At 63.4% G+C, this 461,373-nt stretch carries 388 protein-coding genes, 4 tRNA genes and 2 pseudogenes (2 of these 394 only partly in view); 224 read left to right on the top strand and 170 right to left on the bottom strand.

Annotated features, from left to right (window positions below):
* The 3 genes from NTU39_RS16215 to NTU39_RS16205 all read right to left on the bottom strand — a co-directional run.
* Nucleotides 1-258 carry the 5' portion of an alpha/beta fold hydrolase gene (locus NTU39_RS16215; protein ID WP_257958062.1) on the bottom strand. Its footprint begins 549 nt before the window's first position, so the window shows 258 of its 807 coding nt (coding positions 1-258); it begins with the start codon at nt 256-258; its stop codon lies beyond the left edge, outside the window.
* Nucleotides 259-389: 131 nt separating this feature from the next.
* Nucleotides 390-866 (bottom strand): OsmC family protein, encoded by a 477-nt coding sequence (locus NTU39_RS16210; RefSeq protein ID WP_150663114.1) that lies wholly within the window; start codon nt 864-866, stop codon nt 390-392.
* Nucleotides 867-1,033: 167 nt separating this feature from the next.
* A complete protein-coding gene (locus NTU39_RS16205) occupies nt 1,034-1,903 on the bottom strand; it encodes an IclR family transcriptional regulator (protein ID WP_150663113.1) in 870 nt (289 codons plus the stop codon).
* A 297-nt stretch (nt 1,904-2,200) separates the two neighbouring features.
* Between NTU39_RS16205 and NTU39_RS16200 the strand changes: the two genes are divergently transcribed.
* The 7 genes from NTU39_RS16200 to NTU39_RS16170 all read left to right on the top strand — a co-directional run bounded on the left by NTU39_RS16200 (nt 2,201) and on the right by NTU39_RS16170 (nt 9,175).
* On the top strand, nt 2,201-3,295 hold the full coding sequence (locus NTU39_RS16200; RefSeq protein WP_039402917.1) for an ABC transporter ATP-binding protein: 1,095 nt from the start codon (nt 2,201-2,203) through the stop codon (nt 3,293-3,295).
* Nucleotides 3,288-4,193, top strand: a complete 906-nt coding sequence (locus NTU39_RS16195; RefSeq protein ID WP_039397742.1) for an ABC transporter permease — start codon at nt 3,288-3,290, stop codon at nt 4,191-4,193. Before NTU39_RS16200 ends, NTU39_RS16195 begins: the two co-directional genes overlap by 8 nt.
* 48 nt (nt 4,194-4,241) lie before the next feature.
* Nucleotides 4,242-5,036 carry an ABC transporter permease gene (locus NTU39_RS16190; RefSeq protein WP_150574625.1) on the top strand — a complete coding sequence of 265 codons (795 nt, stop codon included), beginning with the start codon at nt 4,242-4,244 and terminating at the stop codon, nt 5,034-5,036.
* Between the two features lie 23 nt (nt 5,037-5,059).
* On the top strand, nt 5,060-5,458 hold the full coding sequence (locus tag NTU39_RS16185; protein WP_150663112.1) for a (2Fe-2S)-binding protein: 399 nt from the start codon (nt 5,060-5,062) through the stop codon (nt 5,456-5,458).
* Nucleotides 5,451-6,911 carry an FAD/NAD(P)-dependent oxidoreductase gene (locus NTU39_RS16180; protein ID WP_150663111.1) on the top strand — a complete coding sequence of 487 codons (1,461 nt, stop codon included), beginning with the start codon at nt 5,451-5,453 and terminating at the stop codon, nt 6,909-6,911. The genes NTU39_RS16185 and NTU39_RS16180 overlap by 8 nt, the downstream gene beginning before the upstream one ends.
* On the top strand, nt 6,904-8,049 hold the full coding sequence (locus tag NTU39_RS16175) for an NAD(P)/FAD-dependent oxidoreductase (RefSeq protein ID WP_257958061.1): 1,146 nt from the start codon (nt 6,904-6,906) through the stop codon (nt 8,047-8,049). Before NTU39_RS16180 ends, NTU39_RS16175 begins: the two co-directional genes overlap by 8 nt.
* Before the next feature lie 79 nt (nt 8,050-8,128).
* On the top strand, nt 8,129-9,175 hold the full coding sequence (locus NTU39_RS16170; protein WP_150663109.1) for an ABC transporter substrate-binding protein: 1,047 nt from the start codon (nt 8,129-8,131) through the stop codon (nt 9,173-9,175).
* A 126-nt stretch (nt 9,176-9,301) separates the two neighbouring features.
* Here NTU39_RS16170 and NTU39_RS16165 read toward each other — a convergent pair whose 3' ends face one another.
* On the bottom strand, nt 9,302-9,625 hold the full coding sequence (locus NTU39_RS16165) for a BLUF domain-containing protein (RefSeq protein ID WP_246184433.1): 324 nt from the start codon (nt 9,623-9,625) through the stop codon (nt 9,302-9,304).
* Between the two features lie 159 nt (nt 9,626-9,784).
* Between NTU39_RS16165 and NTU39_RS16160 the strand changes: the two genes are divergently transcribed.
* The 3 genes from NTU39_RS16160 to NTU39_RS16150 all read left to right on the top strand — a co-directional run bounded on the left by NTU39_RS16160 (nt 9,785) and on the right by NTU39_RS16150 (nt 12,642).
* Nucleotides 9,785-10,534, top strand: a complete 750-nt coding sequence (locus NTU39_RS16160) for a YoaK family protein (protein ID WP_150663107.1) — start codon at nt 9,785-9,787, stop codon at nt 10,532-10,534.
* A gap of 93 nt (nt 10,535-10,627) precedes the next feature.
* Nucleotides 10,628-12,202 carry a GGDEF domain-containing protein gene (locus tag NTU39_RS16155; RefSeq protein ID WP_257958060.1) on the top strand — a complete coding sequence of 525 codons (1,575 nt, stop codon included), beginning with the start codon at nt 10,628-10,630 and terminating at the stop codon, nt 12,200-12,202.
* A gap of 80 nt (nt 12,203-12,282) precedes the next feature.
* The gene (locus tag NTU39_RS16150; protein ID WP_150663105.1) at nt 12,283-12,642 is read left to right on the top strand and encodes a hypothetical protein; all 360 of its coding nucleotides are present in this window, start codon (nt 12,283-12,285) and stop codon (nt 12,640-12,642) included.
* Nucleotides 12,643-12,660: 18 nt separating this feature from the next.
* Here NTU39_RS16150 and NTU39_RS16145 read toward each other — a convergent pair whose 3' ends face one another.
* A complete protein-coding gene (locus NTU39_RS16145; protein WP_039402924.1) occupies nt 12,661-12,906 on the bottom strand; it encodes a hypothetical protein in 246 nt (81 codons plus the stop codon).
* Nucleotides 12,907-13,124: 218 nt separating this feature from the next.
* Here NTU39_RS16145 and NTU39_RS16140 point away from each other — a divergent pair, with 218 nt between their 5' ends.
* The 7 genes from NTU39_RS16140 to NTU39_RS16110 all read left to right on the top strand — a co-directional run bounded on the left by NTU39_RS16140 (nt 13,125) and on the right by NTU39_RS16110 (nt 21,624).
* Entirely contained in the window at nt 13,125-15,131 is a 2,007-nt protein-coding gene (locus tag NTU39_RS16140; RefSeq protein ID WP_150663104.1) for a DUF2849 domain-containing protein, read from the top strand.
* Nucleotides 15,121-15,615 carry a DUF934 domain-containing protein gene (locus tag NTU39_RS16135; RefSeq protein WP_150663103.1) on the top strand — a complete coding sequence of 165 codons (495 nt, stop codon included), beginning with the start codon at nt 15,121-15,123 and terminating at the stop codon, nt 15,613-15,615. Before NTU39_RS16140 ends, NTU39_RS16135 begins: the two co-directional genes overlap by 11 nt.
* A gap of 309 nt (nt 15,616-15,924) precedes the next feature.
* Nucleotides 15,925-16,566, top strand: coding sequence for a methylamine utilization protein (locus NTU39_RS16130; RefSeq protein ID WP_257958059.1), 642 nt, complete (start codon nt 15,925-15,927; stop codon nt 16,564-16,566).
* Between the two features lie 3 nt (nt 16,567-16,569).
* Entirely contained in the window at nt 16,570-19,059 is a 2,490-nt protein-coding gene (locus tag NTU39_RS16125; RefSeq protein WP_257958058.1) for a bifunctional diguanylate cyclase/phosphodiesterase, read from the top strand.
* Between the two features lie 146 nt (nt 19,060-19,205).
* The gene (locus NTU39_RS16120; RefSeq protein WP_257958057.1) at nt 19,206-19,529 is read left to right on the top strand and encodes a hypothetical protein; all 324 of its coding nucleotides are present in this window, start codon (nt 19,206-19,208) and stop codon (nt 19,527-19,529) included.
* A 413-nt stretch (nt 19,530-19,942) separates the two neighbouring features.
* Nucleotides 19,943-21,136 carry an acyltransferase family protein gene (locus NTU39_RS16115; protein WP_257958056.1) on the top strand — a complete coding sequence of 398 codons (1,194 nt, stop codon included), beginning with the start codon at nt 19,943-19,945 and terminating at the stop codon, nt 21,134-21,136.
* A 260-nt stretch (nt 21,137-21,396) separates the two neighbouring features.
* Nucleotides 21,397-21,624, top strand: a complete 228-nt coding sequence (locus NTU39_RS16110; RefSeq protein ID WP_150663099.1) for a hypothetical protein — start codon at nt 21,397-21,399, stop codon at nt 21,622-21,624.
* A 91-nt stretch (nt 21,625-21,715) separates the two neighbouring features.
* Here NTU39_RS16110 and NTU39_RS16105 read toward each other — a convergent pair.
* Nucleotides 21,716-21,792, bottom strand: a tRNA-Pro gene (locus NTU39_RS16105).
* Between the two features lie 300 nt (nt 21,793-22,092).
* Here NTU39_RS16105 and NTU39_RS16100 point away from each other — a divergent pair.
* Nucleotides 22,093-23,781, top strand: a complete 1,689-nt coding sequence (locus NTU39_RS16100; protein ID WP_257958055.1) for an AMP-binding protein — start codon at nt 22,093-22,095, stop codon at nt 23,779-23,781.
* A gap of 23 nt (nt 23,782-23,804) precedes the next feature.
* On the opposite strand, the gene NTU39_RS16095 is transcribed toward NTU39_RS16100, so the two are convergent.
* Entirely contained in the window at nt 23,805-24,578 is a 774-nt protein-coding gene (locus NTU39_RS16095) for a sulfite exporter TauE/SafE family protein (protein WP_150663035.1), read from the bottom strand.
* 475 nt (nt 24,579-25,053) lie between these two features.
* Here NTU39_RS16095 and gshA point away from each other — a divergent pair, with 475 nt between their 5' ends.
* The gene (gshA, locus tag NTU39_RS16090) at nt 25,054-26,616 is read left to right on the top strand and encodes a glutamate--cysteine ligase (protein WP_246184475.1); all 1,563 of its coding nucleotides are present in this window, start codon (nt 25,054-25,056) and stop codon (nt 26,614-26,616) included.
* Between the two features lie 71 nt (nt 26,617-26,687).
* On the opposite strand, the gene NTU39_RS16085 is transcribed toward gshA, so the two are convergent.
* From NTU39_RS16085 to NTU39_RS16065, 5 genes are all read right to left on the bottom strand, one after another.
* The gene (locus NTU39_RS16085) at nt 26,688-27,011 is read right to left on the bottom strand and encodes an AzlD domain-containing protein (protein WP_046292276.1); all 324 of its coding nucleotides are present in this window, start codon (nt 27,009-27,011) and stop codon (nt 26,688-26,690) included.
* A complete protein-coding gene (locus NTU39_RS16080; RefSeq protein WP_257958054.1) occupies nt 27,008-27,745 on the bottom strand; it encodes an AzlC family ABC transporter permease in 738 nt (245 codons plus the stop codon). The genes NTU39_RS16085 and NTU39_RS16080 overlap by 4 nt, the downstream gene beginning before the upstream one ends.
* Nucleotides 27,746-27,962: 217 nt before the next feature.
* A complete protein-coding gene (locus NTU39_RS16075; protein ID WP_373275316.1) occupies nt 27,963-30,479 on the bottom strand; it encodes a penicillin-binding protein 1A in 2,517 nt (838 codons plus the stop codon).
* Between the two features lie 199 nt (nt 30,480-30,678).
* Nucleotides 30,679-31,311, bottom strand: a complete 633-nt coding sequence (locus NTU39_RS16070; protein ID WP_150663033.1) for a LysE family translocator — start codon at nt 31,309-31,311, stop codon at nt 30,679-30,681.
* Nucleotides 31,312-31,451: 140 nt separating this feature from the next.
* Nucleotides 31,452-31,754 carry a hypothetical protein gene (locus NTU39_RS16065; protein ID WP_150663032.1) on the bottom strand — a complete coding sequence of 101 codons (303 nt, stop codon included), beginning with the start codon at nt 31,752-31,754 and terminating at the stop codon, nt 31,452-31,454.
* 332 nt (nt 31,755-32,086) lie between these two features.
* On the opposite strand from NTU39_RS16065, the gene NTU39_RS16060 reads away from it, so the two are divergent.
* Both NTU39_RS16060 and NTU39_RS16055 read left to right on the top strand, forming a co-directional pair.
* Nucleotides 32,087-33,709, top strand: a complete 1,623-nt coding sequence (locus NTU39_RS16060; protein WP_150663031.1) for a methyl-accepting chemotaxis protein — start codon at nt 32,087-32,089, stop codon at nt 33,707-33,709.
* Nucleotides 33,710-33,821: 112 nt separating this feature from the next.
* Nucleotides 33,822-34,229, top strand: a complete 408-nt coding sequence (locus tag NTU39_RS16055; RefSeq protein ID WP_150663030.1) for a hypothetical protein — start codon at nt 33,822-33,824, stop codon at nt 34,227-34,229.
* A gap of 89 nt (nt 34,230-34,318) precedes the next feature.
* Here the strand turns inward: NTU39_RS16055 and NTU39_RS16050 are convergent, their stop codons facing one another.
* The 4 genes from NTU39_RS16050 to NTU39_RS16035 all read right to left on the bottom strand — a co-directional run bounded on the left by NTU39_RS16050 (nt 34,319) and on the right by NTU39_RS16035 (nt 39,034).
* On the bottom strand, nt 34,319-34,756 hold the full coding sequence (locus NTU39_RS16050) for a hypothetical protein (RefSeq protein ID WP_257958053.1): 438 nt from the start codon (nt 34,754-34,756) through the stop codon (nt 34,319-34,321).
* Nucleotides 34,756-35,313, bottom strand: coding sequence for a nucleotidyltransferase domain-containing protein (locus NTU39_RS16045; protein ID WP_257958052.1), 558 nt, complete (start codon nt 35,311-35,313; stop codon nt 34,756-34,758). The genes NTU39_RS16050 and NTU39_RS16045 overlap by 1 nt, the downstream gene beginning before the upstream one ends.
* A gap of 90 nt (nt 35,314-35,403) precedes the next feature.
* A complete protein-coding gene (locus NTU39_RS16040) occupies nt 35,404-37,146 on the bottom strand; it encodes an NADPH-dependent assimilatory sulfite reductase hemoprotein subunit (RefSeq protein WP_257958051.1) in 1,743 nt (580 codons plus the stop codon).
* A 19-nt stretch (nt 37,147-37,165) separates the two neighbouring features.
* Nucleotides 37,166-39,034 carry an assimilatory sulfite reductase (NADPH) flavoprotein subunit gene (locus NTU39_RS16035; protein ID WP_257958050.1) on the bottom strand — a complete coding sequence of 623 codons (1,869 nt, stop codon included), beginning with the start codon at nt 39,032-39,034 and terminating at the stop codon, nt 37,166-37,168.
* A gap of 551 nt (nt 39,035-39,585) precedes the next feature.
* On the opposite strand from NTU39_RS16035, the gene NTU39_RS16030 reads away from it, so the two are divergent.
* The 7 genes from NTU39_RS16030 to NTU39_RS16000 all read left to right on the top strand — a co-directional run bounded on the left by NTU39_RS16030 (nt 39,586) and on the right by NTU39_RS16000 (nt 49,030).
* Nucleotides 39,586-42,441 (top strand): 2-oxoglutarate dehydrogenase E1 component, encoded by a 2,856-nt coding sequence (locus NTU39_RS16030; protein ID WP_373275315.1) that lies wholly within the window; start codon nt 39,586-39,588, stop codon nt 42,439-42,441.
* 89 nt (nt 42,442-42,530) lie between these two features.
* Nucleotides 42,531-43,799 carry a 2-oxoglutarate dehydrogenase complex dihydrolipoyllysine-residue succinyltransferase gene (gene odhB / locus NTU39_RS16025; protein ID WP_039397811.1) on the top strand — a complete coding sequence of 423 codons (1,269 nt, stop codon included), beginning with the start codon at nt 42,531-42,533 and terminating at the stop codon, nt 43,797-43,799.
* A gap of 94 nt (nt 43,800-43,893) precedes the next feature.
* Nucleotides 43,894-45,336 (top strand): dihydrolipoyl dehydrogenase, encoded by a 1,443-nt coding sequence (gene lpdA / locus NTU39_RS16020; protein ID WP_150663027.1) that lies wholly within the window; start codon nt 43,894-43,896, stop codon nt 45,334-45,336.
* A gap of 108 nt (nt 45,337-45,444) precedes the next feature.
* Entirely contained in the window at nt 45,445-46,542 is a 1,098-nt protein-coding gene (gene zapE, locus NTU39_RS16015; protein WP_150663026.1) for a cell division protein ZapE, read from the top strand.
* Between the two features lie 591 nt (nt 46,543-47,133).
* On the top strand, nt 47,134-47,772 hold the full coding sequence (locus NTU39_RS16010) for a DUF2939 domain-containing protein (RefSeq protein ID WP_174984285.1): 639 nt from the start codon (nt 47,134-47,136) through the stop codon (nt 47,770-47,772).
* Nucleotides 47,773-47,826: 54 nt separating this feature from the next.
* Nucleotides 47,827-48,300, top strand: a complete 474-nt coding sequence (locus NTU39_RS16005; RefSeq protein WP_246184428.1) for a DUF2147 domain-containing protein — start codon at nt 47,827-47,829, stop codon at nt 48,298-48,300.
* Between the two features lie 241 nt (nt 48,301-48,541).
* On the top strand, nt 48,542-49,030 hold the full coding sequence (locus NTU39_RS16000; protein WP_150663024.1) for a DUF2147 domain-containing protein: 489 nt from the start codon (nt 48,542-48,544) through the stop codon (nt 49,028-49,030).
* Between the two features lie 85 nt (nt 49,031-49,115).
* On the opposite strand, the gene NTU39_RS15995 is transcribed toward NTU39_RS16000, so the two are convergent.
* From NTU39_RS15995 to NTU39_RS15965, 6 genes are all read right to left on the bottom strand, one after another.
* Nucleotides 49,116-50,504: a Tle-like phospholipase domain-containing protein gene (locus tag NTU39_RS15995; RefSeq protein WP_257958048.1), complete on the bottom strand. Its 1,389-nt coding sequence runs from the start codon at nt 50,502-50,504 to the stop codon at nt 49,116-49,118.
* A gap of 318 nt (nt 50,505-50,822) precedes the next feature.
* Entirely contained in the window at nt 50,823-52,121 is a 1,299-nt protein-coding gene (locus NTU39_RS26930) for a collagen-like triple helix repeat-containing protein (RefSeq protein WP_308340562.1), read from the bottom strand.
* Between the two features lie 118 nt (nt 52,122-52,239).
* Complete coding sequence (locus tag NTU39_RS15980) at nt 52,240-52,992, bottom strand: MarR family winged helix-turn-helix transcriptional regulator (RefSeq protein ID WP_257958047.1); 753 nt, start codon at nt 52,990-52,992, stop codon at nt 52,240-52,242.
* A gap of 99 nt (nt 52,993-53,091) precedes the next feature.
* Entirely contained in the window at nt 53,092-54,291 is a 1,200-nt protein-coding gene (locus NTU39_RS15975; RefSeq protein WP_257958046.1) for a collagen-like triple helix repeat-containing protein, read from the bottom strand.
* Between the two features lie 321 nt (nt 54,292-54,612).
* On the bottom strand, nt 54,613-56,274 hold the full coding sequence (locus tag NTU39_RS15970; protein ID WP_257958045.1) for a collagen-like triple helix repeat-containing protein: 1,662 nt from the start codon (nt 56,272-56,274) through the stop codon (nt 54,613-54,615).
* A 27-nt stretch (nt 56,275-56,301) separates the two neighbouring features.
* Nucleotides 56,302-56,619, bottom strand: coding sequence for a hypothetical protein (locus NTU39_RS15965; RefSeq protein ID WP_150663019.1), 318 nt, complete (start codon nt 56,617-56,619; stop codon nt 56,302-56,304).
* A gap of 1,002 nt (nt 56,620-57,621) precedes the next feature.
* Here NTU39_RS15965 and NTU39_RS15960 point away from each other — a divergent pair.
* From NTU39_RS15960 to NTU39_RS15885, 16 genes are all read left to right on the top strand, one after another.
* Nucleotides 57,622-57,807: a Flp family type IVb pilin gene (locus NTU39_RS15960; RefSeq protein ID WP_046292265.1), complete on the top strand. Its 186-nt coding sequence runs from the start codon at nt 57,622-57,624 to the stop codon at nt 57,805-57,807.
* Nucleotides 57,808-58,045: 238 nt separating this feature from the next.
* A complete protein-coding gene (locus NTU39_RS15955; protein ID WP_231965144.1) occupies nt 58,046-58,186 on the top strand; it encodes a Flp family type IVb pilin in 141 nt (46 codons plus the stop codon).
* Nucleotides 58,187-58,259: 73 nt separating this feature from the next.
* Nucleotides 58,260-58,739 (top strand): A24 family peptidase, encoded by a 480-nt coding sequence (locus NTU39_RS15950; RefSeq protein ID WP_150663017.1) that lies wholly within the window; start codon nt 58,260-58,262, stop codon nt 58,737-58,739.
* Nucleotides 58,740-59,033: 294 nt separating this feature from the next.
* Entirely contained in the window at nt 59,034-59,435 is a 402-nt protein-coding gene (locus NTU39_RS15945) for a hypothetical protein (protein ID WP_039397829.1), read from the top strand.
* A 157-nt stretch (nt 59,436-59,592) separates the two neighbouring features.
* Nucleotides 59,593-60,630, top strand: coding sequence for a Flp pilus assembly protein CpaB (cpaB, locus tag NTU39_RS15940; protein WP_257958044.1), 1,038 nt, complete (start codon nt 59,593-59,595; stop codon nt 60,628-60,630).
* A 189-nt stretch (nt 60,631-60,819) separates the two neighbouring features.
* Nucleotides 60,820-62,151, top strand: coding sequence for a type II and III secretion system protein family protein (locus tag NTU39_RS15935; protein ID WP_257958043.1), 1,332 nt, complete (start codon nt 60,820-60,822; stop codon nt 62,149-62,151).
* Between the two features lie 103 nt (nt 62,152-62,254).
* Nucleotides 62,255-63,607, top strand: a complete 1,353-nt coding sequence (locus NTU39_RS15930; RefSeq protein WP_257958042.1) for a CpaE/TadZ family protein — start codon at nt 62,255-62,257, stop codon at nt 63,605-63,607.
* A 1-nt stretch (nt 63,608) separates the two neighbouring features.
* Nucleotides 63,609-64,979 (top strand): TadA family conjugal transfer-associated ATPase, encoded by a 1,371-nt coding sequence (locus NTU39_RS15925; protein WP_039397836.1) that lies wholly within the window; start codon nt 63,609-63,611, stop codon nt 64,977-64,979.
* Nucleotides 64,976-65,899 carry a type II secretion system F family protein gene (locus tag NTU39_RS15920; protein ID WP_150663013.1) on the top strand — a complete coding sequence of 308 codons (924 nt, stop codon included), beginning with the start codon at nt 64,976-64,978 and terminating at the stop codon, nt 65,897-65,899. Before NTU39_RS15925 ends, NTU39_RS15920 begins: the two co-directional genes overlap by 4 nt.
* Nucleotides 65,900-65,918: 19 nt before the next feature.
* Complete coding sequence (locus NTU39_RS15915; protein ID WP_257958041.1) at nt 65,919-66,956, top strand: type II secretion system F family protein; 1,038 nt, start codon at nt 65,919-65,921, stop codon at nt 66,954-66,956.
* 2 nt (nt 66,957-66,958) lie between these two features.
* On the top strand, nt 66,959-68,047 hold the full coding sequence (locus NTU39_RS15910; RefSeq protein WP_257958040.1) for a tetratricopeptide repeat protein: 1,089 nt from the start codon (nt 66,959-66,961) through the stop codon (nt 68,045-68,047).
* A 34-nt stretch (nt 68,048-68,081) separates the two neighbouring features.
* On the top strand, nt 68,082-68,651 hold the full coding sequence (locus tag NTU39_RS15905) for a DUF3613 domain-containing protein (RefSeq protein ID WP_257958039.1): 570 nt from the start codon (nt 68,082-68,084) through the stop codon (nt 68,649-68,651).
* 6 nt (nt 68,652-68,657) lie between these two features.
* Nucleotides 68,658-70,766: a pilus assembly protein TadG-related protein gene (locus NTU39_RS15900; RefSeq protein WP_257958038.1), complete on the top strand. Its 2,109-nt coding sequence runs from the start codon at nt 68,658-68,660 to the stop codon at nt 70,764-70,766.
* Nucleotides 70,767-70,870: 104 nt separating this feature from the next.
* On the top strand, nt 70,871-72,277 hold the full coding sequence (locus tag NTU39_RS15895; RefSeq protein WP_150663008.1) for a sigma 54-interacting transcriptional regulator: 1,407 nt from the start codon (nt 70,871-70,873) through the stop codon (nt 72,275-72,277).
* A 337-nt stretch (nt 72,278-72,614) separates the two neighbouring features.
* Complete coding sequence (locus NTU39_RS15890) at nt 72,615-73,340, top strand: DUF2968 domain-containing protein (protein ID WP_150663007.1); 726 nt, start codon at nt 72,615-72,617, stop codon at nt 73,338-73,340.
* Between the two features lie 458 nt (nt 73,341-73,798).
* Nucleotides 73,799-75,691 carry a potassium transporter Kup gene (locus tag NTU39_RS15885; RefSeq protein WP_150663006.1) on the top strand — a complete coding sequence of 631 codons (1,893 nt, stop codon included), beginning with the start codon at nt 73,799-73,801 and terminating at the stop codon, nt 75,689-75,691.
* A gap of 77 nt (nt 75,692-75,768) precedes the next feature.
* Here NTU39_RS15885 and NTU39_RS15880 read toward each other — a convergent pair whose 3' ends face one another.
* A complete protein-coding gene (locus NTU39_RS15880) occupies nt 75,769-78,123 on the bottom strand; it encodes a Tex family protein (protein ID WP_150663005.1) in 2,355 nt (784 codons plus the stop codon).
* 105 nt (nt 78,124-78,228) lie between these two features.
* Between NTU39_RS15880 and NTU39_RS15875 the strand changes: the two genes are divergently transcribed.
* From NTU39_RS15875 to NTU39_RS15865, 3 genes are all read left to right on the top strand, one after another.
* Nucleotides 78,229-79,143, top strand: coding sequence for a hypothetical protein (locus NTU39_RS15875; protein WP_150663004.1), 915 nt, complete (start codon nt 78,229-78,231; stop codon nt 79,141-79,143).
* Between the two features lie 117 nt (nt 79,144-79,260).
* Nucleotides 79,261-79,464: a YdcH family protein gene (locus NTU39_RS15870; RefSeq protein WP_039397848.1), complete on the top strand. Its 204-nt coding sequence runs from the start codon at nt 79,261-79,263 to the stop codon at nt 79,462-79,464.
* 140 nt (nt 79,465-79,604) lie between these two features.
* Complete coding sequence (locus NTU39_RS15865) at nt 79,605-81,836, top strand: ATP-dependent DNA helicase (RefSeq protein WP_150663002.1); 2,232 nt, start codon at nt 79,605-79,607, stop codon at nt 81,834-81,836.
* An 83-nt stretch (nt 81,837-81,919) separates the two neighbouring features.
* Here the strand turns inward: NTU39_RS15865 and NTU39_RS15860 are convergent, their stop codons facing one another.
* Complete coding sequence (locus NTU39_RS15860; protein ID WP_257958034.1) at nt 81,920-82,639, bottom strand: glutamine amidotransferase; 720 nt, start codon at nt 82,637-82,639, stop codon at nt 81,920-81,922.
* Nucleotides 82,640-82,735: 96 nt separating this feature from the next.
* Nucleotides 82,736-83,563, bottom strand: a complete 828-nt coding sequence (locus NTU39_RS15855) for an outer membrane protein assembly factor BamD (protein WP_150663000.1) — start codon at nt 83,561-83,563, stop codon at nt 82,736-82,738.
* A gap of 21 nt (nt 83,564-83,584) precedes the next feature.
* Here NTU39_RS15855 and NTU39_RS15850 point away from each other — a divergent pair, with 21 nt between their 5' ends.
* Together NTU39_RS15850 and pgeF are read left to right on the top strand one after the other, a co-directional pair.
* The gene (locus tag NTU39_RS15850; RefSeq protein ID WP_174984278.1) at nt 83,585-84,745 is read left to right on the top strand and encodes an RluA family pseudouridine synthase; all 1,161 of its coding nucleotides are present in this window, start codon (nt 83,585-83,587) and stop codon (nt 84,743-84,745) included.
* The gene (gene pgeF / locus NTU39_RS15845) at nt 84,726-85,577 is read left to right on the top strand and encodes a peptidoglycan editing factor PgeF (RefSeq protein WP_373275314.1); all 852 of its coding nucleotides are present in this window, start codon (nt 84,726-84,728) and stop codon (nt 85,575-85,577) included. The genes NTU39_RS15850 and pgeF overlap by 20 nt, the downstream gene beginning before the upstream one ends.
* A 5-nt stretch (nt 85,578-85,582) precedes the next feature.
* On the opposite strand, the gene NTU39_RS15840 is transcribed toward pgeF, so the two are convergent.
* Entirely contained in the window at nt 85,583-85,765 is a 183-nt protein-coding gene (locus tag NTU39_RS15840) for a hypothetical protein (RefSeq protein ID WP_150574486.1), read from the bottom strand.
* A 203-nt stretch (nt 85,766-85,968) separates the two neighbouring features.
* Here NTU39_RS15840 and phaC point away from each other — a divergent pair, with 203 nt between their 5' ends.
* From phaC to NTU39_RS15795, 9 genes are all read left to right on the top strand, one after another.
* On the top strand, nt 85,969-87,819 hold the full coding sequence (phaC, locus tag NTU39_RS15835) for a class I poly(R)-hydroxyalkanoic acid synthase (protein WP_373275313.1): 1,851 nt from the start codon (nt 85,969-85,971) through the stop codon (nt 87,817-87,819).
* A 79-nt stretch (nt 87,820-87,898) separates the two neighbouring features.
* Complete coding sequence (locus NTU39_RS15830) at nt 87,899-89,080, top strand: acetyl-CoA C-acetyltransferase (RefSeq protein WP_046292248.1); 1,182 nt, start codon at nt 87,899-87,901, stop codon at nt 89,078-89,080.
* A gap of 199 nt (nt 89,081-89,279) precedes the next feature.
* Nucleotides 89,280-90,020, top strand: coding sequence for a 3-ketoacyl-ACP reductase (locus NTU39_RS15825; protein WP_039397856.1), 741 nt, complete (start codon nt 89,280-89,282; stop codon nt 90,018-90,020).
* A 163-nt stretch (nt 90,021-90,183) separates the two neighbouring features.
* Nucleotides 90,184-90,771, top strand: a complete 588-nt coding sequence (gene phaR / locus NTU39_RS15820) for a polyhydroxyalkanoate synthesis repressor PhaR (protein WP_257958032.1) — start codon at nt 90,184-90,186, stop codon at nt 90,769-90,771.
* A 273-nt stretch (nt 90,772-91,044) separates the two neighbouring features.
* On the top strand, nt 91,045-92,412 hold the full coding sequence (rimO, locus tag NTU39_RS15815) for a 30S ribosomal protein S12 methylthiotransferase RimO (protein ID WP_257958031.1): 1,368 nt from the start codon (nt 91,045-91,047) through the stop codon (nt 92,410-92,412).
* 32 nt (nt 92,413-92,444) lie between these two features.
* Nucleotides 92,445-93,383: a sugar kinase gene (locus NTU39_RS15810; RefSeq protein ID WP_257960094.1), complete on the top strand. Its 939-nt coding sequence runs from the start codon at nt 92,445-92,447 to the stop codon at nt 93,381-93,383.
* A gap of 135 nt (nt 93,384-93,518) precedes the next feature.
* Entirely contained in the window at nt 93,519-94,700 is a 1,182-nt protein-coding gene (gene bktB, locus NTU39_RS15805; protein WP_150662997.1) for a beta-ketothiolase BktB, read from the top strand.
* 52 nt (nt 94,701-94,752) lie between these two features.
* Nucleotides 94,753-95,970, top strand: coding sequence for a cystathionine beta-lyase (locus NTU39_RS15800; protein WP_150662996.1), 1,218 nt, complete (start codon nt 94,753-94,755; stop codon nt 95,968-95,970).
* 90 nt (nt 95,971-96,060) lie between these two features.
* Entirely contained in the window at nt 96,061-97,311 is a 1,251-nt protein-coding gene (locus tag NTU39_RS15795) for an OspG family effector kinase (protein ID WP_257958030.1), read from the top strand.
* Nucleotides 97,312-97,328: 17 nt separating this feature from the next.
* On the opposite strand, the gene serB is transcribed toward NTU39_RS15795, so the two are convergent.
* Nucleotides 97,329-98,093 carry a phosphoserine phosphatase SerB gene (gene serB / locus NTU39_RS15790; RefSeq protein ID WP_257960093.1) on the bottom strand — a complete coding sequence of 255 codons (765 nt, stop codon included), beginning with the start codon at nt 98,091-98,093 and terminating at the stop codon, nt 97,329-97,331.
* A gap of 363 nt (nt 98,094-98,456) precedes the next feature.
* Between serB and NTU39_RS15785 the strand changes: the two genes are divergently transcribed.
* Complete coding sequence (locus tag NTU39_RS15785) at nt 98,457-104,570, top strand: hypothetical protein (RefSeq protein WP_257958029.1); 6,114 nt, start codon at nt 98,457-98,459, stop codon at nt 104,568-104,570.
* Nucleotides 104,571-104,610: 40 nt separating this feature from the next.
* On the opposite strand, the gene NTU39_RS15780 is transcribed toward NTU39_RS15785, so the two are convergent.
* The 7 genes from NTU39_RS15780 to mfd form a co-directional block, all read right to left on the bottom strand.
* Nucleotides 104,611-105,600 carry a GlxA family transcriptional regulator gene (locus NTU39_RS15780; RefSeq protein ID WP_257958028.1) on the bottom strand — a complete coding sequence of 330 codons (990 nt, stop codon included), beginning with the start codon at nt 105,598-105,600 and terminating at the stop codon, nt 104,611-104,613.
* Nucleotides 105,601-105,644: 44 nt separating this feature from the next.
* Nucleotides 105,645-106,205 carry a cysteine hydrolase family protein gene (locus NTU39_RS15775; protein ID WP_257958027.1) on the bottom strand — a complete coding sequence of 187 codons (561 nt, stop codon included), beginning with the start codon at nt 106,203-106,205 and terminating at the stop codon, nt 105,645-105,647.
* 157 nt (nt 106,206-106,362) lie between these two features.
* Nucleotides 106,363-107,388 (bottom strand): ornithine cyclodeaminase family protein, encoded by a 1,026-nt coding sequence (locus tag NTU39_RS15770; protein WP_257958026.1) that lies wholly within the window; start codon nt 107,386-107,388, stop codon nt 106,363-106,365.
* Nucleotides 107,389-107,400: 12 nt separating this feature from the next.
* Nucleotides 107,401-108,429, bottom strand: a complete 1,029-nt coding sequence (locus NTU39_RS15765; RefSeq protein WP_150662990.1) for a threonine/serine dehydratase family protein — start codon at nt 108,427-108,429, stop codon at nt 107,401-107,403.
* 119 nt (nt 108,430-108,548) lie between these two features.
* Nucleotides 108,549-109,835 (bottom strand): MFS transporter, encoded by a 1,287-nt coding sequence (locus tag NTU39_RS15760; RefSeq protein ID WP_150662989.1) that lies wholly within the window; start codon nt 109,833-109,835, stop codon nt 108,549-108,551.
* A 260-nt stretch (nt 109,836-110,095) separates the two neighbouring features.
* Complete coding sequence (gene argE / locus NTU39_RS15755) at nt 110,096-111,310, bottom strand: acetylornithine deacetylase (protein ID WP_039397882.1); 1,215 nt, start codon at nt 111,308-111,310, stop codon at nt 110,096-110,098.
* Nucleotides 111,311-111,608: 298 nt separating this feature from the next.
* Entirely contained in the window at nt 111,609-115,082 is a 3,474-nt protein-coding gene (mfd, locus tag NTU39_RS15750; protein ID WP_257958025.1) for a transcription-repair coupling factor, read from the bottom strand.
* A gap of 108 nt (nt 115,083-115,190) precedes the next feature.
* Between mfd and ispD the strand changes: the two genes are divergently transcribed.
* Together ispD and ispF are read left to right on the top strand one after the other, a co-directional pair.
* Entirely contained in the window at nt 115,191-115,913 is a 723-nt protein-coding gene (ispD, locus tag NTU39_RS15745; RefSeq protein ID WP_039397887.1) for a 2-C-methyl-D-erythritol 4-phosphate cytidylyltransferase, read from the top strand.
* Nucleotides 115,914-115,977: 64 nt separating this feature from the next.
* Entirely contained in the window at nt 115,978-116,508 is a 531-nt protein-coding gene (gene ispF, locus NTU39_RS15740) for a 2-C-methyl-D-erythritol 2,4-cyclodiphosphate synthase (protein WP_257958024.1), read from the top strand.
* A gap of 137 nt (nt 116,509-116,645) precedes the next feature.
* Here the strand turns inward: ispF and NTU39_RS15735 are convergent, their stop codons facing one another.
* From NTU39_RS15735 to ompR, 4 genes are all read right to left on the bottom strand, one after another.
* Nucleotides 116,646-117,173 carry a carboxymuconolactone decarboxylase family protein gene (locus NTU39_RS15735; RefSeq protein ID WP_150662985.1) on the bottom strand — a complete coding sequence of 176 codons (528 nt, stop codon included), beginning with the start codon at nt 117,171-117,173 and terminating at the stop codon, nt 116,646-116,648.
* A gap of 58 nt (nt 117,174-117,231) precedes the next feature.
* The gene (locus tag NTU39_RS15730; protein WP_150662984.1) at nt 117,232-117,780 is read right to left on the bottom strand and encodes a peroxiredoxin; all 549 of its coding nucleotides are present in this window, start codon (nt 117,778-117,780) and stop codon (nt 117,232-117,234) included.
* A gap of 240 nt (nt 117,781-118,020) precedes the next feature.
* Nucleotides 118,021-119,361: an ATP-binding protein gene (locus tag NTU39_RS15725; RefSeq protein ID WP_257958023.1), complete on the bottom strand. Its 1,341-nt coding sequence runs from the start codon at nt 119,359-119,361 to the stop codon at nt 118,021-118,023.
* Nucleotides 119,362-119,556: 195 nt separating this feature from the next.
* A complete protein-coding gene (ompR, locus tag NTU39_RS15720) occupies nt 119,557-120,282 on the bottom strand; it encodes an osmolarity response regulator transcription factor OmpR (protein ID WP_010808867.1) in 726 nt (241 codons plus the stop codon).
* Nucleotides 120,283-120,977: 695 nt separating this feature from the next.
* Here ompR and NTU39_RS15715 point away from each other — a divergent pair.
* Together NTU39_RS15715 and NTU39_RS15710 are read left to right on the top strand one after the other, a co-directional pair.
* Nucleotides 120,978-122,657: a DUF1800 domain-containing protein gene (locus NTU39_RS15715; RefSeq protein ID WP_373275411.1), complete on the top strand. Its 1,680-nt coding sequence runs from the start codon at nt 120,978-120,980 to the stop codon at nt 122,655-122,657.
* A 187-nt stretch (nt 122,658-122,844) separates the two neighbouring features.
* Nucleotides 122,845-124,071: a DUF1501 domain-containing protein gene (locus tag NTU39_RS15710; RefSeq protein ID WP_150662980.1), complete on the top strand. Its 1,227-nt coding sequence runs from the start codon at nt 122,845-122,847 to the stop codon at nt 124,069-124,071.
* A gap of 141 nt (nt 124,072-124,212) precedes the next feature.
* Here NTU39_RS15710 and hpnD read toward each other — a convergent pair whose 3' ends face one another.
* Nucleotides 124,213-125,088 (bottom strand): presqualene diphosphate synthase HpnD, encoded by an 876-nt coding sequence (gene hpnD / locus NTU39_RS15705; protein ID WP_150662979.1) that lies wholly within the window; start codon nt 125,086-125,088, stop codon nt 124,213-124,215.
* Between the two features lie 310 nt (nt 125,089-125,398).
* Here hpnD and NTU39_RS15700 point away from each other — a divergent pair.
* Nucleotides 125,399-125,485: transfer RNA gene (locus tag NTU39_RS15700), tRNA-Leu, on the top strand.
* Nucleotides 125,486-126,782: 1,297 nt separating this feature from the next.
* On the opposite strand, the gene ndhC is transcribed toward NTU39_RS15700, so the two are convergent.
* On the bottom strand, nt 126,783-127,142 hold the full coding sequence (gene ndhC / locus NTU39_RS15695) for an NADH-quinone oxidoreductase subunit A (protein ID WP_150662978.1): 360 nt from the start codon (nt 127,140-127,142) through the stop codon (nt 126,783-126,785).
* Between the two features lie 174 nt (nt 127,143-127,316).
* On the bottom strand, nt 127,317-127,631 hold the full coding sequence (locus tag NTU39_RS15690) for a DMT family transporter (RefSeq protein WP_039397911.1): 315 nt from the start codon (nt 127,629-127,631) through the stop codon (nt 127,317-127,319).
* Nucleotides 127,632-127,835: 204 nt separating this feature from the next.
* Between NTU39_RS15690 and NTU39_RS15685 the strand changes: the two genes are divergently transcribed.
* Together NTU39_RS15685 and azu are read left to right on the top strand one after the other, a co-directional pair.
* Nucleotides 127,836-128,477 carry a hypothetical protein gene (locus NTU39_RS15685; RefSeq protein WP_257958018.1) on the top strand — a complete coding sequence of 214 codons (642 nt, stop codon included), beginning with the start codon at nt 127,836-127,838 and terminating at the stop codon, nt 128,475-128,477.
* Between the two features lie 332 nt (nt 128,478-128,809).
* Nucleotides 128,810-129,370, top strand: coding sequence for an azurin (gene azu, locus NTU39_RS15680; RefSeq protein WP_257958017.1), 561 nt, complete (start codon nt 128,810-128,812; stop codon nt 129,368-129,370).
* 7 nt (nt 129,371-129,377) lie between these two features.
* Here the strand turns inward: azu and NTU39_RS15675 are convergent, their stop codons facing one another.
* On the bottom strand, nt 129,378-130,283 hold the full coding sequence (locus NTU39_RS15675; protein ID WP_150662976.1) for a LysR family transcriptional regulator: 906 nt from the start codon (nt 130,281-130,283) through the stop codon (nt 129,378-129,380).
* A 100-nt stretch (nt 130,284-130,383) separates the two neighbouring features.
* On the opposite strand from NTU39_RS15675, the gene NTU39_RS15670 reads away from it, so the two are divergent.
* A complete protein-coding gene (locus NTU39_RS15670; RefSeq protein ID WP_257958016.1) occupies nt 130,384-131,967 on the top strand; it encodes an MFS transporter in 1,584 nt (527 codons plus the stop codon).
* A gap of 29 nt (nt 131,968-131,996) precedes the next feature.
* Here the strand turns inward: NTU39_RS15670 and NTU39_RS15665 are convergent, their stop codons facing one another.
* The 3 genes from NTU39_RS15665 to NTU39_RS15655 all read right to left on the bottom strand — a co-directional run bounded on the left by NTU39_RS15665 (nt 131,997) and on the right by NTU39_RS15655 (nt 135,832).
* Nucleotides 131,997-132,926, bottom strand: a complete 930-nt coding sequence (locus NTU39_RS15665; RefSeq protein ID WP_257958015.1) for a pirin family protein — start codon at nt 132,924-132,926, stop codon at nt 131,997-131,999.
* A 132-nt stretch (nt 132,927-133,058) separates the two neighbouring features.
* Nucleotides 133,059-135,200 (bottom strand): TonB-dependent receptor, encoded by a 2,142-nt coding sequence (locus NTU39_RS15660; RefSeq protein WP_308340553.1) that lies wholly within the window; start codon nt 135,198-135,200, stop codon nt 133,059-133,061.
* Between the two features lie 236 nt (nt 135,201-135,436).
* Complete coding sequence (locus NTU39_RS15655; RefSeq protein ID WP_257958014.1) at nt 135,437-135,832, bottom strand: DUF2946 family protein; 396 nt, start codon at nt 135,830-135,832, stop codon at nt 135,437-135,439.
* Between the two features lie 287 nt (nt 135,833-136,119).
* Between NTU39_RS15655 and NTU39_RS15650 the strand changes: the two genes are divergently transcribed.
* Both NTU39_RS15650 and map read left to right on the top strand, forming a co-directional pair.
* Nucleotides 136,120-136,374 (top strand): ParD-like family protein, encoded by a 255-nt coding sequence (locus tag NTU39_RS15650; protein ID WP_150574424.1) that lies wholly within the window; start codon nt 136,120-136,122, stop codon nt 136,372-136,374.
* Entirely contained in the window at nt 136,374-137,213 is an 840-nt protein-coding gene (gene map / locus NTU39_RS15645; protein WP_150662972.1) for a type I methionyl aminopeptidase, read from the top strand. Before NTU39_RS15650 ends, map begins: the two co-directional genes overlap by 1 nt.
* 88 nt (nt 137,214-137,301) lie before the next feature.
* Here the strand turns inward: map and NTU39_RS15640 are convergent, their stop codons facing one another.
* The 7 genes from NTU39_RS15640 to NTU39_RS15610 form a co-directional block, all read right to left on the bottom strand.
* Nucleotides 137,302-138,126, bottom strand: a complete 825-nt coding sequence (locus NTU39_RS15640; RefSeq protein ID WP_150662971.1) for a hypothetical protein — start codon at nt 138,124-138,126, stop codon at nt 137,302-137,304.
* Nucleotides 138,127-138,293: 167 nt separating this feature from the next.
* Nucleotides 138,294-139,409 (bottom strand): HPP family protein, encoded by a 1,116-nt coding sequence (locus NTU39_RS15635; RefSeq protein ID WP_174984275.1) that lies wholly within the window; start codon nt 139,407-139,409, stop codon nt 138,294-138,296.
* A 383-nt stretch (nt 139,410-139,792) separates the two neighbouring features.
* Nucleotides 139,793-140,251 (bottom strand): RcnB family protein, encoded by a 459-nt coding sequence (locus tag NTU39_RS15630; protein ID WP_246184424.1) that lies wholly within the window; start codon nt 140,249-140,251, stop codon nt 139,793-139,795.
* Nucleotides 140,252-140,771: 520 nt separating this feature from the next.
* Nucleotides 140,772-142,319, bottom strand: coding sequence for an efflux transporter outer membrane subunit (locus NTU39_RS15625; RefSeq protein ID WP_257958013.1), 1,548 nt, complete (start codon nt 142,317-142,319; stop codon nt 140,772-140,774).
* A 12-nt stretch (nt 142,320-142,331) separates the two neighbouring features.
* Complete coding sequence (locus NTU39_RS15620) at nt 142,332-145,517, bottom strand: efflux RND transporter permease subunit (protein ID WP_039397929.1); 3,186 nt, start codon at nt 145,515-145,517, stop codon at nt 142,332-142,334.
* A 91-nt stretch (nt 145,518-145,608) separates the two neighbouring features.
* Nucleotides 145,609-146,958: an efflux RND transporter periplasmic adaptor subunit gene (locus NTU39_RS15615; RefSeq protein ID WP_257958011.1), complete on the bottom strand. Its 1,350-nt coding sequence runs from the start codon at nt 146,956-146,958 to the stop codon at nt 145,609-145,611.
* 28 nt (nt 146,959-146,986) lie between these two features.
* On the bottom strand, nt 146,987-147,925 hold the full coding sequence (locus NTU39_RS15610; RefSeq protein ID WP_150662967.1) for an alpha/beta hydrolase: 939 nt from the start codon (nt 147,923-147,925) through the stop codon (nt 146,987-146,989).
* A 250-nt stretch (nt 147,926-148,175) separates the two neighbouring features.
* Between NTU39_RS15610 and NTU39_RS15605 the strand changes: the two genes are divergently transcribed.
* Entirely contained in the window at nt 148,176-149,192 is a 1,017-nt protein-coding gene (locus NTU39_RS15605; protein ID WP_150662966.1) for a LysR family transcriptional regulator, read from the top strand.
* 50 nt (nt 149,193-149,242) lie between these two features.
* Here NTU39_RS15605 and NTU39_RS15600 read toward each other — a convergent pair whose 3' ends face one another.
* A complete protein-coding gene (locus NTU39_RS15600; protein WP_257958010.1) occupies nt 149,243-149,710 on the bottom strand; it encodes a hypothetical protein in 468 nt (155 codons plus the stop codon).
* A 120-nt stretch (nt 149,711-149,830) separates the two neighbouring features.
* Here NTU39_RS15600 and NTU39_RS15595 point away from each other — a divergent pair, with 120 nt between their 5' ends.
* On the top strand, nt 149,831-151,219 hold the full coding sequence (locus tag NTU39_RS15595) for a hypothetical protein (RefSeq protein WP_257958009.1): 1,389 nt from the start codon (nt 149,831-149,833) through the stop codon (nt 151,217-151,219).
* Nucleotides 151,219-153,006 carry a soluble NSF attachment family protein gene (locus tag NTU39_RS15590; protein ID WP_257958008.1) on the top strand — a complete coding sequence of 596 codons (1,788 nt, stop codon included), beginning with the start codon at nt 151,219-151,221 and terminating at the stop codon, nt 153,004-153,006. The genes NTU39_RS15595 and NTU39_RS15590 overlap by 1 nt, the downstream gene beginning before the upstream one ends.
* 4 nt (nt 153,007-153,010) lie before the next feature.
* On the opposite strand, the gene cphA (NTU39_RS15585) is transcribed toward NTU39_RS15590, so the two are convergent.
* A complete protein-coding gene (gene cphA / locus NTU39_RS15585; protein WP_150662963.1) occupies nt 153,011-155,590 on the bottom strand; it encodes a cyanophycin synthetase in 2,580 nt (859 codons plus the stop codon).
* Between the two features lie 171 nt (nt 155,591-155,761).
* A complete protein-coding gene (gene cphA, locus NTU39_RS15580; protein WP_257958007.1) occupies nt 155,762-158,395 on the bottom strand; it encodes a cyanophycin synthetase in 2,634 nt (877 codons plus the stop codon).
* 298 nt (nt 158,396-158,693) lie between these two features.
* Here cphA (NTU39_RS15580) and NTU39_RS15575 point away from each other — a divergent pair, with 298 nt between their 5' ends.
* The 3 genes from NTU39_RS15575 to NTU39_RS15565 all read left to right on the top strand — a co-directional run bounded on the left by NTU39_RS15575 (nt 158,694) and on the right by NTU39_RS15565 (nt 162,611).
* Nucleotides 158,694-161,102 (top strand): cyanophycin metabolism-associated ABC transporter, encoded by a 2,409-nt coding sequence (locus NTU39_RS15575; RefSeq protein WP_246184423.1) that lies wholly within the window; start codon nt 158,694-158,696, stop codon nt 161,100-161,102.
* 45 nt (nt 161,103-161,147) lie between these two features.
* Nucleotides 161,148-161,615 carry a cyanophycin metabolism-associated DUF1854 family protein gene (locus NTU39_RS15570; protein ID WP_150662961.1) on the top strand — a complete coding sequence of 156 codons (468 nt, stop codon included), beginning with the start codon at nt 161,148-161,150 and terminating at the stop codon, nt 161,613-161,615.
* 87 nt (nt 161,616-161,702) lie between these two features.
* Nucleotides 161,703-162,611 (top strand): recombination-associated protein RdgC, encoded by a 909-nt coding sequence (locus tag NTU39_RS15565; RefSeq protein ID WP_150662960.1) that lies wholly within the window; start codon nt 161,703-161,705, stop codon nt 162,609-162,611.
* A 147-nt stretch (nt 162,612-162,758) separates the two neighbouring features.
* Here the strand turns inward: NTU39_RS15565 and NTU39_RS15560 are convergent, their stop codons facing one another.
* Entirely contained in the window at nt 162,759-163,475 is a 717-nt protein-coding gene (locus tag NTU39_RS15560) for an SDR family oxidoreductase (protein ID WP_150662959.1), read from the bottom strand.
* 206 nt (nt 163,476-163,681) lie between these two features.
* Between NTU39_RS15560 and NTU39_RS15555 the strand changes: the two genes are divergently transcribed.
* Entirely contained in the window at nt 163,682-164,308 is a 627-nt protein-coding gene (locus tag NTU39_RS15555) for a TetR/AcrR family transcriptional regulator (RefSeq protein ID WP_150662958.1), read from the top strand.
* 28 nt (nt 164,309-164,336) lie between these two features.
* Here the strand turns inward: NTU39_RS15555 and NTU39_RS15550 are convergent, their stop codons facing one another.
* Nucleotides 164,337-165,242: a LysR family transcriptional regulator gene (locus NTU39_RS15550; RefSeq protein ID WP_257958005.1), complete on the bottom strand. Its 906-nt coding sequence runs from the start codon at nt 165,240-165,242 to the stop codon at nt 164,337-164,339.
* A gap of 163 nt (nt 165,243-165,405) precedes the next feature.
* On the opposite strand from NTU39_RS15550, the gene NTU39_RS15545 reads away from it, so the two are divergent.
* A complete protein-coding gene (locus NTU39_RS15545; RefSeq protein WP_150662956.1) occupies nt 165,406-166,119 on the top strand; it encodes an SDR family oxidoreductase in 714 nt (237 codons plus the stop codon).
* Nucleotides 166,120-166,566: 447 nt separating this feature from the next.
* Here the strand turns inward: NTU39_RS15545 and NTU39_RS15540 are convergent, their stop codons facing one another.
* On the bottom strand, nt 166,567-166,755 hold the full coding sequence (locus NTU39_RS15540; protein WP_039397952.1) for a hypothetical protein: 189 nt from the start codon (nt 166,753-166,755) through the stop codon (nt 166,567-166,569).
* Between the two features lie 360 nt (nt 166,756-167,115).
* Here NTU39_RS15540 and minC point away from each other — a divergent pair, with 360 nt between their 5' ends.
* From minC to minE, 3 genes are read left to right on the top strand one after another with little or no spacing between them, the layout of a single operon-like run.
* On the top strand, nt 167,116-167,886 hold the full coding sequence (gene minC, locus NTU39_RS15535; protein WP_150663486.1) for a septum site-determining protein MinC: 771 nt from the start codon (nt 167,116-167,118) through the stop codon (nt 167,884-167,886).
* A 43-nt stretch (nt 167,887-167,929) separates the two neighbouring features.
* The gene (gene minD / locus NTU39_RS15530) at nt 167,930-168,745 is read left to right on the top strand and encodes a septum site-determining protein MinD (RefSeq protein WP_039397956.1); all 816 of its coding nucleotides are present in this window, start codon (nt 167,930-167,932) and stop codon (nt 168,743-168,745) included.
* Between the two features lie 9 nt (nt 168,746-168,754).
* Nucleotides 168,755-169,009 carry a cell division topological specificity factor MinE gene (gene minE / locus NTU39_RS15525; protein WP_039397958.1) on the top strand — a complete coding sequence of 85 codons (255 nt, stop codon included), beginning with the start codon at nt 168,755-168,757 and terminating at the stop codon, nt 169,007-169,009.
* A 133-nt stretch (nt 169,010-169,142) separates the two neighbouring features.
* Here the strand turns inward: minE and NTU39_RS15520 are convergent, their stop codons facing one another.
* The 7 genes from NTU39_RS15520 to NTU39_RS15490 all read right to left on the bottom strand — a co-directional run bounded on the left by NTU39_RS15520 (nt 169,143) and on the right by NTU39_RS15490 (nt 179,503).
* Nucleotides 169,143-170,066, bottom strand: coding sequence for a DUF1571 domain-containing protein (locus tag NTU39_RS15520; protein ID WP_257958003.1), 924 nt, complete (start codon nt 170,064-170,066; stop codon nt 169,143-169,145).
* Nucleotides 170,067-170,110: 44 nt separating this feature from the next.
* Nucleotides 170,111-171,826, bottom strand: a complete 1,716-nt coding sequence (locus tag NTU39_RS15515; RefSeq protein WP_257958002.1) for an AMP-binding protein — start codon at nt 171,824-171,826, stop codon at nt 170,111-170,113.
* A 166-nt stretch (nt 171,827-171,992) separates the two neighbouring features.
* Nucleotides 171,993-173,312 carry an acetyl-CoA C-acetyltransferase gene (locus NTU39_RS15510; RefSeq protein ID WP_257958001.1) on the bottom strand — a complete coding sequence of 440 codons (1,320 nt, stop codon included), beginning with the start codon at nt 173,310-173,312 and terminating at the stop codon, nt 171,993-171,995.
* Nucleotides 173,309-174,316 (bottom strand): MaoC family dehydratase, encoded by a 1,008-nt coding sequence (locus NTU39_RS15505; protein WP_257958000.1) that lies wholly within the window; start codon nt 174,314-174,316, stop codon nt 173,309-173,311. The genes NTU39_RS15510 and NTU39_RS15505 overlap by 4 nt, the downstream gene beginning before the upstream one ends.
* Before the next feature lie 2 nt (nt 174,317-174,318).
* Nucleotides 174,319-175,761 (bottom strand): 3-oxoacyl-ACP reductase, encoded by a 1,443-nt coding sequence (locus NTU39_RS15500; RefSeq protein WP_150662952.1) that lies wholly within the window; start codon nt 175,759-175,761, stop codon nt 174,319-174,321.
* 75 nt (nt 175,762-175,836) lie between these two features.
* Entirely contained in the window at nt 175,837-178,335 is a 2,499-nt protein-coding gene (locus tag NTU39_RS15495) for an acyl-CoA dehydrogenase (RefSeq protein ID WP_373275410.1), read from the bottom strand.
* Between the two features lie 343 nt (nt 178,336-178,678).
* Complete coding sequence (locus NTU39_RS15490; protein ID WP_257957998.1) at nt 178,679-179,503, bottom strand: TetR/AcrR family transcriptional regulator; 825 nt, start codon at nt 179,501-179,503, stop codon at nt 178,679-178,681.
* 454 nt (nt 179,504-179,957) lie between these two features.
* On the opposite strand from NTU39_RS15490, the gene tig reads away from it, so the two are divergent.
* The 8 genes from tig (at nt 179,958) to NTU39_RS26925 (ending at nt 189,004) form a co-directional block, all read left to right on the top strand.
* Nucleotides 179,958-181,298, top strand: a complete 1,341-nt coding sequence (gene tig / locus NTU39_RS15485) for a trigger factor (RefSeq protein WP_150662949.1) — start codon at nt 179,958-179,960, stop codon at nt 181,296-181,298.
* A 125-nt stretch (nt 181,299-181,423) separates the two neighbouring features.
* Complete coding sequence (gene clpP, locus NTU39_RS15480) at nt 181,424-182,077, top strand: ATP-dependent Clp endopeptidase proteolytic subunit ClpP (protein ID WP_150663484.1); 654 nt, start codon at nt 181,424-181,426, stop codon at nt 182,075-182,077.
* Nucleotides 182,078-182,313: 236 nt separating this feature from the next.
* Complete coding sequence (gene clpX, locus NTU39_RS15475; RefSeq protein WP_039397970.1) at nt 182,314-183,594, top strand: ATP-dependent Clp protease ATP-binding subunit ClpX; 1,281 nt, start codon at nt 182,314-182,316, stop codon at nt 183,592-183,594.
* Between the two features lie 194 nt (nt 183,595-183,788).
* Nucleotides 183,789-186,209, top strand: coding sequence for an endopeptidase La (lon, locus tag NTU39_RS15470; RefSeq protein ID WP_150662948.1), 2,421 nt, complete (start codon nt 183,789-183,791; stop codon nt 186,207-186,209).
* Between the two features lie 294 nt (nt 186,210-186,503).
* Nucleotides 186,504-186,776: an HU family DNA-binding protein gene (locus tag NTU39_RS15465; RefSeq protein ID WP_039397973.1), complete on the top strand. Its 273-nt coding sequence runs from the start codon at nt 186,504-186,506 to the stop codon at nt 186,774-186,776.
* A 53-nt stretch (nt 186,777-186,829) separates the two neighbouring features.
* A tRNA-Val gene (locus NTU39_RS15460) sits at nt 186,830-186,905 on the top strand.
* A gap of 14 nt (nt 186,906-186,919) precedes the next feature.
* A tRNA-Asp gene (locus NTU39_RS15455) sits at nt 186,920-186,996 on the top strand.
* 82 nt (nt 186,997-187,078) lie between these two features.
* Entirely contained in the window at nt 187,079-189,004 is a 1,926-nt protein-coding gene (locus NTU39_RS26925; RefSeq protein ID WP_308340551.1) for a SurA N-terminal domain-containing protein, read from the top strand.
* Nucleotides 189,005-189,073: 69 nt separating this feature from the next.
* Here the strand turns inward: NTU39_RS26925 and NTU39_RS15440 are convergent, their stop codons facing one another.
* Nucleotides 189,074-189,733, bottom strand: coding sequence for an arylesterase (locus tag NTU39_RS15440; protein WP_150662946.1), 660 nt, complete (start codon nt 189,731-189,733; stop codon nt 189,074-189,076).
* A gap of 52 nt (nt 189,734-189,785) precedes the next feature.
* Between NTU39_RS15440 and NTU39_RS15435 the strand changes: the two genes are divergently transcribed.
* Nucleotides 189,786-190,478 carry an ABC transporter ATP-binding protein gene (locus tag NTU39_RS15435; protein ID WP_257957997.1) on the top strand — a complete coding sequence of 231 codons (693 nt, stop codon included), beginning with the start codon at nt 189,786-189,788 and terminating at the stop codon, nt 190,476-190,478.
* Nucleotides 190,479-190,627: 149 nt separating this feature from the next.
* Here NTU39_RS15435 and pgi read toward each other — a convergent pair whose 3' ends face one another.
* From pgi to NTU39_RS15420, 3 genes are all read right to left on the bottom strand, one after another.
* Nucleotides 190,628-192,286 carry a glucose-6-phosphate isomerase gene (pgi, locus tag NTU39_RS15430; protein ID WP_150662944.1) on the bottom strand — a complete coding sequence of 553 codons (1,659 nt, stop codon included), beginning with the start codon at nt 192,284-192,286 and terminating at the stop codon, nt 190,628-190,630.
* A gap of 90 nt (nt 192,287-192,376) precedes the next feature.
* Entirely contained in the window at nt 192,377-193,963 is a 1,587-nt protein-coding gene (locus NTU39_RS15425) for an NAD(P)H-hydrate dehydratase (protein WP_257957996.1), read from the bottom strand.
* A gap of 252 nt (nt 193,964-194,215) precedes the next feature.
* Complete coding sequence (locus tag NTU39_RS15420; protein ID WP_150662942.1) at nt 194,216-195,490, bottom strand: D-amino acid dehydrogenase; 1,275 nt, start codon at nt 195,488-195,490, stop codon at nt 194,216-194,218.
* A gap of 265 nt (nt 195,491-195,755) precedes the next feature.
* Between NTU39_RS15420 and purL the strand changes: the two genes are divergently transcribed.
* Entirely contained in the window at nt 195,756-199,787 is a 4,032-nt protein-coding gene (gene purL / locus NTU39_RS15415; RefSeq protein WP_150662941.1) for a phosphoribosylformylglycinamidine synthase, read from the top strand.
* 152 nt (nt 199,788-199,939) lie between these two features.
* Here the strand turns inward: purL and NTU39_RS15410 are convergent, their stop codons facing one another.
* The 6 genes from NTU39_RS15410 to NTU39_RS15385 all read right to left on the bottom strand — a co-directional run bounded on the left by NTU39_RS15410 (nt 199,940) and on the right by NTU39_RS15385 (nt 204,417).
* The gene (locus NTU39_RS15410; RefSeq protein ID WP_257957995.1) at nt 199,940-200,734 is read right to left on the bottom strand and encodes a peptidylprolyl isomerase; all 795 of its coding nucleotides are present in this window, start codon (nt 200,732-200,734) and stop codon (nt 199,940-199,942) included.
* 62 nt (nt 200,735-200,796) lie between these two features.
* Nucleotides 200,797-201,060: a BolA family protein gene (locus NTU39_RS15405; protein ID WP_039397988.1), complete on the bottom strand. Its 264-nt coding sequence runs from the start codon at nt 201,058-201,060 to the stop codon at nt 200,797-200,799.
* A 25-nt stretch (nt 201,061-201,085) separates the two neighbouring features.
* Nucleotides 201,086-201,619: a septation protein A gene (locus NTU39_RS15400; protein ID WP_039397990.1), complete on the bottom strand. Its 534-nt coding sequence runs from the start codon at nt 201,617-201,619 to the stop codon at nt 201,086-201,088.
* A 109-nt stretch (nt 201,620-201,728) separates the two neighbouring features.
* Entirely contained in the window at nt 201,729-202,232 is a 504-nt protein-coding gene (locus tag NTU39_RS15395) for a NirD/YgiW/YdeI family stress tolerance protein (protein WP_150662939.1), read from the bottom strand.
* 80 nt (nt 202,233-202,312) lie between these two features.
* Nucleotides 202,313-202,735 carry a peptide-methionine (R)-S-oxide reductase MsrB gene (msrB, locus tag NTU39_RS15390; RefSeq protein ID WP_150662938.1) on the bottom strand — a complete coding sequence of 141 codons (423 nt, stop codon included), beginning with the start codon at nt 202,733-202,735 and terminating at the stop codon, nt 202,313-202,315.
* A 164-nt stretch (nt 202,736-202,899) separates the two neighbouring features.
* Nucleotides 202,900-204,417: a protein adenylyltransferase SelO gene (locus tag NTU39_RS15385; RefSeq protein ID WP_257957994.1), complete on the bottom strand. Its 1,518-nt coding sequence runs from the start codon at nt 204,415-204,417 to the stop codon at nt 202,900-202,902.
* A 273-nt stretch (nt 204,418-204,690) separates the two neighbouring features.
* Between NTU39_RS15385 and NTU39_RS15380 the strand changes: the two genes are divergently transcribed.
* From NTU39_RS15380 to NTU39_RS15340, 9 genes are all read left to right on the top strand, one after another.
* On the top strand, nt 204,691-206,319 hold the full coding sequence (locus NTU39_RS15380) for a 3-(methylthio)propionyl-CoA ligase (protein ID WP_150662936.1): 1,629 nt from the start codon (nt 204,691-204,693) through the stop codon (nt 206,317-206,319).
* Nucleotides 206,320-206,596: 277 nt separating this feature from the next.
* Nucleotides 206,597-207,493: a branched-chain amino acid ABC transporter permease gene (locus tag NTU39_RS15375; RefSeq protein ID WP_257960092.1), complete on the top strand. Its 897-nt coding sequence runs from the start codon at nt 206,597-206,599 to the stop codon at nt 207,491-207,493.
* Nucleotides 207,493-208,776, top strand: coding sequence for a branched-chain amino acid ABC transporter permease (locus NTU39_RS15370; protein ID WP_150662934.1), 1,284 nt, complete (start codon nt 207,493-207,495; stop codon nt 208,774-208,776). Before NTU39_RS15375 ends, NTU39_RS15370 begins: the two co-directional genes overlap by 1 nt.
* On the top strand, nt 208,773-209,600 hold the full coding sequence (locus NTU39_RS15365) for an ABC transporter ATP-binding protein (protein WP_257957993.1): 828 nt from the start codon (nt 208,773-208,775) through the stop codon (nt 209,598-209,600). The genes NTU39_RS15370 and NTU39_RS15365 overlap by 4 nt, the downstream gene beginning before the upstream one ends.
* Nucleotides 209,593-210,309 carry an ABC transporter ATP-binding protein gene (locus NTU39_RS15360; RefSeq protein ID WP_150662933.1) on the top strand — a complete coding sequence of 239 codons (717 nt, stop codon included), beginning with the start codon at nt 209,593-209,595 and terminating at the stop codon, nt 210,307-210,309. The genes NTU39_RS15365 and NTU39_RS15360 overlap by 8 nt, the downstream gene beginning before the upstream one ends.
* 91 nt (nt 210,310-210,400) lie before the next feature.
* Nucleotides 210,401-212,497 carry a 3-hydroxyacyl-CoA dehydrogenase NAD-binding domain-containing protein gene (locus tag NTU39_RS15355; protein WP_257957992.1) on the top strand — a complete coding sequence of 699 codons (2,097 nt, stop codon included), beginning with the start codon at nt 210,401-210,403 and terminating at the stop codon, nt 212,495-212,497.
* A 15-nt stretch (nt 212,498-212,512) separates the two neighbouring features.
* On the top strand, nt 212,513-213,118 hold the full coding sequence (pncA, locus tag NTU39_RS15350) for a bifunctional nicotinamidase/pyrazinamidase (RefSeq protein ID WP_257957991.1): 606 nt from the start codon (nt 212,513-212,515) through the stop codon (nt 213,116-213,118).
* Nucleotides 213,119-213,256: 138 nt separating this feature from the next.
* Nucleotides 213,257-213,697, top strand: coding sequence for a PaaI family thioesterase (locus tag NTU39_RS15345; protein WP_039398004.1), 441 nt, complete (start codon nt 213,257-213,259; stop codon nt 213,695-213,697).
* A 94-nt stretch (nt 213,698-213,791) separates the two neighbouring features.
* Nucleotides 213,792-214,787 carry an NADP-dependent oxidoreductase gene (locus tag NTU39_RS15340; protein ID WP_257957990.1) on the top strand — a complete coding sequence of 332 codons (996 nt, stop codon included), beginning with the start codon at nt 213,792-213,794 and terminating at the stop codon, nt 214,785-214,787.
* Between the two features lie 65 nt (nt 214,788-214,852).
* On the opposite strand, the gene NTU39_RS15335 is transcribed toward NTU39_RS15340, so the two are convergent.
* The 3 genes from NTU39_RS15335 to ygfZ are packed head-to-tail and all read right to left on the bottom strand — an operon-like array spanning nt 214,853 to nt 217,138.
* Entirely contained in the window at nt 214,853-215,692 is an 840-nt protein-coding gene (locus NTU39_RS15335; RefSeq protein ID WP_150662929.1) for an NRDE family protein, read from the bottom strand.
* Nucleotides 215,683-215,997, bottom strand: a complete 315-nt coding sequence (locus NTU39_RS15330) for a DUF4936 family protein (protein WP_174984265.1) — start codon at nt 215,995-215,997, stop codon at nt 215,683-215,685. The genes NTU39_RS15335 and NTU39_RS15330 overlap by 10 nt, the downstream gene beginning before the upstream one ends.
* Before the next feature lie 22 nt (nt 215,998-216,019).
* Nucleotides 216,020-217,138 carry a CAF17-like 4Fe-4S cluster assembly/insertion protein YgfZ gene (ygfZ, locus tag NTU39_RS15325; protein ID WP_257957989.1) on the bottom strand — a complete coding sequence of 373 codons (1,119 nt, stop codon included), beginning with the start codon at nt 217,136-217,138 and terminating at the stop codon, nt 216,020-216,022.
* Nucleotides 217,139-217,323: 185 nt separating this feature from the next.
* Between ygfZ and mltG the strand changes: the two genes are divergently transcribed.
* The 5 genes from mltG to NTU39_RS15300 all read left to right on the top strand — a co-directional run bounded on the left by mltG (nt 217,324) and on the right by NTU39_RS15300 (nt 221,835).
* Nucleotides 217,324-218,319, top strand: coding sequence for an endolytic transglycosylase MltG (gene mltG / locus NTU39_RS15320; RefSeq protein ID WP_150574370.1), 996 nt, complete (start codon nt 217,324-217,326; stop codon nt 218,317-218,319).
* Nucleotides 218,320-218,342: 23 nt separating this feature from the next.
* Nucleotides 218,343-218,978 (top strand): dTMP kinase, encoded by a 636-nt coding sequence (gene tmk, locus NTU39_RS15315; protein ID WP_257960091.1) that lies wholly within the window; start codon nt 218,343-218,345, stop codon nt 218,976-218,978.
* 234 nt (nt 218,979-219,212) lie between these two features.
* Nucleotides 219,213-220,253 carry a DNA polymerase III subunit delta' gene (gene holB, locus NTU39_RS15310; protein ID WP_150662926.1) on the top strand — a complete coding sequence of 347 codons (1,041 nt, stop codon included), beginning with the start codon at nt 219,213-219,215 and terminating at the stop codon, nt 220,251-220,253.
* A gap of 29 nt (nt 220,254-220,282) precedes the next feature.
* Entirely contained in the window at nt 220,283-221,065 is a 783-nt protein-coding gene (locus tag NTU39_RS15305; protein ID WP_257957988.1) for a TatD family hydrolase, read from the top strand.
* A gap of 95 nt (nt 221,066-221,160) precedes the next feature.
* Nucleotides 221,161-221,835 carry an ankyrin repeat domain-containing protein gene (locus tag NTU39_RS15300; protein WP_150662924.1) on the top strand — a complete coding sequence of 225 codons (675 nt, stop codon included), beginning with the start codon at nt 221,161-221,163 and terminating at the stop codon, nt 221,833-221,835.
* Nucleotides 221,836-221,925: 90 nt separating this feature from the next.
* Here NTU39_RS15300 and NTU39_RS15295 read toward each other — a convergent pair whose 3' ends face one another.
* The 3 genes from NTU39_RS15295 to otsB form a co-directional block, all read right to left on the bottom strand.
* Nucleotides 221,926-222,744: a crotonase/enoyl-CoA hydratase family protein gene (locus tag NTU39_RS15295; protein ID WP_257957987.1), complete on the bottom strand. Its 819-nt coding sequence runs from the start codon at nt 222,742-222,744 to the stop codon at nt 221,926-221,928.
* A 90-nt stretch (nt 222,745-222,834) separates the two neighbouring features.
* Nucleotides 222,835-224,253, bottom strand: coding sequence for an alpha,alpha-trehalose-phosphate synthase (UDP-forming) (otsA, locus tag NTU39_RS15290; protein WP_150662922.1), 1,419 nt, complete (start codon nt 224,251-224,253; stop codon nt 222,835-222,837).
* Nucleotides 224,250-225,125, bottom strand: coding sequence for a trehalose-phosphatase (otsB, locus tag NTU39_RS15285; protein ID WP_150662921.1), 876 nt, complete (start codon nt 225,123-225,125; stop codon nt 224,250-224,252). The genes otsA and otsB overlap by 4 nt, the downstream gene beginning before the upstream one ends.
* A gap of 388 nt (nt 225,126-225,513) precedes the next feature.
* Here otsB and NTU39_RS15280 point away from each other — a divergent pair, with 388 nt between their 5' ends.
* Together NTU39_RS15280 and NTU39_RS15275 are read left to right on the top strand one after the other, a co-directional pair.
* Complete coding sequence (locus tag NTU39_RS15280) at nt 225,514-228,147, top strand: PepSY domain-containing protein (protein WP_257957986.1); 2,634 nt, start codon at nt 225,514-225,516, stop codon at nt 228,145-228,147.
* A 92-nt stretch (nt 228,148-228,239) separates the two neighbouring features.
* Nucleotides 228,240-228,524 carry an acylphosphatase gene (locus tag NTU39_RS15275; protein WP_150574361.1) on the top strand — a complete coding sequence of 95 codons (285 nt, stop codon included), beginning with the start codon at nt 228,240-228,242 and terminating at the stop codon, nt 228,522-228,524.
* 87 nt (nt 228,525-228,611) lie between these two features.
* Here the strand turns inward: NTU39_RS15275 and NTU39_RS26920 are convergent, their stop codons facing one another.
* Complete coding sequence (locus NTU39_RS26920; protein WP_308340550.1) at nt 228,612-230,255, bottom strand: methyl-accepting chemotaxis protein; 1,644 nt, start codon at nt 230,253-230,255, stop codon at nt 228,612-228,614.
* 272 nt (nt 230,256-230,527) lie between these two features.
* Here NTU39_RS26920 and NTU39_RS15260 point away from each other — a divergent pair, with 272 nt between their 5' ends.
* Nucleotides 230,528-232,267, top strand: a complete 1,740-nt coding sequence (locus tag NTU39_RS15260; RefSeq protein WP_150662918.1) for an ATP-binding response regulator — start codon at nt 230,528-230,530, stop codon at nt 232,265-232,267.
* 20 nt (nt 232,268-232,287) lie between these two features.
* Here NTU39_RS15260 and trhA read toward each other — a convergent pair whose 3' ends face one another.
* From trhA to NTU39_RS15245, 3 genes are all read right to left on the bottom strand, one after another.
* Nucleotides 232,288-232,959 (bottom strand): PAQR family membrane homeostasis protein TrhA, encoded by a 672-nt coding sequence (trhA, locus tag NTU39_RS15255; protein WP_150662917.1) that lies wholly within the window; start codon nt 232,957-232,959, stop codon nt 232,288-232,290.
* A 44-nt stretch (nt 232,960-233,003) separates the two neighbouring features.
* On the bottom strand, nt 233,004-233,558 hold the full coding sequence (locus NTU39_RS15250; protein WP_046292152.1) for a peroxiredoxin: 555 nt from the start codon (nt 233,556-233,558) through the stop codon (nt 233,004-233,006).
* A 191-nt stretch (nt 233,559-233,749) separates the two neighbouring features.
* Complete coding sequence (locus NTU39_RS15245) at nt 233,750-234,256, bottom strand: Lrp/AsnC family transcriptional regulator (RefSeq protein WP_150662915.1); 507 nt, start codon at nt 234,254-234,256, stop codon at nt 233,750-233,752.
* A gap of 172 nt (nt 234,257-234,428) precedes the next feature.
* Between NTU39_RS15245 and ilvB the strand changes: the two genes are divergently transcribed.
* The 6 genes from ilvB (at nt 234,429) to astA (ending at nt 241,576) form a co-directional block, all read left to right on the top strand.
* A complete protein-coding gene (gene ilvB / locus NTU39_RS15240) occupies nt 234,429-236,261 on the top strand; it encodes a biosynthetic-type acetolactate synthase large subunit (RefSeq protein WP_257957984.1) in 1,833 nt (610 codons plus the stop codon).
* A 191-nt stretch (nt 236,262-236,452) separates the two neighbouring features.
* Entirely contained in the window at nt 236,453-237,232 is a 780-nt protein-coding gene (locus NTU39_RS15235) for a basic amino acid ABC transporter substrate-binding protein (RefSeq protein ID WP_150662913.1), read from the top strand.
* Nucleotides 237,233-237,384: 152 nt separating this feature from the next.
* The gene (locus NTU39_RS15230; protein WP_150662912.1) at nt 237,385-238,137 is read left to right on the top strand and encodes an amino acid ABC transporter permease; all 753 of its coding nucleotides are present in this window, start codon (nt 237,385-237,387) and stop codon (nt 238,135-238,137) included.
* Nucleotides 238,121-238,843, top strand: a complete 723-nt coding sequence (locus tag NTU39_RS15225) for an amino acid ABC transporter ATP-binding protein (protein ID WP_150574877.1) — start codon at nt 238,121-238,123, stop codon at nt 238,841-238,843. Before NTU39_RS15230 ends, NTU39_RS15225 begins: the two co-directional genes overlap by 17 nt.
* Nucleotides 238,844-239,062: 219 nt before the next feature.
* Nucleotides 239,063-240,304, top strand: a complete 1,242-nt coding sequence (locus tag NTU39_RS15220; RefSeq protein ID WP_046292147.1) for an aspartate aminotransferase family protein — start codon at nt 239,063-239,065, stop codon at nt 240,302-240,304.
* 207 nt (nt 240,305-240,511) lie between these two features.
* Nucleotides 240,512-241,576 (top strand): arginine N-succinyltransferase, encoded by a 1,065-nt coding sequence (gene astA / locus NTU39_RS15215; RefSeq protein WP_150663481.1) that lies wholly within the window; start codon nt 240,512-240,514, stop codon nt 241,574-241,576.
* A 28-nt stretch (nt 241,577-241,604) separates the two neighbouring features.
* Here astA and NTU39_RS15210 read toward each other — a convergent pair whose 3' ends face one another.
* The 4 genes from NTU39_RS15210 to NTU39_RS15195 are packed head-to-tail and all read right to left on the bottom strand — an operon-like array spanning nt 241,605 to nt 246,447.
* A complete protein-coding gene (locus NTU39_RS15210) occupies nt 241,605-242,588 on the bottom strand; it encodes a Csu type fimbrial protein (protein ID WP_174984262.1) in 984 nt (327 codons plus the stop codon).
* On the bottom strand, nt 242,585-245,110 hold the full coding sequence (locus NTU39_RS15205; RefSeq protein ID WP_257957982.1) for a fimbria/pilus outer membrane usher protein: 2,526 nt from the start codon (nt 245,108-245,110) through the stop codon (nt 242,585-242,587). The genes NTU39_RS15210 and NTU39_RS15205 overlap by 4 nt, the downstream gene beginning before the upstream one ends.
* A 26-nt stretch (nt 245,111-245,136) precedes the next feature.
* Complete coding sequence (locus NTU39_RS15200; protein WP_174984259.1) at nt 245,137-245,895, bottom strand: fimbrial biogenesis chaperone; 759 nt, start codon at nt 245,893-245,895, stop codon at nt 245,137-245,139.
* Between the two features lie 24 nt (nt 245,896-245,919).
* The gene (locus NTU39_RS15195; protein ID WP_150662907.1) at nt 245,920-246,447 is read right to left on the bottom strand and encodes a Csu type fimbrial protein; all 528 of its coding nucleotides are present in this window, start codon (nt 246,445-246,447) and stop codon (nt 245,920-245,922) included.
* Nucleotides 246,448-247,024: 577 nt separating this feature from the next.
* Here NTU39_RS15195 and NTU39_RS15190 point away from each other — a divergent pair.
* From NTU39_RS15190 to NTU39_RS15150, 9 genes are all read left to right on the top strand, one after another.
* The gene (locus NTU39_RS15190; protein ID WP_150662906.1) at nt 247,025-247,597 is read left to right on the top strand and encodes an HdeD family acid-resistance protein; all 573 of its coding nucleotides are present in this window, start codon (nt 247,025-247,027) and stop codon (nt 247,595-247,597) included.
* A 96-nt stretch (nt 247,598-247,693) separates the two neighbouring features.
* A complete protein-coding gene (gene dps, locus NTU39_RS15185; protein ID WP_039398040.1) occupies nt 247,694-248,179 on the top strand; it encodes a DNA starvation/stationary phase protection protein Dps in 486 nt (161 codons plus the stop codon).
* A 185-nt stretch (nt 248,180-248,364) separates the two neighbouring features.
* On the top strand, nt 248,365-251,070 hold the full coding sequence (locus NTU39_RS15180; RefSeq protein ID WP_150662905.1) for a bifunctional acetate--CoA ligase family protein/GNAT family N-acetyltransferase: 2,706 nt from the start codon (nt 248,365-248,367) through the stop codon (nt 251,068-251,070).
* 88 nt (nt 251,071-251,158) lie between these two features.
* Nucleotides 251,159-252,136 (top strand): magnesium/cobalt transporter CorA, encoded by a 978-nt coding sequence (gene corA / locus NTU39_RS15175; RefSeq protein WP_150662904.1) that lies wholly within the window; start codon nt 251,159-251,161, stop codon nt 252,134-252,136.
* 237 nt (nt 252,137-252,373) lie between these two features.
* Nucleotides 252,374-253,720, top strand: a complete 1,347-nt coding sequence (locus tag NTU39_RS15170; RefSeq protein WP_257957979.1) for a CaiB/BaiF CoA transferase family protein — start codon at nt 252,374-252,376, stop codon at nt 253,718-253,720.
* Nucleotides 253,721-253,880: 160 nt separating this feature from the next.
* Nucleotides 253,881-254,723, top strand: coding sequence for a sulfite exporter TauE/SafE family protein (locus NTU39_RS15165; protein WP_257957978.1), 843 nt, complete (start codon nt 253,881-253,883; stop codon nt 254,721-254,723).
* Between the two features lie 605 nt (nt 254,724-255,328).
* Nucleotides 255,329-255,838 (top strand): hypothetical protein, encoded by a 510-nt coding sequence (locus NTU39_RS15160; RefSeq protein WP_150662901.1) that lies wholly within the window; start codon nt 255,329-255,331, stop codon nt 255,836-255,838.
* Between the two features lie 206 nt (nt 255,839-256,044).
* Nucleotides 256,045-256,719 (top strand): response regulator, encoded by a 675-nt coding sequence (locus tag NTU39_RS15155; protein ID WP_039398051.1) that lies wholly within the window; start codon nt 256,045-256,047, stop codon nt 256,717-256,719.
* A gap of 29 nt (nt 256,720-256,748) precedes the next feature.
* On the top strand, nt 256,749-260,138 hold the full coding sequence (locus NTU39_RS15150; RefSeq protein ID WP_150662900.1) for a hybrid sensor histidine kinase/response regulator: 3,390 nt from the start codon (nt 256,749-256,751) through the stop codon (nt 260,136-260,138).
* Between the two features lie 54 nt (nt 260,139-260,192).
* Here the strand turns inward: NTU39_RS15150 and NTU39_RS15145 are convergent, their stop codons facing one another.
* Nucleotides 260,193-261,098: a LysR family transcriptional regulator gene (locus tag NTU39_RS15145; protein WP_257957977.1), complete on the bottom strand. Its 906-nt coding sequence runs from the start codon at nt 261,096-261,098 to the stop codon at nt 260,193-260,195.
* 129 nt (nt 261,099-261,227) lie between these two features.
* Between NTU39_RS15145 and hmgA the strand changes: the two genes are divergently transcribed.
* Together hmgA and fahA are read left to right on the top strand one after the other, a co-directional pair.
* The gene (gene hmgA, locus NTU39_RS15140) at nt 261,228-262,547 is read left to right on the top strand and encodes a homogentisate 1,2-dioxygenase (protein WP_150662898.1); all 1,320 of its coding nucleotides are present in this window, start codon (nt 261,228-261,230) and stop codon (nt 262,545-262,547) included.
* A 127-nt stretch (nt 262,548-262,674) separates the two neighbouring features.
* Nucleotides 262,675-263,949, top strand: a complete 1,275-nt coding sequence (gene fahA, locus NTU39_RS15135) for a fumarylacetoacetase (protein ID WP_257957976.1) — start codon at nt 262,675-262,677, stop codon at nt 263,947-263,949.
* Between the two features lie 46 nt (nt 263,950-263,995).
* On the opposite strand, the gene NTU39_RS15130 is transcribed toward fahA, so the two are convergent.
* The 4 genes from NTU39_RS15130 to astE all read right to left on the bottom strand — a co-directional run bounded on the left by NTU39_RS15130 (nt 263,996) and on the right by astE (nt 268,905).
* The gene (locus NTU39_RS15130; protein ID WP_150662896.1) at nt 263,996-264,196 is read right to left on the bottom strand and encodes a hypothetical protein; all 201 of its coding nucleotides are present in this window, start codon (nt 264,194-264,196) and stop codon (nt 263,996-263,998) included.
* Nucleotides 264,197-264,333: 137 nt separating this feature from the next.
* Entirely contained in the window at nt 264,334-265,518 is a 1,185-nt protein-coding gene (gene ydiK, locus NTU39_RS15125) for an AI-2E family transporter YdiK (protein ID WP_257957975.1), read from the bottom strand.
* A gap of 128 nt (nt 265,519-265,646) precedes the next feature.
* Entirely contained in the window at nt 265,647-267,581 is a 1,935-nt protein-coding gene (locus tag NTU39_RS15120) for a hypothetical protein (protein ID WP_257957974.1), read from the bottom strand.
* 244 nt (nt 267,582-267,825) lie between these two features.
* The gene (gene astE, locus NTU39_RS15115) at nt 267,826-268,905 is read right to left on the bottom strand and encodes a succinylglutamate desuccinylase (RefSeq protein ID WP_257957972.1); all 1,080 of its coding nucleotides are present in this window, start codon (nt 268,903-268,905) and stop codon (nt 267,826-267,828) included.
* Between the two features lie 197 nt (nt 268,906-269,102).
* Between astE and astD the strand changes: the two genes are divergently transcribed.
* From astD to NTU39_RS15085, 6 genes are all read left to right on the top strand, one after another.
* Nucleotides 269,103-270,584: a succinylglutamate-semialdehyde dehydrogenase gene (gene astD, locus NTU39_RS15110; protein WP_257957971.1), complete on the top strand. Its 1,482-nt coding sequence runs from the start codon at nt 269,103-269,105 to the stop codon at nt 270,582-270,584.
* An 83-nt stretch (nt 270,585-270,667) separates the two neighbouring features.
* Nucleotides 270,668-272,029: an N-succinylarginine dihydrolase gene (astB, locus tag NTU39_RS15105; protein WP_257957970.1), complete on the top strand. Its 1,362-nt coding sequence runs from the start codon at nt 270,668-270,670 to the stop codon at nt 272,027-272,029.
* Nucleotides 272,030-272,093: 64 nt separating this feature from the next.
* Complete coding sequence (locus tag NTU39_RS15100; RefSeq protein WP_150662891.1) at nt 272,094-272,642, top strand: NADPH-dependent FMN reductase; 549 nt, start codon at nt 272,094-272,096, stop codon at nt 272,640-272,642.
* Nucleotides 272,643-272,891: 249 nt separating this feature from the next.
* On the top strand, nt 272,892-273,155 hold the full coding sequence (locus NTU39_RS15095) for a DUF1488 family protein (protein ID WP_233325931.1): 264 nt from the start codon (nt 272,892-272,894) through the stop codon (nt 273,153-273,155).
* A gap of 258 nt (nt 273,156-273,413) precedes the next feature.
* The gene (locus NTU39_RS15090) at nt 273,414-273,623 is read left to right on the top strand and encodes a DUF2964 family protein (protein ID WP_150662890.1); all 210 of its coding nucleotides are present in this window, start codon (nt 273,414-273,416) and stop codon (nt 273,621-273,623) included.
* 216 nt (nt 273,624-273,839) lie between these two features.
* Nucleotides 273,840-274,031 (top strand): DUF2964 family protein, encoded by a 192-nt coding sequence (locus NTU39_RS15085; RefSeq protein WP_150662889.1) that lies wholly within the window; start codon nt 273,840-273,842, stop codon nt 274,029-274,031.
* Between the two features lie 41 nt (nt 274,032-274,072).
* Here NTU39_RS15085 and NTU39_RS15080 read toward each other — a convergent pair whose 3' ends face one another.
* On the bottom strand, nt 274,073-274,822 hold the full coding sequence (locus NTU39_RS15080; protein ID WP_150662888.1) for a class I SAM-dependent methyltransferase: 750 nt from the start codon (nt 274,820-274,822) through the stop codon (nt 274,073-274,075).
* Nucleotides 274,823-275,083: 261 nt separating this feature from the next.
* Between NTU39_RS15080 and NTU39_RS15075 the strand changes: the two genes are divergently transcribed.
* Entirely contained in the window at nt 275,084-276,382 is a 1,299-nt protein-coding gene (locus NTU39_RS15075; RefSeq protein WP_373275312.1) for a TIGR03862 family flavoprotein, read from the top strand.
* A gap of 70 nt (nt 276,383-276,452) precedes the next feature.
* Here the strand turns inward: NTU39_RS15075 and NTU39_RS15070 are convergent, their stop codons facing one another.
* The 4 genes from NTU39_RS15070 to NTU39_RS15055 form a co-directional block, all read right to left on the bottom strand.
* Nucleotides 276,453-277,613: a methyltransferase gene (locus NTU39_RS15070; protein WP_150662886.1), complete on the bottom strand. Its 1,161-nt coding sequence runs from the start codon at nt 277,611-277,613 to the stop codon at nt 276,453-276,455.
* 95 nt (nt 277,614-277,708) lie between these two features.
* A complete protein-coding gene (locus tag NTU39_RS15065) occupies nt 277,709-279,661 on the bottom strand; it encodes an FUSC family protein (protein WP_257957969.1) in 1,953 nt (650 codons plus the stop codon).
* A 22-nt stretch (nt 279,662-279,683) separates the two neighbouring features.
* Complete coding sequence (locus NTU39_RS15060) at nt 279,684-280,334, bottom strand: HAD-IB family hydrolase (protein ID WP_150662884.1); 651 nt, start codon at nt 280,332-280,334, stop codon at nt 279,684-279,686.
* Between the two features lie 6 nt (nt 280,335-280,340).
* Nucleotides 280,341-280,688, bottom strand: a complete 348-nt coding sequence (locus NTU39_RS15055; RefSeq protein ID WP_257957968.1) for a hypothetical protein — start codon at nt 280,686-280,688, stop codon at nt 280,341-280,343.
* A gap of 287 nt (nt 280,689-280,975) precedes the next feature.
* Between NTU39_RS15055 and bcsB the strand changes: the two genes are divergently transcribed.
* The 8 genes from bcsB (at nt 280,976) to NTU39_RS15015 (ending at nt 295,953) form a co-directional block, all read left to right on the top strand.
* Entirely contained in the window at nt 280,976-283,333 is a 2,358-nt protein-coding gene (gene bcsB, locus NTU39_RS15050; protein ID WP_257957967.1) for a cellulose biosynthesis cyclic di-GMP-binding regulatory protein BcsB, read from the top strand.
* On the top strand, nt 283,334-284,602 hold the full coding sequence (gene bcsZ, locus NTU39_RS15045) for a cellulose synthase complex periplasmic endoglucanase BcsZ (RefSeq protein WP_257957966.1): 1,269 nt from the start codon (nt 283,334-283,336) through the stop codon (nt 284,600-284,602).
* A 14-nt stretch (nt 284,603-284,616) separates the two neighbouring features.
* Complete coding sequence (locus NTU39_RS15040; protein WP_257957965.1) at nt 284,617-288,441, top strand: cellulose synthase subunit BcsC-related outer membrane protein; 3,825 nt, start codon at nt 284,617-284,619, stop codon at nt 288,439-288,441.
* An 80-nt stretch (nt 288,442-288,521) separates the two neighbouring features.
* The gene (locus NTU39_RS15035) at nt 288,522-289,301 is read left to right on the top strand and encodes a cellulose synthase operon protein YhjQ/BcsQ (RefSeq protein WP_150662880.1); all 780 of its coding nucleotides are present in this window, start codon (nt 288,522-288,524) and stop codon (nt 289,299-289,301) included.
* Nucleotides 289,298-291,982 (top strand): UDP-forming cellulose synthase catalytic subunit, encoded by a 2,685-nt coding sequence (gene bcsA / locus NTU39_RS15030; protein ID WP_150662879.1) that lies wholly within the window; start codon nt 289,298-289,300, stop codon nt 291,980-291,982. The genes NTU39_RS15035 and bcsA overlap by 4 nt, the downstream gene beginning before the upstream one ends.
* Nucleotides 291,983-292,000: 18 nt before the next feature.
* Nucleotides 292,001-293,641 carry a cellulose biosynthesis protein BcsG gene (bcsG, locus tag NTU39_RS15025; protein WP_150662878.1) on the top strand — a complete coding sequence of 547 codons (1,641 nt, stop codon included), beginning with the start codon at nt 292,001-292,003 and terminating at the stop codon, nt 293,639-293,641.
* Nucleotides 293,642-293,768: 127 nt separating this feature from the next.
* The gene (locus NTU39_RS15020; protein ID WP_150662877.1) at nt 293,769-294,767 is read left to right on the top strand and encodes an aldo/keto reductase; all 999 of its coding nucleotides are present in this window, start codon (nt 293,769-293,771) and stop codon (nt 294,765-294,767) included.
* 247 nt (nt 294,768-295,014) lie between these two features.
* Entirely contained in the window at nt 295,015-295,953 is a 939-nt protein-coding gene (locus tag NTU39_RS15015; RefSeq protein ID WP_174984247.1) for a universal stress protein, read from the top strand.
* A gap of 25 nt (nt 295,954-295,978) precedes the next feature.
* Here NTU39_RS15015 and NTU39_RS15010 read toward each other — a convergent pair whose 3' ends face one another.
* Nucleotides 295,979-297,229 (bottom strand): NAD(P)/FAD-dependent oxidoreductase, encoded by a 1,251-nt coding sequence (locus NTU39_RS15010; protein ID WP_150662875.1) that lies wholly within the window; start codon nt 297,227-297,229, stop codon nt 295,979-295,981.
* Between the two features lie 346 nt (nt 297,230-297,575).
* Here NTU39_RS15010 and NTU39_RS15005 point away from each other — a divergent pair, with 346 nt between their 5' ends.
* Nucleotides 297,576-298,832, top strand: coding sequence for an MFS transporter (locus tag NTU39_RS15005; protein WP_150662874.1), 1,257 nt, complete (start codon nt 297,576-297,578; stop codon nt 298,830-298,832).
* 70 nt (nt 298,833-298,902) lie between these two features.
* Here NTU39_RS15005 and NTU39_RS15000 read toward each other — a convergent pair whose 3' ends face one another.
* The 4 genes from NTU39_RS15000 to NTU39_RS14985 are packed head-to-tail and all read right to left on the bottom strand — an operon-like array spanning nt 298,903 to nt 305,481.
* The gene (locus NTU39_RS15000) at nt 298,903-299,553 is read right to left on the bottom strand and encodes a TetR/AcrR family transcriptional regulator (RefSeq protein ID WP_150662873.1); all 651 of its coding nucleotides are present in this window, start codon (nt 299,551-299,553) and stop codon (nt 298,903-298,905) included.
* Nucleotides 299,550-301,067: an efflux transporter outer membrane subunit gene (locus tag NTU39_RS14995; protein WP_257957964.1), complete on the bottom strand. Its 1,518-nt coding sequence runs from the start codon at nt 301,065-301,067 to the stop codon at nt 299,550-299,552. The genes NTU39_RS15000 and NTU39_RS14995 overlap by 4 nt, the downstream gene beginning before the upstream one ends.
* Nucleotides 301,064-304,273 carry an efflux RND transporter permease subunit gene (locus tag NTU39_RS14990; protein WP_257957963.1) on the bottom strand — a complete coding sequence of 1,070 codons (3,210 nt, stop codon included), beginning with the start codon at nt 304,271-304,273 and terminating at the stop codon, nt 301,064-301,066. Before NTU39_RS14990 ends, NTU39_RS14995 begins: the two co-directional genes overlap by 4 nt.
* Entirely contained in the window at nt 304,270-305,481 is a 1,212-nt protein-coding gene (locus NTU39_RS14985; RefSeq protein ID WP_246184419.1) for an efflux RND transporter periplasmic adaptor subunit, read from the bottom strand. Before NTU39_RS14985 ends, NTU39_RS14990 begins: the two co-directional genes overlap by 4 nt.
* Nucleotides 305,482-306,171: 690 nt before the next feature.
* Between NTU39_RS14985 and phbB the strand changes: the two genes are divergently transcribed.
* Nucleotides 306,172-306,915, top strand: a complete 744-nt coding sequence (gene phbB, locus NTU39_RS14980) for an acetoacetyl-CoA reductase (protein ID WP_257957962.1) — start codon at nt 306,172-306,174, stop codon at nt 306,913-306,915.
* A gap of 42 nt (nt 306,916-306,957) precedes the next feature.
* Entirely contained in the window at nt 306,958-307,548 is a 591-nt protein-coding gene (locus NTU39_RS14975) for a hypothetical protein (RefSeq protein ID WP_150662869.1), read from the top strand.
* On the opposite strand, the gene NTU39_RS14970 is transcribed toward NTU39_RS14975, so the two are convergent.
* Nucleotides 307,530-309,245, bottom strand: a complete 1,716-nt coding sequence (locus NTU39_RS14970) for a PHA/PHB synthase family protein (protein ID WP_150663478.1) — start codon at nt 309,243-309,245, stop codon at nt 307,530-307,532. The two genes, NTU39_RS14975 and NTU39_RS14970, sit on opposite strands and share 19 nt — an antisense overlap.
* A gap of 22 nt (nt 309,246-309,267) precedes the next feature.
* Here NTU39_RS14970 and NTU39_RS14965 point away from each other — a divergent pair, with 22 nt between their 5' ends.
* Nucleotides 309,268-309,594: a hypothetical protein gene (locus tag NTU39_RS14965; RefSeq protein ID WP_257957961.1), complete on the top strand. Its 327-nt coding sequence runs from the start codon at nt 309,268-309,270 to the stop codon at nt 309,592-309,594.
* A gap of 65 nt (nt 309,595-309,659) precedes the next feature.
* Here the strand turns inward: NTU39_RS14965 and NTU39_RS14960 are convergent, their stop codons facing one another.
* On the bottom strand, nt 309,660-310,343 hold the full coding sequence (locus NTU39_RS14960; protein WP_257957960.1) for a phosphatase PAP2 family protein: 684 nt from the start codon (nt 310,341-310,343) through the stop codon (nt 309,660-309,662).
* A gap of 200 nt (nt 310,344-310,543) precedes the next feature.
* On the opposite strand from NTU39_RS14960, the gene NTU39_RS14955 reads away from it, so the two are divergent.
* From NTU39_RS14955 to tam, 8 genes are all read left to right on the top strand, one after another.
* Entirely contained in the window at nt 310,544-311,695 is a 1,152-nt protein-coding gene (locus NTU39_RS14955) for an acyltransferase family protein (protein WP_257957959.1), read from the top strand.
* A 125-nt stretch (nt 311,696-311,820) separates the two neighbouring features.
* On the top strand, nt 311,821-312,813 hold the full coding sequence (locus NTU39_RS14950; protein WP_150663477.1) for a sensor domain-containing diguanylate cyclase: 993 nt from the start codon (nt 311,821-311,823) through the stop codon (nt 312,811-312,813).
* A 201-nt stretch (nt 312,814-313,014) separates the two neighbouring features.
* Nucleotides 313,015-313,908, top strand: a complete 894-nt coding sequence (locus NTU39_RS14945) for a M23 family metallopeptidase (RefSeq protein ID WP_257957958.1) — start codon at nt 313,015-313,017, stop codon at nt 313,906-313,908.
* Between the two features lie 144 nt (nt 313,909-314,052).
* Complete coding sequence (locus NTU39_RS14940; protein ID WP_174984242.1) at nt 314,053-315,039, top strand: metallophosphoesterase family protein; 987 nt, start codon at nt 314,053-314,055, stop codon at nt 315,037-315,039.
* A 14-nt stretch (nt 315,040-315,053) separates the two neighbouring features.
* Nucleotides 315,054-315,449 (top strand): cupredoxin domain-containing protein, encoded by a 396-nt coding sequence (locus NTU39_RS14935; protein ID WP_217426125.1) that lies wholly within the window; start codon nt 315,054-315,056, stop codon nt 315,447-315,449.
* 160 nt (nt 315,450-315,609) lie between these two features.
* Nucleotides 315,610-316,275 carry an RNA polymerase sigma factor gene (locus tag NTU39_RS14930; RefSeq protein ID WP_257957957.1) on the top strand — a complete coding sequence of 222 codons (666 nt, stop codon included), beginning with the start codon at nt 315,610-315,612 and terminating at the stop codon, nt 316,273-316,275.
* Entirely contained in the window at nt 316,268-317,149 is an 882-nt protein-coding gene (locus NTU39_RS14925) for an anti-sigma factor family protein (RefSeq protein WP_257957956.1), read from the top strand. Before NTU39_RS14930 ends, NTU39_RS14925 begins: the two co-directional genes overlap by 8 nt.
* Nucleotides 317,150-317,193: 44 nt before the next feature.
* Nucleotides 317,194-318,009: a trans-aconitate 2-methyltransferase gene (gene tam, locus NTU39_RS14920; protein ID WP_257957955.1), complete on the top strand. Its 816-nt coding sequence runs from the start codon at nt 317,194-317,196 to the stop codon at nt 318,007-318,009.
* On the opposite strand, the gene NTU39_RS14915 is transcribed toward tam, so the two are convergent.
* From NTU39_RS14915 to NTU39_RS14905, 3 genes are all read right to left on the bottom strand, one after another.
* Nucleotides 317,940-319,349 (bottom strand): chloride channel protein, encoded by a 1,410-nt coding sequence (locus NTU39_RS14915; RefSeq protein ID WP_150662864.1) that lies wholly within the window; start codon nt 319,347-319,349, stop codon nt 317,940-317,942. The genes tam and NTU39_RS14915 overlap by 70 nt on opposite strands.
* A 132-nt stretch (nt 319,350-319,481) precedes the next feature.
* Complete coding sequence (locus NTU39_RS14910) at nt 319,482-320,996, bottom strand: ATP-binding protein (protein WP_257957954.1); 1,515 nt, start codon at nt 320,994-320,996, stop codon at nt 319,482-319,484.
* Nucleotides 320,989-321,807: a response regulator gene (locus NTU39_RS14905; protein WP_150662862.1), complete on the bottom strand. Its 819-nt coding sequence runs from the start codon at nt 321,805-321,807 to the stop codon at nt 320,989-320,991. Before NTU39_RS14905 ends, NTU39_RS14910 begins: the two co-directional genes overlap by 8 nt.
* 303 nt (nt 321,808-322,110) lie before the next feature.
* Here NTU39_RS14905 and NTU39_RS14900 point away from each other — a divergent pair, with 303 nt between their 5' ends.
* From NTU39_RS14900 to NTU39_RS14875, 6 genes are all read left to right on the top strand, one after another.
* The gene (locus NTU39_RS14900; RefSeq protein ID WP_257957953.1) at nt 322,111-323,196 is read left to right on the top strand and encodes an ABC transporter substrate-binding protein; all 1,086 of its coding nucleotides are present in this window, start codon (nt 322,111-322,113) and stop codon (nt 323,194-323,196) included.
* A 71-nt stretch (nt 323,197-323,267) separates the two neighbouring features.
* Entirely contained in the window at nt 323,268-324,329 is a 1,062-nt protein-coding gene (locus tag NTU39_RS14895; RefSeq protein ID WP_373275409.1) for a FecCD family ABC transporter permease, read from the top strand.
* The gene (locus NTU39_RS14890) at nt 324,329-325,141 is read left to right on the top strand and encodes an ABC transporter ATP-binding protein (protein WP_217426137.1); all 813 of its coding nucleotides are present in this window, start codon (nt 324,329-324,331) and stop codon (nt 325,139-325,141) included. Before NTU39_RS14895 ends, NTU39_RS14890 begins: the two co-directional genes overlap by 1 nt.
* Nucleotides 325,142-325,354: 213 nt before the next feature.
* Nucleotides 325,355-327,847, top strand: a complete 2,493-nt coding sequence (locus tag NTU39_RS14885) for a TonB-dependent receptor (protein ID WP_257957952.1) — start codon at nt 325,355-325,357, stop codon at nt 327,845-327,847.
* A gap of 26 nt (nt 327,848-327,873) precedes the next feature.
* Nucleotides 327,874-328,563 carry a Fe2+-dependent dioxygenase gene (locus NTU39_RS14880; RefSeq protein ID WP_150662861.1) on the top strand — a complete coding sequence of 230 codons (690 nt, stop codon included), beginning with the start codon at nt 327,874-327,876 and terminating at the stop codon, nt 328,561-328,563.
* A 77-nt stretch (nt 328,564-328,640) separates the two neighbouring features.
* A complete protein-coding gene (locus NTU39_RS14875) occupies nt 328,641-329,531 on the top strand; it encodes a helix-turn-helix transcriptional regulator (protein WP_257957951.1) in 891 nt (296 codons plus the stop codon).
* On the opposite strand, the gene NTU39_RS14870 is transcribed toward NTU39_RS14875, so the two are convergent.
* A complete protein-coding gene (locus NTU39_RS14870; protein WP_150662859.1) occupies nt 329,464-330,447 on the bottom strand; it encodes a LysR substrate-binding domain-containing protein in 984 nt (327 codons plus the stop codon). The genes NTU39_RS14875 and NTU39_RS14870 overlap by 68 nt on opposite strands.
* Before the next feature lie 170 nt (nt 330,448-330,617).
* Between NTU39_RS14870 and NTU39_RS14865 the strand changes: the two genes are divergently transcribed.
* A complete protein-coding gene (locus tag NTU39_RS14865; RefSeq protein ID WP_246184413.1) occupies nt 330,618-331,370 on the top strand; it encodes a sulfite exporter TauE/SafE family protein in 753 nt (250 codons plus the stop codon).
* 42 nt (nt 331,371-331,412) lie between these two features.
* Here NTU39_RS14865 and NTU39_RS14860 read toward each other — a convergent pair whose 3' ends face one another.
* On the bottom strand, nt 331,413-332,306 hold the full coding sequence (locus NTU39_RS14860) for a LysR substrate-binding domain-containing protein (protein ID WP_150662858.1): 894 nt from the start codon (nt 332,304-332,306) through the stop codon (nt 331,413-331,415).
* Nucleotides 332,307-332,474: 168 nt separating this feature from the next.
* Between NTU39_RS14860 and NTU39_RS14855 the strand changes: the two genes are divergently transcribed.
* On the top strand, nt 332,475-333,005 hold the full coding sequence (locus tag NTU39_RS14855) for a sugar ABC transporter (RefSeq protein ID WP_150662857.1): 531 nt from the start codon (nt 332,475-332,477) through the stop codon (nt 333,003-333,005).
* Nucleotides 333,006-333,053: 48 nt separating this feature from the next.
* Nucleotides 333,054-333,899, top strand: a complete 846-nt coding sequence (locus tag NTU39_RS14850) for an MBL fold metallo-hydrolase (RefSeq protein ID WP_257957950.1) — start codon at nt 333,054-333,056, stop codon at nt 333,897-333,899.
* A gap of 30 nt (nt 333,900-333,929) precedes the next feature.
* On the opposite strand, the gene NTU39_RS14845 is transcribed toward NTU39_RS14850, so the two are convergent.
* Both NTU39_RS14845 and NTU39_RS14840 read right to left on the bottom strand, forming a co-directional pair.
* Nucleotides 333,930-335,132, bottom strand: coding sequence for a YbfB/YjiJ family MFS transporter (locus NTU39_RS14845; RefSeq protein WP_257957949.1), 1,203 nt, complete (start codon nt 335,130-335,132; stop codon nt 333,930-333,932).
* A 177-nt stretch (nt 335,133-335,309) separates the two neighbouring features.
* Nucleotides 335,310-336,239: a LysR family transcriptional regulator gene (locus NTU39_RS14840; protein ID WP_150663467.1), complete on the bottom strand. Its 930-nt coding sequence runs from the start codon at nt 336,237-336,239 to the stop codon at nt 335,310-335,312.
* A 102-nt stretch (nt 336,240-336,341) separates the two neighbouring features.
* On the opposite strand from NTU39_RS14840, the gene NTU39_RS14835 reads away from it, so the two are divergent.
* Nucleotides 336,342-337,013, top strand: a complete 672-nt coding sequence (locus tag NTU39_RS14835; RefSeq protein ID WP_150662854.1) for a glutathione S-transferase family protein — start codon at nt 336,342-336,344, stop codon at nt 337,011-337,013.
* Nucleotides 337,014-337,132: 119 nt separating this feature from the next.
* Nucleotides 337,133-337,597, top strand: coding sequence for a nuclear transport factor 2 family protein (locus tag NTU39_RS14830; protein ID WP_150663466.1), 465 nt, complete (start codon nt 337,133-337,135; stop codon nt 337,595-337,597).
* A gap of 42 nt (nt 337,598-337,639) precedes the next feature.
* On the opposite strand, the gene NTU39_RS14825 is transcribed toward NTU39_RS14830, so the two are convergent.
* A complete protein-coding gene (locus NTU39_RS14825) occupies nt 337,640-338,989 on the bottom strand; it encodes a DUF2252 family protein (RefSeq protein ID WP_373275408.1) in 1,350 nt (449 codons plus the stop codon).
* Nucleotides 338,990-339,043: 54 nt separating this feature from the next.
* The gene (locus tag NTU39_RS14820; RefSeq protein WP_150662852.1) at nt 339,044-339,898 is read right to left on the bottom strand and encodes an NAD(P)H-binding protein; all 855 of its coding nucleotides are present in this window, start codon (nt 339,896-339,898) and stop codon (nt 339,044-339,046) included.
* A gap of 130 nt (nt 339,899-340,028) precedes the next feature.
* Here NTU39_RS14820 and NTU39_RS14815 point away from each other — a divergent pair, with 130 nt between their 5' ends.
* Entirely contained in the window at nt 340,029-340,943 is a 915-nt protein-coding gene (locus NTU39_RS14815) for a LysR family transcriptional regulator (RefSeq protein WP_246184410.1), read from the top strand.
* An 86-nt stretch (nt 340,944-341,029) separates the two neighbouring features.
* Here the strand turns inward: NTU39_RS14815 and NTU39_RS14810 are convergent, their stop codons facing one another.
* Together NTU39_RS14810 and NTU39_RS14805 are read right to left on the bottom strand one after the other, a co-directional pair.
* A complete protein-coding gene (locus tag NTU39_RS14810; RefSeq protein ID WP_150574287.1) occupies nt 341,030-341,476 on the bottom strand; it encodes a type II 3-dehydroquinate dehydratase in 447 nt (148 codons plus the stop codon).
* A gap of 4 nt (nt 341,477-341,480) precedes the next feature.
* On the bottom strand, nt 341,481-342,824 hold the full coding sequence (locus NTU39_RS14805; RefSeq protein ID WP_373275311.1) for an MFS transporter: 1,344 nt from the start codon (nt 342,822-342,824) through the stop codon (nt 341,481-341,483).
* A 127-nt stretch (nt 342,825-342,951) separates the two neighbouring features.
* On the opposite strand from NTU39_RS14805, the gene NTU39_RS14800 reads away from it, so the two are divergent.
* Nucleotides 342,952-343,737, top strand: coding sequence for an IclR family transcriptional regulator (locus NTU39_RS14800; RefSeq protein WP_039398139.1), 786 nt, complete (start codon nt 342,952-342,954; stop codon nt 343,735-343,737).
* 68 nt (nt 343,738-343,805) lie between these two features.
* Nucleotides 343,806-344,483 carry an HD domain-containing protein gene (locus NTU39_RS14795; RefSeq protein WP_257957946.1) on the top strand — a complete coding sequence of 226 codons (678 nt, stop codon included), beginning with the start codon at nt 343,806-343,808 and terminating at the stop codon, nt 344,481-344,483.
* A gap of 16 nt (nt 344,484-344,499) precedes the next feature.
* Here the strand turns inward: NTU39_RS14795 and NTU39_RS14790 are convergent, their stop codons facing one another.
* Nucleotides 344,500-345,399, bottom strand: coding sequence for a LysR family transcriptional regulator (locus NTU39_RS14790; RefSeq protein WP_150662851.1), 900 nt, complete (start codon nt 345,397-345,399; stop codon nt 344,500-344,502).
* 109 nt (nt 345,400-345,508) lie between these two features.
* On the opposite strand from NTU39_RS14790, the gene NTU39_RS14785 reads away from it, so the two are divergent.
* Nucleotides 345,509-346,030, top strand: a complete 522-nt coding sequence (locus NTU39_RS14785; protein ID WP_217426124.1) for a DMT family transporter — start codon at nt 345,509-345,511, stop codon at nt 346,028-346,030.
* A gap of 325 nt (nt 346,031-346,355) precedes the next feature.
* Nucleotides 346,356-347,993: a methyl-accepting chemotaxis protein gene (locus tag NTU39_RS14780; protein ID WP_257957945.1), complete on the top strand. Its 1,638-nt coding sequence runs from the start codon at nt 346,356-346,358 to the stop codon at nt 347,991-347,993.
* A 25-nt stretch (nt 347,994-348,018) separates the two neighbouring features.
* Here NTU39_RS14780 and dapA read toward each other — a convergent pair whose 3' ends face one another.
* A complete protein-coding gene (gene dapA, locus NTU39_RS14775) occupies nt 348,019-348,999 on the bottom strand; it encodes a 4-hydroxy-tetrahydrodipicolinate synthase (protein WP_257957944.1) in 981 nt (326 codons plus the stop codon).
* 577 nt (nt 349,000-349,576) lie between these two features.
* On the opposite strand from dapA, the gene NTU39_RS14770 reads away from it, so the two are divergent.
* On the top strand, nt 349,577-350,686 hold the full coding sequence (locus NTU39_RS14770; protein WP_257957943.1) for a BON domain-containing protein: 1,110 nt from the start codon (nt 349,577-349,579) through the stop codon (nt 350,684-350,686).
* 78 nt (nt 350,687-350,764) lie between these two features.
* Here the strand turns inward: NTU39_RS14770 and NTU39_RS14765 are convergent, their stop codons facing one another.
* The gene (locus NTU39_RS14765; protein ID WP_150662801.1) at nt 350,765-351,715 is read right to left on the bottom strand and encodes a sigma-54 interaction domain-containing protein; all 951 of its coding nucleotides are present in this window, start codon (nt 351,713-351,715) and stop codon (nt 350,765-350,767) included.
* 168 nt (nt 351,716-351,883) lie between these two features.
* Here NTU39_RS14765 and NTU39_RS14760 point away from each other — a divergent pair, with 168 nt between their 5' ends.
* The 4 genes and pseudogenes from NTU39_RS14760 (at nt 351,884) to NTU39_RS27010 (ending at nt 357,026) form a co-directional block, all read left to right on the top strand.
* On the top strand, nt 351,884-353,299 hold the full coding sequence (locus NTU39_RS14760) for a sigma-54-dependent transcriptional regulator (protein WP_257957942.1): 1,416 nt from the start codon (nt 351,884-351,886) through the stop codon (nt 353,297-353,299).
* Nucleotides 353,300-353,339: 40 nt separating this feature from the next.
* Nucleotides 353,340-353,960 carry a DUF4142 domain-containing protein gene (locus NTU39_RS14755; protein WP_246184399.1) on the top strand — a complete coding sequence of 207 codons (621 nt, stop codon included), beginning with the start codon at nt 353,340-353,342 and terminating at the stop codon, nt 353,958-353,960.
* Nucleotides 353,961-354,014: 54 nt separating this feature from the next.
* Nucleotides 354,015-356,132 (top strand): annotated as a pseudogene (locus tag NTU39_RS14750) (VTT domain-containing protein); the annotation flags it as partial.
* Nucleotides 356,124-357,026, top strand: a complete 903-nt coding sequence (locus NTU39_RS27010) for an endonuclease/exonuclease/phosphatase family protein (protein WP_444511833.1) — start codon at nt 356,124-356,126, stop codon at nt 357,024-357,026. The pseudogene NTU39_RS14750 and the gene NTU39_RS27010, both read left to right, overlap by 9 nt.
* 11 nt (nt 357,027-357,037) lie before the next feature.
* Here NTU39_RS27010 and NTU39_RS14745 read toward each other — a convergent pair whose 3' ends face one another.
* Complete coding sequence (locus NTU39_RS14745) at nt 357,038-357,508, bottom strand: VOC family protein (RefSeq protein WP_039398153.1); 471 nt, start codon at nt 357,506-357,508, stop codon at nt 357,038-357,040.
* 55 nt (nt 357,509-357,563) lie between these two features.
* A complete protein-coding gene (locus NTU39_RS14740) occupies nt 357,564-357,734 on the bottom strand; it encodes a hypothetical protein (protein ID WP_257957940.1) in 171 nt (56 codons plus the stop codon).
* Between the two features lie 70 nt (nt 357,735-357,804).
* Here NTU39_RS14740 and NTU39_RS14735 point away from each other — a divergent pair, with 70 nt between their 5' ends.
* Both NTU39_RS14735 and NTU39_RS14730 read left to right on the top strand, forming a co-directional pair.
* Nucleotides 357,805-358,266 carry a hypothetical protein gene (locus NTU39_RS14735; protein WP_257957939.1) on the top strand — a complete coding sequence of 154 codons (462 nt, stop codon included), beginning with the start codon at nt 357,805-357,807 and terminating at the stop codon, nt 358,264-358,266.
* 181 nt (nt 358,267-358,447) lie between these two features.
* Nucleotides 358,448-359,812: a GGDEF domain-containing protein gene (locus tag NTU39_RS14730; protein WP_257957938.1), complete on the top strand. Its 1,365-nt coding sequence runs from the start codon at nt 358,448-358,450 to the stop codon at nt 359,810-359,812.
* Nucleotides 359,813-359,843: 31 nt separating this feature from the next.
* On the opposite strand, the gene NTU39_RS14725 is transcribed toward NTU39_RS14730, so the two are convergent.
* Together NTU39_RS14725 and NTU39_RS14720 are read right to left on the bottom strand one after the other, a co-directional pair.
* Nucleotides 359,844-360,629, bottom strand: coding sequence for an FRG domain-containing protein (locus NTU39_RS14725; RefSeq protein WP_150574278.1), 786 nt, complete (start codon nt 360,627-360,629; stop codon nt 359,844-359,846).
* 159 nt (nt 360,630-360,788) lie between these two features.
* Nucleotides 360,789-361,304 (bottom strand): DUF2938 domain-containing protein, encoded by a 516-nt coding sequence (locus tag NTU39_RS14720; RefSeq protein ID WP_257957937.1) that lies wholly within the window; start codon nt 361,302-361,304, stop codon nt 360,789-360,791.
* Nucleotides 361,305-361,407: 103 nt separating this feature from the next.
* Between NTU39_RS14720 and NTU39_RS14715 the strand changes: the two are divergent.
* Nucleotides 361,408-361,788, top strand: a pseudogene (locus tag NTU39_RS14715) (helix-turn-helix domain-containing protein); the annotation flags it as partial.
* A gap of 142 nt (nt 361,789-361,930) precedes the next feature.
* Here NTU39_RS14715 and NTU39_RS14710 read toward each other — a convergent pair.
* On the bottom strand, nt 361,931-362,854 hold the full coding sequence (locus NTU39_RS14710; protein ID WP_257957936.1) for a helix-turn-helix transcriptional regulator: 924 nt from the start codon (nt 362,852-362,854) through the stop codon (nt 361,931-361,933).
* A gap of 218 nt (nt 362,855-363,072) precedes the next feature.
* Between NTU39_RS14710 and NTU39_RS14705 the strand changes: the two genes are divergently transcribed.
* The 5 genes from NTU39_RS14705 (at nt 363,073) to NTU39_RS14685 (ending at nt 368,883) form a co-directional block, all read left to right on the top strand.
* Entirely contained in the window at nt 363,073-363,831 is a 759-nt protein-coding gene (locus NTU39_RS14705; RefSeq protein ID WP_150662791.1) for a crotonase/enoyl-CoA hydratase family protein, read from the top strand.
* A gap of 28 nt (nt 363,832-363,859) precedes the next feature.
* Complete coding sequence (locus NTU39_RS14700; protein WP_150662790.1) at nt 363,860-364,786, top strand: 3-hydroxyacyl-CoA dehydrogenase NAD-binding domain-containing protein; 927 nt, start codon at nt 363,860-363,862, stop codon at nt 364,784-364,786.
* 65 nt (nt 364,787-364,851) lie between these two features.
* Nucleotides 364,852-365,772: a beta-keto acid cleavage family enzyme gene (locus tag NTU39_RS14695; protein WP_150662789.1), complete on the top strand. Its 921-nt coding sequence runs from the start codon at nt 364,852-364,854 to the stop codon at nt 365,770-365,772.
* 64 nt (nt 365,773-365,836) lie between these two features.
* Entirely contained in the window at nt 365,837-367,018 is a 1,182-nt protein-coding gene (locus tag NTU39_RS14690; RefSeq protein WP_257957935.1) for an ABC transporter substrate-binding protein, read from the top strand.
* Nucleotides 367,003-368,883 carry a feruloyl-CoA synthase gene (locus NTU39_RS14685; RefSeq protein ID WP_257957934.1) on the top strand — a complete coding sequence of 627 codons (1,881 nt, stop codon included), beginning with the start codon at nt 367,003-367,005 and terminating at the stop codon, nt 368,881-368,883. Before NTU39_RS14690 ends, NTU39_RS14685 begins: the two co-directional genes overlap by 16 nt.
* Nucleotides 368,884-368,988: 105 nt before the next feature.
* On the opposite strand, the gene NTU39_RS14680 is transcribed toward NTU39_RS14685, so the two are convergent.
* Complete coding sequence (locus tag NTU39_RS14680) at nt 368,989-370,251, bottom strand: MFS transporter (protein WP_150662786.1); 1,263 nt, start codon at nt 370,249-370,251, stop codon at nt 368,989-368,991.
* Nucleotides 370,252-370,461: 210 nt separating this feature from the next.
* Between NTU39_RS14680 and NTU39_RS14675 the strand changes: the two genes are divergently transcribed.
* Both NTU39_RS14675 and NTU39_RS14670 read left to right on the top strand, forming a co-directional pair.
* On the top strand, nt 370,462-371,139 hold the full coding sequence (locus tag NTU39_RS14675; RefSeq protein ID WP_150662785.1) for a cupin domain-containing protein: 678 nt from the start codon (nt 370,462-370,464) through the stop codon (nt 371,137-371,139).
* Between the two features lie 33 nt (nt 371,140-371,172).
* Entirely contained in the window at nt 371,173-372,030 is an 858-nt protein-coding gene (locus NTU39_RS14670; RefSeq protein ID WP_257957933.1) for an IclR family transcriptional regulator, read from the top strand.
* Between the two features lie 18 nt (nt 372,031-372,048).
* On the opposite strand, the gene NTU39_RS14665 is transcribed toward NTU39_RS14670, so the two are convergent.
* Nucleotides 372,049-372,564, bottom strand: coding sequence for a DUF2165 family protein (locus NTU39_RS14665; protein ID WP_257957932.1), 516 nt, complete (start codon nt 372,562-372,564; stop codon nt 372,049-372,051).
* A 112-nt stretch (nt 372,565-372,676) separates the two neighbouring features.
* Nucleotides 372,677-373,699, bottom strand: a complete 1,023-nt coding sequence (locus NTU39_RS14660) for an NAD-dependent epimerase/dehydratase family protein (protein ID WP_150662782.1) — start codon at nt 373,697-373,699, stop codon at nt 372,677-372,679.
* Between the two features lie 96 nt (nt 373,700-373,795).
* Between NTU39_RS14660 and NTU39_RS14655 the strand changes: the two genes are divergently transcribed.
* The 11 genes from NTU39_RS14655 to NTU39_RS14605 all read left to right on the top strand — a co-directional run bounded on the left by NTU39_RS14655 (nt 373,796) and on the right by NTU39_RS14605 (nt 386,717).
* On the top strand, nt 373,796-374,686 hold the full coding sequence (locus tag NTU39_RS14655) for a LysR family transcriptional regulator (RefSeq protein ID WP_150662781.1): 891 nt from the start codon (nt 373,796-373,798) through the stop codon (nt 374,684-374,686).
* Nucleotides 374,687-374,790: 104 nt separating this feature from the next.
* Nucleotides 374,791-375,534: an alpha/beta hydrolase gene (locus tag NTU39_RS14650; protein WP_257957931.1), complete on the top strand. Its 744-nt coding sequence runs from the start codon at nt 374,791-374,793 to the stop codon at nt 375,532-375,534.
* 29 nt (nt 375,535-375,563) lie between these two features.
* Nucleotides 375,564-377,189 carry an AAA family ATPase gene (locus NTU39_RS14645; RefSeq protein ID WP_257957930.1) on the top strand — a complete coding sequence of 542 codons (1,626 nt, stop codon included), beginning with the start codon at nt 375,564-375,566 and terminating at the stop codon, nt 377,187-377,189.
* A gap of 228 nt (nt 377,190-377,417) precedes the next feature.
* Nucleotides 377,418-378,917: an NCS1 family nucleobase:cation symporter-1 gene (locus NTU39_RS14640; protein ID WP_373275407.1), complete on the top strand. Its 1,500-nt coding sequence runs from the start codon at nt 377,418-377,420 to the stop codon at nt 378,915-378,917.
* A 64-nt stretch (nt 378,918-378,981) separates the two neighbouring features.
* Nucleotides 378,982-379,710 (top strand): aspartate/glutamate racemase family protein, encoded by a 729-nt coding sequence (locus tag NTU39_RS14635; protein WP_150662778.1) that lies wholly within the window; start codon nt 378,982-378,984, stop codon nt 379,708-379,710.
* A 239-nt stretch (nt 379,711-379,949) separates the two neighbouring features.
* Complete coding sequence (locus tag NTU39_RS14630) at nt 379,950-381,050, top strand: PAS domain-containing sensor histidine kinase (protein ID WP_150662777.1); 1,101 nt, start codon at nt 379,950-379,952, stop codon at nt 381,048-381,050.
* Entirely contained in the window at nt 381,041-381,685 is a 645-nt protein-coding gene (locus NTU39_RS14625) for a response regulator (RefSeq protein WP_257957928.1), read from the top strand. The genes NTU39_RS14630 and NTU39_RS14625 overlap by 10 nt, the downstream gene beginning before the upstream one ends.
* A 261-nt stretch (nt 381,686-381,946) precedes the next feature.
* Nucleotides 381,947-383,218: an amidohydrolase family protein gene (locus NTU39_RS14620; RefSeq protein WP_257957927.1), complete on the top strand. Its 1,272-nt coding sequence runs from the start codon at nt 381,947-381,949 to the stop codon at nt 383,216-383,218.
* Nucleotides 383,219-383,246: 28 nt separating this feature from the next.
* Nucleotides 383,247-383,783, top strand: coding sequence for a DUF1097 domain-containing protein (locus NTU39_RS14615; protein WP_150662774.1), 537 nt, complete (start codon nt 383,247-383,249; stop codon nt 383,781-383,783).
* A gap of 363 nt (nt 383,784-384,146) precedes the next feature.
* The gene (locus NTU39_RS14610) at nt 384,147-385,697 is read left to right on the top strand and encodes a gamma-glutamyltransferase family protein (RefSeq protein WP_373275406.1); all 1,551 of its coding nucleotides are present in this window, start codon (nt 384,147-384,149) and stop codon (nt 385,695-385,697) included.
* Nucleotides 385,698-385,826: 129 nt separating this feature from the next.
* Nucleotides 385,827-386,717, top strand: coding sequence for a LysR substrate-binding domain-containing protein (locus NTU39_RS14605; RefSeq protein WP_150662772.1), 891 nt, complete (start codon nt 385,827-385,829; stop codon nt 386,715-386,717).
* Between the two features lie 47 nt (nt 386,718-386,764).
* Here NTU39_RS14605 and NTU39_RS14600 read toward each other — a convergent pair whose 3' ends face one another.
* The 5 genes from NTU39_RS14600 to NTU39_RS14580 form a co-directional block, all read right to left on the bottom strand.
* Entirely contained in the window at nt 386,765-387,604 is an 840-nt protein-coding gene (locus NTU39_RS14600) for a bifunctional allantoicase/(S)-ureidoglycine aminohydrolase (protein ID WP_039398200.1), read from the bottom strand.
* A 186-nt stretch (nt 387,605-387,790) separates the two neighbouring features.
* On the bottom strand, nt 387,791-389,026 hold the full coding sequence (locus NTU39_RS14595) for an amidohydrolase family protein (RefSeq protein WP_257957926.1): 1,236 nt from the start codon (nt 389,024-389,026) through the stop codon (nt 387,791-387,793).
* 244 nt (nt 389,027-389,270) lie between these two features.
* Nucleotides 389,271-389,804, bottom strand: coding sequence for an AidA/PixA family protein (locus tag NTU39_RS14590; RefSeq protein WP_257957925.1), 534 nt, complete (start codon nt 389,802-389,804; stop codon nt 389,271-389,273).
* A gap of 101 nt (nt 389,805-389,905) precedes the next feature.
* A complete protein-coding gene (locus tag NTU39_RS14585; protein ID WP_150662769.1) occupies nt 389,906-390,409 on the bottom strand; it encodes an inclusion body family protein in 504 nt (167 codons plus the stop codon).
* Between the two features lie 301 nt (nt 390,410-390,710).
* On the bottom strand, nt 390,711-391,364 hold the full coding sequence (locus tag NTU39_RS14580; protein WP_150574252.1) for a GntR family transcriptional regulator: 654 nt from the start codon (nt 391,362-391,364) through the stop codon (nt 390,711-390,713).
* A 262-nt stretch (nt 391,365-391,626) separates the two neighbouring features.
* On the opposite strand from NTU39_RS14580, the gene NTU39_RS14575 reads away from it, so the two are divergent.
* From NTU39_RS14575 to NTU39_RS14565, 3 genes are all read left to right on the top strand, one after another.
* Nucleotides 391,627-392,094, top strand: coding sequence for a VOC family protein (locus NTU39_RS14575; RefSeq protein ID WP_246184396.1), 468 nt, complete (start codon nt 391,627-391,629; stop codon nt 392,092-392,094).
* A 292-nt stretch (nt 392,095-392,386) separates the two neighbouring features.
* Nucleotides 392,387-393,436, top strand: coding sequence for a porin (locus NTU39_RS14570; RefSeq protein WP_150662767.1), 1,050 nt, complete (start codon nt 392,387-392,389; stop codon nt 393,434-393,436).
* Nucleotides 393,437-393,549: 113 nt separating this feature from the next.
* Nucleotides 393,550-395,355: an LVIVD repeat-containing protein gene (locus NTU39_RS14565; RefSeq protein ID WP_150662766.1), complete on the top strand. Its 1,806-nt coding sequence runs from the start codon at nt 393,550-393,552 to the stop codon at nt 395,353-395,355.
* 148 nt (nt 395,356-395,503) lie between these two features.
* On the opposite strand, the gene NTU39_RS14560 is transcribed toward NTU39_RS14565, so the two are convergent.
* Entirely contained in the window at nt 395,504-396,472 is a 969-nt protein-coding gene (locus NTU39_RS14560) for a 2-hydroxyacid dehydrogenase (RefSeq protein ID WP_257957924.1), read from the bottom strand.
* Nucleotides 396,473-396,628: 156 nt separating this feature from the next.
* Between NTU39_RS14560 and NTU39_RS14555 the strand changes: the two genes are divergently transcribed.
* From NTU39_RS14555 to NTU39_RS14515, 9 genes are all read left to right on the top strand, one after another.
* Nucleotides 396,629-397,585 (top strand): fumarylacetoacetate hydrolase family protein, encoded by a 957-nt coding sequence (locus tag NTU39_RS14555; RefSeq protein ID WP_150663459.1) that lies wholly within the window; start codon nt 396,629-396,631, stop codon nt 397,583-397,585.
* Between the two features lie 37 nt (nt 397,586-397,622).
* A complete protein-coding gene (locus NTU39_RS14550; RefSeq protein WP_257957923.1) occupies nt 397,623-398,657 on the top strand; it encodes an ABC transporter substrate-binding protein in 1,035 nt (344 codons plus the stop codon).
* A gap of 62 nt (nt 398,658-398,719) precedes the next feature.
* Complete coding sequence (locus tag NTU39_RS14545) at nt 398,720-399,277, top strand: VOC family protein (protein ID WP_150574247.1); 558 nt, start codon at nt 398,720-398,722, stop codon at nt 399,275-399,277.
* Between the two features lie 36 nt (nt 399,278-399,313).
* On the top strand, nt 399,314-400,057 hold the full coding sequence (locus tag NTU39_RS14540; protein ID WP_052653280.1) for an ABC transporter permease: 744 nt from the start codon (nt 399,314-399,316) through the stop codon (nt 400,055-400,057).
* Nucleotides 400,054-400,914 (top strand): ABC transporter ATP-binding protein, encoded by an 861-nt coding sequence (locus NTU39_RS14535; RefSeq protein WP_257957922.1) that lies wholly within the window; start codon nt 400,054-400,056, stop codon nt 400,912-400,914. Before NTU39_RS14540 ends, NTU39_RS14535 begins: the two co-directional genes overlap by 4 nt.
* Nucleotides 400,914-401,870 carry an alpha/beta hydrolase gene (locus NTU39_RS14530; protein WP_150662763.1) on the top strand — a complete coding sequence of 319 codons (957 nt, stop codon included), beginning with the start codon at nt 400,914-400,916 and terminating at the stop codon, nt 401,868-401,870. Before NTU39_RS14535 ends, NTU39_RS14530 begins: the two co-directional genes overlap by 1 nt.
* An 86-nt stretch (nt 401,871-401,956) precedes the next feature.
* Nucleotides 401,957-402,862 (top strand): dihydrodipicolinate synthase family protein, encoded by a 906-nt coding sequence (locus NTU39_RS14525; protein ID WP_257957921.1) that lies wholly within the window; start codon nt 401,957-401,959, stop codon nt 402,860-402,862.
* Nucleotides 402,863-402,955: 93 nt separating this feature from the next.
* A complete protein-coding gene (locus NTU39_RS14520) occupies nt 402,956-404,221 on the top strand; it encodes a porin (protein WP_257957920.1) in 1,266 nt (421 codons plus the stop codon).
* A gap of 51 nt (nt 404,222-404,272) precedes the next feature.
* A complete protein-coding gene (locus tag NTU39_RS14515) occupies nt 404,273-405,682 on the top strand; it encodes an amino acid permease (protein ID WP_257957919.1) in 1,410 nt (469 codons plus the stop codon).
* Between the two features lie 16 nt (nt 405,683-405,698).
* Here NTU39_RS14515 and NTU39_RS14510 read toward each other — a convergent pair whose 3' ends face one another.
* Both NTU39_RS14510 and NTU39_RS14505 read right to left on the bottom strand, forming a co-directional pair.
* Complete coding sequence (locus NTU39_RS14510) at nt 405,699-407,189, bottom strand: MFS transporter (protein ID WP_150662759.1); 1,491 nt, start codon at nt 407,187-407,189, stop codon at nt 405,699-405,701.
* A gap of 105 nt (nt 407,190-407,294) precedes the next feature.
* Nucleotides 407,295-408,872, bottom strand: a complete 1,578-nt coding sequence (locus tag NTU39_RS14505) for a hypothetical protein (protein ID WP_257957918.1) — start codon at nt 408,870-408,872, stop codon at nt 407,295-407,297.
* A gap of 222 nt (nt 408,873-409,094) precedes the next feature.
* On the opposite strand from NTU39_RS14505, the gene NTU39_RS14500 reads away from it, so the two are divergent.
* Nucleotides 409,095-409,781, top strand: coding sequence for a class I SAM-dependent methyltransferase (locus tag NTU39_RS14500; RefSeq protein WP_257957917.1), 687 nt, complete (start codon nt 409,095-409,097; stop codon nt 409,779-409,781).
* Nucleotides 409,782-409,794: 13 nt separating this feature from the next.
* Nucleotides 409,795-410,238: an Rrf2 family transcriptional regulator gene (locus tag NTU39_RS14495; RefSeq protein WP_150662756.1), complete on the top strand. Its 444-nt coding sequence runs from the start codon at nt 409,795-409,797 to the stop codon at nt 410,236-410,238.
* On the opposite strand, the gene NTU39_RS14490 is transcribed toward NTU39_RS14495, so the two are convergent.
* Entirely contained in the window at nt 410,235-410,951 is a 717-nt protein-coding gene (locus NTU39_RS14490; RefSeq protein WP_257957916.1) for a hypothetical protein, read from the bottom strand. The genes NTU39_RS14495 and NTU39_RS14490 overlap by 4 nt on opposite strands.
* An 89-nt stretch (nt 410,952-411,040) precedes the next feature.
* Nucleotides 411,041-411,571 (bottom strand): thioredoxin family protein, encoded by a 531-nt coding sequence (locus NTU39_RS14485; RefSeq protein WP_039398233.1) that lies wholly within the window; start codon nt 411,569-411,571, stop codon nt 411,041-411,043.
* 229 nt (nt 411,572-411,800) lie between these two features.
* On the opposite strand from NTU39_RS14485, the gene NTU39_RS14480 reads away from it, so the two are divergent.
* The 5 genes from NTU39_RS14480 to NTU39_RS14460 all read left to right on the top strand — a co-directional run bounded on the left by NTU39_RS14480 (nt 411,801) and on the right by NTU39_RS14460 (nt 414,863).
* On the top strand, nt 411,801-412,169 hold the full coding sequence (locus tag NTU39_RS14480) for a GFA family protein (protein ID WP_150662754.1): 369 nt from the start codon (nt 411,801-411,803) through the stop codon (nt 412,167-412,169).
* Nucleotides 412,166-412,357, top strand: coding sequence for a hypothetical protein (locus NTU39_RS14475; protein ID WP_257960151.1), 192 nt, complete (start codon nt 412,166-412,168; stop codon nt 412,355-412,357). The genes NTU39_RS14480 and NTU39_RS14475 overlap by 4 nt, the downstream gene beginning before the upstream one ends.
* Nucleotides 412,358-412,365: 8 nt before the next feature.
* On the top strand, nt 412,366-413,106 hold the full coding sequence (locus NTU39_RS14470; protein ID WP_150662752.1) for a response regulator: 741 nt from the start codon (nt 412,366-412,368) through the stop codon (nt 413,104-413,106).
* Nucleotides 413,103-414,440 (top strand): ATP-binding protein, encoded by a 1,338-nt coding sequence (locus NTU39_RS14465; RefSeq protein ID WP_150662751.1) that lies wholly within the window; start codon nt 413,103-413,105, stop codon nt 414,438-414,440. Before NTU39_RS14470 ends, NTU39_RS14465 begins: the two co-directional genes overlap by 4 nt.
* Before the next feature lie 189 nt (nt 414,441-414,629).
* On the top strand, nt 414,630-414,863 hold the full coding sequence (locus tag NTU39_RS14460) for a DUF4148 domain-containing protein (RefSeq protein WP_039398243.1): 234 nt from the start codon (nt 414,630-414,632) through the stop codon (nt 414,861-414,863).
* A gap of 127 nt (nt 414,864-414,990) precedes the next feature.
* Here the strand turns inward: NTU39_RS14460 and NTU39_RS14455 are convergent, their stop codons facing one another.
* On the bottom strand, nt 414,991-415,962 hold the full coding sequence (locus tag NTU39_RS14455) for an AraC family transcriptional regulator (RefSeq protein ID WP_257957915.1): 972 nt from the start codon (nt 415,960-415,962) through the stop codon (nt 414,991-414,993).
* A gap of 94 nt (nt 415,963-416,056) precedes the next feature.
* On the opposite strand from NTU39_RS14455, the gene NTU39_RS14450 reads away from it, so the two are divergent.
* On the top strand, nt 416,057-416,890 hold the full coding sequence (locus NTU39_RS14450; protein WP_150662749.1) for an oxidoreductase: 834 nt from the start codon (nt 416,057-416,059) through the stop codon (nt 416,888-416,890).
* Nucleotides 416,891-416,975: 85 nt separating this feature from the next.
* Here NTU39_RS14450 and NTU39_RS14445 read toward each other — a convergent pair whose 3' ends face one another.
* From NTU39_RS14445 to NTU39_RS14355, 19 genes are all read right to left on the bottom strand, one after another.
* Complete coding sequence (locus NTU39_RS14445; protein ID WP_046292047.1) at nt 416,976-417,263, bottom strand: YciI family protein; 288 nt, start codon at nt 417,261-417,263, stop codon at nt 416,976-416,978.
* A gap of 85 nt (nt 417,264-417,348) precedes the next feature.
* Nucleotides 417,349-417,765, bottom strand: a complete 417-nt coding sequence (locus NTU39_RS14440; RefSeq protein WP_257957914.1) for a DUF4440 domain-containing protein — start codon at nt 417,763-417,765, stop codon at nt 417,349-417,351.
* 144 nt (nt 417,766-417,909) lie between these two features.
* Complete coding sequence (locus tag NTU39_RS14435) at nt 417,910-419,238, bottom strand: NAD(P)/FAD-dependent oxidoreductase (protein WP_257957913.1); 1,329 nt, start codon at nt 419,236-419,238, stop codon at nt 417,910-417,912.
* A gap of 49 nt (nt 419,239-419,287) precedes the next feature.
* The gene (locus NTU39_RS14430; protein WP_150663457.1) at nt 419,288-420,055 is read right to left on the bottom strand and encodes an ABC transporter ATP-binding protein; all 768 of its coding nucleotides are present in this window, start codon (nt 420,053-420,055) and stop codon (nt 419,288-419,290) included.
* Between the two features lie 65 nt (nt 420,056-420,120).
* Nucleotides 420,121-420,888: an ABC transporter permease gene (locus NTU39_RS14425; RefSeq protein WP_174984222.1), complete on the bottom strand. Its 768-nt coding sequence runs from the start codon at nt 420,886-420,888 to the stop codon at nt 420,121-420,123.
* A gap of 70 nt (nt 420,889-420,958) precedes the next feature.
* Complete coding sequence (locus tag NTU39_RS14420) at nt 420,959-421,972, bottom strand: ABC transporter substrate-binding protein (protein ID WP_257957912.1); 1,014 nt, start codon at nt 421,970-421,972, stop codon at nt 420,959-420,961.
* 105 nt (nt 421,973-422,077) lie between these two features.
* Nucleotides 422,078-423,040, bottom strand: a complete 963-nt coding sequence (locus NTU39_RS14415) for a LysR family transcriptional regulator (protein WP_150662744.1) — start codon at nt 423,038-423,040, stop codon at nt 422,078-422,080.
* Between the two features lie 433 nt (nt 423,041-423,473).
* The gene (gene hutG / locus NTU39_RS14410; RefSeq protein WP_150662743.1) at nt 423,474-424,436 is read right to left on the bottom strand and encodes a formimidoylglutamase; all 963 of its coding nucleotides are present in this window, start codon (nt 424,434-424,436) and stop codon (nt 423,474-423,476) included.
* Nucleotides 424,437-424,461: 25 nt separating this feature from the next.
* The gene (gene hutI, locus NTU39_RS14405; protein WP_150662742.1) at nt 424,462-425,679 is read right to left on the bottom strand and encodes an imidazolonepropionase; all 1,218 of its coding nucleotides are present in this window, start codon (nt 425,677-425,679) and stop codon (nt 424,462-424,464) included.
* Nucleotides 425,680-425,686: 7 nt separating this feature from the next.
* Nucleotides 425,687-427,066, bottom strand: a complete 1,380-nt coding sequence (gene hutT, locus NTU39_RS14400; RefSeq protein WP_150662741.1) for an L-histidine transporter HutT — start codon at nt 427,064-427,066, stop codon at nt 425,687-425,689.
* 198 nt (nt 427,067-427,264) lie between these two features.
* The gene (gene hutH, locus NTU39_RS14395) at nt 427,265-428,821 is read right to left on the bottom strand and encodes a histidine ammonia-lyase (protein ID WP_373275310.1); all 1,557 of its coding nucleotides are present in this window, start codon (nt 428,819-428,821) and stop codon (nt 427,265-427,267) included.
* A gap of 25 nt (nt 428,822-428,846) precedes the next feature.
* The gene (hutU, locus tag NTU39_RS14390) at nt 428,847-430,526 is read right to left on the bottom strand and encodes a urocanate hydratase (RefSeq protein WP_150736941.1); all 1,680 of its coding nucleotides are present in this window, start codon (nt 430,524-430,526) and stop codon (nt 428,847-428,849) included.
* 128 nt (nt 430,527-430,654) lie between these two features.
* Nucleotides 430,655-431,410, bottom strand: a complete 756-nt coding sequence (gene hutC, locus NTU39_RS14385) for a histidine utilization transcriptional repressor HutC (protein ID WP_039403138.1) — start codon at nt 431,408-431,410, stop codon at nt 430,655-430,657.
* A 323-nt stretch (nt 431,411-431,733) separates the two neighbouring features.
* Nucleotides 431,734-432,942 (bottom strand): porin, encoded by a 1,209-nt coding sequence (locus NTU39_RS14380; protein WP_373275309.1) that lies wholly within the window; start codon nt 432,940-432,942, stop codon nt 431,734-431,736.
* A 93-nt stretch (nt 432,943-433,035) separates the two neighbouring features.
* Complete coding sequence (locus tag NTU39_RS14375; RefSeq protein WP_224791636.1) at nt 433,036-433,611, bottom strand: TIGR00725 family protein; 576 nt, start codon at nt 433,609-433,611, stop codon at nt 433,036-433,038.
* A complete protein-coding gene (locus NTU39_RS14370; RefSeq protein WP_257957910.1) occupies nt 433,589-434,485 on the bottom strand; it encodes an ABC transporter permease in 897 nt (298 codons plus the stop codon). Before NTU39_RS14370 ends, NTU39_RS14375 begins: the two co-directional genes overlap by 23 nt.
* Nucleotides 434,486-434,496: 11 nt before the next feature.
* On the bottom strand, nt 434,497-435,612 hold the full coding sequence (locus NTU39_RS14365; RefSeq protein WP_150662736.1) for an extracellular solute-binding protein: 1,116 nt from the start codon (nt 435,610-435,612) through the stop codon (nt 434,497-434,499).
* A 70-nt stretch (nt 435,613-435,682) separates the two neighbouring features.
* Nucleotides 435,683-436,720 carry an ABC transporter ATP-binding protein gene (locus NTU39_RS14360; RefSeq protein ID WP_257957909.1) on the bottom strand — a complete coding sequence of 346 codons (1,038 nt, stop codon included), beginning with the start codon at nt 436,718-436,720 and terminating at the stop codon, nt 435,683-435,685.
* Complete coding sequence (locus NTU39_RS14355) at nt 436,717-437,616, bottom strand: ABC transporter permease (RefSeq protein WP_257957908.1); 900 nt, start codon at nt 437,614-437,616, stop codon at nt 436,717-436,719. Before NTU39_RS14355 ends, NTU39_RS14360 begins: the two co-directional genes overlap by 4 nt.
* A gap of 261 nt (nt 437,617-437,877) precedes the next feature.
* On the opposite strand from NTU39_RS14355, the gene NTU39_RS14350 reads away from it, so the two are divergent.
* Both NTU39_RS14350 and NTU39_RS14345 read left to right on the top strand, forming a co-directional pair.
* Nucleotides 437,878-438,774: a LysR substrate-binding domain-containing protein gene (locus NTU39_RS14350; RefSeq protein WP_257957907.1), complete on the top strand. Its 897-nt coding sequence runs from the start codon at nt 437,878-437,880 to the stop codon at nt 438,772-438,774.
* Between the two features lie 413 nt (nt 438,775-439,187).
* Nucleotides 439,188-439,805, top strand: a complete 618-nt coding sequence (locus tag NTU39_RS14345; RefSeq protein ID WP_257957906.1) for a hypothetical protein — start codon at nt 439,188-439,190, stop codon at nt 439,803-439,805.
* A 62-nt stretch (nt 439,806-439,867) separates the two neighbouring features.
* Here the strand turns inward: NTU39_RS14345 and NTU39_RS14340 are convergent, their stop codons facing one another.
* The 4 genes from NTU39_RS14340 to NTU39_RS14325 form a co-directional block, all read right to left on the bottom strand.
* Nucleotides 439,868-440,881, bottom strand: a complete 1,014-nt coding sequence (locus NTU39_RS14340) for an ABC transporter substrate-binding protein (protein WP_246184392.1) — start codon at nt 440,879-440,881, stop codon at nt 439,868-439,870.
* 55 nt (nt 440,882-440,936) lie between these two features.
* Nucleotides 440,937-442,025 carry an LLM class flavin-dependent oxidoreductase gene (locus NTU39_RS14335; RefSeq protein ID WP_217426123.1) on the bottom strand — a complete coding sequence of 363 codons (1,089 nt, stop codon included), beginning with the start codon at nt 442,023-442,025 and terminating at the stop codon, nt 440,937-440,939.
* A 130-nt stretch (nt 442,026-442,155) separates the two neighbouring features.
* Nucleotides 442,156-443,313, bottom strand: a complete 1,158-nt coding sequence (locus NTU39_RS14330) for a DSD1 family PLP-dependent enzyme (protein ID WP_150662731.1) — start codon at nt 443,311-443,313, stop codon at nt 442,156-442,158.
* Between the two features lie 11 nt (nt 443,314-443,324).
* Nucleotides 443,325-443,990, bottom strand: coding sequence for an HAD family hydrolase (locus tag NTU39_RS14325; protein WP_257957905.1), 666 nt, complete (start codon nt 443,988-443,990; stop codon nt 443,325-443,327).
* A 107-nt stretch (nt 443,991-444,097) separates the two neighbouring features.
* On the opposite strand from NTU39_RS14325, the gene NTU39_RS14320 reads away from it, so the two are divergent.
* Nucleotides 444,098-445,081 carry a LysR substrate-binding domain-containing protein gene (locus tag NTU39_RS14320; protein ID WP_257957904.1) on the top strand — a complete coding sequence of 328 codons (984 nt, stop codon included), beginning with the start codon at nt 444,098-444,100 and terminating at the stop codon, nt 445,079-445,081.
* A 5-nt stretch (nt 445,082-445,086) separates the two neighbouring features.
* Here NTU39_RS14320 and NTU39_RS14315 read toward each other — a convergent pair whose 3' ends face one another.
* The gene (locus NTU39_RS14315; RefSeq protein ID WP_257957903.1) at nt 445,087-446,352 is read right to left on the bottom strand and encodes an MFS transporter; all 1,266 of its coding nucleotides are present in this window, start codon (nt 446,350-446,352) and stop codon (nt 445,087-445,089) included.
* 98 nt (nt 446,353-446,450) lie between these two features.
* Nucleotides 446,451-447,425 (bottom strand): LysR family transcriptional regulator, encoded by a 975-nt coding sequence (locus tag NTU39_RS14310; RefSeq protein WP_150662727.1) that lies wholly within the window; start codon nt 447,423-447,425, stop codon nt 446,451-446,453.
* Nucleotides 447,426-447,572: 147 nt separating this feature from the next.
* On the opposite strand from NTU39_RS14310, the gene NTU39_RS14305 reads away from it, so the two are divergent.
* Complete coding sequence (locus tag NTU39_RS14305; RefSeq protein WP_257957902.1) at nt 447,573-448,307, top strand: SDR family NAD(P)-dependent oxidoreductase; 735 nt, start codon at nt 447,573-447,575, stop codon at nt 448,305-448,307.
* 66 nt (nt 448,308-448,373) lie between these two features.
* Nucleotides 448,374-448,589, top strand: a complete 216-nt coding sequence (locus tag NTU39_RS14300; protein ID WP_150662725.1) for a tautomerase family protein — start codon at nt 448,374-448,376, stop codon at nt 448,587-448,589.
* Between the two features lie 70 nt (nt 448,590-448,659).
* Here NTU39_RS14300 and NTU39_RS14295 read toward each other — a convergent pair whose 3' ends face one another.
* From NTU39_RS14295 to NTU39_RS14275, 5 genes are all read right to left on the bottom strand, one after another.
* Nucleotides 448,660-450,879, bottom strand: a complete 2,220-nt coding sequence (locus NTU39_RS14295; protein ID WP_257957901.1) for a TonB-dependent receptor — start codon at nt 450,877-450,879, stop codon at nt 448,660-448,662.
* Between the two features lie 97 nt (nt 450,880-450,976).
* Complete coding sequence (locus tag NTU39_RS14290; RefSeq protein WP_257957900.1) at nt 450,977-451,375, bottom strand: hypothetical protein; 399 nt, start codon at nt 451,373-451,375, stop codon at nt 450,977-450,979.
* Between the two features lie 271 nt (nt 451,376-451,646).
* On the bottom strand, nt 451,647-452,642 hold the full coding sequence (locus tag NTU39_RS14285) for an aliphatic sulfonate ABC transporter substrate-binding protein (protein WP_257957899.1): 996 nt from the start codon (nt 452,640-452,642) through the stop codon (nt 451,647-451,649).
* 103 nt (nt 452,643-452,745) lie between these two features.
* Nucleotides 452,746-454,287, bottom strand: coding sequence for a glycosyltransferase family 39 protein (locus NTU39_RS14280; protein ID WP_257957898.1), 1,542 nt, complete (start codon nt 454,285-454,287; stop codon nt 452,746-452,748).
* 225 nt (nt 454,288-454,512) lie between these two features.
* Nucleotides 454,513-454,917: a hypothetical protein gene (locus NTU39_RS14275; RefSeq protein ID WP_150662721.1), complete on the bottom strand. Its 405-nt coding sequence runs from the start codon at nt 454,915-454,917 to the stop codon at nt 454,513-454,515.
* A gap of 215 nt (nt 454,918-455,132) precedes the next feature.
* Here NTU39_RS14275 and NTU39_RS14270 point away from each other — a divergent pair, with 215 nt between their 5' ends.
* The 3 genes from NTU39_RS14270 (at nt 455,133) to NTU39_RS14260 (ending at nt 457,982) form a co-directional block, all read left to right on the top strand.
* Nucleotides 455,133-456,083 (top strand): extracellular solute-binding protein, encoded by a 951-nt coding sequence (locus NTU39_RS14270; protein ID WP_257957897.1) that lies wholly within the window; start codon nt 455,133-455,135, stop codon nt 456,081-456,083.
* Nucleotides 456,084-456,108: 25 nt separating this feature from the next.
* Nucleotides 456,109-456,945 (top strand): molybdate ABC transporter permease subunit, encoded by an 837-nt coding sequence (locus NTU39_RS14265; protein ID WP_246184390.1) that lies wholly within the window; start codon nt 456,109-456,111, stop codon nt 456,943-456,945.
* A gap of 131 nt (nt 456,946-457,076) precedes the next feature.
* Complete coding sequence (locus NTU39_RS14260; RefSeq protein WP_150662720.1) at nt 457,077-457,982, top strand: alpha/beta hydrolase; 906 nt, start codon at nt 457,077-457,079, stop codon at nt 457,980-457,982.
* Nucleotides 457,983-458,070: 88 nt separating this feature from the next.
* On the opposite strand, the gene NTU39_RS14255 is transcribed toward NTU39_RS14260, so the two are convergent.
* A complete protein-coding gene (locus NTU39_RS14255; protein ID WP_257957896.1) occupies nt 458,071-459,372 on the bottom strand; it encodes an aspartate aminotransferase family protein in 1,302 nt (433 codons plus the stop codon).
* 102 nt (nt 459,373-459,474) lie between these two features.
* Between NTU39_RS14255 and NTU39_RS14250 the strand changes: the two genes are divergently transcribed.
* The 3 genes from NTU39_RS14250 to NTU39_RS26915 all read left to right on the top strand — a co-directional run.
* Complete coding sequence (locus tag NTU39_RS14250; protein ID WP_257957895.1) at nt 459,475-460,365, top strand: LysR substrate-binding domain-containing protein; 891 nt, start codon at nt 459,475-459,477, stop codon at nt 460,363-460,365.
* Between the two features lie 214 nt (nt 460,366-460,579).
* Entirely contained in the window at nt 460,580-460,708 is a 129-nt protein-coding gene (locus NTU39_RS14245) for a hypothetical protein (RefSeq protein WP_257125724.1), read from the top strand.
* Between the two features lie 207 nt (nt 460,709-460,915).
* Nucleotides 460,916-461,373: the 5' end (the start) of a methyl-accepting chemotaxis protein gene (locus NTU39_RS26915; RefSeq protein ID WP_174984213.1), read on the top strand. It continues 1,081 nt past the right edge of the window; the window shows 458 of its 1,539 coding nt (coding positions 1-458); the start codon lies at nt 460,916-460,918; the stop codon falls past the right edge of the window.

Genomic DNA, 461,373 nt, shown 5'->3' with positions numbered 1-461,373 from the left:
ATCGGCGAGCGTGAGGCAATCGGCAGCAATTTCGTCCACCGTGTAATCGCCCGTCAAATCGATGGAAAGTCCGTACCCGCGCAGATCGACGAAGACGTAAGTGAACGCGCGACCGTCGAGCCAGGGCATTGCGTTGTCGAAGCTGGTGTGATCGCCGAGCCAGTCGTGCATGACGAGCACGGGCGTCGGGCCTTCGCCGTATCGTGCATGGCCGAGGAGGTTGCCAGCAGCGGTGAAGCGTTCTGCGGAGATGTTCATGTCCTGATTCCAACGTTGTGAGTGGAACCAAAACGAAACGCCCTCCCGGCGAACCGGGAGGGCGTTTTCAAAGTGAATTGATCATATCAAGCCGTCACGCACCGGTCAATCGCGCGCTGACGACACTGAAGTCAAATCTCGACCGTCTCGATGACCGCTTCGCATTCGATCGGGAAATTGACCGAGTTGGCGATGTAGCACTTCTCGTGTGCGGCGTGATGCAGATGCTCGGCGAGCGCGACATCGCCACCGGCACGAATCGTCACGTGTGGACGCAAGACGATGCGGGTGAAGCGTCCTTCGGAGGGGGTGTCGAGCATCGTGCCGACGGCGTTGTCCTCATACCGTTCGACGACAATCCCGGCCTCGGCGCACAGGTGCAGGTACCAGAGCTTGTGACAGGCGCTTGCCGACGCGACCAGCAAATCTTCCGGATTCCAGCGCGCCGCATCGCCGCGAAAGGCCGGGTCCGCCGAGCCGGGGATCGTGGGTTTGCCGTCAACGCGAATCTCGTGATTGCGTCCGTACGCGCGATAGCCCGATGTGCCGCTGCCCTGATTGCCGATCCATTCCACGTTGACGCGGTACTCGTGTTCGCCTGATGCCATGTCTGCTCTCCACTGAAGGCTTCGGCCTATGAGGATGTGGGAAAGGGAGGGAGGCCGGGCCCGCTCGCGATTTTCGCAGTCCCCCGCATGAAATGCTGGCCATTTTCGGCCATCAAAAGGACGGATTCCGTCGTCGATGCCACCCCGTGTGTCAAACCCGTCAAGCGTTAAGCCAGCGGCTCCGTCGTGAGCGCGCGCGTGAGGCCGTGCATCGGGCGACGCATGGCGACGTCGAACGGATTCGTCTGGGGGCCGATCAGTTCGGCCTGACGCCGCAACAGTTCCACCACCATCGGCAGGCGGTCCTGCGACAGCCGTGCGGCCAGCGTGCCGACGCTCAGCGCAGCCACGGCATGCCCCATGCGGTCGAACACCGGCACGGCGACCCCGGCCATGCCGTCGAGCACACCGCTGTTGCTCCCGGCGTAGCCCAACTGACGCACGCGCTCGATCTCCGTGCGCAGATACACCTCGTCAAGCACACCGTAGCCGCGCAGTCGCGGCACGTTGAAGCGGATGATCTCCTCGCGCTCGGCCTCCGGCAGGAACGCCAGAATCGCCAGACTGCCCTGACCCACGCCCAGCGCCACACGTCCGCCGATGTCGCCGGTGAACGAACGGATCGGGAAGGGGCCTTCGCACATGTCGAGGCACACGGCGTCGAAGCTGCTGCGCACCAGCAGAAAGATGGTGTCGCCGAGACTCGCGCACAGCCGCAGCAGAGACGGACGGCACAACGTGCGCATGCCGCTCGGGTTGCCCGCCTGCGCGGCCATCGCGAAGAAATCGATGCTCAGCCGGTACAGCTTGGACGACTCGTCCTGTTCCACGACCTGCTCGGCGATGAGTGCGTGAAGAATGCGGTGCACCGTCGCCTGGCTCAGACCGACGGCTTTGGCGATGTGGGTGACGCGCTCGCCTTCGGGCTTGGCTTCGCCGAGGGCGCGGATGACGGCAAACGTGCGTTGCAATATGCCCGCGCCGGCGGATTCCGCAGACGAGTTTGCCGTTGCGCGGGGTGAATCGGAGGTGGTCATCAGGGTCTCGAATATTCCGTCAAACGAAATACTAGCGTAAGCCGCTACGACTTGAAAACTGGCGCGATGCGTCGAAACCCGCAAAAACAACCAATATTCAGCATAAGTTAGGGATTATCCCGAGACGGTGACGCGAAACGAAAAGCTTTGTCCATCCGTGAAACATTCCGTCAAACGAAATAATCTGAAAATTTATCTCATTTCATGGAATCGTTATCTTGCGACATGCAATTTGGCTCGCTACTGTTCGATGCAATTGCATTTCATGCGACGCGCGAGCGTCCGAAGGTAGTGACCATGTCTTTTCTGACTTTGACGGATGTTTCCAAGACGTTTGGCGAGCTGAATGCCGTCTCGAACGTCAATCTCTCGGTGGAGAAGGGCGAGTTCGTCTCGCTGCTCGGCCCCTCGGGCTGCGGCAAGACCACCACGTTGCAGATGATCGCGGGCTTCGTCGAAGCCACGACCGGGCGCATTACGCTCGACGGGCGCGACATCACGAACATGCGGCCGAACAAGCGCGGTCTGGGCATCGTGTTCCAGAGCTACGCGCTGTTCCCGCACATGACCGTGGCGGATAACGTCGGATTCGGTCTGGAGATGCGAGGCGTCGACAAGTCGGAACGTAAGGACCGCATTCGCGAAGCGCTCGCGCTCGTGCGGCTCGAAGCGCTCGGTCATCGCTTCCCGCGTGAGCTCTCGGGCGGCCAGCGTCAGCGCGTGGCCATCGCGCGCGCCGTGGTGATCGCGCCGCCGGTGCTGCTGCTCGACGAGCCGATGTCCAACCTCGACGCCAAGCTGCGCGAAGACATGCAGTTCGAACTGCGTTCGATCCAGCGTAAGATCGGCACGACCACCATCATGGTGACGCACGACCAATCCGAAGCGCTGTCGATCAGCGATCGCGTTGTGGTCATGGAAGCCGGACGCATCACGCAGGTCGACACGCCGTACCGTGCTTACGAGCGTCCGGAAACGCCGTTCGTCTCGCAGTTCATCGGCAAGGCGAACATGCTCGACGGGCGTGTGGCCGCGCGCGACGGCGAGCATCTGCATATTGAACTGGGCGCGCAACTCACGCAGCGTGCTGCGCTCGCCGACCTCGCACCGCGCGACCGTGGCATGGCGGTGGGCGACGCCATCACCATGTGCCTGCGTCCGGAAAAGGTGCGTTTGTGCGCCCCGTCGACCGGCCGTCTGTCGGCGACGGTCACAAGCCGCTTCTTCCTCGGTAGCCAGTGGCTGTACCGCGTCGACAGCGCGCTGGGCGAGGTGCTCGTGTGCTGCCAGAACGAAGGCGGTGAGCCGTTGAGCGAAGGGGCGCCGGTCGGTCTGGACTGGCAGCCGGAGGCGGTGCGTTTCGTTTCCGCAGGAGCGTGCTCGAATGGCTGAGACGCTGCAAGTCCCGCGTACGGACGCCGCGCCGGTCGCGCGCGCACCGTGGAGCGCCTATCTGCCGATGTGGGTGATGAGTGCGCCCGCCATGCTGTTGTTCGTGGCGCTGGTGCTGATCCCGTTGCTCATGACGCTCGCGCTCACGTTCTATCAGTTCGATCCGGCAAGTGGCCCGATTGCCGCGTTCCAGTTCGAGAACTACAAGGAAGTGCTGTTCGACTCGTACTTCCACACGATCTTTCTGCGCACGTTCGGCATCTCGCTCACGGTCACTGCGATCTGCGCCGTGGTGGGGACGTTCGAAGCCTACGTGCTCTCGCGCATGGGCGATCCGTGGCGCTCGCTGTTCCTGCTGATCATTCTCTCGCCGTTGCTCGTGTCCATCGTGGTGCGTGCGTTCGGCTGGAGCATGTTGCTCAGTTCGGGCGGCCTGATCAATCAGGCGTTCGGGCTGGTCGGCATGGGGCCGTTCAAGATGGAATACACCAACTTCGCCATCGTGGTGGCGCTGGCGCACGTGATGCTGCCGTTCATGGTGATTCCGGTGTGGACATCGCTGCAACGCCTCGATCCGCAGACGGAAAACGCAGCGCTCTCGCTCATGGCGTCGCAAGCGACGACGCTGCGCCGCATCGTGCTGCCGCAACTGGTGCCGGGCATTCTGTCGGGCAGCCTGATGGTGTTCGGCCTGTCGGCGAGCGCTTTCGCAATCCCGAGTCTGCTGGGCGGACGCCGCCTCAAAGTGGCCGCCACCGCGGTCTACGACCAGTTCCTCAGCTCGCTGAACTGGCCGCTGGGCGCAACCATCGCCGTGTTGCTGCTGGTGGCGAACCTGATCGTGATGCTGACGTACTACCGTCTGCTCGACCGCCGTTACTCGCGCAGCATGGGCTAAGGCCAACGCTATTGCCGAACTGAAGCAGAACAGAACTCACTCGCCATCATGCGTAAAAACAGTCCCCTGGCGCTCGCGTTCCACACGCTCGTCATCCTCTTCGTTCTCGCCCCGATGATCATCGTGGTGCTGGTCGCGTTCACGCCGGAGCAGACGCTCTCGCTGCCCACGCGCGGCATCTCGCTGCGTTGGTTCCGGGCGATTCTCGACTATCCCGACTTCATCGCGTCGTTCTTCACCAGTCTGAAGCTGGCGTTCATCTCGGCCACGCTCTCGCTCGCGATTGCGTTGCCTGCGGCGCTCGCCATCGGTCGTTCGCGCTTCCCGGGCCGCAACTTCCTCAACGGTCTGCTGCTCTCGCCACTGGTGATTCCGGGCCTCGTGCTCGGCATCGCGCTGCTGCGCTTTTTCGCCATGCTCGGTGTGACGGGCTCGTTTGGCGCGCTCATCTTCGCGCACATGATCGTCGTGACGCCGTTCATCATGCGTCTCGTGCTCGCCTCGATCAGCGGCCTGGACCGTAGCGTCGAGAACGCGGCGGCCTCGCTCGGGGCGGGATCGTGGACGACGTTCCGCCGCGTGACGATGCCGATGATTCTGCCGGGCATTACCGGTGGCTGGCTGCTCGCGTTCATCAACAGCTTCGACGAACTGACGATGTCGGTCTTCCTCACCGCGCCGCAAACCGTCACGCTGCCGGTCCGTATGTATATGTACGCCACCGAGTCGATCGATCCGATGATGGCGTCCGTCTCGGCGCTCGTCATTGCCGTCACGCTCGGCGCGATGCTGTTGCTCGACCGCATCTACGGTCTGAATCGCATTCTCATCGGCCAGCACTGAACGCGCGCTCCACGACGACTCTTATGTCCAGCTCTTCCCAATTTCCTCAAGACGTGCGCGCGTCCGGCTCGTCCGTTTGCCATCCGCAACTGACGCGTCTGGCCGAGACTGCGCGTGCGCCCATAACGTTCTATATCGACGGAGAACCGGTGCAGGCGCTCGCTGGTGATACGTTGCTCACTGCCATCCTCACGCATCAACGGCACGTGCGCATCAGTGAGTTCAGCGGCACGCCGCGCGCCGGCTTCTGCATGATCGGTGCGTGTCAGGACTGCTGGGTGCGTTGTGAGACGGTGAGCGCCGACGGCGGCGACGCCCAACTCACGCGTCTGCGTGCCTGCTCGACCACGATACAGGCGGGCATGCGCATCGTCACGCGTGCGCCTGATGCGAGCGAAGTCCACGGAGGCTCGCATGGCTGAGCGCATCGTGACTTCCGGCGACACCAACGTCGCCAACGTTGCGAACATCGTGATTGTCGGCGCAGGCCCGGCGGGCATTCGTGCCGCGCAAACGCTGGTCGCTGCGGGCATGCGTCCGATCGTGCTCGACGAGAACATTCGCTGGGGCGGTCAGATCTATCGTCAGCCGCCACAAGGGGCAGGTTTTGCACGCAGCAAGCAGGCGCTGTACGGCTTCGAAGCAGCGAAGGCCGATGCCGTGCACAACGCGATGGCGGCGCTTCTGCCGCAGGTCGATTACCGGCCTGAGACGCTCGTGTGGGCGTGCGATCCGCAGCGTTTGCACACTATGCACGGCGGACGTGAAGCGCCGGTCCCGTTCACGCATCTGATCATTGCCAGCGGTGCGACCGACCGCGTGCTGCCCACACCGGGCTGGACGCTGCCGGGCGTGTACACACTGGGCGGCGCACAGGTCGCGCTCAAGGCACAGGGCTGCGCGATTGGCGAGCGCGTCGTGTTCGCTGGCACCGGGCCGCTGCTGTATCTCGTGGCGTACCAATATGCGAAGGCTGGCGCGAATGTCGTTGCCGTGCTCGATACCAGCCCGTTCGTGGAACAGGCGAAGGCCGCGCCGCGTCTGCTGAGTCAGCCGTCGACGTTTGCCAAGGGTGTCTATTACCTCGGGTGGTTGCGTGCGCGCGGCGTGCGCGTCGAATACGGCGTGACGCTCGAAGGCATCGACGGCACGGCAGGCGTGCGCGCGATTCGCTGGCAGCACAACGGTCGCGAGTCGAGCGTCGAATGCAATGCCGTCGGTCTCGGTTTCGGCCTGCGACCGGAGACGCAACTGGCCGATCTCGCGGGTTGTCGCTTCGTGTTCGACGATCTGAACCGATGCTGGCTGCCCGAGCGCGACGCCGCCGGACGCAGCTCGCAACCCGGCATCTATCTCGCAGGCGACGGTGCGGGCATTGCAGGGGCAGACGCCGCCGAACTCGCAGGCCGTCGCGCGGCGCTGGCGTTGCTCGAAGACCTTGGCGTCGCGGCCCCGTCCATGCCGGATGCACCGGACGCGAAGACCATCGAACACAAGCTCGCGAGCATCCGTCGTTTTCGCGAAGGCATCGAGCAAGCGTTTGCGCTGCCGAAAGACCCTGCCGCGCAATGGCCCGACGACATGCTCGTCTGCCGCTGCGAGGAGGTCAGTGCGGGCACGTTGCGCGAGTGCGTTCGTCAGGACGGTGTCACCGAAATCAACCGCCTGAAAGCGCTCACCCGTGTGGGTATGGGCCGCTGTCAGGGCCGTATGTGCGGCGAAGCGGCCTGTCATGTGCTGGCCGACGCCAGCGGACAGACATATGCGCAAGTGGGGCGGCTGCGTGCGCAGGCGCCGATCAAACCGATTCCGATTGCCCCGATGTTATTCGACGAAAACGTCGCCGCCATTCCCGAGGAGGCGCGCGATGAGTGAGACCTTGCATTACGACGTGGTCGTCGCCGGTGGCGGGCTGGTCGGTGCCTCGGCCGCGCGGGCGCTGGCCGAGCGTGGCCTGAAAGTCGCGCTGTTCGAGCGGCGCTATTGCGGCGCGCAGGCCAGCGGCGTGAACTACGGCGGTGTGCGCTGTCAGGGCCGTCCTGAAGTGCAGTTGCCGCTCGCCATGCGGGCGCGTCGGATCTGGGATCGTCTGCCTGAGCTGATCGGCATCGACGGTGAATTCGTCCGCTCGGGCCACTTGCGGCTTGCGCGTCGCGAGAGCGATCTCGAACCCCTCGACGCGTGGTCGGCAATGGCACAGAACTACGGCTTGTCCACGACGGTGTTTCGCGGCGCGGAGTTTCGCGAGCGCTTCCCGTGGCTGGGGGAGGGGGCTGTCGGCGGTTCGCTGTGCATGAGCGACGGTCACGCGAATCCGCGTCTGGTCTCGCCCGCATTCGCGCGTGCCGCTCGCGCCCTCGGTGCCGACGTTCGCGAGCGCATGCCGATTACGTCGGTGACGCACGACGGTGTGCGCTTCCAACTGACGGCGAAACCGGAAACCGGCGACGAACTGCACGTGAGTTGCGACTGGTTGCTCAATACCTCCGGCGCGTGGGCGAATCACATTGCGGGCACGTTCGGCGAGCGTGTGCCGATGCATGCCATCTACCCGAACATGTGGGTGACGGAGCCGTTGCCCAAGTTTGTCGGACACAACCTCGGCGTGTATGGCGGCGGCGTGTATGCGCGGCAGGTCGAGCGCGGCAACTGCGTGATCGGCGGCGGACGCGGCACAGGCGACGGCGAATACGCTCAGCCATCGGCCGACACCACGCGCGCTGTCATGCGAGAAGCGTGCGCGTTGCTGCCTGCGCTGCGTAATGCGCTGCTGATTCGCACGTGGAGCGGGGTGGAGGGCGAGACGCCCGACGACAACCCGATCATCGGCATGAGCCGCACGACACCGCGTCTGGTGCATGCGTTCGGCTTCTCGGGGGGGGGCTTCCTGCTTGCGCCGGGCGTGGGCGAAGTGCTGGCCGATATGGTGACGCAAGGCGAGACGGCCACGCCGATCGATGCCTTCGCCGTCGACCGCTTTGCCGCAGTCACTGCCACGCACGCCGAAGTCTGAGGAACCCAACGCATCCCACACGTTCAGAGTCCGTCCCAAACAACATTCCTAACACCCTGGAAACGCAAGGAGAACCACGATGAAGCTGTCTAAGAAGGTCGTCATGTGCGCTGCGGCGCTGGCATTGGGCGCTAGCAGCGCAGCCTGGTCGCAGTCCAAAACGCTTTACATCGGCATGAATGGCGGCCCGATGGAAAAGGCTTACACGAGCCAGGTCTTCCCGGAGTTCGAGAAGGCCAACAACGTGAAGGTCGTGGTGGTGCCGGGCACGTCGTCGGACGTGCTGGCCAAGCTGCTTGCCAACCGTAACAGCCCGCAAATGCACGTCGTGTTCCTGGACGACGGCGTGATGGCGCGCGCCATCAGCATGGGCGTGTGCCAGAAGCTGGACGATTCGCCCGTGCTCAAGGAGCTGATGCCGTCCGCACGCGTGAAGGACGATATGGGCGCCGGCGTGCAACTGGGCATGACCGGTATCGGCTACAACACCAAACTGTTCAAGGAGAAGGGCTGGGCCGCACCGACCTCGTGGACCGACTTCGCCGATCCGAAGTTCAAGGGTAAGGTGGTGTTCCAGTCGGCGTCGAGCAGCACGTTCGGCCTTCACGGCTTCCTCGCACTGAACCGCATCTGGGGTGGCAGCGAGACGAACGTCGAGCCGGGCTTCACGAAGTGGGCGTCGACAGTCGGCCCGAACGTGGTCGAGTACATCCCGAACTCGGCCAAGCTCTCCGAGATGATCCAGACGGGCGAAGCCGCGATCTTCCCGCTGACGCCGACGGCCGTGAGCGATCTTCAGGACAAGGGTATTCAGGTCGGCTATGTCGCGCCGAAGGAAGGTGCGGTGCAGTTGCTCGTCGACCTGTGTGTGGTGAAGAACAGCCCGGACAACGCGATGGCGCAGAAGCTCGCGCAGTATCTGCTGTCGGCCAAGGGTCAGTCGCTGGCCGCTGCCGCCGGTGCGTACATCCCGACGAACCCGAAGGCTACCGTCCCGGCCACGATGCAGACGCGTCTGGGCAAGCTCGACGACCTGACCAAGAACATCAAGACGGTCGATTGGGACGCCATCAACCAGCGTCGCGCGCAGTGGGATCAGCGCTGGAACCGTCAGATCGAGCAGTAATGATGCTGTCGTGGGCGTGATATGCGTCACGCCTGCGGCACGAAAACGCCGGGTCCCTCAGGGTGGCCCGGCGTTGTTGTTTTCAAGGTCAGGTACTGTGCATATGAACGTACCCGCAAGCCGAGGTCACATCACGTCGGCCTTTTCCGCAAGCACGTTGAAGGCCCCCACGAGTTGCGCGTGGTCGGCGGGCATCACGAAGGCATGCAGCGCGTGCGCTGGCTCGTCGAGCATCAGATAGCCGAGACTCCACGTCGAGAACGCGCCGGGCTGGCGGGGCGTGCCGTCGAGCAGCACCTGGATGGACGAGTGGTGACGCGACGCTTCGATGCGCTGGCGGGCATCCGCCAGCGGCTCGGCAGGCCCTTCGATGTATTGATAGAAAGTCGTGCCGTCGTAAAGCAGCAGGCCGGTGATGCCATAGCTCTCGTTGAATCCGCGGGAATGCACGATGATTTTCGAGAGCGCCACCGGATCAAGATCGGGTAGGGCTCGGCTGGTGTATGCGTAGCACTCGATCATTATTGTTGATCTCCCCCAAGTCACTCGTCGACTTTGCGTCAACGCACATTAGAATACTCCAAGTGCGAAGCCGGGGACTCCAGCGTCATGCCGATCAACTACCTTCGTGGCTTTACCCAACCGGTGCGCACGGATGCGGCGAACCGGCGTTTGGGCTGCTCGCTCGCTTTCGTCGCCGGGGCTGCCAATGCAGGCGGTTTTCTCGCCGTCGGGCAATATACGTCGCATATGTCGGGGATCGTGGCGTCGCTCTCCGATAATCTCGCGCTCGGTCAACTGGTGCTGGTGCTCGCGGGGCTAAGCGCTTTGCTGTCGTTCCTGCTCGGGGCGGCCACATCGAGCGTGCTGATCCATTGGGGACGTCGCCACCATACCCACAGCGAGTACGCGGCACCGCTCATGTTCGAAGCGCTGCTCCTGCTGACGTTCGGCGTAATGGGCGCGAATCTGGAAAGTCACCGGGTCTTGTACGTGCCCGCCACGGTGGGACTGCTGTGCTATGTGATGGGCTTGCAGAACGCCATCATCACCAAGATATCCCGGGCCGAAATTCGGACGACGCACGTAACCGGTCTCGTAACGGATATCGGTATCGAACTCGGCAAGATGGGTTACTGGAACCGGCCGGGTGTGGCGCAGGAGTTGCCGCGCGTGACCGGTGACCGGCAGAAGCTGCGACTGCTCTGCGCGCTGCTGGGTATGTTCTTTCTGGGCGGCATGACGGGGGCGCTGGGCTTCAAGCATCTGGGTTTCGTCTCCACGATTCCGCTCGCCGTGGTGCTCATCATGCTGGCTATCGTGCCGCTGCTCGATGACATCTCTCGGAATGTGCGTTAGAGGACTTTGGCGCACATTGATGTATGTTGATGCACGTTAGCGCGCGGCATCCTCGCCGATCTTCACACCGGTATCGCTGTCAGGCCATTCGCTATGACTACAAGCTCAGGTGTACCAAGTTCGCGCAGTCCGGCCGGAAACTGGATCCGTAAGCGGCTGCAAGCGGTGTCCCGCAAGTTCGACGACTACCCGTGGATGATCGGTGTGATCGGCACGATCATCGCGCTGGCGATCCTCGCTGGCGTAGCGCTGCTGCTGCGCGCCGACCGGCAGGCGCGCCACGAACATGCGCTGGAGCGGGCGCAAAGTGTGGCGTCGGTGGTCGCGGCGAGCCTGGGCGGCAACATCGCGGTCTACGATGCACTGCTCATGGAGATGGTGCGTGAGGCGGAAGATCCGGCCACGCCGCTGTTTCCGGACCGGGTGCGCGACCGTGTACGCTTCGGACAGGCGCTGAGCCGGGACTTTCTGGACGATGCTTACGTCGTCGACAAGAACGGGCGCATTGCCGCGCCGCTCGACCGGACGCAGGGCGCCCCCGTTAGCGTGGCCGATCGCGATTACTTCCGCTCGCATGAGAGCAGCCCGTCGCTCGGCCTGTATATCTCCCAGCCCTACGCGTCACGTACTCATGGCGGCCGGTTGTCGGTCGCGCTTACGCGCCGCATCGCGGCCCCCGATCATTCGTTTGCTGGGGTCGCAGTGCTTGCGCTGCGGCTGGATCGTCTCAGCACGCTGGTGAGCGACGTGGATTCGGCCGATCTGAAATCCATCGACATCGTGGAAGAGAAGGGCACGGTGCTGGCCTGCGATCCTTGCGCGGGTGCGAGACCGGGCCAACTTGTCGTTTTGCCGGGCAACGCGGCGCGTAACGGCGATCTCGCGGCAGCGCTGGCATTTCCGCGTGGGACGCAGGCGAGCGAGTACCGGTCAGTGCGGGTGCCGGGGGCATCGATGTTCGTCGTAGTCACGCCGTCGACGGATGACCTTCTGCACGAATGGCAGCGCCACGCCCTATTGTTCGGTGCGATTGCCCTCGCGTGTGCTGCCACGCTGATGGCGGGCTCCTGGTTGCTGGTGGCCGCGATGCGCACAAGGACCGCGGCCGCTGCACGGCTCATGAGCCTGTCGATGACCGATGGACTCACAGGACTCGCCAATCGGCGGGCGCTGGACGCCAAACTCGGCAGCGAATGGCGGCGTGCGAAACGCTCGGGCAGCCCGTTATCGATCCTGTTCGCGGATATCGACGACTTTAAGCATTTCAACGACGCCTATGGCCACTCGATTGGCGACGACGTCCTGCGTGCCGTCGCGAAAAATATCGGCGGGCATGTGCGACGCGACAGCGATATGGCTGCGCGCTACGGCGGAGAAGAGTTTGCCGTGGTGCTGCCCGACACCGACGCGCATGGGGCCGAAGTCATGGCCGAGCAACTGCGTCGTGATATCGAGCGTCTGCATATCGGTCACGAGGGGAGTACGGCAGGTACGGTGACGGTGAGCGTGGGGGCCGCCACCGGGCGGGCGGCGGAGTGCGATAGCGCCGAGGCGATTTTGAAGGCGGCGGGCGAGCAACTGCGTCTGGCCAAGCAAAATGGACGCAATCGCGTCAGTGCAGTGGTACTTAGGACGAAGTCGAGAGGTGGCGGCGGGCGTCAACTGTGATTTATGTCGGCGACAACGCGAAAAGACGCTGAGACAATGGCTCCATGTCGAAAGCTAACGAATCACCTAACGGGGGCCATATGAACCACACCAAATTCTTCGCAGCCATTGTATGTCTGACAGGCCTTCTGACGTTCGGTCATGCCAGTGCACAGTCGTACCTCGGTTCGAGCGATCTTGGCAGCATCCGTCAGTCGAATCAGACACCGGCGGTGAGCACCGCCGTGGCCGCTGTGGGCAAGCCGACCGCAACGGTCACCGACGCTCATGCCGCCAGCGCGAGCATCAATCGGACGGTGAGCGAGCGCAACGGGCCGTCCACGGGGCCGAGCGATCAGGAAGTGGCGGCAACGAATAACGCGCTCGATACGCGCAATTTGCAACATCCGCGTCAGACCAAGCGGTTCGACAGCATTGCCCGCCCGTCGCGGCCGGATTGATCGGCCCATTCAATCCGTTCAATCGGCCATCGCCGGAATGGCACCTTCCTGGAACAACACGCGCGGGGCGTCCATCGTGCCGTCCTCTTCGTCGACCAGCACTTCGTAGGCGGCGATCCCCGCAAAGCCGGAGGCCATCGACTGCGCAATGCGCACCGCACCGAACTCCGTGCTCGCCTGACGCAACTCACCTGGCTGTAATACGCCGTCCTTGTTCTTGCGATACGGCACGACGATGAACTTGATGGATTTGGCGTCGCTCATGGTGTCACTCACGATGAAATGGAATGATGGGAAATGTAGCACGACTACTGTATAAAAATACAGGTATCTACATCAATTTTTCGCCAAACAACATCTCGTAATGCCTACATAACTAGTCAATATTCGTATATTCCCGCGCCTCTTGATAGCCTGCGGTTCTAATCGCGAATTGTTTTCCCCCAACTCGCGGCCAAAACTACAAGTATCGAGAGCATCGAATGAACGCAGGCAATCTGATTTCGGCGAACCGGCTCAAAGACGGTCTGGTCGTCTGGCTGGATGAACAACACAACTGGGTAGACGATCTGACGCAGGCGCATGTGTTCGATGCCGACGGTCTCGATCAGGCGCAAGCCGCCGCCAAGGCGTCCGCTGCTGCCAATCTGATCGTCGATCCCGTGCCACGTCCGGCAGAACTGAGCGAAGCTGGCCCGGTGCCGGTGGACTTTCGCGAGCAACTGCGCGCGCGCGGCCCTTCGGTGCGCGAAGACCTCGGTAAGCAGGCAGCCGACGCGGGTACGCAAGCCGCACTGGCGCATGCCCCGGCCCTGACCGTCGCCCCGGAACATGCGGGCATCTATCGGTATGACCCGTCGGAGCGTGAGTACCTCAAGGATCGCGCGAACGAATTCGGTCAGCAGGTGGCGCGCCGTCTGAGCGGCGAACTCAGCGAGGACGACTTCAAGGTCTACCGTCTGATGAACGGCCTGTACCTGCAACTGCACGGCTACATGCTGCGCGTTGCGATTCCGTACGGCACGCTGAGCGCGGTTCAGCTGCGTCAGTTGGCCTACGTGGCGAATCGCTACGACAAGGGTTACGGTCACTTCACCACGCGTCAGAACCTGCAATTCAACTGGCCGACGCTCACCGATTCGCCGGACATTCTGTCGGCACTGGCGGACGTCGATCTGCACGCCATTCAGACGAGCGGTAACTGCATCCGCAACGTAACGACCGATCAGTTCGCCGGTGCGGCCAAGGACGAAGTCGTCGACCCGCGCGTGTACGCCGAGATTCTGCGTCAATGGTCGACCGATCACCCCGAATTCACGTACCTGCCGCGCAAGTTCAAGATCGCCATTACCGGCGGTCAGACGGACCGCGCCGCCGTGCGTTTCCATGACATCGGCATTCTGGCGCGCACGAACGAGCGGGGCGAAGTCGGCTTCCAGATCTATGCGGGCGGCGGGCTGGGCCGCACCCCGATCGTGGGCACGCTCGTGCGCGAGTGGCTGCCCGAGGCCGATCTGCTGCGCTTCGTCGAGGCGATTCTGCGTGTGTACAACGCGCTGGGCCGTCGCGACAACATCTACAAGGCGCGCATCAAGATCCTCATCAAGGAAATGCAGCCCGCGAAGTTCATCGAGATGATCGAGGAAGAGTTCGCACGCATTGCACAGACGCATCGTCCGCTTGCGGAGAACGTCATCGCGGCGATTGGCGAGCGTTTCATCCTCCCCGAATTCGAAACGCTGCCCGCCGAGTCGAGCGTCTTCGCACAAGCCTACGCGAACGACATCGACTTCAAGCACTGGGTCGACACCTGCACGCACGAACACAAAGCGCCGGGCTATATCAGCGCGGTCGTCTCGCTCAAGCCTGCCAGCGGTATTCCGGGGGACGCGAGTGCGCAGGAAATGCTGGTGCTGGCCGATCTGGCCGATCAGTACTCGTTCAGCGAACTGCGCGTGACGCACGAGCAGAACCTCGTGCTGCCGCACGTGAAGCGCGACGAATTGCATGCACTGTGGAAGCAGTTGAAGGCCAACGGTCTGGCGACGCCGAACATCGGTCTGATTTCAGACGCGATTGCGTGCCCGGGGCTGGACTATTGCGCGCTGGCTAACGCCCGTTCGGTGCCGGTGGCGCAGCGTATCGCGCTGCGCTTCACGGAGGAGCAACAGCGCGATATCGGCCCGGTGACGCTCAACGTGTCGGGCTGCATCAACGCTTGCGCGCATCACCACGTGGCGCACATCGGCATTCTCGGTGTGGACAAGGCGGGCAAGGAAAACTATCAGATCACGCTGGGCGGTTCGGCGGACGATAACGCGGCCGTCGGCAAGATTCTCGGCCCGGGGGTCTCATACGAAGCGGTGCCGCAAGTGATCGAAAACATCCTCGGACGCTACCTGAAGCTGCGTAACGAGGGCGAGCGCTTCATCGATACGCTCGGACGCGTGGGTGCAGAAGAATTCAAGGGAGCTTTGCATGTTGATTGATCGTAACGGACTGCCCGTCGAGGACGTCTGGACTTATGTCGCGGCCGACGTCGCCAATGCCGCCAACGATGCCAGCGCGGCGGATCAGGTGAGCAATGACACCGTGCTGCCGCTCGACGCATGGCTCGCGGCGGACGCACAGGGCGTAGCTCCTGCCGGTATTCGCGTGCAGGGTCACGACGACCCCGAACGCATCGCGGCGCTGTTGCCGAAGCTGGAACTCGTGGTGATCGAATTCCCGAAGACGCGCGACGGCCGTGGCTTCACGCTGGCGAAGTTCCTTCGCGACAAGTGGCAGTTCAAGGGGGCCATCCGTGCGGCGGGCCCGCTGTTGCCCGACCAGTTGGCGATGTTGTGGGCGTGCGGCTTCGACAGCCTGCTCTCGCCGTCGGAAGTGCCCACGGCACGCTGGCGCGAAGCGGCACTGGCCGCGCAAGTGCGTGCCGGACGTCCGCGCACGCTGCTTGCTCGTTTGACGGCCTGACGACCCAAACGACGTGACACGGCCCGGCGCATTCCCGTGCGCCGCCGTGCACGTACCCTTCAAAACGGAAATTCCAAAAAGTAAAACGAAAGTAGAAAGTAAAGCGAATTTCCCAGCTTTTGCGGACGCGTTCGGCTTGATGGCGCGTTGAAAGGCAACGCAAGGTCGCCTGACGCATACTGCGACGACGGCAAATTTCCTATCGGTGCGTAGGAATAGTTCAGGGGTTTGTAGCGTTATCTCCCCATCACTGCCCGTTTCTCTGTTTCCCCCGTTTCCGTTTGCACTGCGCGACATCGCAATTCCATCATGAAGACAACAGGACGTCTGCCGCTGCGTGCGGCCCTCAAGGGGGCGCGTCTGGCGGTATTGGCGCTGGCCTTGCGCGGCGCGGCCGCCGTGGCGCAGGATTTCCAGGTGCGCGACAGCACCGGAGCCGCACTGGATGGCGCTGTCGTCTATCTCACCCCGGAAGACGGCAAGGTGCCAGTGGCGCGTCCGGCAGCGGCGTCCATCGTCCAGCAACACAAGATGTTCATGCCGCTGGTCACCGTCGTGCAGAGGGGGGCGGCCATCGATTTCCCGAATCGGGACGACATCGCGCACGACGTCTATTCGCTTTCCGACGCGAAACGCTTCGAGCTGAAGCTGTATCGCGGCGGGTCGAAGCGCGTGGTGTTCGACAAGCCCGGCGTGGTCACCATCGGCTGCAACATTCACGACATGATGATTGCGTACGTCGTGGTCGTGGACACGCCGTACTTCGCGAAGACCGGGGCAACCGGCCGGGGCGAGCTACCGCAAGTGTCGCAGGGGCGGTACCGCGTGTCGGTCTGGCACCCGCGTCTGGGCAACGTACCGGCTGCCGTCGTGGGCACATTCAGGCTACCGGCGGACGCTTCGGCAGGAGCCAAACCGCTTTCGCTGACGTTGCCGCTGCATGGGGACTGACGCGTGTCGTTCTTTCCTGCATTCCTGAGATTGCCTGGCAACCTTCGTGGCCGATTTCTTGGCATTACGCGTGGCAAATTGGCCAGTCTTGGCTGGCATCGTCTGCGCACGAAGATCACGCTGGTGTTCGTCGCCCTGATTCTGGTGGTGCTCGCCGTCATGCAGATGACGGCCAGCCGGGCGCTCAACGACGCGTCCTCCGCGCAGGTCGCGGAGCAGCTTTCGGTCGGCCAGCGCGTGTTCTGCCGGGCGCTGCAAACCAAGGCGGACGAACTGACGCAGGTGGCTCAGGTCGTCACGGCCGACTTCGGATTTCGTGAGGCAGTGGCACTGCATGACCCGGTGACGATGCACTCGGCACTTGAGAACGTGCGCGAGCGTGTGCATGCAGACGTGGCGCTACTCGTCGATCTGAACGGCGCGGTGATCGCCGATTCGCGGGTGTCGGGCGCGGTGAGCGGCGGTGACGATACCGATGCGACCGACCCCGCGCTACCCGGCACACCGCGCGGCAACCTGAGAGGCAAGGCGGGCATCTCCGTCTCCGTGATTGGCATGCTCGGCGGCCGCGCGTATGAACTGGTGAGTGTGCCGGTCAAAGCGCCGCTGATCATCGGCTGGGTGACGATGGGCTTCGCACTCGACGACGCGTTCGCGCGCGACATGCACGAGCTGTCGGGGCTGGAGGTGTCACTGGTGCATCGCGTCGCCTCCGGACAGTGGGAGGTGGTGGCGAGTTCGCTGCCGTCGGCCGATCGTGCGGACTTGCAAACGGCGCTGACCCGGAACGTCATTCGCGTGACGGGGAAGGAGACGACGTCGCGCGTGAGCGGATATGCCGCACGCGTTGTCAATCTGTCCGGGACGGGCGCCGCCGCTCCCGCTCCCGCTCCCGTTATCGCCGTGCTGCAACGCTCGTTGACCGAGGCGGCGGGTCCGTTCCGTCAACTTCGCTCGACGCTACTCTGGCTGACGCTCGGCGGCATTGTGATTTCGGTGCTCGGGGCGGCGCTGATCGCGCGTAGCGTGACACGTCCGCTGGCCGCGTTCGTGGATCTGGCACGACGCATCGGCAAGGGCGATTACGCGGCGGCCATCGACGTGCGACGCCGCGACGAAACCGGCGATCTGGCGCGCGCGTTCGACCTGATGCGCAACGCGATTGCCGAGCGCGAGGAGCGGATTACCGAACTGGCTTACGTCGATACGCTGACCAGGCTGCCGAATCGCGCGGCGTTCAGCGAGCAGATGCAGGCCGACATCACGCAAGCGTATCGTGGCGGCGCCCCGTTCGCCGTCATCCTCATGGATATGGACCGCTTCAAGGACGTGAACGACACGCTGGGGCATCACGTCGGCGATCACCTGTTGTGGGAGGCGGGGCACCGGCTGAGCACCGAGCTGAAGGCGTCGGGCTATATGGTGGCGCGTCCGGGCGGCGACGAGTTCGCCATTCTCGTGCGCGGCGGCGATCAGGCGGCGGCGCATCGGTGTGCGACGGGGCTTGCGAGCGCCCTCGATGCGCCCATCGTGGTCGACGGTCAGACGGTGGACGTTGGCGCGAGCTTCGGCATCGCCGTCTATCCCGATCACGGTTCGGACATGCACACGCTGCTGCGGCGTGCGGATCTCGCGATGTACGCGGCGAAGCGTTCGAATCTGGGCGTCGCAGTGTACGAGCCGGATACCGAGAGTCGCGACCGGGACCGCTTGTCGCTGATGAGCGATCTGCGTCATGCGATCGAGCATGGCGGCCTGTACCTTTGCTATCAGCCGCAAGTGGACTTGTCGGACGGCAGGGCCGTGCGTGTCGAAGCGCTGGTGCGGTGGCGGCACCCGAAGCGGGGGATCGTGCCGCCGGCGGAGTTCATTCCGTTTGCGGAGCAGACCGGGTTCATCCGCGTCATTTCCCGGTGGGTCGCGGCGGAGGCCATCGCGACGTGCGCCGCATGGCATGCGCGAGGGATTCCGCTTGGCATGTCGATCAACTTGTCCGCGCGCGATCTGGTGGACGTCGATTTACCGGATTACCTCAAGCGGGTGTTGAGCGAACACGCGCTTGCACCGCATTGGTTGTGTGTCGAGATTACCGAGAGCGCGCTGATGGACGATCCGGAGCAGGCGTTGATCACGATGGAGCGCTTGCATCGCATGGGCGTGCGTATTGCGATCGACGACTTCGGCACAGGCTATTCATCGCTGTCGTATCTGAAGCGCATGCCGGTGGAGGAAATCAAGATCGACCGGTCGTTCGTGAAGGGGATGGCGCATGAGCAAAACGACACGCTGATCGTACGCTCGACAATTGCGCTGGGCCACAGCATGGGCATTCGCATCGTGGCGGAAGGCATTGAGGACGCTGTGACGCTGGAGAAGCTTCGCGCGCTCGGATGCGACTTCGCGCAAGGCTATTTCCTGAGCAAACCGCTGCCGGAAACCGAGCTGGTCGACTGGGCGCAGGCATGGCAAAAGCCGGGGAGCGAGGCTGTATAAAAATCCAGTCTTTTGAAAGCGGAAATTTTGTCTTATCTTTTCATCGTCGCGCTCGCAGGGGGGGCAGTCGGACGGGCGACGATGGATCAGCTCGACAAACTGACACATTCATAACGGTTACCACGGCGCAACGATGTGAGGACATCATGAAAACGGTCGCGGTTCAGGCCAATCTGGACGAGACGGTGGATCTCGTCCGCAAATTCGCACACGATGAATTCGCCCGTGCTATCGGCGTCGAGGCACCCTCCGAGCAGGACGTCCGTGGCTTTCTACTGGATCGATTGCGCTCGATGCGGTTTCGTGCAGCAGAGCCCGGCGACGAACCGACAGTGCAGCGCGTGTTCGATTGCGTCTACGTGATGCCGGTATGCGTTCGATACGAAGGCATGCGCGTGATCGAAGCGCGCTTGGTCGTCATGCCGGACGCGCGCTATACCATGAAGGCTTATATCCCGGTGTCGGATTAAGCGAAAAATTCCTGCATTTTGGGGAGTCCGTCACGACGCACGGGCTCCTGAACATGTTCCCCCTCCCAGTCGGCACCCGCCGTCACTGAGCGTGGCTCCCGTTCGCACAGATTATTCCGGTTTCTTACCCGCGATTTGATGGGAGGCGGCCGGTTCCTGTTTGGGCCTTTTCCCTTCCGCCCCATGGGAAGTGGCTGATTCTCGTCCGCCATGCGTCACCAACGCCCGCTGGCTTGGTAGCCTCCGGGCTTTCCTGCGTTGACCCGATCCGAAGCATCCGTCCGGACATAACGATGTGCCGCGATAGCGCATGACGCGACGCAGGACTCATTCATGCTGGCCATTGAGCAGCATTTCCGATTTGCATCCGCCAAGTGGGATTCTGCTCATCAAAGTTGAGGGATCGAACACGCATGTCGAAGTCCGACGTTTTATATGGAGTCCAAAATAAATATTCCGAGGCAACGGATGGCGGAATTTCTGGGAAGGGCCGAATAGCGCCGTTGACTTCGCTTCGGTTCTTTGCGGCGTTCTTTGTGGTTTTTTATCACCTGCAAGGTGTGGTGATTCCGATGCCGTCGATTAATCAGATGGCGTTGGGTGTGTCGTTCTTCTTTGTGCTGTCCGGCTTCATCTTGTCGACGGTTTATCCGGATGCGACGAAGATGTCCTTGTCCAAGTTCTATGCGAGTCGACTTGCGCGCTTGTGGCCGGTGCATGCGCTGTGTGTCTTCGCGGTCGTGTTTGCCTATGATCGCGCGATGCTGTTCGATGGCTTTTGGCTACCCAAGGTGCTGACAAATCTCAGCATGTTGCATGCATGGATTCCGCAGTACGGCTACGTCTTCTCGTTGAATTCCGTGTCCTGGAGCATTTCGGCCGAGTTCGGCTTCTATCTGCTCTTTCCTGTATTGGCGGCTTCCCGGCAGGTCGGAAAGGTGGTGATCCTGATCGGTATATTGACGGCGATCGGCCTCTTTCTGCTTGAATTCAACCATGCGACCGTGTGGTCTGAGGATCCATGGAGGTTCTCGGCGGTACTGCTGGTTTCGCAGAGTCCGTTTGCAAGGCTCTTCGAGTTCGCCGTGGGCGTGTGGGCCGCGCGAGTGTTTCGCGAGCGACGTTATTCCGGTTTTGTGACGAAACATGCGAACGTCCTTGAGGTCGGCGCGATCTTGTTGCTATTGGCATTTGGCGTGGTTTCGCGTTATGTCGTTGCCGCCGTTCTGGGACGTGGTTTTCACATATTCGGCAGTTGGCTGGACGTAGCGGGTGGCGTGTTGGTGTTCGCATTCATGATCTTTGTGTTCGCGCATTCTGCTGGTGCGTTGAGCCGGGGGCTTTCCAATCGAGTTCTGGTGTTCCTTGGAGAGGCGAGTTTTGCGCTCTACATGGTGCATCAGCTCATCATCAAGTACGCGATGACGAAAGGGTGGACGACGCTACTTCCGTGGCCGCTGACGCTGCTGTTGCTTTGCCTCGTCATCGGCATTACGTCGGTGGCTGTCTACGTGCTGTGGGAGCGTCCGATGCGCCGCCTCTTGCTGCAAACGCATGCGGTGCTGTCGAGCCGGATGCGAGCGATCCGGCAGGTTGTGATGTCTTAACCGCCGCCGCAACGATTCGGAAAGTAAAAAACCCGCACAGCCAAACACTGTGCGGGTTTTTTTAACTCTTATTCGCTAACGCTACTGGCACCTTCCAAGTCGTAACGCGGAGTAATACGGGCTTACAAATTCGCGAAGGCATTGCGTCAACATTTGCCGCGCAGCGGGCGGTTATGAGAGCAGGCGCCCCCTCATTTCTACTGAAACCCCAAAAGTAAGCGCTACGCAAAGTTCAGGCGACAACGTTGAGATTATCGATCATGAAATCCAAGTCCTGTTACACCCTTGTTGTGCCGCTTCTGTTGGCGGCCTCGCTGTCCGGCTGCGTGGTGGCACCGGTTGAGCCGGCGGAGGTTGCCCCCGCGGGTGTCGTGTACGTTGCGCCCGTCGGTGTGGTGCCGGGTCCCGGCTATTCGTGGCGCTATCACGCGCACTATGGATGGGGATGGTGGCATCCGCGCTACGGTTGGCATCGCGGTTGGCACTAGTCGTCGGCGATGCTCACTCGCCGTTTCGTGTCCCAATGATGCAGACATGAAAAAACCCGCACAGCCAAAGACTGTGCGGGTTTTTCAATTCTGGTCGGGGCGAGAGGATTTGAACCTCCGACCACCTGCACCCCATGCAGGTACGCTACCAGGCTGCGCTACGCCCCGTGAGAGATGCATCGCTAGGAAGCATCGCTCGAAAGAACGCGATTATAGCAGAGCTTTTCGCACGAAAGATAGGGGGCGTGCGCGTCGGACGCATCTTTTTTTCCTCCCGCCAATCGCTTGCCGCATCAACCCCTTGAATCGCTTCCGTTTTTCGCGCATGGCATCGCTCGCGCATCGCGTCGTTGAGCATTCGCCCGGTGTCCCACATCCATGATGGTTATTCCGGATGTCGTATTCGAAGGGCCTCACGATAATGGAAATCTGCCTATATCCATCGCCCATGAGGCTCGGAGACAAGCGATGCCGCACACCCAGGGATTCGGCGACGCACGCGACCTGCTGCTCGCGCAGCGCGCCCACTACGACGTGGCGTACCGTGATTTCCGTTGGCCTGTCCTCACCCATTTCAACTGGGCACTGGACTTCTTCGATCCACAAGCGCAAGGCAACGACACCCCGGCTCTCTGGGTCGTGGAAGAAGACGGACGCGAAGCGCGTCTGTCGTTCGCCGAAATGTCGGCACGCTCCAATCGCGTCGCGAACTTCCTGCGCGCACAGGGCGTGGCACGCGGTGACCGTGTCCTGCTCATGCTGCCCAATCAGGTCGAGCTCTGGGACCTCATGCTCGCGTGCATGAAGCTCGGCGCCGTCATGATTCCCGCCACCACGCTGCTCGTCGCCGGCGATCTCGCCGACCGGCTGGAGCGCGGCCGCGTGCGGCACGTCGTCACCACCGCGCGCGATGCCGTCAAGTTCGACGATCTGCCCGGCGACTATCGACGCATCGCGGTCGGCGATCATCCGCCCGACGGCTGGACGTCGCTCACGCCCGCCTATGAGGCACCCGAACAGTTTACGCCCGACGGTGTCACGCTCGCGACCGATCCGCTGTTGCTGTACTTCACCTCAGGCACGACATCGCGTCCCAAGCTCGTGCTCCATACGCATCAGAGTTACCCCGTCGGTCATCTCGCCACCATGTATTGGATCGGCCTTCAGCCGGGCGACGTGCACTGGAACATCAGCTCGCCGGGATGGGCGAAGCACGCATGGAGTTGCTTCTTCGCGCCATGGAATGCGGGCGCGACGATCTTCATCTACAACTTCTCGCGTTTCGACGCCCGCGCCGCGCTGGAGACGGCCGCCCGCTGCGAGGTGACGACGCTCTGCGCGCCGCCGACGGTCTGGCGCATGATGATTCAGGAAGATCTCGCCCGCCACCCAGTGAAGTTCCGCGAACTGATCGGTGCGGGCGAGCCGTTGAACCCCGAAGTCATCGATCAGGTGAGGCGGGCCTGGAATATCACTATTCGCGACGGCTACGGACAGACGGAAACCTGCTGCCAGATCGGCAACTCGCCGGGACAGACCGTGAAGGCGGGGGCGATGGGACGTCCGATGCCGGGCTACCGTGTCGTGCTGCTCGACCCGGAGGGTGCGGAAGCCGACGAAGGCGAAGTAGCGCTGGTGCTGTCGCCGCGTCCCACCGGGCTGATGCAAGGATACGAAGACGACAGCGAGAAAACTGCCTACGCGATGCGCGACGGCTATTACCACACCGGCGATGTCGCCATGCGCGACGACCGTGGCTATTTCACTTACGTCGGCCGGGCCGACGATGTCTTCAAAGCGTCCGACTATCGCATCAGCCCGTTCGAGCTGGAGAGTGAACTCATCAAGCATCCCGCCGTAGCGGAAGCCGGGGTTGTGCCCAGTCCCGATCCGTTGCGTCTGGCCGTGCCGAAGGCGTTCATCACGCTGCGTTCGGGCTTTCAGGCAGACGACAAACTCGCGCTCGATATCCTGCGTTTCTGTCGCGACCATCTCGCACCCTACAAGCGCATTCGTCGCATCGAATTCTGCGATTTACCAAAGACGATCTCGGGCAAGATCCGGCGCGTCGAACTCCGTCGTACGGAAGAGGGACGGAGTCTGGAGGCGCGTCGGGAAATGGAATTCTGGGACATCGATTTCGCCGATCTGAAGTAAGGCGTGGACGTCGCCAAGCCGCTTTAGCGCATGTGCTGGATCACAAGTTCGGCACCCAGCATGGCGAGGCCGACGAAGAAGCAGCGGCGGAACACCGGTGCGCTGACGCGGTTTCGCACCCACTGCCCGATGAACATGCCCCCCAGTGCGGGTGCCAGCGCCAGCAGCGACACGCCGATGGTCGGGCCGTGGAAGATGCCGTCGCGCGCCAGTCCGGCCGCCAGGGCAATCGTGGAGACGGTGAACGACAGGCCCATCGCCTGCACCAGATCGTCCTTGTCGAGATCGAGCGCCTGAACGAACGGCACACCCGGGATCACGAAGACGCCGGTCGCCGCCGTGACCAATCCCGTCGCCACGCCGACGACGCCGCCCACCGTGCCTTCGCGTCTGGCCGTCCAGTGTTTCGGCACATGCAGACGAACGGCCGCTAGTCCGAGCACGGAGTAAGCGAGCAACGCGACGCCCAGCGCCATCCCGGCGAGATTGCCACCGTTCGCCAGCCATCCGCTGCCCGCCCACGTGCCGAGGCAGATGCCAACCAGCATCGGCCACAGCCGCTTCGCCAGCGTGGCAAAGCGCGGCCCGGCCAGCAATTGCCATATGTTGGTGACGAGCGACGGGACGATGAGCATCGCCGCAGCTTCGGCCGTCGGCATGGCCAGTCCGAGCAGGCCAATGGCCACCGTCGGCAGGCCCAGCCCGATCACGCCTTTGACGAAACCTGCGAGCAGGAAGGTGACGAGACCCAGCGCGAGCAAGGGGAGGAGGTCGGTGAGGTGTTGAATATTCATCATGTCGCCAGTATCTGCGCGGTCTTTCGGGCCGCCAATGCGGCATTCGCGCAGGGGGACTCAGGCTGGCGCTGAGGCTAAGGTTGACGGTCCCGCCGAAGCTCACCCCAAGGTTCACGCCAAAGCGCATTCCGAAGCTCGCCCGGAAGCCGAAAAGCCCTACTGAGGTGGCGGCCGACGCGGTTTGGCGTTTTCAGTTATGCTCAGGCCAAATTCGCGCCGTGCCGCGCATCGGGCGCGTCCCCCGGAATCCAGATTCCGGCGGTCGTGCCGCTGTCGTCGGCACCCCGTAGACCTCCGTATGTCGTTCGACGTCGAACCCCACACCGATCATGACGCCTCGTCATGACGGGCTTCGGCGTCGACAGCCATGCCAAAGCAGTCCGCTTGCCCAGAGGGATGGAAGTTGGAAAACCAGAATCGTCAACACGAACACACCGCCGATGCCGCACTGCTCGACCAGCGTCTGGCGCTGATCATGCAACCCGCCCACCGCGACTTGCTCGGTCAGGGCTTGTCGGGCATCGAACGTGAGACGCTGCGCGTCGAAGGCGACGGCGAACTCGCGCTAACGCCGCACCCGCACGCGCTCGGCTCGGCCCTGACCAACGACGAAATCACCACCGATTACTCCGAAGCGCTGCTCGAATTCATCACGCCGCCGCAGCACGACGCCGCCGCCGTCATCGCCCGCCTCGACGAAATCCATCAGTTCGCCTATCGCAAGCTCGGCGCGGAATTGCTGTGGAGCGATTCGATGCCGCCCGCACTGCCGCCGGAAGACGTGATCCCGATTGCCGACTACGGCACCTCTCACATCGGCATGCTCAAACATGTTTACCGCCGAGGCCTCGCGCTGCGATACGGCAAGCCGATGCAATGTATCGCCGGTATTCACTACAACTTCTCGCTGGCCGAGCCGGTGTGGGAACTGCTGCGTGAAGCCGAAGGGTCGAAGGACAGCGCACGCGATTATCAGTCGGCGCGCTATGTCGCCCTCATCCGCAATTTCCGCCGCTACAGCTGGCTGTTGATGTACCTGTTCGGTGCGTCGCCGGTGCTGCATGCCGAGTTCCTGCGTGGACGCAATCACGGCCTCGATTCGTTCGACGAAGGCACGCTCGGCCTGCCGTACGCGACCAGCCTGCGCATGAGCGACCTCGGTTATCAGAACAGTGCGCAGTCGGAAGTCTCGCCTTGCTACGACTGCCTGCCGAGCTACATCGACGCGCTCACGCAAGCCGTCAGCCAGCCGCATCCGGCTTACGAGGCGCTGGGCACGAAGCGCGACGGCGAGTGGATTCAGCTCTCGACGAACCTGCTGCAAATCGAAAACGAGTTCTACGCGACGATTCGCCCGAAGCGGGTGACGTACAGCGGCGAGCGTCCGGTGCAGGCGCTGGCGCGCCGTGGGGTGCAATACGTCGAAGTGCGTTGTATCGACATCGACCCGTTCCAGCCCGTGGGCATCGACGTCGACACCGCGCGGTTCATCGACGCCTTCCTGCTGTTCTGCGCGTTCGAGAATAGCCCGTCGTGCTCGAACGCCGAGAACATGGAGAATCGCGACAACTTCGCGCACGTCGTCAAGGAAGGCCGCAAGCCCGGGCTTGTCCTGCATCGCGGGGGTGAAGCGATCACGTTGTTCGATTGGGCCGAAGACCTGCTCGATCGCATCGACCGCACGGCCGCAGCTTTCGACGCGCAACGCGGCGGCGGGCACTATGCGCACTCGATGGCGCTGCAACGCGCGAAGGTGCAGGACGTGACGCTCACGCCGTCCGCCCGCGTAATGGCGGCGCTCGAACCGCTGCGCGGCACGAAGGGCGGCGCGTTTCAGGCGTTCGCACTGGATCAGAGCAAGCGTCACGCACAGACGCTGCGCGACATGCCGCTCGATCCGGCAGTCGTCGATCACTTCGAGACGCTGGCCCGTAAATCGCTCGACACGCAGGCCGAACTCGAACGCACGCAGGTCGGCGACTTCGACGCATTCGTCGCTGCTTATCGGGCTGGCACGCTGGGTACCGTGACGGTTTGACGCTGCGCGTTGCCGCATGAAAAAAGCGCCTTTCGGGGCGCTTTTTTTCTGTCGGCTTCGTTGGGTTCCCGCTATCCCAATACGCCCAGTTGCCACGCGAAAAATACCGCCAGCCCTGCGCCGATGGTGAGCAATTGATGGCGTGTCGCCGCACAGACGGCGATGGCGACGAGGGCCGCCACGAGTTGTGGATTGCGCCACGTCAGTTCGAGCCCGTTGCCATGTGGGGCTAACGTCATCGGCACGATGATCGCCGTGAGCACCGTCACCGGGACGAACGACAACGCCTCGCGCAACCATTCCGGGAACCGCACACGGTCGCCCAGCACGAAGATGCCCGCCTTGACCGCGAACGTCACCGTCGCCATGCCGAGAATCGCCAGGACGTAGTTCATTGAGCACCTCGCGTCGACGTGGGTTGCGCTCCGCCGCGACGCTTCGCATGCAGCGCCAGCATGCCTGCCGCGATGCCCAGCGTCACAGCGACCAGCAAGCCGAGCTTATAGGGCAGCGACTGACAAAGATACGCCGCCGTGCCCGCGACGACCGTCGCCACGGCCCACGGCACGCGCGCCATCTGCGGCACGATGATGGCGATAAAGGTCGCGACCATCGCGAAGTCGAGGCCCAGCGTTTGCAGACGCGGAAACGCAGCGCCGAACAACAGGCCCGCGAGCGTCCACACTTGCCAGTTCACGTACATCGACAGCGCGGAGCCGAGGAAGTACCAGTGGCCCATCGGATCGTCGGGATGACGGTGGAAGTGGCTGCTCGTCACGGCGAACGTCTCGTCCGTCAACAGGAATCCCAACAGCGCGCGCCAGCGCAGGTTCAGATGCTTCACGTGCGGCAGCAGGTTCGCGGCATACAGCATGTGGCGCAGGTTGACGATGAACGTCGTCGCCCACAGCACGGCGTAGCCTACGCCCGTCGCAAAAAGCCCTGCGGCAATGAACTGGCTCGACCCCGCGAATACGGTGAGCGACATCAACTGACCGTGCCAGAGTGCTAGCGGCGTGGTGGCGACCAGCGCGCCGAAGATCAGGCCGAACGGGGCCGCGCCGACGATCATCGGCAACGTGTCGCGGGCGCCTGCGGCAAAGCTTGCCGTGCGGGACAGAACCGGCATGGTGAGACGTTCCTGTGGGTTGAGGTGCGGGGTCGAAGGAGAAACGGCAAAAGGGGCATTAGACGCCTCGAGCATAACGTTTTGCACCGCGTGTCGGCTTGTACGTTCTTGCGCTTGGCGTCGCGTCGAACGATAGGACGGCCGACGTAAAAACGGCCACCGTTCGGTGGCCGTCATTGGCAAAGGCTTGCGGTGACTAATGGAGACTAGCGGAGGCTTAAGGATGCTTGAACATGTCCAGAATCCGGGCCTTTTCGCTAGCATCCGTGCCGCCCGGCGAGGGCGGTTGCGCGGCGGCTGGCGGCGGGGCGGCAGGCGAGGGTGAGCCGTTGCCGAAGAACGGCAGCGAGAAGCCGCCGCTGTTGTCGTCGATGCCGATACTCGCCACAAACCCGTTGCCCGGCAGCTTGTCCGTCTCGTACAGCTCGCCGTTCACCACGCTCACGCCCTCAGGCATGGCCATCTGCTGTTGCGGCACGCCGTTCAGCGCGACGCCCATGTACTTGGTCCACACCGGCAGCGCCAGTTGCGCACCGAATTCGCGGCTGCCCAGCGTCTTCGGCTGATCGAAGCCGATCCACGCAACGGCCACGAGCGAGTGCTGATAGCCAGCGAACCAGCCATCCAGCGCGTCGTTGGTCGTGCCCGTCTTGCCAGCCAGATCGGCGCGCTTGAGCACGTTCGTGCCGGAGCCCGTTCCGCGCTGCGCCACCGTTTGCAGCAGGCTGTTCATGATGTACGCGTTCGGCGCGGAAATCGCACGTGCTGCGTTCACACCTGCCACGACCGGCGTCGCCTTGTTAAGGACGTTGCCACGTGCATCGCGAATCTCGCTGATGAGATACGGCGCGACACGGTAGCCGCCATTCGCGAACACCGCATAGGCACCGGCGAGTTGCAGCGGCGTCGTCTGTCCGGCACCCAGCGCCATCGGCAGATACGGCGGCACCTTGTCCGCGTCGAAGCCGAAACGCGTGGCGTAATCCTGCGTGTATTGCGTGCCAGCGAATTGCAGCAGACGAATCGCCACGAGGTTCTTGGAGCGTTGCAGGCCTTCGCGTACGGTCATCGGACCGCTGAAGGCGTCGTCGTCGTGCGGATCCCATGCCTGACCGCCGGTCTGTGCGGGGGGCAGGTTCAACGGGCCGTCCATCACCATCGTGGCGGGGCTCACACCCTTCTCGATCGCTGCCGAATACACGACCGGCTTGAAGGTCGAGCCCGGCTGACGCCATGCTTGCGTCGCGCGGTTGAACTTGCTCTGATTGAAGTCGAAGCCGCCGATCAGGGCGCGAATCGCGCCGTCGTCCGGCGAGAGCGAGACGAGTGAGCCTTGCACTTCGGGCAGTTGCGAGATGCGCCATTTGCCGCGCGCGTCCTTCATCACGCGGATGATCGAGCCGGGGCGGATGCGAACCTTCTCGCTGGCTTTCGCCGAGAGTGCCGACGCCGCGAAACCGATGCCGTCGCCGTTGATCACGGCGGCGTCGCCCGAGAGGGGAACCGCTGTCACTTGCGAGCTGCTTGCGGCCACGACCACAGCGGCCACGAGGTCGCCGTTATCCGGGTGTTCGAGCAGCGTGTCTTCGATCAGTTGCTGACGATCGGGCATGGCCGCTGGCAATTCCACGAAACCTTCCGGGCCGCGATAGCTATGGCGACGCTCGTAATCGAGCACGCCCGCGCGAACGGCTTCGTAAGCGGCCTGCTGCTTCTTGGAGTCGAGCGTGGTGATGACGGTCAGGCCGCGCGTGTAGGCGTCGTCCTTATATTCGTCGTACACCGCCTGACGCACCATTTCCGCCACGTATTCGGCGTGGACGTTGTACTCGTTGCCGGACGTGCGCGTGCGGATCGGCTCATGCAGGGCGTCTTCGTACTGATTGCGCGAGATGTAGCCCAGATCGAGCATGCGCTTGAGGATGTATTCCTGACGAATCTTTGCGCGCTTCGGGTTGACGATCGGGTTGTAAGCGGACGGGGCCTTGGGCAGACCGGCCAGCATGGCGGCTTCGCCAAGCGTGATGTCCTTGAGGTCCTTGCCGAAATAGATGCGCGCGGCACTGGCGAAGCCGTAAGCGCGCTGTCCCAGATAGATCTGGTTCATGTACAGCTCGAGAATCTTGTCCTTCGACAGCGCGGACTCGATCTTGTACGCGAGCAGCATTTCGTAAATCTTGCGGGTCGCGGTCTTCTCTCGCGAGAGGAAGAAGTTACGTGCGACCTGCATGGTGATGGTGCTGGCACCCTGTGCCGCACCGCCGTGCATCACGTCGGAAACCCCCGCGCGCAGAATGCCGATGAAGTCGACGCCGCCGTGATCGTAGAAGCGGTAATCCTCGATCGCGAGGACTGCCTTCTTCATGACATCCGGAATCTGGTCGATAGTCACCAGACTGCGTCGCTCTTCGCCGAATTCTCCGATCAGCACGTTATCGGACGTGTAGACCCGCAGCGGCACCTTGGGCCGGTAGTCGGTGATGACGTCGAGCGCGGGCAGGTTGGGGCGCATGACGATCAGCGCGTAGCCGACGATCAGGGCCGCGACGACGGCCAACCCTGCTAGCGTGGCAAGGATGACGGCAAGCGTGCCGAATCCGCGCTGACCCTGCGGGCGACGGTGGGGTGAAGGCGAGGCGGCGTGCGATGACTGCGCCTGAGGCGTGATGACGGGGGACTTACGGTGCGCGCGATGCGACGGCGCACGAGGCGGCAAACAATGCTTCAAGGACATACCCAACGAAGAATGCAGGATGGGAACAGGCCGGCCGGCCTAGCGCTGCGTGGATCCCCGCCGCGCGGCGAAATCGGTGCAGTATGCCACGCCCGGGGCGACACCCCCAAAAAAGTGGGAGGGGGGCGCTGCGCGGCAAACGGCAAAGGGTTAGAGCGACGTGCGCGTGCGGCGTTCGCCCAAGCGGTATGGCGTACGCTCAGCGACGCGCTTCGGTCGCCATGCGCAGCGCCAGTGCGCCGAGCATGCCGCCCATGAGCCAGCGCTGGATGCGCAGCCATGCAGGGCGTTGACCGAGAAAACGCGAGATGGAGCCAGCCGACAGCGCGACCGAGGCGTTCACCGCCACGCTTACCACGATCTGCGTGAGGCCCAGCACCAGCGACTGCGTCAGCACGCTGCCATGGTCCGGATGCACGAACTGGGGCAGCAGCGCCAGATACAGCATCGCAATCTTCGGGTTGAGCACGGACGTGAACAGGCCCATCGTGAACAGACGCCGGTTGCTGTCTTTGGGCAGCGTCGTCACTTCGAACGGCGAACGGCCACCCGGCTTGAGCGCTTGCCAGCAAAGCCACAGCAGGTACAGGGCACCGCCAAAGCGCAGCACATCGTACGCATACGGCACGGCGAAGAGCAGGGCCGTGATACCGAAGGCGGCGCACAACATGTAGACGATGAAGCCAACCGCCACGCCGCCCAGCGACACGAGGCCGGCGGCCGGTCCCTGACACAGCGAGCGCGAGATCAGATACATCATGTTCGGCCCTGGCGTCAGGGCCATGCCGAAGGCGACCAGCGCGAAGGCCAGCCAGGTGGAGAGTGCGGGCATGGTTGTGGTGGCTGGAACGTCGATGCGTCCACGCCATATCTGAAGAGCAAGTCGCAAGATACCACGCACTCGGCGCGCACGCCGGTTGCTTGAACCGTGCAGTCACATCTGGCTGAAATTCCCCTGAATTCCCCGAGAAATCAGCCTAGGCGTTTGAGAAAGACGGTCATTTCCTTTTCGGCCTGACGATCGCCGTGGGCTTGCGCAGCGGTAATGCCTTGTGTCCATGCGTCGCGCGCGCCATCGATGTCCCCGGCGCCCTGACGCGCTTTACCCAGCAGCTTCCACGCCGCGGTGTACTTGGGGTCGAACGCAACGCAACGGGTCAGGTGATCGGCCGCGACCGCGAAGCTCTGCGCGTCGAGATAGGCCTTGCCAAGGCCAAAGCGCAGCAGGGCATTGTCTTTGCCAGCCGCCAACAGTTTCTCAAGTCCTTCAATCATGATTAGAATATATCGTCGGTATATATAAAAAATGTAATAAGATCGCGCTGACTCCCCCGGTCACCCGCAGCATTTTGCCGCCCTTGCGTGCCTACCCGGTGTTCTTATCGGTATCCCTCGTTTCGATCCGCAAGACGTCGCGAGCGCCGAATGCCGGACGTCAGTCCTTTGATATCGATCAATCCGACGCCGACCGATACCTTGGCGCACGGGCACGTAAACCCGCAGGATGCTCAAGTCTGGCGTGAGGCACGCCGATGTGACAAGTATGACCGGCCCGGAAGAGGCCGGACAGGGGTGAGCTACCCATCACGTAAGACGGAGACGACAGCATGTTTCGGAGCTTTTCGATCAAGGCGCGCCTGGGCATCACCATGGCGCTGTTGGCTGTTTTGTTGATTCTGCTGGGCGCATTGGGCATTGCCGGTATGACACGCACCGGCGATGCGCTTCGCGAGACGTACGCCAATCACCTCGCCGCCACGGTGGCACTCGGTAAAGACAACGCCACGCTTGCGCGCACCCGCGCGATTCTCGATCGCGTGGTTCTGCATCCCGAATCGCCCGACGCCGACAAGGTGGCGGCTCGTGCGCGCAACATGATCAAAGACGCGAATGCTGCATGGGCCGCGTATCAGGTGTTGCCGCACGGCGCCGAGGAGCAGCGTCTCGCGGACGAAGTCGCGACACGCCGCGCGACCTTCTTCGATAAGGGCATGGATCCGATGCTGGCCGCCATCGATGCACGCGACCGCACCGCGATGGACGACATCACGATGAACGTGCTGCCCAAGCAATATGCGGCGCTCACGGCCGCAAGCGATGCGCTGGCGGCGTACAAGCTAAAGCTCGGACACGACACTTACGAAGCCTCGATGGCGGAGCTGATGGCATTCCGTTGGCTGAGCATCGGGGCGACGGTGCTGGGCGTGCTCATGGCCATCGCCTGCTACTTCTCGTTGCGCGGGGCGATCATGCGGCCGCTGGGCGAAGCACTCACGCACTTCGAAAATATCTCGGCGGGGCAACTCGATAACCCGGTGCAGGTGCGCGGCAAGGACGAAATGTCGATGCTCATGCGCGGGCTGGAGACGATGCAGGCGCGTCTGGCCGGCACGATTCGGGGTGTGCGTCACAGTTGCGATGCGATGGCGACGGCCACGGCCGAGATCTCGGCGGGCAACACCGATCTGTCGGCGCGCACCGAGCAGCAGGCGGCCTCGCTGGAGGAGACCGCATCGTCGATGGAGCAACTGACGGCGACCGTCAAACAGAACGCCGACAACGCACGTCAGGCAAGCCAGTTGGCGGTGAACGCTTCGGACATCGCCGCGCGTGGCGGGCAGGTCGTCGCGCGCGTGGTCGATACGATGCAGGGCATCTCGGCGAGTTCGTCGCAGGTCGTGGACATTATCGGGGTGATCGACGGCATTGCCTTCCAGACCAACATCCTGGCGCTCAATGCCGCAGTGGAAGCCGCGCGTGCGGGTGAGCAGGGGCGCGGTTTCGCTGTGGTGGCTGGCGAGGTGCGCACGTTGGCCCAACGAAGTGCTACGGCTGCACGCGAGATCAAGGGGTTGATCGAGGCGTCGGTGCAGAAGGTGTCGGACGGCTCGACGTTAGTGAGCGAAGCCGGTCGAACGATGGATGAGATCCTGCAAGCTGTGCAACGTGTGACCGACATCATGGGCGAGATTTCGGCGGCGTCGGACGAGCAGAGCGGTGGCATCGAGCAGGTGAATCAGGCCGTCACCCAGATGGACACTGTCACGCAGCAGAACGCGGCGTTGGTGGAGCAGGCGGCTGCGGCGGCCGCCTCGCTGGAGGATCAGACGAACGCGCTGCGCGAGGAAATGGCGCGATTCCGTCTGGGCGACGAAGGCGTGGCATCGGCCGGGGCGCGGCGCGTTGCGCTGCATGCTGTGGAGGATGCGAGGCTCTCGCTGGCAGCGTGATCGCGGCCTGACCAACGACAGCCGAGGCGGTGTGCGATGGGCGTGTTCATGGCGGTGATGCGCCGAACCGGGTAACATTGCCCATCTTTTGCTCAGTTGAGGGTGTCGAAGTATGAAGCGAGTGGCGCTGATGGGGACGGTGGCCGTGCTGGCTGGCCTGATGGCAGGCTGTGGCCCGATCAATCAGATGAGCCGGCCCGATCCGGTGACGGGGCGACTGATCGACCAGGGAACCAGTGCCGATCGTTTCATGGTGCTCAACTGCATCTATCACGGCTGGAGCGAGTTGTCGCAGAACGTCGATTCGACGTCGTATGCCCGTCAAGGGGCTGACCGCGTGCGCGTTTATCGCGGCCACGACAAGGACAACAACGCGATCTACAATCCGTACGTCGACATTGAACAAGGTGGCTTTGGCGCACGTGTTCAGTACTTTGAAACGCCGGGCAGCAACCTGTCGCGCGATTTCGAGAACACCGTCAAGCGCTGCATGGTGCCGTACGCAGGCAGCAACGACTGATATCGGTCGCAGCGGTAAGAAGAAAAGCCCTGGCGCGAAAGTGCCGGGGCTTTTTTGTTGGCGCGTTGCCTTGATGGTTGGCGTCGGACCTATGGCGCGCCCGTCAGTGCGTGTGCGACTGGCAGGTATTTGGTTAGCACCGCAAGCATCGTCGCGGCTTCATTCTTTGACACCGGAGGGAACGGGGATTCGTACGATGTGCCGTTGCGGCGCTCGTGCGCTCTCGTGATGAAGGCGAATTCCTGAGAGGTCACGCCGAGGGACGTTGAAACACGCTGAATCGCCAGGTTGCGGCCTGATTCTTTGGTGCGCACTTGATAGAACTCAAGGACGGCTTGCACAACCTGGAAATACCCTTCGTAAGCCAAAGTAAACAACTGCATCGGACGCGAACCACGTAACTCGTCGGCGGTGGTTTTGTAGTCGGCCGCGTTGCTCAGATATCTGGCGACTGCGCCGGGGGTGGGCGTGACGGCTTCGAAGGCATGTCTTTCGATGAGGTTGTCGTACTCGACTGGGCGTGGCATTACAGAATCCTGAGCGTGGGGCCCTCGGCAATTTGGGCCATGACGGGGTCGGACTCTATCAGGTCAGCCCACTCGGAAGATTCATAAAGTGAGAAGTGGATGGGGCGCATCAAGCGTTGTTCTGCCTCCTGCATGGCCTCGGATAGTTCGAGTAGCTGAACGTCCCCAATCACAATCAAATCAACGTCGCTACGACTGTTGTCGGTCCCCTTGGCGACCGACCCGAAGACGAATGCCGATGTGATTCGATCGGCGTACGGTGACAGGGCGTTTTTCAGAGGTTCCACAATACCGAAGGACTTTCGCGCGATGCCTACAAGTTCGGGGTAAAGCGCGAATTCGGTGTTGGCGCGGATGCTCCTCTGACGGCCACGCCGCTCGTCCTCCCTGAGCACGCCAGCATCAACCAGACGGTCGACTTGCTTTTGTGCGCTACCCCGACCGCTGTCTGCCAGACGAAGTAAATCCTGAAGCGAGAAGCTTCGCTCGGGGTGCAGAAGGGTTGCGCCAAGTACGCGTTGCAGCCCGGGAGTGAGCAGGAAGTCGGCGAGGCTCATATGAAATCCTCAGAATAGGGATAATTGTCCCCATTATAAGGATTTAAAGTTAATCCTCAATATGGGGACGATCATCCCTGATTTAAGGATTCAAGATTCGCTGCGTCCCTGACCGTGGAAATCTTCCCGGGCCTCCATGACTGCCGGGACGACGCCCTGACGCACAAGGAAATCGCCGAAGGGCTCTCCGGGGGAACGGTCTTGTGCATATCTCTGAAAGAGCGGCGTCAACTCGGCAACGATCTGGTCTTCGCTCAAAGACTCCTTGTGCAACTTGTTTAGGCGCTGACCGTGAAAGCCCGCACCAAGGTACAGGTTGTACTTGCCCGCCGATTTGCCGACCAGACCAATCTCTGCGATGTACGGCCGCGCGCATCCGTTCGGGCAGCCCGTCATGCGAACGGTGATCGGCTCGCCCGCCAGCCCCGCTTCGTCCAGCGCTTTCTCCAGACGCGTCACCAGACCGGGCAGGGCGCGCTCGCTCTCGGCCAGCGCCAGACCGCACGTCGGAAAGCCGACGCATGCCATCGAATTGATCCGCAATGCGCTCTGGTGCTTGCCGTCGAGCAGGCTATACGCGCGTACCAGCGCTTCGATCTGCGGCTTCTTCGCTTCGCTCACGCGTCCCACGATCAGATTCTGATTGCCGGTGATGCGCAGGTCGCCGTCGTGCACTTTCGCGATTTCACGCAATCCCGTCATCAATGGGTAGTCGTCCCAATCCTTCACGCGGCCGTTCTGGATAAACAGCGTGAGGTGCCACAGTTCGTCCGCGCCTTTGCGCCAGCCGTACTGATCGCCGTTGGTCGTGAAGTGAAACGGCCGCGCGCTGTCCAGACGCCAGCCGAGATAACGGTTGAGTTCCTCCTGGAACCACGCCACGCCACGGTCGTCGATGGTGTATTTGAGACGCGCGTGCTTGCGGTTCGTCCGGTCGCCGAAGTCGCGCTGCACAAGCAGCACCTTCTCGGCAACGTCGACAATGCGCTCGGCCGGAATGTAGCCGATCACCGTGCCCGTGCGCGGATAGGTGGCCGCATCGCCATGCGTCATGCCCATGCCGCCGCCGACCGCGACGTTGAAGCCTTCGAGCTTGCCGTCGTTACCCACGATAGCGATGAAGCCGAGATCGTTGGCGTAAAGGTCGACGTCGTTGTTTGGCGGAATCGCAATGGCGATCTTGAACTTGCGCGGCAGATAGTGCTTGCCGTAAATCGGTTCGTGATCCTCTTTGCCTGCCCCAAGGCGTTTGTCGCCCAGCCAGATCTCGCGATAGGCGGTCGTTTGCGGCAGCAAATGCCGGTCGATCTTCAGACACCAGTCCAACGCTTCGGCGTGTGCGGGCGAGAGGTGAGGGTTATTCGACACCAGCGTGTTCCGGTTGACGTCGCCGCACGCCGCAATGCTCGTCATCGCCACTTCGTCGATGCCGCGGATGAGCGGGCGCAACTGATGCTTGAGGACGTTGTGATACTGCACCGTCTGACGCGTGGTGAGCCGGATCGTGTTGCCGCCATATTTTTGTGCGAGCTCGTCGAGCCTGAGCCACTGCGCGGGCGTGCACACGCCGCCCGGCATGCGCAGACGGATCATGAACTGATACGCAGGCTCCAGTTTCTGCTTCTGCCGCTCCGTGCGCAGATCGCGGTCGTCCTGCATGTATGAGCCATGGAATTTCAGCAACTGGGCGTCCTTCTCGAAGATCGCGCCCGTAAGCGGATCCGCCAGCCCCTCGGCAATCGTGCCGCGCAGATACTGGCTGACGTCCTTGATCTTCTCGACTTCCGAGCGGGTTGCCGATGACGCGGCCCCGGTTGGGTTGGCTTGTGTCATGTGGTGTGCCTGTCCTGCGTCAATAGACGTCGCGCTGATAGCGCTTCTCGCGTTGCAGCGTCTTCATGTATTCGGCGGCGGCTTCGTGCGACAGGCCGCCATGTTCTGCGATGACGTCGACGAGCGCCGTGTGGACGTCGCGCGCCATATGCTCCGCGTCGCCGCAGACGTAGAGATACGCGCCTTCCTGGAGCCATTCGTACACCGCTTTGCCTTGCGCGCGAAGGCGGTGCTGTACGTACACCTTCTCTTCGGTGTCGCGCGAGAAGGCGAGATCGATTTTCGTCAGCACCCCATCCTTCACATAGCGCTGCCACTCGCGCTGATAGAGGAAATCCGTGCGGAAATTACGGTCGCCGAAGAAGAGCCAGTTTTTGCCCGGCGCATCGAGCGCCTGACGCTCCTCCACAAACGCCCGGAACGGCGCAATGCCGGTGCCCGGTCCGATCATGATGACCGGCGCATGCGGATCCTGCGGCAGCTTGAAGTTGCGATTTGCTTCGATGTAGACGGGCACCGACGCACCCGTGCGGGCGAAATCGGCGATATCAGCGAGATAAGTCGATGCCACCCCGCGACGCGCACGTCCGTGGCTGTCGTAGCGCACCGCGCCGACCGTGATGTGGACCGCCTCCGGGTTGGCCGCCAGACTCGACGCTATCGAGTACAAACGCGGCTGAAGCGTGCGCAGCGTGCCGACGAATTCGGCGGCCTTGAGCTTGCGCGCAGGGAACTGCCGCACGACGTCGAGCACGTCGCGTCCATAGAGATAGTCGCGCAACTCAGCTTCGTTGCCTGCCGAGAGTAGCGTCCTGAGTTCGGTCGACTCTGCGAGGACGGCGTACTTTTCGAGGAACGCGCGCGATAGCGTGGTGATGTCGTAGGCGCCCAGGAACGCGTCGCGCAGGCTGAGGGTGCTGTCGTGCGTGGTAGTTGTGGCCTGCGGGTCGAGCGCGAGGGTGTCGATCAGTTCGTCGACGAGAAGCGCATCGTTTTTCACGATGACCCCCAGCGCGTCGCCGGGTGCGTACGTCAGCCCCGAGCCTTCGAGCGAGAGTTCGAGGTGATGGACTTCCTTGGACGAACCGCGCCCTGACAGGGTGATGTTCTCCAGGACGGGCGCGTCGAACGGGGTCTTTCGGCTGTAGCGGGACTCGGCCGTTGCCGTCGTCCCCCTGCCGCCCACGCCGCCCGCCAGCGCCGCAAGCGTGAAGCTGTCCATCAGGTTGGCGGCCGTGCCCGTGGTCGATGCCTGTGACGTCGCCGCTTGCTTGAGCGGTTTGAGCGCCTCGATGGCGTCATCGATCCAGCGCTCGGCCGGTGTGTCGTAGTCGACGTCGCTGTCCACCCGCGAGACCAGACGCTCGGCACCGAGTGCAGCCAACCGGGTATCGAAGTCCTTGCCCGCCTGGCAGAACTTCTCGTAACTGGAGTCGCCCAGCCCCAGCACGGCAAAGCGCGTGCCGTCGAGCCGCGGGGCTTTGTCGCTGTGGAGGAAATCGTAGAAGTCGCGGGCGTCGTCGGGTGGTTCGCCTTCGCCTTGCGTCGACACCGCGACGAGCAGCAGCTTGTCGTGTTTCACGCGCGACGCCTTGTAATCCCCCATCGCAAACAGATCGACCTTGAACCCGGCGGCCATCGCACGTGCCTTCGCCTGTTCGGCCACTTCCTGCGCGTGGCCTGTCTGGGAGCCATAGAGAATAGTGAGCTGCGGTGCGCTGGCGTTCCCCGTTGCGGCGATCGCCACCGGATGGCCGACCTGACGGACGGAATGATTGATTCCGGCGAGAAATCCCCGCACCCAGGCCATCTGCTCGGCGGAAAGGCCATCGACCAGTTGGCTGAGCAACTGGACTTGCTGAACGTTAAGCGGCGAAGTCTCTTGCATGTCGGTCCTGGCTCCAGAGGCCGGACCGGCGGGGCGCTACGGCGGGGCAGTCCCGTCTAGCCGCCCCCGCAATGGACCGGCAAGGGATACCCATCACCCTATCCCTTGGGCTTTAGAAATTAAAATAATAAAAATTAATTTTGATATATCCAATTTCCATATCGTCATATAGGGACGGGTGAATAAGCGGTGTCGGGTGCGTAATTGAAATACGCGCGATGACGGCATGTTCGCGGTCAAATCGGGGGGAGGTGTCGCAAAATCGGGGTCGGATGTGCGCAGGATCACGGCAATGCGAACGCGCGTTCGACAGGGAGGAGGACGGGACCAGGGACCCATGCGACGGGCACGCCGCAAGTCCCCGTACGACGGCTTTCCGGGGCGGTGAGCGCTGGGAAAACGTGCTATGCTCCTCGCCGTGATTGATCAGGTCCTTCCAAGCACCACTTGATTCTCGCAATCCGCTAATCGGTCAGGCCGTGTCGCGGAAGGTTTCGTAACCCGCTATTTCTCGAGACACTCGTAGAAAAGGTGAGCGCAAAATGAGTTTGATGGAACAATTCCAAGCGAACTCGTACCTCTTCGGCGGCAATGCCCCCTACGTCGAAGAACTGTACGAATCGTATCTTGATAATCCGGCTTCCGTGCCGGACAACTGGCGCCAGTATTTCGACGCGCTGCAAAACGTTCCCGCTGTTGATGGTTCCAACGCCAACGACGTGGCTCACGCCCCGATCGTGGAGTCGTTCGCCCAGCGCGCCAAGGCCAATGCCTTCGTGTCGCATGCCGGTGCCTCCGACCTGGCCGTTGCCCGCAAGCAGGTGCACGTGCAGTCGCTCGTCGCGGCCTACCGCTTCCTCGGCGCACGCTGGGCCAATCTGGACCCGCTCAAGCGTCAGGAACGTCCGGCCATTCCGGAACTGGAACCCGCGTTCTACGACCTGACCGAAGCCGACATGGACAGCGTGTACTCGGCTGAGAACACGTACTTCGGTTTCGAACAAGCCAGCCTGCGCGATCTGCTCAAGGCGCTGCGCGACACGTACTGCGGCTCGATCGCCGCCGAGTACATGTACATCAGCGATCCGGTGCAAAAGCGCTGGTGGCAAGAGCGTCTGGAGAAGGTGCGTGCCACGCCCAACTTCACCGCTGAAAAGAAGAAGCACATCCTCGAACGCCTGACGGCCGCTGAAGGCCTCGAGCGTTATCTGCATACTAAGTTCGTCGGCCAGAAGCGCTTCTCGCTCGAAGGCGGCGAATCGTTCATCGTGGCGATGGACGAGCTGGTGCATCACGCCGGCGCCAAGGGCGTGCAGGAAATCGTGATCGGCATGGCCCACCGCGGCCGTCTGAACGTGCTGGTCAACACCCTCGGCAAGATGCCGTCGGATCTGTTTGCCGAATTCGAAGGCAAGCACGTCGACGACCTGCCGGCAGGCGACGTGAAGTACCACAAGGGCTTCTCGAGCGACGTTTCGACGACGGGCGGCCCGGTCCACCTGTCGCTGGCGTTCAACCCGTCGCACCTTGAAATCGTGAACCCGGTGGTCGAAGGCTCGGCCAAGGCCCGTATGGACCGTCGCGGCGAAGCCGATGCGGCCAGCGTGCTGCCGGTGCAAGTTCACGGCGACGCCGCCTTCGCAGGTCAGGGCGTTGTCATGGAAACGCTGAACCTCGCGCAAACGCGTGGTTACGGCACGCACGGCACGGTGCACATCGTCATCAACAACCAGATCGGCTTCACGACGTCGGACCCGCGCGATGCGCGCTCGACGACGTACTGCTCGGACGTGGTCAAGATGATCGAAGCGCCGGTGCTGCACGTGAATGGCGACGATCCTGAAGCGGTCGTGCTGGCCATGCAACTGGCCCTCGAATTCCGTCAGGAATTCGCGAAGGATGCCGTCGTGGACATCGTTTGCTTCCGCAAACTGGGTCACAACGAGCAGGACACCCCGGCAGTGACGCAGCCGCTGATGTACAAGAAGATTGCCCAACACCCGGGCACGCGCGCTCTGTACGTCGAAAAGCTGGTCACGCAAGGCGTGATCACGGCCGAGGAAGGCGATGGTTTCGTCAAGGCCTACCGTTCGGCCATGGATGACGGCCACCACACCATCGACCCGGTGCTCTCGAACTACAAGAGCAAGTACGCAGTCGACTGGGTGCCGTTCCTGAACAAGAAGTACATCGACAAGGCCGATACGGCCGTGCCGCTCGCCGAGATCAAGCGTCTGGCCGAGCGCATCACGACCATTCCGGCGAACTTCAAGGTTCACCCGCTCGTCGAGAAGGTCATCAACGACCGTCGCAAGATGGGTCTGGGCGAGCAGCCGCTCGACTGGGGCATGGGCGAACACCTGGCCTACGCTTCGCTGGTCGCATCGGGCTTCGCCGTTCGTCTGACGGGTCAGGACGCTGGCCGTGGCACGTTCACGCACCGCCACGCCGTGCTGCACGATCAGAACCGCGAGCGCTGGAACGACGGTACGTACGTCCCGCTGCAACACGTGGCAGACGGTCAGGCCACCTTCACGGTGATCGACTCGGTGCTGTCCGAAGAAGCCGTGCTGGGCTTCGAATACGGTTACTCGACCGCTGAGCCGAACACGATGGTGCTGTGGGAAGGCCAGTTCGGCGACTTCGCCAACGGTGCACAGGTCGTGATCGACCAGTTCATCTCGAGCGGTGAAGTGAAGTGGGGCCGCGTCTCGGGCCTGACGATGCTGCTGCCGCACGGCTACGAAGGCCAGGGTCCGGAGCACTCGTCGGCACGTATGGAGCGCTACCTGCAACTGTGCGCCGATACGAACATGGAAGTGGTCCAGCCGACCACGCCGGCACAGATCTTCCACGTGCTGCGTCGTCAGATGATCCGTCAGCAGCGCAAGCCGCTGATCGTGTTCACGCCGAAGTCGCTGCTGCGTCACAAGGAAGCTGTGAGCGACCTGTCGGAACTCGTCAAGGGCGGTTTCCAGACCGTCATCGGCGAAACCGATGCCACGATCGACCCGAACAAGGTCAAGCGCGTTGTGGCCTGCTCGGGCCGCCTGTACTACGACCTGATTGCTCGCCGTCGCGAAGAGAAGTCGAACGACGTCGCGATCGTCCGTGTGGAACAGCTCTACCCGTTCCCGCACAAGGCGTTCGAGAACGAGCTGAAGAAGTACGAAAACCTCGCCGAAGTGGTGTGGGCCCAGGACGAGCCGCAAAACCAGGGTCCGTGGTTCTACATCGAACACCACCTGCTCGAAGCCATGAGCGCCGGTCAGAAGCTGGCGTATGCCGGTCGTCCGGCTTCGGCCTCGCCTGCTGTGGGCTACTACGCCAAGCACTACGAACAGCTCAAGACGCTGCTCGATACGGCTTTCGGTCGCAGCCTCAAGGGCGCGACGGTGGTGCAGTAACCGGTTAGGTCTTACAGCGGTCGTCCTCCCCCAGGGACGGCCGCTGCCGTATTTCCGAATTGAACGTTTATCGAATCCAGGATCCAGAAATGGCCATTGTTGAAGTTAAAGTCCCCCAGTTTTCCGAGTCGGTTTCCGAAGGCACGCTGCTCGACTGGAAGAAGAAAGTCGGCGAAGCATTCGCTCAGGACGAAACCATCATTGAAGTCGAGACCGATAAGGTCGTGCTCGAAGTGCCGGCACCCGCTGCTGGCGTGCTCGTCGAAGTGACCGCCAACGCTGGCGACACCGTGACGTCCGAGCAGATCATCGCGAAGATCGACACCGAAGCCAAGGCCGGCGCTGCCGCCCCGGTCGCTGCCAAGCCGGCAGAAGCCGCCGCGCCTGCTGCCGCTGCTGCCCCGGCCGCTGCCCCCGCAGCCGGTGGTGCTTCGGGCAACATCGCCAGCCCGGCTGCTGCCAAGGTGCTGGCCGAGAAGAATCTGTCGGCCGGTGACGTGGCCGGTTCGGGCCGCGATGGCCGCGTGACCAAGGGCGACGCTCTGGCTGCTGGCGCCAAGCCGGCCGCTGCTGCCGCTTCGTCGATCCCGGCACCGGCACAACGTGCCGCACTGCCGTCGGTGTCCGCACCGGCTGGCCGCGACACGTCGCTGGAAGGCCGTCCGGAACAGCGCGTGCCGATGTCGCGTCTGCGCGCCCGTATCGCGGAGCGCCTGCTGCAATCGCAACAGACCAACGCCATTCTGACCACGTTCAACGAAGTGGACATGAAACCGGTGATGGACCTGCGCAACAAGTACAAGGACAAGTTCGAGAAGGAACACGGCGTGAAGCTGGGTTTCATGTCGTTCTTCGTCAAGGCCGCTGTCCACGCGCTCAAGAAGTACCCGGCCGTGAACGCCTCGATCGACGGTAACGACATCGTCTACCACGGCTACTTCGACATCGGTATCGCTGTCGGCTCGCCGCGTGGTCTGGTGGTGCCGATTCTGCGCAATGCCGACCAGATGAGCCTGGCCGACATCGAGAAGAAGATCGCCGAGTACGGCAAGAAGGCTGCCGACGGCAAGCTGTCGATCGAAGAAATGACCGGCGGTACGTTCTCGATCTCGAACGGCGGTGTGTTCGGCTCGATGCTGTCGACCCCGATCATCAACCCGCCGCAGTCGGCCATTCTGGGCGTTCACGCCACGAAGGAGCGCGCTGTGGTGGTGAACGGCGAGATCGTCATCCGCCCGATGAACTACCTGGCCATGAGCTACGACCACCGTATCATCGACGGTCGCGAAGCCGTGCTGAGCCTCGTCGCCATGAAGGAAGCGCTGGAAGATCCGGCTCGCCTGCTGCTCGACCTGTAAGCGTTAGCGCGCACTGCGCGGTGTCGCCCGGCCATGCCTCTCATGGTCGGCGCGCCGCGCCTCCCCCTGCCGTCAACCTTCACTGAGTCTCAAAATGGCAAACAAAGAATTTGATGTAGTCGTTATCGGCGCCGGCCCCGGCGGGTATATCGCCGCGATCCGCGCTGCACAACTCGGCTTCTCCGTCGCTTGCGTCGAGAAGTGGATCAACCCGGCCAAGAAGATGGTGCTGGGCGGCACGTGCCTGAACGTCGGTTGCATTCCGTCGAAGGCACTGCTTGCGTCGTCGGAAGAATTCGAAAAGGTCGGTCATCACCTGGCCGATCACGGTATCACCACGTCGGATGTCAAGATCGACATCGCCAAGATGCTCACGCGCAAGCAAGGCATCGTCGACAAGATGACCGGTGGTATCGAGTACCTGTTCAAGAAGAACAAGATCACGTGGCTCAAGGGTGAAGGCTCGTTCGTTGCGAAGAACGACGGCGGCTACCAGATCGACGTGAAGCCGGTCCAGGAAGCCGACAAGCCGGAAACGGTCACGGCCAAGAACGTGATCATCGCCACGGGCTCGAAGGCCCGTCACCTGCCGGGCATGCCGGTCGACAACAAGCTCATCTCGGATAACGAAGGTGCGCTCTCGTTCGACACCGTGCCGAAGAAGCTGGGCGTGATCGGCGCTGGCGTGATCGGTCTGGAACTGGGTTCGGTGTGGCGTCGTCTGGGCTCGGAAGTGACCGTGCTCGAAGCCATGCCGGAATTCCTGGCTGCCGCCGATGCGGGCGTGGCCAAGGAAGCTGCCAAGCAGTTCAAGAAGCAAGGTCTGGACATCACTGTCGGCGTGAAGGTCGGCGAAGTGAAGACCGGCAAGAACAACGTCACGGTCAACTACGCGGACAAGGACGGCAAGGAGCACACGCTCGAAGTCGATCGCCTGATCGTGTCGGTCGGCCGTGTGCCGAACACCGACAATCTGGGTCTGGGCAACATCGGTCTGGCGACCGACGAGCGCGGCTTCATTCCGGTGGACGACCACTGCCGTACCAAGCTGCCGAACGTGTACGCGATCGGTGACGTGGTGCGTGGCCCGATGCTCGCGCACAAGGCCGAAGACGAAGGCGTGCTGGTGGCCGAAGTCATCGCAGGCCAGAAGCCGCACATCGACTACAACTGCATTCCGTGGGTGATCTACACCTCGCCGGAAATCGCATGGGTCGGCAAGACCGAGCAGCAACTCAAGGCCGAAGGCCGCGAGTTCAAGCCGGGTCAGTTCCCGTTCGCTGCCAACGGCCGCGCACTGGGCATGGGCTCGTCGGACGGTTTCGTGAAGGTGCTGGCCGATGCCAAGACCGACGAAATCCTCGGCGTGCACGTGATCGGCCTGAACGCTTCGGACCTGATCGCCGAAGCCGTGGTCGCGATGGAGTTCAAGGCGGCGTCGGAAGACATCGGCCGTATCTGCCATCCGCACCCGTCGCTGTCGGAAGTGATGCGTGAAGCCGCCCTCGATGTCGAGAAGCGTGCACTGAACAAGTAAGCCGGTTTACGCTTACCTGTACGAACAAAGGCGAGGCGACTCGCCTTTGTTTTTTCCCGATTTCATTGGTTACTTTTGCCCCCCGGCGCCGGCTCGTCGCCGCACTGCATGAACGTTCGCGAATACTACCAACAAGAATTGGCCGAGCGCGGCTACAAGCCCGACGAAGCGCAAGAGCGCGCCGTCGAGCGTCTGCAGCAATGCTACGACGAATGGGCGGCGTATAAGTCCAAGCGTTCGAACACGCTCAAGAAGTGGCTCGTGCATCCGGATCTGCCCAAGGGTGTCTATCTCTGGGGCGGCGTGGGCCGCGGCAAGAGCTTCCTGATGGACAGCTTTTACTCGGTGGTGCCGTTGCAGCGCAAGACGCGTCTGCACTTCCACGAGTTCATGCGCGAAGTCCATCACCAGTTGCAGGCGCTCAAAGGGCTGCCCGATCCGCTGGACGAACTCGCCAAGCGCATCGCCAAGCGCTACCGCTTGATCTGCTTCGATGAGTTTCACGTCTCCGACGTGGCCGATGCCATGATCCTGCACCGCTTGCTGGCCGAACTCTTCAAGAACGGCGTGCAGTTCGTGATGACGTCGAACTATCGTCCCGACACGCTGTACCCGGACGGCCTGCACCGCGATCGCGTGCTGCCTGCGATCCGTTTGCTCGAAGATAAGCTCGACGTGCTAAACGTCGACGCCGGTATCGACTATCGTCGCCGTACGCTGGCGCAGGTGCAGGTGTATCACTACCCCCTGGGCAACGAAGCCAACCGTGCGCTGCGTGCGGCGTTCAGCGAGATCGCGGGTGTGCCGGACGAGAGTCCGCTGCTGCACATCGAACAGCGCGAACTCAAGGCGCTGCGTCGCGCGGGCGGCGTTGTCTGGTTCGACTTCCATACGTTGTGCGGCGGTCCGCGCTCGCAAAACGACTATCTGGAACTGGCCAATCGTTTTCACACCGTGGTGCTCTCGGACGTGCCGAAGATGACGCCGCGTATGGCCTCGGAAGCGCGTCGCTTCACCTGGCTCGTCGACGTCTTCTACGACCACAAGGTCAAGCTGCTGATGTCGGCGGAAGTGCCCGCAGAAGAGCTGTACACGGAAGGGACGCTTTCCAACGAGTTCACGCGCACCGTGTCGCGACTCGTGGAAATGCAGTCGCTTGAGTATCTGGAAGCACCGCGTCGCGTGGTGGATACCTCGCTGACCTGACGTTGTTCACCTCGCCGCAAGCAGAGGGCAGGGCGCTTAGCGCCCCCGGTCCCCGCGACCGCGCTGGCGCGAGTCCGGCGGTGGCGGCGGGGGAGGCGGCGGCTGCCGTTGCTCGCGGATATGGTTATAGATGTCGCCCCGCAGGTCGCCTTGCGGCCGAACTTCCTGCTGCTGTGGACGGGACGGTCCAGGCCGTGCCCCGCCATGATTATCGCCGCGTCCGTTCGGACGATCGGCAGCCTGTGCGAACCAGCCTTGGAAGAATCGGCCGTCCGACGACGATTGAGCCGCAGCGCCCCACGACGCACCGGCCAGCATGACGAAACACAGTATCCGGACAAGTCGGTTGTGACGCATGGTGCCACCTCCTTGTCGGTTGAGCTGCCTCGATTGGCCGAAATCCCCGTTTGTCGTACCGATGCCATGCCAGCCGGGTAGGCTGGTCGGCACGCCTCGGCAAATGCGGCTACGCTTCGAGAGTAAAAGCGTAACGGCCGACGTGCTGTAAAGATTTGTAAAGCAATGTAAGCCGATGGGGCTGCGCGTAATCCGTCGCCTACCATGCGCTGTTTTGAATGTCGGAGTTTTGCAATGCGTAAGCTTTCTCTGGTTGTAGTGGCCCTGCTCGTCGTACTGGGGCTGCTGTTCGGTACGCCGTATTACACCTTGTGGCGCGCGCGTGATGCCGCCAATGCCCGTGACGCGACCACGCTGTCGTCGTACGTCGACTATCCGGCGGTGCGTGAGAGTCTGAAGATGAGCCTTCACGACGAGCTTTCCCGTCAGATGGACAAACAGCGCAGTAACGCCTTTGGCGCGCTAGCGCTGGCTTTGGGCGGCTGGGTGTCCGACCGCGTGGTGGAGGCGTTGCTGACGCCGGAGGCCGTGGCTGCCATGTTGCGCGGCGACAGTACGGGGCTGCCGCCTGCGCCGGGCGCACCCGCACCACGTGATGTGGTGCCGCCGCAAGCCGAATCGAGCGCGCCGCAAGCTGCACCTGCTGCACCTGTTGCACCGTCGGCGAATGGTGGATCCAATGCGTCGGAAGCGGCGGCCACCGCTGAAAACCAACCGCCGCGTACGACAACGCGTACCGAGTTTCAGGACTTCAACCACTTCCTCGTACACGTTTCGCGCAGCGACCGCCCGGAACGTGTCGTGACGTTCACGCTCACGCGTCGCAACGTCGTGCAGTGGCGATTGACGGCCATTGCGTTGCCGCCGCTCTGATCCCGCCAACCCCTTTCATCGACCTGCGCTGTCCGGTCAGTTGCGAACACCATCTTGAACTCGATTTTGAATGTGATGTCCTGGCGGCGACTGTGCGTCGCCGCCATGCTGACCGGCAACGCGCTCGTGGCCGCAGCGTCTGCCGATCCGTCGACGCCGGTCGGCGTGTGGCGCATTGTCGACGAGACGGGCGACCCGAAAGCCCTCATCACCATTACCGAAAAAGACGGAGAGGTCGTTGGCGCGCTGACCAAGAGCCTCGGTCGGCCGGACGCGCTGGAGCGTCGCTGTAACGAATGCACCGACGCGCGTCGCGGCAAGAAGCTTCAGGGCATGCAGATCATCCGTGGTCTGCGCAAGGATCCCGATGGCGACGAGTACGTCGGTGGGAAAATTCTTGATCCTGACAGCGGCAGCGAATACGGCTGCAAACTGCGGGTCGTCGAAGGTGGTAAGAAACTCGAAGTTCGAGGCTATTTCGGCATCTCTTTGCTGGGTCGCACGCAGACGTGGATCCGCGAGCAGTAGCGCCACATCCCCTCACACCTCCTCACATCCCTTTCATCTCCCGGTAGATTGAGCGACGAAGATTCAGGTCGGGCCACGCGCGATGGCACGACGCAGACGATGCGTCGGCTAGAGGACTTCCTCAGCACGAGGCCACGCCTTTGGCGTAATCTTCAAAGCGACTCACGCGTGATATGCCGCATTCCCGGCGACGACGTCGAGTCCTACGACAATCAATTCCGTATCTGGGAGGATGACAATCATGAAGCAGATTTCGAACGCGACGTCGTGGCGACGTCTGGGTGCGCATGCGCTCGTCGCAGTAGCGTTGCTGGGCGGTGTCGCGAAGGCGGCGCTGGCTGCCGACGACACGTCGCCGGTCGGTGTGTGGAAGACGATCGACGACAACACGGGCAAGCCGAAAGCGCTCGTCACGATCTCGGAGAAGGACGGCGAGTATGTCGGTGTGATCACGAAGGGTCTTGGCGAGAACGACGATCCTGCGCGCGTGTGCGACAAGTGTACCGACGAGCGCAAGGGCCAGAAGATGCTCGGCATGCAGATCATCCGCGGCATCAAGAAGGACGGTGACTCCTACGGTGGCGGTTACATCCTCGATCCGGAGAACGGCAAGGACTACAAGTGCAAGATGACCTTGACGGACGGCGGCAAGAAGCTCGACGTTCGTGGCTTCATCGGGATTTCGCTGATCGGCCGTACACAGACGTGGATTCGCGAGCAAACGCAATAAGTACCACGGGCGTCACAAGCGCCATCGAGAGACGACAAGACCCGGACGACATTTCGCCGGGTCTTTTTCGTTGGTGGGGCAGACGTTACGGCGTCGGCGTGGCGGTGCGAATGGACCGCGTCATATCGGGCAGGCCGTCGAACAACGAGTAGACCATCTGCAAGGTCGAATGCCGGGCGATGGCGCCCCGGATACCCGAGGTGCTGGGGGCTGCGGGCGTGTCATGCGACGCATGGCGCCCGCGATGTCGCGTGGTGGTGGGCTGTGGCGGCAAGGCGACCGGCAAGGCGATGCGCTCGCCGATGGGGCGCGGGACCGTGATCCGCGCGATCCACGACACCGCATTGCCGATAAGCGGTATGCGTGTCGCAAAATTGATGCCGTTTCTTAACATCTCCTGAATCACCGAAAGCATTTCTCCTTCGACGTAATACGACTTCACACGCGACCAGGCGGGGACGGCGTCATGCCGTGCAACCGTCTTGTTGTGAAGCCCTGCTGGGTCGAAAGTCACGGCAGTCGAATCTTGCACCACGGATGTTTGTGCCGATGCGAGTCCGCCGCCCAGCGAGTGCCCCGTGAACACGAGTTGCCGCGGCGGATAGTGGCAGGCCAGCGATTTACCCCAACTGATGGCCTCTTCGTACTGCTTGGAGCGCAATCCAAACGCTTGTCGGACATTGTGCGTCCAGTCGACCAAGGCGCGTCCGGTAATGCCCATCTCCGTGCCGCGATCCGCCGCGAGATAGCGGTCGCAGAGCTTGTCCTGATACAGCGCACCGAAGAAGCCCGATTGCGTTGGCCCGTTGTCGTCATGGATGCTGATTCGTCGCACGCGTGTTGGCAAAATTTGCGGGACCGAGCGATCGAAATAGACGTCGTGGTTCACGAGTGCGGCCGTAATGTCGTTGCGTTGTTCGATCATCGACTGCGGGAGGCTCGCTTTGCCTTTTGCCTGGATCACCGTGTCGAGTTCGTCGATGCGTTGTGCGACGGTGACGAGCTTCGCCGTCTGACAAGCGGATCGGTGAGCGGCGCTGTCGCCGACGAGCGGTTGCATTTGCGCGAACACGTTGTCGTAGGCCACCGATTCCAGACAGCCGCAAGGACGCGACGCCGAGTCGATGTCGTCAACTCCATTGCAAGCGCGCAATTGCGCGCCAGATGCCCGTGCCTCCCGAGTCACCTCCCGCCAGGCTTGCAACAGCGCCCGCATACGCTCGGCAAGCAGATCACAGGTCGCTTCGCCCGGCTGTGGAGGACGACCGATTTGCGCGCGATTTATCGTATTGACGAATTGCAGCGAGCGTCGCCGCTGGGCATCGAACATGCGACGTTCTCTCGCGATGTCTGCCCATTGTGTCGGCGTGTCGTGAGTCACTTCGTTGTCAAACGCCGGTAGCGACGTATTGTCGTCGGACGTGTTGGGCGGTTCGCTGCTGGCGCGGGTGTTGCGAGGGGTGGGGGTGAACACCGAGGGGGAACACGTGGGGCTGAATGTGCCGGTCGGGATATGCATGGGGGTTGGGAAAAGGCGTGAAAAGCGAGCGATTCTGCGCGACGCCTTTGCCCCCGGAAATCAAGAATGGCTCATTTGAAAGTCGCGGCTGCAAGTTTCATGAACATGCGAAGGATCGGTTGCCGACGACAACGCGTTCGACGCCAGATACGACAACGCCCGGGCAGTGTCGCTTCACTGTCCGGGCGTTGCCGTCCTGCACCGTCGTCAGGGCCTGCACCCTGCGAACGGCTCCCCCTCGCGATCTTCCAACGGGATCGATGCCCCGCCGATTTACTTGCCGCCCAGTCCCCCGAGCAAACCGGTTACCGGGGCCAGCAGCCCGCCTGCGCCGCCGGTACTCCCCGATGCGCCACCGGCTATTGACGTCAGCGGTGCGGTCACCGAACTGAGCAACGTCGTGACGGGGGCGAGAGGATTGCTTGCACCGCTGCCGCCCGTCCCCGTCGCACTTGTCACGCTGCCGAGCAGACCCGTGACCGGACTCAGCGGATTGCTGCCGGATGTGCCGCCGCCGGCCACGCCGCCAAGCAGTCCTGTGAGTGATCCGAGCGGGTTACCTGATGAACCCGACGCGCCACCCAGCCCGCCCAACAATCCGGTGAGTGCGCCGAGCGGATTGCCGCCACCTGCCGTCGTCGGCGTCACTGTCGTATTACCGACGTTCGCCAGCACGTTACCCAGCGCATTCGCGCTGCTACCGTTCGTACTGCCGGAGAGCAGACCACCTGCGCTCGTGACCGTATTGCCCAATGCCATGAGCGGATTGCCGAGACTTGCGACGACAGCGTTGGGCGCGGCCGCCTTGACCTGTGCGCCCGTCGAATTCAACGCGCCGCCGAGCGTGCCGAGCAAACCTGCAACAGGTGCGCCGAGGCCGCTGGCTCCGCCGACGGTTTGCGTCGTCGTGACGAGCGTGTTCGTAATCGGTGTGATGGCAGACGAAAGCATTGAGGTCGCCTGAACGACTTGTGGGCTCGTGAGCGTCTGCGAGAGGGCCTGGCCGCCGGTGACGACGCCCTGACCGACGGTGGTGACCGCCTGCCCCAGCACGCCCGTCAGCGAGCTGACAGGGGTATTGGCGAGCGGTCCGCTGTTGCCGATGCCAGCTACGCCGCTGCCAAGCGACTTGGTGGCGTTGCCGAGATCGGACACGACGCCTCCCGTACTCGCGAGTGTGGTGCCGACCGGATTCGCGCCGGACTTGCCGAGTTGACCGAGACCGTCGCCGACGCCTTTGCCGAGATCGGAGACAGCGGTGCCCGTCTGCGAGATCGCGCCGCCGACACCTTGTGTGACCTGCGGCGACACACCAGGAATCGTGGTGCCCGACACCTGATCGCCGACTGCACTCACCACCGAGCCGACAGAACTCACGACGCCGTTGCTGCTCGTGGTGGGGTTCGTCGGATTGACGGGGTTGGTCGGATTCGTCGGGTTATTGGGGTTCGTGGGATTGGTCGGCGTGTTGGCCGTCGCGCCGCTGCCACCGCCGGAGCTGGAGCATCCAGTAATACCGACTACACCCGCCACAAGTGCCGCGAACAACGTGGGACGCAGAATCTTCGACATGACGTATCTCCTTTCGGTGCGGCGCAGTCCGCTTCGATCTGCCTGACCTGCTTGAACTGAGCCGACGGAGGCGGCCGTAGCGCTCGTGCGAACGCCATCCGCCCACCCGTTATTGGGCTTACGGCTTCGATGCGTTGCCGCGTCCGTTCGATACCAGACCGGCGATGTCCTGATCGGCTTCGAAGCGCAGACGGAAGGTCTCGCTCTTGAGGGTGCGAATGCTCTGCACCAGGAAGTCGTGGATCGCAGCGAGTTCGCTGTGGTCGTACGCCGCGCTCACCGCCGTGAGTTCACGCGAGACGGACGACAGGAATTGTTCGATCTGCGCGCACTTTTCTTCGATGGGGTGAATCATCACCATGCGACGGTCGTGCGGGTTCTTCTCGCGTTCGACGAAGCCTGCGCGCTCCAGCCGGTCGATGACGGTGGTGATGCCACCGGAGCTCACGCCCATGAGTTCGGCGAGCTGTCCTGCGGTGATCGATTCGAGTTCGAGAATCAGATCGAGCGCGTTCAGATCGGTGACGTTCAGGCCGAGTTGTTCGGCAAGGGCTGCGTGGTAGAGCGCCGTGTACACGGCCAGCCGACGTCCGAGTGAGCGGACGATACCGGCGACGAGATCGTTTCGGTTCGTGTGTCGATCGCTCATGGTGCCGTTCGCTCCGTTCGTTGCATTCGTTCCATTGGAGCCGTTAGGCGAAGCGGTGCCGGACTCGGTACCGTATGTGTTATGACTTTGCGGGCCGGCATAGTGGCTGCCGGAGTGGCCGGAGTTTGCGGTGTCGCGCATCGCCAGAGGTTCTGCGCCTTGCGGGGCGGATTCGCCATGACCGCGCATCAGAACGCCGGTATCGGAGAGAAAGCGGGCCATGGCATTTCCTTATCGTTTGTTGTTAGTTGTGACGTGGCCGACGCTACGACGGCTGAACGACTGTGTGCGTCGCGCCACGTCCTGAACCGATTGCTGTGATTACTTGCCGACGCTGGCGACGCTGCCCAGGAGGCTCGTCACCGGCTGGATCAGCACCAGCAAACCACCCGTGCCACCTGTGCTGCCGCCGGCGCTGCTCGTCACACCCGAGAGCAGGCTCGTGACGGGGGCGAGCGGGTTGCTGCTGCCGCTGCTGCCACCGGACGCTGCGCCGCTCAGGCCACCGAGCAGGCTCGTGACAGGCGCCAGCGGGCTGCTACTGCCACTGGTGCCACCGAGGCCACCCAGACCGCCCAGCAGGCCGGTAACGGAGCCGAGCGGGTTGCCCGTGCTGCCACCGCCGCCAGCGGCCGTATTGCCGAGACCGCCGAGCAGCGAGCCGAACGGGTTCGTCGAGCCATTCGACGTCGGCCCGTTGACCACACCGCCGAGCGTCGAGACGGTTTTCCCGGTGGCGTCCACCGTGTTGCCGAGTGCGACCACCACACCGTTGTTCGACGTGCCGCCGATCGTTGTGCCGACCTTGCTGACGGCACCGCCGACAGTGGTGAGCAGGTTGGACACCGGCCCGCCGAGGCCCGTCGTAGTGCCAACGGTGCGCGTGGTGTCTGAGACCATGTTGGTGATCTGGTTGATCGGCGCCGAAACCGTTGTGGTCACTTGCCCGACCGGTCCGGTCGGCGCGAGTGCCTGACCGAGGATCGCGCCACCGGCGATGCCGCCATAGCCTACCGACTGGACGACGCCGCCAAGGCCGCCAACCAGCGTATCGACCGGGGTGCCTTGCAGCGGATTGCCCTTGGTAATGCCCTGGATGCCGCTGCCGAGCGACACGCCTGCGTGGCCAAGATCCGTCACGGCCGGGGCGACGCCAGCGAGCGTCACGCCCACGGTGTTCGCATTCGTGCCGGTCTGACCGAGACCATTGCTGACGGCATTGCCGAGATCGGTGACGGCGTTGCCGGTGCTCTTGAGTGCACCGCCCATGCCTTGCGACGTTTGCGACGAGACAAGCGGCAGTTGCGTGCTGGCCACCTGATCGCCGAGGGCGCTCACTACGTTGCCTGCCGAGCTGACCACGCCACCTGCACCGGCAGCCGTCGTGCCGACCGCGTTCGGGGTGCCGGTCGTGCCGGCCGAGGTGGCGCCGCTGCCGCCGCCGCCGCTGGAGCAACCCGTGAGGGCGATGGCTGCGATAGCGGCCGAAGCCAGCAGAGTGCGTTGAAGTGCGTTGCTCATGATGTCTATCTCCCTTGATCGTTCTGAATATCGGCTGGCGGGGGACCGCTCAATGACGCCGTGTGATGTCGCGAATTGCCTCAGGTACTGCTATTTCCATTTGAGAAACCGTGGCCGCTCGCTGTGATGCCGTTGTGCGCGTGCGGCGTGTTGGGTGAGCCGGATCCGGCCCGGCCCGGTCCGATGCGTGAGCATCGGTGCGAGGGCCGGATCGCGGCGGTCACAAACTGGCGGTGGAATCGCGCGGATCATGATCGGTTTGCCTGTCGTTGAGGTCTGTACGCTGAGCGTTGTGTCGACGTTGCCGATTCAGCTGCCCGATTACTTCTTGCCGCCGAGCAGACCGCCGAGCAGGCCGGTCACCGGAGCGAGCGGGCCGCCGCTGTTGCTGCCGCCCGACGTTGCACCACCGACCGCACCCGTCACCGAGCCGAGCAGCGTCGTCACCGGGGCGAGCACACCGCCCGAAGCCGAGCCGCCAGCACCGGCCGAAGCACCGCCGGTTCCGGCCGAGCCGCCTGCGCCAGCCGTGAGCGTGCCGCCGAGGCCGCCCGTCAGACCGGAGACGAGGTTGGTGACCGGGGCGAGCGGGTTGCTGCCCGAGGCACCGCCTGTTGCGCCGCCGAGTGCACCCGTCAGACCGGAGACGAGGTTGGTGACCGGGGCGAGCGGGTTGCTGCCCGAGGCACCGCCCGTTGCGCCGCCGAGTGCGCCCGTCAGGCCGGAGACGAGGTTGGTGACCGGGGCGAGCGGGTTGCTGCCCGAGGCACCGCCCGTTGCGCCGCCGAGTGCGCCCGTCAGGCCGGAGACGAGGTTGGTGACCGGGGCGAGCGGGTTGTTACCCGAAGCACCGCCCGTCGCACCGCCAAGCGTGCCCGTGAGACCCGAGAGCAAGCCCGTGACCGGCGCCAGCGGGCCGGAGCCCGTGCCCGAGCCGACACCGACCACACCCGACAGGCCGCCGAGCGCAGCGGAGAGCGGAGCGAGCGGGTTGGTGCTCGTCGGCGTGCCGTGGACGAGGCCGCCAAGGCTGGCCACCGTGGTGCCCACACCGGCGACCACGCCGCCGAGGTCCTTCGCGACCGGGTTGTTGATCTGTCCGCCGAGCTTGGTGCCCACACCGGCCAGACCGCCGCCGACCGTGGCGAGCAGACCGGCGACCGGCGTACCGAGACCCGTGGCGTTACCGACCGTTTGCGTCGTGTTGGTCACCACCGTCGTGATCGGGGTGATGGTCTTCGACAGGCCCGACGTCAGTTGCTGCACCGGTGCGCTGTTGACCGTGGTCGTCAGCCCGTTGCCGAGTGCGACACCGGCGTCGCCGACCGAGGTCACCACGCCGCCGAGCAGCCCGGTGACACCGTTCACCAGCGCCACGTTCTTGAGCGGGCCGGTTTGACCCAGGCCTGCCACAGCGCTACCCACTTGCTGACCGGCCTGACCGAGGTTGGTCACGGCGCCCGTCACGCCGGTGAGCGTCGGGTTCAGTGCGTCGTTGCTCGAACCGAGCTTGCCGAGGCCGTTCGTGAGGCCGTTGCCGATCGACTGCACGGCGTCGCCCGTCTTCACGACAGCGCCAGACAGTCCGCCTTGCGTTTGCGAGCTGACGATCGGCAGGCTGGTGCTGCCAAGGGTCGTGCCCAGATCGCTGACCGTCTTGCCGACTTGCGTGACGACACCCGTGCTGGCGGTGGCAGCTACGACGCCGATCGGGTTGGTGGAGGCTCCCGTGCCGCCATTCCCGTTACCGTTGCCGTTACCGTTGCCGCTGCCATTCCCGTTGCCCGAGCCGTTGCCCGAACCGTCCGGCACGGTGCCTGCGCCCGAGCCGCCACCGCTGCCGGTGCCTGCCGAGGTGCCGCTGCCGCCACCGTCGCCGAGCGAGCCACTGGTGCCGCCCGAACCGGAGCTGGCGCAGCCGGTCATCGTGACGACGGCGAGAAGAACGGCGGAAGCGAGAAGGTTGCGTTGGATGTTTTTCATGATGGTGTCCTCTGGTCTTTGTCGTATTCAGGCGAGCACGTTTTGTGCTGCCAGTCGGTTGTTCATGCGTTGTGCGATGAGTGCGAACAGGAGCGCGGTTACGGTTGCGCTATCGGGGCCCGTCATCGCATGGGCCGAATTCGTGTTGCTGCTGTGAGCGTTCGCCACGTCGGTCGGTGTGGCGGTGGCGCGTACGCCACCGCCTTCTTCACCGCCCCTCCCTGGGCTTGCGCCTCTACGACCGGTGTCGGCCACAGCCTCGCGCTGCTTAGCCGTGATGCGTTGACGCTCTGCCGAGATGGCTGCTGCGCCGTGCATCGTTTGTTTGGTATTGCCAACGATCATGGTGTCCCTCGTGATCTTTAGCGTTGCGATGCAGGGATATCTGCAAGAGGTGTGCCAACCACAGATCCGGGGTTCGAATAAGCCTTCTAGTTTTTCCGGCAATCGGCTGAAAAGCCTGTATTTATTTGCGTTTCGGAAAACAAGAATCTTTTGGATCGAGATATCTCGACGGCGCGGGGGGAGTGAAAAGTCAGGGTTAACGCCATCGGGAAATGGCGAATAAACGGCGAAACGACGTTCCCGTTACGGGGTTCGTTACGGGTAACGTAACGTAACGATTCGGATGTAACGGAACGAAAGGGTTGCGAAACGCGTTGGGGAAAGGCGGAACGCAGACGAATGAAACGCAGGTGTGGAATTCAGGAGCAAAAGCAAATGCATCGGAACACCTCGGCGGATATTCAGGTGTTCCGGTGATTCGGGTAATGCCTGATCGAACGTAATAGCTAGATGGCCGTACTAATACCTAAAGGCACGGTGTCGTCAGACAAAAGGGATGTGATCAGGGGGCGAGGCGCTGCATGGCGTGGCCATGTTTGTGTGATGAAACGCGATATGACCGCTTTGGAAAAGATGAATAGTTATTTAAATGCGTGCTGAAGCCGTTGATGAGGGGATTTCGCCAATGTGTGTGGCGTCGCACCAATCATGGTTTTCCCTCGCGCACGTTGTATTGCCTAGTTTTGGAGTATTGTTTGATCAACCTATGTAACGTTTTCTTACATCCGCTGGGGTGATTGGAAGCAAGACTCTAGTTTTTGTGATTTAGTTTAAATTAGGATCAGAAAAAAATAGCGCGCGAGTGCAAAGGCTGTGCCAACAGCCAAGGAAATATTGGCGTACAACGTAAAAGAGGTTCGCGAGCCTTGCAGCGCAACGAACCCGAGGCCGAAGTCAAGAGTTGATCAGCGATATAGCAGGACTCAGTCGTCAGATCTTCGGGTCGATGACAGCTCTGCTGCGCGCCAACGGGCGCTTAGCGCCTTTTTGAGGGAGGGTGATATGAAACTCGGTAATCGTTTTCGTCTGTTTGCGCGCGACGAGCGTGGTGTGACGGCGCTTGAGTACGGCATCCTCGCCGCCATTGTCGCGGTGATCATCGGTGGCACCGTTTATACGAATCTGGGCACGACGTTCTCCTCTGTGTTCTCGAAGATCCAGTCGGCGGTCACGGCAGCGGGCGCATAAGGTTCACGTAGTTCGTATCGGAACAACGGCGCTTCGGCGTCACAGAAGAAGTCGGCACTGGCTCCTCGCGTCTGCGTGCTGTAGCGAGGGATCGTGCGGACCATAAGGGGAAGGGCGCAGGTTCACAGACAAGCGCCATTCGGGGTAGTGGGATGCTGTATTCGCGAGGAAGCGAATCATGCGAGCAAATCGAGTTGGGGCAAGCAGCCGGCAGCACAGACTGTCGCGGCAAAAGGGTGTGACCGCGCTGGAGTACGGCATTCTCGCGGCCATCGTGGCAGTCATCATCGGTGGCACGGTCTATACGAACATGAGCAGTGTGCTCTCGAGCGCATTCAGTACGGTAACGTCGGCGGCCACCTCGGCGGCATCGCATTGAGACAGCATCGGCGCTGATATGTATAGGCGGTTTTTATAGTCGGTTTTAAGCGGAACCGGATGCGAGACCTCCTGTGCTGACATTGCTGTGGCTGTTATGTGTGCCGATCGTACTGACCGACCTGATCGCACGGCGTATCCCGAATATCTGGCTGTTGTGTGTTGCTGCGCCCGCGCTGGTCTGGATTGCGTGGCAAGCGTGGCACACCGGACCTCGGGTGCTGTGGGTCCACGGACTGGGCGCATTTCTGGGATTGATCGTACTGCTACCGTTTTGGTGGCGAGGTGTGATGGCCGCAGGCGACGTCAAGCTGTTTGCGGTGATCGGGTTGGTTGCGGGTTACCCCGCGCTGTTGCCGGTGTGGTGTCTGGCCAGCGTGGCGACGGGCGTGCATGCGTTGGTGGTGCTCACCGGTCGTATGAAATGGCTCACACGATGGCGCGAACGTTGGATGGCGTCGGGCGTGTGGCAACGAATTCTGCAGTGGCGGGCGGGGCGTGCGGGTTTGCCTTACGGGGCCTATCTGGCTGCCGCAGCGCTCGTGGTGCGATGAAGACAGTGAGCGGATGAGGGTGTGAGGGCACCGGTCGTCGGCAGCAGCAAGATCGCTGACCATCGCAAAGTGGGGATGTATCGGAGGTGACGAGTGTTGGCGAAGCCAGCACCGTAATAACGGGAGGCGCGGGCGACGCCGCGCAAATTTGCAGGTTCATGCGTCGCCAGACACGGTCGAAAAGCGCCGTGCGCGACGGGGGGTATCGTCATGAAGCGGTCTGGGGCACGGGCAAATTCTGGGTTGCGATGCGTTCGGTCGACACGACCGCGCGGTGTCGCTGCTCTGGAATTCATGCTCATCCTCATGATCCTGCTGCCTGCCTTCTACGTCGCCGTCGCCTTCTCCATCAACATTCTTGCCCGGCAAATGCTCACACAGGCCGCCTCCGAAGCGGGCCGTGCGATGTTGCGCGCCGGCACGATGGCACAGCGTCAGGGCTACGCCACGACGGCGATCAATACCACGCTGACCTGGCCTTCGGCGTCGGCCGTCAGCGCGACATTTCCGGCGGATGCCACGTATCCCTGCCCGGCGTCGGGGACCGGAACGGTGTCGCAATGCATCGTCCACGTGACGCTGACGTTGAATCAGCCGATGACGGTCAACTGGCCGGGGCTGGGCGCGCTGGTGCCGCAAACCGTGATCGGTACGGCGGCCGTGACGCTGGACACGTCGACGCTCGGAGGGAGTTGAGCGATGGTCTGGACGGGCAGTACACGCACGAAGCAAGTACGTAGCTAGCAACAGGTAGGACCACGAGTGAGGTAACAGGAAGTCGCATCGGATTGATATGCCGCCGGCATGCCGGCGTCCCGCAAGTTGTGACTGAACGGCCGACAGGCCCCAAGCCATGAACAAAGCCACCAAGATTCTTGCTGCTGTGCTGGTTATCGTCGGTGTCGCGCTGGCGCTCTTCGCATTGCGTCTGGGAACGACCAATGCGCCTGCGCCGAACGCCACGCCCTCGGCGGTGACCCAAACGCTGACACAGCGCTTCCCGGCCGTGGTGGCGGCTAAGGCGCTGACTCCGGGCAAACCGATTACGGCCGACGACATCAAGATTGCGCAGTTCGACAGCCAGACACCCAATGCCTTCGCCAACCCGGCAGACGTCGTGGGCCGGGTGCCGCTTGTCGCACTTGCCGCAGGTGTACCCGTCACGCAAAACACGCTGGCACGCGGCCTCGCGATGCAGCTCGCCCCCGGCGAGCGCGCCGTCGCCCTTCCTGTGACCGAGACGGTCGGCGTGAGCAACCGCATTCGCCCCGGCGATTTCGTGGACGTCTTCTTCACGATGAAAACGAATCAACCCGCAGGCAGCCCGACGGTCGGCTTGGTGGACGACACGCAAGCGCGCTTGCTGGCGTCGCGTGTGCGGGTGCTGACCTACGGCAATGCGTCGCTCGACGACATCACGCCGCCGCCCGCTGCGCCCACCGTCGCGTCCACGGTCGCGGCAGCGACGGCCAGCGCGCCGCCACCTCAGCAAGCGGCCGCGCCCCAACCGCCGCCGATGCCCGCGACCTCGGCGGTCGTGGCCGTCCCGATCGAAGACGTCAACCGACTCGTGCTCGGCGCGCAGCAGGGCAAGATCACGCTCGCACTGCGCAACCCCGCCGACGACACAAAGCCCGATACCTCGTTGTTCCCGCCGACACCGCCCGTGCTCGTGAGCAAGGCCGGTCTCGCGGGCGACAACAAGGCAGCACTGAACTCGCCGGAGAACCAGGCCTACGCCGGTATCGCCACGACGGGGCTGGCGGGTGAGCCGCCGCGACGCACGGCGGCAGCACCTGCGCCGCGTGCGCCGGGGGGCGGTGGTGGCGGGGGTGGTGGCGGCACGGTTGAAGTCGTGCGCGGTGCCGAGCGATCCACCGCGTCCTTCTGACCTGAGCCCATCGAAACGATTTGAATTGAGTGACCTGAATTGAAGTGACGAGCAGATCCGGTGATGTTCGGGCGCGGGGGGCAACCAGTGCGACGAACACCACTTAACCGACACAGTGACCGATACAGCCACGCCATGATCAGAAGCCAGGTTCGCACTGCCAGACGAGAAACCAGACGTGTCACGGGAATGCTGTTTTGTTTTGCTGCGCTGCTTGCGTGTGGTGCGACGGTCGCGGTCCGGATGGCCGACGCGGCCGATACCGCACCGAGCGCAGGGTCTCGTTCGCTGACGCTTGCGGTGCACGAGCAGCGTGAATTGCCGGTCTCGGGCACGCTGGAGCGCGTGGCCGTCGCCGATCCGGAGATCGCGGACATCGTCGTGCTCAAGGGCTCGGGCGGACGTCGCGGGTCGGTGCTGGTCGTCGGCAAGAAGGCCGGTACGACACAGGTATCGACGTGGCCGCGCGGTGGCGAGGCCACCCGTTGGGAGGTTCATGTGCAGGGCAACCTGCAAAGTGCATTGGGGGACACCGGCACGGCCAGCGTCGACGCGCGCGGCAGTGCGGCTGTCATCAAGGGACATACGAATACGCTCATCGAACACAGCGGCCTGCAATCGGCAGCGGTCGATGCGACAGGCAAAGGCGGGGTGGTGGTGGACCGTTCGACGGTCGGAGACACGGGCGTAGTGCAGGTCGACGTCAAGATCGTCGAAGTGAACCGCAACATTCTGAATCAACTGGGGGTGGACTTCACGGCAGAGCGCATCTCGCCATCGGGCGGATTCGGCGTGATTTCTACACTGGGGACGGCGGCTTTCGGTAGCGGCGGCACCTCGACGTCGAACTTCGGATCGTTCTTCGGCTCGATTACGCGCGGCGCATTCAACTTGTCGGCGAAGATCAACCTGCTGCAGTCGAACGGTTTGGGGCGCGTACTTGCCGCACCGTCGCTGGTTGCCTTGTCGGGGCAGAGCGCGAGCTTCCTCGCCGGTGGCGAGTTGCCGGTGCCGCAGTCGGGGGGATTGGGCACGACGACCATCGTCTACAAGTCGTTCGGTGTAGGCCTGACGGTGACGCCGACGATTCTGTCGCCGAACCGCATCGCTCTGAAGGTCGCGCCGGAGGCGTCCGATCTTGACTATACGAATGCCGTGGTGATTGCGTCGACGCAGATTCCCGCGATCACGACACGGCGCGCCGATACGACAGTCGAGCTGGGCGACGGCGAGAGTTTCATCATCGGCGGCCTGATTTCGCGCACGACGACCGCCGCCGTCGACAAAGTACCGCTGCTGGGCGATCTGCCGCTCATCGGCTCGTTTTTCCGGAATCTGAAGTACAACAGTATCGAGAAGGAACTGGTCATCATCGTCACGCCTCACCTGGTCAAGCCGGTTTCCAGAGACGTGACGCTGCCGCTGCCGGGGGACACCCGGGAGAAGCGGCCGGGGCCGGTGTGGGGCGAGTATTTGATGGGCGTGGCAAGCGACAGCGAACTGCCGGGCTTCTCGAAGTGACCGAAGTGGCATTGGCGCCGGATCGAAGCAGGTTCGACGGCGGCGCGGCGGTCTCGGGCGAAGCATCGGCGAAAGCCGGGTTGGGGTAGTAAGGAGTGCACAAATGAACGCACCGACGCGAATACTGGACACCATGACTGAGTTGCATCGCTTTCTTTTTTGCAGCGCACATGCCGGCCACGGACAGTGGCTCTCGGCGGCTTTGCGCGAAGAGGGCGTGGTGCTGCAGGAAGCCGGACGTCCGGCACAGTTGCAGCAGCGTATCGGCGATCTCGATCCGCAGGTCGTGCTGCTCGACTTCTCGGGCGAGCCGACCGGTCATGCCGACGATCCGCCCGATGGCGGCATCGCACAGGCCACGGAGCTCGCGCAGATGCTCAAACGCGTCGCGCCCAAACTGCCGCTGGTCGCCGTGGGTTCGATGGTGCGCGCAGACGGCATGAAAGCCGCGATGCGCGCTGGCGTCCACGACTTCATCGACATGCACTCGACGCATGAAGAAGCGCTCGATGTCGTGCGTCGCGTGATCGATCACACGCCGACGGCGAGCGTGACGACAGCGCCCCAGCGCCACGGCCGGTTCATCGTGCTGCTCGGTGCGCGGATCGGTGTCGGATGCAGCACGCTGGCTGCACATCTGTCGCAACTGGGTCAGGAAATGTCCGTCGCCACCGACCCGGACCGTGCGGAGAAGACCGCGAAGGCGGCCAAGGCCAACGCGAACAAGGACGACAAGTTCGACAGTTCGTTGCTCGGCCACGTCGCGCTGCTCGATCTCGGGCTGCCGTCCGGTGACGGTCTGCTGTATCTCAACACGCAGAGCCAGTTCAGCTTCGCCGAGGCCGTGCAGAACTTGCGCCGTTTCGACGAAACGCTCGTGCACACGGCCGTGTCGCACGCGCCGAGCGGTCTTGCCGTGCTGCCGCTGCCGCTCGATCTGGGCGACATGCGCAGCGTGGCGGCGGCCGACGCGCTCGCGCTTACCGACCGCCTGCGCGCGTTCTTCGATCTGATCGTGGCCGACCTCGGCGGCTTCTCGAATCCGCAGTTCGTGGCCAGCCTCGTGCGCGCCGCCGACGAAGTGTGGCTCGTGGTCGACCAGAGCGTGGGCGCGATCGTCTCGCTCGCGTCGATGCTGCGCGATCTGGAGGAGAAGAGCGTCGAGCGCAGCCATCTGCACCTCGTCCTCAATCGTTACGACCCGCGTTACGGCATGGCGGCCGACCAGATCGCCAAGCGGTTCGACGTGCCGCTGCTCGCCACGCTGCCCGACCGGCCGCTCGCCATGCTCTCGGCCACCAATCAGGGCAAGCTGATCATCGACACGGCGCGCAGCGACCCGTATGTGCGCGCGCTGCAACCGTTGGTGGAACGACTGCTCTCCGCACAGCATGCGGGCGCCGCTTCGCACCGCCAGTCGTCGGGCTGGCTGGGCCGATTCATGGGAAAGCACTGATATGACCGACTCCATCGAATTTGCCGACGACAAGCGCGCGTTTGCCAATTCACAGCAGTTTCAGGACATCAAGACCGCTGCGCACGAACATCTGCTTGCGCGCATCGAAGAACTCGGCGCGGAATTCGGGCGCTGGAGCCGTAGCGCGATCCAGCAGTTCGTCGATCTGGAAATGGACGGGTTCGTGCGTCTGCGCCGCATCCCGATCAACGAGGCGGAGCTGCGTCAGATCTCCGACGCGCTGACCAAGGAGCTGGCGGGCTTCGGTCCGATCGAGGACCTGCTGGCCGACGCGGCGGTGGAAGACATTCTGATCAACGGCTACAACGACGTGTACGTCTCGCGTCGTGGCGTGCTGGCGCGCGAAGCGCTGCGCTTCTCGGACAATCAGCACCTGCTGCGGATCGTACGTCGCATTCTCGCGCCCATCGGGCGGCGTCTGGACGAATCGAATCCGATGGTCGACGCGCGTTTGCCCGATGGCGGACGTCTGAACGTGGTGATCGAGCCACTGGCCGTGGACGGGCCGGTCGTCTCGATTCGTAAGTTCCGCAAAGACCCGCTTAAGCCGTCGGACCTGCTGCAACTCGGCAGCTTCAACGAAGAGATCTACAACCTGCTCGAAGCGGCGGTGCGCTCGCGCTGCAACATCCTCGTCTCGGGTGGCACGAGCTCGGGCAAGACGTCGCTGCTCAACGCGCTGGCGAGTTTCATCCCGGCGACCGAGCGCGTGGTGACGGTGGAAGACACGGCCGAACTCTCGCTGAACCACCCGCACGTGGTGCGGCTGGAGTCGCGCCAGGGCGGCTTTGACGGCTCCGGGGAAGTGACGATTCGCGATCTGATTCGTAACAGTCTGCGGATGCGTCCCGACCGGATTATCGTGGGCGAAGTGCGCGGCTCCGAAGTGCTGGAAATGATGCAGGCGATGAACACGGGCCACGAAGGCTCGATGGCGACGATTCACGCCAACTCGCCGCGCGAATGTCTTTATCGTCTGGAGATGTTGGCGGGCTTCGCCGGGTTCCAGGGCAGTGAGAGTAGCTTGCGCCGTCAGATCACGAGCGCGCTGGACTTCATCGTGCAGATCGGCCGTCTGTCGAGCGGACGCCGACGGATTCTGTCGATCACGGAAGTGACCGGCGTGTCCGATACCGTCATCTCCACGCAGGAGCTGTTCCGTCACGAGTCGGTGGTCGGGCCGGACGGCGAGGAAAAAGACAAGTGGGTGTCGCTCGGGCTTCAGCCGCATTCGCCCAAGCTGCAACGCTACAAGGAGCAGACGCGCAATGCGGCGGCCGCCGCGCAGGCGCAACAGGGCAATGTGCCGCCGGACTCGGGTGGCGGTGGCTTCTTCGGACGCCGTCGATGAACGCCCTCGTGCTGTGGGCCGCATGCATCGCACTGCTGCTGGTGGCAGCGGGGCTGGAGCTGTGGCGTCGCACACATCAGCGCGCACGCGAACAGGCGACCAGCGCGTTTCTTGAGCGTCAGCTCGCGCAGAACGCGCCAAAGTTCGGGGCCGCCGAGACGGGCGAAGTGCGCGCGCCGCGCCGCAAGTCGTTGCCGTGGGAGTTCTTCTTCGAGCGTGCGGGCGTGCAGCCCGATACACCGTTCTATCTCATGCTTATCGTGCCCGGTCTCGTGCTGACGCTGGGCTTTTGGATGTGGCAGGGACCGCTTTCGGCGATTGTGATTCTGATCGTGTACGCGGTCGTCACGGTGCTGCGCTATTGGCTCAAGGCAGCGCGCCGACATCGCGACATCGTGCGTCAGTTGCCGATCTTTCTCGACGGCATGGTGCGCATGCTGACCGTCGGTAACAGCCTGCCCTCGGCGTTTCAGTCGGCCGCAGGCAACGCCGATTTGCCGCTGCGCGAGTTGCTGGAGCGGGCAGTGCGTCAGGTGCAGGCAGGCGTAGAGCTGGACGTCGCGCTCAAGCAGATTGCACGCGTCTATCAGGTGGATGAGATTTATCTGTTCGCGTCGGTCGTCGATCTGTCGACGCGTTTCGGCGGCCGCGCCGACCAGATTCTGGCGCGCATGTCGGGCTTCATGCGCGACCGCGAGCAGGCGCAGGCCGAGTTGTTCGCGCTGTCGTCAGAGACGCGCATGTCGGCGTGGGTACTCGCGGCGCTGCCGATTGTGGTGAGTGCGCTGCTGATGTTGCTGAATCCGAAGTTCTTCGAGCCGATGTTCCAGGAGCCCGCCGGTCAGAAGCTGCTGGCTATCGGGCTGGGGCTGGAGGTGTTCGGCGGTTTCGTGCTGTACCGGTTGGCCAAGTCGCTCTGAGCGCGAAGGACCCGCAGCCATGAACCTCTCATCGTTCTCGACCGACTCGCAAACCTGGATGATGCTTGGCCTGCTGATGGTCGCGGCAGGGCTGTTGCTCGCGGCGTCGGCGATCTTGTTGCGCGCGGTGCGGCAAGGGCGCAGCGGCCGGATGATCGATCAGGTGCTTGCAAGCCGTCAGCAGCAGGCGCTTGCGGCGTTGCGCTCGGCTACGTCTCCGACGGGGTTGCGTGCCAATGCCAATGGCGATGACGATGCGCAGGCGTCGGGCGAGGGTAAGCAGCGTGGCTGGCGCTCGCTGCTCGACCGTGCGGCGGCGCTCGGCAAGCAATGGTCGGAAACGCGCCTTGGACAGAACCTGATCGCGGCGGAAGATCGTCTGCTGCTCGCGCAATGCGGCTATGACAGCGTGCGCGCCAAGTCGCTGTTCCTGTTCGCACGCGTGGCGCTCGCGGTAGTGTTGCCGCTGATTGTCTGGTTGTGGTTTCCGGGCGGTGGCGGACTTGGCACGATCCTGCGGCTGATCGGGGCGGCAGGTGCCGGATTGCTCGCGCCGAAGTTCTATGTGCAGCGCAAGGCAGGACAACGTCGCCGCGATCTGGTGGACGAACTGCCGTTGCTCATCGACTTGTTGCGACTGCTGCAAGGCGTGGGGCTGTCGATGGACCAGAGCTTGTATGTGGTGGTGTCCGACTTCCGCGAAGTGCTGCCGATTCTGTCGAAGGAATTCGAGAACGCTAACCGCCAATATGCGTCGGGGCGTGGTCGTGAGGCGTCGATGGGGCGGCTGCGCGAGGTGTACGACAACGACGATCTGCGCGCGCTGGTGAGGCTCATCGTGCAGGTCGAACAGCATGGCGGCGCTGTGCAGGAGCCGCTGCAACAGTTCAGCGATCGCTTGCGCGAACAGCGCCGTCAGACGATGAAGGAGCGCATCGGCAAGCTTACGGTGAAGATGACGCTGGCCATGATGCTCACGCTGCTGCCAGCGCTGATGCTCGTGGTCGCCGGACCGGCGCTACTGTCGCTGACCAAATCCATGGAGGCCATGAATTGACCATGCCAATCCAGACGCGATTTCTCGCACGTGAGCAGACGCGCCATGCCGGTGCGGTCGCCGCGTCCACTGTGGCCGTTGCGCTGTGTGCTGCACTGCTGGCCGGGTGCAGCAGCGGGCCGACGATGGGGGCTTACGGCGCACCGTCGGCCGCCGCGCTGATGCAGGCGCAGCAAAACGACGAAGAGAAGGCGAAGCTTGCGAAGCCCGACACGCGTGAGTTGTATCTGTCGATGATCCGTCAGGTGCAGGATCAGGGCTCGTACTTCGCGTCGCTCGCGCACATCGAACAGTTCCGCATGCAGTTCGGCTCCGCGCCCGACGTCGACATTCTTCGTGCCGATGCCCTGCGCGAGACCGGGCAGCCCGACGCAGCGGAGCAGGCGTACCGCCAACTGCTGGGCAGCACCGAAGCCGCTGCCGCCTGGCACGGTCTGGGACTGGTGTCTGCGCAGCGCAAGGATTACGCCGGGGCCACGCAAGCGTTGCGCGAGGCGGTGTCGCGCGCGCCGACGCAAGCGTTCTATCTCAGCGATCTGGGTTTCGCGCTGCTGCGTAACGGCGAACCCGCTGCCGCGCGTGTGCCGCTGGCACAGGCGGCCGAGTTGCAGCCCGACAGTAAGAAAGTGCTCAGCAACCTGGCCGTGTATCTGCTCGTGACCGGCGATCGCTCGCGTGCCGACGCGATGATGACGAACGCCAAGATGTCGCCATCCACGCGCGAAGCCATCGACAAGCTGGCCGCCGATATCCGGGCGCAGACCAAGGCGCGCAAGCAGGCCGCAGACGCCGCCGCCGCACGCGCCGCCGCACAGGCAGCGGCAGCCATCGCGCCGCAGGCCGCACCTGTCTTGGCAACGGCTTCGGCATCGGCGGAATCTGCTGCATCGGCTCGCGTGAGCGCAAGCAGCGAGGGGCCGGTCGTGGTGCGTCTGCCGCAGGCGAGTGCGTCGAACGATGGACAGAACAAGGTGCCGTCGAAGCCATCTCAGGTCGCTTCGGCATCGGACGCCAAACTCGCGCGTGCCGGGGACGGACCGCGCAGCGACATGCCGACGTCGATGCTCGACCGGTTCGCGCATTCGCAGTAAGAACGAACGCAGCAACATCAGGGGAGACGTGAAGATGGCCATCCAGAAACTTAAGGGAACACCGGGCGTCCGTTCGCTTCGTGCGGCGCAGCTCGGGCTTGCCGTGTTCACGCTATGGGCCGGAGCTGCCGCAGCGCAAAGCAACGCACCTGTCACCGGCGCGATGGGCGGGGCGGACTCGCGCGCGGTCGCCACAACGTCCGCTGCTCCGGTAGCGCAGCAAGCGCCTGTAGCCACCAATGTGCAGCAGGCACCCGTTGCACAGAGCACGGCAGCGCCCTCGCAGCAGGCCGTCCGCATTCCGGCCAACGTCGTGCGCCGCACGTCGCCGCCGGTCGTCGGCTCGCCAGCGCGAGACGGCATGCTCGGCGACGAGACCGAAGCGTTGCTCGCCGTGCAGTCGAACAACCTTGCCGCAGGCCCGGGCTTGCCGATGCTCGGGGCGACCGCGTCGCGCGCCTACCGTCGCTATCTGGAAAGCTTCAACTACGCGATCCCGGCGTTCTTCGCCACGATGGTCCAGAGCGATAACGGCACGGGCGGTGGTGGCGGCAATGGCGGTGGCGCGTCACCGGCGGCAGCGGGGGCTGGCGCGAGCCAGTGATGTCTCATGACTCCGCGTGCGCGTGTGCGCTCAACGACTGACACGACTCGTGCAAAGCGCACGGTGTGGTTTGCCGGACGCCAGCGCGGGTCGGTGCCGATCCTCGCCTTCATTTTCCTGACGGTCGTGCTGATTCTGGCGTTCTCCATCGACGCCGGTTTCGCCTTCATGAAGCGACGCGATCTGCAACGTGCTGCCGACATGGCGGCGCTCGCCGGGGCGCAAACGCTGCCCGGCTGCGCCAACACGACCTCGTACGACACCGTCGCGCGGGCGAACGTGGCGTCGAACCTCGGCAACAACGTCACCAGTCTGACGATCGCCACGTCGTGCGGGATCTGGACGTCGCCAGCAGCCACGGCGACGACACCGGGGACATTCGTCGCCGCGACGTCGGCCAATGCGGCGAGCGGCAACGCCGTCTCTGTGACGCTCACGCTCGGGGTGCCGTCGTTCTTCCAACTGGCGGGCACGCGTACGATCTCCGCTAATGCCATCGCACGCAAGGCCCCGGCCGTGGTGACGTTTACCGTCGATTCGGGGCTGCTTGCGCTCAATGCGAATAATTCGGTCCTCGCACCGCTGCTCAATTCCGTGGGGATCTCGCCGACGCTATACGTGGGTGCGGCGCAGCAACTCGTCGGCGTGAACATCACGCCCAAGGGACTGTTGCAGGCGCTAGGTGTGCCGGTGACGGGGGACGTGAGCGTGGCGTCGCTCTCCGGGGTGGCGGCGGTGAAGAACCTCACGGTTGGCACGCTGCTGAGTGCAACGAATACGGCGCTCGCCACGCAGAACGGCGCGTTGTCGGCCTCCGTCACGGCGATGAACAACCTCATCAACGTGTTTGCCAACAGCCCGGTCCTCAATCTGCCGATCAACCTGCTTGGCTCGGCCACGACGCCAGGCATCATCGCCAACATCGATGCGGCAGGGGTGAGTGCGGCGAACGCGCTGAACGCCAACGTGGGCATCTCCGATCTGATCACGGCGGCCATCGTCGGTGGGACGGGGAACAATGCCGTTGCGATCCCCTCGCTCAATATCCTCGGCGGGACCGTGTCGGTGGTCGCGCGGGTGATCTCGCCGCCACAGATCGGCGTCGGCGGGGTCGGTGCGACGGCGACGAACGCGCAGGTGCGGCTGTTCCTGACGGTCAATTCGGCGGCGTCCAGTGCCGGTCCGCTCGCCGGGATTCTCAGTGCAGTGGGCACGCAGTTGAACCTGCCTCTTGTCCTGGAAGTCGCGCAGTCGACGGCGACCGTGACGGCGCTGCAATGCGGCGCGACGCCATCGACTACATTGCAGGTCAACTCGGGGCTGGTGAACGTTTGCGTGGGCGCGGCGGCCAGCGGCGTGAACGTTCAGACCAACCCGGCGAGCTGCACCACGCTCATGACGCAACGCACGAACATCGCGACGTTGCTCGGGCTCATCAATGTCGGGGCAAACGTCAACCTCTCGCTCGTGACCAATTCGCCCGCACCGATTACCTTCACGGGACCGTTCCCACAGAAGGTCGGGCCGATTGGGTCGAGTGTGAATCTGAGTCAGATAGTGACGGCGCTGCTCACCGGTTTGTCGCTTGACGTCAGTGCTGGCGGCACATCGACGTCCGGGACTATCGGCACCGGGCTGGTCAACAACGTGCCGTCTGCGGTCGCAGGTGCTTCGATCTCCACCGTCAACTCGTTCCTCAGTTCGGCCGCGGCCGGACTGAAGACGACGACCAACGCGCTGGGTACAACACTTGGCGGTGTGCTCACGCTCAATCTGCCGCAGGTGCTCGGCGGCGTAGGTGGGCTGGTCAACGGGCTGGTGAATACGTTGGGCGGCATCGTGAGCGGTTTGCTCGGCGGCGTCACCGATCTATTGTGCAATCTGTCCGGCAACGCCAATCAGTGTCGTATTAACGCGGTGTCGGGTTCGATTGGCACCTCCGACATCTCACCCGTGCTCGGCAGCGTGCTCTACACCTTGCTCAACCCGCTGCTCACGCCGCTGAGCAACCTGCTCAACACGCTGCTGTCGTCGCTGGGCATCACGCTAGGCATGACGACGGTGACGGTCGACAGCATCAATTGTCAGAACGGGCTTGTGCAGCTCGTGTATTAGCGAACCTATCGGAACACATCGCGACGCCCGAACCGGAGCCGGGACGGCGCACCGAAATTCACCATGACGAACGCCCGGGGGCGTTCGCCAACGAGCGGACCAGCATGAAAAGCAAGCCAGTACGTGAAGACCTCGATGTCTACGTGTGGGAAGGCAAGTCGGACATTGCCGACCGCGTGTCGCATTGCCTCGCAAGCTTCGACATGGAAGTGATTCGTGCGGACGGCGCCGACCTGTCGCGCGAGCGCACGCGTGCGCGGCCGTCCATCGCCGTGGTCAGCGTGTCGGTGATCGAAGGCGCGTCCACCAACGCAAACGAATGGCAACTCGGTCACGGCATGCCGGTGATCTGGGTGGCCACGACGCCGCGCGAGAACGACCGCAGTGTCTTTCCGCCCGAGTACAGCAACATCCTCACGCTCGACTTCTCCGGCGCGGAACTGCGCACGCTCATCTTCAAGCTCTCCGGTGCGATTGCGGAGGCTGACCGCGCGCCGGTGCCGTCCGACCCGCTCGTCGCCCAATCGAGTGCGATGCTCGGCCTGCTCGCCGAAGTGGACGCCTTCGCCGACTGCGATTCGAACGTGCTGATTCATGGCGAGACTGGCGTGGGCAAGGAGCGGATTGCACGTCTGCTGCACGACAAACAGACCCACTACGGGCAGGGGCCGTTCGTTGCCGTGAACTGCGGTGCGATTCCGGATGGCCTGTTCGAGTCGCACTTCTTCGGGCACGCCAAAGGGGCGTTCACCGGGGCGTTGTACTCGCACAAGGGGTACTTCGAGCAAGCCAACGACGGCACGCTGTTCCTCGACGAAATCGGCGATCTGCCGCTGTATCAGCAGGTCAAGCTGCTGCGGGTGCTGGAGGATAGTGCGGTGACGCGTCTGGGCTCGGCGCAGCCGGTGAAGCTCGACTTCCGGCTGGTGGCGGCGACGAACAAGAACCTGAAGTCGATGGTGCGCGACGAGTTGTTCCGCGCCGACCTGTTCTATCGTCTCGCCGTGATCGAGTTGCACATCCCCAGTCTCGAAGAGCGCGGACCGGTCGACAAGCTGGCGGTCTTCACGGCGTATCTCGGCAAGGTGGTCGGCGACAGCGAAGTCGGCGCGCAGGTGCCGCCGTGGCTGCGTGAACTGGTCGAAGGCGGCGTGTTTCCTGGCAACGTCCGCGAAATGCGCAATATCGCCGAGCGTGTCGGCATCATCTACCGGCAACTCGGGGGCTGGGACGAGCGGCGGATCCGTCCGATCTTCGATGCACTGTTGATGGGGGCGACCGGGGCAGTGCCGCGCGCCGACGATCCGGCACGCAGCGGGGCACTGGCCGACCGCGCTCGCTGGGACGCCACCGAGCGTGCGCGCATCGTGGCTGCCCTCGACGCCAACGGATGGCGACGTCAGGACACGGCGAACGCGCTGGGCATCAGCCGCAAGGTGCTGTGGGAGAAGATGCGCAAGTATCAGATCGTCGGCAACGACTCTGAGCTGGCGAGCGAATACGAGGGATAAATGAGAAAGATAAGCATGGCCCCGCGTGTTGCGTGGGGAATGCCTCAATCGCACCTTGAATGACGGGATTTTTCTGACATTCGGCTTCTCCTGACCGGAAGTCTCGCACCCCTTCAGTTGCGCAGTATCAACAGATGAAATCGCGGGGGCACAATAACGCATTCCCCGCTTGGAAGAGCGCGCCTCAATGGATAGAATTGTCGGCTATTGCGGGCATGCGGTTATCATTCCACAAATACGCAGGTCCCAGATCCTCGGGACGGAGTCCGGGGTGGCGATTGAATGCGACGAATAAGGGCCGTAAAACGGTCCGGTCGATAACAGGAAAACAGATCAGATGAAAATCAGTGATTGCCGGGGGCGGTTGTGGTTGGGCGTGGGGGTGGCATGCCTGGCAGCCTGGGGAACTTCAGCGATGGCTGCCGATGCGGTGCGCGACGTAACGGGTGCAACGCCTGCACAACTGGCAGCTCCGGCAGTGCCTGCGCAATCGGCCACGGCACCCGCCGCAGCCTCGGGCACGATTCAGGAACTGCGCGATCGCATCCAGAACAAGGAAGTGACCGAACTGCGCACGACCTATAACGGCCGCTACGGCGCGAGCCTGTTGTTCTATCCGCAGACGCTGGGCTACTACGTCGCCCTGTTCCACGAAGGCCAGTTCTGGCGCGTGGTCAAGGTGAGCAACGAGAAGAAGGCTGAATCGCTGTACGCCGACTTCGTTCATCAGACGCAGGTGCTTGCCGACGTCGAAATCAACCGCATCAAGCTCGAAGCGCAGAAGGCGATGATCGAGCGTCAGCTGGCCGAGAGCGAAACCCGCCTGAACGCCGTGCAGAACGACCTCAGCATCCAGCGTCAGCAAGAACAGGCACTGGCGCAGAATCAGCAGGCTGTGCGTGAGCAGGCCGCTGCGCTGGAAACCGAACGTAGCGCTGCGCGCATTCGCCTGACGGACGTTCAGGGTCAGATCCGCTCGCTGGAAGCGCAGCAGAACACGGTCGACTCGGACCTCGTGCGCTCGGTCAAGGGCTCGACCAAGAAGACCACGCGTCGTCGCTGATCGATGCCGCACCTGCGATTCGCTGGAGGATGCCTCCGGCGTCTCAGGATGTGAGAAAGCCGCCTTCGGGCGGCTTTTTTCATGGGCGCGTCAAACACCGGGTGTCACGCTCTCGGCGGGCGAGGTGAACGGCAGAGTGGTCAACAAAACGGACGCGCAGGCGGCTGTCGCTACACGCAATTGCCGGGACTGTCGACACACGAATCGCGCATGTCTGGCATATGTCGCGCATTTGCAACTCGAAAAGCGGTGCCGCACCGGCGATCCTGTGTGCGCCCATGTCGGGCAAAACCCTTGCCGCACGGGACTGGTCACGGCGCGCGGCTCGTCATATCCTAGCGAGGCATGTCATGTAACAGGTCCGGCGCTCAGCATCTGCCCGGACTGGCGAGGGAACCGGCGCCCAGTTAGAATAGCGCCCATTTTGTGCAGCGCAATAAAGCGATTACCCAAACCTTATGACGCAAAACATTCGACACGGGCAGCGCCCTCAGGCCATGCCCGCGCTCATGGTGGCGGCCATCGGCGTGGTCTTCGGCGATATCGGCACCAGCCCGCTCTATGCGCTCAAGGAATGTTTCGATCCGCAGCACGGCATTCCGTTTAATCAGCAAGCCGTGTTCGGCATCATCTCGCTGTTGTTCTGGGCGCTGGTGATCGTTGTTTCCCTGAAGTACGTGTTGTTCGTGATGCGCGCCGATAACCGCGGTGAAGGTGGCGTGCTGGCGCTCATGGCGCTCAGCCTGCGCAGCGTGCGGGCGGGGAGCAAATGGGCGACGGTGCTCATGATGCTGGGGATGTTCGGTGCCTGCATGTTCTATGGGGATGCCGTCATCACACCAGCCATCTCCGTGATGTCGGCGGTGGAAGGGTTGGAGATCGCAGCGCCCTCGCTCTCGCGCTTCGTGCTGCCGATTACCATCGTCATCCTGATCATTCTGTTCTCGATGCAGAAATCGGGGACTGCGAAGGTCGGCCGTCTGTTCGGCCCCGTCATGGTGGTCTGGTTCGTGATTCTCGGCGTGCTCGGCGTGTACAACATGGTGCTCGCGCCGGAGATCGTCAAAGCGATCAATCCCTACTACGGCATCCATTTCATCCGCACGCACGCGCTGCAAGCGTACATCGTGCTCGGCTCGGTGTTCCTGGTGCTGACCGGTGCAGAGGCCCTGTATGCGGACATGGGCCACTTCGGCATCCGTCCGATTCGTTTCGCGTGGTCGTTCCTCGTCTTCCCGGCACTGGCGCTGAACTACTTCGGTCAGGGCGCGTTGCTGCTGTCGAACCCGAAGGCCATCGAGAACCCGTTCTTCCTGCTTGCGCCGGACTGGGCGCTGCTGCCGCTGGTGATCGTGGCGACGGCGGCAACCGTCATCGCGTCGCAGGCTGTGATCTCGGGGGCGTTCTCGCTCACCAGTCAGGCGATTCAGCTCGGCTATGTGCCGCGCATGAAGATTCTGCATACGTCGGATCGCGAGATCGGTCAGATCTACATGCCGGTCATCAACTGGTCGCTGCTGCTGGTCATCATCTGGATCGTGCTGGCATTCAAGTCGTCGAGCAATCTGGCGGCTGCGTACGGGATTGCCGTGACGACGACGATGGTCATTACGACGATTCTCGCGTGCGTGGTCATGGTCAAGGTCTGGAACTGGAACAAGTTCCTCGTGGCGCTCATCATCACAGGCTTCCTTGTCGTCGACTTCGCGTTCTTCGGCGCGAACCTGATCAAGGTCGAAGAGGGCGGTTGGTTGCCGCTGGCGCTTGGCGCATTCCTGTTCTTCATGCTGATGACGTGGCACAAAGGCCGTCAGTTGCTGCGCGAGCGCACGGCCGCCGACGGGATTCCGCTAGGTCCGTTTCTGCAAGGTCTGCTGGCACACCCGCCGCATCGCGTGGCTGGCACCGCCATTTATCTGACGGGTGGCAACACGCTGGTCCCGGTGAGCCTGCTGCACAACCTGAAGCACAACCGCATCCTGCATGAACGTACGATCTTCCTGACGTTCCGCACGCTCGACGTGCCTTACGCGGAAGACAGCAGTCGTATCGAGGTCAAGGACCATACCGGCGGTTTGTATAGCGTGGTCGCGACGTTCGGCTTCAATGAGACGCCGGACGTCAAGGAAGTGCTGCATCTGCTCGAGGAGAAGACGGACATGCACTTCGAGTTGATGGACACGTCGTTCTTCCTGGCGCGCGAGACGGTCGTTCCGACCAAGCTGCCGGGGATGTCGATCTGGCGCGAACGTCTGTTTGCCTGGATGCACCAGAACGCCGCCAAGCCGACGGACTTCTTCAGTATTCCCGCCAACCGCGTGGTTGAACTGGGGACGAAGATCGAAATTTGACGGTTAGTCGAAGGATCAGACGTAAAAAAGCCCGCTCGATTTGAGCGGGCTTTTTCTTTATGACGCTGTCGTTGCGATCAGCGCTTGAGCTTGGCGAAAGCGGCTGCCATGGCGTTGACCGTTTCCGGCTCGCGCTGACGGCCACCGCCGCTGTTGCCGCCACGGTGACCGCCACCGCCGGTGCCGCGTCCACCTGCGCTACCACCGCCGCTGCTCGGGCGATCGCTCGCACCGGCCACCGGCAGATCGTCGTTCAGACGCATGGTGAGCGAAATACGCTGACGGCGCGGATCGACTTCGAGCACCTTGACCTTCACGATATCGCCAGCCTTCACGACTTCGTGCGGGTCCTTGATGAACTTCGTCGACATGGCGGAGACGTGGACCAGACCGTCCTGATGCACGCCGATATCGATGAACGCACCGAAGGCGGCCACGTTCGTGACCACGCCTTCGAGCTGCATGCCCGGCTTCAGGTCGGTCAGCTTCTCGACGCCGTCCTGGAACGTCGCGGTTTTGAACTCGGGGCGCGGGTCGCGACCCGGCTTTTCGAGTTCGGTCAGGATGTCCTTGACCGTCGGCAGGCCGAAACGCTCATCGACGAATTCCGTCGGCGACACGCTGCGCACGACCGAACCGTTGCCCATCACATCGCCAATGGTCTTTTTGATCTTGGCGAGAATGCGCTCGACGACCGGATACGCTTCCGGGTGAACCGACGAACGATCCAGCGGATTGTCGCCGCCGTTCACGCGCAGGAAGCCCGCGGCCTGTTCGAACGTCTTGTCGCCCAGACGCGGCACCTTTTTGAGCGCTTCACGATTGGCGAACGGGCCGTTGCTGTCGCGGAAGTCCACGATGTTCTTCGCGAGCGTGCTGTTCAGTCCCGACACGCGCGCGAGCAGCGGGGCCGATGCCGTGTTGACGTCCACGCCCACGGCGTTCACGCAATCCTCGACGACGGCGTCCAGCATACGTGCCAGTTCGCGCTGGTTCACGTCGTGCTGATACTGGCCCACGCCGATGGCCTTCGGCTCGATCTTGACGAGTTCGGCCAGCGGATCTTGCAGACGGCGGGCAATCGAGACGGCACCGCGCAGCGACACGTCCAGTTCCGGGAATTCCTTCGCCGCGAATTCGGAGGCCGAGTACACCGAAGCGCCGGCTTCCGACACTACGATCTTTTGCAGCTTCAGTTCGGGATGGCGCTTGATCAGTTCGAGCGCGAGCTTGTCCGTCTCGCGCGAGGCGGTGCCGTTGCCGATGCTGACGAGTTGCGCGCCGGTCGCGGCGGCAATCTTCGACAGGCGGGCGAGCGAGCCGTCCCAGTCGCGGCGCGGTTCGTGCGGATAGATCGTGTCGGTGCCGAGCAGCTTGCCGGTCGCATCGACCACGGCCACCTTCACGCCGGTACGCAGACCCGGGTCCAGACCGATCACGCCCTTCGGACCGGCGGGCGCGGCGAGCAGCAGCGCCTTGAGGTTGCGGGCGAACACACGAATGGCTTCGCTCTCGGCGCTTTCACGAATCTGCGTGAGCAGTTCCGACTCGAGGTGCGGCTGCACCTTCACGCGCCAGCTCCAGCGGCAGACGTCGCCCAGCCACTTGTCGGCTGCGCGGTTCTGCTGGCGAATGCCGAAATGACCGGCGATCACGCCTTCGCACGGATGCGGGACCTGCGCGTCGAGTTCTTCGCCAAGGCCCAGCTTGACCATCAGAATGCCGAGGTTGCGACCGCGGAAGAGGGCGAGCGCACGGTGCGACGGCACCGCAGCGAGCGGTTCGGCGTAGTCGTAGTAATCGCGGAATTTCTCGCCTTCCTCGCTTTCCTTGCCTTCGACGACCTTTGACGACACCACGCCCTGATTCCAGAGGTAGTCGCGCAGCTTGCCGAGGAGTTCGGCGGTTTCGCCGAACTGTTCCGACAGGATGTCGCGCGCGCCATCGAGGGCAGCCTTCACGTCGGCCACGCCCTTCTCGGCGTCGACGAACTTGGCGGCTTCGACTTGCGGGTCGAGCGTCGGATCGGCGAGCAGGGCCTGCGCGAGGGGCTCGAGGCCAGCTTCGCGGGCAATCTGCGCGCGGGTGCGGCGCTTTTGCTTGTAAGGGAGGTAAAGGTCTTCGAGCGTCTGCTTCGTTTCCGCCGCCACGATGGCGGTGCGCAGTTCGTCGGTCAGCTTGCCTTGCTCTTCGATGCTCGCGAGAATCGCGCCGCGGCGGTCTTCCAGTTCGCGCAGATACAGCAGGCGCTCTTCCAGATTACGCAGTTGCGTGTCGTCGAGGTTATCGGTCACTTCCTTACGATAGCGAGCGATGAAGGGCACGGTGGCGCCTTCGTCCAGCAGTTGCACGGCGGCGGCGACCTGACGCGGCTGCACGTTAAGTTCGTCGGCAATGCGTTGAACGATCTGAAGGGCTACGTTTTGCGTCATGAGTGTTGCGAGTTACCCAAGTGCCAGGAGCGGGGCATTTTGCCATAAACCGCGGGCGCGTCCGGGCAGGCAATGCTAAAATTTGGCATGACTCCGCACAACCTCATGATTTCCTTCGAAAAATTGTTTTCGCGACTGAATCTGCGCCAGGTTTCGCGCCGTCCCGCACGTGCATCGATCTCCGCCGTCGGGCTGTTCGGCATTATGACGGCTGCTGCCGTCGTGCCGTTTGCCGCATCGGCACAGCAGGGACTCTCGGCAGTCGAGGCCGCCGGGCGCACGACTGAACAGCTCCGGGTGCCCGTCAAGCCGTTCGATGCGACCGCCGACCGTGTCCCGTCGTCGGCTAGCAAAGCCAGCGCGGCCGCCGCTGCCGCCGAGGACGACAAACCCGTTCCCTATGACGATCAACTGGATATGCATCCGGCTGCCGACGATTTCGGCGGTCGTCGCGCGGTGCTCGATCGTCAGCGGGCATGGATCGATTACCGTTTCGAAGAAGCCAAGTACGAGTGCGCGTCGAAGTTCTTTGTGAACTATTGCATCGACAATGCCCGCGACGAGCAGCGCGAAGCGCTCAAGGCCGTTCGCAGTCAGCGTCTGGTGCTGGAAGATCAGGAGCGTCGCGCACGCGCGCAGGAGCGTGACGAGCGTCTGGCGGAGAAGCGGGCGCAAACGGCCGCTGAAGCGCCGCAGCGCGCTGCCGAGCGTGCACAGAACGTCTCCGATTACGAAGCCAAGCAGGCTGAGTATCAGCAGCGGGTGACGGAGCGCACGGGGCAGGCACCTGAGCGCGCGGCGAATGCCGAGACGTACAATGCCAAGCAGGCGGCTCAGCAGCAAAAGCTCGACGAGGCGAAGGCGTCGGCGGCGCAGAAGGCGGCCGAGCGCGAAGAGAACGTCCGGAAGTACAACCAGAAGCAGCAGGAAGCCATCGAGCGTCAGCAGAAGTCGGATGCCCGTCGCAACGAATCGCAATCGGGCAGCTCGCCTGCGCAAAAGGCCATTCAGGGGCAGTGAGCGACGTCGCTCGAATTGAGCGAGTCGGGTTGGTTAAGTCGGTTGAGTCGGTTGAGGCGCTTAAGTCGATTAAGTCCGGAACCGGAATCACTAGAGAGTTGCAGGAGAGTCGCCACGATGCAGCAAGATCTTCACTCCGTTGGACGCCGCATCATCGAGTTGCAGATCGAGCACCGCGATCTGGACTACCTGATCGACAAATTGCTGACGGAGCCGACGTACGACGAACTTCAGGTCTCCCGGCTCAAGAAGCGCCGTCTGAAAATCAAGGACACGATCACCCTGCTGCAAGTGCAACAAACACCGGATCAACCCGCCTGAGCGGGACGATCCGCAGATCCGCGAGACGTCGGCAAGTATCGTCCGAATTTGTCCGAATCGTTCGCGCGGGTATTTTTTCATTGCGGCGCCGCGAATCTCCATGAGGGGAATCGCGGCGCCTTCGAGTTTTCTGAGCCGTTTTGACCGATTCCGCCGCATCCAGCGATTCCTCCGATCTCTCCCGAAGCCCCGATAGTCCGGACGCGCCGACGTTCCACGGACTCAAGCCGCTCGCGCCCAAGCGCGAACGCGAGCTGGAGGAAATCTTCGGCGACGGCGGCATGCTCGCCCGCGCCATCGATGGCTACCGCTCGCGCGAGCCGCAGACCGAGATGGCACGCGCCGTGGCAGCCGCCATGGACACACACGACTCGCTGATCGCCGAAGCAGGCACCGGCACGGGCAAGACCTACGCTTATCTCGTGCCCGCGATGCTGTGGGGCGGCAAGACGATCATCTCGACCGGCACCAAGCATTTGCAGGATCAGATCTTCGCGCGCGACATTCCCACCGTGCGTAAGGCGCTTGCTGTGCCCGTGACCGTGGCCATGCTCAAGGGGCGTGCGAACTACCTCTGCCACTACTATCTGGAGCGCGCGCAGCAGGAAGGTCGCTTCGCTTCGCGTCACGAGGCGGCGCAACTGCGCGAAATCACCACGTTCGCGCAGATCACGCACAGTGGGGACAAGGCGGAACTGGCGTCCGTCCCCGAGAACGCGCCGATCTGGGCGCAGGTGACCTCCACCCGCGATAACTGCCTGGGTCAGGATTGCCCGCGTTACAAAGACTGCTTCGTGATGCAGGCACGCAAGGAAGCCCAGCAGGCCGACCTCGTCGTCGTCAATCACCACCTGTTCTTTGCGGACGTCATGCTGCGCGACACGGGCATGGCCGAACTGCTGCCCAGCGCGAACACCGTCATCTTCGACGAAGCCCATCAGTTGCCCGAGACAGCCACGCTCTTTTTCGGCGAGACGGTCTCGACCACGCAGTTGCTCGAACTGGCGCGCGATTGCGTCGCGGAGGGGCTGATTCACGCGCGCGACGCGGCCGATTGGGTCAAGCTCGGCGCGGGTCTTGAGCGCGCAGCGCGCGATGTGCGTCTGACGTTCGGTCAGGACAATGCGCGCATGTCCGTCACGCAATTGCCGGACGATCACGAACTGTTCGGCGCGCTCGAAAGTGTGGACCTCGCGCTGCAAGACCTCATCGAGACACTTCAGCATCAGTCCGAACGTGCGGAAGCGTTGGGCGCGTGCCTGCGCCGGGCGCTGGAATTGCACGAGCAGCTGGAGCGCTGGCAGACAGGCGCGACGCCGCCCACGCCGGGCGAACAACCGCTGCCATTGCTCGATCCGGATGCGCCGCGTGTGACCGATGGCAAGCGCGAGAAGGCGGCCAAGGCACGCGAGGCAGAAGCCGCGCGGCTTGTTGCCGAAGCGAAGGCTGCGGACGACGGCGACGGAAAATCGGACAAGTCTGAAAAGACCTACACGCCGCCGGAAACCGTTCGCTGGATCGAAGTGTTTTCGCAGGCGGTGCAGTTGCATCAGACGCCGCTCTCGATTGCGCCGATCTTCGCGAAGCAACGCGCCGGTGCGCCGCGCGCGTGGATCTTCACGTCGGCCACGCTGTCGGTGAGGGGCAACTTCATGCACTACGCCGCGCAGCTTGGGTTGGATGCTGGCAAGTCGCTCACGCTGGCCAGCCCCTTCGACTATCAGAACCAGAGCCTGCTGTACGTGCCGCGCGGTTTGCCGCAACCTTCCGCGCCGAACTTTACCGATGCCGTGCTCGACGCTGCGTTGCCTGTGCTTGAGGTGAGTGGCGGTCGGGCGTTCGTGCTGTGTACCACGCTGCGTGCGGTGAACCGCGCAGCGGAGCGTCTGCGCGAGGAGTTCGAGCGTCGCGGTTGGCCTTACCCGTTGCTGGTGCAAGGCGAAGCCAGCCGTACGGAACTGCTCGACCGTTTCCGCGCGCTGGGTAACGCGGTGCTCATCGGTAGTCAGAGTTTCTGGGAAGGTGTGGACGTGCGCGGCGAAGCGCTCTCGCTCGTCATCATCGACAAGTTGCCGTTCGCGCCGCCGGACGACCCGGTGCTTGCCGCGCGTCTGGACGCGCTGACGAAGAAGGGGCTGAGTCCGTTCGCCGTCCATCAGTTGCCACAGGCAGTCATTACGCTGAAGCAGGGCGCGGGACGGTTGATTCGCTCGGAGGCGGATCGCGGCGTGCTGATGATTTGCGACCCGCGTCTGGTGGATAAGCCTTATGGGCGTCGGATCTGGCAGAGTCTGCCGCCGTTCAAGCGCACGCGGGAGCTGCCGATTGTGCGCGGTTTCTTCGACGAGATGGCGGCGGAGGCCGGAGGCTGACGTTTATCCGCAGTGTGTGAAATGAAAAAGCCAGACGGTGACGCGTCTGGCTTTTTTGTGGCGGGAGGCGGGCCGCGCTTGCGTTAACCGGGAAGGGCATCCAGCCATCGCCCGATAACGGCTGGCGCGACTTCCGACAGGCGTGCGTGATGCACGCGTGCATCGTTGCGCAACGTAGTCGGGTCGATCTTGGCAGTACCGAGTTCGCAGGCGTGGCCGACGAGCCAGGACTCGATGCTGGCGGCGTCGGCTTCCAGATGGAATTGCAGACCGAGTGCGTGATCGCCCATCGCAAAGGCCTGATTTTCGCCAATCGCAGTTCGGGCCAGATGCGTCGCACCCGGCGGGATATCGAACTGATCGCCGTGCCAGTGCAGCACGCTCGCGTTGCCGAGGGCGGCCAGTGGCGACGATTGCCCGGCTTCGGTGAGCGTCAGCGGCGCGTAACCGATTTCCTTCACACCCAGCGGATAGACTTTCGCGCCCAGTGCTCGCGCCATCAATTGCGCGCCGAGACAAATCCCTAGAATCGGCTTGTTCGCGCTCAGGCGCGCTCTCACCAGCGCAAGCTCATTCGCGATGAACGGATGGATGACGTCATCGAAGGCGCCGATCGGTCCGCCGAGCACGACCAACATGTCGGGCGCGAGGACATCGATGGCGCGAAGGTCCGCGAGCGGTGCGTCGACATAGTCGATGCGATAACCGCGCTGGGCGAAATACGGTGCCAGCGTGCCGAGGTCTTCGAAGTGCACGTGACGCAAGGCAAGCAGCGTCTTGTCGGGGGCGGGGGTGGTGCTCACAAAACGAACTCCTGTCGAGGGATCGTCATGACGACGGGAAACAAAAAACCCCCGCACAAGCGAGGGCTTTTCGATGCATTCCAACCGACAACTGGCTTAACGCCAGATTTGCCACCAGGACTTCTTGTCGGCCGGGTTGTTGTCGATGCGACGGCCGACCGTGAGGTAGCCGCTGTTCGGGTAGGTCTTTTCCATCACGCGGCGGGCATCGTCACGCAGTTCGGTCATGCCGAGTTTGTCGTACGACTTGATCATGATGCCGAGGGCATCTTCCAGTGCCGGAGCCTGATCGTAGTCCTTCAGAGCAGTCTGCGCGCGGTTCACGGCGGCGAGGTACGCGCCACGGCGATAGTAGTACTCGGCGGCATGCACTTCGTGGGCGGCCATCGCGTTCACAGCGTAACGCATGCGCAGGGCAGCATCGTTCGCGTACTTGCTCGTCGGGTAATGCTCGACCAGGTACTTGAAGCTGTCATACGCGGCGCGCAGCGCCTTCGGATCGCGTTCGCTCAGATCCTGACCCGAGAAACGGCCGAACAGACCGAGGTCGTCGTTGAAGTTGATCAGGCCTTTGAGGTAATAGGCGTAATCGATCGACGGGCTGTCCGGATGCAGACGAATGAAGCGGTCGACGGCCGTGAGCGCCTGAGCGGGCTCGTTGTCCTTGTAATAGGAGTAGGCCGTGTTGATCTGGGCCTGTTGAGCATGCGGGCCGAACGGGTCGCGCCCTTCGAGCAACTCGTAATACTTGGCGGCTTTTGTATAGTCGCCGCCGTCGAAGCTGTCCTTGGCTTCCGAGTATAATTTGTTCGTCGACCAGCTGGCCGTTTCGTCGACCTTCTCCGGCAGAATGCCACAGGCGGCCATGCTGCCGACCACAATCGCGGCCAGCGTCAGATGTTTGACAAGTTTCAGGGCTTGCATGCTCGTTGGCTTCACTTCTCGATGACCCGTTCAATAGTGCCGGATTATAGCGTAACCGCCTCATTTGCCACGGAAAATGCGGAGGATTCGTCGGACGACGATTTCGACTCGCTTCCGGGGGCTTTCCCAGACTCCATCGATAGCGCCGTTACAGACGCTACTTCTTCGACTTCCGCTTCACCTGACACTGCGTCTTGCGCCGCGCCGCTCGTCGCGACATTGCCCTACGCGCTCGCTGGCGAGCGCCTCGACAAAGCGTTGGCGCAATGTTTCCCGGAATACTCCCGCAGTCGTCTTCAGGCCTGGGTCGAAGACGGCCGCGTCACGCTCGACGGCGAACCCGCCAAAGTCCGCCAGAAAGTGGCGGGCGGCGAAGCGGTGGTCATTACCCCCGCAGCGCTCCCCGAGCAACTGGCGTTCGCGCCGGAACCGTTGCCGCTCGACGCCGTCTATGAGGACGCGACGCTCGCCGTTTTCAATAAGCCCGCTGGCCTCGTCGTTCATCCGGCGGCAGGCAACTGGTCCGGTACGTTGCTCAACGGCCTGCTGCATCGTTACGGACAGGCGGCCGCCGATCTGCCGCGTGCGGGCATCGTCCACCGGCTGGACAAGGAGACGTCCGGCCTGATGGTGGTCGCGCGCACGCTGGTCGCCCAGACCGATCTGGTGCGTCAGTTGCAGGCGCGCTCCGTCAAACGGCATTACGCCGCGCTGGTGTGGGGACGGCCGCCGCAGCGCACCGTCGTGGACGCCCCGATCGGCCGCGATCCGCGCGAACGCACGCGCATGGCGGTTGTGCAGGGGCAGGGCGGCAAACCGGCGCGCACCCGGGTGGTAACGGTCGCCAGTGCAGAATGGGAAGGATCCCCGATTTCGCTGGTGCTTTGTTCGCTGGATACGGGGCGAACGCACCAGATTCGCGTCCATCTTTCCCATCTTGGGCATTCGCTGCTGGGTGATCCGCTCTATAAGCCGCGTCACAAGCGTCCGGCGCTGCCTGGCGGCTTTGCGCGGCAGGCGCTGCACGCGTGGCGCCTGGGGCTGATCCATCCCGAGGACGATGCCGCCATGCACTGGCAAGCGCCGCTGCCGGACGATATGCGTGAACTCATGCGCGCGCTCGGCCTCGAATTCGACTTCACAACGCTCCCCGATTCGCTCGATGACTTCTTCCCTGCCTGAGCAAGACAGCAAGTTGGATACCGCACAAAACACGATGCCTGCGGACTGGATCGTCCCCGACTGGCCAGCCCCGGCGAATGTTCGTGCCGTGTTTACGACGCGTGCGGGCGGCGTCAGCCAAGGCCCGCAGGCCACGTTCAACCTCGGCTACAAGGCGGATGACGATCCCGACGCCGTGCGTACGAATCGTGCCTTGCTGGCGGCGAGAGCGGGCGTGCCGTCGGCGTGGGTCGCGCAGGTTCACGGTCCGCGTGTGGTCGATGCGCAGGCAGCGTTCGATGCCGTAAGCGCGGGCGAGCCGCTTCAGGCGGACGCCAGCGCGACCGACGCCATCGGACTCGCGAGCACGATCATGGTGGCGGACTGCCTGCCGGTACTGCTATGCGACGCGCAAGGGCGCGCAGTGGCAGCTGCACACGCGGGCTGGCGCGGGCTTTGCGCCGGTGTTATCGAGCAGACGGTACAGGCGCTGCGGGCGCGGTTGCCGAAATCCGGGACGAACGACGACACGCACGTCATCGCATGGCTCGGCCCGTGCATCGGACCGACGGCGTTCGAAGTGGGGCCGGAGGTGCGGGAAGCCTTCCTCGACGCGGCTACGCCGCAGGAGCGGGACGCAACGTCAGTCGCGTTCGTCCCCCACGGCGATCCTGACGCTGGCAAATCGCTGGCGGATCTGTGTGCGCTGGCACGCTTGCGGCTCGCGCGCGAGGGCGTGACGAGCGTTTCCGGCGGAACGTGGTGCACCGTCGGCGATTCGGCGCGCTTCTATTCTTATCGCCGCGACCGGACGACGGGGCGCATGGCAGCACTGGTCTGGCGCGTTAGCTGAGACGGTTATTCTGCGTCATCGGGTCGCAGCGCGCGTGTGCGCCGCGCGCGGCTTCCCGCGATGTACAGGATGAGGAGCGCAGGCCCGATACCGCCGAACAGGAAGATGGCGATGCCCAGCCACGCAGACGGTGCGGTGATGGCGACCATGCCAATGACGTAGAGCCAGCCGAGAAGAACAATGATCATCGGGACAAGTCGGGGCAAACGCGCATTCAAAAATGGGTGGGGCGACGGGACAATGCACTCAGGACGTTCGCCGCAAAGATTGACACGCCTGCGCGCGCACGCAAGAATGCTTCACAGGCGGGGCGCATCGCTCATAAAGTGAAGCACGCCGCCGCGTTTCGGGCGCCGGCCCTGAACGCAACGGACGTGACACTCAGGCTACCATGAATCGCGCCAGTGCCAACTTCGATCCGGCCTCGTTTGCCGCCTCGTTTGCCCAGCAGTTTCCCTCCGCTTCGCTCTCCGCTCAGGACATGTCGCAGTGGTTCAAGGCCGCCCAACAACTGTTCGGCGCGTTGCCGGGATCTGCTGGCCCGTCACCTTTCGCTGCCAATGGTGCAGCGGCTGCCGCGAACCCGTTCGCGGGGCTTTTCGAACTTTTCGGTAAATCAGGCGCTATGCCGCAGCCGACGTCGCTGCACGTCGATCCTGCGCGACTGAACGAGCTTCAGTCTGAATACGCCCGTGAATTCGCCGAACTCGTCGCCGGTTTCAATCAACCCGGTCTCGATACGGCGCCTGCACTCGGCGATCGTCGCTTTGCCGGAGAGGGTTGGCGCAATCCGTTCTATGCGTTGCCCGCCGCGCTCTATCTACTCAACGGCCGCTTCCTGATGCGTATGGCCGACCTGGTCGATGCCGATGCGAAGACGCGCGAGCGGATTCGCTTTGCCGTCGAACAATGGGTCGCCGCAAGTTCGCCCGCGAACTTCATCGCCACGAACCCGGATGCACAGCAGCGCCTCGTGCAGACGCATGGCGATAGCCTGCTGGCGGGCATGCAGCATCTGCTCGTCGACATGGGCAAGGGCAAGGTGTCGCAGACCGACGAGGCGGCCTTCGAAGTCGGACGCAATGTCGCGACGACCGAAGGTGCCGTGGTCTTCGAGAACGACCTGATTCAGCTCATTCAGTACAAGGCGCTCACGCCGACGGTGCACCAGCGGCCGTTGCTGATCGTGCCGCCTTGCATCAACAAGTTCTATATCCTCGATCTGCAGCCCGAGAATTCGCTCGTGCGTTATGCCGTCGAGCAGGGGCACACGGTGTTCGTCGTGTCGTGGCGCAACCCCGATGCATCGCTCGCCCACAAGACCTGGGACGACTACGTTGGCGAAGGCCCGATTGCGGCCATCGACGTGGTGCGCGACATCAGCGGCCAGTCGCAGATCAACGCGCTCGGCTTCTGCGTGGGCGGCACGTTGCTGGCCGCAGCACTCGCTGTGCTCGCCGCCAAGGGGCAGACGGGGCGCAAGTCGCCGGTCGCGAGCGTGACCTTGCTCACGACGCTGCTGGACTTTTCCGATACCGGCGTGCTCGACGTCTTCGTCGACGAGCCGCATGTCCAGTTCCGCGAACAGACGATCGGTGGCGGTCTCGGCCAGCCGCCGGGGTTGATGCGCGGCGTCGAACTCGCCAACACATTCTCGTTCCTGCGTCCGAACGATCTGGTCTGGAATTACGTCGTCGACAGCTATCTGAAAGGCAATGCGCCGCAGCCGTTCGACCTGCTTTACTGGAATGGCGACGGCACGAATCTGCCGGGGCCGATGTTCTGCTGGTATCTGCGTCACCTTTATTTGCAGAACGAACTGAAACAACCCGGTGTGATCCAGACCTGCGGCGTGCCCGTGGATCTGGGCGCCATCGAGGCACCGGCGTACGTGTTCGGCTCACGCGAAGATCACATCGTGCCTTGGACGTCGGCGTTCCGCTCGTTGCCGTTGCTCGGTGGTGAACGTCGCTTCGTGCTGGGCGCGTCTGGTCACATCGCGGGTGTCGTCAATCCGCCGGTGAAGAAGAAACGCAGCTATTGGCGCAACGACGACGTGGGTGTCGATGCGAGCGACTGGCTGGCCGGGGCCACCGAGCACCCGGGAAGCTGGTGGACCGATTGGAGCGATTGGCTCGCGGGCTACGCCGGCAAACGCGTCAAAGCGCAAAATGCGTATGGTAATGTTGCTTATGCACCCATTGAACCGGCGCCCGGGCGTTATGTGAAGGCAAAGGCGTGAAGGCAAAAGCGTGAAGGCGAAAGCCTGAGCGCACGGGCATCCCCCCTGGTTCGAACCCATTGAAAAAGAGGAATGAGACATGTCGGATATCGTGATTGTGTCGGCTGCCCGTACGGCAGTCGGTAAGTTTGGCGGCTCGCTGGCCAAGGTGGCCGCGCCGGATCTGGGGGCGATCGTGATCGACGAAGTCCTCAAGCGCGCGAAGCTCAAGGGCGAGGACATCAGCGAAGTCATCATGGGGCAGGTGCTGACCGCTGGCTCGGGCCAGAACGTGGCACGTCAGGCGTCGATCAAGGCCGGCCTGCCGGCGATGGTCCCCGCCATGACCATCAACAAGGTGTGCGGCTCGGGCCTTAAGGCCGTGATGCTCGCCGCCAACGCGATCACCGCCGGTGAAGCCGATATCGTTGTGGCAGGCGGTCAGGAAAACATGAGCGCCGCACCGCACGTGCTGCCGGGTTCGCGCGACGGATTCCGCATGGGCGACGCGAAGCTGATCGATACGATGATCGTCGACGGCCTGTGGGACGTGTACAACCAGTACCACATGGGGATCACGGCCGAGAACGTGGCCAAGGAATACGGCATCACGCGCGAAATGCAGGATGCTTTCGCCGCAGCCTCGCAGAACAAGGCAGAAGCCGCGCAAAAGGCTGGCCGTTTCGACGCCGAAATCGTGCCGGTCTCGATTCCGCAGCGCAAGGGCGATCCGGTCGTCTTCAACACCGATGAGTTCGTGCGTCACGGCGTGACGGCGGAGTCGCTGGCCGGTCTGAAGCCCGCCTTCTCGAAGGACGGCACGGTGACGGCCGCCAACGCGTCGGGTATCAACGACGGCGCGGCTGCGGTGGTCGTGATGTCGGCCAAGCGTGCCGAGCAACTGGGCCTCACGCCGCTCGCGCGCATCGTCGCGTACGCGAACGCGGGCGTCGATCCGTCGGTCATGGGCATCGGCCCGGTGCCCGCATCGCAGCGCTGCCTCGCCCGTGCGGGCTGGAAGGCGAGCGATCTCGATCTGATGGAAATCAACGAAGCCTTCGCTGCTCAGGCGCTGGCAGTGAACAAGCAGATGGGCTGGGACACGTCGAAGATCAACGTGAACGGCGGCGCTATCGCCATCGGCCACCCGATCGGTGCGTCGGGTTGCCGTATTCTCGTCACGCTGTTGCACGAAATGGCGCGCCGCGATGCTCGTCGCGGTCTGGCCTCGCTGTGCATCGGCGGTGGCATGGGTGTGGCGCTGGCGGTGGAGCGCGTCTGACGTTTCAAGGTTGACGCACGCAAGCGTTAGTCTTACGAACCGCAGAAGAATCGGTGTCGCCCGTGTGTGCAATGCGCACGGGTTCGCACCGAGGTAGTCAGGAGACGAAAGGCACGCGTGGGAACGCGCGGCCTGCGCGTCGGTCAATTGGCAGTCGCAACAGGCGGCAAGTTTGCCGTTATTTTGGGGGAAGCGTTCCATGACTCAACGCATTGCATATGTGACAGGCGGGATGGGCGGTATCGGTACGTCTATTTGCCAGCGGCTGTACAAAGATGGCTTCAAGGTGGTGGCCGGTTGCGGTCCGAATTCGCCGCGCCGCGTGAAGTGGCTGGAAGATCAGAAGGCGTTGGGTTTCGATTTCGTCGCCTCGGAAGGCAACGTCGGCGATTGGGAGTCCACGAAGGCGGCGTTCGACAAGGTCAAGTCGGAGGTCGGTGAAGTGGACGTGCTGGTGAACAACGCCGGCATCACGCGTGACACGGTGTTCCGCAAGATGACCCGTGAAGACTGGGACGCCGTGATCGACACCAACCTCACGAGCCTGTTCAACGTCACGAAGCAGGTGATCGAGGGGATGTGCGAGCGCGGCTGGGGTCGCATCATCAACATCTCGTCGGTGAACGGTCAGAAGGGCCAGTTCGGTCAGACGAACTACGCGACGGCGAAGGCCGGTATTCACGGCTTCACGATGTCGCTGGCGCAGGAAGTGGCGACCAAGGGCGTGACGGTCAATACCGTGTCGCCGGGCTACATCGGCACGGACATGGTGCGCTCGATCCGTCAGGACGTGCTCGACAAGATCGTGGCGACGATTCCGGTCAAGCGTCTGGGTGAACCGGGCGAGATCGGTTCGATCGTGGCGTGGCTGGCTTCGGACGATTCGGGCTTTTCGACGGGCGCAGACTTCTCGCTCAACGGCGGCCTGCACATGGGCTAAGCGGTGACGGGGCGCATGGCCTCTGCGGGCCGCAGCAGGTACAGCGTCTCGAATCGGGTTAGGGCTTTGCCGCATAGCAGCAAACGCCCTAGAATCGATAATATGTGATTAACCCCGACCGCCGGTCGGGGTAGTCCTTCAAAAAACGCAGGAAACCCACCGCATGACCGCGAGCAAGAAGACTGACGAACGCCTGATCAAAAAGTATCCGAACCGGCGTCTGTACGATACCCAAACCAGTACGTACATCACCCTTGCCGATGTGAAGCAACTGGTGCTCGAGACCGAGGAGTTCAAGGTTGTCGACGCCAAGACGGGCGAGGACCTGACCCGCAGCATCCTGCTGCAGATCATTCTGGAAGAAGAGACCGGCGGTGTGCCGATGTTCTCGAGCGCCATGCTGGCCCAGATCATCCGCTTCTACGGCCACGCGCTGCAGGGGATGATGGGCACATACCTCGAGAAGAATATCCAGACTTTCATCGAGATTCAGAGCAAGCTGGCCGATCAGTCGAAGGGCATCTACGAAGGTGCGAGCTTCAACCCTGACGTCTGGGCGCAATTCATGAACATGCAGGCGCCGATGATGCAGGGCATGATGACCAACTACATCGAACAGTCGAAGAACCTGTTTGTGCAGATGCAGGAGCAGATGCAGAGCCAGGCGAAGAACATGTTCAGCACGTTCCCCTTCCCCGGTGCACCGGGCGCGCCGGGTACCCCGGAACGGGACCCGAACAAGAAGCCCTGAACGAGGCTTTTTGACGGCGGACATCGGCTTGCAACGCTCGATAGCGGCCGATGCCCGCGAGCGCGGCAGTGTGGCGTGGGGCGCACACTGCCGACGATTTGACCCGATCGGCCGCGCTGTGGCGCAATAGTTGGAACGAACCGCAGACGATCAGGGTAAAATGCGCGGTTATTCAGCCGGTTACGTCGCATCAGGCGTAGAACACGCGTAACGCCAGAGGCGTCGCGTACCGGTCGACCGTTACAAGCATCTACTACATCAGGATTTCGCCCCATGTCCCGCCCATCGCCCGCCGGCACCCCCAAAGTCGGCTTCGTTTCGCTCGGCTGCCCCAAGGCTTTGGTTGACTCCGAGCAGATCCTGACCCAGCTCCGTGCCGAAGGCTACGACATTGCCGGCACCTATGACGGCGCCGACCTCGTCGTGGTCAACACCTGTGGCTTCATCGACGACGCCGTGCAGGAAAGTCTCGACGCCATCGGCGAAGCGCTGGCCGAAAACGGCAAGGTGATCGTCACCGGCTGTCTGGGCGCCAAGAAGGACGCCGCCGGTCAGGACATCGTGAGCGCCGTGCACCCGAAGGTGCTCGCCGTCACCGGCCCGCACGCCGTGGGCGAAGTGATGAGCGCGGTGCACACGCACCTGCCCAAGCCGCACGATCCGTTCACCGATCTCGTCCCGCCGGCTGGCATCAAGCTCACGCCGCGTCACTACGCGTATCTGAAGATTTCCGAAGGCTGCAACCATCGCTGCACGTTCTGCATCATCCCGTCGATGCGTGGCGATCTCGATTCGCGTCCGGTCGCGGAAGTGATGCTCGAAGCGGAAAATCTGTTCAAGGCAGGCGTCAAGGAACTGCTGGTGATCTCGCAGGACACCAGTGCATATGGCGTCGACGTGAAGTACCGCACCGGGTTCTGGGCGGGTCGTCCGCTCAAGACGCGCATGACCGAACTGGTGACGGCGCTGGGCGAACTGGCCAAGCAATACGGCGCGTGGGTGCGTCTGCACTACGTCTACCCGTATCCGCACGTCGACGAGATCATTCCGCTGATGGCCGAAGGCCACATCCTCCCGTATCTCGACGTGCCGCTGCAACACGCGCACCCGGACGTGCTCAAGCGCATGAAGCGTCCGGCCTCGGGTGAGAAGAATCTGGAGCGCATTCAGGCCTGGCGCAAGATGTGCCCGGATCTGACGATCCGCAGCACGTTCATCGCCGGTTTCCCGGGCGAGACCGAAGCCGAATTCGAATACATGCTGGACTTCCTGCGCGAAGCCGAACTCGACCGCGTGGGCTGCTTTGCCTATTCGCCGGTCGAAGGCGCGCGCGCCAACGAACTGCCGGGCGCATTGCCGGACGAAGTGCGCGAAGAGCGTCGTGCGCGCTTCATGGAAGTGGCCGAGGAGATTTCGGCCGAGCGTCAGCAGCGCAAGATCGGCAAGACGCTTCAGGTGATCGTCGACGAAATCAATCAGGACGGCGGCATCGCCCGCTCGGCTGCCGACGCACCGGAAATCGACGGACTCGTGTATATCGAGCCGACGGCCAAGGCCGCGAAGCGCCTCAAGGTCGGTGAGTTCGTCAACGTCGAAGTCACCGGTGCCGACGGCCACGATCTGTGGGGCGAGGTGGTCTGATGACGCAACAGGATTCCCAGTCGAAGCAAGCGATGCAAACGCCGCAAACGCAGCAAACGCCGCAAGTGCTCGCGATGGGCGAAGCGATGGTCGAATTCAACCAGTCGCCCGACGACGCCCGTCGCTATCTGCAAGGTTTCGGCGGCGATACGTCCAACTTTGCCATTGCCGCGCGCCGTCAGGGCGTGAGCACGGGGTTCGTGAGCGCCGTGGGCGACGACCTCTTCGGGCGCATGCTGCTCGATCTGTGGCGCGATGAGCAGGTGGACACGCGCTACGTACGCGTGGACGGCCAGTCGCCGACCGGCGTCTATTTCGTGTCGCACGACGAGAACGGTCACCACTTCGACTATCTGCGCGCGGGTTCCGCCGCGAGCCGCTATCGCGCGCAGGATCTACCGGGCGAGGCATTGGCGGGCGCACAGTTTCTGCATCTGTCGGGCATCAGCCTGGCGATCAGTGTGAACGCCTGCGACGCTGCCTTCGACGCCATGTCGAAGATTCGCGCCGCGGGTGGCAAAGTGTCGTTCGATACGAATCTGCGTCTCAAGCTGTGGCCGCTCGCCCGCGCGCGCGCCACGATGCGTGAAGCGTTCAGCCTGACCGACGTTTGCCTGCCGAGCTGGGACGACGTCACGGCGGTGACCGGTCTGGAAGACCGCGACGCGATTCTCGACGAACTGCTCTCCCACGGTGTGAAGGTCGTGGCGCTCAAGCTTGGGCGTGAGGGGTGCTACGTCGCCACCCCGCAAGAGCGTCGCATCGTCGCACCGTACCCGGTGCAGGCCATCGACGCCACCGGCGCGGGCGATTGCTTCGGCGGCGCTTTCGTCGCACGTCTGGCGCTGGGCGACGATCCGTTCGCCGCCGCCCGTTACGCCAATGTCTGCGCGGCACTCTCGACGACCGGATACGGCGCGGTTGCGCCGGTGCCGAGCGCCGAGCAGGTACTGAAGCAACTGGCGAGCTAAATCGCAAATCCATTGAAGGGCGGGGCAGCGCGGTGCAAGCGCTGTCATCGAAGTTTCCCTCCAATGCGCCTGCCATCGCGGTAACCCCTACGGCGCTATACTCGTTGCAAACCTATATCCACCCGGAGAAGAGACATGCAACGAGAGGTCGTGATCGTCAGCGGTGTACGTACCGCGATTGGTGATTTTGGCGGCAGCCTGAAGGATTTCGCGCCGACGCAGCTCGGCGCCATCGTCGCCCGCGAGGCTATGGCCCGTGCGCAGGTCGGCGGTGAAGACGTCGGACACGTCGTGTTCGGCAACGTCATCCACACAGAACCCAAAGACATGTATCTGGCACGCGTGGCTTCCATTGAAGCCGGCGTGAGCCAGCACGCGCCCGCCATGACCGTGAACCGTCTGTGCGGCTCCGGCCTGCAAGCGGTGGTCTCGGCGGCACAATCGATCCTGCTCGGCGACACCGATGTGGCGATGGCGGGCGGCGCGGAGAGCATGAGCCGTGCGCCGTACGTGATGCCCGGCGCACGCTGGGGCACGCGCATGGGCGAGTCGCGTCTCGTCGACATGATGCTGGGCGCGTTGCACGATCCGTTCGCGAACATCCACATGGGGGTGACGGCGGAGAACATCGCGAAGAAGTGGGGTATTACACGCGACGATCAGGACCGTCTTGCGGTGGAATCGCATCAGCGCGCTGCACGTGCCATGGCGGCGGGCTACTTCAACGATCAGATCGTGCCGATCACGCTGAAATCGAAGAAGGGCGACGTGGCCTTCACGACCGACGAGCACGTGCGTGCGGACGTCACGATGGCCGACATGGCGAAGCTGCGCCCCGTGTTCGAGAAGGACGGCACTGTCACCGCTGGCAACGCGTCCGGTCTGAACGATGCGGCCGCCGCGCTCATTCTGATGGAACGCGCCGAGGCCGAGCGACGTGGTGCGAAGCCGCTCGCGCGTCTGGTGAGCTACGCACACGCAGGTGTCGATCCGAACTACATGGGTATCGGCCCGGTGCCAGCGTCGCGCAAAGCGCTGGAGCGTGCCGGTCTGAAGGTCGACGACATCGACGTGGTGGAAGCCAACGAAGCCTTCGCGGCGCAGGCTTGCGCGGTCACGCGCGATCTCGGTTTCGATCCGGCCAAGGTGAACCCGAACGGTTCCGGCATTTCGCTGGGCCACCCGATCGGCGCGACGGGGGCGCTCATTACCGTCAAGGCACTGCACGAGTTGCAGCGCATCGGCGGCCGGTACGCGCTGGTGACCATGTGCATCGGCGGCGGTCAGGGCATTGCGGCCGTGTTCGAGCGCGTGTAAGTTACTCCCGGGGGCCGGCATTGTTGCCGGCCCAAGCCTTTCCGGAGCCGTGATGACGCAAGACAACCGCAAGCCCCTCGACAAGCCCGAAGCCAACGGCTGGCACTGGCAAACCAATATTCTGCACACCGACACACAACTGCCCGCCGGTTTCACGGCCATGCCGGTGCCGGTGGCACGTGCGTCGACGGTGGTCTTTCCCGATCTGGCGGCCATGCGCTCGCTCGACTGGAAGAACGACAGCCAGTGGCGCTACGGTCTGCACGCCACGCCTACGTCGATGGAGCTGATGCGACGTCTCGCAGCGCTCGAAGGCGGCAAGCACTGCCTGCTGTTCCCGTCGGGGCTGTCCGCTATTTCGAATGTGTACTTCGGGCTTATCAAGAGCGGCGACGACGTGCTGATTCCCGACAACGCTTACGGTCCGAATCGCGACCACGGCGACTGGCTGGCGCAGGCGTGGGGGATCACGGTGCGTTACTACGATCCGATGATCGGCGAGGGCATTGGCGAACTGATTCAGCCGAATACCAAGTTGATCTGGCTGGAAGCGCCGGGTTCGGTCACGATGGAAGTCCCGGACATTCCCGCCATCGCACGCGTGGCGCGTGAGCGCGGCGTGCTCACGGCCATCGACAATACCTACTCGGCAGGGCTGGCGTTCCGTCCGTTCGACCACGGGGTCGATATCTCGGTGCAGGCGCTGACCAAGTATCAGTCGGGCGGTAGCGATATTCTGATGGGCGGCGTGGTGACCGTCGACGACGACATTCACCATCGTCTGAAGCAAGCGCGTATGCGTTTGGGCGTCGGGGTGTCGGCTGACGATTGCAGTCTCGTACTGCGAAGTCTCGGCAACCTGCAATTACGTTTCGAAGCGCACGACCGGTCCGCCATGACGCTGGCCACGTGGCTGGGCACGCGTCACGAGATCGCCGCCGTGCTGCATCCCGCATTCGAAGACTGCCCGGGCTATCAGAATTTCCGTCGCGACTTTACGGGCGCAGGGGGCTTGTTCTCGGTGGTGTTCGACGAGCGCTATTCGCAAGCGCAGATCGACGCCTTCATCGAAGAACTGCGTCTGTTCAAGATCGGTTTCAGCTGGGGCGGGGCCCACAGTCTGGCGCTGCCGTATCGCGTGCCGTCCATGCGTACCGCAACGCCGTGGCCGCACAAGGGCGGTCTGGTGCGCTTCTATGTGGGATTGGAAGACGTGCGCGATCTGCAAGCCGATATCGAGGCGAGTCTGAAGGCGCACCTCGTCGCCTGATCGCGAACGACGACGGGACGCAAAGGGAGACGCGAAACGGTGCCGTAGCCAGTGGGCGGTGAGCGATGTTCGCAAGCCGCCCCCGCGCAAATGGGGGATGCTCGCCGTTTCTTATCAACTGGCAAGATGCGGGCGATACGGCATACATGCGTGTGCCCATCCCGCTGCACCCCGATGACGACTCCCTCACTGCTATCCATTCACTATCCGGTCCTCTTCACGGAGTCATCGTGCGAGCCGCTGAAATCCCAAACGCCTTGCAGATCCGACATTCCGGACGGCGTGCGCGAATCACGGACGCTCGACGACATCCTTGGTCCGGCGTCTGAGCGCCGTTCACACGGGGAAGGCGATGCTGGGGCGGTATTCGATGATCCTCAGAACCCCGGATTTGTCATCAAGGTCTCGCATGCCGAGACGGCCGACGTAGGCGCTGAGCTGGCAGCTGTGCAGTGGAGCGCGGAGAAGTGGGAGCGGTTTTACGGCCACGGCAGCGCGGAACCGTTCGTCACTGCGGATAACCGTGTTTGCGTGCGGCTGAACAAGGTTCCGGGCAGTCCCATGCGCACGATCTGGCCATCCGAGTACGGCACGTCCAAGCACGACATCATGCTGTCTCTGGACTTGCTGCAAGGGCGGCTCATCGATGTCGGCCTTCGGCACGCTGATATTTCCACTAGCAACGTGCATTTCGACCCGGAAACGAACTGCTTCTGGCCGACCGATTTCGACACTGCGTCGACGTTTACATCCTCTGCGATGGCGCCGGATGCGGCGTCGCCCGGCCCGCTGGCGTCTGACCATGCGACGTTTTCATCGCTGCGCAAGCGCGTAGCTGCGCTTATGGACAGTCATGCCCCGGAGGTTGCCGAAAGGTACGCTGTGCTTTCCGAACTCATTGGTCCGGACGCGAATGTCAACCACGAATGGCGATGCGGACAGATCTTTTCCGATCCGGAAGACGATAGGCGCGTGTACAAGCCACTGTTCGCGTTCGAGTTTGGCAATTTCGCGCCAGGCGTCGAAACAGGACCGAAGGAATTGGCTCGGGCCGTCAACGAGAAGCGCATGTTCGAGCACTATTACGGCAAGGGTTCCGCAGATTTGATTCGCACGAGAAACGGCTACTACTTGCTGCACATGAAACGGGTGCCGGGCGTGACGTTCGAGGCATCGGCACCGGCGCCGGAGGGCTATCAGGCCGCTTATCGGGAGATGCGTTACAAGTTGCTCGCCGCAGGCATCGAGCATCCAGGCCTGCGACCCGAGCACTTGTGCTTCGATGCCGCGACCAAGACGCTTTATCCGGTGAGTTTCGCGTCATGCCGCCTGATCGGCTGACGCGTTCGTTCTTGCGCTCAGTCGTTACGGAACAGTGACAGCAGGCCGTCGAGTCCTGCATGGTTGAAGGCCACCGAGGCCTTCTCCCGCACCACCGGCTTCGCCCGGAACGCCACCGATAGTCCGGCAATCGCCATCATCTGAAGATCGTTCGATCCGTCCCCCATCACGATCGCCTGTGCAGGCGTAGCGCCGAACTGCGCCGCCACTTCGGCGACGGTGCGCGCCTTGACCTCTGCATTGACGATTTCCCCCAGCACGCGGCCGGTGAGCTTGCCGTCGACGATTTCCAGCGTATTGGCGCGGGTGACGTCGAGATTCAGACGTGGCTTCAGACGATCCGTGAAGAACGTGAAGCCACCCGAGACCAGCAGCGTGCGAATGCCCAGCGCCTGAACGTCACGTAGCATCGATTCGGCACCCGGGGAAAGTTGCAAACGCTCCTCGTAGACTTTTTCAAGCGCACTGGCGTCAAGTCCTTTCAGCAGCGCCACGCGTCGCGTCAGGCTTTCGTTGAAGTCCTTGATCTCACCGCGCATGGCGGCTTCGGTGATGGCCGAGACTTCCGCCTTCAGCCCGCAGTAGTCCGCAATTTCGTCGATGCACTCAATCGTGATGAGTGTCGAATCCATATCCATCGCAACGAGCTTGAAGTCTGTCAGTCGTCGCTGGCTGTCGACGATCGCGACGTCCACGCCGTATTGCTGCGCGAGCGCGTCGATCGCGCTTCTGAGGGCTGGCGTATCGGTGACGTCCCGAACACGTGCAACGCCTTGTGCCATATCGAGAGCGCTGTGTGGCGCCAACGCCTGAATCGCCGCTTGCGGCACGGGCAGAGATGCGTCTGCCGGTTGCGTTGCTGCGCCCGAGCCGGGGTTAGCGGCCGTGTGGGGTCCCAATATGACGAGGTCGTGAGCCATCTGAAATGGAAAGTAATCGATTGCGCAAATGTCGCGTGGAAATCGCCCGGTCTTGGGGCGTCGCGTGCGAAAGGAACCGCATTTTACCGTGTTGCGACACCGGGAGCCGCATTTCCCAATGCGTCGATGTTGGGCGAAAAGTGAACGCAGCGGCGCAGCCCCCGGCAGGAGTATCGGAGCGCACAGCGCTGCTAACGATCATCCTCCGAAGGAGAGAGTACCCCGATGCTTCCATCGCCATTGCGTTTCGAACCGACCAGCTACGTGGCCACCTCGTCCAATGTGTCGCCACCTGACGACGGGTTGCAGCGGGCGTCGTCCAGTCAGACGCTTACGCACGAGACATCGGCCAGATCGGCCGTCGACGAATCGCCGCAAGCGGCGCCCATCGAAGCGGTGCTTCCCGAGGCGCTGGCTGGGCAGGACTCGCGAGCCCGTGTCGTATGCGGTCTGGTGCTGCGTGCGCCCTCGCACTGGGGACCGGTGTCCTCCGACATGGCCTTTGCGCTGCTGGATCGGCGTGACGACCTGCACGACGTTGCCCGGCAATGCGGACTGGCCCGGTTGGCCGGAATGATGGGCAAGGCGGGCTTCCTGCTGCATGAGGGGGAAGTGGGGGAAATCGGGGGCGTGGGCGGCATGCGAGCGCTGCTGTATGAAGGCGGACGATTTGGCATCCGTGTACGCGGGGAGACGCGATGGGCTACCAGCGATCTGCCGTGCGATGGCCTTTGGCACGCGGTGCTGGCAGCGGTTGTCGCGACAGAGGTGGAGGACATCGATCCGTCGTTACTGTCGACACTGCCCGGGTTGTTGGCACGTCTGGTGGCGGAGGACCCCGGCTTCGCCGTCACGGTGTGGCAGTCGCACCTTGCTGGCGACTCACCGGCGTTTACGCCGGACGCCACCGCAACCCTCGGCGACGCAGCGTGGCGGTGCGGTTCATGGATGGCGGTTGCTGCGGGCGCTGCGACAGGGCTTACGTATGGCTTTGCATCAGACGTATTGCATTCGTCTGCGGTGACGTCGGGCGACGACGCGTCGCCGCCTTCCACCGGACTGATCGAGGCTGAGGCCTCGGGATGCCGGGGAGGGAATGGGATGTTGGCGGCCGTTGTGCCGCTGGCCGGTGCGCTCGCGTGTGGCGCACTGGAACTGGTGGCGGCGGCGCGACTGTATGCCGCCGTTCCGTCGGAGCGCGAGGCAGTAGCCTTGCATCGCGCACAACATCTTTCTGCCTACGCGCTTTTGCTGCCGTCGTTGACGGCGGACGAGTTGCGACTCCTGATGTCCGCACTCGGCGAGAAGTTCGCCGAGGTAGATGTTTTCGATGTCGCCGCGACGGTGCAATTTCGTCTCAGGGAAAGACCGACGCCGATGACACCGACCGGCGTGATTTCGCGCATCAAGTGGCAAAAACTGGTTCGCAAGGCGCGGCAACGTGAGCAAAGTCAGTTTCACTTCGAAGCACCCGGCTGGGTACAAGCGCTGGAGTCCGCGTTGCAACTGGCGCAAGGAGCGAACTTGCTGACGCCGTTCGGAAACGTGGTTCAGGAGGCTCACGCCCAGCGCCGTCGGGCGCAATGGTATGCCGAATGCGATGCATGGGATGCGCAGGCGCTTGCGAACGCGCCGCGTCGCTTGCCAGCCTTTGCGGGCGAGCCGCCACCTGTTGCGACACGCCCCGGGGGCAATCGGTCGTCGCATGTCGTAGAAGGCGCAACAGGCGCAACAAGCGCGACAGGGCGTGGCGGCCCGGATTCGACGCATTGGCTCGTGACGGCAGCTTCGCAAGCCGCTATGGCTTCGTTGAGTCCGAGTGCATGGCGTCGCCGGTGGTTGCCGGTCACCGGTGTGCTGAGCCTTGGCGCGGTCACCGGCACATTCATATGGAACCGCTTTCGCTCGGGGGGGGATCTTCCCGAGTCGAGATCCGTCGATACCGACGCGCCGCACAGGGTGCCGCGCGACCTCCGGCCCTTCCACCACCTTGCCCCGCAGCGGGAGGGGATCGAGCTGGCGCAGACCGCGGAACCCGATACGCTGGAAGACATGCTGAATCTGGTCGACGCGACCAACGCTATCGAAGCGTCCGCCAATGTGATGGAAAGGCATCGCAGCCAGGCGAAGACGGTCATCGAAAAGCAAATGGAAGCGGTGCTGCGCAAGCTGGAAAAGGGGGGGAAGGGGGGAAAGGGGGCGGCCGCCCTGGGGTATCACACGGCATTGCCGTGGAGTGCCGAAGTCGATGTGACCTACGTCACGGCCGGACGCTCGCCGGACACGCGAGGATTCACCTTTTCATTTACCGAAGAATACGAGACCAAACGTGTCACGGTCCGCGACGTTGCGATAGGCAGACACTATTCGGATGAGTACGAAATTACCGGCGGCTACAGGCGCGTTGCATCCTTGCGTGTTCTCGATGACGCAGCCCTTCCTTTGCTGATGGCCGTGAACCGGGACGACTTCCGAACAGAATTGCAGAAGCGGGACGAACGGCAACTCAGTGCACTGGAAGCGTCGGGCGAACTGATGAGCGAGTACGCACGATATGTGCAAGAGGTATTCACAGGCGTGCTGTTTAACGCGACGTCGTTCGATTGGGAGCGCCAGTTGCCCCCTGGCAGCCGGGCAGGGAGCTCCATGCTGGCGCCACATCCGCAGACCGTCGGAACACGTACGCGCGTCAGAGTCGGTCAGGGGCCGGTGCGGCTGATTTCGTTCGACGGTGAAATACTGGCGGACTTGCTTTCCGTGCAACAGCCGGACGGCAATGCGGTGCTGCTGATTTCGATCAAACACGCGACGTACTTCTGGTGGTGGCCAGGTGTCGAGGCGACGCTGGAGTTCCAGGAGTTCATCAGCCTGCACATGTCGCCGATTGACTTGCAGCGATTGGAGAGTCCGTTACGCCGGAGTCGCATGAGGTATCAGATCGACCCGGGGTCCACGAAGAGCCATTGGGCATGTGCGCCTTCCAATCGGGAGATCGGCGAAGCGGCGACGACGCCATCGCCTCGGGGACCATTCGACGCACTGTATGACGAAGTCTCGCTCAAGCCCTATTTCAGGTTCGAGACATGTCCGTCTCTGCACCATGCCCTTTGGACTGCAAAAGTGCGTCGGGCGCATAGTGATCGCGATCTGGTGATTGTCACGCAAAAGGTGCGCGACGAACGCCGCCTGAACAGCGTTCAGCATATTGTGCTCAATTACGTGAAGCTGTTGGGGCCCGCCATGATCGCGGCCTTCAAGAGCAAGGGACGTGTCGCCAGCGCCATCATGACGCTCGCGTTCGAAGTGGGGCCGCACCTTACCACCTACGCGTTGCTCGCCGAACGAGCGAAGTCGGCGGATCTCGAAGAGCTCAAACGCATTCATCGCGAGATGTCGGTGTCTTACGCGGTGGCCATGATGCTGCGCGCGCTGAATTCCCCGACGCTCGACGCCGTCGCTGACACGATCATCGGGGATCGGGAATCGACCCGCGTCGCATCGGCACATCTCAGGAGCTTCATGGAGGCGTGGCCACTGGTGAGCGAACAGCGCAAACAGTTTGCTGACGACGTGCGCGCCATCGTCAAGTCGGAGCGTCGTGAAGGCGCCCTCAACCGGCAGCCGGCGTGGACCATATTCACTGGTATCAAGGCCTATCGGAATCTGCTCACCGACGGTGCGCAAACAGAACCGATGACGGCTAACGAGCAGCACGTCGACAGGTTCCTTGGGGCCGGGCGAAGGCAGGTCATGACGCAACGTGAGCTGATGCGATTACCCGAAGGCTACTGCGTCGCGCTGACGTATCCCGACGGCACCATGTTCTTTGCGGCAGTGACGAGTGGATCGGGCAAGCTGTTGGGCGCCGCTACCGACGACATTGTCGGCACTATCTTGCGACGCACGGAATTGCCGGTGTTTCGTATGGAACGCGTTTCGCACGATCTCATCGCCTTTCTCGACGACGGTCACGTCATGTGCGGCTCCATCAAAGCGCTCCTGTACGTCGAGCCTTTGGGCGACCGCGTGCCGCCCTGGCGTCAACCCGAGCAAAGTGCGAATGGCATCTGGCCGAGAGTGCCGACGCTTCCAACGTCTTCCACGTCGACGCCTGCGCCGCCTGCGCCGCCTGAGCTCGCGTCGAATCGCGCCGCCGAGACCGGCTCGGGGTTACGGTCCTCTGCCGGTCGTTCGAAGCGCGCGCTCGACCAGTGGGGGAAGTTCGTGGATGCCTGGTATGCGCGAGCCGGACGTCTCGTACCCGGCGGGACCTTGACGGGGACGCCAGCGAACAGGGTTTCATTGCCGCTTGCTGTCGCCTCGGTGAACCCGATGAGCCCGACACCTTCGACACCTTCGACACCCTCGACACCTGTAAGCCTCGTCTCATCGAGTGTCGGTGCGCCGACGCCGTCCCCTGCGGCGATGGTGGCCTATTGGAACGCGCCGACGTTCAGACGCGCGTTCGGAGAGGTCGTTTCGCGCGTCACACGCGGACTGCTGCTCTGGCATTTGCAGGCGTCGCCCGTTGCCCAATCGGCGCCGACGGCGCAACACCGATTGATATTGCGCGCGCTACAAGATGACGTGACGTTCCGTCCGATCACCGTGAACACCGTGCGGATACCGGGAGTCGTCGGATCGATCGGCGACGAGGGCTGCTTACTCCTCTCGTTGACGACTTGCGAAGCGATAACCGTGAGTGGAGATGGGGAAGGCGGGGGCACATCGACGCCGCGCGTTCCGGCAGACGCGAGCGAGCCGCTGCGAAGATTCGTCGGGAAGCACGTGACTGACGACGTCACCGAGCGCATGCGTGGTCAGGCGATGAGCGTCGCGCTTGATGGTGTGCAGACGAGCGATGCGCACGCGGACAATCGCGACACTCGCCGGATCATCGACGATCTTCGCGATCGGGTCGAGCGGGCCACGCAACACGGACACACGGTGGACGGTGGAATTCTTAGGCTGACAACGCATGCCGTGCGCACATTGCCGGGTGCCGACGCCGAGGCATTCACCGCTGGTATTCGGAGCGTGACCCGCGAGGTGCCCCACAGGGCGTCGGATGTCGTCTACCTCAACGAGCCGGTCGACGGGCCACAGATCGCCCCGAGCGTCGAACTGGCGTATGACCTCGGGACGGCGATCAGAGAGTTTGCGGATGACGTGTTCCCGCGAACAACGTCTGATGAAAGTCTTGCCGACGCAATCGTGTTTGCAACCAGGTTCGTCGATCCGGTGCAACAGTGCCGCATCCTGACGAGGGTGAGCAACGACGTTGCGAACCTGATCGAGTCAGGGATGGGAGATACCGAATTCGTGACGGCGATGCTTGCCGCCGGACGCGGTTTGGGCGATGGAAAGTTCGGCGCAGCTTTCGCCAGCATGTGGGAACAGGTTCCCGGGCAAATCGGCGCTTGCGGGCGACAGACGACGGTGCCGCAACTCGTGAAACTGAGCGGTACGCGTTTGCTGCAACAGGTGCCCCGGGGCCACCGCATTCTCGCGCGACTGGCTTCTGCCGACGACGACCCTCAAGGGGGGTACGACGATATGTTGAGTCTGGGCGAGGGGCGTGTTGCCGTGGCAACTCATGCGGGAACCGATCTTGCGCCGCGCTTCAATCTGACGTCGTTCGATCTGACGCGCGTCGATGGCGATATTGTCTGGTCCGACGACGTCGGTGCCTGGCGTCGCGATGGCAAGCTCTTCGACTTCTGGATACAGAGCGACACCCCGGGCGTCTTCGCCGAGCCGATCCGGCAAGCACTCGAGACTGGGAGCCTGAACCCTGCCGTGTTGAGGAGCGCGCTGCTCGCGCATTCGAGCCTGACGGCGTTGCAAGCCGAGCGTGCTGGGACGAGTGGGTGGGTGTTGGGCGATACGACGACGAGCATGCTCGAAGCGTCGACCGAGATATTTGCCGGGTATGGGTTCAGGGACATTCGCTATCGCCTGATTTTGGCCTGGTCCGAACCCGATCAGTTCAAGCCTGCGGTCTCGTTTGCCTTGGTCGGCATGGGCGTAGGGGAGACGTTCAGGTCGTGGGTGACGAGTGGTTACGTCGATCGTGTCGTGGCCGATCTCCTGCCGAGGCGGACTTTGGGAAATGCGCCGCGGCTCACCGGCGATATCTGCGTTGCGAGCGAGGTGGATTGGGCTTACCTCTATGGAGACAGCGCGACGCCGTGCATCAAGTACGTCGATTTCAACTCGGCCGACGCCGCAGTCACTGCAGCGCGCACCTACACCGCTCTGCCCGGCATGTTGCCCAGCGACTTCATACCGGAGGGCACGTTGATTCGTGTGCCTCTCTGGTCGAGTGTTTCGCCGTGAGCGCCTTGAGAGTGGGCGGTACGTCGCAGCGGATGAGATGTCAGTCGGCGACTCGTCGCGCCCGGCTTGGCGGCAGCGCGTCGAATTTGTGCCACACGCGTCGCAGGTGACGACTCGATCCGAATCCCGCCCGTTGCGCAATGTGTTCGAGATCGAGATGACTGTTGCCGAGCATCTCGCGGGCGAGCGCGATGCGCAAACGATGCAGGTAGTCGATGGGCGCGACGCCCGCGTGTTCGCGAAACAGACGCGTCACGTGTCGCTCGCTGGTGCAGGCGATGTCTGCCATCGCGGCAAGGGTCCAGTCGTGTGCGGGGTCTGCCGCAACGGCATCCTGCACGCGATGCAGGGCGGGGTGCAGATGGTTGCGGCCTTCGAGCCACGGCGACAACTGGGGATCGGCACCGGCGCGTCGCGCGTACACGACCATTTGCCGGGCGACGGCTGCTGCGCAGAGCGGGGTGGTCGCATCGGCGATGAGGGTGAGCATCAGGTCGAGACCGGCGGTGACGCCCGCACTCGTCCAGACGTTGCCGTCACGTACATAGAGCCGGTTGTCCGCGACGCGTGCGCCCGGTGCCAGTGAGCGCAGGTCGTCGCAACTGCCGTGGTGCGTTGTGCAGGCGAGCATGTCGAGCAATCCCGCGCGTGCCGCGAGCAGCGAGCCTGTGCAGATACATGCCAATTGATGCGTCGGGCGGACGATCCGACGAAGCCATTCGACGGCTTGCGCTTCGGCGTCCGATGTCGGGATTGAAGTGTCGTCCGACGGCACCGGGAGCGGCTTCTCCACGGTGCCGGTGACAACCAGCCATGCGTTGTCCGGCACCGAAGCGGGCAGCACGTCGAGCGGCGAGAGGCGCAGGCCGATCGACGTTGCCACTGTCGGCTGCGTGCCGACGTAATGGAGTTCGAACCGAATCTCGTCCTGTTGATGGTTCGCGATGCGCAAGGCTTCGGCCGGCGCGGCGATATCGAGCAGCAGCGCATTCGGCATCGCGAGAAGATACACGGGTTGAAGTCTTGGCATTGCGACCACCGGTTAGGACGGATTCAGACGGAGAAGCCCAAACGTTACACCGCCGCGAGCGCCTCCTCAACCGTCACGATCCGCGCGAAGCGGTCGACGAGCACCGTCTCCGTGCGCTCCTTGAGTTCTTCGACCGACAGTTCGCGACCGGTGCGCGGGTGCTGCATCGGGAACGTGAGCGTGGCTTCGGTGACGAAGTCGACGGCGTAACCGGCGTCGGAGGCGGCGCGCGTCGTCGTCTCGCAGCACTGCTCGGTGCGAATCCCGGAAACGATCAGGCGGGTGATGCCATGATCGACGAGCCATGCGCCGAGCGTGGAACCGGCCAACGCGCTGTGCTTGACCTTGTCCACCGTAAAGTCCGGCGTAATGCGCAGTTCTTCAAGCGTACGCACGAAGCCGGAATCGCGGGAGAACGCACCGGAGCCAATGTGGAAGACCTGCACCACAGGAACGCCACGCGCCACGGCGCCATCGACGAGCGCTTGCTGACGGGCGAAGTATTCGGCGAGGTCGTCTTCGCGCCAGTAGGGGCGGGTGCGGAACGATTCCTGAGCATCGATGACGAGCAGGGCGGTGCGTGACGTTTGCTGGGTTTGCGACATGATTGCGACTCCATTACGTGGGTGACGATGGAGCCATCTTACGTGTCTCCCATCCGTTCCAATAGACCCGGCGAAGACCAGAATCGGACGGATTCAGACATTGGGATTCACTTCATGCCAGCGTTTTTCTACAAGCCCCTCGCGTCTGACTCGCGTCTTAAATCGTAGCGCGTACGCCGACGTTCCCCGCTTGCGCTCGGTGATAGAGCGCAGCGGCCAGTGCAACGTCCTGCGCGCCCATGCCGAGCGACTTGAAGAGCGTGACGGATTCGGCGTCGGTGCGTCCCGCGTGCGTACGAATGACCAGCTCACCGAGCTCGGCAAGCAGGTCGTCGGGCCCGATGCGGCCTTCGGCAGCGGCGGCCAGATAGTCACCCGATTCGTTGATCGTCGATTCGCGACGGTCGACGAAGAGTTGCGCACGCGCCATGAGCGACGTGTCGGCCTCGCGATGGCGCGGGGTGCTGCTGCCCACCAGATTGACGTGGGCGCCCGGTGCGATCCATTCCGCTTGCAGCACCGGATCGGTCGAGTTCGTCACCGTTACCACGATGTCGGCGTCGCGCACGGCCGCCTCGACACTCTGCGCCGCTTCAAGGCGAAAGCCGTAATTCGGCTGTTCCTTGTCGACGAACGCCTGAGCTGAGGCGAGCGAGCGGCTTGCCACACGCACATGTTGCAGCGGGCGCGCGGCGGCAAGCGCGGCAAGATGCCAGTGCGCCTGATGGCCAGCGCCGATCAGGGCGAGACGGGAAGCGTCATGTCGGGCGAGCAGACGCGTCGCCAGTCCCGTGACTGCGGCGGTGCGAATGCCTGTGATCTCGGCGGCGTTCATGACAGCGAGCAGTTCGCCCGTCTCGCCGCTCATTAGCAGCACGCACCCCTGGTGAGGATCCTTGCCATGCGAACTGTTCCCCGGGAAAAAGGTGCCCACCTTCGCGCCGTAGACCGATGTGCCGGACACCGTTGCGCTTAGAAACGCGGGCATCATGCCCAGCAAGCCCTTTGCGCCGAGCGTCTCGGGAGGCCGGACGATCTGGCGCAACGGCAGGTGAATCTGCTCGCGCGCGAGCGCGCCGAACATATCGGACATGACGGGGATCGCATCGGCCACCGGCATGAGCGCGGCAATTTGCGCCGCGTCGAGCAGGAGAACGGGCGGCGAGGAAACAGTCGCGGACATTGGGAATCCTTGTCAGCCGTTCGCTTCGGCGGCGAGGGCGGCTTCGATGTGGCGGTTGAACGTCGCGGTATCGGTGTTCGTCCCGCACAGCAGGACACCCACGCGCTTGCCCATGAGCTTGTCGCGCAGCGGGCCCATCAACGCAGCTGTCGCCGCCGCACACGCCGGTTCCACCGCCAGCTTCAACTGACGGAACAGCGTGAGCATGCCCGCGCGCATGTCGTCGTCGGTGACAGTCACCAGTTCGTCGATGTGACGACGGCACAGCGTGTAGCCATACAACTCGGTGTGCGGCGCCATAAGACTGTCCGCGATCCCCGTCATCGGTCCCATCTTGATCGGGCCGCCTTGTGCGAAGCTCTGCGCCATAGCGTCGGCACCGGCAGGCTCCACGCCGTAGACCTTCACGTGCGGCGCGAACAGCTTGATGGCGGTGGCGACACCCGAGATCAGACCGCCGCCGCCAATGGGGACGATCACGGCATCGAGGTTCGGGGCCTGCTGCATCCATTCGTAGCCGAGCGTGGCAGTGCCGAGAATCGTGCGATAGCCGTTGAACGGATGCACGAAATAGCGGCCTTCTTCCTGTTCCACTCGCTTGACGATCTCGAACGCCTCATGGACGTTCTCCGCGAGAATCAGGTCGGCGCCGTACTCGCGGCACAGCGACGAGCGGGCCGGGCTGGCCGTCTTGAGCATGACCGTCTTGGCGGCCACACCCATCGCCTGCGCCGCGTAAGCGACTGCCACGGCGTGGTTGCCAGCGGATACGCACGTGACGCCTGCCTTGCGTTGTGCATCGTCGAGCGAGAGCAGGTTCGAGAATGCGCCGCGTGCCTTGAACGTCCCCGACGCCTGCAACAGTTCGTACTTGAACGTCACTTCCGTGTTGCCGAGCGTCGGAAAATCGCGGCGGGTAAATACCGGCGTCGTGCGCACGTAGGGCAGCAGCTTCTCGTGCAGCGCGGCAATGGTGTCTTTCGTCGGGACGGGCTGGCCGTCGATGGTCTCGTCGTGCAGGGCAGGGGTCGATTGCGTCACTTGGACTGTGTCTCCGTAGTTAGGGAATCCGATGCGATGTCGGTGCAATCTCGGTCTGATACGGGGCAGGCAACGTCGCCAGCCCCCGTATCGCTACATCACTGCACCGATGCTCGGACTCAGCGCATGCCGATCTTACGGCTGCGCAGCAGCGCGGTAATGCTGATGAGCGCCGCGAAAATCAGATAGAAGCTCGGCGCGAGCTTGTTGCCCGTAGCACCTATCAGCCACGTGATGATAAACGGTGCGAAGCCGCCGAACACGGTCGCCGCGATGTTGTAGCCGAGCGAGAGGCCCGTGGTACGCACCTGCACCGGGAACAGTTCCGTGAGCAGCGCGGGCAGCGCGCCGAAGTAGGTCGTCATCAGCAGGCCGAGCACGATCTGGAACACCATCAGCGAGCCGAATGTCGGGTTCGCGTCGAGGAAGCGGAACATCGGGTAGACAAGCACCAGCAGCGCCACGGCGGCTGCCAGCATCGGCTTGATACGACCGTGCGTGTCCGACCAGTGACCCACGATCGGTGCGACGATCAGTTGCACCACGCCGGTGAGCAGCACCGCCGAGAAGGCGGCCGACGACGGCAGACCCAGTTGCTTGACGGCGTACGTCGGCATGTAGAGCACCAGGTACGTCGCAACGGTGGCCATCACCACCACGCCGATGGCGAGCAGCAGGCGTTCCTTTTGGTCGGTGAAGGTGTCGCGCAGCGGGCTTTGCGTCGGTTCGATGTCGAGGAACTCGGGCGTCTCGTCCAGACGGCGGCGAATGTAGTACGCCACCGGGCCGATCAACAAGCCGAAGAAGAACGGCACGCGCCAGCCCCACGAGGCCATCGCCTCGGGTGAAAGGTTGCCTGTCAGCAATGCGCCGAAGCCAGCGGCCAGCAGGGTCGTGAGACCTTGCGACGCGACCTGCCAGCTAGAGAAGAAGCCGCGACGCTGCGGCGCGTGTTCGGCGAGGAACGCCGTTGCGCTGCCGAACTCACCACCGGCGGAGAAGCCCTGCACCATACGAGCGATGACGATGCCCACCGGCGCGAGCACACCGATGGCGGAGTACGTCGGCATGATCGCGATGAGCAGCGTGCCGACCATCATCATCAGGATCGAAAGGGTGAGCGCGGCTTTGCGTCCTGCGCGGTCGGCGTACGCGCCGATCACGATAGCGCCCAGAGGACGCATGAAGAACGACACCCCGAACGTACCGAGCGTGAGCAGCAGCGACACCGTATCGTTGCCGGTCGGGAAGAACAGTTTCGCGATGGTCACGGCGAAGAAGCCGTACACCACGAGATCGAACCATTCGAGCGCGTTACCGATCGAGGCCGATACGATCACACGCCAGGCGTGTGGGGAAGTGCGGCCGGCCTGTGCCGTCGCGTTGGGGGCTGCGCTTGCGCTCATGGGCGAGATCTCCAAAACCTGTCTGGCGTACGTACTTGTTATCTTGCGGATGGATGTCCTGTGCGCCCTTTTTTTAGGCGTCTGTTACTGCGTGCTTCATTCGTACTGCTTGGGTCTTGCCTGAAACCGGTAATGCACTTGCTGCGAAGGCAACGGGCCGCATCCGTCGAACGGAATACGGCCCGGTTGGACGGCGCTCGCGCCGACCGCGTCCCTGAAATGTTGCGTCGGCCCGAAGCGATCCGGGCCGGTATTCACGCTCAGGCGCCGACGGTGTTGCTGCGAAGGAGCTTTTGCAGGAACGACTCGCACTGCGCGATCTGTTCGAGCGACACGAACTCGTTCGGCTTGTGGGCCTGTTCGATGTTGCCCGGGCCGCACACGATCGAGGGCACGCCTGCGAGCTGGAACTGACCTGCTTCGGTGCCGTAGGCGACCTTGCGCTTGTCGGTGTCCTTGGTGAGCGCACGCACGAGTTGGGTGATGGCGTCCTGCTCCGAGGCGTCGAGTGCCGGGGCAGCCGCAATCTTCTTGAACTCGATGCCTGCGTTCGGATGCTCTTTCTGCATCTTCGGCACCAGCTCGTTCACGGCGTATTCCTGAATGCGCGCGAAGATGCCCTCAGCGTCCACGCCCGGCAGGTTGCGATATTCGAAGACGAATTCGCACAGGGCCGGAATCGTGTTCAGGGCGATGCCGCCCGAGATCGTGCCCGTCTGCGCCGTGGTGAACGGCACGTCGAACAGTTCGTCGAACGGACCGTTCTGCTTGAAGTGATCGGCCAGATCGCGGATGTAGCAGATCAGGCGAGCGGCGTACTCGATGGCGTTCGAGCCCTTCGGCGTGAGCGACGAGTGCGCTGCATGACCGCGCACGCAGCACTGGTAAGCGTTGATGCCCTTGTGCGCGACGATCACACGCATGCTCGTCGGTTCACCCACGATGCAGCCGTCCGGGCGGATGCCGCGCTCGCGCAGTTCGGCGAGCATGACGGGCGCGCCCACGCAGCCGATTTCTTCGTCATACGAAAAGGCGAAATGGAACGGCGTCTTGAGCTTGGCGTCGCGCATCTGGGGCAGCATCGTCATGACCGAGCCGATGAAGCCCTTCATGTCGCACGTGCCGCGGCCATACAGGTTGCCGTCGCGCACCACCGGCTTGAACGGATCGGTGTCCCAGGCCTGGCCGTCGACCGGCACGACGTCGGTGTGACCCGAGAGGACGATGCCGCCTTGCGTGTTGCCATCGGCAGCGGGCAGGGTGACGAACAGGTTGGCCTTGCGCTTCGTGGCGTCGTACGACAGCCACGGTTCGACACCGGCGTGTTGGAGGCTGTCGCGCACCGTCTCGATCAGGCCGAGGTTCGATTCGCGGCTCGTGGTGTCGATGCTGACCAGCTTCGAGATCCAGTCGACCGATGCCGGCTGAGCCTCGTTGGTGGCCTGCGGGGCGATAGCTTGGGAAGCGCTTGTCATTCGAATCTCCGGGAATCTTCCAGTCATACGATCAATACGTTCAATGCGTCGATCACGTTGAATACGTATTGCTACTGGGAAATGTTACTCAAAAATAATTTAGAGGTAAAAGGTTGTGTGAACAACCATTCTTGCCTCGCGGGAAAACGCACGCCGGGCGCGGGTTTGCCCGGACGTGCGTAAAAGCGGTGACGTGGAAATTGCTGCGGTGCACACGAGATTTGCTCGTTTTATTTGGCGTTCGCGGTGTTCCGGGCAAGCATCGTGTGCGTGGCGACGAAATGAGACGTAATGAAACTCAGGCCGCCTTGTTGCCGGATGCGCCGGGTGAGCCCAGCGCGCGCAGCGTTTCCTTGATCGCCCGAACGCGGTCGGTGAGTTGCGCATGCTTCACTTCGATGCGCAGCTTGTCCTGTCCGGCGAGCTTGATGTGGCGGTGTTTCTGTACCAGTTCGATGATGCGCATCGGGTCGACGGGGGGCGTCGGCTCGAATTGCAGTGCGATGGCTTCTTCGCTGGCGTCGATCTTGATGATGCCAAGCGGTTTGGCGAGCAGTCGCAGCCGGTGCGTCTCGATAAGCGCCTGCGCCTGTTGCGGCAGCTTGCCGAAGCGGTCGACGAGTTCTTCCTGAATCGTGTCGATGGCGTCGGGGTGCGTGCCGTTAGCGAGACGTTTGTACAACGAGAGCCGCTCCTGAACGTCGCCGCAGTAGTCGCTCGGCAGAATCGCAGGCACGTGCAGGTTGATTTCCGTCGTGGCGGCGAGCGGGGCGGTGAGGTCCGGCTCGCGACCGGCTTTGAGGGCGCTCACGGCGTCTGCCAGCATGTCGGTGTACAGCTGGAAACCGATTTCGTGAATTTCCCCGGACTGCTTGTCGCCCAGTACTTCGCCAGCACCGCGAATTTCCAGATCGTGCATGGCGAGGTAGAAGCCCGCGCCGAGTTCTTCCATCTGCTGAATGGCTTCGAGACGGCGCTGCGCCTGCTTGGTGAGCGACTTCGGATCGTGCACGAGCAGATAGGCGTAGGCCTGATGGTGCGAACGCCCCACGCGCCCGCGCAACTGGTGCAGTTGCGCCAGACCGAACTTGTCGGCGCGATGCATCAGGATCGTGTTGGCCGTCGGCACGTCGATACCGGTCTCGATGATGGTCGTACACAGCAGCACGTTGGCGCGCTGTGTCACGAAGTCACGCATCACGCGTTCGAGATCGCGCTCGTGCATCTGGCCGTGGGCGACGACGATGCGTGCTTCGGGCACGAGCGCTTCGAGTTGCGCCTTGCGGTTCTCGATCGTCTCCACCTCGTTGTGCAGGAAGTACACCTGCCCACCGCGCTTGAGTTCGCGCAGCATGGCTTCGCGGATCACGCCGTCTTCCTCGCGTCGCACGAAGGTCTTGATTGCCAGACGCTTCTGCGGCGCAGTGGCGATCACCGAGAAATCGCGCAAACCTTCGAGCGCCATGCCCAGCGTGCGCGGGATCGGCGTGGCGGTCAGTGTGAGCATGTCCACTTCGGCGCGCAGCGCCTTGAGCGCTTCTTTCTGACGGACACCGAACCGGTGTTCTTCGTCGATGATGACAAGACCGAGGCGCTGGAACTGGATGTCGTTCGAGAGCAGCTTGTGCGTGCCGATTACGATGTCGACCTGACCTTCGTTGATCGCCTTCACGCTCGCGTTCACTTCCTTCGTCGTCTTGAAGCGTGAGAGCTCGGCGATGCGCACCGGCCAGTCGGCAAAGCGGTCGGAGAAGGTTTGCGCGTGCTGTTCTGCCAGCAGCGTCGTGGGGGCGAGAATGGCGACCTGCTTGCCGTCGAGTACGGCGATGAACGCGGCGCGCAGAGCGACTTCGGTCTTGCCGAAGCCCACGTCCCCGCAGACCAGACGGTCCATCGGACGGCCGCTCGTCATATCGCCCATCACGGCGGCAATGGCGGCTGCCTGATCCGGCGTTTCTTCAAAGCCGAAGCTGTCCGCAAACTTCTCGTAGTCGCGTGGCGACAGCTCGAACGCATAGCCCGAGCGTGCGGCACGGCGGGCATAAAGGTTAAGCAGTTCGGCGGCGGTGTCGCGAATCTGCTGCGCGGCCTTGCGTTTGGCCTTCTCCCACTGGCCGGAGCCGAGCGAGTGCAGCGGTGCGGTGTCCGGATCTGCGCCGCTGTAGCGCGAAATCAGATGCAGTTGCGAGACCGGCACGTACAGCTTGCTGTCGCCCGAGTACTCGAGATGCAGGAACTCGGTTTCGCCTTCGCCGAGATCCATGCTGACGAGACCGTGATAGCGGCCGATGCCGTGCTGACTGTGGACGACCGGGTCGCCAACCTTCAGCTCGGCCAGATCGCGCACCATCGAGTCGACCGACGTCGCCTGCTCCTGGCGGCGCTTACCCGCACGGCGGGCGAGCCCTTCGTAAAGCTCGTTCTCGGTGACGAAGGCGAGGTCTTCCGTCGGCAACAGGAAACCGGCGGCCAGCGGGGCGACGCCGATCGCAAAGCGCTTGTCCGACGTCAGAAAGTCTTCGAGCGATTCGACGCTTGTCGGGCGCAGGTCGTTGTCGTGCAGCAGTTGCAGCAACGTCTCACGACGGCCAGCTGAGTCGGCGCACAGCAGCACGCGCGCGGGCGTGCGTGCCAGATAGGCGCGCAGGGCGGCGAGCGGATCGTCCGCACGACGGTTGATGGCCAACGGCGGCAGCGGAATCGCCCAACTGCCGTCGCCGGGTGTGGGCAGCGTCAGGCGAGCGAAGGGTTTGGCGAGCGTGAAGAAGTCCTGATCGAGCAGGAACAGTTGCTCCGGCGGCAGCACCGGGCGCTCGCGGTCGTGCGACAGGAAGTTGTAGCGCTGGCGGGTGTCGTTCCAGAAGCGGTTGATGGCCGCGTCGAGATCGCCGACGAAAACGAGTTGCGCGTCGGCTGGCAGATAGTGAAACAGCGTGGCCGTCTCTTCGAAGAACAACGGCAGGTAATACTCGATACCGGCCGACGGCACGCCGCTGCCGATGTCCTTGTAGATCGGGCTGCGGCTCGGATCGCCTTCGAAGACTTCGCGCCAACGGCCCCGGAAGGCCGTGCGGGCGGGTTCGTCGAACGGGAATTCGCGGCCGGGCAGCAGACGCACTTCCTTCACCGGATACAGGCTGCGCTGCGTGTCGGGATCGAACGCGCGAATGCTGTCGATGGTGTCGTCGAACAGATCGAGACGGTACGGCAGTACCGAGCCCATTGGGTAGAGGTCGATCAGGCCGCCTCGCACGCAGTATTCGCCGGGGCGCATGACCTGACTCACGTGCTCGTAGCCCGCGAGCGTCAATTGCGACTTCAGACGCGCTTCGTCGAGCCGTTCGCCCTGCGTGAAGAAGAACGTGTAGGCCGCCATGTAGCTGGCGGGTGCCATGCGATAGAGCGCCGTGGTTGCGGGCACAAGCACGATATCGCAGCGCTTCTCGCCCAGATCGTGCAGCGTGGCGAGACGTTCGGAGACCAGATCCTGGTGTGGCGAGAACGTGTCGTAGGGCAGCGTTTCCCAGTCGGGGAGCAAGCGCACGCGGGCTTCGGGCGCGCACCACTTCAGCTCCTGCTGAAGGCGCAGCGCATCCGTGGCTTGCGCGCAGACCACGGCCAGCAACGGCAGGCGCTCGCGATTCTCTTCGAAATAGCGGGCGATGAGCAGGGCGTCGCTCGATGCGTGCGAGCCGGCGAAAGCGTAACGCTGTCCCGCTTTTACGAGCGGCACAGGCACGGTATTACGGGATAGGGCGTTGGCGGAGGACATAAGAAAACGTTGCAGAAATGGCAAAGCACGGGGCTCCATTCGCACGGGGCCCCGTGACAGTCAGCGTCTATTATAAAATCCCTGCTTTATCCTTACCTGCGTTTTATCGTGAGCGACCGACTTTTTGCCGTGATCCCGTGTGCCGGGGCCGGTGTACGCGCCGGGGCCGACGTGCCCAAGCAATACCGAAGCGTCGGCGGACGTCCCATGCTTCACTATGCGCTCGCCGCGTTCGATGCCTGTTCCGAATTCGCGCAGACCGTGCTGGTGCTGGCGCCGGACGACAATCATTTCGACGGACGACGCTTCGGCACGTTGCGTTTCGCCGTGCGCCGCTGTGGTGGCCCGTCGCGCCATGCGTCGGTGCTGGGCGGGCTTCAGGCGCTCACCGAGTTCGGCGCACAGGATACCGACTGGGTGCTCGTGCACGATGCAGCGCGTCCCGGGATTACACCTGAACTGATCCGTACGCTCGTGGGTGCCCTGCGCGACGATCCCGTCGGCGGTATTCTGGCGCTGCCTGTCGCCGATACGCTCAAACGTGAGCAGCCCCCGGTCGAGAAGGGCAAGCTGGCGGCGATTCAGGCCACCGAGTCGCGCGACGGACTCTGGCAGGCGCAGACGCCGCAGATGTTCCGTCTCGGCATGCTCCGTCACGCGCTGGAAGACGCGCTCGCCGCCGGGGCCGAAGTCACCGACGAGGCCAGCGCCATTGAGCGCATGGGCCACGCGCCGAAGCTCGTGCGCGGTAGCCTGCGCAACTTCAAGGTGACGTATCCCGAAGATTTCGCGCTGGCCGAGGCGTTCCTCGGCACGGCAAAACCGGCCTGAGCGTCGACCGGCCGACGTGAACTGACGTGCCGTATTTCCGCCTCTGGCGATTTCAAGACTCCACATGACTGAACAAGCTGCTTCTCCTGTTTCTCCCGTTTCGCTGGCCGCACTGTCCAAACTCCGCATCGGTCAGGGCTACGACGTGCATGCACTCGTGCCGGGCCGTCCGCTCATCATGGGCGGCGTGACGATCCCGTTCGAGCGCGGCCTGCTCGGCCACTCGGACGCCGATGTGCTGCTTCATGCGATCACCGATGCTGTGCTCGGTGCCGCTGCGCTGGGCGACATCGGTCGTCACTTCCCGGATACCGACCCGACGTTCAAGGGCGCGAACAGCGTCGTTCTGCTCAAGGAGGCGATGCGTCGCGTGCGTGAGCAGGGTTACGAGATCCTGAACGTCGACTGCACGGTCATCGCACAGGCCCCGAAGCTCGCGCCGCATATTGCAGCGATGACGCAGTCGATTGCAGACGCACTGGGCGTTAGCGTCGCGCAGGTGAATGTCAAGGCGAAGACAAACGAAAAGCTGGGCTACCTCGGACGTCAGGAAGGCATTGAAGCGCAAGCGGCGGCGTTGCTGATCGGACGCTAATGTTGCTGCGGTACGCTTAAGTCTCTGACCTTGCCGTCAGCCGGACGCAAGCAAAACGGCGCTACCGGAATCGTCCGGTAGCGCCGTTTTTATTGGGCGACGACGTATGTCGTTCGCCGCATCGAAGCGTAGGAAGCTTATGCAGCTTCGGCAGCGATCACCTGAGCCGCGGCATTGATGACGGCAGCGATACGGCCGACGTCACGCAGTTGCGCGGTGCTCATGCCGTGCTCGGCGGAGAGCAGGTGAGCGTGCGACTTCACGCAGAAGTGGCACTTGCCGACGATGGACGCGGCCAGCGCGTACATCTCGAAGCGACGCTGGTCGACACCGCCACGCGTGGCGTAGCCGTTCATGCGCAGTTGGGCCTTTTCGTTCTTGAGCTCGGCGTTGTCGGCCATCTCGAGATACGGATACCAGGTGTTGTTCATGCCCATGAGCGCGGCTGCGGTCAACGCGCCTTCAAGCTCTTCCGGGGACAGCACGCCAGCTTCGCGAATTGCCTTAACGAGCGGCTGGCTCTTGGCTGCGAACGCAGCGGCGAGGGCCACGCCGACGGCGTCATTGCCTTCCAGCGAGGAGCGGACGATGGTGCCGTCGAGGTTCAGGCGGATGTCCTTGGCGTAGTCAGGGATCTGCGCCTTAATCGCGGTGATGAATTCCATAAATTTCTCCTATTGCTTTGGGCTGAAAAAGCCCGCTTGCGCGGGCTTCGGGAGACGCTTAGAGCGTTTCACCGCCAACTGCACGGTTGCACGGGCAGAGTTCGTCCGTTTGCAGACCGTCCAGAATACGGAGAACTTCTTCCGGGTTACGGCCGACGTTCAGGTTGTTCACCGACACGTGCTGGATGACGTTGTCCGGGTCAACGATGAACGTTGCACGCAGTGCCACGCCAGCTTGCTTGTCGCGCACGCCCAGTTGGTCGATCAGAGCACCGGTCGTGTCGCCGAACGAGTAGTGGTTCAGCTTGCTCAGGTCCTTGTGCTCACGGCGCCATGCCAGCTTCACGAATTCGTTGTCACCCGAGCCGCCGAGCAGCACTGCGTCACGATCAGCGAAGTCGTTGGCCAGCTTGCCGAATTCCACGATTTCGGTCGGGCACACGAAGGTGAAATCCTTCGGGTAGAAGTAGATGATCTTCCACTTGCCCGGGAACGAGGCTTCGGTGATCGTTTCGAAAGCCGACACGCCGTTTTCTTCGTGGTTGTTGAAACCAGGCTTGGCCGCTTCGACCGAGAACGCTTCGAGTTTATCGCCGACAGTCTTCATCGATTACTCCTAAATTAGTGCGGTTTATGTCGTGATATCGCAAGGACATCAAAACTGGCAACTGACCGAGTTCACGCGATCCCGGTCAACCAAAGCAGTATACGCTATCAAACTTATGATAGCAATAGCTTATTTTTATGTGGGGGATAGTTAAAACAAATCCCTTCGATAGGATTTTGCGGCTTCGGGCGAGGCCAAGCCTTGAGCATAGCCAAATTTTCGTCCGATCACATCAAACACTTATTTAGCAAGCGGAAATGACACCGTGATTTCAAGTCCGGAGCCGGGGTGTACGTTACGCAGCGAGGCATGACCTTTGTAGCGCGTCGCGACGCGCTGGACGATGGCCATGCCCAGCCCCGTGCCGTCGGCCTTCGTGCGGGCGGTGTCCACACGATAGAAGGGACGGAACACGAGGTGCAATTGATCCTCGGGGATGCCGGGACCGGTATCGCGCACGCGCATCTCGACGCGTTCGCCGAGGACTCGTGTGGAGATGTGGACGTTGGCGACGTCGGTTTGCGCATCGCGACCGTACTTGCGAGCGTTTTCGATCAAGTTCGTGAGCAGACGCTTGAGGTCGGTGCGCTCGGCCAGTATCAGCGCCGTATCGGCGAGTTCGACGGTGATGTTCAGTTCTTCGCGTCCGTCGAAAGCGCTTGCCGTATCGCGCGCGACTTCGGACAGATCCACGGCCTGTGCCGTGCGCGAAGCCGGGCGGGCGTAATCGAGGAAGCGGCCGATGATCTCGTCCATTTGCTCGATGTCGCTGATCATGTCGCGTTTGACCGTTTCGTCCGACGGGCTCATTTCCGTCTCGAGGCGCAGGCGCGCGAGCGGTGTGCGCAGATCGTGCGAGATGCCGGCGAGCATCAACGCCCGGTCGGCTTCGAGCCGGTCGAGTTCCTCCACCATCTGATTGAAACTTCGGTTGGCCTCGGCCGCTTCGCCCATGCCGCGCTCGGGCAATGGATCGGGACGCTGACCTTCGCCGATGGCGCGTGCCGCATGGGCGAGCCGCGCGAACGGCCGGTTCACGAGCGCCGTGATGAACGCCGCGCCGATGAGCGAGAGGGCGAGTGCGAACGTCCCCCAACTGAACAGTTGAAGGCCTGTCGCCGTGTCGATTCGGTCTTGCTCGATGGCGACCCAGTAGTCGTCTTCATCGATCTTGAAGCTGATCCACATGGCGGGAATCTCGTTGACCGAGGCGGCGATGACGGTATCGGTGCCAAGGCGTCGCTGTACGTCGCGCACGATCAGGTCCTGCACGACGCCACCAGGTTGCTTCTCGATCGAATCGGCCGGTTCGCGCGGGTAGACGCGAATGCCTTCGTTACTTTCCAGATCCTGAAGTAGTGCGCGGCGCAGGTCCGGCTCGGAATAGAGCAGGGCGGTGCGCGTGAGTTTGACGATGGAGACGAGTTGCTGTGCGACGCGCTGTGCTCGCGGCTCGCGTTCGATCACGCGAAAGCTCTGATACCACGCGGCGAGGCTGACGCCGATGAGCAGTGCGATGAGGAAAAAGGTACGCCAGAACAGACCGCCGAACAGCCCGCGTACCATCCGAATCGGATGCATGGGGTTGCTCCGTCTAATGCGTGACGAGGGCGGGTCGGAAGGTCCGAAGCGCGCAAGATTCGAAATGACGGAGGCTCATGGGAGCCACGGCGAGCGACATGAATTGCAGGAATTGCGAGGTGAGGCAAGTCAAGACGCCGGTGCGCGAATGGGTCACGACCGGCGTCGTTTTGTAGCGCGAGACGTGATGCGCGATCACGCGCCGCCGTCCGGGATGAACACGTAGCCGAGGCCCCATACCGTCTGAATGAAGCGGGGGCTGCCCGGGTCCGGTTCGATGAGCTTGCGCAGACGCGAGATCTGCACGTCGAGGCTTCGGTCGAAGACTTCGTATTCACGGCCGCGCGCAAGCTCCATGAGCTTTTCGCGCGAGAGCGGTTGACGCGGATGACGTGCAAAGACCTTGAGGACCGAGAACTCGCCCGTCGTCAGGGCAATTTCCTGGCCGTTCTTGGTGAGCGTGCGTGTGGCGAGGTTCAGAGCGAAGTCACCGAACTCGAACGTCTCCATGGTTTCGCTGGGTGCACCCGGAAGTTCGGGCGGGGCCTGGCGACGCAGGACGGCGTGAATGCGGGCGACGAGTTCGCGCGGATTGAAGGGCTTGGGGAGATAGTCGTCGGCGCCCATCTCGAGACCGACGATACGGTCGACATCCTCGCCTTTGGCCGTTAACATGATGATCGGCGTGCGGTCATTCGCGCCACGCAGACGGCGACAAATAGAGAGACCGTCTTCACCGGGGAGCATCAGGTCCAGCACGAGCAGATCGAAGCGCTCGCGCACCCAAAGCTTGTTCATGGCCGTTGCATTTTCGGCCACAAAGACATTGAAACCCTGTTCCCCGAGGTAACGACGAAGCAGGTCGCGCAGGCGCGGATCGTCGTCGACAACCAGAATTTTGGGAGAGTTTTTGTTTTCCATGCCACGTATCTTAGCCCGAAATGTTGCGAACTGAGGAGGCCGCCAAAGCGGGTTACAAAGGGTTACACAATTTACCCTACGGCTTGTGCGCTGACCATAGGCAGTGGGTACACTTGCACCCCTGCCAGGGCAAAAACAGCCGCATGGCATGAAGGACATACGCACAAGATGAGATGGGCTGCTGAGTTTACGCTACTGTTCGGGGGAATCATGCTCTGGGGGCACCTGGGCGTGACCTATGCCCGTCCCGTCGCGCATTTCAGTACGCAGCATCAGGGCGCGAGTGCGCCGCGGATTCAGCGCGCGGCCCCGGCGCCTTCGCCGCGCAATCCCTCCAAGAATGCCCCGGCGAGCGATCCCAACGCCGATCGCCGCAACGACGACCTCCCGAATACGCCTCCCGGGCGACGTCCCAACGGACATATGTCACCGGAAGATCGACGATTGCTGCGTCAACACATTCAAGACGCCGTGCGTGAACTGTATAGTCACTGACACGACGCTCGCCGTTCCCCTTGTCCGAGATCCGTTCGGGCCAGATGGGGAAACGCCGCGAAACGCTTCTTCCGAAAACGCCAGTGACGCCACTTTGACGAGAGCGTGACATGAAGCAAAACCGACCCCCGCCAGCCTCTGCCGACGCTGGCTTTTTTTGCGTCCGAAATACCGAGTCCTGCGATGGATTACCTATTTCGATGGTGTCGCCCGGGACGGCCGGGGCATCGGCGCTTTCGGTCGCGTCCTCGTTGCCACTATTGGCTAGGGCGAAATTCCTTTCCGTACGTGCGACGGTTCTCTCAGGGGCGGCAGCGGCGGTTTGCCTTGCGTCGCCGCTCGCCGATGCATCCGGTTCGCGTCACGCGGATGCGCAACACACTGCTCAGTCGACGCGTACCAAGACATCGAAGTTGGCGACGCCCGCCGTCGATGCATCCCGCCGCGAACTGACGGCCGACGACGCGCGCTACCTGCTCACGCGCACCGGCTACGCGCCGGACGCCCGCGAGCTGGCTCCTTTCGTCGGCCTGACCCGTGCGCAGGCCGTAGACCGGTTGTTGGCGCAGACAAGGCGGACGGCGGTGACGCCGCCCCCGGCGTGGGTCTCGGAGCCGCCGTTGGCCAGTGTGCCGGTCAAGGGCATGACGGATGCGCAGCGTCGTGAGCTCAATGAGCGCCGCAATCGCATGTCGGCGTCGCTCAAGGCGTGGTGGGCACAGGAAATGGCGACCACGCCGTCGCCGCTAACCGAACGTATGACGATGTTCTGGCATAACCACTTCGTCTCGAGCGACGACAAAGTGCGTGAGCCGGCCGTGCTCTATCGCCAGAACGTGCTGCTGCGCGCGAACGCGCTGGGCAACTTCGGCGTGATGCTGCACGAGGTGTCGAAGGATCCCGCGATGCTCATCTATCTGGATGGCGCGAATAGCCGCAAGGGGCGTCCCAACGAGAACTTCGCGCGCGAGGTGATGGAGCTGTTCACGCTGGGCGAAGGGCATTACACCGAGCAGGATGTGCGCGAGGCGGCGCGTGCCTACACCGGGTGGAGCATCGACAGGCCGACGATGACCTACGTCTGGCGTCCCAATTTCCACGATACGGGCGTGAAGACCGTGCTGAACCAGACGGGCGACTTCGACGGCGATCAGATGCTCGACGTGCTGCTGGCGCGTCCGGAGACGGCGGTGTTCGTCACCGGCAAGCTTTGGCGCGAATTCGTGTCGCCGACGCCCGACCCGGTGCAGGTTGACCGGATTGCCGCGACGTTCCGGCAGAGCGGCTACGACATACGTGTCGCGTTGCGCGCCTTGCTGCTCACGCCAGCGTTTTGGGATTCGCGTACGCGCGGTGCGCTGGTGAAGTCGCCATCCGAGTTCGTGACGGATGCGGTGAGGCAATTCGACATCGGCTACGACGATCCGCAGATGCTCGCGCAGCAGATGCGTGTGCTGGGGCAGGACTTGTTCCGGCCACCGAACGTGAAGGGCTGGCCGGGCGGCGACGCGTGGATCGACAGCACCACGTTGCTTGCGCGCAAGCAGTTCGTCGAGCGCATGTTCCGCGCGACGGAGAACGCCAATGCGGGTGGGCCGTCGATGACTGTACCGTCCATGTCGGCGCGTCCCGGCGTGCAGCGCGCGGCGTTACGTCCCGCGCAGCCGATGCCGCGAACGGTGGCGGGCGTGCGCTTCGATCTGTCTCGATGGCTGCAACCCTATACGCTCGGGCCGGTCGATGTGCCGGACGTGGGCGAGCGCGAGTCCTTGCAGCGTGCTGTGTTGCCGCTTGCGCCGGCGGCGCCGCAAACGCCTGGCGTCAACAGTGCGGCGTTTCTGCAAGCGCTATTGATGGACCCTGCGTATCAGTTGAAGTGATCGAAACGATGGCGATCGCGAAAACTGCGGCGATGGGGATGGATGTGACGACAGGGACGTTCGGGGCAGTTCGGGCGACTGTGACGATTCAGGCGCTTGGGACGCAGGACGATGGCGAGTTGGGTGACAGGTATGTTTGCGACTTGCGCTCAGGTGGTGAGTCAGGGCGGGTCATGAGAGGTGTGAGATGCGTCGACGTGATTTTCTGACGTTCGCGGGTGGTCTCGGGGCGGCTTGGCTGACGCCGATGCCGGTGTTGGCCGCTGCGCGCGATCTGTCCGGGATATTGCCGGGCGGTGGCGGCAACTATGGCAATTTGCTGATCCTGATCGAGCTTAAGGGCGGCAACGACGGCTTGAACACGGTCATCCCTTATTCGGACGCCATGTATGCGAGCTTGCGTCCCACGATTGGCGTCAAGCGTGAGCAGGTCGTGCAGTTGGACGAGCGCAGCGGGTTGCATCCGGAGATGCGCGCTTTGTTGCCGATGTGGCAGGCGAACGAGTTGGCGATCGTGCAGGGGGTGGGGTATCCGCAGCCGAATCTGTCGCACTTCCGGTCGATTGAGATCTGGAATACGGCATCTCGCTCGGATGAGTATTTGCGTGATGGATGGTTATCGCGGGCGTTCGCAGAGCAGGCGGTGCCGTCGGGTTTCGACGCCGATGGTGTGATCGTCGGCAGTGCGGAGTTGGGGCCGTTGAGCGGTGGTGCGCGGGCGGTGACGCTGACGAATCCGGCGCAGTTTTTACGCGATGCGAGTCTGGCGTCTACGAATGTTGCGCAGGTGAGCAATCCGGCGTTGGCGCACGTGCTGCGGGTGGAGAACGACATTGTGAAGGCCGCGGACGGTTTGCGTCCGCGCCAGGGGCAGTATGTTTTGCGTACGCCGATGCCGCAGGGGGCTTTTGGCAATGTGGTGAAGACGGCGTTGCAGGTGGTCGCCGCGGCGGATTCACCGGCCGGTGTGCCGCAGCCGGGGCGTGGCGTGGCGGTGTTGCGTCTCACGCTCAATGGATTCGATACGCATCAGAACCAGATGGGGCAGCAGGCGAACCTGTTGCGTCAATTGTCGCAGGGGATGATGGCGTTGCGGGCGGGGCTGACCGAGCTGAACCGATGGCAGTCGACGATGATCGTGACGTATGCCGAGTTCGGACGGCGTCCGCGAGAGAATCAGAGTGGGGGGACGGATCACGGCACGGTCGCGCCGCACTTCATCGCGGGTGGGCGAGTGCGTGGCGGCCTGTATGGCGAAGCGCCGAGACTGGATCGGCTGGATGGCAACGGCAACTTGCCGTTTGCCGTCGATTTCCGCGACGTCTACGCGACGGTGCTGCAGCGTTGGTGGGGCCTGAACCCACAGCCCGTGCTGGGCGGCGCGTTCAAGCCGTTGGATGTGATGCGGGTTTGAGAGGTGGTGAAGACGCTGCGGCAGCGTGGTTTACGGGCTTGAGTTCGCGGTCGGTGTGGTGCGTTGTGTTCAAGCCGTTGCCTGTGCTGAGGTGGAGTGCCGAGAGCATAGCGGTGTGGGGATGCGTAAACCCTCGTGTCTTCAGCGAGCTCGCCAGGCCCGCCAAAATTTGCGCAGCGGCGTGAGGTCGATACGCTGATGGAGCACTTGATAGTCGCTCGCGGCGACTTCGTCCATCAATGCCAACTGCAGCGCGGCGAGGGCAAGCAGCGGACGTTGCTTGCGACGATCCTGCTTAGGGATCGCGACGGCGGCGTCGGTGATGGCCTGACGTGCGCGTGCGTGCTGGAACTTCATTAGCTCGACGAAGGCGGGCGAGTACTTGCCGTTCTGAATGTCGGCGGCAGTGACGCCGAAGCGCTGAAGTTCGTCGATGGGGAAATAGACGTAACCGGAGCGCGCGTCGACACCGGCGTCGGTGACACGTCGTCCGAGCGTGATGGCATGGCCGAGGGCGCGCGCGAGGGCGGGCGTTTGCGGGTCGTCGAAACCGTAGACTTGGGACGTGAGTTCTGCGGGGGCGCCGCCGGCGGCATCGCAATAGTGCGTGAGACCGGCGAAGTCGAGGTAGCGCATCTGCGAGAGATCCATCTCGGCACCGTGCAGGACGGCTTCGAAAGTGTCGCGCGAGAGCTTGCTGCTTTGCACGACGGCAAGGAGTGCTCGAGTGACCGGATGGGCGGGGTTGCCAGCAAAGAGGCGGGCCAGCTCCTGACGCCACCAGTCGAGCTTGGCGTGTGCGACGCCGGGGTCATGGACGGCCGAGTGAATATCGGCGATTTCCTGACAAAAGGCGTGGACGGCATAAGCGGCGTCGCGCTTGGATGGTGGCAGTTGGAGCAGGGCGTAATAGAGCGCGGATCCGGGCGGGCCTGCTTTTTGGCGGCAGTACGCGTTGGCCTGGGTGATGTTGGCGGGGGAGCCGGAGGCGTCGTCGGCGGTCTCGTGGGGTTGCATGCGAATGGGGTATCGGTTTGGTCAGGTGCCCGGAAATCGGTGCGCGGGCGTTTAGGTGCGTAAGCGCGCACGCGGGCAGAAGCCATGAATTGGTGCGAATTCTAGCATTGCGAGCCGACCGGACGCGTGGGACGGTGCGGGGGCGAGCGGAGATTGCCGGTCGAAATCGGTTCGTGTAGAATACGCGCCTGCTTTGACGCATGCAGCGGGGCGGCGACAAGTCGCCCTTTTTCATGTCCGACAGGACGCATGCATGTCGTCGACCCGATGCCGGGATGTCGCACCTAAAAGGTAACGACGCCCACGGGCTGCGAGGATGGCGAAATTGGTAGACGCACCAGGTTTAGGTCCTGACGCCCGAAAGGGTGTAGGGGTTCGAGTCCCCTTCCTCGCACCAACTCCCCGTTTTGGCATCGGTTTCGTAGGTCTCACTTCTTCCCGCAATATCTTGCAAACGACCTGCCTGTAAGGCTTGGCGAGGTTCTTTGCGTGAATTCCGATTGTTCGAGGGACGTCCAAAATCTCACCTCGTCACCTCCAAAATTGCAGCCGACCCCCTCGATTTCTTACCCGACGATTCGCCCACGAATGGGGTGAGAAGTTGCAGTGCGAACGCCTCGCGCCGAGCATGTCTCGCGTTGACGCATTTGGCACGACTTGATGCGTCATCGCATCAACCGTCACGGTCTTGACGACAGAAGTTCTTCACTGGAACTCCCTAGAGATCGCATTCGGACGGAGCGGTAAAATGCGCTTCAGATGACGCGAAGAGGTCATTCAATTCAATCATTACGCGGAGGACTTCACAAATGCGCAAACTCACTTTCCTGCTTCTCGCGACCACCGTCTTGCTTGCAAGCTGTGCCGTGTACGTTCCCGACGACGGACCGCATGGTGGTCGTGGTGGCCCGGGCAATGGTTTCTGCCCGCCCGGACAAGCGAAAAAAGGGAATTGTTAACGCAATAGGCTTCATGCCCGCCAGTGCCCCCGCAGACGGCGGCGCTGGCGACGGATTGAGAGCAAGAGGCACTTCCCAGCCCCATATGCTCCCAGGATGACCTCCATACGTACGCGTCGATTCGGGGCATGCTAACTACGTAGTCTGCGCGTATGCGTGCAGATGGTTCGTAGTCTTTGTCCTAGTTTCCATTGTCTGCACTCGACGAAGTGCATCCTCGTCGCGGTGGCGCAGGTCACTATTGGCGGTTGTTTTAGGCGGACCGGCAACGCTCAGGCCAGACGTTCGCGCCAGTCGCTTTCTCGCTACGCAACCCATCCGATCGTTCGCACCCTAGACTCAGTTCATGCATGGCAGTCCCCTGTCGTGTGTGTCGTGAGAGGAAGTGCTTGCCCCGGCATTGACGAATGCCGGGGCTTTTTTATGTCCAGGCGGCGTACGCGATTTGTCGCTCACCGTTGGTCTTCTTCTTAGATTTCTTTGACGAGGTGACACACGTTCTTGATCGTCCAAACCCGTCAAACCCGCGCGTGGTGGTGCTATCAACGCGATTCGATTTCATGACGTCGTTGCCAACGCCGCGTCCTCAAATTACGGATGTGAATCGGGAGCGACATCCCTCACTACACTCGCTTTTGCATGGTCGCTCCTTCCCGTCCATGTTGTAGTTTTGGCCCCGACGATCTCGCCGTCGGGGCATTTTTTGCGTTATCCATGGGCGTCCGTGAGTGGCAATCACTCCCACTCGAACGCCTTCTTCTTCCACTCATAAGCGAAGCCAAGGACCAACACACCGAGAAACGCAATCATCGCCATCAGACTCACCATGCCTGCTTCGCGCAGTGAGACCGCCCAGGGGATGGTGAAGGCCAGTTCGATGTCGAAGATGATGAAGAAGATTGCGACGCGATAAAAGCGGACATCGAACTTCTTGCGCGCGTCGCCGAAGGCGTTGAATCCGCATTCGTAAGGGGAGTTCTTTGCGTCGTCCGGCCTGCTTGGCCGGATGGGTTTGGCTACGAAGAGTAAGCCCACCCCCATCAGCAATGCCACGATGAGAAAGAGAAGTGCCGGGTAGTATTCTGAGACGTCCATCAATCGATCCAATCAGAAGAAGCGCGCGTCGGTGGCAACGCAAATGTGCGAACGCATACCTTCGCACAAGCCCACCGGTGCATCGAAGCGAATCCCAAACCACGTCATAAGCAACACCGACACGAGACGCACAAGCGCCTCGCCGGTTCGAATGACCTAAAACGAGGTTGTCGGTTACGACGAGAGTTTCATGAGGATCAGGCCGCTGACGATCAACGTTGCGGCGGCGATGCGGGCAGTGCTGACGATTTCGCCAAGCGCGAAAATGCCGACGACAAATGCGCCAACGGCACCAATGCCAGTCCAGATCGTGTAAGCCGTGCCCAGCGGAAGGGATTTCATGGAAACCGATAGCAAACCAAAGCTAGCGGCCATCGTCACGAGCGTGACTACAGAGGGGATGAGCTTCGTGAAGCCAGCAGACTGCTTCATCGTGTAAGCCCAAAGGACTTCCAGAACACCTGCGAGCGTGAGATAGATCCAAGCCATACGGCTCTCCAAAAAAGAGCCGGGCCGTCCCGGAATGTCTCGTCACAGGTGAGGTCGTCCTCACGGCCGTCACTATACGAGTTCAACCGATTCTGCGCAATGTCTCCACGGTTTATCCGAGATTGACAGGTAGGATCGCGGACGACAGATGATCAGGATCGTCATTGGCATGTCGCCTGTGTGCCCTGAGTGGTCGGAGCAGCAATGGAGCACCCCGGAAGCCAAGATATGCGCGAGGCCATCGAGCGCCTTGCCGCTGCAATGGGCAAGTCCCGCAAAGAACTTGAGGGCCTCGCCAGACGCGACGTCGCACTGCGCGCGCGGTATCGCACCTCGGTCGCACGCGTCGCAGAACGCGCCATTCCCGATCTCCGTCGCAGGACGCTCGAACAACTGCTCACCGACCATCGCCCCTTTGTGGGCGAGGCGGTGCTCGACGTCTTCGCCCGAAATGGCGTCATGGCCCGGATACTCAACACGCGCCGGTATGCCGCGTCGGTAACTTCGCTGCGCGATAGTTTCTGCGACTACATCGGCCGATCCGGTACGGCTCCGTTCGCCTCGGCGCGTGCGGAAATTGCCGCCATCGAAGCACTGATGGTAGGTGCACGAGCAGAAGAGGCCGATGCCGCTGGTGTACTGGCTGGCATGCGGATCGTGCTTGCGAACGAGATCCAGATTCCTGGCGAACTCGTTCCTGATATTCGGCTTGTCTGTCGTCCGCGATCCAGAAAGGCAGGCAGTGTCGCGGCGTCCATCGAGAGCGGCACAAACGGTATTGTCGGCGGCCATTCCGGCATCCCGCAAACCGTTCGCCAGTTTGCGCTGTCAGTGGCTATCGCTTGACGAAAGTGCAACCGCGATAAACCGAAGCAATAGGGCGATAGGGCGTGAGAACGCCAACGTGAAAAGTGCGATGAGCGGGGGATCAGGGCCCTGTTCTGAACCGAGTTGGGTTTATGTCTGAGGGGCGGAATAGGGCCCTGGTCCCCCGCGGGGTTGAGTTCGGAAAGAGAAGCGAAAGATCAAAACAACACCAAAACCGATTAGCAATACAAACCAATACAAAACAGAGAACGACCAACAAACGCCCAACGCAATCGCGGGCTATCGTCGAAAGTCGGGTGATGCCATCGGTATCGGTGTCGTCAGGTGATTTCGAAACGCTTGGAGCGAACGTGTTGTCGGAAAATTTCTCGTTGTTTGGGGCGCGTACGCGCGCGCTCAATCTGATCTTCGTGGCCTGCCTTGGCGCTCCGATCCCCGGCCTGGCGCAAGGCGTCGAGCATGCGGGCTCCATGAGCATGGTGCGCACGGGCGACGACGTCCGTGCGGTAGCAACAGTCGTAGGTGATGCGTGTCAGATCGACGTGCAGGGCCGTCCCGGCAAGAAGTTTTCGCCCACGCACATCAGCGTGCCGTCGGCCTGCAAGACACTCACCGTCCAATTGATCCATACGGGCAAGAAACCCAAGGCGGCCGCCGGACACAACTGGGTGTTGGTCCGCGAGAGCGACCTCCATGCGGCCATTGCCGATGGTCTCGCGGCAGGTCCCGACAACGATTGGGTTAAACCGGGCGACGAACGCGTGATCGCGAAGACCGCGATGATCGGTGGCGGCGAACGGACGTCGGTAACGTTCGACGCATCGAAGCTCTCGCACGGTACCGCCTATACCTACTTCTGTTCGTTCCCGTCCCACGCCGAGATGATGCGCGGCACGCTATCCATCGAATGACCGCACCTCACCCAATCCTGAGCATCGGGATCTCCGTCGAAAGCGCGTCGATTGCGCAGCGCGTCTTCGACGGCAGATAGGGCGACTTCGGCCACACCACGTGAATCGCCTGCGGACGCACCCCGCAACGGCTACGCACGACCACCAGCCGTCCTGCAGAGGCATGCTTCTCCAGAAACCAGCACGGCAAATACACCAGCCCAAGCCCGGCAATCCCCGCATCGGCAATCGCCTGAACATCGTCGAGACTGAGCTGACGCGTAATCTGCAACGCGTGCTCGATACCGTCGTCATCGAGCATGTGCCACCGCGCCATCGATCCGCTGCGCGAATACGAGATGCCTGTGTGGGCGGCGAAATCGTCCGGCTCGACGGGCATGCCGTGCTCCGCCAGATACGCAGGCGACGCGCCGATGCTCATGTACTGCGTGCCAATGCGTCGGGCGTCGAGCGTCGCGTTATCGCGCAACTCACCGATGCGCACCGCTAAATCGATGTTCTCCTCGATGAGATCGACGCTCCGGTCGGAAAACGAAATGTCGATTTGCAGCTTGGGATATTGACGCGCCAGCCCGAACAACACCGGCGCGACGCATTGATGACCGAACGCAATCGGCACGCTCACACGCAGTCGTCCGCGCGGCTCGTTCAGCCCGCTCTCGACCTCCGCCGCACCTGCGTCGAGTTCAGCCAGCGCCCTCACGCAACGCTCGTAATACACACGTCCCGCTTCCGTGAGCGTATGACTGCGCGTCGTGCGATGCAGCAGGCGCACCCCGAGCCGCGCTTCCAGACGAGAAATCACCTTGCCGATGGCCGAGCGCGTCAGATGCATACGCTCTGCCGCGAGCGTAAAACTACCGGCTTCGATGACCTGAACGAAGACGGCCACGCCGTCGAGTTTATTCGTCATATTGGGTCTCTACGGTCGCGTATTGCGGGAAGAAATATCAGTAATCGGGAATCTGGTTCCCGATATATTACCTCTGACTTCATTCTCGTTCGCGAATCCCATGACACCCTCACGCGCGTCTCAAAACGCACTGGCGCTTGCCGCCGTCTGCCTGACATCGCTGATGTTCGGCCTTGAAATCTCCAGCGTGCCGACCATCCTGTCGACGCTGGAGCGTGTACTGCCTGCGGATTTCCGGGAAATCCAATGGATCATGAACGCCTACACGCTCGCCTGCACCACGGTGTTGATGGCGACAGGCTCGCTTGCCGACCGGTTTGGACGACGTCGCGTCTACGTCATCAGCATCGTCGTGTTCGCGCTGACATCACTCGCCTGCGGGCTGGCGCAGAGCGCGCCGGTGCTCATCGTCAGCCGCTTCCTTCAGGGGATGGGCGGGGGCGCGATGCTGATCTGTCAGGTGGCGGTGCTCTCGCACCAGTTCCGCGAGGGGCGCGAGCGCAGCAAGGCGTTCGGCGCGTGGGGCATCATTTTCGGCATCGGTCTCGGTTTCGGCCCGATCATCGGCGGCATGATTGTTGCCGTGGCCGACTGGCAATGGGTCTTCCTCGTGCACGTGGTGCTGTCGATCGTGGCACTGGGGCTGGTATTCGTCGGTGTACAGGAGTCTCGCGACCCGCACGCGAATTATCTGGACGTGCCGGGCATCGTCACGCTGTCGCTCGCCACGTTCGGTCTGGTGTACTTCATCACGCAAGGGCCGGATCTCGGCATGGGCAGTCCGCAGGCGCTTGGCATCGCAGCGGCGACGCTCGTCAGTTTCATCGCCTTTCTCTGGATCGAGAAGCGAAGCCCGCGCCCGATGTTCGACTTTTCCGTGTTCCGCATCCGTCGCTTCTCCGGCGCGATGTTCGGCTCGATGGGGATGAACTTCAGCTACTGGTCGTTCATGATCTATCTGCCGATCTACTTTCAGGGCGCGCTCGGTTACAGCAGCGTGAACGCAGGGCTGTCGCTGCTGGCGTACACATTGCCGACGCTCGTGGTGCCGCCGTTCGCCGAACGCCTGTCGTTGCGCATCGACGCCCGCCGCGTCATTCCGCTGGGTCTGTTCACCATCGGCCTCGGCTTCCTGTTGATGAAGATCGGCTCAGGCATGGCCGATGCCAGCTGGCTCACGATGCTACCCGGCAGTCTGCTCTGCGGCGTGGGCCTGGGCATGACGAATACGCCTGTCACCAACACCGCTACCGGCGCAGTGTCAGCCAATCGTGCGGGGATGGCGTCGGGGATCGACATGAGCGCGCGGCTAATCAGCCTGGCCATCAACATCGCGCTGATGGGTTTCATCTTGCTCAAGGGCGTGAGTGCATCGCTGGCAAATGCGTTGCCGGGCGTCTTCGACGCGACGTCGCTGCGTACGCTCGCAGAGAAGATCGCCGCCGGTAGTCTTGAACACCTTGCTCAAAACAACGCGGCGCTCGCGGCGGCCGATCCGCAGGGGCAGATCGTGCAAGCAGCATTGGTGCACGGCTTCGGGTGGGTGATGGTGTACGGCGTGTTGGGGGCGTGGGTGCTCGCGCTGCTGAGCGTGGTGGCGTTCGGGGCGGGCGGGCGCGACGTCGAGCGGATGAGCGAGCCGACGGCAGCCGCCGCCGAGCGCGTGTGCGAGCCGACGCTGTAACGTGTTGAGCCGCTAACCCGCTACAGTGCTTACGCCCGCGTCCGGTAAGCCTTGAGCTGAGGAAAGGCCTCTTCGTCTAACGAACCGAATTCGCCGCGCTGATAGGCCGACATCCGGTCGTTGAGCTGTTCGACGGTGTTCATGACGAAGGGGCCGTGTTTCGCCAACGGCTCGCCGAGCGCCGGTCCGGACAACACCACAAAGTGGCAGTCCGGCCCGGCAAGCAAACCGATGGCGAGGACGTCGATCGTTGCGCCCTTGCTCAGGCCGACGGCGACCGCTTCGCCAGCGCCCAGTTGCCGAGTCGTGCCATCGGCATCGACCTGCAAATGTCCCGAGACCACACAGACGGTGGCATTCCAGCCGCGCCGCAAATCGTGGTGGAACGCGGCGCGATCCGTCAGGAACCCGTCGAGCAAGGTGAACGGTTGGGGAAGGTCGTCGTTCTTCTTCGCCGTCACCCCATTGCTTGCGCCCAAAACCACCCGCACACGCACACCGGGCGACACCACCTCGGGGATTTCCGTAGGTTCGACGTCGAACGCATAGGGCGCGTCGTACTTCTGCGAAGCGGGCAAGTTGACGAAGATTTGCAGCGCATGCACGTCATGGCCCTCGCCTTCGGGTTGCTCTGTGTGCACCGCGCCGCGTCCGGCGGCGAACCAATGCAAAGCGCTCGGCACGATAGGGCCGTAGTTGCCGAGCGAGTCGTAGTTGACGTGCGCGCCGACGGCGTCTTCGAACATATACGTCACCGCCGAAATCCCCGCATGCGGATGCGGCGCAAAGGTCGGGGCCGTCATGTGGAAATGATCCAGCATGACGACCGGGTCCATCAGACCGCCAAATGTCTGCTCGCCGAAATGCTTCGCACGAAAGCCATCGCGAATGGTCATGTCGTGACCGCTCACGACCTCCGAAATCCGCACGAATTCGCCGCTATTGCCGACGTTGTTCATGTTATCTCCCCGCATCTTGAATGGGGTCAATCATAGCGACACGAATCATCACGGAATATAGGCGGTTCGGTAACTCGAAGTTACGCAGACGGAACAATCGCGATGGTCAATACGGCGAATGCGGCTAATACTTCAGAACCGGTAGCTCATCACCAGCTCCGCGCGACGGTCGTTGCCCAGCAGCCACTGCGTGTTGTTGTAGTAGGCCGTTTGCACATAGTGCCGGTTGAAGACGTTGTAGACGCGTCCGGTTAGCGTGAGATCGCGGCGCGGCTTCCACGCGAGCGCCAGATCGACTGTCGTATAGGACGGCAGCTTCAGCGTATTCGCGGTATCGGCGTAGCGCTTGCCAACGTACTTCAGTCCACCGCTGGCCGTCCACGCCTGTGCGAAGCGCCAGCTCAGCCACAGATTCGCCATCTGCTGAGGCACGTTCACCGGAATGTTGCCCGCCCGCGAGACGGACACACCGCCCACGCTTTCCTCGAACTGGTCGTACTTCGCCCGCAGCCACGTGCCGTTGGCGTCGATGCGCACGTCGCGCGTCAACTGCGCCCCCACGGTCAGTTCCATGCCCCGCGACGACTGTTGGCCGACCTGAAGACTGACCGACGGATTGAGCGGATCGGCGGTGAGCAGATTGTTCTTGACGATGCGATAGACCGACAGCGTGCCGTCGACGCGACCGTCGAGCCAATCCTGCTTCACGCCGAACTCGATCTGTTTGCCTGTCGCAAGATCGAACTTAGCCTTGGCCGGCGTGAGCGAGAGCAGTGAGGTGATGGGGTCGGCGGCGACCGAGTACTGGCCGTAGACGCTGGTGTTGGCGGTCACGTCAAAGACCGTGCCCACGCGCCAGCCGGTGTAGCTGAGGTCCTTGGAGAAGGCGGTGCCTGCGATCAGGTCGTCACGATTGATGCTGGCATGGTCGTAGCGCACGCCGCCAATGACCGACCAGCGCGACGTGACCTTCAGACGGTTCTCGGCAAAGAACGCGTATTGGTTCGCCTGCGACCGGTACTTGGGAAAGGTGCCCGCCACGTTCACGAAGTTGCCGGGATCGGGGTTGTACAGATCGACGAGCGACGTGCCGGAGTAGGGCGAATTGTTCGTGTGTTGGAACGTCGTGTGATTGAACTCGAAGCCCGCCGACACGGCGTTTTCCATCCCGAACAGCTGGCCCTTGAGCGTCGCGGTCGTGACGTTGCCGATCTGTTCCTGATCGTGAAGGATCTCGGTGTAGCTGCTGCGTTGCACCAGGCCGCTTGAGGGCACATAGTTGTAATACTCGGCGTCCTTCCAGTGGCGCTTGCTCTTCATGCGATACAGCGTGCTGGTGATCGTGAGATTGTCGATGGGACGCCACGTGGCCCCCAGCGTCGCCCAGCTGTCACGAAACGTGATGAGCGAATCACTCACGTTGTAGTTCTTCTGATAGGTCGCCGGGTCGAGACGCCCGTTCACGAGCGGCACGCCGAAGTACTGCATCGGATGCTGATTGCCCTCGGCGAGCGTGGCCGTCACGGAAAAGCGCGGCGTGAAGTCGTACTTGATGGCGGCGGAGAACGACGCATTGTGCGAGTTGCCTCGGTCGACCCAGTTGTTCGAACTGTTCGCGCTCGCATCGAAGCGATAGGAGAGCTTGTCGGTGATCGCACCGCCGCTACCGAATGCTGCGCGGCCGGTTTTCTCGGTGCCGATGCCCAGCTGAATTTCGTTCTCGATGGGCATCTGCTCGGGCTTCTTCGGGACGATATTGACCACACCGCCGATGGCACCTTCGCCGTAAATGACCGAGGCCGGGCCGCGCAGGACCTCGATCCGCTCAACGGACCACGTGTCGAACGGGAACGTGACGCCGATCGCACCGTACGGACGCACGCCGTCGTACAGCTGTGTGACGGACGCGCTGCCTACGAAGCCGCGCGCGCCGAGTTCCGCGCCGCCATTGCCCGGATGGGGGGATGCGTTGATGCCCGTCGCGCGACTGACGGCGTCGACGATGTTCGCGTCGCCGCGCTCCACCAGTTGCTGCCGGTCAATGACCTCGACGCTCGCCGGTGTCTCCTTGATAGAGAGGCCGAGGCGGCTGCCGGTCTGCACCGGTTCGTCGAGGGGTTTCACGATGTCCGCTTGTACCTGAGTGGCGGGGAGTTCGACGTTTTGCGCGCCGTTGGCGTTTGCGTTGTTACTGTTGTCGGCAGCGTGCGCGAGGGCGCACAGCGAGCCAATGGCCACCGCGATGGCGGTGCACACTGGAATTGACGTTTTCATGACGCTGTCTGGTTATCGTTGTCGGGCACACGCGGGCCGTACGTCGCTGGGGCCGCTGAGCGGCGATCGGCTGACGTGTGCAGGCCGCCGCCGGTCGGTGTGCGACGGGCGTCAGCCGTGAAAATCGGAGTCGATGCAATGAGACGATCGAACGCACTCGCCCGCGCATCCGCATCGCCATGACTACAGGGCGACGAGACGAGCGGGACATCGGCGAAACGAACGACTTGGGGGTGTCACGCGTGCGGCGGGGCGCGCGACGGTGGGGTGAGACGCAGCGGCGTGCCGCTATGAGGCAGCGCTGGCGACAGGGTGAGGCGTGGTCCGCCGACACGAATGTCTGCCAGCGTCAGCGGGGCGGGCGGAAGGGGCGGCGTGTGCGCGAGCAGCGAGCAATAGCCGCAGGCGACGCTCGTTGCGTGCGTGACCGGTGCGTGCCGCCCTTGCGCTGCTGCTTCGTCGAGACTGGTACAGAACGCGCTGAACAGCGCGTCGTCGATGGACGACGGGTGCGCGCGCAGATGCTGGCTGATCAGCGGCGCGCAAAGCAGCATCCACATGGCGGCGAGGCCGACCCATGCGATGCGTTTGCTGCGTGACCATACCGGCATGTTCAGGGCGCGCGGCGACAAGCCGCGTTCGTGACGACGAGCGGCGATGCTATCACGCAGTAATACGAATCATTTCTCCAGTAGGTGAAAATTCATGGCGGACGCCACGTGTTGCGTCAATTTGTCGCGCTGCGCCGAAACGTTCGCCGCCCTTGCCGGCGACCACCCACCGTCGCACGGTGGAGGGGAACGCAGGGGTTCGCCTGACATGGTGAGCCGGCGACGGATTTAGTGGCATAGGCGAGACAATTCGGCGGCGGGCTGGTAATATACGTTTCGTAGCTATTTCGTATATAGGAATCCGCCCTATGGGTATCGTCAAGATATCGGAGCAGATGCATGAGGCGCTGCGCAATACCAGCGGCGCGCTCAGTCGCTCGATCAACGCGCAAGCCGAACACTGGCTGCGCGTCGGCATGCTCGCCGAACTGAATCCCACGTTGAGTTACGGCGAGATCTGCCGTCGACTCATCGAATCCGATGGCGCGCCGGTCAGTGAGACCGGCGCTGCCGCTTCTCCAGCAACCGGTGCACCCGTCACCGTCATGAATAAGGTGGCCTAATGGTGCGCGAACGCGTTGTCATCCGCTCGAACGAAGAAATTGCCCTGTCGCGTCGCGCCGGGGAGATGGCCGCACAAGTGCTCGCGATGATCGGCGAGCATGTGAAGCCCGGTGTCACGACCGACGAACTCGACCGTCTGTGTCACGACTTCATCGTGAACGAGCTGAAGGCGATACCGGCCAACATCGGCTATCACGGGTATCCGAAGACGGTGTGCGCATCGGTCAATCACGTGGTGTGCCACGGGATTCCGGGCGACAAGAAGTTGCACGATGGCGATATCGTGAACATCGACGTTGCCCTCATCAAGGACGGCTGGTTCGGCGACACAAGCCGTATGTATTACGCGGGCACGCCGAGCATCATGGCCAAGCGTCTGGTCGACACGACTTACGAAGCGATGGTCGCAGGCATTCGCGCGGTGCGCCCCGGTGCAACGCTGGGCGATGTCGGTTACGCCATTCAGTCGGTCGCGCATCGCGAAGGCTTCAGCATCGTGCGCGACTACTGCGGACACGGCATCGGCACGACGTACCACGACGATCCGCAGGTGCTGCATTACGGACGTCCGGGCACGGGTCTGACGTTGCGCCCGGGCATGATCTTCACCATCGAGCCGATGGTCAACGTCGGCAAGCCGGACACGAAGCAGCTCGCAGACGGCTGGACCGTCGTCACGCGCGACCGTTCGCTCTCGGCGCAGTGGGAGCATATGGTCGCTGTCACGGAGACGGGCTTTCAGGTGCTCACGCAATGGCCGGACGGGCTTGGCGAATATGCGCGCTACGGTGCGCTCGATGCGGGCGACACGGCTGAGAAAGCGGCGAATGCGGCCTGATTGGCGGCGGCGTCGGCACGACTGAGGACGTCATTGAAATGAAAATCGGGGCGCAAACTTTGCGCCCCGTTTCGTTATGCGTCGTGATTTACAAATCGTCCGGCGCACCGTCCATCAGCAGCAACTGGTTGGCATAGCGGTGATAAAGCCATCCGCCGACGCCGCATGCGACGGCGAGCCACGCAATCGAGAACACCGTTTTCAGGATCAAGGAGCCGAGTACCGCAACGGTGACTTCCGGCATGAATCTCAGGACCAGCGCCAGCAGCAGTGTGATCACGATGCCGGTGCCGAAGAGCGGCAGGAACGTCACGAATACGGTCCCGAACATCGACCAGAAATGTCCACGTGAATCCTGCCACGCGGCACCCCAGCGCTTGCTGCGTCCGACCGCGACCTGCGCATAAATGAGCGAAATACGTGTGATGACGAAAACCGCCGCGCAAGCCATTAATGCGATGAACGTGGCGAGCAGGGGGTAGGAATGGCTGCTTCCGCTCATCCGCGAAGCGAAGCCGATGATAAACGCGGGAATGAAAGCCGCGATCATCATGGCGATCACGAGTTGCAGCGATAGCCAGATATAACGCCACACGTCGCGACCGAACCAGGGCGATTGCCGGGCGGCGTCCGGACCGAGGATGACGTAGCGCAGGATGTGAACGGCAAGTACCGCGAGCGCGATCAGATTGACGAGTCCGACGCCAAGCGACAGAAGGGCGATGTTGAGGCGGTAAGTCGCGTCGCCCCCTTGCGCGGCGGCGCTGGCGAGTTGCTTCAGCGAGATGCCAAGTGCAGACGACACAAGCACAACGAGTGCCACTATCAGACTTAACAGTGGCCGATTGCGTAACGCGTTAAAACCGTCGATCCATGCGCCTACGAAACACTGCTTGAACGTTATCGGTTCCATGTCGCCCCCTGAGCGATTGTCACTTCGTTGATCGAAGTTTGTGCGGCGTCAGTGCGTTACAACGCCGCCATTCTTGCAGATCGGCTCAGGGCTGACAATCGTAGTAGGGGAGTGTTGGCGGCCTGCGACGCCGGACCGGCACCGCAGGCAAATGCGCGACGAACGCTTCAGGCGTTCACGACCTTGCGCAGCACGTCGGCGTGCGTGACGACGCCCACGAGCCGGGCGGCATCGTCGAGCACGGGCAGTGTGCCGTGGCGTTGCGTCGAGAGGAGCGCGACTAGTTCGGAGAGCGGCATGCCGGCGGTGGCCGACTTGAGGTCGCCCTGCATCAGATCGCGCACGGCCGGGCGTTGGCCATTGCCCAGCGACACGCCGAAGCGCGGCCAGTTCTGGCGGCGCGCACGTCGCGTGTGCAGATCGTGCCGCGTCAACAGTCCGATGACGCGTGCCTCCGAATCGACCACCGGCACGGCATCCAGTCCATGACGTTGCAACAGACGCCACGCCGCAGGTGCTTCCTCATGCGCCTGTACCTTGGCAAGCGGCGGGGCCATCACGTCGGCTGCCGTCAGCTCGCGCGCGCGACGGGCGAAGGCTTCGCGTTGCGTGTCGCGCAGCAGGCTGGCCAGATCGTCGGCGGAGATGTCGAGCAGTTCGCTACGACGGGCGAGAGCCTTTTCAGCATCGGCCGTCGTCACGGGAATCGCTTGCGCATTGACCGGACGCGCCGGTGCTTGCGCCTTCATCGCGTGCGGGTAGCGGTGGCCGGTGATCGCGTGATAGCCGATGGCCGAGCCAAGCAGCATGACCGACTGAAGCGCAATCGGTTCGAGCACGAAGCCGTAGCCGAGCGCATGAACCGCCGGGCCGCCGAGCACGGCGGTGAGGGCCACCGCGCCTGACGGCGGGTGCACGCAGCGGAACGTGAACATGAGTGCGATGGACACACCGACCGCCGTCGCGGCGGCAACGACCGGCGTCGGAATAAACATGGTGCACGTCACGCCGACGACGGCCGCGACGAGATTGCCACCGAGAATCGACCAGGGTTGCGCGAGAGGACTGGCGGGCACGCCGAAGAGCAGAACGGCCGACGCGCCCATCGGGGCGACCAGCCAGGGGATGTAAGAGACAGGGCCGAGCAGCCAAAGCATCAGGCCACCGGTCACAGCGATACCGCATAGGGCGCCGATGCCTGCGCGTAGACGCTCGCGCCAGTGAACGGCCACCACGGCGGGCAGAAAACCCGCCATCCAATCCTTCACATCACGTCGTGTCATTGCCATGTCGTCCCGCTCCATCGGACGCACCTTTCTGGGGCGTCGTCTTGATATTTTGTGCATGATATATCGTATATCGATGAATTGGGAGGGCAGGAGCGCGTGATTTTAATGCTGCAACGCAGCGAAATCACTGCCCGGAGCCAGTGGACATTAAAGCGGCGCACCAAATCGAGGAAAACGAGACGGAAAGGGCGTGAAGCTTGCTAAGGCAGGAGGGATTGGGCGGAGCGGGAGACGGGAGCGGGCGGGACTTCCGGTGCCAAGCGGCGCGCGAAGACGAAGTACCAACGAAATACGGCAGGGCGCGAGGCCCTGCCGTACGGCTGGCGAGTCAGCGGAAATTCACAACGCCGACGAGTGGCTAAGGCGTCGGTCGGCGATCAGTGCCCGCCCACGATCTGGACAATCACGCCCGAACCGTTGACCAACAGGAAGTCGCCACCCACGCCAACCCAGTGGTGGCCGCGTTTGGGCGCATCGAGATGGTATTGACGGTAGTCGTCGACGCGGTATTGCGCATCGCGGTATTGCTGCGGCACGCGGTCGCCCTTGCGCCAGTCGGGATGCTGCCACGCGGAATCGTCGCCGGGGCCGCGTTGGGCTTGCGGGGGCGGTCCGCCGTGCGGACCCTTTTTGGGGCCGTGGCCCGGAGGGCCTCCGGGTTTGTCACCATGAGGACCACCCGGTTGATGCCCCGGCGGCGGGCCACCCATACCACCCATGCCGCCCATACCACCCATACCACCCTGAGGCGGTGGGCCGCCCTGTGCCAGGACGAGGGAAGAGGAAACCGCCAGACCGGCGGCGAGGCACAGCGACAGTGTCTTGCGCATCTTCATTATTTGCACTCCTTATCGTAGGGTCGAGGGACCGAACGCGGGGGAAGCATTCGAGATGACTTGCCAGCGACGGCCGACGCTTTTGCGCCGTTCGCATTGCGCACAAAGCAGCGCAAATGGCGAAAACGAGGCCAAAAAGACGAAAGCCGTGCGTCCATCCTACCATCGCATCGCAAAAAAAAGCCCGGACATGCCGGGTGTCGTTTGACATAGGGCATGTGCCGGGCAAGCAGGGACGCAGGGAAGAAACCTGTTGGATGGGCTCGACGGCGCGAGCGCACCGCACGAGGCGCATCGAGACCGGCGGCTCGCCAGGCACGCTTCGGGGGCAGGTCGGCGCGCCTCTCGTCTTGGGGGCACGAGCGCGGCCGCCGGTTCGATGCATCCATCAGGGCGCGACGTTCCCGGGGGGAAGAACGCCGCACCTGCTGCCGGGACATGCCATTCAACACGACATGCCTCGACCTTTCGCGACGCGTTTCAACGCGCCGCGATACGACTCAACTCACGATCCCGTCATTCAGCGGGCCGCTACCGTTGCACCGGCCGCGTTCGCCGTGGGTACGGCTGCCGGAGCACCATCGGCAGGCGTCTTGGGCAAATCGCCCCAGCCGCCGCCCAGTGCGCGGATCAGGTTGACGGTCGACACGGCTTGCGCACCGGCCAACTGAACAGCGCTGCGACGCGTTTGCAGCACCGTGCGCTCGGCGTCGATCACATCCAGATACGCGATCGAGCCTTCCTGATACTGCGTGCGCGAGAGCTGCGCTGCGCGGCCCGAGGCCTTCACGGCATCGTCCTGTGCACGCGTTTGCTGTGCGAGCAGACGCAGATTCGACAGGTTGTCTTCGACTTCCTGGAACGCCACGAGCACTTGCTGACGGTAGTTCGCGACGTCTTCTTCGTACTGCGCACGGGCACGCGACAGATTGCCGCTACGTGCACCGCCATCGAAAATCGGCATCGAGAGCAGACCACCGACGACCGGTCCCAGCAGGAACGTGCGGCTCGACCAGTTGAACAGATCGCCCAGCGTGGCGGCTTCGAATCCACCCGAACCGGTCAGCGACAGCGACGGGAAGAACGCGGCCTTTGCGACACCGATGCGCGCATTCGCTGCGGCCATCGCACGCTCGGCGGCCGCGATGTCAGGGCGGCGCTCAAGCAATGCCGACGGCAGACCTGCGGGCACCTGCACGGTGACGGGCACGAGCGGCGTGGGCGCAAACGAGAACTCCGCCGGTGTCTTGCCGAGCAGAATCGCGAGGCTGTGTTCGGACGCGGCACGCAGACGGGCCACCGCCAGTGCGTCGGACTGCGCCGTGGCCAGTTCGGCCTTGGCACGGGCGACGTCCAGCTCGCCGATGTCGCCTTCGGTGAAGCGCCGTTGCACCAGCTTCAGTGCTTCTTCGCGCAACGTCACCGTCTGCGTGTACAGCGCCTGTTCGGCGTCGAGCTCGCGCAGATTGAAATAGTTCTGCGCGACGTCGGCTTGCAACGCGAGCTGCACCGAGCGGTACAACGCTTCACTTTGTTCAGCGTCGGCGCGGGCGGCGGCGACGTTGTCCGACACACGGCCAAACAAATCGACTTCATAGCCGACGCTCGCCTGCGCACGCCACAGCGTGTACGGCGCGATGTTCGTGCCGTCCGGCTGCATCTGCGAGGCGGGCGAGATCTTCTGACGCGACGGGCCGAAGCCAGCGTCAAGTGTCGGGAAGAGCGCGGCACGAGCCTGACGTTGCACGCCACGCGCTTCCTGCACGCGGGCGGCGGCCGCCTTCAGGTTCTGGTTGGCGGACAATGCGTCGGCTTCGAGCTTGTCGAGCGTTGCGTCGCCGAACACCTTCCACCATTCGCCGCGCGCCAGCGCTTCCGACGGCTCGGCCGTCTTCCACGTGCCAGCTTCACCTGCGGGCAGTGCCGCTTCCTTGAAGGCCGTCGGCGTACCCTTGTCGGTCACCGTCGGCACTTCGTATGTGGGAGCCATCGAGCAGCCCGCCACCACCAGCAGGGTGGCGAGCAAACCCGAGACGCCCAGACTTCTTTTCATCCATTGCGCTTGCATGATTGGCATCCTTCAGACTTCGGATTTGACGTTGGCGGGCATGGTCGAGGCGTGCGCGCTATGCAGCGGCTTCTTGCCCGCCAGCGTACGCAGCAACACGTAGAACACAGGCGTCAGGATCAGACCGAAACCGGTCACACCGATCATGCCGAAGAACACGGCCACACCCATGGCATGACGCATTTCCGAACCTGCGCCCGTCGACGTCACCAGCGGCACCACACCCATGATGAACGCGATGGACGTCATCAGAATCGGGCGCAGACGCAGACGGCTGGCTTCGATAGCGGCAGCGATGGCCGTACGACCTTGCATTTCCAGTTCCCGCGCAAACTCCACGATCAGAATCGCGTTCTTCGCGGATAGCCCCACCAGCACCATCAAACCGATCTGCGTGAAGATGTTGTTATCCCCTCGCGTGAGCCACACACCGAACAGCGCGGACATGATGCTCATCGGCACGATCATGATCACGGCGAGCGGCAGCGTCAGGCTTTCGTACTGCGCAGCCAGCACCAGGAACACCAGCAGCACCGAGATCGGGAACACCCACAGCGCGGAGTCGCCAGCGAGGATCTGCTGATACGTCAGGTCCGTCCATTCGAACTTCACGCCGCGCGGCAACGTTTCCGCCGCGATACGCTCCACAGCCGCCTGTGCCTGACCCGACGAGTAACCCGGGGCCGGGCCGCCGTTGATGTCGGCAGCGGTGTAGCCGTTGTAACGCACCACCATTTCCGGACCGTACGTCGGCGAGACCTTCACCAGCGACGAGAGCGGGACCATGTCGCCATTGACGTTACGCGTCTTGAGCAGGCCGATGTCGTCGGCGTGCGCACGATACGGTGCGTCGGCTTGCACACGGACCTGATACACGCGACCGAACTTGTTGAAGTCGTTCACGTACAGCGAGCCGAGGTAGATCTGCATGGTGTCGAACACGTCGGTGATCGGCACCCCCAACTGCTTGGCCTTCACACGGTCGAGGTCGACATTCAGTTGCGGCACGTTGATCTGGTACGACGAGAACGTCGGGCCCAATTCCTTCGTCTGCGAAGCCTTCTTGATGAACGCCTGCGTGGCGTCGTTCAGCGCTTCGTAGCCGAGTGCGCCACGGTCTTCCACTTGGAGCTTGAAGCCGCCGAGCGTACCCAGACCCAGCACCGGCGGGGGCGGGAACACGGCGATGAACGAGTCCTTGTTCTTCGCGTATTCGCCGTTGAGCTTCGCCGCGATGGCGCCCGCCGACAGCGACTTGTCCTTACGTTCGCTGAACGGCTTGAGCGTGACGAACACGATACCGGCCGACGACGAGTTGGTGAAACCGTTCACCGACAGACCCGGGAACGCGACGGCGTTCTTCACGCCAGGGGTCTTCAGCGCGATTTCCGACATATCGCGAATCACCTTGTCGGTGCGATCGAGCGATGCACCGTTAGGCAACTGGGCGAAGGCGATCAGGTATTCCTTGTCTTGTGCGGGGACGAAACCACCCGGCACGACCTTGCCCAACAACATCGTCACACCCAGCAGCACGGCGAAGATCGCCATCATGACGGCCTTGCGACCGATCACGCGGGTCACACCCTGACCGTACTTCTCCGAACCGCGATGGAACACGCGGTTGAACGCGCCGAAGAAACCACCCAGATAACGGTTCATCTGACGCGTGAGCCAGTCCGGCTTGGCGTGATGGTCCTTGAGCAGCAGGGCGGCCATGGCTGGCGAGAGCGTCAGCGAGTTGAAAGCCGAGATCACCGTCGAGATGGCGATGGTCATGGCGAACTGCTTGTAGAACTGACCCGTCAGACCCGACATGAAGGCGAGCGGCACGAACACGGCGACCAGCGTCAGGGCGATGGCGATAATCGGCCCGCTCACTTCACGCATGGCCTGATATGTCGCTTCCTTCGGCGAGAGACCGGCGGCGATGTTCCGCTCGACGTTTTCCACCACCACAATCGCATCGTCCACCACGATACCGATGGCCAGCACCATCCCGAACAACGACAGCGCGTTGATCGAGTAGCCGAAGCCGAGCAGCAAGGCGAACGTACCGACGATGGACACCGGCACGGCGAGCAGCGGGATGATCGACGCGCGCCACGTTTGGAGGAACACGATCACCACCAGCACCACGAGGGCGATGGCTTCGAGCAGCGTGTGCACGACGGCTTCGATCGACGAGCGAACGAACTGCGTCGGGTCATACGCGATGCGGTATTCCACGCCCGGCGGCATATCCTTTTGCAGGTCGGCCATCGCGGCGCGGACGTCGTCCGAAATTTGCAGCGAGTTGGCGCCCGGCGACTGGTTGATACCGAGACCGATGGCGGGCTTGTTGTCGAGCAACGAGCGCAGGCTGTACGACGACGCGTCGAGTTGCACGCGGGCGACATCGCTCAGATGCGTGACGGCACCGTCCGGCGAGGTCTTCAGAATGATGTCGCGGAACTCTTCTTCCGTGTTCAGACGACCGCGCGTATTCACGTTCAGCTGCAACGGCGTATTCGGACCGGCAGGCGTCGCGCCGATCACACCGGCGGCCACCTGCACGTTCTGTTCGCGAATGGAGCGCACCACGTCCGACGCCGTCAGGCCGCGCTGTGCGACCTTGGCCGGATCGAGCCAGACACGCATCGAGTAGTCACCCGCGCCCCACATCTGCACTTCACCCACGCCCTTGATTCGCGAGAGGCGATCCTTGACGTTGATGAGCGCGTAGTTGCGCAGGTAGGTCATGTCGTAACGGTCGTTCGGCGAGATCAGGTGCACGACCATCGTGAGCGTGGGTGAGGACTTGATCGTCGTCACACCCAGGCGCTGCACGTCGTCCGGCAGGCGCGGCAGCGCTTGCGAGACGCGGTTCTGCACGAGCTGCTGTGCCTTGTCCGGGTCGGTGCCCAGACGGAAGGTCACCGTCGTGGTGAGGTTGCCGTCGCTATTCGCCTGCGACTGCATGTACAGCATGTTTTCCACACCGTTGATCTGCTCTTCGAGCGGGGACGCAACGGTTTCGGCGATCACCTTCGGGTTCGCGCCGGGGTATTGAGCGTGCACGACGACCGACGGCGGAACCACTTCCGGGTATTCCGAAATCGGCAGCTGGAACACGGCGATCAGGCCGGCCAGCAGCGTGAGGACCGAAAGCACGCCCGCAAAAATGGGCCGGTCGATGAAAAATTTTGAGATGTTCATGACGAAACTCTGGGGTGTCGTTCAGCGTGCAATGTTGCTGTGTGCCTGCACGCGCATTTCTCGCATCAAGTGCTCGACAGTCGTTGCAAACTTACGAACGCGAAGCGGTTTTCGCCGCAGCTTTCGTTGCCGCAACCGATTGCGTCTTGCTGTCGTTTTGCGAAGTCTTCTGTGTCGTCGGCGCGTCGTTGGCAGCTGCTGCGGGCGCCGGGGCAGGGGCCTTGGCGGCGTCTGCCGTACCGGTCGCAGCGGTCCCTGCAACGGCCGTCGGCGCGATGTCGTGCGCGTCGCCCGTATCACCGGCCATCTTCACCACCTTCGGCGTCACAGCGTCGCCCGGACGAATGCGTTGCAGACCGTTGACCACGATGCGCTCGCCGTCCTTCAGACCGCCGGCGATTTCCACGAGACCGCCGTGGCGTTCGCCCAGCTGCACTTCGCGGTACTGCGCCTTGTTCGCCTGATCGACCACCATCACGTACTTCTTGCTCTGGTCGGTGCCGACAGCGGCTTCGTCCACCAGCAATGCCGGGTGCGGCTCACCGCCACCGACACGAATCCGTGCATAGAGGCCCGGGACCAGCGCGCCATCGGCGTTGTCGAAGCGCGCACGCACGCGGATCGTGCCGGACGTAGTGTCGAATCGGTTATCCACCGAGTACACCGTGCCCTTGCGCGAGTAACCCGACTCGTTGGCGAGACCCAGATCGACCGGCACGCCGCTCGTCTTGGTGTCCTTCGAGAGATAGCGCAGGTAGGTTTGCTCGTCGACGTCGAAAGCTGCGTAGATCGGCGAGACGGACACCACCGTCGTCAGTGCGGGCGATTGCGCGCCTGCACTGACGGTGTTGCCTACGGTGATTTCCGCGCGCGAGACGCGACCGGCCACCGGCGCCACGATCTGCGTGTAACCGAGGTTGATGCGGGCCGTTTCCAGCGCAGCTTGCGAGGCCTTCACGTTGGCGACGGCTTCGCGTGCTGCGTTTTCCTTCTGGTCGAAGTCCTTCTTCGCGATGGCGTTATCCGCGATCAGGCGCTGCGCACGCGCGAGGTCAGTGCTGGTGAAGACGTCACGCGCCTGTGCCGAAGCAAGCTGCGCAGCGGCGCGGTCGACTTCGGCGGCGTACGGACGCGGGTCGATCGTGAAGAGGGCGTCGCCTTTCTTCACGAGCTGGCCGTCCTTGAAATGCACGGCGGTAATGGTGCCTGACACGAGCGGCTTGATATCGACGCGATCCACCGCGTCGAGACGGCCGGAGTAGCTCTGCCAGTCGGTGACGGTGCGCGAAAGGACGTTGGCAACGTCGACTTCGACGGTCGGCATGACTTGCGCGGCGGGCGTGCTGGCATCGACGCGCACGACAGTGAGCGTGCCGATAGCCAGGAGCGCGGCCGTGGCGGCAGCGGCGATAAGTACGGGTTTGCGAGCGAGGGTGGTCATTATTTAAATCTCCGGGATCGGATTGGACTCACTGGGTAGAGCCGGTGGCAGGCGGTGCCAGCCGACGTGTCAGGAAGGTGGCCACCTCCCGCAGCGCTGCGGGCAGGGCGGCCAGGCCGTAATGGGACGCGCTGCGATGGCGCGTGACTTCTGTCGGCACGCCGGCCGCGATGAGTTCGGCAGCGTATTTTTCAGCTTCGACGTGCAACAGGTCGTGTTCGGCGGAGGCGATCAGCGTGGGCGGCAGGCCCGCGAGACGGCGCGACTCCAGCGGTGCGGCGTACGGATGCAGACGTTGCGTCGCGTGCGGCAAATAGGCGCGGTAGCAACGGGCGCACTCGTTGGCTTCAATGTCGCTGGGTGTGCGACCGTCGGCCAGACGCGTCATGCTGGGGTCGAGCAGCGGCGCGAGCAGGGCTTGCGCCGACACCGTGATTTCGCCCCGATCTCGGGCAATCATCGTGAGGGCAGCGGCAATGTTGCCGCCAGCGTCGTGCCCGGCCACGGCCAGACGGCGCGGACTGGCACCGTACCGGCGCGCATGACGGTGCAGCCAGAGGGCTGCACACCAGGCGTCTTCGGGCGCTGCGGGAAACGGGTGTTCGGGCGCAAGCGAATAGCCGACCGAGACGACCAGTGCCGGGACGTTCGACGCGAGGTAGCGCGCGGCGGCATCGCCATCGTCCAGCGAGCCCTTGCAAAAGCCACCGCCGTGGAAGTACAGCACTGCGGGCAGATGCGCTTCGAGCGGCACGACGACACCCGGCTGACCGGCGTGCGCATCCGCAGCGCCGGGCGTGGCGACGCCGACCGGCCGGTAAACGCGCAGGGTGACCGGCGCGGAATGGCCCGGGATGCTGACCTCTTCGATGCGCAGTCCGTCGTCGCTGCTGAACAGCTTGCCGGGCTTACCGGCTTTGCCCGGTTGTGCCGACTTTCCCGAGGGCGACTTGGCGTTGGCTGACATATGGCTTCGGGTTCGCGCGAGCGATACCCCTCTGATGACATTCGATGGAGCGAAGTCTAGAGGCCACGGACATTGGGATAAACGCCTATAATTTGGCAACACTGTTCGGCCAGCTCGACTAATCGGTCTCGGCCTTATGGGCATTGGCTTATGCCGTCGACCAATAAGCATATGCAGTTGCGACGGAGGCGAAATTTCGTAGATTTCGCCTGTTCGGCCAGTGCAACGGTGTTTTCAATGGGGAAATATCATGGATCGCTTGCAAGCGATGCAGGTCTTCACGCGGGTGGTCGAGGCGAACAGCTTCTCGCGTGCCGCCGACAACCTCGGGTTGCCGCGTACCTCGGTGACCACGATCATTCAGAATCTGGAGTCGCATCTGGGCACTCGGTTGCTCCAGCGCACGACCCGCAGACTCAACCTGACGCCCGACGGCGCGGCCTATTACGAGCGCTGCCTGCGCATCCTCGCGGACATCGAAGAGACGGAATCGTCGTTCCGCGAAAGCAGCCAGCGCGTGCGCGGCAAGCTGCGCATCGACATGCCGGGCTCGCTCGGCAAGCTCGTGGTGCTGCCGTCGCTGTGCGAGTTTCACGACCGCTATCCGGAAATCGAATTGATGGTCGGCATGGGCGATAAGCCCGTCGATCTGATTCAGGAGGGGGTGGATTGCGTGCTGCGTGTGGGGACGCTTCAGGATTCTAGCCTCGTCGCACGACGCGTAGGCATGTTTCAGAGTCTGACGTGCGCATCACCGGCTTACCTTGAGCGCATGGGCATGCCGCATACGCTGGACGACCTTCAACGACACACGGCCGTGCACTATTTTTCGAGCCGCACAGGCCGCGTGATTGAAGAGCAGTTCGTCGTGGACGGCAAGGAAGTCGAAATCCACATGCAGGGCTCTGTCGCAGTGAACGACGCCGAGGCGTATCTGCAACTCGGTCTTTCGGGCTTCGGCACCGTGCAACTGGCGCGCTTCATGGCGTTGCCGTATCTGCAATCGGGCCAGTTGGTCGAGATCCTGCACCAATGGAAACCGCCCCCCATGCCGATTTCCGCGGTGTACCCGCATAATCGCCATCTGTCGCCAAAAGTGCGCGTATTTGTCGACTTCATCGCCGAAATCTTCGAGCGCTGCCCATTGCTCCAGGGGCTCGATGAAACGGCTGGGCAGTGCAAACCGACCGTGGCCGCAGCCGACGATAGCGATACTCGCTGGGCGGCGTACGGCACGGAAATGTCGCCCCAGGAAGTGGTGGTTTGAGCGATTTCTGCGCGCGTGTGAAATGGCCTCAATGGAAAAATTGGGCCCTTTCATCGCAACCAGATGGGGGGCGTCCTATCCGCCTCCCCGCTCAAAACAACCATGCCGTTCTCGACGACTGACTGTCTGCCGTCCAACCCCTCTCCCGATCTGCCCCCGCCGGTGCTTCCCGGCAACATGCTCCCACTGATCGCCTCGACTCCGCTGCTGCGCGAAGGGGTGCGATGATCGCCGACGCTATTCAGGCGCTCAGAAGCGCGCTCCAACCATGCCGGAATCGCGAATCGTCGTCGGCTTATCTGACGCAGGCGACGGACACCCTGCAGGATCGCCTGCAAAGCTGTTCTCCAGGCTCGGCTGAACTCACCCGAGCGATTGAGCGGGTCGAAGCTGCGTTCAGCGGGAACGACGGCTGGCCACTCATCAAACACTGCTTTGAGCGCGACGTCGACCGTTCGGCGTTCGTCAAACGGCTCGTACGCAATCACGTTTCCACGACGCAAGTCGGCCTTGAACACGTTCGTCGCAAGACGTCGGACGCGCAACTCGACACCGCCGCCACGCAACTTTGTAGTGCATTAAGACCGCATATTCGTGAGGAAATCGTCAATCGCTGGTCGCGAGCCGAAGACACCGGCGTGCACGTGACGGAAGGCGGGGCCATTGCGGTCGGCATTCCCGGCACGGACCTTCGTCTCTCGCTGATGGATGCCGGTTTTTCGCGCGAGGGGTTGAATCTGTCACAGGCTGAAGTCACGCAGTTATTGCTCGCTCGGCCTGCCGGGACGCCGCCTGGCACCACGTTGCTGGACTCGATGCCGACCCTTACGCAGGGCCATGCGTTGGCCAGCTTCCGCATGATCGGCGCGGCGGTCAGGGTCGACGGCAGCTTGCCGCCCGGACTGGACCCGGAGGCGGTACGAGGCGTCGCTGCCGCAGCGCACGACGCACTCTCGCACGTCACCGGCACGCTGGCGGAAAGAGAGCCGCTCGCCCGGTTCTTCCACTGGGTGGGCGACGACCTTCGGGCGGGCCAATCGAGGCAGGCGATCGCGACGATACGCGCGCAAACGTCGCCGCAGGAAGACCTGCGTTCGGACGAAATCGCACGGGCGTTGCTCGCGTCCGGCCAGGATGTTCGGAGGGCGAATGGCTTGCGCATCGGCGTCGAGCGCCACCGTGCGGCATTTCACTACGACCGGGCTGCGCAGCCACGTCTGGCCGCCGAACAGTATCTGGCTGCAGCAAAGATTTTTGCTGTGGCCGGAGATCGCATGATGGCCGCGGGAAATTACGCGAACGCTGCCGAAAAACTCTCGGCTTGCGAGACATTCACCCCGATGGTGACTGCGCTTGCCCACGCTATTGAGCTATACGGAGACGACTTCCGTGCCGTGAGCAAGCTGGGATCGCGCTGTGCGGAGGTCTTCGCCGCGCGTGGATTTCACATCAGTGCCGCCATGGTCCATGAACTTGTCGTTACCCGTTTTGACGTGCTCGAGCGTGGCGCCGGAGTGAATGTTGCGGCCCTTGACGCCCTGATTGCTGAACATGTGGCGAAGGCGGAAGCGGCGTTCGCCGCCGTTGGATTGTCTGCGTACGACGAGAATGTTCCCTCCCTGATCCGGGCTGCCATCGATGCGAGATTGGACCGTTTCACGACGGCAGAGGGGCTTCAGGGGGACGGATACCGCATTCTGTTCGAAGACCACAGCGACATGGTCTCGGCAGAGGAATTCGACAAGAACGCATCGACCGAGTGGATACTGTTGCGCCGAGGCGCATCCACGGCATCTCATCAAGTCTACGAATTGATGACCAGTGCCACGCGGCATGCGCTATTTTCGAGTGGAAGTCCTCACCCCTATCTGCGACAGCCATTGACCGCTTCGGATTTCATCGATGGTATCGATGCGCTCGACATGCTGACGGCCGCGACGGCTGGGACAGTCGCGGCAGGTTCCGTCGTGCCCGAGACTATGCCGCAGATGGAAACCAACTTGACGACCGAGTGGACGAGGCTGTGATGGGGCTTTACGGCATTACTGGCCCTATAAGTACCGCACTGTATTCGCCATCGGAGGGATCGCGCGAATCGTCGAAGGATTTGATTCGCGCGTTCGACGAAGAGATCAGGTCTTATGCGGGGAATTCCTACGCACTGCACCGTGCGGTAGATCGTCTTGTAAGGAAATTGATTGCACCGGGTGTCTGGGATGCGCTCGGCACCCGCTTTCAGTCTGGCACCGAAGCGTTGTCGATGGTGGAGCGGCTCGTCATTCAGCATTTGAGTACGTCCGCAAACGGAATGGATCTCGTGCGCAGTCTCAGAATCGTCGACGAATTGGTGACCGGTGCCAGTAAGGTGATTCGATCGCTCACACCCGAGGTGAGATCCGAGATGGTAAGCCGCTGGTCGGATCCGGAGCGGACGTCGGTCTACATGACGTCCAACCAAGTCATCGCAGTGGAAATACCTGGCACCGGATTTCGTTGCCCCGTGATGTGCGTCGGGCTATCGGGGCGTGGCTGGAGTTTGACGCAGCACGAGGTGACGCAACTGCTGACGGCGCGGCTTGAAGATCGGAGCGACGGCGCGACCGCGTTGAGCCTCCTGCCGGAGGTTGCCGAGCATCAGCGCTACCTTACAGGGCACCTTTGGGCAGCGTTAGTCGGTGTCGACGGGAGCCCATTGGAGGGCGTGGATCAGGCGGCGGTACGCGGACTTGCGTTAAGCCTGTTGAACGCCTTCGAAAGCGTTGACGTAACGCCCGCCATTCACGAGCCGCTTTGCGCGTTCTTCGATCGGGTGGGGGATGACGAAGGGGCTGCCCGGTCGTATGAGCAATTAGCGCAGACGCATGAGCGTATGGGGCGCCACGCGACTCCCCGGAAGAGTGACGGCCTCTATCTGCAGGCCGCAAATTGCCGGTCGATTGCGGCAAGTTACTTTGAGAAGGCTGCGTCCCTCAAGGCGGCGGCGATACAGTATCGCGAGGCCGGTGCCAGTTTTGCAAAGGCACACGAGACTTCCCGCGCGCTTGAACACCACGAACTCGCTGCTGTGACCATGTCCGGCGCCGCCACCTTGTGTGACGTCGAATCGCTACTCGGCGGCATGCGCGAGCCGAGGCATGGCGAACTGGCCAGACTGTGCTCCCTTTACGAACGATGCGCTGAGATTTTCGCCGCTCGGGATAGGCGGGTCAGTGCGGCGCTGCTGCACATTCTGGCCGCCGATTACCTTGTAGAGCATCGGCCGAAACGTCTCGGCCGCGATGAGGTATCCGCGCTCGCGACACACCATCGACGTCGCGCACGCGACTATTTCAACGCTGCCGAGCTACGTGGCGCACCACAAGATTTGCGTCAACTGGTTTGGTACTCCATCGAACGGCGGCTGGACGAGCTCACCTCGCAGCAGGGGCTTTCGGGAGAAAACTATGTCGTCAGATTCGTGGACGCGAGCGACATCATCTCGTTCCACGAATTCGAAGCGACGCCAGGCGATGCCTGGGTGCTGATGCTCACAGGTGAGCGACCGAACGGCGTTCGAATCTACGATCTCGTGACGGCGCACACCATGCGACGACTCGCACCGGCGCGCCGATTGACGGACGTCTTTGTGCCCGGCGGCGAACGGAAGTGGCCGCACCCCATATTGCCTCGCGCGTTCGAGGCCGGGGACTTTATCGAAGGTGCCGGGGTCATCGATATGATCCTTTCGGCACCTCGCGAGCCGAAAGCGGGTGCAATCCCGGTGAGCCTGTCAGCACCTGGCGAGGAGCTTCGGCCGCCAGGCGCTTCCCGATAACCACTCAGCGCGCGCTGGCCTCGTTCACGCGTTGCGCGATGTGTGCCAGTGCTTCGTCCACCTGATCGATGAGGATCAGACACAGGTCGCCGGGTTGCAGGCGGGCGAGGGCCGTGTCGATGGCGATGAATTCGCCGTTGATCTCGTCGACGTAGCTCGTGCGGCGAGCGTCGACCAGCCCTTCACGCAGCAAGCGGATCACTTCGCCGTCTTCACGGCCACGCTGGCACTGGTCCTGATACAGCAGCACGTCGTCGAACGCGCCGCCCAGGATTTCCGTCTGGCGGCGAATGTCATCGTCGCGACGGTCTCCCGCGCCTGAAATTACCACCGAGCGACGACGCGCGGGCATGGTTTCGATGGCCTGCGTGAGTGCGGCAATGGCATCCGGGTTATGGCCGTAATCGGCAATGACCGTCGCGCCCTTGTAATCGAACACGTTAAAGCGCCCCGGGGCTGTGCCAGCATCGTTCACGAAGCTCGCGAGACCGGCGCGAATCGTGGCCGCATCGATATGCAACGCCCATGCCGCACCGATGGCAGCCATCGCGTTCTCGACCTGGAAGCCGATTGTGCCGTTGCGCGTGAGCGGAATCGCCGCCAGCGCGTAGCGGGTTTCTTCGCTGCCGTGCGCCGTCACGATGTGCGCGCCGTCGACATAAACCACGCGCTTGCCCTTGGCGCGGTGCGTGGCGAGCACCGGATGCGTAGCGTCGGCCGTGAAGTAGGTCACGTCACCGGGGCACGCATCGGCCATGCGCGCGACCATCGGGTCGGCGGCATTGAGCACGGCCATGCCGCGCGGCGCGACGTTGCGCACGATCACGCTCTTGAGCACGGCGAGATCTTCGACCGTGTTGATGTACGACAGGCCGAGGTGGTCGCCCATGCCGATGTTGGTCACCACGGCGACGTCGCAACGGTCATAGGCAAGACCTTCACGCAACAGGCCGCCACGCGCCGTTTCGAACACGGCGGCATCGACGTCCGGGTGCATCAGCACATTGCGCGCGCTGCGCGGACCGCTGCAATCGCCGGTATCGATACGCTGGCCGCTAATATAGATGCCGTCCGTGCCGGTCATGCCGACACGCAGGCCTTGCTGGCCGATGAGGTGGGCAATCAGGCGAACCGTGGTGGTCTTGCCGTTCGTACCCGAGACGGCCACGAGGGGAATGCGCCCGTCGTCGCCGTCTTCGAACATGGTCGAGACGATGGCTTCACCGACCGCGCGCCCTTTGCCGTACGACGGCTGAAGGTGCATGCGCAGACCTGGTGCGGCATTGACTTCCACAATGCCGCCTGCCTGATCTTCGAACGGCTTGATGACGGTTTCGCACACGGCGTCGACGCCAGCGATATCCAGACCGACCTGCTGTGCGGCCGCAACGGCGCGCGCTGCGATTTCGGGGTGGACGTCGTCCGTCACGTCGGTGGCGGTGCCACCCGTCGACAGGTTGGCATTGTTGCGCAGGACGATGCGCGCACCGGCATCCGGCACGGAGTCCGCGTTCAGGCCTTGCTTGGCGAGCGTCGCCAGGGCGATATCGTCAAAACGAATCTTGGTCAGCGACGTGGCGTGACCTTCACCACGGCGCGGGTCGGCGTTCACCGTCTCGACCAGCTGACGCACGGTGTGCACGCCGTCGCCGGTCACTTGCGGCGGATCGCGGCGGGCGGCGGCCACCAGCTTGTTGCCGATGACCAGCAGTCGGAAGTCATGACCCGGAATATAGCGCTCGATGATGACGTCGCGGCTGATGTCCTGCGCGGCTTCGAACGCCTTCTCGATTTCTTCGCGCGTGCGCAGACGCACGGCCACACCCTTGCCCTGGTTGCCGTCGCGCGGCTTGACCACGACCGGGGCGTCGATTTCCTGCACCAGCTTCCACGCGTCTTCGATGTCGCGCACCGTGCCGCCCAGCGGCACCGGCACACCGGCGGCGTGCAGCAGCGTCTTGGTGAGATCCTTATCCTGCGCAATCGACTCGGCTACGGCCGACGTGCGGTCGGTCTCGGCGGCCTGAATGCGGCGTTGCTTGCTGCCCCAGCCGAATTGCACCATCGACCCTTCGGTCAGACGGCGGTACGGAATGCCACGGGCGACAGCGGCGTAGACGATCGAGCCGGTCGACGGCCCGAGGCGCACGTCTTCATCCAGATCGCGCAAGCGGTAGAGGGCGTCGGCCAGATCGAACGGGCCGTCTTCGAGGGCGGCGTGAATCAGTTGCTGCGCCAGGTCGAAGGCGAGGCGTCCCACCGGCTCTTCGCTGTACTGCACCACCACCTGGAACGTGCCCGGTTCGATGGTTTGCGTCGTCTGGCTGAAGGTCACCGGGCAACCGGCGGCGGCTTGCAGATGCAGCGCCGTGGTCGCCAGCGCGTCGGCCAGCGAGACCGGGCGCTCTTCAGCGTCGGGCGTGAGCGCCGGCAGCTCGGGGAAGCGAGCGCGCAGTCGGGCCTCGAAACCGGCCAGATTGCCGATCGAGTATTCCAGATCGGTGCACGTCACGATCGCCTCGATGGCGGTGTGACGGCTCCAGAGGTTCGGCCCGCGCAATGCGCGGATGCGGGAGACTTCCATAAATTGCAATCCCTGTCTGTCCACTTCGCGTCCCTGTATATCTCAATATGGCAGATGCGTGGCGAGAAAAACGACTGTGGCTAGGTATCTGGTGACTATCTATATAAGAGAGGGCGGTGGCGAAGATGTCTGCCGACCGCCGCTCGTCATTCAACTCTGAGTGCCAGTGACTCAGGCAGCCAGTGCACGCATCGGCTGACCCATCCACAAATGGACGAGGTCGAGCATCGCGGCTGCACCGCCTTCGTCGGCCTGCAACACGAGCAGATCACCGCTTGTGAGCTGGGCCAGCGCGGCCTCGGCGGCGGCACGGCGCTCACCGGCGTCCGTCACCTGCACCTTGCGACCGGCGGCGTCGATGCCTGCGCGCAACTGAGCGCGTGACTCGGACGACTCGCGCTTGCGAGCAATGCTCAAGTCGTCGCACAGCACCACGCGCTCGAACGTCTGCGCTAGCAGCCGGCCTTCGGCCTGAAGGTCTTCGTCCATGCGGTCTGCACCCGGGCCGTAGACCACCGTGCGGCGCTCGGCAGGCAGGGTGGCGAGGGCGGCCGCCAGTGCGGTGAGGGCCGGGGCGTTGTGCGCGTCGTCGACGATCACCGTCGCGCCTTGCTTCTCGAACAGCGTGAAGCGGCCCGGGGCATCGACCTGACCGACGTCGAACGTCGTCACGCCGGTGCGCAGGATATCCAGCGCCACGCCCATCGACCACGCGGCGGCCACAGCGGCCAGCACGTTCTCGATCTGGAAGGCGACACGACCGGCGTAGGTCAGCGGCATGTTGGCCGTTGCGCCGATGGCGGATTCTTCCGTGCCCGTTGCGAGGATCACCTGGCCGTCGCGCACGAAAACGGCGCGCTTGCCAGCGGCGCGGTGCGCCACGATGGCCGGGAGTTGCTCGTCCAGACCGAAGAAGATCACGTCGCCGTCGCACAGCTCGGCCATTTCCACGACCAGCGGGTCGCGGGCATTGAGGACCGCCACACCATCGGGCAGCACGACGTCGACTTGCGTACGCAGCACGCTGAACATGCGGTCGACGTCTTCGACGAAGTTGTGGCCCAGATGGTCCGGGCGGTCGATGTTCGTAACGATGCCGACCTGACAACGGTCGTAGGCCAGACCCTCGGACAGAATGGCGGTGCTGTCGTTTTCGAAGACGGCAGCGGTCACGCTGGCGTTCATCAGCACGCGATTCGCGGCGTCCCAGTTGGCGCGGTCGCCGCCTTGCACCAGACGCTTGTCGAGGAACAGGCCGTCGCTGCATGCGAGACCCGTGTGTTCGCCCGCCAGTTGCAGCAGGTGCGTGAGCAGGCGTGCCGTGACCGTCTTGCCGTTCGTGCCGGTAATGCCGACGACCGGAATGCGGCCCGCGTCGCCATCCGGGAACAGATGGTCGACGATGGCGCGGCCAACCGGACGCGGGGCGCCGTCAGCCGGTTTCAGGTGCATGAGCAGGCCGGGACCGGCGTTGACTTCCACGATCGCGCCACGCTGTTCTGCGAGCGGACGGGAAATGTCTTCTGCGACTAGATCCACGCCGGCGATGTCCAGACCCACGATGCGGGCGGCCAGTGACGCATGGGCGGCCACGCTCGGGTGCACGCGGTCGGTCACATCGAAGGCGACGTTGCCGTTACGCTGGATCAGGACGTTCTTGCCTTCCGGCGGCACGGAGTCGGCGTCGAAACCCTGACGCTTCAATTCGAGGCGTGCCGACGAGTCGATGCGCACGCGATTGAGCGGTTGGTCTTCGGCGCTGCCGCGACGCGGATCGCTGTTGATCTGGATCTCGATGAGTTCCGAGACGGTGTGCTTGCCGTCGCCGGTCACGGAGGCCATTTCGCCCATCGCGGCAGCCACAACGCGACCGCCCACGACCAGCAGACGGTGTTCCAGACCCGTGACGAAGCGCTCGACGATCACGCCGTTGCCTTCCTCAAGGGCCACACCGAACGCGGTCGTAACTTCTTCTCGCGTGGTGAGATTGATGAACACGCCACGGCCGTGATTGCCGTCGTACGGCTTGACGACTACGGGCAGACCGATGTCTTCGGCGGCTTCCCATGCGTCTTCCGCGCTATCGACCAGGCGGCCTTCCGGCACGGGCACGCCACACGATTCGAGCAGTTGCTTGGTCAGGTCTTTGTCGCGCGAGATGCTCTCGGCAATGGCGGGGGTGCGGTCGGTCTCGGCCGTCCAGATGCGACGGGCGGCAGCGCCGTAACCCAGTTGCACCAGATTGCCGTCGGACAGACGCAGATGGGGGATGTCGCGGTCGTCGGCGGCGTCGACGATGCACGCCGTGCTCGGGCCGAGACAGTGTTTGTCGACCAGGCCGCGCAGTTCTTCGACGGCAGCTTCGACGTCGTACGGGCGGTCTTCGATGGCGGCCATGACCAGATCGCGGGCCGCAAACAGGGCGGCACGGGTCACGTCTTCATGCCAGGCGCGCACGATCACCTTGTAGACGCCCGAAATCGGGGTCTCGCGCGCCTTGCCGAAGCCGCCGGGCATGCCGGCGAGGTTCTGAAGTTCGAGCGTGACGTGTTCGAGAATGTGGCCGGGCCACGTGCCTTCGCGAAGACGCTGAAGGAAGCCACCGCGCTCGCCGATGCTGCAACGGTGTTCGATGAGCGTCGGCAGCCATTGGGACAGCCGTTCGGGGAACCCCGGGATCTTGTTAGACGGGAACTCTTCCAATTCCCCGATATCGACCCATGCCTCAAGCACCGGCCGATATGTCCACATATTCGGTCCGCGCAGCGACAGGACATCGAAAATCTCAATGTCTTTCTTTTTCATCTAAGGCTTTAATTCACGCGTCAGGGCTGGTACACAAGAGCCGGCAAGGCCGATTTCATGCGGCACAGCCGGTCGCGCTCTTTCAGTTAACTGGATGCTTAACGCAAAAAATCCGTAAACGGTTGACACCTGCAACAATATTTCGATGTTGCACCGTGTCATGCGGGAACTCCGTGCCGCAAAAAGCGTCGCTGTGGTTATACTTGCGGCAATTTTGCGGACCTGACAGGGAAAGTCCGCGTCGATTCTTCTCCGTTTGCCTCGATGTCCGCCCCTTGAGGACACGTCTGCCGCATCAATGACCGACACCTCCGCCGCTACTCCGTCCGACGCCTCTGCGGATTCGCCCGCGCAAGCTTCCCCTGTGTCTTCCGCTTCCGCCCGGAACGCCGCGTCCGAAACTTGGTATCCGGATCTCGCCGCGCAACTCGCCGACGGGGAGACGGTGCTCGCCTGGCTGCCCATCGATCTGGACGCGCAGTTGCACTTCGCCCGGGGCGTGGTCGTGGCGACCGAGCGTCGGGTGATGGCGCGTGAAGCGCGGCGCGACGGCGGGCCGAGTCAGTCGCCGTGGCAGTCATGGCCTTACCATGCGGGGCTGTCGCTCACGCATACGGACCACGCGGGCGTTGGCTCGCTGGAGTTGTGCGATGCGCGTCAGAAGCTGGTGAACTGGCGTTACACGCTCGGCCACAATCCGGCGGCGCTCACGCTGATGGACACGATCGTGCGTCAGCGCGATATCCACGTGGCCGGTCACGCGGCGGTGCATGAGGCGCAAGAGGCGGGCGTCTGCCCGATCTGTCAGGCGGAACTGCCGCCCGGCGTGGACGAATGCCCGCAGTGCAATCCTGAGATAGAAGCCCCGCCGTCGACATGGGCATTGCTCCGATTGTGGCGTTTCGCGCGCCCGTATCGCTTTCAGTTATTGGCTGGTTTTCTGCTGACGCTTTGCGCTACGGGCGCGACGTTGATCCCACCGTATCTGACGATGCCGCTCATGGACAACGTGCTGATCCCGTTCCAGAACGGCAAGCCCATCGATTACCACCTGGTGGGAATGTATCTGTCCGGCTTGCTGGGTGCCGGTCTGGTCGCGTGGGTGCTCGGCTGGGCGCGCACGTATCTGCTCGCGAAGGTGTCGGAGCGCATCGGCGCGGACCTGCGCACGGCAACGTATTCGCATCTGCTGCGGCTGTCGCTGGAGTATTTCGGCGGCAAGCGCACGGGTGACCTGATGGCGCGTATCGGCTCGGAGAGCGATCGCATCTGCGTGTTCCTGTCGCTGCACTTGCTGGACTTCGCGACCGATGTACTGATGATCGTCATGACGGCGGTCATTCTGGTGTCGATCAATCCGTGGCTGGCTGTTGTGACGCTTCTGCCGCTGCCGTTCATCGCGTGGCTGATTCATCTTGTGCGCGACCGTCTGCGCCACGGCTTCGAGAAGGTCGACCGGATCTGGTCGGAAATCACCAACGTGCTTGCCGACACGATCCCGGGCATTCGCGTGGTCAAGGCGTTTGCGCAGGAAAACCGTGAGGTCGCGCGCTTCAAGGAAGCCAACCGCCACAACCTGATGGTCAACGACCGGGTGAACAAGGTCTGGTCGCTGTTCACGCCGACCGTGACGTTCCTCACCGAAGTGGGTCTGCTGGTCGTCTGGATATTCGGTATCTGGCAGGTCTCGAAACACGAAATCACGGTCGGTGTGCTGGCCGCGTTCCTCACATACATCAGTCGTTTCTATACGCGTCTGGACTCGATGAGCCGCATCGTCTCGGTCACGCAAAAGGCGGCCGCAGGGGCTAAGCGCATCTTCGACATTCTCGATCACGTCTCGAACGTGCCGGAGCCGGTCAATCCGGTGCATCTGAAGGAAGTGAAGGGTGCTATCGATCTGCGCGATATCGGTTTCCGATACGGCAACCGGGCGGTGATTCGCGGCATGGATCTGCGTATTGCGCCGGGCGAGATGATCGGTCTGGTTGGCCACAGCGGCTCGGGCAAGAGCACGCTGGTGAACCTGATCTGCCGCTTCTACGATGTGGCCGAAGGTTCGATCCAGATCGACGGCGTGGACATTCGCGCGCTGCCGGTGTCGGACTTCCGTCGCAACGTCGGTCTGGTCTTGCAGGAGCCGTTCCTGTTCTTCGGCACGATTGCGGACAACATCGCTTACGGCAAACCGGACGCGACGCGCGCCGAGATCGTCGCGGCGGCGCGCGCAGCCCATGCCCACGAGTTCATTCTGCGTTTGCCGCACGGCTATGACTCGCTGGTTGGCGAGCGGGGTCAGGCGCTCTCGGGTGGCGAACGTCAGCGTATCTCCATCGCCCGCGCGCTGCTGATCGATCCGAGAATTCTGATTCTCGACGAGGCGACGTCCTCGGTCGACACGGCCACGGAAAAGGAAATTCAGAAGGCGCTCGACAACCTCGTCAAGGGACGCACGACCATCGCGATTGCCCACCGTTTGTCGACGCTGCGCAAGGCCGACCGGCTCGTGGTGCTCGATCGCGGCAAGATCGTCGAAGTGGGCAACCACGACGAACTGATCGCCCGCGAAGGTGCGTACTACAAGCTCTATCAGGCGCAGCAGCGCAATGTGGATACGGATATCGACGAGGTCGTCGCCTCGGCCGAAGCCGCCGCCACGGTCGCGGCAGTGACCGCCGCACCGGCACAGCCGCTGTCCATCAATTAATCGCCGACTGACCGTCAACAGAACCCGTTCGCGAAGACTTCTTTTATGCAGATCGATTTCACCCTGTCGCGCAACGCCTTCGGTCGTTTGGTGCTGACCGACGCCGAGGGCATCGCCCACGAGGGCGTGGTGCCCGTGCGGGCCTTTCCGATTGCCGCGCCGGACGAAGGGCTGGCGCTCGTGAGCACGGAAGGGCGCGAGCTGGTCTGGCTAGACTCGCTCGACGCGCTGCCAGCAGCGATGCGGGTGCTTGTCTCGGAGGAGCTTGCCGCGCGCGAGTTCATGCCCGAAGTGCTGCGTATCAAAGGCGTGTCGACGTATGCGACGCCCAGCACGTGGACCGTCGAGACGAACCGGGGTGAAGCGTCGTTCGTGCTGCGCGGCGAAGAAGACATTCGTCGCCTCGGTGGACAGACGTTGCTCATCACCGATAACCACGGCATTCACTTCCTGATTCGCGATACGGGCACGCTGGACAAGCCTAGCCGCAAGATTCTCGACCGCTTCCTGTAACGTCTGGTTGCACGATTCGGGTTAGCGCACTTCGCTGCACCTCGGCACACTGGTAAAATCCATGCTTTTGATTTTGCGGTGATGCCGATGTGGTTCAAGAATCTTCAGTTGCACCGAATTCCTGCCGGTTGGTCCATGAGCGTCGCGCAAATGGAAGAGGCGCTCGAGAAGCACGCCTTCCGTGAGGGCGGCAGCCTCGAAATGCAGGTGCAGGGCTGGGCGCCGCCGCGCGAGGGCGGCGAGCTCGTGCACAGCATCAATCGTCAGTTCCTGCTGGCCTACCGGGCCGAAAAGAAGCTGCTGCCGACGACCGTCGTCAATCAGGTGACGCGCGCCAAGGCCGCCGAGCTTGAAGAGCAGCAAGGCTTCAAGCCGGGGCGCAAGCAGATGCGCGAACTCAAGGAGCAGGTCACGGACGAGTTGCTGCCGCGTGCGTTCGGCATTCGTCGCGACACGCGCGTGTGGATCGATCCGGTCAATCGCTGGCTGGTCATCGACGCCGCGTCGCCCGCCAAGGCCGACGAAGTGCGCAGCCTGCTGCTCAAGACGCTGGACATCATCCTCGAGAACGTCGAACTCAACGAAGCACCCGTGTCCGTGATGACGTCGTGGCTGGCGGGCAATGAAGCGCCGGGCGGCTTCACCGTCGATCAGGACGTGGAACTGCGCTCGAACACCGACGAGAAGGCGGCCGTACGCTATGTGGCTCACCCGCTCGACGGCGCGGATGTGCGTCAGCACATCGAAGCTGGCAAGCGCTGCACGAAGCTGGCGATGACGTGGAACGACCGCATCTCGTTCGTGCTGACCGACGCGTTCATCATCAAGCGCATTACGCCGCTCGACATCATCAAGGACGCTGCCGACCCGACCGCGGAAGGCGAAGCCGAGAAGTTCGATGCCGACGTCGCGCTCATGACCGGCGAACTCGCCCGCATGCTCGACGATCTGATCGAAGCCGTGGGTGGCGAGCGTCAGATGGACAAGGCGGCCTGAGCTGGCTGAACGGGAGCGTTGGTGAGCCTTGGTGAGCCTTGGTGAGCCTTGGTGCTCGCCTGTGGCTCACGCAAGACAAAATGTCGCGATACCTGAACGGGTGTCGCGGCATTTTTATTGGCAAGTGCGTAATCTCGTGAGACCGCTTCAGGACTGCGCTTCGGCTTCCAGATCGATCAGATACACGCCCTGCGACAATCCTTGTTTGACCTGGCGCGTGGCGTCATCCACGCTCACTTCCAAAGCGCCCGCCTCGATGGCCTCGTAAGCCTGACGCACGACGTCGGACGGTGCGCTCTTTTCGGCGTCGATGCCGCTCGTGAGGTCGGTGTCGATGTAGCCCGCATGCAGGCCGATCACCTGTGTGTTCTGGGCGCTCAGTTCGCGGCGGACACCGTTCGTCAGCGACCACGCCGCCGACTTGGTAATGGCATATTCGGGAATGTTGCTCGACGTGATCCAGCTCACAATCGACAGCACGTTGAGCAGTGCACCGCCGCCATTGTTGCCAAGGATAGGGGCGAATGCCTGCGTCATGGCCAGCACGCCGAACAGGTTGGTTTCGAGCGTTTCGCGAAGCAGCTCGGCGGCACCCGGCTTGGTCAAGCCTTGGGTCGGACGAGCGATCCCGGCGTTGTTGATGAGCAGGGTCACGTCGCCCGCGAGTCGTGCCGCGGCGGCGACGTCATCCGGGTTATTGACGTCGAGCTTGACGGGAATTACGCCCGGCAGCGTCACCTTCGAGGGATCGCGCGACCCTGCGTAGACCTTCTTCGCGCCGAGCGCCAGCGCCTGTTTGGCAAATTCGAGGCCCAGGCCACGGTTGGCGCCAGTCACGAACACAACCGCATCTTTGATCTTCATTTCACTGCTCCAGCTAGGTAATTGGGCCGCGCCAGTCAGGTGGACGGCGTACGGTTTCGGCTATACTTCATGACAATTGTGATCGACATCGTCATTTGCGATGCATTGTGCCGACTCTGCTAGGCTGATGTCAATGGTGATCGACATTGTCTTTTTTGATCAGTCCGATAGCAGCGATTGCGCCGTCGACGGACGAGGAGCGGTAGATGGGTATTTCCAGAGAGCAGGCTGCAGAGAACCGCGAGGCGATCGTCAGCGCGGCCGACCGGCTGTTTCGCGAGCGTGGCGTCGATGCGGTCGGGCTGACGGCGTTGATGAAGGAGGCCGGTTTCACGCAGGGTGGCTTCTATAACCATTTCAAGTCGAAGGATGCGCTCGTCTCGGCCGTGATGGCGCGAGCGATGGCCGCCAACGAAGTGCGAATGGCGCAAGGCATGGGGGAGGCGTCGGCCTTTGCCGCGTCGGGCGATCGAGCCGTCCCGTCGAAGGTCGGCGTCGAGCAGTATTTGTCGACTGTGCATCGTGACGATGTGGCTTGCGGTTGCCCGGTGGCCGGGTTCGCTGGCGACGTCCCACGCATTGGCGAGGAGGCGCAGGCGTGTTACGCGAAGGGGCTGGCGGCGTCGCTCGAACGGATGACGGCGGCAGGCGTTGCCCGAGGGCTGACGCAGGAACAGGCGACGCACAATGCCATGGCGCGATTCTCACAGATGGTCGGCTCGTTGATCCTGTCGCGTGCGGTGGTCGGTGCCGACCCGGCGCTTTCCGAGGCATTGCTCGCGGCAGGGCGTCAGGCGATTGAAGCGTCCGACGCGGGACGCGCGAACGGCTGAGCGCCGGGGCGCGATGACGTCGTGCTCGTCAATCCTGTGACCAGCGCCACGTCGCGCGCAACTGGTCGCGCAGGAAGTCGATGAACACCCGCGTGCGCGGCGCAACATGACGGCTGTGCGGGTACACAGCGTGCAGTGGCGCGGCCGGAATCCGAAGTGACGGGAGCACGCGTGCCAAGCGTCCCGTCTGGATATCGTCGCCGACGTCAAAGATCGATTTCTGTGTGATGCCTGCGCCATGCAGCGCGAGTTCGTGAGCAGTGTCGCCGTCGTCCACGACGTAGGTATCCGGCACTTGTACACGCAATGTTTCGGATTGCGATACGAATCGCCAATCGCCATGTGGCGAGTTGCCAAACAGAATGCAGTCGTGCTGCCGCAGATCGCCGACGTCCTTGGGCGTTCCGCGTCGTTCCAGATACTCGGGCGACGCAACAAGCACGCGGTAATTGGGGGCCAGCTCCTGCGCGACAAGACTCGAATCGGGCAGGGTGCCGACGCGAATCGCCACGTCGATGCCGTGCGCGACCAGATCGACCCACAGATCGCTCAGCGACAGATGCACCTTCACGTCGGGATGCCGCTCACGAAACGCGACGAGCAACGGCGTGAGATGACGGCGGCCGAACGCGCGCGGTGCGCTGATGCGTAGCACCCCGCCAACCGTACCCGCCTGCCGTGTGATCAGCCGCTCGGTCTCGGCAATCTCCGCCAGAATCCGCTGGCAACAAGCATGGAACACCTGTCCTTCTTCGGTGAGCGCCTGTTTGCGCGTGGTGCGGTTGAGCAGCCGCACGCCGAGGCGTTGCTCCAGCAGCCCGAGCCGTTTGCTCACGACGGCGAGTGACAAACCCAGCTCGCGCGCGGCTGCCGACATGCTGCCGGTGGTGACAACTCGGTCGAAGAGTGTGAGATCCAGTGTCTGGTCGATCATCGGGACGGGATTGTCAATAATTTGAAGAGAGTGATTCAGTTCTTCGGGGGATTATCGTCCTGAGCGACGAGGATCACAATAGCCTCATGACGTTGCTTCCGAGTTGCGACGTCACGGTTGTCTTCCCCGTCCGATTTCATCGATCTCATTCTGGAGTTACACCATGTTCAATTTCGAAGGCCAGCGCGTGCTGGTGATTGGCGGCAGTTCCGGCATTGGCCGTGCCGCCGCACAGGCGTTTGCCAAGGCAGGGGCGGCCGTCACGATCGCCTCGCGCAGTCAGGCGAAGCTTGACGAAGCGCTGACGACCATCGGCAGTACGGCGCGCGCGGTCGTGCTCGACACTGGCGACGTGGCTGCGGTCGAACGATTCTTCGCCGACCATGCGCCGTGGCAACACGTTGTGATCTCGGCGGCGCAAACGCCGACCGGTCAGGTGCGCAAGCTCTCCCTTGACGACGCGCACGCGGCGTTTGATAGCAAGTTCTGGGGGACGTATCACGTGGCAAAGTACGCGCGCATCGAGGACGGTGGGTCGCTCACGCTGACGTCGGGGTATCTGAGCGTGCGGCCGAACACGTCGTCGGTGGTGCAGGGAGCGATCAACGCGGCGGTGGAAGCGTTGGGGCGGGGGCTGGCGCTGGAGTTGTCGCCGGTTCGCGTCAACACGGTGTCGCCGGGGCTGACTGCCACGCCACTGTGGAACAAGCTTTCCGAAGCCGACCGCGAAGCGATGTATCGCAACGCAGCGGAGCGTCTGCCGGCACGTCGTGTCGTCGCGGCGGAAGATGTGGCAAATACCATCCTGTATCTCGCCGGTACACCGAGCGCGACAGGCTCCACGGTGCTGATCGACGCGGGCGGCGCTATCGCCTGAGGCTCCCCGATCGGGCCTGTGCCGCTCGCTAAAATGCTGCGCCGCCACATCCTCCCGGCCCCGAACTTGCGTTCTTTTTGATGTCACGCAAACGCGGTATACCCGAATCACTTTCGGGTACCTATTTCGATAGGGATTGCCTAGAATGAAGTCGTGCCATCCCGTGACATCGAAGAAAGGAGGCCACTATGCTGACAGGGAGCTTGATTGGGACGTTGGTGATAGCGCTGGTCGTAGGCGCGGCAGTGGCCTGGCTGGCAAATCGCAACTGGTGCCGGGAGCATCCGGCGGCGCGCCATACGTGGCGACGCCACCGTCGTGACGTCCGGCACGGTTGAGTCGTGTCGAGAGGTTCGGGCGAATCGACGAATCGCCCGGACAAATGAAAAGCCCGCCTTCCGGCGGGCTTTTTTGCGACTACAGACACCTCTACAACTGGCTGGGCGCTCAGGCAACGGCCTGAAGGAAGTACTTGCCCTGAACAGTCAGGCGGGGTGACTTCGCTCCCGTCTCCAACTCTTCCCACTCGATCAGTTTGCTCTCAAGCAACGATTCGAGGTCAGGGCGATCCAGCTCCACTTGCTCCGGAGCATCCTTCACCAGCATCAGGGTGGCAAATTCATGATGACTCAGCATCTTCGTCTCCCGGTTTGCGGTTCCACAGGGGGTCCCTCGTCAGGGACTTTAAGGATAGGTCACGAAAAAGACGCTTGCGCGACAAAATTCGTACTTTCGATGCTGCTCTGCAGCACTTCTCGTGTTGGACTTTCCCAGGCAGAGAATAGGCTTTGCTGATGACATTGGCATGTCAATCGTCTAGCATTCGCAACGCAATAAACGTATTCAAAATGCACCATGCTGCTGCGCTGCGGCAATGGTGTTTTTTTGGCAATTTGCGGGGGTGCCCGGGGGTTGCCCTGCTTATTAGCGGTTTGCTGGAGGTCAAGGGACGGTAGAATGGCCCAATTTGCCAGCAATCGCGCACAACAACCTGACATGCCGCAAAAGAAAACGCCGTACTTCGAGTTACGTAGTGGTGCCGTAGACACCCTGCATTTCGTAGTCAAGACGCCTCAACTGGACACCTTGCGCACCGAACTGGCGCAACGTTTCGAAGCGACCCCGGAGTTTTTTGCCGGCGACACCGTCGCCATCGACGTACGGCGTTTGACCGGCGACGAACGCGTCGCTGTGCCTGCGTTGGCCGAAATGCTGGCGGAATTCCGCATGAAGCCGATCGGGGTCGTCGCCAACACCGAACAAGCGGGTTGGGCGGTGGCCGACGGTCTGCCGCTTCTGGACAGTCATGAGCGCCACGAGCGCCGTGCGCCGCGCGCGGCACGCGAGGCCAACGATGCCGAGTCAGCGTCGCAGGCAAGCGCCGAGGCCGCGTCGGTGGCGTCTGCACAGGCGGTTCCCGAGGCATCTTCCATCCCCTCGACCATCATCGACAAGCCGTTGCGTTCGGGTCAGCAGGTCTATGCGAAGGGCGACCTGATCATCCTCGATCTCGTCAGTTATGGGGCCGAGGTGATCGCGGAAGGTAATATTCACATTTACGCGCCGCTGCGGGGGCGGGCACTGGCAGGGGTGAAGGGCAAGCTCGATGCGCGCATCTTCTGTACCTGTCTTGAGCCCGAGCTGATTTCCATCGCCGGTATTTACCGGACTGGCGAATATGCGCTGCCGCCCGATGTTCAGGGGCGTTCGGTGCAGGTGCGGCTGGTAGACGACAAACTGATTTTCGAGCCCCTCGGGCTCAAGTAATTCGTAGCTAATTTCATCCTCAAGTTTGGGAAGGCATCGACAGATGGCAAAAGTGATTGTGGTGACCTCTGGCAAGGGTGGTGTCGGCAAGACGACGACCAGCGCCAGCTTTTCCGCCGGCCTCGCCTTGCAGGGGCACAAGACGGCAGTCATCGATTTCGACGTCGGCCTGCGCAATCTCGACCTCATCATGGGTTGCGAGCGCCGCGTGGTGTACGACCTGATCAATGTGATCCAGGGCGAAGCTAACCTCAATCAGGCGCTCATCAAGGACAAGTCCTGCGAGAACCTGTTCATCCTCCCCGCCTCGCAAACGCGTGACAAAGATGCACTCACGCAAGCGGGCGTCGAGAAGGTCATCAAGGACCTGACCGACATGGGTTTCGAATACATCGTGTGCGATTCGCCGGCCGGTATCGAATCGGGTGCGTTGCTCGCGATGCACTTCGCCGACGAAGCGCTCGTGGTGACGAACCCGGAAGTGTCGTCGGTCCGTGACTCGGATCGCATTCTGGGCATTCTGTCGTCGAAGACGAAGCGTGCCATCGATGGCAGTGAGCCGATCAAGGAGCATCTGCTTATCACCCGTTACAACCCGAAGCGTGTCAACGATGGCCAGATGCTGTCGCTGGAAGACATTCAGGAAATTCTGCGAATCAAGCTCATCGGCGTGATTCCGGAATCGGAGTCCGTGCTCCATGCCTCGAACCAGGGCACGCCCGCTATCCATCTGGATGGCACGGACGTGGCCGACGCGTATCGCGACGTGGTAAGCCGATTCAAGGGCGAAGACAAGCCCATGCGCTTTACCGACTATCAAAAGCCGGGCCTGTTGCAGCGCATTTTCGGCTCGAAGTAAGGAGCGCCCATGTCCTTCCTGTCTTTCCTCCTGGGGGAGAAGAAAAAGACCGCCGCCGTTGCCAAAGAGCGCCTGCAGATCATTCTGGCGCACGAACGCACGGGCTCGTCGCCGCCGGCCGATTACCTGCCGGCTCTGCAACGCGAGCTGGTCGCTGTCATCTCCAAGTACGTGAAAATCGCGCAAGACGACATCAAGGTCAGCGTCGAGCATCAGGACAACCTGGAAGTGCTCGAAGTGAAGATCGAACTGCCGCAGACCTGAACGGTCGATGTGGTCGGGCAGCTTCTGTGTAAGTTGTCGGCGTCTGAAGAGCGAGTAAGCGAAAAGCCCGCCACCCTCGATGCAGGGTGGCGGGCTTTCGTCGTGCTCGTGGCGTGTGTTGACGGACGCCGTGTCAGAACTTGTAGTCGGGGTTCTTCGGGTCGAAAGTGGCGTCGGTCCACTGTTCCTTGCGCACCTTCTCGAAGCGCATTTCCTCGACCTTCTGCCCGGCGGCGTCCCACGCTTCGATACCTCGCGGTCTGCCCGTCTTCAGATCGAGCAACACGCGCGACTTGTTGGCATAGTGCTGTGGTGGCCCGGACGGGGCCTCCCATTCCAGTGCCAGCGCGCGAACGCCATTCGATTCGGATACCGAAATTTTTGCTGGCTTCTCGGAGAGTCCGGCGGCGCGAAAGCTCTTGCCGTCGTGTGCAATCTGATCGGCGATGAAGGCGAAACCGAGATCGCGCACCGTGTGATTCGATTGTGAGCGGGCGAGCGAGCCGTCGATGCTGCTCCAGATCGACGTGAAGCCGAAGATGCCGCCAAGGTGTCCGTACATCTCCTTGGGGCGTTTCGTCTCGTCATAGATGATTTCCTGGCCGGCATGCGCGCCGTCAGGCTGCCATTTCGCGTAGATCTGCAACGGGTTCTCGCGAATCTTCACGAGCATGCGGTCGGGCGTGGTCTGCCATTGATTGTTGATGCGCTCGTGACGCGTCAGCTCGTACTGATACTCCGGCAATGCAGAAGCCTCGGCTTTCAGAAAACGTACAAGCGCTTCCGGCTGGATGGCCTGCATGCTGGCGACGATCTGCTCGTCGGGCATCTTCGCCAGTTCGCCGCTCTTGATCGTGCGCGCGAGCCACTGCGTTTGTGCTGCGACGGGCAGGGCGGCGAGCTTCGCCGTGTCGGCGTCCGGGGCGGTGGTAGAAGTGGCAGTGGATGCGGCGGGGGCGCTCGCCTGCGCGAGCGCGGTGGATGCGGCCAGCACGCCCGCGAGCGCACTGACAGTCAGTGCTACGGGCAGTATGGCCAGCGTCAATGTCATTCTCATATTGTTATCTCCCTTTATCTCCATGTGGTGCTGTGGGTCTCTCGCTACCTCCTTGAGACCGGATCGCGCAGCTCGCGCCGCAGGATCTTGCCGACCGTCGACTTGGGTAGTTCGCCCTGACGGAATTCGATGATGCGCGGCACCTTATACGCCGTGAGATGCTTGCGGCAGTGCGCGGCAATGGCTTCGATTGTGAGCGTCGGGTCCTTGGCGATGAGCACAAGCTTCACTCGCTCGCCAGCCACTGGATCGGGCACGCCGACCACAGCCGCTTCGCGCACGCCGGGGTGGAGCATCACCACGTCCTCGATTTCGTTCGGATAGACGTTGAAACCCGACACGAGAATCATGTCCTTCTTGCGGTCGATGAGCCTCACATAACCGCGCGCGTCCATGACGCCGATGTCGCCGGTCATTAGCCAGCCATCGGCGTCGAACGTTTTGGCCGTCTCTTCGGGACGATTCCAGTAGCCGCGCATGACCTGCGGTCCGCGCACGCACAACTCGCCCGGCTCGCCGATGGGTGCCCACGTGCCATCGTCACGCTTGAAGCGCACATCGGTTGACGGCGCGGGCAGGCCGATGGAGCCGGAGAAGTCGACGGCATCCATGTGCGCGATGTCCACGGGGTTCATCGTGACGATCGGCGAGCATTCGGTGAGACCGTAGCCTTCGATGATCGGCTTGCCCGTGACCTGCTTCCATCGCTCGGCAATCGCGCGTTGCGTTGCCATGCCGCCAGCGAGCGACAGTTTCAGTTTGGAGAAGTCGCGTGCGCGGAAGTCCGCGTTCTCGAGCAGGCCGTTGAACAGGGTATTGACGCCTGTCACCCCCGTGAAGGTTTCGTTGCGAATGATATAGACGACCTTTTTCACGTCGCGTGGATTCGCAATCAGAATGTTGCGTCCACCCAGACTCATGAACACCAGGCAGTTCAACGTCAGCGAGAGGATGTGATACATCGGCAGCAGCGACAGATTGACTTCGATGTCGCCGTCGAGCTGATCGGCTGCCCACGCCTCCGTTTGCAGCAGATTGGCCAGCACGTTGCCGTGCGAGAGCATGGCGCCCTTGGCAACGCCCGTTGTCCCGCCGGTGTATTGGAGAAAGGCGAGGTCTTCGCGCACGAGCGGCACCGGCGTGGCCTTCAGCCTTGCGCCGCTCGCAAGCGCCTGACGAAGCGCCATCGCCTGCGGCAAGCGATACGGCGGCACTTGCTTGGCGATGTGCCGCATGAGGAAGTTGACGGCACGTCCCTTGACGTTCGCTCCGGGCTGGAGCAAATCGCCGATCTGCGTCACGAGTATGTTGCGCACCTCGGTGCCCGGTAGCGCTTCCTCCAGCGTTTTTGCGAAGTTCTCGAAGACGACGATGGTCTGCGCGCCGCTGTCCTGCAACTGGTGCTTCAGCTCGCGTGCCGTGTACAGTGGGTTGACGTTGACGACCACAGCACCGGCAATGAGCGTGCCGAACAGGCAGATCGGATACTGGAAGCAGTTGGGCATCATCAGCGCGACGCGCTCGCCCTTCTTCACGCCCCGGGCTTGCAGCCACGCAGCGAAGGCATGGGCCTGACGGGACACCTCGCCATACGTGATCTCACTGCCGAGACTCACGAAGGCGATGCGGTCGCGGTACTTCTCGATCCATTCGTCGAACGCCTGCACGAGCGATGCATAGCGATTGACGTCGATGTCGGCAGGTACCCCGGGAGGGTAGGCACTGAGCCACACGCGTTCCTGCTGAACGGCTTGATCCATCGTTGTCTCCGTTGAAGTTTTCTGCATTTTTATGCGCCGCCATGATCGCGATGCGGCCGATCTGTCGTCGGCTCGCCGTCGTTCGCCCGGCGGCGTTTGCAACTTCCCCTGTGTGGCTTTGCTCGTTGTTTTTTGCTGCTTTGTAGCGGCTTTGTGGCTGTTGTGTTTATCGTTCCAGCATCGCGACGACACCCTGACCGCCGGCCGCGCAGATCGAGATGAGGCCACGGCCGCCGCCGCGCTGGGACAACAGCTTGGCGAGCGTGGCGAGAATGCGCCCGCCGGTGGCCGCGAACGGATGCCCGCAAGCGAGCGAGCTGCCGTTCACGTTCAGACGCTGACGGTCGATGCTGCCCAGCGGCGCGGCCAGTCCCAGCTTGTCGCGGCAGTACGCGGGGTCTTCCCAAGCCTTCAGCGTGCAAAGCACTTGCGCGGCGAAGGCCTCGTGAATTTCGTAGAAATCGAAGTCCTGCAATGTGAGTCCCGCCTGCGCGAGCAAGCGCGGCACCGCATAGGCCGGGGCCATCAGCAAGCCCTCACGCTGCGATTCGTCCGGATTGAAGAAGTCGACGGCCGCCGTTTGTGAGTACGTCAGATAGGCGAGCACCGGATGGTTGTGCGCCTTCGCCCAGTCTTCGCTCGCGAGCAGAACGCACGACGCGCCATCGGTCAGTGGCGTGGAGTTGCCTGCCGTGAGCGTGCCTGTAGCGCTACGGTCGAACACCGGCTTGAGGCTGGCGAGCTTCTCCAGCGTGAGATCGGGACGCAGGTTGTTGTCGCGTTGCAGGCCGCGAAACGGTGTCATCAGATCGAGGAAGAAACCGCGCTCGTACGCTTGCGCCAGATGTTCGTGACTGGCGAGCGTGAGCGTGTCCTGCGCGGCGCGCTCGATTTCCCAGCGCTTTGCCATCAACTCGCAATGCTCGCCCATCGAGAGGCCTGTGCGCGGCTCGCCGTTGCGGGGCAGCGCCGGGTTGAACAACATGCCGGGGCGTACCTTCGCCAGCGCGCCGAGCTTGCCGCCGGTGCTGCGCTGACGGTTCGCTTCGAGAAGGATCTTGCGCAGCTTCTCGTTGACGCCGATGGGCGCGTCCGATGCCGTGTCGACGCCACCGGCAATCGCCACGTCGATCTGACCGAGTGCGATCTTGTTGCCGGTGAGGATCGCTGTCTCAAGACCCGTGCCGCAGGCCTGCTGGACATCGTAGGCAGGCGTTTGCGGGGCGAGCGTGGTCGACAGTACCGACTCGCGCGTGAGGTTGAAGTCGCGGGCGTGCTTGAGCACTGCGCCCGCCGCGACTTCGCCGAGCGTCTGGCCGTGCAGATCGAAGCGGTCGATGAGACCCTGGAACGCGGCCGTGAGCATGTCCTGATTCGATGCGGTGGCGTAGGCCGTGTTCGAGCGCGCGAACGGAATGCGATTGCCGCCGAGGATAGCGACGCGGCGCAAGGCGGGGGCGGGCGCAGTGGGTTTGAGGGCGCTCATGGCTGGTCCGGGAAATGGGTTTGAGAGGAAGACGAAGGCGAAGAGGGCCGGGTCGAAGACGCGCCGCCAATGGCCTGCCAGCGTCCGCGCAGATGCGGGACGGTGCCTGCGGCGTCGCGCAGTTCGAAATGTTGCACATTCGGCTGCACATGCGGTTGTGCGGGCGGCGCACGCCAGAAGGTGACGTCGCCGGGTAGCAGCACAGGTGTCTTGAATTCCACCAGCAGATCGACCGGACCGGAGGCGCTTACGTCGTCCGGCAGCACGGCTGCGAGCGTTCGCGCGAAGCTCCACATCCCGTGAATGATGGGGCGCGCAAAACCGAACAGCTTCGCCGTGAGCGGCCACAAATGAATCGGGTTGTAGTCGCCCGAGATGCGCGCATATTGGCGTCCAAGGTCCGCCGGGACCGGCCATATCGCTGCTTTTGTCAGTGACGGATCGGCGCTTAACTGTGCCTGATAGGGAGCGCCGAGTGCGTCGCGCACGCCGGTGCGCAGGTACAGACTCTCGCCGATCCACACGACGATGTCGTCGCGACGGGCCGTCGTGACCACCGTGAACACCTGTCCTTTGTCGTGTGCGGACAGCGGGCCGCACCGCACATCCAACGTCAGGCGTTCGCCCACGTTCAGCGTCGCAAACTGCCGGATCCGGTTCGCCAGATGCACCATGCCGAGCATGGCGAACGGGAAAGCGCGGTCTGTCATCAGCAGCATGTGAAGCGGGAAGGCGAGCAGATGCGGCCACGTGGGCGGCACGCCTGTGGTCTGAGCGAAGCCGCACAGCCGTGCGTAGCGGGCGATGTCTTCGCCGTCCAGTGGCACGTTGCGTCGCTCGAAAGCCAGCGGCGGCATCGGCTGCGCGCGGGCCGGTTTGCGCGAGGTCATCAGTGCGCGCAAATACAGATGCAGGGGCGACGGCAGATATGTGACTTGCTTCAGTTGTGTGGCGACGGCGATGTTCGGACTGTCGGATGGATCATGCGGTCGGTCGTTCGGCATCGTCATGCTCCGAGCAGGCTCTGGCCGCACACGCGCACGACCTGTCCGGTCAGCGCGCCCGAGGCCGGATGGGCGAGCCACGCGATGGCTTCGGCCACGTCGACAGGCTGGCCACCCTGTCCGAGCGAGTTCATGCGGCGTCCGGCTTCGCGAATGGCGAACGGAACCGCTGCGGTCATTTGCGTCTCGATGAAGCCGGGCGCGACGGCATTGATGCTGATATGACGCGCTGCGAGCAATGGTGACCACGCCTCGACCATCCCGATGACGGCAGCCTTCGATGCGGCGTAATTGGTCTGCCCGCGATTGCCTGCAATGCCACTGATGGAAGCGACGCCGACGATCCGGCTGTTTGCGCGCAGCACACCGGCGTCGAGCAACGCGGCATTGAGACGCTGGGGTGCGCCGACGTTGATGTCGAGCACGCTCTGCCATTGCGCATCGGTCATGCGAACAATCGTTTTGTCGCGCGTGATGCCAGCGTTATGTACGAGGATGTCCAGACCGTGCGGCGCGCGCGTCGCGAGATGCGCCATCAGTGTGGCTGCGGCCTCCGGCGAAGCGATATCGCACGTGAGGGCGCTACCGTCGAGGCGCGTGGCGACGGTGGTCAGCGCGTCTTGCGCGGACGGGATGTCGACGCACACGACATGCGCACCGTCGCGCGCCAGGACGGTCGCGATGGACTCGCCGATGCCGCGTGCCGCACCTGTCACCACGGCGACCTGTCCGGCGAGCGGACGGGTGTCGCGCATGGGCGGTGTTTCGAAGACAGGCGCGTGAAGTGTGATCGCCTGACCGCTCACATACGCGGCGCGAGGTGAGAGGAAGAATCGCAACGTGGAGTGCAGCGACTCGCGGGCATCGGGGGCGACGTAAAGCAATTGCGCCGTTGCGCCACGTTTGAGCTCCTTGGCCAGCGAGCGCACGAAGCCTTCCAGCGCGCGCTGCGCGATGCTCGCCTGCGGCGTGGCGGCCATCGACGGCGGCAGGCCGAGCACGAGCACGCGAGCGCATCGATCGAGCGTTGCCAGCGTGTCGTGGAAGAACGCGTAAAGCGACTCAAGTCCTGAGGTGTCGGCAATACCGCTCGCGTCGAACAGTAATGCTTTGGGACGCACGCCTTCGTTCGCGTTGAACCGTCCGCTCATCGTGCCCGCCTTGTTGGCGTACGAAATCCAATCGAGCCGATCCGCATGAGCAAGGCTCGGGATGCCGAGCCAATGTAGTTCGCGGGCGAGACCGGGCAGCAATGGCGCATCGCCCGCGCCGCCGACGACGGCCAGCGGTGGCGCAACGAGACGTGCTTCGGCGCCATTGTCGCCATCGTCGCCATAGTCCGGCATGCGCTCGAGCGGCACCGGGCGTGGCAGGCCCAGCGCGCTGGCCAGGCGGCTGCCCACGGCGGAGTTGGCAAAGGCAAGGTATCGGTCGGACGTCGTCACGGCGCGGAAATCCTCAAAGTGTTCTGGCGAAAAATTGATAACCGTTGGCAGGGTCGGCAGCGGTGGCGGCCGGACTCACGACGTGAGTGCTTCGTCCGCCGGGGTCTGACGCCGGGCCTGTTGCATGTCGCTGGCGCGCCCGAAGTCGGCCGGAAAGTCGTCAACCGCCACGGCCTTCGCCGCGTAATCGGCGTACTGCGCCAGCAGGCGGCGCTCGTCGTCGCTTACCAGTTGCAGCGTCGCCGCATGGTCCACCCAGGCAGTGAACTCGGGCAGGCTCTGCGGCATGGCCGCCAGACGCCCCTCCTTGATCGCGGTGCGCAGACGTTGCTCGATCACGGTGACCTGCGGCGTCATCTGGAAGACGATTTCGCCGTAAGCCAGATCGTCGACGTCAGGGCTCGGCGAGTAGCTGCCAGCGATGAGGCGCTCGCGGGCGTCGCCCGGCGTTTGCATCACCTCGGCCACGCGGGCGGCCAGCGCATCCGACGGCTTGGCGTACGGCAGACCGAGCGGCATCAGCTTCCAACGCATCCACCACGCAACGCCCCGCGACGGATAGTTCGCCAGCACGCCCTCGAAGGCCTCGCGCGCTTGCCAGAGGGCATCCTGCGCAGCCCAATGCACCAGCGGCAGGTCGGCAACGGGACGGCCTTCGTCCTCGAAGCGCTTGAGCGTCGCGGTCAGAAGGAAGAGTTGGGAAAGAATGTCGCCGAGGCGTCCCGTGATGCTCTCGCGACGCTTGAGCGAGCCGCCGAGCACCGCCATCGAAATGTCGGCTGCGATGGCGAGCAGCGTCGACATGCGGTTCGCGGCGCGGTAGTAGGCGTGCAGTTCGGGCGCGGCCTTCGAAGGCACGGCGGAGAAGCGCGCATGCGTGATGCCTTGCAGCGCGCCGCGCACGATGTTGCTCGTGACGAACGTCAGGTGGCCGAAGAGGGCGTCGTCGAAGGCGCGCACGGCGGCAGTGTGGTCGGTCGTCTGCGCGGCAGCCAGCTCCTTCAGCACATACGGATGGCAGCGGATCGCACCCTGACCGAAGATCATCAGGCAGCGCGTCATGATGTTCGCGCCTTCCACGGTGATCGACACAGGAATCTGCTGGTAGGCGCGGGCAAGGAAGTTGTTTGGGCCCATGCAGATGCCCTTGCCAGCGACGACGTCCATGCCGTCGTTCACCACATTGCGAGCGCGTTCGGTCACGTGGTACTTCGCGATGGCCGAGATGACCGAGGGCTTTTCGCCGAGGTCGACGGCCAATGCCGCCATGCGACGCGCAGCGTCCATCGCGTAGAGGTTGCCGGCCATGCGCGCGAGCGCTTCCTGTACCCCTTCGAACTTGCCGATCGGCGTGCGGAACTGGCGACGCACGGCCGCATACGCGCCGGTCGCGCGCACGGCGATCTTCGAGTAACCGACGTTCGACGACGGCAACGAAATCGCGCGGCCTGCGGCGAGACATTCCATCAGCATCCGCCAGCCCTTGCCGACTTGTGCCTGTCCACCGATCACCCAGTCGAGCGGGATGAAGACGTCTTTGCCGGAGTTCGGGCCGTTCTGGAAGACGGCGTTCAGCGGCCAGTGACGACGGCCGATCACGACGCCCGGGTGCTTCGTGGGAATCAGCGCGCAGGTAATGCCGGGTTCGGCGTCGTCGCCCAGCAGATGGTCGGGGTCGAGCGCGCGGAACGCCAGGCCGAGCACCGTGGCGATAGGGCCTAGTGTGATGTAGCGCTTGTTCCAGGTGACGCGAAAACCAAGGGTCTCGCGGCCCTCATGCATGCTGCGGCAGACAATGCCTATGTCCGGAATGGCGGCGGCGTCCGAGCCCGCATAGGGACTCGTCAGCGCAAAGCAGGGGATTTCTTCGCCCTTGGCGAGGCGGGGGAGATAGTAGTTCTTCTGGTCTTCGGTGCCGTAGTGCAACAGCAGTTCGGCCGGACCGAGCGAGTTCGGCACCATCACTGAAACAGCCGCAGCGGAACAGCGGGACGCCAGCTTCATCACCACTTGCGAGTGTGCGTAGGCGGAGAATTCGAGGCCGCCGTAACGCTTCGGAATGATCATGCCGAGAAAGCCTGCATCCTTTGCGTATTGCCAGGCCTTGGGCGGCAGGTCCTGCCAGACCTGCGTGCTTTCCCAGTCGTTCGACAGATCGCAAAGATGCTCGACCTGATTGTCCATGAATGCCTGCTCGTCGGCCGACAGGGCGGGAGCAGGCATAGCGCTGAATTTGTCCCAGTCGGGGCGGCCGGAGAACAGGTCGGCGTCCCACCAGACGGTACCGGCTTCAATCGCATCTTTTTCGGTATCCGACATTTCCGGCATGATCGACCGGAACTTGGCGAGCATCGGCGCAGTGACCCACGCGCGGCGTAGCGGGCCGATGCTGAGAATCAACGCGGGAAGGATGAGTACGACGGCGAGAATCGCTGTCGCGACCGTTCCCGTCAGTCCGAGCGAGATGCCTGCGCCCACCCACAGGACGGTGGCGATCAGCCATTGCCAGGCGTGTGCACGGTAGAAAAGCAGGGCTGTGACGCCCACGACAAACGCGAGAATCCATAAGGCCATCATTTTTCTCCTCCCTTCGGGTTCAGCTCCCCGGTCGGTGCCAGATGGCCCCGCGCGCCCCGAGGGGCGAACGCAGCGCCGGAGCTGTCGTCCTCGTGCCGTCTGTCGATCTTCGCTGGCGTTGTGCGCAGTGGGATTCGGTGACGGCGTTGTTGTTGGATCGTTCGGCGACGCAATGGTGCGCCGGGAATTCGAGTAAAGCGTCGAAACGTGAAACCATCACGCGATGGAAAGCCGACGGCCGTCCAGCGCGGGTTACGCGGTAGTCAGATGATGCGGCAAGCGCGAGGTGCGTTGGCCTGCGCGGCCCTTTGTCCGGCCGCGTAGTTGGCGAATTTTTACGTCAGACGTTCGCGAGCGAACGGTCGCTGGCGCTCGATTCCGGGCCGCCCTCGTGAGTCCGAGATTCAGTGTGCCCGGACGCTTGTCCGGCTTCGCGCGGCGGGGTGACGTCGGCGTCTTTCGCCAGCGCGAAAACGGCAGCGAAGCTCGCCAGTTGCTCGTCGCCCGGCATCGGGGCCTTGAGCGCGGCCACCATGAGTGCCGTCAGGCGTGCCACGACTTGCAGGTCGCCCATCGGCTGTCCCTGCGCGAACGTGTCGATCAGGCGGGAGGTGTCGCTGCTGGCGAGCACGCCGGACAACGCCTGCAACGCGAAGTGCAGACGCCAGCCCAATTCCTGACGCGGCAACTCCGGCAACGCGCATGCGAAGGCTTCAAAGAAGCGCTCGAAAACCGGGGCGTAATGCTGTTGCAGATAGTCGCGGATGAAGGGCGAGGGGTCGGCGTAGACGCGTCCGAGCAACCGCAGGAATGCGGGGCCGCCGATGTCGCGATGATGGGAGATAGCGAGGGCCGGGATGAACATGGCACCCAGCACGTGTTCGCACGTCAGCTTCGGGGCTGGCCACGTGGCCTCGGCACGCGTGAGCAGGGCGAGGCGTTCGTCGTTTAGCCGGTCCAGCCGGCGCGAGAGCATCGCCTGGAGCAACGTTTCCTTACTGCCGAAGTGATAGTTGACGGCCGCCAGATTGACCTCGGCGCGCGAGGTGATCTGGCGCAGGGACATGGCTTCATAGCCGAATTCGATGAACAGGTCTTCTGCCGCATCGAGAATGCGCAGTTTGGTGTCGCCAGCTTGACGGCCGGCCGAGACGCGAGGACTCACGACGAACCTCCTGTGTTTTTCGGGGACGGACCCAGGGACGGATGGCACAACACTGCACCATCCTCAGGAACCGATGTTTCATTCAAACGTTCGATTGAATCCTAGGCGTTAAGCGGACGTCTCCCAAGCGCTTTTTGTGGGTGTCGTCCTCTAATCTGCGTTTGGGGCAGCGGCTGCCGGGGGTCACGTTTTTCGGGACGGCGAACTTCGGGGAAGGTGGAAAGGTCTGATTTCGGTGCTTTCCAGCCGGAAAGTCTGGAGGCGGGACAATAGTTTGCTAAAATGTTCCGCTTTGTGTGCAAGACCGTTTTGGCGCTAACCCGATTCGTCGGGTGCGGAGGGAAGCCGGCGTCGCATCGTCGGTTCCGGCCCAAGGTTGATTAACTGACAGGGTCCGCTTGCGGCATTCCCTCGCCGCAACACAGAACGACCCTCTGGATGGACGAATATCCTCATGACTATCGCTGTTGAAAACCTCGGCAAGCTCGAGCGTCGCTTTACCATCACCCTGCTCAAGCAGGACGTCGAAAAAGAAGTCGCGACGCGCATTCAGCGACTGTCGAAGACGGTTCGCATGCCGGGCTTCCGTCCGGGCAAGGTGCCCCTGAAGATGGTCACCCAGCAGTACGGTGGTCAGGTCGAAGCCGAAGTCGTCAGCGACAAGGTTGGCCAGCAATTCTTCGAAGTCAGCAAGGACCAGGACCTGCGTGTGGCCGGTCAGCCGCGTTTCGCGCCGAAGGCCGACGCCGCCGAGACCGAATACGCTTTCGACGCCACGTTCGAAATCTATCCGGAAGTGAAGATCGGCGATCTGGCCACGGCCGAAGTCAGCCGCACCACGACCGACGTCTCGGAAGCCGAAATCGATCGCACCCTCGACATCCTGCGCAAGCAGCGCGTGCACTACCACGTGCGCGGTGAAGCCGGCGCCCACGGCGACGGCGGCTCGGTCGAAGCCAAGGACGGCGACCGCGTGACGGTCGACTTCGTCGGCAAGATCGACGGTGAAGTGTTCGCAGGCGGCAGCGCCGAAGACTTCGTGTTCGTGCTGGGCGAAGGCCGCATGCTCCCGGAATTCGAAAAGGCAACGCTGGGCCTGAAGGTCGGCGAAGCGAAGGAATTCGAACTCAAGTTCCCGGACGAGTACCACGGCAAGGAAGTGGCCGGTAAGACCGCCACGTTCACCGTCACGCTCAAGAAGGTCGAGTGGGCGCACCTGCCGGAAGTCGACGGCGAATTCGCCAAGTCGCTCGGCATCGCCGACGGCAGCATCGAAAAGATGCGCGCCGACATCAAGGAAAACCTGTCGCGCGAAGTGAAGCGTCGCACGCAGGCGCTCCTCAAGGATCAGGTCATGAACGCCCTGATCTCGGTGTCGGAACTCGACGTGCCGAACGCGCTGATCGAACAGGATCAGGAACGCCTCGTGGCGATGGCCCGCCAGGACCTCGCACAGCGTGGCGTGCCGAACGCCGGCAACGTGCCGATCCCGGCTGAAATGTTCAAGGAACAAGCCGAGCGTCGCGTGAAGCTGGGTCTGATCCTTGCCGAGCTGGTCAAGCAAAACGACCTGCAAGCCAAGCCGGACCAGATCAAGGCCGAAGTCGAAGAGTTCGCGAAGAGCTACGAAGACCCGCAAGAAGTCGTCCGCTGGTACTATGGCGATCAGCAGCGCATGGCGGAAATGGAAGGTTTCGTCGTCGAGAACAACGTGGTCGAGTTCGTCCTTGGCAAGGCCAAGGTGACCGACAAGCAAGTTAGCTTTGAAGAGCTGGCTGGCAACACGCAATCCTAATCGGCGCGATACGACCGACTGAACCGCCGCGGCCGCAAGGCCGTGGCGGTTCTTTTCCAAATGGCCTTCGGGCTTCCTCCTTGCGGCGCGCAAAACCATCTCGATAGAAGGGTCGAACCGATATGATTACCCGTTCCGAATTGCTCGCCCAACTCGCCTCCCAGACGCACAACTCCGCCCTCGAAACGCAAGGCCTTGGCCTCGTGCCGATGGTCGTCGAGCAAAGTGGTCGTGGTGAGCGCGCTTACGATATTTATTCGCGACTCCTCAAAGAGCGCATCATTTTCATGGTTGGCGAGGTCAACGACCAGAGCGCCAACCTCGTCGTCGCCCAATTGCTGTTCCTCGAGAGCGAAAATCCGGACAAGGAAATCTCGATGTACATCAATTCGCCGGGCGGTTCCGTCTCGGCAGGCCTGGCGATTTACGACACGATGCAGTTCGTCAAGCCGGCGGTCTCGACGCTGTGCCTCGGTATGGCTGCGAGCATGGGCGCTTTCCTGCTGGCCGCCGGTGAGAAGGGCAAGCGTTTTGCTCTGCCGAACGCACGCATCATGATTCACCAGCCGCTGGGCGGTGCGCGTGGTCAGGCGTCGGACATCGAGATTCACGCCAAGGAAATCCTCCTGCTCAAGGACCGGTTGAATCGTCTGCTCGCTGAGAACACCGGGCAGTCGCTCGAAGTGATCGCACGCGATACCGACCGAGACAACTTCAAGTCCGCCGCCGACGCCGTCGAGTACGGTTTGATCGATCGCGTGCTCGAAAAGCGTCCCTGATTCGGACCCGAAGACGGGGCGCCTGACGGCAAAATCGTTGGCGCGACACCAGGCATTTTCGATTCGGGAAGCTGGGTGATCGCGCCAAGTGTTTGTCGTTAAAGGGAATTTAAGGCTGTCGCGAGTGGGCCACACGCTCGTACAGCATGGCGTTACAATGGGATTCACGTATGCCGCGTTTGCCGCCCCCGGCGGGGGACGACCGGGGCGCAAATTGCTAGCAGGCTGACACAGATATGGTGGATAAAAAAAGCACTTCCAACGGCGAAAAGCTGCTCTACTGCTCCTTCTGCGGAAAGAGCCAGCACGAGGTCAAGAAGCTCATCGCAGGTCCGTCCGTATTCATTTGCGACGAGTGCATTGATCTGTGCAATGAGATTATTCGCGACGAGGCCGCAGCGGCCGAAGACGAGAGCGGCAGCGGCGCCAAGTCCGATCTGCCGTCCCCGCAGGAAATTCGCGAGAGTCTCGATCAGTATGTGATCGGTCAGGACCGGGCCAAGAAGATTCTGGCGGTTGCGGTCTATAACCATTACAAGCGATTGAAGCACCTCGGCGACAAGCGCGACGAGGTCGAACTTTCCAAGAGCAACATCCTGCTGATCGGGCCGACCGGCTCGGGCAAGACGCTGCTCGCGCAGACGCTCGCGCGTCTGCTCAACGTGCCTTTCGTGATTGCCGACGCCACCACGCTGACCGAAGCCGGTTATGTGGGTGAAGACGTCGAAAACATCATCCAGAAGCTCCTGCAGAACTGCAATTACGAGATCGAGCAGGCGCAGAAGGGCATTGTCTACATCGACGAAATCGACAAGATCAGCCGTAAGTCGGACAACCCGTCGATTACGCGCGACGTGTCGGGCGAAGGCGTGCAGCAGGCGCTGCTCAAGCTGGTCGAAGGCACGATGGCGTCGGTGCCGCCGCAGGGCGGTCGCAAGCATCCGAACCAGGATTTCATCCAGGTCGACACGACGAACATCCTCTTCATTTGCGGCGGCGCGTTCGATGGTCTCGAAAAGATCATCATGAACCGTACGGAAAAGACGGGGATTGGTTTTGGCGCGACGGTCAAGACGGGCGAAGAGCGGGACGCAGGCGAATTGCTGCGCGACGTCGAACCCGAGGATCTGATCAAGTTCGGTCTTATTCCGGAACTGATTGGTCGTCTGCCGGTGGTTGCCACGTTGGGTAAGCTTGACGAAGACGCGCTGGTCACGATCCTGATCGAGCCGAAGAACGCGCTGGTTAAACAGTATCAACGTCTGTTCTTGATGGAAGGCGTCGAGCTGGAGATTCGCCCGGCCGCCATGCATGCCGTGGCGCGCAAGGCGATCAAGCGCAAGACGGGTGCGCGCGGCCTGCGTTCGATCATCGAACAGGCCTTGCTGGAAGTCATGTACGAGTTGCCGTCGCTTAAGGGCGTGACCAAGGTCATCCTTGATGAAAACGCCATCAGTGGCGACGGAAAGCCGCTTTTGATCTATCAGGAGTCGCCCAAGGTTGCCGGCTCCAATTGAACGGTCAACTTAGCGCTACCCCAAGCCGTTCATGGAAACATGGACGGCTTTTTTTCCTTCATACTAGTGCCACGGGCAATGAAACCCCGAGTGGTGCAACTTGTTGGCGAAAGGGCTTTTCCAGCCTCTTGTAATTCTCGCCGGCGGCCTCAATTAGCTGGAACACAACGGTATCGTTAAATATGGGGAACGAGATGTCAGGCACCCAAATCCTCCCGCCCGAAGCGATTCAACTGCCCCTGTTGCCTCTGCGCGACGTGGTCGTGTTTCCGCACATGGTGATTCCCCTTTTCGTGGGGCGTCCGAAATCGATTAAAGCGCTTGAAACCGCGATGGAAGGCGGCAAGCACATCATGCTGGTCGCGCAGAAAGCCGCGGCCAAGGATGAGCCCACGTCCAAGGATCTCTACGAGATCGGCTGCGTGGCGAACATCCTGCAAATGCTCAAACTGCCCGATGGCACCGTCAAGGTGCTCGTCGAAGGGATTCAACGCGCCCGCACCCTGAGTGTGGACGAAGAAGAAACCCAGTTCACGTCGGAAGTCATGCCGCTTGAGCCGGACGACGGCAATTCGCCGGAATCCGAGGCCCTGCGTCGTGCGATCGTGGCGCAGTTCGATCAGTACGTGAAGCTCAACAAGAAGATTCCGCCGGAGATCCTGACGTCGCTGTCGGGCATCGACGAAGCGGGTCGTCTGGCTGACACCATCGCCGCACACCTGCCGCTCAAGCTGGAGCAGAAGCAGAAGATTCTGGAGATGTTCCCGGTCATCGAGCGCCTTGAGCATTTGCTCGCGCAGCTCGAGAGCGAGATCGACATTCTCCAGGTGGAAAAGCGCATTCGTGGCCGCGTAAAGCGCCAGATGGAAAAGAGCCAGCGCGAGTACTACCTGAACGAGCAGGTCAAGGCGATCCAGAAGGAACTGGGCGAAGGCGAAGAGGGTGCGGATCTCGAAGAACTCGAGAAGCGCATCAAGGCAGCGCACCTGCCCAAGGAAGCCAAGAAGAAGGCCGACGCCGAACTCAAGAAGCTCAAGCTGATGTCGCCGATGTCGGCAGAAGCGACTGTCGTGCGCAACTACATCGACACGCTGGTCGGTCTGCCGTGGCGCAAGAAGAGCAAGGTCAACAACGATCTGACGAACGCCGAGAAGGTGCTCGACGAAGACCACTTCGGTCTCGAGAAGGTCAAGGAACGCATCCTTGAGTATCTTGCTGTGCAACAGCGCGTGGACAAGGTCAAGGCGCCGATCCTGTGCCTGGTCGGGCCCCCCGGTGTCGGTAAGACCTCGCTCGGTCAGTCGATTGCGCGTGCCACGAACCGCAAGTTCGTGCGTATGGCGCTGGGCGGCGTGCGTGACGAGGCCGAGATTCGCGGTCACCGTCGCACGTACATCGGTTCGATGCCCGGCAAGATTCTGCAGAGCCTCTCGAAGGTCGCCGTGCGCAACCCGCTGTTCCTGCTCGACGAAGTGGACAAGATGGGCATGGACTTCCGTGGCGACCCGAGCTCGGCGTTGCTCGAAGTGCTCGATCCGGAACAGAACCACACGTTCTCGGACCACTACGTCGAAGTCGACTTCGATCTGTCGGATGTGATGTTCGTGGCGACGTCGAACTCGCTGAACATTCCGGCACCGTTGCTCGACCGTATGGAAGTGATCCGTTTGTCGGGTTACACGGAAGACGAGAAGGTCAACATCGCCCAGCGTTATCTGCTGCCGAAGCAGAAGAAGAACAACGGGTTGAAGGAAGGCGAAATCGATCTGACGGAAGCCGCGATTCGCGACATCATTCGTTACTACACGCGTGAAGCGGGTGTGCGTTCGCTTGAGCGTGAAATCTCGAAGATCTGCCGCAAGGTCGTGAAGATGTTGCTGCTCAAGAAGGTCGATGGCTCGTCGATCAAGGTCGATGCCGGCAATCTCGACAACTTCCTCGGCGTGCGCAAGTTCGACTTCGGTCTGGCCATGAAGGAGAACCAGATCGGTCAGGTCACGGGTCTGGCGTGGACGGAAGTCGGTGGCGATCTGCTGACGATCGAGGCGGCGCTGATGCCTGGCAAGGGCAACATTATCCGCACGGGTTCGCTCGGCGACGTGATGAAGGAGTCGGTCGAGGCGGCACGCTCGGTGGTGCGTTCGCGTGCACGTCGTCTCGGCGTGTCCGACGAGCAGTTCGAGAAGAAGGACATCCACATTCACGTGCCCGAAGGCGCGACGCCGAAGGACGGTCCGTCCGCTGGTATCGCGATGACGACGGCGCTCGTGTCGGTGCTCACCGGGATTCCGGTGCGTGCGGATGTGGCGATGACCGGCGAGATCACGCTGCGCGGCGAAGTGTTGCCGATCGGTGGTCTCAAGGAGAAGCTGCTCGCAGCGCATCGCGGTGGCATCAAGCTCGTGTTGATTCCGGAAGAGAACGTGAAGGATCTCGCCGAGATTCCGGATACGGTCAAGAACGCGCTGGAGATCGTGCCGGTGCGCTGGATCGACAAGGTGCTTGAACTCGCACTGGAGCATGCACCGGCGCCGTTGCCGGAAGAAGAAGCCAAGGCAGCGCCTGTGACGCCGAACGCAGACGCGAGCGGCAAGCAGGACGTCATCAAGCACTAAGCGGGTTTCGTCGGGCGATGGATCGCAGTGCGGTCCTAGCCCGATAGAAAAACGTTCAAAAAGCTCGGGGTTTTCCCCGGGCTTTTTTTATTCACGCAAAGTGCTCGAAAATAACGTCCGGCAAGCACTGATTCAGGAGTGCTTCCGATGCAGTCAGAACGCCGCAAAACGGCTTGACATCAGGGTTTGCGGCTTGTCTAATGGCAAAGCCAGCGGACCTCTCAGATCAATGTCAAGGCGCGCAAAGAGCGCCTCCGCGGCTCAATCGCCTACTATCCTTGCAAGGGGGTTACAGTGAATAAGACGGAACTGATCGAGCACATCTCTGAACAGGCAGATATTTCGAAAGCTGCCGCAGGCCGATCGCTTGACGCATTGGTGGGTGCAGTAAAGAAAGCGCTGAAGAAGGGTGACGACGTGACGCTGGTCGGCTTTGGTACGTTCCATCTCGCCAAGCGCGCCGCTCGTACGGGACGCAATCCGCGCACGGGAGAACCCATCAAGATTAAGGCGGCGAAGGTTCCGAAATTTCGCCCTGGCAAAGATCTCAAAGATGCAGTAAACTAACGAGCTTTCCTGCTTCGGCAGGAGGCAGCAAGAACAAGACTAAAATCGGGAACGGGTGCTTAGCTCAGTTGGTAGAGCGGCGCCCTTACAAGGCGTAGGTCGGGGGTTCGAGCCCCTCAGCACCCACCAGTTCCAGATCTTGGGGAGCGGTAGTTCAGTTGGTTAGAATACCGGCCTGTCACGCCGGGGGTCGCGGGTTCGAGCCCCGTCCGCTCCGCCAAATTGTGAAAAGGCGAACTTCGGTTCGCCTTTTTTGCCATATAGCGTCATAAAACGCATCCAGACGACTCTTCCGATTTCGTATGTTCGACTTCATTCGCCGTCACCAACGCTTGGTCCTCATCTTCCTGACGGTGCTGATCGTCCCGTCGTTCGTGGTGTTTGGCGTTCATGGCTGGCAGGAATACGCCTCGGATGCCGGTACGATCGCCAAGGTCGGCGATCAGACTGTGACGCGCCAGGAGTACGACAGCGTGCTGCGCGCGCAAACGGAGCGCATGCAGCAGATGTTCGGCGGCGCCGTCGACGCGAGCCAGATCAACACGCCGGAAATGCGCAGTGCTGTGCTGGACAATCTGATCCAGCAAAAGCTGCTGCAACAGGAAACCCTCAAGAAGAATTTGTCGGTGCCCGACGCGCAAGTGCGTGAGGCGCTCCTCGCCATTCCCGCGATTGCGCAGCTGCGCCGTGCAGACGGTTCGATCGATCAGGCTGCTTACGAGCAACTGCTGTCCGCGCAGAACCTGACGCCGCAGCGTCTCGAAGCGCAGATTCGTTTCGAACTGGCGTCGAATCAATTGCCGTCGAGCGTGCAGGCGAGCGCGATGCTGCCGAAGACGGTGCTCGAACGTTTCGCACAATTGCGTTCGCAGCAGCGCGAAGTGTCGGCGCTGGACTTCCCGCTGACGGACTTCGCCGGCAAGATCGTGCCGACGCAGCAGCAGATTCAGGCGTATTACGACGCGCACAAGGCTGCATTCCAGACGCCGGAGTCGGCTGAGATCCAGTACGTGGTGCTCGATCCGAAGGCCATGCCGACATCGGCGCAAACTGCGCCGAGCGACGATGTGCTGCGCAAGATGTACAACGACAATCTGAAGCAATACACGACGCAGGAAGAGCGCCGTGCATCGCATATTCTGATTGCCTCGCCGGCAGATGCGTCGCCGGCCGACCACGCCAAGGCGAAGGCAAAGGCTGACGCGATCCTCGCGCAGATCAGGAAGAATCCGAACGACTTCGCCAAGTTGGCCAGCGAGAACTCGGAAGACCCGGGTTCGAAGGGCAACGGTGGTGACCTCGGCTTCTTCGCGCGCGACGCTATGGTCAAGCCGTTTGCCGATGCCGCATTCGCACTCAAGAGCGAAGGTGAAGTGAGCGATGTCGTGAAGAGCGACTTCGGTTATCACATCATCAAGCTCACGGGCATCAAGCCGGCGCAGACGAAGTCGTTCGACGAAGTGAAGTCGCAACTGGCCGATCAGTATCGTCAGCAGGAAGCCGCGAAGGGCTACGCCAAGCTCGCAGACCAGTTCACGAACGCTGTGTACGAACAGCCGGACAGCCTGCAACCGGTGGCCGACAAGCTGAACCTGAAGGTGCAGACCGCCAAGGTAACGCGTACGCCGGATGCTGCACTGGCCCAGAGTCCGCTCGGCAACGAGAAGCTGCTGAAGGCAGTGTTCGGCGACGAATCGCTCAAAAACAAGCGCAACACCGAAGCGGTGGACGTGGGACAAGGCGTGCTGGTGTCGGCTCGCATCGTGGCGTATCACCCGGCTGCCACGCCGCCGCTCGATCAGATCGAAGCGCAAGTGAAGCAGAAGGCGATTGCGGATCTGGCCGAGCAGGAAGCCAAGAAGGCAGGCGAAGCGAAACTGGAAGCGCTCAAGAAGGGTGGCGATGCGACGTTCGGCGCGGCGCAAACCGTCTCGCGCGACAATCCGGGCAAGCTGGTGCCGACGGCACTGACCGCCATTTTCGGTGCGGACACCAGCAAGTTGCCCGCCTACGTGGGTGTGTCGCTGGGCGAAGGTCAGGGCTACGCCGTGTATCGCATCAGCAAGGTGTCGCAGCCGGCGACGCAAGATCCGCAGCGTCTGGCGGCCGAAGCGCAACAGCTCAATCAACTGGCTGCGCAGGCCGAGTGGAATGCCTGGGTGGGTGATCTGCGGGCGCGCTCGAAGGTCAAGGTCGTGAACGACGTGACCAAGGCGACGAGTAACTGATCGCGGGAGGATCGTGTAGCGTACGATCCCTCAGCCAAAAGAAGACGGCCAACTGAGTTGGCCGTTTTTTTATGCGCCGGACTTTGATGCGCGTGAGTCTGGGGCTTTCGCGGATGGTTTGGCGGGCGTTGCGGCGGCGGCGGGTTTGAGCAGCGGTTTCACCGTTGGCCAGACATTTTGCAGAATCTGCGGATGCGCCTTGGCGAGCGGATGAATCTGGTCTTGCTGGAACCAGTCCTGATGTTCGATGACGCCCGCCAGCAAGAACGGCACGTAGCCGGTTTTTTCCTGCTTGGCGATGGTCGAGAACATGGTGAAAAATTGCTCGCTATAGTCGGGACCGTAGTTCGGCGGGATGCGCATGCCGACCACGATCACACGGCTGCCGATCTTGCGCGACGCGGCGACCATCTCGCGCAAATTGGTGCGGGTGAGATCGAGCGGAATGCCGCGCAGTGCGTCGTTGCCCCCCAGTTCGATGATGGTCACGGCGGGGTGATAGCGTTCGAGCAACGGGGCGAGACGGGAGCGCCCGCCACTCGTCGTGTCGCCACTGATACTGGCATTCACGACGTTATAATCGTAGCCACTCTGCGTGATCGTCTGCTGCATCAGATTGACCCAGCCGGCACCGCGCGCGATGCCATATTCCGCCGAAAGGCTGTCGCCCACGACGAGAATTGTCGGCGCGCCAGAACTTGCCGCGTTCGCCGCGGTCCCTGTCAGCATGCACCAGCCAACGGCGGCTGATGCGGCCAATTTCAAGAACTCTCTTCTTGCCATGTCGTTTTCCGAAAACGTAATTGAAGTGCGGGGCCTGGGCAAACGGTTGCGTGATGCCACCGGCGAGCTAGTCATTTTGCAGGATATCGACTTCTCCGTCGCGAGAGGCCAGAGCGTGGCCATCGTGGGAGCGTCGGGGTCCGGAAAGTCCACGCTGCTCGGTCTGATGGCCGGGCTCGACACCGCGACCGACGGCAGCATCACGCTGCTGGGCAAGTCGCTCGGTGAGCTTGACGAAGAGGGCCGCGCCGCGTTGCGACGAGGGGCCGTTGGCTTCGTCTTCCAGTCCTTTCAACTGATGCCGCACCTGACAGCACTCGAAAACGTGATGTTGCCGCTCGAGCTGTTGGGTGAGACATGGGAGATTCGCAATCGTGCCGTCAAATTGCTGGAGCAAGTGGGCTTAGGGTCGCGCCTGACGCACTATCCGAAGCAACTCTCGGGCGGTGAGCAGCAGCGTGTGGCGCTCGCACGCGCGTTTGTGACGGCGCCTGCCGTGCTGTTCGCCGACGAGCCGACAGGCAGTCTCGACACGGCCACGGGCGAGCGGGTCATCGAACTGATGTTCTCGCTCAACGAAGCGAGTGGCGCGACGTTGGTGCTGGTGACGCACGATCTGGCGATTGCGCAGCGTTGTGACGCGACGGTGCAGCTTGCGGGCGGGCGCGTCGTGAATGGTGCAGCGATCTGACACGCGATTCCGACGCGGGATTCTGAGGATCGCCCGCTTGACTGACGTCGCCTGAAACGAATAGAGAAGCCGCAATGGCTTCTCTTTTCGTTGGGATCTGACGAATCCACAAGCGTTTGCCGGAAAGTCTCCGGCCCCCTGTAGTCCTATTACCCCTTCTTCTTCAGCGCGTTCCCTGCAATGCGGATCAGCGATGCCGTGGAAGCGTCGTGAGCGTCCGACTTGAGCGAGTCCGGATCGAGCAGCTCCGGCTCGATCGCGCGACACAGGGTCTTGCCCAGTTCCACACCCCACTGATCGAACGGATTGATATTCCAGATGGCAGCCTGCACGAACACCTTGTGTTCGTAGAGCGCGATCAACGCGCCAAGGCGTTCGGGCGTTAGCTTATCGATCACCAGCGTATTGCTCGGACGATTGCCCGCGAAGCAACGTTGCGCACCCAACGGGCCGCCGGCCTGCTCGGGCGTCGCCATCGAGCCGCCCTGAAGGAATGCCTCGCTTTGCGCGAAGCAGTTCGCCAGCAGCTTGCGATGGTGGTCGAGATAGGCCGGTTGATCGTATTGCGGTTCGAGCACGGCGATGAAATCGACCGGCACGAGCGTCGTGCCCTGATGCAGCATCTGGAAGTAGGCGTGCTGGCCGTTCGTGCCCGGCTCGCCCCAGATGATCGGTGCCGTCTGCCAGGCGACGGGCGAACCGTCGATCTGTACCGACTTGCCGTTGCTCTCCATGTCGAGCTGCTGGAGATACGGCGGCAGCTTTTGCAGTGCGTCCGTGTACGGTGCGATGGAGAGCGTCTGTGCGTCGAAGAAATTGCGATACCAGATGCCGAGCAGGCCGAGCAGCACCGGCATGTTCGCTTCGAGCGGCGCGTGACGGAAATGTTCGTCCATCGCGTGCGCACCGGCGAGCAGTGCTTCGAAATGTTGCGCACCCAGATACAGCATGACGATCAGACCGACGGACGACCACAGCGAGTAACGTCCACCCACCCATTCGCCGAACTGGAACACGTTCTCGCGAAGAATCCCGAATCGCATCGCCTCGTCCACATTGGTCGAGACCGCGACGAAGTGCTTGTCGAGACCGCTCTCGGGAATGCCGTTCTGAATGAGCCACGCGCGAATGGTTCGCGCGTTCGTCATGGTTTCGAGCGTCGTGAACGTTTTCGAGCAAACCACGACGAGCGTGGCTTCAGGGTCGAGCGCCGGCAACGTACGCGCGAGCTCTGTCGGATCGATGTTGGCGATGAAGTTCGCCGAGAGGTCTTCACGGCCGTAGACGGCGAGGGCATCGCACACCATGCGCGGGCCGAGATCCGAGCCGCCGATGCCGACGTTGATCAGATGCTTGATGCGCTTGCCCGTCGCGCCGACCCAGCGGCCGTCACGAACGCGTTCGCTGAAGTCGCGCATGCGTGCGAGCGTCTCTCCGACGCCGCTGCTGACTTCGCCTGAGGTGTCGCGAAACGTTACGCCCTTGGGGGCACGCAACGCAATATGCAGTGCGGCGCGATTCTCCGTGACGTTGACGTGTTCCCCGGCCCACATGGCATCGCGCTTGGCGGGCACGTGGCATTCACGCGCGAGATGGGTGAGGAGCGTGCGCGTTTTGTCCGTAATGCGGTTCTTCGAGTAATCGAGATACAGCCCGGCCGCGTGCAGCGAAAAATTGTCGACACGGGTGTTGGCACCTGCACCGGCGAACCAGTCGCGCATGTGTTGTGCAGCGATTTCGTCGCGGTGTTCGAGCAGGGCGCGCCAGGCGGGAAGTTGGTCCAGACGAACGGATGTCTTGTACGGCATGTGCGATATGGCCATTTCGATAAAGCGAAGTATAACGGGAGTCACCGCGAAATCACGCTGAAATGCGGCTAAGGGCAGCGAAGGACGGTGCTATGCGTGGATGACGCTTGCCATGGCCAGTTCGGTGCGGATCGCCGGCAAGAGTTCCGACGCCGTCAGACCCGCCGGCCCCACACCTTCTCGCACGCATCGATCGGCGGCGCGTCCGTGAATCCACACGCCCGCCAACGCGGCTTGCGTCGCGGGCATACCTTGCGCCAGCAGCGCGCCGATGACGCCGGTCAGCACGTCGCCGGTGCCGGCCGTCGCCAGCCCGGCATTGCCGGTCGTATTGATCCACGTTGTTGCGCCATCGTCTACGACGGTGCCCGATCCCTTGAGCACGACCGTCGCGCCAAAATGCTGCGCCAATGCGCGGGCGCAAGCGAGTCGATCTGACTGGATGCGGGCGACGTCGCAGCCTGCGAGCCGGGCGGCCTCCAACGGATGCGGCGTGAGTACCGTCGGTCCGGCGCGGCGACGCACCCGCTCCGCGAGCGCCGGTTCGGCGGCCAGCAGGTTGAGCGCGTCGGCGTCGATCACCAGCGGCGTATCGTCCAGTGCCAATGCGCGGGAAAGGCAAGCGGCGGAGGCAGCCGATGTCCCCAGTCCGGGGCCGACGGACACCGCCTGCATGGTCGCGAGATCGAGATTCTCGGCGTGTCGCAGCATCAGCTCGGGGTGCACCGGATCCCACGCGGGGGCGTCGTGCGCGACGAACCCGACAAACACGCGACCGGCACCGGTCATCAGGCCCGTGCGCGCAGAGAGCATCGGTGCACCCACCATGCCATCAAACCCGCCGAGGACCGCCAGCGAACCGTAGCTGCCCTTGTGCGACGCATGGTGACGATGTGGCAAATGCGCGCGAAACGCGTCGGGCGCGATAGTGGCGATGGGCGTTCGCGCCGGTACTTCCGCGAATGCATCGTGGGCGCCCAGGGTGGCAACGAGCACGTCACCTGCGACGTCTCGCCCGATGCCGGTGAAGAGTCCCGGGCAGGCACCGATCATCGCTATCGTCGCATCGGCCCGGATGACCGGCCCGTCAGCCATGCCAGTGGCGGCAAGCAATCCGCTGGGAATGTCGATGGCGAGTACCGGCGCGCCTTCTGTGTGTGCGTAGGCAATGTTATCGACCAGTGTGGCGGCTGCGCCGTCGAGGGGCCGGGACAGGCCGATGCCGAACAGGCCGTCGACGATCCACGCGTAGGCCAAAGGCTGCGGCCAGGTGGTCGGCGCAGGCCGCACCGGCACACCGGCAGCGAGGGCTTCGCCGAGCGCCCAGCGGGCATCGTCTGCCGAGGGTGGCGAGAGTTGCCACACGTCGACCAGCACGCCTCGACGGTGCAATTCGCGAGCGGCAACGTAAGCGTCTCCGCCGTTGTTCCCTGGGCCAGCGAGCAGCAGTACGGGTTGACGTCCAGCGCTTGCGAGAGCGGGGAGGCGACCGTAAAGCCAATGTGCAATGGCCGCACCGGCGCGCGCCATCAGGGTGTGGGGTGCCAGCTTCGCGGCGGCAGCGCGCTCCACGTCGCGCAGTGTGGCGGGGAGATGCAGGTTGAGCGACGCGGTGGCGGCAGCGGTCGTTGATACGGTGTCTGGGAGGGAATGCGTTGCGCGCGGGGAATCGGACATGGCAGGCGAAGCTCCCGGAAACTAGGGCAATGGACGTGGCGTCGCAGCGCACGACGCGCCCCGTTCGATCCCTGTCGGGGGGACAAGAGGCGTCGGGGATGTCGCCGCGCTTGGCGTGCCTATCTGGGAATTATGCCGTCAACGCGCCGCTTCGACTGTCAGTGTGAATCCCGACACCGTGTCGGCAATCGCCGACGCAGCGTACCGAGCGGGAAAGGGGGGAATCCCCCGTCGTTTCCGCCCGGTCAGCGCTCAGCGATCGTATCGAGCGAGCGTCAGCCCGTTCAGATCGATATCGGGCGTTTGTCCGGAGATGACGTCAGCGAGGACGCGTCCCGAGCCGCAGGCCATCGCCCAGCCGGTCGAGCCGTGGCCGACGTTGAGGAAAATGCCGGGCAGATGCGTTGCGCCGAGCAGCGGCGGGCCATCCGGCAGCATCGGACGCGCACCGACCCACGCCCGCGCCTCGCGGTATTTGCCTGCGCCGGGGAACCAGTCGGTCGCCACTTTGTAAAGTGTAGCGATGGCGCGCTCGCGCAGCACAAGCTGCGTATCGCCCAGCTCGGCCGTGCCCGCAATGCGCAAGCGGTTGCCCTGCGGGGTGATGGCGGTCTTGTACGACTCGTCCATGACGGCGATTCGCGGGCTGAACAGTTCGGTCTTGACCGGCACCGTGATCGAGTAGCCCTTGATCGGCCACAGCGGCAAGTCGATACCGAGCGGGCGCAGCAGCGTGGTGCTCGCCACACCTGCGGCGATCACGACGGCATCCGCTTCGAGCGTCGATGTTTGCCCCATCTGGGCAGTACTGGCCGTCTCCACACTGACACCGGCACGACCAACGTTCGGTCGCACGGAGAGGACCGTCGTCTCTGTGGCGAGCGTGACGCCCATGTCGCGTGCGATCTGGGCAAGGCGCTTGGTAAAGAGCGGGCAGTTGCCGGTCTCGTCGCGCGGCAGATGCAGGCCGCCGGCAAGCGGCGCATCGGTGGAAATCGCGGGTTCGAGCTTGCGGCACTCCTCGGCGCTCAGCAGCCGGTGCGGCACTTCATTCTCGGCGAGCATGGCGCGCGCCGGCTCGTTCATCTTGATTTCGCGTTCGGTACGGAACAATTGCAGATAGCCCTGCGTATGTTCGTATTCGAAAATGTGAGATTCACGCAGTTCGTGCAGGCAGCGCTGGCTGTAGAACGCGAGGCGCTGCATGCGTTCGCGATTGGCGCGATAGCGGTCGATCTTGCACTCGCGCAGCCAGCGGGCGGCCCAGCGCCACGTGCCGGCCGACAGGCCGGGGCGGAAGATGAGCGGGCTGGCGGCGCTGAACATGTAGCCCAGCAGCTTGCGCGGCATGCCGGGTGCCGCCCAGGGCGTGACGTAGCCCGGGGCGATGACGCCTGCGTTGCCGAAGCTGCTCTCTTGCGCAACCGTGCTATTGCGCTCGACGAGCGTGACCGTGTGCCCCGCGGCGGCCAGATAGTAGGCAGTACACGTGCCAATGACCCCGCCGCCGATAACGATGACCTTCATTCCCAACCGTCTGGTGTGTGGCGAACGCCCGTTCGTTCGCTTGTTAGTGTCGTTTTTTGACGTGCCGCATGGCCGGTGAGCTGCATGAACCGGGTTTTGCGGCCCGAGTGGATACGGGGCGCATAGGTTACCAGAGAGACGCCCTCACAGGGCGGGACGCAACGCAGATTGCCTGTCGCGCACTCGGGTATAACCCGGGGTAAGCAGGGTATAATCCCGGTTTGTCGTTCCCCCGCGTTCTGAACGCCTCGCCTTCCGTCCTTCCATGACTCACATTGCCTGCTTCGCCGGCGCCTTGGCGCTCTCCGAATTCCGCCAGCAACGTCTTCTGCAGACCCTGCAAGCCATCGACAGTTCGATCGTGCGCATCGATGCACGCTACGTCCACCTGGTCGCCAGCGCCGAGCCGCTGTCGGGTGACGATGTCGCCCGCGTCGCCGGTCTGCTCACTTACGGTGAACCGGTGCGCGAAGAACCGGTGGGCGACCAACTGCTGGTGATTCCGCGTCTGGGTACGATTTCGCCGTGGGCAAGTAAGGCGACGGATATCGCCCGCAACTGCGGCATCGATCACGTGCGCCGCATCGAGCGTGCAGTCGAATACACGATCGGCGTGAAGTCGGGCCTGCTGGGCGGCAAGAAGTCGCTCGCCGCCGACGTGCTCGCCAGAGTGGCCGCCGTCCTGCACGACCGCATGACCGAAACCGTCGTCGCGACGCGCAAGGATGCCGAAGTGCTCTTCGTCGAACTGCCAGCCAAGCCGCTGCAGACGGTCGACGTGATCGGCGTGGGCCGCAGCGCGCTCGAAGCCGCGAACCGCGATCTGGGTCTGGCGCTGGCCGAAGACGAAATCGACTATCTGGTCGACGCGTTCACCACCCTGAAACGCAATCCGACCGACGTCGAACTGATGATGTTCGCGCAGGCCAACAGCGAGCACTGCCGTCACAAGATTTTCAATGCCGACTGGACCATCGACGGCGAGCGTCAGGACCTGACGCTGTTCAAGATGATCAAGAACACGCACCAACTGCACCCGCAGGGCACGGTGGTGGCGTATTCGGACAACGCTTCGGTGATGGAAGGCGCCGAAGTCGAGCGCTGGTATCCGCGCGGTGCCGACGGCAAGTACGGCCGCAGCGTCGAACTGACGCACACGCTGATGAAGGTCGAGACGCACAACCACCCGACGGCAATTTCGCCGTTCCCGGGTGCGTCGACGGGCGCGGGCGGCGAGATTCGCGACGAAGGCGCGACGGGCCGTGGATCCACGCCGAAGTCCGGCCTGACGGGCTTCACCGTGTCGAATCTGGCGCTGCCGGATGCGCGTGAATCGTGGGAAAACGACCGCGACGTGGCCGTGCCCCCGTCGCTGCGCAAGCCTGATGACACCGGTGCCGACTACGGTCGTCCGGACCGCATCGCGTCGCCGCTGCAAATCATGATCGACGGCCCGCTCGGCGGCGCTGCGTTCAACAACGAATTCGGCCGTCCGAATCTGGGCGGCTACTTCCGTACCTACGAGCAGAATGTGGGCGGTCGTGTGCGTGGCTATCACAAGCCCATCATGATCGCGGGCGGCATGGGCAATATCGCCGCGCAACACACGCACAAGCACGACCTGCCGGCCGGCACGCTGCTGATCCAGATCGGCGGCCCGGGCATGCGCATCGGCATGGGCGGTGGCGCGGCCAGCTCGATGGCGACGGGCACCAACACAGCTGAACTCGACTTCGACTCGGTGCAGCGTGGCAACCCGGAAATCGAGCGCCGTGCGCAGGAAGTCATCAACTGGTGCTGGCGTCAGGGCGAAGCCAACCCGATCCTGTCGATTCACGACGTGGGCGCAGGCGGCATCTCGAATGCATTCCCCGAACTGGTCGACGGCGCAGGCAAGGGCGCACGTTTCGATCTGCGTCAGGTGCAGTTGGAAGAGTCGGGCATGTCGCCCGCCGAAATCTGGAGTAACGAAGCGCAGGAGCGCTACGTGCTCGCCATCGCACCGGACAGCTTCCCGGCATTCCAGGAAATCTGCCAGCGCGAGCGCTGCCCGGTGGCGGTCGTGGGTGTCGCTACGGATGAGCGTCAACTGAAGCTGGTCGACCCGATGCATCCGGAATCGCCGGACCCGGTCGATATGCCGATGGACGTGCTGCTCGGCAAGCCGCCGCGCATGCACCGCGACGTCACGCGTGTGAAGCACGAACTCCCGCCGGTGGATGTCACTGGTCTGTCGCTGGACGAAGTGGCGCGTGCCGTGCTGCGTCACCCGACGGTGGCGAGCAAGTCGTTCCTCATCACCATCGGCGACCGTACTGTGGGCGGCCTGACGGCCCGCGACCAGATGGTCGGCCCGTGGCAGGTGCCGGTGGCCGACTGCGCCATCTCGCTGATGGACTTCGCGGGCTATCGCGGCGAAGCGATGACGATGGGCGAGCGCACGCCGCTGGCGGTGATCGATGCACCGGCATCGGGCCGCATGGCAGTCGGTGAAGCCATCACCAACATTGCCGCCGCACCGATTACGTCGCTGGATCAGATCAAGCTGTCGGCCAACTGGATGGCCGCGTGCGGCACCGAAGGTGAAGACGCTGCGCTGTTCGACACGGTCAAGGCCGTCGGCATGGAACTGTGCCCGGCGCTGGGGCTGTCGATCCCGGTCGGCAAGGATTCGCTGTCGATGCGCACCAAGTGGGATGACGCCGGTCGCAACAAGGATGTTGTCGCGCCTGTCTCGTTGATCGTGTCGGCGTTTGCACCGATCGAAGACGTTCGCGGCCATCTCACACCGCAACTGCGCTCGGTCGCTGACGCGGGCGAGACGGTCCTGATCGCCATCGATCTGGGCCACAACAAGAATCGTCTGGGCGGCAGTATCCTCGCGCAGGTGACGCAGCAGATCGGCGACGTGACGCCCGATCTGGACGACCCCGCAGATCTCAAGCGTTTCTTCGACGCCATCCAGAAACTCAACAGCGACGGCAAGCTGCTCGCGTACCACGATCGTTCGGACGGCGGTCTGTTCGCCACGGTCGCCGAAATGGCGTTCGCCGGTCACGTTGGCGTGTCGCTCAACGTCGACATGCTCACGCTCGACGAAGGCTTCGAGTCGGATTACGGCGACGCCAAGGATTGGGCGAAGCAGACCGTCGGCCGTCGTGAAGACAAGACGCTGCGCGCGCTCTTCTCGGAAGAACTCGGCGGCGTGATTCAGGTGCGCGCTTCGGAGCGCGACGCCGTCTTGCAGACGCTGCGCGAAGCCGGTCTGTCGTCGTGCACGAACGTGATCGGTAAGCCGAACACGAACGACGTCATCGAAATTTATCGCGATGCCAAGAAGGTCTTTGGTGCCTCGCGTGCCGAGCTGCAACGCGTATGGACGGAAGTGAGCTGGCGGATTGCGCGTCTGCGCGACAATCCGGCCGCAGCGGACGCCGAGTACGAAGCGCTGAACGACACGAGCGACCCGGGCCTCTCGCCGAAGGTGACGTTCGATCCGAGCGAAGACGTCGCGGCACCGTTCATCGCATCGGGCGCACGTCCGAAGGTGGCTGTGCTGCGTGAGCAGGGCGTGAACTCGCACCTGGAAATGGCCTACGTGTTGGACAAGGCCGGTTTCGAGGCTTACGACGTGCACATGAGCGATCTGCTTGCGGGCCGTCACTCGCTCGAAGCATTCAAGGGCTTTATCGCGTGCGGTGGCTTCTCGTACGGAGATACGCTGGGTGCGGGTGAAGGCTGGGCGAAGACGATCCTGTTCAACCCGTCGCTGGCCGAGCAATTCGCGGGCTTCTTCAATCGCGCCGACACGTTCGCGCTGGGTGTGTGCAACGGTTGCCAGATGATGAGCAACTTGTCGAACCTGATTCCGGGAGCGGCGGCATGGCCGAAGTTCACGTACAACCAATCGAAGTACGAAGCGCGTCTGACGCAGGTGGAAGTGCTCGATTCGCCGTCGCTGTTCTTCAAGGACATGGCGGGCTCGCAATTGCCGATCGTGATCGCACACGGTGAAGGCTTCGCCAACTTCGGTCAGCAGGGCAACATCGACCAGGCGATTGCGGCGATGCGTTTCGTCGACCATCGCGGTCAGCCGACCGAACAGTATCCGTACAACCCGAACGGTTCGCCGCGCGGTCTGACGGCAGTGACGACTGGCGACGGTCGCTTCACGGTGATGATGCCGCACCCGGAGCGTGTGTTCCGCACCGTGCAAATGAGCTGGGCACCGGAGCAGTGGGGCGAAGACAGCCCGTGGATGCGCATGTTCCGCAACGCGCGCCGCTGGGTGGCTTGACGAGTTGCGCGGTGAGCGCGTGCCTCGCTTGATGCGGTAAGTCTGAAAGACCGTCTTTCCTGATAAGGGGAAGACGGTTTTTTTACGTCCGGTGCCCATAAACTAAAATCCCGCCGAGTGGCGGGATTTTCGTATCGATTTGCAGCGCGGCCTTACTGAATCTTGGCCTTCTTTTCCAGGCCTTCGATGAAGCCTTGCAGCTTCTCTTCCTGCATCTGCTGTACGAGCTGCGGCTTGACGTCTGCCAGCGGCGGAATCTGTGCGTCGCGCACGTCGTCCAGTTCGAGCACGTGGTAGCCGAACTGCGTCTTCACCGGCGTTTGCGAGTATTGACCCTTCTGCAACTTTTGCAGCGCGTCGGCGAACTCAGGCACGTAAGCGTTGGCCGGCGACCAGTCGAGGTCGCCACCATTTTGTGCCGAACCCGGATCCTTCGAGTACTGCTTGGCGAGGTCGGCGAACTTCGCGCCACCCTTGAGCTTCGCAATGATGTCCTTGGCCGTATCTTCGCTCGGCACCAGAATGTGACGTGCGTGATATTCCTTGTCGCCAAACTGCTTCTTCAACTGGTCGTAACGCGCTTGCAGGTCAGCGTCCGTGACCGGCGACGTCTTCTGGAAGTCGGTGATGAGTGCGCGGATCAGCACGCCTTGTTCGGCCAGCTTAAGCTGCTGCTTGACGCTCGGGTCGGTCGCCAGACCCTTGCTGATGGCTGCCTGCGCGAGCACTTCGCGCTTGACCAGTTCTTCGCGCACTTGCTGTTGCAGTTGCGGCGAGTTCGGCTGACCCTGACGGACCATGTCGCGCAACATGGCGTCGGCGCGCGCCACAGGCACCGGCGTGCCGTTCACGACGGCGACGTTCTGGGCGAGGGCGGGGAGGGAGACGGCGGTCAGCGACACGGCTGCGCCGAGCGCCAGTGCCGTGCGGGCGAGTTTCAATGCCATGCTGTTTTTCCTAACGAATGACGAAGGCAAGATTAATCGACGGGGGACGCGTCGCAGGCTAGTTACGCTTCGCCCGGGGCGAGCGCAACGATGGCGAGGGCGTGAATGCCGTTCTGCATCAAATCGGCTAGCGCATCATACACCAGGCGGTGACGCGCAACGCGGTTACGCCCGGTAAACGCGGCGGAGACGATACGCACGTTGTAATGCCCGCCCGAGGCGGCGCCAGCGTGTCCGGCGTGCCGTGCGCTATCGTTCTCAAGCGCAAACTCAAGCGGGGAGAGCGCAGCGGTGAGCCGCGCTTCGATTTGCTGTTCCATGGTCATGGCGGAGGCTTCCTGACAGACGACGTTACTCGTCCTGTTTGATGTACTTCGCGAGCCACAGGCTCTGCACGACGATGAACACGACCATGAGGCCCATGCCGCCGAAGAGCTTGAAGTTGACCCACGTGTCGGTAGAGAAGTGATAGGCGATGACCAGATTGAGCACGCCCATCGCGAGGAAGAAGAGCGCCCAGCTGAAATTCACGGCGCGCCACAGATGCTCGGGCAGCGCCATTTGCTTTTCCATCATCGCGCGAATCAGATTCTTGTCGAACATCAGTTCCGCAACGAACAGCGTGACGCCGAAGAGCCAGTAAAGCGCAGTGGGTTTCCACTTGATGAAGGTCTCGTCGTGCAGCAGCATGGTCGCGCCGCCGAACACCACGATAATCGCAAGACTCACCCATTGCATGGGTTCCACCTTACGGTGGCGCAACCACATCCAGATAACCTGAGCGATCGTCGTGACGATCGCGATGCCGGTCGCAACGTAAATGCCAGCGAATTTGAAGGCGACGAAAAACAGGATGACCGGTAACAGGTCGAAGAGAAATTTCATGAAGTCTCGGCTTGGGGGCTTCGGAGGTTTGCGCCCCCGACGCAAAGGCCGGGGCGCAAACCCGCATTATATTTCAAAGGCCCGTGCCGGGAACGGAGAAGCGTGTCGGTTACTTGACGATTTCGATGCGCTTCACATCGATATCGTTCGGCTTCATGCGGTGGGTGTCCACCTCGCCGAAGATGCGCACCAGCGTTTGCGGGGTAATCTGCTGCCCCGTCGGAAGGTATTTATCGTCGAGTTCGATCTCAATCGAGCCGGAAGCGTCCTGGAACGTGTAGTGCTCGTGCTTGATCCGGTTGACGATGTGCCCCTCGATGACGGCCTCCATATCCTTCGGAGCCTTGAGCGCCTGCTCGACCGTCACGGCGCGCGGCATAGCCGACGGTACGGCAACGCTGCCTCCGGCCGTCGTGCCGGCTTGCGGTACATTGATTTGCGCGTGCGCCGGGGCGCTAAGCATGACGCCGCCGGCAATCAGCGAGGCGGCGACGGCGAGGCTAAGGCGGCGTTCGGATTTCTTGGACATGACATGGGCTCCCAGTAAAAAGTCAGGTGGACGCAAGACTAAGGCCAGAAGTTGCCAATTGCGCGAGAAAGGCGCGAAATTCACGCCGATTCACCGTGATTCAGCGGCGCGTGGCCGCCTTTTGAAAGCGGACGCCGTAGCGTCCGCTATGCAGAAGATTACCCTCAATCGTCTTTCTGCTTGTCGGACTCTCCAGCTTTGTCCTCAAAGTTCAGCGATGCCGAGTTGATGCAATAGCGCAGGCCGGTCGGCTGCGGTCCGTCTTCAAAAACGTGCCCGAGGTGAGCGTCGCAATTGTGGCAGCGCACTTCCACACGCACCATGCCATGACTGTAATCGGCGATTTCGTCGATTCCGGCGCCCTCGATCGGTTTGGAATAGCTCGGCCAGCCGCATCCGGCATCGAACTTCTCGGTCGACTCGAACAGCGGCGCGCCGCAGCACACACACCGGTAAGTGCCGTCCTTCCAGTGATCCCAGTAACGGCCGGTAAAGGCACGCTCGGTCGCCGCGTGACGGGTGATCTGGTACTCGACGTCGTCGAGTTGGGCACGCCATTCGGCGTCGGTCTTTTCCACTTTGCTCATAGAAATCTCCTGTGGGGCGCCAGCACGGCGTGGGTCACCGTGCGTCGCTTACGTTCAGTCGGGTTCAAAGGGATTCAGCGTGTCAGGAAGCCAATATGGGGACAAAACCTGTCTTTGCAACGCGTGGTCACACCACGTGCGCGGCGCGCCGAACCCCAAAAAAATCAAGACGAGCAGCTCACTTCCAACTGACCGGCCCAGTCGGGCGGCAATTCAGCGTAGCGCTCGAATTCGGGTTGTTCGTCATACGGATGCGAAAGCACCTTGAGCAGCGTATCGACCTCGGAGAAGTCCTTCTCATTGGCGCGACGAATGGCCACTTCCGCCAGATGGTTGCGCAAGATGTATTTCGGGTTGACGAGCCGCATTGCCACGGCGCGTTTCGCGTCCGTGCTGGCCTCATGGCGCAGACGCGCGCGGTAATCGACAGCCCACGCGTCGAATCCGGGACGGTCGATGAACATGTCGCGCAGCGGGGCGTCCGCGTCGGGGTTGTCCAGCTGCAACGTCGCCAGTGTGCGGAACAGATGCGTGAAATCGACGCGCCCTTCGTGCATCAGCTTGAATAGCCGATTGATGAGCGCCTCGTCGTCAGCGTGCGATTCGCGCAGGCCCAGCTTGGCGCGCATGCGCAGGTCGATTTCTTCGGCAAAGCGCGTTTTGAAAACGGGCAGCACCGATTTTGCCTGTTCGACGGCCGCTTCACCTTCGCCGAACAGCGGCAGCAGCGACTGCGCCAGACAGAACAGGTTCCAGTACGCGACGTTCGGCTGCGCCTGATAGGCGTAACGTCCCTGGGTATCGGAGTGATTGCAGATGTGATGCGCGTTGAAGCCATCGAGAAAACCGAACGGGCCGTAATCGATCGTCAGACCGAGAATCGACATGTTGTCGGTGTTCATCACGCCGTGGCAGAAGCCCACGGCCTGCCAGTGCGCCACGAGTTCGGCCGTCGCGTCGCATACGGCGCTCAGCAGGGCGAGATAGGGGTTGGCTTCCTCGCGGCAGTGCGGATAGTGGTGATCGATCGTGAAGTCGGCAAGCTGACGCAAGGCTTCGTACTGATCGCCTGCCCAGAAGTGCTCGAAATGGCCGAAGCGGATGAAGCTCGGCGACAGACGTGTGACGACTGCTGCGGTCTCAATCGTCTCGCGGCGCACCGGCGCGTCCGAGCCGATGACGCACAGGGCACGCGTGGTCGGCACACCGAGGTGAAACATGGCTTCCGAGCCGAGAAATTCGCGGATGGACGAGCGCAGCACGGCGCGTCCGTCGCCCATGCGCGAATACGGTGTGAGACCGGCGCCTTTGAGCTGAATCTCCCAACGCCCGCCGGGGCCGTCCGATTCACCGAGCAACAGCGCACGGCCGTCGCCCAACTGACCGGCCCACACGCCGAACTGATGCCCGGAGTAGACGCTGGCGAGTGGATCGCCACCGACCAGTGGGGTATTGCCCCCGAACGTGGCAAGGAATTCCGGATCGCGCGCGGCGTCCGGCGACCAGCCGAGCAGACGCGCGGCATCGGCGGAAAAACCGACAAGGTAGGGCGCGGGGAGCGGCTGGGGCGGCAGACGGGTAAAGAACTCGGTGCCGAGCGTCGCGAAACGGTTCGCCAACGATAGCGGTCCGAACGGTTTGAGCGAGGCGGAAACAGTGGCGGAGCGGTCGGTAGCCGGCATTGGGGACGTTCCTGATGGTGAACAAACATTCTACTTGAGGTGTCCGTTGCTTGCTGCCGGCTTGCGTACACTGGCGGGGCGTTGCCCGTGTTGCGCCGCACAAGCGATGAGCGTTGACCGGGCGAGCGTGCACGTCAAGAATGATTTCCGAACACGGCTTTCTCATCGACGCTCTTGCCGCTTTTCAATCGCTCGCTGTTCAGTCTTTCCATTGTTGTTCCCCGACGTATCCCCGTAATTCCGGTTTTTCCGACTTTTCTGGAGATTCGACGTATGGCAACACCGCTCCTCGGCCAGATGATGGCCGCGCCGCTCCTGATTTCCTCGCTGCTCACGCATGCCGCCCGCCACCACGGCGACACCGAGATCGTGTCGCGCCGTGTCGAGGGCGATATTCATCGCTATACCTGGCGCGACGCCGAGCAGCGCGCCCGTCAACTGGCTCAGGCCCTGCGCCGTCTGGGCGTGAGCGACGGCGAGCGCGTGGGCACGCTGGCATGGAACGGTTACCGGCATCTTGAGCTTTACTACGCCGTCTCCGGCATGGGCAGCGTGGTGCACACCGTCAATCCCCGACTGTTCCCGGAGCAGATCGCCTATATCGTGGGGCATGCCGAAGACCGCTACGTCGCGTTCGACATCAACTTCCTGCCGCTGGTCGAAGCGATTGCGCCGCTGTGCCCGGGCGTGCAGGGTTGGATCGCGATGACCGATGCGGCCCATATGCCTGCGTCGAATTTGAAGTTGCTTTGTTATGAAGACCTGATCGCCGCGGAGGACGGTGACTTCGCGTGGCCGTCGATGGACGAGAACACGGCGTCCGGGCTTTGCTACACGTCGGGCACCACGGGCAATCCGAAAGGCGTGCTGTACAGCCATCGCTCGACGGTGCTGCATGCGTTCGGCGCGTCGCTGCCCGATGCGATGTGCATGTCGGCGCGCGACGCCGTCCTGCCTGTGGTCCCGATGTTCCATGTGAACGCGTGGGGGCTGCCGTACTCCAGTGCGCTCACCGGCGCAAAGCTGGTGTTCCCCGGCAAGGATCTCGACGGCAAATCGCTCTACGAACTCTTCGAAGCCGAGGGGGTGACGTTCTCGGCAGGCGTGCCTACCGTCTGGCTTGGGTTGCTGACGTACGTGAAATCGATCGGGGCCCGTTTTTCCACGCTGGAACGAACGGTCATCGGCGGTTCGGCTTGCCCGCCCGCCATGCTGCAATCGTTCGAAAAGGATTACGGCGTTCGCGTCATTCATGCGTGGGGCATGAGCGAAATGTCGCCGCTCGGCACGTTGTGCCACCTTCGTAAGCATCATCGCGAACTGCCTGAGTCGGAGCAGCAGCACATTCTGGAGAAGCAGGGGACGGCCATTTACGGTGTCGATCTGAAGATCGTGGGGCCCGACGGTGAGGCGTTGCCGTGGGACGGCAAAGCGTTTGGCGATCTGCACGCGCGCGGGCCCTGGGTGCTCGACCGATATTTCCGCGCCGACGCGTCGCCGCTGATCGACGGCTGGTTCCCGACCGGCGACGTGGCCACCATCGACCCGGAAGGCTATGTGCAGATCACGGATCGCAGCAAGGACGTCATCAAATCCGGCGGCGAGTGGATCAGTTCCATCGACGTCGAGAACGTCGCTATGGCGCATCCGGAGATTCATGAAGCCGCATGCATTGCGATTCGTCATCCCAAATGGGAGGAGCGGCCGTTGCTGGTGGTCGTGCGCAAGCCCGGCTCGACGCTCAGCCGTGAGGACGTGCTGGCGTTCTATCAGGGGCGTGTCGTGAAATGGTGGATTCCGGACGACGTCGTCTTCGTCGACGAGATTCCGCATACGGCGACGGGCAAGATGCTCAAGCTCAAGTTGCGGGAGAAATTCCGCGATTACGAGGCGACGACGTGACGTTTCCGGGGTGAGGGCGGCGTGCACCGCAGACCGAATCGGAATCTTCCGACTCAGCGGTGCTCGTCGTCCGAAATCCAGCATTGACGCCGTTTTTCGGGCGATCCGGGGCCATTCCGGCGGCACGTCCCCTCTATAATGTCACCCTGAATTTCCCCCGATGCGGCGCTTGCGCCGCGTCTTTCATTGGCTTTCCGAAGGAGACGCAGTGCATCTGCTGAGTGCCACCGCCGGCCTCGTACTGGTGAACGGTGTGAGCTACGGCTTGCTGCTGTTCATGCTGTCCAGCGGACTCACGCTGATTTTCAGCATGCTCGGCGTGCTGAACTTCGCGCATGCCAGTTTCTACATGCTCGGCGCGTACTTTGCTTATGCGTTATCGGGCGTGGTCGGTTTCTGGGCGGCGCTGATCGTTGCACCGCTGGCGGTCGGCATTGCGGGCGCGGTGTTCGAGCGCGTCGTCCTGAGACGTCTGCGCGCGCGCGGTGCTCTGGCGGAATTGCTCGCCACGTTCGGGCTGGCCTATATCGTGGTTGAGCTGGTGCAGCTGGCATGGGGCCGAGGGCCGGTCGACTATGGTGTGCCAACAGCCTTCGAAGGCGTGCTCGTTCACGTGGGCGGGGTTGCGGTGCCGGCCTATCGTCTGTTCCTGATGGGCCTTGCCTGTGCGATTGCGCTGCTCGTCTGGGTAGCATTTCGTGCGACACGCGCCGGGCTGATCCTGCAGGCGGCGCTGTCGCAGCCAGCCATGACGCAGGCGCTGGGATACGACGTGCCTTCTCTGTATACCGGGGTGTTCGCGTGCGGTGCGGCGCTGGCCGCGCTTGCCGGTGCGGCAGGCGGCAACGTGTTGGTGACGGAGCCGGGCATGGCTGCGACGGTGGGCAGCGTGGTGTTCGTCGTCGTGGTCGTCGGTGGCCTCGGTTCGCTGGGCGGCGCTTTCGTCGCGTCGGTGCTGATCGGGTTGCTGCAAACCTGGGCAGTGACGAGCGACGCGACACTCGATCAATGGTGGTCGAGCGGCGGAGCCGGTGACACCGTCTCACCCCTGTCGTTCCTGTCGCCCTTGTTGCATCTGAGCGTTGCGCAACTGGCACCGGCCGTCCCCTATCTGCTCATGGTCGCGGTGCTGTTGTGGCGGCCGCGCGGGCTATTCGGCGTGAGGGAGGGGTGATGGACGAGGTGATCGTGAACGCGCCACATGCGTCGCCCGCGAGTCCTGCGTCGTGGCGCTGCCGGGTCGCCGTATGGGGTGCCTTTGCCGCCATCCTGTGTGTCGCCCCGTGGTGCTTTCCGTCCGACGCGGCGCTGACCCTGATGACGCAAATGGGGACGGCCGCGATTCTTGCGCTCTCCTTCAATCTGCTGCTTGGCTCAACGGGCCTGCTTAGTTTTTGTCATGCGACTTACGCGGGCATCGGCGCGTATGCCGGAGTGTGGTGCATGAATCGCATCGGCATTCAGGGGTTGCCGGTGTCGATGGCGCTCGTGCCGTTCGCGGGGGCGCTGGCCGGGGGCGTCGCGGGCGCCACGCTTGGGTATGTCACGACGCGTCGGGCCGGGATGACATTCGCCATGATCACGCTCGGTGTGGCTGAGCTTGTCTGGGTGATGGCAGCGATGCTGCCCGAGTGGTTCGGTGGCGAGCGTGGCATTCCCACCGACCGCACGCTTGGCGCTGCATGGTTCGGCGTGACATTCGCGACGCAGCGCGAAGTCTATGGGCTGGTCGCTTTCTGGTTGTTCATCTCTGCGGGCATGATGTTTGGCGTGACACGCACGCCGCTGGGATTTCTGGCGCGCGCCGTGCGCGACAATCCGGTGCGGGTCGCATTCCTCGGCCAGTCGCCTGCCGCTGTGAGATACCGGATGCAGATCCTCGCGGCAGCGTTCGCAGGCGTGGCCGGTGCATTGGGTGCGATGAATTTCGAACTGGTGAGCGCCGACACATTCAGTCTGGAACGCTCCGGCATTGTGCTCGTCTTTACGGTGCTGGGCGGGGTGTCGTATTTCATCGGGCCGATGCTCGGGGCTGTCGTTGGGGTGTTTGCGACCGTCGTGCTCGCCACGATGACGCGTGCGTGGCAGCTCTATCTCGGTCTGGGATTTCTAGTCGTCGTGGTGTTCGTGCCGGGTGGCATGGCGGGCCTGCTGGCGGCGCATTGGCAGGCATGGCGTGACGGTAGACTCCGCAAGCTTTGGAAGCCTTACGCAGCCGTGTGTGTGGGCGTCGTGCTGACACTGTTTGCCGGTGTCGCGATCATCGAAATGATCTATGACGCACGCCTTGCCGTCGACGGCGTGTCGACCGGCGGCCTGCGCCATCGTTTGGGCGTGGGCGCGTGGATGCTCGCTGTCGTTGCGGGTCTTGCGGGTGGGGTCATCCTGACGTTTGCAGGGCGTCGTTTGCGCCGCAAGATCGGCGACGGCGCGGTGACGGCGGAGGTCCTGCGATGAGCCCATTCGTCATGCGTGCGGATTCAGCGGCGACCCCGGCACAGGCGCTGAGCGTTCGGGGGATCGGTAAAGCGTTCGGACGCACACAGGTGCTGGGGGGTGTCGATCTCACGCTCTCGCCCGGCGAGCGGCTTGCCATCATCGGCCCCAATGGCGCAGGGAAAAGCACGCTGTTCGATGTCATCACGGGAAGAACGCGTCCCGATAGTGGGCGAGTGCTGTTGCATGATCGCGATGTGACGGGCCGCCCGCCCCATGTCATCAGCAGACTCGGGTTGTCGCGCAGCTTTCAGACGTCGCAATTGTTCGGCCAGATGAGTGTGATCGACCATTTGCGGTGCGCAGGTCTTTGGCCGAGCGGCCATCGTTACACATTTTGGCGGCGCATGCGGGGTCTGGACGATGTGACCCGGCGCAGCGAAGCATGGCTCGAACGTCTTGGGCTGGAGGCCCGGCGCGATGTGCCTGCGGGGGCGTTGAGCTACGCAGAGCAGCGTGTGCTGGAGGTCGGGTTGTGCGCGGCATCGGCGGGCGACGTGATGCTGCTCGACGAGCCGACCGCCGGTATGAGCCAGTCGGAGTCGGTGCGCATGGTGTCACTGATCGCCGAACTGAGCCGGGGGCGCTCGCTGCTCATGATCGAACACGACATGCAGGTCGTGTTCTCGCTTGCCGACCGAATCGCGGTGCTGGCGCGCGGTGTCGTGATCGCGTGTGACACGCCAGACCGGATTCGTACCCATCCCGACGTGCGGATGGCGTATCTGGGCGAATTCGCAGATAGATTCGACGTCGATGCAACGAGCGAGGGCCGCGATGCTTGAGTTGATCGACGTCAGAGCTGGTTATCGCGGCAGTCGGGTGCTGCACGGTGTGACGATGCGGGTCGCGCCGGGCGAGATCGTGGCGGTGCTTGGGCGCAATGGGGCGGGGCGCTCCACGCTGGCTCGCGCCATCATGGGGCAGGTGGCCCGCGAGGGAGAGATCCGCTGGCACGGGCAATCGCTGACCGCACTGCCGTCACATCGTATCGCCAGACTGGGCATCGGTTACGTGCCGGAAACGCGCGACGTCTTCGGGCCGCTGACGGTGCTCCAGAATCTTCAGCTTGGCCAGCGTGTCGTGAAGCAGCGGACTGGCTCGGGCGACTCCGGCCGGGAAATGACGGTTGCGCAGGCCTTTGAGCGCTTTGAAGAGCTGGCACCGCGTCGTGATGCACCGGCCGCTTCGCTATCGGGCGGTGAGCAGCAATTGCTTTCTCTGTGTCGAGCCATGATGGCCGGGCCGGATTTATTGATCGTCGACGAACCGACCGAGGGGCTCGCGCCGCGTGTGGTGGCTCGCATTGGACGGATTCTCACGGATCTGCGAGCGACGGGCGTCGCTATTTTGTTGATCGAACAGAAGCTCTCGCTCGCGCTGAGTTGTGCGCAGCGCGTTGCCGTCATGGGGCGCGGAGCGCTCGTTTTCGAGGGCACCCCGGAGGCGCTTGCGGCCGCGCACGAGATCCGTCGCGAATGGCTTGAGGTGTAGCGCTGCGCTAGAATCGGATGATCGTCTTGCCGCAGCTTGCGGGATCGCGGCACCCCCAAACGACGCCAACACTATAAGGAAAGAGACAAGGATGAGCACGGCTTATGAGGTTCGTGACGGCGTGGCCGTCATCACGCTGGAGAATCCCCCGGTCAATGGTCTGGGGCATGCGACGCGTGCTGGCATTGCGCAAGGACTGACACAGGCCCAGGCGGATGCACAGGTGCGCGCGATTGTGCTGATCGGCAGCGGCAAGGCGTTCTCCGGTGGTGCCGATATCCGCGAGTTCAATACGCCTAAAGCCACGCAGAGTCCGCTGCTCGTCGACGTGATCAATGCGCTTGATGCGTGCACCAAGCCGGTCGTCGCGGCGGTGCATGCGGTCGCCATGGGCGGTGGTCTTGAACTGGCGCTCGCCTGCCACTATCGCGTGGCGTTGCCGGGCGCGCAAATTGCTTTGCCGGAAGTGAAGCTGGGCTTGCTCCCAGGGGCAGGCGGCACGCAACGCCTGCCGCGTGCTATCGGCGTCGCGCGTGCGCTCGACATGGTGGTGACGGGGCGCGTCGTGAAGTCCGAAACGCTTGTCGGTACGCTTTTTTCTGATGTTTTCGAGGGTAATCACGACGATTTGCTGGCGGGCGCCATCGCGTTCGCCAGTGACGTCGCCGACGCCGGAAACGCGCTGCCGCGACTGCGCGACGTCGCAATCGAAGACGCCGACGGCTCGGCTCAATCGGCCATCGACGCCGCACGAGACAAGGTGCAGCGCGAGCAACCGCATTTTCCGGCACCGCATAAGTGTGTGGCGGCAGTCGAAGCGGCGTTGCAGCGTCCGTTCGACGAGGGCGTCAAATTCGAGCGCGAGTGTTTCGTCGCACTCGTGAGTTCGCCGGAATCGAAGGCGTTGCGCCACGCGTTTCTCGGTGAGCGTGCTGCCGCCAAGATTGCGGACGTGCCCGACGATACGCCGGTGCGCAGCATTGAGCGCGTGGCCGTCATCGGTGCGGGAACGATGGGCGGCGGCATTGCGATGACGTTTGCCAATGCGGGTATTCCCGTCACGCTGGTGGATACGACTGAAGCCTCGCTGGCACGCGGCGTCGAGGCCATGCGCAGCAACTACGCTCGGGCCGTCACGCGCGGCAAGCTGTCGGCCGATGAGGCGGAGAAGCGGCTGGCACGCATTCACGGCAGCACCGATTTCGTATCGGTGGCCGACGCCGATCTGATCGTCGAAGCTGTTTTCGAAGACATGGCGATCAAGCAGGTCGTTTTCCGCGAGTTGGACAAAATCGCGAAGCCCGGCGCAATTCTGGCATCGAATACCTCCACGCTGAATCTCGACGCGCTGGCGGAAACCACTTCGCGCGCGGCGGACGTCATCGGCATGCATTTCTTCAGCCCGGCGAACGTCATGCGTCTGCTCGAAGTCGTGCGCGGCGCAAATACGGGCAAGGATGTGCTTGCAACGGTGATGAAGCTCGCGAAGCGTATCGGCAAGCTGGCCGTGGTGGCGCGCGTGTGCGACGGCTTCATCGGCAACCGCATGCTCGAACCGTATTTCAAACAATCGCAGTGGATGGTCGAGCAAGGCGCGACGCCTGCGCAGGTGGATGCAGCCATCGAGCGTTTCGGTTTCGCGATGGGGCCGTTCCGGACGAGCGATCTGGCGGGCAACGACGTCAGTTGGGCGATTCGTAAGCGCCGTCATGCCGAGCAGCCGGGCATCGTATATCCGAAGATTGCCGACGTACTTTGCGAAGCGGGGCGCTATGGTCAGAAGACGCACGCCGGCTGGTACGACTATGCCGAGGGCGACCGTACGCCGCGCGAGTCGGCCAAAGTTGCACAAATGCTCGAGGACTATCGCAAGACGAACGGCATTACGTCGCGCGTCTTTTCGGACGAAGAGATCGTCGACCGCCTCGTGTACGCACTGGTCAACGAAGGCGCCAGAGTGCTGGCCGACGGAACGGCGGCGCGCGCGTCGGACATCGACATGGTGTATCTGAATGGCTACGGCTTCCCGCTGTGGCGCGGCGGCCCGATGCTCTACGCCGATACGATCGGACTCGATAAGGTGCTTGCGCGTGTGAAGTCTTTCGAAAGTGGCGAGCACGGCGAAGACTGGATACCCGCCGCGCGACTGGCCGAATTGGCCGAAGCCGGGAAGCGTTTTAACGGCTAAGGGGAGGGGCGGGACATGAAGCCAATGGACGAAGTGCTGCTCGTGATCGACGTGCAGAACGATTTCATGCCGGGCGGCGCGCTGGCAGTTCCTCATGGGGACGAGGTGGTCCCGGCGATCAACGCGTTGGCGAGTCAGTTCGCTCATGTGGTGATCACGCAGGACTGGCATCCGGCGGCGCACGTGTCGTTTGCCGACAATCATCCCGGACGTCAACCGTTCGAGACGATCACGTTGCCGTATGGAGAGCAGGTGTTGTGGCCGACGCATTGTGTGCAGAACACGCAGGGCGCGGCGTTACATGCGGATTTGCATCTTCCGCATGCGCAGGCGGTGGTGCGCAAGGGCTATCAGACGAGCGTCGACAGCTACTCGGCGTTTCTGGAGGCCGACCGCAAGACACCGACGGGCCTCGCGGGCTATATGCGCGAGAAGGGCGTGAGGCGCGTGCATTGCGTGGGACTCGCGACGGACTTCTGCGTCGCGTGGAGTGCGCTCGACGCCAAAGCCGCAGGCTTCGATGCGTGTGTGATCGAACACGCGTGCCGCGCCATCGACCTGAACGGTTCGTTGGCCACGGCATGGGCGGCATTGGCCGCTGCGGGCGTATCACGCGAGTAGATGAGGGTGGGCGCGCCTCGGCGCGATCGTAGGGTTACCGATGAAAATCAGATGTCGCGCCGCATGGGCGACGTCGTAAGTTGAAGACAAGGCGATGGACAAGTTTTACCGTGAAGGCCAATGCGGCCGGAGTTCCCGATGAGTGCGCTGACGATTCGTTCGGGATTTATCGATCATCTGGGCATCGAGTTGTTGCGCGCGGAGAACGGCGAGTCGGAGTTGCGTCTGGACTTGTCGGCCAAGCATCTCAATAGCTGGGAGGTGATGCACGGCGGCGTCACGATGGCGCTGCTCGATGTTGCGCTGAGCACCGCGAGCCGTAGCGTCGCTCCGGAGGGTACCGGTGTCGTGACCATCGAAATGAAGACGAGCTTCATGCAGCCCGGTTCGGGTGAAATGCGCGCGTTCGGCCGCTTGCTGCATCGCTCGACGACGATGGCGTATTGCGAAGGTGAGGTGCGAGATGCCAACGGCAAGCTCGTCGCCAAGGCGATGGGCACGTTCAAGTATCTGCGGCGTCTGGCGGTTGGACGCGAAGTGCACGAGCAACGTCGGCCGGGCGAGCCCAGCGGCGACTGAGGTTCCGCGACGCAACCCAATCGCGCGGTCAGGTCACTCGTTCACGTAATGCAATCACGTAATTCATGCATGTCACTCATGCGGAGGAAGTCTCATGACGATCAATCGCCAGATTTTGCTGGTCTCCCGCCCGACGGGGGAAGCCACGCTCGACAACTTCCACCTGGCTGCTCCTGAGCTGCCGGAGCTGGGCGACGGACAGGTGCTGGTGCGCAATTTCTACCTTTCCCTCGATCCGTATATGCGGGGCCGGATGAGCGACGCCAAGTCGTACGCACCGCCGCAGCCGCTCGATACGGTGATGATCGGTGCGACCGTGGGCGAGGTGATCGAGTCGCGAAATCCGGACTGGCAACCGGGGGATGCCGTGACGGCCATGTTCGGCTGGCAGGAGTATGGTATTTCGGACGGCAGCAATCTGCGTCGTCTTCACGATGCAAGCGTGCCGATGAGCGCTTATCTGGGTGCCGCGGGCATGCCGGGGGTGACGGCCTGGTACGGTCTGAACTGGATCATTGCACCGAAAGCGGGCGAGACGGTTGTGGTGAGCGCGGCGTCCGGCGCGGTGGGTAGCGTTGTAGGGCAGTTGGCGAAGCGGGCAGGATGCCGTGTGATCGGCATCGCCGGTGGCGAACAGAAGTGTGCGTACGTCGTGGACACGCTCGGCTTCGACGCATGTGTCGATTACAAGGCGGGCAACGTCTACGAAGCATTGCGTAACGCTGCGCCTGAAGGCATCGATGGATACTTCGAGAACGTGGGGGGCGAGGTGTTCGACGCCGTGATGCGCAACCTCAACGCGCATTCGCGCATCGCACTGTGCGGCATGATCGCGGGGTACAACGGCGAGCCGATTCCGATGAAGTACCCGTCGCTGTTGCTCACGCAACGTGTGAAGCTTGAAGGCTTCATCATCATGGAACACCTGGACATCTGGCCGCAGGCGCTCAAGGAACTGACCGAAGCGATCTCTGCCGGTGAACTGCGTTACCGCGAGTCGATGACGCAGGGCATTGAGAGCGCACCCGCCGCATTCCTCGGATTACTCAAGGGCGAGAACTTTGGCAAGCAGATCGTGCGGTTGGTGTAAGTCTCCGGCCGAATTGCCAGATGCCTAATGCTGGTCGGCCGGTGTTTTCGTCGACTTACCGACGATCAGACGCTGTTGACGTCGAACCGGTAATGTCGCAGATTGCGCAATTCGCTCGCAGGTTGCGACGGCGAGACGGTCGACTCGGTCACTTCGATGACACCGTCGCGGTGATAACGCAGCAATGTCGTGCAGCGCGTTCCGTAGGCGGGCGATGCGATGAATGCCGCCGAGAGCTTTTTTTCCCAATCATGCGTCACGCCCGTTTCAGGCAGTGATTCATCGGCGGCTTCGACGGCGTCGCGCATGACTTCCATGAGAGCGATGTCGTCGGCACCGTTCTCCAGCGCGTCGCGCAGCGCATTGCGTCGACTCACTAGCTTGGGCCACGGCGTGTCCAGAAGCGCGTTCGATAGTCCGTGAAAGCCCGGCGCGATCGCGTGGGCCACAGGAAGAGACGTTCGGCCTCCTGTTTGTTCCGCTGTCCGCCCATCTCCCGCGTGCGTCACCCGATTCCCCAACCAATACAACTTACGCGCAGGCAAATCGCCAGCAAGCAGGTTGAAGCCTGCGTATTCGTGGGCGTGCTTCTCGACACGCGCCAGATCGTCGTCGAATGAGGTCGCGTCGAGCATGGCGGACACGAGCAGGCCGCGCGACGGCGAGTCCTTCGGTGCCATCGGTGCCCGGCCATCGCGGAAGTTGGTCAGGGCAGCGAAGCGTCCCACACGATTGACCCCCATCCACGTGCCGCCGCCGCGCAGATCGCGCCCGGCAAGGATATCGGGATGATCCAACCACCAATGCAGAGGCTCTGCAGGGCGCTCGAAGAATTCGTCGCGATTGGCGAGTACGACCAGCGGCGTGGCGGCATCGGGCTGCCAGGAGAAGACGATCAGGCACATGGGGAGGCGGGCGTCGGGATATCGACGAAGCATTCGATGTGGCGTTCGCTTTCGAGCAACGACGCCAGACCAGATTCGACGGCCAATTGCGGTAGCGCCTCGACGAAGGCGGCATCGACGTCGTCGTACCGCTCCATCCAGGTCGTGCCGCCTTTGGCGACGTCGTTGACTGAGACGTCGGCCCGCCATTGGATGCGGCCGGAAACGCCGAAGCGTCCGGCCGTCAATGCAAAGAGACGGGCGACAGCGTCACGGGCGGCGTCGGTCTGCGTGGTCGGGACACGGTAGTAGACGTAACAGTCCATTAGCGCTGGCCGTAGGGCCGACTTAGGATGCTGCGGCCGACGATGCTGGCACTTCCGTCGGATCGATGATCTCGTAAGGCAGCTCACCGAACGCCAGCGCTGCACCGTCGACCGGGCCAAGGCGGACATCGTCGGCTTCGCGTGCGGAGAGTTTCAGCTCGACGAGGACGTCATAACCGCCATTCGGTGCCGGTGCAGCCAGCACCACCATGCCGCAGGGCTGGTCGGGATCGCTCGTTTCGACCAGCTCCTGTCCCGGCTCCGGCTGCACGCCGTCAACATGGGCCAGATGGAGCCGACGCTTGATCGTGCCGCGATACTGGCTGCGCGCGACGACTTCCTGCCCCGGGTAGCACCCCTTGCGGAAGTTCACGCCACCCACGACTTCCCAGTTGATCATCTGCGGCACGAACTGCTCTTGCGTTGCCGTAGTGACACGGGCCACACCGCTTTGCACGTCGAGCCAGGTCGCGAGCGTCGGGTCGACGGCGACGACGCCGTCCGTGCCGACCAGCGAGTTCCAGACTGCGGCGGCTTGCGCGACCGGCACGCTCCAAAGGAAGCGCGAAAGTGAGCGGGCCATACCGGCATCGGGCAGACGAATCAGGCTGGTGCCGTTGCCGGGAGCGTCGCCCATGGTGGCATGCGCGGCTGCCAGCGCGGCGGCGGGCAGCGACGCGAACGTCCGCGACAGCAAGGCCTCAACGGCCGGGCCACCGACTTGCAGCAGGACATGCGTGGCGGTGCCGTCCGTCAGTTTCGCCTTCGCGCGCAGCACGAACATCGACAGACGTTTCTGGACGGGGGCCTGCACGGTGGCGTCGCTGGCGAGATAGATCGTCGCGTCGGGCGACGTGTCGCGCCACATCAGGAAGGTCGCGAGCAGGCGTCCCTTGGCCGAGCAATAGCCCGCCAGACGGGCCTGCACGGGCGACAGACGTTCGACGTCGCTGGTCAACTGACCGTGCAGGAACGCCGCCGCGTCGGCGCCGTTTACGGCGATGAGGCCGGTGTCGCTCGCCAGCGCGACGAAGCTGCCCGTGCGCAACGCATCGAACTGTGCGGCACGTGCATCGGACGAAATATCGGAAGGAGAAGCGGCTGCCGCTTGCGGCAGAAGATCACGCCATGTGGAGGTCATAAACGAAAGTGCCTGTCAATCTGTGAGGGTTCGGCAAGTCAAAGTATTATATTGGGTCTTCCGCCAGGACGTGCGAGCCCGGTTCGACGCGCAAAATGCGCCCCCGACACCGTTGCCGCCACGCGCGCCCGGCAGACGAGTCCCCCGAACCCGCTGTCGTCATCGCGCGACTTATCCTGCAATTCATGTACTTCATCAAACGTCTGTTTGTCCTGTTGATCGTCGCGGCACTGGCGGCCGGCGGCGCTTTCTATTATTGGGCACAAGCGCCGCTGCAATTGGGCAAGCCGACGCTGGACGTCACGATCAAGCCTTATAGCTCGGTGCGCAGCGTCGCCACGCAGTTGCGCACGGGCGGCGTCCCGGTGCATCCGCTGCTGTTCAATCTGCTCGCCCGCGTGATGGACGTGGGCACCAAGCTCAAGTCGGGCAACTACGAGTTCGCGACCGGCATTACGCCCATGGAAGTCATGGACAAGCTTGCACGCGGCGACGTCAACCAATACGTGGTGACGATCATCGAGGGCTGGACCTTCAAGAAGATGCGCTCCGAGATCGATGCCAACCCGGCGTTGCGTCACGACACGGCCGGGCTGCCCGACGCCGACCTGATGCAACTCGTGGGCGCAGATCGCGCGGAAGCCGAGGGCATGTTCTTCCCCGACACGTACCTTTTTCCGAAAGGCACCAGCGATGTCGATATTTACAAGCGCGCTTATCGCCTGATGCAGAAGCGTCTGGACGAAGCCTGGGCGTCGCGCGCGCCGGGCTTGCCGTACGCCACGCCGTACGAAGCACTTATCATGGCCTCTCTCGTCGAGAAGGAGACAGGGCAGGCCGTGGAGCGCGGGCAAGTGGCGGCGGTATTCGTCAACCGGCTGCGCAAGCGCATGCTGCTGCAGACCGACCCGACGGTGATCTACGGCATGGGCGATCTGTACACGGGACGTCTGCGCAAACGCGACCTGCAAACGGATACGCCGTACAACACTTACACGCGCGCCGGCCTGCCGCCGACGCCGATTGCGCTGCCTGGCGTGGCGTCGCTGGCGGCGTCGCTCAACCCTGCGCCGACCGACGCCCTGTATTTCGTGGCCCGCGGCGACGGTACGAGCCACTTCTCGACCAACCTTCAGGAGCACAATCGCGCCGTGGACAAATATCAGCGAGGTGAGCAATGACGCAATCCCCGGACGCACCGGCCGTGGTGCCGGGCAAGTTCGTGACTTTCGAGGGCATCGACGGCGCGGGCAAGAGTACGCACGTGAACGCCTTTGTCGACGCACTGCGTCAGGGCCTCGCCACCGTTGGCCGTGACGTGGTGGCGACGCGCGAGCCGGGGGGGACGCCGCTGGGCGAAGCGCTGCGCAAGCTCGTGCTCGACGAGCCGATGGATATCGAAACCGAGGCGCTCCTCATGTTTGCGGGTCGCCGCGAACATCTGGTGAAGGTGATCGAGCCCGCGCTGGCACGCGGTGACTGGGTCGTCTCCGATCGTTTTACCGATGCGACGTTTGCGTATCAGGGCGGCGGGCGTGGCCTGTCGCGCGACAAGCTGTCGATTCTTGAGCGCTGGGTGCAGGGCACGCGCCAGCCCGATCTGACGATTCTGTTCGATCTCGATCCGGCAATTGCCGCCGCACGACTGGCCGGTGCCCGCGCGCCTGACAAGTTCGAACGGGAGTCGGCCGCGTTTTTCACTCGGGTGCGCGAGGAGTATCTGCGTCGTGCCGAGGAATCGGGCGGGCGCATCGTGCTGATCGACGCAGCGCAGAGCATCGACGCCATTGCCGAGCAACTCGCCGACGTATTCGCGCGGCTGGGATTGCCGGGGCACTGAGCGACACTAAGCAACATTAGGCAACATTGGGCAACACCAGGCGCGCTTGCGGGAAGGGACGGACTTCATCCGGTTTTCCCCGACGCGCGCATAATTCGGATATCCACGTCGATGGCTGACGTTGGGCACGTAACGATCTCGAGCGATCTGCCGCGATCTCCCGCAGACGCAAGCGTCGGTCGACGCGCCCACGTAGTATCCGAAACATCTGCAACATCCGGCCAAGGAGCCCACATGCTGTATCCGTGGCAGTCAGAGGACTGGACACGCCTTAACGACCTGCGCACCCAGATGCCGCATGCCCTGCTGTTGCAGGCGGTGCCGGGCATTGGCGAAGTGGCGCTTGCGCGAACGTTTGCGCAGGGCTTGCTGTGCGAATCGCCACGTGCCGATCATCTTCCGTGCGGGACTTGCGGCGCATGCCAGTGGTTCGCGAGCGGCAATCACCCGGACTTCCGCGTGATTTGCCCCGAAGCGCTGGCAGAGACGCTCCCCGGCGCAGACGCGCGGGCGGAGGCCGATGGCGACAAAAAGACGAAAACGCCGAGTAAGGAAATCAAGATCGAGCAGGTGCGCGAGGTCATCGACTTCGCGAGCCTTGGTTCGCATCGTCAGGGGCGTCGTGTCGTGTTGCTGTATCCGGCCGAGTCGCTCAACGTGCACGCTGCGAACGCCTTGCTCAAGACGCTGGAAGAGCCGCCCGAAGGCGTCGTGTTCCTGCTGGTGACGACGCAACCCGACCGCTTGCTGCCGACGATTCTGTCGCGCTGCCGTCGACTGGTGCTCACGCGTCCTGACGACGCGCAGGCCACGCAATGGCTCATGGGCGAAGCTGGCCTCAATGCAACCACGGCCGCTGCCGTGCTCGCGGAAGCAGGCGGTGCCCCGCTGGCCGCACGCGCGCTGGCCGAGCCCGACGAGCGTGGCTGGCGCGACTGGTTGCTGGGACAGCTCGCACAAGGCGGCGCGATCGACGCTTTCGCCTGCGCCGAGCAACTGCACAAGGGCAGCTTGCCGGGCATTCTCGAGACGTTACAACGCTGGTGTTTCGACGTACTCGCCGAGCGCATGGCCGGTGCCGTCCGTTTCTTCCCGGCGCAGGCACAGGCGTTGCGCCGCTGCGGCGATGCGACCGACGACGTCCGTCTGCTCGGCTTCCTGCGCGAACTGGCGCAACAGCGTCAGGTGCAGAATCACCCGCTCAATACGCGCGTGCTGCTCGAAGCGCTTTTCCTGCAATACAAACAGTTGTTCGGTGGCCCGGCATCGCTTTGATGCAAGGGACCGGCAACCGATCGCACATCATGTTCATCGATTCGCACTGTCATATCAATTTCCCGGAGCTGGCCGAGCAGATGCCGGACTTGCTCGCCCGTATGCGCGAGAACAAGGTCAGCCATGCGCTGTGTGTCTCCGTCGATCTGCCGACGTTGCCGCAGGTGCTGGAGATCGCGGCGCAGCACGATAATGTCTACGCCTCCGTAGGCGTGCATCCCGACTATGAGGACACCCCCGAGCCGAGCGTCGACGATCTCGTGCGTCTGGCTGCCACGCCGAAGGTCGTCGCCATCGGGGAAACCGGCCTCGACTACTACCGCCTCGAAGGCCGCAGTATCGAAGACATGGAATGGCAGCGCGAGCGATTTCGCACGCACATCCGTGCTGCACGCGTGACCGGCAAGCCGCTGATCATTCACACCCGCTCGGCCGCAGACGACACGCTGCGTCTCATGCGGGAAGAGGGGGCCGGCGAGCCAGCAGGCGTGATGCATTGCTTCACCGAAAGCTGGGATGTCGCAAAGGGCGCGCTCGATCAGAACTTCTACATCTCGTTCTCGGGCATCGTCACGTTCAAGAGCGCGCGCGATTTGCAGGACGTTGCGCGTCGCGTGCCGCTCGATCGCATGCTGATCGAAACGGATTCGCCCTATCTCGCGCCGGTGCCGTATCGCGGCAAGCTCAATCAGCCGGGCTATGTGCGCCATGTGGCGGAATTCATCGCGGATTTGCGCGGTGAGCCTTTGCAGAAGATTGCCGAGGCGACAAGCGGGAACTTCTTCCGCCTCTTTGCCACGGCGAAGCATTGAACTCGCATCGCGCATAGCTTTCGAACCGACGTTTTTCGTCGACGTTTTGCCGACGCTTTTAACCGAACTTCCCGGACGACCGACAGGAGCCCCCGATGCGTAAATTTTCAGTGATCCACGTCTTCACGCTACTGAGCGTGTTGTGGCTGACGGCGTGTGCCACGGCCGCGACCTCCAATACGTCATTGGTCAAAGCGGTGGTGTTTGACGACACCAAGGCCGTGCAACAGGCGCTCAAGGCGGGTGTCGATCCGAATACGCGCGACGAGAAGGGCGATCCGCTGCTGGTGATTGCGATGCGCGAGAAGTCCGTTGGCGTCGCCAAGTTGCTCATCGAAGACAAGCGTACCGATCTGGATGCCACGAATCGCGCGGGCGAGAACGCCATGATGATTGCGTCGCTGCAAGGCCTCACGCCGATGGTGAAGCTCCTGATCGACAAGGACGCCGAAGTCAACAAGAAGGGCTGGGCACCGCTGCACTACGCGGCGACGAACGGTCATGACGACATCGTGCAAATGCTGCTCGATGCGTCGGCTTACGTCGATGCGGAATCGCCGAACGGCACGACGCCGCTCATGATGGCAGCGCGCGGTGGCCACATCAGCACGTGCAAAGTGTTGCTCGACGGTGGGGCAGACGTTCGTCTCGCGAACCAGTTGAAGATGACGGCCGTCGACTTTGCGAAGCAGGCCAATCAGAAGGAAATTGCAGACGGCCTGAGCAAGCGTCTGGCGCAACTGCCGCCGCTGCCTGCGCCGGCCCGATAAGGCCCGATAAGGCCCTAAGCGTCGGTTTGCTTTACCTTCTGACGCCAGGGTTACAGGCGACACAGGGGCAGGCAATAAGGCAATAAGGCATTAAGGCGTCTCACGCGGCGCACCATGCCTGCCTGCCCCGGCCAGAAACGCACGGGCCCCGGCGACGCCTTCCGAGAAGACGACCTCGTGTCCGGCGGCCCCCTCCTGACGCAGCGCTGTGTCTAGCGGCAGATCCCACTGCGCGTAGGCCGCCCGGCGGTCGGCGCGCAGCGCGCCTTGCGGTAATTCGGCGAGCTGATGCGCCAATGCGAGCGCACCCTGACACGCCATGCCTTCCGGCACCAGCCGGTTCACCAGCCCGATCTCGAATGCCTCCTGCGCGCCCACCGCGCGGCCGGTCAGGATCATGTCGAGTGCCCGGCTCATGCCGATCAGGCGCGGCAGGCGGACCGTTCCCCCATCGATCAGCGGCACCCCGAAGCGTCGGCAGAAGACGCCGAACGTAGCGGAGTCGTCCGCGACGCGCAGGTCGCACCACAACGCCAGCTCCAATCCACCTGCCACCGCATGACCGGTGACGGCCGCAATGACGGGCTTGTCCAGATGACGTCGCGTAAGGCCCATCGGGCCGTCGCCACTGCCGTCGGGCGTGACGTCGTTGCGGCGCTCAGGATCGTCGAAGGCGGAGAGATCCGCTCCGGCGCAGAACGACGCGCCCTTGCCGCAAAGCACCGCGACGCTCGCGTTCTCGTCCTGTTCGAAGGCGAGCAGCGCGTCGCGCAACGCCGTCGCCATGTGGCGGTCGACGGCGTTGCGACGGGTTGGACGCGCAAGCGTGATGAGCGTTACCGGCCCGTCGGTTTCGACTTCGACGCACGAGGTGTCGGCAGGGGCAGAGGTGTGGCTCCGTTGGCGCATGGCATGCCTCCTGAGGGCGTCGTCCACGGCCGTCCTGCGTAGTCATTGGACCGCCGGACCGACGGTGTCGGACCGGCGCAGGACCGGCAGTCAGGCCGCGGCGGGTTGGGCGCAGCGCAACAAGGCAGGTGTTGCGGTCGTCGGCGCGCGCAGATCGCTGATGAAACGGTCGCGCCACGTCGACAGGTTGTGCTCGCGCAAGGTACTCATCATGCTCTCGTGACGCGACTGGCGCTCCGACAACGACATGTTCAGCGCCGAGCGTAGGGCTTCGGCCATGCCGTCGATGTCATAGGGATTCACGATCAGCGCACCGTCGAGCTCCTGCGCCGCCCCTGCAAAACACGACAGCACCAGTACGCCGGGGTCGGCCGGATCCTGCGAGGCGACGTATTCCTTGGCGACGAGGTTCATGCCGTCGCGCAACGGTGTGACGTAGCCCACCTGGGACGCGCGGAAGAACGACATCAGCACTTCGTGATCGTAGCGCTTGTTGATGTAGCGCAGCGGTGCCCACGCCAGGTCCGAGAATCGTCCGTTGATATGACCGGCCAGCGTTTCCAGCTGACGCCTGATTTCGCCATAGCCCGCCACGTCGGAGCGGCTTGGCGGCGCTACCTGAACGAAGCTTACCGTCCCTTGCTGGTTCGGCCACAGCTCCAGCAGTCGTTCGAAAGCGCGAAAGCGTTCCAGCATCCCCTTCGAATAATCCAGGCGGTCCACGCTCATGATGAGCTTGCGTTCTTGCAACCCTTGCTTCAGATCGAGGATGTGCTTGACGGTCGCGCGCGCGGTCGCCTGCTTCTGAATTTCGTCCGGATACACGCCGATCGGATAGACGCCCGTGCGCAAGGTTCGGCCGTAAGCGGTGATCGTGCCGTCGCAGCCCAGCGTGGCCCCGGCGTGCCGGACAAGATAGTCGGTGAATGCGGTGCGGTCCGTCTCGGTCTGGAAGCCGACCAGATCGTATTCGCACATGGCGCGCACGAGCGCTTCGTGCGGTGGCACCGTCATCAGGACTTGCGGCGACGGGAACGGAATGTGGAGAAAGAAGCCCAGCCGCTGGCGCAGCCCGATCTGTCGGCACGCCTGCGCGAACGGCAGCAGGTGATAGTCGTGCACCCAGATGAGATCGTCGTCTTTGAGCAGCGGGGCGAGTAGCGCGGCGAAGCGTGCGTTGACGTGGCGATAGCCGTTGTAATCGTCGCGTTGATAGCGCGTGAGGTCGTCGCGGTAGTGAAACGTCGGCCACAGGGTCGCATTGGAGAAGCCGCGGTAGTACGTGTTGTAGTCGCGGCGGGTGAGCGGGACAGTGGCGAAGGTGACGTTGTTGCGATGCGCGATCTCGGGGGCGGTGGCGGGCTCCGCATCGATCTCGCCATTCCAGCCGAACCACATGCCTCCGGTGTCCTTGAGCGCATCGAACACGCCGATGGCCAGGCCGCCGGCAGTGGGCTTGCCCTCGGTCATGGGCGCGACCCTGTTCGATACGATGACTAAGCGACTCATACGTCTGTCTCCTGTGAGGGTTGAGGCGGGGCGGGGGAGGTGTCGCCGTGCAGCGTGAGCAGCCAGGCGGTGAGCGCGTCCGGCGAAGGCAGCCGGTGGTGCGCGCAGGTCTCTCCGTCCCCGATCTTGATCGTGATGCCACCCAGCGCATTCACGTCGGCAAAACCGGCCTCGTCGGTGAGGTCGTCACCGGCAAAGAGCGGCGTTCGACCCGCAAACGGGGCCTCGTTCAGAAGTGTCGAAATGGCGCGGCCCTTGCTGACATTGCGCGGGCGCAGTTCGAATACCAGCTTGCCCGGCTGTAGCGAGAACCGGTCGGCGTGCAGATCGGCCAGCGCGCGCATCGTGTCGCGTGCGACACCTGCCAGTTCGGGCGCGCCGCGATAGTGCAGCGCCAGCGCACAGCCTTTGTTCTCGAGCAGCAGCCCCGGATGCTGTGCGACCAGCGCATGCAGCGGCGCGGCCATGGCGGCGATGCGTTCGGTGTCGGCGGTGTGGCCTTCGGCGCGCGCGAGCCTGCCGTCTGCATGACGAATCTCGGCACCATGCAGGCCGGCGGCCGGTACGTGTAGTGGGGCGAGCAGACCGTCGATGTCGTCGATAGCGCGACCCGACACGACGGCGATCGCGCCATTCGCGCGCTCAAACAGGCGGGCGAGCACACGGGCCGTGTCGCGGGGCAGTTTGACCGCGTCCGGGCGCGCCGCCAGCGGTGCCAGCGTGCCATCCAGATCGAAAAAGAATGCCACCGTGGCAATGTTGACGGCGTGCTGCTCAGGCGGATGGGCGGCGAACGCAGTCGCAGACGTCGCCGACGACGGGGCCGTTGGCGTCACGCTGGTGACGGGCGGGGAAGACGTTGTGGGTTGCATGGCTCTCCGTCGCTGTCGTGCCGCGGGTCGACAGGTCGTTCCAGGGCCAGCAGGAGGGCTAGGGATTGGGCAGACGAGGCGTGACGCGCGGCGGTATTGAAGGGCGGGAGCGCGGATATCCGCGCGGGATGTATTCATCCTAACCGCTCAAAAAGCGACAAGACGTCGTCCGATGTATGAAATTCCTGTCAGATGACGCCTACAAGAAGTGGGCGAGTCGCTTGGCGACATCCTCAAGACGAAGAAAGGTAAGTAGGTATTGAATATGAGAATCGTTTGCAATAACATTCGTTAATTGCCGCATAGTGCCCCATCCGGGGATTGCGGCACGGCACACCTGCCACGCACGCGCCACCACCGGCGCACGGACGTGCGTCGGACGACAACAATGATGAAAAGACTGTGGTTTCAACTGCACTGGTTCTTCGGCATTACGGCCGGTCTGGTGCTGGCGGTGGTTGGCCTGACCGGCGCACTGCTTTCCTATTACGAAGAACTCACCCGCGCGTTCAGCCCGGGTGTCATGACCGTGGCTGTGCGCGACACGGCACCTTTGACAGTGCCCGACCTGGTCGCACGCGTGCATGAGGCCGTACCCGATCGCCGCATTTTGTTGATGACGGTCATGCGCAATCCCGAGGACGCCGTCGGTGTGCGGCTCTCTATCGGTGACGGCACGCGCGGTGAGACCTATTTCGTCGACCCGTACACCGGACAGATGCTCGGCCGCTCGCAGGCCGACGTCGTCTTCCGTTTCATCATGGACATCCACCGTTTCCTGACGGTGGATGGCATCGGCAAGCAGATCACGGGCGCGGCAACGCTGTTGCTGTTCCTGCTCGCGGCGAGCGGTTTGTATCTGCGCTGGCCGCGCCGGATCGGCAACTGGCGCGCCTGGTTTCACATCGACTTCAAGAAGCAGGGACGTCCGTTCCTGTGGAATCTTCACGCCGTGATCGGCACGGTGGTGCTGGTGCCGTATCTCTTGTCGGCGACGACGGGCTTGTATTGGTCGTACGACTGGTGGCGCGGCATGCTGTTCTCGATGGCCGGTGTCCAGCAGCCTGTGCGCAACAAGCAGCCCGAGAAGCCGAAGATGGCGAAGCAGGGCGACGCGAATGCCATGGGCGAGCGTAAGAAGGCGCTGCCCGATCTGGCGTCGACCTCCGCAGACGACATGAGCACCGTGTGGGACAGCTTCGTCGCGCGCGTGCCCGATTACACGAAGGTCTATCTGCGCCCGTCGCAGAAGGCGGGCGGTCCGCTGCAAATGACGTGGCTCGACAAGTCCGTGCCGCATGAGCGTGCGTTCAGTCGCATGGACATCGAACCGGCGTCCGGCACGATTCGCAACGAGGAGCGTTACGCGCAGAAGACGACTGGCGGCCAGTTGATGACGAGCATCTACGCGCTGCACCGTGGCAGTTTCTTCGGGCCGGTGGGCATCATCGTGATGATGCTGTCGAGCCTGATGATGCCGGTGTTCTTCGTCACGGGCTGGATGCTCTATCTCGACCGGCGCAAGAAGAAGCGTGCATTGGCAGCGTCGCGCCCGGCGCAGGGTGCCGATGGCGCGAATGGCGTGAAGGGCGTGAATAACGTGATGGCACCGCCGAGCGGCGGTTCGTTCGCCGACGAAGGCGTGCTGATCGGATACGCGAGCCAGAGCGGTGTGGCCGAAGGTCTCGCCTGGCAGACGGCCGGTATGTTGCAGGGGGCGGGCGTGCCCGCACAGATTCAGCCGCTGGCGCGCATCGGACAGGCGCAGCTCGGCGCGGCCAAACGCGCATTGTTCATCGTCAGCACGTTCGGCGACGGCGAGCCGCCCGACAGCGCGCGTCGTTTCTCCCAGCAACTGATGAATCAGGCGATGGCGCTGCCCAAGCTGCGCTTTGCCATGCTCTCGCTGGGCGATAGTCATTACGACACCTTCTGCGGTTTCGGCCGCAAGCTCGACGGCTGGCTGCGGGCGCAGGGCGGTGTGGCGGCGTTCGAGCCGATTGAAGTCGACCGTGGCGATCCGGGCGCCTGGGCAAGCTGGCAGGAACGTCTGGGCGAATGGCTCGGTCGCCCGCTGGTTGCCACGAAGGCCGAGGACGGTCCGCGCTTCGCCTCCTGGGCGCTTGCCGAGCGCGAAGTGCTCAATCCGGGCAGCACCGGTTTGCCCGCCTATCATCTCGCGTTCACGCCGCCGCAAGGCGCGCAGTGGGTCGCGGGCGATCTGGTCGAGGTACTGCCGCGTCATACGGCCGCGCGTATCGATGCGTTTCTCGCGGGCAGCGTGTGGGCGTCGGATGTCCGCGTGAGCGTGGCTGGGCGCGAGGCGTTGCTGGGTGAAGCGTTGCGCGAGCGCGTGCTGCCCGACGCCGCACCGCCCGCTGGCGTCGACTTGCAGGATTGGCTCGAACGTCTGGCACCGTTGCCCGAGCGTGAGTATTCGATTGCATCGACGCAGGACGAGGGCAAACTGATGCTGCTCGTGCGCCAGACGCGCAATCCCGATGGCTCTCTGGGGCTGGGCTCGGGCTGGCTGACGGATGGCATGGCGCTGGGCGAAAGCGTGACGATGCGCGTGCGTCCGAATCCGGGCTTCCACGGTCCGGCTGACGCACAGGGCATGATCTTGATTGGCAACGGCACCGGGCTGGCCGGGCTGCGCGCCCATCTCTCGGCGCGCATCGCGAAGGGACAGGTTCGCAACTGGCTGATCTTCGGCGAACGTCAGGCGAGTCACGATGCTTTCCACGACGCGACGTTGCGCGAGTGGCAGGCGCAAGGCGGAATCGCTCGTCTGGACCGCGTCTATTCGCGTGACCAGGCGGAGCGGATCTACGTGCAGGACCACGTCCGCCAGTCGGCGCGCGAGATCGCGAAATGGGTGGCCGATGGTGCATCGATCTACGTCTGTGGCAGTCTCGCGGGCATGGCCCCTGCGGTCGATGCGGCACTGGCCGAGGCCATCGGCGCAGACGCTCTGCTGGACCTCTCGGCACAGGGACGCTATCGCCGCGACATCTATTAGACGTGTACCGATGGTGTGCTAACGTAGTGACAGGGCTCGATATTTATCGGGCCCTTTTTTCATCAAACGTATCGGCGACGGCAGGAGGCGCAATGACGACAACGTGGCAAATCGTGGTGCACGGGCTAGTGCAGGGCGTGGGATACCGCGCCGCGTGCGTGGTCGAAGCGCGCAGGCTCGGTCTGGCGGGATGGGTGCGAAATCGTCGCGACGGTACGGTGGAAGCCATCGCACAAGGTGAGGCTGCGCAGTTGCTGGCGCTGTGCGAGTGGATGCGTGAGGGGCCGCGAGGGGCGCAGGTGTCGTCGTGCGACGTCGACAAGGCGTGGGTGGCAGAATCGCCGCTCAAAGGTTTCGAGCAGCGCGCCAGCATCTGAAGTCCCAGCGCGCTTGTCGCATCTACATCCCACGCCGCAAGCCCGCCGAAGCGACGGCGGGCAGAGCGGGGTGGTCCAACAGGGCTATCAGGCGGCGAGTGCCAGCGCGCCCGGTGCGCCGACCGAAGCCGTGCCACCCGTGCCGTGCGTCTGCGCGTGGCTGGCTTCGTGCGACGACAGACGGAACAGCGCCACCGACTCGCGCAGGCGGGCGGCTTGCGTTTCGAGCGCGGCTGCGGCAGCCGAGGCTTCTTCGACGAGTGCCGCGTTCTGCTGCGTCATCTCGTCCATCTGCGTGACGGCCATATTGACCTGCTCGATGCCGCTCGACTGCTCCACGCTCGCGGCGGAGATCTCGCCCATGATGTCGGTCACACGTTTGACGGACTGCACGACCTCCGCCATGGTTGAACCGGCACGCTCGACCAGGCGCGTCCCGACCTCCACACGATTGCCCGACGCTTCGATCAATCCCTTGATCTCCTTGGCGGCCGACGCGCTGCGCTGCGCCAGCGTGCGAACTTCGCCTGCGACCACGGCGAAGCCGCGGCCCTGTTCGCCCGCACGTGCTGCTTCGACGGCCGCGTTCAGCGCCAGGATGTTCGTCTGGAAGGCGATGCCGTCGATGACCGTGAGGATGTCCGAGACCTTTTGCGACGCTTCGGCGATATCGCGCATCGTCGTCACGACTTCCTGAACGACGTCGCCACCGCGCGAAGCGGTTTCCGAGGCCGTCACGGCCAACTGGCTGGCGGCGCGAGCGTTCTCGGCGTTCTGCTTCACGACGGCGGTCAGTTCTTCCATGCTCGCGGCCGTTTGCTCCAGCGACGATGCCTGCGATTCCGTGCGACGCGACAGATCGGCATTGCCGTCGGCGATCTCACGGGCGCTGCCATGAATGGCTTCCGTGCTCTCGCGCACCGTGCCCACCGTGCTGGCCAACCCGTCGCGCATGCGGCCGAGCGCGCCGAAAAGCTGGCCCATCTCGTTTCGCGTACGTTGCTCGATGCGCTGGCTCAGATCGCCGGCGGCCATCCGCTCGAAGTACGCAATGACCTCGCGAATCGGGCGCAGGACCGCGCGCGCCAGCATTGCGCGGCCCCAAAGGGCAAGCAGCAGCGCGATGACGAGCGTCGCGCCCATGGCGATGCGCATGACGTTGTAGCGCTGCTGAGCGGCGTCGTAGCGCGCTTTCTGACGCTCAACCTGAATGTCCTGAAGCTCGCGCATGAGCGTATCGACACCGTTGTATGCGGCTGGGGCGACGCGTGCCTGAATCTGATGGAAGCCGGCGACGTCGCCTTGCTTGAGCGCGTTGAGCGCAGGCGTGATCACCTTATCGAAAAAGGCCTTGCGCTTTTCGTCGGCCGCCTTGGCCAACTCCGCTTCGTGCGCATCTTCTTTGGGACGTTTCAGATAATCGTTCCAGAGGGCGTCGGAAGTGGCGATGTACTGGGTGCCTCGTTTGAGGACTTTGTCCGATTCTTCGGGATTGGCCCCGAGGCTGACGTACGACGCATAGGTCGCCATCGACAGGCGGGTCCGGAGGATTTGCTCGCCGGTTCCCTTGAGTTCGGCCAGGGCGGGGGTATCTTCCGTGGCCATCTTGCTCAGGGAGTCGTTGCTGGAGCCGAGCGCCCAGAGGCCCAGCACGCTGGCGAGGACGAGAAGTGCACCAAGCAAACCTAGGACCAGTGTCAGGCTGGCCCGAATCGTAATGTTCTTATACATATTGATCGATGGATTGAATGCCCAGGCCGCGCCAGGAGATTGCGGGCCTCCCCGTCCATCGGTAAGTGCAAGACAGGGCATAGGGATTATCGGCATATGAGAAGCAGAACTTGAGCCATCTGGGCTCGGGGGATTCCGAAAGTGGGCCTCCACGGGAAAAAGTTCGGAATTTGCGCAGTCGCAAGCGTCACGCAAACGGCCAGACTTAAAGGCTGTTTCACTTTCTTCAGTATGCCGAAGCGCGTAAATCGTGATGAGGCGTCAACGACGCGATGAATCCCGACAAATTCAAGTTCCGAAACAGAAGTGATGGAAGTCCTGCCAACGCCGCGAGCCCCGATCCGGGGGCGTACGCATCGGCGGGCGACAGCCTGCCGGAAGGATTTGTAAGGAATGCTGCCGAACACGGCCCGGCAGACACCGGCACGTTTCGAATGGCGTTGGTGCACGAGTTGCGTGCACCGCTCCAGGTACTGCAGGGGCATCTCGATGCGCTGTGGGACGACGCCGGGGAGGTCGCCGGGGCGATAGGCGCATCCGCGCCGCGCGAGCGGCTGGGCAACATGCGAAGCATGCTCGATGTGCTCGCCGGGGCCGTAGACGATGTTCTGTACCTCGGGCAGGACGACATTGCGCAGTTGCCGCTGCGAGAGGCGGTGTTCGAGGTGCGTCAGAGCCTCGATGCCGAAGTCGATGCCTTTGCCGAGTTGGCACGTCGCAAAGGGCTCGATCTGACGTGTGAGATCGCGGATGCAGTGCCCGTCTTTTTGTGGGGCGACGGCGCACGTCTGCGGCAGATATTGCGCACGCTGATCGATAACGCGTTGAAGTACACGGTGTTCGGTGGCGTTGCCGTGCGGGTCTCGTGGGCGTGCGAGGCGACGGGTTTGGATGCAGCGGATGACGCCGATCTGCCGGATGGCGATGACACCGCTCGCGCGCCGCACCTGTCCATTCGCGTTACCGATACGGGGCCGGGCATTCCGGCTGGGATGGAAAACGCGGTGTTTGCTGCGTTCTCCCGCGCGCAAACGTCGGTGAAGGGCACAGGGCTTGGGCTTTGGGTCGCCCGACAGTGGACGTGGCGTCTGCGGGGCACGCTTTGTGCCGAACCGTGCGCGTCCGGTGCGCGATTCCGATTGTCGGTGCCATTCGCTTTGCCGGGAGGCGTTGCGACGGCGAAGGCCACGGATGACACGCCTGCCGAGGGGAGTGCAACGTTATCTGAGGCATCGGCGTGCTGGCCCGAACGAGATGTCGTCGAAGTGCCCGTGCGCCCCGGATTACAGGCACTTGTCGTGGACGACCATGTGATGAATCGCAGGATTCTGGCCGATCAGTTGGCGTCGCTCGGATGCCACGTCGCCAGTGCCGCGGACCTGACAGACGCGCTCGTGCAATGGATTGCGCTCGACGTCGATGTCGTGCTGACCGACGTGCACCTCGACGGCGTGAGCGGTCTGGCACTCGCAAAGACCCTGCATGCGCTCGCCCCGATGCTGGGCCGCCGGGAGCCGGTCGTGTATGCAGTGACAGGTTCGGTGGTGGAGGCTCGCGACGCCCGTGAGGCCGGGCTGGACGATGTGCTGACCAAGCCGGTTTCGCGTCAGCGGTTATCGCAAACGCTGGCGGTACGCTGGCCGGCGCTGGAGGAAGGCGATGACGACCTCGCGCCTGATGCGACCTCCAGTGTCGGCAGCGATGCAGCGTCGGAGGTGGCGCTATCGCTCAGCCACGAGAAAAGCTCGCCGAAATCGCGGTCGGCACTAAGGGATGACCCGTGCGCGCGACGCATGATGCGAGATGAAATGGCGAAGGATCTGGCGCGCTTTCGTCGTCTTTTGGCAAGACGCCGTCGCGAAGACCTTGAAGCCGCTCAGGGCCTCATTCATCGCATGCGAGGCGCGTGCCGCATGTTCGGCGATCCGGCATTGACCGAGCGGTGCGACCGGCTTGCCGAGAGGTTGGCGAACTGCCGGTGCACTGCGCAGGATTTAGGAGACGACGGATGATCGGAAGGAATTCGAAAGCGTCAGATGTAGCGCCAGACGGCGAGGTAATGACAGACGGTGCCGCCGATGGCGAAGAGGTGCCAGACGAGATGCCCGAACTTGATATGTCCGTCGAGCGAATAGAAGATTGCCCCGATGGTATAGGCGGCGCCACCCGCATACAGCCATCCTGCGCCGGGGCCGGGAATGGCGGCCAACACCGGCCCGGCGACCAGCACGGCCATCCAGCCTAGCCCGATGTAGAGCAACGTCGAGACAAGCGGACGGTCGAGCAATCCGAGCGACTTGGCGACGAGCCCCGCGATTGCCATCGCCCAGACGCCGGTAAGCAGGGGCCAGCCCCACGGATCGTGCAGGATCTTGACGGTGAAGGGCGTGTAAGTCCCGGCAATGAAGAGAAAGATGGCGCAGTGGTCGACGCGCATGAACACACGCTTCGCCCGGCCGTCCGGCAGCCCGTGGTACAGCGCGGACGCCAGATAGACCACGACCATCGTGACGGCGAACACGCCGATGCCGATCTGTTGCACGGTGCTCGGCAGCGGCGGGCGTACGGCGGTGAAGAGAAACGGGATCGCCGCGAGCGCGGCCAGACAGGCGAGGCCGTGGCTGAGGCTGTTGGCGAGTTCTTCGCTGCGGGTCTGCGCGCGGGCGATGGCCTTCGCCCTCGCCATGGGTGTAGCCGTGGTCATGCCGTCCTCATCGGGGAGTCGTCAGTGATGTCCGTGCGATGCCTTCAGTGATGCGTCTCATGCCACTTGCGAACGGCAGCCATCGTGTTCTGGACGTGCTTGTCCGGATCCATGCTGACGTAGCTGTAGATTACGCGGCCGTCAGGGGCGATGACGTAGGAGATGCGATTGGCGATGTCCGGTTTGAGGGCGAGGACGGCGTCGTACGCCTTCATGATCTTCTGATCGGTGTCGGCCGCCACGGCAAATTTGCTGCGGCACTCGGACACGGAGAACTTGTTGAGGGTGTCGATGTTGTCATGCGAAACGCCGATCACCGTCGCGCCCATCTCCTTGAACTTGTCGGTCGCTTCGGCGAAGTCATGCGCTTCGATCGTGCATCCGGTGGTGAATGCAGCGGGGTAGAAGTACAGCACGACGGGGCCCTGTTTGAGCGCGTCCGCGAGCGAGAACGTGAAGACTTTGCCGCCGAGCGAGGCTTGCGCCTTGAAGTCCGGCGCCGATGCACCGTTCTGCAATGCCGCATGGGCGGGGATCATGCACCAGGCCGTGACACCGACAATCGCGGCAGCGGCGGTCATTCCTAACCAACGTTTCATGCAAGGCTCCCGAAGTGGATGCTTAAGGATAGAGGCTTGCGGGGGCGCTGTCCAACGTGCTCCGCGTCGTTTATCAGGACGATCGAAGGATGCCTGATGTTTAACGGACGGCAGACTAGCGGCGGACACTCAGCAGACAAACGGCGGACATTTTACGGTCGGTTTCGTGACATGAATCTGTCAGCACTGCGTCATGAATTGCCGGAGGACGCGTTGCTGTGCGCACCGGGCTGTCCGCTGCCGATGGGCAGCACCGTGGTCGACTTGATCTGCGAGAGCGCAATCATCGAGTTCACTTCCTGCACCATCGGCAGTTGTGAGAGCCGCTCGAAGAAGAAGCGCTCGTAGGCGTCGACATCGCGCGTGACGATGCGAAGCAGAAAGTCGACGTTGCCCATCAGTACATGGCATTCCAGAACTTCGGGAAAGTCCTGAATCGCCTTGGAGAATTCGGGTAGCGCGTTGCGGTTGTGTCCCGCGAGTTTTACGTGAGCAAACAGCATGACGTTCAGCCCGACCTTCTTGCGGTCGACCAGCGCGACACGCCGCTCGATTACGCCCTCGGCATCGAGCCGGTCGATGCGTCGCCAACATTGCGATTGCGACAGCCCGATGCGCTCGCCGATCTGCGCGGCGGAAAGCGAGGCGTCTTCCTGCAGAATTGCGAGGATTTTTTCATCGAATTCGTCAATTTGCATGATCTATTCCTCGATATGAGTAAATTTGAATGGATCATGTGAAATTGACGGGTTTTTGTCAACGATACGCGAAGCATTTACCGGCCGATCCCCGTAAACTTCGTCTCTATTAGTGATATTCGCCGCAACAATTCCCTCCCGTTCGACTGAATCAGCAGGAAGACACGTACCTATGAAACTCGATTTGACTTTGCCCGCTGCCGAAACCGCGACCGGTGCCGTCGCCCAGCCCCTTGCTCCGTTGTCTGCCAAAGGCGCAGACCTGATTGCGCGCACGCTGGTCGACATTGGCATCGACACGGTGTTCTGCTACCCGGGCGGGGCCAACCTCGAAATGCTCGATGCGCTCTCGCGCGTATCGATCACGCTGGTGCGTACCGAGCATGAGCAAGGCTCTGTCTTTGGGGCGCAAGGCTATGCGCGCGCGACCGGCAAGTTGGGCGTCTGCCTGGCGACGTCCGGCCCGGGGGCGACCAATCTTGTGACGGGTATCGCCGATGCAGCGAGCGATTCGGTGCCGATCCTGGCCATCACCGGCAATGTCGCCACGCACTGGTTGGGCAAGAATGCCTTCCAGGAAGTCGATATCGTCGCCATCACCAAGCCCGTCACGAAGCTCGCGCGTCAGGTGCGTGAGGCGCGCGACATCCCGGCCGCCGTGCGCGAGGCGGCGGCGTGTGCGCTGGCCGGACGTCCCGGCCCGGTCTTGCTCGACTTTCCGAAGGACATTCAGCAGGCGCGTCCCGAACAGCCGACGGACAAGCGCGTTAAGTCTGCCGTGCCTGCGGGGATGAGCGAAGAGACGGCGCAACGCATTGCCACATTGCTCGCGCAGAGCGAGCGGCCGGTGCTTTACGCCGGTGGTGGGGTGATCGCGTCGGGGACGAGCGCACAACTGGTCGCGCTGGCCGAAGCGCTCAACTGCCCGGTCGCGCTCACCATGATGGGACTTGGTGCCGTGCCCGACGACCATCCTCTGTTGCTCGGTCCGCTGGGCATGCACGGCGCGTATGCGGCGAACGTCGCGGTCAACGAAGCCGATCTCGTGCTGGCGCTCGGCGTGCGCTTCGACGACCGGGTGATCGGCGATCCGGCATCGTTCGCGCGACACGCGAAGATCGTCCATATCGACGTGGATGCTGCCGAGATCGGCAAGAACAAGCCGGTGACGCTGGGCGTGCACGCGGATCTGCGCGACGCGTTCGCCGGTCTGCTGGCGCACGCCAAACGGCGTGACGTGCCCGCGTGGCATACGTATCTTCGCGAGCGTCGCGAAGCGCATCCGCTGCGTGCACCGCAAGCGACAGGCGAAGCGAGTGCAGACAAGGACGCCAGTGTGCTGACCGGCGTGGACGTCATCGCCGCGCTGGCCGCGATGCTGCCGCCGGAAGCGGTGGTCACGACGGGCGTGGGGCAGCACCAGATGTGGGCCATGCAGCACCTGCGCTTGCGCGAGCCGCGCACGTTCCTGTCGAGCGCCGGATTCGGCACGATGGGCTTCGGTTTGCCTGCGGCCATCGGCGCGAAGGTCGCGTTGCCTAACGTGCCGGTGATCGATATCGATGGCGACGGCAGCCTGAACATGTCCGTCAACGAACTCTCGACGTGCCGTCGTTACGGCCTCGGCGTCAAGGTGCTGGTCATCAACAACCAGTGGCTGGGCATGGTGCGGCAGTGGCAGGACATGATCTATGCGCGCAACCGGGTGGCGTCGTCGCTGGTCGACCCGAATGTGCCGGATGGGGCGGACGATGGGCGTCCGTACCCGGATTTCGTGACGATTGCGGCGGGATACGGCGTGGCGGGCGCTCGCGTCACCCGCGCCGAGGAATTGCCCGCTGCATTGGCGCGCATGCTCGAAGACCCGAGCGAGCCGTATCTGCTCGACGTCCTTGTGACGCGTGAAGACGATGTGTACCCGATGATCCCGGCCGGTAAAACCTACCGTGATGTGGTTTTCGGTCCCGGGCAAGCCGCCGGGCCGATTGCGGCGGGTGCATTCTGAGTTTTCGACGCAACCGACCGGAAGCGAGGGCGGGCTGCAGGCCCGTCGCATAGGTATTTTCACGCTGTGAGAATTCGGCCTCACGTCGCGAGATCGCAACGAGAAAACCCGCTTTGGCGGGTTTTTTTCGTTTCAAGGGCGCCGAGGAGTATCATTGCGCTCTTTCTGGAATCCTCGCCAAGGAAATTACTATGTTGACGAAGCGCCTGGTGCTGGCCGCCGCTTGTTTTCTGACGACCTTTGCCGCGCTGCCGGCAGCACAGGCCGCCGATCCGACCTACACCGTGGGCGCAGGCGGCACGTATCGTCCGTTCGAGTTCGAAACGCCGCAAAAGGAATTGGTCGGCTTCGATATCGACATCATCAAGGCCATCGGCAAGGCTGGCGGTTTCAACACCAAGCTGGTCAGCACCCCGTGGGAAGGCATCTTCGCCACCTTGGATCAGGGCGATCGCGACATCATCATTTCCGGCATCACCATTACCGACAAACGTCGTGAAATGGTCGACTTCTCGGCCCCGTACTTCCCGGCCGATCAGGTCATCATCACCTCGCCGGGTGCGAAGGTCGCCGGTCTGGCCGACCTGAAGAAGCTGCAAGTCGGCGTGGTCAATTCGAGCACGGGCGACATCGCCGTCTCGGAAGAGCTGGGCAAGGCCAGTACCGCCATCCGTCGCTTCGACAACACGCCGCTCATGCTCGAAGAGCTGTATCGCGGTGGCGTGGACGCCGCCGTGGGCGACGTCGGCGTGATCAAGTTCTACATCAAGAGCCATCCGGAAAAGCCGTTCAAGCTCGTCTACGACAACAAGTTCAAGCGCCAGTACTTCGGCATCGCCGTGAAGAAGGGCAACAAGGTTGCGCTCGACAAGATCAATACCGGTCTGAAAAAGATCGTGGCTGACGGCACCTACGCCAAGATCTACAAGCAGTGGTTCGACGCCGACGTGCCGACCCTGCCGCAACAGTAATCAACGCGTGTAAGATTCGCGCCACGCGCGCCAGAGATTCTGGCCACTCGCGGCCCGTGAGCTGATCGTCAACTACCGACGTCAACCCCCGGGCCGCGAGCGTTTTTCCGCCGGTCAGACCGGTCCGTTTCATTTTGTGAGAAAGGTGCTTCATGGGTGGGTTCCAGTGGAACATCATCAGCGAATACATGCCCCTGTTCGTCGAGGGCACGCTGATGACGCTCAAGTGCACGGTGATCTGTGTGATCGCCGGCACGTTACTTGGGCTCGTGCTTGGCGTTGGCCGTCTGGCCGAAGCGCGTCACGGCTTCTATAAGTATTTCCTGCGCTACGCGGTGCAATTCCCCGTGCGCTTCTACGTCAGCTTCTTCCGCGGCACGCCGTTGTTCGTGCAGATCCTGCTGATCCACTTCGCATTGATGCCGTTGCTGATCAACCCGTCGGGCGGCTTGCTCGTGAGCGGCGATTTGGCCCGCGAAATCCGTTCGCAGTACGGTGCGTTCATGTCGGCCGTGCTGGCAATCTCGCTGAACGCCGGCGCCTACGTGTCGGAAATCTTCCGTGCCGGTATTCAGTCGATCGACCGCGGCCAGGCCGAAGCGGCACGCTCGCTCGGCATGACTTACATGCAGACGCTGCGCCGCGTGGTGCTGCCGCAGGCATTCCGCCGCATGCTGCCGCCGCTGGGCAACAACGCCATTGCCATCGTGAAGGACTCGTCGCTCGCATCGGCCATCGGTCTGGCCGAACTGGCGTACGCTGCACGCACGGTGTCGGGTGCCTACGCGCGCTACTGGGAGCCGTATCTGACGATTTCGCTCATCTATTGGGTGATCACGCTGGTGCTGTCGGCATTTGTTCAACATCTTGAAACGAGGTACGGCAAAGGTGATCGTCGTCAATAACCTGCAAAAGCAGTACGGCGAGGCGCACGTACTGCGCGGCATTTCGTGCCGCATCGAAGAAAAGGAAGTGGTGTGCGTGATCGGGCCGTCGGGCTCGGGCAAGAGCACGTTCCTGCGCTGCCTGAATGGTCTGGAAGACGTGAGCGGTGGCGAAGTCCTGGTCAACGGCTTTCACGTGGAAGATCCGAAGACGGACATGAATGCCATGCGCGCCAGCGTCGGCATGGTGTTCCAGCGCTTCAATCTGTTCCCGCATATGTCGGTGCTGGAGAATCTGATTCTCGCGCCGATGCAGGTCAATGGCATCAAGCGTGACGAAGCGGTGACCATCGCTGAACAGTTGCTCAGGAAGGTGGGCCTGATCGAGAAGATCGACGCCTTCCCGAATCAGCTCTCCGGCGGTCAGCAGCAGCGCGTGGCGATCGCCCGCGCACTCGCCATGCAACCGACGGTCATGCTGTTCGACGAGCCGACCTCGGCGCTCGACCCGGAGCTGGTGGGCGAAGTGCTGGAAGTCATGAAGTCGCTCGCCGAAGAAGGGATGACGATGGTCGTCGTGACGCACGAAATGGGTTTCGCCCGTGAAGTCGCCGACCGCGTGTTCTTCATCGATCAGGGCGTGATCATGGAAGAAGGGCAGCCCGAGCAGATCTTCACAGCGCCGAAGCATGAGCGCACGCGCGAATTCTTGCGCAAAGTCCTGTAATTCTCAGGATTGCGGTGCGCGCAAAGGTATATCCGCGCGCCGCATCTGATTACAATGCGAGGGTACGCGCGCCGAGTGACCCGAGTGACCCGAGTGACTTCAGGCACCGGCGCGTCGCAGGCACCCTGAGCGCCCCGCCAGGTTTTTTTCACAGGGCAGTGACCTTTGTCCGGGCCTGCCCCGCAATCGAAGATTGCACTCCGATTTCACGAGGTAGTCATGAGCCAGCAAATCGCTGTGACCCGCCAGACGTTCGACGACGTGATGGTGCCCAATTACGCGCCTGCCCAGATGGTGCCCGTACGCGGCGAAGGCTCGCGCATGTGGGATCAGGAAGGTCGCGAGTATGTCGACTTCACCGGCGGTATCGCGGTCAACGCGCTCGGCCATGCCAATCCGGAACTGGTGAAGGTGATCGAAGAGCAGGCCCGCAAGGTCTGGCACATCGGTAACGGTTACACCAATGAGCCGGTGCTGCGCTTGGCCACGGCACTCACGCAAGCGACGTTCGCCGACAAAGCGTTCTTCTGCAATTCGGGTCTCGAAGCGAACGAAGCCGCACTCAAGCTGGCGCGCCGCTACGCCTACGACCACGCCGCCGAGCGTGGTGGCAAGGAAAAGAGCGAGATCATCTCGTTCTATAACTCGTTCCACGGCCGTTCGCTGTTCACCGTGAGCGTGGGCGGTCAGGCCAAGTACACCGAAGGTTTCGGCCCGATTCCCGCAGGCATCATGCATCTGCCGTACAACGATCTGGAAACCGTCCGCGCGACGATTTCGGACGCCACGGCCGCTGTCATCGTCGAACCGGTGCAGGGTGAGGGCGGTGTGTTGCCCGCCGATCCGGAATTCCTGAAGGGTCTGCGCGAGCTGTGCGATCAGCACGGTGCGCTGCTGATTTTCGACGAAGTGCAGACGGGCGTCGGTCGCACCGGCACGCTGTATGCCTACGAGCAATATGGCGTGACGCCGGACATCCTGACCACCGCCAAGGCGCTGGGCAATGGCTATCCGATCGGCGGCATTCTCACGACGAGCAAGATTGCTGCGAGCTTCTCGCCGGGCACGCACGGCTGCACGTACGGCGGCAACCCGCTCGCGACGGCCATTGCCGGTCGCGTGCTGGAGCTGATCAACACGGCCGAGACGCTGAACGGCGTGAAGGCGCGTCACGATCATTTCATCAAGGGCATCGAGGCGATCAACGCGCGTCATGGTGTGTTCGATCAGGTGCGCGGTATGGGCCTGCTGATCGGCGCCGTGCTCAAGCCGGCGTTCGCCGGTCGCGCCAAGGACATCGTCGTCGAATCCGAGAAGAACGGTCTGATGCTGCTGGTGGCGGGCGGCGACGTGGTGCGTTTCGCGCCGTCGCTGAACATTCCGTTCGCAGATATCGACGCCGGTCTCGCCTCGCTGGAGAAGGCGGTCGCAACGGTGGCTGCCACGGCGAAGGCCGCTTAAGAAGGCCGCCTAAGCACACGGCGAACGTAACAAGACCTGCGCCGATGCACAGGACTTCGGGCCGGACCGACGGATGACGTCGCTCCGGCCCTTGTTTTATCCAACTCACGGGATGCTTCCATGACGCGTCAATCGAAAGCGACGACGACCTCCGACGTTCCAGCGAACACTGTTGCTGCCGCCTCTGACGACATCGCGGCGAATTCGCTGCGCGTCGTGCGTCTCGCGCGTCCCGGTGATCTGCCCGCGCTGCTGGCGCTGGCAGCGATGGCCGGTCCGGGCATGACGTCGTTCAAGCCCGACCGGGCGGCGCTCGAAGCGCGTCTGGCGCGCGTGGCGGCGACCGTCGAAGGCCAGGCGCCCACGGCGGAGCAGGGCTATCTGTTCGTGATGGAGGACGCCGACACCGGCGAGATCGCGGGCGTTTGCGGGCTGGAAGCCGCCGTCGGCCTCGACCAGCCGTTCTACACCTATCGCAAGGACACGATTGTCCACGCGAGCCGGGAGCTGAATGTCTGGTCGCGCATGCTGACGCTCTCGCTCTCGAACGACCTCACCGGCTACAGCGAACTCTGCTCGCTGCTGCTCGACCCGAAATGGCGCGGACACGGAAACGGTGCGCTGCTATCGAAGGCACGCTTTCTGTTCATGGCGCAGTTCCCCGAGCGGTTCGGTCCGCACGTGTGCGCCGAGTTGCGTGGCTTTTTCGACGACGAGGGACAGAGCCCGTTCTGGCAGTCGCTCGGACAACACTTCTTCAAGATCGACTTCGATCAGGCGGACTACCTCACGTCCATCGGCAAGAAGTCGTTCGTGGCCGAGCTGATGCCGAAGTATCCGATTTACGTCGACTTTCTGTCGCCGCAAGCGCAAGCCGCCATCGGCGTGACGCACCGCGACACGCTGCCTGCCCGGCGTCTGCTGGAGCAGGAGGGGATGCGCTCCGGATCGCACGTGGACATCTTCGACAGCGGCCCGGTGCTCGAAGCGCGCGTTGCCGATCTGCGTGCGGCGCGCGATAGCCGCTATCTGACGGCGAACGTCGTGGCCCCAACAAGCGAGGATGGCAGCCCCGTACCGGCGACGCCGAACGCGGAACCGTATCTTGTGGCATGCCTGGGCCTCGAGGGTTTTCGCGCGACGCTGGTGACAGGTCGCCCCGAGCGCCGCGCGTTCGCGCTCAGCCCGCTCGCTGCGCAGGCGTTGGGCGTGAAGACGGGCGATCGGCTTCAGGTCTTGCCGCTCAAGCCACCGCGCGCTGAAGCGGTCTGATCTCGCTCGGCACCCTCTCGGAACGCCATCAGAACTGAATCGTCGCCGTGACAGTGTCGGTATAGACGCCGGGGGCTGGCGTCGATTGCGACGGCACACGTGCATAGATGGGGATGGCCTGCACGAGCCCTGTACCGGTGCCGGTCAGTTGCGACGTCCCTGACGTCCCGTCCCCCCAGATCGTGGCGTAGCCGCTGTCGAGATACAGCTGATAGCCGATGCTCGACGTGAGGCCCGTCATCGTGCGCGACGTGACCGTCCCCAGCAGTCCGCCCGACAGGCTGACCCGATAAGCGTCGTTCTTCGTGCATTGCACCGAGAGTTGCCCGCTGCTGGTGACGGGGCTGGCGAGCGCCGATTGCGTGGCGAAGGTGATGTTGGCGGCGGCGATGGTGCAGTTGTTGATCACGGTGACGTTCGCGGTGAACGGCGCGCCAGGCGCGGCCGTCATGGCTGTGCCGCAGGCGGGGGCAGGCGAAAGGGCCGCGTAGGACGCGTATTGCAGCGAGATGTCAGTCGACGCGAACGTACGTGCGTAGACCGTGTTGCTGCTGCCGGTCGTGGGCACCGTCGTTTGCGACGCCGCGATCCTGCCGTAGAAGTTCACGTTCTGTGTGACCGTGCCGCCGAGCAGCGGCCGCGCCATCGTCAGCGAAATCACGTCGCTCGTGCCGCTGCCCCACGCGTTTGAGTAGGTGGGATCTGTGAAGAGTCCGAAATTGATCGCACTTCCAACATTCGCGGCATTTGTCAGCGTGAGCGGCTGAGTGGCATTCAACGCCAGACAGAGTTTGACGTTCGGATTGCCCGTGAGCACAGGCCAGTTGCACGACACGGGGATCGTGCCGGTCGCGGAGAGCGCGAATCCCGAGATCGGGCTGAACGCAGCGAACGCCAGCGTTGGCGTGCCGACGGAGCATGTCTGTGCCAGCGCACTCATCGACAACGCGAGATAGCCCGCTGCAATGGCGCAATGCCGTCGCACGATGCGAAGCAAGGTCGTAAGCCTCATGACAGGTCCTCCCCATCGGAAGGCGTTGATGGCGCTGCCGGTGCTGGCCAATCCGATGCCGACATTGCCTCCGGCGACCGCGACGGTGTGTCCCCCGCGAGCGTGCCGAACGCCACACATTCCAACGGACCGACGCGGGCGATGCGTCCTTCGGGCGGTGTCGTCCAGTCGAAGGAAACGCGGCAGCGCTGCCGTCCGTCGCGCGATTCGAGGGTGTTGCGCGGACCGAGTGCGTCGATGAACACTTCGCCGTCGTAACCCACCACCGTCACTATGCCGCTTTGCACATGGCGCACCGATGTGCCTGGGTGCAACGGCTGCCCCGAAGTGTCGACCAGCGTGACGAGCGCCGCGCGGTAACGTCGCACGGGGAAGTGCACGAGTACGCCGCTGCGCGACTGTGGGGCCACTCGGCGTTCGGTTGTCGTGACTTCCAGATCGGCGGGTAGATGCATGGGGTCGATGCCGATGCGCGACGCTTCGAAGCCGTTCAGATCGGGCACGAGGAAGTAGCCACGCGAGTCCGTACGACCGACGGGGACCGATTCGCGCATCACAGGGACGTTGACTTGCGCGTCGGTGCTCACGAGCGCGAAGGCGTCGTAAGTGCGCCGCGTGGCGTGCACGCTGTTGTCCATGACGACAAGTGCGCCAGTCATGCCTATCCCGACACCGGACTGCCGTCCCACTTGCTGCGCGAGTGCCGAGACCTGACCGTGCCGCCCGAGATACTGCACTTCGCCCTGCATCGTGCGTTGCGAGAAGGCGCGTCCACCGAGTACCTGCCAACCCCAGCCGCCGGCGTAATCGGGTGTGCGGTTCGCGCCCGCCCACGCCTGCGTTTGCCCGTCCTGTTGACTGAACGATGCGTTCCCTAGCGCCGCACTTGCGCCCTCGCTGCCACCGCCGAGCAAGACGCTGAGCATCGCGAAGATGCCGTGCGAGCGACGCCGCGCAAAGTCGCGAAATCCACCCATCGAGAACATGCCGCGCGTGCCTGCGGGTAGCGTCAGGCTGGCGGACAGCACGCGCGTTGCTGGTTGACGCGGCACGCGTTGGGCGAACCAGGCGAGCGACGCGGTGCTGCCACGCGCGAACGGCACTGAGATGCTCACGCGATCGCTCGAACGAGGCACAGGCGCACCGTCCAGCGTGGCGATATCGCGGTAGCGGCCGGTCGTGCGGATCATCTGCGCGTCGACGCTCACGCGGCGCGACAGGTACTGATAACCCGCGCTCCATTGGCTGCCGGTGCCGCGTCCGCCGGATAAGGCGGTGGACGCGCTGACGACGCCCGCACGCCCCAGCGCCATCAGCGCGCCTGCGCCAGCAAGGGCGAGTCGCCTCCCGGCTTGCGCCTGCGCTTCGACGGTCAGGGTGTCCGTTGCGCCATAGCGCGCGGCCACCGACGCGACGGGATGACTCCGGTACGAAAACGAGCGCACGCCGTAGTCGTCGCGCGGCAGGCCCGCCTCCACGGAAAAGCTCGACAGGCCACGTGCGAGCAGGCGGGGATCGATGTACAGGGGCACGGTAGTGATCTGTTCGCGCCCGAGTGCGTCGCGCGTCACAACGCTCGCCTGCAAATCGCCCGTGAGGCCCGGCGTTTCCTGAATGACGAACGGACCGGGCGGTACGCGTCCACCCATGCGGCGCACGCCGTCGAGATACAGATCGACGGAGGAGGGCACCACGGCGCTGCCATGCAGTGCGGGGATGGGGAACGTCACCAGATCCGGACGCAGCGCGAAGTTGCGACGCCACTGAAGGCCGCCAATGCGCAGCGACCGGCTCCATGAGAGGGAGCCGGTGATGAGGTCGCCCGCGACCCACGTGGTCAGGCGCGACGGGTCGTCGTGTTGCCACCAGGTGTCGTAGCGTCGATAGCCACGACGCCATCGCGAATGCTCGGCGAGACCGGTCTGTTGCAGCGTGCCGCCCGACCAGAAGCCACGTACTTCACTCCAGACGGAAGCGCGCGTGAAACGGTCACGCTGCACGTAGCCGTCGTAGTTCACGAGCAGACCGGGGTCGGACGTCGCTCTGACAACAACGGGCGCAGGGCTCGCCAGACGATACGGCGAGAGCCACGCGTCGCCGACCTCAAGCGAGAGTGTCTGGTGCGTGGCGTCGTAGGACGCGCGTATGCCGCTCAGCGAATCGAGCGCGATGTCGGCGGCGTCGTTGTCGGGCAGGCCGCCGGATGAGGATGTCAGCCCGAGCGCGCGCAGATCGCCTGCGCGGGCGAACCAGCGGCCTTGCCGTCGCGCGAATGGGGCGATGCGCCCGGTCGATTCGCCGTTGATGATGACCTCCAGTACATAAGGCCCGTCGAGCCGGGAAATGCCTGCTGTACTCGCCGCTCGCGTGGGCACGGTGGTGGACGACGACGCTGTCGCGGTGCGGGAGGCGGCCAGCGACGCATCGTCGAACAGGGCCGCGCCGACGGCGCGTGGCTCGGCCGATATTGAGCCGGGCGCAAGTGCACCAAGCGTCGTCAGCGTGGCAAATGCGACGCTCATGGGCGTGGCGATGGCCACGGACACGCCTAGCGACGTTCGTCCGGCGCGACGCCCGCGACAAAGCGCATCGGCACCGCGTCGACGCGTGACTCCACCGTGAACGGTGCAACGGGAGGCGCACCGGCGGGCCAGCGCACCGCGAAACGACGCGTTTGTCCGGCGAGCACGTAGCCGAGCAAGCCGCGCGTGAGCTCCACGCTGCGTCCGGAAGCGTCGAGTACCCGTGTCGCCCCCAACTGAGCGTGACGCTGGCCGTCATTGCGCACTTCCAGCTCGCCCCGCGTCATGCGCACGTCGAAACGCAGCGAGGGCGAGCGCGTCTGATTCGCCTGCACGAACACCGGCAGCGAGTAGCGCAGGCGGATGGAGACGCCCTCCGATGGCGTGGCGTCGACAGGCGGCAACTCGTCCACCAGCAGCCGGTAGCTCTGCTCGCTTCCCTCGACTTTTTGGGCCACATACACCAGCCGCACGATCTGCCGGTCACCAGGTTCGATGCGCACAATGGGTGGGCTGGCGATGAGCGCTTCGGTGGGCGTGAGCACGTTGTCGCCGTTGCGTTGCGTCCACGCATACAGACGCAACTGGCCGTGAATCGGCAGATCGCCGGAGTTCCCGAGCGTGAGCGTAGTCGCAGGCTGCGTCGGCAGGATGTTGACGATGACCGGCGAGACTTGCAGCGTCGCGCCGTTGCCGTCAGTCACGCAAAGTGTGAGCAGCGCGACGAACGCGCCGCCGCAGGCATACGCCGTCGGCCGCCGGGCGACCGGTCTGGGAGGGCTCATGTTCGCCATGATTCACCTGACCTCTCAGAAGTAGACGGTCGCCGTGACGGTCGACGAGTAGACGTCCGGCGCGGGCATGGTGGCCGAGAGCGTCGCCTGACCATAGACGGTGTACGTCTTGACCACGCCCGTGCCCGAGTCGCTGAGGGTGTTCGAGCCCTGCGTATTGCCCCACGGCGTGGCGTAGCCAGCGTCCTGAAAAAGCCCGAACGGAATGGTCGTGGTGTTGCCGGTGAGCGTGCCCGCCAGCAAGCGGTTGGTCTCGGTGGAGTTCGGTACAGTGCCCGCATTCAGGCCGATGTTGTAACCCGTCGACGCGGTACAGATCACGGTGAGCGACGAGGTGGTCGCCACCGGTCCTGTCGCCGAACCCTGTACCGCGTTGAACGTCATGGGCGTGGCGGCGATGGTGCACCCGGGCAGGATCGTCAGCTGGACGCGCATCTGAGCGGTCGCCGACCCGTTGGAGTAAACGGCGGCACGAGCCGGTGCGCTCTGTCCAAGCGCAGCGACGATTCCCGTGAGGGCCAGACAAAGCAGCGGTCGGTTCATGATGGTTCTCCTTTGGAGTCCTATTAGAAAGCGCGATGATTCACCGTAGGGACTACGTAGATACCGTTCTTGTGACGCCCGTACACGCACTGCATTTCGGACGCTTTTTACGTAGTTTATGAGGGCGTTTGCCCGAAATACGAGCGCACAAAGTACTTTCGGAATGATCCCAATTGAAAGGCGAAGCGACGCGCTGAGCGTCTCGGAGGTGTACGCGCAAAGCGCATGTTTTCGACGGACGCATTGCGCATGTGTTGAGTGGTTGCGGGCAATGATGGTGAGGTAACGCGTGCGAATGCGACGCATTGCCGCAGCGATGGCGGGGCGATCGCGGGTGTCGTTGCGGAAGTCCCTGTGGGCGTGCGGAGCGGAGAATCGAGATCGGATGACGTCTGTCAAAGCGCGTGCGAATGACACAAGCATTCGCGTATATTTCACTTGATCTCACGTCGAAGCCGTCTCTAGAATGGGTTCTTGACGCCTATCTGCGCGCCCATACGCACCAAACGTGTTGTAGGTGTGGTAGGTGCTCGTCGTCCGGATTCGCTACCTGCGGATATTTCACGAGAGGGATGCCATGCTCAGACTTCTGTCGAAATACTGGTGGTTGCTTGTGCTGCGCGGTGTGTTGGCGGTGATATTCGGTATCGCCGCCTTTGCGTTACCCGGCGTGACGATTGCGGTGCTGGTGCTTTGTTTCGGCGCGTTTTCGTTCGTGGACGGGGTCTTCTCGCTCAGCGGCGCATGGAGTGCGCGCCAGGAGCATGCCGATTGGTGGCTGCCGTTGCTGCAAGGCATCGCGGGCATAGTGATCGGAGTCCTGACTTATCTCAACCCGGCGTTGACCGCCGTTGCGTTGCTTATCTATATCGTGGCCTGGAGTTTTGTCACCGGCGTGTTGCAGGTGGCTGCCGGTATCGCGCTGCGTCGCGAGATCAAGGGCGAACTGTGGGTCATTCTCTCCGGTGCCTTCAGCATCCTGTTCGCCATCTTCATCATGTGGCAACCGGGCGCGGGCGCGTTGGCGCTGATCTGGGCCATCGGGTCGTGGGCCATCATCTGGGGCGCTTTGTTGGTGCTGGCAGGATTCAAACTGCGAGGTGCCGCGCATGGCGTGTCGCATGCGCCACCGGGACACCTCAGGTCGTAGTCGCGTTGTCTCCGTTCGTCCGCATGGGCGCCGAGCGCCCGTCGCCGACGGCTTCCCCCCGGCAACCTGCGAGTTGCCAGACGTCAGGAGTGTGAAATGGCTTTGAATCATACGCGTAACACCCTCGGTGAAAAGATCCGTATCGAATCGGTCAACCAGCTCAATCGTGGGCTGATCAACGGCATCGACGTACAGCGTCAGGCGAAGCAGGCCCACTGGAACGTGCACGGCCCGGGCTTCATCGAACTGCACTTGCTTTTCGACGAGGTTTATAACGCGGCCATCGAATGGGCCGATCTGTGCGCCGAGCGTCTGGTGGCGCTGGGCGGCGTGGCCGACGGCCGCGTGCAAACCGTTGCACAGAAGACCGAATTGCCGACGTACAAGAACGAGTTCAAGCGCGGTCTCGATCATGCCGCCGCGTTGGCCGAAGCCCTCGCGGCTTACGGCGAGATCATTCGCGGCCTGATCGATGCGTCAGCCGAGATCGGCGACGCCACCACGTCGGACGTCTTCACCGAAATCTCGCGCGGTGTCGACGATCACCTGTGGAAGGTGGAAGCGCACCTGCGCGGCGAGTGACGATATGCCCGGGCGCCTGTGCGGGCGTCCGCGCGACGAACCCATCTTTCAGCATCGACGGTTCCGCCGATAGTTCTGCATCACAGACGACGATGAACGCGCGCGCCGCTTGAGCCGGAGCGCGCGTTCTCACGTTCTCAGCCTCGCTGTTTTCCACGCTGTCTAACTCACCCCCCGGAGTCGCTATGACCACCCGTAACCTGAGCCAGATGTTCCAGCCGAAGTCGGTCGCCGTGATCGGCGCGTCCAATCGCGAGCGACGCGTGGGGACGACCGTGCTGCAAAACATCGTCGACGGGGGCTTCAAGGGCGACATCTATCCCGTCAATCCGAAGTATTCGACGCTCGCCGATCTCAAGTGCTACCGCGACGTGGGCGATCTGCCGCAGGCACCCGACCTCGCGGTGATCTGTACGCCGCCGTCGACCGTGCCCGATCTGATTCGCGAGCTGGGTGAGCGTGGCACCCGCGCGGTGGTCGTGCTGACCTCGGGGCTTGCCAGAGAAAAGGATCGTCACGGCGTGACGTTGCAGGACCGCATGCTCAAAAATGCGAAGCCGCACGTGCTGCGCATTCTCGGTCCGAACTGCATCGGGCTGCTGAGTCCCGGCATCGGCCTGAACGCCAGCTTCGCGCACATGGGCGCACGCGCGGGCAAACTCGCATTCGTCTCCCAGTCGGGAGCACTGACGACGGCTGTACTCGACTGGGCCGACGCCCGCGAAATCGGCTTCTCGCACTTCGTGTCGATGGGTGACAGTGCCGACGTGGATTTCGGCGACATGCTCGATTATCTGGCGAGCGATCCCGGCACGGACGCCATTCTGATGTACATGGAATCGATTCGCGATGCGCGTAAATTCATGTCCGCGGCGCGCGCGGCAGCACGCAACAAGCCGGTCGTCGTGATCAAGTCGGGACGTGTGCCTGAAGGCGCGCAGGCCGCTGCGTCGCACACCGGCGCACTGGCTGGCTCGGACGACGTGTACGACGCCGCGATCCGTCGCGCAGGGATGTTGCGTGTGGATACCACCGACGAACTGTTTGCGGCTGTCGAGACGCTGGCACGCCTGCGTCCGTTCGCAGGCGACAAGCTGTCGATCATGACCAACGGCGGCGGCGCGGGCGTGATGGCGACCGATGCGTTGGTGCTCGATGGCGGCAAGCTGGCCCATCTGACGGAAAAGACCCGTGCCGCGCTCGACGCCGCGTTACCCAAAACGCTGGGCCGTACGAACCCGGTGGACATAGGCGGTGACGCGGATCTCGAACGCTACACGGCCACGCTCGCAGCGCTATGCGAAGACCCCGAGACAGCGGCCGTCCTCTTCATTCAGGCACCCACCGCGGTGATGCCGAGTCTCGACGTGGCGAACGCACTTGCGGCGCTGCCGCGTCCGTCGAAAAACGTTTTCACCTGCTGGCTCGGCGGCGAGACGGCCGAGCGCGCGCGCCGCATCTGCCGCGAGGCCGGGCTGCCGACCTACGACACGCCGGAGAACGCCGCGCGTGCCTTTCTCGAAGCCGTCAACTATCGACGCAATCAGGCGTTGCTGATGGAAACGCCGCCCTCGATCCCGCCGGGCTTCGCGCCGGATGTCGCGCGCGTGCGCGCCATTGTCGACAGCGCCATGCGTGAGGGCCGGGAGTTGCTCACCGAACCGGAAGCGAAGGGCGTGCTCGCCGCCTACGGGATTCCGGTGGTCGAGACGCTCGTTGCCGAGACGCCGGAGCTGGCGGGCGAAGTCGCGAAGGGCATCGGTTTTCCCGTCGCCGTCAAACTGATTTCGCCGGACATCACGCACAAGTCCGATGTGGGCGGCGTGGTGCTCAACATCGAAACGGCAGAGCAAGCGAGCGACGCGGCACGCCAGATCGCCAAGCGTGCACGGGCCGCGAAACCCGATGCACGTGTGACCGGCTATTCGGTGCAGCGTATGGCGAACGGTGCCGAAGCCTTCGAGCTGATCGTGGGGGTGGCGACCGACAACGTCTTCGGTCCGGTGCTGCTATTCGGGCAGGGCGGCACGGCCGTCGAAGTCATCGCCGATCGCACCATCGGCCTGCCGCCGCTGAACCTGAACCTCGCGCGCGACATGGTGGCGCGTGCCCGTGTGTCGAAGTTGCTCGCGGGCTATCGCAGCCGTCCCGCCGCCGATCACGAGGCAATCTATCTGACGCTGGTGAAGCTCTCGCAACTCGTGTGCGATGTGCCGGAGATCGCCGAGCTGGACATCAATCCGTTGTTTGCCGATGCGCATGGCGTGCTGGCGCTCGATGCGCGCATTGTGGCGCGCAAGCCGTCGCTCCCCGGGCACGGACGTCTGTCGATCGCGCCATATCCGCAGGAGCTCGAAAGCACCGTCGATGCAGGTGGAAAGCCCGTGCGCGTACGTCCCATCCGCCCGGAGGACGAACCGGCCTACAACGCGTTCTTCCACACACTGACGCCGCAGGACGTGCAGTTCCGCTACTTCGGTCTGATCAAGGAGCTGTCGCATTCGCAGATGGCGCGAGTTACGCAGATCGACTACGACCGTGCGATGACGTTCGTCGCCACGGAAAAGGACGAGGCGGGCAACACGCGATTGCTGGGCGTGGTGCAGGCTTTGGCCGACCCGGACAACACCGTGGCCGAGTTCGCGGTGACGGTGAGTCCTGCGGCGCAGGGGCGAGGGCTGGGGCGTGCGCTCATGGAGCATATCGTCGACTACAGCCGCAAGCGTGGCACCGGGGAACTCATCGGCTATGTGCTCACGGCAAATACGCGTATGCTGACACTCGCCCGTCATCTCGGCTTTGTCGAAGACAAGGAGATGGAGGCGGGCATCGTTCATATCCGGCTGCCGCTGCAACAGACGGCGCAGGCGCGCGAGACACGCAAGGGCTGACGGTCGCGAGGGTCGCGGCGGTAGCGCGCGCAGTGCCCGACGCTCGCGCCACGTGTAGAGTGCAAGGCCGCCTCGACCAGGAAGACGCATGCTAGTGAACTGTGTGGCCTATGAGGATGGCCGCAAGATTGCCGATCTGCACCCCGATGAAATCTCGGACTATCTTGAACGTCCGCACTGCTTTGTCTGGGTGGCGCTCAAGGATCCCGGGCCGGGCGAACTGGCGCAGATGCAGCACGAATTCGGCCTGCATGACCTCGCCGTCGAAGACGCCCAGCACGGGCATCAGCGTCCGAAAATCGAGCAGTACGGCGACTCGCTCTTTGCGGTGCTGCACGTGCTTAACAAGGACGCTGACGGCGATTTCGCGATTGGCGAAGTCGCGATTTTCGCAGGGCACAACTATGTGCTCTCGGTGCGCTCGAACGCCACGCAGGGACTGGGCGCGGTGCGTGCGCGAGCGGAGAAAGAACCGCACTTGTTGCGCCAGGGTTCGATCTTCGTCCTCTATGCCCTGATGGACGCCATCGTCGACAGCTACTTCCCCGTGTTCAACGACCTTGAAGCACAGCTCGAAGCCATCGAAGAGCAGATCTTTACCCCGAATGCGCCGAACAAGGGACGCGCGATCATCGAGGATCTGTATCAGCTCAAGCGTCGGCTCATTACGCTGCAACACGCGTGCGTGCCGCTCATGGAAGCGGTCAGCAAGTTGTTCGGGGCTATGGCGCCCAAGCTGTGCGGTGGCATGCAGGAGTACTTCCGCGACGTCTTCGACCATCTCCAACGCATTACGAAAAACATCGATCTGCTGCGAGAAATGGTCACGACAGCGCTCTCCGTCAATCTCGGCATGATTTCGCTCTCCGAGAACGAAACGACGAAGCGACTCGGGTCGTTCGCGGCGCTTTTTGCCGTGCCAACGATGATTGCCGGGATCTACGGCATGAATTTCGCTGACATTCCCGAACTGAAATTCCAATATGGGTATCCAGCCTGTATTGCCGCGATGGTCGTCATCGACGTCTTGCTATTCATGAAATTCCGCAAGGCGGGTTGGCTGTAACGGCCCTTGCAGGGTTGTGACAGCCAACGGGCTGGGGGCGTTGTCTGTGTCAGGCGCGTGTCCCGGCGGCGTTGCCACCCGGGTTGTTGCCCGGTGGCAACGTGTGGTGCGACCTCCATTTTTTCGCAGTGACCGGCGTTGAATAACTGTTCTAGAATGCGCTGAATGCCGCGTCAGACGGCTGCCAAGGGTTGAAAACAACAACAAACCGCCAGGCAAGCAAATAGGGGTCAGATATTGAATGCACCACTTACGGGGATCCGCGTCATTGAGTTCTGTCGTGGCGCGGCAGGTGCCTATTGCGGCATGCTGCTTGCCGACATGGGCGCGGACGTCATCATGGTCGACGATCCCGTCGACGATATTTCCAACGAATACCAAAGCACGATCAGCGAATCGGCGCAGGTCGGATTGCGTCGCAACAAGCGCTCTGTCGCGCTGGATCTGCTAACGCTCGAAGGCCGAAGCCTCGCTCACACGCTGGTGCGCGGGGCGGACGTCGTCATCGAGTGTTTGCCACCCGGCACGTTGGCGCGCGCCGGGCTTGGCTACGATGCGTTGTCGGCTGTGCAACCGCATCTCGTCTACGTTTCCATTTCCGCATTCGGACAAGATGGCCCGCGCTCCGTGCCGCAGCCGGGGGTGCCCGCGCTTGAGGCGCTCAGGGGCATGCTGGGCGTGGCGCCAAGCGGTGCCGAGCCGCCGCGCGATCTGCCTATTGCCGATCTGGCCGCAGGGCTGTACGCCGCGTTTTCCGTTTCGGCGGCGCTCGTCGCAGCGAAGCAGCAGGGCGTGGGCGTGCACATCGATGTGCCGATGCTCGGCGCGACGCTGGCGATTGCCGCGTTGCGGGCGGGCGATGCCGGAGCCGAGGCTGCCCATCGCGCAGGGCTCGTGCCCGCAGCCGCCATGGCCGCTACGGACGCAGGCGACGCGGCGCAAGCCGACGCCGAGATGTCGGCGGTAGCGCGTCAGCGCCGGGCGCTGGCTGACGCAGCGGGGCATGGCAAGGTCTCGCCGCTGGCCGTACCGCTGCCCGGTGAGGGCGAGCGTTTTGGCGGCCCTTCTGCCCCTTGGCCGACCTTCCGGGCGCGCGACGGCTACTTCGGTATGGATTTGGACGCCCAGACGCATTGGGAGGCGATTTGCGCCCTCGTGCACCGTGTGGATCTGCTCGACGACCCGCGGTTCGGCAGTGCACGGGAGCGGGCGCGCCATCAGGCCGCGTTGCGCGACGTGCTCGAAGCGGTATTCGTGCTGGACGACCGGGATGTCTGGCTCGCGCGGCTGGTAGCCGTGGGTGTCCCGTGCACGGAAATCAGCACCTATTCCCGAGTGCTGTCCGATCCGCAGGTGGCGCATATGGGCTGGGTGCGCCCGATGGTGCTGCCCAGCGGCGAGACGACCCACACGATCGTCTCGCCCGTGCGTCTTAACGGACAAAGCCCTGTCACGCGTCTCGATCCACCCGCGCCGGGTGCGCACACGGGGGACATCATCGCGGAACTTGATGCAGAACACGAGGCGGGGCTCGATGCCAGCGAGCTGCCGGTGGACATCAGTGTCCGGACATCCTCGTCATAGGCATTTTTTGTCGTTTCCCCGCATTTTCAGACACGGCGGCGCTCAGGTAGCGCCGCTTTTCTTTTCTGTCGTCTGATGCTTCTATATAATTCATCGTCATAAGCTTATGACAAATAGTGATTTGGCTTGGTGCCAGACCACTCCCTGCTGGATATCGCCCATGTTCCCCGACCTTTCGAGTGCTTCGCCCACGGCCGCCCTGCTCGGTGCAGCGGTCGGACTGGTGTTGGGTTTGACGGGCGCGGGTGGTGGCATCTTTGCGGTGCCGGCGCTGGTGTTCGGACTCGGTTGGGGCGTGCCGCAGGCGGGACCCGTCGCCTTGCTTGCCGTCGGCGCGAGTGCCGCCGTGGGCAGTGTGCAAGGCTTGCGGGCCGGTATCGTGCGCTATCGCGCGGCGATGCTGATGGCGGGCATCGGGGTTTGTCTCGCGCCATTGGGCTCCTGGATGGCGCATCGGCTGCCGGAGCGGTGGCTCGTCGGGCTGTTCGCCGTGGCGATGCTGATCGTGGCCGCACGGATGTATCGCGCTTCCCGTGGTGGTGGGGGCGGTGCGGGGGCGAGTGGCATCGCGGGTACGTGCGCACCGTTGCCGCCATGCCGGATGGACCCCGCGACGGGGCGCTTGCACTGGACTCGGCAGGTGGCGAGTACGCTGGGTGCGATCGGTGCCATTTCGGGCTTTGCGTCCGGGCTGCTCGGCGTTGGGGGCGGTTTCGTCATCGTGCCTGCACTGCGGCGCTTCACGGACATTTCGGTGCACGGCGTGGTGGCGACGTCACTCTTCGTCATCGCGCTGATTTCTGCGGGCACCGTCGCCAATGCGTGGTGGCATGGCATGCATCCGGGAACGCAGGGGTGGACGTTTGTCGTGGGCGCTGTCGCGGGCATGTTGCTGGGGCGTGCGCTCGCGCCACGTCTGGCCGCATCGCGGCTTCAACAAATCTTCTCTACGCTCATGGCCGTCGTGGCATTCGGCATGTTCGTCAAAGCGTTTGGCGCTTGAATCTATTTATTCAAAGCCGCTAAGTCTGCGCGATGCTGGATTTCCTTCGGCTTATCTCCCGCTTTAATCGAATTTAACGAAATTTAATAAAATTTAATCGCTACCGGTATCGGTGGCGTTGACGCGCTTTGCGTCTAAAAATCAAAAGAAGCGAAGTATTTCGAAAGTCGCAACGTCTTTCGAGTGACTTTTTGCCTTTTCGGCACCGACTTACCACGCCGCGTGCGGCCTATGGCTGACATCACTGGCATCTTTCAAATGAATCTTTTCCTCACTTGCGTGTCAATTGGAACGCTGCCTGAGCATCCGCACTACGTCATCTGAGTTATTTCCGCACTGAATTCGATGCTGACGCGCGGGCTGTGTAAGGCGCGAACGGTATTCCTCCTAATTTGGACTAGGATGTTTCCTATAAAGAGATCCAAAACGGTTGGGATTTGTAGATTTATCCTATATTTCCGCTGGTCGTAAAAATGACGCGTAACGTTCCTTTGTCACGCGGCGAGACGATTGGTAATGGACCGATGACACAAACACACGTTGACGCTTTCCTGCCCAGCCAATGCTCTCGCTCAAATGCCACGCGAACGATGGGACGGCGCGCTGTGACGACACTAATAAGCCTTGGCAGCGCGCTGGCGATGGCGCTGCTTGCGGGATGTAGCGAATACAAAGCGTCGACGGCGGATGCAACGGCCCCCCTGCTGGAATCGGAGAGCGGCGGGGCTTCGCTGGCGCGGATGGAGCCTCCGGTTGCGTCATCGCGAGAGGTCGAATCGCGGATGCGCCCGGTGGCAGCAGCGGTGAAGCTGAGCGATACGCCGAGGGTAGGCACGGTCGTGAGCGGCTCGTACCGATGGATGGCGGATTGGCCTGAGACCGATAGCGTACATCTGTGGGAAGCCGCCGCCGGACCGACACGCATTCGCGTTGTCGGACGGACGCGCGAGATGATGCCCTCGGCAGGTTTGCGCGGCGTTCGCATTCGTTACTGTGTCAAGCCGGTCATCGGCGTGGGCACAACCCGGTTGACAGGGCACAAGACGTGCTCGGCGTGGACCACCGTCGATGGACCGGGTGCGGTCGTCGCCGGAAGTGTCGGGAGCGCCGGATAAGGCAGGTAACGGGCGGGGGCCGAGAGCGGCCCACGCGCCGGACTGTCGGGCCCCGTAATCGTCGCCCAGCAGCAATGCGGTCACGCCTTCGTGACCAACGCGTGCGTCGGCAAGACGCACATTCCTCTTTTGGGAAGCCATGACGCGAAGACACGGCGAGGGATCGCGCGCGCCCACGGCTGACTTCTTTTAACAGGATCCAGCAAATGATGGTAAAGATTCTGATTGCGGACGATCACCCGATCGTCGCCTCCACGCTACGTGAAATGCTGTCCCCGGACCCGGGCTTTCACGTGCTGCCTCCCGTCTCGAATTCGACCGAGTTGTTCAAGGCGCTCGAAACGAATTCCGTCGACGTCCTCATTACCGATTACTGCATGCCCGGTGGCGCATTCGGCGATGGCCTCGTCATGATCAACCGCGTCCGTCGCAAGTACCCCGACGTCAAGATCATCGTGTTCACGTCGATCGAACAGCCGGCCATCATTCACGCACTCGACAGCTGTGGGGTGTTGGGTGTGATGACCAAGTCCGACGATCTGCGTGAAATCACCGTGTGTGTGGAGCGTTGCCGTCGCGGTATGAGCTATCGCGGCGGGCGCGCCGAGCAGATTCTCGAGGAGCAGATGCGCCGCAAGCCGACGGCACGACGCCCGCTCTCGCCCAAGGAAATGGAAGTGCTGCGCATGTATCTGGATGGTCAGAACGTGTCGCAAATTGCGGGCGCGCTGAAGCGTTCGGCCAAGACGATCAACAACCAGAAGCGCATGGCCATGTGCAAGTTGGGTTGCCGCACCGACATGGAGTTGTTCAAGCTGCATGTGTCGAGCCCGGTTCAGTTTGCGCGTGACGGCGAAGCCGAAGCGCCGAGTGCCGCCTGAGTTCGCCCCGACCACAGACGTTGGAGTCTATGCCTGCCAGAACGATGACGCGCGACATCGCGATCGCGGGCCGCCTGCTTCGCATTGGTGGCCTGCTGGCCCTGCTGTTCGGTTTGTCGGTGTGGGTCGCAGCGGTCTCCTATGCGCTCTTCGGCACACTCTGGCAAAGCGGACAAAAGACGGAGTCGTTCTTTGCGGCTGTCGGGCGAGAAATCCGGGACCTCGAAATCTTCAACGAGCAGGCCCGCGCGATGGCACAGGCGACCCAGGCAAGCACCGTGCGTCCGGGCGGTGCCACGCAGGCGCTGACCGACCGCATTCTGAAGCCGCTTATTTCCATGCCGGTGGGCACTGCGCGACGCATCAACGGGGTGGGCTGGGACAGCGAATTCGAAATCGTCAAACTGGCGGAAATCTCGCAAGAGCGGGCAGCGTTGCTAGCGCGTCTGACGTTGCGCCTTATGGTGCTCGACGCCAACTTCTGGAGTCCGCTCGACGCACAGGACGAGACCTTCATCATTTCCGCAGACGGTGCGTTTGCCACCTATCGTCCTGCCGTTGGCCGCGAAGCGTTCAGTCCGGCCGATCTGGCGCGCGACACGCAGGCAATGCTCGCAGAAATCAACAAGGTCGAGCGCTATCACGCGCGTATCCGGGGCAACAGTGAAGGTCCGTTCTGGACGTACAACTACACGCATCCCGTCACGCATCTGAAAACCGTTTCGAGTTTCGTGCCGATCCGCGATCTCAACGGCCATCTGGTGCTTTATGTCGGCACCAGCATGTCACCGGACATGATCGTGCCGCCGCGCATGCGCAACCTTGAACGCTCCGGCGAAGCGCTCCAGTTGATTTCGGAGGACGGCCTTGTCATTGCGAGCGCCGGGCTTCCGATGTCGTCATTGGGCTATTTGCGTACGCTGGTTACGTTGCCGCTCTTTGGCGGAGCGCAGATGACCTTGCGCTCCGACGGTCAGCGTCTGGTGTTTGAGCGGCGACTGGCTTCTACGCCGTGGTTCGTGCGTTACGCCGTGCGCCCCGCGCAGTTGCTGCAAGAGAACGCCACGTTGCTGCTCGGTGCGACATTGCTATTGCTTCTGTACGCTGGCGGCGTCTATGCAGGCATGCGTTATATGCGTCAACGGATCATCGAGCCTGCGCGTCAGCGTACGACGGCGTTGCTGGAGCGCGATGCTTTCACCCAGACGCTTATCGAGACGGCACCCGTCGGTATGGCGATCATCGATCCGTTCGAGCCAGCCGTGGTGATGAGTAATCCGGCGTATGCCGGTACGGTCGATTTGCTCAGACATCTTGGCGATGGCGAGTTGACGCGGATGTACCGTCAACTGCACAGCGGCGTGGTGGCGCGTCCTGTCCGGCGTCTGCTCAGTGCGCTCGACGATGCGGGTGAGCGCCACTACGCAGTGAGCTTCGTCGACACGGTGTTTCGTGAGCAACCGGTGTTGATCGGCACACTGTCGGACGTCACCGAACAGCGCCGCTTCGAGCTGGAGCAACGCAAGGCACGTCTTGCTGCGGAGAGCGCCAATCGCGCGAAGGACGTGTTCCTCACGACCGTCAGCCATGAGATGCGCACGCCACTGTACGGCACGCTGGCGTCGCTCGAATTGCTCAGCGCGCAGAACCTTGGCGACGATCATCGCTATTACGTGGACGTGATGGAGAGTTCGACGCGTAATTTGCTCGATCTCATCAACGATCTTCTCGATTATTCGCGCATTCAGGTCGGTCGCTTCGAGCTGAATTCGCGCGATTGCTCACTGCTCAAGGAGCTTGAGGCGGTGGGGTTGTCGTTTACGGGCCGCGCGCGATTGCAGGGCCTCACGTTGGACTGGATGATCGATCCGCTCCTCGCGCGCGCGGTGCACACGGATGCGCTGCGTCTCGGACAGGTCGTGACGAACCTTGTCGGCAACGCCATCAAGTTCACCGAAAAGGGGCACGTGGCGTTCAGTGCAATGGTGACGCGCTCGGACATGCAGGGCTGCGACGTGGCCTTCACGGTTGGCGATAGCGGTGTCGGCATTGCGGCCGCAGATCTTGCCGATCTGTTCCGGCCATTCGGCAAGAGCACCACCGAGCCGGGGATGCAGCATGGCACCGGGCTGGGACTGGCGATTTCGCATCAGTTCGTCGGCATGCTCGGTGGTGTTCTGGCCGTCGACAGCGAGGAGGGGCAGGGCACGACCATGCGCTTCACGCTGCATCTGCCGTGGGCACCCGAAAGCGAGGCACCGGTTGTCGTGGATTCGCAGGAAACGTTCGCTTATGTGAGCGCATTGTCGCGTCGTCACTGGTACCTCGATGCGTTGATCCGCCGTGCGGGGTTCGTCCCGGTTCGATATGACGACGCCGTGTCGTGGTCGACGGGGGACGGCCGCGAACAGGATTCCGGCCTCCTGATGTTCGCGGACGAATGGCCGGTGCGCGGCATGGCGGGCGCGGAAGTCTACTTACTCCGTGCTACGCCGGTGGACCGTCCGGCAGGCAGCACACCGACGTGGCCGCGCGACATCGCCCTGCTGCAACAGGCCGAACTTTGGGAGGCACTGGGCGCCACGCCACGCCCGGGTCTGTCGACCAACGCCGACCTGCCGGTGCCGGGCACGGCCAACGCGCAGACGCGCGTGAGGCCGTTGGCCGGTTGGTACGTACTGGTCGCAGACGATCATCCGATCAGTGGCATGTTGCTGTCGCGTCAGTTGGAAGGTCTCGGCGCGATGGTGGATTGCTATCACGACCCTCGCGAAGCGCTTGATGCGTTCGATGCCGAGTCGCACATGCTTGTTATCACCGATGCGAACATGCCGCACATTTCCGGGCATGCGCTGGCGACGGCGATCAAGGCACGTGCACCCCATGTGCCGGTGGTGGTGGCCACGGCAGACGTCACCCTGCGCAATGATCGCGAGGCGAAATCGCCTTACGATGCGGTCGTCTACAAACCGGTGGATGCCCGTTCGTTGCTACGTGTCATCGAACTGGTTCGCTCGCGCTACCCGTCGCTTTGCGTGGAGATCGCGCCGTTGCCGGCGTCGTCGCGACTGATCGAGAATGCACCCAAACCTGTGCCTGAGACGGCGTCATCCAAGGACTGGCGTTTGCCCTTGTCGGACATGCTCGACACCTTCGTCAAGATCGCGGACCAGGACATCGCAAATTGCCGGGCGGCGCTCGCCGAGTCCTCGCGCGAGACACTCCGCCACTCGGCACACCGGTTGCGTGGCGGCTTCATGGCGTTCGGTCTGAGTTCGCTGGCGTCCCTGGCCGCACAGGTCGAGCACCTTGCGCCGCAGTCGTCGGTCGGTCAGATGGAGGCGGCTTTCGACTCACTCGATACGGCCTGGAACGATTGGCTGCGCTCGCAGGGACACGCCATCGCCAGCGACGCGTGAGCGTGAGGTAGGAGGGGATGGCGGCGGGCGGTGCCGAAAAGGCGGCCCGTCGTGCTATTCCACGAAATGCTCCGATATCAGCTGACGTAGCCACTGATTGCCTGCGTCCTGATGATAGCGGCGGTGCCAGAACACATTGGTTTGCAGCGCTGGCAGACGCAGGGGCGGTTTGACGAAGTGCAGCCCGAATGGTGCTGCGGCGCGTTCGGCAAACTTCTGCGGCACCGTCACGACCAGATCGTTCGTGCTGACGATGTAGGGCACTGCGATGAAGTGGGGCACCCAGAAATTGGCGTCGCAACCGAAGCCAGCCTGTGCGAGAAGCTGATTGACGCGCGCGTAGGGGTTGTCGCCCGTGGCGACGAACAGATGGCGAGCCGCCTTGAATTCGGCCAGCCCTGCGTCCGGCGAGTCGAGCGCGTGACCGATGCGGAACATGCTCACATATTGCTGCCGGAACAATCGTCGCTGGAAGAACGGCCCCGTCAGATCGTCGAAAGCCCCTACCGCAAGATCGATGCGTCCTGCGGCCATCGCCTCCTTCAGATCGGGCAACGATGCCCGAACCGTGCTGATACGCACCCCTGGCGCCAGCTGAGTGCACAGGTCGATCAGCGCGGGCATGAAGTACACCTCCCCGACGTCCGTCATCGCCAACGTAAATTCCCGCTGGCTAGTCACCGGATCGAACGCCTCACGATGGTTGATGGCCCGAGATATGCCTGCCAATGCAGCCGACACGGGTTCAGCCAGCGCCTCAGCGAACGGCGTGGGCTGCATGCCGGTGCCCGTGCGCGTGAACAGCTCATCTTCAAACGTCTGACGCAACCGTGCGAGTCCGTTGCTGACGGCGGGCTGCGATAGCCCCAGCTCCCGTGCCGCCTGGGAGATGCTCCGGTGCGTAAGGACCGCATGGAACACCACCAGCAGGTTCAAATCGACGTCGCGTAAGGAAATCATAGAGAAAGCGTCAGCGGCTCACCGGAGTGATATTCGCATTGTGAATATAGTGGATTTGTCTATTTATATCGCAAAATGTGGTCGCTTGGCGGACAATTGTTCCATTCGAAAACAGGAGACGAGGCACTCATGCGTCAAGCAGATCAAATTCAGGGGGAACTGGGCTATTTGTCCGGTTTCGCCAATGAGTTCGCGACCGAGGCATTGCCGGGCGCACTGCCGATCGGGCAAAACTCGCCGCAACGTGCGCCTTACGGCCTCTACGCGGAACAACTCTCGGGTACGGCGTTCACGGCACCTCGCGGTCACAATCGCCGTTCGTGGGTGTACCGCATTCGTCCTGCCGCCATGCACAAGCCGTTCACCGCGATCGAGAACACGCGCTGGTTGAGCCGCTTCGATGAGGTGCCTACGCCGCCGAACCAGATGCGTTGGGACCCGCTGCCGATGCCCGAAGCACCGACCGATTTCGTCGATGGCATGGTCACGATGGCCGGTAACGGCGGTCCGGACGCTGGTCACGGCTGTGGCATTCACGTGTACGCGGCCAACAAATCGATGGACGGTCGCTTCTTCTACAACGCCGACGGCGAATTGCTGGTCGTGCCGCAAGAAGGGCGTCTGCGTATCGCCACCGAATTCGGCGTGCTGGAAGTCGAGCCGTTTGAGATTGCCGTGCTGCCGCGCGGCGTGCGTTTTCGCGTGACGCTGCCCGACGGCCGCGCCCGTGGCTACATTTGCGAGAACTACGGCGCATTGCTCCGTCTGCCGGATCTGGGCCCGATCGGCTCCAACGGTCTGGCGAATCCGCGCGACTTCCTGACGCCTGTCGCAGCATATGAAGATGTCGAGGGCGACTTCGAACTGGTGGCGAAGTTCGGTGGGGCGCTGTGGCGTGCCGATATCGGCCATTCGCCGCTGGACGTGGTGGCCTGGCACGGTAACTACGCGCCGTACAAATACGATCTGCGTCACTTCAACACGATTGGCTCGATCAGCTACGACCATCCGGATCCGTCGATCTTCCTGGTGCTGCAATCGCAAAGCAATGCGCCGGGCGTCGACGATATCGACTTCGTGATTTTCCCGCCGCGCTGGCTGGCGATGGAAAACTCGTTCCGCCCGCCCTGGTTCCATCGCAACATTGCGAGCGAGTTCATGGGCCTGATTCATGGCGTGTACGACGCCAAGGCTGAAGGCTTCGTGCCGGGCGGCGCGAGCCTGCATAACTGCATGTCGGGTCATGGCCCGGATGCGGGAACGTTCGAGAAGGCCTCGGCGGCCGACACGAGCAAGCCGCACAAGGTCGATGCCACGATGGCCTTCATGTTCGAAACGCCGGCGGTGATTCGCCCGACGCGCTTCGCACTGGAGACCAAGCAGTTGCAGGACAACTACTACACCTGCTGGCAGGACTTGAAGAAGCACTTCAACCCCAACCAGAAGTAAGGGACGTTGCTGGCGTTAAGGGCACACACGCCATTGCGCCACGACACCTTTGATCATCCCGACGGCCGGCCCGGCGCTTCTCTCGCGCAGGGTCGGCCGAAGCATTAGCTCGAACAAGGAATTCCACATGACTGCTCTCCTGCAAAGCTGGGTCGCGTCCGCCAACACCGGCGTGACGGACTTTCCGCTGCAAAACCTGCCCTACGGTGTGTTCAGCACGCAAGCACAGCCCACACCGCGCGTCGGCGTCGCGATTGGCGATCAGGTGCTCGATCTGGCGGCGCTCGAAGCCGCCGGCGTGCTCAAGGCAGGCGACACACCCGTCTTCTCGCTAGCGTCGATCAATGCGTTCGTGGCGCTTGGTAGTGCCACCTGGCGTGCCACGCGTGCTCGCCTGACGTCGCTGCTGGCTGTCGACGGCGACGCCGCGCTGCGCGAGAACGCCGCGCTCAAGTCGAAAGCGCTCGTGCCGCTGGCGCAAGCCACGCTCCATCTCCCGGTGCAGGTGCCGGGTTATACCGACTTCTACTCGTCCAAAGAACACGCAACTAACGTGGGCAGCATGTTCCGTGATCCGGCTAACGCGTTGCTGCCGAACTGGCTCGAAATTCCGATCGGCTACAACGGTCGGGCCAGCTCGGTGGTCGTGAGCGGTACGCCGCTGCACCGCCCGAACGGCCAGATCAAGCTGCCCGATCAGCCGCGCCCGATTTTCGACGCCTGCCGCAAGCTCGACTTCGAACTGGAAACCGGTTTCATCGTCGGTCGCGAAACGGCCATTGGCGAAGCACTGAATGTGGAAGATGCCGATGCCGCCATCTTTGGCATGGTGGTCCTCAACGACTGGTCCGCCCGCGATCTTCAGCAATGGGAATACGTGCCGCTCGGTCCGTTCAACGCGAAGACGTTCGGTACGTCCATCTCCCCGTGGGTCGTGACGATGGAAGCCCTCGAACCGTTCCGCGTGGCCGGCCCGGCGCAGTCGCCCGAGCCGCTGTCGTATCTGCAACAGCAAGGCAAGCATGCGTTCGATATCGAACTCGAAGTCCTGCTGCAAGCCGAAGGCGATGCCGAGGCGACATCGATTTGCCGCACGAACTTCCGTCACATGTACTGGAGCATGGCACAGCAATTTGCCCATCACACGGTCTCGGGCTGCAACGTACGCGTGGGCGATCTGATGGGCTCGGGCACGATCAGCGGCCCGACGCCTGACTCGTTCGGCAGCCTGCTCGAACTCACGTGGAACGGCAAGAATCCGATCACGCTGGCCAGCGGCGCGAAGCGCTCGTTCATCGAAGACGGCGACACCGTCGTGATGAGCGGATGGTGTCAGGGCGATGGCTATCGGGTCGGCTTCGGCAACGTGTCCGGCAAGATCCTGCCTGCCAAGGCGCGCTGAACACACGGGTCGGGACTGATTCCGGTCTGATCCCGACCCGATCCCGCTATGCGGGGAAGCGTTGCCACCACGGATTGACGCGTCCGACTGACAGGCTCGCGGTGACACGGCAACGTGTCGGCGTGTAGGCCAGTTCATTGGCGACACGACGCAACAGTGGCGGATCCCCCAGGCGGGCGCGACGCGGCACGCGTAGCGAGCGCCGGGTGCGCGGGGTGGTCTGGACGGTGGTCTTTGTGGATGGCATGGCGCGGCTCCCGAAGGCGTGTGGGTGTGAGAGCCATTTAGCCACGTCGCGGTGATATGCGACAGGTGAAGGAATCCGAAAAATGGGTACGGGGCGCGTAACGTACGCGCCCCGCGTTCACCCCTCCGACGGGGCGGTCAGCGAGGCTTTTTGGCGTCCGGTGCGGCCGTCGACAGTGCCTTCGGTGCCGCCTCCGGCGTGCCTTCCGGCAAGGCCTTCCCATCCGAAGGTGACGCCAACGGTGCACCGCTCGGTGCTGTCGCCGGACGATTCAGTCCCTCGTTGATCCACGCCATCAGCAGCGTGTATGTCACGGCGAGAATCACCGGACCGACAAACAGTCCGACGATGCCGAACGTCAGCATCCCCCCGAGTACCCCCGCGAGAATCAGCGTCATCGGCAGATCGGCACCCCGGCGAATGAGCATCGGTCGCATGACGTTATCGAGCATGCCGATGAAGATCGACAGCACCAGCAGCAACGTGGCGAGCGTCGGGCTGTCTTGCCAGTAGAGCCAGGCCACGCTCGAGAGCAGGACCGGGAATGGGCCGATCTGCGCGATACACAGCACCAACATCAGCGCCGTCAGGAAACCCGGCAACGGCACGCCGGTGAGCCACAGGCCGAGTCCGCCGAGCAACGACTGTGTGACGGCCGTCACGACAATCCCAAGCGCGACCGCGCGAATCGACATACCTGCAAGCCGCACCGACTCCTCGCCGCGATCGCCACCGAGGCGTCGCGCAATGCGGATCAGCGCCCGTGCGGCACGTTCACCCTGCATGAAAAGAATGCCGGAGATGATCAGCGTCAGGCCGAGGTGGACTACCAGCAAGCCGATGGACCCCAGCTTGGAAAAGCCCCACGACGCCGCCTTGACGGCATATGGCTGAACCTTGGAGACCAGACCGCCGGGACCGGCGGCCGCAAGCGACTGCCATTCTTCGCTGGCGCGCTGGCCGACCACGGGAATGCGCGCGAGCCACTCGGGCGGCATGGGGAGTCCGTTCTGGCCGAAGGAATGTACCTGATCGCTGATGTCCGAAGCGTGTCCGATCAGGGTGCCGATCGCTGCCGAGAGCGGTGCCACCACGATGATCAGCATGCCCATGATCATGATGGTCGTGGCAAGCCACCGTTTGCCCCACAGGCGACGCTGGAGACCGATGAGCAACGGCCAGGTCGAGGCGACGATCGTCACGGCCCAGATGAAGGCGGGCAGGAACGGCAGCAACACCCATAAAGTGCCGACGATCAGCAGTCCGAGGACCAGCACGATCAGCAGGTTACGAGCGAGTTCGCTCGGCGTGGAATTAAGCATAGGCGCTCCGGCAGGCAGGGGATGACGCGTCTTGCGGTGCGTCCGTCAGAAGTGTCATGCGCAAAGAACGCGCTTGGAGAGCAAGATGCCACGCCGGGGCAGTCACGGCAAGTGCGCGCAACACTTCGTCACAAAGCCGTCTGGACGACGTCGTGTTCGCCGTCTGCGTCCGGGGGCGTGGCCGTCTGGTGTCTCGCTGGCGGCGACACACCGGCGGGCGGGATCGACGTCCCTCGTTTGCGTGCCTGAAAGCTCTGATGTCCGGGGTGCGGGGCATGTGCATCGGCCGGCACAGGACGACTGACGTCGCTGTCCGACGACGCGCTGATGGCGTCGTTCATTGGCAGGAAGACGGCGTCGTCGCCGGCCGTGTCACTGGCATCGGGGTGTTGCCCGTTGGCGACGGAAAAGGCGTTCGTACGGTGGCTAGCCGGGCTGGCGGGGCTGACCGGACTGTCAGGCAGATCGGAGTGAGAGCTGCCTGAGGAGTGCCCCGAATCGTCCTGCGAGGTCAGTGTGACGGTGCTGATCTTCGGCCGTCCCCGACGACGCGTGTAGGCCGTGGCAATCGCCTCATGCCGCGACGCCATGCCCTGCATCGATACAAAGGACGCAATCAATCCGTAAAGCACGCTGAGCACCGCCTGCGTGTGCCAGTCGATGCCCCCGCCCGCAGCGCTGCCTGTCTCCGGGGGCGTGGTCGTGTTAGCACGCAGCGCCAGCGCGTTTTCCCAGACGGGCTCGTCGGAGCCGGATGCGTCGAACGCATCGTCGATCTCTCCGGTCGCGGAAGCCGCGCCGTGGAACGTCGATAGAAAATAGAAGCCGAGGGTCAGTGTGAGCCAGATGGCCTTCGGCGCGCCGGAGCGAAGCAACGCCCCGAAGGCGGCCCGAAACGCGGGCCAGAAGGACTCGCTGCCCTCCGGCGGGGCGTCGTCGCTCATCTTGCAGATCAGATCGGCAAAGCGATCCTGCAACAGCGGTTCGAGCCGGGCATGGTCCGGGTCCAGCGCAATGCGGTCGATGATCGGCCCGAGGAGCGCGCCGGGGATCGGACACAACAAGATCTCGAGCGCGGCGTGGATCGTGTTACCGAACCGATACGCCATGATGCCCGGCACGACACTCGACAGCCCGGCTTCGGCGGCGATTCGCGCCAGATTGCGCACGACACCGTAGCAAAACACGAATCCGATCACGTGCGCGGCAACGTCTCGTACCGGATGTCGCAGCATGGCGCTAACGGCTTCGAGCGACTGCGTCGGTGTGATACGCGCCATCCGGCTCGCCAGTTCCGGATGCCCTGCGGTAAAGCGCGCCATGCCGATCAGGTTGATCAGCACAACCCCCATCGCTTCGACGGGCGGCCACATGAGGGCCAGACGCCGCTGAGGATCGACAGTGTCCGCGAGTACGGCGAGCACGGTGGAGCCGAAGGCGAAGGGAAACGCGTCGCGCTCCAGGCCGATTTGCATTGCGCGCCAGGAGATGCCGGGATGCTCGTGACGAACGAGCGCATCGAGCCGATGCCGGACCGTGTCGACGCACAGACCGCGCTGGGCCAGCAGTTGCGATTCCGTGCGCAGATGAGGAAGCAGGTCATCGAACCACGGCGGCGTGGCCGTCATGGTGCTGGGGCGAGCGCCATTGCGCGATGCGGCGTTGCAGTGCATGCGTTCAAAGCGGCGCAGCGCGGGCACGGCGATCTCGTCACGCAGCATCGTGTAGATCTGATCGGCAGCGGCGGGGGCGTCCCGTGCGATGGACAGGCCTGGCGCAAGGGCGCGTCCCCGTTGTGTACCCCGCGACGATGCCAGGTTGGCAGTGCGCCGCAGCACTAGCGAGAGTTCGTCGCCTTGTTCTCGAGGAATCGCCTGTGCGGCAGTGGTGATCCGAGGGGCGCGATGACCGTACGTCAGCATCAGGGCTGCCTGCTGCGCGCGTGCGAAATCGCCGACGAGGTGCCGTGCTGCTGCGGTCGATGGTGTGACCGTTGCGCCGTCGACGCTCAACGCGTTGACGCGTGAAAAGTAAGGGGAGGCGAGCGAGAGTTCGTGAGGCATGTCGTCGGTGGACGGCCGGACACGCGCGTTTTCCCGATTCCCTCTACCCGCGCCGCCCGCGGCCGTTTCGCAGGAGAAATGAAGTGGGCGATGCTACCCGTATCCCCGCGCCACGACGACGCTCGGACAGGCGTTTAAAAACGTTCATTCGCAATCCTGCGTAGGTGCCGTCGCGCATTGCCAGTGACACGTCACCGGCAATCACGCAAAACGTCGCCAACCGTCGGCCTGTCCCGCACCTGATTTACTCGGGCACGACCATGACGCCTGCACGCAGGCCGTTCGCTACATCCGGATTGGGAAACACGATGCGCTCTTCAGGATGCGAAACGGTGTAGGTGTTCTCGCCGTCGCGCGCCAGTACGGTGCCTGCGGGATACGCCGTGAAGTTCGGCGTGTCGGCGGGCACGTCGAGGACGAATGCATCCGTACGGCGCACGATTTCGGCTGCGACACGAAAGCGCCTCGCCTGCAACACCTGTCCATCTTCGCGCGCCGCCATGTCACCCCCGGACAACCATCGGCGCAACGCGGCGTCGATGCCCGCGAAGTCCGCCAGCCGGTTCTCGCCGAAGGGCGCGACCTTGCCCAGCTCCAGCGTGCAACTCTCGGCCCCGAAGCGCGCGCAGGTGTAGTACGAGAACGTGACGGACGGCTGTTCGGTGCGCATCGTCGCTTCGATATCGGCGGCGGCGAGGGCGTCGAACCAGGCCGCCCGAGGGGGACGTTCCGGAGTGCCCGGCACGACCGCGAAGCGGGGGAACAGCGAAGCGCGAATCGCGGTGTGCATGTCGACGTGACGTCGCTGACGGCGCACGCCGTCCACCCCCGCAAAGAACTGCGCCACGATGACTTCCAGCTCGCGTGCGCGCTGAACGGCCGGTGACTCCGCACGCTTGGCATGCGCGCCCTGGAACAGGCGGTTGAGGTCGTACTCGAGATAGCGCTTGCCTGCACGCACGGCATCCGGGTTGCCGAGCACGACGAGCACACGCTCGCGCAGCGTCAATTTTCCGTCGGCGATGTCGCGCAAGATGCCGTCGACGATTTCGATGGGAGCCGTCTCGTCTCCGTGAATGCCGCAGGAGAGGACGGCGTCATAACGATGACTCGGTTGTTCCGCTGCGGATGGGGATGTGCCGTCGGCCGCATCTGACGTCGTGGCGGTTGCGTCCATCCCGGACGGTGTCAATTCCAACACGCCCTCTGCGTGCCGCTGCCAGTGCACACCGCAAGGATCGATGCCTGCGTCATGCGGGTGATCTCGCGATTCGCGTACGTCACTGAGCCAATGACGAAGGGCCGAACGTTTGGCGTCGGTCATGATGAGCATTCTCCTAAAGCTGACTCGTATTCTATGCGTGTCCATGGCGTGACTGTCATGTGACGTCGCGCATGCCCGGGGGACAAGCGTTTGCTGCCGGGTACAACGGCCGCGCATTGTTCCGTCTGTCGAATCCGTGTCATCATGATCCGCATCGCACGCCGCATCATCGGGCGTGGCCTCCGGGACTGCGACTCATGAGCGATCTGTACATCGAAGGTGTCTGGCGCGCTGGCAACGGGGCGCAATTCTGCTCTCTCGATCCAATGTCGGGCGACGTTGTCTGGCGCGGGCATGCCGCCGATGCGGCGGACGTCGACGCTGCGGTGCAGGCCGCGCGTCGTGCCCAACGCGACTGGGTGCGGCTCGGCGTTGATGCGCGTCTGGCCATATTGCAGCGCTTCGCGGCCATCGTGAGCGCGAACACGGAAAAATTGGCGGACGCCATCGGCCGTGAAACCGGTAAGCCGCTCTGGGAGGCGCGCACCGAAGTCGCGACGATGTCTGCCAAAGTGGTCAACTCGGCCAGAGCCTATCAGGAGCGAACCGGCGAGCGACGCAGTCAGGTCGCCGACGGCGAGAGTGTCGTGCGGCACCGCGCCCACGGCGTGATGGCCGTCTTCGGTCCGTACAACTTTCCCGGGCATCTCCCCAACGGGCACATCGTGCCCGCGCTTCTCGCGGGCAATACGGTCGTGTTCAAACCCAGCGAACTGGCACCCGGCGTCGCGCAGCGCACACTCGCATGCTGGATCGAAGCCGGTTTGCCGCCGGGCGTGCTCAATCTTGTGCAAGGTGCGCGTGACACTGGCGTCGCGCTGGCCGCGCATGACGCTATCGACGGCGTGTGCTTCACCGGTAGCTCCGCCACGGGGCGTGCGCTTCATCAGCAATTCGCGGGGCGGCCGGACAAGATGCTGGCGCTTGAGATGGGAGGCAATAATCCGTTGATCGTCGACACGCCCGCGAACGTCGACGCTGCCGTGCATGTCGCCGTGCAGTCGGCCTTTTTATCCGCCGGACAGCGATGCACCTGCGCGCGCCGGTTGCTGGTACCCAAAGGCGGGCAGGGCGATGCATTCATTGAGCGGTTGGCGTACGTCACGCAACGCGTCAGTGTCGGACGCTACGACGCCGAGCCGCAGCCGTTCATGGGCGCCGTGGTGTCGTTGCAGGCGGCACGTCGCATGACGGCTGCGCAGGCCGATCTGCTGGGGCTGGGGGCGCACGCCATTGTGCCGTTGTCTCAGCCCGATGGTCGCTCGGCGCTGCTGACGCCCGGTCTGATCGACGTTACGACGCTCGCGGAGCGCGATGCCTTGCCCGACGAGGAGTACTTTGGACCGTTGCTCCAGGTGCTTCGCTACGACGCATTCGATGACGCCATTCAGCTCGCGAACCGCACCCGCTATGGACTCGCCGCCGGGCTGCTGTCCGACGATCCCGCGCGATACGAACAGTTTCTGGCTGAAATACGGGCAGGCGTCGTCAACTGGAACCGCCCGACGACAGGGGCGGCGGGCGCCGCACCGTTCGGCGGGGTGGGCGCGTCGGGCAATCATCGGCCGAGTGCGTGGTACGCCGCCGATTACTGCGCGTACCCGATCGCGTCGATGGAGACAGATCGCCTGGCGATGCCGGAACGTCTGAGTCCAGGATTGGATTTTGGCGCAGCGTGATTCAGGCACAATGCCGCAGATTGCTGTACGCAGTGCCGTAGGTTTTTCGTCCCAGGATTTGGGTTTTTCTCTCAGGAATTCACATGACGCGCTTTGCCCTCGAAGCCAACTTCGACGGATTGGTCGGCCCCACGCACAACTACGCGGGTTTATCGTTTGGCAACGTGGCGTCAGCCAACAACGCCAATAGCGTATCCAATCCGCGCGAGGCCGCGTTACAGGGGCTCGCCAAGATGAAAGCGCTGGCCGACATGGGCTATGCGCAGGGTGTGTTGCCGCCGCAAGAGCGTCCGTCCGTCGCGTTGTTGCGCACGCTCGGGTTTTCGGGGGACGACGCCACCGTCATCCGTGAGGCTGCTCGCAGCGCACCGGGACTACTGGGGGCCGCCTGCTCGGCGGCGAGCATGTGGACGGCCAATGCCGCGACCGTCAGTCCGTCGGCCGACACCTCCGACGGCCGAGTGCACTTCACTGCCGCGAACCTTTGCAGCAAGCTGCACCGCGCCACCGAACACGAGACCACATCGCGCGTACTGCGTGCCGCATTTCCCGACGAGGCCCACTTTGCGCATCACGACGCGTTGCCCGGATGGCCGTCGCTCGGCGATGAGGGGGCCGCGAACCACACGCGGCTGTGTGGTGCGTATGGAGAGCGCGGCGTCGAGTTCTTCGTCTACGGTCGCGACGACCTCGCTACCGCCGCAGCGCCCCGGCGCTTTCCCGCCCGTCAGACGTTGCAGGCGAGTCAGGCCATCGCCCGCCTGCACGGACTGAACGAGGCGGATGTCGTTTTCGCCCAGCAACATCCCGACGCCATCGACGCGGGTGTCTTCCATAACGATGTGATTGCGGTGGGCAACGGCAACGTGCTGTTCTGTCATGCACAGGCATTCCTCGATCAGGCGGCCGTGCTGGCCACGCTGCGCGAACGGCTGGCCGCACAGGGTACGTCGCTCGAAGTCGTCGAGGTCTCGGCTACCGACGTATCGATGGAAGACACTGTGGGCAGTTACCTGTTCAACAGTCAGCTGCTTGCGAGAGCGCCGGAGGCGGGGGGCGGCATGCGACTGGTCGTGCCACAGGAATGTCGCGAGCGCCCGGCAGTATGGCGTTATCTGGAGTCGCTGGTCGCCAGCGGTGGGCCGATTCGCGAGCTGCACGTCTTCGATTTGCGCGAAAGCATGCGTAACGGCGGCGGACCGGCGTGTCTGCGGCTGCGTGTGGTACTCACCGACGAAGAGCGTCAGGCGGCGCATGCGGGGCTATGGATGGACGATGCTCGCTACGCCACGTTGACCGATTGGGTGAAGCGTCACTACCGCGACCGGTTGGCGGTGGCTGATCTCGCCGATCCGGCGTTGCTGGACGAGTGCCGCACCGCGCTCGACGAGCTGACGCGACTGCTCGGTCTCGGCAGCCTGTATCCCTTCCAGCGCGTGGCGTGACCGGCGCCGAGCGTCGTGTTGCCGCCAACACATTCCGTTTTGCAACGACAAAGGAGTCGATTCGATGACGACGATCATTGGTTTGTCCGGCAGCCTGCGCAAGGGCTCTTACAACACGGCGTTGCTGATGGCCGCCAAGGCGGTGGCACCGGCGGGCGTTACCCTGGACGTCAGGACCCTTCACGGCATTCCGCTGTATGACGGCGATCTCGAAGCGAGCGAGGGGATCCCTTCGGCGGTCACGGCCCTGAAGGACGCTATTGCACAGGCCGACGGTCTGCTGCTCGCGACCCCCGAGTACAACAACGGCATGCCGGGCGTGTTCAAGAATGCGCTCGATTGGCTATCGCGTCCGCCAGCAGATAGTGCACGGGTGTTTCGCAACAAGCCGGTGGCGATCATGGGCGCATCGCCCGGCGGTTTCGGCACCATCCTTAGCCAGAACGCCTGGTTGCCGGTGCTGCACACTTTGCAGACCACACCCTGGTGGCAGGGGCGGTTGATGGTGTCGCATGCGAACAAGGCCGTCGACGCAGAGGGCAATCTCGTGGACGAGGCTGTACGTCAGCAAGTGAAGGATTTTGTCGCAGGCTTCGTCGAGTTTCTCGGCTAGCGCAACGTTTCTGGATGCGGTAGTCGTTATTAATCATTAGCTTACGGTGATTAATTAACGTTAAATGTCGAAAGTTGAGCGATCCGGAACCTTCCCCAATCGATCGTGACGAACCGATAAGCGACGCAATTTTCCGATCGTCCAGCGATGCACTATGCTGGATGGAACGTGTCGGCCGACACGTCGATTGCGTCCTTTCGTCAACCCGGGGGTGCCGCCATGCAGATCGAGTTTCCGGATCACCGTCCCATGTTCAATTACGAAGAGCTGACGATCGAGTTTGCCGTCGTCGTCAATGGTCGGCCGATCGATTGTGCCGTCTCCGCCGAAGCGTTGGAATCCCACTTTCACGCCCACTCGGCACGCGCTGACGACCTGCTTCACGCGTTCGAACACGGTCGCAGCCGCATCCATGCCCTCACGCGCGAATATCTCGCGATGGGACTTCCCGGTCCCGTCCTGCTGCGCAGCGGGCATTTCCGCTGGGCGCAAAGTCAGAGCGCGCGCCGTTAAGCAACTGTCAGCCGTCAATTGAGCGACATCTCGCAGTCAGCCGTCCTCCCATGAGGTGAAGGTAGGGTCCGGCGGGGTTTCGCTCGGCTGCAAAGCGCCGAGATGTTGACGCGCATCAAACTCCGGATGGTTAGGCATACGACTCAATTGGCGCGCCATAGCGTTCGGCGTACACTGGTGTTGCCGCGAAAGAAGTTACTCAGCGAACGGATGAAGCGTCGCGCGCGGCACCATTGCCGATAACTATAAGGAGTCGCTATGGGCTCGGAATTTCGCGTCGTCATCGCCTCGATTGCGGCCTTCATGACGCTTGGCGGGGCATTCGCCACTATTCACGGACTGCTCTACGACAAGACGCACGTGATGCACGGTGGCGTGGTCACGGTGCTATTCGGCATCTTGTTCGTCGTCGTGATGCTCACACCCTGGCCACGCGACAGCGAGGCCGAGACTAAGACAAAGTCCTGACTTCCGCTATTTTCGCCGCACGAAGGCCGGACCGGCGACGGTCGGCTTACCGTTTGCGCAACGGCGTCCTACACTGAAATCGAGGGACGCCGTCGAAGCCGTCCGAAGCTTGCGCGGCCCCGGCGTGCGCCGATGTGGCGTCGCTGGCGGTCTCGTGAAGTATCGCGATCGAAGCATTGGCTTCGCAACGGGCGTGGCCTCGTTGCGAGGTGACGTATGTGCTCCGATACCCGCGTCTGCATTGCCTCCATCGCCGCGTTCGTGATGCTGGGCGGCATTTTCGCCACAATCCACGGTTTGCTCTTCAATCTGCCCGAGGTGTCCCGCTACGGCGTGGCTGCCGTGCTGGTGGGGGCGACTTGCACCGCCACGATGCTGATTCCGTGGGGTGCACGCGACGAGTCGTGACGATTCAAAGCGATACGACCTGCGCCAGACCTGCATCCAACTTAACGCGCGGGCTTCGCCAGCCGTGCCCGCAGACACATGAAGGCGGGGGCAAGGGATAGCTCGTCATAAAGCCGGGGGCTGACGGCTTTCATCTCCGGCAGCGGGAGCGGTTCGACCATGTGTTCAAGCTGCCAGCCAGCCGCCGCAGCGGCGTTGAGAATGCCTGCCAGCGGACGACGGTAAGACTCGACAAAGGGCTTCGGCTCGCCGAAGCCACTCCAGTACATCCCGAAGCGCGTGATCTCGAAGTAGCTGCGGTTGCGCCGCGTGCGCTCGTCGAGCCAGTCGCGCATGGGGTGTCCCATCGACCAGACCAACGTGGCGCCGGGTTTGGCGACGCGCGCGAATTCACGGAACGTCGGGCCGAGGTCTTCCACGTAATCGAGTGCGAGGGCACTGACGATCGCGTCGAAGCTGTCGTCGGCGAGTGTGACGAACGGTGCGCCAAGGTCTTGCACGTCGAAAGCGGCGACCATGCCCTGACAACGCTCGCGCGCCAGCGCAATCATTTCGGGCGTCACATCGATGCCGTGGACTTTGGCTCCTTGCTCGACAAGCCACGCGCTGTTGATGCCCGGCCCACAGCCCGCATCGAGCACATGCAGACCGGCGACGTCGCCCAGCAACTGGCGCGTGGCAGGGCGCTCGTAGAGCGCGTTGTGCGGTTTGGTGACGGCAATCTCGGCGTAGCGTTCGGCGAAACTGGCGTAAGCGGTGCGTCCCATCGACGACGGTTCGGATGACGACATGCGCGACTCCACGTGTGACGTCCTCGGCGCGAACGGCAAGCGTGCATCGGCAGCGGTGGCCGGGCAGGCGTCTCGATGGCGTCAGGACGGATGAAAATTGCGGGGGAGCGATTGTAACGCCAAAGCGTCGAATATTCAGTGAATGGCGGCCCCCTTGCGTCACATCGACAGGGCGTTTGAGGGCTTCATGCGTCACCGATGTGGGACAATGGCGGCCTTGCCGCGCGGGCTTCCCGTCGTCGGTCTTCTTCATGATCCAGCATGCCCCCATTGAACGCACCTCATTCCCCATCCGACGATCTGAACGCTGCACCGACCGGCGCCATCGATGGTGTCGATGTGGCGGTGATCGGCGCGGGACCGGCCGGTCTGATGGCGGCCGAAGTGCTGTCGGCGGCGGGCTGGCGCGTGGACGTGTACGACGCCATGCCTTCGGTCGGGCGCAAGTTCCTGATGGCGGGCAAAGGTGGCATGAACCTCACGCATAGCGAACCCGCCGAGCCGTTCGTGGCGCGCTACGGCAAGCGCGCCGGGGCCGTCGGTCAGTGGTTGCGTCGTTTCAGCGCAGACGACGTGCGCTCGTGGTCGCACCGCTTGGGCATCGACACGTTCGTGGGCACATCCGGCCGTGTGTTTCCCGTCGACATGAAAGCGGCACCGTTATTGCGTGCGTGGCTATCGCGGCTGCGCGCAGCGGGGGTCCGTCTGCATGTGCGGCATCGTTGGCTCGGGTGGGACGAGAATGCCGCCGCAGGGCCGAACCATCTGCGCTTTGCCACGCCGACCGGCGAGCGTCAGGTGCGTGCGAAAGCGGTGGTGCTGACGCTCGGCGGCGCGAGCTGGCCGCAACTGGGGTCGGACGCCGCGTGGGTGCCGTCATTGCGCGAGCACGGCGTGAGTGTCGCGCCGCTGATTCCGGCGAATGCGGGCTTCGAGACGGACTGGACGCCGCACATGCGCGAGCGCTTCGCGGGGCATCCGGTGAAGTCCGTCACGATGACGTTGCCCGACGGCACCACGCGCCAGGGCGAATTCGTGATTTCCGAACACGGCATCGAAGGCAGCCTCGTCTATGCGATGTGCGCGCCGATTCGCGACGCCATCCGGTCGAACGGTAGTGCGCAGATCTATCTGGATTTGCTGCCGGACTGGAGCGCGGAGCGCGTGGCGGGCGAAGTGGCGCGTCCGCGCGGGTCACGTTCGATGGCGAGCCACTTGCAGAGCCGTTTGGGCATCGCAGGCGTCAAGGCCGCACTGCTGCGCGAATGTTTGTCTCGCGAGACGTTCAACGATCCCGCAGCGCTGGCCGCAGGCATCAAGCGCTTGCCGTTGACGTTGCTCAGGGTCAGGCCGATTGCCGAAGTGATCAGCAGCGCCGGCGGCGTGTCGCTGGAATCGCTGGATGCCCAACTGATGGTGAAGGCGCTGCCCGGCGTGTTCTGCGCGGGCGAGATGCTGGACTGGGAAGCGCCCACTGGGGGCTATCTGCTGACGGCCTGCTTTGCGAGCGCTTGTGTGGCGGGAGATGGCGCGGCCGCTTACCTCGAAGCGAACCGCTGATCCGATGCTTGCCGACGACGTTTGCCGTCGGCGCTTCCTTAAATCACCTGCCGATCATGCGTCCCCTAGCTTAGGCGGGGCGCACGCCCAGACGCCACAGCGACGTCACTTCAGCGCGTCGCGCGGCATGCAACGGATCGTTGGCGTCGGCCGCCTTCGGGTGGTTGGCACGGACGTCGTGACGCGCCAGCACCACGAGCCCCGCACCGTGAATCCACGACAGCAGCGTCTCACGCGTACGCAAGCCCAGATGCTCGGCGAGATCTGACATCACCAGCCAGCCTTCGCCGCCAGGGCTCAGATGCGCAGCGAGCCCGTTCAGGAAGCCTTTGAGCATCTGGCTGTCCGGATCGTAAATGGCGTGCTCGATGGGCGCGTTGGCCTTCGCGGGCAACCACGGCGGATTACAAACGATCAGGGGTGCCTTGCCTTCCGGGAACAGGTCGGCATCGACGATCTTCACCGCGCGGTCGTAGCCAAGACGCGTGATGTTCTCTCGCGCACAGGCCAAAGCACGGGCATCGCGATCGGTGCCGATGACTTGTTGAACGCCGCGACGCGCCAGCAGTGCCGCGATCACCCCTGTGCCCGTACCGACGTCGAAAGCAAGCGACGTGGAGGGCAGCGGTGCCTGATCGATCAGTTGGAGATACTCGCCGCGCACGGGCGAGAACACGCCATACCACGGGTGGATGGAAGCGCCCAGCGCCGGAATCGCGACACCCTTCTTGCGCCACTCGTGCGCACCGATCAGACCGAGAATTTCACGCAGCGAGGCGACCGAGGGGTTAGCGTCCGGTGCACCCCATGCTTCGGTGCAGGCTTCACGTACGTCCGGGGCGCGACGCAGCGGAATGCCGTAGTCGGCGTCCAGCGGGATCAGCACCATGCCGAGAATGCGCGCGCGTTGCGCCTGTGCCATGCGGTGCTTGTGGAAAGCGTCGGCGGGACTCGGGGCCGGGGCATCCTTGGCGGCCGGTTTGCGACGCGGGCGATGCGGCGGGCGGTCGACGCGACGCGCCATTGCTTGCATCAACTGACGTGCGTTCTGGTAATCGCCACGATAGAGCAGGGCGGTGCCGCCGCAGGCGAGTTGATAGGCTTCGTCGGCCGTCACGGTGTCGTCGACGACTTCGACGCGACGCGGTGGCGTAACGCCAGCTTCTGAGCGCCAGCGGGCGGTGACGGGGCGACCGTCTTCGGTCCAGTCTAGCGTCGGGGTATTGTTCATGCGGGGTCTTCTGAAAGGCGTGGCGGCGCACCGTGGGCGCGCCGTAAGCCCGCATTATGCCTGCGTTGGCATGTGTCCGGGCCGAAAGCCGCTTTTCAGTTCGATGTGTCCGATGCGCCGAAGAGCATGCCGATGGCCTCGCGCAACACGCGCTCGAGGATCGGATCGACGCCGTCGATGGGCCCGTCCGGCAGCACGGGCACGGGGCCACCGTGACGCAATGCGGCGGCCATGTGCGTGAGAATCGCCGCGCCGGGATGCACCGGTGCGTCGTGATCGTCCCCATGCGGGACCGTGTCGGTGATCGCGTTCGCCACGCGCTCGAGCGACACGAGTGCTGGCCACCAGCGGGCGGCGCGACGACTCACCAGCGGCGGTTCGGACAGCGCCCGCTGCAAGGCGATGCGTGTGTCGTCCAGCGCCTTGTAAGCCGCGCGTCGCGCCGCAAACGCAGCGTCCGCGTCATGGGTATCCGCCAGTGCTGCGTAACGGCCAAGCGCGTCGAGTGCGTTCGCGACACGCTCGTCCAATTGGCGGCGCTCCCACTTGGCCCACGGCAGATAGCCGACGAGCAGCACGATGGCGCAGGCTGCAACGGCATCGATGAAGCGCGCCAGCGCAATGTCCTGACTGCCAGGCTGCAACGCCCCCATTACCAGCATCAGGATCGGCAGGAGCAACGCGCTGAAAAGTCCGTAGTTGCGGCGTAATGCCCACGGCAGGCAAGCCGCCAGCGGTATCAGCGTGACGAGATTGAACCAGCCGTTGCGGTCGATGGCGACGACGGCCGCCGACACCGCTACGCCGACGATACTGCCCACACCGCTTTGCAGCGCGCGCGCAAACACGGAGCCGTAGTTCGGCTTGAAGATCACCACGACGATCAGCGGCACCCAGTACGAGCGCGGGAGCGCCGTCACGGCGATGAAGATCTGCGCGACGAGTACGCACAAACCAATGCGCACGAGGTAACGCCAGACGTCCGGCCACGGCCACTTGGGCATCCAGCGCGGATGCACGGCGGCACGCGCCTGATGACGGGCCAGCGCCACGAGCGGGGCTTCGGACGCATGCACGACGCCCGTGAGCAGCGGCTCGGCGCGATGCAGGGCGGCAGCCAGCGTCGGCGCGTCGTTTTCTTTGGCCACCGCGACGGCGGTGTCGAGCGCCACTGGCCGGTCGCGCGCAATGTTGCGTGCCACACCGTAGAGCGCCTTGCCCAGCGGCGCGGGTACTGGCTGGCCGCTCTGCACGAGCCCGATCACCGCCGACGTGATCGGCTCGGCGGCCAGGATCTGCGCGGCGCGGCGCTCCAGCACTTCCCAGCCGCTCGACGTGCTCGCCCGTGCGGTGAGCAACGTGTCGTAGGCGGCGGCAATGGCATTTTCGAGCGAGCGCCGCGCCAGCCTCACGCGGGGTGTGCCGCTCGCATCGAGTACGTTCGCCAACTGTTGGTAGATGGCGGCGACGGCGTCGCGCTCGGCTGCACCGGGGTGTCTTAGCCAATGCACGGCCATGAGGAGCATGCTGAAGATGCCGCCTGCGGCGAGCAGCAACGGCGCGCGCCATTCGGGCGGCGGCAGCGCGAGGCCCCAGCCGACGATCAGGTAGACCGCACCCTGCAACGTCGCTGCGGACGCCACGTTGCCGAACGTGCCGATGAAGCTGAACAGCAGGATGGCGATTTGCAGCAGCACGTGGGCCAGCCACGGCTGGGTCTCGCCCACGGTATGGATCAGCATCCCGGCGTGAAAGCCGAGCACGCCGGTCACGATGGTGATCAGGATGGAGCGGGCGCGTGAGCGATAAGGGCCGGTGCGGTCACCCGTGATGGCGGGCAGTGCGCCGAGGGCGATGAGCGACGCGTCCGCACCGTAGCCGATGGAGGCACCGATGGCCGTGGGCACTGCGACAGACAGGGCGGCGTGCACGGCGTCCCAGCGCGAGAACGCTACCGGCTCCAGACGTGCCAGACGCGACATCCACGCGACGCGCCGACCCGGCGGCGGCAATTCGGGTGTGGGAGGTGTCGAAGGCGTGGGCGTCATCGCGATGGAAGCGCTCCCGGACTCACGAGGCGCGCGTTGGCGTGTCGGCGTCCGTCAGCGGCATCAGCTTGCCCTGACCCCGGATCCACGCATGGTCGGCGCGCTCGGCCATTTCCTTGTCGCCACGACTGTCGCCGTAAGCGAAGAGCACACGTGGCGGCGCATCGCCCCACCACGCTTTGAGGCGTCTCACCTTCTCGGGGCCCCAGCAGTTCGGTTGGGCGAAGGTTCCGGCGAAGCGATCCTGCGCATCGAAGGCCAGTTCGGTACTGAGCACGGCTTCGAAACCGACGCTTGCCGCCCAGGGCCGCAGGTACAAGCCCGGCGACGCGCTCACGAGCACGATGCGGTGGCCCAGCGCCCGGTGCTGACGTACGCGTGCGAGCATCTCGGGACGCAGCAGCGCGGGCAACTGATGTGCGATGAAGTCTTGCGCGTCGGCGTCGAGTTGCGCGTGGGCGCGTCCCGCAAAGACTGCACGCAGGAATGCTGCCTTGGCCGTGCCCCGGTCGATGAGCTTCAGGGCGGCGCCGATCAGCCAGGGAGACGCGAGCAATGCGCCCGCCACAAAGCGCGGTGTGCCGACGGTGCGGCGCACGAATACGCGCAGGCTGTCGGTGGTGGAAATGGTCCCGTCGAAATCGAACGCGGCGACGATGGAAGCGTCTCGCATGCCGGGTCAGCGCGTCCCGGCCGAATGTTTCGAAGATTGAGAGAGTGGCGAGGCCGACGCTGCACCTGCACGGGCGTCCGCGACGGCCACCAGATGCGGCCAGCGCTCGCTGGCCTGTTCGCTCGCGACGATGGCCTGCTCGTCGCGGTAGTGGGGCAGCACGTCGGTGCCCACGACTTCTCGCAACCGGTCGATGTCCGACGGATAGCGACGCTCGATCATCGCATCGGCTGCGTGCTCGGCCGCGTGTTCATCCACAGGATCGACAGCAGGGTCGGCAACGGACCCTGCCGCATGTTCGACCATGCGCGCGTCGGACGGACCAGCGGAGGAGGAGAGTTCGGTCTGGCTCATGCCGGGCATTCTATACGGTGCGTCGCACACAGGGCAATTCCTATGCCGACCGGCCGACCGATGTACCCGCCGCACGACACTCGGAGGCTAACGTCTGCTTGCTCACTCGCACCGAGGCAAGCTAGCATGGCGCAACGTGCCATTTCCAGACACATGAACTGCGCTGTCCCGCCGGGCCTTGGCAAATCTTCGGATTGCCTGACGACGTGATGTGACGTCGGGTCAATGGGGCGTCGTTCGTGTGGATGTGGCGAACATGCAGCGCAAGAACAGACGAGGCATCACACATGCAGCTTCGAGCGTCTTGGTCGCGTTACACGAAGGTCTCAGCCATCTGCCTGCTGGTCGCCGCAGCGATGGACCCGGGGGGTGTCATGCTTGCGGGAGCAGCGCCCACCGGAGGCCGAACAGGCAAGGCCCCGGCACCAGCCGGTGCCACGACCGCACCGGAAGTCGCCTCTGGCGTCAACGCAGCAGCGGATGCATCCGGCACAACGGCGCCGGTCATCGCGCCTGTGCCCGGCACCAGTCAGCGCACCGTCACGTTCGCCCAACTGGGGCAGACGAACGGACTGCGTCTGCGCGGCACCGAGGGGGCGGGCGACGTCAACTTCGGAATCCGACTCGATCAGTCGGTCTCATCGGCCTTGCTCCGGTTGCGGTACACCTATTCCCCCGCGCTGATTCCCGATCTCTCGCAGCTCAAGGTTTATTTGAACGAAGAGTTGATCGCGACGTTGCCGTTCAACAAGCAGGACGGCGGCAAGAATCTCGTGCGCGACATTCCGCTCGACGCGCGCTTGCTCTCGGGCTTCAATCGTGTGCGCCTCGTCCTCATCGGGCATTACACGATGGAGTGCGAAGATCAGATGCATTCGAGTCTGTGGGCCGATATCAGCCCACAGAGCGAGATCGTCACGAGCACGCAGCCGCTCACGCTGCGCAACGATCTCTCGACGCTGCCCGCCCCGTTCTTCGACCGTCACGACAACCGCGATCAGTCCGTTCCGTTCGTGTTCGGCGCGCCGCCGTCCCTGGCGGTGGTCCATGCCGCGGGCGTGGTGGCGACGTGGGCCGGTGCGATTGGCGATTACCGTCGCACACGCTTCCCGGTCAGCGTGAATGCGTTTCCGTCCACGCATGGCATTGCGTTCGTGACGAACGACACCATGCTGCCCGGCCTCGATCTGCCTAAGGTCGATGCGCCGACATTGCGTATGGTGTCGAATCCGAACGACCCCTCGCTCAAGCTGCTGGTGATTCAGGGGCGTGACGCGAAGGATCTGGAGACGGCCGCGCTGGCGCTGGTCTCGGGCCGGGCGGCGCTCTCGGGCGACGCGACCCGCATCGCCGAGCTAAAGCAGTTGCCGCCGCGTCCGGCCTACGATGCACCGCGCTGGGTGCGTACCGACCGTCCGGTGAAGCTGGGCGAACTGGTCGACAACCCCAGCGACTTGCAGGCGAACGGCTACATGCCGTGGCCGATCCGCATCCAGCTCAATCTCCCGGCCGACTTGCTGACGTGGCAAAACACCGGCGTGCCGATGGATCTGAAGTATCGCTACACGCCGCCGGTCAAGCCGGACGATTCGTCGATGAGCGTGTCGATCAACGACCAGTTCGTGCGCGCGTATCGCCTGCACGCAGCGGGCGCGAGCAGCGACAAGAGCCATATGCTCGTGGAACTGCTGTCCGACGGCACGATGGCCGACCGAAAGGAAGTGCGCATTCCGGCGTTCCAGGTCGCGTCGCGCAACTCGTTGTCGTTCCAGTTCGCGATGGAGCCGCACAAAGAGGGCATGTGCAGCCAGACCATCACCAACGCGGCGCGCTCGGCCATCGACGCCGATTCGACCATCGACTTCAGCGGACTGCCGCACTACGCCGAGTTGCCGAATCTGAGCTTCTTCGCGGGCAGCGGCTTCCCGTTCACCAAATACGCCGACCTTGCCCAGACGGCTGTCGTTATGTCGAAGACGCCCGACAAGGCGGAGCTGGAAACGGTGTTCTCGGCGCTCGGCCAGTTCGGTCGCTCCACCGGCGTGTATGCCGATCGCTTCGAAGTGCTCGACACCACGCAGACGGATCGCTTCAAGGATCGTGACCTGCTGGTCGTCGGGGGGAAAGATGCCGCCGATCTGCTGACCAAGTGGGGCAAGAATCTGCCGCTCGTCATCGACCAGACGCGTCGCGTCATGCAAGCGGAGCCCCAGGGCTATCGTGGCGATGGCGCGACCGGCTCGGCGCTCGCGGCCAGCCGTATCGGCCCGCAACGTATGGACGCGGTCTCTCAAGGCCCGCTTGCCGCGCTGGTCGGCTTCGAATCGCCGGTGAGCAGTTCGCGCTCGGTGGTGGCGATCAATGCGTCGAGCGACGACGGACTGCTGAGCGTGGTCGATGCCATCGACACGCAGGGCAATGCGATCCACGGCGATCTGGCGGTCGTCAACGGTGCCAGCACGGCGTCGTACCGATTGGGGAAGACGTACTTCGTGGGCGACGTGAGTTGGTGGACGCGCATTCGTTACCACCTCTCGAGTCATCCGGTTCTGGTCGGTCTCGTCGCATTGCTGGCGGCGTTCGCGATAGCGCTCAAGTGTTTCGGGTGGTTGCAGCGTCGCGCCGCACGTCGTCTGGAGAAGTAAATGACACGCGCCGATGCTGACAGGCGGCGCCGTCGGGCCGTGCTGCGGGCGCTGGTCGCCTGTGGTGCGGGACCGGCGCTCGCCGGTCTGACGCCCGCCTCGCATGCTGCGCCTGTTGCGCCTGTTGCGCCTGCTGCGTCCGCAAAGCCGTCGGGCGCGTCTGCGCCGGGTGCGACGACTCCCCCCGGTGGCAAAGCGTGCCCGCCGGTCGACTGGACCGCGTGGACGCGCTTCAAGACCGGCTTTCTGAGCGACGACGGACGCGTGGTCGATCACAGCATGGCTGACCAGCGCACGGTCTCCGAGGGGCAGGCGTACGCGCTGACCTTCGCCGTCATCGCCAACGACCGGGCTACCTTCGACAAGGTGCTTGACTGGACGGTCGACAATCTCGCGCAGGGCGACCTCACCGCGCATCTGCCCGCCTGGCTGTGGGGCAAGAAGGACGACGGTCAGTGGGGCGTGCTCGACAGCAATCCCGCTAGCGACGCCGATATGTGGATTGCCTATGCGCTGGGCGAGGCGGGGCGACTCTGGAACGTGCGTCGGTACACGGCGCTCGGTGCGCTCGTCGCGCGGCGTATCGCTTCAGAGGAAACCGACTTCATCCCCGGACTCGGGCGCACGCTGCTGCCTGCGCCTGTCGGATTCCATCCTGCCAAGGATCTCTGGCGTCTGAACCCCAGCTATGTGCCGATGCAAGTGGTGCGGCGTCTGGCGGGGCTCTTCCCCGAGAGCGGGTGGGGGCAACTGATTGCGTCCTCGCTCAAACAGATTACGTTGACCGCGCCGCCGCTGGGTTTTGCACCCGAGTGGGCGATGTACCGCGCGGGACGCGGTTTCGATATCGATCCCGAGACGCAGGGCGAGGGGAGCTACAACGCCATTCGCGTCTACCTATGGGCGGGCATGCTGGCCCCGGGCAGCGATGATTTTCGAGCGTTGATGCACGCGTTCCCCGGCATGTTGAAGTACGTCGCGGCGCATGGCGCGCCGCCCGAGCGGGTGAACACGCGCGACGGCACGGCGAAGCAGGACGGCGGGTCCGGCTTCTCGGCGGCGCTCGTGCCGCTGCTGCAAGCCGTTGGCGACACTGCGCTTGCACGCGCGCAGGCAGATCGGGCGCGCTCACTGGACGCGCAGTCGCCCCCCGGCTACTACAGTTCCGTGCTCTCGCTGTTCGGACTGGGATGGCACGAAGCGCGTTTCCGTTTTGCGGCTGATGGCACGTTACAGGTGCCCTGGGAGGCGGTTTGCGCGACACGCTGATCCGCTCTGCTTGCATGACGTGCTTGCTGATGGCCGCAGGCGGTGGGCACGTGCGTGCCGCGCCCGCGCCCGCGAACAGCACGGCCAAGCCCGCCGTTGCGGCGAATCGTGACGTTAGCAACCTGCTCTCGAGCGCGACGCTGTGGCATTCGCGTCATCGCAACGACCTTGCGCGCGCCGCGCTGGAAAAAGCGTTGCTCGTGCAGCCGGAGCAACCGGACGTCCTGTCGCTGCTCGGACAGATCGATATCGAAGAGAACAAACCGGCGGACGCCAACAAGGCATTGCAGACGCTGCGTGCCCGCTATCCGAACGCCCCGGCGACGAAGGCGCTGGCTGACGTGATTCGCATCAACACCGTCGACAAATCGCGCATCGCTCGTGCCCGGCTGCTGCAACGTAGTGGTCAGGCCGATGCGGCGTTCGCCGAATACAAGGCGCTGTTCCCGGATGGTCCACCGACGGGCGATCTTGGGGTCGAGTACTACCGCGCGCAGGCCAACGCCACGAACGGCTGGCCGGCGGCACAGCAGGGGCTGGCGAACTTGTCGAAGACGTCGCCCGAGGATTCGCGTGCGTCTCAGTCGCTGGCCGAGCTGATGATCGACCGGCCGTCGAGTCGTCTCGCGGGCACGCGGATGGTCGCGGATCTCGCGGCGCGTCCTAATGCCGATCTGAACGCCTTGCTGCCGCTCTGGCAGAAGGGGCTTTCCAAGGCCGACGGCAATCTTGCATGGCTGCCGCTTTATCAGCGCTACCTCGCGCTCGCGCCGAACGACGCCGACATCCGCGCGGCTTACGACAAGCTGAATGCGCAACAGGCGGCGCGCACGCGCATGCTCAACGACCCCGCGTACAAGGCGCGTCAGGCGGGCATCAATGCACTCGATCAGGGGCGTCTCAACGACGCCGAAAAGTCGCTCGATGCCGCACGTGTCAAGCGTCCCAACGATGGCGAACTGCTCGGCTCGCTGGGTCTGGTGAAGATGCGTCAGGGCGATCACAAGGGCGCGCAGGAACTGTTCGCACAGGCTATGCGCAAAGACCCCGACAACGCGGGAAAGTGGCGTAGCCTGTTGAAGACGTCTCAGTTCTGGGGCGCGATGTCACAGGCGCGTGATGCCCGCGATGCCGGACGTCTGGACGAAGCGGACCGCCTTGTACGCGGTGCACTCGCCAGCGACCCGAACAACCCCGACGGGCTGGCGCTGCTTGGTGACATCGCGCTCGAGGACAAGCGTGACAAGGACGCCGAGCGTCTCTTCCAGCAAGCGCTGAAGATCGAGCCGGACAACGACACGGCGCTGCGCGGCATGATCACGCTGTACTCGCGTCAGCAACGCCGCACGGAGCTGGCGAACCTGTTGGGCGATCTGCGACGTCGTTTCCCGCAAGACAAGACGCGCTTTGACAAGGCCGAGGCGGCGGCGCTGTCCGACGACGCCGATCGCGCCATCGCCGGAGGGCACAACGGCCCCGCACTCGCTGCGCTGGAGCGTGCCGTCGCGCTCGATCCGGGCAACGCGTGGACACGCTACTCGCTCGCCAGCCTCTATCGAAAACTTCGTCTGCCGCAGATCGGGCGAGAGGTCATGGCCGAAGGCATGCGTCAGCCGCTGGAGGCCGACGACCGTGCGCAGATGCTTTACGCGCAGGCCATCTATCTCAACGTGATCGACGACGAAGCCGGTGCACGCGAATCGCTCGCGCAGATTCCGGCGGCGAACGTCACCCCGTCGATCAAACGCATGCGGACGACGCTGGCGATTCGCGACACGGCGCGTCTGGCGCGCGAGGCGCATGCGACGGGTAACGACGACGAGAGCGAACGCCGCTATGGCGAAGCCCTCACGATGGCGGGCGACGATCCCGAACTGATCGGCGAGGTTGCACGGGCGCGCGTGTCGGCGGGGCAGCCCGATCAGGGGCTCGCGCTCATGCGCAACTGGCTCGCGGCGCACGCCGACAAGCCACAGCCCGACGCGCAGCTGCGCTACGCCGAGTTGCTCAGTACGGCCGAGCGCGACGAGGAACTGGGCACCTTCCTCGCGAGCATGGACCCGTCCACGCTCGGCGCCGACCAGCGGGACGAATGGCAGGATCTTCAGGACCGGCTGGCACTGCGCCAGGCGGACCGCGCCCGCGCGTTGGGCGACTTCGACACGGCGCAGCAAAAGCTCGAACCGCTGCTCTCGCGTCAACCGCCGGATAAGCGCGCGTTGTCGACGTTGGGCGACATCTATTTCGACGAACGCCGCTTCGACGACGCCCGCAAGATTGCCGAAGACCAGATCCGACAGGATCCGACGAATCAGGATGCTCGTCTGTCGCTCGTGCGCGTGCTCTATGAACAGCAGGACGACGAGGCCGCCAACCGCGAACTCGACCGCGCACTCGCCGAAGCTTCGCCTGACGATGTGTGGACGCAACTCGCCGCCGTGCGGCGTCTGACCGCCATGGAGCGCTACGACGAAGCCATCGCGCTCAACGACCGGTTGCGCACGCAGTTCCCCGACACCTCGGCTGTCACCGTTCAGCGCGGACGCATCGCGCAGTCGCAACGTCACTACAACGAAGCGAAGGGATGGTACGACCAGGCGCGCAAGGAGGAGATCGTGCAGGGCGCGCTGCCGGGCTACGACGGCATGACGTCGGCCGAGTCGGCCATCGATTCGCTGGAGTCGCGTCGCAACAGCTATGTCGCGGCCGGTTACGAAATCGACCAGAAGAAGGGCGACGGCGGCATCTCGATGTTCAACGCCCGCGCCGTCCCGCTCTACGGCCAGTACGCCGTGGGCTACGACGGTCATGTCTTCGCGCAGACGGATTACGTCAGCGCCGATTCGGGCGACTTGCCGCTCAATGGCACATCGGCGTTCGGCACGCTGCCGTTCCTGAACGTACCGTCGTTCCGCGCGGCGAATCCGGGCGTGCAGAGCGACTACGGCACGAAGCGTCAGAAGGCGCATGGGCAGGCGCTCATGCTCGGCTATGAGAACGACTGGATTCGCGCCGATATCGGTCACACGCCGGTCGGATTCCCGATTTCCTACGTGACGGGGGGCGTGCGACTGTTCGGCAATCTCGGACGCTATAACTACTGGGTCGACGCATCACGTCGACCGATGACCGGCAGCATGGTGTCCTACGCCGGGGCGTATCTGCCGCTGCCCGAAGTGTTCGGCGACGGCAAGTGGGGCGGCGTGCGTCGCGATGCGATCACGTTCCACGCATCGCGCGACTTCACGAAGTGGGGCATCTTCGGCGAGGCCAGCGTGGCGCGTCTCACGGGCGAGAACGTGCTGAACAACTCGGAAGTGTCGGCCCGCGCGGGTGTCGATCTGCCGCTGATCTACAAGCGCGATATGCGCCTGAATACCGGCCTTACGCTGTTCTTCGACAGCTTCGCGCAGAACGAACGCTATTACACGTACGGTCATGGCGGTTACTACAGCCCGCAAACCTATGTGTCGCTCACGCTGCCGCTCGAATGGTATGGCCGCACGCAACGCTGGTCGTATTACCTGCGCGGTTCGGTGTCGTTCTCGCAGAGTCAGGAAAAAGCCATGCCATACTTCCCGACGAACGGCGCGTTGCAGGCCGCCAGCGGCGATCTGACCTACGGGTCCGGTGGCGGGTTCGGCGTGGGCTTCTCCGTGACGGGGCGCGCCGAGTACTGGGTCAACCGCCATTGGGTGATCGGCGGTCAGGTGCAGTTCGAGCGTTCCGATTACTACGCGCCGAATCGCTTCCTCGTCTACATGCGCTATCACTTCGACGCCCGCCGTGGCGACGTGCCGATGCCGCCGTCGCCGGTTCGCCCGATCTGGAGTTATTGACACATGAGCGCTCGCGTCGATACCGAATTCATGATGACGAACGACGTTGTTCGGCCTGAGATCCCGGCCGAGGAGGGCGCATGCTGACGCTCATCGCCATCGTTTCCAGCGCAGGCGGTGCGGGGCGTAGCACCGTGACGGCGCATCTCGCTGCGCAGCTCGCGCATGCCGGACAGCCGGTCGCCGTGCTCGAACTCGACGCGCAGAACGCGATCGGTGCGCTGCTCGGGTTGCGTGAGACGTGCGAGACGGGCGTGCTGTCGTCCGGCGTGGCACCGGACGGCTGGCGCACGGTGTTGCGCGACACGCCCGCCGGAGTGCCGTTGCTGCCTGCGGGCCGCACGAGCGTCGCTAATCTGTCTGCGATGGCGCAATGGTTGCAGGGCGATGTGGGCGGATTGCGTCGTCAGTTGACGGCCGTCGGCTTGCCCGAGGGCACGCGGGTCCTGATCGACACGCAGCGCCTGCCCGATGCCATCACACTGGCCGCCGTTGCGGCGGCCGATCTGGTGCTGGGCGTGGTGCCCGTCACGACGGCCGGTTACGTCACGCAACCGGATTTGATGGCCGCGTGTAATGGTCGCGTTCAGATCGTGCCGAACGTGGCGGCGGCTAATTCGTCGCTCAACAACGATCTGCTGAATCTGATTCAGGGACGCGGTGGCGACGCCGTCGTCCCGGTGCGCATCCATCGCGACATCGCCGTCGGCATGGCAGCGGCGAACGGTGTGACGCTGGCCAAAGCGGGCACCGGCTCGCAGGCCGCACTCGACTTCATTCATCTCGAAGCATGGTTGCAGCGCGCGACGGAAGTTGACGACGGAAGTGCCGGACCCGGCAGTGGAGGCACTCGCCGATGATCAGCGACGCGCTGCGCTCCCTCTATCGGCTCGGACGCGACATCCTCGCAGTGCGTCTGGTCGTGCCGAATCGTCCGGGCGGGCGTCCGCCGGGCGTCATGCAGTGGATGCTGGCCGCGACCTTGCGCTCGCCGCAGCACCGGTTGTGGATCTCGCAGATGTCGGATCATCTCGTGGCGCGTCTGGCGGTGCGGCTCGACGTCCGTCAGTTGGACGAATGGCGCGACTGGTGGCTGCGTGCAGTCTTTCAACCGGCGCGCTCCGGTCGTCCCGACTACCCGGGCCGGGCCTTCGCATGGGTCAACGAACGTCTGACACAACGGCTCGACGTGCCCGCCGATGCGGGCTTCTGGCAGATTGTCGGCGCAATGCTGTGGCGTCGCGCCGACCGACGTCCGGCATTTCCGCCCTATACCGCATGGCTCGCATTCCGACGGGGCAACGAACGGCTGCGTCTGTGGCTCGTGCAATCGCTCTTCGGCATTCCACCCGATACGCCCGCCGAACTTGCGCATAAGTTCGACCGGAAGCTGGAAAAGGTCATGAAATGGCGAGTGACGTCGACCATCGTCGCCTTGCTGGGGTTGTTCGGCGTGTTCTGGATCGTCACCACGCCGTTCGATCCGTTCTCGCAGTTGCTGTTCTCGATCTGCACGCTCACGCTGGCACTGGTGTTCCGCCGTCTCGACAGCCAGTACTCGGTGCTGGTGCTGATCGGTCTGTCGCTCACGTCGACGGTGCGTTACGTGTGGTGGCGTCTCACGCAGTCGCTCGCGTTCGACACCGTGGCGGAAGCGACCGTCGGCTACACGCTCGTCGCGGCCGAGATGTATACGTGGATGATTCTGCTGTTCGGCTACATCCAGACGATCTGGCCGCTGCAGCGCCGCATCACGCCGCTGCCACCGGACACCCGCGAATGGCCGACCGTCGACGTCTACATCCCGACCTACAACGAGGGACTGGATGTGGTGCGCCCGACCGTGTATGCCGCGTGCGGCATCGACTGGCCGCCCGAGAAGCTCAACATCTATCTGCTCGACGACGGACGCCGCGAGGAGATGCGTGAGTTCGCGGCGCAAGCCGGGGTGCATTACATGACGCGCCCCGACAATCGTCACGCGAAGGCGGGCAACATCAACCATGCGCTCGGCAAGACGCAGGGCGAGTTCATCGCGATCTTCGACTGCGATCACATTCCCGTGCGCTCGTTTCTGCAAACGACAATGGGGTCGTTCCTCAAGGACGAACGTTGCTCGCTCGTGCAGACGCCTCACCACTTCTTTTCCGACGACCCGTTCGAGCGCAACCTCGCCACACGCGGTGCGGTGCCGAACGAAGGGCGTCTGTTCTACGGGATCGTGCAGGACGGCAACGACTTCTGGAATGCCTCGTTCTTCTGCGGTTCGTGCGCGGTGTTGCGTCGCACGGCGCTCGACGAGGTGGGGGGTGTGGCGGTCGAGACGGTGACGGAAGACGCGCATACGGCGCTCAAGATGCACCGTCGCGGCTGGAACACTGTGTACCTCAAGGTCGTGCAGGCGGCAGGTCTGGCGACGGAATCGCTGTCGGGTCACGTCGGGCAGCGCATCCGCTGGGCGCGCGGCATGGCGCAGATATTCCGCGTCGACAATCCGCTGTTCGGCCGAGGCCTGAAGATCGGTCAGCGCATCTGCTACGCGAACGGCATGCTGCACTTCTTCTACGGCATTCCGCGCATCATCTTCCTGCTCGCGCCGATCTGCTATCTGTTCTTCGGGCTGCATATCGTGCAGGCAGCCGCGTTAAGCATCTGCGCTTACGTGCTGCCGCACATCGCGCACGCGAACATCGCCAACTCGCGCATTCAGGGCAAGTACCGGCACTCGTTCTGGTCGGATGTCTACGAAGCGGTGCTGGCCTGGTACGTCGCGCTGCCGACGACCGTCGCCTTCATCAACCCGCGCTACGGCAAATTCAACGTGACCGCGAAGGGCGGGCTGATCGAACAGAGCTTCTTCGACTGGAGCATCTCGAAGCCGTATCTGGTACTGCTCGGCTTTAACGTCGCAGGCTTTCTCGCGGGGATTCTGCGCTACTTCTACGGCCCCGCGCACGAGTCGGGCGCGTTGGTGTTCAACCTGCTCTGGGTGATGTTCAACCTCGCCGTGCTGGGGGCGGCGGTGGCCGTGGCGACGGAAGTGAAACAGGTTCGACGCACGCACCGGGTGTCGATGCGCATGCCCGCCACGCTTTATCTGCCGGACGGCCGTACCGTAGCCTGTCACACCCGCGACTTCTCGGGCGGTGGGCTGGCGCTGGTGCTGCCGGTGGCGGTCGATCCGGCCGTGGGCACCGAAGCGCACGTGGCGCTCGCACGGGGCGCGACCGAGTATGGCTTCCCAGTGAGTGTCGTGGGGGCGCGCGGCAACCAGCTCTTCCTCGCGTTCATGCCGCTCACGGCCGAGCAGGACAAACATCTCGTGCAATTCACGTTCGGACGTGCCGACGCGTGGCGCGACTGGGATGCCGAGCGCACGCGCGACGAACCGATCAAGGCTTTGTTCGAAATGCTGGCGATGGGGCTGCGAGGGTATCAAGTGCTGGCCAATTACCTCCTGAGCAAGCTGGTGACGCGCTGGCAGAACCGTCTGCGCGGTGCCCGGCAGGCGTGGGGCGATGCACCCGATACACGTGCCTGAGACCAAGGAAACCATACGATGGGCATCTGGAACCTCTATTTCATTCTGAAGCTGTTGCTGCTGTGGGCGGGCATCCTCGGCTTTCACGTGCTGCCGAACTTCGTCTTCGCACTGTTCCTCGTGGTGCGGTTGCGCCCGCGCTGGGCGCGCATTGCACGACAGGTCATCGCCATCCCGGTCGGCGCGGCGCTGCTTTATTACGACTCGAATTTGCCGCCGTTCGGGCGCTTCATCGAACAGTTGCCTGCGCTGATGCAGTTCCGCTTCTCGTACATCATCGAACTGCTCGGCCGCTTCGTTTCGGCGCGCGACTGGTTGCTGCTCGCGATCATGGTGCTGGCCTACTGGATCGTGAACCGCTGGGTGCGTGTGACGACATTCGTCCTGCTGGCCTTGTTGATCGTGCCGGGCGTGCTGCGTGTCGGCACGCTCGTCTCAGTCTCGCCGGTCGTGGCCGCGCAGGGCGACACCACGACGTCGGCGTCCGGTGCCGCGACAGGGGCACCCGCAGCAGGTGCGGCCAGCGGCAGCAGCGAATTCCTGACGGGCGATGGCGACGTGCCGCCGGGTGCGAACCCGAACGCGGCGCTTAACAGCTTCTATTCGCGCGAACTGACGCGCTCTGTCTCGTTGCCCGCGCAGCCGGGGGCAGGTCCGGACTACGACATCATCTTCCTTCACATCTGTTCGCTCGCACAGGACGATCTCGACGCCGATAACCTCGGCAATCTGCCCTTGCTCTCGAAATTCGATTTCGTCTTCAAAAACTTCAATTCGGCCGCCAGCTATAGCGGCCCGGCGGCGATTCGCGTGCTGCGCGCCGGTTGCGGACAGCCGGAGCACAAGGCGCTGTACGACCCGGCAGGCCCGCAGTGCTACGTCATGAGCGATCTGAAGAACCTCGGTTTCACGCCGACGCTCGCAATGAACCACGACGGTCACTTCGACAACTTCATGCAGGAAGTGCAGCAGAACTTCAACGTGCAGGGCGTCACGCCCTTCGACAACACGCATGCCCGTGTGGCGATGCGCGCGTTCGACGAGACGCCGATCCGCTCCGACGGCGACGTGCTGCAATCGTGGTGGAAGCAGCGTACGGCCATGCCGGACAAGCGCGTGGCGCTTTACTACAACACGATCTCGCTGCACGACGGCAACCGTCTCGAAGGCTCGAAGCTCAGCAGCGTGCAGAGCTATCCGTTGCGCGCGAAGACGATGTTCGACGACATCGGTCAGTTCATCGACACTATCGCGAAGTCGGGACGTAAGGCGGTCGTCGTATTCGTGCCGGAGCACGGCGCAGCAATCCGCGGCAGCAAGTTGCAGATCTCCGGCATGCGTGAGATCCCGCTGCCTGAGATTACGCATGTGCCGGTGGCGGTGAAGCTCGTCGGCTTCGGCGACGGGGCTACCGCCTCGCACGGCACGCCGGTGACGATATCCACACCCACGAGCTATCTGGCGATGATGACGCTCATCTCGCATCTGATCGCCAACAACCCGTTTGCGGGCACGCCGGAGCTGGCGCAGTACGCCAACGATCTGCCACAGACGGCCTTCGTGTCGGCCAACGAGCAGACCACCGTCATGAAGTACGGCGGCAAGATGATGATCCGCGGCGCGGATGGCGTCTGGCTCGATCTGAAGTCGCTGGAATAGCGTTTGAGGCGCGTGCGCCGCGGGCGCGTTGGGCGGCGCACGTGTTTTCCCGGAATCGCGCATACTGTGCACCTTGTCCGCGACGGCGGGCATCGCTTTTCACCAGTACTTGCCTCCGGGAGTTACCGTGCAATACACGAAATTCGGCCGCACCGGCCTGACCGTTTCCCGCCTGTGCCTGGGCACCATGACGTTCGGTCTGCAAACCGAAGAAGCCGCCAGCCACGCCATTCTCGACCGCACGGCAGAGGCTGGCGTCAACTTCATCGATCTCGCCGACGTCTACCCGCTGGGGGCCGACAATTCGCTCGTCGGCCGTACCGAAGAAGTGGTGGGTCGCTGGCTCAAGGGCCGTCGCGATCAGTTCATCGTGGCGACGAAGGCCTGCGGGCAGATGGGGCCGTCGCCGTGGGACAAGGGGGCGTCGCGCAAGCACTTGCTGAGCGCCATCGACGCGTCGCTCAGCCGCATCGGCACCGATTACGTCGACCTGTATCAACTCCACTCGGACGACACCGACACGCCGATCGACGAAACGCTCGAAGCGCTCGACACCATCGTTAAGTCGGGCAGGGCCCGTTACGTCGGCGTGTCGAACTACCTTGCGTATCGTCTTGCACGTGCGCTGGGCCGCGCCGACGTGCTGCGCGTCGCGCGTTTCGTATCGGTTCAGCCGCGCTACAACCTGCTGTTCCGTCAGATCGAACGGGAACTGCTGCCGCTGGCGAGCGAAGAAGGGCTGGCCGTCATCCCCTACAACCCCCTCGCAGGCGGTCTGCTGACTGGCAAGTACCGTCACGACGCGGCGCCGACCGAAGGCCGCTTCACGTCGGCGACCGTGGGCAAGGCGGGGGCGATGTACCAGCAACGCTACTGGCATGAGCGCGAGTTCGAGACCATCGAGGCGCTCAAGGGCATTGCGAACGACGCCGGTGAGTCGCTCACGCGCCTGTCGCTCGCCTGGGTGCTGGCGAACCCGACCGTGACCTCGGCCATCATCGGCGCAAGCCGCGTCGAGCAGCTGACCGAGACGCTGGGCACCATCGACTACACGCTGCCGCCGGAACTCAAGGCAAAGCTCGACGACGCGTCGCACGCCTATCGCTGGGGCGACGCCGCACGCTGAGCGCTCGCCGCAAGCTTCGTCTCAGTCTGACGCCACAGGCCCGCTATGCCGGGCCTGTGGCGTTTTTGCGTTGCGTCAAAGGAAGGGAAGTCCGATGCCCATTTCGGCCGCACGAGGTGCGCGGAGGGTGGCTTTCGCGCCCTATCGAGCGGTATAGTGGAAGCGTCGTGCAAGGTTCGTCAGATGAAACATCGGGATGACCGGACACGCGCATGGCATTCCTTCGACTCTCAACGCGAGGCTGCTCATGACAAAACGCATTCTGCTGGCGACCGACGGTAGCGAGTCGTCACGCCGCGCATTGCGCGAGGCTGCTGCCTTTGCGCGTCACGGTGACGCGATTCGCGTCATTCACACCGTGGAAGACCCCGTCAATCTGCTGACGGCCGCCTTCGGCAAACTCATCGATCTGGAACAGGTACGCCGCGACATGCAGCGCGAAGGCGAAGAACATCTCGCACGGGCGGTGCTGTACTTGCGCGAAGAAGGCTTCGACGCGCAGGCGCATCTGCTGGACTTGCGCACCACGGGCGAAACCGTGCCTGAAGCGATGACGCGCGAAGCCATCGAGTGGGGGGCGGACATCATCGTCGTCGGAACACACGGCCGCAGTGGCGTGCGCCGGGCGATGCTCGGCAGCGTCGCGGAACAGATCCTGCGTAGCGCGGAAGTGCCGGTGATGCTGGTGGCGGGCGAGGCGCGGCCGCATCAACCGTTGCGTGCGGGCGGCCACTATGAACGTATTCTCGTCGCGCTGGACGACAGCGAGACGTCGCGGCTCGCCTTCGAATATGCGTTGGCGCTGGCGCGCACGCACGGCGCGTCGATGCGGGTGGTGCACGTGCTCGACTTACCGGGCCCGTTTCTCGCAGGTTTCGATCCGGAGCCGTTGCTCGATGCCGTGCGCGCCGTGGCCGAACAGGTGCGAAGCTGGGCGCAGAAGCGATTGAAAGAGGCGGAAGTGCCGGGCGAAATCGAGATGCGGGAGATTCAGCCGGTGGGTGAGGGCGTGGCGGATCAGATCATTGCTGCGGGCCGCGATGCCGACGTCGACCTGATCGTGCTGGGCACGCACGGCCGACGCGGATTCCGGCGCTTCACGCTAGGCAGCGTGGCGGAAGATACGGCCCGTCATGCGGGCCGTCCGGTACTGCTGTTGCCTGCACACGCGCCGTCGACCAAGTAAGCCGGACGGCGCGAGGTCGACGTGATCAGCCAAGCTCGGTCAGCAGCGTCTTGAGCGGCGTGGCGGCATCGGCCAGACGCGCCGGATCGACCACCGCACGGCGGCCGACGAGTTCGCGCGCCGTCATGAATTCCTGCGCGCGGTTGATGCTCGCAGCGGCCACGATCGCGCCATCGCGCAGGTAGAACAGCATGAAGACGGCAGCGCCCTGTGCGTCAGGCAGGCGGCGTTCGATTACGGCGTCGTGGCCATCGGTCATGCCGACCATCTGCAACTTCGCGTTGAACTGATCCGACCAGAACCACGGAGCGGTCGCGACGGCCTTCGGTGCGTCTCCATGCACGACGCTGGCCGCCACCTTCGCCATTTCGCTGGCGCTCGGCACCGATTCCAGACGGATGCGACGGCCGAGTGCCGGGTGTTCGTGATGCGCGCAATCGCCTACGGCAAGAATCGCCGGATCGCTGGTGCGGGCAAATTCGTCCACGACGATGCCGTTGTCGACGGCCAGACCGGCGGCGTGCGCGAGTTCGGCGTTCGGGATCAGACCGATACCGACGACGACCACGTCCGCTTCCAGACGCTTTTCCCCGGCCACCACGGCCACCACATTGCCAGCGGCATCCTGTTCGAGGGCGGTGACGCCCACGCCCACTTGCACGTCCACACCGTTCTCGCGGTGCAGCGTTGCGAAGAAGTCCGCGAGATCCGCTTCGGCCACGCGGGCAAGCAGACGCGGCGCGGCTTCGAGCACCGTCACCGAAGCGCCTGCCTTGACGGCGCTTGCCGCCACTTCCAGACCGATGTAACCGCCGCCGACGACCACGACGCGCTTACCCGGCGTGAGCGCTTCACGCAGGCGCTGAGCATCGGCGATGTTGCGCAGGTAGTAGACGTTGGACGCATCGCCGCCGGGAATCGGCAGGTGACGCACACGTCCGCCGAGCGCGAGCACGAGATGGTCGTAACCGAGCGTCTGGCCGTCGTCGAACGAGACGGTGCGCGCGGTGCGGTCGATGGCGGTGGCCGTCACGCCGAGACGCACGTCGATCTCGGCTTTCTCATAGGCGTCGGCCGGGCGGATCAGCAGACTGGCTTCGTCGGCCTGACCGGCGAGGAACGCTTTCGAGAGGGGCGGACGGCGATACGGCAGGTGCGTTTCGCTGCCAGCAAGCACGATGCGGCCGGTGTAGCCGAGCTGGCGCAGCGCGAGGGCGGTTTCGCCGCCGGCTTGACCGGCGCCGAGAATGACGGTGGTGGAGGTGGCTTCGGACATGGAATTGGAGACGTAGGAAGCTTGAACAAAGCGAGTGAATTTGGCCGCCAGTGTAATGCATCGGCGCCGTCAAAGCGTCTCGGATACCGTCAGATGGCGCTTGTGTCTCTCGATCTGGCGCATCCGGGCACGTAGCGCAGCGCGCTGACGTCGCGCAGACGTCGTGCGTTTAGCTCGCCCGGCACACGGGTTTGGTCAGGCAAAACCCCGTCGGAACCCTCGTCGTCTCGCGACGTTCGAGCATCCATGCGGGCTGCGGGCCGGTTTCGGACGCGCTTGCATGAGGGTCGGTTTTCAGGCGTAGAGTGATTTCGTCGCGCAACATTGCCGCCGATGGAGGGACACCATGGCCTGGACTAAAGAACAGAAGCATGTGGTAACGGCAAGCTATCTTGGGTGGACGCTCGACGCGTTCGATTTCTTCCTGATGGTGTTCGTGCTCAAGGACATCGCAAAGGAGTTCAATACCGAGCTGGGCAGCGTGGCGTTCGCGCTGTTGCTCACGCTGGCGATGCGTCCGGTCGGCGCATTCATCTTCGGTCGACTGGGGGACAAAGTCGGCCGCCGCCCGGCCATGATGGCAAGCGTGCTGCTGTACGCGTTGCTTGAGCTGGCCTCTGGCTTCGCACCGAGTCTCACGGTCCTGCTGATCCTGCGCGCGCTCTTCGGTATCGCGATGGGCGGCGAGTGGGGGGTGGGGGCAGCGCTCACGATGGAGAGCGTGCCGACGCACTCGCGCGGCATCGTCTCCGGGCTGTTGCAAGCGGGGTATCCGAGCGGGTATTTGCTGGCGTCGGTGGTCTACGGGCTCTTCTACGACAGCATTGGCTGGCGCGGCATGTTCTTCGTCGGCGTACTCCCGGCGTTGCTCGTGCTCTACATCCGACGGCACGTGCCTGAGTCGCCCGCCTGGCGCAAGGGCGAGGCAACCAGCACTGCGCCGCGCGCCAATTTCGTGCAGGTGCTGTCGCGCGATTGGAAACTGGCGCTGTACGCCATCGTGCTGATGACGGCCTTCAACTTCTTCTCGCATGGCACGCAGGATCTGTATCCGACCTTCCTGCAAGTGCAGCACAAGTTCGATACCCACACCGTGAGCTGGATCGCCATCACGTATAACATCGGCGCCATCATCGGCGGGCTGTTCTTCGGTGCGATTTCGGAGAAGATCGGACGCCGTCGCGCCATCATCATTGCGTCGCTGATTGCGCTACCGGTGCTGCCGTTGTGGGCGTTTTCCAGCGGTGCCGTGCTGCTGGCGATCGGTGCGTTCCTCATGCAGATTTCGGTGCAGGGGGCATGGGGCGTGATTCCTGCACACCTCAACGAGCTGTCGCCCGACGAGATTCGTGCCACGTTCCCGGGGCTCGTCTATCAGTTGGGCAATTTGTTTGCGTCGGTCAACGGGAATCTGCAGGCGAGCATCGCGAAGGCGCACGACGGCAACTTCGGATTGGCGATGGCGCTGGTGGCCGGGACGGTCGCGGTGGTGATCGCCGTCATGATCTACTTCGGACGCGAGCGGCGCGGTGTGGTGCTGGGTACAGGTGCCGATACGCCGCAGGCAGGGACGATGCCGCCGGGCGCATCGATGTCGCACTAGCGCGATAACGATCGGTGCGTGCCGGAGATGACTGCACCGGCATGCACCGCGCCGCCATTCGACCGTCGGTTCATTCGTTCGCTTGTGGCGGTGTGAAGAACACCATCTCGACTTGCTTGAGCAAGGCCGGGCCGAAGGCTTCGCCGCCGACTTCCGGTGCGATCACCTGCATGAGCACCGGTGAGCCGGGCGGCGGATGCAGTGCATGGGCGAGTACGCAGAAGTACATCGCCGGATGCTCGGCGCGAATCACGCCCGCCGCCATCCCTTCCACGATGAGCTTCTCCATACAGTTGTAGACCGGTTCGAGCAGGTGGCGGTAAAGCACCGCGCCACGCTCGCCCGTCTCGGACGCATGCAGCGAAATGAAACACTTGTGTTCGGGGTGCTGGACCGCGTAGGCCGCGATGAGCCCGATGGCGTCGCGAAGGCGGTCTCTGACCGGCCGCGTTTCGTCCACCGAAATCGCGCGGAGCGTTTCGACGGGAGCGGCCAGCGCGGCTTCGAGCGTATCGACGCAGGCGCGCCAAAGCTGTTCTTTCGAGCCGAAGTGCACGCGCACGAGGCTCGCGTCGACCTTGGCGGCCGCCGCGATACCGCGCAGGTTCGCGCCGTCGTAGCCGAGGTGCGAGAAAGCGTCGATGGCCGCGTCGAGCAAGGCTGCGCGGCCATCGGGGAGGTGTTTGGGGCGTCGGCCCCGGGTCGTGGTTCGGGTGGTCATCGTCTGGCTACGTCTTGCGACGGGGCCGGTTGTGCCGCAGCCGGGGCCTGCGCTGGGGCAGCGTCGGCGGGCTCGGGCGGCACGCCCATCGCGTAAAACAGTAGCGCAGTATCCGACAAACGCGCGCCGGTTGCACGCACCGTCGTCAGGTAGGCGTTCCAGTACTGCTGTTCGCGCCCGCGCGCGGACGACACCGGCAAGGCCCCCAGACGCACCCGTGCCGCTGTATCGCGATAGATCTGCTCGGCGGCCGCACTGGCGCTATCGGCGTGTAGCAGCGACGTATTGTCCGCTTCGAGCGACGCCAGCGTGTCCGCCACGTTCTTGAACGCCGTCAGCACGGTCTGCTTGTACTGTTCGACGGCTGCCTCGTACGTCGCCTGTGCCGCGCGACGCTGCGCAAGCAACGCACCGCCGTGGAAGATCGGCTGTGAGATCGACGCTGCGATGCTCCACAGCGACCCGGCGTTGGACATCACGGTCGGCCAGTTGAAGCCGCCTTTGCCCATCGAAGCGCTGAGCGACAAGCTTGGGAACATTTGCGCGGTCGCCACGCCAACCTCGGCCGACGCCGCCTTGAGCGCCATCTCCGCGGCCTGAATGTCGGGGCGCGATTGCAGCAGCGTCGACGGCACCGACACCGGCACGGTGCGCGGCACCTTCAGCTCGCCGAGCGCCAGATCGTCCGGGGCCTGATCGGGCGTACGGCCGAGCAGGACAGCGAGCGCATGGCGCGTCGATTGCCACTGCGCGCGCAGCCCGGGGAGCGACGCGGCCAGCGATTCGGCATTCTGGGCAGACGCCAGCGCATCGGCGCGCGACACCGCGCCGAGGGCTTCGCGTCGGGCCATATCGGTGGCATCCGCCTGCGCCAGCTCGACCAGTCGCTCGGTCGCTTTGACTTGCGCCCCGAGCACCGACGCGCCAATCGCGCCGGAGACGATGTTCGCTGCGAGCGCCTGACGCGCCGATTCCAGTTGGAACGCCTGCTGATCGACTTGCGCGGCGAGCGACGCGTTGGCGAAGCGCGACGCCCCGAAGAAGTCGAACGTATAGCGCGCCTGAATCTGTCCGACGAACATGTTGTAGAGCGCCGTCGGCGGCCGGAGGTTCGGAATGCCGAGATTGCGTTCGCGGGCCACTTCCCCGCCAAGGTCGATGGAGGGGAACAGCGACGAACCGATCTGCGCCTTCAATTGCTCGCGCGCTGCTTGCAGAGCATGGTCGGACGCCGCCAGATTCGGACTGTTGCGCAGGCCTTCGTCGACCAGTGCGTTGAGTTTGTCCGACTCGTAGGCTTTCCACCAGGCTTTCACCGGCGGGGCGCCCACATCGAAGCGTTGCGAAGCGCCTTGCGCCGTGACTGTGCGCTCGGGCAGGGCGTTCGCGCCGTAATGAGACGGCGAGGGCATCACTGGCGGCTTGTCGCCCGGCGTGAACGAGCAGGCACTCAGCCAGAACATGGGGGCGAGCGGGGCGCACCGCAGTGCGCGTGAAACGATGCGCGAAGTCATGAGCGGTCTCCTTGCGAACTGTCGGACGATGCCTGCGACGGATGATCGGCACGTTCGTCGTGACGCACACGGAACGCCGTCGCATACAACGCTGGCAGGAAGAACACGGTAAGAATGGTCGCGCTGGTGATGCCGCCCATCAGCGCCGTCGCCATCGGTCCGAAGAAGTTGCTGCGCAGCAGCGGAATCAACGCGAGCACGGCGGCAGCGGCGGTGAGCGTAATCGGACGGAAGCGTCGCACTGTCGCACTGACGATGGCGTCGAAGCGTGGGTGTCCGGCCGAGACGTCCTGCTCGATCTGATCGACCAGAATCACCGAGTTACGCATGATGATCCCGAACATGGCGATCACACCGAGCATCGCAACGAAGCCAAACGGTTTGCCGAACAGCAGCAGTGTGGCGACGACCCCGATCATGCCGAGCGGCGCGGTCAGCACCACCAGCATGGTGCGCGCGAAGCTCTGCAACTGAATCATCAGCAGCGTGAGCACCGCGATCACCATGATCGGCATTTGCGCATTAATCGATGCCTGACCCTTGCCCGACTCTTCGACCGATCCGCCGATCTCGATGCGATAACCGACTGGCAGTGCGCGACGGATATCGCCGAGCTTCTTGTAGACGGCTTCGGTCACGTCGATGCCTTGCTTGCCTGCACGCACGTCGGAGCGCACGGTGATGGTCGGCTGACGGTCGCGCTCCCAGATCACGCCGTATTCCAGTTCGTCCACCACACGGCCGAGCGTGGCGAGCGGCACCGGGCCATTGGGCGTGGGCATGGCCAGCGTTGCAAGCTTCGCCGGGTCAACGCGTTCGGCCTTCGGCGAGCGCAGCGTGATCGAGATCAGCTTGTCGCGTTCGCGGTACTGACTGATGTCGTAGCCCGTGAGCGTCATGGCGATGAAGTTCGCGATGTCCGAGGAACTGACGTTCAACGCACGCGCCTTCTGCTGATCCACTTCGAAGCGCACCGAGCGTTGCGACGGCTCGTCCCAGTCGAACTGGACGTCGACCGTATCGCCGTTGTTTCGCATTACGTCCGCCACTTGCTCGGAGATCTTGCGCACGGTGCCGATGTCGTCGCCGCTAACGCGGAACTGCACCGGGAAGCCGACCGGCGGCCCGTTCTCTAGGCGCGACAGACGGGTGCGCACGCCCGGCATGGCCTCGCGCAGCTTCGGTTCGAGCCACTGCGCGAGCGCCTCGCGCTCTTCCACCGATTTCGCGGTGATCACGAGCTGCGCGAAGTTCGGCGTGGGCAGTTGCTGGTCGAGCGGCAGATAGAAGCGGGGCGCACCGGTGCCCACGAAGCTCACCGTGTGATCGATCTCCTTACGGCCTTCGAGCAGCTTTTCGAGGCGTTCCGTCTCGCGCAGCGTGGCCTGATACGACGCGCCTTCCTGCAGGCGCAAGTCCACCATCAGTTCAGGCCGGTCGGAGCTTGGGAAGAACTGCTGCGGCACCAGCGAGAAGCCTGCCATCGCAATCAGGAACAGCACGACAGTGATGATGAGCACGATGAACTTGCGCTCGATGCACCACGTGAGCCAGCCGCGCAGTCGGTTGTAGAACTTCGTGTCGTAGACCTCGTGCTCGTGATCGTCGCCATGATGGGCTTCGCGTGGGCGCTCCGGCAGCATCTTGTAGCCGAGCAGGGGAATGAGCACCACGGCCGCAAGCCACGACGCGAGCAGGGCAATCGCCGAGACTTCGAAGATCGAGCGGGTGTATTCGCCGGTGCTCGACTTGGCGAGCGCGATCGGCAGGAAGCCGGAGACGGTCACGAGCGTGCCGGTGAGCATCGGGAACGCCGTGCTGGTGTACGCGAACGCGGCGGCGCGCTTGCGATCCCAACCCTGCGCGAGCTTCACCGCCATCATTTCGACGGCGATGATCGCATCGTCCACCAACAGACCGAGCGCGAGAATCAGCGTGCCGAGCGAGACCTTATGCAGCCCGATGTCAAAGATGTACATGAACAACGACGTGACGGCGAGCACGACCGGAATCGAAATCACCACCACCATGCCCGTGCGGAAACCGAGCGAGACGAGGCTTACGACCAGCACGATAGCGACGGCTTCGGCCACGGCTTCGAGGAAGTCGTCGACCGAGTGCGACACGGACTGCGACATGCTCGCGACTTCCGTCAGCTTCAACCCGGCGGGCAACTGCGCGCGCAACTCGCCCATAGTGTTGGTAAGCGCTTTGCCAAGGTGGATGACGTCCTGCCCCTTTTGCATCGTGATACCGATGCCGAGTACAGGTTTGCCGCCAAAGCGCATTTCCGAGACGGGCGGATCGACGTAGCCACGCTTGATCGTCGCAATGTCACCGAGGCGGAACGTGCGATTGTTCACGCGGATGAGCGTGTCGGCGAGTTCGTCGACATTGCGGTACTGACCGCTCGGGCGCACGACCACGCGATCGTTCGGCGCTTCGATGGTGCCTGCCGGTGAGACCGCGTTCTGACCGTTGACGGCCTGCGCAATCTGGTTCGGCGAGATACCGAGACGGGTGAGTTGCGTGTTGCTGATTTCGACGTAGATGCGCTGATCCTGATCGCCGAAGTAGTCGACCTTCGCCACGCCGGGCACGCGCAACAGTACGGTGCGCAACGCGTCGGCGTAGTCACGCAACTGGGCAGGGCCGAAGCCGTCGCCTTCGAGCGTGAAGATGTGCGTGTAGACGTCGCCGAATTCGTCGTTAAAGAACGGCCCCTGCACGCCCTGCGGCAGCGTGTAGGCAATGTCGCCGACCTTTTTGCGAACCTGGTACCACTCTTCGGGCACCTCGTTGGGCGGCGCGGAATCCTTCATCGAGAAGAACAACAAGGACTCGCCCGGGCGCGAATAGCTGCGCTGGAAGTCGATGTTGGGCATCTCCTGAAGCTTGCGTGCGATCCGGTCGGTGACTTGCTCCTGCACCTGCTTGGCGGTCGCGCCCGGCCAGAACGTGCGAATCACCATCACGCGGAAGGTGAACGGCGGATCCTCCGATTGCGCGAGACGCGAGTAGGCCAGAATGCCGAAGATCGTCGCCATCGCAATCAGGAAGATCACGAGCGATTTGTGACGTAACGCCCACGCCGAGAGGTTGAAATGCCCCTCTTCGTGACGATAGTCCTTCGGTGCTTCGGTGGAGGTGGCTGGACCCGTTTGCGGATCCTGGGGTACGGGCGGCTTCCCGTCCTGCGTGCTCATGACGCGAAGTCCTCAGGATGCAGCGGCGCGACCACGCGTACTTTCTGACCGGCAGTCACGGTGTGCACGCCTTGCCAGACGATGCGCTCGCCGGGCTCGATGCCCCCAGCGACCGTGACGGTGCGCTCGCCATAGCGAACGATCGTCACGCGGCGCAGAGCGAGCGTGTCGTCCTGCTTGACGACCCACACGGCAGGTTGATTGCCATCGTGGAAGAGTGCGGTGGAGGGCAGGGTGATCGGCTGCGCATTGGCGACAGCCGCGGCCGTCGCGCCGGAAGCCGCCGCCGGTGCAGACGCATTCGCCACGGGGGCGGCGCCCCTCGGTAGCGGCTGGGCGAAGGCGACGTTGGCCGTCATGCCGAGTTTGACCTCGTTGCCGGGTGACAGCAGCGAGAGCTTCGCGCGATACGTGCGGCTCATCGGATCGGCAGCGGGCGAGATTTCGCGCACGCGTGCCTGCCATGTCTTGCCTGGAATCGCAGGGAGAGAAACCGTGGCCGTCTGCCCGATGCGGAACGCGCCGAGCGCAACTTCGGGGACGTCGGCAATCACATCGACATCACCTGTCCAGGCCAGTTGGTACACCGGCTGACCGGCGCTGACATTCTGTCCGGTGTCGGCTTGTTCGGCGGTGATGACGCCGTCACGGTCCGCCTTGAGATTGCCGTAGCTCAACTGGTCACCGGCAAGGGCGGCCTGTTGCGTGGCCTGATTGCGCTGCGCGAGGGCGCTGGCATATGCGTTCTCGGACTGTTCGAGCTGCGCGGGGGCGATCAGACTCTCGCGCGCCTGCGCGCGGTCGCGGTTGACCGTTTGCGTCGCGTAATCGAGTTGATGCTGGGCGGCGTCGAGCTGTGCACGCGCGCTGGCGGCATTCTTCGACAAGTCGGCGGGGTCGAGTCTGGCGACGACCTGACCGGCCTTGACGGCGTCGCCAAGGCGCACCGAGCGATCGACGATCTTGCCTGCCACACGGAACGACAGCGGCGTGGTGTAACGCGCTTCGATTTGCGCGGGCAGCGAGGCAATCGGCGTTTGTTCGGTGAGCTTCGCGGCGACGGCGACGACCGGTCGCGGCGGCGGCTCCGGCGGTGCCTTGCGTGAGCAGGCAGCTAACGCGGCGGCGGCGATGGCGGTGGTGGCGACCGCCAGCACGAGCCGGCGTCGGGGGGCGGTATCAGCGGTATCGGGCAGAAAGGACATCATGCGCTCGTGACCCACAAAATAGGAATTCGGGTAGGAAAAACAACGAGTTACGACGACTTCAACGACGTGATCGCATTGTGGTGTCCGCCCCGAGGACGGCCGTCTCCGCGCGATCCGGAAAAAATCTACAGGCGATGATATATGGATTGCCGGTGCGCTGCAACGGCCGCGAAAGGGCTCGACGCGCACCCCTGTGACTATCGATAGGGGCGGGTCATTGGATTGTTGTCGATGAGGTGCGAATGACCAACCAACAAATTATTTTGGAGTACGATGCCTGACAGGCGTACCCGCAAGCGTGTACGCGAATGCGGTGTCAGCAGATCGTCATATTGCATGCAATCGACGCGGTGACGATGCGTGCTGACGCGCATGTCAGAAAGGCTACTCTCCGGGACAAATTGTCACAACCAAGGAACGTTGTCGCGCACATCGAGTCGCACTCGGGCCAGTTGCAATGACTGGCGACATCGCAGCGTTGACACCCGGCAGTTCACAACAAGAGCAGCACAGGAGGTCGATACCGGCAGCGCGTTTTTCGATGCTGACGGTGCCGAATGGCGCTGCGGCTTGACCAGGGTCAAGCGAAGTCTTTGTCGGGGTGTCGATTGCCACAGTAAGTCGGTCGTTCGCGACTATGCTGGATGTATCCGAAGTTTAACGACAGACGTTAACCAGAGACGGATAGCCATGACAACACGAACAGCATTGGTGACAGGTGGCATGGGCGGTTTGGGCGAGGCGATCAGCCTGCGGCTTGCCGATGCCGGGTACCGCGTTGCAGTCACCTGCTCACCCCAAAATCACGATTGCGAAGGATGGGTCGAGCGCATGCGCGCCACGGGCCGGGACTTCGCCGCTTATCGTGTCGACGTTGCCGACTTCGCGTCCTGCGAGACTTGTGCGAAAGCCGTCGAATCGGACTCCGGTCCGGTAGATATTCTCATCAACAATGCGGGGATTACGCGCGATGCCACCATGCGCAAGATGACGGTCGAAGACTGGCAGTCGGTATTGCGCACGGATCTGGATAGCGTCTTCAACATGACCCGGCCGCTTTTCGGCGGCATGGTCGCGCGTGGCTGGGGACGCATCGTCAACATCTCCTCAGTCAATGGCAGTCGCGGCGCATTCGGGCAGGCGAACTATGCGGCTGCGAAGGCGGGCATGCACGGCTTCACCAAGGCGCTCGCGTTGGAAGTCGCCAAATCGGGTGTGACGGTCAACACGATCTCACCCGGCTATCTCGCAACGAAGATGGTCACGGCCGTGCCGCAGGAAGTGCTCGAATCGCGCATCCTTCCGCAGATTCCGGTCGGCCGTCTCGGTCGCCCTGACGAAGTGGCTGCGCTCGTCGCCTTTCTTGTGTCGGACGACGCAGGTTTCATCACCGGCAGTAACCTCGCCATCAACGGCGGCATGCATATGGAGTGACGTGCAGCGACGCATCAAAACTACTGACTTAGGAGATTGACGATGTCTAAGGAAACGAATCCGGCACTGGCGCTGGTCAAACTGGGTACGGCGAGCGCGCTGGGTGCTTACGGGATTCTGCTGGAAGCCGCGCAACGCACGCATCAGTTGCAAGTCGAGCGCGACGGCGAGTTGCTCAAAGCCCATTCGGAAGCTGCCAAATCGCTGGGCGGCGCGAAAGACTTCAATGGCCTGCTGACGGCCCATCTGCAACTGCTCAACGGTCAACTCGCTCAGCAGAACGAGTTCTGGCGCGAGTGGCTGGCCGTGTGTGCGAACAATCAGTTGCTGTGGGCGGAGCATTGTCGCAAGACCGGCGAGGAGCTACAGCACGGCATGGCTGGCGCGATGACGTTGCCCGATCTGATCGGAGCGGGCACGGCCGCAGGTGCTGCGACGCAGGCGGCCGAAGCGCCGCTGCAGAAGTGGTTCCAGGCGTTCAACGAGGCGACGCAAGGCACGATGGACGCGTGGCGTCGCATGTCGACGGAAGCCGTCCAGGCGACCGAAGCCGCAGTGTCGCAGCAGTCGCCGCTTAACGGTCGCGTGCCGCCCAAGCGCGGCGGCAGCCACGCTCAGCGTTCGAGCACGTAAGTACCGGGCGCGTCGCCGAGCGAAGTCGCTGGCGGCCAGGGGGCGTCGACAGGTTTGTCGCCGCCCCCGTGTTTTCCTTGCGCCAGCAGCCACGCCTGCCATGCGGGCCACCATGAGCTTTGCATCGCGGGTGTCGCGCCGAACCACTCGTCCGGGTCGCGATAGGCCGAACCGGCTACGCGCGTGGCGACCCGGTGATGACTGCGTGCATGTCCCGGCTCGCACACCACCCCCACGTTGTGCCCGCCCGAGACGAGCGCGAACGTGAGATCGCCGTGGTTCAACAGGTGCATCTTGTACACCGAGCGCCACGGAGAAATGTGATCACGCTCGGTCGCCACGACGAACATCGGTACACGAATATCCGAGAGTGCCACCGGTTGCCCGCCGATTTTGAGCGTGCCCGTCGCCAGCGCGTTGTTCAGATAGAGTTCGCGCAGACATTGACTGTGCAGGCGAGCGGGAATGCGCGTGGTATCGGCGTTCCAGACGGTGAAGTCGGTCGTCTGTGCCGGTTCTCCGAGCAGATAGTCGTGCATGAGACGCGACCAGATCAGGTCGCGCGAATTGAGCAACTGGAAGGTGCCTGCAAGTTGTTCCCCACCGATGAATCCTTGCCGCCACATCATCGCTTCGAGATATGCGACCTGACTCGCGTCGATGAACAGGCCCAACTCTCCCGGTTCGCTGAAGTCCGTTTGCGCGGCGAGCAATGTGACGCTGGCGAGCGTCCCGGCGTCGTCTGCTTTGTGCTTCGTTTTCCCTGACGGACCGGTTGACTCCGATTGACGCGCCAGTGTCGCCGCTGCGATGGCGAGCAGGGTGCCGCCGAGACAGTAGCCGCAGGCGTGGACGGGCACGTCGCCGGTTATGCGACGCACTTCGCGCAAGGCCGTCAACAGGCCCGATTCCAGATAGTCTTCGAGGCCCCGGTCACGATCTTCCGGACCAGGGTTGTGCCACGAGATCATGAAGACGCTATGGCCTTGCGACACCAGATAGGCCACCAGCGAATGCTGCGCTTCCAGATCGAGGATGTAGTACTTCAGCAGCCACGACGGCACGATCAGTATGGGTTCGCGCCAGGTCTGCGCCTGCGCAGGCGCATATTGCAGAAGTTCGAAGAACGCATTGCGATAGACGACCTTGCCCGGCGTGGCGGCGATTTCGTGTCCGACGCGAAACGCCTTGCACGCGTCGGGACCTGCGCCGGGGGCGTTGCCTGCTGCCATATCCCGCAGATCCGACCACCAGCGTTGTGCGCCCTTGACGAGGTTCTGCCCCTGCGTCTCGCGAATCGACGAGAGCACTTCGGGGTTCGCCCACCACTGATTGCTCGGTGAAAAGACGTCGAGCCACTGTCGCGCCATGAAGCGCACGACATCGCGATGGTGCGGGTCGACACCGGGAATCTCGCCGGTCATCTCGTCGACAAATGCCTGCGTGCGCAGGAATCGCTCGCGCCACCAGGAGAACGGCGGCTTGTCCCATGACGGATCGCGAAAGCGCCGGTCGGCTTCGTGCGGACCTCCGGTGTTCGTGGCACCGGCGCTTGCAGGCTTGTCGATGGCGGCGAAGGCCTTGAACACGTTCAACTGATGGCCGGGCGCGGTCGCCGCGTGCATGACCCAGTCGGCCCATGCGAGGGCGACGGCGGCGAGGGAGACGTTGCCGGTGAAACGCGCGGTCGTCGCCATTGCGGCACGATCGAGATGGTCGGTGAACGAACTGAGTGGTGTGGCGCAGGGGGATGAAGGGGACGAGGACGCTTCCGATGGCTTCGACTCGGGCGTGGCTGGCGTTGCCTTGTGCGTTACCGAGGGATCGGGAGTCGCTCCATGCGGCACCGTCCGACGCGTGGGCGGGTTGGCCGTCTTGGGCGCGCCGCGAGACCTAGAGGCAGTGGACGAAGCCGGTGGTGGCGGCACTTCCGCCGTGGTGCGGGACTTGCTGGGTCGGGCAGTCGTGGAGCGGGACGTCTTGTCACTGCGAGCAGGCATGGCGGACTCCGTTCGGTCGCACGACGTGGGTCGTGCGTTTCACTGAATATAACGCACGCCACGTATGACTACTCTGATCTGAAACAAGTTGCGCCCGCGCGCAGCGACGGCCTAACGCACTGGAGCAGGGCTCGGCGTTGGAAGTGCAGGCGCCACCGGTATCGCCTGTGCTGGCGCGGGCTTGCGGGCCAGCCAGCTATAGCGTTTGAAGGGCTGTTCGCGGCCCGACATGATGAGCGCGATGTCGGTGATCCAGCGTTGCGTCGGCACACTCTCTCCGTGCAGCCACATCATGAGCACGAACAGACTCGCGGCCATCGGCAGCGTCTTCAGGTTAGGCGCATCGTCGCCGCGCGTGTACCACGCGAATGCCGCACAGACCGAGAATCCGACGATACAGCCCGCAATCGACTCCGAGACCGAATGCGCCGACAGCGCAACCCGTGAGACGCCTACGGCCACGCTCCCGGCCGCCGCGACCACGGTGCCGAGTACCCGCCACGGCCACGGCAGCTTACTCAGCAGCAGCCATGCGATGACCGGATAGACCGTCGCGGCAAAAAACGTATGGCCGCTCACGCCGGTGAAATCTATCTCACGAACGCCAAGCCCCCAGCCGAGGAACATGACCTTCGAGACGGCCACGACGAGAGAGCCCGCGCCAAACAGCGCAATCCAGGCGAAGGCGGCGTGCCATGCGCGTGCGGAAAGCAACCAGAGGATGAGGGCGGCGGCCAGCGGCACCGTGACGGCGGCGCTACCGAAATCGGTAATGGTGATCCAGAAGTTAGACATGACTGCCGAATGACGGCCCGGGAGCAGGGCGCTCCGGGCGAAAGCGCTATCTTACGCGTGCCGCCGTGACGAAACCAAATTGTCATGGGGCGGTGCGATATGCACCCCGGTAACCCCGTCGAATTCGATGGGGTGTCACCGGGAGAACGTCATAGTACGATGTCTGCGGTGTGACCCCCCGCACACTTTCCGGAGTTTTCATGGCTTTACCCCCGGCGCCAGCGCCTGCGCTGCGCACGCGCAACGACGGCATCGACCTGCTGCGCGGCTTGTCCATCCTGTTCGTCGTCGTTCACCACCTCGCCCTGAAGTTTCGTCTGCCACTCGGCCCAAGTTTGTTGGGGGACGTGTTGCCCGAGCGCATCGTGAAGGGCATCAGTTTCAACGGTTACGAAGCCGTGTTCGTCTTCTTCGTGATTTCCGGTTTTGTGATTACGCGTCGTTCGCTGGAACGCTACGGCTCGCTCGACGCTATGCGCTGGCGTCACTTCTACGCGATGCGCGCCGTTCGCATCTTCCCGTTGTTGCTCCTGCTGCTGGCGGTGCTGTCGGTGATGCACTTGCTCGGCGTGCCGACGTTCGTGATCAACAAGCCGGGGCAGTCGCTCGCCGGTGCCGTGACGTCGGCGCTCACGATGACGCTCAACTGGTACGAAGGCCGCACGAACTGGCTGCCGGGCGGATGGGACGTGCTCTGGTCGCTCTCCATCGAAGAGTGTTTCTATCTGGCGTTCCCATTGTTCTGTCTGTTGCTGCGCGGGCCGTGGCGCGTGCTCGCGCTCGTGGCGCTTGCCGTCTCGCTGCCGTGGACGCGCGCGGCGCTGGCAGGCAACGAAATCTGGCAGGAGAAGGCTTATCTTCCCGGCATGGCGGCGATCGCCTGGGGCGTGCTCACGGCATTGCTGATGCAACGCGTGACGCTATCGCGCGGTGTTGCCCGAGGCGTTGGCGTGCTAGGCGTGGCGGGGTTGCTTGCCGTCGTATTTTTCAACGACGTGTTGTGGCCGCGTTTGCACGATCACGTCATGTTGCTGTTGTGTCTGAGTGCGGCGCTGTGGCTTGCCGCCGCGCATGGCTCTGTGCGCGCCATGCCGCGCGGCTTCGGCTGGCTGACGCAAATGGGCCGCTGGAGTTACGAGATCTACCTCAGCCACATGTTCGTCGTGCTGGCCGTGACGCCAGCCTACCGTGCGCTCGCAGGTAACGACATGCGCTGGACGTTCCTCGTCTACGTGCCCGCGCTGATCGTCTGCACGCTGCTCGGCGGCGCGCTGCACCGGCATGTGAGCGGACCCGCCGCAAGGCGTCTGCTGCCGCGTCAGCCTGACGTGACGCCAGCCGCTGCGTTGTGATTCGTTGACGCTTGCGGCACTTTGCCGGGCGTTTTGAGGTGAGTTTCCAAACGCGCGATGGTACATTGCGGGTTCACGCTTTTTGAAGAACAGGATAGGTCGTGAGCCAAAACGCCGTCGCCGTTATGCCCGAAAGCAGCACGCTTTTGGAGATCGTCAAAACACAAACCGAAATTGCCAAACTCGGTCTGGATCTCGGCGGCGTGATGGCCTTTGTGACGGAGCGGGTGCAGCACCTGACGCAGGCGAACGGCGCGGTGGTGGAGCTGGCCGAGGGCGACGACATGGTGTACCGGGCGGCGTCCGGTGTCGCGGCCAACCTGTTGGGCATGCGTCTGTCGCGCGACGGCTCGCTCTCGGGCCAGTGTGTGAAGACGGGCGAGATCCTTCGCTGCGACGATTCCGAGACCGATTCGCGTGTCGACCGCGAGGCCTGCCGCAAGGTTGGTCTGCGCTCGATGATCGTCACACCGCTCAAGCATCTGGACACGACCGTCGGTGTGCTCAAGGTCTTCGCGCCGGACCCGTCGGCGTTCCCCGATGCCGACGTCCGCACGCTCGAACTGATGAGCGAACTTATTGCCGCGGCGATGTTCCATGCGGCGCGCTTCGAGACGAGTCAGCTCTATTTGCAAGCCACGCACGACGCGCTCACCGGCCTGCCCAATCGCGCGTTGTTCTACGACCGCTTGCGGCAGGCCGTGCATCTGGCGCTGCGTTCGTCGTCGCGGCTGGGCATTCTAAACATCGATATGGACGGGCTCAAGCCCATCAACGACCGCTACGGACATCGTGCGGGCGACGCCGCCATTCGCGCCGCTGCCGAGCGCATGAACGCCACGGCGCGACGCTCGGATACGATCGCTCGCGTGGGTGGCGACGAGTTCGGCATGATCCTGTGTGGCATTCACTCGCGTGAAGACGCCGAGGCACACAGCCAGCGACTGGCGCAGGAAGTGGGCGCGCCGTTCGAATTCGAAGGCAAGTCGCTCGAACTGGGGGTGAGCGTCGGCATCGCCATGCTGCCTGACGACGGCACAGACATGACGCAACTGATGGATCACGCCGACGAGGCGATGTACGCCATTAAGCGTGCGCGTCCCGGCACGCGACGCTGACCTGCCTGGCGACGCCGTGTCCGGCGCTCGCCTGCGTCCGCGCATTGCGTTGTGAAGAATCCCAACTTGCGGGGTTTTGGCCGCAACTTGCGGCAAGTTTGAGTCATTTCCTATCAAATAGCGCCACATCGCCCCGTAGACTGCGTCGTCTCCGACTGAGTTTTTCGAGCGATGTCTTTTTCTATTCCTTTCGTTTGGTGCATGCGCGCCGCGTTGGGCAGCGCCGCGCAGCGCCAGCGAGGGCAAGGCGAGTGTGCCCGCCCGCCCTGGGCTGCCGTCGCTGTTGCCTTCGGACTTTGGCTGGTCGCACCGCTGTCGGTGCTGGCGGCTGCTAACGGGCCGCTGCAGGCGCATCCGCGACTAACCACGGTGCCGTTGTTCGTTCTCGACACGCCGGTGTCAATGGTGTCGCAGGCGTCACGTGGTCAATTCGGCAACGGCACAAGCAGCACGAACGCACCGAACTCGCCTTTGCACGTGTCGGCCGTCGGCCCGTGGATGCCGGCAGGGCTGGCACGTCCGGGTTTGTTTTCGCAGCCGACGAACATCCGCCCGTCAGCACAGACCAAGTCGTTTGTCATGCCGGTCGCCGGGGGGCGTATCACGTCTGAATTCGGCACGCGACGCCACCCGGTCCGTCGGGTGTCGCACAGTCACACCGGCGTCGACTTCGCTGCCCCTGTCGGCACGCCGGTTCGCGCGGCCGCCGATGGCGAAGTGAAGTTCATCGGGTTCCAGCAATACGGCTATGGGCGGTACATCGTGATCTCGCACAGGTACGGGAGTGAGACCCTCTACGCGCATTTGTCGGCTGTCGTGGAGGACCTTCGCGTAGGCGACACCGTCTCAACTGGTGAGCGGATCGGCGCCATCGGACGCACGGGAACGGCCACAGGGCCTCATCTGCATTTCGAATTGCGTCGCAACGGAAATCCGGTCGATCCGGGGCCGCTGTTGCGCCAGCGCGCGGCGGACGCCGGCGGCGTCGGTAGCGATTACCAGAAGACCGTGCTGGACGTCTCTCCGGGCGCGCCGACCTGGGTGACTTATGGCCGTGCCGGCGTGCTTCCCCGCTGGAACTACTCACCGCTTTGATCCCAGCTTCGAAGTTAGTCCCTTCGCAACGTCGCTCAGGCGTTCGGGAATAAATCGTCGGGTGCGCCGGTATTACAGATAACGGCGCGCTCGAAACTCAGTCATGGTGACGAACCGGGCGCCCTCATTCTGTGGAGGTGTGCCATGAGCGATCGGGATCCGAAGGACGATGGGAAAGACGTAGACGACGCGCCAGCGATGTCGCGTCGTCGTGCGATGGCCTGTCTGGCGTGGGCTGGGGCGGGGATTTTGTGGACGCTCGACGGCGGCGTGCCACGCGGCCTCCCGCTCGCGGCGATGTTGGGCGGCACGACAGCCGCCGCTGCCGAGAAGCCATCGTCCGGCACGCTCTCGTTCGTTCAGATCAGCGATAGCCACATCGGCTTCAACAAAGCGCCGAATCCCGACCCGGCGGCAACACTTCAATCGGCGATCACCCGCATCCGGGGCGCCGCGCAGCGCCCGGCGTTCATGCTGCACACCGGCGACGTCAGCCATCTTTCCCGCCCCGAAGAGTTCGATACCGCGCAACAGATCGTGAACGGCGCGGGTCTTGAGACCCACTACGTGCCGGGCGAGCATGACGTGATCGACAGCGACGGTCAGGCATTCTTCGCGCGCTTTGCCCCGGAAAGTCGCGGTAAGGGGTGGTACAGCTTCGACCAGCAGGGCGTGCATTTCATTGCCCTCGTGAACGTCCTCAATCTCAAGGCGGGCGGCATGGGCTACCTTGGCGACGCTCAACTCGACTGGCTCGCCGCCGATCTCAAGACACGCTCGCGCAGCACGCCGCTCGTCGTGTTCACCCACATGCCGCTCTGGTCCGTTTATCCGGCGTGGGGATGGGGAACGGACGACGGCGACCGGGCGCTCGCGTTGCTGCGTCCGTTCGGGTCGGTGACGGTGCTCAACGGTCACATCCATCAGGTGCTGCAAAAAGTCGAAGGCAACGTGCGAATGCAGACCGCCATGTCGACGGCGTTTCCGCAGCCTTCGCCCGGCGACGGCCCGGGGCCGGGACCGCTGAAGGTCGACGCATCGCAACTGCGGCAGACGTTGGGGATTCGCCGCGTCGATTTCACCTCGCTGGACGGTGCGCCGCTGTTGGGCGACACCACGCTGGCGTCATGACCCGGGGCGCCGCCATGAAATCGTCTTCTTTGTCTTCTTCGTCACGCCTGAGCCCGCATGCCGCGCAACGTCGCACGCTGCTGGCAGGTTTCGCCGTCGCGGCGACGGGCATGCTCGTGCTCGCCGGGCGAGCCGAGGCCGCCGCCGCTGCCACAGATTCGGGCGCAGTCCACATCGATAACTTCACCTTTTCGCCCGCGACGCTCACCGTCAAAGCTGGCACGCGCGTGACGTGGACCAATCGCGACGACGAGCCGCACACCGTCACGAGTTCGTCGAATCCACGCACGTTTGCATCCGGCGCGCTCGATACCGACGGCACGTTCGCGTTCACCTTCGACAAGCCGGGAACGTACCCGTACTACTGTGCGATTCATCCCCATATGACGGGGGTGATCGTCGTGAAATGACCGTTCGCGCGAGCAGATGTGATTCAATGAGCCCACTGACGTTGTGTGCGCGCGCCTGCGACGATCATCGCGATGTTGTTCGAGATGCCGTTCGCGATGTCGCGCACAGCGTCAGTCCGACTCACGCGGGCACGATGTTGCCCGATCTCGGGAGATCCCGGTGACCGATGCGGAAACCCCCGGCGCTCAGGCGTCAGGACGATTCGAAGCGCTGGCCTTGCCGCATCTCGATGCGGCCTACAACCTCGCGCGCTGGCTCTCGGGCAGCGCAAGCGATGCGGATGACATCGTGCAGGAGGCCTATCTGCGTGCGCTACGCTTCTTCGATGGCTTTCGTGGCGAAAATGCGAGGGCGTGGCTGTTGGCCATCGTGCGCAATACCTGGATGACCGAGTGGCGACGCCGCTCCGATGCCGCCGACGGCACCCCATTCGACGAAGCCATGCACGGTTTGCACGAGGCGGATCGTCTGCCGGGCTGGGACGACGCGTCATCGGGCGATCCGGAAATGCTGGCCGTACGCCGCGACGAATGTGCGCTGGTGCGCGAAGCCCTCGCGGGCTTGCCGGTCGTGTTCCGCGAAGTGCTGGTTTTGCGTGAGATGGAGGATATGAGCTACCGGGAAATCGAGACGATCGTCGGCGTGCCCGCGGGCACGGTCATGTCGCGGCTCGCACGCGGCAGACAGATGCTTGCGGCGGCATTGCGTGCGGCGCAGGCGGGTGGAGCGGCAGCAGCGTCATCGTCTTCTTCCTCATCTGCGCAAGTGACACGCCTGACGCGCTTGCCGCTCGACGGCACGACTCGGGGAGGACGCGATGAGTAAGCGAGACAATGAGCGAGACAATGAGCGTGACGACATGCACGACGACCCCAAAGATCCGCCGACGACAAGCGAAACAACCACGCTGGGCAAGATGCTGCGCGACGGCTCGTTACAGCACAAAGCGCCGCAGGCGTTGCGTGAACGGCTGCGCGACGAGTTGGCGAACGCCGAGCGTCATGCCGTCGCACAGGAGACGGTGAGCGCATCGTCTGCTTCCGACGTTCAGCGCGAGCCGATCCAAGATGTGAAGCAGAACGTGAAACAGGAAGCGAAGCAGGAAACCAGACCCGCGAAACCGGTCAGGTCCACTGGCGTGGAAGCCGCATGGGGGCCGAGTCTTGCGCCGTGGCTGTTCGGTGGCGCGGGTGGTGCGATCCTTGGTGGGCTGGCGGTGGCGATGGCGTTGCTGGTGGCGCGTCCGCCTGCACCCCCGCAGGCGCCGGAACCGGCCGCTCAGACTGGCTTGCAGCCGCAGGAGATCGTGTCGAGCCATGTGCGCGCGCTGTTGTCGCAGCATCCGATCGACGTGATCTCGACGGACCAGCATACGGTCAAGCCGTGGTTCAACGGACGCCTCGACTACGCACCGCCGGTCGTCGATCTGGCGGACAAGGGATTCCCGCTCGCAGGCGGACGTCTGGACTACGTCGGCGGTCGCACGGTGTCCGTGCTCGTCTACCACACCGACAAGCATCCGATCGATGTCTACGTGTTTCCGTCACGCGACAAGGCGTCCGCTGCGCCCATGATCACCGGCAGCGACGGCTATGCGATCGCCCGCTGGCGACGCAATGGCATGACGTACTGGGCGATCACCGACGCAGAGCCGTCGCATCTGCGTGTCTTCGTGGAAGCGTTGCAGGCGGCGACCTGATATCGTGACGGCTGTTGATCGATAGCCCCCCGATGGAGTGATTCATGTCGCAAAACCAGCCGTCGAATACCTCGCACGCCCCGACCAATCCGGCATGGCAGGCGTCGCAGTACGTCAAGTTCGAAGACGAGCGCACGCGTCCCGTGCGCGATCTCGTCGCCGCGATCCCCGAGCTTCCCGGCCGCGATGCGGCACGCGTCGTGGATATCGGCTGCGGCCCCGGCAACTCGACCGAAGTGCTGGCCGCGCGCTATGCGCAGGCACAAGTACTCGGGCTGGATAGTTCGCAGGATATGGTCGACGCGGCGCGCAAACGTCTGCCGCAGTTTCATTTCGACGTCGCGGATATCGGTGCGTGGAAAGACGGTCCGTTCGATGTGATTCTCGCGAACGCCGTGTTGCAATGGCTGCCCGATCACGAAACGCTGTATCCGCGTCTCGTCGCGTGTCTTGCGCCCGGTGGTTCGCTCGCGGTGCAAACGCCGGACAATCTCGACGAACCCGCTCACCGGCTGATGCGCGAAGTCGCCGCCGACCCGCGCTGGGCCGAGACGCTCAAAGGCACGGAACGCACCGCGCGTCATGGCGCAGCGTTCTACTATCCGATGCTGCGTGCCCTGTGCTCGCGCGTCGATATCTGGCGCACGACTTACTATCATCCGCTCGCAGGCGGTGCGCCGGCTGTCGTGGAATGGTTCAAGGGCAGTGCGCTGCGTCCGTTTCTGACGAAGCTGGACGACGCCTCGCGCGAGGCGTTCCTCGCCCGCTACACGGAAGAAATCGCGAAGGCTTATCCGGCGCTAGCCGACGGCACGGTGCTGTTGCCGTTCCCGCGACTCTTCGTGGTGGCCACGCGCTGATCGAGCCAGCGTGCCGTGCAGGCGGCACCGGCTACGGCCAGCAACATCGGCGCGAGGAAATCCTGATTCACGTGCGTGAATTCCAGCGCCAGCACCACGGCCGTGATCGGCATGCGCATCGACACGGCGAGGAAGGCGGTGGCCCCGATGAGGGCTGCCGCGCCGAGCGCGACTTCCATCGCCTGCGGCAACGCGCCATTCCACAATCCCCCGAGCACGACCGCGAGTAACGCGCCGTTCGCCAGTCCCGGTGTGAGCAGACCGCCTGCCGCCCCGGCGCGCAGACTGCTCCACGTAAAGAGCACGCGCAGCACAAGCAGCACGAATGCCAGCGCCGTCACCAGTTCGCCATTGAACGCGAGCGATGCCGGGCCCTTGCCGTTGCCCGGCAATTGCGGGTACCAGGCGATGACCAGACCCAGCACCATGAAGTTAGCCAGTGCGAAGACCGGCGCACGCCAGTCGCGCGGTGCGGCGGCGCGGGCGCTTTCCGTCAATCGCGCGAATGCCCACGCGGCCACCCCGACGAGCGGGCCGCACACGAGCGCCCAACCGACGAGCGGCGCAGTGACGTCGAACGCCGGGAGCGTGTACTGCTGTTCCGCACCCATGCCGATCCATGCGACAGCGGCGGCAATCGCCGAGGTCGCAAAGGCGGGCAGCACCGCGCGCCAGGCGAACGTACCGAGCAGAACTTCCAGCACGAAGATCGCACCACCGAGCGGCACGTTGTAGACGGCGGCGAGTCCCGCGCCTGCGCCACATGCGACGAGCAGACGGCATTGTTCGGCAGACAGCCCGGCGCGACGCGCCAGTTGGTCGCCGACGAGCGCACCGATTTCACGCGGCGCGACTTCGCGCCCGAGCGGCGAGCCGAGCGCGACCGTGACGATCTGCAACAGGGCATGGGCGAGCGTGCTGCCGACGGGCATCGGGCGGGAGCGTCCGACCGCATCTTTGATCGAGACGAGCTTTGCGCCGTAGCGATGCACGGCATACCAGCCGAGACCGGCAACCACGCCGCACACCGTCAGCACGGCAAAGCGCCGCTCGGGCGAGGCGGCCGCAACGCCGCTCAAAAAGCTCTGCGCGCCGAAGACCTGATCCTCGGCATAGCCGAAGGCCAGGTGCTGAACGATATGGAGCAGGGCGGCGAGCAGTGTGCCGCCGATGCCAGCACCAATCCCCGTCAACACAGTGACGACGGCGAGCGTCGCGAGCGGGGTGGCTCGGACGCCCTCCGTCTGCGCGCTCTCGCGGCCAGTCGGTGCGATGGCCGTGCGCGGGATCGGTTGCCCGGTCTGTTGCGTTGGGATTTGCGTGGCTTGCGGGGTGTTCATCGTGCTGCGCCTTAACTCCGGATACTCAGGACGTGCCTGTTCGTCCCTGCCTGTCTCTGTTAATCAGGGAATACCCGGAGTGTATGGCGCAACGCAACATAAGAGAAATGAATGTTGCGTTGATATTTATGATTATTTCGTATGAGTTTCGAGTGCGATGTCCGGACCGGCGACCGGCAGGTGCAGTTCGGCGCGCAGCCCGCCGCCGGGGCGGTTCGAGAGGATCAGCGAGCCATCGTGTGCCTGTGCGATGGTGCGGGCGATGGCCAGACCGAGACCGGCACCGTCGGGACCGCCGGGCACACCGTCATGTCCCTGCTCAGCGACCTGACGATGGACTCCGGCGCGCACGAACGGCTCGACGGCTGCCGACAGCTCGGCCTCCGGGATGCCAGGGCCGCGATCTTCCACTACGATTTCCAGATGCGTGCCCTGAGCCGACAGATGTGCCGACACCCGACATCCACCGGCGTAGCGCAACGCGTTGTCGACAAGGTTCTGCACGCAGCGTCGCAATGTGCGCGGATAGCCGCGTACCGTGCCGCTTGCGCTTTGGTCGCGCACCCGCACGTCGCCGCCTGTCTCTCTCGCGTCTTCCGCCACGGCGCGCAGCAGGGCTTCGATATCGACGTCGCGCAACGCTTCGCCACTCGGCACGCCGCGCACATGATCGAGCGACGCGGCGATCATCGCTTCCATTTCCATCAGGTCCTGACGAAAGCGCTCGCGTTGCGCCGGGTCGCCGAGCGTTTCCGCACGAAGTCGCAGCCGTGTGAGCGGCGAGCGCAGATCGTGCGAGACGGATGCGAGAAACGCCGTACGCGCCTGCATGGCTTCGATCAGCCGATGCTGCATGGCGTTGAACGTCTGTGCAGCGCGGCGCACCTCCACCGGGCCGTTCTCATTGAGGGGCGGGCTATGAATGTCGCGCCCGAGCCGGTCGGCCGCCGCCGACATGCGCGCCAGCGGACGCAAGGCGATCCGCACCGCGATCACCGCGATCAGAATCACGGCAAAAATGCGCGCGAGATAGATGCGGACGAAGTAATCCGCGAACGCCGCACCGGGGCGCAGATCGAGCCCGGCCTGACCCGCCACCACGGCGAGCGACATCCATTGACCGTCTTGCAGACGCACGTCGGCGGCGAGGTGCGCCGTCGGCGCGTGCGCGCGCAGGAGCGTGGCGAGCGCCAAGGGTTCGCCGGTGTCGTCGTACAGCACGACCGGGTGCGCGACGAACGGATGCATCGGACCGAGTTGCGACGTGAGGACGTTGTCGAACAGATCGTCGGAGAAGTGCGACATGCGCTGTTGCGCGGCGGGGGCGTCGATATTGCGCACCTCGACACCGGTCGCGCGCAGCCGCTGCATCAGCGCGCCGCGCTCGGCGGGCGGAACGACGTCGAACAATTTGACCGCATCGGCGATGCGCGCGCCGCCCGAGCGTACCGGCACTTCGGCCACGCGGCCGTACCGGGCGTCGAACCACACAGTGCCTGTGACGAGTTGCGTCGCGAGCATGCCGATGACGAGAATCAGCGCGAGGCGGCCAGAGAGCGTGCTTGGCCAGCCAAGATAGCGACCATAGCGTGCCCATCGCGAAGCGTACGACGAAGGTGCAGTCTGCGCACGGGAGACATCAGACATGCGAAGCCACCACATCGGCGGCGAGCATATAGCCCTCGTTGCGAACCGTACGAATCAGCGGCGACGGCCGTGCACGCGTATCGAGATGGGCGCGCAGACGGCTCACGCAGACGTCGATGGCGCGATCGTTGGCGGCCCCATGACGGCCGAACGCGCAGTCGAGCAGAAAGTCGCGCGAGAGCGGCCGGTGCGGATGCGTCACCAGGGCCTGCAACGTGCGGTAATCGGAGCCGCCCAGTGTGATCACGCGGCCTTCGGGCGAAATGAGCTGGCGCGCGAGCGTATCGAGCCGCCATCCGTCGAAATCGAAATACGCTGCCTGTGAAGGCTGGAGCGGGGCAGGGTGCGGCGCGGGGGACGACGACACCGGCACAGCGCGTGCGGCCATCACGCCGTCGGAAGTCACCGCCTGCGCGCTGCCCAGCGGCAGACGCGGCCCGCGTCGCAACACCGCCTTGATGCGCGCGAGCAACTCACGCGGATCGAAGGGCTTGGGAAGGTAATCGTCGGCACCCACCTCGAGGCCGACGATGCGGTCGAGCAACGTGCTGCGCGACGTCAGCATTACGACCGAAACGTCGCCGCGGGCGTGCAACTGTCGACAAAGCGACAAGCCATCCTCGCCCGGCAGCATCAGATCGAGCACCACCACATCGGCAGGCATCGCGGCGAGTTGCGCCCACATCTGCACGCCGTCGGCGGCGGTCGCGACATCGAAACCCGACTCGCGCAGATAGTCCGAGAGCAGGTCGCGAATCTGCGGATCGTCGTCGACGATCAGCAACCGGGCAACCGAACGCGCGGGAGCCATAGTGGAAACAGCAGTAGAAGAGGGGGCGGCCGACATCACAAGGACATTCCAAAGAACGGGAGTCTACCGGCGGGCGCTCCTTTTGCGAGCGTCGCCCATATACCGATACACGCCAATACAAACCAATACATACCGAAATTCCGTCAACACGAAGCCAACACAACGCAACGCTACATTCTAATGGAAATGAGAATGGTTCGTGATTCTATGTTGGATGTCACTGTGATGCGGATGTTTTTCTCTCAGACTGTCAGACGCGCTGCGTGCGCGGCGAGCGTTGTACTGTCGACAACGCTTGCGGCCATGACCGCATCGGCGGTCGTCACCCCGGCCCATGCGGGCGAAACTGTCACCGATATGGCCGGACGGCAAGTCACGTTGCCTGATCACGTCGACCGGATTCTGCTCGGCGAGGGCCGACTGCTATATGCCGTGGCGTTGCTGGAAGGCAAGCAGCCGCTTGCGCGTATCGTCGGCTGGCAGGGCGAGCTGCAATCGCTCGACCCGCAGACGTGGCAGCAGTACGAAAAGATATTCCCGAAGATCGACACCATTCCGAAGATCGGCCAGTCGTCGGAAGCGACGGTCAGCGCGGAGAAGGCGCTGGCACTCAAGCCGGACCTCGCCATCTTCAGCATCGGCGGTCACGGCCCCGGGCGGCACAACGCGCTGGTCAAGGAGTTCGCCGCCGCCGGTGTGCCGGTGATCTTCGTGGACTTTCGTCAGAAGCCGCTTGAAGACACGGTGCCGAGTCTGCGGCTGATGGGCAAAGCCATGCACCGCGAAGCGCAGGCCGACGCTTACATCTCGCTCTACGAATCGCATCTGAAGACCGTGCGCGATGCCGTGGCGACGATTGCGGCGAACGAACGTCCGAAGGTCTTCGTACAGATGCTCGCGGGCGTCTGGCCCGGTTGCTGCCACACGGTCGGCAACGGCAACATCGGCGAGTTCGTCGACGCGGCGGGCGGTGTGAATATTGCACGTGACTTGCTGCCCGGCGTAATCGGCGACCTGAACATCGAGCATGTGATTGCGTCCCGGCCGGACGTCTATATTGCGACCGGCACGCGCGGCAATGCCAATCAGTTGCGTATTCACGTGGGGGCCGAGACGTCGGCGCGCGATGCGCGCGACTCGTTGAATGCCTTCGTGAAGTCGCCGGGCATTGCGTCGATCAAAGCAGTGCGCGAGGGCCGCACGCACGGGCTCTGGCACAACTTCTACGACTCGCCGTACAACATTGTGGCCGTCGAAGCGATGCTCAACTGGTTCTATCCGGGCCGCTTCAAACAGATCGATGCGAACGCGACGTTTGCCGAGATTCACAAGCGCTTCCTCGCGGTGCCGTTCAACGGCACTTACTGGACCGACGGAGATAAGCCGTGAGTCTTGCCGGAGAAGTGGCGGATCTGTCCCGCGCATCAGGGCGCGCGCTGCCGGGTGACCCGTCGGCGAAGCTGGCGGCAGAAGATGTTTTGCACGCGGGGGTGGCGAGTGGTTATCGCCGGTTGAACCTGCGCCGTGCCCTCTGGCTCGTTGCGCTGGCGGCGCTGATCGTGCTCGCGTTGGCGCTGGACTTCACACACGGGCCGTCGGCGCTAGGCTGGCGCGATCTGTGGCGAACGATCGTGTCGCCTGCGACCGCAAGCCTCGATGCGCAGGTCATCGTCTGGCAGATTCGTCTGCCTTACGCCCTCATGGCGGTGCTTGTCGGTGGTGCGCTGGGTCTGGCCGGAGGCGAGATGCAGACGATCCTCGACAATCCGCTCGCCAGTCCGTACACGCTGGGCGTGTCGGCGGCGGCCGCCTTCGGCGCGGCGCTGGCCATTGTGCTCAACCTGCATGTGCCCGGTGTGCCGGACGTGTGGGTCGTGCCCGTGAACGCTTTCATCTTCGCGCTGATTTCCGCGCTGGTGCTCGATGGTGTGGCGCGCTGGCGCGGTCTGCCGACTTCGGGCGTGGTGCTCATGGGCATCGCTCTCGTTTTCGTCTTCCATGCGCTCGTCTCGCTGATGCAGTTCGTCGCCACCGAGGACGCCTTGCAAGGTCTCGTGTTCTGGACGCTGGGCAGCCTCACGCGCAGCGACTGGACACAGGTACGCGTGCTGGGCGGGGTGCTCGTGATCATGGCGGTGCTGGCATGGCGTCAGTCGTGGGCGATGACGGCGCTGCGACTGGGTGAAGACCGCGCAGCGAGCTTCGGGATTCGTGTGGCGCGCCTGCGGCTTGTCACACTCATGCGCGTGTCGTTGCTCTCGGCGCTGACGGTGTCCTTCGTCGGCACCATCGGCTTTGTCGGGCTGGTCGCACCCCACATCGCGCGTGGCATCTTCGGTGAAGACCATCGCTTCTATCTGCCCGGCTGCGTGATCGTCGGCGCGCTGGTCATGTCGCTTGCGTCTATCGCGTCGAAGACACTGCTGCCCGGGGTGATCATTCCTGTGGGCATCGTAACGGCGCTCGTCGGCATTCCGTTCTTCCTCGTGATCGTGGTGCGTTCGAGCGGGAGGTCGCTGTGATCGGATCGTCTCAAACACTCGCCCTGTCGGCGACGGGCATCGACGTCACGCTCGGCCGTCGTCACATCCTGCATGACGTGTCGCTGCCACCGCTGCCTGCTGGCAGCGTCACCGCGCTGCTCGGCCCGAACGGCTCGGGGAAATCGACCCTGCTGCGTACGCTCGCCGGACTCGTGTCCGGGCGCGGCGAAGTGACGTTCGGTGGTGAGGTCCTGCACCGCTGCACGGGCCGTACGCCTGCGCGCGATGTCGTTTATCTGCCGCAAGCACTGCCCGCTGGGGTGCATCTGCGCGTGCTCGAATCGGTGCTGGCCGCCGGGCATGGCGCGCGCCGTGCCGCGCGCGATTCCGTGAGTGCGACAGCACCGACACCTGCCGTCGTCATGGCGTTGCTGACCCAGTTGGGGATCGAAGCGCTCGCCATGCGATTTCTCGACGAACTCTCCGGCGGTCAGCGACAACTGGTCGGGTTGGCGCAGGCGCTGATTCGTGCGCCGCGCATCCTGCTCCTGGACGAGCCGCTGTCGGCGCTCGATTTGCACCACCAGTTTCAGGTGATGCGGCTCATTGCGCGCGAGACCGTGGCCCGTCAGATGATCACCGTGGTGGTCATGCACGACCTGTCGATTGCCATGCGTCACGCCAATGCGGCCGTGATGCTGCGCGACGGACGCGTGGTCGCCGCAGGCGATGTCGGGGACGTGGTGACGGCTGATGCCATCGCCCGCGTTTTCGACGTGCAGGCCCGGGTCGAGCGCTGCTCGCGCGGCCTGCCGCAACTGATCGTGGACGACGTCGTGACACCCGTCTAGACGCCGTTCGCCACCACGACGCGGCCCGCCGGGCTTCGCTGCTTAAGTCCTCTGAACAGCAGCTTCAGCATCGGTGCGCCCAGCCACATCGCCACGCCGGCCGCGTCGTTTCTTTCCTTGTTGTCCGAGTCAGTCCGAACGCATCGGCGGTGTCGCACACCCCGGCGCGCGGGGACGCTTTTTGTCTATTCATCTCATAACGCACAACACCAGATGAAGCACTTGAATTCGATGGAACCCGGCACCGCCGACACCGCGTTTTCGCCATTTGCACAGCCGCCGGGGGCGGCGATGCAGACGGCTGCGCGCCAATCTCGCCTGCGTCTGAACACGCGTATGACTCTGGCCGCCGCTTTGGCCGCTGCGTCGTTGCACGCAGCCGCGCAGACGGCACCGGCAACGGACGCGTCGGCCGCCGCGCAGCCCAATGGCACTGCGGTCCCTGCGAAGACCACTGCGGATGCGGTGGCGCTGCCCGCGACGTCCGTCACCGCCACTGTCGATGCGCCTTACAAGGCCGAGACCGTCTCGTCGTCGAAGTACACGGCACCGCTGCGCGACATTCCGCAGAGCATTACGGTCGTGCCCAAGAAGGTGCTCGACGAGCAGAACGCGCAGTCGTTGCAGGACATTCTGAAGAACGTCCCCGGCATCACGTTCATGTCGGGCGAGGGCAACCTGGGGTGGGGCGACCTGTTCTCGATTCGCGGCTTCTCGTCCGAGCAGAGCATCACCATCGACGGTGTGCGCGACGCCGGTCTGTCGAGCCGTAACGACACGTTCGATCTGGATCGTGTGGAGGTCTACAAAGGCACCGGCACCATCGAGTCGGGCGTGGCGGCGCTGGGCGGCTCCGTCAATCTCGTGTCGAAGGAAGCCGAACTCGGCAGCTTCTATCGGTCCTCGTTCGGACTGGGGAGCGACAACTACCGCCGCATGACCGCCGACCTGAATCAGCAACTCGGCGATTCCACGGCGCTGCGCCTGAACCTCATGTCGCACCACAACGGCGTGGCCGGTCGTGACGAAGTGAAGAACGACCGCTATGGCATCGCGGCGTCGCTGGGTCTGGGGCTGGGCACCAGCACGCGCGTGATTTTCGACGTTTTCCATCAGAAGGACAACAACGTGCCCGATACGGGGCTGCCGATTCAGCGCGGCACCGGCGGGCAACTGATGCCGGGTGTGCAACAGAGCAACTGGTACGGCGCGGCGGGCATCTACACGCAGCAGACCGAAAGCACGTCGCTCTCAGGGCGCGTCGAGCACGACTTCAACGACACCACACGGATTCGCAGCCAACTGCGCTGGCAGCGCACGGACAACTTCTCCGTGCTGTCGCCCGCGCGCTTTTTCGCGGCGACCGCCAACGGCAATAAGGTTTGCTCCGGCACGCGGTGCGCCACGCTCGGTTATGCGGGCGTGGGGCCGTTGTCCAACATCGGTGGCGTGAATTCGTACACCGATTACACGCTGACAGGCGCACAGTACGGCATTCTGCGCGGCAGCAACTTCGGTAACTCCACGCGTTATCAGATTCTCGATAACCAGACCGATCTCAAGTTCACGGCGAACACCGGACCGTTCAAGCACGACGTGGTGACCGGCTTCGAGTTGTATCGCGAGACTTACGGCGGCAACCCGCGCGCGGCCTACATCCCGGCGGGGGACATGTTCTTCAACATGGCGAATCCGTCGAATTCATTCGCGGGCACCTGGTCGATGGAGGGCAACAACCAGTCGAGTTCGACCGTCAACGACGCCGCCATCTTCGCCAGCGACACGATCACGCTGTCGCCGCACTGGCAGGTGCTCGCGTCGCTGCGCTACGACCGCTGGCGTGCGGAGACGAACTCGCCGACGGGTGCCACGCTCACGTCGAGCACCAACGGTGCATGGATCGGCCGTGCGGGTCTCGTCTACAAGCCGGTCGAACCGGGCAGCATCTACGTGTCGTACAGCCGCGCGACGCAGCCGACCGCCATTGGCGCGAGCACGAACAACCTGATCTATGGCACGGCGACGACGGCCAAATACGACCCGGCGACGTCGCAGACGTACGAGCTGGGCACGAAGTGGGATCTGGCGGGCGGCGCACTCGGCCTGACCGCGGCGGTCTTCCGTACCGAACTGAGCAACTCGTGGCAGTACACGAGCGACGACACGTCGCCCGTGCGGGCGCTGCCAGCCAAGCGCGTCGACGGTGTCGAACTCGGCTTGCAGGGCAATATCACCGACAAGTGGTCGATCTTCGCGGGCATCTCGCGCATGAAGAGCCGTATCACCAAGGGCGCGAACGAGGGGGCGGAGGCGGCCAACGTGCCGGACTGGAGCGGATCGATCTGGACGTCCTACCAGGTCACGCCGGACCTCGCGCTCAGCTACGGCGTGCAGTACGTGGGGCATCGCCGCTATACGGACAACCTCTATGTCGGCGGTCAGAACAACAACAGCAGCAACGCGTCGGGCCCGTCGGGAGTGAACCCGATCTACACGGCGGACAACGAAAAAGCGCCGAGCTACTGGGTGCATAACCTCGCGGCGCGCTATCGCGTGAACCGTCATGTGCACGTCAACCTGAACCTGAACAACGTGTTCAACAAGTTCTATTACGCACAGATCGGCGCATCGCTCGACGGCTTCCAGTTGTACGGCGTGCCGGGCGCAGGACGCACGGTGACGGTCAGCGCGGATATTGCGTTCTAAGCGTACCGAGCGCAGGAGAAAGCACCATGATGATCGAGATTCCCGGCGTCTTCAGCCGCGACGAAGCGCGCGCTTTGTGCGAGCAATTGCAGGCGCAAACGTGGGTCGACGGTAAAGCGACGGCGGGCATGCAGTCGGCACAGGCGAAGGAAAACCGGCAGCTTTCGGAAGACGACCCGTGGGGGCGTCGTCTGGGCGACGAGATTCTGCGGCGTCTGTCGCAGGACGCCGTGTTCATGTCGGCCGCGCTGCCGCGCCGGATCTATCCGCCGCTGTTCAACCGGTACGAAGGCGGTGAGGCGTTCGGCTATCACGTCGACAATGCCGTGCGTGGCATCAAGGGCGTGCGCGAGCGGGTTCGCACGGACTTGTCCGCTACCTTGTTCCTCGCGGATCCGGATAGCTACGACGGCGGCGAACTGGTCGTGCGCGATAGCTTCGGCGAGCGTGCCGTCAAGCTGCCTGCCGGTCACATGGTGCTTTACCCAGGTACGAGCGTGCACAAGGTCAATCCGGTCACGCGGGGCGTGCGGCTGGCCTCGTTCTTCTGGATCGAGAGTCTGGTTCGTGACGACGCCCAGCGTAGCGTCCTGTTCGACATGGACGTAGCGATTCAGCGCATGACACAGCAGGGGGCCGATCAGGTCTACGGCGAATCGCTGGTGCAGTTGACAGGTAGTTATCACAACCTGTTGCGCATGTGGGCAGACGTCTAGCCGCGAGGATTGTGGCCGCCTCCGGCCGTCCTCGTGCTCCCGGACGGCCGTGTACGGCGCAGTGTAAAGTAGCGGACATGGATGCCTTGTTTCAGCCCGTTCAACCGTTTCAGCCGTTCCGCAATGCCCCTTTGTACTGGCGCTCGACGCTCGTACCCGGAGGCGACATGCTCACGGCCGAATACAACGACCATACGTTCGCGCCGCACTGGCACGACACGTACACGTTCGCGTGCATCGTGGCCGGAGCGGAGCGCTACGCCTATCGCGGCGGCGAGCACGTGGCGGACGCCGGGTCCATCGCCATCATCCATCCCGGCGAAGTCCACACGGGCGCGCGGGAAACAGACTTCGGCTGGCGTTATCGCGTGTTTTACCTGCCCGTCGGCTTCGTGCAGGGTGTGCAACGTCAGTTGGAAAGCCCGCTGGATATGCCGGGCGGGCCGTCGTCGGTGGACGAAGCGATGCCCTGGTTCGGCGAACACGTCATTTACGACGTGCAGGCCTTGGACCGTCTGCTTGAAGCGCATCGACTGCTTCAGATCGGCGCAGATCCGCTGCTGGCCGAAAGCGTACTGATCGAAGCCGTGTCGATGATGCTGGTCCGTCATGCGCAGGCGCGCGTGCCGACGTTGGAGATGCACCGCGACGCCGTGCGCGTCGAGACGATGAAAGCGCGTCTGTCGGCCGATCTCACCGAATCGCTCTCACTCACGGCACTCGCCGAAGCCGTCGATCTTTCGCCGTTCCATGCGGCGCGCCTGTTCTCCCGGGAGACTGGACTGGCACCGCACGCGTGGCGCAATCAGTTGCGTCTCGTGCGAGCGCTGCCCGCCCTGCGCGCCGGGGCTTCGGCGACGGACGTCGCACTCGCACAGGGCTTCAACGATCTGTCGCACTTCACCCGGTACTTCCGTCGCGCGTTCGGCGTGTCGCCCGGGAAGTGGAGCGTCGGGCCGGCGGCGTAACCGTTGCGGCAGGGGCGCGCTCAGCTTCATGTGCTGCTTCATGCACCCACGTCAGGAAATCCCGCAACGGTCTTGATTTGTCGGCGTCGCGCGGCACGAGGGTGACGTAGGTCGCGCCGGCGGCCTGTATGTCAGGAAACGGCATGACGAGGCGACCGGCAGCCAGTTCCCGATCGAGCGTCGGCGTGCAGCCAATCCCCAGCCCCAGACCATCCACCACCGCCTGCAAGCTCACGTGATAGTGGTCGAAGCGGTGGAATCGCACCGGCCGAAGCGCAGGCACACCTGCCACACTCAACCAGTCTTCCCAGGCACCCACGCGCGTCTGCGTGGCGACGAAGGTGTGCTTCGCCAGATCTTTCAGTCGACGTAATGGCAACGCTTCCAGCAGCGAGGGGGCGGCCACGACGCTTGCGCGTTCGGTGAACAACAGCGTCCTTTCATAAGGCTGCCATTCGGGACGTGGCGGCGGATCGCGCCGGATGGCGACGTCGAACCCGCCGCGAAACGCCGGATCGGCCCCGCTCGACGTGGTGACGACCACCTGCACATCCGGGTGGGCCGCGTGAAATGCAGGCAGCCGCGCGATGAGCCAGTGCATCGCAAGCGTGGTCTGGGCGTTGACACGCACCACGCGCGTTTGCGGCGCTTTGCCGAAGCGCAGCGCTGCGTCGCCAATCAGGTCGAACGCCGCGCTGATCTCGGCTGCGAAGGCCCTTGCGTGGTCCGTCGCGACATTGCGCTGCCCCTGACGAACGAACAACGTTTGCCCCAGCCACTCTTCGAGCAGGGCGATCTGACGGCTCACGGCACCGTGCGTGATCGACAGTTCCTGCGCGGCGGCGCTGAGGCTCTCGGCGCGTGCGGCGGTTTCGAAAACACGCAGGGCATGCAACGGCGGTAGTTGGCGCGACATGTTGGGGCTCTGGAAGGCGACGTCGTCAATGAACTGTGACTTTTTATCACAGAAGGACGGCGAATTTGTCGATGGTGTGAGTGTGCATCATGCTTTATCGTCGCGGCTAAGGTTCACGCTGCCTGAGACGGCTTGATAACGTGAGGGAATCGGCAAATCGCGAGGCACGGATGTTGGCAGGATTCTTGGCGGGACACGCGTGGGGCATGGTCATGATCGCCATCGTCGGCACGGCGGCGGGGGCGGTCAGCGGGGTGGTCGGCACGGGATCGTCGATGATGCTGCTGCCGGTGCTGGTGTACACGTACGGTCCGAAACAGGCGGTGCCGATCATGGCCGTCGCGGCCATCGTCGGCAATCTCTCGAAGGTAGTGGCGTGGTGGCGCGAGATCGACTGGCGCGCCGTGCTGGCTTACTCGGTGCCGGGCGCACCGGCAGCGGCGCTCGGTGCGAAGACGCTCTGGAGCCTCCCGTCGACCGCCGTCGATATCGCGCTGGGGTTATTCTTCGTCGCCATGGTGCCGACCCGGCATTTCCTTCGGCGCCATCAATTTCGTCTGTCGCTCTGGCAGTTGGCGGCGGTGGGCGCGGTGATCGGCTTCCTGACGGGCATCGTGTTGTCGACGGGGCCGCTCAGCGTTCCCGCATTCGCCGCTTACGGCCTGTCGGGCGGTGCCTTCCTCGGCGCGGAGTCGGCCAGCTCTGTCTTCATCTACGTGGCCAAGGTGTTGATGTTCTCGGGACTGGGCGCGTTGCCGCCCGAAGCCTGGGCCAATGGTCTCATCGTCGGCATGACGCTGATGCTGGGCACGATGCTCGGCAAGCGCTTCGTCCTCGGCATTACGCCGAACGTCTTCCAGCGCTTGCTTGACACGATGCTGGTCGTCTCCGGCGGCGTGATGCTGAGTGCGGCGTGGCGCTGAATTGACTAAGGGCGCATCTGTCGCCCAATTGACCTTTGGACTTCAGGCAGGCATTGTGCCTGCCTCATCGAGCAGCCAGTCCGAGAACGTGCGAATCGGTCCCTGGGCCAGTTCGAGCGGTTCGGGCAGCACGAGACAGAAGTTCTTTGCCACCGCGCTGTCCTGCGGCCACGGTGCGACCAAACGGCCTTGTTCAAGCTCGACCCCGATGTAAAGACGCGGCACCAGCGCTACGCCCAGACCGGCCAATGCGGCCTCGATCAGCATCGAGTGAAGGTCGTAACGTGCGCCTACGGCAGAGTTCGTCAGCGTGATGGCGGTACCCTGCGCGTAGTGCTGCCAGGCGTCCGGATTCTGGCGACGATGTAGGCGCGGCAGATCGTCCAGTGTTGCGCCTTCCCCCGCGCGGGCTAACAGCGACGGACTGCACACCGGAATCAGCACTTCCTCCAGCAGACGATGCACGTGCATCCCGGCCCATGCCGGATGCTCGAAATGGATCGCCGCGTCGAACCCGCTGCCTGCCAGCAGGAACGGTTCCATGCATTCCGAAAGATGGACCGTGATATTCGGATGCTGGTCCTGAAAACGCGCTAACCGAGGAATGAGCCAGCGCGTGGCGAAGGTCGGTGTCGCCGCAATATCGAGACTTGCGCCCTCGGTCGGTTGCCCCATCAGATACAGGCTGTCCCGCTCCAGCCGGTCCAGCGTTTCACGCACCTGCGAGGCATATCGCGCACCGTTCGGCAGCAACCGTACCCGGTTGCCGATGCGCTCGAACAACGTCACCCCCAGAAATTCCTCCAGCCGTCCGATCTGACGGCTAACGGCGCCTTCGGTGCGAGCCAGCTCGTCGGCGGCACGTGCGAAGCTCCCGTGCCGGGCGGCGGCCTCGAAGGCGAGCAGGGCGGAATGGCTTGGGATTTTGCGTCGCATCTGGGTTTGGTCGGTGGGAGGGCGATGGCAGTCAGCTTGATTAAATATCACTGAAGACTGATCGGAAATCGTTATGGACGTGGAAAATGCCAGATTAGCATTACGTTCATGCAATGAAAACGCACAATTCTCGTGCGAATGCCCAACCTCCCGGAACGACGAGATATCATGATCTACACCGTCGAATGCACCTTCGCCGACCCTGCAAGCGAGGCCGAATGGAACGACTTCTACAGTCGCGAAAAGCTGCCCGCCCTCATTTCGGTGACGGGTTTTCAATCGTCGCAACGATTCAAGGCGGTCACAGAGGGATGCCCTGTGTATCTCGCCATCCATACTGTCGACGGGCTGGACGTGCTGACCAGCGACGAATATCGCCAGAAGGGCGGTGGCAACTTTGCGCGGTGGCAGCAGCACATCACGGACTGGCATCGAAATCTGTACAGCGACATCGGCTTGGCGCCTGTCGTGCAGACGCGCGAGCGTCTGGCGCTTTGCGCGAGCGGACCTGAGCCGCTGGTCGACATGGGGCTTAAGCCGCTCGCCATGCACGCGGTGGCGCTGGAGAAAGCACCGGCGCACCGGTGGCTTGCCGTGGTGTCGACAGACGATGCCGCGCGTCTCGCCGAACCGCCGCAAGGCGTGCATCTCTACGCGCCGATGGGCGAACAACTGACCCGCAGCGAGATGCTGCGCTGAGGCGCGCCGAATCTCGACGTGCGCCACTACCCGTTCAGGAGTCGCAAGATGTCATTCCCTCACTTCCCGCGCCAGCGGATCGGCGATTTCACCGTCACCGCCATCAGCGACGGCTACCTCACGGCGAGCTTCGACTTCCTGTCGAATATCGACGCTACCGACGCCGAGAGCATTCAGCGTGCTGCCGGTGAGCCCGATCCAGCAGCCGTCCACATCAACTGTTACGTGGTGCAAGGCGGGGGACGCACAGTTCTCATCGACAGCGGGGCGGGTGGCATCAAGCAGTGGGGGGGCCATCTGAACGCGAACCTTCGGCATGCGGGCATCGCACCGGAAGCCATCGATACGGTGCTGCTCACTCACGCGCATCCGGATCATGTCGGTGGGCTGATGACGCCGGATGGGCAACGCGCATTCCCGAACGCCGAGCTTGTCGTCGATGAGCGAGAGATCGGGTTCTGGCAGAACGATGCCCATCTGGCGCGCGCAAGCGAACGGGCGCGTGGCAACTTCCGGATCGCACGCGGCGTCTTCGAAGGCTACCGCGAACAACTGCGCACCTTTCGCGCCGGTGAAGTGCTCCCCGGCATTCAGGCGATGCCGCTGCCCGGGCACACGGAGGGCCACACCGGCTTTCTCATCGAATCGGCTGACGCGGGGCTGCTCGTCTGGGGCGATATCGTGCACTTCCCGCATATCCAGATCCAGCGGCCCGATGTCACGATTGCGTTCGATCAGGATGCCTCGCTTGCTGCGGCAACCCGCTCGCGGTTGCTCGATGGCGTCAGCGCTGACGGCGTGCTGATCGCGGGGATGCATCTCGGCGAGCTCGGGTTCGCGAGGATTCGTCGCTCGAAGGGCGGGTACGGTCTCGCGTACGAGACCGATGCGTGATGGGCGAGTGATGGGCGGGTGAGCGCGGTATCAAGCCCGCGCCATCCTTGCCGCGATGAGGTTCACCGCCAACCCGAGCGTCATGGCGACGCCGCCCACGACGAACAGCAGCGAGTAGTTGCCGGACGTCGCCGCAAAGAGGAACGACAGCCCGTAGGCAGCGCCCGCCTGAAAGGTGGCGAAGCTGGTCGTCGCGGTGCTCCACGCACCTTTCTGCGAGGCGGGATGATGAGCGAGGAGTTCGTTCACACGGCCCAGAACGAGCGGCACGATACCCGGCGTGAATGCGCCCATCACCATGCTGGAGACGATCAGGGCGGGCAGCCCGAGGCCAAGCACTGGCAGGATCACGGCAAACATCTGCGCAACGTACGCGACCCGCAACGCTCGCGCAAAGCCGATGCGATCCGCAAGGTGTCCCACGAAAAGCGGTCCGACGATGGCCCCCAGTCCGTACAGCACCCAATAGTTCGCGCCCGCGTCGAGCCCTTTGCCCAGACCGCGTGCGACGTAATCGACCAGGAAGATCATGTGCGGCACCAGCGCCACGGCGTTCAGTGCGTATTCGATGTAGAGCGAGCGCAACGTCATAGGGGCGGCGGGACGGTGTTTCGGATGCGCCGCCGTCGCTGCTGTCGCCGGTGCACTCGCGGGCCAGCCGCGCCATGCCACGACGGTGAGGACCAGCGACAACACGCCGAGCCCGATCCACGTTTGCGCGAGGCCTTGACGCAGCAACAGCGGCACGAGCGTGCCCGATGCGGCGATTCCCAATCCGAGGCCTGCGAAGATCGCGCCGCTCACAATGCCGCGTCGCGACGGTGTGACGTGTGCGAGCACCGAAGGTGCGGCAATGACCATCAAAACGCCGCCCGCGAAGCCCGAGACGAAGCGCCACGCGAAGAACCACAGGAACGAGAGCGGCCACGCACAGGCGAAGAATGCCGCGACCACCAGTAGCATCATCACGCGCAGGATCGTCACGTTCGACGCATGACGCGACAACACGCGCGCGCCCAGCGCACCGGCGAGATAGCCGCCGAGGTTTGCGGCACCCAGATAGGCCGCCGTCGAGGGCGCGAACCAGTGTGCGCCGATGATCGCAGGGAGCAGGGCGGTGTAGGCGAAGCGGGCAAAGCCGATACCGATGAGGCTCGCGCAGGCGGCGCAAAGTGTGGCGCGCCAGGCGTTGAAAGGGGCGGTCGATGTGCCGCCGAGGACTGCATTGGACATGATGACTCCGGGGGACGCTGCGTCGCGTCGCGCATCGAACGGCGCGGCGCGCAAAGGCGATGGACTCAGTGTAGGTTGCTGCGGTGCGTCAGAGAACGGCTGTGCGTCGGAAGTCATTCTTCCGCGCGGCGTACGAATCGGCGCCTGTTTCGCACGTCCGATGGGAGGCGCCGCTCCTTACCGCTTGCCTGCCGCCAGCTTGTGCGCATGCGAGAAATGCTTGCGCAGACGCGGTACGGCGAAGTCAACGAACGCGCGCACTTTGGGCACGGCCAGCCGTCCCTGAGGCGTGATGACGTGCACCGGCATCGGTGGATGTTCGTAGTTCTGGAGAATGATCTGCAGCGCGCCGCGCTCCAGTTCATCGACGATGTGATACGAGAGCATGCGCGCCACGCCGTGCCCGGCCACGACCGATGCAATGGCTGCCCGGATCGAGTTGACGATCAGTCGTGGCGTGAACTGGACGATCTGCGGCACGGTGCTGCGCCCCGTGGGCGGGAAGCGCCACGAATCGATACCGAAATACGTCATGGAAACGATGCGATGTTTCGCGAGATCGGCAGGCGTCTCGATGGGCGGGTGCGAGGCCAGATATTCGGGGGACGCGGCGATGATGCGTCGCACCTCTCCCACCTGCGTCGCCACCAGCGACGAGTCGGGCAGGTGTGCCACGCGTACCGCCACATCGACGCCTTCGTCGATCAGGTTCACCGGCAGGTCGCTCATTTGCAGACGCACCACAACGTCCGGGTAGCGCTCGATGAACGCTTCGGCGATCTCGCGCATGAACGTCTCGCCAGCGGCGAGCGACATGGAGACGGTCAGTTGTCCGCGCGGCGCAGACCGCTCACCGGCGGCGATGACGTCAGCTTCATCGAGGTCGAGCAGAATGCGTCGGCAAGCGGCCGCGTAACGCTCGCCGGCGGCGCTGAGCTTAAGCGTGCGCGTGGTGCGATGGAGTAGCGCGGTGCCGGTGTGCGTCTCCAGATAGGCGATGGCGCGGCTCACGGCGGCGGCCGAGCGTCCGAGACGCCGGGCTGCTCCGGCGAGGCTGCCTTCGTCGACGGTGGCGACGAAGACCTTCATGGCGTCGATTCGGTCCATGAGCGATAGATGAGGGCGAAGACGGCCAAGCGTACCCGAAACCCCCGAAACCGGCCAATACGGCGACAATGGCGTGCGGATTTCCCGCCGGAGCCAGACACCATGCTGACGGTTCATCACCTGAACAACTCCCGCTCGCAGCGCGTGCTGTGGATGCTTGAAGAACTTGGGGTGCCGTACGATCTGCAACGCTACGAACGCGATCCGAAGACGATGCTCGCGCCGCCGGAACTGCGCCGTATTCATCCGCTCGGAAAATCCCCCGTCATCACCGACGGCGATCTGACGCTGGCCGAATCGGGCGCGATCATCGAGTATCTGACCGACCGCTATGGGCAGGGACGTCTCGCACCGCCGCGCGACACCCCCGAGCGTCTGCGCTGGACGTACTGGCTGCATTACGCCGAAGGCTCCGCGATGCCGCCGTTGCTGCTCAAGCTGGTCGCCCTGCGTATCGCCAGTGCGCCGATGCCGTTCTTCGTCAGGCCCATCGCACGCAAGATCAGTGGCACGCTGCAATCGAGTTTCGTCGATCCGCAACTGGCGCTGCATTTCGGGTACGTCAACGATGCCTTGACCAGGACCGGATGGTTCGTCGGCGATACCTTCAGCGCGGCCGACATTCAGATGAGCTTCCCGCTGGAGGCCGCTGCGGCACGCGGGGACGCGAAAGACCGCTGGCCAGCCATCGCCGATTTCCTTGAACGTATCCACGCGCGCGACGCTTACCAGCGCGCGCTGACGCGCGGCGGTCCTTTCGAACTGCTAAGCTGATCGCTCGCCTGCGCCACACCACACATCCGCCAAACGTTATGAAAAATCCGATTGCTTCGTTGCTCGCCACCGCCGCTGTCTGTCTTGTCGCGACGGCGTCCGTCCATGCCGCCGAAGGCATGGCGCCATTGCCCGGTTCGGCAATTTCAGCGGCCGCCACCGAAGGGTTGGGGGCGTCTGGGAGTGCGACCCCCGCCGTGCCTGCGTCGCAGTTGGCCGCGAACAAGCAGGCCGTGCTGGCCTTCTATGAAGCGGGTCTGAATCGCAAGGACTTCGCCGCTGCGCGTCAGTTTCTGGGTGACAAGTACATTCAGCACAACCCGAATGCCCCCGACGGTGTGGAGGGTTTCGGCAAGTTCGTCGACTTCCTGCGCAAGAATCAGCCCGACTCGCATAGCGATATCGTGCGCGCGTTCGCCGACGGCGATTTCGTCATTCTCCACGTGCGCAAGGTGCCGCATCCCGGCGATCTGCCGATTGCCATCGTCGACATCTTCCGTCTGGAAAAGGGCAAGATCGTCGAGCATTGGGACGTCTCGCAGCAGACACCCGCGAAGACCGTCAGCGGTAACTCGATGTTCTGATTTCCCGGCTAACGACACGCGACACTCGGATGTGCGCCCGCATTAGCCGGGCCCGTCGCCGGAGAACAGACGTTTGCAGTGTTCGAGGTAAGCGGCTTCGTGTTCGCTTGTGAGCTGGACCACGCTGTTCCAGAGCCAGACCGGGGAGTCGATGGTCTTCGAGCGGTTGCGTTGCAAGTCGGCGAGCCACTCGCGACAGGTGGCGTCGTCCATTTGCCTTGCATGCGCGTGGCCGACGACACCCCCGAGGTACTGTGCCACTTCGGCGGCGTCGTGCTGCGTGAGGGTGTCGATCTCAAGTTTCAGATCCTGTGGCAGCAACTCGCGAATCACGATAGAGCGATCCAGCAGACGTGCCGCACGCATGCGCTCCCCAAGCGACGGCGACAGGTGCCGCGCGCCGGTGACGACACGTTCGGCGTTGTCGCGAGGCATGCGAACGCCCGCATAGCGAGGCGCTGCTGCTTTCACGCCTTCTTTCAGGTCCATGAGACAGAGGTCGTCGCCCTGCACGACGCCACCGTCCACGTCGAGCAACACGGCGTAGCGCAGCCGCCCGAGCGAGCTGCATCCCTTCACCCAGTAGGCGGCGTCGAGCACTTCGACGGCACCGTCGTTGGGACGTCCGCGCAATGACGTGGCCAGACTCGCGATGGTGTCGAGCTGAAACAACGCGTCGATCTGCTTTTGCTCCGTCGCGCTGAGCGGCCAGAAGCGTCTGCCCAGCGGAATCTTCGGACGGATGTCCTCGATGCGCTCCAGCGCGAGATGCTTCCACGAACGTTTGACTGCGCGCCGCATGATCAGATCGACAATCTCCGGGCGCTCGTTCTGTGCCTGCCCGTTGTGCGATTTGTCGCGCCCCTTGCCGTTTTTCGTGCCGTGCGATTTGCCGCGAGATTGACCGAATTCGGGATCGGCTTTGCCATCGCCGCGATCGAATGCCGCCATATAGCCATGCGTGAGCGCTTCGAGCATGTGGATGATGGTCAGCCCTGAGAGCGCCGAGCCGCGCGCGGCGCTGGCCAGCGAGAGGGCGAGGCGGATGAGGTCGTGGACTGGGTTGCCGATGACGGTCTGGTCGAGATCGCGGATCAGCACGTCGACATGCCCGTGAGCGTCCGCGAGCGGGCCGAGATTGCCGGTGTGACAGTCCCCGCAAATCCAGATCGCGGGGCCTTGCGGCAGATTGACGTCGGCCTCGTCCAGCCATTCGTAGAATCGCGCGGTGCTGCCGCGCACATAAGCGTGAGGTGATCGCGCCATCTTGCGATCACGTTCATGGGTGAGTCGCTCTAACCGGGCCTTGGGCGTGGCCCATTGTTTCTTCTTGCCAGTTTTGACGCGCTTGCCGTTCGCCATTCGACGCTCCCTGAGGGCGCGTCGCGCCAGCCATTCAGGTGGCTGGACGCGATGCAATGCACCCAGTGTCGGGCAAACGTTGCGTCAATGGCAAGCGACGAGCGTTCTGACGACGTCGGCAAGCGAGGTCGTGCCGCGTCGCGGCGTACCTTCGAACGTCATCCAGCCCTCGTTGAAACCGTCGAGCATTTGCATGCGTGGCGTCGGGTAACGCATGCCTTGTGCGAGGAAACGCGCTTCCCATTCGTCGCGGGCAATGACTTGTGCCGCTACGTCGCGACCGAGTGCGTGGCCCAGCGTCTTCGCCAGCAAGTCAGGCGAGACGAGTTCCGGGCCACACAACTCGACAACGCGCTTGCCCGCCCACGGTTCGCGCAGCAGATGGGCTGCGGTCGTGCCGACATCGGCCGTGGCGACCATCGGGATTGCACGGTCGAGCGGCGAGAGGTAGCTCTCCAGCACGCCGTCCGTGCGGGCACGTGCCACATCCCATGCTGCGTTCTCCATGAACCATGCCGCGCGCAGGAACGTCACCGGCAGGTCGAGTGCGCCTAAGTGCTGTTCTAGCAGCGAGAGCTGCGACAACAGACTTGGCTGGGCGGCCTGCGCACCGACGGTCGACAGGCAGACCACACGTGCTGGCCGGGCGGCCTGAAGCGCTTTGACAATCCCCGCGATGTTGGCGCGCGACTCGGCGAAGTCGGGCGACGGATCGAAGTGCGGCGGCAACAGCACGAACACGCCTTGTGCACCGGTGAAGGCACGGGTGAGGGCGTCGGCATCGGCCACATCGGCGACGGCGACGTCGCAGCCGCGAGCGTGCCATGCCGCACCCTTAGCGGCGCTACGCACGACGGCGCGCACCGTGTCGCCCTGATCGAGCAGCGTTTGGGCGACGACTCCGCCGACTTGTCCGGTAATTCCAGTAATGGCGTACATCTCGAATCCTTGAATAGATCGCGGTCCCTACCGCGCTGGTCGTTATTCTCGGCAGATGTCATGCATTTCGCGATAACATCAATGTCATTTGATTCATGCTGATTTGGCATCTGATGCCGGGGAGGGCGAGGTGGCCGGATTCGATGAACGCATGCTCAACGGCATGAGCGTGTTCGTGGCGATTGTGGAGGCGGGTAGCTTTGCGGCGGCGGGCGAGCGGCTGGATATGTCGCAACCGGGCGTGAGCCGTGCCGTATCGCGGCTGGAGGGGCGGCTCGGCATCCGGCTTTTCGATCGGACGACGCGCGTGGTGTCGCTTACGGACGAAGGCCGCCGCTTCTATGCACAGGTCACGCCGTTGCTCGCCGGACTGGAGGACGCCGCAGCGACGGCGTCGGGTGGTGCTACGGCCGTGCGCGGGCGCTTGCGCGTGAACATCGATCCGTTCTTCTCGCGTCTGATTCTCGGGCCGAGTCTTGAAGCGTTCCTCGCACAACATCCCGCGTTGCACCTCGAACTGATCACGCGGGACAGTCTGGGCGACATGATTGCCGACGGCTTTGATCTGGCGGTGCGTTTCGGCGTGCCGCCCGACTCGACGCTCGTCGCACGCAAACTGCTCGACACACCGATCCTGACGGTCGCTGCACCCGCCTATCTGAAGCGCTGCGGGCGGCCGCTCAAGCCGGAGGAACTGGCGTCGGACGCGCACACCTGCATCGAATTTCGCGATCCGCGCACGGGGCGTCCGTTCCCGTGGGAGTTTCATCGCAAGCGCAAGCGTCTCGTTGTACCGACGAACGGGCGGCTCGTCGTGAACGATGCAGGCACGCTGCTCAGCGCCTGTCTGGCCGGTTACGGTGTCGCGCAGGTGATGGGCTTCGGCACCGAAAGCTGGCGCGAGAGCGGCCAACTCGTCGATCTGTTCCCCGACTGGCCCGACGAGCGGTTTCCACTCTATGCCTATCATCCGTCGCGCCATCATCCGCCCGCCAAGACGCGGGCGTTTCTCGACTTTGTGACGTCGCTCACGGCGCAGACATAAGGGACATCCTTGCGAAGCACCTGTATCTGCTGTGTTTGCGGCGCTTTCTGGATCAGGTCGTGAGCACGCGCATGCATGCGCTAACGTCAGCGCGGGGCGTTCCACAGATCGTCAATCGCGCGGATGGCGAGCAGATACCCGTTCGCTCCCGCGCCGCAGATCACCGCTGTCGCCGCGACGGAAATCGTCGAATGGCGATACTCCTCCGAGCGCCGGTGAATGTTGGTGATGTGCAGCTCGACCACGGGCCGCACCAGTAGCTTGACGGCGTCCAGCACGGGAATCCGCCCGAACGAAAAGCCGGCGGGATTCAGGATCAGTGCCGCGTCCTGAAGGAACGCTTCCTGAATCCAGTCGACCAGTTCGCTCTCGCTGTTCGTTTGACGGAACACGCAATCGAATTCGAGCGTCGCGGCCAGCTTCAGACAGTTTTGTTCAATGTCCGCCAGTGTGGTGGTGCCGTAGAGCTGCGGCTCTCGCAAACCCAGCATGTTCAGGTTCGCGCCGTTGAGGATGTAGAGTTTTCGGGTCATGACGTCAGTGAGTGGATGATCGGTCCAGGGGCGTGCCCTTCGTTTCGGGCGAGATGGCGATCATCAGGAAGGAAAGCAGATTCAGCGAACCGCACACTGCGACGATGGCCCAGGGCGAACCGTTGAAGGCGCCCAGCAGCGCCACGGCAACGATGGGCATCGGTCCGCCCGTCAGCAGATTGGCCCCCGAGTACGACAGGGCAGAACCGGTGTAACGGGCTTCGGTCGGGAAGGACTCCGCGAACCACACGGGTTGAATGCCGCTCTGGAACTGCGTAAAACCGAGGAACGCGCCCATCACGATCATCGTCAGGGGCAGCGAGTTCTGACCCAAAATCGGGAAGTAGATCAGGCAGCAGACCAACGTGCAGAACGAACCGAGCAGCAGCGCGCGCTTGCGTCCGATCCGGTCGCTCAGATAGCCGCCTGCCAGCGCGCCTACGATGGCGCAGACGTTCGCCACCATCAACAGCATGAACCCCGTTTGCTTGGGCACGCCGAGTTGTTTGGTGAGATAGCTGAGCGAGAACACCACGATCAGATAGAACAGTGCAGCGGGTCCGCAGAAGAACAGCGTCAGACGCAGCGCCGTACGCCAGTGATGTTTGAAGACGATGCCGAGCGGGTTCGACACGCGGGTGCGCTGCCCGTTTTTCTTGAGCGCTTCGAACGCTGGCGTCTCGCTGACCTTGCGGCGAATGTAGATCCCCAGCAGCACCAGCACGAAGCTGGCGAGGAACGGCACGCGCCATCCCCACGATTCGAAGGCGTCCGGCGAGAGCAGACCGGCCAGCGCAAAGAGCGAGAAGTTGGCGAGGATCTGGCTCAGCGGCGAGCAGATGCCCAGCAAGCCGGAATACCACCCACGCCGCTCGGCGCTCGCGTGCTCCACGGCCATCAGTTGCGCGCCGGTCGATTCGCCACCAAGCGCGAAGCCCTGGATGATGCGCAGCGTCACGAGCAGCGTCGGTGCAATGATGCCGACCTGTGCGTACGTGGGCAGCAGCCCCATCAGAAACGACGAAGCGCCCATTACCGACACGGTAATCAGCATCAGCTTGCGACGTCCCCAGCGGTCGCCAAGCATGCCGCAGATCACTGCGCCGAGCGGGCGTGCGGCGAGTCCGGCCCAAAAGCTCGCGAGCGAGGCGAGCAGCGACGCCGTCGGATCGAGCGACGGGAAGAACAGCTTGGGAAAGATCGTGGCCGCGACCACACCGTAGAGTGCGAAGTCGAACCATTCGAGCGCGGTGCCGACCGTTGCCCCCGCGACCGCCCGACGCGCCATTAATTGGGCCTGCGTGGATTGTGCTTCCACGTTCAGGTCCGAATCCACCAAAGTTGACATGTTGTCTCCTGAGTTCTCGATATATTGAAACGTTCGTTTCTGGCGACGAACAAGTGCTATTGTTTGCGCGCACCGGAGAGGTCGTTCCAGACCGGAACTCCATTCCACATTATGGAAGATGACGTCGATGTCACTGAAAAACGGGCTGAGAATTCTCGATTTGCTGGCGTCGGAAGGTGAGGGCGCGGGCCTTGTCGCGATTGCCGAAGCGCTGTCACTGCCGCGCAGCACCTGTCACCGCGTGCTGACCGAGCTGGTCGAGAGCGGATACGTCAGGCAACTGGTCGATCACGGCCGTTACATCCTCACGATGCGCATGACGTCGAACGGGCTCGAATTTCTGAGTCTGACGGGCATCGCGGACATCGCGCAGCCGATCATCGAACGTCTCGCTGCGCAGACGGCCGGGCTGGTGCGTCTGTCGCTGGTCGACTGCGACGCCATCATCTGGGTGGGCCGCGCCGACGGTCAGCGAACGGGCTTTCGCTACGACCCGGACATGGGACATGCAGCGCAACTCTCCTGCACGTCCACGGGCCATGCGTGGCTCATGACGATGACCGACGAACAGGCGGCGTCGCTCGTGCTCAAGCAAGGCTTCGGACAACCGAACGAGTTCGGACCGAATGCGCCGACGACGCTCAAAGCATTGCTGGGTTTTCTGCACGCCGCGCGCGTGCGGGGTTACGCGATGATCGACGAAGTCTTCGCACCACGCATGGCGGCGGTGGCGGTGCCTGTCGTGAGCGGCTCGCGTTGCGTGGGGGTCATCAGTCTCGCAGCGCCCCGGGTGCGGCTCACGGCGAAGAAGATTCACGAGTTCTCCGGGCTGATGCTCGAAGCGGCCAACGAGCTGGCACAACTGAGCAACATGGCGGGCTTTCCGAGCCGTCCGCCGCTGGGTAAGGGATAAGCACTCACGCTGATGCGCTGTGAACGGGAATCGCGGCGATAATCGTGGGCTACCCAATGGAGTATCAGATGGACATGCGTAATCAGCGCGATGCAACGCACGCGGAACCAGAGGCGGCGAGCGTGAACATTCCGAGCGATTTCAGCAGGATCGATGTGCCCGCTCGTCTCAAAGCACAGTTGTTGTTCATGCGCGAAGTGGATGCGCTCAAAGAGACCTGGCGCAACACGTTGCTGATCACCGGAAAGCGTTTCGAGAACGATGCCGAGCACAGTTGGGAAATGGCATTGATGGCGACGGTGCTGGCCGAGTATGCGCCACAGGGCACGCAGATTGCCCGCGTCATGCTCATGCTGCTGATCCACGATCTGGTCGAGATCGATGCTGGCGACACCTATGCCTACGACGCCGTGGCCGCGCAGGATCAGCACGAACGCGAGCAGGCGGCGGCCGAGCGCATCTTCAATCTGTTGCCCGTGGATCAGGCGAAATCGTATCGCGCGCTGTGGGAGGAGTTCGAAGCGCGCGAGACGGTGGACGCCAAGTTCGCGCGCGCGATGGACCGGCTCCAGCCGCTGCTGCACAGCTATCACACGCACGGTCGCGTCTGGGCCGAGCGCTCGATCAAAGCATCGCAAGTGCGCAAGCTGATGCATGTGATCGGCGACGCGTCCCCCGCGCTCGGAGAACTCGCCCACCGGATGATCGCCGACGCTATCGACAGCGGCTTCCTCGAAGATCACTGACGTCTAACGGCGGATTCTAGCGGCAGATCTCCGCGATCTGTTCGCGCAGCCATCGATGCGCGGGGTCCACATCGCGTCGCGCATGCCAAGCCGCCTGAAACAGAAACGGCGGTACCGCAAACGGCGCGGCGAAGCGGCGCAACTGGCGGTCGTGGCGCAGATGCGCGACGGCCGTTTGCGCGACCGTCAGAATTAGATCCGTCCCCGCAATCAACTCCGGCGCGATGCTCCAGTGCGGCAGCGTGACGGCTACGCGCCGCGTGTGTCCCAGCTCCCCAAGTGCCTGATCGATCTCGTTGTCCGCCCCCGGACGCATCGCGACCAGCACATGCGGGCGCGCCAGCCATGCCGCCATAGTCAGACCACCGCGCGCAGGCAGCGTGGTGCGATCCGCCAGACAGATGAACGATTCTTCGAACAGCGTCTGCGTCTCCAATTCCCCCGGAAATTCGTGAAACACACCCAGCGCCAGATCGATTTCACCGTCGAGTAGCTGGGTGAGCATCGCTTCGCGGCTTGCTTGCGTTGCCGCAAGGTCGATGCCCGGTGCTTGCTCTCGCACGCGTCGCGTGAGTTGAGGCAGCGAGACGCGCGAGCCGTAATCGGAGAGCGCGATACGAAAGGTCCGCTTCGCCCGGCGTGGATCGAACGCCGGCGCGTGCAGCAACCCTTGCAACTGGTCGAGGGCGTCTTCAAGCGGACGTTGTAGTTCCAGCGCTCGCGAAGTCAATGCGAGGCCGCCGTCGCGTCGTACCAACAGCGGGTCATCGAAGATGCCGCGAAGTTGCGCCAGCGCGTGGCTTACTGCCGGTTGGCTGCGATGCAGCCGCAACGCTGCGCGCGACACATGGCGCTCCGCGAGCAAGGCGTGCAGCGTCAGCAACAGATTGAGGTCGATTCGACGCAGGTCATCCATGTAACGAATAGTTTATGTGACGAATTAGAATTTCCATTATTGAAATGGATGACTCATGCTGAAGGCAAGCGATTTTTACGAATAAAGAGGTCACTTCATGAATGCATCAATGACACCCCAAATCCCCGCGACAGTCTTGCTGCCGCTCGTCATCGCGATGCTGGCCGGTGCTGTTGTCCCGTTTCAGGCTGGCAGCAACGCAGCGCTTGGGCGCGCACTGGGTCATCCGCTGTGGGCGACGGTGGCGTCGTTGCTCGTGAGTCTTATCGTTGTGCTGCCCGTGCTGATCGGCATGCGCGCCGGGTTGCCGGACATTGGCGCCGCCGCGCGCGGGCCGTGGTGGCTGTGGATCGGCGGTATTGCGGGCGTGGCTTACATCACGGCGGCGCTGGTGCTCACGCCGCGTCTGGGGGCGGCGAACTTCATCGTCTGTGTGGTGGCGGGGCAGGTCGTCGCGTCGCTGATCATCGACCACTTCGGGCTGATGGGACTTGCCGCCAAGCCCGTCAATCTCGCGCGTATCGCAGGCGTGGCGCTCATTGTCCTGGGCATGCTCGTCGTGCAATGGGGAACGCGCGCGGCATCAACGGGGGCGACAGGGGCGGTCGCGGCGAAGTCCATCGTTTCCTGAGAGGGACGCAACCCGCATCGTCGTCACCCGTTCGGCATTGCGCTCAACGTCGATGTAATCAGGTGGCTTGATATATTTGGTGGATACGCAATTAGCGTTGTTAGGACCCCATTTTGGTGCGCTTTTCCACCAGTGGAACGCTTTGCCTGGCGGGCGTTTGCGGGGTGTCGCGCGAATTTGTCGCGGCAAGGCTCAAGTTTCGTGAAAAGCACTCGTTAAGTCTCGTCAGAGGTACCGAAAGCGGTACGCAGAGAGACAGTGACCTGCCGCGCGTGCCGGCGGCAGGGCGAAACCAAGACCCCCAGGACGAATCGCGCAACCACCGATGTTCAAGAATCTGAGTATCAGCAAACGGCTCGCCGCCGCCTTTTCCCTTAACGTTCTCATGCTGTTGGTCGTGGCGGTCGTCGCCGTGACGAAGATGGCGACGATGGACACGAACACGCAACTCATCGTGTCCGACCTGAACAACAAGATTCTCGAATTCCATAACCTGAAGGATCGCGCGGCCTATGTGGCTGTGCTGCTGCGCGACATTGCGATGTCCGAAGACGCTTCGCAGCTCGATACGCGCCTGAAGAAGATCGAGGAGCTGCGTCAGGCGAACCTGAAGAGCATCGAGGGCATGGCGACGATGTTCTACACGGAGAAAGGCAAGGCGCTCTATCAAACGCTCACGCAGGCCAGCGCGGAGTACGGCAAGCAACTCGACGTGTTCAAAACGCTCGTGCACAACGGCGACTACGCCGGTGCCAAGGCGCAACTGCTGGGCAGTCTCCAGAAGGCGCAACTGGCGTTCTTCTCGCCACTCGACGACCTGATGGGCGTTGGCAAGGCGGTGAGCGCGAAGGAAGCGGCCGACGCTAACGACGCCTATCTGTCCGCCCGCGTTTGGCTGTTCGCGACGTTATTGCTGTCGGTGACGTTGTCCGTGGTGGCGGGTATGGCGATTGCGCGTTCGGTGACGCGTCCGGTGCGTGCCGTCTCGGAAGGGGCTTCGGCGCTCGCCAACGGCGATCTGACGCATCGCGTGCAAGTGGCAAGCCGCGACGAAATCGGCGAGATGGCCAACGCGTTGGACACGGCCATCGCACAACTGAGTCATCTGGTGCGCAACATTCAGGGCGCATCGGGTGCCATCGACACCGCCGCGCGTGAGATCGCGCAGGGCAACACTGATTTGTCGCAGCGTACGGAAGAGCAAGCCGCCTCGCTTGAGGAGACGGCGGCGTCGATGGAAGAACTGACGTCGACCGTGCGTCAGAACGTCGAGCATGCCGTCGAAGCGAAGCGTCTGTCGCAGGAGGCGTCGGGCGTGGCGGATGCCGGGGCAAGCAGCGTGCGCGCCGTCGTAGAGACGATGCAGGCCATGGCCAGCGCCTCGGCACGTATGAGCGAGATGATCACTGCTATCGAAGGCATCGCCTTCCAGACCAACATTCTCGCGCTCAATGCGGCGGTGGAAGCTGCGCGTGCGGGCGAGCAAGGTCGCGGGTTCGCTGTCGTGGCGGGTGAAGTGCGTACGCTGGCGCAGCGCTCGGCGGGCACCGCCAAGGACATCCGCGAACTGATCGCGGCGTCGGTTCAGCAGGTGCAGGACGGCTCGTCGCGTGTGGAAGTCGCCGGTCGCACGATGGATCAGATCGTGGTGTCCGTGCGTCGTGTGAGCGAACTCATCACCGAAATCGCGGCGGCGAGCGATGAGCAGGCACGTGGCATCGAACAGGTCAATCAGGCCGTCGCGCAGATGGATCAGGTGACGCAGCAGAACGCAGCACTCGTCGAGGAGGCTGCGGCGGCGGCTGAGCATATGCGTCAGCAGGCCGCCGACCTCGTGAGCGAGACGTCGAAGTTCCGCGTGGACAGCGGCGTCGGTGCGCACGGTGACTTTGCGCACCATCCCGTGTCCATGACGCCGAGGCTCGCCGCACCCGACGACAGGCATCTGCGCGTCGTCGCCTGACGACGCGCCCATCGCCGTCTTCCCGTCAGGCGGCGTCGGCGATCGCGGCCCCTTGCGCTGCCTTCGCACCGAACGCAGTGTCGATGGCGGCGACCGCATCCACTAACTGCTGCGCAAGCGCCGGTGATGCACTCGTCATCGGCGCGCGCAGCACGTCTTCCAGCCAGCCTTCACGCGCGAGCCACGCCTTCACCGGACCGGGGTTCGCTTCGGCAAACAGCAACTTCACGACTGGCATGAGTGCATGAAAGAGCACGCGCGCGACGTCGAGTTGCTGCGCGCGTACGGCACGATAGAGCGCCGCGAAATGGGCCGGACGGCAATGCGACGACGCAATAATCGCGCCGTGGCCGCCCATCGTCAGTGTCGACAGTAGTTGATGATCTTCGCCCGCAAGGACGGACAGACGTCCATCGGCGATCAATGCCTGCGTCGTGTGCGCGTTGCCGCCGCAATCCTTGATGCCACGAATGTTGGCGTGACCGGCCAGCGTGAGCAATGTCTCTAACGTCAGCGTGGCCCCTGTGCGATACGGAATGTCGTAGAGCACCAGCGGCGCGGCCGAGCGGTCGGCCAGCGCATGGAACCAGTCGACGAGCCCCGCCTGCGACGGGCGGATGTAATACGGCGCGGGCGTCAGCACACCAGCGAGCGGCAATGCGTTCAGGGCGTCCATGCGCGTGAGCGTATGCCCGAGATGATTCCCCGCGAGACCGGCGATGACAGGCAGCCCGTCGGCTTCTGCCAATACGGTCTCAAGCACCGCGATTTGTTCGACATCCTCCAACGCGGCCGCTTCACCGGTCGTGCCACAGATCACGAAGCCCGCAATTCCCGAGTGACGGTAGTGCGCAACGATCCGCCGCAGTGCGGTGTGATCGACCGGCGCATGTGCGCCTTCGCGCTTGAAGGGCGTGATGAGCGGCAGCCAGATCCCACGAAAGCTGGACGATGCGTGAAGCGAAGTCGACTGAGCGGCGGCGATGGGCGATTGCGAGTCTTGCATGGTGTCTCCCTGATACGAATGCGATGAACGTGTGGTGACCTTGTACGGAAACCGTTCAGCAGGGCGACGCAAGATTTGACGCGTGGTGTTCGGGGCAGATTGGCCGGTGATGCGGGGCGGTACGGGTATTGCAGGCGCGCACTGGGCGCTGGGCGGGACTGCCGGTCCACGTGGCTATTCCGTCGCTCAACTGACGGAACAGCACGCTCCGGTCAGTTGAGCGACTGTTTTTTGCTTTTGACGAACGCACCTCGTTGTCCCGGAAGGGCAACGCGCAGAGCCTGCGAGCGGAGGTGGGCGGAATTCGTCATGCGGTGACTCTATACGCAATGCGCGGGTAACGTCAAGCACGTCAACATGAAACACCAGGTCCATGTCCACACTGTCACAGACAGGACGAACTTGCCACGAATGGAAAAAACGCCTCGGCGGTCGTCCACCCGACCGGGATTCGCGAGCGTCGTGGCTACGTCCGACGCATGGCATGCGACTTGCACAAGTATGGGTCCGGTGCCGGAATGGTTGAACAGGAGCCGTTGCTTCTGGACCGCTGGCGCTGCTCATCTGGAGAATCATCATGCAACGACGATACGCAACGCGCGATAACGAGCGGCAAATGCAAGGTGGCGGACAGCGCAGCCAATACCGTCGCGATTTCGACGAGGAGGCCATGCAGCGGGATTTCTCCGCGTACGACCAGGAAGACGAGTACGGCACGCGGCCGTCGCGCGAGCGTGGCGAACGAGAAGGACAAGGGGCATGGCAAGCCGACTGGAGCGAAGCAGGCCGTGCGCGCATCGACGATCCGCGCAATGAGCGTAACGAACGCCATGGCAACAGCGGCGATTCGCGCTACGGCTATTCCCGCGACACCTACGGCCGTTCGCAAGCCGGGCAAAACCGCGACGCCGATGGGGCACGCAGCGGTTCAGGTGGCGCAGGCGGCTATGGACGCAGCTATGGCCGGGATTACGGTCGCGATTACGAGGACGCCTTCATGGGCGAATACGGCGGCGACTACGGTGGCGATTTCAGTACCGACTATGGTCGCGATTACGGGCGTGACTATGACCGTGATTACGGCAGCCGTGTGTCGCAAGGCGGCGGACGTCGCCAGGGCGGCGGGCAGTCGATGCAGCGCGGGCCGCAAGGCTGGGATGGTCGGGAATCGCAGGCGCAGCAGCGGGGCTACGGCAACTATGGCAGCTATGGCAGCTATGGCAGCTACGGAAGTCAGGGCGGTCACGGTGGCGCCTCGATGGACATGCGTCATCGTCAGGGGCCGAAGGGCTACAGCCGTTCGGACGAACGCATTCGTGAGGATGTCTGCGAGCGCCTTTGCATGGCGCATGAGCTTGAAGTCCACGACGTCAGCGTGCAGGTGAAGGACGGTCGCGTCGACTTGCAGGGCAGCGTGCCGGAGCGCTGGATGAAGCACGCCATCGAAGACTGCGCTGAGCAGTGCTTCGGCGTGCAGGACGTCGAGAACCGCATTCGTACGCAATCGTCGCATGGCGACCACCCACACGGTGGCACCGGTTCGGGCACCTCGGCGTCGCAACGTACCTCGGGGCAGACGGGTACGGTCGGCACCCCCGGGGCGCAGACTGCGTCAAGCGCAGCAGGCTCGACCGGCTCGTCGTCGGGGACGTCCGGCTCGGGTAACGACGCAGGTAAGCACCACTAAGCAGGATCGCGGCCGCCACGTAGGTTGCACACAGGGGAGCGGCCGCTACTTCCGAGCGCTGTGGGGACATCAGTGCACTCAATGTCCGCCATACGTCGCCAGCCGGTTGTATAGCGTTTTCAGACTGACACCGAGTGAGCGTGCGGTGCGTGGCTTGTCGTTCTCATGATGAGCTAGAGATGCCGCGATGAAGTGATGTTGCGCGTCGGCAAGCGTCACGACACGCGGTAATTCGAGCGTGCCGTCATGGACGACGGGATCGGCGGGCGTGACGGTGTCGGTCGTCACATGCAGCACGTCGTCGGAAAGAATGAACGCACGTTCGATCACGTGATGCAGTTCGCGCACGTTACCCGGCCACGCATGCGCGCCGAGCGCACGCACCGACGTGGCCGACAGACGTTTCGACGTTCGCGCCCGCGCGTTGAGCGCGTCCACATGGGCATGCGCGAGCGTCGCGATGTCCCCGTCGCGATGGCGCAGTGCAGGTACATGCAAGACGAACGCGGCGAGCCGGTAGAGCAGGTCGTCGCGCAACGCGCCATTTCGCAGCGCCTCGGTAACGTTGTGACGCGTCGCCGCAATCACGCGAACATCCACAGGCACCGGCTGACTGCCGCCGACGCGGCACAATGTACCCGATTCGAGCGCCCGCAGGAGCTTCACCTGCATCGCTGGCGGCATATCGCCGATTTCGTCGAGGAACAACGTGCCGCCGTGCGCCGCTTCGAAGTAGCCGCGACGCTGGTCGACCGCACCCGTAAAGCTGCCACGCTCATGCCCGAACCACTGGGATTCGGCGAGGTCTGCGGGCATCGCGCCGCACGGCACGGCAACGAACGGCCCGTCGCGACGATCGCTCGCGGCATGCAGCGCACGCGCAGCAAGCTCTTTTCCGCTGCCGCTTTCGCCAAGTATCAGGACACTGACGGACGTTCGCGAAACACGCTCGATCTGCGCGCGCAAAGCGCGAATCGCTGACGAATTGCCGAGCAGCGAAACGACGGGAATGTCGGGCTGAGGTGTCATGCCGTTGTGACGCGAAGTGCGCCGCGAATATCCCGTCCGATCCGAAATTCGACATTGAAATTTTGTAGTCGATGCGCGTATCGCATAGGAAGTTTCGATGACATCGCGCCGAACGGCATCGCAGATTACGTAGTCGAACAGAGCATCTGCGGTACCCCGGAGGAGTTCATGTCAGTCCTTTCTGACGCGTCACGTCATGCTGCCGACCGGTCGCCCATTTTGTTGGTCGGCGCGGATACGGCGACACGCGATGCGTTGTCCGACCTGTGTCGCGCCGTCTGCCCGCCGACGTTTCCACCGCCCGCATGGGCCGGTACGCTGGCCGAAGCCGATGCGTGTCTCTCGCATCTCTCGGATGCACCGCCTTCGCTCGTGATGACCGACGTCGACATGCCGGACGGTTCCGGTTTCGACGTGCTCGACGGCTGGGCAAATCACCGAAGCCTGGATGTGGTGATGTGCACGGCGCGTCCCGGCTGGGAGAGCGCCGTGCAGGCGCTGCGCAGGGGCGCAAGCGACTATCTCGTGCTGCCGGGGGACCGACAGCGCGCGGGCGCGTGGATCGCGAAGGCGTCGGAGAGCGCGGTTGCGAACGAGGCAATCTGGGGTGCTGCGGCGTCGTCGGTCGTCGGCGCGTCGACCACCGAAGCATTTGCCGCATTGTTGGGCAAGTCTGTGGCGATGCAGCGTGTCTTCGATGCGCTCTCTCGCGTTGCACCTACCGATGCCGCTGTGCTGCTCACCGGAGAATCAGGCACCGGCAAGGAACTGGCGGCACGTGCAGTGCACGATCTCAGCGAACGCCGGGATGGGCCTTTCCTTGCTGTGAACTGTGGCGCCATTGCACCGAACCTCGTCGAGAGCGAAGTCTTCGGTCACGACCGTGGCAGCTTCACGGGGGCCGAGCGCCGACATCGCGGCTTCTTCGAACGCGCCCACGGCGGCACGCTGTTTCTGGACGAAGTGGCCGAAATGCCGGTCGCGTCGCAAGTCAATCTGTTGCGCGTACTGGAGACCGGCAGGCTTATGCGTCTGGGGGGCTCGGAAGAAATTGCGGTGGACGTGCGCATCGTCGCCGCCACCAATGTGTCGCCCGAGGCTGCCATGCGTGCGGGCAAGCTTCGTCCGGACCTCTATCATCGGCTGAACGTGTTTCCCGTCACCATGCCCCCGTTGCGCGAGCGTGAGGACGACGTGACGTTGCTCGCACAAGCGATGTTGAGCGAGGCCAATGCCCGCGATGGCCGCGCAATGCGATTCGCGCCGCACGTGTTGACGGCGTTGCGCCGTCACGACTGGCCGGGCAATGTGCGCGAGTTGCGCAACTTCATTCAGCGCGTTCGCATTCTGAGCGCGACGTCCGTTATCGATTCTCTGCCGCCGCCGATCTTTGACGAACTCGCCCGCTATCCGGTGCGCGACGACCGTACGACGATTGCGCTCGACGCGCCGCTGGCCGACCTCGACCGTCAGGTCATTCTCGGCGCGCTTTCGCAGTGCGGCGGTGTCAAGGCACAAGCCGCCAGACAGCTCGGCATCAGTCTGAAAACGCTGTATGCGCGGCTGGCGCAGATGCAAGCATAGACATCTCACAACAATGCCGGGAGGACATATGTATTCACGAATGACAAAAGTGCATGGCGCTTGTGTGCTAAGCGCGGCGCTCATGGCGAGTCCGTTCGCCATCGCGCAGGAACTGCCGAAGGGCGAACCGGGGCAGGGCGGCGGCACCGATCAGGCGTCGCCCACGGCGGGCGTCGAAGTGACGCAGGCGACCCCGAAGGCCACGCGCACGGCACAGCCCAGCGCGGGCATCGACGTGGAATTTGTCGACAAGGCCCAAAAGGCGGGTAAGGCGGAAGTGCAGGCGAGTCAGGTGGCGGTGCAACGCTCCAGCAACCCCGCCGTTAAGCGCTTCGCTCAGCAGATGGTGAAGGATCACAGCAAGGCGAACGAAGCGCTGCGTCAGTTGGGCGCGCAGAAGGGCGTGAGCGTGCCGAACGACGCCGCCGTCGATCCGGATATCGAAGCGCTCAAGAGCAAGAAGGGGCGCGAGTTCGATGTGGCCTACATGGCGCTCGCCGGTCCCGAGGCGCATGAGAAAGCCGTCACGCTCTTTCAGACGGAGTCAGAGAAGGGGCAGGACCCCGATCTGAAGGCCTTCGCCACGAAGACGTTGCCGACGCTTCGTCATCACCTGAGCGAAGCCCGGGAGGTGTCGGCCAAGGTCGAAATGGGGAAGTAAGTGCCCGGCGCGAGCTCAGGCCACGGATCGGCATCGCCGGCACCCCCGACACTACTGCGCGAAGGGCGGAACTGCTGGCGCATCGCGCCGGCGGCACGCATGCGCATGCTGGTGGATGGCGAGCAGTACTTCAGTGCGCTGCGTGAAGCGCTGCTGGCCGCACGCCACACCGTGTTCATTCTCGGGTGGGACATCGACAGCCGGATGCTACTCACCCCCAATGGACCGGACGACGGATTTCCGCCGGGACTACGTGACTTCCTCGACGCGCTCGTGCGCCGCCGCAAGACGCTGCGCATCTATTGCCTCAGTTGGGATTTCGCGATGCTCTACGCGTTGGAGCGCGAGTGGTTGCCGTCGGTCAAGCTCGACTGGAAGACGCATCGGCGGCTGAGCTTTCGGCTTGACGGCCGCCATCCGACGGCGGCGTCTCATCACCAGAAGGTCGTAGTGATCGACCAGCGCGTGGCGTTCGTGGGTGGCCTCGATCTCACGCGCAATCGCTGGGATACAACGGCACATGCCCCCAATGACCCCGGCCGCAAGGATCCGTCAGGGCACGCCTATCCACCGTTTCACGACGTCCAGGCGATGGTTGACGGTCAGGCGGCGCACGCACTGGCGGAACTGGCCGAGGATCGGTGGCATCGCGCGACGGGCATGCACGTCGACCTGCGTCTGCGCACCCCACGCGACGCCCCTTACGCGCCGCTCGACCCGTGGCCGGTATCGGTCGCCCCCGACCTGACGGATGTCGACGTTGCCATATCGCGCACGGCACCGGCGTTCGAGGGCCGGCCGGCGGTGCAGGAGATCCAGTCGCTCTACCTCGATGCCATTGCCAGCGCGCGTCATCGTCTCTATTTCGAGAACCAGTACTTCACCGCAAAGTGCATCGGCGACGCGTTGATCGAGCGCCTTGCGTCGCCCGACTGTCCGGATGTAGCCGTCGTCTCACGTCGCGCAGAAACGGGCTGGTTGCAGGAGCAGAGCATGGGCGTGCTGCGTGCACGGCTCTACCGACGCTTGCGCGAAGCGGATCCGCAGTCGCGCTTTCGTCTCTACTGTCCTGAAGTGCCTGGCATCGCCCCGGCGTGCGTGAACGTCCACAGCAAAGTGATGGTCGTCGACGACGCGTTGCTCGTGATCGGATCGGCCAACCTCAACAACCGATCGATGGCGCTCGACACCGAGTGCAATCTGTCCGTCGCCGCCAATGGCGATGCGCGTATCGCGGCGGGTATTGCGCGGGCACGCAACCGTCTGCTCGCCGAGCATCTCGACGTGCCGGAGGCGGCAATGGCGTCGGCGTTGTTGCGAGACGAAGGGCTGCACGAGGCCATCGACGAACTGCATCGCGACGGTGAGCGAACGTTGTCCGCGTTCACGCCCGCGCTGAAGGACGCTGACGACGCAGCCTCGCCCGGTGCGGTCGTGCTCGACCCGATGGAGCCGATTGACTTCGAGAACGTGATGGGGACGTTCATCGAGACCGAGGCGCGACCACTTCTTGCCGGGCGCATCGTCGCGCTCGTCCTACTGTTGCTGGGGCTTGCCGGACTGGCATTGGCGTGGCGTTACACGCCGTTGCGTGAGTGGGCCGATCTGCCGCGCGTGTTGCGTGTCGTCGAGCGCATTCGCCTTCTGTCGTTCGCGCCGCTCGTGATCATGGCGGTGTACCTGCTGGGCACGCTGGTCATGGTGCCGGTGACAGTGCTGATCATCGTGACGGTGGTCGTGTTCGGGCCGTTCGCGGGCGCGGCGTATGCGCTCGCAGGAACGTCGCTCGGCGCGGCGGCCGGGTATGGTGTCGGCCGGACACTGGGACGCGACGCGGTGCAGCGCTTCGGCGGTGAGCGGCTGAACGCGTTGAGCCGTCAGATCGGCAATCACGGCTTGCTGGCGATGGTCGTGTTGCGTCTGATGCCCATTGCGCCATTCACGCTTGTGAACCTTGTCGTGGGCGCGTCGCGCATCCGGCTGCGGGATTGTCTGCTGGGTACCGTCATCGGCATGTTGCCGGGCATTCTGATCGCGGCCGCGCTGGTGGATCGCGTGGCGGCGCTGGCACAACGTCCCAACGGCTGGACGGCTGCACTGCTGGCCGCCGTGCTCGTGTTGCCGGGCATGGGCGTGGTGGCGCTGCGGCGACGTATCGGGGGGATGCGGGGCATGGGCGGCGAGACGTCGGAAGATGACCGTGCGCCACGGCGCTTGGGCGATGACGAGATTGTGCGTCCGGCGTTCCAGGATGTCTCGTCGCTGCGCGTTGAAACCCTTAGCCGCGAGATGAGTGTGGCGAGCTACAACGTGCACGGATGTGTCGGCACGGACCGCGTTCACTCGCCGGACCGCATCGCGCAGGTACTCGACGAGATCGACGCGGACATCGTCGCGTTGCAGGAGATCGAAGCCAGTGCGACGGACGTCGGCACGTTAGCCCGGCTGGCCGCCGCGCGAGACATGCATTTCATTCCGGGACCGACGCTGCGGCGCGGCGCACAGGATTACGGCAACGCCATCATGACGCGCTTCGCGCCGGTGGCCGTACGACACATCGATCTGAGCGTGGCAGGACGCGAGCCGCGCGCTGCCATCGACGCAACGCTTGCGTGGGAAGACGCATACGGACGGGAAACGCAACTGCGCGTGATCGCGACGCATCTCGGCCTGAGGCCTGGCGAGCGGCGCGAGCAGGTGCAACGTCTGCTGGAATGTTTGGCAAATCAGCCGGGGGCGGCGACGGTGCTGATGGGGGATGTGAACGAGTGGTGTCTGTGGGGGCGGCCGCTGCGATGGCTGCATCGCTTCTTCGAACGTGCGCCGCATGTGGCGACCTTCCCGTCACGCTGGCCCATACTCGCCCTCGACCGCATCTGGACGTCACCGCGCGCGCATCTCGGCACCGTGCGCAGCCATGCGACGCCGCTCGCGCGACGCGCGTCCGACCATCTACCGTTGGTGTCGGTGTTGCGCATCACCGTCCCGGTGCCGCAGCGCGCCAGTGCACGCCGCGACCCCGAGACAGCGACACAAGCCGTGGCCGCTGTGGCGGGCGGCCGCTGACTCGACCGGCTTCAGCCCGCTGCCGCGCGATCGAGCGTGGCGATATCGATCTTGTGCATGGTCATCATGGCTTCCATCGCACGGCGCGCTTTGGCGACGTCGGGATCGGCCATGAGATCGAGCAGTCGCTTCGGGGTGATCTGCCACGAGAAGCCCCAGCGGTCCTTGCACCAGCCGCAGGCCGATTCGGCGCCGCCGTTGCCGATGATGGCGTTCCAGTAGCGGTCGGTCTCTTCCTGATCCTTCGTGACGACCATGAAGCTGATCGCCTCGTTCGGCTTGAACTCCGGGCCACCGTTCAGGCCGACGAACGGCTGACCCAGCACGGTGAACTCGACCGTCAGTTCCTGCCCGGCGCCAATGCCCGGAATGGGCGAGACATGGCGCGCCTGAACGTGACTGTCGGGAAAGGTGGCGGCGTAGAATTCGGCGGCCTGGCGGGCCTCGCCGTTGAACCAAACACATGTGACGAGCTTCGTCATGAACGTCTCCTGTCGTGAGTCGCCGACGCGAAGAAGGCGAAGGCGAGTCAGGTTACTACACCGGTTCGTTGTGGAAGCCGGGCATCCCACGGCCGGTGTAGAGCGACGGTGCTGCGCGTGAGTACGCCGCCGCCAGTTGGAAGGCCGAGAGGTCGTCGAGCGTATTGGCCACGATCTGCAGTATCGGTACGTTGCCCGGACCGATACCGGCAGGCGCAGAGACCACCGGATACAGGCCCAGGAAATCAGGGAATTTAATTCGTATTCCGATGTAATGAAGAGAATAAAAATATCTGATGAATTTTCGCGGCCATCGGGTCGAAAACAATCGGCGGATCGATAGTCGATTCGTGGCCTCCGTCGCCCGGAAAGCCCCGTCGCGCGGGCGCCACGGGGCTGTTTTGCCGGTTGCTTATTTGAAAAGTCCAAGTGACAATCACCGAAACCCGGACAGTCAAAAATATCGGGGGGAAGAATGGCGGGCAATAACGAATAAGAATCGGGACAAGATGGCAGCCAAAGTGGTGAAGTATTCGCGCGACGGGGTAATTTATTACGAAATTCGAGGCGCTTTACCGGACGGCACGCGATACGTCGACCGGGTGGGCTTCAGCGAACGGGAGTTGGGATTCCGTCATCTGGTGGCGGCGAGAATCAAGCTGCTGCGTACCGAGTACGTGGCGGCATGCAGCAAGGTGCGGGAGGAATGCGCGGCGGATGTCGTCACACCGCGTTGGGTCAAGCAATTGATTTTTTAAGCGAAATCGGTCGGAGTGGCTGGTCGGTCCTGGCAACGGCCGTCGCAGGAAGGCAATCGCAGGTCTTGCGTTGTCATGGTGATGAAATATTCACATGTTGAGATTGCCTTATCGGGGCCGGGCGCTTGATGGCCGTTCGAAATAAATGGAATTCGTAACAAAAGACGTCCTGGCAAGTTGCATGGAGTTGCTGCTGGACGCAGTGTTTCTCGTCAATCGGTCCGGAACTCTCGTCTACGTGAGTCCGGCCTGCGAAGCTATTCTCGGCTATAGCTCGCAAGAGTTGATGGGGCGCTCGATGATCGATTTCGTGGCGAAGGAAGATCGCGACAGAACCATCGAAGAATCCAAGCTGGTCATGGCGGGCCGCCCGCGGATCGGGTTCGAAAACCGTTACATCCACAAAGACGGTCATTACGTCCACATCATGTGGTCGGCGCGCTGGTCCGAAGAACACGGCATGCGAATCGGTGTCGCCCGCGATGTCTCGGCCCGCAAGCGCGCCGAAGCCTTGCAGCGCGCTACCTACTCGATTTCCGAAGCGGCCCACGACGCCGCCGATATTCGCTCCCTCTGCAAGGCCGTCCACGACACGCTGGGCACGCTATTTCCCATCGACGCTATTGTCGTCGCGACCTGCGACGCCGACCTGCGCGTGTGGGACAAGGCTTATCAGTACCGCGATAGCACGGACGTCCCGCTGCTCGACTGGACGCAGGCAGAAGCGCTTTCGACGCACGCCACCAATGCACAGGAGCCGCTCTGGCAACTGATCGAGACGGTGCCCGACGCCGATCCCGCGAAGGATGCCGTGCACGTGCGCACCGAGTCATTCTCACTGAGCGATAACGTTGAGGCCGCACGGCACGCGCTGGCGGTGTTGCCCATGCATACGGCGCGGCGCGCCGTCGGCACGCTCATGATTTACGGACCCGTGAAGGCGTTGCAGGCGGAAGCGGCACAACGGCTGTTGGCGTTCGTGTGCGATCAGACGGCGCTCGCTATCGAGCGCAAGCAACTCATCGACGATCTCTACAAGGCCGCGCGGTTCGACGAGCTGACCGGACTGCCGAATCGCCGTACATTCGGCGAATTCGCCAGCGAAGCGGTACGCCGCGCGCAGCGCACCAACGGCAAACTGGCGCTACTCTTCGCCGATATCGATGGATTCAAGGACGTGAACGACAGCCTCGGACACGCGACCGGCGATCTGCTGCTCAAGGAGATCGGACGCCGCATGAAGGCCGGGGTGACGGACTGCGGATTCGTGGCGCGGCATTCGGGCGACGAGTTTGTCGCCATCGTGCAGGACGCCGAGATCGTCGAGCGTATCGACTTCGCCGTGAACCGGCTGCGCTCGGAGATCGAACAGGCAATTTCGGTGAACGACGCGAGCCTGACGGTGCGGGTGAGCGTGGGCGTCGCCGTCTTCCCTGACGATGGCGAGTCGATGAGCGAACTTATCCGCGTGGCCGATCAGCGCATGTACGCCAACAAGGCGGCGCGCAAGTCAGGTGGCGCGAGTTTTCTCGAACGGTTGATGTGACGCGGCACTGAGCATCGCTGTATCGCCTGCATTACCCCAGCGTCTGCGTTGGCCAGACCATTTCGATTTCGACGGCAATTGAGCGCGCGAGTCCGTCGAGATCCGGAAACAGGGACGCATTCGTCACGTTCATCCGGTAGAGCCACTTCATCGCGTCGGCGCGCAGCGCGACCGGTAGCACGATCTTGCGCAGCAACGGTTCGTCGCTCTCGTAGCCGTCCAGAATGCGATGCATCGGCCGGTCGATCACGCCGGGCACGACGAAGGTGCCGGACTGCGCGATCAGGCGGCCATCCATTTCTTCCGGCTCGCCGAACCAGACCACCTCGTTGTCGTTGCCGAGGAAGTACTTCTCCATATTCCCCTTGACGCGCGGATCGATGGTATCGCGGGTGAGCCACGGCGCATGGCGCGGGCGTGCGCGGTCGTCGTACAGCGCGGGTGTGTTCAGCGCAAAGATGGCAGAGTCGGACGTTGCGCGTTCCAGTGCAAAGAACGCCGCCACGAATGGTGACTTGGTGAAATCGAGCAGACGAGTGGGCGCGCCGTGGTGTTGCATCAGCCCGAGGCAGCGCAGGTCGTCGTGCAGCAGCTCGGGCCAGGGCACGTGGTTGTGCGCCTTGCGACGGAAGATGCGAATCGCGCGGGCCTCGCGGCTGCGCCACTGCTCTTTGTCCGACACGTAGGCGTGCAGGTAGCGGGAGAGCGAACTTTGCAGATGCCAGCGGGCGTCTTGCTGCCCGCGAAACGCCCAGCCTTCGAAGCGGGAGGACAGCTCCATGAAATCCTTCCAGCTCTCGACGACAGTGGTGTCCATAGTGGGCGAAATCCTTGTGTCGGCGTGCCACGGTGCCCTGTGCCGCCATGCAATTTTGTGAGGACGCCACAGCGCAACGAGTGCGGCATGGCGTCGGCCACTATAGTACGGCGTCCGTGACAGCTCAAGCGCGAAGGGTTCGTTCGCGCGGACTTGCGTTCAGTCCGAGGTGGCGATTATGGCCACTGCGGCGCTCACCACCGACGCGCCCGCATATAAACCCAGACCGAACACCGTGTGCGTCATCAGGCTGCGCAGGCGTGCCTGTGCCGGTTTGGGTGTCTTGCTGGCGGCAATGCCGGCGCCGAACGCGGGTTGCATGACGAAGAAGGGCATCACGACGGTGGCTACGCCGAATGCGAGCGGCATGGGCCACGTCGGCGCATCCAACCACTCCGAACCCGCGAGCATGACGAGGGCGGCCGCGAAGCCAACACCGATAGCGTAGTGCGCAAACCACCCGAGCGCTTTCTCGCCCGCAACGGGCGTCGCACGGGCGATGCCAGAGTGAGCAAAGCGACCGGCAGGCATATGCCCAAGCCAGCGTCCGACCATCGCGAAGTCGAGCGATGCAATGCCGAAGACGCGGCGAAGCAACAGCGCCCAGAGGTCCATCACAACCGTCGCGAAGACGCCGATCGCAAGGATCTGCGCGACGAAGGTAAGCGTTGTCATTGTCATCTCCTGAGTCGACAGTGCGTCCGTGCCGTGACGGCAAGTCCGCGATTAGGGCACTATACGAATTCAAGTCAACTTGAAGTCAAGCGGGAGTCTCGACATGACACTGGACATTGGCGACGTCGTCGCGCATGCGGGTGTGCCGCCGTCCACGCTGCGGTTTTACGAAGAGAAGGGGCTGATTGCCGCGACGGGCCGACGTGGGTTGCGACGGCAATACGACGAGTCGGTCTTGCAGACGCTGTCGCTCATCGCATTGGGTCGCACGGCCGGATTCTCGCTGGACGACATCGCCGGGATGTTGTTGCCGCAAGGCAAGGCGAATATCGACCGAGAGCGGTTGCGGGCGAAGGCGGAGGACATCGACAAGACGATCCGGCAACTGAGCGCGTTGCGTGACGGCTTGCGCCACGCGGCGGAGTGTCCGGCGACGGAGCATCTGGCATGCCCGCAGTTTCAGCGTCTGATGCGGCTTGCCAGCATGAAGGGCATGAAGGGCGTGAAGGGCGTGAAGGGCGTGAAGGGCGTGAAGGGGGCGAAGGCGGCGAGGGGCACGAACGCGTCCCCGCTGGAGACGCGTGCACCCCGATCCGGCAAGCCTGCGAAGCAGCCCTCGCGAAGCGTCATCCGCGCGATATCCCGCAGGACGACAGACGGACCTTGATGTCGGCAAGCGCGGCCTCGGGCGTGATGTCCGACGTGTCGAGCGTGATGTCGGCGAGCCGGTACAGCGACTCGCGGGCGTCGAGCATGCGATGGATGTGATCGAGCGCCTCGTTGCGCAGGGCTTCGGTGGCGATGCGTGCGTCGTTCTGCTGCATCACGCGCTGGAAGTGGACTTCCGGGCGCGCGCGCAGCCATACCGTACGGAACGCACGCAGCACACGTTCGAAGGTCGGCGCTTCCGAAACGATGCCGCCGCCGGTGGCCAGCACGACATGCTCTTGCTCGCCGATGATCCGCTCGATGCACTGCCGCTCGATGCGACGCATCGCGGCCTGCCCGTATAGGGTGATGACTTCGCCGATGGCAATACCGGCTTCGCGTTCGACTTCCTTGTCGAGTTCGATGAAGGGCGCGCCGATGGCTTGCGCCAGTTGAGGCCCGAGCGTTGACTTGCCCGCACCGCGCAGACCGATGAGCGCGATGCGCTGGCCCATCCGTCCCGTGTCGGCCGCGACAGGCACGACGAGTTGGCGGCGCAGCCGCGAGAGTACCTCCGGCGATTGCTGACGCAGGTACTCGATCAGGATGAGCAGATCGCCGTCGTGAATGGAGCGCTCGGCAACCAATGTTTCGACGCCCACGTTCAGAGCCTCGGCCAGCTTGTGCAGCACCGCGAGAGACACGTTGCCGGTACCGGCTTCCACTCGGGCGAGATACGGCAGCGAGACGCCGGACTGCGCAGCGAGCTGTTTGCGCGTCATGCCGCGCTGGGCGCGCAGCATGCGCACCTGCCGGGCGAGGGAGGCCAGACGCGACGTCACCCCGGCGTCGGCATCTTCGGCCGGATCGGGCTGTGGCGTGGCGGCAGGCGGTGTTTTCATCGGCTAACGGGGTAGGGTGCGGTTGCTGATAAATATACTATGAGATAGCACATACGGAAGCGTCTCGCCGCTCGCTTCCTGCATTGGCGCCTCAAAATATGCATTAAATTGCTTTTAATGACAAAATATCCCTGTTAACCCTGAACTGCATTGCACAAGTCGCGCAACGAGGAAAATATCTTATAAGATACTTTTCACGATTTGGAGCGATGCAGACCATGACCTATCCCCACCTGCGCGTGCGCGTCGAAGACGCCATCGCGTTCGTCACCCTCGACCGCGCCGAGAAGCGCAACGCGCTTTGCGATGCGGCCATCAATTCGCTCGAAGCCGCCTTTCGCGATTTCGACGACAGCGTCCGTGCCGTTGTCCTGAGCGGTGCTGGCGAGCACTTCTGCGCCGGGCTGGATCTCTCGGAGAACAGCACGCGCGATCCCATCGACGTGCTGCGCGTCTCACAGCGTTGGCACAAGGTCTTCCATGAGATTCAGTTTGGTGGACGCCCGGTGGTTGCCGTCCTGCAAGGCGCTGTCATTGGTGGCGGGCTGGAACTGGCGCTGGCCGCCCATGTGCGCGTGATCGAGCGCAACGCGTTCTTCCAACTGCCCGAGGGCAAGCGCGGCATCTTTGTCGGCGGCGGCGCCTCGGTGCGTGTGGCGCGCATTCTCGGCCCGGACCGGATGACGGAAATGATGCTCACGGGCCGCCGTTACGACGCCGTCGACGGTGAGCGCCTGGGCCTCGGACACTATCTAGTTGACGGTGGCGACGGACTCGCGCTGGCGACGCAACTCGCGCGTGACACGGCGGCGAACAGCCCGCTGTCGAATTGGGCGACGATACATGCGCTGTCGCGCATTCACGATATGTCGATGGCCGACGGCCTCTTCACCGAATCGGTGACGAGCGCACTCATGCTCGCCACGCCCGAAGCGCGCGAGCGTATGGAACGCTTTCTGGGCCGCGCGGCGCGCTAGCCGTCCGGCCATCCGCACGGAGACGAATGTGAAATACGACAACATCGAACAGGTCGCCGTCATCGGCACCGGCGTCATCGGCGCGAGCTGGGCCGCGTACTTTCTGGCACGCGGTCTGCGCGTGAGTGCGTGGGACCCCGCGCCGGGCGCACGTGAGCGCCTGCGCGAAGCCGTCGATGCGCACTGGCCGACGCTTATCCGCATCGGGCTGACGGCGGGCGCAACACGCGACAGCCTCACGTTCCACGACACGCTCGACGCCGCGCTCGAAGGGGCTGACTTCGTCCAGGAGAGCGGCCCCGAGCGCGAAGACCTGAAGCAGGATCTTTTCCGCAAGATGGACGACGCGTTGCCGCCGTCGGTGGTGATTGCGTCGAGTTCGTCGGGATTGTTGATGAGCCGGGTGCAGTCGGTGTGCGCGCATCCCGAGCGCGTGGTGCTCGGGCACCCGTTCAATCCGCCGCATCTGATTCCGCTCGTCGAGGTGATCGGTGGCGAACAGTCGTCGCAAGCCGCCATCGACACCGCCATGCAGTTCTATCGCGCCATCGGCAAGCGCGCGATCCACGTCCGCAAGGAAGTGAAGGGGCATATCGCGAACCGCCTGCAAGCGGCGCTGTGGCGCGAGGCGATTCATCTGGTGGATACGGGCGTGGCCTCGGTAGCGGATATCGACGACGCCATCGCTTACGGTCCCGGCCTGCGCTGGGCGGCGCTGGGGCCGTTTCTGAATCTGCATTTGTCGGGCGGCGCGGGCGGCATCGCGCATCTGCTCGAACACCTCGGCCCGCCCATCGAGTCCTGGTGGGCAGACCTTGGCGAGCCGGTGCTGACGGACGACCTCAAGGCGCGCATCACCGCGGGTGTTGAAGCCGAGTTGGCTGGCCGGGGCAATGCGCGTCTTGAAGCACAGCGCGACGCCGTCATCCTCGGCATTCTCGCGAGCAAGCCCTGAACCCTCCGCATCCCCGCTGAAAGTATCCGATCCAACGAACGACCGATTCGAAGAAGGAGACACGCATGAGCAAACCCAAAGTCATCGTCACCATCGCGCCCACCGGCGGCATGGCGTACAAGTCGCAGAACCCCCACCTGCCCACGCAGCCGGACGAGATCGCACGCGATGTCTACGACTGCTACAACGCTGGCGCAAGCGTTGTGGCGATTCACGCGCGGCGTCCAGGCGACGACGGCGCGACATGCGATCCGGCGATTTATCGCGACATCAACCGCCGCATTCGCGACAAGTGCGACATCGTCATCAATAACTCGACGGGCGGCGGCGTCCACGGCGACATGATCGGGCAGGCCGACAACGGCTATTGGGAAATCCTCTGGGAAGAACGCCTGAAAGGCATGGATGCGGGTGCCGAGATGTGCACGCTCGATGCGACGACCATCATCGCGAGCTTCGGCGGCCGCGAGCTGCTGATGCACACCTCGCCGGAGCGCTCGAAGCATCTCGCTATTGAGATGAAGAAGCGCGGCATCAAGCCGGAGTGGGAGGTCTTCAGCCCCACGCACATCGTGCAAGACCTCGCCACGCTGACCGCCGCCGGATTCGACGACGAACCGTTCTTCGTCAATCTCGTGCTCGGCGTGCATCGCGGCTTCCAGAACGCCATGCCGTACACGCCGCGCGTGTTGCAGTCGATGGTCGATCTGTTGCCCAAGGGCAGCATCTTCTGCGTGAGCGGCATCGGTCCGGCGCAACTGCCGTCGGCGATGAATTCACTTCTGCTCGGTGGCCACGTGCGCGTCGGTCTGGAGGACAACCTGTATTACGAGCACGGCGTGCCTGCGACGAACCAGCAACTCACCGAGCGCGTCGTGCGGCTCGTGCGCGAGATGGGTTACGAACCGGCCACGCCGACCGAAGCCCGCGAAATCATGGGCCTGCCGCGCAACCGTGAAGTGCTGCCGGAGTTCGCCGTGCGGTAAGGCGAAGGTGTGCGTCGCAAGCTGTCCGGCCCCTAGAACGAAAACATCCCAGGAGACAAGTCACATGGCGGCAAACAGATTCACACGCAGTTTCGCGCTATCTCGCATCCTTTCGTTGTCGACGCTCGCCGGTGTGGCGATGCTCTGCGCGACCTCGCAGGCGAACGCGCAACCGGCGGGCGTCACCATAGGCGTTACGCTCTCGACAACCGGCCCGGGTGCTTCGCTCGGGATTCCGGAGAAGCAGGCCATCGGCATGTTGCCGCCCACGCTCGGCGGTTTGCCAGCGCGCTACATCGTGCTCGATGACGCTACCGACCCGACCACTGCGACGAAGAACGCGCGCCGTCTCGCGACGGAAGACAAGGTCGACGCGATCATCGGGTCGTCGACCACGCCCGCATGTCTGGCCGTCGCCGCTGTAGCAGCCGATACCCGCACCCCGCAGCTCGGCCTGTGTCCGTTCGTGCCGAGCGCCACGCAGATGCGCTACGTCTTCTCGCTGCCGCAATCGGTCGCCGTCATGGCCGACGCGGTACTCGACGACATGAAGGCGCACAAGGTGAAGACGCTGGGCTTCATCGGCTTTAACGATTCCTATGGCGAAGCGTGGCTCAAGGACATTCAGGCGCGCGCCGTCGCTCGTCAGATTCAGGTCGCACCGGTCGAGCGTTACGCGCGCAACGATCAGTCCGTGACCGCGCAGGTGCTGAAGGTCATGTCGTCCAACGTGGACGCCGTCATCATCGCGGCGAGCGGCACGCCGGGCGCGCTGCCCATGAGCACGTTGCGCGAGCGCGGCTACAAGGGACGTATCTACCAGACGCACGGGGTTGCTAACAACGACTTCCTGCGCGTCGCGGGCAAGAGTGCAGAGGGCGCGATTCTTCCGGTGGGTAACATCCTCGTCGCTGAGCAATTGTCGGCGAACCATCCGGGCAAGGCCGTCGCCACCGACTTCGCGAAGCGTTACGAAGCACAGTACGGTGCGGGCTCGCGCAACCTGTTCGCCGGTTACGCCTACGACGCTTATCTGGTCCTCGACCGTGCCGTCGCGGTGGCGGCAAAGCAGGCGCAACCGGGCACGCAGGCGTTTCGCGACGCACTCGTTACCGCCGTCGAACAGACGCGCGGTCTGGCGGCCACGCACGGCATGATCAATGTCAACGCACAGGACCACTCGGCTTATGGCGAAGACGGTCGCGTGCTCGTCACGGTGAAGGGCGGAAAGTGGACCATCGAGTGAACCTCGCGGCGGCGGGCGCGCGCCGCCTCGCCCGGCCCGATATCGAACGCGAGGTGCGCGCAGACGGCAGCTTCGTGATTCGCTCGCGCACTACGCTCGACGAGTTCGAGCGCAGCCCGGCCGACTGGCTCGTGCAATGGGCTTCAAGGACGCCGCAGGCTGTTTTCGTGGCCGAGCGGCGGCAGCCCGGCGATGCCGCGTCCGGTACAGGCCTCTGGCGTGAGATCACGTATGGCGAAGGGCTGGCGATGGCGCGCGGGATCGGGCAGGCGTTGCTCGATCTCGACGTGCCGCGTGAGCGTCCCGTCGTGATTCTGTCCGACAACAGCGTCAACCACGCGCTGCTCGTGCTCGGCGCGATGATGGCGGGGCGCCAGACGGCCATCGTGTCGTCGGCGTATTCGCGCATCGCCAAGGATATGAGCAAGCTGCACGGTATTCTCGCGCGGCTCGACCCGGCGCTCGTGTATGTCGAAGACGGCGATGCCTACGCGCGCGCGCTCGACGGCGCGCCGATCCGTTGCCCCGTCGTCGCCACGCGTAATGGGCATGCGGAGTGGTTGCGTTTCGACACGCTTGCGTCGACGTCGGCATCGGCGGCGCTGGATAACGCCTTCGCGCAAGTGCGCCCCGAGGATACGGCGAAGCTGCTGCTGACCTCCGGCTCGACGGGCAAGCCGAAGATCGTCGTCAACACGCACCGCATGCTGGCAGCGAATCAGCAGATGATTGCGCAGTGCTGGCATTTCCTCGACGAGACGCCGCCGGTCGTGGTCGACTGGCTGCCGTGGAGCCACACGTTCGGCGCGAACCATAACTTCCACATGGCGTTGCGCAACGGCGGAGCATTCTATGTAGACGACGGTCGCCCTGTGCCCGAACTCGTGGGGCGCTCCGTCGAGGCGCTGCGCGACGTGTCGCCCACGCTGCACTTCAACGTCCCCAAGGGGTTCGAAGCGCTCGCGCCGTTTCTCGAAGACGACGAGGCATTCGCCGCGCGTTTCTTCGGTCGTCTGCAAGTGTTGTTCTACGCGGCGGCGAGTTTGCCCCCGGCGGTATGGCAGCGCTTCGAGCGACTGGCCTCGCGGCACTGCGAGACACTGCCGTTCTTCACGTCGGCATGGGGGGCGACCGAGACGTCGCCGTTGATCACCAGCGTTCACTTCCCGATCCCGGGCGCGGGCAATATCGGTCTGCCCGCACCGGGCAACGAGCTGAAGTTCGTGCCCAATGGCGACAAGCTGGAGATGCGCGTGCGGGGTCCGTCGGTATTTCGCAGTTATGCGGGCGATCCCGAGGCGACGGCGCAGGCGTTCGACGAAGAAGGCTTCTATCGCACCGGCGATGCGGGTCGTCTGTCCGATGCGAACGATCCCGGCGCGGGTGTGATTTTCGACGGCCGGGTGTCGGAGGACTTCAAGCTGACGAGCGGCACGTGGGTTTCCGTAGGTGCACTGCGGCTGCGGGCCGTAACGGCGTTGGCCCCTTACGCGTCGGATGTCGTCATCGCGGGCCACGATCGCGATGAAATCGGGCTACTGATCTTCCCGAGTCCTGCCATGCGGGCAAAGGCGGCGTCTGCTCAGGTGTCCGCGGACGATCACGCAGGCAAAACGCTCGCGATGCACGACGATGTCCGCTCACACATCGCACAGGCGCTTGCGCAACTGGCGCACGACGCCGGGAGTTCGCAACGCGCGGCGCGCGCGGCCATCCTGGCATCGCCGCCGTCGCTGGAGCAAGGTGAGATCACAGACAAGGGATACGTGAATCAGCGCGCAGTGCTGACGCTGCGTGCCGACGACGTTGCACGGCTTTACTCGGACTGCCCGTCGGTCATTCGCTTGCCGTCTTCCAACGGTTAAGTGCGACAACTTGAGAGGTGGGGGAAGTGAGAGCGACGACGCGCCGGTGGCGGGGAATGCCACCGGCGCGTCAGATCGCCGGAACTGAGTGTGTGCGCCGAGTGATCAGGCGAGCGCTTCGCCGTGACTTTCCGGGAGGAAGAAGTAGACGATGATGGCGGCAAGCAGGAAGAAGCCTGCCGTGGCGCCCAGTGCGACGCTCACGTTCTCGCCGCGCGACAGCAGGCCGACAGCCGCCGGGGCGAGGGCGCTCGCGGCGCGTCCCGTGTTGTAGATGAAGCCTTGTGCCGTCGCGCGCACCTGCGTCGGGAACATCTCGGCGAACGTCGGAGCGAAGCCGCTATAGAAGCCCGTGCCGAAGAACGCCACGACCGGACCGAATACGAGCAACAGCATCGGCTCGCGAATCGCGACATAAAGCGGCACTGTAATTGCCGACACGATGAAGAACAGCAGAAACGACTTACGGCAGCCGATGCGATCCGCGATGTAGCCGAAGCAGATGAACCCTGCCGCCGCGCCGATCTGCATGATGACGATCCACGTCGTCGAGCGCATCAGATCGAAGCCCGGGCCGCCCTGATCGACTGGCGTCGACAGATATGCGGGAATCCACGTGAACAATCCCCAGTAACCGCACATCGCCGCCGCCGTGAAGGCGAGGCCGACGATCGTGCTGCGGGCGTACGGCCCAAACAGCATTCCGAGCGTCTGACCGAGCGTGAGACGCACGCGCTGCTCGCGCCAGATCGCAGGCTCTTCCACGTGACGACGCACCCAGAACGCCAGCACCGTCGGCACCAGACCGAAGGCGAACACCCAGCGCCAACCGAAGTGCGGCAGGATGACGGCGGCCACGATGGCCGCGACTGCATAACCCACAGCAAACGCGCTCTGCACCCAGGCCATCACCTTGGCGCGGTGCTCGGCTGGCCACGTTTCGGTAATCAGCGCAGCACCCGCCGACCACTCGCCGCCAATGCCCAGACCCAGCAGGAAACGGAAGATGAGGAGCGACGTCACCGAATCGGCGAAGCCGCACAGCGCGGTGCCGATGGAGTAACACAGGATCGAGAGAATCATCGACTTCGTACGGCCGATGCGGTCGGCGAGGAAGCCGAAGAACAAACCGCCGAAGGCCGTCGCCAGCAACGTGAGCGAAGCAATGATGCCCGCCACGCCCTTGTCGAAATGCAGGTCGACGCTGATGTAGCGAATCACCATCGCGAACAGCATCAGATCCATGATGTCGAGCATCCAGCCGATATAGGCCGAACCAAATGCTCGCCATTGCGCAGGGCTCGCGCCGCGATACCACGGCCGACGTGCCGTGCCCGCCGCTTTCAGGGCGGTCGTGCCAGTGTCCATTCTTGTCTCCTTCATGGAACCATCCTAGTGTCAGACCTCGTGTATCGACTATCGATACGCATGGGAATGATTTCGTTTGAATAATATCAGCACATTTCCCCGTCATGTCTCGTGGTAAACCATAAATGGTGCTTTGCGTATCGATGATCGATACTCAATGCCAGTGTTGTCTCGATGGTCGGGGCAATCGACTGGTCACAGGAGATCGAAGTGAAGCCGTTTCAATTGCGTTTGTACGAGGATGTCATCGCACCGAACCATCCGCCCGTGTATCTGCCCTCAGCGCGTCGCGCGATTTACGTCGTGCGTGGCGACGTCGCTATCGAGTTCGACACGGGCGCGCAGCATCATCCGGCAGAGAGTGCGTGGCTGGGCGACGACAGCGTCGCGCTGATCGCGGGGAGTGAAGGGGCGACGCTATGGCGTTGGGAACTGATGTCGGGCAATGAGCCGACGCCGGGCGAGATCGCGTCCGCACCGGGGGCGTCGTCGACGCTCAAGCTCGACGCACCTGTCGAGCTGGACCCGCGTCAACAGTGGCTCATGCGTTGCGACAAGGTACAATTCCCCCCCGGCGGCGTGGCGCATACGCACGTGCATCAGGGGCCCGGCGTGCGTTGCACGCTCGAAGGCGAGATCACGATCGAGACGTTGGGCGCGTCGCACACCCATGCGGCAGGGCAAGCCTGGCTCGAACTCGGTCACGCACCGGTGCTGGCGCCGACGACCGAGGCACGCGATACGACGTTCATCCGTTGTTTCATCCTGCCGCGGGCGTGCCGTAATCGCAGCTCGATTCGTTACGTGCGCCCCGAGGACGCGAACAAGAACAAGCCGCAGCGCTATCACGTGTTCGGCGAGCGTTTCATCTCGCTCGACGCACAGTAATCGGCGCGCGACGACAGTGACAAAGGACACGCAGTGAAAGGATCGAAGGACACCCCGAACGACGTCACCCGTCGCCCGCGCGCCGCCGCTGTGCCGAGTGCCGCCAGCGACGAACAGGGCGGCGACGAAATCAACACGTCGTCGACTTCGGTCATTTCGTTGCGGATTCTGGAGTTGCTGGCCGAGCGCAATGCCGAGTGCGGCGTCACGCACCTGGCCGAAGCGCTCGGCGTCCCCAAAGCGCGGGTTCACCGGCGTCTCACGGCACTGCGTCAGGAAGGGTATGTCGTGCAAAACCCGCGCACGAGCCGTTATCGGATCGGCTGGCGGCTCTTTCTGCTCGGACAGAAGCTCGTCAAACAGTTCGACGTGGTGGGGCTGGCACGCCCGGTCATGGAAGAATTGCGCGACGCCGTGGGACAGACCATCGTCATCAGTTCGTTCACGGAGACCGATGTGGTGGTGCTCGACGTGATGCGTGGCCGCAGTCCGCTGGAGATCCTGCTGCACCCCGGCACGCAGTTCAAACTGCACAGTGTGGCGCAGGGCAAGATTGCGCTGGCGTTCGGCGCAAAGGAGCGGCGCGACGCCGTGCTCGAAGGTCCGCTCGACGCTTGTACGCCGCACACCATCACCGATCCGATGCGCCTGTCGCACGAACTCGCGCTGGTGCGCGAGCGTGGATGGGCCGATGCGCCGGAAGAAGTGTTTCTCGGCGTGAACGCGCTGGCGGCGCCGATTATGCAGGACGACGGAACGCTCTTCGGCACGCTCGCCATCGTCGGCTCGATTCACTATTTGCCTGCGCACCCGAACCCGCAAACGGTCGCAGCGCTCACCGACGCGGCACGGCGCATCTCGCTTCTGCTCGGGAGCGGGCGCGGTAACTGAGCGCCACGTTCACCTCCCTCACATCCGCAAAACAGCGGCCGTGGCAATCGTTAGCGTCAGCAACATCATGTGCGTGAGTTGCAGGCCTTCCTGACGAATCCAGTAGCCGAACCACAAGCCGCCGATCATCATCATCAGCCACGCTGCGCTCAGGGCCGAGAGGCCCAGCGTCGCCCATGCAATGGCGGCGTGGGTGGCATGGGCGGCACCCACACCGATGGCCCCCGCCAACTGAATACCGCCCCAGCCGAGGCATACCGTGGCTGTGAGCTGAAGCGCGATCAATACGAGCAACGCCAGCACGGACCAGCCTTTCGCATGCATCGCGCGACGCAGCAACGGAATCTCGATGGCCGGTAGTTCGCGCAAGGGCGACATGTTCAGCGTTCGTCCGATGGCCCATGACGACGCGCCGAACGCCACCACGTTGTTCAACGCGGCAATGGCCGACCATAACGTCAGGCCGGTCACGAGCACCAGCTTGAAAATCACGAACGCATCGAAGGCATCGAGAACACTGACAGCACCGGGCATCGATAACGGCTCCTGTGGTTTGAGATTGCACGTTTTCGCAAAGACGAGCATGGGGAAGTAGGCCAAAGGATAGGAGCGCATCGTTATTTATGCAAGTTAACACTTGTATAAATCAGGGGTATGCGAAACCTATGGCGGAAGGCTTTCCCGGCAAGCATCCGAGGCCGTCGAGGGTCATGTGGATGGCGACGTCGAGCGGCGTGTGCGGCTCCTCGCCAAGCGCATCGACGAGACGTGCATTGTCCATGCGAACCGGCTGCTTCCAGAGATAGCGCATCTCCTGCAACTCACGCAGCGTCGTGACGAAGGGCGACGCCAGCGTCATCAGCCACCACGGGAAACGGCGGGTTTTGACTTCGACGCCATGACGCGCCATCACACGCGTGATCGCTGCGGCCATTTCCGTGCCGTCGGCATCCCAATGCCCGGCCATGTGGAAGTTGGCGAACGCGTCGAGCGTGTGGCGGCGTTCGATCAGCATGACCATTGCGCGGGCTACGTCCGGCAGATACGACCATTGATGGCCGATGCCGGGGGCGTTCGGGATTTGCACCACGCGTGTCGTCTGTCCCGGCTTCACCAGACCCTGAGCGAACCAGCTATTGCGGGTGAGCGGGCCGAAGAAGTCGCCCGCACGCACGATGATCGTCTGCACGCCGTTGCTGCTGGTTCGGCTGGCATCACGCAGACGGCCTTCCATCGTCGCGCGAATACGGCCCTTACGGGTCAGCGGCCGTTGGGGCGCATCTTCGTGCAGCACGGGGAACGTCTCCGGACCGAAGTTGTAGACGGTGCCCGGCAGGACGATGGTCGCGCCATAACGCGTAGCGGCGGCAATGGTGTTGTCCAGCATGGGCAGCACCTGCGTGTTCCAGTTGCGATAGCCCGGCGGGTTGACGGCGTGCACGATCACGGCGCAATCGCGGGCGGCGGCGAGGACGTCGTCGGCGCGCATGGCATCGCCGTCGATCCACTCGATGCCAGTGTCCGTCATCGAACCGGGCGCGCCGCCCCGGCGCAGGGCACGGACTTGCCAGCCCGCCGCGAGCAACTGCCGCGCGACTTCGCCGCCGATGCCGCCCGTAGCGCCCAGCACCAGTGCACGGGATGTTGTCTGTTGAGTGGAATGGCTCATGAGGAGACTCCTCGTTGGTTGTCGGTGATGCCATTCTCCGCGCGAAGTGATTGGAATAAAATTACTGAAAACAATCGATCAGCTATACATTTTTGTATGACCTCAAATCTCAGCTGGGATCTCTACCGAACATTCCTCGCCGTGCTGACGGAGGGCTCGCTCTCAGGCGCGGCGCGTGCGCTGGGCATCACACAGCCGACGGCGGGACGGCACATCGTTGCGCTGGAGCAAGCGCTGGGGCAGACGCTCTTCACGCGCTCGCAAACGGGCTTGCTGGCGACGGATGCAGCGCAGTCGCTGCGTTCGCACGCGCAGGCGATGCAGCACACGGCGCTGGCCTTCGAGCGGGCGGCGGCGAGTCATGGCGACGGGGTGAACGGGGTGGTGCGCATTTCGGCGAGCGAGGTCGTCGGGGTGGAAGTCTTGCCGCCGATCCTGACAGCGTTGCGTCGCGCCCACCCGGATCTGACCATCGAGCTGGTGCCGACGAACCGCATTCAGGATTTATTGCATCGTGAAGTGGACATCGCGGTGCGCATGGCGCCGCCGCAGCAAGAGGCGCTGATTGCCCGCCGCGTCGGCGTTATCGACGTCGGTCTGCACGCGCGCGACGACTATGTCGCTCGCTATGGCGCACCGACTTCGCTGGCCGACCTCGCGCATCACACGGTGATCGGATTCGATAAGTTGACGCCGTTTCTGCGCGAAGCGACGCGGGGCGTGCCGATGTGGGCGCGGGAGACGTTCGCGTTCCGGGCAGACAGCGATCTGGCGCAACTGGCGATGATTCGCGCCGGATACGGAATAGGTGGGTGTCAGGTGCCGCTGGCCAGACGCGACCCGCGACTGGTGCGTCTGCTGCCGAGCGCGTTCCGATTCCGACTACAGACGTGGGTCACGATGCACGAAGACCTGCGCGCCAATCCACGTTGCAAAGTCGCGTTCGACGCGCTTGTGGCCGGATTAACCGCCTACATGGCCGGATAAGACGCAGAGAAGTCGCGAGCGCGACAAATAACGAACGTCATCGATGATGTGTGTGATATACAATATATCAATAACATCAACGATTACGGGACAATCATCGCGCCATGTTCGACCCTTCCTTGTTCGGACGCATGCCACCGGACGTCATTGCGTCCGCCGCCCCGAGCGCGCCAGCGTCGGCCTCTGCTTCTTTGCCATCTCCCGCGTCACCTTCCGACCCGCTGCCTGAACCGTTCGCGCCCGGTCGTCATCCGCTGGGCCTGAGCGAGACACGCGACGCAGTCCTATACGTCCCCGCCGATCTGCCCACCGACAAACCGGTACCGCTGTTCGTGATGTTTCACGGCGCAGGCGGATTCCCGGAGAAGGTGTTGCCGTTCATCGAGCCGCACGCGGATCAGCACAAGTTTCTCGTGCTCGCACCGCATTCGACCTTCCCAACGTGGGACATCGTGATCGGCGGCAATGGTCCCGATCTGGAGCGTCTGCAAGCGGCGCTGCGAAGCGTTGCCACGCGCTATCGCATCGACGCGCAGCGCGTGGCCTTCGCGGGTTTTTCCGACGGCGCGAGCTACGCGCTGTCGATTGGCGTGACGAACGGTGATATCGCGAGCCATGTCATCGCATTCTCCGGCGGTTTCATGTCGATCTTCGTGCAGGAAGGGCTGCCGAAAGTGTTCATCGCCCACGGGCTGATCGACGAGCAATTGCCGATCGCCACGAGCGGACGTCAAAACGCAAACAAACTAAAAGTGGCGGGCTACGATGTGCAATACGTCGAATTCGACGGGCTGCACATCATCGAGCCGGGCGTCGTGGCGCGTGCCATCGACTTCTTCCTCGCCTGAACCGACACGCCATACGGGGAGTGCCGTCCATGGATTTCGAAATTCCTGAATCACTGATTCATCCGCTGATGCAACTGATCGGCACCGACTCACCGCTGGGCAAGCAACTGACGGCCTATGGCGTGTGTCGCGGCAATATGCTGGTCTCCAGCGAATGGTTCGACGCGAAGTCGCTCAACACGCTTTACGTCCTGAGCAAGTCGCAGAACGAGCGCGCACTGATGTTCCAGATGCTCGCACTCGATAACGTCTACAACGCGCCGCAAGCGCGCGTGATTCCCAGTCTGGACAAACTCGTGCCAGGGCTGGTCGCCTACCTCGCGCGCGATGTGATCGACGGCTGGCTGTATCAGCGCCATCGGGACGGTGCGTTGTTGCCGTGGCTGGTGCGACGGTTGCGCTACGTCGAACCGGATCAGGGCTCGCCGTACGTCGTCGTCGACATGCTGGCGAACACCATGCAGTCGGCGAACCTGAGTCCGACGGAGCATCGCCCGCGTCGCTCGGGCATGACCACGTCGCTCGTCTTCACGCGCGACGACATCGCGAATCGCACCATTCCCGAATTGCTCGCGGAGTTCGGTTTCTACAAGGAATGTGCGGAGTTCAAGACCGAATACGAACAGCATGCGCAACGCTTCCTGCGCGTGCAGCGCGCGTTTGGTGCGCAGTTCGTGCTGAGCCGCGCGGCGTTCTCCGTCGACCCGAAGGGCGCGACGGAACTGATTCGTGTGGGCGACGGCGTGACAGCCAAGTGCGTCAACGACGAAGAGCGGCTGGAGCGCAACTTCGAGATGGCGTGCGATGCCGATTTCTGGCGCAACGCCGAGATCGGGCAGGCGTTCGAGACGATTCCGCTGCACTGCTACGTGCACGTCTTCCATCTCGACTGGCACCGCAATCTTTGGGTCCACGTGCAGAACATGACCGAGTACGAATATCAGCCGAGTCTGCGCGACAAGCTGGTGTTGCCCGCACATCATCACGATCTCATCGACATCCTGACGTCGAACATGGATGTGATGATGCCGGACTTCGTCCCGGGAAAATCGGGTGGCGCGACGATCCTGTGTCAGGGCGCACCGGGCCTCGGCAAGACGCTGACTGCGGAGATCTACTCGGAAGTGGTTGGCAAGCCGTTGTATCGCGTGCACTCGGGGCAGCTGGGGACGACGGCGGCGTCGGTGGGGGCCACGCTCATGAGCATCTTGCGACGTGCCATGCGATGGAATGCAATCCTGTTGCTCGACGAGGCCGACGTGTACATCCGGCGTCGCGACAACGATCTGGAGCACAACGCCATCGTCGCGGAGTTCCTGCGCTCGCTGGAGTACTTCCACGGTTTGCTGTTCATGACGACGAACCGTATCGGCGACGTGGACGACGCGATCCTCTCGCGCTGCATCGCCACGATCCACTACGAAGTGCCTTCGGCGGCGGATGCGCGCAGGCTCTGGCGCATGCAGGCAGATCAGGTGGGTGCGCATCTCGACGACGGGCTGATCGAGACGCTGGCCGCGAGATATCCGAAAGCGAGCGGGCGCGACATCAAGGAGTTGATGAAACTCGCGAGCCGCTATTGCAAGGTCAAGGAACTGCCTTACACGGAAGACGTGTTCCGCTTGTGCGGTCTGTTCCGAGGCTACGACGCGTAGCGTTTCTACCCTTTGTTCGTATCCATTTTCCGAATACCACTCAACCAAACATTTAATTTCCCAATTCAAAACGTCCCACCCATACTCCATTGCACCAACACGCATTCAGCAAGGGCGATGCATAGACCGCGCCAATAAGCGGTCAGACCGAACGGTCAGGTCGTCCTTGCTTCAATCAAGGAGACAATGCGGATGCAATTGGACGTTTCGAACGAGGTCCTGGGCGGCATGCCCACGACCGGGCAGTCCCGTGCCCAAACTCACGCTCATCACACCGCGCATGGGCTCAGCCCACGGCTGCATAACGCCGATCTGGCCCCGACAAAGGCCGAAGGACGGCGCTGGGGCCGCTACAGCATCTTCGCGCTGTGGACCAACGATGTGCACAACATCGCCAACTACTCCTTCGCGATCGGACTCTTCGCACTGGGTCTGACCGGCTGGCAGATGCTCGCGTCGCTCGGCATCGGCGCGGCGCTTGTCTACGTCTTCATGAACCTGACGGGCTACATGGGCCAGAAGACCGGTGTGCCGTTCCCTGTTGTCAGCCGCATGAGCTTCGGCGTCTACGGCGCACAGATTCCTGCCATCGTGCGTGCGGTCATCGCCATTGCGTGGTTCGGCATTCAGACGTATCTCGCCTCGGTCGTGCTGCGCGTGTTGCTCGTAGCGGTTTGGCCTGCGGCCGGCGCCTACGATCACAACAGCGTGCTCGGTCTGTCGACGCTCGGCTGGCTCAGTTTCATCGCCATCTGGCTCGTGCAACTCGCGATTCTGGCTTACGGCATGGAGATGGTGCGCAAGTACGAAGCGTTCGCCGGGCCGATCATTCTCGTCACCGTGACGAGTCTTGCGGTGTGGATGTATCACCGTGCCGGAGGCCATATCGCCATGTCGGTCGGCACGCCGCTCACGGGCCTCGCCATGTGGACGAAGGTCTTCGCGGGCGGCGCGTTGTGGCTCGCGATCTACGGCACGCTGGTGCTCAACTTCTGCGACTTCACACGCGCTTCGCCGAGCCGCAAGGTCATTCGTACCGGCAATTTCTGGGGGCTGCCCGTCAACATCCTGATCTTCGCGGTGATCAGCTTCGTGCTCGCCGGTGCGCAGTTCAGCCTGAACGGTCAGATCATCCATAGCCCGACCGAGATCATCGCCACGATTCCCGACAAGACGTTCCTCGTGCTCGGCTGTCTCGCGTTTCTCGTCGTGACGGTCGCCGTCAACATCATGGCGAACTTCGTCGCTCCGGCGTTCGTGCTCACGAGCCTCGCCCCGCATCGGCTGACGTTCCGTCGCGCAGGTCTCATCAGCGCCACGATTGCCGTCGTCATCCTGCCGTGGAATCTCTATAACAGCCCCATCGTGATCGTGTACTTCCTGTCAGGTCTCGGTGCGTTGCTCGGCCCGCTCTACGGCATCATCACCGTGGACTACTGGCTGCTTCGCAAGACGTGCGTGCACGTGCCGCATCTGTACAGCGAAATGCGCGAGGGCACTTACCACTATGTGCGCGGCGTGAACCCGAAGGCGGTGGTCGCGCTGGTGCCATCGGCGCTGGTCGCGGTGACGGCGGCGCTCGTGCCGGCGTTCAGCGCGCTCACGCCGTTCTCCTGGCTGCTCGGTGCGGGCATTGCCGGTGGCGTGTACTACGCGATCTCGGACCGTCGCCGGGCATTCGAAGATTGCTCGGGCGAGCACTTCGCCGTCGACAGCGCCGCACACTAGGGTCTGTGCTGCGCCGGTAGCGCAGGCGAGTTTCACCTCTGTATTCATCCCCTCTGGAGTGTTTATGAAGATCCTTGTCGTGAACGTCAACACGACGGCCGCGATAACCGACGCCATCGCGCACCATGCACGTGCGAGCGCGTCGCCGGGCACGGAAATCGTCGGACTCACGCCGCACTTCGGTGCGGAATCCGTCGAAGGCAATTTCGAAAGCTATCTCGCGGCCATTGCCGTGATGCAGCGCGTGATGAGCTACGACGAACCGTACGACGCCGTGATTCAGGCCGGTTATGGCGAACACGGACGCGAAGGCTTGCAGGAATTGCTGCACGTGCCCGTCGTCGACATTACCGAAGCCGCCGCGAGCATGGCGATGCTCCTCGGCCACCGATACTCGGTCGTCACCACGCTCGATCGTACGGTGCCGCTCATCGAAGACCGTCTGAAGCTGGCCGGTCTCGACGCTCGCTGTGCCTCGGTGCGCGCGAGCGGCATGCCGGTGCTGGAACTGGAGCGCGATCCGCAGCGGGCCATCGCGGCCGTTGTCGCACAGGCGGAGATCGCCGTGCGCGACGATCATGCCGAAGTCATCTGCCTTGGTTGTGGCGGGATGGCCGGACTTGACGCCAAGATTCGCGAGCGTACGGGCGTGCCGGTCGTCGATGGCGTGTCCGCTGCCGTTGCACTCGCCGAATCGCTGGTGCGGCTCGGCCTGAGCACGTCCAAGGTGCGCACGTATGCGCCTCCCCGTCGCAAGCAGATCGTCGGCTGGCCACAGGCGCTGTTCGGTTGAAGCGGATGACATCTGCCTGTCGCTCCCGCCACGCTGCGGCATCCATCAGAAAAACTCATGAATCAACGCAGCATGCCGATATGCGGGAAAACTAGAGGCGCGCTCGCACGCCGGTCTGGCTATATTGGTTGCGGACCGGTGTCGACGTCATGGCGAACCTCTGACAGGGCAGACGCCTTGTTTGCAAGCCTTTGACTGTGCTGCGCCGCGTCATTTCATCGGTACGGCAAGGAGACGCAGTGGAGACGCATGGCGAACTGCACCGGGCGATTCTGAACAACATCCCGGATCAGGCGTGGCTTAAGGACACCGAGTCGCGCTACATCCTCGTCAACGACGCCTTCATGGCCGCATGCGGGCGCACCGAGGCTGACATCATTGGCAGCACGCCGGACAAGGTATGGTCCTCCGAGTGGGGACGTGTGTACCTTGCCACCGACCGTGCCGTCGTCGCGAGCGGCGTACGTCGTCGTTACGAAGAGAGCCGCCCGGGTGCAGACGGCGCACCGCGCTGGTTCGACACCGTCAAGATGCCTGTGCGCGATGCCCACGGACGCATCGTCGGCACCGTCGGCATCTCACGCGACATCACCGACCGCAAGCGATCCGAGATGGCGCTGCTCGATTCGCGCGCTCAACTGCGTCAACTCTCGGCGTATCTGCAAACCGTACGTGAAGCCGAGCGTACGCGCCTGTCGCGCGAATTGCATGACGAACTCGGGCAGTGGCTGGGCGGCCTGCGTCTCGGTCTGAACTATCTGGAGACGCAACCGAACCTGCCTGCGGCCGATCAGTCGGCGCAGATCCAGATGCTCAAGGAGCTGGTCGACGAGACGATCGACGCCGTGCATCGCATCGCGGCGGACCTGCGCCCGGCGGTACTTGACGAACTCGGCCTGCACGCCGCGCTGGAATGGCTCACGGAATCGTTTGCACAACGTCACGGCTTACCGTGCGAACTGGTGATGCCCGAGTCGGTGACGGCGTGTCTCGATAGCGAGTGCAGCACGGCCATCTTCCGCATCGTGCAGGAGTCGCTCACGAACGCGAGCCGGCACGGACAGCCGACGCAAGTCCGCGTGACGCTCGAATTGCGCGAGGGGCACTGCCACGTGTGCATCAGCGACGACGGGCGGGGCATGGACCCGTCGCGCGCCGGACACGGCCAGCGGCTCGGTCTCATGGGCATGCGAGAGCGGGCGCTGATGCTGGGCGGTGCCTTCGATATCGAAAGTGCGCCAGGGCAGGGCACGCGTATCGTCGTGCGGATTCCTGCGCGGCCAGCCACGCATGCCTCGACGATTCCTGCAACTCACGATGCGGGGTGGCCATGCGTGTGATGATTGCCGACGACCACGCGATCATTCGTGACGGTCTGAAAAAGATCATTTCGATGGCCCCCGACATGGCCGTCGTGTCCGAGGCGGTGGATGGCGAAGACGTCCTGAAGCGCCTGCGCCTGACCACCATTGACGTGCTGTTGCTCGATATGTCGATGCCCGGGAAGAGCGGCATCGCGCTCATCGCCCAGATCAAGGCGAGCTATCCGTCACTGCCGATTCTGGTGCTCAGCATGTATCGCGAGTCGCAATATGCGGTGCAGGCCATTCGCGCTGGCGCAGCGGGCTATCTCACGAAGAACGCCGAATCGGAGCAACTGATGAGCGCTATCCGGCGCGTGGCACGGGGTGGCACAGTCGTGTCGCCGCTAGTGGCCGACAAGCTGGTTCGTCAGTTGCAACAACCCGCCGAGGCGTTGCCGCACACGCGTCTGACCGCGCGCGAGTTCCAGATTTTCCAGATGCTGGTCGAGGGCAATGGCATCAACGACATCGCCCGCTGCCTGTCGTTGTCGGCCAAGACCGTCAGCACGCACAAGGCGAACATCCTGACCAAGATGGACATTCCGTCGACGGCGGGGCTTGTGCATTACGCCATTGAGCACGGTCTGATCGTCGCCGGTACCGACGCCTGATTCGGCGTTGGATTGCCCTGGCCGGACGTTCTGTCCGGTCAAACCCTTCCCCACGTTTTGATTGCTGCACCGCGTCTAGGGAAATTCTTAGACGAAAACCAGCAAATCCCGATGCCCCGTATTCGGGCGCTCTTCTAATCTTGGTTCAGGCCTTTCAGAACCTTTGCCACCCCGGCCGCCGACGCACTCCGGCCAAGTCCATCAACCTCACTCTGCGACCCTATTCGCAAGTGCTTTTCGTGACGTAAGGAGACCCGCACCATGCATGTGGACCTGCTGATCAACAATGTGTGCGTACGCGACGACGCGCCGCTCGTGGATATCGCCATCAAGGGCGGGCGCATCGCCGCGATAGAGCCGGGCATCGACGCCACCGCCGACGAGCAGATCGACGCGCAGGGCCGGGCCGCGATTCCCGGCCTCGTCGAAGCGCACCTGCATCTCGACAAGGCGCTGCTGCATCGTCGTCTGCCCGCACGCTTCGGCACGCTCGACGAGGCCATTCGCGTGACCGGCATTCTCAAGAGCAAGCAGGAGCGTGAGGACGTGCTCGACCGCTCGCGTCAGGTGCTCGACATGGCGGTCAAGAACGGCACGGTCGCCGTGCGTGCGCACCCCGACGTCGACCTGATTCAGGGCCTCATCGGTGTGGAGACGTTGCTTACGCTCAAGGACGAATACGACAGCCTGCTCGACTTGCAGATCGTGGCGTTCCCGCAGGAGGGCATTCTCAAGTCGAAGGGCACCTATGAGCTGATGATCGACGCGCTGCGCATGGGCGCGGACGTCGTGGGCGGCTGCCCGTACAACGAGCTGAACTGGGAAGACACGAAGCGCCACATCGATATCGTGTTCGAGCTGGCGCAGCGCTTCGATGCGCCCATCGACATGCACGCGGACTTCGCCGACGACACCAGCGATCAGCGCTTCGCCGCTATCTCATACATCGCGCAGCGAACCATCGACACGGGCTATCAGGGACGCGTGTCCCTCGGCCACGTGACGAGTCTGGGCGCGCTCGACAACGACGAACTCGCACCGGTGATCGAACAGATCCGCCTGGCGGGCATCAGCATCGTCACGTTGCCCGCGACGGATCTGTATCTGGGCGGGCGCAAGGATGCGCAGAACCAGCGTCGTGGACTGACCCCTGTGAAAGCGTTGCATAGCGCCGGTGTGAACGTTGCGTATTCGTCGAACAACGTGCGCAACGCATTCACCCCGTTCGGCAAGGCCGACATGTTGCAGATCGGCAATCTGCTCGCACACGTGGCGCAGTTCGGCGTGCCCGAGCATCAGCAGGCGATTCTGGACATGGGCACGCATAACGCCGCGCGCGCCATCGGCCTGTCGCACGACTACGGCATCGCCGTGGGCAAGCAGGCCGATCTGATCATTCTCGATACGTTCCGGGTGGCCGACGCGCTGCTCGATATCCCGCCACGTCTGTGGGTCATCAAACGCGGCCGCATCACGGTCGTGACGCAGCACAGCTGCGAGATTCACCGGCATTCATGTTGTTGTGCGCAATGAAGTTCTTATAAAACTCAAGGAGACAATCATGAAGAAGCTGCCTGCGGAAGTCGTTGCCTCACTACTTGCTGTCACCACCATCCCGATTGCGATGCTGCCGTTGCATCTGCCGCCATGGGCGATCTTTATCAGTTGGGCGGCCACGTTCGCGATGGGCGGCCCGACGCTGGTGAACCTAAAACGTATCTGGGCGACGCTACCGATCGGATCGTTCTTCGCGTTCCTGATCGTGCTGGGCTTCAAACAGGCCGCCACGCAGTTCAGCGGCAACACGCTGGTGGTCGCGGAGATGGTGATTCTGTTCGCAGGCAACGGCTCGATGATGGCGCTGGCGCGCTTCTTCCCCGGCCTGAACTTCATCCCGGGCATGTTTTTCGGCTTCGCGACTTACTTCGCCACGCTGTTCGGCGGCTTCGGTCCCGTTGCACAGGACCCGCTGGCCGCACTGGCCGCCGCCGTGGCGATGAACGCGCTCGGTCCGGTCTACGCCTGGCTCAAGGAGCGCTACTCCGCCCCGGAAGTCTCGCATCAACGCAACTGGAAGGGCTGGAAGGCGGAAGTCTGACCTCCAATCCCACGACGATTTGACGATTCAACGATGTACGGGCGAAGCGCTGCCAGTGTCGGGTGCGCTTCGCCTTCCAATGACATCCCCAAGGGAGACGGCATGACGTTCGCACCAAAACTGGCCGATGGCCTTACTCCGACACCACCGCAATCGACGCCGCAGCCGTCTGCCGCTGGCGATGCGAGCAGCATCAACACGCGTCGCAATTTTCTGATGGGGACGGCGGCGCTGGCCGGTAGCGCTGTCCTGCCGCTCTCGGCCGTGGAGGCTGCCGAAGCTGTGGCAGCCGCACCGTCGGTGACGACGAAAGCAGACACGAACGCAAAGCCGGACGGGCGTCTCGCACAATCGACGCGTGGCATGGTGACCAGTCCGCATGAGCTGGCGAGCGAAGCGGGGCTGGAAGTGCTGCGCGCGGGCGGGAACGCCATCGAAGCGGCGATTGCCATTGGCGCGGTGCTGAGCGTGACGTATCCGCATTTCACCGGTCTGGGCGGCGACGCCTTCATGGTCATCAGTGATCGTGACGGCAATGTGCGCACGCTCTCTGGCATCGGTCAGGCCGCAGCCCAACCGCCCGAGTACGGCAGCGCGATTCCTGTGCGCGGCCCCGGCGCGACGCTGACCACGGCTGCGACGGTCGCCATCTGGGACAAGGCATTCGAATTGAGTCGCACGCAGTGGGGCGGTCAGCAATCGTGGCCGTCGCTCTTTTCGCGCGCGACCGAGTACGCTGCGAACGGCTTTCCCGTGACGCCGTCGCAGCACTTCTGGCAGACGTTCCGGGCCAACGAGTTGTCCGGCTGGGAGGGCTTCTCAACCACTTTCATGCCGAACGGACGCATCCCGCAGGCCGGTGAGCGCTTTCATCAGCCAGCGCTGGCGCGAAGTCTCGACAGCATCGCCACCCACGGCGGACGCGAATTCTATGAAGGCGATCTGGCCGGACGCATCGCGGCCGGTCTGAAGAAGGTAGGCTCGCCGTTACGCGCGAGCGATCTGTCCCGTGCGCAGGCGCGTGAGGAAGTGCCGTTGCGCGTGGCGTATCGGGACGGCGAGTTGCTCGGGCTGCGTCCGCCGACACAAGGCGTGACGACGCTTGAGATCATGGGCATCCTCAATCGCTTCGATCTGAAGTCGATGCCGGAGGGCAGCGCCGACTACTATCACGTGCTGGTCGAAGCGGTGAAGCTCGCGTTTCTCGACCGCAACCGCTACGTGGCCGATCCCGATTTCGTCGACGTGCCGGTGGATCGTCTGCTATCCAGTGCGAATCTCGATGCCCATGCGCGCAGCATTCGCATGGACCGCGCGATGCCTTGGCCGCACGTCTTCAAGACGGGCGACACGGTGTACATCGGGGCGGCGGACAGTCAGGGCAACTGCGTGAGCATGCTGCAAACCGTCTACTTCGACTGGGGCAGCGGTGTGGTGCTGGGAGACACCGGTGTGCTGTGGCACAACCGAGGGGCGTCTTTCAGCATGGACCCGGCGAATCCCAACGTGCTGCGCGGCGGCAAGCGTCCGTTCCATACGCTCAATCCCGGGATGTACCTGAAGGGCGGACGTCCACAATTGCTTTACGGTACGCAAGGCGCAGACGGGCAGCCGCAGACGCTCGCAGCCGTGCTGACCCGTCTCATCGACTACGACATGGATCCTTTGACGGCATTGAAGCGCCCGCGCTTCCTGCTGGGCAAGACGTTCTCCGATTCGCGCGACAGCCTCAAGCTGGAACAGGACGCCGGTGCGGGTGTATTCACCGCGCTCGCCGCGCGAGGGCACGAGATGAGTCCGCTGCCACCCCAAAGCCAGTTGGCGGGGCATCCCGGCGCGATTCGTATCGGCCCGCAAGGGCAGATGAGCGGCGCACACGATCCGCGTAGCGACGGACGGGCGTTGGGTGTCTAGCCAGGCACTACATGCACGACGCGGTGCCGGTAGCCATCACGGCGCGGGCACCGCCGAAAACCCCAGTTGTCGGGCGTTCGTCGCGCGTGATACAAGTTCTGCCATTCATCGCAAAAATAAATACGAGACATGGCTGGCAGTGCGAAATCGAATCGACCGCTGTTCGATCTGGACCTCTTGCGCTCGATCATCATGGTGGCCGATTGCGGCAGCTTCACGACGGCGGCCGCCCGTCTGCATTCAACGCAGTCCACCGTCAGCCAGAAGGTGAAGCGTCTGGAGGACATGGTCGGCCATAAGCTGCTCGACCGGGGCAATCGCGAGGTGCACGCGACCGATGCGGGCGAGTTGCTGCTCGGTTATGCGCGTCAGATGCTCGCACTCAACGATCAGATGTTCGAAGCGCTTTCGGGCGCGGTGGTGGCGGTGACGGTGCGTCTCGGTGTGCCGGAGGACTTCGCCACCGGCGCGACGACGCAGGTGCTCGCCCGTTTCAACCGTCAGTATCCGCAGGTCAAGCTGGAAGTCACGAGCGGCCTGAGTCGCGATTTGCTAGGTAGTTACGATCACGGTGAACTGGATCTCGTGCTGGTCAAGCAGCGCCGCAACAGTCGCGAGTCGGTGGCGAGCAGTCCGGAAAAGCTGGCATGGATCGACAGTGCGAAGCATCCGTCGTTCGGTCTCGATCCCGTACCACTCGTGACGTTCCCGACGCGGGGGCTGTACCGCGACGACATGATCAACGCGCTCGAAGCGATGGGGCGCAACTGGCGCATCAGCTTCACGAGTTCGAGTCTGAGCGGTATTCAGGGCGCTGTGGCCGATGGTATGGGGATCAGTCTGGTTCCGCCGCGCGCGGTGCTGCCGGGGCATGTGGTGCTCGGTCGTGCGCAGGGGCTGCCTGTCGTCGACACGTTCGAGCTGGCGATCTTTCATCGGCCGACGGCCGACCCGATGGTGGGTGCGCTCGCCAAGGTGCTTGTCGGGATGCTGGAATCGAAACCGCGTGCGTCGAAGTAATCACGACGCACGCGGCTTAGCGACTATTTAGCTCGGCTGAGTGCCGCTTACTTCGGCTGAGCGCCCAGCGTCAGATTCATGTGACGGTTGACGTCTTTGTACAGCAGGTAGCGGAACGGGCCGGGGCCACCGGCGTAGCAGGCCTGGGGGCAGAACGCACGCAACCACATGAAGTCACCGGCTTCGACTTCCACCCAATCCTGATTCAGACGGTAGACGGCCTTGCCTTCGAGCACGTACAGGCCGTGCTCCATCACGTGCGTTTCCGCGAACGGGATGACGCCGCCCGGCTGGAACGTCACGATGTTGACGTGCATGTCGTGGCGCATATCCTGAATGTCGACGAAGCGCGTCGTTACCCAGCGGCCGTCGGTGCCCGGCATCGCGATCGGCTCGACGTCCTGCTCGTTCTTCACGAACGGTTCCGGATACGGCAGACCTTCCACGGCCTGATAGTGCTTACGGATCCAGTGGAAGCGCGCCGTGCTCTGGCTGTTGTTGCGCAGTTGCCAGTCGGTCGCGGGCGGGATGAACGCATAGCCGCCCGGCGTGAGCGTATTCGCCTTGCCTTGAATCGTGACGGTGATTTCGCCTTCCACGACGAACAGCACGCCTTCGGCCTTGTCGTCCTGCTCGGGCTTGTCGCTACCGCCGCCTGCACCCACTTCCATGATGTATTGCGCGAACGTCTCGGCGAAACCCGAGAGCGGACGTGCCAGCACCCACAGACGCGTGTTGTCCCAGAACGGGAGGTGGCTGGTCACGATGTCGCGCATCACGCCCTTCGGGATGACGGCGTACGCTTCGGTGAACATGGCGCGGTCGGTGAGCAGTTCCGTTTGGCCCGGATGCCCGCCGTGCGGCGCGTAATACGTAGTCTTCGACATGCTTGTTAGCTCCTGATGATTCCGATGCGTCGTTCTGTTGCGTCGTTCTGTTTTCTCCCCATCGTCCGCCGCCGGGTTCCTGGGTCACGATCCACGCTTGGGGGCGCGCACGGATCGCTTCACCTCGGTGCGACGAACGTGAGCGACGCCGTCGCCTCGCGCAGGCGGCTGCGTCGCGCATGACAGTCAGGTCGGGGTGACCCCTGCTGTGTCCTTGAGCAGGGCGGGGTCCAGCGCGAGTTGCGCCGGGCCGCCCCAATAACGTCCGTGACGAATCACTGCGCGCGCCGCCGGTGCGGCTGCCACAGCGGCGGCGGCGTTCGGTGCGTCGAAGACGACGAAGCTGGCTTCGTTGCCCGCGTGCAGGCCGTAGTCCGCTTTGCCGATCACGGCGGCAGCTGCCGTCGTCGCCATTTCGAGTGCGACGTGCAGGTCTTCGTCCGTATAGAAACCCGACCGATAGCCGATGAGCATCGCGCGTTGCAGCATGTCGCCGTTGCCGTACGGCCACCAACTATCCTGAATGTTGTCGTTGCCCGTGAACACACGCACACCTGCTTCGCGCAAGCGCAGAATCGGCGGGAAGGCACGGTCGCCTGGGGCGTTCGTCATGATCGAGACGTCGGCGTCGGCCAGCGCGCGGGCGATGGTGTCGAGTTCCTCCGGGCCGATGTCGCCCAATCCGTAGGCATGGCTGACGGACACACGTCCCTGCAATCCGGCTGCCTGCGTGCGCGCCGCAATGCGATGCAACTGTGCGAGACCGATGTCGCCCGGCTCATGCAGATGGATGTCGATCTTCGTGCCGTGCTTCTCGGCGATGCCGAAGATCACGCTCAGTTGCCCGTGCGGGTCGCCGTCGAGCGTGGTCGGGTCGATGCCGCCCACGACCTGCACACCGGCGCGAACGGCGTCGTCCAGAACCTCGGCTGTACCGGGGCACGTCATCACACCCGCTTGCGGGAAAGCGACGAGTTCGATATCCAGCCATTCGCGCCACTTTTCGCGCATGGCCAGGATTTCGTTCAGGTGCGTGAGGCCGGTGCTGGCGTCGACGTCCACATGACAGCGCATGGCGACGGTGCCGAACGACACCGTTTGACGCATCAGGGTGTCGGCACGCTGAGCCATTGGCGCTGCGGCGGTGATTTCCTGCTTCTCGGCGGCAAGGCGCTCGCGCAGGGTCGCAGCAGGGCGATGGGGACGCCAGCGATCGCCGACGAAGCTCTTGTCCAGATGGATGTGACCGTCGACAAATCCGGGCAGCACGAGCTTGCCTTGCAGATCGATGATCTGAGCGCCGGTGGTGTCGGGGGTGTACGAGTCGGGCGCGCCGACGTAGGTGAAACGTCCGTCGCGCACAGCGAGGGTGATGGGGTTGCCGTCGGCACCGACGGCGCCGACGAAAACGCGGTGAGTCATTGGGAACGCCTCTATGCTGCCCGGGGCCTCGCTGGCGCTGCCTCACAACGTGCCGTATGAACGTGTCGTGTGGCGGGACGCAGCCGCGCTGCGGGGTCTCGTGGGGGGTGAAACTGCGGGGTAAGACTTACAAGATAGCGAACCGATCGGGCATCGACAAATTAAATATCAGAATGCATACCATTCGATTTCTAAATGGATGGCGAGGGGGCCGCGATGCGTGAGGGGGAGGCAGGCGGACGCATCAGGGCACGACGATTTGCAGCGACCACGTGAAGCGCCCGAGGACGTTGGCGTCGCGATCGGTCACCGTGGCGTCGACATTGACGTCGGCCGTCCCGCTGGCGATCACCTCTGTCTCCCAGTAAGCATCTGGTGCTTCACGCGGAACCGGTTCATCGGGCTTTCCTGACTGCGGCGCGTAGCGCGTGGCGTGGCTCTCGACATGCAGGCTCGACCGTCCCAATGTGGTTTCGTCGACGAGCGCGAATTGCAGCAGTGCCGCGTGCTCGCCACGCATCGCGAGCGGCGTCCAGCGCAGCTTCATGCGGGTACCGGGGGGCGCGTCGATGACCCACTTTGCGCCGTTGACGCCAGTCAGGGCGTCGGCGTTCGGGGCCAAGGCGTAGTAAGCATTGTCTGGGGCGGGCTGCGGTTTCCCGTCACTTCCGGACGCTCGGTCGAGCAGCGTCACCGTATCGACTACGAGCAATACGTCGGTGCTGGCGGCGCTGCGGGCGTTGTCCCGCGTATCGCCGCCGGGCTTCGCTTCGGACATGGAGGCTCCCTGCTGTGGGCCGTGACGACCGCCACGCATCGTGTGCCTTAAGCCGCTTAAGGCACACAACAAATGGCGGATCGACATGATGACGTAACGACTCAATGGTTGCGAATGGTGATGAACGGATCCCACTGATAGCAGCCGCAAACATTGCCGCTGCGGTCAAGAATCATGAACTGGAAGTGATAGGTGACGCGACCGGTCTTGAGCGTTTCGCTCGACCAGAAATAGTTCGAGCAGGATTGCTTCTTCGGTTTGGTCGGGTCCGGCGGGTTCGGCACGGGGATCGTCACCTCGGCTTCGCGCGGGGAGGGCGGAGAAATCAGCTCATTACCCTGATTGCCCACGAACTTGTAGAAGATGCACGACTGCTCGAAGCCCAGCGAGAGCGAACATTCGCGCCACCGGATGACATCGCCGACCGTGGCCGCGACGTCCAGCTCGCCGCCTGCTTGCCCGCTCACCACGTTGCCCTGCGTCACGATCATGAAAACATGCTTGAAGTCGATGAGCGGCGGATTCGCCATGCTGGAATTCTTGCCGTAGCGGTCGACGATGGTCTTGGTGTCGATGCTGACCAGCACATCGGTGATTTGCGACATGTGAGTCTCCACGAAAGGCTGAGTTGAATGCCGTCGATGACAACGACGACGGCGCCGAAATGACGAAACGACGTAGCGTTTCTGTTGTGGAGGCTAGGCAGCCGTGGCGGATGTTCAACCTCGCAACGGATGAACACTATTAGTGACATCTCCGTGCAAAGCGGCATGGCGTCTCGATTGGCACTCGCGGGCCCGCCGCTGACCAATCGACGGATTGGAAGGGGACACACAAAAGAAAAGCCCATGCGCGCGCGGGGCGGGCATGGGCCGGATGACGTGGTGTGCGCGCAATGGCGCCGGATCAGTCGTCCTTGCGGCTATGTTGCAGACGTTCGAGTACGTGGATGCTCAGACGCGCCGTGTGGCTGCGCATTGCGTTGTAGGCAGCTTCGGCATCGGCCGCCAGCACGGCTTCGACTACGCGGTCGTGTTCGTCGAACGATACGGTGAAGCGCTCTTCGACGTCGGACTGGGCCGCCCGAAACGGGGCGAGCCGTTCGCGGTGGCTGTCGATCAGCGCCATCAGCGTCTTGTTCTGCGTGCCTGCGCTCAGCAACTGATGGAACTCGCGGTTGAGCGCGAGGTAACCGGCTTCGTCGCCCGCGTCCATGCACTGCTTGCTCTGGACGTGAATCATCTCCAACTGCTTCTTCTGCATGGCGCTCATGCGCTGTGCACTCAGGCGACAGCAAAGCGCGTCGAGCTCGCACATCGCTTCAAGCATGTCGGACAGGTCGTCGACGCTGATGCTTGCGACGACACCGCCCTTGTGCGGCGTGAGTTCGATGAGGCCACGGGCGTTCAGCTCGCGCAGTGCTTCGCGAATGGGCGTGCGAGACGCCTTGAAGCGCTCGGCCAGCACGACTTCTTCAAGCTTCTGCCCGGGAGGCAGGCGGCCGTCGATGATTTCGCCCGTCAGTACGCGGCAGATCCGTGCGGCAATGGTTTCGGCCATGCTGGTTTATCTCGCTCCGTAGATGCGTCGTTTGAGTCGGATTGTATACATGCGGATTATACGAGTATTTTTCCTTATGTTCTCGTGTAAAAAGGGCGCAACGCCATATGGGACGGGGTTTGATCGATTTTCGGAACGATGGGAGGCTCAACATGCATTCAAAAATACGTTTTTGAATGCAATGTGCTGAGATAGTATACATAAGCCATTCGCCGGAGGTGCCGGCGAGGCCTATCACCTCAATCCGAAGGAGACATTCATCATGGCCAAACTGCGTCACATTGCGCTTTCCGTGCCGGACCCCTGGAAGGCGGCCGAGTTCTATATGCAGGCGTTCGATTTCAAGAAGGTCGGGGAGACGGACTCCTCGCTCGCCCGGGGCGTCTACCTCTCGGACGGCGTCATCAATCTCGCGCTGCTCAACTATAAGAACGACGAAGCGGCGGGCGACCGCGGCCGCGAGTTCGTCGGCCTGCATCACATCGGCATCTGGGTGGAAGACGTGGCCGCCACGCGCGCGAAGATCGAAGCCGCTGGCGGACGCTATTACATGGGCGAAGTGCCGGTGAAGAGCAACATCTTCTACGAAGTGAAATTCTTCGACCCGAACGGCGTGATCTTCGACGTCACCGCCCACGGCTGGGGCGGCGCTTCGAAAGACGGCACCGGCAGCGACAACGCGCCGAAGCTGCGCCATGAAGGCCTCCAGGCCGACCGCAGCGGACTTTGATCCGTGCGCGACCCATCTCGATATTCCCCACGTTAGTGCCTCAAATCGCCGCCGAACACCTCGCGTGCATTGCGCCTGGTGTGTCGGCGGCGATTCATCATCCGAAGTCCTAAGGGGTAACCCGCTATAAAAAAATAGCCCGTTTGTATAAGCAAATAGCAGTAGAAATTCAATTTCTTTGATATGTATAATCCATCGAAAGATTGTATACATACAACGGGCGAGCGGCAGACATCCCAGCAGTTAAACAGGGGAGGCGTCGCAAATAAAACGAGAAACATCAGGAGACAGCATGAAGAAGCGAGTGTTGTGTGCATTGCTGCTGGGTGCAATGCAGGGCGGTGCGTACGCGCAGTCTTCCGGGGGTGTCACGCTCTCGGGGTTTATCGACCTGAACATGGAACAACTGTGGGGGTCGGGCGCGAATGGCGGCAAGGTCACGAGAATGTCCAGTGGTGGGCTGAACAACTCTCGTTTCAACCTGAGCGGCTATGAAGAACTGGGCGGTGGCAATCGCGCGTTCTTCACGTACGAGCCGATGTTCTCAGCCAACAACGGCACACAATCGGCGCAGGCGCGTCAGTCGTTCGTGGGGATCAAAGGGCCGTGGGGCGATCTGTCGTTGGGCCGTCAGTTCACGCCGTCGTACTGGATCGCGGGTTACGCCGATCCGAGCTGGGCGGCCGACTTCAGTATGGTCAACAACATGGAGTTCTTCTACGCGTCGTATCGCGTCGACAACTCCATCCAGTACAAGACGCCGACGTGGTACGGCCTGAACGCACGCTTCATGGCGACGACCGGCGTGGGCGACGGCACGCGCTCCGGCCGCTTCTACTCCGCTGCATTGGAATATCGTCACGGTGGCATTTTCCTCGGCGCGGTCAGTGAGCTGCAATACACCCGCGACATCTACTCGGCTAGCCAGATCCGCTCGTCGCGCGACAACTATTTCGCGGCGACGTACAAGTTCGGCAGCATCGAGCCGACGTTCATCTATCACACTTACAACGGCTACTACGCTTATCCCCCGTACGTCGCGTTCAACGTGCGAGGCTGGGACATTCAGGCAGGCGTGCGCTATGCGCTGACCGACCGCCATCGCTTCTACGCGAGCTTTGTCCACCGTCAGGACGACGACAACAAGGCGCTCTCTAACGCCAACGGCTTCGTCGTCGGCTACATGTACGGCTTGTCGAAGCGCACCACGCTTTATGCGACCTACGCTCGCGTGCAGCACAGCAACGACACGACCGTCCACTACCCGGTGACGTTCCAGGTCACGCCGACCGGCTCGCAGAACCCCTCGGGCGTGCAGTTTGGTATTCGTCACGCGTTCTGACGCAGACGTCGTTCGCCAACAGCATTTCCGCATTCCCGCTTTTCAGTAATACGCCGCCGGCGAAGGTCGTTCACAGCGCCGGCGAGAAGACTTTTGAGACGAAGGAGGAAGACATGTTTCGCATGCAGACACGCGGTGCAGCCCCCGCCATGTTGACAGCCACGGCAGTGCTCGCGGCGCTCACGATGACGCTCGCCGCGCACGCCTCGGCTCCCGAAGGCGCGCCGGTCGCGCAGACAGCGCCCGCCGAGAATCCGTCGGGCACGCCCGGCACGCCGAACGTCAAGGACCCGTATCTGGCCGGATGGCTGCGCCTCACGCCGGACCGCGAACCGAAGCCGCTCAAGGCTGGCGTCGACTACGGTATGGATCCGGCCACGGGCAAGTTCATCTGGCCGAAGGCATCACCCGAAATTCACACGGGCCAGCGCTTCCCCGGCGAACTGACTACGTGGGACAAGAAGAGCTATTCGAAGAACGTGAAGGTGTTGGCGTTCTATCCGGGCGTTGATTCGCCGTTCCACGCGTGGAACAACATCGCCGACTTCAACGGCAAGCGCTATCTCTACATCCATGACCGCGACTACCTGCGCATCATGGACGTGACCGATCCGGCCAACGGTAAGGTCGTCTATTCGAAGGGCGGCGTGTGGGGGCCGAAGGGATCGAGCGAGAAGTTCGATGCCAACAACGTGCAGGACTACCTCGGCGGCGCCACCATCGTGTGGAACAAGAAGCTGGGCAAGCCGATCCTCGTCGCGTCGTTCGAAATCGGCCGCTACGGGTTGATGCAGGACAAGTCGAAGCAGCCGGACAAGGTGGCTGCGCAACGCAATTACAACTCGCTCAAGGGCTTCAAGGTCTTCGAGATGGATGGCCCGTTGCCGTCCGACTGGAAGCTGATCGCCACGCGCACGACCGACTACAAGCATCCCAATGCGCCGGTCGGCCAGCAGCAGGGCTCGGGTTCGCTCGACTCTCCGGAGTTCTACGGCGGCAAGTACATGATTCTCTCGTCCGCTCCGGACGACAGCTACGCGCTCACCGAATACCCGAACTATCTCTACTCGCCGGGCTACCAGGTGTGGGATATGTCGGACCCCGCGAATCCGAAGTTCATCTCGCAGATTTCGGTGCCGGGCCAGATTCTCGGCAACGAAGAGCATGAGCAGGCCTATCTTCAAAACCCGCGCGCGGGCAACCGTACGTCATGGATGGGCTCGCGTATGCCGATCTTCCTGCCCAAGCCGCTGGAGCAGGGCGGCAAGGTGGGCTTCGGCGCGATGGGGGGTCTCGGACTGTGGTCGTTCGATCTGAGCGATCCGGCGCATCCGAAGGTCGTTGGCAACGTGAACACGGCACCGAGCTTCGCAGGCACGGAGTATGACAACGCCGACGTCAGCCAGTACGAGCGCACGGGTTACGTGCTCACTAGCGGCTACCCGATGAACCGCGACTGCTACGAGCCGTACAAGGACATCTTCGTCGTCGACGCGCGCAATCCCGCCAAGATGAAAGTGGCTGGCAAGCTGCCCGAGCCGGAAGTGCCCGAAGGCGCGCCGTTCACCAGCTTCTGCCAGCGTGGCGGCAACTACGGTCCGAAGCGTTCGAACTCCATCGGTCAGCCGGGTACGTGGCGTCAGGGCATCGTGCCGTACTCGTTCTACAACGCGGGCGTGCAGATTTTCGACGTGAAGGACCCGACCAAGCCGCGCATCGCCGGTTACTTCGTGCCGGGTCTGGCCGACGAGACGGAACTGCCGGTCTACACGCTGGGTAAGGGCGTGTTTGCGATGTACACGGAGTACGACCGCAACATCATGTGGGCCTTCACCGAGAACGGCGCCTACGCATTGTCGAGCCCGCTGCTGGGTGAGCCGGTGATGGGCGCGCCTGCTAAGCCGTACCCGGCACGCTAACGAACGATTCGACGTCATGGGCGGCGCGACCGGAGGGATCGGTTCGCGTCGTCACCGCCGACTTCACAGGGCCTCCAAAGCGTGAAGTGTTGAAGCGGGCAACCTCCGATGGTCTCCCGGTTGCCCGCTTCTTTTTTTGCTTCCTCTTTTATTCCGATGCGCTGCGATGTCCAGCGGAGTTGACGATAGCCGGTAGCGTCGTGCCAGCGAGATGGGCGCGTACGTTGGCCAGCAGCAGGTCGATCTGTGCTTGTAGTGCCGCCGGTGAGCGACCGGAGATATGCGGCGTGAGCACCACGTTCTCGAGCATGCGCAGTGCGGACGGCACCTCGGGTTCGGTCTCGAAGACGTCGAGCGCGGCACCCGCAATCACGCCGTCGCAAAGTGCTTCGATCAGTGCCACCGTATCCACCACGCTGCCTCGGGCCACATTGACGAGAAAGCCGTGTGTGCCCAGACGTGCCAGCACATCGGTGTTCACGAGGTGATGCGTGGCTGGACCACCGGGACAGGCGAGCACGAGGAAGTCGCTCACGTCGGCCAGCGCGCCGATGTCGTCGAAGTGCTGCCAGCGATAGTTCGTGCGGGCCGTGCGCGTGTGATAGCCGATGGACATGCCGAAGGCTTCCGCGCGCGTCGCGATGGCCTGACCGATGTTGCCGAGGCCGACGATGCCGAGTTGTGCGCCACTCAGCGTGGGACGCGGTGCGCGATGTTTCGCCCAGCCGCCCGCTTTCACGGCGCGGTCGAGCGTGACGAGTCCACGGGCGCTGGCAAGCATCAGCGCGAGCGCGTGATCGGCGACGGTCTCGCCGTTCGTGTTCGGCGCATGCGCCACGGCGATGCCGCGTTGCGTAGCGGCGTCGACGTCGATGTTTTCAAAGCCCGCACCGAAAGCGCAGATGAGTTCGAGCTGGGGTAGCGCGTCCATTTGCGCAGCCGTGAGGCCGGTGGTGCCGTTCGTGAGCACGAGGCGCACATGGGGCGTCACGGGGTCACCAGCGACGCAGAGCAGGGTTGTGTCGACGTCATGCAGACGCAATCCGGCAGCAAGCAATTGCGCGCGGGCCAGCGGTTCGAGCGGGATGAGATTGAGCAGGAGCGGCATGTCGTTCATGGGCCTTAATCGTCTCGACGAGATGGATTGAAAAATAAAATACAAATCAGTTGCTATGTATACATATGCTATGTATTGTGTTTCAACATAGCAATCAAAAAGACAGCCGATACGTGAAAACGAGATCGGTTACCGATGGAAGACAAGGAGGAAGGTGTGACCTGGTTTGGATTGGCAACTTATGAATCGCTGGCGCCGGGCGCCGTGGCCGCACGTCGTACGGCACTGGTTCAGCACGGCCGTCTGTATGACCTCGAAGCGGTGCTGCGTCACGTGGGCGCGGGTGCGGAAGATGGCCTCGCGTCGGCACAAGACCTGACGGCGCTGCTCTCGGACTGGTATGTGCATGGCGATGCCGTATCGGCCGCCGTGCGTCGCGCGTTGGACGCAGGCGTTCCGGCCAAGGTGGGTGCGCTGGCGACCGATAGCTACCGTCTGTGCGTGCCGTATCAGCCGGGCCGCATCTTTGCCACGGCGTCCAACTTCTACGAACACGCGGCGGAAATGGGCACCAAGCTCGCGCCGCGCAGCGAAAGCTCGCCGTACATGTTCATGAAGGCCGAGACGAGCGTGACGGCGACCGGTACCGATGTGGTGCTGCCTCCGCATGCCGAGCGTGTCGACTGGGAGGTCGAGCTGGCCGTGGTGATCGGCCGCCCGGGCCGTCACGTGCCGGTTGAACAGGCCCACGAATGGATCGCCGGTTACACCGTCATCAACGACGTGAGCGCACGGGATTTGAACCGTCGCACCGACTATCCGTTCACGCACGACTGGTTTCGCGGCAAGAGTTTCGATACCTTCGCTCCTCTGGGGCCGTGGTTTGTGCCGCGCGACGTCATTCGCGATCCCCAGAACCTGCGCATGACCCTGTCGGTGAACGGCGAGTCGATGCAGGACGACACAACGGCAGGAATGATCTTCAACATTGCGGAGCAGATCGCTTACCTGTCGGAAATCCTCACGCTCAAGCCCGGCGATCTGATCGCCACGGGTACGCCGACCGGCGTGGGCATGGGGCGTGGCGTGTATCTCAAGGCGGGTGACGTGATGGTGGCGGGTATCGAGGGCATCGGCGCCATCGAGAACCGCGTCGTGGCACAACGCAAATAAGAAAGACCGCTCATGTGGCGGTCAGGAGGAGGCAGCAATGCAGCAGTGGCAGTGGACCCGGCGCTGGTGGACGGCGCTCGCATGTGTCGGCACGCTCGGCATGGCAGGGATTGTCGGCGCAGGCGCGTTGTGGGCGACGCCGGTCGCCGCACAGGACAAGGTCAAGTTCAACCTTTCATGGCTGCCGCAGGGCAGTACCGGCGGCGTGCTCGTCGCGATCAACAAGGGCTATTACCGCGAGGCAGGGCTGGAAGTCTCGGCCATTGTCGGTCACGGCGGGCAACGCACCGTCAATGAAGTCGATCAGGGTCTGTTCGAATTCGGCTACGGCGACCCGATCAGCGTCATGCTCAATCGCGCGCAGGGCGGTAAGACCCGCATGGTCGGTTCGATCAACGCGGTCTGGCCCGGCGCGATCTGCTATCTCGCCAAGCCCGGGCGCACCATCACCAAGCCTGCCGATCTGAAAGGCATGTCGATGGGCGGTGGCGGCGCGTCGCCGTTGCAAAACATCGTACCGGCGTGGCTCAAGGCGAATGGCTTGCCGCCGACGTCTGTCAAGCTGCTTCGCCTCGATCCGTCCACGATCAATCCTTCGTTCTTGCAAGGGCGTGTGGATCTGACCGAGTGCTGGGAAGGCGCGAATCTGCCGGTACTCAAGTCGCTGGCGTCGAAGCAAGGCCGCGAGATCGGCTCGCTGCGCTATCGCGATTTCGGGCTGGACATGGTCGGCAACGGCATCGTCACGACCGAAACGATGATCGCCCAGAAGCCGGACGTGGTGCGTCGCTTCGTGCAGGCAACCTACCGGGGCTATGCCTGGATGCGCGAGCACCCGGAGGCGTCCGCCGGTGTGATCGTCTCGCAGTACCCGATGCTCGACAAGCAGGTCATGGTCGAACAGATTCGCCAGATCGGCGCGCTGGAGACCGATAGCGAGACGAAGGGCCACAAGCCGGGCTGGCTGCCGGTGCCGCGTATGGAGTCCACCGCGAAGTTCGTGCGCGACGCCTTCAATCTCGCGCCGACGCTCAAAGCCACCGACATCTATACCAATCAGTTCGTCGAATGATTCCCGGTGATCGGGAATCCGATCGCGACCCGATGAGAACTGATGCAATGCAAGGAGTGGAGATGACAAGCCCCAAACCCAAACTCAATCCGAAGCGTCTCGGCCATCTGGTGCTGGTCGTGCGCGATATTCAGAAGTCGGTGAAGTTCTATACCGAAGTGCTCGGCCTCACGGTCTCCGACTGGATCGACGACCAGATGGTGTTCCTGCGTGCGGGCAGCGATCACCACGATCTGGCGCTGTCGCAGATTCCGAAGAACTCGCCCGATATCGACGATCTGCCGCGTTACGGTCGTCCTGGCATGGAGCACTTCTCGTATCTGGTCGACAGCGTCGAGGAGATGGAGAAGGCCGTGGAAGTGCTGCGCGCGCATGAAGTCGAGATCGTGCGCGGCATCGGCCGTCACGGTCCCGGTGCGAACTACTTCCTCGTGTTCAAGGATCCGGATGGCAACAACGTCGAGCTGTATTGCGAGATGACGCAGATCGACGCCGAGCATCCGTACGAGGCGAAGGTGTGGGAGCGCAACATCGAGAGCTTCGACCGGTTCCGGTTCGAGCGTTTCGTCGTGCCGCCCCCGCCGGGGATGGTCAAGGAGAAGTCGGGCGGCAAGGCCTAATCCGGCTTACCCCATCCATCCGGAGGAGACATTCGAATGAAACGCATCGCACAGACGATCGTATTCTGGGGCGTGCTGCTCGCCCTGTGGGAAATGGCCGTGACGTACTTCAAGGTGCAGTCGTATCTGATGCCGCCGCCGTCGGCCATCTTTCGCGCCGCGTGGGAAGTGCATCCGCAGATGCTGGCGGACACGTGGGTGACGACCGTCGAAGTGCTGACGGGGTTTGTCGCCGCCGTCGTCGGCGGGCTGGTGATCGGTGTGGTCATCAGCTACAGCGCGTTCGCGCGCCGCACGCTGTATCCGCTCGTCACCGCTTTGCAGAGCATGCCGAAGATCGCGCTCGCGCCGCTCATGATCGTGTGGTTCGGCTACGGCTTTGCCTCGAAGCTGGCGTCGACGTTCCTGTTCGCCTTCTTTCCTGTCGTGGTGGCGACGATGGGCGGTCTCGCGTCCGTGGCCCGCAATCTCGACGAGCACTTCCGTGCGCTGGGCGCAAGCCCGTGGGACACCTTCTGGCGGTTGTATCTCCCGGCGGCGCTGCCCGCGTTTGCGGACGGTCTCAAGATCGCCATGCCGCTCGCGGTCATCGGCGCCATCGTCGGTGAGTTCATCGGCTCGGAAGAAGGGCTGGGGCATCTGATCGTATTCGCGTCGGCAGCGGCACGCACCGACGTGATGTTCGCGGCGATTCTGATGGTGACGTTGCTGGCGGTGGTGCTCTATTGGGCCATCGAACGGCTGGCGCGGTTTGTCTGGTGGCGGGGGATCAACGTATGAGCGGTCTGACTAATTCGAAGGCGAATACCGTGACGCCTCTGCATTCGACGCGCGCGGCTGATGCGCCGTCCACGGCCCCTCAGACGTCGGACGCCATGATCGAAGTGCGCCACATTGACAAGACCTTCCCTGCGAAGAACCGCAAGACTGCGCCAGTGAAGATCCTCGACGACGTGTCGCTCTCCGTCGCAGACCAGGAGTTCGTGTCGATTCTCGGCACCAGCGGCTGCGGCAAGAGCACGCTATTGCGCATCGTGGCGGGTTTGGTGCCCCATGACGGCGGTGAAGTGCGCGTGGCAGGGCAGCGCGTGTCGCGTCCGGTGCCCGAGATCGGTGTCGTCTTCCAGACGAGCAACATGCTGCCGTGGCTCACCGTGCGTCAGAACCTGCTGCTCGGCACCAGCCTGCGCAAGATTCCGAAGGAGAAGAGCGAGCCGCGTGTGACGGCGCTGCTGGAGATGCTGGGACTCGCTCAGTTCGCCGACCACCATCCGCACGAGCTGTCCGGCGGCATGCGTCAGCGCGCGTCCATCGGCCAGATTCTGGCGCTCGAACCCAAAGTGCTGCTCATGGACGAGCCGTTCGGCGCGCTCGATGCGCTCACCCGCGACAACCTGAACGTCGAGCTGCTGCGTATCTGGCAGGAGCATCGGCAGACAGTGTTGCTCGTCACGCACAGCATCGAGGAAGCGGTGTTCCTGTCGGATCGCGTGATTGTGATGTCGGCGCGTCCGGGCAAGGTCGAGCAGGAAGTGGTGATCGATCTGCCGCGTCCGCGCTCGCCGCAGACGATCAAGCAGCATCCTCGCTACGCCGGGTACATCGCGCAGCTTTCGCAGTTGATGGGAGTCTATTGATGGACGGACAGACGTCAGCCGTCGCCGAGTGGGAAGTCGCGCGCGCGACCATGCGGGTGCTCGGCCCCTCGTGGACCGACGACATCGCCGCCGGACGCCGCGCCGTGCTCGACACCTACACGCCGTTGCTGGCGAAAGCGTCGACGGAAGGCTTCGCTGTCGTGCGGGATCTGGCCTATGGTCCGCATGCGCGGCATCGGCTCGACGTCTACCGTCCGACAGCGCCAATAGTGCCGGCAGGACCGGTGAGCGCACCCGCGCCCGTGGTGGTCTTCGTGCACGGTGGCGGGTTCGTGCGCGGCGATATGAATGCCAACGCGCAGATCTACGGCAATGTGCCGCGCTACTTCGCGCGTCACGGGTGCGTGGCCGTCAACGTGGAGTATCGGCTCGCACCGGAAGCCGCGTTCCCGGGCGGCGCAGAGGATGTCGCGCTGGCGATGCGATGGATTCGCGAGCACATCACGCAATATGCGGGCGAGGGCGGGGCCGACTTGTCCCGCATTCTGCTGATCGGGCATTCGGCGGGCGGCTCGCACGTCGCGAGCTATCTGTGCGATCCACGTGTGCGTCCGGCGGCACCTGAAGTGGCAGGGGCCGTGCTGATCAGCGCGCGTCTGCGTGCCGACGTCCTGCCGGACAATCCGAACGCCCCGGGCGTCATCGCTTACTACGGCGACGACGCAGCGCGTCACGAGGCGGACGCCCCGATGGCGCACGTCGATGCCATGCCGGTGCCGGTGATGACGGTTGTTGCCGAGTTCGAGAATCCCCATCTCGATACTTACGCGCTCGAATTCTGTCATCGGCTCGCGAAGCGAGATGCGCACGCGCCGCGCTTCGTTCAGGTGCACGACCACAACCACACGTCGGTCGTTGCGCATCTCGACACGGGCGACGATTCGCTCGGCCGCGAAATTCTGCAATTCCTGCACGAAATCAACCCATCGCCCTGATGCGGTCCGCGCCTGCCTGAATCGCTGAACGGGGACGTTCAGCGAGGGCAGCGCCGCAACTCTCTCCCTCTCTCTTAGGAACTGTCATGGTCGATCACGAATTGACCGGGGCGTTTGCGCCCGTCGTCACGCCGTTTCACGCGGATCTGACGCCGGATGCCCCCCGTTTTCTCGCGCATTGCGAATGGTTGCTCTCGCAAGGTGTCGGTCTCGCGCCGTTTGGCACGAACAGCGAAGCGAACTCGCTCGGACTCGGCGAGCGCATGGCGTTGCTCGACCTGCTCGTCGACAACGGTCTCGACACGCGGCGCATGCTGCCCGGCACCGGTTGCTGCTCGTTGCCGGAAACGGTGGCGCTCACGCGTCATGCCGTCGAGCGTGGCTGCGCCGGTGTACTGATGCTGCCGCCGTTCTTCTACAAGGGGATCTCGGACGACGGCTTGTACACCTACTACGCCCGCGTGATCGAGCAGGTGGCCGATGCGCGTCTGCGGCTGTACCTGTATCACATCCCCGCGCTGTCGGGCGTGCCGATCACGCTGCCGGTGATCGAGCGGCTGATTCGCGACTTCCCGCAAACAGTCGTCGGCATCAAGGACAGCTCGGGCGACTGGAACAACCTGAACGCCATGCTCGATGCTTTCCCTGGCTTCGGCATCTTTCCGGCGTCGGAGTCGCTCGTTTCGCGCGCGTCGGCCAAAGGCGCGAAGGGCTGCATTTCGGCGACGGTCAACGTCAACCCGCAAGTCATCGGACGGTTGTGCCGCGAGTGGGCGGACGGAGCGGGCACGGCGCTTCAGGCGCAAGCAGATGCTGTGCGCAGCATCGTGCAGTCGTACCCCATGATTCCGGCGCTCAAGGCGGTGCTGGCGTCGCATCGCGACGACCCGGCGTGGTCGCGTGTGCGTCCGCCGCTCACGCAGTTCTCGGATGAGCAACACGAGCGGCTGCTTGCGCAGTTGGCCGCTTGCGGTTTCACGTTGCCGGGTTAAGCGACGATGCGCGGCGCGTTGCGGTATCGGTTCTCACGCCGACGGGACACGAGTCATGCGACACGTTCGGGCATTGCGCGCGCTGGCGCGCGCATGCCCGGCGCGGTGCTGGCGATGGCCGTCGGACTCGGCGCTTGCGAGATGTCGCAGGCGCAGGTGCAGATCTATGGACATCTCACGCCGATGACGGACTGGGTCAGCGTGAGCGGACGTCAGGTGCCGGCCTCCGCGCCGCGTCCGACGCAAGCGCCCGCAGGCGCGATCAATGTGCCGGAGATGAGCGGCACACGCATGCTGTCGAGCATTTCTTACTTCGGTATGCGAGGCAAGGAAGATCTCGGCGATGGTTATGCCGCCATCTGGCAGATCGAAACACCGGTCTCCATCGACGGCAAGGCCACGGGCTCCATCGGCGGGCGAAACTCGAACGTTGGCCTGAAGGGGCCGTTCGGTACGGCATTTCTGGGCAACTGGGACACGCCGTATCAGTGGTCGACGCTGTCCGTCGGCTCGCCGGTGCGCAATCCCTATACGGGCGATCTCAGCACCATCCTGAGCAATCCGGGCTTCAACGTGCCGAATACGACGACGCAATCGGGGCGCGTCAACAACGCGTCGGATGCGACGTTCAATCGCCGTCAGGGCAACAGCCTTCAGTACTGGACACCCGAGTGGTACGGGTTGCAAATGCGTTTTTCGTACTCGCTGTCGAACGGCAGCGTAACGACACCGGCAGGCAGCATTTCGCCACAAGTGTTCGGCGCGGGGCTGGAGTACGTAAACGGTCCGTTGCGCGTGCGTTACGCGTACGAGATGCACAAGGACTACTTCGGTCTGGCATGGCTTGGCGCACCGGCGAGTGGGAATCCGTCCAACGTCGGTTCACGTGCGACGGGGTCGCGCGACGACGGGCACAAAGTGCTGGTCGTCTTCACGTACGCGAACACGAAGTGGGTGGCGGGCTGGGATCGGCTGACTTATCGCACGGACGACGGCACGAGCGGCAACCTCAACCACTACCGCCGCGACGCCGTCTACGCGATGGTCCAGCACTTCTTCGGCGGGGGAAAGCACTCCGTCTGGCTCGGTGGCGGCTATGCGATGAACGGTTCGTGCTCGCGCGTGGGCGGTGCGGTGTGTAGCACAGCCGACCTCGGTGCAACGCAGATGAACCTCGGCTATCGCTACGACTTTTCGAAACGCACCGACGTGTACCTCGCTTACTACCAGGTGATCAACCGGGCGTGGGGCAGCTATGGCTTCTCGCCACGTCCGAACTTCAGCGCCACCAATAGCGGTGCGGCACCGCCCGGCGCGCACTACCGAGGCATCGGCTTCGGCATCGAACACACTTTTTAGTCATTTCAATACTGCAATAGCGAAGTAACGCAAGGAAGATAGGAGACGATCTTGAGTACGACACAACCGGGCTTCGACAGCATTGTCGAGCGAGAAAAGGGACTGCACCGTGGCCTGACCAGCGGGCAGTTATCGATGATTGCGATTGGCGGTGCGATCGGCACTGGCCTCTTTCTGGGCAGCGCGTTCGCCATCGGCTTTGCCGGTCCGAGCGTCCTGCTGAGCTATGCCATCGGCGGTGCGATTGCGCTGCTGCTCATGGGCTGCCTCGCGGAGATGACCGTGGCGCATCCGACGTCCGGCTCGTTCGGCGCGTACGCCGAGCACTACATCGGGCCACTGGCTGGGTTTCTGGTGCGCTACGGCTACTGGTCGTCGATTGTCTTTGCCGTGGGCACGGAAGTCACGGCGATTGCCGTCTACATGAAGTATTGGTTTCCGGGCGTGCCGGGCTGGTACTGGATCGTCGGCTTCTCGGTCGGCCTCATCGCGATCAATGCGGCGAGCGTCAAGGTGTTCGGCGCGGTCGAGTATGCGTTCTCGATGCTCAAGATCGTGGCCATCGTCGCGTTCCTGATTCTCGGCGCGTACATCGTGTTCCGCGCCCCGGCGGAAAGCGGCATCGGGCTGGCGAACTACACGTCGCACGGCGGCTTCTTCCCGAAGGGGGCTTGGGGCATGTGGGTGGCGGTGATCGTGTCGATCTTCAGCTATCTGAGCATCGAGATGATTGCCGTGGCGGCGGGCGAGGCGCAGGACCCGCAGCGCGCCATCACGCGGGCCTTCCGCGCAACGATGTTCCGTCTGGTGTTCTTCTATCTGCTCACGCTGGCGCTGACGCTCGCTATCGTGCCGTGGAACGCAGCCGGTGAGGACGGCAGTCCGTTCGTGAAGGTGATGGCCGCGACGCACATTCCGGGCGCAGCGGGTGTGATCAATCTGGTGATTCTGGTCGCGGCGTTATCCGCGATGAACAGTCAGTTGTACATCACCACGCGCATGATGTTCTCGCTTTCGCGTGCAGGGTATGCGCCGCGCCGCTTCGGTGAAGTCAGCCGCAACGGCGTGCCGGTCGCCGCACTCATGCTCTCGACCATTGGCATAGCGTTGGCGGTTGCGCTCAACGTGCTCGCCCCGCAGGCATCGTTCACGCTGATGATGTCGGTGTCGATGTTCGGCGCGATGTTCACGTGGCTGATGATCTTCGTCACGCACCTGTTCTTCCGCCGTGCGCACGACGCGAAATCGCTGAGCTTCCGCATGTGGGGATATCCGTACGCCAGTCTGGCGGGCGCGTTGCTGATGCTGGCGACGCTCGTCACGACCTACTTCACCGACGAGTTCCGCATGACGCTGGTCTACGGCGTGCCGTTCGTCATCGCGTTGTCGGTGGTATATGCGGTCTGGTACCGCCAGCGAGGCAACGCCGCCGCTGTTCCTGCTCAGGGGCAGGGTAACTGAGGCTGCACGCCAGCTGTCAGGGTGGATCGCGCCGTGCCGTGGACAGCGGCGCGGCCACTGATTCGAGCGCTCGACGTTCGGCCGCGACGCCCCAGCGTGCGGCGACACCAGCCGCTATGAGCATCAGCGCGGCCCCGATCGCGTAGCCGATGGCGACATCCGCACGGTGCCCCGTATCGATGAGCCAGCCGAACAGCGCCGGTCCGGCCACGCCGCCGAGCAGCGTGCCGATGGCGTAGAACACGGCGATGGCCAGCGCGCGGATCTCCAGCGGAAACGTCTCGCTCACCGTCAGATAGGCCGAACTCGCGGCCGCTGAAGCAAAGAAGAAGATGACGGACCACGCAAGCGTTTGCGTGGTCGTCGTCAGCCACCCTTGTGCGAATGCCCAGCCGCTCAGCGCGAGCAGTGCGCCGGAGACGGCATACGTTGCGCTGATCATCACGCGTCTGCCGAGCACGTCGAACGCGCGGCCCAGCACGATGGGACCGAGCACGTTACCTGCCGCGAAAGGCAGCAGATACCAGCCGACGCTCGCCGCAGGCACAGCGTAAAAATCCGTGAGCACCAGCGCATACGTGAAAAAGATGGCGTTGTAACAGAACGCCTGCGCGATCATCAGCGTGAGGCCGACGAGGGAGCGGCGACGATACGTGTGGATGAGCGTGTGCCAGACCTCGCGTAGTGGCGTTGCCTGCCGGGCGTGCAATCTTAGACGTGTGTGCGCATGGGGTGGAATCGCTTGTCCGTGCACACGGATCGAGCACTCGATCTCCTCGACAATCGCCTCGGCCTGCGCCGTGTGTCCGCGAAGGATCAGCCAGCGTGGACTTTCAGGCACCCACATGCGCATCAGCAAGATGCCAAGGCCGAGCGCCGCGCCGATGAAGAAGCACGTCCGCCAGCCCCAGTCCGGCGGGAGGACACCCGGTGCGAGCAGCACGAGCGACCCCGCAGCGCCGAGCGCCGCACCGGCCCAGAAGGTGCCGTTGATGACGAGGTCGGCCCAGCCGCGAACCCGGGCGGGTGTGAATTCCTGAATCGTCGAGTTGATGGCGGTGTACTCGCCGCCAATACCCGCACCCGTCAGAAAACGGAACGCCACGAAGCTCGCAAAGTTCCACGAGAAGCCGGTGGCGGCCGTCGCGGCAACATACAGCAGCAGGGTGACGAAGAATAGCTTGCGGCGTCCGAGCCGGTCGGTAAGCCAGCCGAAGCCCAGTGCGCCGAGTACAGCCCCGGCAATGTAGGCGCTGCCAGCAATACCGACTTGCGCGTTGGTGAGGGCGAGGGCAGGGCTTGTTTTGAGCGCTCCGGCGACTGCGCCTGCGAGGGTGACTTCGAGGCCGTCGAGCAGCCATGTGACGCCCAGCGCGACGACGATCAGCGTGTGAAAGCGCCCCCAGGGCAGGCGATCAAGGCGAGCGGGCAGGTCGGTGTCGACCAGATGCGGCGCGGCGTCGAGGGAAGGTGAGTGGGTGGTTGTCTCGTCTGTCGTCCGTGACATCAGGCGCTCGAGAACTCCGGAAATCCCCGTGGTTCGTCAATATTTGCCTGACATCATACTCCCGCGACGGTGACGGACCGTCGCGGGGTGACGCGCATGTCGTGCTTACGACTTGTGCGTGCCGTCCAGACGAAGGGGATCGATCTCCAGCGCGGTGCGCTTGCGTACGGCATCGGTTGCTGTGTCGTCGCTGGTGCCTGCCGCATCGTTGCGCATGATGGACTGGAGCAACGTCATCAGATCGGAAGTGCTCGATGCCGACAGCGGCGTGGTGACGTCGCTCACCAGCTTCGCCATCTCATAGCGTTGCACCTGCGTCTTCTGGCTAGCCGAGCGGCTGACCTGGGCGTGGGCAAGCAGGCCGTCGCGATAACTCACGTCGACATTGCTCGACGCCGAATCTTGCACCTTCACATATTCGTAGTTCTGCGACTTCGGATCGCTCGTCAGTTGCAACGCCACCCCTGCCCAGAGCGAGCGGTGATAGCTCGCCGTCAGTGTGGCCTGCGTTTGCTGCTGAATCTTGCGGTTAAGCGTATCGGTGCCGCCGATCTGAGTGCTCTGCGAGATCTGGTAATCGAAGCCGTCGACTTCCGACGGACGCATCGGATTCGGCGACGTTTTCGTCTGCGACAGCGAAGCGCTGAAGTCTGCAAGACCGCTCAGCGTAGCCTTGTCCGAGTTGCTAAGCGTGATGCGCGGCAGCGTGGGCGCGGGCGGGTAATGGCTGTTCAGACCCGTGAACGCGGCCTTGAACATGTTCATAAGCGACTTATCGCCGTCGCCTCGCGCCTGAGCGGTGTCGAAGCGGGTGAGCCAGGCGTCCAGCGCGGCGGCTTGCGCCTTCGGGCTGCCGATAGCCTGAAGATTCTTCAAGTCGACGTTGACGTCGAACTTGCCGCTCGCGCCGTCGACGTGCATCGAACGTTGCGTTGCGTCCGCGTGGAACACGAAGTTCTGCGGTGTTGTGCCGTTGGCATTCAGCGTAGCGTTCAGATCTACCGACGTGAGCACGGACGTGTCGAAGCCCGTCAGAGCGCTGAAGTCCAGGACCGGTGGTTGCTTCGCAAGGCCGTTTACGGCGTTCTGGAAGGCGTCGCTCAACTTGCCGAGCTGATCGCGTTCGGCGTCGGTCAACGTGCCTTTCGTGACGGAGAACTCGACGGACAGGCCGTCGTCGCTGCTGCCCAGCTTGACGTTGACCTGCGCGCCGCTGGCGGTCGTGACCGTCAGTGCGAACTGATTGTCGGCGCTCGTTTGCAGCTTGAACTGTTGCAACGCAAGATCGGCGTCGGTGGCGGGCGTGGCGGATGTCGAGCGCACCACGCTTTGCGAGAAGGACGTAGCACCCGTCGCGATGGCGGACATCAGCTTCGATCCGAGTTGATCGAGGCGATTGCCTAGCGAGGTGGTCGACAGGTTGCCCGACATCAGTAGCGAGATGGCATCTGAGGGCAACTGCCGCCAGTTCAGCGCGGCCCCATTGGCGACCGGCTGGGTGTACGTCGGCCAGTTGGCGACGGGCGGGGTCTGCGTGAGCGTGACGCGCGTGGATTCGGGGACTATAGAAGCACCCGAGCCAGTGGCGCCGGTGCCGGACACCGCGCTCGGACTGGCGGCACGCGACGCAATGTCGCTCGTCGTCAGAGGAATCAGATTCGTTGCTGTGTTGATAGACGTCATCGGGGGGCGTGTCGTCAAGAGGGTTTTTGTAAGGCCTTGTAAGGAAGGCGGGCCAATCCTATGCATTAACGACCACAGGTCGCCAATATTTAGCGGTACCCCTCAAATTGCATGGGCCTCGATGGCGTTCTCCGTGCGGCCTTGTGGAATAAGGCGCTTGCATCCATCGGATCTCTCATGGCATGATGAAACATCAAAAGTTACATGAATGTGGAGCCAGCCATGCAACAAGACACCATCGCGATGTTCGACCAGCACGCGGCAACGTACGACCAGACCTGGAGCGCGATGACGCCTTTGCGCGATGCGCTCCAACTGGTGCTCGATAACGTTTTCGCACCGCTGCCGGTTGAGGCGAACGTCTTGTGTGTCGGCGCTGGAACGGGCGCGGAGATTCTGTATCTGGCCGAGCGCCATCCGGCGTGGCGCTTCACCGCCGTAGAACCGTCTGGGCCGATGCTTGACATGTTCCGCAGCAAAGCCGAAGCGCAAGGCATTGCGTCGCGCTGTGTCTTCCATCAGGGCTTTCTCGACTCGCTGCCCGAGAGCGAACCGTTCGACGGTGCAACGTCGATTCTCGTCTCCCAGTTTGTGACGGACCCGGCCGAGCGGCGGGCATTCTTTCGCGGAATTGCCGACCGGCTGAAACCGGGTGGCTACCTGGCGAGCGCAGATCTGGCGTGCGACATGACGTCCGAAGCGGGGCGACGGCTGCTGGAGGTCTGGTTCGGGATGATGTCCGTGTCGCCCGAGGCACGTGAGCGTGCGAAGGCCATCTATGGGACGCAGGTGGCGGTTGTGCCGCCGGAGGCGATGGACGACATCATCTGGGAAGGCGGCTTCGACGAGCCGGTGCGCTTCTTCCAGAGCGGGCTGATTCACGCGTGGTTTGCGCGTCAGGTGCTGTGAGCGGGGGGCGACGATGAGAAGCGATAGCCGACTCTCGCGCATGCTCCACGTGCTGCTGCACATGGCGCGGCATGACGCACCGTTCACCTCGGAGCAGCTCGCGCAGATGCTGCGCACCAATCCCGTTGTGGTCCGTCGCACGATGGCGGGGTTGCGCGACGCCGGGTACGTTCGCTCGGACAAAGGGCATGGGGGCGGCTGGAGCATCGCCTGTGATTTGCACAAGGTGACACTGCTCGACATTCATCGCGCTGTCGGTGGTCCGAACATCTTCGCCATTGGCGTGGAGAGCGATAACCCCGAGTGCGCCGTCGAGCGCGCGGTGAACGCAGCGCTCGACGGGGCGTTGCGCGAGGCGGAAGCGATCCTTATCGCAAGGCTCGGTGCCGTGTCGCTCGCTGATCTCGCGCAGAACTTCGATGCGTTGTGCTCCCAGCACGAGGCGATGGCGAATTAAACGACGACTGGGGCGGACGTGAAATCGAAGGTGGTGTCCTCGTAGATGTCTTCGTGGCTGTCCAGCAAATCTAGTTCTTCCACGAACGCTTCGATGGTCGGGCCTCCCCCCTCCCCGGGGTGTGCCTCGTTCGCGTACGAGAAAATCACTTTCTGCAAGGCTTCGACCCTCCATTCGGACGCGTCGCCGGACAGGCCAGCGAGCATATGACGTGCCCCGTGCCAAAGCAGCGTGCGCCCGAACGGGCCGTATTCGTGAACGCCCAATGCGAGTGAGGGCAGCAGACTATTGAACGTGCGCGAGCTCGGCTGGAATTCGCCGGGTTCAAGCACGGTGAGATGCGGCAGATCGAGGCATTTGAATGCCTTTGCCGCAAGATGCTCGGTAAGGGGCGTTTTGCCCCCGTCAAAACAGTTGTCGAGGATGCTATCGAGTAGCAGGTCGTCCGGCGAGTCCCGGCGGACGCCAGTCATGCATTGACGAATGTTGTTCACGAAGGTGCGCGCCTCAACCGATGCGAGAGGTTTTGCTAGCGCAGCCAGTCTGCTGAGCGCGTCCCAGGCGAGATTATCAGGCACCCACGGATCACCCGATTCTGGCCGGTTTGCGAGCGCCAGGTTAAGCGTCGAAGCGAGGGCGCCGATAACGAGATCATCTGCGCGACTCTGGTGGGTGGCAGGGATAGCGCTTTGGGTACCCTGAATTCCGTGCATACAACCCTCCATAAGAAAGTGGCGAGAGCTGTCTACTGTCTCGCCACTGAAGGGTTTGCGCTTACGGATTTGGCTCTTTTACGTTCGATTTACGACGGTTGCGCCGCCAACTGTGCCTTGATGGCCGCTTCCGTCTTGTCGTAATCGCCTTCGCCGAAGTGGGTGTAGACGATCTTGCCCGACTTGTCGACGAGATAAAACGCGGGCCAGTAGAGGTTGTCGTAGGCCTTCCACGTGGCGTAGCGGTTGTCCTGCGCGACCGGGTACGTGATGCCTGCGCGGCGTACGGCTTCCTGCACGTTCTTGGTGTCGCGCTCATAGGCGTATTCCGGCGTGTGCACCCCGACCACAACCAGTCCCTTGTCCTTATACTTTTCGTACCACTGCTTCACGTACGGCGTGGTGTGGATGCAGTTGATGCAGGAGTACGTCCAGAAATCGACGAGCACGACCTTGCCGCGCAACTGCGACAGGGTGAGCGGCTGACTGTTGATCCAGTTGTCGATGCCGGTGAACTCGGGCGCAGTGCCGCCGGAGATCGGACGAGCCTGCGACGGTGCGCAAGCGGTAAGGCCAGTGAGGGCGAGGGCGACGAAGGCACTTCTGAGTAGCGTCAACATGGCAGTTCTTCTCCTGTGAACAGTGCAACGGTTTCGGTGAGTCGGTAGCCGTATTTCACTGTCCGCGCGTATCTGCCATGTGTGCAAAAGGCTGCATTTCGGCAATGTCGTGTATCGGGGTGCCGTCCAGACACATTGAGATACAAACGGGGATAACAGGCGCGGCCGATTGCGATATAAAGCTCTCAACGACCGTGCCGCCGGCGCGGGCTTATCCGGGAGTCGATCCATGTCCGAAACGTTGCAAGGTTCCTGCCACTGTGGCGCTGTCCGATTTGAAGTAGTCACGCCGGTCGAACCGGCCGCGCGCTGCAATTGCAGTTTGTGTCGTCGTAAGGGGGCACTGATGACGCCGCCTTTCCCGGAAGCCAATTTGCGCATTTTGTCCGGCGAGGACGATCTGACCCTCTATCAGTTCAATACTCACCTGGCGAAACACTACTTCTGCAAGCACTGTGGCATTTACCCGTTCCACGCCTCGCGCATGATGCCCGGCATGTGGCGCGCCAATATCGGTTGTCTCGAAGGTGTGGACCCGTACGCACTCGAATACACGGTCGCCGATGGCCAGAAGCACTCCGTGGTGGAGGATGCATGAGGCGTCTGCTGAGTCTGCTGGCATTTCTGGCGGGTGGCCTGACGACCGAAGCCGTTCATCCGCTGCAATGCGATCTCGCGCCTGCGAGCCGTCGCCTGATGCCTGAGACGGAACGAGCGCGACCGCGCAAAACACCTGATCTGACGGGCACTGGCGGCGGCCGTGGGCGCGGGGACTCGTCGCTATAATCGTTCACATGGAAAAAATCGATCATGTGCTGATCGTCGACGACGATCGCGGGATTCGGGAGTTGCTCGCCGACTACCTCGAAAAGAACGGCATGCGTGTGAGCGTGGCCGCCAATGGACGTGAGATGCGCGCGGTGCTGGCCGACGGCGCGCCCGATCTCATCGTGCTCGATCTGATGCTGCCCGGCGACGACGGCCTTGTGCTGTGCCGCGAGCTTCGTGCGGGCAAGTTCAGGGCGGTGCCGGTGCTCATGCTCACCGCGCGCAGCGAAGAGACCGACCGCATCGTCGGCCTCGAAATGGGCGCGGACGATTACCTGGCCAAGCCTTTTGCGGTGCGTGAGCTTCTGGCACGCATCAAGTCGGTGCTGCGTCGTACGCGCATGCTGCCACCGGGGATGCAGGTCACGGAGACGGCCGAGATTCTCGGCTTCGGCGAATGGCAGCTCGACACGACCGCGCGTCACCTGCTCGATACCGACGGCACGCAGGTCGCGCTCAGCGGCGCGGAGTATCGCCTGCTGCGCGTATTGCTCGATCATCCGCAACGCGTGCTCACGCGCGACCAGTTGCTCAATCTCACGCAGGGCAGACAGGCCGACGCCTTCGACCGGTCCATCGATCTGCTCATCAGCCGGTTGCGCCAGCGCTTGCGCGACGGCGCGCGTGAGCCTCGTTACATCAAGACGCTGCGCAACGAAGGCTATGTGTTCTGCTCGGCTGTCACCGTCGTCGCCGCGCCAGAATGACTCCAACCCTGACACAAGGCCCCGCTACCGGGGCGTTCCAATGGCACTGGCCGCGCTCGCTGTTCGCGCGGCTCGCACTCATCCTCTTCGTGGGGCTGGCGCTCGCGCAGGCGCTCTCGTTCTGGCTCACCATGACCGAGCGCAATCGAGTGACGTCCAACATGATGAGCGTGTACATCGAGAGCGAAGTTGCCAGTTCCGTCGCGTTGCTCGATCATTTGCCCGCCGCCGAGCGGGCACAGTGGTTGCCGCGTCTGGCGCGTCGCAGCTATCGCTTCGAACTTGGCACCGGTGCGGCAGGTGGCAAGCCCGATGCGGGTGCCGCCGCGCAGGTCGCACGCGTCATCGAAGATTCCATCGGTGTGTCGTATCCCGTAACGGTCAATAGTGTGCCCGGCGACCCGGATCAGCTTCAGGCGCACTTGCGTCTGAGCGATGGCTCGCCGCTGACCATCGAGGTCTTCCCCACGCCGACCTTGCCGCTTTCCGGATGGCTCCCTGCGATACTGGTGCTGCAACTGGTGCTGATTGCCGGGTGCTGCTGGCTGGCGGTGCGTGTCGCGACGCGTCCGCTGAATGCGCTGGCGAAGGCCGCCGATACGTTGGGGCCGGACTTGCGGGCGGAGCGTCTGAGCGAAGACGGACCGTCGGAAGTGGCGCGTGCCGCGCGGGCGTTCAATGCGATGCAGGATCGCATCGGCGGCTACATGACCGAGCGCATGCAAATTCTCGCGGCCATCTCCCACGACTTGCAGACGCCGATCACGCGTATGCGCCTGCGTGTCGACACGATGGAAGACGAAACCTCGGCGGTGCGTCTGCAACAGGATCTGAAGGAGATGGAGTCGCTGGTCAAGGAAGGGGTGACGTACGCCAGGACGTTACACGGTGCGTCAGAAGCGCCTTGCAAGGTGGATCTCGATTCGCTGCTGGATAGTCTTGTCTGCGACTATGTGGATGCGGGTTCGCCCGTCACGCTGACCGGGCAGGTGGGACAGCCGATTGTGACGCGTCCGCAGGCGTTGCGGCGCATTGTGGGAAACCTCGTGGACAACGCGCTCAAGTACGGCAGTGAGGCACATCTTGACGTAACGCGGCGTGCCGGAGGGATCGACGTGATCGTGACCGATCGTGGTCCGGGCATTCCGGAGGACATGCTTGAAGCCGTCTTCGCGCCGTTCGTGCGGGTGGAGACGTCGCGTAACCGTCACACCGGCGGCACGGGATTGGGGCTGGCGATTGCGCGTCAGCTTGCGCAGGCGATGGACGCGACGCTCACGTTGCGCAATCGCGATGGCGGTGGTTTGGAGGCGCGCTTGTCGCTCAAGGCATAAACCGGAACGACGAATTCCGTAGCGGCTTTGTATCGCAGTGTGTCTGGCAGCGTTGCAGGTACTTACGATTGCACTGGGCGCTGTATCGGACAAATGCCAGATACCTCCGAGAGGTCTAATGGTTTCAACGGCGGCGCAACAGAAACACACCGCGCGTTACCTAACCTTTACATCCTCTGGAGTTACACCATGAAAGCCCTTCTGATCGCAGTTTCGCTCGCTACCCTCGGCACCGCTGGTGTCGCTTACGCCGCAGGCACCGATGAAATCCTGACGAGCACCGGCAACTCGCTGTCTGCCGCTCACTGGACGCCGGACAACGGTCCGACGCTCAGCACGGCGCAAGTGCAGGCGCAACTGAAGAGCGCCGAAGCCTCGGGCCAGATCGACCACCTGAACATGACGCTGTACAAGGGTGCATGAAGCGCATCGATAGGCGATGCCGGGCGCACATGCCTGGCATTGCCGAGCGGCTTGCCGGTTTGAAACGGGGTGGGTTCTGTCTTGCGCAGATCTCAGCCCGTTTTGTTTTGGTGGCGTCGCCATAGCCTCAGTGGGACGACACATAGATCCCATCGGCGAACGCCTCGGGAAGCGCGAAGCTCTCACGCATGCGTTTTGTTTCGGCGGCGGGTGTCAGACCGAATAGCCGCTTGAATTCCCGGCTGAATTGAGACGGGCTCGTGTAACCGACGGCATGGCTTGCCGCCTCGGCAGTGAGGTCCTGACGCACCATCAACAGCCGTGCCTGATGCAGGCGTGTCGACTTGACGTATTGCATCGGCGAGACCTGCGTAATCGTCTTGAAGTGACTGTGGAAGCTCGGCACGCTCATGCCTGCCTCCTCTGCGAGCTGCGTTACGTCGAGCGGCTGGCCGTAACCGGCATGAATCAACCGCAGCGACCGCCCAATCCGGCCGAACTGGCCCCGCATCGAAAGCGCCTCGCGCATCGCGCCGCCTTGTGCCCCTGTGAGTACCCGGAAGTAGAGTTCACGCAGCAGACCGTGTCCAAGGACGGCGGCTTCAAGCGGTTCGCTCATGGCTTCGAGAAAACGGAGTACGGACGTTTGCATCCGTGCGTCCATCGGCGTGGACATCATGCTTTGCGGCGCGGCTTCACGCACGGCAATGCCTTCCCGGTCGATCTGCGCCGCGAGTTCTGCGGCCAGTGTGAAATCCAGATGCAGATAGAGCGCCAGCAACGGCCGCTCGCGCGTCGCGTCCGTCTCCATGCTGAAAGGGACGGGGACGGAAACGGCCAGATAGTGGTCTTCGTCGTACTCGTACAACCGCTCACCGAAATATCCACGCTTGCGCCCCTGACACACGATCACGATGCCAGGGTCGTACAGCACCGGCGTGCGCGATAGCGTGCGGTCGGAGCGCAGGATACGGACGCTGGGCAGTGCAGTCAGGTTGTAACCTTCGGCAGGCGCGAGGTCACCCAACAGGGCAATCGTGCGCGAGCGTACGTCTGTGCCCGCCGCTGGCGCCTTCCGCGCAGATATCTTCGGTTTCATAGCTTTAGGCAAGAAAATCAGTCAATTTTAACTTAAACGTCCATTTCAATGAGACTAGTATGCACCCATCGATTAACGTTTGGGAGAGGTAACGATGTCATCAGGAAAGATCTTGCTCATTACGGGCGTGAGCAGCGGCTTTGGTCGGGCGCTGGCACAAGAGGCGCTGGCGGCGGGGCACAAGGTGGTGGGAACGGTGCGCAGCGAGCAGGCGAAGCGCGACTTCGAGTCGCTCTCGCCGACTTTGGCATTCGGTCGTTTGCTCGACGTCACCGACTTCGATGCGATCGACGGTGTAGTGGCGGAGATCGAAGCCAACGTCGGTCCGGTCGACGTCCTCATCAACAATGCGGGCTACGGACACGAGGGCATCATGGAAGAATCGCCGCTGTCGGAGGTGCGACGTCAGTTCGACGTCAACGTTTTCGGCGCAGTGGCGATGATGAAGGCCGTATTGCCGTTCATGCGTAAGCGCCGTCGCGGCCATATTCTGAACATCACGTCGATGGGCGGGCATATCACCATGCCGGGCATCACGTACTACTGTGGCAGCAAGTTCGCGCTAGAGGGGATTTCGTCGAGTCTGGGCAAAGAAGTCAAGCCGTTCGGCATTGCCGTGACGGCAGTCGCGCCCGGGTCTTTCCGAACAGACTGGGCGGGACGTTCGATGGCGCGTACCCCGCGCTCGATCCCGGACTACGACGCTAGTTTCGATCCGGTGCGTCGCGCTCGTGAGGAGAAGAGCGGGAAGCAGCTTGGGGACCCGGTGAAGGCTGCGCGCGCCATGCTCGCCGCCATCGACTCGGCTCATCCGCCTGCGCACCTCTTGCTCGGTAGCGATGCGCTCAGACTCGTTCGGGAAAATCTCACGGCATTGGAATACGAGTTCAGCCAATGGGAGACGGTCACGCTCTCGACGGATAGTTGAGGCGGACGACGGGCGTCCAATCGGCCCGCGCGATGCGAGAACCCCTTGAGGAGTCGCGAAAGCGCGGGCCGGTGGTCGATGCCGCTCAGAGCAGATCGGCGATCTGCGGATGGAACTTGACCGGATCGAAGACGGTGACGCGATAGTCGGCAAGACCGTGAATGCGGAACGGGTCTTGCTCGATGAGTGCGTCGAGTTCGTCACGCGAAACCTTACCGGAGACGATGAAGACGCCACCGTTGCGCGGCTCCTTCGGTCCGGAGGCGATGAAGATCCCGCGCTCGTACTGCGTGGAGAGAAACGCGCGATGCGCCTGCAACTGCGCATCGATGGCATTCAGCGGTTGAATGTAGGTCAGTTCAACGATGTACATCAGGGTGGCCCCGTCAGGAAAATACGGCGATTGCCGCTTGAAAGGCAGTGTAGCAATTTGCCTGCCGACGCGTACGGCACATCGATCAATCAGCGTTGGCCGGTGTTTCGTGCAGGTGACGCCAAACGATATGTCCGTCGGCCTCGCGTTCGAACACTGCCGTGGAGCGACGCACCGTCGTGAGACCTTCACCGTCGGTTTGCGTTTCGCGGTACGCCACGACACCTCCTGTCGGCGATTCTGCGATTGTGTCGACCTCGTCGACGACGATTTGCAGTCCGGGCCGCTTGCCATGTCCCTGTCCGAACAGCGCGTCGAGCGCGGCGCGATTCACACGAGCGCCGGAGAGCGCGATCATTGAAAACGCCGATGAGAATCGGGCCAGCAGCGGTTCGAGCGCCGAGGGGTCCGCGCGGCCGCTCAGCCACTGTTCGATGGCGACGTGAGCGTCGATGACTTCCTGAACCAATGCGGACGAGAGCTGAGAGCGATGGTTTGTCATGACGTGGCAGGCGTGAACGGGAAGACGGACATTTTAGCGAGGTCCCATCCGACCTGCACAGCGCGTTACGGCGGCGGCGCGCACCGATCTGCTGCGCTGCCGCTGCCACTGTGACCGCCGTGGACGGAGGCAAGAGGTGTGGCCTTATCGCTCCAGCCCCGCGCGATGCTTCTGATACTGGATCGCGGAGACGATGGCAACACGTCGGATTGGTTCGGGCGGCAACCACGTCGGGCGCTCGAAGCCCAGCGCGTCTGCCAGTTCCGGTGACTGCTGGCCGCAGGCCATCTCGCCGAGCAGCTTGCCGAACATGCTGCCCTTGAGCACGCCCGCGCCGTTACAACCGAGCGAAGCGAACAGGCCTTGCCGGATCTCACCGAAGTACAGCGCGCCGTTGCGAGTGAGCGCCGTCACACCGCCCCACACATGCTCGAACTTGTGCGAGGCCATCTGCGGATAACGGCGCTGATAGGCGTCGGTCAGCATGGCGTTGACGTCGCCCAGTGGACGCTCCTTCTCGTACGAGTAGGCGCTACGCACGACGAAACGGCCGCCGAGCGTTTTGCGCAACGTTGTCCCCAAACGGTTCGCCGGGATCACGCCCCATTCGGCCGCCGGGCCGAGCTTGGCGAGTTCGTCGGCGGACAGCGCGGGAGTCATCGCCGCGTACGTGTAGATCGTGAAGACGCGATCGCGCGCTAGTCCCAGTTTGCTGGCAAAGCCGTTGTTGGCGACGATGACTTGCCCTGCGCGCAGTTGTGTCGTCGCCGTCGTCACCGTGAAGGGGCCGGTGCCGTCGAGCGACACCACCGGCTCGTTTTCCCAGAGTTGGACATTCGCGGGCAGGCTGTCGGCGAGCCCGCGCACGAGGGCGGCCGGTTGCACGAAGACGTTGTTGTCCGAGTGGTAGCCGTAGCCGTAGTAGGTGGTGCCGATCTCGCTGCACAGGGCGTCGCGCGACAACTCACGGTACGTCACCCCCCATTCGCGGTATTGCGCGAGCGTGTCGCGCAGACGTTGCTCGCCGTCGGGCGTGGCGGCCGCATGGTACTTGCCGACCGGGTTCCATCCGCAATCGATGTCATACGTCGTCACGAGTTCATGCAGCCATTTCAGACCGAGGTCGTACAGGCGGATCTGCTTGCGCGCGACCTCGACCGGGCTGCCGTGTCCGCCCATGCCGGTGTTATGGGGCAGGTTGATGAGAAAACCCGAGTTGCGTCCTGCGGACCCGTTGCCGACGGTGGTGGCGTCGATCACGAGCACCGTAGCGTCCGGGCGAAGTTCCGCAACGCGACGTGCCGCCGCCAGCCCGGTGAAGCCCGCACCGATGACGATGACGTCGAAGCTGCGCGCGACCGGCGCTTGCGTGTGGGGCACGCGAGACGGCAGCAGCGCGTTCCAGCCTGCGCCCGCTTGATAGGCGGGGAAAGTACCCCGCGAAGCGCGGGAGGGAGTGACTTGATTGGACATGACGATTGAAGTGCGGGGGCTTGCGAAACGTTGCTGAGGGAGTAAAGCCTTATGCCGCCTGACTCTCCAGGCTGCGCATGACTTCGGTTTGCACCGTGTTCCAGATTTGCGATTTGAGTTCGTTGTAGCGCGGCGAGAGCTGCACCTGTGCGTCGCGCGGCATCGGGAGATCGTTCGTCAGATCGCAGGCCACGCGACCCGGACGGGCGCTCATGATCACCATGCGCGTCGAGAGCATCAACGCTTCGTCGATGGAGTGCGTGATGAAGACGATGGTCTTGCCGCTCTTCTGATAGATCTGAAGCAACTCTTCCTGCAACACCTGACGCGTCATGGCGTCGAGCGCGGCGAACGGTTCATCGAGCAGAATCACGTCCGGATCGTTGGCGAGCACGCGGGCAATCGACACGCGCTGACGCATGCCACCGGAGAGCGCCTTCGGGTAGCGGTCTTCGAAGCCTTTGAGGCCGACCATGTCGATATAGCGTCGCGCCGTGGCGTAACGTGTGGTCTTGTCGATGCCTTTCATCTTCAAGCCGAACGCGACGTTATCGAGCACGCTCAGCCAGGGGAACAGCGCGTACTGCTGGAACACCATGCCGCAATGCGGGTCGATGCCTTTCACTTCGCGGCCGTTCACGCGGATGCGGCCGGTCGTCGGCTCGTCGAACCCGGTGATCAGGTTGAGCAGCGTCGACTTGCCGCAGCCGGACGCGCCGAGCAGTACCACGAACTCGCCACGGGCGATGTTCATGTCGACGCGCTCCAGCGCCTGAAAGTCGCCGTACCGCTTCGATACGCCTTCGATGGCGATCATCGTGTCGGACGAGCCGTTGCCGTGATGCGCCGCTTGTGCGCCTGCGTGGGAATCGATGCGATCGTTCATGCTTGCCACCTCAACACCTTGCGCTCGATGGCGCGAAATACGATATCCGTCACGAGCACCGTGACGCTGATCATCACCATGCCGAGCACGACGACTTCCGTCTGGAAGAACTCCTTGCCGTTCATGATGAGAAAGCCAAGCCCTTCACGTGCGGCGACCAGTTCGGCGGAAATCACGCACGTCCACGACAGGCCGAGAATGATCTTCATCCCCGAAAGGATCTGCGGCAGGCTCGCGGGCAGGATGACCTCGCGCATGACTTGCCAGTTGCTCGCGCCGAGGTTTTTGGCGGCGCGCACCAGCAGCGGGTCGACGTTGCGCGTGGCCTCGATCACATAGACCAGCGCCGGGGCGAACGTCCCCATGAACACGATGCTGTACTTCTGCGTCTCCGAGATACCGAACCACAGCAGCGAGAGCGGAATCCAGCTCATCGACGGTAGTGGACGCAGGAAAGACAGAATCGGGTCGAAGGCGGCGCGTGCGTAGCTCGACGTACCCAACACGATTCCTAACGGAATGGCCACGACCGTGGCGGCGATGAAGCCGGTCATGACGCGACGCGTGGAGGCGAGCACGTTCGAGAGCAGCGTGCCGTCGCTCAGCATGGCGACAATGCGCTCGCCCACGGCGGAGGGCGGCGGCAGGAACAGGGGATCGATGACCCCGGTGCGGCAGGCCGCTTCCCACGCCAGCAGGAAGACGACCACGGACGCAAATCCCACGCTCAGCAGCGTGGCGCGGGACGGTTGACGATGATTCACAATCAGACTCCTCAGGCGGAAGCCGGTACGTGTCGGGGGTGTAGAGGGGGACGTACCGGCGCGCGGATGCTTACAGATACGACGTGTTGATCCACTGGCGCACGGCGGGCGCCTTGTCGATCTGCTTGTACGTCACGAGCATTTCGGCCAGACGCTGGAGGCCGTCGACATAGCTGCCCGGCGACTTCAACAACTGCGTCTGTTGCGCGTGGCTATACCACTCCGCTCCCTTGATCGTCTCGATCTGGTCGAGTGCCGACATGCTGGTGAGGCCGACGAGCGTGCGTGCGGCTTCGTCCGGCTTGTCGCGCAGGGTCTGGCAGGCGTCGAAATACACCTTCAGGTACTTGCGCACCACGTCGGCGTTCTTCTCCGCCCATGCATTGCGGACGATCAGGACGTCAGGCCCCGGCGTCACGTTGTACTTCTTGTAGAGCGAGAACTGCGTGTCGTCGGCGAGCAGCTTCATGCCCGTCATCGCGCGGATGCGATTGAACTGCGGCGTCCAGGCGGCCGCGGCGTCGATCTGACCGGACTGAATGGCGCCGGGAATTTCCGGGGCGGGGACGTTGAGTACCGTGACGTCGTTCGACAGACCAGCGCTGCCCAGTAGATCCAGCACCAGCAGATGGGCACTCGACGCGAACGTCACGCCCAGCTTCTTGCCCTTGAGGTCCTGAAGCGAGTTCACCCCGTCACGCACGAACAGTCCCTCGACGCGCCCGAAGCTTTCCGGCACGGCCACAATCGAGAAATGCTTCGAGCCGCGTGCCATCAGCGCGAGCGCCGAGACGATCCCTGTGCAGGCGATGTCGATGCCGCCGGAGAGCACTGCGCTCATGCGGGCCGACGACGTGCCGAACGATTGCCATTGCTGATCGATGCCTGCTGCGCTCAGTGCGCCCGACTTCATCGCGAGATAGGCGGGATAGTGGCCCAGCCATGCCGAGCCGCCGTACTGGACCGTCGTGGCGTCGGCGGCGCGGGCGATGCCCGACAGCGACAGACCGCCGACGGCGGCAGCGGCGGGCAGGGCCGAGAGTGCGGCGCTCGTGTGGAGGAATTTGCGTCGTGAGAGGTTCATGCGTGTCTCCTTTGTAGGCTATGTGTTATTCGCGTTGAACGGTGGGCGCACTTCAGGTGAGGTTCGGTGTGAAATTCATCTGGCCCGGCGCCCCGGGGCGGTGGATCAGCAGAGCGCCAACCGCTCGCCCAGCCAGGGCATCACGCGGCGCAGTTCCGGGAAGGCTTCCTGCGCGAGTGCGAGACGCCCGGCAAGAAAGCATTGCGAGGCCATCTCCGAGACCTCGCCTTCGCGCGAGACCTGATAGATCGTTCGCGAGAGTGCGGGGCCGGGCAGCGGCAGGGCGGCGACTTGCGAGAGCGACGCGCGGCCTTGCAGCAGACAGAGCGGTGTCGCGATCGTGAAACCGACTTCGGCGGCGACCATCGACATCACCACGTCCGACGTATCGATTTCGAGGTGCATGCGTGGCGAGTGCCCGGTGCGACGCAGGTGGCGTTCGATCACCGCACCAAAGTGCGAGCGCCCGGAAAAGCGAATCAGCGGCATCGACCGGATCAGTTCACTGAGATCGGCGTTCGCAAGCTCGGCTTCGCGCGCTTTCGGCACGACGACGATGAACGGCTCGGTGAAAATCGGACGGCGCACGAGACGTTCCATGTCGTGCATCGGATCGCTGGTGACGATCAGATCGAGTTGGCGGGCGAGGAGGGCTTGTGCGTGACCGTTAGCGAGGCCGGACCAAAGAAGCAACTCGCTGGTGCTCCCCGACATCTGCTTGACGATGGAGGGGCCGACGGTGGCGGCGAAGGAGTCGATCATGCCGACGCGCACGGCGGCGCGGCTGGCGACGTCGGCGTCCTGTACCTGAGCGATGAGCCGGTCCATATCGTCGACGATTTGTCGGGCATGACGCGAGAGCGCGAGACCGGCGGGCGTCAGTTTCAGCGGACGGCGCGACCGGTCGAGCACACGGGTACCGACGGTTTGTTCGATCTGTGCGATAGCTTGGGAGATGGCGGACTGGGTGACGCCGAGGGTTTCGGCGGCGCCGGAGAGGCTACCGGCGCTGGCGACGGCTTCGAAGATCCGGAGTGATCGGACGTCGAGGTCTGCGCGCTTTTTCATCGGCGTGTCTCCATTCGGGGCGGCGAGTATCAGGAGATGAGAAAGACTTTCCTGAGGCACCGCGATGAATCGGTATAAGAATTTCTGGCGATTGTAGGGATACGGAGGGCTAAAACAAAACTAAGTTAAGCAAAACTAATACTTTGTATTAGACGGTGGGAATCGAGAGCGAAAGAAGGGGGAATTCTGACGATGTCGGTCTCAGTGGATGAAATCAGCGAGACGAAAGAGAGAGGGGGGAGGTTTCGGTCGAGGGACTGATAGCGCTGAGAGGGACGGATCGGCGCCCCCTTCTGAATCGAGTTGGGTTTATGTCTGAGAGGCGGAAGGGGGCGGCGGTCCGTCGGACTGAGGATGCGTGAAGCGGGTCAGTCGAAAGACAAATGCCGAGGCATAAGACAATGCCTCGGCAGGATGACATCGGAAACCCAAATCAGAACAACCGATAAGCCAACCGCGCGGCAACACGCGCTCCGGTGCCTTGCGCATCGAAGCGGGGGTTGTATTCGGCGAGATCGGCCACGCGGAGTTTGCCGGAGCGGCGCACGTGGGTGACGATGGCTTCGATGACGGAGATCGGCACGCCATAGGCCGCAGGGGCGGAGACGCCGGGCATGACGGGGGCGGGGAGCACGTCGAGATCAATCGTGAGGTAGACGTGACTCACGTCGGCAATCAGTGCGTCGATCTGTGCAAGACGCTCGTCGAGATGGCGGTCCTGCATCTCCGTATCTTCGACGTACGTCACGTTTAGCGCATTGGCGCGTTCGAAGAGGGATGCCGTATTGCTCAACCGGCTGACCCCAAGACATGCATAGTCGAACGCAAGTCCCGCAGCCTCGCAAGCCTGAGCGATCTGATCGAACGGCGTGCCCGACGTACCGGGTCGTGCTGTGCGCAAGTCGAAATGCGCGTCGAGGTTCAGGATGAGCACCCGGGAGCGATCACCCCGTGCGTCGAGGTGAGCGCGCAGCCCTTGCCATGTTCCCCACGCAATCTCGTGTCCACCGCCAAGCACCACCGGCTGTGCCCCGGCGTCGAGTTGTCGGCGCACAGTGTCGGCGAGGGCTTGCTGTGCGGCTTCGAGGGCGTCGCCGTCGCAGACCACGTCGCCTGCGTCATACAGACAGGCGATGTCGTGCGCAGGCAGGTTCGCCAATGCACGGCGAATGGCAAGCGGGCCTTCGGCGGCACCGATGCGGCCCTGATTGCGTTTGACGCCAGCGTCGCTTGCAAACCCGAGCAGCACGGGGGCGCCGCTTGCCGGAGCATCGGTCAGCGCGTCGATCTCGCGCACGACATTAAAGAGACGGCGCGTGTCGCCGCGCTCGCCGACGTCCGTACGACCGTGCCAGATTGGCGTGTCGCCGGATACCGGTTTCAATTGTGTTGCCATGAAGATGTCTCCAGTTCGCGGATGCTCAGCGCGTCGAAAGATCGCGCCACTCACCGTTGCGCACTGCGCGCGAGGGCAGTTCCCCGCCCAGCCAGTACGACAGCTCCGCCGGACGCTCGATTTCCCAAGCCACAAAGTCCGCCGTTTTACCGGCTTCGATCGTGCCGTGCGTGTCGAGCATGCCGAGCGCTTTGGCTGCGTTGCGCGTCACGCCAGCCAGGGCTTCTTCCGGCGTCAGCCCGAAAAGCGTGCAGGCCATGTTCAGCATGAGACGCAGGGACAGCGCAGGCGATGTGCCCGGATTCAGATCCGAGGCCACCGCAATGTCCACGCCGTGACGCCGCAGCAGGTCCACTGGCGGACGACGCGTCTCCTGCAACATATGGAACGCGCCGGGCAACAGCACAGCTACAGTGCCCGCGCGGCCCATCGCAGCAGCGTCTTCCGGCGTCATGTACTCAAGATGGTCTGCCGACAATGCGCCCAGCTCGGCGGCCATGCTCGATCCGCCGAGCGGGGACAACTGCTCCGCGTGCAGCTTTACCGGCAGCTTCAGCTTTTGAGCGCGAAGCAGCACACGCATGACCTGCGCCGGTGAGAACGCAATCGTTTCGCAGAAGGCGTCGACCGCGTCGACCAGACGTTCTTCCGCGAGCGTCGGCAGAATTTCCGAGCAGACGTAATTCACATACTCGTCTGCCTTGCCTGCAAACTCCGACGGCACCGTGTGAGCGGCCAGACAGGTCGTCTTCACCGTGACCGGCAGCGTCTCACCGAGACGACGTGCCACGCGCAGCATCTTGCGTTCGCTATTCAGATCCAGCCCGTAGCCGGACTTGATCTCGACGGTGGTCACGCCGTCGCGCATCAGCGCGAGCAAACGCTTGCGGGCGGATTCGTAGAGGGCGTCCTCCGTGGCGTCGCGGGTGTGACGCACCGTGTGCTTGATGCCGCCCCCGGCCGCCGAAATCTCCGCATAACTCACGCCTTGCAACCGCTGCTCGAACTCGAGACTGCGGTTGCCACCGAACACCAGATGCGTATGGCAATCGATCAGACCGGGCGTGACCCACGCGCCCTGAAGATCGATGCACTCATCCGCGCCAGAAGCCGAGCGCTCGCCACGCGGGCCAACCCATTCGATTTGCTTGCCGCGCGTGACGATCACGGCGTCTTCGATAGTGTTGTAGCGGCCGTCGCGCATTGTCGCGACATGGCAGTGCTTCCAGTAGGTACGTTTCATGTGAGGCTTATTCCAGACTCATTTGGTTGCGCAGTTGCGCTTCCTTGGGTTTGACACCGAATTGATACGCCACCGACATCAGCGCGATCCAGCCTGCACCGACGTAGAGCGCGACGCGCGTGTCTTCCATATACCCGAGCACACCGATCACGAAGAGCATGAAGGCGATAGCCAGCGCCGGACCCACCGGCCACAGGGGCACCTTGAACTTCAGGGCGGCCACTTCCTCTGCCGAGAGACGACGGCGCATCGCCACCTGCGAGAGCAGGATCATCAGCCACACCCACACCGTCGCAAACGTGGCGATGGACGCAATGATCAGGAACACGCCTTCCGGAATCAGGTAGTTCAGCACCACACCGCCGAGCAGCGCGAACGTCATCACCAGCACCGTGACCCAGGGCACGCCATGACGCGACGTCGCCGAGAAGGCGGCCGGGGCCTGACCATGCTCGGCCATGCCGAACATCATGCGTCCCGCGCCGAAGATGTTGCTGTTGATGGCCGAGATCGCCGCCGATATCACGATCACGTTGAGAATCGCTGCGGCCGACTTGATGCCCAGTCCCGAGAAGATTTGCACGAACGGGCTACCCTGGCTGCCGATGCCGGTCCACGGGAAGATCGTCATGAGCACGCACATCGTGAGCACGTAGAACAGCAAAATACGGGCCGGTACAGCATTGATCGCACGCGGAATCACCTTCTCCGGATTCTTTGCTTCGCCGCCCGTAATGCCGATGATCTCGATACCACCGTAAGCGAACATCACCACCGCCAGCGAGGCCACCAGCCCACCCCAGCCATTCGGCAGGAAACCGCCGTGCGACCACAGATTGCTCACCGCCGGCGCATGTTCGCTGTGCAGTTGTACACCGGCAAAGAGAATGACACCCCCGCCCACAATCATCGCGACGATGGCGAGAATCTTCACCAGCGCCAGCCAGAACTCCATCTCGCCGTAGACCTTGACGTTGCAGAGGTTCAGCCCGCAGATCAGCATCACGATGCCGAGCACCCAGATCCACTGGGGGACGTCCGGGAACCAGAAACCCATGTAAATCCCGAAGGCGGTTACGTCCGCAAGACAGACGATCACCATCTCCAGAATGTAAGTCCAACCGGTGAGGAAACCGGCCAGCGGGCCGAGGTTGTCGCGAGCGTAGCGGCCGAACGAGCCGGACACCGGCTGACGAACGACCATTTCGCCCAGGGCGCGCATCACCATATAGACGGCGGCACCGCCCACGATGTACGCGAGAATGACCGCCGGGCCTGCGAGTTGGATGGCCGACGCCGAGCCGTAGAACAGACCGGTGCCAATGGCTGAGCCGAGCGCCAGAAAGCGGATGTGCCGCGCGCTCAGATTGCGTTGCAGGTTTTTCAAGCTGTCTCCTGAATGCCTAATGAGCCGGCCCGCGTGTGCGGGCGGCAGGTGAACTCGGGTTGTGCGTGGACCGGTCCGACGGACGAACCCGTGGACCGGCGAACGAGGGGGCAACCCGGTACGCCACAATGCCGGTGCGCGAATCACTGTTCGTTTCGCCCCGGCAAGGGGCCAATTCAAACGCGAATCAACGGTGAATCAGACGCTCGGCAACGTACCGGCGGGCACAAGTGCGCTCAGTTGTCGTTGCGCAATCAGTTCGCTGGCGCCCTCGATGTCCGGTGCGAAGTAGCGATCCTTATCGTAGAACGGAACCGACTGGCGCAGCAGTGCGCGTGCCTTTTCAAGGGCCGGCGTGGTCTTCACACCTTCACGGAAGTCCAGTCCCTGCACGGCGCTCAGCCATTCGATCGCAATGATGCCCTTGACGTTATCGGCCATCTCCCAAAGCCGCTTACCGGCATTCGGGGCCATCGAGACGTGGTCTTCCTGGTTGGCCGAGGTCGGGAGACTATCAACGCTGGCCGGATGTGCCAAGGCTTTGTTGTCGGACGCGAGCGCGGCAGCCGTTACTTGCGCGATCATGAAGCCGGAGTTCACGCCGCCGTTGGCTACCAGGAACGCGGGCAATTGCGACATGTGCTTGTCCATCATCAGCGAGATGCGACGCTCGCTCAGCGCACCGATTTCGGCCAGTGCCAGCGCGAGATTGTCGGCGGCCATTGCCACCGGCTCGGCGTGGAAGTTGCCGCCGGAGATTACATCGCCCTGTTCCCAGAAGACGAGCGGGTTGTCCGACACCGCGTTCGCTTCGACGGCAAGGACGTCCGCTGCCTGACGGATCTGCGTCAGACACGCGCCCATCACTTGCGGCTGGCAGCGCAGCGAGTACGGATCCTGCACCTTCTCGCAATTGGCGTGCGACTGGCCGACTTCGCTCGTCTCACCCAGCAGGTGACGGAACACCGCCGCCGCGTCGATCTGGCCGCGCTGACCGCGTGCCGAGTGAATACGGGCGTCGAACGGTGCGCGCGAGCCGAGCATCGCTTCGACCGTCATCGCGCCGCACACACTGGCGGCTGCGTACATGTCTTCCGCTTCGAACAAGCCGCGCAGCGCATAGGCTGTCGAGACTTGCGTGCCGTTGAGCAGCGCGAGGCCTTCCTTCGCGGCGAGCGTCAGCGGTTCCAGACCCGCGATGGCGAGCGCTTCACGGGCGTTCATCCACTGACCGCGATAGCGCGCCTCGCCTTCGCCGAGTAACAGAAGCGACATGTGGGCGAGCGGGGCGAGGTCGCCCGACGCGCCGACCGAGCCCTTGAGCGGGATGCGCGGATAGACTTCGGCGTTCACCAGCGTGACGAGCGCGTCGATCACCTTGCGGCGAATGCCTGAGAAGCCGCGCGCCAGACTGTTGATCTTCAGGACCATGATGAGACGCACGAGGGCGTCGTCGAGCGGTGCGCCGACGCCAGCGGCGTGCGAGAGCACGAGCGAGCGTTGCAGGTTCTCGAGGTCGTCGTGTGCGATGCGCGTGGAGGCGAGCAGGCCGAAGCCGGTGTTGATGCCGTAGGCGGTGCGGCCTTCGGCCACGATGGCTTCCACACAGGCCACGCTCTTGTCGATGGCGGCGTACGCCTTCTCATCGAGCGTAACGGTGGTCGGGGTCTGATAGACGTCGCGCAGTTGCGCCAGCGTGAGGGTGCCGGGCGTCACGAACAGTTGTGCCATGGACGGATTTCCTTGATTCGACATATCGGGGGGTGTCTTGTCTTGATGTTTACTTTGCGGTGTTCAGCATCGGCAGATTGAGGCCGTGTTCGCGGGCGCAATCGATGGCGATGTCGTACCCGGCGTCGGCGTGACGCATGACGCCAGTCGCCGGATCGTTATTCAGCACGCGGGCGATGCGTGCGGCGGCGGCATCGGTGCCGTCGCACACGATCACCACGCCGGAGTGTTGCGAGAAGCCCATGCCGACGCCGCCGCCGTGGTGCAGCGAGACCCACGTCGCGCCGCTGGCCGTGTTGAGCAGCGCGTTGAGCAGCGGCCAGTCGGACACGGCGTCCGAACCGTCGCGCATGGCTTCCGTTTCACGATTGGGGCTGGCGACCGAACCGGAATCCAGATGGTCGCGGCCGATCACGACCGGTGCCGAGAGTTCTCCCGAGCGTACCATTTCGTTGAACGCCAGTCCGAGCTTGGCACGCAAGCCGAGCCCAACCCAGCAGATACGCGCCGGCAGGCCCTGGAAGGCGATGCGCTCGCGCGCCATGTCGAGCCAGCGGTGCAGATGGGCGTCGTCGGGGATCAGTTCTTTGACCTTGGCATCCGTCTTGTAGATGTCCTGCGGATCGCCCGAGAGCGCAGCCCAGCGGAATGGGCCGACACCACGGCAGAACAGCGGACGGATGTACGCCGGTACGAATCCGGGGAAATCGAACGCGTTCTGCACGCCTTCTTCCTTGGCCATCTGGCGGATGTTGTTGCCGTAGTCGAACGTCGGCACGCCCATGGCCTTGAAGTCCAGCATAGCCTTCACATGGACGGCCATCGATTGCTTGGCGGCCTTCACGACTTCGGCGGGCTTCGAGCGGGCGCGTTCGCGGTATTCGTCCCACGTCCAGCCGATCGGCAGATAGCCGTTGAGCGGATCGTGGGCGCTGGTCTGGTCGGTGACCATGTCCGGGCGCACGCCGCGACGCACCAGTTCCGGCAGAATTTCGGCCGCGTTGCCACACAGGGCGATGGAGACGGCCTGACCTTCAGCCGTGTATTTGGCGATGCGGGCGAGGGCGTCGTCGAGATCCTTGGCTTGCTCGTCCACATAGCGCGTGCGCAGGCGGAAGTCGATGCTCGTCTGCTGGCACTCGATGTTCAGCGAGCAAGCCCCGGCCAGCGTGGCGGCCAGCGGTTGTGCGCCGCCCATGCCGCCCAGACCGGCGGTCAGTACCCAGCGGCCCTTGAGGTTGCCGCCGTAATGCTGCCGGCCCGCTTCCACGAACGTCTCATAGGTGCCTTGCACGATGCCCTGGCTGCCGATGTAGATCCACGAGCCGGCGGTCATCTGGCCGTACATGGCCAGCCCCTTGGCGTCGAGTTCGTTGAAGTGCTCCCAGGTGGCCCAGTGCGGCACCAGATTCGAGTTGGCGATGAGCACGCGCGGCGCGTCGGCATGCGTCTTGAACACGCCGACCGGCTTGCCCGACTGGACGAGCAGCGTTTCGTCGTCGCCCAGCGTCTTGAGGGTCTCGACGATCTTGTCGAAGCATTCCCAGTTGCGTGCGGCGCGGCCGATGCCGCCATAGACCACGAGCGCGTTCGGATTCTCGGCGACGTCCGGATCGAGGTTGTTCATCAGCATGCGCAGCGGCGCTTCGGTCAGCCAGCTTTTGGCATTGAGCTGCGTGCCGCGCGGGGCGCGGATCGTGACGTCGCGATATCGGGTGAATTGGCTCACGGTAAGTCCTCTAGTTCTGAGCAGATGATGGCTTGTACAGTATTGTATATACAACCAATCGGGAACTAGGGTTTTCACGAACGCCGAACCTGGGTAGGGCGTTCGTCGGGCCTTACTTGTTGACGAGATTACTCGGCGTCGCCGAAACGCCCTTCGAGACGATGGCGCGAACCCGGATGCAGCAAACGGGCGACAGAGACGACACGCTTGCCCGACCATGTTCTCCGGCGAATCAGCAGGCAGGGTTCGGTGCGCTGGATTTGCAGCATGTGCGCTTCGTCCGGCGTCGCTGTGACGGCTTCGACAACATGCTCGCCCGACGTCAGTGGCGAGGTGCGCTGCAGGTAGGCGTTGGGCGTGAGCTTGGTGAAGTCTTGTTCGAGATAGTTGGGGGCGAGCGCGGGATTGACGAAGCGGTCTTCGATCTGTACCGGAATGTTGTCCTGATAGTGGACGATGACCGAATGGAACAGCTTCTCGCGTTCCTGCAAGCCCATCGCCAATGCGCGCTCAGGCCCGGCCAGTTCCTCGCGCAGCAGTTTCACTTCGGCGCGATGGCGGTGGCCGTGCTCGGAGATTTCGTCGGCAATGTTGTTGACGGCGAGCAGCGGCGAGTGCGACTTCGGTTCGGCGACGAACGTACCTACACCCTGCATGCGCACGAGTCGGCCTTCGGCAGTCAGCTCACGCAACGCGCGATTGACCGTCATGCGACTCACACCGGACTGTTCGACCAGTTCGTTTTCCGATGGCACGCGGTGGTGCGGCGGCCAGGCGCCCGTGTCGATCTGACGGCAGATGAACTGCTTGAGCTGCAAGTAGCGTGGCGCAGGCCCTTGTTCGTTGAGCGTTTCGGCAGTGGGCTGAGCAGTTTGGCGTGGCACCTTGTTGGCCTCTCCGGTCACGAGTGTGCGTGTGGGGAAAGCCTGAAGGATAAGCCAATCGCCTGCCGGAGACGAGAAAAAAAGCGGCACGCCTGCGCACGGCACGGCTTGAGGCAAGGCCGTGCGAGGGGGGTGCGAAAGCGTGCCCAAGGGTGAGCCGGTCCGTCATGCAACGCCACACCATGTCCACAACGTTGCTTGTCGATCCGGTTCTCGCGAAGTCCCCGAGGTGAGACCAGAGCCCCCCGCCGTGGGGCGGCGGGGGACCGTCCAACGTGACCCTACTTCTACTACGGTGCTACCACTACGATCCGCTCAGACGCTTAGAACGTCTGACGGACACCCACGCGCACGAACGTCTGCGTCGCCGTGGCGGAGGAGATGCCGTTGCCCACGTCGCCGACCGAAGCCGTCGCCGAGACAACGTTGCCGAACGTGTCGAGCGTGTTGCCCGACGCCTTCTGATAGCCGACCAGACCGTACAGCGACGTGCGCTTCGACAGCGCGTAGTACGAGGCGAAGTTCACCGTGTGGTACTTCGGACCGCCCGAACCCTTCACGTCGCTGCCTTGCGTGTAGTTGTACGCCGCGGCCAGACGCAGGGCCGGCGTGAACTGATAAGCGATGCTCGTGCCGATCGTGTTGAACGTGAAGGAGCTGGCGAACGTCGACAGCGCGCCCGGCGTGTACTGCACATTGCCGTACTGGATACCGACCTGCGTGGCGCCGAACGTGTAGCTACCGGCGGCCGAGATGATGCGCTGGCTGGCAGCCGAGGCGAAGCCTTCGTTGATCGACGAAGCGAACGTGCCGTCATACGAACCGGACCACGTGCTCGACGACGTGCCGTAGGCGTTCGTTGCCTGCAGGTAGCCCACGGCCACGGCGAACGGGCCGGTGGCGTACGAACCGCCGAAGCCCCACGTGTTCTGGTTCTTCACGCTGCCGGGTTGACCGCCGAAGCCATAGATCGCGCCGAACTGGAAGCCGGCGTAGTTCGGGCTGGCCCACTTCACCGAGTTGTTCACGCGCGACTGGTTGTCCTGGTTGTCGATATCGCCCGGGTGTGCACCCATGCCGGTCACGAACGTACCGGCGCTGATCGGGCCGACGTAGTCGACGATCGGATCGTACTGACGGCCGAACGTGAGCTTGCCGAGCGTGGCGCTTTGCAGACCCATCCACGATTGACGACCGAACTGACGGCCACCCTGACCCGACGTACCGTTACCGATGTTGAAGCCGTTTTCCAACTGGAAGATGGCCGCGTTGCCGCCACCCAGATCTTCCGAACCCTTCAGGCCCCAACGGTCGCCCGACCAGGTGCCGCTCGCGAAGCCCCAGACCGAACCGTTCGTGTAGTTGATCGGTGCGCCGACGCCGCCCTTGGAGTTGGCCGTGCGCTGACCGCTGGCATAGCCCACGCCGGCATCGACGATGCCGTACAAGGTCACGCTGCTCTGAGCGTAGACGGGAGCCATGATGCCGGCCATACCGCCAAGGCCGAGTGCAGCGAGAAGAATACGTTTCATAATATTAGTGGTCCTAAATTTATATTGCAGGAACATCACGAAAACGCACCGGCAGTTCCCCGGTGTGGGTCGGTTTTTATCGAACTGCCGGTGTTACTTTCCGGGGTGGTCACCTCCGGGAAGTCCGGTGACGCTCAGCCAGGTGGCCACGGCCACGACCAATGCGTCGATATCGTCGAAGCTCTCCGTGCCCGGTACTGCCGGGGCGTCGAGGACGGTAAAGACCGGTTTGCGCCACTGAAGGCCGAGCGCGATTTCCGAAAGCGTGCCCAGCCCGCCGCCCACGGCGACGAGGCAGATCGAGGCACGCGCGATCAGGGCGTTGCGCGTGATGCCGAGGCCGGTGGGCAGCGCCACGCTCAGGTACGGATTGGCGTCGTTCGCATGCTCCTCGGGCAGCAGGCCGATCACGATGCCGCCAGCGGCCGATGCCCCGGCGGAAGCTGCTTCCATCACGCCACCCTTGCCACCGCATACCAGCGCGACACCGGCCGCCGCCAGCGCTTCGCCGATGCATTGCGCGGCGTAGAGTTGTGCGGGCGAGGCTTCGCGCGGGCCGATGAGACCGACGGGCGTCACATGACGCGAGGGACCTGCCTGACGGGCCGCGAGTTGATCGAGGGCGTGGCGGGCCGCAGCCGACCACTCATTGAGGATGACGCCGTACAAGACTCTCTCCGAGAGCGAGCACACCGCTGCATACCGCCATCAACACGAGCGACAGCGCGGCAGCCTGAGGGAAATCCGTTTGCCCGTCCGACATCTTCAGGAACATGAGCAACGGCAGGATGTTGATCTGAGTACCGGCGAGCGCCAGCGCCGTGCCGTACGTCCCGAGCGCAATCGCCGTGACGAGACACCACGCGGCGGCCAGCGTGGGCCACAGTTCGCGCAGGGCGACGTCGACGATCGCGCGCAACGGCGTTGCACCCAGCGTGAGCGCAGCTTCGATGGGGCGGCGATCTAGGTTGGCGATGGCCGGATAGACCATCAGCGCCACGCGCGGGATCAGGTAATACGCATAGGCGGCGACGAGTCCGGGTGCGGTGTAGATCAGCGCACCGAGGTGCACCGGATCTGCGCCGAGCGAGGCGAGGGTCATCGTCACGAAGCCGGAGCGGCCGAACGCCAGAATGAAGCCATACGCAATCACCAGCCCCGAGAAGGCGAGCGGCACGCCCATAGCCGCCAGCCAGATTCGACGACGGCGCGGCGTCTGACGCGCAAGCGTCACTGCGATCAGCGCGCCGACGATCAGCGAGACGGTACCCGCGCCGACGGCCAGCGCCAGCGAGTTGACGAAGGCATCGCGCACCAGCGGATCGAGGGCAATGGCGGAAAACGCTCCACCATGTCCTTCGAACGCCGCCACGACCAGCGACGCGAGCGGCAGGCCGAAGCCGAGTGTCAGTACCACGGCGGCGGGCAGGCCACCGAAGCGGCGCACCCAGCCACGCGGCGTGTCTTTCACACGCTGCGGTCCTGGCGACACGTGGGGATCCGGTGGCTCGACGATGCCGGTCGATGCGCGCGCTGACGTCATGGTCTGCGAACTCACTTGGCGAGCGCGGCGGCCGACCACAGACGATCGACTTCGGCCTTTTGCGCAGCGGCGCGAGCGACGTCGAGCGGATGCACCTGCGGGGCGTCCGGCATGCGGGCGCGCATCTCGGCAGTGAACGGCGTGCCGGGCACGGCCGGTCGCACATAGCCCTGCGCGAACAGCGACTGACCGACCGGGCTCATGATGAGGTTCAGCCACAACTTGGCTGCTTCCGGATTGGGGCCGTTCTTCACGAGGCTGATCGCGTAGGGTGCCGAGACGCTGGCTTCCTTCGGAATCACGACCTGTGCGGCGTCGCCCATCCCGTCGGTGTACTTGGCCTTCAGGCCATCGTTCTCGTAACCGATGAGAATCGGGATCTCGCCCTTGACGAACTTGGCATACGGCGTGGTGCCTTCGACGCGCATCACGTTGCCTGCATCACGCAACTTGCCGAAGAACTCGGCACCCGGCTTCGGATTGTCGACGTTGCCGCCGAAGGCGTAAGCCGCTGCAAACACGGCGACCTGACCCTGACCGGTCGAGCGCGGATCGAGGTACACCACCGAGTTCTTGTACTCGGGCTTGAGCAGGTCGGCCCACGACTGCGGCACGTGCTTAACCAGCTTGGTGTTCACGAGGAACGCGATATTGAGCGAGTGGATGGTGAACCAGCGACCGTCGTTGTCGCGGAAGACCTTCGGCAGCGTGTCGAAGTTGATCGGCTTGAACGGCGCGACCACATCCTTCTGGACGGCGTCGAGCGCTGAGCCTGCGAAGTAGTAAGCCGTGTCGGCTTGCGGACGGCGACGGGACTTGTCCAATGCGGTGACGGTCGCGGCGGAGCCGATGTCGTTGTACGTGATCTCGACCTTCGGATAGCGCTTGCGGAATTCGGCGAACAGCGCCTTCCAGTTGGCCCACTCCGGGCCGGTGTCGAACGACACGACCAGACCTTCTTCGGCCGCCTTGGCATACAGTTCAGTCTCGCCCGGATACAGCGGCGCGGTAGCGCTGGTTTGAGCGGACGCGGAACCCGCGGCACCCGACAGCAGTGCAAATGCAGTCGCGAGCGTCGCCAGTGCGGGCAGGGCGCGCGGGCGCAGGTAAGAGGCGGGGTGGATCATCGACATAGCTCCGTCTTGGACATGAATCGGGAAATGTTGGGCAGCTCGCGCGGTCATGAGGGCAGGCATCTCAGGCCCCCGCCGGCGGCAATACGCGCAGATGCGCGGGGTCAAGCGCGATGGCGAACGACGCGGGCGTGCGACTCTCGCCGAGCAGTGGGGTCGTTGCGCCTTCGGGCAGGAAATCGAATCGGCAGGTCGCGCCGAAGAAGCGCACCGCGCCCGGATGACCGCCGAGACGGTTGATGGTGCTCACAGGCGGGTCAGACTGGATGTGTTCGGGGCGCACCAGCAGCGAGACGGCCGTCCCCGGCCGCCATGCGCCGGTCTCGACGTGCAGCTCGGCGAAGCCGGTATCGACCATGCCGGGACGCGTCACCCGCGCAGGCAACACCGTCGACAACCCGGTAAAGCTCGCCACCGTTGCGCAGGCAGGGGCGTCGTACAGGCGTTGCGGCGTATCGATTTGCAGCAGGCGGCCGTTATCGATGACGGCAACGCGGTCGGCCATGCTCAGCGCCTCGTCGCGGTCGTGCGTGACGATCAAAGTGGTTGCGCCGCTGGCCTGTTGCAGCGCGCGAATTTCGTCGCGCAATTGTTGACGGATGCCTGCGTCGAGCGCGGCGAGCGGTTCGTCGAGCAGCAACACGCGCGGCGAGATGGCCAGGGCGCGAGCAAGTGCCACGCGCTGTTGCTGACCACCGGAAAGGGACGTTGGGCGACGCGTTGCGAATTCGGCCAGCCCGACACGTGTGAGCATGTCGAAGGCCGCACGCTGACGCTCGGCCGCCTTGACGCCTTGCATCCGAAGTCCATAGGCGACGTTATCGACGACGCTCAGATGCGGGAACAGCGCGTACTGCTGGAACACCATGCCGACGTGACGACGCCAGACCGGCACGCCGCCGACGTCTTCACCGCCGATGGCAATGCGTCCGCGATAACCGTCGAGCAGACCTGCGACGAGGCGCAGTACGGTGGACTTGCCCGAGCCGCTGCGGCCCATCACGGCAAGCAATTCGCCCTGACGCGCTTGCAAGCTGACGTCGTCGAGGCCATTGGCCGCGCCTGCGTAGCGGAAGCTGACGTTTTCGAGAGTGAGGCTCATGAACTGACCTTCTGGCGGGACGCAGCAACGATCGACATGCCGGTCGCGGCAAGCGCGAGCACGAGCAGCACGACGGTGGCCGCGCAGGCGAAGCCGGTCGCACCGTAGAACGCCTGAAGCAACACCACCGGATAGTTGCGATAGCGGAAACCCGCGATGAGATTGGAAATCTGGAATTCGCCGATTGAGAGCGCTGCGACCATCACAAGCCCGGCCACCAGACTGTGCGTGAGATTCGGCACGGCAATCGTCAGGAACTGACGCAGCGGCGATGCGCCCAGCGTGGCCGCGCAATCCTCAAGTTTGGCAATGTCGAGATGCCGCAGATCGGCAAGCAACGTCTGCGTGAGATAGGGCAGCGTGAGTACGGCGTGCGCCAGCACGAGCAGCCAGAGCGAGCCGAGCCACGGCAGTGTGTCGCCGCTGAAGACGGCGATGTAGCCGAAGCCGAGCGTGAGGGCGGGCACCGCCACCGGCAGCAGCGTCACCAGCCGTGCAATCGCGCCGCGGCCGCTGCGCGAGCGGTGATGAAGCGAGTACGCCAGCGGCAGACCGATCAGTGCGGTCAGCGCACAGCAGCTCAGCGCGACGATGAGGCTCGTCGAGAACGCACGGCGAAACGACGGGTCGCCCGCCAGATCGGTGAACCAATGCCCCGTCACCCCCGTCGGCAATACGGTATTGGTCCACGTCTGGCCGAAAGCGCCGATCAGCAGTAACAGCACGGGCAGGCAGAGATAGATCAGAAACAGCGCGGCCACGGCGCGCACGGTCCAGATCAGCAGCCCCGTCTTCGCACTTGGCGCGGCATGCCCCACGGCACCTGCGTCGGCAGGGGCTGGGTTGTGCCGGGGTGGCACAGTTTGGGCAAGGCGGTCGGCGTGAACGTCGGACATCGGGGAAACCTGAACGGCATACGGTGACAAATTCGCATCGGTCGGCCGGATGTCTTGCAATCCCTTACTGCAAAAGGGCAGGCGGGGAGACAGCCGGATCGACGTTGGGCGAGAGTTTCACGGTCTGAAATGTCATCGTCATGAAGAAAACACACGATTCGGGCATCGTGCTGTGCGAAAACGGAACAGTTGGTGCGTCGTCGGAATCGACGGCGAACCGCTGTTTCTGACCGGAATCCAACGCCAGCCTGACATTCCCCGATGCGCCACTGCTATCCGAACATCGCAGAACTGCTCGCCTTCACCAGCGCCGCGAGACACTTGAATTTTTCTCGTGCCGCTCGTGAGCTGGGCCTGACGCCGAGTGCCGTGAGTCGGCAGATCGGGGCGCTTGAGACGCTGGTCGGCACTGCGTTGTTCGTGCGCGAAGGACGTCATCTGGTGCTGACCGAGGCGGGGCGTCGTTATCACGACCGCGTGGCGGAGCCGCTTCGCGAGATCGGCAATGCGTCGCTGGAACTGATGACGTCGCGCGGCGAAAGCGATCTGCTGACGATTGCCAGCGTGCCGACGTTCACCACCAAATGGTTGATCCCCCGTTTGCCCGACTTCCTGGCGAGCACGCCTGGCGTTACGCTAAGTTTCAGCCGTCATCTGGCGCATGGCGATGCTTTCCCTTTCACGCTGGACGCGGCCGTGCGCTATGGCGATGGCTCGTGGGAGGGTGTCGTGAGCGAGTATCTGGATGGACGGCGGTTCGTGCCGGTCTGTGCGCCTTCGTTCGTTGCGCGTTATCCGCTGGCGAGCGCAACGGATGTGGCTCGCGCACCGAGGCTCGTGCACAATCAGGCGGAAGAAGTGTGGGGAACATGGGCAACGTGCTTCGACGTCGCGCCCCATGCGCAGCGCCCGGGGCCTCGCTTCGAGCAGTACTCGGTGCTGCTACAGGCGGCGGAGGCGGGCATGGGTGTGGGACTGGTGCCGGAGTTTCTGGCGCGCGAGGCGATACAGGCTGGCCGCCTCGTCGTGCCCGTCGATGCTGGCGTGGATGTGCCGCGTCATGGGCATTACCTCTGCTATCCGAAGGAGCGCCTGCAACAACGTTCGGCATTGCGGACCTTCCGCGAATGGATGCTCGCTCAGGCATCGCAGAAGTAAGTTGCCTATCAGGGACGACCACGCGACGGCACCGCCTGTGATGATGGCTGAGTGGTGGGTCTTGCACCGGGCCGCGAGGTGCAGTGTGTGCAGCATCACGCGCACGGCGCGCAGGGAGCTGCGGCACTAAAGCGCAGCTATAGCGATGTACCACTGGCGTGGTTCAGGATCGGGTCTGCGCCAAATCTCGTGCCGAAATCGGTGCACTAGTCGGCCGGACGGTTGAGTCAACGCAGGGGCGTCGTACATCGCTTGCCAGCGAGGATCTTGAGCGGTTGCCTCAAGGTTTTGTTGGGAGAGGACGCCTCCTTCCGCGTCCGGTACGCAAATACCAAAGGCAGAGGGTGGTAACGCAAAGTGGTGTGCGCTATCGGTGCCAGAGTGGAATCTCCACTCACCGATGGAGAACCCTCATGAATCCTCCGACAGTCTCGTCAACGGGCGTCCAGCCGCTCGCATTAGTCTTGTCTGAAACGCAGACTCAAGCGCCGACCGAAGATGGCGTCGCCAGTGGCTTGCTCAAGGTCAGTCAAGTGGACTACTCGTACGAAGCGCCTCACTACGACTACACCCCACCTTACTACTCCTACACCCCGTCGTATCAGCCATCGTCTCAGGCGTCGTCTCAGCCGTCGTACTACCCTTCGAACCATCCCGCATACGCTCCAACGCCCACTGAAAACGCTAACACCTCCTATCAGGGCTATGGCTATTCGGCTCCGCTTGACCCCAACCTTCATCCGAACGACGCTGGTCAGCCGGGCGCCGGACATGCCGCCGGAATGCCGGGCGGCCGCTTGGCGAAGATGTCGCCACGACACGGGAACAATCCGCCGGACGTTCGGCGCTGGTCTGGCGCTGTCGGCAAGGGGGACGGTAGGCCCGTAACTGCGAACCTATCGATCGCGGTTCAAGGGACGGCTGCCGTGGGGTTCCAGATTAGTTCCGACGGCGTGGGCCCTAGCCGCTTCAAGGCGGATGAGCAGGCGTACTGGAAGGCGCTCGGATTCCAGAACACATCGAGAACATGAGTCAGCCCAAGCCGCCTGTCGATGCGGCTTGTGTCCGAGTCCTTGCAATGCCGGACCTCAGATCATCGCGACGCGCTTTGACGCGTCGCCGATCCCTTCGCCTCAAGCACGGTATTGAACGACGTATCGACGATCTTGCTCACATCGAAGCGATTCGGCAGTGCACCGGTTTGCGTCAGGAAATCACTCGTGCCTTGATAGTCGGCCACGGCTTGCTTGTCGACGGCATCGACCGTCATTCCAGCCTGACCGATCCAGTGTCGTGCGACGTCGCGATCCAGCCCGGCTTTCTTCGCCCATTGATCGGCATACACTTCCTTGTGGCTCTCCACCCACGCACGCGCCTTTTGCAGCCGTGCGAGGAAGTCCCCAATCGCCGCGTGCTTTGCGCTGACCGACGGTGCATACGCGGCAACGCTACTCAGTCCCGGCATCAGATTGCGCGCGGTGATGATCGGACGCGCACCGTTGTGCACCACTTGCTGCGAGATATACGGCTCCCAGACGGGAAACGCGTCGATAGCGCCATTCGGCAGCGCGACGGCAGCATCGACCGGCATCAGCTTGACGAACTGGACGTAATCGGTCGGAAGCCCGGCTTTCTCCAGCGCGCGCAGCGTCAGTTGCTGACTCCACGCGCCCGGCCAGTAGGCGACCTTCTTTCCCTTGAGATCCTGAATCGATTTGACGGGCGAATCCTTCGGCACAAGTAATGCAATCGTGTCGGGGTTCTGACGCGAGACGGCGATGAGCTTGACGGGGGCGCCTTTCGCGGCGAGGAACAGGAAGCCCGAATCGCCGAGGAAGCCGAGGTCGAGCGCCCCGGCGTTGAGTCCTTCGGCCACCGGCGCTGCCGACTGGAAGTGTTTCCATTCGACCTGATAGTTCGCCCCTTCGAGCGCACCCGAAGCCTCCATCGATGCCCGCACGTTGTAGTAGTTCTGATCCCCGACACGCAACGTGACGCCTTGCGCGTTCACCACGCCGACGTGCATGACGCCGAACGCAGTGAAAGTGAAAATAGAAAAGGCGGGAAGGGCAAAGCGGGCGCGACGAATCCAGCGCAGCAACATCATGACACCTATGAAAAACGATTGAAAAGAGGACGAGGAAAAGTAATCGCGACGCGAATCACGCCGCCTGAGGCGTGCGCTGTCGGTCGAGTTCCGCGGTATGGCGGCGGATAACGGGAATCAGCGATTCGCCGTAGCGGATCGTGTCTCCGAGCGGGTCGAACCCGCGAATCAGGAATGTATCGACGCCAAGCGCGTAATAGCGCCCCAGCGCTTGCGCCACCTGTTCTGCGGTCCCGACGAGTGCCGTCGAATTCCAGCGCGCGTCCGTCGCTTTTGCTACGCCCATCCACAGACGTTCGTCCACGACGTCACCGCGCTGGGCGGCGGCCAGCAAACGCTGTGAGCCGACGTTCTCCGGGGCTTCGGTACGAAGGCCAAGCCGCGCGCGCGTTGCCTTGACCTGACGCAGCACGTCGTCGGCCCGGGCCCATGCTTGTTCTTCGGTGTCGGCGACGATGGGGCGAAACGAGATCGAGAAGCGCGGCGTGCGGCCGTGGCGTTGGGCTGCGGTGCGCACGCGGTTGATTAGCGACTCGACGGCGTCGAGCGGCTCGCCCCAGAGCATGTACGTATCGGCGTGGCGTGCCGCGACGTCGATGGCGGCGTCGGACGCGCCGCTGAAGTAAATCGGAATGTGCGGCTTCTGCCACGTCTGTACGGCAGGCGATGCTTGCTCGAAGCGATAGTGCTCGCCGTCGAAGTCGACCGGACTGTCAGCCGTCCAGATGCGCTTGAGGGCGTCGAGATATTCGTCGGTGCGGGTGTAGCGCGCATCGTGATCGAGGAAGTCGCCGTCACGACGCAGGTCGGCGTCGTTGCCGCCGGAGACGACGTTCAGCGCCACGCGTCCGCGTGAAAACTGATCGAGCGTGGCGAGTTGACGCGCCGCAAGCGGCGCTGCAATGACCCCGGGACGGTAAGCGAGCAGAATGCCCAGCCGTTGCGTCGCGGCGGCGACATGACTGCTGACGAGACTGCCTTCCGGGCCGTTAGAGAAGTAGCCGATGAGTGCGCGGTCGAAACCGGCGGTCTCATGCGCTTGCGCCATGCGCGTAATGAACGTGGGGTCGACGGCTGCGCCCGTGGGTTGATCGACTTCGGACCCCGGCGCTGCCGTGATCATCCCGATAATTTCTACGCTCATGAGTGCACTCCATACAGGCAAAGTGCGAGCGTAGCGGGCGCACGGCCCGCCGTGAACGAAGGAAATCGGGATACGTTATGCCGCGAGGCGGCATAAGCATCGCCAGCGTGCTTAAGACACGCCCCGACGCTTACCAGCCATGCAGACGCGGCCACGTTGCGACATCGCGATCCGGATCGATGGCGTGGTACTCGGGAAACTGCGCGCCTGTCGCGCACGCGTGATTCGGAAGAATGCGAAGCAGCGTGCCGATGGGGAAGCGCGCCACGATGTCCGGGTCGGCTTCGCCCTCATGCGAGAGAATGCCGTGTTCCTGATTCGCACCGCTCAGCACGTAACCGGGCACGACGCTGCCGTCGATTCGGCACACCTGCCCGTAACCGAAGTCGCGCTTTTGCTTTTGCGTGCCCCGGTCGCGGCTCATGGCCATCCAGCCAGCGTCGACGATGGCCCACCCTTTGTCCGCCTGATGCCCGATCACCGTCGTGAGCACGCTCAGCGCCAACTCGTCAGTCGTGCACACGCCAACGTTATGCATCACCAGATCGAAGAACACATACACCCCTGCGCGGACTTCCGTCACGCCTTCGAGATGTTCGGCGGCGAGCGCGGTGGGCGTCGAGCCGACGCTCACGACCGGACACGGCAGACCGGCATCGCGCAGCCGCGTCGCCGCCAGCACGCAGCCCGCGCGCTCTTGTTCGGCGATGGCGGCGAGCGCTTCGGGTGTGTCGAAGTCGTAGCTCGATCCGGCGTGCGTCATGACCCCGCCTAGCGTCGCGCCGCCGTCGTGCAGCACGTGGGCGACATCGATCAGCGCGTCTTCATCGGGACGGATGCCCGAGCGGTGTCCATCCGTGTCGATCTCGATCCACACGTCGAACGTCTCGCCGTACTCGGCCCCGAAGGCGACGATTGCCTGCGCCGATGCCACGCTGTCCGTGATGATCTTCAGATCGCAACCCCGGCGACGCAACGTCAGCGCGGCTGGCAACTTGCTCGCCACCATGCCCACGGCATAGAGGATGTCGGTTACGCCGTCGTCGAAGAAGCGCGCCGCTTCCTTGAGTGTGGACACCGTGATGCCGGACGCGCCTGCCTCGATCTGCGCATGCGCAACCTCCACGCACTTGCTCGTTTTGACGTGCGGTCGGAATCGCACGCCGAGCGCGTCCATGCGAGACTGCATGCGGCGGATGTTGTGCTGCATGCGCGGCACGTCGATAACTGCGGCGGGCGTTTCCAGCGTTTGCAACGACGCGAGCGGAACGTTGTGGATCGAAGTCATGGCGATGAATCTCAGGCGGTGGCGTGGAAGTGGCGAAGCCAGTCGAGCGCAGGTGCAAGCGTAGGCGCTTCGCTGTCGGGCGCGGGTGCGCCGTCAGGACGGGACAGGCCGACACGGTTATGCCAGAACGTGCGCAAGCCAACGGCCGACGTGCCGAAGAGGTCGTAACCGGAACCGGCGACGAAGGCTGCATCGCCGGCGTCCACGCCGAGATTATCGAGTGCGAGACGGTACGGGCGCGGGTCGGGCTTGTAGAACCCGGCTTCCTCCGACGTCACGACGACATCCCAGTCGATGCCGAGCAACGCGGCTGCCTGATGTCCGAGCGACTTCGAACAGTTCGTGACGACGCCCAGTTTGCAGTGCGGGCGAAGCGCCTGAAGCAACTCGCGCGCGCCATCCCAGGCGGGAAGCGTCAGCCACTCGGCTTCGAGTGCGAGAGGTGCCGATGGCGGCAGGCCGACGTGCGCCGCCGCCTCACGCACCAGTTGTTCGTAGCTCACGTATGCGCCGCAACCGTATGTGCGCCGCAAATACTCGGCGCGCCACGTCCGGCCAGCAGTTTCGCTACCGGCGGCGCGATTCCATACGGTCCACGAGTCGAGCAGCGCGGTCAGAAGATCGAAGAGCACGGCGCGCGGCCAGCCGGTCTCGCGGGCGGGGGATATGTCGGACATGACAGCCTCTTTCGTTGTGATTTTGCGTGAGATGACTGGACGCAGTGTAGGAAGGATAGGGCGTGCCGTGGTTAAATTACGGCACATCAAACATTAAGCCCAGGTGAATGATCCAGATCGAAGACCTGCGTCTGATCGAGGCGCTGTCGCAGTCGGCATCGTTGAGTGCGGCGGCGCGCATGCTCAATGTGACGCCGCCCGCATTGTCCGCCCGTCTGCGCAAACTCGAAGCGTTGCTCGGACTGGCGCTCGCGACACGCACCTCACGTCAGCTCAGCCTGACGGCCGAAGGCGAGCGTCTGGCCCGCGAAGGGTCGGCGCTGCTCGCACAACTGGACGCGCTGCCTGAGTCGTTTCGACGCGAAGACAAACGTCTCACCGGCACGCTGCGCATTTCTGCCCCATTCGGTTACGGACGGCACCACGTGGCCCCGGTGCTCGCGCGCTTCGGACTATTGCATCCGGATCTGAAGCTGCAACTGGAGCTGCGTGAAACCCCGTGGCCGGACAAGCACGACTCGGACGCCGTCATTCATGTGGGCGCCGTGCGCGATTCGTCGTGGATTGCCCGACCGCTTGCGCCGAACGACCGCTGGCTGTGTGCGAGTCCCGCCTATCTGCAACGACACGGCACGCCGACTGAGCCGCACGCGCTACTACAGCATCGCTGCATCTGTATTCGGGAGAACGACGAGGACGCTTCATTGTGGCGGTTCCGACGTCGCACGAAGATATCTGCCAAAGCGGCACCCGCGACGTCTCGGCGTGCCGTGGCACGCGACAGCGTGCGCGTGGTGCCTGCCTATACCACCAACGACGGCAGCGTCGCACGTGAGTGGGCGGAGCAGGGGCTGGGGTTGGTGCTGCGTTCCGAGTGGGACACGCGCGACGCCGTGGCGGCGGGACGTCTCGTGCGCGTGCTCACAGACTGGGACTTCGACAGCGCACCCGTCACGCTGCTGGTGCCGACGCGTCGCGGGCGCACCGCACGTCTGCAAGCACTGATGGCGTTTCTCGAGGAGGCGCTGGCGGCGTCGGCATCTGCCCGCCGTCCTACACGTTCTGAACGTCCTGCACGCACGGGGCGCTGAAGTGCTCAGGCGGGTTGATGGGAGAGCCGGGCGCTGAGGGTGCGCGCCCGGTTGGCCAGCCCACTGCATAGTACGAGCAGGATCGCCGTCATGAAGAACACCGCCGGGAGTCCGAACACCACGGCGATCTGGCCGCCGATGATCGGGCCGATGACCTGCCCGCTGAATTGCGCCGACTGCAGATACCCGAGCAGCTTGCCAGTGCTGCGCTCGTCCACGGCGTGACGCGCCAGCTTGCCGATCGCGGGCAGCAGACCGGCCAGCGTCATCCCCATCAGCACGCGCAGCGCAGCCAGTTGCCACCATTCGGTGACGAACGCCTGTGGAATCATCACCAGCGCGGTCGCGATGAGACACCCGACGATCACGCGCCAACTGCCTACGCGGTCCGCGAGCGCGCCGAGCTTCGCGGCCGTCAACATGCTGCCCAGCGCCGAGCTGGCCATCACCACACCGGCCACGCGCGTGAGGTGCGCACCGTCCACACCCAACTGTCCGATGTAGACGGTAATGATCGGTTCAATGGACATGTTGGCAAGCAGCACCATCATGCCGGTGAACAGAATGGCGGCGATGATGCCCACGCGCGCACGGGGCATGGGCGCGGTCGTACCCGGTGCGGCTTTGCGTTTGCTGTCGCGTATGCGGTCGAAGTCTTCGCGAACGCCGAAGATGGTGAGCAACGCCGTGATCGAGATCATGCCCGCACAGGCGAAGAACGTACCGCGAATGCCGAGCAACGGCGGCAGCAGGCCGCCGATCAGCGGGCCGATCAGGTTCCCCGCAAGTGCGCCGGTCGAGAGTACGCCGAGCGCCCAGCCTGCACGATCGCGCGGCGCTTGCGTGCCGATCATCACCGTGGAGGCCGACGCATAACCGCCGACCAACCCTGTCAACAAACGCAACGCGACGAGTTGATAAACATTGTGCGCAATACCGATGAGCGACGTCACGATCACCATGCCCACAGCGGCGCGAATCAGCATTGGCCGCCGCCCGAAGCGGTCCGCCAGATGTCCCCAGATCGGCGCGGTTACGGCGGTGCCGAGAAACGTCGCACTGAACGCGACGCCGGACCACTGAATGACTGCCGATTCCGGCGCCACGCCGAGTTGCTTGACGTACAGCGGCAGGAACGGCAGCAACATGCTGAGTCCGGCAAGCGTCGTGAACGAGCCGAAGACACAGATGGCGAGGTTGCGTTGCCAGTAGGGATGGTTGCGTTCGGTGTAACTGGCGCTCGGGGGAGTGGATTCGGACGGGGGATTCACAAAAGCCTCTGAATTTCGCGATGCGTGTGCGGCACGGTGCAGACATCGTCTGTCGGCAAGCAGCGCGAAAGCTGCATGCCGACGGTCATGTGCCGAGTCTATTCCGCGCGAGGGCGCTCGGATACGGCTGCGGCGCGTACGTCACTCTTACGCGGCGCGGATGAATGCGCAAGCGTCTCCATCAAATAATCGACGAAAACCCGCGCGCGGGACGGCAGCGTCTTGCTGTGTGGGTACATCAGACTCACCGGGCGAGAACGTCCCGCGTAATCGGCGAGTACCTCGACGAGTTGACCCGACGCGAGATCCGCTTCGACGATGAAGCGGTAGGTCTGGAAAATGCCGCCGCCGTTTCGGGCGAGCGTCACACCGGCAAGCACATCGTCGGCACACCGAAAGTTGCCGTGCGCGTGGTACTCGATGTCGTTGCCTGCATCGCGGAATAGCCACGGGATCGGGCGTCCCGTACTCGGCAGATCGAACTCGATGCATTCGTGGGCGGCGAGATCGTCCGGTGTCTTGGGCGTGCCCGCGCGCTGGAGATAGCCGGGATGCGCGACGACGACCAGTGCCGCGTCTTCGAGATGCCGCGCCACCATGCGCGACTCGGGTTGGGCCCGGAAGCGAACCGCAAAGTCGAAGCGCTCCTCGTGCAGGTCGATGTTCTGGTTGCTGACCTGAATGTCGAGCTTGATGAGCGGGTAGCGCGCCCGGAACGCGGGCAGGACCGGTAGCAGCCGGTAATGTCCGTAGGTCGTAGGCACGCTGATGCGCAACGTGCCCGACGGCTGCGATTGCGCGCCCGAGACTCGTCGTTCGGCCTCCGCCAGCAGGCTCAGCGCAGTCCGGCATTCCTCGAAATACGCGGAGCCGCCCTCCGTCAGACGGATGCTGCGCGTGGAGCGCACGAACAGGCGCACGCCCAGTCGTTGCTCCAGTCGTGCGACGGACCGGCTGACGGCAGCGGGCGTCACGCCCGCCTGATTGGCTGCGGCCGTGAAGCTGCCAGCCTCCGCCGCCAGACAAAACAGCTCGATGCTGCCAAGCAGCACATCGTCGAATTGACGTTGCATATTCGCGATTGATTACATGATGTAAAAAGACAAGTGTAATCGCATGCGTTTTTCGCGTCTTCAATCATGAATAGAGTGTGTTCAACCGGCGGGGCGGACGGATTGGCCGACGCCCCGGCAGGCGAAATGACACCAAGGACACACATCATGAGCAAGTCGGAACGTACGGTCATCATCACGGGTGCCACGAGCGGCATTGGTCTTGGCCTGGCAGAGGCATTCTTGCGCGACGGATACAACGTCGTGGGCACGGGGCGCAGTGCCGCTCGCCTCGAACAGACGGCAGCATTGCTAAACGCCGGTGAGCGTTTTCTCCCGGTCGCGGGCGACGTGGCCGATCCGTCGGCGGCCACCACAGCCTTCGCGAAGGCCATCGAGACGTTCGGTCACGTCGATGTGCTGATCAACAATGCAGGCATCTTCGCGGCGAAGCCGTTCGTCGACTTCACGCCGGAGGAGATCGAAGTGCAGATCGCCACCAATCTGAAGGGCACGCTGTACTTCTCGCAGGCGGCGGCACGCCACATGAGCGAGCGCCGCAACGGACGGATCGTGAACGTGACGGCATCGATCGCCCTTCAGGCGAATTCGGGCGTGCCCGCGTTGCTAGCTGCGGTGCTCAAGGGCGGGATGAATCAGGCGACGAAGGCGCTGGCGCTGGAACTGGCGCCGTTCGGCGTGACCGTCAACGCCGTGGCCCCGGGGGTGGTGAACACACCGATGCATGCGCCCGAGACGCACGACGCGCTGGGCAAAATGCATCCGCTGGGCCGTATCGCAGTGGTCGAGGATGTCGCGCGCGCGGTGCGGTATTTCGTGGAGAGCGATTACGTGACCGGCACGATTGCACCGGTGGACGGCGGTTACGCCGCGGGTCGTTAATTACTGCGATGACCGGTCATTTGCAATGAGTCGGTCGTCTCACCCCAACATTAATAGGAGCCAGTCATGCCGTTCGTCAGCATTCGCATTACCCGTGAGGGCAACACCGTCGAGCAGAAGGCGCAGGTCATTCGCGAAGTCACCGACACACTGCAACGCGTACTGGGCAAGACGCCGCATCTCACGCACATCGTGATCGAGGAAGTCGATACCGATAACTGGGGCTACGCGGGCCAGACAACCACTGAGTTTCGGCGTCAGTCTGCCGAGAACAAGGGCTGACGCCCGCGCGTTTCCGATGGCACGCCGCCGTCATGCGTTGTGACGGCGACGTGCTTTCGTTCGGACGTTGTCAGAACGGCTTCGACATCGCCAGATAGAACGTCCGGCGCGGCCCGAACTGCGGGGCGCCGACACCGATGCCAGTGCCGTCGCGCAGCTCGTAGACACGGTCGAAGACATTCAGCACCGACAGCTTCGCGTCGAAGCGGCCGACGCCAGGCAAGTTGAACTTCTCGCCGACACCGAGGTTGACCTGAAGGTACGCCGGAAGGTGCTCGCTGTTGACGAACCCGCTGCGCAGGCCTGAGCCGAACAGCGCATCGGCCGATAGCAGCGTTCTGCCCCATTGATACGAAACACCGGCCGAGCCCGTCACCTGCTGGTCGTGGTCCAGATGCACCCAGTGATTGGCGATGTAGGCCAGTTCGTCGGCACCGAAGTTGAACTGGCCGGTCTCGATGCCTTGCCCCATCGCGCGCGAAACGGCGACGTTCAGGTACGCGCCGACGTTGCCCTGACGGTAGTTGACGGTGCCTTCCACGCCGTAAATGCGGCCCTTCTCGTAGTTGAACGTCGAATAGATGAGCGCATTGCCGAACTGACCTTCGTCTTGCAGATGGTTCACGCGTCGATAGTAGGCATCCAGCCCGACGGTAATCGCCGACGTCAGTTGATGCGAGACACCCAGATCGAAGTAGTCGGAGCGTTCGGCGCGTACGGCGGTGTTGGCGTCGGAGGGCAGGGCATTGGTCGTGTTGAGGAATTTCGCGACCGACGTCGTATCGATCTTCTCGGTGGCTGGCGGCGTGAAGTAACGCGAATACCCGGCGTGCAGACGCGTGCGGCTCGTCAGGTCGTACGTCAGCCCAAGACGCGGCGACAGTTGCCCCTCATTCGTCACGGTATTCACATGATCGTAGCGAGCGCCATAGTTGACCGTCAGACGATCGGTCGCCTTCCACTCGTCTTGCAGATACAGGCCGTAGGTGGTGCCCCGGTCGTTGGCGTTGTCCACGATGGTCAGCGGCGTGCCGCTCGTCTGCTGACCGTTGTCGTCGGCCGGGAAGACGTTCGACGTGTTGTCGACGCTGAAATGCTCCTGCTGCACGAACAGTCCGAAACGCAGCGTGTGACGGTCGGTGAGCTTGTAGCTGCTGTCGGCCTGCACGCCATAGGCTTCATTGCGGCGCGTGATATTCGATGCCACGCCGTTGTAGACGAGATCGCCGATCGGATCCGGTGTGTAATCGACGCGGCTGGTGCGATGGAACAGGGATATCTGGGTGTCGAGCTTTGGCGAGACGTGGCTCTGCCACGACAGCACCTGGAAGTCGGTCAGCTCGCGTTGGTGCGCGTCCAGGCCCGACGAATCGGGAATCGCCCCGTTGTCCAGCGTGAACTGTGGCGCAACGCCCGGCAGGTTCGGAATCTGGAAGCGGTTATTCGACGTGCCGAACATGAACGACACGCGGTTATCCGGGTTCAGCAGGTACGACATCATGCCGAACGCATTCGTCTGATTCGTATGGTCGTGAATCGCGTTGCGGTCGCCGGTTGGATTCTCGATCCCCATGTCGTTGGCCGAAACACGCGCGCTGAAGTAGTAGCTGAGCGCCCCTTTGGTGCCGTACAACTGGGTGTTGACCTCGCGGTCGGCATGACTGCCGAACACCACGCCCACTTCGCCGCCGAAGGCCTTGGGAGGCTCGCCGGTGTCGGCGGTGCCGTCGGCGAGACCGGGTGAGCCTTTGGTGTGAATGTCGACGATGCCCGCTGTGCGATAGCCGAACTGCGCGGGTAGCGCGCCGGTGATCAGATTGATTTGCGACGCGATGCGCGCGTCGATGGCCTGACCGAATCCGCTGATCGATTCGGGAATGATCACACCGTCGATACGGTATTGCAGGTTTGCGTGATCGCCGCGCACGTGCAATTGGCCGTATGAGTCCTGCACAACGCCGGGCGCTTGCAGGAGCACCTGATTGAGCGGTGTGTTTGCGCCGAGCGGCAGCGTCTGAATATCCGTCTGGTCGAAGTTGTAGACCGAGCTGCCGGTATCGGGCGAGAGTGCGTTACGCGCGGCGTCGAGGCGCTTGGCAGAGACGGTCGTGCCTGAGAGCGCGACGTTGGCGTCGCCCGGACTGCCGGACGTTTGGGCGTGCACGTTGACCGCGAAGGCGGACGCCGCTGCTGCCGCGAGGGCATGACGGGTGAAGCGGGTTAGCTGCGGGAAATACTGGGAATGCTGGAATTGCGTGAGACGAACGAAAGGAATCCATCGGGCAGACATGCCGGACCTCAGTGTGTTTGACGTGTGGACGCCGCGCAGCCGGTGGCAGACGCGCCAGCGTTGGCGCGTCGCGACCTGCGACGGCGAATGTTCTGATTTAGACGAACGACACGGAGGGGCGTGGAGGGTCGCGATTACGTGTCGGCCCCCGCAAGACGGAGCGCACCTGCACCGGTACAACCGGTGGGTAGTGCCACTCGCGCAGCGGCGGGAGCGCAGCGAAGACGGGCAGTGCGGGGAGTGCAACGTCGACCGCGATGAACGCCAGACATTGCTCGCAGACGGCGTCTTCGTCGTCCGAGCGCTGGCCATTACCGCCATTGCCTCCGTTGCGACCGACATCGCCGTGTTGGCGTTGCGCGTTTGTCGATTCCACGGCGGCCGCCGACGCAGCCGCCAGCGCGGACGCAGTGTGAAACACCACGTGCCGTGCAAGGGCCATCTGCGAGACGAGCACGCAGACGATCAGCCAGAAAGGAAGCCAGCGGCGATGCATGAGCCGACGAGAATCGGAACGAGAAATGGGGATAGGGGACGTCGAAAACCCGACGACAAATCGTGACGAAATTAAATGCAACTCAATTGCAATGCAACTGAGTTGCGAATTCTGTCACATTCGCGGGGGCTTTGCCAAGTCGGAAAGCCAGACGGGAGCGAGCGGGGAAGATCGGGAAAGCGCGGAAGATGGAGTGCACCGCGAGGCGGGGCGACGCACCACAGATGGCGGCCACACGGCGGTGGCGTCCGTTCAGGTGGCGCGCAAGAGCTTAGGCAATCGGCTGACGCAGCGTGGCGTCGGCGACACGAATTTGTCGCGGAATCAGTTTGAGTTGCAGGAACGTGTCGGCAATCCGTTGTTGCGCCGCCAGCACGGACGGCGACACCGGCTTGTAGACATGGGCGTAATGACGCAGTCCCTTCTCGATGATTCTGGCGTCAAGCCCCTGAATGGGGGCCAGTTGCGCGGCGGCTGCGGCATAGTCGCCACGAATCTGCTGACCCGTCTGGCCGAGGGCGTCAAGCGTCGCCTTGATGACGTCGGCACGTTTTTCCGCGAAGGCCCGTTGACTGAGGAAGAACTGATGATGGTCGGCCGCGCCTTCGGCATTGGCGAGCAGACGCACCGGACTCTGGTCGAGCACAGCGGTGAGGAACGGGTCCCAGATGGCCCACGCGTCGACTGAGCCGCGCTCAAGTGCTGCGCGCGCGTCGGCGGGCGCAAGAAACACAGGGCTGACGTCGCCATAATCGAGGCCGTGCTTGCGCAGCAACGCAACGAGGAACCAGTGGACATCCGATCCTTTGTTGAACGCCACGCGCTTGCCGCGAAGATCGGCCACTGTCTTGACGGGCGAATTGTTGGGCACGACGACACCTTCGGCGAGGGGCGTAGGCACCTCGTAAGCGCTGTAGACGAAGTCGGCCCCGGCCGCTTGCGCGAAGACAGGCGGCGCTTCGCCGACGTATCCGAAGTCGATTGCGCCGACGTTCAGCGCTTCGAGCAACTGCGGCCCGGCCGCAAGCTCGGCCCACGTGACCTCCACGCCCAGCGGCTTGAGTCGCGCCTCCAGCGAGCCATTCGCTTTGGCCAGCACGAGGGTGCTCGCTGCCTTCTGATAGCCGATGCGGAACTTGCCCGGCTCGTAGGCGGCGCGCGCCGGAAACGACGGCAGCGCGGCCGCAGCCGCCCCTGCACTAAGGACCGTAAGGAACTGACGGCGTGAGATAGCTGGGATGGCCGAGATTGTGTTTCGCGGTTTCATGAGCGTTGCCCCGTGCAATGGCGTTGTAATGGATGTCAGTCGATGCACAAGAATTATCCGGACCGGGTCCACGCGGGCAACGAAGCGATTCTGCTTTAGATATTCACGGCTGCGGTGCAATGTAAGCGACGCAAAGCGGCATTGCCGAGCCGGGCTTGTTGCCGCCGTGGTACGAGAACGGCAGCGTTTCGCGGGCGTCGATGGTCAGCGACGGCCACAGGGCGAGCGTGTGCGCGAAACTGGCGCGTCGACACGACCGGCCGGGGTGGCCGAGCAGGATCGCCCCGCGCGCGCGGACCTCCACCTCGTCGATGTCCTTTGTGTAGATGTTGGGGCGCTTTTTCTCCGACCAGCGGGTGAGCAGGCGCGGGTGGCCCGGTGCGTAGAACGTCAGCCAAGTGGCGAGATGGTCGTTGCCGACGTAAGCCAGCGGCGCGTGATAGCGCGCCCACCAGCGCTGTTCGAGGGCGATGCTCGCGGCCTTGATGCCGGCGAACTTCTCTCCGGCGTTACGCAGGTTCAGGCCCAGCACCGTCGCATAGCCGATCCACACCGTCAGCCCGACGACCGGTAACCAGCGAGAAATTCGCGGAGCGCGCTTTGCCGTGACGGGTACGACGCACGCGACGAGTAGCGCGGGCAGCGGTACGGCGAACGGTTGCAGCCATTCGGAGATGCGTCCGCCTTCGTGCAGAGTGAAATACACGAGGATGGGCAGTAGCGGCGCAAGTACTGCGACCGCGACGAGCCAGACCGGCGCGGCCGGACGCGTGAAGCGCAGACCGGCCAGATGCATGACGAAAGCGAGCGTCGCCACAGGATAGAACGCCGTGAGTGCGCCGCGCAGGCCGCGCCAGTTCAGCCGTTGATGAATCTGGTCGTCGACCCAGCGCAACGCTGCGAAATCGTGCTGTACAAGCCAAAGCATGTTCGGCGCAATCAGTGCGAAAAGAACGAGCAGCCCGAGCAGGAAGGCCGGATGGCGGTAATGGCGGCGTGTCTCAGTTGTCCACAGCGTCATAACAAACATCGCGCCCAGCAGTGCGAACGTCGAATACTTGGTCATGGCGGCCAGACCGGCGACGACGCCGAACGCCAACCAGAACCTTGGCGAGTCGAACATCGCGCGCACGAAAAGCCAGAGCATCCACGGCCAGAGCATGACCAGCAGATAGTTGTCGTTGTACGGGAGGATGTCGATGTTGATCGCGCCCGTCAGGTGCAGGCTCAGCATGGCGAGCCAGGCGAGACGCCGGTCCCCCGACAACCGTTTGGCCAGATGCCAGACACCGAGCATCCCGACGGCAACCACAGCGAAGTGCGACGCGTACCAATAGAACGCAAGCGCTTCGCCGTTCAGCCCTAACCCTAAAGCTGGCCACATCGAGAACCCGACCAGCCAGGGGTTCTTCGGTGTTCCCCATTCCGCATTGCGCGCCCAGTTCAGGGCCTCGACGGCGTCGAAAGGCACCGTGGGATCGAGGGCTGCGCTCGTGAGCGTCCAGACGATGGCGTACACCGTCACATAGAGCGAAGGCGAAAACTGGACGGCGACGGCCGCGCGGCTGACGAGTGCTCGCAACGAGAGTGTGCGACGCACCGGCGCATCGGTCGGCGAAGTGGAGGTGGCGGCGTGATTTTGCATGCGCGCTTCGACCGGGCGTACGCGCGCATGTTCTTCACGTTATTTTGCAATCCGAATCAAAGAAAGTGGTGATGAATTGCAATGTATGTTGTTGTTTTTGTTGGGATTGTTGGCGCCTGAGCGGCGTGCCGCAAGCCGTTTCCGGTCAAGCTTGTTCACAAACGCCAACAAAACAAAACGAATGAAAAAGGACGACAACAAACTTCCGGTCGACGACGTCGCCCGTCAGCCGTTTTCGAGCGGTGCGTCGACGATCAGTGCCACGTTCACCTGACGAATGCGTTGATCGACAAAATAGCCGCCGCCTTCCTGATAGCGCAGATACAGACGACCGCATTCGCGGCACCGGCAGACGTTCGCGCGGTTGTAGGGAAAGTAGCGCGGCGCGATGGGCGCGTTCGTTGCCCAGTAGGACGTGCCGTCGGGGTGATATTCGCTGAACGTCGGTTCCGGCTCATCTGGCGCGAACAACGTGCCGACGACTTCGAGCTGCGCATCGGGCAACGAGTTGGGCAGACTCGCCCAGCCGTCGAGCGGCGTTCGGGTGCATTGGCAATCGGCGCAAAGGGAGGTGGACGATTCGGCGAGGGCGGCGAAGGCTGTGTGATCGAGGTAAGGAAGATCGCTCATGGGGGCTTTGGGAGTGGCGTCTGGCCGTCATCGTGCCCGAACATGCGTTAGCGGGGCGGCACGGTGCGACGGTGTTCGCCATGGTAGCGCGCTCCGGAAAATGAAACACGGCTCATCGCCGCAAACCATTGAATTTCGCAGGGATGTCATGAAGCCGCGCATGGACTGATATATGATATTCGCTATATATCTAACTATATAACGGAGTTCAGGCTGTGAAGAAGACGGGGTTTTCGCGCGCTGTCGCGACGATGACGCTGGCGATGTGTGTCGGCGCGACGATGGTGATGGCAACGCAGGTGCGTGCCGACGACACGTTCCGTGTCGCGTATGCCGGTTCGATGGGCGTGGTGATGGACAAGGGGCTGGGTCCGGCCTTCGCGCAACGCGAGCATGTGACCTATCAGGGGCAAGGCGAAGGCGCGTACGGTCTGGCCCGTCTGCTGGCTTCGGGGCGTTCGACGGTCGACGTGTTCGTCTCGATCACCCCCGGGCCGATGGCGATTCTGAAGGACGCGGGACTGATCGACGAAGCCGTGCCGGTCGCCAGCACCCGGATGGTCATCGCCTACAACCCGAAGGGGCGCTTCGGCGAAGCTTTCCGTCTCGCGGGCGCCGACGCGGCGCATCCGGCGTGGTGGAAGGTACTGCAAACGCCGGGCCTGCGTTTCGGTCGCACCGATCCGGCAACGGACCCGCAGGGACAGGACATCGTCTTCACCCTGATGCTCGCGCAGAAATACTACGAACAGGCGGGTCTCGCACAATCGGTGCTGGGCGACGTTCGTAATCCGCAGCAGGTATTCGGCGAAGGCGGATTGCTCACGCGTCTCGAAGCAGGGCAGGTCGACGCGGCGTCTGGCTACGAGAGTGCGACGCGCTCGGCCAAACTGCCTTACGTGGCACTACCCGACGAGATCAACCTGAGCAATCCCGTCTTCTCGAAGTCGTGGTACGACACGGTGTCGTTCACCTTGCCGAGCGCCGACGGCAAGGAAAAGACGGTGCGTCCCCAGGCGCTGGTGTTCTACGCGGCGAAGCTCAAGAACGCCGCGCATCCGAAGGCTGCCGATGATTTCCTCGCTTTCATGACGTCGTCGCAGGGGCAGAAGCTGTTTGACGACAACGGTTACGGCAAACCCAAGGGCGACGCCCTGTACCACTGACCTTCACCGATTGGCGGAACGTTTCGTGCAGAAGTGGAGGGATGACCTGCCTGTTGACGCGGAAGTCGGCAGCCGGGTCGGATCGGGGCTGGGTCGGCTGGGCGAGGTCGTGACGTGGGTGTTGCTGGCGGTGCCCTTCGTCGCTCTGGCAGTAGAAACGCCGTGGCGGCACTTTCGTCTGGCCTACGGCGACTGGGATGCCGTTGCCGTCTCGCTCGGACTGTCGTGCCTGTCGATGACGATCATCGTCGTCCTCGGCACGCGCGTCGCGCATTGGCTGGCTTCGACCCGCTCGCGCCTCGCACGTCTCGCGCAAGGGCTCGTGCTGGTTGCCCTCATGACGCCGCCACTGGCGATGGGCATCTTGCTGGCGACGGCCTATGGGCCGGTCGGCACGTTCGGAGCGCTGCTGGCGCGTGGCGGTATTCTGCTCGGCAACAATGCGCCTGCGTTCGTTCTCTCTCAGGTCTACGGTGGGCTGCCGTACTTCATCCTCGCGGCGCGCGCCGCGTTCGAAGCTGTGCCGCCGGTCTTGCCGGTGGCCGCGCGCAGTCTCGGCGCAACGCCGTGGCAAGTCTTCCGTCGTGTGACCTTGCCGCTCGCGCGCGGCGGACTTGCGGCGGGACTCGTCGTTGCGTGGGTGCGCGTGATCGGTGAGTTCGGCATCGTCATGATCTTCGCCTACTTCCCGCAGGGCATCCCCGTGAAGCTCTACGTCAACCTGCAAAACGACGGGCTGGGTGCGGTCTATGCGCTGCTCTGGCTGTTGCTCGTCGTGGCGCTGCCGTTGCCAATTCTCGTGCTGATGATGACGCGCCGTCGGCACCTTGCGGATCACACAAGCGACGACCCGGTGTTCTGACCCCTGATATTCGCTGCCCCGAAATTCACTTCAGATGTTAATCTTTCGCGCGTCCGTCCTCGAAGGCGGATGTTATGCATAACTAGCGATTCACTAGACATCGATTGACATCAGGAGGGTATGTGTTCGAAATGTTCCGTCAACAAGGTGGGCGTCTGACCCGGCAGTTGCCGAAGGTGGCAATGGGTTTGATGGCCGCGGCAGCATTGCTCGGTGCACCAGCGCACGCGAGCGAGGTGTTGTCGAGCGAGGTCTACAGCAAGAATCTTTCGCGCCCGCTGACCTACAACGTCTACCTTCCGACAGGCTATGAAGCCAACGGCAAGACGACGTACCCTGTGCTGTATCTGCTGCACGGCAACGACGGCGTGAAGAACGACTGGGCGGTCAAAGGCCACATGCAGTCGACCATGGACAAGCTGATCGGCCGCGGCGACATTCCGCCTGCCATCGTGATCATGCCGGACGCCAATACCAACTGGTACGTGGATCTGAAGGAGCGCATGGAAACGGCGTTCTTCAGCGAGCTGATCCCGCACGTCGAGAAGACGTATCGCGCGATCAAGACGCGCGACGGGCGCCTGATCGGTGGCCTGTCGATGGGCGGATACGGTGCAATGCGCTACGCGCTCAAGTACCCGGAGAAGTTCAAGGCGGCTGCGCTCTTGAGTCCGGCTATCTACAATCCGGAGCCGCCGAAGGACTCGTCGGCCCGCTTCGTGAAGGTGTTCGCCGAGCCGAACACGAACGGCGAGTACAGCGCACGCGTCTGGCAGCAGAACAACTATCCGGCGTACTTTGACGAGTTCCTGAAGAAGGGCATCAAGGTGCCGATGTACATCAACTCGGGCGACGACGACGATTTCAACATCGAGATGGAAGCCACGCGCTTCTATGAGTTGCTGCGTGCGAACAAGCAACCGGCGGAATTGCGCATCGTAGACGGCAAACATGAGTGGCCGGTTTGGGCGAGCACGCTGCCCGACGCGCTGAAGTACATCTTCCGCGATGTTCAGCGTCCGCAGCGCAACGACTGACGTCCGATCCAGCTGTTGACGTGATTCAACATCGGCCCCTCGAATCCATGCGATCGAGGGGCCGGTCGTTTTGACGCGATGGTGTTGACTACAGCGAACGCTCGATCGCCTGCCCGAGCAACGACAGGCCCAGATCGACTTCCTCCTCGCTGACCGTCAGTGGCGGGGCAATACGAAACACGCCGCCCATGCCGGGCAACTGCACGATGTTCATGCTCAGGCCAAGGTTCATGCATTCGCGCGTGATCTTCGCGCCGAGGCCGTCTGCGGGCGCTTTGGTGCCTCGGTCTTTCACGATCTCCATACCGAGCAGCAAGCCGCGTCCGCGAACGTCGCCCACGCACTCGAAGCGCTCCATCAATCCCAGCAAGCCGTTGCGCAGCCGCTCGCCCATCACGTTGGCGCGGGCGACGAGTCCATCGCGCGCCACCACGTCGAGCACGCGCAGGCCGACAGCCGCCGGTAGCGGGTCGGAAACGTGGGTCGTGTAGAACAGATAGCCGCGCTCGTGGGCGCGCTCCTCGATTTCCGCCGACGTCACGATGGCTGCGAGCGGCAGGCCAGCACCGAGCGTCTTCGAGAGGGTCAGAATGTCAGGCGTTACGCCGTCGCGTTCGAACGCGAACATGGTGCCGGTGCGTCCGATGCCGGTCTGGGCTTCGTCGAGAATCAGCAGCATGCCGCGCTCCTCGCACTTGCGCTTGAGGGCGGCGAGATAGCCGGGCGGCAGTTCAATGATGCCGCCGGAACTCAGGATCGGTTCGGCGATGAACGCAGCCAGATTGCCGCTCGATTGACGATCGATCAGGTCGAACGCGTAGTCCAGCTCGGCAAGATAGTCGTATTGTCCGGCCGGACCGAAGCGCGGGCGGTACGTGAAAGGCGCGGGAATGGCAAACGAGCCCACGGCCGCCGGGCCGACGCCTTTGCGTCCTGCGCTGTAGGTCGCGGAGGCCGCTGCGCCCGTCATCCCATGCCACGACTGTGCGAATCCCACGACTTCGTACTTGCCGGTGACAAGCTTGGCCATGCGGATGGCCGCCTCGTTCGACTCCGCGCCCGTGCTCAGCAGCATCACGCGGTCCAGTCCCGCGGGCGTGATTTCGGCCAGCCGGGTGGCCAGATCCACGACCGGGCGCGACAACATGCCGCTGAACAGATGATCGAGCTTGCCGATAGATTCCGTCACAACCGAGACGATGTCCGGGTGGCTGTGGCCGAGCACCGCGCTCATCTGTCCGGAGGTGAAGTCGAGGATGGCACGCCCGTCGGCGTCGTAGACGAAGCTGCCCTGGGCGCGCTCGACGATCATCGGCTCGAAGGTGCCGCCGTAGCGGATCAGATGCTCGCGGGCATTGCGCCAGAAGTCGGCGTCTTGGTTCTTTGACACGGCAAATCTCCGGAGAACGGCATTGGACGAAAAGCAACGGGAGGCACAACACTCGCTTGCAGTCTAAGCAGCGCTCTGCTTTCATAAAAGCGAATAATGCTAATGAGAGATAGTAGTGAGGCTAATATCGTGAGCGCGACTCTGGAAATCGATTTGCTGCGCTCGTTCACGGCCATTGCACAAGCCGGTTCGCTCAGTCGCGCCGCGCAACGCATCGCCCGAACGCAGTCGGCGCTGAGTCAGCAGATGAAGCGTCTGGAGGAGATCGTCGACCAGCCGTTGTTTCAGCGCACGGGCCGTGGGGTGGTGCTGACCGGCTCCGGCGAGCGTCTGCTCGGTCACGCGCAGCGCATTCTTCGCGCGCACGACGAGGCGATGGCCGACATGTCGGGGCGCGGACTGACCGGGACGATCCGGTTCGGCTGTCCGGATGACTATGCTGCGGCGTTCCTGCCCCATTTGTTGCGTGAGTTCGCAGTGGCGCATCCCCACGCGCAAGTCGAGGTCATTTGCGAGCCGACACCGAGATTGCTGGAGCAGTTATCGCGTCATGCGCTCGATCTGGCCCTGATTTCTTTACCTGACGGCGTGGACGCGCCCAATGTGATCCGGCGTGAAGCCCTGGTCTGGATCGGGAGTCCGGGGCTCGACGGGGTACTGTCGAATCCGGACGAACCCTTGCCGCTGGCGCTCTCCGATCCCGACACGCTGGACCACATCGCCGCCTGCGATGCGCTGTCGAAGGCCGGAAGGGCGTACCGGATTGCCTACGCGAGCAGCAATCTGGCCGGACTGACGGCGCTCGCGCGCTCGGGACAGGCGTTCGCGGTGATGACGCAGACGGCGGTGCCACCGGACTTACGCATTGTTACAGCTGATACCTTGCCGACGTTGCCGTCCGTGGGGATTGCGGTAAAGTTCGATCGCGCACGTCCCAGTCACCTGAGCGTGGCGTTCGCCGATCACATTCGGCAGACGCTGGCAGTGATGTGAGGCGGACGTGCATCGACAGGGCGTCGGTGTGCGTTCCCGTGGCGACGAATTTCAAGCACAATTGCGCGTTGCGCAGGCGAGCGGGCCAAGTCCCGGGCAGGCGCGGCAGTCAGTCAAAAGAATCCGGGTTCTGTGCATTGGGGGCATCGATCGCCAGAGATCCGGGGTAATGCAGTCTTCGCAAGTTTTTGCGATTTTTTGTATCGAGGTCGATATGTTGGCGCGTTTCGTGGCGTTTTCTCTGGTAATCGGTTCGCTGTTTGCACTGGCGGGTTGCAATACGGTCGACGGCGTCGGTCAGGACATTTCGGGCGCTGCTCGCACCGTCAAGCGCGCGCTGTAAGCGTTCGCGTCGCGTTAGCGTTTTTATGCCTCGCTTTGGTGCCAATTCGCCGAAAAGAGGCCGCGCTTTACACGCTATCTCAAGTTTTCCGCTTTCTCGCCGTTGGAGCCGCTAACGCTGTCATGAAGGTACGGGTATCGTGCCGGGTGGCAGACGGTGGCGGCCGCTCTCGGTGGCCACGAAATGGAAAGAAAGGCGGAAGCGCAAATGTTGAAAAATTGGACGATTCGTTGGCGGTTGCGGATGGCCGTGGCCGGTCTGGCGGCCCTTGTGCTGATCATCGGTGGGCTGGCGCTCATTGGATTGCACGATACCGTGGGGAGCTTGCGCGAGGTCTACGACAAAGAACTGGCGAGCACCCGTTTGCTGGGCGAATCGGAAATTCATATCGGCCGCGCGCGTGCTGTCGTGCTGCGTGCACCGCAAGCGCCGTCCGAAGAGATCAAGGCGGCTGACGTCAAGAAGGGCACCGAGTACTGGGGCGAGTCCGAGAAGGCATGGCAGGCTTATCTTGCGTTGCCGTCGGACGCCGACGAACAACGTCTTGCGAAAGACGTGACTGGCACCCGGCAGGCGCTCAAGGACGCCTTCACGTTGGTCCAGAACAGCATTGCTGCGGGGCAGACCGACGTCTACTACGCGCAGGCGGCGGTGCTGGGCAAGCG

The sequence above is a fragment of the Pandoraea commovens genome, assembly GCF_024704525.1.
GTDB classification, from domain to species: domain Bacteria; phylum Pseudomonadota; class Gammaproteobacteria; order Burkholderiales; family Burkholderiaceae; genus Pandoraea; species Pandoraea commovens.
This window is presented reverse-complemented; position numbering and strand designations above follow the sequence as displayed.

What these genes read in the sequence shown, in the direction of transcription:
- NTU39_RS15870 (WP_039397848.1), top strand. Translation starts at nt 79,261, where the DNA reads ATGCAGCAAGATCTTCACTCCGTTGGACGCCGCATCATCGAGTTGCAG.
- NTU39_RS14280 (WP_257957898.1), bottom strand. Translation starts at nt 454,287, where the DNA reads ATGCAAAATCACGCCGCCACCTCCACTTCGCCGACCGATGCGCCGGTG.
- bcsB (WP_257957967.1), top strand. Translation starts at nt 280,976, where the DNA reads ATGCAGCTTCGAGCGTCTTGGTCGCGTTACACGAAGGTCTCAGCCATC.
- hutH (WP_373275310.1), bottom strand. Translation starts at nt 428,821, where the DNA reads ATGTCGAATCAAGGAAATCCGTCCATGGCACAACTGTTCGTGACGCCC.
- NTU39_RS16175 (WP_257958061.1), top strand. Translation starts at nt 6,904, where the DNA reads ATGAGTGAGACCTTGCATTACGACGTGGTCGTCGCCGGTGGCGGGCTG.
- NTU39_RS14970 (WP_150663478.1), bottom strand. Translation starts at nt 309,245, where the DNA reads ATGGCGACGACCGCGCGTTTCACCGGCAACGTCTCCCTCGCCGCCGTC.
- NTU39_RS15365 (WP_257957993.1), top strand. Translation starts at nt 208,773, where the DNA reads ATGAGCCCATTCGTCATGCGTGCGGATTCAGCGGCGACCCCGGCACAG.
- NTU39_RS14690 (WP_257957935.1), top strand. Translation starts at nt 365,837, where the DNA reads ATGGCGGCAAACAGATTCACACGCAGTTTCGCGCTATCTCGCATCCTT.
- NTU39_RS15735 (WP_150662985.1), bottom strand. Translation starts at nt 117,173, where the DNA reads ATGGAATTCATCACCGCGATTAAGGCGCAGATCCCTGACTACGCCAAG.
- NTU39_RS16180 (WP_150663111.1), top strand. Translation starts at nt 5,451, where the DNA reads ATGGCTGAGCGCATCGTGACTTCCGGCGACACCAACGTCGCCAACGTT.
- NTU39_RS14725 (WP_150574278.1), bottom strand. Translation starts at nt 360,629, where the DNA reads ATGGACACCACTGTCGTCGAGAGCTGGAAGGATTTCATGGAGCTGTCC.
- NTU39_RS14935 (WP_217426125.1), top strand. Translation starts at nt 315,054, where the DNA reads ATGAAATCGTCTTCTTTGTCTTCTTCGTCACGCCTGAGCCCGCATGCC.
- NTU39_RS16000 (WP_150663024.1), top strand. Translation starts at nt 48,542, where the DNA reads ATGAAGCAGATTTCGAACGCGACGTCGTGGCGACGTCTGGGTGCGCAT.
- NTU39_RS16050 (WP_257958053.1), bottom strand. Translation starts at nt 34,756, where the DNA reads ATGCCACGCCCAGTCGAGTACGACAACCTCATCGAAAGACATGCCTTC.
- NTU39_RS14560 (WP_257957924.1), bottom strand. Translation starts at nt 396,472, where the DNA reads ATGAACGACATGCCGCTCCTGCTCAATCTCATCCCGCTCGAACCGCTG.
- bcsA (WP_150662879.1), top strand. Translation starts at nt 289,298, where the DNA reads ATGATCAGCGACGCGCTGCGCTCCCTCTATCGGCTCGGACGCGACATC.
- NTU39_RS16135 (WP_150663103.1), top strand. Translation starts at nt 15,121, where the DNA reads ATGTTGATTGATCGTAACGGACTGCCCGTCGAGGACGTCTGGACTTAT.
- NTU39_RS15195 (WP_150662907.1), bottom strand. Translation starts at nt 246,447, where the DNA reads ATGAACCGACCGCTGCTTTGTCTGGCCCTCACGGGAATCGTCGCTGCG.
- NTU39_RS14365 (WP_150662736.1), bottom strand. Translation starts at nt 435,612, where the DNA reads ATGATCCACCCCGCCTCTTACCTGCGCCCGCGCGCCCTGCCCGCACTG.
- NTU39_RS16055 (WP_150663030.1), top strand. Translation starts at nt 33,822, where the DNA reads ATGAAGCGAGTGGCGCTGATGGGGACGGTGGCCGTGCTGGCTGGCCTG.
- NTU39_RS15150 (WP_150662900.1), top strand. Translation starts at nt 256,749, where the DNA reads ATGCCTGCCAGAACGATGACGCGCGACATCGCGATCGCGGGCCGCCTG.
- NTU39_RS14600 (WP_039398200.1), bottom strand. Translation starts at nt 387,604, where the DNA reads ATGTCGAAGACTACGTATTACGCGCCGCACGGCGGGCATCCGGGCCAA.
- NTU39_RS16190 (WP_150574625.1), top strand. Translation starts at nt 4,242, where the DNA reads ATGCGTAAAAACAGTCCCCTGGCGCTCGCGTTCCACACGCTCGTCATC.
- NTU39_RS14445 (WP_046292047.1), bottom strand. Translation starts at nt 417,263, where the DNA reads ATGTACATCGTTGAACTGACCTACATTCAACCGCTGAATGCCATCGAT.
- NTU39_RS14710 (WP_257957936.1), bottom strand. Translation starts at nt 362,854, where the DNA reads ATGAAAACACCGCCTGCCGCCACGCCACAGCCCGATCCGGCCGAAGAT.
- NTU39_RS15145 (WP_257957977.1), bottom strand. Translation starts at nt 261,098, where the DNA reads ATGATTTCCTTACGCGACGTCGATTTGAACCTGCTGGTGGTGTTCCAT.
- NTU39_RS14485 (WP_039398233.1), bottom strand. Translation starts at nt 411,571, where the DNA reads ATGTTGACGCTACTCAGAAGTGCCTTCGTCGCCCTCGCCCTCACTGGC.
- clpX (WP_039397970.1), top strand. Translation starts at nt 182,314, where the DNA reads ATGGTGGATAAAAAAAGCACTTCCAACGGCGAAAAGCTGCTCTACTGC.
- NTU39_RS14250 (WP_257957895.1), top strand. Translation starts at nt 459,475, where the DNA reads ATGAGAGATAGTAGTGAGGCTAATATCGTGAGCGCGACTCTGGAAATC.
- NTU39_RS27010 (WP_444511833.1), top strand. Translation starts at nt 356,124, where the DNA reads ATGCGGGGCATGGGCGGCGAGACGTCGGAAGATGACCGTGCGCCACGG.
- NTU39_RS14760 (WP_257957942.1), top strand. Translation starts at nt 351,884, where the DNA reads ATGTCAGTCCTTTCTGACGCGTCACGTCATGCTGCCGACCGGTCGCCC.
- NTU39_RS14645 (WP_257957930.1), top strand. Translation starts at nt 375,564, where the DNA reads ATGGATTTCGAAATTCCTGAATCACTGATTCATCCGCTGATGCAACTG.
- zapE (WP_150663026.1), top strand. Translation starts at nt 45,445, where the DNA reads ATGAACGTTCGCGAATACTACCAACAAGAATTGGCCGAGCGCGGCTAC.
- NTU39_RS15165 (WP_257957978.1), top strand. Translation starts at nt 253,881, where the DNA reads ATGTTCCCCGACCTTTCGAGTGCTTCGCCCACGGCCGCCCTGCTCGGT.
- NTU39_RS14910 (WP_257957954.1), bottom strand. Translation starts at nt 320,996, where the DNA reads ATGTCTGATGTCTCCCGTGCGCAGACTGCACCTTCGTCGTACGCTTCG.
- NTU39_RS16065 (WP_150663032.1), bottom strand. Translation starts at nt 31,754, where the DNA reads ATGATTGAAGGACTTGAGAAACTGTTGGCGGCTGGCAAAGACAATGCC.
- phaC (WP_373275313.1), top strand. Translation starts at nt 85,969, where the DNA reads ATGAATCGCGCCAGTGCCAACTTCGATCCGGCCTCGTTTGCCGCCTCG.
- NTU39_RS14925 (WP_257957956.1), top strand. Translation starts at nt 316,268, where the DNA reads ATGAGTAAGCGAGACAATGAGCGAGACAATGAGCGTGACGACATGCAC.
- NTU39_RS14705 (WP_150662791.1), top strand. Translation starts at nt 363,073, where the DNA reads ATGACCTATCCCCACCTGCGCGTGCGCGTCGAAGACGCCATCGCGTTC.
- NTU39_RS14790 (WP_150662851.1), bottom strand. Translation starts at nt 345,399, where the DNA reads ATGGATGACCTGCGTCGAATCGACCTCAATCTGTTGCTGACGCTGCAC.
- NTU39_RS15425 (WP_257957996.1), bottom strand. Translation starts at nt 193,963, where the DNA reads ATGTCCGATTCCCCGCGCGCAACGCATTCCCTCCCAGACACCGTATCA.
- NTU39_RS14720 (WP_257957937.1), bottom strand. Translation starts at nt 361,304, where the DNA reads ATGACAACGCTTACCTTCGTCGCGCAGATCCTTGCGATCGGCGTCTTC.
- phaR (WP_257958032.1), top strand. Translation starts at nt 90,184, where the DNA reads ATGACCGCGAGCAAGAAGACTGACGAACGCCTGATCAAAAAGTATCCG.
- NTU39_RS15190 (WP_150662906.1), top strand. Translation starts at nt 247,025, where the DNA reads ATGCTCAGACTTCTGTCGAAATACTGGTGGTTGCTTGTGCTGCGCGGT.
- NTU39_RS15710 (WP_150662980.1), top strand. Translation starts at nt 122,845, where the DNA reads ATGCGTCGACGTGATTTTCTGACGTTCGCGGGTGGTCTCGGGGCGGCT.
- bcsZ (WP_257957966.1), top strand. Translation starts at nt 283,334, where the DNA reads ATGACACGCGCCGATGCTGACAGGCGGCGCCGTCGGGCCGTGCTGCGG.
- NTU39_RS14975 (WP_150662869.1), top strand. Translation starts at nt 306,958, where the DNA reads ATGTCTAAGGAAACGAATCCGGCACTGGCGCTGGTCAAACTGGGTACG.
- NTU39_RS14295 (WP_257957901.1), bottom strand. Translation starts at nt 450,879, where the DNA reads ATGTCTGCCCGATGGATTCCTTTCGTTCGTCTCACGCAATTCCAGCAT.
- NTU39_RS14620 (WP_257957927.1), top strand. Translation starts at nt 381,947, where the DNA reads ATGCATGTGGACCTGCTGATCAACAATGTGTGCGTACGCGACGACGCG.
- NTU39_RS15895 (WP_150663008.1), top strand. Translation starts at nt 70,871, where the DNA reads ATGAAAAGCAAGCCAGTACGTGAAGACCTCGATGTCTACGTGTGGGAA.
- bktB (WP_150662997.1), top strand. Translation starts at nt 93,519, where the DNA reads ATGCAACGAGAGGTCGTGATCGTCAGCGGTGTACGTACCGCGATTGGT.
- NTU39_RS14335 (WP_217426123.1), bottom strand. Translation starts at nt 442,025, where the DNA reads ATGAGCGTAGAAATTATCGGGATGATCACGGCAGCGCCGGGGTCCGAA.
- NTU39_RS16130 (WP_257958059.1), top strand. Translation starts at nt 15,925, where the DNA reads ATGAAGACAACAGGACGTCTGCCGCTGCGTGCGGCCCTCAAGGGGGCG.
- NTU39_RS15590 (WP_257958008.1), top strand. Translation starts at nt 151,219, where the DNA reads ATGGGGCTTTACGGCATTACTGGCCCTATAAGTACCGCACTGTATTCG.
- NTU39_RS14470 (WP_150662752.1), top strand. Translation starts at nt 412,366, where the DNA reads ATGGAAAAAATCGATCATGTGCTGATCGTCGACGACGATCGCGGGATT.
- NTU39_RS15515 (WP_257958002.1), bottom strand. Translation starts at nt 171,826, where the DNA reads ATGGATCAAGCCGTTCAGCAGGAACGCGTGTGGCTCAGTGCCTACCCT.
- NTU39_RS14765 (WP_150662801.1), bottom strand. Translation starts at nt 351,715, where the DNA reads ATGACACCTCAGCCCGACATTCCCGTCGTTTCGCTGCTCGGCAATTCG.
- NTU39_RS14320 (WP_257957904.1), top strand. Translation starts at nt 444,098, where the DNA reads ATGATCCAGATCGAAGACCTGCGTCTGATCGAGGCGCTGTCGCAGTCG.
- NTU39_RS16210 (WP_150663114.1), bottom strand. Translation starts at nt 866, where the DNA reads ATGGCATCAGGCGAACACGAGTACCGCGTCAACGTGGAATGGATCGGC.
- cpaB (WP_257958044.1), top strand. Translation starts at nt 59,593, where the DNA reads ATGAACAAAGCCACCAAGATTCTTGCTGCTGTGCTGGTTATCGTCGGT.
- corA (WP_150662904.1), top strand. Translation starts at nt 251,159, where the DNA reads ATGCTAGTGAACTGTGTGGCCTATGAGGATGGCCGCAAGATTGCCGAT.
- NTU39_RS16035 (WP_257958050.1), bottom strand. Translation starts at nt 39,034, where the DNA reads ATGCAAGAGACTTCGCCGCTTAACGTTCAGCAAGTCCAGTTGCTCAGC.
- NTU39_RS14300 (WP_150662725.1), top strand. Translation starts at nt 448,374, where the DNA reads ATGCCGTTCGTCAGCATTCGCATTACCCGTGAGGGCAACACCGTCGAG.
- NTU39_RS15570 (WP_150662961.1), top strand. Translation starts at nt 161,148, where the DNA reads ATGCAGATCGATTTCACCCTGTCGCGCAACGCCTTCGGTCGTTTGGTG.
- NTU39_RS16150 (WP_150663105.1), top strand. Translation starts at nt 12,283, where the DNA reads ATGAACCACACCAAATTCTTCGCAGCCATTGTATGTCTGACAGGCCTT.
- NTU39_RS15935 (WP_257958043.1), top strand. Translation starts at nt 60,820, where the DNA reads ATGCTGTTTTGTTTTGCTGCGCTGCTTGCGTGTGGTGCGACGGTCGCG.
- NTU39_RS15245 (WP_150662915.1), bottom strand. Translation starts at nt 234,256, where the DNA reads ATGCAAATTGACGAATTCGATGAAAAAATCCTCGCAATTCTGCAGGAA.
- otsA (WP_150662922.1), bottom strand. Translation starts at nt 224,253, where the DNA reads ATGAGTCGCTTAGTCATCGTATCGAACAGGGTCGCGCCCATGACCGAG.
- NTU39_RS14585 (WP_150662769.1), bottom strand. Translation starts at nt 390,409, where the DNA reads ATGTCGCAAATCACCGATGTGCTGGTCAGCATCGACACCAAGACCATC.
- NTU39_RS14260 (WP_150662720.1), top strand. Translation starts at nt 457,077, where the DNA reads ATGTTCCGTCAACAAGGTGGGCGTCTGACCCGGCAGTTGCCGAAGGTG.
- hutG (WP_150662743.1), bottom strand. Translation starts at nt 424,436, where the DNA reads ATGGCAACACAATTGAAACCGGTATCCGGCGACACGCCAATCTGGCAC.
- hutI (WP_150662742.1), bottom strand. Translation starts at nt 425,679, where the DNA reads ATGAAACGTACCTACTGGAAGCACTGCCATGTCGCGACAATGCGCGAC.
- ompR (WP_010808867.1), bottom strand. Translation starts at nt 120,282, where the DNA reads ATGGAAAACAAAAACTCTCCCAAAATTCTGGTTGTCGACGACGATCCG.
- NTU39_RS15000 (WP_150662873.1), bottom strand. Translation starts at nt 299,553, where the DNA reads ATGACCACCCGAACCACGACCCGGGGCCGACGCCCCAAACACCTCCCC.
- NTU39_RS15615 (WP_257958011.1), bottom strand. Translation starts at nt 146,958, where the DNA reads ATGACCACCCTCGCTCGCAAACCCGTACTTATCGCCGCTGCCGCCACG.
- NTU39_RS15200 (WP_174984259.1), bottom strand. Translation starts at nt 245,895, where the DNA reads ATGAGCCCTCCCAGACCGGTCGCCCGGCGGCCGACGGCGTATGCCTGC.
- NTU39_RS14795 (WP_257957946.1), top strand. Translation starts at nt 343,806, where the DNA reads ATGGACATGCGTAATCAGCGCGATGCAACGCACGCGGAACCAGAGGCG.
- NTU39_RS15675 (WP_150662976.1), bottom strand. Translation starts at nt 130,283, where the DNA reads ATGACGAATAAACTCGACGGCGTGGCCGTCTTCGTTCAGGTCATCGAA.
- NTU39_RS15055 (WP_257957968.1), bottom strand. Translation starts at nt 280,688, where the DNA reads ATGAGCCAGACCGAACTCTCCTCCTCCGCTGGTCCGTCCGACGCGCGC.
- NTU39_RS14810 (WP_150574287.1), bottom strand. Translation starts at nt 341,476, where the DNA reads ATGACCCGAAAACTCTACATCCTCAACGGCGCGAACCTGAACATGCTG.
- NTU39_RS14510 (WP_150662759.1), bottom strand. Translation starts at nt 407,189, where the DNA reads ATGTCACGGACGACAGACGAGACAACCACCCACTCACCTTCCCTCGAC.
- NTU39_RS15555 (WP_150662958.1), top strand. Translation starts at nt 163,682, where the DNA reads ATGGGTATTTCCAGAGAGCAGGCTGCAGAGAACCGCGAGGCGATCGTC.
- NTU39_RS14955 (WP_257957959.1), top strand. Translation starts at nt 310,544, where the DNA reads ATGGCTTTACCCCCGGCGCCAGCGCCTGCGCTGCGCACGCGCAACGAC.
- NTU39_RS15925 (WP_039397836.1), top strand. Translation starts at nt 63,609, where the DNA reads ATGACCGACTCCATCGAATTTGCCGACGACAAGCGCGCGTTTGCCAAT.
- NTU39_RS14420 (WP_257957912.1), bottom strand. Translation starts at nt 421,972, where the DNA reads ATGAACCTCTCACGACGCAAATTCCTCCACACGAGCGCCGCACTCTCG.
- NTU39_RS15375 (WP_257960092.1), top strand. Translation starts at nt 206,597, where the DNA reads ATGCTGTCCAGCGGACTCACGCTGATTTTCAGCATGCTCGGCGTGCTG.
- NTU39_RS14940 (WP_174984242.1), top strand. Translation starts at nt 314,053, where the DNA reads ATGAGCGATCGGGATCCGAAGGACGATGGGAAAGACGTAGACGACGCG.
- ilvB (WP_257957984.1), top strand. Translation starts at nt 234,429, where the DNA reads ATGAAACTCGATTTGACTTTGCCCGCTGCCGAAACCGCGACCGGTGCC.
- NTU39_RS14905 (WP_150662862.1), bottom strand. Translation starts at nt 321,807, where the DNA reads ATGGCTCCCGCGCGTTCGGTTGCCCGGTTGCTGATCGTCGACGACGAT.
- NTU39_RS14415 (WP_150662744.1), bottom strand. Translation starts at nt 423,040, where the DNA reads ATGAAAAAGCGCGCAGACCTCGACGTCCGATCACTCCGGATCTTCGAA.
- NTU39_RS14605 (WP_150662772.1), top strand. Translation starts at nt 385,827, where the DNA reads ATGGCTGGCAGTGCGAAATCGAATCGACCGCTGTTCGATCTGGACCTC.
- ygfZ (WP_257957989.1), bottom strand. Translation starts at nt 217,138, where the DNA reads ATGACCTCCACATGGCGTGATCTTCTGCCGCAAGCGGCAGCCGCTTCT.
- NTU39_RS14530 (WP_150662763.1), top strand. Translation starts at nt 400,914, where the DNA reads ATGGACGGACAGACGTCAGCCGTCGCCGAGTGGGAAGTCGCGCGCGCG.
- NTU39_RS14340 (WP_246184392.1), bottom strand. Translation starts at nt 440,881, where the DNA reads ATGATGTTGCTGCGCTGGATTCGTCGCGCCCGCTTTGCCCTTCCCGCC.
- NTU39_RS14655 (WP_150662781.1), top strand. Translation starts at nt 373,796, where the DNA reads ATGACCTCAAATCTCAGCTGGGATCTCTACCGAACATTCCTCGCCGTG.
- NTU39_RS14545 (WP_150574247.1), top strand. Translation starts at nt 398,720, where the DNA reads ATGACAAGCCCCAAACCCAAACTCAATCCGAAGCGTCTCGGCCATCTG.
- NTU39_RS15560 (WP_150662959.1), bottom strand. Translation starts at nt 163,475, where the DNA reads ATGAAGATCAAAGATGCGGTTGTGTTCGTGACTGGCGCCAACCGTGGC.
- fahA (WP_257957976.1), top strand. Translation starts at nt 262,675, where the DNA reads ATGACTGCTCTCCTGCAAAGCTGGGTCGCGTCCGCCAACACCGGCGTG.
- NTU39_RS14590 (WP_257957925.1), bottom strand. Translation starts at nt 389,804, where the DNA reads ATGTCCGAAGCGAAGCCCGGCGGCGATACGCGGGACAACGCCCGCAGC.
- NTU39_RS15915 (WP_257958041.1), top strand. Translation starts at nt 65,919, where the DNA reads ATGAACCTCTCATCGTTCTCGACCGACTCGCAAACCTGGATGATGCTT.
- minE (WP_039397958.1), top strand. Translation starts at nt 168,755, where the DNA reads ATGTCCTTCCTGTCTTTCCTCCTGGGGGAGAAGAAAAAGACCGCCGCC.
- tam (WP_257957955.1), top strand. Translation starts at nt 317,194, where the DNA reads ATGTCGCAAAACCAGCCGTCGAATACCTCGCACGCCCCGACCAATCCG.
- cphA (WP_150662963.1), bottom strand. Translation starts at nt 155,590, where the DNA reads ATGGAAGTCTCCCGCATCCGCGCATTGCGCGGGCCGAACCTCTGGAGC.
- NTU39_RS14370 (WP_257957910.1), bottom strand. Translation starts at nt 434,485, where the DNA reads ATGACGTCAGCGCGCGCATCGACCGGCATCGTCGAGCCACCGGATCCC.
- NTU39_RS14865 (WP_246184413.1), top strand. Translation starts at nt 330,618, where the DNA reads ATGTTGGCAGGATTCTTGGCGGGACACGCGTGGGGCATGGTCATGATC.
- NTU39_RS15930 (WP_257958042.1), top strand. Translation starts at nt 62,255, where the DNA reads ATGAACGCACCGACGCGAATACTGGACACCATGACTGAGTTGCATCGC.
- NTU39_RS14835 (WP_150662854.1), top strand. Translation starts at nt 336,342, where the DNA reads ATGCTGACGGTTCATCACCTGAACAACTCCCGCTCGCAGCGCGTGCTG.
- NTU39_RS15575 (WP_246184423.1), top strand. Translation starts at nt 158,694, where the DNA reads ATGACCGACACCTCCGCCGCTACTCCGTCCGACGCCTCTGCGGATTCG.
- NTU39_RS14380 (WP_373275309.1), bottom strand. Translation starts at nt 432,942, where the DNA reads ATGAAACGTATTCTTCTCGCTGCACTCGGCCTTGGCGGTATGGCCGGC.
- NTU39_RS15970 (WP_257958045.1), bottom strand. Translation starts at nt 56,274, where the DNA reads ATGAAAAACATCCAACGCAACCTTCTCGCTTCCGCCGTTCTTCTCGCC.
- NTU39_RS16110 (WP_150663099.1), top strand. Translation starts at nt 21,397, where the DNA reads ATGAAATCCAAGTCCTGTTACACCCTTGTTGTGCCGCTTCTGTTGGCG.
- NTU39_RS15230 (WP_150662912.1), top strand. Translation starts at nt 237,385, where the DNA reads ATGGGTGGGTTCCAGTGGAACATCATCAGCGAATACATGCCCCTGTTC.
- NTU39_RS16200 (WP_039402917.1), top strand. Translation starts at nt 2,201, where the DNA reads ATGTCTTTTCTGACTTTGACGGATGTTTCCAAGACGTTTGGCGAGCTG.
- hpnD (WP_150662979.1), bottom strand. Translation starts at nt 125,088, where the DNA reads ATGCAACCCCACGAGACCGCCGACGACGCCTCCGGCTCCCCCGCCAAC.
- phbB (WP_257957962.1), top strand. Translation starts at nt 306,172, where the DNA reads ATGACAACACGAACAGCATTGGTGACAGGTGGCATGGGCGGTTTGGGC.
- NTU39_RS15550 (WP_257958005.1), bottom strand. Translation starts at nt 165,242, where the DNA reads ATGATCGACCAGACACTGGATCTCACACTCTTCGACCGAGTTGTCACC.
- ndhC (WP_150662978.1), bottom strand. Translation starts at nt 127,142, where the DNA reads ATGGACGTCTCAGAATACTACCCGGCACTTCTCTTTCTCATCGTGGCA.
- NTU39_RS15100 (WP_150662891.1), top strand. Translation starts at nt 272,094, where the DNA reads ATGACGACGATCATTGGTTTGTCCGGCAGCCTGCGCAAGGGCTCTTAC.
- NTU39_RS15405 (WP_039397988.1), bottom strand. Translation starts at nt 201,060, where the DNA reads ATGACCATGGAACAGCAAATCGAAGCGCGGCTCACCGCTGCGCTCTCC.
- NTU39_RS14820 (WP_150662852.1), bottom strand. Translation starts at nt 339,898, where the DNA reads ATGTACGCCATTACTGGAATTACCGGACAAGTCGGCGGAGTCGTCGCC.
- NTU39_RS14575 (WP_246184396.1), top strand. Translation starts at nt 391,627, where the DNA reads ATGGCCAAACTGCGTCACATTGCGCTTTCCGTGCCGGACCCCTGGAAG.
- NTU39_RS14310 (WP_150662727.1), bottom strand. Translation starts at nt 447,425, where the DNA reads ATGCAACGTCAATTCGACGATGTGCTGCTTGGCAGCATCGAGCTGTTT.
- NTU39_RS14490 (WP_257957916.1), bottom strand. Translation starts at nt 410,951, where the DNA reads ATGCACGGAATTCAGGGTACCCAAAGCGCTATCCCTGCCACCCACCAG.
- rimO (WP_257958031.1), top strand. Translation starts at nt 91,045, where the DNA reads ATGTCCCGCCCATCGCCCGCCGGCACCCCCAAAGTCGGCTTCGTTTCG.
- NTU39_RS15885 (WP_150663006.1), top strand. Translation starts at nt 73,799, where the DNA reads ATGACGCAAAACATTCGACACGGGCAGCGCCCTCAGGCCATGCCCGCG.
- NTU39_RS15260 (WP_150662918.1), top strand. Translation starts at nt 230,528, where the DNA reads ATGAATCCCGACAAATTCAAGTTCCGAAACAGAAGTGATGGAAGTCCT.
- NTU39_RS14800 (WP_039398139.1), top strand. Translation starts at nt 342,952, where the DNA reads ATGTCACTGAAAAACGGGCTGAGAATTCTCGATTTGCTGGCGTCGGAA.
- NTU39_RS16040 (WP_257958051.1), bottom strand. Translation starts at nt 37,146, where the DNA reads ATGACACAAGCCAACCCAACCGGGGCCGCGTCATCGGCAACCCGCTCG.
- NTU39_RS15005 (WP_150662874.1), top strand. Translation starts at nt 297,576, where the DNA reads ATGGCCTGGACTAAAGAACAGAAGCATGTGGTAACGGCAAGCTATCTT.
- NTU39_RS14350 (WP_257957907.1), top strand. Translation starts at nt 437,878, where the DNA reads ATGCGCCACTGCTATCCGAACATCGCAGAACTGCTCGCCTTCACCAGC.
- lpdA (WP_150663027.1), top strand. Translation starts at nt 43,894, where the DNA reads ATGGCAAACAAAGAATTTGATGTAGTCGTTATCGGCGCCGGCCCCGGC.
- NTU39_RS14495 (WP_150662756.1), top strand. Translation starts at nt 409,795, where the DNA reads ATGAGAAGCGATAGCCGACTCTCGCGCATGCTCCACGTGCTGCTGCAC.
- NTU39_RS15840 (WP_150574486.1), bottom strand. Translation starts at nt 85,765, where the DNA reads ATGATCATTGTTCTTCTCGGCTGGCTCTACGTCATTGGCATGGTCGCC.
- NTU39_RS14730 (WP_257957938.1), top strand. Translation starts at nt 358,448, where the DNA reads ATGGAGTTGCTGCTGGACGCAGTGTTTCTCGTCAATCGGTCCGGAACT.
- NTU39_RS15830 (WP_046292248.1), top strand. Translation starts at nt 87,899, where the DNA reads ATGTCGGATATCGTGATTGTGTCGGCTGCCCGTACGGCAGTCGGTAAG.
- NTU39_RS14780 (WP_257957945.1), top strand. Translation starts at nt 346,356, where the DNA reads ATGTTCAAGAATCTGAGTATCAGCAAACGGCTCGCCGCCGCCTTTTCC.
- NTU39_RS15295 (WP_257957987.1), bottom strand. Translation starts at nt 222,744, where the DNA reads ATGCGCCAACGGAGCCACACCTCTGCCCCTGCCGACACCTCGTGCGTC.
- NTU39_RS15920 (WP_150663013.1), top strand. Translation starts at nt 64,976, where the DNA reads ATGAACGCCCTCGTGCTGTGGGCCGCATGCATCGCACTGCTGCTGGTG.
- astB (WP_257957970.1), top strand. Translation starts at nt 270,668, where the DNA reads ATGACGCGCTTTGCCCTCGAAGCCAACTTCGACGGATTGGTCGGCCCC.
- NTU39_RS16120 (WP_257958057.1), top strand. Translation starts at nt 19,206, where the DNA reads ATGAAAACGGTCGCGGTTCAGGCCAATCTGGACGAGACGGTGGATCTC.
- NTU39_RS15665 (WP_257958015.1), bottom strand. Translation starts at nt 132,926, where the DNA reads ATGAACAACGTCGGCAATAGCGGCGAATTCGTGCGGATTTCGGAGGTC.
- NTU39_RS14550 (WP_257957923.1), top strand. Translation starts at nt 397,623, where the DNA reads ATGCAGCAGTGGCAGTGGACCCGGCGCTGGTGGACGGCGCTCGCATGT.
- NTU39_RS14680 (WP_150662786.1), bottom strand. Translation starts at nt 370,251, where the DNA reads ATGGACACTGGCACGACCGCCCTGAAAGCGGCGGGCACGGCACGTCGG.
- NTU39_RS15220 (WP_046292147.1), top strand. Translation starts at nt 239,063, where the DNA reads ATGAGCCAGCAAATCGCTGTGACCCGCCAGACGTTCGACGACGTGATG.
- NTU39_RS15440 (WP_150662946.1), bottom strand. Translation starts at nt 189,733, where the DNA reads ATGCTGACAGGGACCGCGGCGAACGCGGCAAGTTCTGGCGCGCCGACA.
- msrB (WP_150662938.1), bottom strand. Translation starts at nt 202,735, where the DNA reads ATGAGCAAAGTGGAAAAGACCGACGCCGAATGGCGTGCCCAACTCGAC.
- NTU39_RS14580 (WP_150574252.1), bottom strand. Translation starts at nt 391,364, where the DNA reads ATGGCCGAAACCATTGCCGCACGGATCTGCCGCGTACTGACGGGCGAA.
- NTU39_RS15980 (WP_257958047.1), bottom strand. Translation starts at nt 52,992, where the DNA reads ATGGCCCGCTTTCTCTCCGATACCGGCGTTCTGATGCGCGGTCATGGC.
- NTU39_RS14360 (WP_257957909.1), bottom strand. Translation starts at nt 436,720, where the DNA reads ATGAGCCTCACTCTCGAAAACGTCAGCTTCCGCTACGCAGGCGCGGCC.
- NTU39_RS14520 (WP_257957920.1), top strand. Translation starts at nt 402,956, where the DNA reads ATGCCCGGCGCGGTGCTGGCGATGGCCGTCGGACTCGGCGCTTGCGAG.
- NTU39_RS14830 (WP_150663466.1), top strand. Translation starts at nt 337,133, where the DNA reads ATGGCGCCATTGCCCGGTTCGGCAATTTCAGCGGCCGCCACCGAAGGG.
- NTU39_RS15900 (WP_257958038.1), top strand. Translation starts at nt 68,658, where the DNA reads ATGACTCCGCGTGCGCGTGTGCGCTCAACGACTGACACGACTCGTGCA.
- NTU39_RS15420 (WP_150662942.1), bottom strand. Translation starts at nt 195,490, where the DNA reads ATGAAGGTCATCGTTATCGGCGGCGGGGTCATTGGCACGTGTACTGCC.
- NTU39_RS16100 (WP_257958055.1), top strand. Translation starts at nt 22,093, where the DNA reads ATGCCGCACACCCAGGGATTCGGCGACGCACGCGACCTGCTGCTCGCG.
- NTU39_RS15565 (WP_150662960.1), top strand. Translation starts at nt 161,703, where the DNA reads ATGTGGTTCAAGAATCTTCAGTTGCACCGAATTCCTGCCGGTTGGTCC.
- NTU39_RS15210 (WP_174984262.1), bottom strand. Translation starts at nt 242,588, where the DNA reads ATGAGGCTTACGACCTTGCTTCGCATCGTGCGACGGCATTGCGCCATT.
- NTU39_RS15825 (WP_039397856.1), top strand. Translation starts at nt 89,280, where the DNA reads ATGACTCAACGCATTGCATATGTGACAGGCGGGATGGGCGGTATCGGT.
- dapA (WP_257957944.1), bottom strand. Translation starts at nt 348,999, where the DNA reads ATGCAAGACTCGCAATCGCCCATCGCCGCCGCTCAGTCGACTTCGCTT.
- NTU39_RS14275 (WP_150662721.1), bottom strand. Translation starts at nt 454,917, where the DNA reads ATGAGCGATCTTCCTTACCTCGATCACACAGCCTTCGCCGCCCTCGCC.
- dps (WP_039398040.1), top strand. Translation starts at nt 247,694, where the DNA reads ATGGCTTTGAATCATACGCGTAACACCCTCGGTGAAAAGATCCGTATC.
- NTU39_RS26920 (WP_308340550.1), bottom strand. Translation starts at nt 230,255, where the DNA reads ATGTATAAGAACATTACGATTCGGGCCAGCCTGACACTGGTCCTAGGT.
- NTU39_RS14860 (WP_150662858.1), bottom strand. Translation starts at nt 332,306, where the DNA reads ATGCGACGCAAAATCCCAAGCCATTCCGCCCTGCTCGCCTTCGAGGCC.
- NTU39_RS15855 (WP_150663000.1), bottom strand. Translation starts at nt 83,563, where the DNA reads ATGCAAGCCCTGAAACTTGTCAAACATCTGACGCTGGCCGCGATTGTG.
- NTU39_RS14540 (WP_052653280.1), top strand. Translation starts at nt 399,314, where the DNA reads ATGAAACGCATCGCACAGACGATCGTATTCTGGGGCGTGCTGCTCGCC.
- NTU39_RS14735 (WP_257957939.1), top strand. Translation starts at nt 357,805, where the DNA reads ATGAATTTTCGCGGCCATCGGGTCGAAAACAATCGGCGGATCGATAGT.
- NTU39_RS15540 (WP_039397952.1), bottom strand. Translation starts at nt 166,755, where the DNA reads ATGCTGAGTCATCATGAATTTGCCACCCTGATGCTGGTGAAGGATGCT.
- NTU39_RS14570 (WP_150662767.1), top strand. Translation starts at nt 392,387, where the DNA reads ATGAAGAAGCGAGTGTTGTGTGCATTGCTGCTGGGTGCAATGCAGGGC.
- NTU39_RS15715 (WP_373275411.1), top strand. Translation starts at nt 120,978, where the DNA reads ATGGTGTCGCCCGGGACGGCCGGGGCATCGGCGCTTTCGGTCGCGTCC.
- NTU39_RS15065 (WP_257957969.1), bottom strand. Translation starts at nt 279,661, where the DNA reads ATGACGCCCACGCCTTCGACACCTCCCACACCCGAATTGCCGCCGCCG.
- NTU39_RS15520 (WP_257958003.1), bottom strand. Translation starts at nt 170,066, where the DNA reads ATGAGAATGACATTGACGCTGGCCATACTGCCCGTAGCACTGACTGTC.
- NTU39_RS15670 (WP_257958016.1), top strand. Translation starts at nt 130,384, where the DNA reads ATGACACCCTCACGCGCGTCTCAAAACGCACTGGCGCTTGCCGCCGTC.
- NTU39_RS14635 (WP_150662778.1), top strand. Translation starts at nt 378,982, where the DNA reads ATGAAGATCCTTGTCGTGAACGTCAACACGACGGCCGCGATAACCGAC.
- NTU39_RS15040 (WP_257957965.1), top strand. Translation starts at nt 284,617, where the DNA reads ATGACGTGCTTGCTGATGGCCGCAGGCGGTGGGCACGTGCGTGCCGCG.
- astE (WP_257957972.1), bottom strand. Translation starts at nt 268,905, where the DNA reads ATGACCGACGCCAAACGTTCGGCCCTTCGTCATTGGCTCAGTGACGTA.
- NTU39_RS15435 (WP_257957997.1), top strand. Translation starts at nt 189,786, where the DNA reads ATGTCGTTTTCCGAAAACGTAATTGAAGTGCGGGGCCTGGGCAAACGG.
- NTU39_RS14625 (WP_257957928.1), top strand. Translation starts at nt 381,041, where the DNA reads ATGCGTGTGATGATTGCCGACGACCACGCGATCATTCGTGACGGTCTG.
- pgeF (WP_373275314.1), top strand. Translation starts at nt 84,726, where the DNA reads ATGACTTCTTCCCTGCCTGAGCAAGACAGCAAGTTGGATACCGCACAA.
- NTU39_RS14290 (WP_257957900.1), bottom strand. Translation starts at nt 451,375, where the DNA reads ATGCATCGCCGCTGGCTTCCTTTCTGGCTGATCGTCTGCGTGCTCGTC.
- NTU39_RS15510 (WP_257958001.1), bottom strand. Translation starts at nt 173,312, where the DNA reads ATGAGCGCCCTCAAACCCACTGCGCCCGCCCCCGCCTTGCGCCGCGTC.
- NTU39_RS14640 (WP_373275407.1), top strand. Translation starts at nt 377,418, where the DNA reads ATGCCCACGACCGGGCAGTCCCGTGCCCAAACTCACGCTCATCACACC.
- NTU39_RS15785 (WP_257958029.1), top strand. Translation starts at nt 98,457, where the DNA reads ATGCTTCCATCGCCATTGCGTTTCGAACCGACCAGCTACGTGGCCACC.
- NTU39_RS15305 (WP_257957988.1), top strand. Translation starts at nt 220,283, where the DNA reads ATGTTCATCGATTCGCACTGTCATATCAATTTCCCGGAGCTGGCCGAG.
- NTU39_RS15095 (WP_233325931.1), top strand. Translation starts at nt 272,892, where the DNA reads ATGTTCAATTACGAAGAGCTGACGATCGAGTTTGCCGTCGTCGTCAAT.
- NTU39_RS15010 (WP_150662875.1), bottom strand. Translation starts at nt 297,229, where the DNA reads ATGTCCGAAGCCACCTCCACCACCGTCATTCTCGGCGCCGGTCAAGCC.
- serB (WP_257960093.1), bottom strand. Translation starts at nt 98,093, where the DNA reads ATGGCACAAGGCGTTGCACGTGTTCGGGACGTCACCGATACGCCAGCC.
- NTU39_RS15730 (WP_150662984.1), bottom strand. Translation starts at nt 117,780, where the DNA reads ATGAAGACTGTCGGCGATAAACTCGAAGCGTTCTCGGTCGAAGCGGCC.
- NTU39_RS16095 (WP_150663035.1), bottom strand. Translation starts at nt 24,578, where the DNA reads ATGATGAATATTCAACACCTCACCGACCTCCTCCCCTTGCTCGCGCTG.
- NTU39_RS16145 (WP_039402924.1), bottom strand. Translation starts at nt 12,906, where the DNA reads ATGAGCGACGCCAAATCCATCAAGTTCATCGTCGTGCCGTATCGCAAG.
- NTU39_RS14610 (WP_373275406.1), top strand. Translation starts at nt 384,147, where the DNA reads ATGGTGACCAGTCCGCATGAGCTGGCGAGCGAAGCGGGGCTGGAAGTG.
- NTU39_RS15760 (WP_150662989.1), bottom strand. Translation starts at nt 109,835, where the DNA reads ATGAGCGCAAGCGCAGCCCCCAACGCGACGGCACAGGCCGGCCGCACT.
- mltG (WP_150574370.1), top strand. Translation starts at nt 217,324, where the DNA reads ATGTACTTCATCAAACGTCTGTTTGTCCTGTTGATCGTCGCGGCACTG.
- NTU39_RS14565 (WP_150662766.1), top strand. Translation starts at nt 393,550, where the DNA reads ATGTTTCGCATGCAGACACGCGGTGCAGCCCCCGCCATGTTGACAGCC.
- NTU39_RS15910 (WP_257958040.1), top strand. Translation starts at nt 66,959, where the DNA reads ATGCCAATCCAGACGCGATTTCTCGCACGTGAGCAGACGCGCCATGCC.
- NTU39_RS14850 (WP_257957950.1), top strand. Translation starts at nt 333,054, where the DNA reads ATGTCATTCCCTCACTTCCCGCGCCAGCGGATCGGCGATTTCACCGTC.
- NTU39_RS14885 (WP_257957952.1), top strand. Translation starts at nt 325,355, where the DNA reads ATGAAGCACTTGAATTCGATGGAACCCGGCACCGCCGACACCGCGTTT.
- NTU39_RS14455 (WP_257957915.1), bottom strand. Translation starts at nt 415,962, where the DNA reads ATGAAACCGAAGATATCTGCGCGGAAGGCGCCAGCGGCGGGCACAGAC.
- NTU39_RS14755 (WP_246184399.1), top strand. Translation starts at nt 353,340, where the DNA reads ATGACAAAAGTGCATGGCGCTTGTGTGCTAAGCGCGGCGCTCATGGCG.
- NTU39_RS14665 (WP_257957932.1), bottom strand. Translation starts at nt 372,564, where the DNA reads ATGCCCGGTGCTGTCAGTGTTCTCGATGCCTTCGATGCGTTCGTGATT.
- NTU39_RS14995 (WP_257957964.1), bottom strand. Translation starts at nt 301,067, where the DNA reads ATGACTTCGCGCATCGTTTCACGCGCACTGCGGTGCGCCCCGCTCGCC.
- NTU39_RS15960 (WP_046292265.1), top strand. Translation starts at nt 57,622, where the DNA reads ATGAAACTCGGTAATCGTTTTCGTCTGTTTGCGCGCGACGAGCGTGGT.
- NTU39_RS14660 (WP_150662782.1), bottom strand. Translation starts at nt 373,699, where the DNA reads ATGAGCCATTCCACTCAACAGACAACATCCCGTGCACTGGTGCTGGGC.
- NTU39_RS16060 (WP_150663031.1), top strand. Translation starts at nt 32,087, where the DNA reads ATGTTTCGGAGCTTTTCGATCAAGGCGCGCCTGGGCATCACCATGGCG.
- NTU39_RS14770 (WP_257957943.1), top strand. Translation starts at nt 349,577, where the DNA reads ATGCAACGACGATACGCAACGCGCGATAACGAGCGGCAAATGCAAGGT.
- NTU39_RS15605 (WP_150662966.1), top strand. Translation starts at nt 148,176, where the DNA reads ATGGATCGCTTGCAAGCGATGCAGGTCTTCACGCGGGTGGTCGAGGCG.
- NTU39_RS26930 (WP_308340562.1), bottom strand. Translation starts at nt 52,121, where the DNA reads ATGTCGAAGATTCTGCGTCCCACGTTGTTCGCGGCACTTGTGGCGGGT.
- NTU39_RS16140 (WP_150663104.1), top strand. Translation starts at nt 13,125, where the DNA reads ATGAACGCAGGCAATCTGATTTCGGCGAACCGGCTCAAAGACGGTCTG.
- minC (WP_150663486.1), top strand. Translation starts at nt 167,116, where the DNA reads ATGCCGCAAAAGAAAACGCCGTACTTCGAGTTACGTAGTGGTGCCGTA.
- NTU39_RS14595 (WP_257957926.1), bottom strand. Translation starts at nt 389,026, where the DNA reads ATGACTCACCGCGTTTTCGTCGGCGCCGTCGGTGCCGACGGCAACCCC.
- NTU39_RS14460 (WP_039398243.1), top strand. Translation starts at nt 414,630, where the DNA reads ATGAAAGCCCTTCTGATCGCAGTTTCGCTCGCTACCCTCGGCACCGCT.
- pgi (WP_150662944.1), bottom strand. Translation starts at nt 192,286, where the DNA reads ATGCCGTACAAGACATCCGTTCGTCTGGACCAACTTCCCGCCTGGCGC.
- NTU39_RS15380 (WP_150662936.1), top strand. Translation starts at nt 204,691, where the DNA reads ATGGCAACACCGCTCCTCGGCCAGATGATGGCCGCGCCGCTCCTGATT.
- NTU39_RS14915 (WP_150662864.1), bottom strand. Translation starts at nt 319,349, where the DNA reads ATGAACACCCCGCAAGCCACGCAAATCCCAACGCAACAGACCGGGCAA.
- NTU39_RS15180 (WP_150662905.1), top strand. Translation starts at nt 248,365, where the DNA reads ATGACCACCCGTAACCTGAGCCAGATGTTCCAGCCGAAGTCGGTCGCC.
- NTU39_RS26925 (WP_308340551.1), top strand. Translation starts at nt 187,079, where the DNA reads ATGTTCGACTTCATTCGCCGTCACCAACGCTTGGTCCTCATCTTCCTG.
- holB (WP_150662926.1), top strand. Translation starts at nt 219,213, where the DNA reads ATGCTGTATCCGTGGCAGTCAGAGGACTGGACACGCCTTAACGACCTG.
- NTU39_RS16155 (WP_257958060.1), top strand. Translation starts at nt 10,628, where the DNA reads ATGACTACAAGCTCAGGTGTACCAAGTTCGCGCAGTCCGGCCGGAAAC.
- NTU39_RS14525 (WP_257957921.1), top strand. Translation starts at nt 401,957, where the DNA reads ATGGTCGATCACGAATTGACCGGGGCGTTTGCGCCCGTCGTCACGCCG.
- NTU39_RS14875 (WP_257957951.1), top strand. Translation starts at nt 328,641, where the DNA reads ATGGATGCCTTGTTTCAGCCCGTTCAACCGTTTCAGCCGTTCCGCAAT.
- NTU39_RS14985 (WP_246184419.1), bottom strand. Translation starts at nt 305,481, where the DNA reads ATGATGTCCTTTCTGCCCGATACCGCTGATACCGCCCCCCGACGCCGG.
- NTU39_RS14330 (WP_150662731.1), bottom strand. Translation starts at nt 443,313, where the DNA reads ATGACTTCGATCCACAACGTTCCGCTCGCGTCGTTGCAAACGCTGGAA.
- NTU39_RS15685 (WP_257958018.1), top strand. Translation starts at nt 127,836, where the DNA reads ATGGAGCACCCCGGAAGCCAAGATATGCGCGAGGCCATCGAGCGCCTT.
- NTU39_RS15155 (WP_039398051.1), top strand. Translation starts at nt 256,045, where the DNA reads ATGATGGTAAAGATTCTGATTGCGGACGATCACCCGATCGTCGCCTCC.
- NTU39_RS15090 (WP_150662890.1), top strand. Translation starts at nt 273,414, where the DNA reads ATGGGCTCGGAATTTCGCGTCGTCATCGCCTCGATTGCGGCCTTCATG.
- NTU39_RS15205 (WP_257957982.1), bottom strand. Translation starts at nt 245,110, where the DNA reads ATGAGCGTCGCATTTGCCACGCTGACGACGCTTGGTGCACTTGCGCCC.
- NTU39_RS14870 (WP_150662859.1), bottom strand. Translation starts at nt 330,447, where the DNA reads ATGTCGCGCCAACTACCGCCGTTGCATGCCCTGCGTGTTTTCGAAACC.
- gshA (WP_246184475.1), top strand. Translation starts at nt 25,054, where the DNA reads ATGCAACCCGCCCACCGCGACTTGCTCGGTCAGGGCTTGTCGGGCATC.
- NTU39_RS15810 (WP_257960094.1), top strand. Translation starts at nt 92,445, where the DNA reads ATGCAAACGCCGCAAACGCAGCAAACGCCGCAAGTGCTCGCGATGGGC.
- NTU39_RS14945 (WP_257957958.1), top strand. Translation starts at nt 313,015, where the DNA reads ATGCGCGCCGCGTTGGGCAGCGCCGCGCAGCGCCAGCGAGGGCAAGGC.
- NTU39_RS14960 (WP_257957960.1), bottom strand. Translation starts at nt 310,343, where the DNA reads ATGTCTAACTTCTGGATCACCATTACCGATTTCGGTAGCGCCGCCGTC.
- NTU39_RS15080 (WP_150662888.1), bottom strand. Translation starts at nt 274,822, where the DNA reads ATGTCGTCATCCGAACCGTCGTCGATGGGACGCACCGCTTACGCCAGT.
- NTU39_RS14950 (WP_150663477.1), top strand. Translation starts at nt 311,821, where the DNA reads ATGCCCGAAAGCAGCACGCTTTTGGAGATCGTCAAAACACAAACCGAA.
- hmgA (WP_150662898.1), top strand. Translation starts at nt 261,228, where the DNA reads ATGCGTCAAGCAGATCAAATTCAGGGGGAACTGGGCTATTTGTCCGGT.
- NTU39_RS15335 (WP_150662929.1), bottom strand. Translation starts at nt 215,692, where the DNA reads ATGTGCCTGATCGTCTTCTCCTGGCAGCCCGATGCCGCCACGCCGCTG.
- NTU39_RS15650 (WP_150574424.1), top strand. Translation starts at nt 136,120, where the DNA reads ATGGGTATCGTCAAGATATCGGAGCAGATGCATGAGGCGCTGCGCAAT.
- NTU39_RS14855 (WP_150662857.1), top strand. Translation starts at nt 332,475, where the DNA reads ATGATCTACACCGTCGAATGCACCTTCGCCGACCCTGCAAGCGAGGCC.
- NTU39_RS16115 (WP_257958056.1), top strand. Translation starts at nt 19,943, where the DNA reads ATGTCGAAGTCCGACGTTTTATATGGAGTCCAAAATAAATATTCCGAG.
- NTU39_RS15965 (WP_150663019.1), bottom strand. Translation starts at nt 56,619, where the DNA reads ATGATCGTTGGCAATACCAAACAAACGATGCACGGCGCAGCAGCCATC.
- NTU39_RS14900 (WP_257957953.1), top strand. Translation starts at nt 322,111, where the DNA reads ATGACCGCATCGGCGGTCGTCACCCCGGCCCATGCGGGCGAAACTGTC.
- ispF (WP_257958024.1), top strand. Translation starts at nt 115,978, where the DNA reads ATGACTGAACAAGCTGCTTCTCCTGTTTCTCCCGTTTCGCTGGCCGCA.
- minD (WP_039397956.1), top strand. Translation starts at nt 167,930, where the DNA reads ATGGCAAAAGTGATTGTGGTGACCTCTGGCAAGGGTGGTGTCGGCAAG.
- NTU39_RS15360 (WP_150662933.1), top strand. Translation starts at nt 209,593, where the DNA reads ATGCTTGAGTTGATCGACGTCAGAGCTGGTTATCGCGGCAGTCGGGTG.
- NTU39_RS14695 (WP_150662789.1), top strand. Translation starts at nt 364,852, where the DNA reads ATGAGCAAACCCAAAGTCATCGTCACCATCGCGCCCACCGGCGGCATG.
- NTU39_RS15410 (WP_257957995.1), bottom strand. Translation starts at nt 200,734, where the DNA reads ATGGCATTGAAACTCGCCCGCACGGCACTGGCGCTCGGCGCAGCCGTG.
- NTU39_RS15880 (WP_150663005.1), bottom strand. Translation starts at nt 78,123, where the DNA reads ATGACGCAAAACGTAGCCCTTCAGATCGTTCAACGCATTGCCGACGAA.
- NTU39_RS16185 (WP_150663112.1), top strand. Translation starts at nt 5,060, where the DNA reads ATGTCCAGCTCTTCCCAATTTCCTCAAGACGTGCGCGCGTCCGGCTCG.
- NTU39_RS15545 (WP_150662956.1), top strand. Translation starts at nt 165,406, where the DNA reads ATGTTCAATTTCGAAGGCCAGCGCGTGCTGGTGATTGGCGGCAGTTCC.
- NTU39_RS16195 (WP_039397742.1), top strand. Translation starts at nt 3,288, where the DNA reads ATGGCTGAGACGCTGCAAGTCCCGCGTACGGACGCCGCGCCGGTCGCG.
- NTU39_RS14615 (WP_150662774.1), top strand. Translation starts at nt 383,247, where the DNA reads ATGAAGAAGCTGCCTGCGGAAGTCGTTGCCTCACTACTTGCTGTCACC.
- NTU39_RS14305 (WP_257957902.1), top strand. Translation starts at nt 447,573, where the DNA reads ATGAGCAAGTCGGAACGTACGGTCATCATCACGGGTGCCACGAGCGGC.
- NTU39_RS15250 (WP_046292152.1), bottom strand. Translation starts at nt 233,558, where the DNA reads ATGAAACGTTGGTTAGGAATGACCGCCGCTGCCGCGATTGTCGGTGTC.
- NTU39_RS16205 (WP_150663113.1), bottom strand. Translation starts at nt 1,903, where the DNA reads ATGACCACCTCCGATTCACCCCGCGCAACGGCAAACTCGTCTGCGGAA.
- NTU39_RS15330 (WP_174984265.1), bottom strand. Translation starts at nt 215,997, where the DNA reads ATGGACTGTTACGTCTACTACCGTGTCCCGACCACGCAGACCGACGCC.
- NTU39_RS15625 (WP_257958013.1), bottom strand. Translation starts at nt 142,319, where the DNA reads ATGCAAGCGCAATGGATGAAAAGAAGTCTGGGCGTCTCGGGTTTGCTC.
- NTU39_RS14990 (WP_257957963.1), bottom strand. Translation starts at nt 304,273, where the DNA reads ATGAGCACGCAGGACGGGAAGCCGCCCGTACCCCAGGATCCGCAAACG.
- NTU39_RS14435 (WP_257957913.1), bottom strand. Translation starts at nt 419,238, where the DNA reads ATGTCCAATCAAGTCACTCCCTCCCGCGCTTCGCGGGGTACTTTCCCC.
- NTU39_RS15800 (WP_150662996.1), top strand. Translation starts at nt 94,753, where the DNA reads ATGACGCAAGACAACCGCAAGCCCCTCGACAAGCCCGAAGCCAACGGC.
- NTU39_RS15120 (WP_257957974.1), bottom strand. Translation starts at nt 267,581, where the DNA reads ATGCCTCACGAACTCTCGCTCGCCTCCCCTTACTTTTCACGCGTCAAC.
- NTU39_RS14465 (WP_150662751.1), top strand. Translation starts at nt 413,103, where the DNA reads ATGACTCCAACCCTGACACAAGGCCCCGCTACCGGGGCGTTCCAATGG.
- NTU39_RS15875 (WP_150663004.1), top strand. Translation starts at nt 78,229, where the DNA reads ATGATTTCCTTCGAAAAATTGTTTTCGCGACTGAATCTGCGCCAGGTT.
- tig (WP_150662949.1), top strand. Translation starts at nt 179,958, where the DNA reads ATGACTATCGCTGTTGAAAACCTCGGCAAGCTCGAGCGTCGCTTTACC.
- NTU39_RS14650 (WP_257957931.1), top strand. Translation starts at nt 374,791, where the DNA reads ATGTTCGACCCTTCCTTGTTCGGACGCATGCCACCGGACGTCATTGCG.
- NTU39_RS15850 (WP_174984278.1), top strand. Translation starts at nt 83,585, where the DNA reads ATGACCCGTTCAATAGTGCCGGATTATAGCGTAACCGCCTCATTTGCC.
- astD (WP_257957971.1), top strand. Translation starts at nt 269,103, where the DNA reads ATGAGCGATCTGTACATCGAAGGTGTCTGGCGCGCTGGCAACGGGGCG.
- NTU39_RS15130 (WP_150662896.1), bottom strand. Translation starts at nt 264,196, where the DNA reads ATGCCATCCACAAAGACCACCGTCCAGACCACCCCGCGCACCCGGCGC.
- NTU39_RS15035 (WP_150662880.1), top strand. Translation starts at nt 288,522, where the DNA reads ATGCTGACGCTCATCGCCATCGTTTCCAGCGCAGGCGGTGCGGGGCGT.
- trhA (WP_150662917.1), bottom strand. Translation starts at nt 232,959, where the DNA reads ATGACCACGGCTACACCCATGGCGAGGGCGAAGGCCATCGCCCGCGCG.
- NTU39_RS16045 (WP_257958052.1), bottom strand. Translation starts at nt 35,313, where the DNA reads ATGAGCCTCGCCGACTTCCTGCTCACTCCCGGGCTGCAACGCGTACTT.
- NTU39_RS15075 (WP_373275312.1), top strand. Translation starts at nt 275,084, where the DNA reads ATGCCCCCATTGAACGCACCTCATTCCCCATCCGACGATCTGAACGCT.
- NTU39_RS14440 (WP_257957914.1), bottom strand. Translation starts at nt 417,765, where the DNA reads ATGACAAACCATCGCTCTCAGCTCTCGTCCGCATTGGTTCAGGAAGTC.
- odhB (WP_039397811.1), top strand. Translation starts at nt 42,531, where the DNA reads ATGGCCATTGTTGAAGTTAAAGTCCCCCAGTTTTCCGAGTCGGTTTCC.
- pncA (WP_257957991.1), top strand. Translation starts at nt 212,513, where the DNA reads ATGAAGCCAATGGACGAAGTGCTGCTCGTGATCGACGTGCAGAACGAT.
- NTU39_RS15015 (WP_174984247.1), top strand. Translation starts at nt 295,015, where the DNA reads ATGACAAAACGCATTCTGCTGGCGACCGACGGTAGCGAGTCGTCACGC.
- NTU39_RS15690 (WP_039397911.1), bottom strand. Translation starts at nt 127,631, where the DNA reads ATGGCTTGGATCTATCTCACGCTCGCAGGTGTTCTGGAAGTCCTTTGG.
- NTU39_RS15905 (WP_257958039.1), top strand. Translation starts at nt 68,082, where the DNA reads ATGGCCATCCAGAAACTTAAGGGAACACCGGGCGTCCGTTCGCTTCGT.
- NTU39_RS14475 (WP_257960151.1), top strand. Translation starts at nt 412,166, where the DNA reads ATGAGGCGTCTGCTGAGTCTGCTGGCATTTCTGGCGGGTGGCCTGACG.
- NTU39_RS16160 (WP_150663107.1), top strand. Translation starts at nt 9,785, where the DNA reads ATGCCGATCAACTACCTTCGTGGCTTTACCCAACCGGTGCGCACGGAT.
- NTU39_RS15630 (WP_246184424.1), bottom strand. Translation starts at nt 140,251, where the DNA reads ATGAAGATGCGCAAGACACTGTCGCTGTGCCTCGCCGCCGGTCTGGCG.
- NTU39_RS15795 (WP_257958030.1), top strand. Translation starts at nt 96,061, where the DNA reads ATGGGGGATGCTCGCCGTTTCTTATCAACTGGCAAGATGCGGGCGATA.
- NTU39_RS15355 (WP_257957992.1), top strand. Translation starts at nt 210,401, where the DNA reads ATGAGCACGGCTTATGAGGTTCGTGACGGCGTGGCCGTCATCACGCTG.
- NTU39_RS15505 (WP_257958000.1), bottom strand. Translation starts at nt 174,316, where the DNA reads ATGCCGAACGACCGACCGCATGATCCATCCGACAGTCCGAACATCGCC.
- NTU39_RS15060 (WP_150662884.1), bottom strand. Translation starts at nt 280,334, where the DNA reads ATGCGAGACGCTTCCATCGTCGCCGCGTTCGATTTCGACGGGACCATT.
- mfd (WP_257958025.1), bottom strand. Translation starts at nt 115,082, where the DNA reads ATGTCCTCCGCCAACGCCCTATCCCGTAATACCGTGCCTGTGCCGCTC.
- NTU39_RS14535 (WP_257957922.1), top strand. Translation starts at nt 400,054, where the DNA reads ATGAGCGGTCTGACTAATTCGAAGGCGAATACCGTGACGCCTCTGCAT.
- NTU39_RS16070 (WP_150663033.1), bottom strand. Translation starts at nt 31,311, where the DNA reads ATGCCCGCACTCTCCACCTGGCTGGCCTTCGCGCTGGTCGCCTTCGGC.
- NTU39_RS16030 (WP_373275315.1), top strand. Translation starts at nt 39,586, where the DNA reads ATGGAACAATTCCAAGCGAACTCGTACCTCTTCGGCGGCAATGCCCCC.
- NTU39_RS15945 (WP_039397829.1), top strand. Translation starts at nt 59,034, where the DNA reads ATGCTCATCCTCATGATCCTGCTGCCTGCCTTCTACGTCGCCGTCGCC.
- NTU39_RS14480 (WP_150662754.1), top strand. Translation starts at nt 411,801, where the DNA reads ATGTCCGAAACGTTGCAAGGTTCCTGCCACTGTGGCGCTGTCCGATTT.
- bcsG (WP_150662878.1), top strand. Translation starts at nt 292,001, where the DNA reads ATGGGCATCTGGAACCTCTATTTCATTCTGAAGCTGTTGCTGCTGTGG.
- NTU39_RS15300 (WP_150662924.1), top strand. Translation starts at nt 221,161, where the DNA reads ATGCGTAAATTTTCAGTGATCCACGTCTTCACGCTACTGAGCGTGTTG.
- NTU39_RS14325 (WP_257957905.1), bottom strand. Translation starts at nt 443,990, where the DNA reads ATGTCCGACATATCCCCCGCCCGCGAGACCGGCTGGCCGCGCGCCGTG.
- NTU39_RS14880 (WP_150662861.1), top strand. Translation starts at nt 327,874, where the DNA reads ATGATGATCGAGATTCCCGGCGTCTTCAGCCGCGACGAAGCGCGCGCT.
- NTU39_RS15975 (WP_257958046.1), bottom strand. Translation starts at nt 54,291, where the DNA reads ATGAGCAACGCACTTCAACGCACTCTGCTGGCTTCGGCCGCTATCGCA.
- NTU39_RS15635 (WP_174984275.1), bottom strand. Translation starts at nt 139,409, where the DNA reads ATGACACGACGTGATGTGAAGGATTGGATGGCGGGTTTTCTGCCCGCC.
- NTU39_RS15385 (WP_257957994.1), bottom strand. Translation starts at nt 204,417, where the DNA reads ATGCCGGCTACCGACCGCTCCGCCACTGTTTCCGCCTCGCTCAAACCG.
- NTU39_RS14745 (WP_039398153.1), bottom strand. Translation starts at nt 357,508, where the DNA reads ATGACGAAGCTCGTCACATGTGTTTGGTTCAACGGCGAGGCCCGCCAG.
- NTU39_RS15640 (WP_150662971.1), bottom strand. Translation starts at nt 138,126, where the DNA reads ATGGAACCGATAACGTTCAAGCAGTGTTTCGTAGGCGCATGGATCGAC.
- NTU39_RS14345 (WP_257957906.1), top strand. Translation starts at nt 439,188, where the DNA reads ATGAATCCTCCGACAGTCTCGTCAACGGGCGTCCAGCCGCTCGCATTA.
- NTU39_RS16085 (WP_046292276.1), bottom strand. Translation starts at nt 27,011, where the DNA reads ATGAACTACGTCCTGGCGATTCTCGGCATGGCGACGGTGACGTTCGCG.
- NTU39_RS14285 (WP_257957899.1), bottom strand. Translation starts at nt 452,642, where the DNA reads ATGAAACCGCGAAACACAATCTCGGCCATCCCAGCTATCTCACGCCGT.
- NTU39_RS15620 (WP_039397929.1), bottom strand. Translation starts at nt 145,517, where the DNA reads ATGAACATCTCAAAATTTTTCATCGACCGGCCCATTTTTGCGGGCGTG.
- NTU39_RS15070 (WP_150662886.1), bottom strand. Translation starts at nt 277,613, where the DNA reads ATGAACAATACCCCGACGCTAGACTGGACCGAAGACGGTCGCCCCGTC.
- NTU39_RS16075 (WP_373275316.1), bottom strand. Translation starts at nt 30,479, where the DNA reads ATGTCCTTGAAGCATTGTTTGCCGCCTCGTGCGCCGTCGCATCGCGCG.
- NTU39_RS14430 (WP_150663457.1), bottom strand. Translation starts at nt 420,055, where the DNA reads ATGATCGCCATCGAAGGCGTATCGAAGCGGTACGGCGACTTTCAGGCG.
- NTU39_RS15085 (WP_150662889.1), top strand. Translation starts at nt 273,840, where the DNA reads ATGTGCTCCGATACCCGCGTCTGCATTGCCTCCATCGCCGCGTTCGTG.
- NTU39_RS15660 (WP_308340553.1), bottom strand. Translation starts at nt 135,200, where the DNA reads ATGAAAACGTCAATTCCAGTGTGCACCGCCATCGCGGTGGCCATTGGC.
- NTU39_RS14450 (WP_150662749.1), top strand. Translation starts at nt 416,057, where the DNA reads ATGTCATCAGGAAAGATCTTGCTCATTACGGGCGTGAGCAGCGGCTTT.
- ydiK (WP_257957975.1), bottom strand. Translation starts at nt 265,518, where the DNA reads ATGCTTAATTCCACGCCGAGCGAACTCGCTCGTAACCTGCTGATCGTG.
- NTU39_RS16080 (WP_257958054.1), bottom strand. Translation starts at nt 27,745, where the DNA reads ATGCCGGTTCTGTCCCGCACGGCAAGCTTTGCCGCAGGCGCCCGCGAC.
- NTU39_RS14845 (WP_257957949.1), bottom strand. Translation starts at nt 335,132, where the DNA reads ATGTCCAATGCAGTCCTCGGCGGCACATCGACCGCCCCTTTCAACGCC.
- map (WP_150662972.1), top strand. Translation starts at nt 136,374, where the DNA reads ATGGTGCGCGAACGCGTTGTCATCCGCTCGAACGAAGAAATTGCCCTG.
- NTU39_RS15340 (WP_257957990.1), top strand. Translation starts at nt 213,792, where the DNA reads ATGACGATCAATCGCCAGATTTTGCTGGTCTCCCGCCCGACGGGGGAA.
- NTU39_RS14355 (WP_257957908.1), bottom strand. Translation starts at nt 437,616, where the DNA reads ATGTCCGACGTTCACGCCGACCGCCTTGCCCAAACTGTGCCACCCCGG.
- argE (WP_039397882.1), bottom strand. Translation starts at nt 111,310, where the DNA reads ATGACAAGCGCTTCCCAAGCTATCGCCCCGCAGGCCACCAACGAGGCT.
- NTU39_RS15370 (WP_150662934.1), top strand. Translation starts at nt 207,493, where the DNA reads ATGGACGAGGTGATCGTGAACGCGCCACATGCGTCGCCCGCGAGTCCT.
- lon (WP_150662948.1), top strand. Translation starts at nt 183,789, where the DNA reads ATGTCAGGCACCCAAATCCTCCCGCCCGAAGCGATTCAACTGCCCCTG.
- NTU39_RS14500 (WP_257957917.1), top strand. Translation starts at nt 409,095, where the DNA reads ATGCAACAAGACACCATCGCGATGTTCGACCAGCACGCGGCAACGTAC.
- cphA (WP_257958007.1), bottom strand. Translation starts at nt 158,395, where the DNA reads ATGAAAAAGAAAGACATTGAGATTTTCGATGTCCTGTCGCTGCGCGGA.
- NTU39_RS14785 (WP_217426124.1), top strand. Translation starts at nt 345,509, where the DNA reads ATGACACCCCAAATCCCCGCGACAGTCTTGCTGCCGCTCGTCATCGCG.
- NTU39_RS14245 (WP_257125724.1), top strand. Translation starts at nt 460,580, where the DNA reads ATGTTGGCGCGTTTCGTGGCGTTTTCTCTGGTAATCGGTTCGCTGTTT.
- purL (WP_150662941.1), top strand. Translation starts at nt 195,756, where the DNA reads ATGACTCACATTGCCTGCTTCGCCGGCGCCTTGGCGCTCTCCGAATTC.
- otsB (WP_150662921.1), bottom strand. Translation starts at nt 225,125, where the DNA reads ATGCAACCCACAACGTCTTCCCCGCCCGTCACCAGCGTGACGCCAACG.
- NTU39_RS15780 (WP_257958028.1), bottom strand. Translation starts at nt 105,600, where the DNA reads ATGCCAAGACTTCAACCCGTGTATCTTCTCGCGATGCCGAATGCGCTG.
- NTU39_RS15495 (WP_373275410.1), bottom strand. Translation starts at nt 178,335, where the DNA reads ATGGCCTTATGGATTCTCGCGTTTGTCGTGGGCGTCACAGCCCTGCTT.
- NTU39_RS14840 (WP_150663467.1), bottom strand. Translation starts at nt 336,239, where the DNA reads ATGGACCGAATCGACGCCATGAAGGTCTTCGTCGCCACCGTCGACGAA.
- NTU39_RS15400 (WP_039397990.1), bottom strand. Translation starts at nt 201,619, where the DNA reads ATGAAATTTCTCTTCGACCTGTTACCGGTCATCCTGTTTTTCGTCGCC.
- NTU39_RS15610 (WP_150662967.1), bottom strand. Translation starts at nt 147,925, where the DNA reads ATGTCAGCCAACGCCAAGTCGCCCTCGGGAAAGTCGGCACAACCGGGC.
- NTU39_RS14805 (WP_373275311.1), bottom strand. Translation starts at nt 342,824, where the DNA reads ATGTCAACTTTGGTGGATTCGGACCTGAACGTGGAAGCACAATCCACG.
- NTU39_RS15235 (WP_150662913.1), top strand. Translation starts at nt 236,453, where the DNA reads ATGTTGACGAAGCGCCTGGTGCTGGCCGCCGCTTGTTTTCTGACGACC.
- NTU39_RS15890 (WP_150663007.1), top strand. Translation starts at nt 72,615, where the DNA reads ATGAAAATCAGTGATTGCCGGGGGCGGTTGTGGTTGGGCGTGGGGGTG.
- NTU39_RS15345 (WP_039398004.1), top strand. Translation starts at nt 213,257, where the DNA reads ATGAGTGCGCTGACGATTCGTTCGGGATTTATCGATCATCTGGGCATC.
- NTU39_RS15275 (WP_150574361.1), top strand. Translation starts at nt 228,240, where the DNA reads ATGACGACAACGTGGCAAATCGTGGTGCACGGGCTAGTGCAGGGCGTG.
- NTU39_RS15725 (WP_257958023.1), bottom strand. Translation starts at nt 119,361, where the DNA reads ATGCATCCGATTCGGATGGTACGCGGGCTGTTCGGCGGTCTGTTCTGG.
- NTU39_RS16010 (WP_174984285.1), top strand. Translation starts at nt 47,134, where the DNA reads ATGCGTAAGCTTTCTCTGGTTGTAGTGGCCCTGCTCGTCGTACTGGGG.
- NTU39_RS15770 (WP_257958026.1), bottom strand. Translation starts at nt 107,388, where the DNA reads ATGTCCGCGACTGTTTCCTCGCCGCCCGTTCTCCTGCTCGACGCGGCG.
- NTU39_RS15280 (WP_257957986.1), top strand. Translation starts at nt 225,514, where the DNA reads ATGATGAAAAGACTGTGGTTTCAACTGCACTGGTTCTTCGGCATTACG.
- NTU39_RS16170 (WP_150663109.1), top strand. Translation starts at nt 8,129, where the DNA reads ATGAAGCTGTCTAAGAAGGTCGTCATGTGCGCTGCGGCGCTGGCATTG.
- NTU39_RS15775 (WP_257958027.1), bottom strand. Translation starts at nt 106,205, where the DNA reads ATGTCGCAAACCCAGCAAACGTCACGCACCGCCCTGCTCGTCATCGAT.
- NTU39_RS14505 (WP_257957918.1), bottom strand. Translation starts at nt 408,872, where the DNA reads ATGACGTCTATCAACACAGCAACGAATCTGATTCCTCTGACGACGAGC.